Genomic DNA, 448,996 nt, shown 5'->3' on the forward strand with positions numbered 1-448,996 from the left:
GAAGAGGCGCACCGCATCCCGGGCGATGGTGCCAAGGGCCTGATGCGGACGCGCGTTCGTGCGCCCCGCCTGGCGCCCACCACCGGCGAGGACCGGCGGGATGTCGGGAGTCGCCGCGAAGAGGTTGACCACGTCGATGTCGTCGGGCGACAGCTCGTCGCCGCGGCTGGCCTGGCGCGCGAGGCGGCCGATGGCGGTCCGGAGGGTGCGGGCGTCGCGGAACTCGCGGTCACCGGCCGTCGGCGCGACCTCGGGGAACCGCTCGACCAGCCAGGCGTTGAGGCCGTGGGCGTCACGGACGGCATGCCGGTCGGGGTCGTTGTCGCCGTCCGTGTCGGCCGCGTGCGCGAACTCGCCGGTGTAGGCGAAGTCGAGGGCGAGCGACCCGGAGTCGAACCACCAGCGCTGACCATCGCTGGGCTCCATCCATTGTCCGGTGCCTCGGGTGAGAATCGCTTCGGTCGCCATGTAACCAACATAGTCGGTTAGCGACAGCTCCCCGGGCGGGGCTTTCGCCTCCCAGCCTAGCCCTCGCCCGAGCCCCTCCCGTGGGTCGCAACACGCCGTTATGGGCACGCCATAACGGCGCGTCGCGACCCATCGGCGGACCGGAAGCGGCCAGCAGCGCCCTGGCATACTGGGCGGATGACCGCCACCCGCCCGGACCCGGCCACCGCGCTCGAGGGTGCGACCGTCCGTCTGCGTGCCCTCACCCTCGACGACCTGCCCGACCTGTTCGACGCGATCGGGCATCCCGAGGTCTTCGCCGGCGGCTGGGGAGGCGGTCCGGCCGCGTATCGCGACACCTACGAGGAGTGGCGGGAGTTCATCCTCCGCTACCTCGCCTGGGACACCGCGAACGTGACGGCCGTCGTGCTCCGCGAGGGCGACCGCCTGGTCGGTACGACCACGCTGGGCGACTTCGACCTGGTCAACCGCTCCGCCCACATCGGCTGGACCGCCTACGCTCCCGAGACCTGGGGCACGCTGGTGAACGCCGAGACCAAGCGGCTGCTGCTCGGGACGGCGTTCGACCACGGATTCGAACGCGTCAAGCTGCAGGCGGATGTGCTCAACGCGCGGTCACGCGCCGCGATCCTCCGCCTCGGCGCGCAGTTCGAGGGCGTCCTGCGGCACACCCAGCTGCGCGCGGACGGGACCTGGCGCGACACGGCCGTGTACTCCATCCTCAGCGAGGAATGGCCGAGCGTGCGGGACGGTCTGGACGCACGGCTCGGCGTCGCGCACGCCTGACGGTCGGCCGAGCAGGCAGACGGCCGACCGCTACTCGGTCGCTGCCGCCGCGGCCGTGCGCCGCTGCGCCGGCGACACCTCGCGGTGCTGCCAGGAGATGAGGTTGGCCGCGTCGAAGCGGCGGCTGCACGCACCGCAGGCGAGCGCGCGAGCCGGCTTGCGGTAGCGGTAGTGGGTGTGCCCGTTCGGGCAGGTACCGACCCACGGGGCCAGGTCATCGGCGATCGCTCCGCCGTGCAGACGCTTGCCCTCGTACCCGAGGTCGAGCGCGATGGCGCGCCAGCGCGGCCCGTGCCCGGCGTGGGATCCGGCGAGCGCGTGGGCCACCTCGTGGAGGAGGATCTGGTGGATCTCGTCGTCCTCGTACCGCGCCGCCAGGTAGCGCGAGACCGTGATCCGCTTCGACGTGTAGTTGCACAGGCCGGCGCGCGTCTTGGCGTTGTCGAAGCCGAAGCTCCAGACGGCCGGGTCGAGGTGGAGGGCGATCAGCGCTTCCGCCCAGCGGCGCACACGGTCGAGTTCGGCCATCAGCGACGGTTCCCGTCCGGAGCGCTCCCTACCTCCATGACGTGCATCCTACGCGTGATCGGGGTCGCCCTCGCCGCGCTCCCCGCGTGCTGCCCCGCGCTGTGCGTCGAGCGCCGACTGCACGACGGCGACCGCGGTCAGGGCCGCCTGGATCTCGGCGGGCGACGCGCCCAGCTTCTCGCGCAGGAAGACGGCCGCGGTCATGTCGGCGAGCGCGTTCTCGTAGTCGCCGGTGTCGAAGTAGACCTTGCCGCGGCTCTGGATGGCGAACGCCTCCAGCGCCGTCCACTCCCGACCACGCGCCTCATCGACGCAGCCGGTCAGCTCCACGACGGCCTCATCGGTCTTGCCCTGGTACTGCAGCACCTGGGCGCGGCGGATGCGCGCGCCGAGGAGCTGCTCGCGGTCTCCGGTGAACCGCGCCTGACGAACCGCCTCGTTGCCGACCTCGATCGCCTCGTCGAGCCGGCCCAGCAGCCGCAGCAGCACCGTCTTCTCGTTGAGCGCGCTGAGACTGCGCAAGCTGCCCAGCTCCTCCAGACGCTCGCCGGCAGCGCGCAGATCGACGCGTTCGCGCAGGGTGGTCGGATCGTATCCGAGGATGATGCTCAGGGTTCTGCTCCCGATCGGTGGTTCCCCCCAAGACTACCCGCAGGAGGGCCCCCGCTCGGGTGAGGTCAGCCCGGACGTTTGACGGACTGAGCGGGAACGAGCGGAGCCTCGACGAGCCGGTCGTCGCCGGAGCGGGGCGAACCGCGTCCATCGGTGTTGTTCGTGAGCAGCCACAAGCGGTCACCGACGGCGACCACGTCGCGCAGCCGCCCCAGCTCGCCCTCGAAGAACGGCGCCGCGGTCACCGGGGCCGCTCCGTCGGTCGACCAGGCCGTCCACAGCCTCTCGCCGCGCAGCGCCGCCAGGAAGATGGTGTCGCCGACGACCGCCAGGCCACTGGGACTCGCCGCATCCGTCGGCCACTGGTAGACGGGGTCGGTGTACTTCGGATCGCCGCCGACGCCCTCGACGACGGGCCATCCGTAGTTCGACCCCGGGCGGATGATGTTGAGCTCGTCCCAGGTGTTCTGCCCGAACTCGCTCGCCCACATCGTGCCACGCGAATCCCAGCCGATCCCCTGCGGGTTGCGGTGTCCGTACGACCAGACCGGCGAGCCGGGGAACGGGTTGTCTCCCGGAACCTGACCCTCCGGGGTGATGCGCAGGATCTTGCCGCCGAGCGAGGCGATGTCCTGGGCGTTGCCGGGGTTCGACGCGTCCCCGGCGGTCACGTACAGCATCCCGTCGGGGCCGAACGCGAGGCGTCCACCGTCGTGATTCGACGCCTTCGGGATGCCGGTGAGCACGGGCTCCGGCGCCCCGATCGCGTAGCTCCCCGGCACTCCGGACAACGGCAGGCGCACCACCCGGTTGTCGTCTGCGGTGGTGAGGTACGCGTAGAGGTACTTCGGTGCGGACTCGGCCGGCACCGCGAGCCCGAGCAGGCCGCTCTCGCCGGTGTGGACGACGCCGGGGACGGTGCCGACCGTGCGGAGTCCGCCCTGCGGCAGCCGCTCCCGGATGGTGCCGGAGTCACGCTCGCTGATCAGTGCCGATGCGCTCGGCAGCGGGACGACCGACCAGGGCGACTCCAGCCCGGTCTCGAGCACGGTCGTCTGCCCGCTCGGCTGCCACGGGATGGCGGCGACCGGCGCGGATGATGCCGTGGGACGGGGCGTGGACGTCGGTGTGCGCGTCACCGTCGGCTGCGGGGGCGGAGGAGTCGAGCATCCCGCAAGAACGAGCACGGCCGCCGTCAGAGCCAGGAGGCTCAGGCGGCGGCCGTGACGGAACATCGCGACTCCCGGTCGTCAGTCGACGACGCGGACGTCCTTCCAGAACGCGACGTAGTTGCTGTAGTCCTTGCCCACCCGGTCGAAGGAGCTCGGGTACGGCGTCGGGTAGCTCCACGCGCGGTCCTGCAGCAGGCCGTCGTCCGACTTCACGGAGAAGTACTGGCACTCACCCTTCCACGGACACGTGTACGGGGTGTCGCTCTCTACGAGGTACTCGGACTTGACGCTCGCCGGAGGGAAGTACCAGTTGCCCTCGATGCGGATGAGGTCCTCCTGCGGGGCCTCGGCGATCACGGTGTCGTTCAGCACGGCTTTCATCGATAAAACCTCCTGTTCACGGCAACGTACGCCGATCGGCGATCATTCCGCCGCGAGCGCACCGTTCTGGCGGGGAGCTCGGAGCACCGTCACAGCGTCGGACGAATCGAGCCGGCCCGCGGGGGCGATGTCGGCCGGGGTGGCGCCCGCTGCCACGCGCTCCTGGCCCGAGACAGAGGCCGTCAGCAGATGCGCGACGGCGCCCCGCAGTCCGGTGAACGCCGCGCAGGCCGCCGCGGCCTCCGGAGAGGAGTAGTCGATACCGACCGAGGCCAGCGCATCCACCACGGCACCCGCCGCCAGCAGGTCCTCCACGGCGAAACGGGTCGACCCGGACGGGGTCGCACCTCCCGCGGCCACGACGGCGATCATCGCGCGGCGGCCGAGACGGACCTGCTCCGCGAGGATCCAGCGAGCGACGGAGGTGGCGTCGGTCAGTCCGGCGGCCAGCACGGCGCCGTCGCCGGGCAGTTCAGGCGCGGGGACATCGGCGAGCGCATCCACCCACACCACCACATCGGCGTCGGCCGCGACGGCGGCGGCGCCGTCAGCCGCCCAGTCGAACCGCACCTGGTACTTGGCCTGGCGGTGCGCGGCCGGGATCTCGGAGGGGATCGTGTCGGAGTCGAGAGAGGTCGGCTGAGTCACCGGGCCATCGTAATGCGGTGGTCGGCGCGGCGCGGCCGTGTTTCGCCCGGTGACGGGCGCATCTGCCGGCGGATCAGCTCGAAGTCGTGCCGGGACAACTCGATGAGCCCGCGGCGCAGCTGGTACCCCCAGTCCGGCTTGTCGCGGGTGAAGTCGAGAGCGCCGAGCAGCGGACGGATGGGCGTCGCCACGGCGTCGTGATCCCACTCGACCCGTCGCCGCCACGGCTTGAAATCCGACGCCGGACCCTGCATCGCCGGCCCCTGCGTCACCTGGAACACCTCGTCGTCGGCCAGGCGGCCGACGGCCGTGAACTGCTTCAGCGGCTCGCCGTCCGGATACGAAGCCCTGGGCGAGTAGTACACGAAACCGTCGGCCGGCCCCATCCGCTCCAGCGGCGCCCGGGCGCCGTGGTTGACCTGCGCGAAGCCGCCCGCGACGCCGCGCAGCACGTGATCGAGCTGCACAACGCCCAGCCAGTAACGGATCGCCATGCTCCCGTTGTAGCGCACACCACCGTCACCCGTGTCGAAAGCACCGCATCCCATTCGACGCATGGATGACTCCAGACGTGTTCGACGAGAGGATGGGACCATGCGTTTCGTGCTGATGGCGCAGGCCGAGGAGGGCGACGGCGTCGAGCCGGCCGTCCGGGACCGTGCCGCCCTCGACCGCTACGAGCAGGAGCTGGTGCGCGCAGGAGTGCTGCTCGCGGCCGAGGCGCTCGAGCCGACGGGAGCCTGCGCGCGCATCCACTTCGACGGCGAGAGCCGCACCCTCGACCGCTCGCCGCGCCCGTCGGCCGCCCGGGTGACCGGACTGTGGATGCTGCAGACCGCCGGCGAAGACGAGGCGCTCGAGTGGGCCCGACGGCTGCCGCTGACGCGCGGGAGCGTCGAGGTGCGCCGGGTGGCGGGCGACGTGGGCCGATGACCGACGAGGGCGAACGACTCGAGGAGACCCGCCGCACGGTCGAGTCGGTCTGGCGCATCGAGTCCGGACGCCTGATCGCGGGGCTCGCCCGGACCACCGGCGATGTCGGGCTGGCCGAGGAGCTTGCTCAGGATGCGCTCGTCGCCGCCCTCGAGCAGTGGCCGGCCACGGGCATCCCGCGCAATCCCGGGGCGTGGCTGACGACGGTCGCGAAGCGCCGCGCGGTCGACGGCTGGCGCCGTCGGGAGCGCCTCGACGACCGGTACGCCGCGATCGCGCACGACCTCGAACAGGAGCTCGGCTCGGACGATCCGGCGCGCGTCGCGCAGGAGCCGATCGGCGACGACCTGCTCCGGCTCGTCTTCGTCGCCTGCCACCCTGTGCTCCCCCAGGCGTCGCGTGTCGCGCTGACCCTCAAGTTGCTCGGCGGCCTCTCGACCGAGGAGATCGCCCGGGCCTTCCTCGTCCCGCCGGCCACCATGGCCCAGAGGATCGTCCGCGCCAAGCGCACGCTCAGCGCTGCGGGGGTGCCGTTCGAGGTGCCCGAGCGGGCGGAGTTCCCCGAGCGGCTGGCCTCCGTGCTCGAAGTCGTCTATCTGATCTTCAACGAGGGCTACTCGGCCACGGCCGGCGACGACTGGATGCGGCCCGACCTGTGCCGGGAGGCGCTGCGGCTCGGCCGTGTGCTCGCTGAGCTGACACCGCGCGAGCCCGAGGTGCACGGACTCGTCGCGCTGATGGAGTTCCAGGCGTCGCGGCTCGGAGCCCGCACGGCCGAGGACGGCAGCCCGATCCTTCTCCAGGACCAGGACCGCGCTCGCTGGGACCGCCTCCTCATCGGCCGCGGCGTCGCGGCCCTGGAACGCTCCGACGCCCTGCGCCTCAGCAGGCGGCCGCCCGCCAGCCGCGGGCCGTACGCGCTGCAGGCGGCCATCGCGGCCTGCCACGCCACCGCACCGACCCCGGAGGCGACCGACTGGGAGGAGATCGTCGCGCTCTACGGCGCGCTCGGCGAGCTGCACCCGTCGGCCGTGGTCGAGCTCAACCGCGCGGTCGCCCTCTCGATGGCGTACGGGCCAGAGGCGGGGCTCGAAGTCGTCGACCGGCTGGCGATCGAAGGCGCCCTGGAGTCGTACCACCTGCTCCCGTCGGTGCGCGCCGACCTGCTGCTCCGCCTCGGGCGACGCGACGAGGCACGGCATGAGTTCCAGCGCGCCGCCGCGATGACCGGCAACGCCCGCGAACGGGAGCTGCTGCTGGCGCGGGCCGAGGAAGCCTGAGCCCGAAGAACCCTGAGCCCGAAGAACCCTGGGGAACCGCCCATCCCCTGGCCTCCTCACCGCTTCCCGGGGTGAGACTGAGAGCATGCGCGTGCTCCTCAAGCTGACCCTCGACTGCGATCCGGATGCCGCCTGGCGTGCCCTCCAGAGCCCGACGGCATTCCGCGAGGTAGCCCTGCCGTGGCTCGACTTCCGGTCGGACGAGCCCGGCGGGTTCCCGACACGGTGGGGTTCGGAGCACCGAGTCCGGGTGAAGGCCCTCGGTGCGTTCACCGTCGGCACGCAGGCCATTCGGCTGGACACCCTGCGGTCGACCGATCCGCGCGAGCAGGCGACGCGCATCCTGCACGACAGCGGCGGGGGAACCGGCGGGATGCTCTCCGCGATCCCGCGGCTCGACCACCGGATGGCGATCGCGCCCGACCCGGCCGGTCCGGACGAGAACGGGCGGCTGCGGACCCTCTACCGCGACCAGCTGATCGTGCGTGCCGGAGCCCTCACGCCCTTCGCCTGGTACGCCTTCTGGCTGTTCTGGCAGTGGCGCGGCGTGCGCCTCCGGCAGCTGGCGCCCACCTGGGCCTACGATCCCGAAGTGCGGACCCCGGCAGACGCGGAGCCCGCAGGCGACACCACGACCCCGGAGGAACGATGACGAACGCCGAACCCGCCACGGGCGGAGCGGAGGGCAGCAGCGCGGCCGCGCGGCCCGCCCGCGCTGTCACCGCCGTGCAGACCGCGGACTGGCGACGGCGTGTGTTCGCGCTGTACGCCTCCGTCCGGCGGCTCGCCGCCCACGACCCCGCGGAAGCCCACGCGCACTGGGTGTCGTGCCGCAACGACCTGTTCTCGTCGCATCCCGCTTCACCACTGTTGCCGGAGGACCTGGAGGGCTTCACCGGCCTGCCCGTCACCCGGTACGACCCCGACTGGCGGTTCGAGCTGCCCATCCAGCCGGCCGTCGAGGAGGTGCGGATGGATGTGGAGACGGGCACCGACGGAGTGGTGCCCTTCGAGCTGCTCGGCACGGTCCGCGTCCCGCTGGCGGGCACGCTCGACGTGTGGCGGCTCTCGTCGTACGGCGGCGGGCTGTTCGTGCCTGTGAAGGATGCGCTGGCCGGGCGGCCCGGCGGAACCTACGGCGGCGGCCGCTACCTGATCGACACGATCAAGGGCGCCGACCTCGGGCTCGACACGGACGACGGCGAGGCCTCGCTCGTGCTCGACTTCAACTTCGCCTACAACCCGTCGTGCGCGTACGACCCCGCGTGGGCGTGCCCGCTCGCGCAGGCCGGCAACACCCTCCCCGTCGAGATCCCGGTCGGCGAGCGCTACGCCGGCGCCGCCGCCCACAGCTCCTGACTTTTTCGGCCTCCCGACGCCGATTCGTGCGAAAAACTCAGGAGCGGATGGCCTGTGGGATGAAGGTCAGCGGGAGACGAGGGTGAGGCGCTGGGTCGGGCGGGTCATCGCGACGTAGAGGGACGCGGCCCCGCGCGGCGACTCGGTGGCCAGCGCATCGGGGTCGGCCAGCACCACGGCGTCGAACTCGAGACCCTTGGCCTCGTAGCCGGTCAGCACGGCGATCGGGCGCCCGAGGCCGGTCGCGCCCCGGCCGGCGGCGTCGCCGAAACGCTCCTCCACCGTCGCGGCGACCGCTGGGAGGTCCGCCTCGGTCGTGATCACCGCGAGCGTGCCGCCCGCATCGATGCCGCGGTCGTGCGCAACGGCGTCGGCGACGGCGGCGGCGAGCGTCGCATCCCCGCCATCCGCATCCCCGCCGTCCGCCCGGACCCGGCGAATCGGCCAGTCGCCCTCGCGGACGGCGCGCGTCGGCGTGATCGGCAGGCCGGCGGAGGCGGCGATGCGCTCCGCTTCGCGGGTGATCTGCGCGGGCGTCCGGTAGTTGACCGTCAGCTCCTCCAGCCGCCAGGCGTCCTTGAAGATCGGGTTCAGCGCATCCTGCCAGCTGGTCGCACCGGAGGCGGACGCCACCTGGGCGATGTCGCCGACGATGGTGAACGACTTCATCGGGCAGCGTCGCACGAGCACCCGCCACTGCATCGGCGACAGCTCCTGCGCCTCGTCCACCACGACGTGGCCGTAGGTCCAGCTGCGGTCGGCGGCGGCGCGCTCCGCGGTCGTGCCGCGATCGGCCTGCTCGGCGAAGCCGTCGGCCAGCTGCTCGGCGCTGACCAGCCCCTGCACGCCCATGTTGCGGATGGCCGCGCGCGCGTTCTCCAGGTCGCGCTTGCGCTGACGGTCGCGCTCGCGGTCGGCTGGGTCCGGCCGGCCCGGGAAGTCGCCCAGCAGCTCGGCCGCTTCGTCCAGCAGGGGGACGTCCGAGACGGTGAACGGCTCGGTGCGGTCGCGGCGGAGCGCATCCCGTTGCTGCTGCGACCAGCGCGGGGTCAGCTCCGCCAGCCACGCGGGGCGCGCATAGAGGTCCTGCAGCAGCTTCTGCGGTGTCAGCGGAAGCCACGCCGTGTTGAGGAGCACGCGGACGTCGTACGAAGTGCGCAGGTCCTCCCGGAGCACCTTGAGGTCGGCGTCGTCGATGGTCGACCCCGAAGCGCGCAGCTGCGCCGCGAGCTGATCGGTGAGCTCCGAGAGGGCGTTCTTCACGAATGTCACCCGCGCGACGTTGTGCGGCTTTCCGGTGCGCTGGGCCTTCGCGATGGCGCGCTGGATGAGGTCCGGCGGGACCACCAGACGCTCGTTGTCGACGACGATCGTCTGCTCCTCATCCGGCGCCTTCTGCCGCGACTTCACGGCCCGCGAGAGCAGTCGGGCCATCTGGGCCGAGCCCTTCAGCACCGCGGCCTCCGGAGCATCCTCGGCCGTCGCCTCGACACCCGGGAACAGCTCACCGAGCGTCGACATCACCACGCCCGTCTCGCCGAGCGACGGCAGCACCGCCTCGATGTAGCGCAGGAACGCCGTCGACGGACCGACGACCAGCACACCGGAGGTGCTCAGCCGCTGGCGGTTCGCGTACAGCAGGTATGCGGCGCGGTGCAGAGCCACCGCCGTCTTGCCCGTGCCCGGCCCGCCCTGCACGACCAGCGCGCCACGGAGGTCGGAGCGGATGATGCGGTCCTGCTCGGCCTGGATGGTCGCGACGATGTCGTGCATCCGGCCGGTCCGCTGTGCCGTCAGCGCGGCGAGCAGGGCGCCCTCGCCCTGCACCTGCTCCTCGGCGCGGTCGCCGTCGAGCAGCGCCTCGTCGAAGACCTCGTCGTCGATGCGGGTGACTTGGCGGCCCGACATGGTCAGGTGGCGCCGCGCGCGGACCCCCATCGGCTCGCTCGCCGTCGCCTGGTAGAAGGCGCCGGCCTGCTGGGCCCGCCAGTCGACGAGGAGGGAGCGCTGGTCGTCGTCGCGCAGGCCGACGCGCCCGATGTAGCGGTGGTCGGAGCCGTCAACGGGCTCCTCCAGCAGCAGGCGGCCGAACACGAGACGCGCATCCACATCCCGCAACTGCGTTAGCTGGTCCTCGTAGAGACGCGCGAAGGCGTCGCGTTCGCTGCGCGCCTGATGGTTGCTCCCGACGCTGTCGCGGCGCACGCGGGCCAGCCGCTCCTCCGTCTCGGCACGCAGTTCGTCGAGCCGCTGATACAGCCCAGCGACCACGGCGCGCTCGCGTTCGAGCTCCGATTCCAGCACGCCCATGGCCACCTCTCGTTTCCGGGCCGACAGTCTACGACCTCCGGATGCGAGTGCGCTCCCAGCACTCGTACGGCCGGATGCTCTAGGGTGGAGGAAGCGGGCGACGATTCTGCCCGCGGCGTCGTAGAACGCTTCGCGTCGCGCCGGGCCATGTCCCCGCCACGCTTCTCTTCATACGGCGAACGATCGCGCCGCTCGGTGCGCTCGCCATTCACCCCGGTCCGCTACTGCCGACCGGGTCCATGCCTGAAAGGCACATCCTTGACTCTCTCCTTCGCCGAACTCGGCGTACCCGCTCCGCTCGTCGCCGTCCTGACGGCCGACGGCAAGACCACCCCGTTCCCGATCCAGGCCGACACGCTGCCCGACGCCCTCGCGGGCAAGGACGTGCTGGGCCGCGGCAAGACCGGTTCGGGCAAGACCATCGCGTTCGCCCTGCCGCTCGTCGCGCGCCTCGGCACCGTCCTCGCCGGCGGCCGCCGTCGCCCCGGACGCCCGCTGGCCCTCGTGCTCGCACCGACCCGCGAGCTGGCGACCCAGATCGCGACCACCTTCCGTCCGCTCGCCGACGCCTACGGGCTGCGCGTCTCCACCGTCTTCGGCGGCGTCTCGCAGAACAAGCAGGTCGCCGAGCTGAAGGCCGGCGTCGACATCCTCGTCGCCTGCCCCGGACGCCTTGAAGACCTCATGAAGCAGGGATACGTGAACCTCGACGCCGTCGAGATCACCGTGCTCGACGAGGCCGACCACATGGCCGACCTCGGCTTCCTGCCGGTCGTCACGCGCATCCTCACCGCAACGCCCACCGACGGGCAGCGCCTGCTGTTCTCGGCCACGCTCGACAACGGTGTGGACAAGCTCGTCAAGCGCTTCCTGCACTCCCCCGTGCTGCACTCCGTCGACGACGCGAACAGCCCGGTCGAGGCGATGACCCACCACGTGCTGCAGGTGGAGACGCCGGACGAGAAGAAGGACCTGGTGGAGGCGCTCGCCTCGGGCACCGGCCGCCGCATCCTCTTCACCCGCACCAAGCACCAGGCCAAGAAGCTCGCCAAGCAGCTCACCGCGTCCGGAATCCCGGCCGTGGACCTGCACGGCAACCTCGCCCAGGGCGCCCGCGACCGCAACCTGGCCGCCTTCGGCGAGGGTGACGTGAAGGTGCTCGTCGCCACCGACGTCGCCGCCCGCGGCGTGCACGTCGACAACGTCGAGCTGGTCGTCCACGTCGACCCGCCGGCGGAGCACAAGGCGTACCTCCACCGTTCCGGCCGCACGGCCCGCGCGGGCAGCGCCGGTGACGTCGTCACCGTCATGCTCTCGAACCAGGCTTCCGATGTGAAGACGCTGCTCCGCAAGGCGGCCATCGACGCCACCCCGCAGCGCGTCACCGCGACCTCCGCCGCCGTCACCGCGCTCGTCGGCGACGTCGCTCCCCGCGTCGCCCCGTCGCTCCGCGAGGAGCGCACCGGTGGCGGCGTATCGCAGGGTGCGAACGCTCAGCGCAAGCGCGCCCGGCGCGCCGGTGGCCAGGGCGGCGGCTCGGCCTCCGGTTCGGGCCGTGGCGGGCAGGGTGCCGGTTCGGGCCGTGGCGGCCAGGGTGCCGGTTCGGGCCGCGGCGGCCAGGGTGCGGGTTCGGGCCGTAGCGGCCAGGGTGCCGGTAACGGCTCCGGTCGCGGCGCAGGCAACGGCTCCGGCTCGCACGGCGCCACCGCGGGCGGCGGCACCGGCGGCGGCTCGCGCCGTCGCGGCGGCTCGCAGCGTCCCGCGGGCGCTCAGTCGGCCGGCACCTCGCGCTCCGGCGGAGCACCCCGGGCGACCGCGGGCCACGGCGACACCTCGGTGCGTCGCGGCAACGGCTCCCGCCGCGCGCAGGGCTGACGCCCCGTTCCACACTCGCTCAGACGCGGGCGTTCCGACGGAACGTCCGCGTTTGTCGTCTCTGCCCGTCTCGCCCGTCTCTCCCCCGCTAGCCTCCTCCGTCGGAGATCAGCCGCCCACCGTCGGAGATACGGCTCCCGCCCCCGGCGAACCTCCTGCCCCACCGCGGCCTGCCGGAGATTTTCGACACTTTCTCCGACGCAAGCCCGCTCCGCGGGCGGGGCTCCCGTCGGGTCATTCCGGCACCGTCGGACTCCGGCGAGCTTCCGTCGGAGATTCGAGCCTTTCGTACGCGAACCTCCTGCCCGACCGCGGTCCCTCGGACATTTCGGCCACTTTCTCCGACGCAGGCCCATTCGCGGGCGGGGCTCCCGACGCGGCACTCCGCCACCGTCGGACTCCGGCGAGCTTGCGTCGGAGATCCGGGTGCCGCTACGGCGAATCTCCTGCCCGACCGCGGCCCGTCAGAGATTTCGGCCACTTTCTCCGACGCAGCCCACACGTGCGGGCGGGGGTTCCCGTCGCGGCACTCGGGCACCGTCGGACTCCGGCGAGCTTCCGTCGGATATTCGGGTCCCGCTACGGCGAATCTCCTGCCCGACCACGGCCCGTCGGAGATTTCGGCCACTTTCTCCGACGCAAGGCTCTCTGAGGAGGGAGGGCAGAGACGGCCCGGCGTCCCCACCGCGCACAGGCGGCCGCGGCCGCGGTTACGCGGCCAGGCGCTCGACTCCCGCGATCACGCCGTCGATCAGCACGGCGTAGCTGCGGTCGAGGTCGTCCGGCAGGCCGAAGCCTCCGCCCAGTTCGAGCGTGATGAAACCGTGCACGGCGCTGCGCAGCATCCGGATCGCATCCACCAGTTCGTCATCGGGCAGCCCGAAGCCGCGCATCACCCCGGCGAGGACGGTCAGCGTCTCGTCGGCACGAGCGACGAGCTGCGCGTCGGCGGGGTCGGAGCTCGGCGCGAGCTGGGTGGCTGCGTACCGCCCCGGGTGGCGGTGAGCGAACGCGCGGATGGCGTCCGCCGCGGCCCGCACTGCATCCGGTCCCGCGCGACCGATCGTTGCGGCGGCGAGCACCCGGGTCAGTTCCGCCACCGAGGCCGTGGCGACCAGCCGGCGCAGATCATCCAGCGACGACACGTGCTTGTACAGGCTGGGGACGGCTACCCCCGCCCGACCGGCCACAGCGGCCAGCGTCAGCCGGTCGAAACCCGCGGTCCCGCCGTCGTCGACGAGGTCGATGGCGACGGAGGCCACCGCCTCCCGCGTCAGTCCGGCCCTAGGCACGGGCGGCCCACACAGCGTCCGCCGCGCGGCGTGCCGCGAGGAAGTCCAGCGTGCCGGGAACGATGACGTCCGGGCGCTGCGCGTGCGGATAGTGCGCCGCCTCGGGGACGCGGACGACGTCGGCGCCGATCGACTCCATCCAGGAGCACTCGGCGGCGACATCGCGGAAGTCGGGATCGAGATCGCCGACGAACGCCAGCATCGGCGCACGGACGTCACCCAGCCGCGGCTCCACCACCGAATGGGTGAGTTGCAGGGTGAGACGGCGGAAGCTGCGCAGTCGGCCGGGTTCGGAGAGGGAGGCACGGATCGCCGCGACGTGCTCGCCCAGCCACGGTGCGGTGCGGCCGCGGTTCAGCGTCCGGCGGTAGTACCCGGCCCACAGGGCGGCGCCCCACGGCTTGGCGAACATCCCGCGGTACAGCAGGTGCAGCAGGCCCGTGGCGAACCGGCCCATCGCCGGGTCGCGCAGCAGCGGACCGTAGAGAACGAGACCGGAGACGAGGTCCGGGCGTTCCGCCGCAGCCCATGCTGCAGCAGCGGCACCCATCGAGTTGCCGAGCACGACGGCGGGACCGCCGAGTTCCTCGATCAGGGCGATGAGGTCCTGGGCGGTGGCGATGTCGCCGAACTCCGTGAAGGTGGTGTCCGAGTCGCCGTGAGCACGGAGGTCCGTCACGGCCACGCGGTACCCGGCGGCGACCAGCGGAGCGACCAGTTCGCGGTAGCTGGAGCGGAGGTCGCCCATGCCGGGCACGGCGACCACGAGAGGGCCAGCGCCCTCGACGGTGAAGCTGACGCGCCCATGCGGACGCTCGAGGTAGCGCACCTGCGACTCGATGGAAGTATTCATAGCCGTAAAGCTAATGCCATTAGCTAAAAGACGCAACAGGCAATTCGAGCCCGGGCCCGCCGCCGGTCAGGCGATGCGGCCGAGCGACGCCATGGCCGCCTTCACGAGGGCACCGCGGCCGCCTTCGAGCTCCTCGGACACCGTCAGCGAGACGGCTTCCTCCGGTGTCATCCACGTCAGCTCCAGGGCGTCCTGTCGCGGATCACACGTGCCGGTGACGGGCACGACGTAGGCGAGCGACACGGCGTGCTGCCGCTCGTCGGTGTAGTGCGAGACGCCTGGCATCGGGAAGTACTCGGCCACCTGGAACGGCACCGGACTCGCCGGCAGCTGCGGGAAGGCCATCGGCCCGAGATCCTTCTCGAGGTGACGGAACAGCGCCTCCCGCAGCGTCTCGCCGTACATGACGCGGCCGGAGACGAGCGTGCGGGTGATCTGCCCGACGGCGTTGGCGCGCAGCAGGATGCCGACCTCCGTCACCTGCCCCAGGCCGTCGACTCGCACAGGCACGGCCTCCACATACAGCAGCGGGAGCCTGCGGCGGATCTGCTCCAGCTCGATGTCCGACAGCCAGGCCGGACCCGGCTGCGGGCCGTCGCCGGGCAGGGGGTCGGGCGTGGGGTCCGGATCCGGGGTGCGAACGCTCATGCATGAATCCTACGGACGAGATGGGCGACCACCTACGGCAGCCAGGTCGATCTGTGGATGACGCCACTCCGACGGGGGCTGTGGACGACTCCCGTTCCCAGCACACAATGGAGGGTGCCGTTTCCCGCTCCCGACCTGCGCATCGACCGCGATGCCGTCCTCTGGTCCGCCTCGGAGCGCGATCGCGCCGGTCGACCGCTGCTGGTGCTCCTTCACGGCTATGCCTCCGATGAAGCCGACCTGTTCGGCATCGCGGCCTACCTGCCGCTGGAGCCGGTGATCGCGTCGCTGCGCGCACCGATCCCCGAGGGCGCCGGCTTCGCCTGGTTCTCGCGCTTCACGAACGTGCCCGGCGATCCGCTCGCCGGCAACGCTGATGCCGCCGCGCGCGCCGTGCTCGACTGGCTGGATGAGCAGCCGCGCGTGCCCACCGGCCTCCTCGGCTTCTCGCAGGGTGGCGCGATGGCCCTCCAGCTGCTGCGCCTCGCTCCCGAACGCTTCGACTACGCGGTGCAGCTCTCCGGGTTCGTCGTGAAGGGCGACCAGCCGCGGGACGCGGAGCTCGCCGAAGCGCAGGTGCCCGTCTTCTGGGGCCGCGGAACGCTGGACGATGCCATCCCGACCGCGTCCCTTGACCGGACGTCGGACTGGCTGCCGGAGCACTCCGCACTCGACGCCCGCATCTACGAGGGGATGGGGCACGCCATCTCGCCGCTCGAACTCGGCGACATCTCGTCGTTCATCCGCACGAATCTGCCTCGCTGAGCGTTATCCACAGGTCTTGCCGGAGCCCCTGACAGTGTCGGTGGCCGGGTGCAGGATGGAGGGATGGCCGATGTGCTGGATCGATTCTCCCCCGCGACCCGGGAGTGGTTCCGGGGGGCCTTCGCCGCGCCCACGGCCGCGCAGGAGGGCGCCTGGGAGGCCATCTCGCACGGCAAGCACGCACTGGTCATCGCGCCGACCGGTTCGGGCAAGACTCTCGCCTCCTTCCTCTGGGCGATCGACCGACTCGCGAACGACCCGCGTCCCGCCGACGCGAAGCCCGGCACGCGCGTCCTGTACATCTCCCCGCTGAAGGCTCTGGGCGTGGATGTGGAGCGCAACCTGCGCGCTCCCCTCGTCGGTGTGACACAGACGGCCAAGCGACTGGGGGCCGAGCCACCGCACGTCAGCGTCGGGGTGCGTTCGGGCGACACACCGGCCTCGGACCGGCGGGCTCTGCTGAGCAATCCGCCCGACATCCTCATCACGACTCCCGAGTCGCTGTTCCTGATGCTCACCTCGCAGGCGCGCGAGACGCTGACCTCGGTCGAGACGGTGATCGTCGACGAGGTGCATGCTGTGGCGTCGACCAAGCGCGGGGCGCACCTGGCCCTGTCGCTCGAGCGGCTCGACCAGCTGCTGGAGCGTCCGGCGCAGCGCATCGGACTGTCGGCGACCGTCCGGCCGCCGGAGGAGGTCGCGCGATTCCTCGCGGGGAGCGCACCGGTGGAGGTCGTCGCGCCGCCGGCCGGAAAGCGCTTCGATCTGCGCGTGGTGGTCCCCGTCGAGGACATGAGCGAGCTTGGCACGTCCACATACGCCAGCGAGAATCCGGGCGACGGCTCTCCGCCCCAGGCCGGTTCGATCTGGCCCCACGTCGAAGAGGCGATCGTCGACCGCGTGCTCGAGAACCGCTCCACCATCGTCTTCACCAATTCGCGCCGGCTCGCCGAACGTCTGACGGCCCGGCTGAACGAGATCTACGAGGAGAGGATCCTCGGAGGAACGGCCGGCGAGGCGCCCAGCCGCGCGCCCGCGGAACTGATGGGAGGCTCGGGCCAGACCCGCGGGTCGCAGGCCGTCGCCGATGCGGAAGCGCTCGTGCTCGCACGCGCCCATCACGGCTCGGTCAGCAAGGAGCAGCGGGCGCTCATCGAAGACGATTTGAAGTCGGGTCGCCTCCGCTGCGTCGTCGCCACTTCGAGCCTCGAACTCGGCATCGACATGGGAGCCGTCGACCTGGTCGTCCAGGTGGAGGCTCCGCCCTCTGTCGCGAGCGGGCTCCAGCGCGTCGGCCGGGCCGGACACCAGGTCGGCGAGATCTCGCGCGGCGTCGTCTTCCCGAAGCACCGCGCCGACCTCATCCACTCGGCAGTCGCCACGGAGCGGATGACCGCCGGGTTGATCGAGTCGCTCTCCGTGCCAGCGAACCCGCTCGACATCCTCGCCCAGCAGACGGTCGCTGCAGCGGCCCTCGAATCCATCGACGCCGACGACTGGTTCGACACGGTGAGGCGCAGCGCGCCGTTCTCGACGCTGCCCCGCAGCGCCTACGACGCGACGCTCGACCTGCTGGCCGGTCGCTATCCATCGGACGAGTTCGCCGAGCTCCGGCCCCGCATCGTCTGGGACCGCGACACCGGTGCCATCACCGGGCGCCCGGGCGCGCAGCGTCTGGCCGTGACGAGCGGCGGGACCATCCCCGACCGCGGCATGTTCGGCGTCTACATGGTGGGTGAGAAGGCCAGCCGAGTCGGCGAGCTCGACGAGGAGATGGTCTACGAGTCACGGGTCGGCGACGTGTTCGCCCTCGGCTCGACGAGCTGGCGCATCCAGGAGATCACGCACGACCGCGTCCTCGTCACGCCCGCGTTCGGCGAGCCCGGCCGGCTGCCGTTCTGGAAGGGCGACGGGATCGGACGTCCCGCCGAGCTCGGCCGCGCGGTCGGCGCGTTCATGCGCGAGTTGAGCACGGCCGCACCGGCGGATGCCGAACTGCGCTGCGTCGAAGCCGGCCTCGATGCCTGGGCGACGAACAACCTGCTGTCATTCCTGCGCGAGCAAAAGGAGGCGACCGGCCACGTTCCGACCGACAAGACGCTCGTCGTCGAGCGCTTCCGCGATGAGCTCGGCGACTGGCGGGTGGTGCTGCATTCCCCGTTCGGCATGCAGGTGCATTCGCCGTGGGCGCTCGCGGTGCAGGCACGGGTGCGCGAGCGGTACGGGGTCGACGCGGGGGCGATGGCGGCCGACGACGGCATCGTCGTCCGCATCCCCGACACCGAGGCGCAGCCGCCCGGAGGTGAACTCTTCGTCTTCGAACCGCAGGAGCTGGATGAGCTGGTGACGGCGGAGGTCGGTGGCTCGGCCCTGTTCGCCTCGCGCTTCCGCGAGTCGGCTGCCCGGGCGCTACTCCTGCCCAAGTACAACCCGGGCAAGCGGTCGCCGCTCTGGCAGCAGCGGCAGAAGGCGGCGCAGCTGCTGGATGTGGCGCGCAAGTACCCCAGCTTCCCGATCATCCTCGAGACCATCCGCGAGGTGCTGCAGGACGTCTACGATCTCACGGCGCTGACGGATGTGGCCAAGCAGATCGAGCAGCGCAGCATCCGTTTGGTCGAGGCGTCGACGGAGACCGCCTCTCCTTTCGCTCGGTCGCTTCTCTTCGGATATGTCGCTGCGTTCATGTACGAGGGCGACAGCCCTCTGGCCGAGCGTCGGGCTGCGGCGCTCTCTCTCGATGCCGGACTGCTCGCGGAGCTGCTCGGCCGGGCGGAACTCCGCGAACTGCTCGATCCGACGGTCATCGAGCGCGTCGAGCTGCAACTGCAGCGGCTCGCACCCGAACGCCGCGTGCGCGGGGTCGAGGGCGTCGCCGACCTGTTGCGACTGCTGGGTCCGCTGTCGGTGGAGGAGGTGGCCGAGCGTCTCGAAGCCGAAGGCGAGAGGGGTGCCTCCGCCCGTTCGGCGGAGTCTGGCGAGACGGGCGAAGGCGGCGAGGCCGGCGAGACGGAGCTCACGGCACCGCACGCCGACCGCGCGACGGCGGCCGGTCACCTCGCGACCCTGGTCGACACGCACCGGGCGCTCGCGGTCACCATCGCGGGAGTCGAGCGTTTCGCCGCAATCGAAGACGCCAGTCGCCTCCGCGACGCCCTCGGAGTCCCGCTGCCGATCGGCGTCCCCGTGGCCTTCATCGAACCCGTCGACGACCCGCTCGGCGACCTGGTGAGCCGATTCGCGCGCACGCACGGACCGTTCGAGACCGCCGACATCGCGGCGCGGCTCGGTCTCGGCCCGGCGATCGTCCACGACGCGCTGCGACGGCTCGCCCGCGACGGGCGCGTGGTCGAGGGCGAGTTCCGCCCGCACGCGCACGGAAGCGAGTGGAGCGACGCCGAAGTCCTCCGACGGCTGCGTCGCATGTCTCTGGCGGCACTGCGCCACGAAGTCGAGCCGGTCGACACCGCGACCTTCGGGCGATTCCTTCCCGAGTGGCAGCACGTCGGCTCCACCCTGCGCGGGGTGGACGCGGTCGCCTCGGTGATCGAGCAGTTGTCCGGTGCGCGCATCCCGGCGTCGGCGTGGGAGTCGCTCGTCCTTCCGAGCCGGGTGGCCGACTACAGCCCCGCGATGCTCGACGAGCTGACGGCCACAGGCGAGGTGATCTGGTCGGGCGACGGCAGCCTGCCTGGCGACGACGGCTGGATCAGCCTCCATCTGGCCGATTCGGCCCCGTTCACGCTCGCGCCGCCCTCGGATCACGAGCCGGATGAACTGCAGCGCGGCATCCTGGATGCGCTCGGTCGCGGAGGCGGCTACTTCTTCCGCCAGCTGTCCGACACGCTCGGCACCGAGCGCGGCTCGGCGATCGACGACTCCGAACTCGTGACGGCGCTCTGGGACCTGGTGTGGGCGGGCCGCATCACGAACGACACTCTGGCGCCTTTGCGCACTCTGACAGCAGGCGGCTCCGGGGCGCACAAGCGGCCGCGCCAGCCCACACGGGCGCGCATGTACCGCGGCCGCGTTCCGACGCGAAGCGCGATGGTGACGCGGATGGGTCCGCCGACCGCGGCCGGGCGATGGTCGCTGCTGCCCGAGCGCGACCTCGATTCCACCGTGCGCGCGCACGGCCAGGCCGAGACCCTTCTCGACCGCTACGGCGTCGTCACCCGCGGATCCGTCATGAACGAGGGGACGCCCGGAGGTTTCGCGCTCGCGTACAAGGTGCTCAGCGGATTCGAGGAGACCGGGCGGGCGCGCCGCGGGTACTTCATCGAGACGCTGGGCGGCGCTCAGTTCGCCAACGGCGCGACGGTCGACCGGTTGCGGTCGTACGCGCGCGACCACACGCAGCAGCGCCCATACGAGGCCGTCGCGCTGGCCGCGACCGACCCCGCGAACCCGTACGGCGCCGCGCTTCCGTGGCCGGCGGTGCCGAGCGAGAGCGGCACAGGCCATCGCCCGGGGCGCAAGGCCGGAGCGCTGGTCGTGCTCGTCGACGGCGAGCTGACGCTCTACGTCGAGCGCGGAGGGAAGAGCCTGCTCTGCTTCGTGGCAGAAGGTGCCGGCTCCGACGGCACAACCGGGGCCGATCAACCGACGGTGGAGTCGGGCCTCGTACTCGCCGCCGCGGCCCGCGCCCTCGCCGCGCTCGTCACCTCGCGCCGCGTCGACAAGCTCGCCGTGGAGACCGTCAACGGCGGATTCATCCTCGGCACGCCCGTCGGCGATGCGCTGTCCGAGGCGGGCTTCCTCGCCACCCCGCGCGGATTGCGGCTGCGGTCATGAGCGACGACACCCGCTCCGGAGCCGCGCATGCCTGAGGGCGACACCGTCTACCAGGCGGCTGAGCGCCTCCACCGCGCCCTGGCAGGCAAGATCCTCACCCAGACCGACTTCCGCGTCCCCGCCTACGCGACCGTCGACCTCTCCGGCGAGCGTATGGACGAGGTCGTCAGCCGCGGCAAGCACCTGCTGATGCACGTGGGTGACCACACCATCCACAGCCACCTCAAGATGGAGGGGTCATGGGAGGTGTACCCGCCCGACGGCCGCTGGCGGCATCCCGGCTACCAGGCGCGGGCAGTGCTTCGCACGGCCGACGCGCAGGCCGTGGGGTTCCAGCTCGGCGTGCTGGAGGTCCTCCCCCGCGACCGGGAGGACGACGTGGTCGGGCATCTCGGCCCGGACCTCCTCGGCTCTGACTGGGACGCCGAGGAGGCCGTCCGTCGGATCACGGAGAATCCGGACGTGCCGGTGGCTGTCGCGCTCCTCGACCAGCGCAACCTCGCCGGCCTCGGCAACGTGTACGCCAACGAGCTGTGCTTCCTGCGGGGGATGCTTCCCACCCGACCGGTTCGGGATGCGGACATCCCCGCGGCCGTCGACCTCGGTCTCCGGCTCATCACGGCAAACCGCGACCGGCCGCTCCGGGTCACCACCGGCGACACCCGCCGCGGACGCAACACGTGGGTCTACGGCCGCCGCGGCCAGCCCTGCCGTCGCTGCGGCACGCGCATCCAGTCGTCGTCGCTGGGCCGGACGGACCTCGAAGAGCGGGTCACGTACTTCTGCCCGGTCTGCCAGACGTAGCAGACCGGGCAGAAGCCGGACCGGGCAGAAGCCGGAGAAGGAACGGAGAGGCGCGTCAGGCCGCGGCCTCGTCCTCATCCTGCTCGGCGGCGGCACCCGTGCGCACGGTCTCGAGCGCGGCGGACCAGGCCTCGACCTGGTCGAACAGCGGGGTGAGAGCGGCGGTCTGCTGCTCGGTCGGCTTCAGCTGCCAGTTCTCGAAGTCGTGAGCGAGGCTGAGGCCCACGTGTGCGCTGACCGTGGCGACCTGGAGCTGCGACAGCACCAGACGCAGGTGCTCGACGGCGCGAGCGCCACCGAAGACGCCGTAGCTGACGAACCCGGCGGCCTTGTTGTACCACTCGGCCCCGACGTAGTCGATCGCGTTCTTGAGGGCGCCGGAGGTGCTGTGGTTGTACTCGGGGGTGACGAACACGAAGCCGTCGAACTCGGCGATCTTCGCCGCCCACGCCTTGGTGTGCTCACCGGCGTACTGCCCCATGGCGGCGGGCATGGCCTCGTCGAGGTGCGGGAGGTCCCAGTCCTTCAGGTCGACGAGCTCGTACTCGACGCCGGAGCGCTTCGCGGCGTTCTCGTAGACCCAGCGGGCGACGGCCTCGCCGTTGCGCCCCGGACGCGTGCTTCCGATGATGATGGCGATCTTCGTCATGTCAGCCTTTCGTTTTTGATGACGTGTCATCCAACACGAACCAGCCGCGCTCGAGATTCATTCCCGGCTAGGCTCGCCGCATGTCCGACCAGCGCGAACACCGCAACGACGACATCCATCTGCCTGAGGATGCATCCGAGAATGAACGACGCCAGGCGGGCGACCGGCTGCGCGAGCGGATCTACGTCACCTTCACGGCCCTCGCGATCCTCATGGCGATGAACTCGCACGGAGAGGCCCTCGACTCGCCCACCGTGCTGTGGACACTGATCATCTCCGTCATCGGAGTGCTGCTCGCCGGCCTCGTCTCGGACCTCGTGTCGCACATGATCGTGCACAACACCCTCCCGTCGGTCGCCGAGTTCCGGCACATGCTGGCGGTGTCGTCGCGCGCGCTCGGTGTGCTGGTGGTCCCGCTCATCGCCGTGGGGCTCGCGGTGTTCGACGTCATCGAGGACCGCACGGGCCTCACCATCGCGATCGTCGCGCTGATCGCCTCGCTCGCGGTGATCACGCGCATCGCCGTGTCGCGCACCGGACTCTCCGGCTGGCGGCAGCTCGCGGTGCTCGTCGTGGTGGTCGCGCTCGGCGTGCTCGTCGTCTTCCTCGAGGCACTCGCCCACTGACCCTCGGCGCGTGTCAGGATGGCGTATGGCCACCGTGCGCACCCGTCCCGACCCGCGGAAGCTGACGGACGACGAGCTGGAGCTGTTCCGCTCCTTCCATCTGATGCGGCGCGGATTCGACCGGACGTTGGATGCGCAGCTGCAGCAGGACGACGGCATCTCGATCTCCGAGCTCGAAGTGCTGATGGCCCTCGTCCGCTCGCCGGGGCGCCGGCTCCGGGTCCGCGATCTGGTGGATTCGACGGGCTGGGAGAAGAGTCGCGTCTCGCACCAGGTGACCCGCATGGTCGCCCGCGGATTCGTCGAGCGCCAGGAGTGCGAGGAGGACCGCCGCGCGATGTGGATCCACCTCACCGGCGAGGGCCGGCGCGTGGTGGTGCGGGCGCTGCCGAAGCACTCGGCGACCATCCGCCGCATCCTGTTCGACGCCCTCAGCGCCGAGCAGCAGGAGCAGCTGCTCGGCATCGCCCGAACGATGAACGCGGCGATCGAGGACGAGGACTGCGAGCCGCCCGCCGACTGCGACGGCTGAGCGTTCTCGCAGGAGGCGGACCGCCGCATCCGGGACTCCGCTGGGAGGCTGGGGCGGAAAAGCTGGTGATTCCTCGGGAACACCGCGCGAAACCAGGCGGTTCCAAGCCGCCGCCCCCTAGCGTTTCGGTGTGCGACGCCCGAACTTCCCCGCCTCAGATCCCGGTGCGGACGGCAGCGACCAGCAGCTGCCGCCCACCCAGGTGTTCGGACGCGCGCCGTCCGCCGACCCGCGCCGCCCCGTGCGCGCAACGCGTCCGGCCTCCGGTGTGCCGACGGGGAGCGGCGGTGCCACGAGTGGTGGCGCCGCAGGTGGCGCACCGTTCGACCCGTTCGGGATGGGCGGCGACGCCCCGGGTCTCGGCGGTGACGGCGCCGGACGCCGCGGCGGCAACGGTCGCGGCAACGGCGGCAGTGGAGGCAGCGGAGGCGGCGGCCGCAACGGCGGCGACAACGGCGACGGAACCGGCGGCGACGACGGCGGCATCCCCACTCCGCCCCCGGGCGGGCGCCGCGACAAAGCGCCGCGCAAGCGCCGCCGCACGAAGCGCATCATCGGCTGGACCGCCGCGGCCCTCGCGGTGATCCTCGTCGTGGTGGGCGGGTACGCCGCCTACAGCTACTTCCGGTTCGTCGGCGGAGTGAAGCACGTGGATGTGATCTCCAAGCCCGCGAACGATGTCGACGGTCAGGACCAGAACATCCTGCTGGTCGGCGACGACCACCGGCCCGACGGCGCCTCGCAGGCGGAGCTCGACCAGCTGAGCACCACAGACGACGGCGGCGGCACCAACACGGACACGATGATGATCCTGCACATCCCCGCGAACGGGAAGTCGGCGACGCTGATCTCGCTCCCGCGCGACTCCTGGGTGGAGGTGCCGGGCCACGGGATGAACAAGCTCAACGCCGCCTTCTCGCTGGGCGGCGGCGCGACGGATGCGGCGAGCGGCGCGAAGCTGCTCATCCAGACCGTGCAGAACCTCACGGGCCTCAGCATCGACCATTACGTGCGCGTCTCGCTGCTCGGCTTCTACACGATCGCGCAGGCGCTGGGCCCCGTGCAGGTGTGCCTGAACAACGCGGTCGACGACCCGTACTCCGGCGCCAACTTCCCGGCGGGCGTCTCAACGCTGGACGCGAAGCAGGCGCTGTCCTTCGTGCGTCAGCGCCACGGACTCCCCCGCGGCGACCTCGACCGCGTCGTGCGGCAGCAGTACTTCCTCTCGGTGGAGGCGCACAAGTTCCTGTCGGCCGGCACGCTGCTGAACCCGGGCAAGCTGACCAAGGTGCTGGATGCGGTGAGCGGCTCCCTGGAGACCGATCCCGGCCTGAACTTCCTACAGCTCGCGGCCCAGCTGCAGGGGCTGACCGGCGGGAAGATCCAGTCGGCGACGATCCCGATCTCCGGCACGCCGACGATCACGGTCGACGGCGACGACATCTCGATCGTCGAGGTCGACACGGCCGCGATGCCGGCGTTCATCCAGAGCCTGATGGGCACCCCGAGCGCCTACGAGAAGGCGACGGCGGCGAAGCCGGCGGACACCTCGGTGACCGTGCTCAACGGCGGCAGCCAGAACGGCGCTGCGACGACCGCCAGCCAGACCCTCGCGGGCGCCGGTTTCAAGACCGGCACTCCGGGCGACGCCGACACCCGCGCGACGACGGTGATCCAATACCCCTCCGGACAGGAGGCACAGGCCAAGGCCGTCGCCGCCTACCTGCCGGGCGCGAGCGTGCAGGAGACCTCGTCCGTGAGCACCGTCACAGTCGTCCTCGGCGACGACGGCATCATGCCCACGGCTCCCTCTGCGGGTGGTGGCACCGCTCCCGCCCCGGCCCCGACTCCCGCTCCGACCGGCCCCGCCACGAACTACAGCGACACCGTCTGCATCAACTGATCGCGGACGCCTCCCGACGCAGCCTTCTTTCGGACCGGTCCGGGCCGGAGTTACGGTGACCCCCACGAGCCCAGCCTGACCAGCGCTCGTCCGGGGGGATGCACCATGTTCACGCTTCCGTTCGCTTCCTCGAACAGCGAATCGAATCCAGGAGGGGCGCGGCGGAAGCCTCGCGCGACGACCGTCTGGGCCACCGTGGTGGCGCTGATCGCGGGGATCGCCATCCCCGTCACGGGCGGGTCCACCGCGACGGCGGCGCCCGGGAGCCTCGTCGCCGGCGTCGTCTGGGCGGACGTCAACCGGGATGGCGTGCACCAGAGCACCGAGCCCGTGAAAGCCGGGATCCCCATCCAGCTGTTGACCTCTCCGGGCGGTGTGGTCGTCGCGACGACCACGACCAGCGCGGCCGGGGTGTACCGGTTCCCGGACGTGGCGGACGGCACCTTCGTCGTGCGCGCGGACGCGAGCGCCGCGTTCCACTTCCCCGCGACCGCCTCCGGCGAGAACGACTTCGTCACCACCGGGCCGCCTCCGGTCGGCCAGCCGGAGCGCGGCGTGACGGCGCCGCTGACCATCGCCGGGACGACGCAGGCCGTGGGGATCGACGCGGGGATGCAGCCGATCGCCGACCTCAGCGTCGCGCGGCTGCCGGTCGCGGAGGGATGCGACGGGTTCGCCGTCACGGGAACCCCGCCGTTCGACGCGACCGACGCCCCGGGGAAGGACTCGGGCCCGGGCAACTGCATCGTGCGCGTCATGGACACCGTGTCGCAGAACTATTCCGTCGCCCTGACCGGACTCCCGACCGGGGCCTCGGTGCCGAACGTGGTCGCCCGTTTCACCGTCTCCTCGCCCGACGGAGCGAAGCTCGAACTCGTCGGGCCGGGAACGAACGGGCTCCCGGCTGGATGCCTGGGGGCGGCGAACGGCGCCAACCCGCCGTCGTCACGCACCGTCAATGCCGACGGGTCGATCACCGTCATCTGCAACATCGGGAGCCTGTCGTCGAATGTCGCCGCGCTGCAGCTCGCCTACCGCTTCGCATCGAACACGCCCATCCCGTCGCACGCCGGGATCACGATGTCGGCATTCGCGCCCGCGGGCGACGCCGGGACGTCGGCCACCGTCGACGGCCCGCAGGTCGAGGTCACCGGGACGGCGCAGTGGGACCTGGAGAAGATCCCGTACCCGCCGTCCGGCGTCGGCAATGCGGGGCCGGACTTCACCATCCGCACGTACAACGGCGTCGCCGTCTCGGGGTACCTCGTCCGCTACAAGTTCAACGTCGTCGACACCCTCCGCGGAGCCGGTGCCAGCGATCTGGTCTGGCCGGCCTCCTTCACCGACGTGATGCCCGAGTTCCCGAACGCGCGGATCACCCAGTGCCGCTCGGCCGAACCCGCGGACAACTCGCTGTCGTCGCCGTGGACGCTGACCTGTCCTCTGGAAGAGGTCCAGGGAACCGACGGCTGGCAGCTCAGCATCCGGCCCAATAGCGGCCGCGGGAGCGACACCGGCGAGGGCCACATGATCATGACGATCTTCGTCCCCCTCGACGACATGAACAGAGCCATCGACCCCTCCTGGCAGCCGGGACAGCCCAACCCGACCGGCACGTTCGACTTCCAGAACCGTGCTCAGGACACCGACCGCTGGGTGATCAACGGCGGCGCGCCGAACTACGGCCCGGACCACGAACCAGGCTCGAACGGCACCGGTAACAACCTCGTGACGATCGTCAGAAACGCGGCCGCACCCACGTGGGACCTGCAGAAGAGCTTCTTCGGGGGGCCGTCCTTCGTGACGCAGACGGTCAACGGCGTCCCGGTCAACGGCTACCGGGTCGACTACCTCCTCAACATCGTCGATCTGGCCGGCCCGGACAATGTCGGACCGTGGCTCGATCTGCCCGTCACGTTCAAGGACAGGCTGGTCAGCCATCCAGGCGCACTCCTGACGAGCTGCGATGCTCTGCAGCCCGACCCCAACGCGGCGACCGTCACGTGCGACATGGGTGCCCAGCCTGCGGCCGGGTGGACCATCAGACCGACGCCGAACCAGCGCGGGTTCAACGATCGCCGCATGAACATCGTCGTCCGCTTCTTCATCCCGATGAGCACGCTGCCGGCCGACCCCTGCCAGTCGAACGTCACCCTCGATCTGCGCAACGAGGCGATCGACTCCGACCCGTGGACGGCGGGCGGCGACCTCAACAACGGCACAGGCTTCGAGCCGGGATGGAACGGCACGACCGCGACCGGCAACAACCTCGACGTGCGCAGCGTGCGCCCCTCCGCCGGGGAGTGCGGCTCCCTCACCGGCAACAAGCAGTACATCCGCAACGGCGCCACCTACAACGGTCCGACCTTCGGCGGCGACGTCGTGCAGTCGTTCGTCAGCCTCTCGGCGAACAACAACCGGGTGTCCGTGCCCGACCTCAAGCTGTGCGACGTGTTCGACGTCTCGGTGCTGAAGCTCGTCGCGGGCACGCCACGGATGGGGACGTTCCCCTCCGGCACCAACGTGAACCCGGCGAACTACGTCATCGAGTACGCGGTCGGGCCCAATCAGGTGAAGACCCAGAACGGACCGTTGACCGGCGGCCTGTACCCGATCGACGCGTCGTCGATCACGGGTGCGGCGACGGACTGCCGCAACGCGCCGGGCCCGTGGACGACCGACCCGGCGGCGGCCTTCGGTGCGAACTGGCAGGACGTGGTCAACATGGTGCGCATCCGCCCGGTCGACCCGACCCGGGTCGAGACAGGGCCGTTCGCCGCGCACCTGATCTTCGAGCTCGAGACCCGGACCTTCTACAACGGCGGCCCCAACGCCTCCGAGGCGATCCCGTCCGGCGTGCGCGTGACCAATGTCGGCGGGTGGCCGACCGGCGCCACTGGCAACGGGTGGGGCACCGTGTCGCGCCAGATCCCGTTCTCGGGGATGCTGCTCGGCGTCGCCAAGGCGATCGTCCCCACGCAGTATTTCCCCGGCGACACCGCCATCTGGGATATGACGGCATCGATCAGCCGCACCACGGTCGGGGCGACGCTGCAGAACCTGCGGCTCGTGGATACGATCCCCGCCGATCTGCACTTCGACTCGGTCTGCACGCAGAACCTGCTGCCGCCCGGAGTGACCGTGAGCTACGACCAGCAGACGCGACGCGTCACCTTCATCGCCGGAGACATCCCGATCGTGAGCGCGCCGAGCCAGACCGTCTTCAGCCCCACCCCCGGAGCTACCCGCGGACGTCTGCGGATCTGCACGACGGTCGACAGCCTCGCGCAACCCGGAGACACGCACGTCAACACCGTGCAGGCGCTGGCGGACAACGCGGAGAACGCGCCGACGGCGCAGGCGACGATCCAGATCGTCGGATCGGGCCAGCTCGGCATCACGAAGAGCGTCGACAAGCCGTTCGTGGCGAGCGGCGAGACGTACACCTGGTCGTTGGAGTGGGGGAACACCTCGACGCAGATCGCCTTCCAGCCGCCGGACGTGATCGACGTGCTGCCGTGGAACGGCGACGGCGACCCCGCATCCGGTTCGGCACGATCGCAGTACGCATCGGACTACAGCGGAACCGCGCGGCTGTCGGGGCCGCTCGCGGCGCCGACCTACCTCCGCGGCGCCACCGGGGCCGTGCCGGGCACCTGGTACTACTCGAGCGCTCCCCCGGCGACACTCGTCCACGATCCGCGCGACGCGTCCAACGCGAACCCCGCGGCACCGGGAGGGCTCTGGCGGACAGCGGGCGAGATCACCGATTTCAGCACGGTCACCGCCGTCCGGTTCGTCTCCAGCGGGTTCCTCGGTGTGCAGACACGGGTGCGCGCATCCATCCCCGCAGTGTCGACCAGCAACGACCTCGACAACGTGTACGTGAACCGGGCCATGATCTTCTCGGCCACGTTCGCGAACCAGCCACTGCTGTCGAACGAGCCCTACGTGCTGATGCCGGGCTTCTCGCTGGGCGACCTGGTCTGGCTCGACAGCAACGGGGACGGGAAGTTCGACGGCGGGGAGCACGGCATCCCCGGCGTCGCCGTGCAGGTGCTGACCGAGAACGGGGATGTCGTCGGCACGGCGACGACGGATGCGAACGGCCGCTGGTCGGTGACGTCGCTTCCGGCCGGCCGGTACGTCGTGCACCTTCCCGCCGCGATGTTCGCGGCGGGTGGCCCGCTCGCCGGGACGGTGGTCCGCACCACCGCATCCAGCCCGGCGCTGACACCGAACGAGGATGCCGACAACAACAACACCGCCTCCCCCGACCCTGCTGCGACAGGGCTGACGAGCACTCCGGTCACGCTGGCGAACCAGTTCGCGGCCGGCGCCCTCGTCGGAGGCAACGGCCCCTCAGGTGACGACGTCGCCGGACTCGCCGGGGAGCTCATCCCCGACTCGTTCACCGCGTTCACCGTCGACCTCGCCGTGCTGCCGGCGCCCGGCATCCACATCGAGAAGGCCACCAACACGGAGGACGCCGACGACGCTCCCGGACCGCTCGTCCCGGTCGGCGGCGCCGTGCAGTGGACGTACGTTGTCACGAACTCGGGCGCCGTCGACCTGACCGACGTCACGGTCACGGACGACCAGGTCGCGGCCGCCGACATCGACTGCGATGCCACCGGAGGCAACGTCGTCGCGGGGCCGCTCGCACCCGGCGCGTCCTTCACCTGCGTCGCGACCGGGACGGCGACCGCCGGGCAGTACGCCAACACGGGCACCGTCACGGGTCTCGACCCGGCGGCAGTGCGGGTCGACGACGACGATCCGTCGCACTACTTCGGGATCGTCTCCGGCATCGACGTGGTCAAATCGTCTACCACCACCGACGTGGTGCAGGTCGGGCAGCAGATCCCGTACAGCTTCCTGGTCACGAACACCGGAAACAGCCCGCTCACCGGCATCACCGTCGAGGATGTGGTCGCCGCGCCGTCGGATCCGGCCGGCCTCTCGGCGGTGGACTGTCCCGCGAGCGCCCTCGCCGGCGGCGCCAGCATGACCTGCACGGCGACCTACACCACCACGCAGGCCGACCTCGACAGCGGCTCCGTCACGGACACCGCGACCGCCACGGGCACGCCACCCGCCACGCCGGATGAGCCCAACCCGCCGCGGGTCGCCTCGCCGCCGGTCACCGTAACGCTCCCCGTCACCCACACGAGCTCGATCACCGTGCTAAAGACCATGGCGCAGCCGAGCACTGTTCCCTTCACGGCGGGCCTGCGCATCCCCTACGACTTCCTGGTGACGAACACCGGGAACACCGTGCTCACGGACATCGTCGTCACCGACGTCCAGATCGCCCCGGCGGTCCAAGCCGCCCTCTCGCCGGTGGACTGCCCGGCGACCACGCTCGCGCCGCAAGAGGACATGACCTGCACCGCCACGTACGAGGTCAGTCAGGCGGACGTCGACAACGGGTCGCTCACCGACACGGCCGTGGCCACCGCCGTCCCGGCGCCGAGACCCGATGCTCCGAACCCGCCGGCGATCGCCTCCCCGCCGTCCAGCGTGACGATCACGGCGAACGATCTCCCGGGAATCCGCGTCGAGAAGTCGTCCATGACGACGAGCGTGGTCCGAGCGGGACAACGGATCCCGTACACGTTCCTGGTCACCAACACCGGCAATGTCCCGCTGACCGGGATCACCGTGGACGACCAGGTGGCCGCGCCGTCGTCACCGGGCAACCTGTCCCCTGTCGACTGCCCCGCCGATCCCCTGCCCGTCGGAGGGCAGCTCACGTGCACCGCGACGTACACCACCACCCAGGCCGACGTGGACAACGGCTCCGTCAACGACGCTGCCACCGCCTCCGGCACCCCGCCGACCCCGCCGGGCGGTTCGACGCCGGACCCGATCCGTTCCTCCGCCTCGACGGTCACCATCGCGGTGGCCGACGATCCAGGGCTCAGCGTGGTCAAGACCTCGGACACCGCGGCCGTGACGATGGTGGGTCAGCAGGTCCGCTTCGCGTTCCTGGTGACGAACACCGGCAACGTCACGCTCGCCGACGTCACGGTCTCCGACACCGTCGCTGCGCCGTCCGATCAGGCGGACCTGTCCGCCGTCGACTGCCCGGCGAGCATCCTGGCGCCCGGGGAGCGGATGACGTGCTCCGCCACCTACACGACCACGGCCTCCGACCTCCTGCTCGCCGCGGCGATCTCCGACCGGGCCACCGCGGCCGGGACCGCCCCCGACGGCACGCGCATCGGTTCGCCCGAGGCCGTGCTCACGCTGCCCGTACGTACGATCCAGAACCTGCCGGTGGTGAGCGGCTAGCGCGTCAGGTACCGGTCACCCCCGCAGTGGCCTCCCGGTAGGCGACGGTGGCACCGCGCAGGTACGTCTGCAGACCGGCCAGCTGGTGCGCATCCAGGCTGGCGACGACCTCGCCGATCGGCTGCCGGACCTGACCGAGGATCCGCGCCAATCCGTCGGGAAGGGTTCCCGTCGCTTCGATGACGAGCCGGCGGCGGTCCTCCGGGTCGATGACGCGGCGAGCCGCTCCCACCGCTTCCAGGCGATCGAGCAGCCGTGTCGTCGCACCCGTGGTCAGGCCGAGCCGCTGCGCCAGCTGCCCGCCGTTGAGCGGACCCTCGAGGTCGAGGATGTTCAGCGCCTGGTAGTCGGTCGCGCCCAGCCCGACGGCGTCGGCGGCGGCGAGATGGAACGTGACGACAGCAGCGAGATACCGGCGGTAGTCGTCGGACAGGGCAGCGGGGTCAGTCCAGTCCGACAGCGGCATCCGGGCCTCGCTCGAGAGGATGGTCTCGGCCTGGGATGCGGGGGACGCGGCCGCGTTCTCCGAAGAGTTCACCGACGACGCGACCTACGTGATCTACGTCGGGCTCGTCTACACGGGCCGGAGGGCGATCGAGGAGGGACATGTGCCGGTCTTCGAGAAGTGGCAGAAAGGAACGCGGATGTCCATGCTCGTGCGCGAGATCCGCTTCCTCGGTGACGCGACCGCCGTCGTGCTCACCGAGGGCGGCATCGGGAAGCGGACCATCCGTCGCGACAAGGTGCAGACCTACACGTTCGTCCGGGAAGCGGACGGGCGCTGGAGGTGCACTGCCTTCCAGAACACCAGGAAGAACTCGCTGTTCATCCGGATGAACGCGCTGAGCTCGCCGCGACCCTGAGCCGGGAGGAGACGGGCCGCCGGACGCGCGTCAGTCGAACAGGCGACGGAACACGTTGGTGTCCGCCAGGTCGATCAGCTCGTCGCCTCGGCCGTTCATGATCGTCCGCAGGGCGTACAGCGTGAAGCCGCTGACCTGCTTCGCGGTGATCGCCGGCGGGATGCTGAGCTCCTGCCGGGCGGTCACCACATCCACCAGGGCGGGACCGTCGTGGGCGAACGCCGTCCGCAGCGCGCTCTCCAGCTCATCCGGCTTCTCCACCCGCTGACCGTGCAGGCCCGCCGCCTGGGCGATCTGCGCGAAGTCGGGATTGTCGAGACTCGTGCCGAAGTTGACGAACCCGGCGGCCTTCATCTCGACCTCGACGAAGTTCAGCGAGGAGTTGTTGAAGACCACGATCTTCACCGGCAGCTTGTTCTGCCGCAGCGTGAGTAGTTCGCCGAGCAGCATCGCGAGGCCGCCGTCCCCGGCGAGCGCGACCACCTGTCGCCCCGGGAATGCGGTCTGCGCACCGATCGCCTGAGGCAGCGCGTTCGCCATGCTGCCATGGGTGAACGAGCCGATCAGTCTCCGGCGCCCGTTCATCCGGAGGTAGCGGGCCGCCCAGACGACCGGCGAACCGACATCCGGCAGGAACACGGCGTCATCCGACGCGAGCTCGCTGATCAGCCGCGCGACGTACTGCGGGTGGATGGGCGTGCGGTTGCGGTCGTTGACCGCCAGGTCGTCGAGGCTCTTGCGCGTCTTCGCGTAGTGACTGAGCGATGAGTCGAGGTGCTTGCGGTCCTTGCGGTCCTTCAGGAGCGGGAGCAGTGCATCCACCGTGTCCCTCACGCTTCCGACGAGGCCCAGGTCGAGCGGGACGCGCCGGCCGAGGTTCTCGCCGCGGATGTCGACCTGCACGATCTTCGCCTTCGACGGGAAGAACTGCTGGTACGGGAAGTCGGTGCCGAGCATCAGCAGCGCGTCGCACGACTCCATCGCGCGGTAGCCGGACGAGAACCCGAGGAGGCCGGTCATGCCGACGTCGTACGGGTTGTCGTACTCGACGAACTCCTTGCCGCGCATGGCGTGGACGATCGGCGCCTGCAGCTTCTGCGCGATGGCGAGCAGCTGGTCGTGCCCGCCCTCGGCCCCTGCGCCGGCGAGGATGGTGACGCGCTTCGCGTCGTTGAGGATGTCGGCGGCGGCCTGCAGCTCGGGATCGGTGGGCCGGGTCACACGCGGCGAGAAGGTGATCGGCGCCGACTTGCGGCGGCCCGCACTGTCGGCGAGGAAAATCTCGCCCGGCACGACGATCACCGCGACGCCGCGGCGCTCAACAGCGGTGCGCATGGCGATCTCGAGGATGCGGGGCATCTGGTCCGCCTGGCTGACGAGCTCGGTGTAGACGCTCGCCTCGCGGAACAGCTCCTGCGGGTGCGTCTCCTGGAAGTACCCGCTGCCGATCTCGGCTCCCGGGATCTGCGCGGCGATCGCGAGTACGGGGACGCGGCTGCGGTTGGCGTCGTACAGCCCGTTGATGAGGTGCGTGTTGCCGGGCCCGCAGCTGCCGGCGCAGACGGCCAGCTCGCCGGTCAGCGCTGCCTCTGCGGACGCTGCGAAAGCCGCCGCCTCCTCGTGCCGCACGTGCTCCCACGTCACGCCGTCGTTCCGCCGGATCGCGTCGGTGAACCCGTTGAGCGAGTCCCCCGGAATGCCGTAGACGCGCGTCACCCCCGCATCCCTCAGAATCTCGACGGCGGTATCGGCGACAGTGGGCACGGCGGTCTCCCCTCGACTCGGATGCGGTGCTTCCGGCCCGCAGCGAGCGGCCCGGCACAGGCAACGCTACGCCGCGCAGGTGAATCGTCGCATCCTCCTCAAAGCAACTGTGCGTTAACGTGAGCGCATCATGGTGAAGCAGGAGCGGGCGCAGGTGACGCGCGGGACGATCGTCTCCGGAGCCGCCGCGGTCTTCGGCCGCCGAGGATACGGCCTCGCCTCGATCGCCGACATCGCCGCCGAGGCGGGCGTGACCAAGGGGGCGCTGTACTTCCACTTCCCGTCGAAGGACGAGCTGGCCCGCGCGGTCATCACCGAGCAGCACCGGCGCACCATGGTCGCCGCGGCCGAGGTCGTCGAGCAGGGGCTCCCCGGACTGGAGACCATGGTCCGGCTGAGTTCGGTGCTCGCGCACCAGCTGCTGACCGATCCCGTCGTGCAGGCCGGCATCCGGCTCACGACCGACGTGTCGATGTTCGATCCGCCGGTGACCGAGCCGTACGAGGACTGGCTGCGCACGACGGAAGCGCTGTTCCGCCAGGCGGTCGACGAGGGCGATCTCCGATCGGATCTCGACCCGGGGATGCTGGCGAGCGTTGTCGTTCCGGCGTACACGGGCGTCCAACTGGTATCGGAGACCGTCGCGCGGCGCACGGACCTGCTCGAGCGGGTGCGCGACCTCTGGACGGTGCTGCTGCCGGGCATCGTGCCCCCTGCCGAATACGAGCGACTTCGCAGCCTCCCCGAGCTCATCCGCTGACGGCTTGGACTAGCGGAACTTCGACGCGGTCGCGTCATGCTTCCCCGTCATCAGCGTCTTGCTAGATGAGGAGCGAAGCTTCTCCGGGTCGATGACGTCCCCCGGTCCGTTTCAGTCGGACCCCGGGCACGCTTGTCGCCGTCGTGTAGATGAGCGGAGAAACCGTGAAGAGAACGATGAAGTTCGCGGGGATGGGAACGGCCATCGTCTGTGGTGTGGTGGCCACTCTGGTGGGCGCGGTGCCTGGCAACGCAGCGGAAGCACCGGATCCATTGCTGGCAGTGGCGGAGGCCACACCGGCGTCCGTCGCAACTGCGGCGAATGTGCCGACAACAGAGACTGGCGCGCTTGCGGTGAATGCCACAGTCGCGGACATACAGCTGGCGATTCCTGTCGACCCCGCGATGGGCATTTCGCTGGGAACCGGGTCGACTTCCGTGGCGATAGGTCTGCCGTTTGCGAGCAGAGCGAACGATGCCACAGCCGAGAAAGCGGGTGTGGTTTCGTACGACAACAACAACGGATCCACCACTGTCCCCGTGATCCAGCGCGACGGCACCGTGCAGATAAACACTGTGATCAGCGGCGCGGCCTCGCCCAAGCGATTCGACTATCCGATCAGTGTCCCCGCCGGTCACACGCTCCGGCTGGAAGCGAGCGGTGCGGTGAGCATCGGCGATGGGAACGGAAACTTCAGCGCCGTCATCGCGGCGCCCTGGGCGAAGGACGCCAACGGTGATTCCGTCCCGACACACTACGAAGTGCAGGGGAACACCCTGACACAGGTCGTTGATTTCACCGCGGCGACCGCCTTTCCCGTTGTCGCCGATCCCAGTGTCAGCTGGCTTTGGTGGGGGAGAACGGTGAAGTACACGAAGTCCGAGACCAAGCAGGTCGCAAGCTTCGCAAGCAGCGCCCAAATGTTCTCCTACCTGTGCCTCGCGGGGGGCTTGGCCGGCGCCGCGTGCACCACGGTGGCGAACTTGGGGCTTCAGATCGTGAAGAACGCTGCAACGAACGCCTCTCGTGCGGGTCGTTGCCTGCAGCTGAACATTCCGCACGTGGGACCGGGGTTGCTCTATGACGTCACGTGCTGATGGACAGAAGTCGTCGGTGTACGACCTCCTTGAGGACTTCTTCACTGCGGTGCTGCTGGGGGCGGGCCTTGCGGCAGTGCTCGTGATGATCGATGCGACGTCGCGAGCGGTGATTGCAACGGCACTTGGAGCGCCCGGGGTGTATTTCCTGGGCCAACGGTTCCGCCGTTCGCGCGCCCGAAGAACGACCACCTGACAAGGGATGCGAGATGCGCGGTGCGACGGGTGCGTCGCACCGCACCCCGAAGCCGCACCGACCCGGCCGCAGCGCCCCCAATCCGCTACGGCCGTGCCGGAATGCATGCTAATTGTACGCCAGAACCGGACGATCGGTATGGACTCTCGGGTGACGCCCGGCGCGGGCCTGGAGAAGCCGTCCCCTAGACTTGGCCGATGGGGAACGCCGGAGACGGCGGAAGCATCATGGGGAGGGGCAGCATGTCGTCTCGGGGCAGCAAGCAGAAGAAGCGCGCGACGATGCGGCTCGTCTACATCGACTTCTGGTCGGCCCTGAAGATGTCGTTCCTCGTCAGCATCATCGTCGCGGCCATCACCGTCGTCATCGGCCTGCTCATCTGGAGCGCACTCGAACGATTCGGTCTGGTCGCGGCCGCGAGCAACTTCCTCGAGGACATCGCGGGGGCGCAGGGCGCCAATCTCGTCGCCGGTCTGACCTTCCCGAACGTGATGACGTTCACGCTCGTCGTCGCACTGCTCGAGGTGATCGTGGTGTCCGCCCTCGGAGCGATCTTCGCCGCCCTCTTCAACCTCGCCGTCCACGTGGTGGGCGGCTGGAAGGTCACCTTCGGGAGCGACTGAGCTCCAGCCCGCCGACCAGCAGGTCGACGCCGAAGGCGAACGCGGCCGCGGGGTCGTCCTCGTCGAGCGGTGAGCTGTCGCCGGCCGCCAGCACGCCGAGGGAGTCGTACTGCAGGCGCTGCTGCTCGTGCGAGACATGGCCGAGCACGAAATGCAGCAACGCGGTCGCGGCACGTCGGGAGGTCTCTGCATCGAAGCCGCCGCGGGCGACCGCTCGGGCCAGACGGTCGACGGTGTCGGGCGAGCCGAGGCCGAGCGCCAGAGTGCTCGAGACGACCTCGGCGCCGTCGCGGTACGCGAGGAGCGCGTCACGCAGGGCGGCGGCCTCCGCACGCACCGAATCCGCCCAGTCGGCATCCTCTCCGGGCCCGTCGACGGCCGCGCCGGCGGAGGGCCGCGTGGCGACGATCCGATCGGCGAGCTCCGCGAGGAGCGTCTGCTTGTTCGGGAAGTGCCAGTACAGCGCGCTGGGCTGCACGTCGAGGGATGCGGCGAGCCGTCGCATGGTCAGATCCGGCAGACCGAGGTCGTCGAGGACGCGCAGGGCCGCCTCCACCACATCGTCGCGCGAGTGTCGTCGTCCGGTTTCGTTCCCTGCCACGTTCTCACTATAGTGAACACCGTTCAGGTGAACACCGTTCAGGTAAGGATGTCCGCATGACCCCCACGACTCCCGTCGCCCCTCGCCGCCGCCTCGACGCGACCGACCTCGCCCGCGTCGCCGTCTTCGCCGCGCTCGTCGCCGTGCTCGGCCTGCCGTCCGGCGTCACCGTGTTCGGCTCGGTGCCGATCACGGCTCAGACCCTGGGCGTCATGCTGGCGGGCGCCATCCTCGGCCCGTGGCTCGGCGCCCTGAGCATGGCCGTCCTGCTCGCGCTGGTCGCGGTCGGACTCCCCCTCCTCGCGGGCGGTCATGGCGGAATCGGCGCTTTCGTCGGGCCGTCGGCCGGATACCTGTTCGGCTGGATCGCCGGCGCGTTCGTCATCGGCCTGATCGTGCACGCCGGTCGTCGGGCCCCCGTCTGGTGGCGCACGCTGCTCGGGATGATCGTGGGCGGCATCCTCGTCGTCTACCTGTTCGGTGTGCCGGTGCAGAGCCTGGTGACCCGTCTGCCGCTCGACGCGACGGCCCTCATGAGCCTCGTCTTCGTCCCCGGCGACCTGGTCAAGGCGGTCATCGCGACGGCGGTCGTCACGACGTTGGTGCGCGCTTACCCCCGCGCGTTCCGCCGCAGCTGGGTGAACGACCAGCCCGACGTTGCGGCGAACGCGTCGGCGCCCGCGGAGTCCCGCGTCCCGTGACCGATGCCATCCCGGCGGCCCACGCCGCCTCCGACGCCGTCCCCGCCCTGCGGCTGGACGGCGTCGGCGTGCGCCTCGGACAGGTGGATGCACTCCGCGACGTCAGCCTGGCGCTCGACGCCCGCACCATCGCGGTGGTGGGCGAAAACGGCTCCGGCAAGTCGACCTTCGCCCGGCTGCTCGCCGGCCTCGTCGCGCCTACGACGGGTGTCACGCGCATCCTGGGCCTCGATCCCGTGCGGCAGGCGGCCGAACTGCGGCGCCGCGTCGCCGTGGTGTTCAGCAACCCGGACGCGCAGATCGTGATGCCCACCGTCGCCGAGGATGTCGCGTTCTCTCTGCGGCCCGAGCGCCTCAGCCGCGAGGAGCTGCGACGTCGAGTGGATGCGGCACTCGAGCGGTTCGGGCTTTCCGCACTGAGCGAGCGGTCGTCGCACGACCTCTCCGGCGGCCAGAAGCAGCTGCTCGCCCTCGCCGGCGCGTTCGTCCGCGAGCCCGAACTCGTGGTCGCCGACGAGCCGACGACGTACCTCGACGCCCGCAACGCCCGCCGGGTGTCCGACCACCTGCTCGCCGACACCGGGCACCGGCTGGTGCTCGTCACGCACGATCTCGCCCTCGCGGAGCGCTGCGAGGCCGCCGTGCTCTTCGCGGCGGGCCGGGTCGAGGCGGTCGGCCGACCGGCGGAGGTCATCGCCGAGTACGAGGCGGCGCTGGCATGCTGAGCCTCTACCGCCCGGGAGACGGCTTTCTGCACCGCCTTCCCGCCGGGCCGAAGCTGCTCCTGCTGCTCGCGGTCGTGCTCGCCGTTTCGCTGCTCCCCTCCACCTGGTGGGCGGCTGCGGTCGCCGCCGGCGCCGCGATCGTCGCGTACGCGGCAGCGGGGCTGCGCGACGGGATGCTCGGGATGCGCGAACTGGCCCGCCAGGTCGTGGCGCTCCGCTGGCTCATCGTCGTGACCATCGCTGCCCAGCTGATCTTCCTCGGACCGGAACAGGCGGTGTCGAACACTGCCCGCGTCACAGCCGCCGTCCTCCTGGCCGGCCTGCTGGTGCTCACCACGCGCGTCAGCGACCTGCTCGACGCTGTCGAGCGCGGGCTGCGGCCGCTCGACCGACTGCGGTTCGACTCCGAGCGGGCGGCGGTGCTGCTGACGGTCGCGCTGACGACCGTGCCGGTGCTCGGGCGCCTGGCCGGCGAGGTTCGGGAGGCGCAACGCGCCCGAGGAGCGCGGCCGGGGCTCCGCTTCTTCGCGGTGCCCTTCCTCATCCTGTCGCTCAAGCACGCCGACCAGCTCGGCGAGGCGCTCTCCGCAAGGGGCGTGCGATGAACGGCCGCCCCCGGGTGCTGGGACCCGTCGTCGACGACGAGACCCGCTGCATCCACTACCGCTCGCCGCTCGATGTGATCGCGATCCGGTTCGCGTGCTGCGGCGAGTACTACCCGTGCCACCTGTGCCACGCAGAGACGGCCGATCATCCCGCCCGACAGTGGCCGGCCGACCGCCGCGACGAGCGCGCGGTGCTGTGCGGGGTCTGCGGTCACGAGCTGACGATCGCCGACTACCTCGCCACCGGCGACTGCCCGGAGTGCGGCGCCGCCTTCAACCCGGGCTGCCGGCTGCACACCCACCTCTACTTCGAGAGCTGAAGCCGCCCGAAACGCGCGGATGCCGGGCACGCTCTCGCGTGCCCGGCATCCGTCAGGGTGCTGCTAGAACCAGCCGAACAGGCGGTCCAGGAGGTCGAGCAGCCAGTCGAGGACCGGGATGCCCGTGTGCGGCTTGTCGGCCTTGATCTTGAGGGTGGTCCAACCGATCACACTGTTGGACGCGTCCTGCACGGACAGCTTGTGCTGGCCGTTGTCCGCGTCCTTCGGCAGCGTGAGCGTCAGCACGCCGTCCGCCGGGACCTGGACCCATCCACCGCTCAGGTTCTGCGGCTTCGAGTACAACCAGACCGACACCCACTCGCCGGCGTGCTGCTTGCCGACCGTCACGCGCACGGTGTCACCCGGGCGGTAGGTGTCCTTGTCGACGGTGACCTTGTCCTCGAGCGCCTTCTTGAGCGCCGACTCCTTGGCCGCTTTCGGGTCGGTACCCGGTTTCGGGTTGGTCGGGGCGTCCGCCACGGTGAGCGGGACGCGGACCGTCGTGCCCGAATCGGGAGCGGTCAGCACCAGCGCACTGGCGCCCGCCGCATCCGCCGGGACGGTGAAGGTCACGGTCGCGTTGCCCGCGGCATCCACCGGCACGGAGCCGATCGCGGTCGATCCGTTCCAGGAGAGGTCGAGCTTCGTGTTCGCCGGGCTGCCGAGCGAGGTGAGGTTCAGCTTGGACACCTGGAGGGTGACCTGCTGGCCGCGCTGGAGCGTCCCGGTCGGCACGCCGCTGACGCCGACGCCGCGCTTGGCGAAGCTGGGCGAGAGCGGGCTGTTCTTCTGGATGTAGCTGATCCACGCGTCACGGTCGATCAGTCCCGAGTCCTTCGTGTTCGACCCCGCAGCGAAGGCGCGGAAGTTGTCGCCGCCCTGCAGGAGGAACGAGAAGGACCCGATGCGGTACGACTTGGCGGGGTCGATCGGCTGGCCGTTCACGACGATGCTCGTGATGCGGTCGCCCTCCGGCCGGGTGGCGTCGTACGCGTAGCTGACGTTCTTCGACAGTCCCAGGTTGAGGAACGGCCGGCTCGGAACGGTGCCGTCGGCGTTGCGCTGCCACTGCTGCTCGAGCGCCTGCTTGAACTGCGCCCCGGTGAGGGACGTGGTCCACAGGTTGTTCACGAACGGCAGCACCGCGTTGGCCTGGGCGTAGGTGACGGTCCCGTCGGTGCCGTAGAGGAGCTCCGCCCGCAGACCGCCCGGGTTGACCACGCCGATCTCGGCGCCGCCGAGCTCCTGCGAGGAGAGGCTGGACAGCAGCGAGTCGGCGACCAGGTTGCCGAGGGTCGACTCGCTCGAACGGTCGTCACGCGCTCCGTTGAGGTACGCGGTGGTGATGTCCTTCGTCACCGAGCCGACCTTCTGGTTGCCGATCACGGCCGCGTCGGCGAGCGCCTTGTCGACGATCGTCTTGACGGCGGCGACCCGCGGGTAGGCGGCGACGAGGGCGTCATCCGCGTCCGTGGTGCGGGCGACGTTGCGGGCGGTGTACGAGGTGACCGTCTCGGTCTCCGGGTCCACCGTCAGCTTCACCTGGCCGATGTTCTCACCGTAGCTGCCGGTCTGGAGGATCGGGCGGGTCTTGCCGTCCACTCCCGGAACCGGGGCATCCCACGCGTACTGCTTGTGGGTGTGGCCGGTGAAGATCGCCGCGACCTTCGCGCTCGTCTTGGTGACGATGTCGGCGAACGCTCCACCTGCCGCGACCTCCTGCTCGAGCGTCGCACCCTCCGGCGTCCCGAAGCCGGCACCCTCGTGGTACTCCGCGACCAGCACGTCGGCCTCGCCGTTGGCGGGGTCGCCGTCGGTCAGCTCACCGGCGACGCGGTTGACCGCCTCCACCGGGTCGCCGAAGTCGAGCGACGAGACGCCGCCCGGCGAGACCAGCGTCGGGGTCTCCTGCGTGACGGCACCGATGACGCCGACGGTCAGGCCGTCGACGGCGAAGGTGGCGTACTCGGGGAGGGCCGGGGTCTTCGTGCCCTTCTCGTACACGTTGGCGCCGAGGTAGGAGAAGTCGGCCGCATCCTTCACACGTCCGGTGAGGTCGGCGTAGCCCTTGTCGAACTCGTGGTTGCCCACGGCGCTCGCCTTCAGCTGCAGCGTGTTGAGCACGTCGATCGTCGGGATGTCGCCAGCGGTCGCCGAGGCGAACAGCGAGGCGCCGATGTTGTCGCCGCTGGAGAGGAAGAGCGAGTTCGCGTCGCCCGCCTCCGCCTTGAGCTTCTCGATCGTTCCCGCGAACTTCACGGTGTTGGCGTCGATCCTGCCGTGGAAGTCGTTGATGTTCAGCAGGTTCAGCGTGACCGGCTTCGGCGTGAGGCCAAGACCCACGACGATCGGGTCATGGTCGCTCGACCGGTACGGGTCGGCCGCGTAGAAGTTCGTGACGTTGTAGTTGTAGCGGCTGTACTCCAGCGCCACCGACTCGCCCGAGTTGATGTTCCACACGTCCGCGCCGGTGATGGCTGCGTTCGCCGCAGGCGACGCGAGCACGTGGTCGAGGGAGCCGACGGTCCCGCCGAACGAGTAGGTCGCCTTCGCCGTGCGGGTGCTGACCTGGTCGACGTAACCGGCGTCGGTCAGGACCTTGATCGGGTCCTCCTTCAGGTACGCGTTGAAGTCGCCGATGAGGAGCACCTTGTCGGTCTTCAGCGCGGCCTTGCGCTCGTTCGCGAACGCGACGAGGGCGTTGGCCTGCTTGACGCGGGAGGCGTTGGATGCGCCCTGGCCGTCTCCCTGGTCGGCGTCCTCACCGGTGCCGGACCCCTTCGACTTGAAGTGGTTCACGATGGCGAGGAATGCGGAGGAGTCCTTCGCGCCGACCTTCTTGAAGGCCTGGGCGAGCGGCTGACGCGCGTTCGAGAAAGCCGGGTCGTCGAGGATCTTCGCGTCGCCGACCGGGACCGCATTCGCCTTCTTGTAGATGAACGCGGTGCGGATGACGTCCTCCGTCGCCGGCAGGGTCGCCGGCGACTTCACGTACGCCCAGACCTCGGAGCCGGCCGCCGCGTTCAGGGCGGTGACCAGGCTGGCGAGGGCGGAGTCGCGGTTCTCGCCGAAGCGGGCCGAGTTCTCGATCTCCTCGAGCGACACCACGTCGGCGCTCAGGCCGTTGATCGCCGCGACGATCTTGTCCTGCTGGCGCTTCAGGTTGGTCGCGTCGGCGGCGCCGCGGGCGTCGCATCCGCTGTTGACCGTGATGGGGTTGCCGTCGCGGTCCGTGTAGAAGGTGCAGCCGCTGAGCTGGTCGCCCGTCGTGGTGAAGTAGTTCAGCACGTTGAACGTCGCGAGCCGCAGGTCGCCACCGACGCTCTCCGGGGCGGCGGTGCGGGTATTCGTGAACGCGACCGGCTGGACCGCGTCGGCGTTCGCCGGCGTGAGCTCGCTGGTCGGCTGGAACTTCCAGGCGTTGTTGCGGTAGTCGAGCACGACCGGCTTCGTGAACGCGACCGGCTCGCCGACGCGGACCGGGTTGCTCAACGAGAGGTACGGCAGGGGCTTCGACTTGTTCGCCGCGCTCAGGAAGTTGGTGGATGCGCCGTCGTCGAGCGTGACCGCGCGGGCCGCGTTGTCGGCGACGACCGCGGCGTACTCGGGCGAACCCGGACGCGCCGCCTCGGTCGGCTGCACCAGCGGCTTGTCACCCGCGGCGAGGCCGATCTCGCCGTACTGGTTGGCGGCGTACACGTCGGTGACGGTGAACGCGCCCTGCGGCGCGAGCAGCATCCCCTCGAGGCTCTCCCGCTGGGCGGCCGTGCCGGGCAGTCCGACCGTCGCCGGCACCGGTGCGGTGACCGTCGACGCGTCGAGCTTCGTCACGCCGGTCGCGGTGATCTCCGTGAGGCCGTTGAACTCGCTGACGGCGCCCGTGACCTTCACGTAGTCGCCCGCGGCGACCGTTCCGGCGAAGGACGAGCCGTAGACGAAGACGGCGTCGGAGGCCGTGTGCGTCGCGAGGTCGACTGCGCCGCCTGTCCCGGGGGTCTGGATGTAGAACCCGTTGAACCCGCCGGTCGCGTACTGCGCCGTCACGACACCGACGGTGGTGACCGTCGTGCCCGCCTTCGGGCTCGTGTCGCCGGTGCCCTGGATCTCCGCGATCGGGACGGTGGCGCCGTCACCCGGCGTGCCGGGGTCGCCGGGGTCGCCCGGGTCGCCGGGGTCGCCGGGCGCGCTCGCGGCGTTCTGCGGCGTGATGGTGGCGCTGAGGGTGAAGTCTGCGCTGTTGTCGTCGGTGTCGGCGAAGTTCGTGCGGACCAGCGACTTGACGTCGGTGTTCCCCGACGGTGCCGTGGCCTTCGCCTTCTCGAACGCGTTGGAGGTGCCGTAGCCGAGGAGGTCGGCGACGTCCGCGTTGCCGGTCACCGAGCCGGTCGGGAGGGTCAGCGCCGAGGCGGTCTTCGCGAGGACCAGGGTGCCGGTGGTGCCGCTGGGGTTGAGGGCGCCGCTCGTGACGTCCGGCGTCGGCAGGGCCTGGCCGTTCGTGCCGTTCGACCCGCCGGCGACGAGGTAATACCCCTTGGCGCCGATGGAGCCGGTCAGCGGAACGATGCCGGTGGAGGCGCTCGTGCCGGTGGCCGGCCGGTACTGGATGCTCCATCCCGCCAGGCTGACGGCGTTGTCCCCCGGGTTGTAGAGCTCGACGAACTTGTTCGTGAAGGCGGCGCCGGCGCTCCCGCCGGACAGATACGCCTCGTTGATGACGACACCGGTGCCGTCGGTGCTGGCGAACGCCGGGGTCGCGACGAGCGAACCGGCGGCGAGGCCGGCCCCCGCGAGCGCGGCGGCGGCGACGCGCGCCAGCCTGCCGAATCTGGTTGACATTGTTCTCCTCGGTCGGTGAGGTGTGGGATGAGTCCGCGCCCACCGTAGGGACGGCGTGGAACGGGACTGTTTCTCGTGTGTGAACGTACAGAAAACTCGTTCAGGGGTAGACCGCTCATTTGAGCACCGCACGGGGGAACGCGCCGATACGCCATGATGAGAGGCATGCGGATCGACGAGATCGCCCACTTCCGGGCGCTGGCCGCGGAGGGCCATCCGGCTCTCGCCGCCGAGACCCTCGGGGTGTCCCAGTCGACCCTCACACGCTCGCTCGCACGGCTCGAGCAGGAGATGGGCGTCGAGCTGTTCGACCGCCGGCGCGGCCACCTGGAGCTCAACCAGTACGGCGAGATCCTGCTCGCGCACGCGGTGCGGGCCGAGTCGGAGCTCGAGAACGCGCGAGCGCGCATCGAGGCGCTGCGCGACCCGTCCGGCGGCACCGTCTCGGTCGCCTACGTCTCGTCCTTCGGCGGGTGGCTCATCCCGAAGGTCATCAGCGAGTACCGCGGGCTGTTCCCCGACATCCGTTTCGTGCTGCGCGGGGGAACCGCGGACACGGTGCTGGATGCGCTCCGCGACGGCGCGGCCGATGTCGCGTTCCTCAGCCCGGACCCGCGCGACCCCGAGATCGAGTGGGAGCCGTTGACCGCCGAACGGCTGGTGCTCGGCGTGCCGGAGGGGCATCCCCTCGCCGGAGCGACGGCGGTCAGCGTTCCGGACCTCGAGCCATACGACCTGGTGGCCCTGCGCACCGGCTCGGGCCTCCGCCACATCGCGGACGCCTACTTCGCCGCGCACGGTGTCGTGATGAACCCGGTCATCGAGGTCACCGAGCTCTCGACCCTGCGCGGACTGGTGCGCGACGGCGTCGGTGCCGCGCTCATCCCCGACACTCCGGCCGAGCCGGGGATCGTGGCGGTGCCGCTGCGGGACGAGGCAACGCGCATCATCGGCCTGGCCCGCAACCGCACCCGCTCGCAGTCGGCGGCCGCGGCGCAGTTCGCGCGCTTCGTCCGCGAGGAGCTCGACTCGATCGGGTGAGTCCTCTTCGGCCCGGGCTCAGCGAGCGGCGGGGTCCTGGCGCCTGGCGAGGAATCCCTCACGCTCATCGAGGTGCCGGGCGCTCATCCGGTGGAAGTCCTCCTCCAGTGCGGAGACGACCTGCAGGCCAGCGTGAAAGCTCTCGTCCGTGTCCTGGACCACGCCCTGGAATCGGGACCGGAAGTCTGGGTGGTCGGTGACGCCCTGGCGCTCCGCAACCGCGTAGAACGTTTCCAGCAACGTCGTGATCTGCGAGCGGTAGAAGCCGAGGTGCTCGTCCGCCTCGTCGATCCGTCGTCGCGCGGCGAACGCCGCTCTGTCCTGGTCGGCTTCGAGGTCAGCGAGCGAGGTGTAGCCCGTCACGTGATGCTCTCGATTCCCCGCGCATAATCTTTCTGCGCAGCGATCTCGGCGATGCCATCCTTCACCTTCTGAGCGACGGCCCCCGAGAGGACGTCGTCGCTGTTGTCGGAGGCCAGCGCCGAGGAGATGTGCCTGGCAGCCTCGGCCACAGCCGCGAGTTGCTCGGCTCTGATTCTCGCGTAGCGCCGGGCGACGTCCGGCGGGAACACGGAATCGAGAAGGTCGACCCGAGCGCGGCGGATCTCAGCGTCCAGCGCGTTGTGCGTGGCATCCGGCCCCGCGTTCTGGGAGAGGATGTCGGCGATCGGGTTGCGATCGCCGGGGCGATGGTCAGGCACGCTGCCGTCCTTCCTGGGCTAGTGGCGACATCGAGCTAAGGGGAGGTGAACGCCGCCGCGGCATGGATGTCCTGAGCCAGCGTATTGACGATCGCGTTGCGGATACCGTCCTCCAGCGCCGTGACCATCCTGATCTGACGATTCACGAGCGAATCCACGGCTCCGATCGCGTCTCGGTCGAGATTGTCGTGGACAGCAAGCCGATTGACGGCCACGCTGTTCTCGATGTCCGTGACGGTCATCGTCGGATGAAGGGATACGTAGAGGTTCTTGGCGTCGCGCAGGGCATCCTCCATTTCGGACTCGACGCTGCCGTTGGCGTTCTTGATCGCCTTCAGCTGCTCCGTGAGCCCGCCGATCTTCTTCGCAAGCGCCAGCGCCGGCTCCATCGCCACGAGCACCTTGGGATACGGGGAGTCCTTCTGCATCTTCCACACGGCCTGGGCCGCAGCGGTCTGATCCAGGTTGTAGAGGATCACGCCGAGGTCGACCGCCGTGCATCCCGCGCCGATGATCTCGCCCGTGGGTCCGTAGCGAAAGGCCTGCGGCTCACCTTTGTCGTCCTTCCCGATGTTGTGATAGCCGAGAAGGGAGCCGTCGGGTTCGTCGTAGACGAACATGCCGGCACCGGTCAGGTTCCCGAGCGCGTTCCCGACCGTATCGAAACGGTTGACGTAGTTCTTCAACGGGTTCGTTCCAGCCAGGTTCTGCGACGTCAGCCAGTCCTTCGTCCTCGGCGTCAAGACCCGCCACGGATCCGGGCCGTTGAACGACGTCGCGGGCCAGCGATTCTCCGCCGCGACCAGCAGGGCGAGAAAGCCGCCAAGGGAATGTCCGACGGTCGCGAACGTCGCCTCCGGATGGTCCGCTTGCACGAGCTCTCTCACCTTTGCGGCGAACGCCTTCGCATCCTCCGCCTGAGCGGTCTGAGTCGCCAGCATCACACCGGCGTCCGCGGCGATGTCATGCGGATCGTCGAAGTTCGTCCCCGCGAAAGCGATGGAGACCTGCGAGTAGTCCTCGACACCATTCACGATCGGGACGACGGCCATGCCCTGGAACCCGTCGTTCACGTCGGCGGAGACGACGATGACCTTCCATTGTTGTTTGGACGAATCACTGTCGGTATAGAACGTCTGTCCAGCGCGGCTGGGCGGCCGCTGCACCAGCGGGTCGACCTTGTACACCCAGTTCGCTATGGACTCGTAATCCTCGGCCGTGGTCATTTCATAACCTCGGACGTGCCGTCGCTATATCGCACTGTCACCGACTCGGTAGCAGGCGAAGCGTCCGGATCGGGTAGTGGATCGCCTCCGACAACGCTGACGCCGAAGATCTCTTGGTACGTCTTACCTGCGATGGTGACGACCGCATTGGTCGACCACTCGCCCGAACCGTCAATACTGCCTTCCCTCGTATATTCGATGATCTCTACGGCCGGCCAATTCACCTTGAACTTCTTCGCCAGCATCCGCTGGTACCCGATGTTTTCGGCCGGTGTCGTTTTCTGTTTCAGGGCGTCTCCTATCGACGAACACCCGCTGAGGGCGGCGATGAGGGCGGCGATGACGGCCACACGGGCCACAACCCCACGCCCATGCTTCATGGAACCATCCTCATATGCAAGCATTCCGCGTACCAATGCCACGGCTTTCGGCGAGGCTAGCGCATCCGCACCCTTGCGGCGCCGATTGCGGCCATAGTGGTCGGCATCGACGGACTCCCACCCCCAGCGGACACGCCGCGTCACACGAGACGCACAGCGCGCTCCAATGCGCTTGACTATGCCCGCTCCACCTCACACAACACGTGTCTTGGAAAGGACTCCTCGTGACGTCTCCGCAGTACCCGACCACCTCCGCCGCTCCGACCGGCCAGACTCCGCTCTGGGCGCCGCTTTACGGGGCGACGATCGGACAGGCCATCAAGCGCTTCTTCACGAAGTACGCGGACTTCACCGGGCGCGCCAGCCGTAGCGAGTACTGGTGGTGGATCCTCTTCTCGGTCATCGTCGCCATCGTGCTCGAAGTGCTGGCCCTCGGCCTCGGCTTCGCGGGGGCGACCGTGAACGACGACGGCACCTCGACGCCCGGCCCGCTGTTCTGGATCCCCGGGCTGCTGATCGCGGCGTGGTCGCTCGGGACGATCGTCCCCCACCTGGCCCTCATCTGGCGTCGACTGCACGACGCCGACCTGGCCGGTCCGTTCTTCTTCCTCGGTTTCGTCCCGATCGTCGGCGGCATCACCGTGCTCGTCCTGACGATCCTGCCCTCGAAGCCCGAGGGCGCGCGCTTCGACCGCCCCCGCGCCTAGCGGAGGCAGGGCCGGCTCAGCTGCAGCGCTCGTCCAGCGGGAGTGCTCAGCAGGAGTCGGCCCACAGACGGCGCGGCCGCTCGGGGTCGGTGTCGTCCAGCAGGACGGATGCCACCTCGCGCGGCGCGCCGAGCGGATCCTTCTGCCCGGTGGTCACGAACGACCAGTCCGGGCTCCGCTCCGGGTCGTGCTCGACCCACAGGGAGAAGTTCCAGAATCCGCGGAACTCCGGGTTCAGCAGGCCGCGACCGCTGACCACCAGCACCCCGTCGCGCGAGCGGAAAGGCGCGACCACGCTCTCGCGGAACGCATCCGCCCCGGCCGACGGGTCGACGTCGGCGCGCTCGACCCCCTGGCCCGCATCACGCAGCGCCGCCGCGAACGCGTCCGCCACGCGGGCCTCATCCGCGTCCGGGACCCCGGTCACCGCGACGAATCGCGGCCCCCGGGCGTAGTGCTGCAGGAACTCGGCGGCCACACCCGCGTAGAACTCCGCAGCCTCCGTCGCCGCCTTCTCCGTGTCGGTCATCGTCCGCTCCTTCCGACGCATCCACTCGCTCAAACGCTACGCGGGAAGCGGTCATTCCGGGAGCACCGGGAGCGAGCCGGGACGGCGATCAGTCGTCGCGGTCGATCGTGCCGATGCGCGCGCCGGACGAGTCGTAGACCGTCATGACGTTGCCGTCGACCTTCCCGCTCGCGGCCGTCGACATCCACGTGTCCACTCCGTTGCAGACTTTCTGCGTCATGGCCACGGTGCCGAGATCGATCGTATTGCCCGAGATCGTGCCGGTCCCCTTCATGGTGTTGCAGCCGTCGGACCCCGAGTACGAGCCGTTCGCGTTGATGATGAGGTTCGGTTCCCCGGGGTCGGTGCTCCCCCACTTCCCCGGGACGCCGCCTCCCTGCGGGGTGCACGCCGTGAGAGCGAGACCGAGGGCGAGGATGGCCGTGAGCGCGGCCGAGCGTGTCCTGTTCATGGCCCCGGAGGATACGCGCGGTGCCGACGGGCCGAATAGACAGTGGAGGGGTCCGCGCGGGCACGGAGGACGTCCTCACCCCGCGGGGTCGCACCCTCCTCCGTTTCCGACTCCGCGCGGCGCGCCGCGACATGTTCACCTCCCTTTCCCTCGTGCCCCCCGCGAGACGGAATCGGAGGAGAAACGGCGAGCGCACCTGGGCGTTCGCTGCAACCCCTCCACGCGGTGCGCCGGGCGATCTATCCTCGTCGCAACGACAGCGGCGGAGGGAGCTGCTCATGGACGAGGCACCCGAGGACAGACTGCGCCCACCGGACGCCGTACCGGAACTACAGGAGGAGCAGGCCGTGGAGATGGTGGCCGTCTCTGCCGAGCGTGAGGCGGAGCTCGAGCAGCGGGCCCGCGACTTCATCCGGGAACTGGCTGCCGCGGAGCCGGGATCGGAGGCGTTCACGCGCAAGATCATCGGGTTCTCGCACCTGGGCGAGGCCGAGATGCGCGCGTCCAGCGACGCCTCCCGCCAGCTGCTCAGCCGCCCGGCGAGTTCGCTCGCCGCCGCACGCGGCAAAGCGGTGCGCACCGACCCGCAGTACGGCGTGATCCGGACGCTGCAGGACCTCCGCGCGACCGTCAGCGACTTCGACCCCCAGCACCTGACGGGCCGCAACCGGATGCTCTCCCGGGTGCCGGGCGGACGGAGGCTGCGCCAGTACGTGCAGCGTTTCGAGTCGGCGCAGAAGCAGCTCGACGGCATCGTCGCCGCGCTCGATCACGGCCAGGAGTGGCTCGCCCGCGACAACGCCGAGATCGAGAAGGAGCGCGCATCCCTCTGGAAGACGACCGAGCGGCTCAACGAGTACGTGGTGCTCACCGCCGCCCTCGACAAGGCGACGGTGGATGCGGCGGCCGACCTGCGCACGACCGACCCGGCGCGCGCGACGCTGCTCGAGAAGGAGGCGCTGTTCCCCATCCGCCAGCGCCGGCAGGATCTCACGACCCAGATCGCGGTCTCGGTGCAGGCGTACCTCGCACTCGACGTCATTAAGAAGAACAACGTCGAGCTGGTCAAGGGCGTCGAGCGCGCCAAGACGACGACGGTCTCCGCTCTCCGCACCGCCGTCGTCGTCGCTCAGGCGCTGGAGAACCAGAAGCTGGTCATCGACCAGCTCGGCGCCCTGCACGACAGCACCAACGCGCTCATCGGCCGGACGGGCGAGGTGCTCCGCACGCAGACGGAGCAGGTGCAGAAGGAGCAGACCTCGTCGGCGGTCGACGTGGAAGTGCTGCAGCGCGCCTTCGACAACGTGTTCGCGACGATGGACAGCATCGACACCTACCGCACCGAGGCCGTGGCGCGCATGGCGACCACGGTCGACGCACTCGACCAGCAGGTCGCCCGCTCGCGCGAGTACCTGAAGCGATCCCGGCCGATGGAGCAGCCGCGCTAGCCCGGATCGACCGGTCACGCTTCCCCGCCCGCGCGCTACCGTTGACGCCATGAGCCACCGCATCTTCGCCATGCCGTTCGCCGACATCTACCCGCTCTATGTGACCAAGGTGGAGCGCAAGGGGCACACCAAGGACGAGGTGGATGAGGTCACCCGCTGGCTCACCGGCTACGACGACGCGGGCATCCAGGCGGCCATCGCCGACCGGGTCGACCTGGAGACGTTCCTCACCACTGCTCCGCACTGGAACCCGAACGCCTCGCTCATCACGGGCGTCATCTGCGGCGTGCGCGTCGAGGAGATCGACGACCCGGTGATGCAGAAGGTGCGGTATCTCGACAAGCTCGTCGACGAGGTGGCGCGCGGCAAGAAGATGTCCTCCATCCTGCGCGGCGAGCCGGCGGCATCCCGGAGCTGAGCAGCACGGCGCAGATGGCCATCGGAACGCCGCGGTACTAGCCTCATCGCAGGCGGTCCCATCCGGGGCCGGTGCGAGGGTGGGAGGACATCATGGACGACCTTCACGGCTCAGCGGCCGAGCGGCTGCGGCAGCTCGACGACATCGTCGCCGGTGGGGAGCCGTCGAACGAGTGGCTGACCCGGCACCTGCGCCAGACGCTGAGCGAGCTGGCCGAGGCCGAGCCGGTCGTCGACGCCGAGCAGGATCGGCGCGAAGACTACTGACGCGAGGTCAGGCGCGAGCCACACCGGCGATCTGCGGATTGAACGGCAGGAACGGTGTGTGGAGACGGTAGTGCTCCACCTCGACCTCCGCGAAACCGGCTGATCGGAGCGAGCCCTCGAGATCGCGCTCGCACGAGCAGCCTTCGAACGTCCACGCCCACGGTCGGCGGAACAGCCGCTGCGAAGCGCGGGTCGGCGTCCCGCGCGGGGCGGCGACATGCTCCACGAACCGGAACGACCCACCGGGGCGCAGGATGCGGCGGATCTCGGCGAGCACAGCATCGGGATCCTGCACGGAGCAGAGCACGAGCGACGAGATGACGGTGTCGACGCTGGCGTCGGGCAGACCGGTCTGCTCGGCAGTCCGCTCCCGCAGGTCGAGGGCGACGCCCGAACGGAGGGCCGCGGCGCGGAGACCATCGTGCATGTACCGGTTGGGCTCGATGGCGATCAGCGACGCTCCGGCGGGCAGGTAGGGAAGGTTGGCGCCGACCCCCGGTCCGATCTCGGCGACGTCTCCGGCCACCCCGGCGAAGACGCGTCGCTTGCGCGGACGCAGCGACCGCTCCAGGTACGGTCCCATCAGCCGGAAGAAGGCGGCGTTGAAGCGTCCGCGTCCGGGATGCTGGGCGAACCCCGTCCGCTGTTCGTCACCTGCCGTGATCGTCCTGCTCATGCTTGTTCCTCCATCGTGGATGCTGACAGGACGACTTTGCCGCGCATCCACCGTGCGATCAGGCGGGGAACTACCCCACTTCGCCGGTCACGGTCGCGGCGATTCCCCGGGTCGCTCGCCGGCCCACTCCCCTTGCGCGGTCCACCACGCCGCGACCTGCGCGCGCGACCGGAGGCCGAGCCGCAGCCGGATGCGTTCCACATGCCCCTCCGCCGACCGCTCCTCGATGCCGAGCCGCTCGCCGATCTCGCGGTTCGTCCTCCCCTCGCTGACCAGTGCGGCGACCTCCCGCTGCCGCGCCGTCAACGTTCCGGCGGGAGTCCTGATCGCGCGCAGGCCGAGGTACCGCCGGATCGTCGCGGCGAGCGCCGCTGCATCGCCGGCCCAGGGAAGGTGCGACCTGCCGGGGAGGACGACGAACTCGGCGTCCGGGATGCCGTGCGCCAGGGCCTCCGCCTGCGCAATCGGAGCCGCCCGGTCGCGTTCCCGGTGAACGACGAGCGTGGGAGTGCGCACCTGCGGCAGCAGCGCACGCACGTCGAGCGCGTAGCTCAGCGCGAGGAGCGACTGCGCCGTGGCGGCATCCGAGGCGGCTCGCTGATACCGGCCGAACTCCGTCCGCGCTGCGGCGGACGCATCCGGGGCGAACAGGTCGGTGAGCACGTCGGAGCCGAGGCCCCAGTGCGATCCGACCAGGGCCAGCACGTGCTCGCGGGCGCTCGGCGGTGAGACCTCTGCACCCCACGCCCAGCCCCCGTAGAGCACCAGCCGCCGGACGGTCTCGGGATGCGCGGCCGCCCAGGCGACGGCAACCAGCGCCCCGAGTGAGACACCGATGAGGTCGAACGGCTCCGGACCGAGCGGAGCGACAACCGCCGCGAGCTGCTCGAGCTCGTACGCGAGCGACGGAGGCTGCCGTGCCGGACCCGACATGCCGCATCCGGCCCGGTCGTAGCGAAGCAGCCGACACCCGTGCGCGAGGTCCTCGTAGAACGCGCGCTCCTCGGCGAGCTGCCATCCCCTCTCAAGGTGGCTCAGCCACCCGGAGACGTACACGACGGGCCGGCCCGTGCCGACCGACGCGACGGCGATGTCCGTGCCGTCGGCGGCGGTGACCCGGGTGAGGTGCTGCTGAGCCGGCTCAGACGCGGCCATCCGGCACCCCGGCGGCCAGCTCGGCGAAGACCTCCGCCGCGTCCTCGTGGCGCGACAGGCCGGCGCTCTGTCCCATCCACAGGCTCAGCAGCTCGGCGTCTCCGGTCTCGGCCGCCCGTCGGCGGAAGACGCCGGTCAGGATGTTCTGGAGCGGGAACGGGGCGATCGCGCCGCTCTGCTCGATGGTGCGTACCGCGCGGTTCGGCAGCCCGCGCGCCGGCCGGCCGCTCATCGCCCGGGTCAGCACCGTCTCGTGGGCGAGTGCGCCCCGGATGCGCTCGCGGTGGACCGCCGGCGCCGCCGACTGCCGCGTGGCCAGGAACGCCGAACCGACCTGGACTCCCGACGCTCCAAGCGCGAATGCGGCCGCGACGCCGCGACGGTCGGCGATGCCGCCCGCGGCGATCACAGGGATGCCCACCGCGTCGACGACCTGCGGGATGAGGGCGAGACCTCCCACCAGGCTGTCGTCCGGGTCTGCGAGAAAGGAGGGCCGGTGCCCGGCCGCCTCGGAGCCGGACGCGACCACCGCATCCACCCCGCCGGCCTCGAGTGCCTGCGCCTCGGGCACCGTCGTCGCCGTGCCGATGATACGGATACCGCGCCGATGCGCCTCCTCGACGACGTCGGCAGGCGGTACCCCGAACACGAAGCTCAGCGCTGCAGGCTGGGCGTCGAGCGCGGACGCGAGTTGCTCGTCGAAGTCGGGCAGCGGCGCGATCGGCCACTCCGGGACGGGCGCTCCGGCCTCATCGAACAACGGCCGTAGTGCGGCGATCGCGCGATCGACGTCGTCGTGCCGGAAGCCTCCGTCGGCGTCCGGCTCGCCGGGGGCCCGGAAGGGGAGCCACAGGTTGAGGGCGAACGGGCGCGTCGTCCGCTCACGCAGTTGTTCGCCGATCGCTCGGATGCGCTCGCCGCTCAGACCGTAGAGACCGAACGACCCCAGGCCGCCCGCCTCGCTCACCGCAGCCGTCAGATCGACGGACGACAACCCCCCGAAAGGCCCCAGCACGACGGGCGTCTCGATGCCCAGCAGTTCACGCAGTCTCACCCGACTTGTCTACACCCGCGGGACCGCGTCGGGCGGTTAGAGATCGCTCGGCAGTCCGAACGGCTGGCTCAGCTCCTCCGTCCGGTTGCGCAGGTACTCGACCGCCTCGCGATTGTCGGGCTCTGTCGCATCGGTGCTCGCCGACTCCACCATGAGAACGGTCGCGGAGTTCAGGAGGAACGATGCGTCGACGACGTTCCCGTCCACGCCGATCGCTCGCACCGTGACGACATCCGACCCGCCCTGCTCGGAGATCAACCGCGCGTATTGCATCAGCAGATCGGCGGCCTCATTCCCGATGAGGAGCGACTTCTCGGCGAAAGTGACGTGCTTCATGACGGTCACGGTAGGGCCGTCGTCGGCAGCATTCAGCCGCTTGACTCCGCAGGGCGCCGTGGCTACCGTCGGTGGGGAGTTCACGCCCCGGACCCCGGCGATCTCCATAGACCCGGGGGGTTCCCATGAAAACCATCTCCACCAACTCGACGACGTGCCTGACGGGCACCGCCATCGCCGACGCCGTCCAGCGGTACGCGCTCGCGCTGGCGCGCCACGGCCGTGTCGACATCGTCGACATCCCGGTGATCCTCCCCGGAGGGGAGCATGGCCGCTCGGCCTTTCTGGTCGGGTGGCTCATGGATGCCACGACGACGACCGTGCCGACGGACCGGCTGGAACTGCACGACGCCGCCGCCGTCGACGACCTCCGTCGTCGAGAGCAGGAGCTGTCGGTGCCTCGCGGTCTGCCGTTCTCGGCGAGCGACCTGGCGGAGAACTGGCCCGACCTCGATCTGGACTTCCCCCCGCAGAGGGAGCACGCTTGACCCAACCGGGGACTCACGGGAGGGACGGCGTCATGGGCTCGCTGAGATACGACGGCATCGTGATCGAGTTCGATGACCGCCTCCTCGCGCACCTCCAGATCGTGATCGCCCAGAAGATCCGGCGAGGCGAGAGCTTCTTCATGGCCTGGCGCGACTCGAACGAGACCGGTGACGGCCACAGCTCCATCTGGATCCACCCCTCACAGAACCTGTATTTCAAGTTCACCGGCAGCCGGTTCCCGAAGATCAACCCGGCGTGGGTGGATGCGCTCATGGCCTCCGCGAACAGCTCCAAAGGGCTGCTGATCATGACCGAGGAGAGCATCGCCGCCGAGAACGGGGCGGGCGTGACGTTGGCGACCGCCACTCCGCACCTTCAGGATCTGCGGGGCCGCGGCTACTGACCGGTAGCGTGGGTGGAATGGACGGCGGTCGAGGATGAACGAGAGCACCACCGGTGCGCCCGGGGACGGCGCATCGCAGGCGGAGTACTGGCGCCCCTTCATGGAAGCCCTTCCCGTCGCGGGGACGGCCGTTTCGACCATCGGCGACCTGCTCGGGACGGAGACGGTCTCGGCCAGCGACACCGTGGCCGCCCGTCTCGACGAGCTGCAGTTCGACCTCGGCGAGGGCCCGTGCTGGGACGCCCTGCGATTCCGTCGCCCCGTGCTGGAGCCTGATCTGCGCCGACGGCCGCAACGGATGTGGACCTCGTTCACACCGGCCGCGATCGACGCCGGCGTCGGTGCCCTGTTCGCCTTCCCGATGCTCGTCGGGCCGCTGCGGATCGGTGCGGTGGACATGTACGCACACGAACCCGTTGCGCTGGATGAAGCGCACACACAGGCGGCCACCAGGCTCGCCGAGGCCGCCGGACGGACGCTACTGAAGCGCGCCCTCGACACGATGGGCCGCCAGGAACCGGCCGAGGATGCGAACCCGTTCTCTCGCCGCGTCGTGCACCAGGCCACGGGGATGGTGCTCGCCCAGCTGGATGTCAGCGCGGACGACGCCCGCACGATCATCCAAGCGCACGCCTACGCGACGGATCGCTCGATGATGGAGGTGTCCCGCGACGTCCTCGACGGTCGCCTCGATTTCTCGAAGCTCGACGGGGAGGACGGTCGATCGCGATGACCCTCACCCGCGAACAGGGGATCCTGCGGGCGTTCGCCCAGCTGGCAGACACGCTCGTGGCCGACTACGACGTCGTCGACCTGCTCCAGAACCTCGTCGACCTCAGCAGTCGGTTCCTCGGCGCCACGGCCTCCGGAGTGATGCTGGCCGACGACCACGGAGAACTGGATGTGATCGCGTCCACCAGCGAGGCCAGCCGCCTGGTCGAGGTGATGCAGCTGAGCGCCTACGCGGGCCCGTGCATCGAGAGCTTCGAGACCGGCGCCGTCGTCTCGGTCGCCGACATCGACCAGGTGCCCGACCGCTGGCGGGCCTTCCGCGACCGAGCCCTGGAGCAGGGCTTCGCCGCCATCGACGCCATCCCGCTCCGCCTCCGCGCACAGACGATCGGCACGCTGAATCTGTTCCGGGATTCCACCGGCGACCTGCCGGAGGACGACCTGGTCGCCGCACAGGCGTTCGCGGACGTTGCGACCATCGGCATCCTGCACCAGCGGAGCTTGGCCGAGAGCGACGCGATCCGGCAGCAGCTGCAGTTCGCGTTGAACAGCAGGATCATCATCGAGCAGGCCAAGGGCGTCGTCGCCCAGACCCGCGGCGTGCCGATCGATCAGGCGTTCACGCTCATCCGCGACTACGCGCGGCGCAACCAGCGGGGCATCTCGCTGGTCGCGTCGGACATCGTCGAGCGTCGGCTCAGGCTCTGACCGAGCAGCGTCAGACCGACGCGAGGAACGACGAGACCGTGTCGAGGGATCCGGGAACCAGGCGGTAGTACGCCCATGTCCCCCTCTTCGACCGGCTGAGAAAGCCTGCATCGACCAGGATCTTCAGGTGGTGGGAGACCGTCGGCTGCGAGAGTCCGAGCGGTTCCGTCAGGTCGCAGACGCAGGCCTCGCCGCCGTCGTGCGCCGCGACCATCGAGATCAGCCGGAGTCGCGCCGGATCGGCGAGCGCCTTCATCGCTCGCGCGACCGAGTGCGCATTCTCCTCGCTCATCACTTCCGTCGTGAGCGGTGCGCAGCAGGCCTGCAGGTCGCGCAGCGGGAGGAGCTCGGTGATCGCCATGCATCGATTCTCGTCGATACATTGACAAACGTCAATGTGCGCGGCCAGGGTGTTCATCGACAGCCATCGATGAAGAAGGGAGGGCCACCATGGGATGCTGCGACACGGACGAGTGCCAGACGCTTCCGGACGGCTCCTGCGCGCCGGATTGTTGCTGACACGCAAGATGTTGCTGGCAAGCAGGATGTTGCTGGCAAGCAGGATGCTGCTGACAAGCCGAGGCCGTCGTCGTCGCGGGTGCGACGGCGACGGCCCCGGGTCAGCGTTCGGGCGCGCTCACGCCACCCCTGCGAGCGCCTTCCCCTTGAGCGTCTCGAATTCGGCGGGAGTGATCGCGCCGCTGTCGAGCAGGCGCTTGGCCGACTCGATCTCGGCGGACGGCGAGCTGGTGCCCGCCACCGTACGGATGTGCTCCGTCGCGGCCGCCTGCGCCTCCATCGCCCCGGCCGCGCTGCGCTGCGCCATACGGCCGCCGCGTGCGATCAGGTAGATGAAGGCCGCGAGGAACGGCAGGATGACGAGGAACAGCACCCACAGTGCCTTCGCCCATCCGTTGAGCTCCGGGTCGCGGAAGACGTCGATGATCACGCGGATGAAGATCGAAATGCAGACGACGACCAGATAGAACCAGAACGTCCAGACGATGAAATCCCAGAAAGTCATAGCAACTCCTTCTCGTTGGGCGGAGCGGCCAGCACTTCGCGTGGCCTGAAGCTACGACGCCGGGATCATCCTCGGCTAGTAGGCATAATCGCCGTCTTTCAGGCGGCGACCTCGCGCACGAACGTCAGCAGCTGGAAGGTCCGGCCGTCCGGGAGTTCGACGATGCCTTCGCGCTCGCCCTCGCGGCGGAACCCGAGCTTGCGGTAGAGCGCGTGCGCGCCGAGCATGTCCGGGCCGCTGTTCATCACGACGGCCCGCTGTCCGCGCTGCGCGGCCTGGTCGAGCGCGAACTCCGTGAGGGCGATCCCGATCCCCCGTCCGCGGGCTGCCGGGTGCGTGGCGAGCAGCCGGAAGTACAGCTCGTCCGGCGCGATCCGGCCCTCCTGGTCGTGGCCGGGCCGCAGCAGCGCGATGGTGCCGAGCAGCTGTCCGGTCTCCGGGTCCTCCGCGACGAAGAACTCGAAGTCGTCGAGCAGGGCTTCGGGATGCTTCAGCTCGTCGCGGTAGTGCGCCGGGAGGTCGGTGTAGTCGTTGGTGTACGCCGCGTGGGTCAGCTCGCCGATCGCCGCGTACTCGTCGGGCCGGGCCGGCCGGATGGGGATGCTCGTCACTCCCCCAGTATCTCCCGGGCGCGTTGCGTGAAGTCGCGGGTTCGCCCAGGCCGAACGGGAGGTCAGGGCCGGTCGGCTGACTTCGACGCCGCCGTCGCGATGCTCCGCAGCTCCGCGAGCACGCTCCGCACGGGCGTCCGGGCGAGCGCGTCGGGCCGGGCGAGGACATCCACGTGGCGGACGAGCGTGGCGCCCTCAACCGGCCGAAGCACCATCCCGTCGACCGCGAGCGACGCGGCGGTGAACCGCGGCATCACCGCGATCGCGGCGCCGGCCCGGACGACCGTGGCGGCGAGGAAGAACTCGTTGATCCGGTGATCGATTCTCGGCGCGGTGCCGCTCAGTGCGCCCAGGTGCTCCAGGACGCCGGCCAGCGGGAATCCCGGGTGCGTGGAGATCCAGCGTTCGCCCCGCAGCTGCTCCGGGCGGATGGCGGGGAGGGCGGCGAGAGGATGGGCGGCGCTCAGCGCGATGTCGAGCGGTTCGACGAAGAGGGGCGTGACCACGATCCGCTCGGAGGGCCACTCGGGCTCGTGCGCGAGGCGATGCGCGACCACCAGGTCGTAGTCGGCGGTGAGGCCCGCGAATTCGCTCCGTGCGACGTCGGCGTCCGCAAGGGAAACGCGTATTCCATCGCCCAGCCGAGCGAGCAACGGGCCGAAAAGAGTGAGTCCCGCACTGTGGAAGGCGGAGACGCGGACGGGCTGCGGGTCGTGTTCCAGGTAGGAGGCGACCGCGTCGCGCGCTCCGGCGAGTGCCTCCTCCACCCGTGAGCCGGCGACGGCGAGCGCCTCTCCCGCCTCCGTCAGCACGAGTCGACGCCCGCTCTTGACCGTCAGGGGCACCCCGATGCCGGCCTGCAGCGCGGCGAGCTGCTGCGATACGGCCGACGCGCTGACGTGCATGGCGGCTGCGACCGCCGCCACGCTGCCCCGGTCACCGAGTTCCCGGAGCAGGCGAAGCCGAGCTGGATCCATAAGCGCTTCCTAAAGTGAGAACCAAGACACTGGCCGTTGTTCTTCCGGATCGATCACCCCGACACTAGCGGCATGTCCTTTCTCCGTGGCGAACGTGTCGTCGACCTCCTGTTACTCGGGGTCGCAGCGGTCTGGGGTGCGAGCTTCCTCGCGGCCAAAGACCTGGCGGCCGACACCGGCGTGCCGTCGGCCGTCGCCCTCCGCTTCCTCACGGCGGCCGCCGCGACCGGGATCGTCTGCCTGGCCCGGCGGGAGCGGTTGCCACGTGGCCGCGGCCTCGTCATCGCCGTGTGCCTGGGACTCTCACAGGCGGCCATCATCGGGCTCGAGACGTGGGGCGTTCATCTGACGTCGGCAACCAACGCCGGTCTGCTGATCAGTCTCGCGCTGGTGATGACTCCCCTGCTCGAAGGTCTCGCCTCCCGTTCCTGGCTGCCCCGCTCGTATTTCGTCGCCGCGACCGCGGCCGTCGTCGGCGTGGCGCTGCTCGTCTCCGACGGCGGCTTGCGCGCCCCGACGCTCGGCGACGCCCTCGTGATCGCGGCGGCCGTCGTCCGCGCCGTTCATGTCACGGCGAGCGCCCGCCTCACCCGCGGACGGCGGGACAGCTCCCTCGGGGTGGTGCTCGTGCAGATGCTCGTCTGCGCCGCACTGTTCTCCCTGCTGGCGGGACCGGACCTCCCGGCCCGTGCCGCGCACCTCGACGCAGGCGGATGGGCGGACGTCCTGTTCCTCGGCGTGCTCTGCTCGCTGTTCGCGTTCGCGGTCCAGCTGTGGGCGGTCCGACGCACGTCCGCGTCGCGCGCGAGCATCCTGATGGGTACCGAACCGGTGTGGGCGCTGCTGGTCGGTGTGCTGATCGCCGGCGAGACCATCGGGCCGTTCGGGGTGTGCGGTGCCGGGCTCATCGTCGCTGCCAGTTACGCTGGCCAAGCCATCGAGCGCCGGCACCGCCGGTCCCGGAATGACGCTGCCGTGTCTGCGGTCGGCTAGTGCAGCATCCCGCCCTCGACTCCGGTGGATGCTTGTCGCCGCACCCCGAGGCCGTCTACGGTGGGCGGCGGCCCAGCGCATTCGGGGAGGAATCGATGAAGCTGCTGCTCACGTCCGGGGGCATCACCAATCCCAGCATCCAAGACGCCCTGATCGGGATGCTGGGCAAGCCGATCGCCGAGAGCAGCGCGCTCTTCATCCCGACCGCGCAGTGGGGGCAGCCCGCGTGCAGCGCGCAGAGCGTGTGGCGGTCGACCGCCGGCGCTTGGGAGGACAGGCCGGGCCTCGTCGGCCTCGGCTGGAAGTCGGTCGGCGTGCTCGAACTGACCGCCCTCCCGAGCCTCGCGGAAGAACGGTGGACGACGTGGGTGCGCGAGACGGACGTCCTGCTGGTCGACGGCGGCGAGGCGCGGTACCTCTACGAGTGGATGCAGCGGTCGGGCCTGGCCGCGCTGCTGCCGGAGCTCGCCGACACCGTCTGGGTGGGCGTGAGTGCCGGCAGCATGGTTATGACGCCGCGCGTCGGACGGGAGTTCCTCGACTGGCAGCCGGACGGCCCCGACGACACCCTCGGCGTCGTCGACTTCTCGATCTTCCCCCACCTCGATTACCCGGGATGGACGGAGAACACGACGGAAGCCGCCCGGCGCTGGGCCGAGCGCATCCCGGGCCGCTCCTACGCGATCGACGACCAGACGGCGATCTCCGTCGTCGATGGGAACGTCGAGGTGATCAGCGAGGGCCACTGGGAGCGGTTCGATGGGTGAGGACTTGACACGACCGTGAGCGAGGCTGAGGGCTGGTACGAGGATGACGACCCCCGCACCTGACGGCGATCGAGCGGATCCCGAGAAACCGCGCGTGGGACGCCATGCTCGCGAACGCCGACCCGGCGACGCGCGCCGCGGATTCTTCCGGGGCCTCGGCGACGCCATCGCCCGCATGATCGGGGCAGTGGCGGACGCGCTGCTCTTCCGGTGACCCGACGGCGCTAGCCCGCGTCGTCGGGCTTGCGCTCGGCCGCATCCTGTCCCGCCTGCACGGCTCGGTGGATGTTGCCGTGGATGTGGTCCGCGCCGATCATCGCGATCACGCCGTCGCGTTCGAGAACGGCCCGCGGACCCGGCTTCAGCCGGGTGATGCGGAGATCGAGACCGGCGTCGTGGGCGAGCGTGACGAGGTCGGCCATCGTCGCAGCACCCTGGGAGTCGATGAAGTTGATGCCCTCGCAGTCGATCACCACCCGGGTGAGCTCCGGTTCCGCCTGCACGACCTCGCGCAGTCTGTCCTCGAGCGCGTCCGCAGTGGCGAAGAACAAACCGCCGTCGAACCGGAGAACCGCCACGCTGGGCAGCACTTCGTCCTCGGGGTGCTCATCCACTTCGCGAAACACCTGCGTTCCCCGCTCCCGGCCGAGGATCGGCATCTCCGGATGGGTCGCCACGGCGATCAACCACACGAGCGAGAGCCCGATGCCGATGACGACGCCCGCGAGCACACCGAAGACGAGCGTCCCGAGGAGGGCGATGACGGCGATCCAGAAGTCGACCTTCTTCACCCGGAAGAGCCGCCGCATCTCCGGCAGGTCCATCATCCCCATGACCACCGCCTCGATGATCAGCGCCCCGAGCACCGCCTTGGGCAGGTTCGAGAAGAGCGGCGCCAGGAACAGCAGCGTCAGCAGCACCGTGACGCCCGAGGTCAGGGATGCCAGCCCGGTCTTCGCGCCGGAGCGGTCGTTCAGCGAACTCGCCGACAGGCTCGTCGACACGGGCATCCCCTGGAAGAGTCCCGCGGTGATGTTCGCGAGCGACTGCGCGACGGACTCCTGGTTGATGTCGATCTGGTAGCGATGCTTGGCGGCGAACGTGCGCGCATCCCCCGCCGTCTGCGAGAAGCCGATCAGCACCAGAGCGACCGCGGCGAGCGCGACGGTTCCCGCGTGCTCCCACAGCTGCGGAAGGTCCGGCACCTCCGGCACGGGCAGCCCTCGCGGCACGTCGCCGACCAGCGCGACGCCTTTCGCTCCGAGGTCGAGGACGGCGGCCGCCACCAGCCCGCCCACCACCAGGACCAGTGCCCCCGGTACGCGCGGCGCGATGGCCCGCAGCCCGAAGACGACCACCAGGGAGATGAGCCCGACGAGGACCGTCGTGCGATGCGCGTCGCCGAGCGACCCCATCCACGACCACAGCTCCTGGATGGGATTGGAGCCGGTGACCTCGGTGCCGGTGAGCTTCGGCAGCTCCCCGATCACGACGTCGATCGCCGCGCCGAAGAGGAACCCGGTGACCACGGCACGCGACAGGAACTGCGCGATCCAGCCCATCTTGAGCACGGCGAGGAGCAGGAACAAGACACCCGACGCGAGGGTGATGCCGGCGACGAAGGAGGCGACATCCTGCTCTCCCGCGATGCCCGCGGCGAGCACGGCGCTGGCCGCCACCGCAGCCAGACCGGAGCTCGGGCCCATCGAGATCTGCCTGCTGGTGCCGAAGATCGCATACACGATGGCCCCGGCGGCGGCCGCGTAGAGCCCGTTCTGCAGCGGAATGCCCGCAATGCCCGCGTACCCCAGGTTCTTCGGGACGATGAGCGCGGCCACGGTGACGCCGGCGATCACGTCGCCGCGCAGCCACGCTCGCTTGTAGGTGCGAAGCTGGCCGGCGATCGGAACGAGGTTCGAGCCCCGGCCTCGGGTCCTGGGCATAGGCACGTCATACCGCAGGCCGGGTGCGCTCGGGCAGGGGCCGCATCCCCTCCACTGGGGCGGGTGTTCACCCGCCTGCTCGCTTAGCGTCATATCCATGGGGGATGAGTCGACCGCGTCAGAGCCGGAAGCGATCTCGCGAGTGGACTTCGCGGGCATCAGCGCGCTCTCCTCGCGACCAGCGGGGTACGCCGTCGCACTGAAATGCCTGCAGGTGCAGTCCGAGGCGGAGCGGCGGGATCTCGGATTGCGGACGGAAAAGCAGGTCACGCTTCACCCGGATGCATGGTCCTGGTATCAGGGTGCCCTCGGCGAGATGCGTGTCGGAGAGATGCTCAGCGGGTTGGGGGCCGACTGGTTTGTTCGCCACTCGGTACCGATCGGGGCGGACACGAAGGACGTCGACCATCTCGTCATCGGGCCGAGCGGCGTCTTCGCGATCAACACCAAGCATCACCACGGGGCGTCGGTCTGGGTCGGGGATCACGTGCTGCGGGTGAACAATGCGAACACGTCCCATCTCAAGGTCGCGCGAAACGATGCTCTAGATGTCGGGCGCCGGCTGGCAGAGAAGGCGGGGTTCCCCGTCCCCGTGACGCCCGTGATCGCAGTTCTCAACGCCCGCTCCGTGAAGGACGGCCGATCCACCCAGAATCAGTCGATCGCTGTGGTGGACGCCGATCAGCTGGTCGCCTGGCTGAAGGCACGGCCGCCACAGCTCAGCACAACGAAGGTCGAGCTGCTCAGACTCGCCGCGGAAGAACCGCAGACCTGGCACGTCGACCCTCGAGCCGCCGACACTCTTCGCGTGATGCAACGGTTCGAACGGCTGGTCTCACGCGTCTCGAATCCGGGCACCGGAAGCTCGCGAGGGCGCCCTGTCGCGTCACGGAAACCGATCGCTGTGGCAACGCGGAGAGCGCCTCGGGCGCGGCGCAGGCGCGCGAGTCGAACCCAACTCGTCCGGCTCTGGGCGGGCGCCGCAATCGCTGTGGCAGCGATCCTCATCATCCGAGGCATGGCGAACGCACCGTGCGCGACTCCGACGGGATGCGTCCTTCCGGCGATCTATCTCGCGTGGAAGCCGCTGCTGATCGTTGGAGGAGTCGTTGCGATCGCTCGCGCCATGTTCGGCACGTTCCGAGCCATGCGGCAATGAGCCTGGCTCCCGCCCCCGGAAACCGGCCGCTACCCCAGCAGCGCGTCGAGTTGGCGCCGCACATCCTCCCGGATCGTGTCCACGCTTGTCGCGGCGGGACTGGCCGACATCGCGATGAAGAGGATGGCGGAGACGATGTGCGCTAGGACGGCCGGATCGCCGACACCGGCGGCCGTGCGCGCGATGGTCTCGGCCATCGCCTGCTCGGTCTGCGCGACGATCTCGAGCGCCTTCGCGTGATGCGGCTCCGTCGGGTCGCCGAAGACCATCTCGCGCAGGTAGGCGCGCCCGTTGTCGACCTGTGCGCGGTTGCAGTGGATGATCGGGTCGGCGATCGCGAGCACCGCATCCACCGGGTCGTCGATCCTCCGGGCGGCCTCGCGCCCCTCGTCGAGCGCGTCGGCGTAGAGGGCGTTCTGCACCATGAGCAGCAGCTCGCCCTTGGTACGCGCGTAGAAGAACAGGGTGCCCGCGCCGATGTCCGCGGCCGCGGCCACCTCCTGCGTCGTCACTTCGTCGACACCGCGCTCAGCGAAGAGGGCGCTTGCCGCGGCGACGATCCGGTCGAGCTTCTCCTGCTTGTTGCGCTCTCGCCGGCCGGGCGGTGCGGGGGTGGCGGTCATCTCATCCCTTCTCGATCGGCAGGTGATCACCATAACGCGCCCGCGGGCGCCGACCGGTTCGTCAGTCCCGGAGGAAGGCGGCGACGAGCGGCGCGAACTGCTCGTGGTACTGGAAGATGCCGCCGTGCCCGGAGTCCGGGTACATCACCAGTGTCGAACCGGCGATCCGCCGGTGCAGGTCCTCGGACAGCACCGACGGGACCATGCGGTCGTTGTCACCGTTGGCGATGAGCGTGGGCTGCGTGATCCGCCACAGGTCCGCCGGCGCCGACCGGCCGAACCTCCGGATCGCGAAGAGCTGGGTGTTGAACGCGGCCAGCGTGATCTCCTTGTCGCGGTCGACCGTCCGCTCCCGGAGACGCCCGAGGAACGCCTTCGCGGCACGCTTGCCGGTCTCGTTGCGGTTGAAGAAGAGGAACTCCTTGACGTCGACGCGGCGAAGAGCGCTTCGGACGAGATCCACGTAGGTCGTCAGCACGACCTTGTCCATGTCCGCACCGCCGCGCGGCCCGGTACCGGTGAGCACCAGTCGGCGGACGAGGTCCGGGTGCTTCAGCACGAGGTCTTGCGCGATCATCCCTCCCATCGAGAAGGAGAAGATGTCGACCCGGTCGAGGCCGAGCGCGCGGATGAACGTGTAGGCGTCGTCCGCCGCTTCTTCGAGAGTGCGTGGCACGGTTCCTGAGGAAGCCCCGACACCGCGCTGGTCGAAGGTGATGACGCGCCGCTCGCGCGCGATGGCGTCGACGATGCGCGGGTCCCAGTTGTCGAGCGTGCCCGCGAGGTGCACGAAGAAGACGACGGGGATGTCGCCGTGAGGTCCCAGATCGCGATAGGCGAAGGTGACACCGGCGGCGCTGACGTGCCGGGTCGGCGCCTCGGCGTACGACGTGATGGGGTTCGTGTCGGTCATGGTGACGGGCTCCTTGTGGATGCGATGGATGGTGATCAGGCCTGAGCGTCGCCGCGGGCGATCACGGCGACGGTCTTGCCTCGGCCTCCGCCCGTCCCGAGGCGGGCGACCGCCTCGGGGATCTCCTCGAACGGGATCACACGGTCGATGATCGGACGGATCGCGCCGGACTCGACCAGCGCGGAGATCTCGCGCAACTGCTCGCCGCTGGCCGACATCCAGAGGAACGAGTACTCGACGCCGAGCCGTCGGGCGGCGCGGCGCACCGTGCGGCTGAGCGCGGCGATGCCCGCACGCAGGACGGGATTGAGTCCGAGCCGGCGTGCGAAAGCCGGATCGGGCGGCCCGGCGATCCCGATGGCGACCCCACCCGGGCGCAGGATGCGAAGCGACTTCATCAGGTTGTCACCGCCGACGCTGTCGAGCACGACGTCGTAGCCGTTGAGCTGCTGCTCGAAATCGTCTGCGCGATAGTCGATCACGACGTCGGCGCCGAGCGACCTCACGAACTCGGCGTTCACCGCACTCGCTGTCGTGGCGACGGTGGCCCCGAGGTGCTTGGCCAGCTGGATCGCGATCGAGCCGACTCCCCCGGCGCCGGCGTGGATGAGGACGTTCTGGCCCGGCCGAACCCTGGCACGCACGGCGAGCGCCTGCCACGCGGTCAGCGCCACGAGCGGGAGGGAAGCGGCTTCGTTCATCGGGAGGGCGGGCGGAATGGGAGCCAGGTCGTCCTCGTCGGCGGCGATGCGCTGAGCGAACGTGCCGATCCGCCCATCCTGGACCCTGCCGTATACGCGGTCGCCGGGCACGAATGCCCGCACCTCCGACCCGACCGCGACCACGGTGCCGGCGACATCGAGCCCGAGGATCGCGGGGAGCTCGAGCGGCACGATCTGCGTGAACTCGCCGGCTCGAAGCTTCTCGTCGAGCTGGTTGAGCCCGGCGGCGTGCACGTCGATGAGTACGTCGCGCGGCCCGACGGCCGGCTCGGGCACCTCGTCGACGGCAAGGCGGGACGCGTAGGAGGACAGGACGACGGCTTTCATCACGAACCTTCCTTGAGTTCACTCAAGTTTGAGTGCACTCGATTTATTTGTCAAGGGTCCGTTTGGCCAGGCCGGCCCGCTTTCTTGACGCCGCCGCGAGCCCGTGGCAGCATCGTCCGCACCGGGTCGCGCCGCTGACCAGCCCGACGGAATCACCCCCCGATAGATCGACGAGGATCACATGCACCGCAAAATGTTGACGTCAACATTGCCGAAGAACCCCCGGAGAGGAGTGCTGGCGGCCGCCGTCGCCGGCGCGCTCGCGCTGGCAGCCCTGACCGCATCCACCCCTGCCATGGCCGACCAGTCGCAGCCCGCGCACGGGCCAGGGACATCGGAGTTCAAGGGAGTCAACTGGGCCGACCCGCGCGACAATTACGCCGCCGACGCCGTCGTCCCGACAGGACTGAGCACGTCGGACAGCCGCGACGAGGTGTTCGCGACAGCCCAGCGCATCCTGAGCGGCTTCGAGCAGAACCTGGGTGCCAACACCGTCCGGCTGCCCATCAACCCGGCCAGCGTCGGCACGGCATGGTGGGGGTCCTATCGCGGAGCGATCGACGCCGCGATCGCCCGGGGCGACAAGGTCATCCTCAGCTACTGGGAGGCCGACACCAGCAAAGACGGCATCATCGACGATGTGCCCGCCTGGACATCCATGTGGAACACGGTGGTGAGCGAGTTCCAGCACACGCAGAACGTGTACTTTGAGCCGATGAACGAGCCGCACGGCTACACCCTCGCGCAGTGGGTCGGCGTGACGTCGCAGTGGCTGGCGGATCACCGCCAGGTTCCGCGCAACCGCGTGGTGATCAGCGGCACCGGGTACAACGACAACGTGACCGGCGTCGGCGACGCTCCGCAGCTCAAGGGCACGCTGCTCTCGCTGCACTTCTACGGCTACTGGGCCGACCACACCACCGAGGCGGAGTGGACTGCCGATCTCGCCGCGCGCGTCGGCGCCTACGCGGGCCGGACGATCATCGACGAGGCCGGCTCTCCGATGACCATCGGGCTCAACTACGGGGCCCACAACGGGAACGTGTACACGTCGTACCTCGCCGCCGTAACGGACTTCGCCCGCAGCCACCGGATGGGGATCGTCTACTGGCCGGGTCTGCGGGCCGGGGACTCCTACTCGATCGAGTCACTCCAGCCGGACGGCACACTGACGGACAACAGCGTCACCGGCGTCGCGCAGCTGAAGTGGGGTTATGGATACGGCGACACCGAGCCCGTCAACGACCTGCCCGCGGCTCCTCCCGGTCAGCCGATCGTGGGCCAGGCATCCGGCCGTTGCGTCGACGTTCCCGGCTTCAGCACGACGCCGGGCACCAGCCTCGACCTGTGGGACTGCAACGGCGGCGGCAACCAGAGCTGGGAGCTGACGAGCGACAGTCAGCTCACCGTCTACGGCGACCTCTGCATGCAGGCCGGGACCGACGGGTCGACCGTCGCAGCCGGAGCCGCCGTGATCATCGCGTCGTGCACCGGTGCCGACGTCCAGCGCTGGAGCGTGAACCCGAACGGGACGATCACCTCCGCCGCCGACCCGGGGCTCTGCCTCGACGCGGCCGGCGCCGGAACTGGAAACGGCACGAAGGTCGACGTCTGGTACTGCAACGGCGTCCCCAACCAGGCATGGTCGCGCCCCTGAGCGCACCGCCCCGCCGCCGGACGAAGCAGTCCGCATGACGGACGCCCCGGATTCCAGAGTTCACAGGAACCCGGGGCGTCCGCCGCGCGGGCGCTAGGCTCGCCGGCGCGGTGCAGGCGGGATCACGCCGCACCTGACCGGAGCTGCGTCACGCGTTGGCGCTCAGGTACGAGCTGAGGGAGGCGTCGATCTGCTCGAATCGTGCCGCCCGCGTCCGCACGTCGTCTCGCAGGGCGGCGATTTGTCCGAGGAGCTGCGGGCACGCCGCCTCGGATCGTTCGCCGACGGTGCATGGGAGCACATCCTTCACCAGCACCGTGGGGAGGCCCATGTCGAGCAGCGCGCGGATCGTCTCGACCGTCGCGACCGCGTTGGCGGCATACTCGCGGTACCCGTTCGACCCGCGCTCGGAGGTCAGCAGTCCCTGCTGCTCGTAGTACCGCAGCGACCTCGGGCTCGCGCCCATCCGTTCGCTCAGCTCGCCGATGCGCACGATGACCCCCTACCCTCGGCTTGACCTTGACACTGATGTCAAACTATACGCTCCGAGCATGACCCGCCCGACGCGCATCCGACTGACCGACCCCCTCGCCTCCGCCCCCGATCTCACCGGGCGGCGGGCCATCGTCACGGGAGGTTCGAGTGGCCTCGGACTGGTCACGGCGCGAACCTTGGCCCTCCGCGGCGCGGACGTGATCATCGGCGCCCGCGACGTGGAGCGCGCGCAGAGCACGCGTGACCATCTCGTCGCCGCATACCATCTCCCCGCCGGCCGGATCACGGTCGCGCCACTCGACCTCATCGACCAGGACTCCGTCCGACGGTTCGCACAGAGCGCCGGGGACGCACCGCTCGACCTTCTGGTGTTGAACGCAGCCAGCAGCAGCGGTCCCCTGCGCCACGACCAGGCGGGCATCGAGAGCCAGTTCTCGACGAACCACCTGGGCCACTTCGCCCTCACCGGCCACGTACTCCCCCTGCTCGACCGTTCCGAAGCGGCGCGGATCGTCACCGTGTCGTCCTCCCTCTACCGGGCGGCGAAGCTGGATGTGACCGACCTCTCCGACCGTGACCGCTACTCCCCGGGCGGCGCCTACAACCGCTCGAAGCTCGCCAACGTGCTCTTCGCCATCGAACTGAACCGGCGTCTCGTCGCCACCGGCCGGCCGACGCGGAGTCTCGCCGCGCACCCCGGCATGGCACGCACTCCCCTGCACGCGACCTACCCGTCGGCGGCGACCCGGATCGTGACCGGGCTGCTCGCCCGCGCGATCGGCCGCGAACCGGAGCCGGCCGATATCGGCGTGCTGACCGCCGCCCTGAGCCCCCACGCCGATCCGGCGCTGTTCTGGGGACCGACCGGTTCGCGAACCCGTCCCGATGCGCTCGGGGTCCCCTTCGCACCGAAGGCGACCGATCCGGCTGCGGCGGCTGCGCTGTGGAGCACGTCCGAGCGGCTCACCGGCGTCAGCATTCTGAGTTGAGCCCGGGAAGGCGAAACCCCCGCGATCCCTGATAAAGGCTGGGATCGCGGGGGCTTTGCGATGGCGGTACCGGTGGGATTTGAACTCTAGTTCAGGCCACTATGTCCCCCGGATATCCTGGCAACTCCCGCGGAAAGTCAACGAAGTACGGCTGCTGCAATCTCACGAGATATCGTCGCAACTCGTCAAGTTGTAGTCAAAATGTAGTCAAGCTCCGCGCTTGGGGGATGTAGTGTTCCAAGCTGCCCACAATTCCGCTGCTTGTACACCATCATTTTTCGAGAGTTGCCTAGCGGTGCGGGTCCTCAATAGGCCAGTCCTCAGAGCAGTGGATTGCCGACAGGACCATCGACGCTGCTCTCTCGGCCGAAGACCCTCCTAGATCAGGCTTACGGTCTTGAGTGGAAGTGGTCGACGACGGCGCTAGCAACTGCACGCATCCCGGCCGGTGTCGGATGAAATAGCGCCGCTTCTCGCGCGCTGCGCGGCGCGAATCCTTGGACCCATGGATCCTGCGACCCCAGCCCATGCGTTTCACTAATCGCCGCAACGTCGACGAGCTCAGCGTCGGTCGCGCTTTCGGCGATCACGAACGCTTGTTTGAGTTGGTCGGCGATTCTCCGGAATGATGCCAACTCGTCGGCCGTGAAGGGTGCGGCGCGCGACGGGGCCGTCGCTGGCCCAACAACGGTGAGGTAGTTCACCAGAAGGATACGAGCCGAACGCGCCCGCTCGCGGATGGCCTCCACGATGGAGACGAGCCCTGCCGCGGCCGCGTCGACTTCTCGCTGCGTTGATGGCGATGCTACGGCTGCGGCCCGCAAGCGGCGGCCCAGGACCCGTGTGGCGGGTCGCGCTTCCAGCCAGCTGCCGTACGCCACCGAGATGAGAGTGCCGAGATAGCGCAGGTCGTTCCCGCCGGCCGTAAGTGTCACCAGGTCGACGTCGGCGTCAGGCGCGAACGACTGCATCTGGGGAGGTAAACGTCGCGACCCCAGACGTTGCGGTTCTCGAAGAATCGTCTCGGTTGTTGCGCCGCTGACGGTGACATCGGTGAGTTTCGCTCCGATCGAGGCGGCTACAAGGTACGGGTAATTGCCCGCAGACCGATTAGCTTTCCGATCGATGATGGGCGTGATGCCTGCCCCCGCTGCGAAGGAACTGCCCAGCGCGACCATCCGAGTCATGGTTGCGGCGCCTCCTGAACCGTTATGAGTCGGTTGAGGTTGGGTGGGAGCGCTGTTGGATTGCTCGGTCGAGCGCCGGACGCAGAACTGTGAGCCACTGCTCGTAACCTTTCCCGTTGAGGTGGAGGTTGTCGAAGCTCAGGTCCGAGCGGATATTTTCACCATCTCTGAGCGCCGGCCAGGTGTCGATGAACCCCACGGTAGGCCGCTGTCCTGCCACTTGCTTATATAGCGCGTTGACCTCATGGATCTCTCGGGCGAATTTCGCGCTCCGCGGCATGATGCCGTTGAGAAGCACGGGTGTACCCGGAGCACACCTCTCGATCTCGTCGAGGATCGCGGCGACGTTCGCTGCGATCTGCCAGTGAGGAGTACCTGCGGTCAGGTCGTTGGTGCCGACGAGGAGGCTGACGGCGGTCGGCTCGCGGATCGAGCGGGCGACACGGTCGCGCACCTGGGCGCTGGTTTCTCCACCGACGCCGCGGTTCACGACAGCGAGATCGGGAAGCAGTTCCTGCCACTCGCCCTGATCGGTGATGCTGTCGCCGAGCATGACAATGCTGCCTGGGGCCGACGGGAGGTGATCGAGTTGATCGCGGCGCATGCGGATACTCTTCTCGACGAGAGGGCCTCCGAGGTGACGTGCCAGGTAGCCGAGGACGCTGATCGTGAGTTGAGATCGACTGGTCTTCATCACGCTTCCACTGCAGTAACGGTGACCTCAGAGGAGAGATCTCCCGCCTCGACGCGGATGGTGATGGGGCCGGCACTCGTCGGTCGGATGACCGCGAGCGCTCGCCCGCGGTAGGCGTGGCAGCTGGCGCCGGTGTAGTCGTCTTCAGACGCCGGGTTGTCGCTCCCAAGCCCCTGAAGGGCCCCGCTGCCGGAGACAGTGACGGTGACTTCGTCGCCCCGCGAGATGTGCACCGTTCCCTGGCCGTCGGTGAAGGCGATCTCGATGAACGCGAGGTCTCGATCGTCGGCGATGATTTCTTTGCGCTCGGTGCTGAGCGTCAAGGTGACGTCGCCACCCGCTGTCCGAATGGCCGACCGACCACTTTCGGCACCGCCGCGATGCGCAACGGCCGTGAGCTCACCCGGCTGGTACGGCAGCTGGAACGAAGCGATGAAGCGGTGTTCCGCTCCAGCCGGCGACCGGCCGATCGTGTTTCCGTTCAGTAGCAGTTCGACCTCATCGGCGTCGGAGTAGACGTCGACGGTGAGGGTCGCGCCTTCGCGGCCGGGAAAGCTCCAGCTGTTGACGCTGTCGCTCCACGTGTAGATGGACGGCCTGAGCTGGTCCCGGTCGCCGGCATCCGGGCGGTGCACGGCGATGAACGGAGCGGAGCGGAGCCCCCAGACCGTCTCGCGCCAGTACGATATGGTCCGACGCTGCCCGGTGATGCCGAGATCGCCGGTCCCGGAGAAACGCCACGGGTAGTTGCCGAAGAAGGCCTCCTCGGCAGGCTTGTCGGCGCCGAGTCCGGCCTCTCCGACGTACTCCCAGGCGGTCCAGCTGAATTCGCCGATAACCTGTGGGTAGCGCACCACGTACGGCCACACCTCGTCGAGCTTGCCCGGCAGTCCCTCGGTGCCGAGCAGCAGACGCTGTGGGTGGCGCTCGATATCGAGCTCATATCGGCCGTAGGCATAGTTGTAGCCGGAGATGTCCAGCTGCGACATCGGCTCCTCGAGACGCTCGGTGGCGAGGTCGGAGACGACCAGGTCGTGGGTCTGCTCGCCGAGGTCGCGCATGAAGGCGTTGACGCCGGCGCTGTCGTCCTTGCCGAGTTCGGCTTTGAGGTCGTGGAGGACGGTCATCATGGGGTTGATGGAGTTGGTGACCGGGCGGGTGTCGTCCAAGCTCTTGATCCAGTCGACGAGGTCGCGTCCGAACGTAGCGCCCCAGCTGTTGCCGGTGTCGGCGACCTCGTTGCCGATGGAGTACATGATCACGCTGGGGTGGTTGTAGTCCCGTTCGATGAGTTCGGTGAGGTCGCGCTGCCACCATTCGTTGAGGTCGAGACCGTAGCCGAAGCCGAGGGTGGGGGTGGTCCAGCCGTCGGTGAACTCGTCGAGGACGAGCATGCCGATGCGGTCGCACGCCTCGAGCAGGACGGTGCTGATGGGGTTGTGGGCGGAACGGATGGCGTTGTAGCCGGCGTCCTTCAGCAACTGGACCCGGCGCTCCTCCGCCTGGGCGATGGTTGCCGCGCCGAGCACACCGTTGTCGTGGTGAATGCAGCCGCCGCGAAGCTTGACCGGCTGGCCGTTGATGAGCAAGCCGTCCTGCGCATCCCAGTTGAGGGTGCGGATGCCGAATTGCTCCTCGTGCACTTCTTCGACACCACTGGTTGGTATGAGCCGGGTGCGGACGGTGTGCAGCGATGGGGTCTGCGGGCTCCAGAGCGACGGCTTGGTGAGGGCGAACCGCTGCCGGAACGGCGCCGCCTCCCCCGGTCGGACCGAGAGCCGAGCCGACTCGGCGGCGACGATCTCACCGGTCGGGGCGACGACCTCGGTGATCACGGTGACGGTGTCGAGCCGTTGCGAGTCGTTCTCGACGGTGGTGGTCACGTCGATGACGGCCTTCCATGCGTCGGCGTCGCGGGTGCGGACGCGGACGCCGTTCCGTGCGATGTGCGTTGCACCACCGGTGAGGAGCCAGGTGTCGCGGTAGATGCCGAGACCGGAGTACCAGCGTGCATCGAGGTGGTTGCGGCATTCGACGCGTATCTGGTTCTCCCCGTCGTGCAGGTACGGGTCGATCCGCACCGAGAAGGGGATGTAGCCGTATGGGCGTTGTGCGACGAATGCGTCGTTGACGTACATCATGGCGCCGCGGTAGACACCGTCGAACTGCACCTCGACGCGCCCGGTCTCGAAGCCGTCGGGGGCGGTGAAGGTCTTCACGTACTCGACGACGTCCTCGCCGTGGTAGCCGGTGAGCGCGCCTGGCTTGTTCTCGGCGGAGCGCGGCTGGGAGATCAGCCAGTCGTGCGGGAGGGTTACAGGCTGGGGGGCTTCAGCCTGCCCGAGGATTTCGAGGAAGGGGCTGGTCTGGTGGCGCACGCCCCAGTCGGTGTTGAAGCTCGTCTTGCGCACGGTTGTCCTTGTCGTCGTGGTGCGGTCAGTTGATGGAAGTTCGAGGGCGGAGGCCGGCCGCCCCGTAGAGGGCATCGATGGCTTCGAGTTGGGCGACAGCCTGTGCCGGACCGGTGATCGGTGGGACCCCGGACCGGATGGCGTCGCGGAACGCTTCGAGTTGGAACGCGTATGTGGGCCGGCGATCCGCCACTTCTTTGCGCCGGCTCTGACCGGATTCGACGACCATGCGCGTCCCGCTCTGCGGGTGGTATGGCCAGGACGCTTGGAGGCGACCCCTATCGCCGACGATTTCGAGGCGTGAGGACAGGACGCGGTGGGACCAGATGGCGGAGACCACCTGGGCTCGGACGCCGCGCGGGAACTGCAGGGTCGCTTCAAGGCGGCGGTCCACGTCGCCTTTCGCCCAGACCCGCGACTTCAGGATCCCCTCGGGTTCACCGAACAGCTCGCGCAACTGCCGCAGCGGGTAGTACCCCACATCGAGCAGCCCGCCTCCGCCGAGCGCAGCGTTCCACTGGATCGCTTTCCTGGAGATCAGGGGGATCGCGAAAGTGGCGCGCGCTGAGGAGATAGTCCCCAGGTCGCCCCAGGCGATGATGTCCCGGAGCCGCTGTTGGAACGGGTGGTAGGCGGAGTGATACGCCTCCATCACCACCAGCTCGGGCGATTCCAGTGCTGCGGCTTCCACGGCGCGCGCTGCGGTGGCGTTGCTGGTGAACGGCTTCTCGCACAGGACATGTTTGCCCGCTGCGATGGCGGCCATTGTCCAGTGTGCGTGGTGCGCGGCCGGCGTGGCGATGTAGACAGCGTCCACCTCGTCATCGTTGAGCAAGTCCTCGTAGCTGGCGTGTGTTCGCGCAATGGCGTGTCGGTGGGCGAAGGATCGGGCACGCGAGTGATCTCGTGACGCGACGCTCGTGACCGTGACCTCGTCGACCTCGGCGGCGGGCCGGAGCAGCGCGCTCGGGGCGACGCGCGCTGCTCCGAGGATGCCTACCCGGATCGGTTCTGCCGACATCAGCGATGCTCGCGGTCAGTCCACCGCGACGCGGGCGAAGAAGCCGCGCGTCTTGCCGTCGACCCACGCGGTCCGATCAATGGTGAATCCCCCAGTGAGGCGGATGTCTTCGGACGAAGCGCCGATCCGGGCGGTCATCTGGCCTGCTTCCACCATCCACTGCATGTCCAGATCGAGGAACGCGAACTGGGAGGCGCGGACTTCGAAGGTCACCGTTCGAGACTGCCCGGCGGCGAGGTGGACGCGGGCGAAGCCGGCGAGCTCCTGAACCGGGCGGACCATGCTGGAGAGCTCGTCCCGCACATAGAGCTGGACCACCTCGTCGCCGTCGTACGCGCCGGTGTTGGTGACCCGGCAGGCGATCGTGACGATGCTCTCGGGGTCGCCATCGAAGTCGATGCTCAGGTCCGAGTAGTCAAAGGTGGTGTAGCTCTTGCCCTCGCCGAAGACGAAGAGCGGCTCCTTGGTCCCATCCACATATCGGTTCATGATCATGGTGCCGCGGCTGCTGACGCTGTTGCTGCGTCGGTGGGCGGCGTAGATCGGGATCTGGCCCGCGTGCCGCACGGCCGTCATCGGCAGCCGCCCGGCCGGGTTGTAGTCCCCGAAGAGCACGTCGGCGAGGGCGGTGCCGCCGGTCTCGCCAGGGAACCAGCTTTCCAGCACGGCCGCGTAGTTCTCGGCGATGAACTCGCTGGAGAAGGGCTTGGCGTCCATGTGCACGAGCACGGCGGGCGTGCCCGTTTCGTGGATGAGGCGCGCCAGCTCCTCCTGCACACCCGGCAGGCCGATATCCGCGGTGTCGATTCCTTCACCGGAGGTGGAGGAGCTTCCCCACCCGTACTTGCCTCCGACGGTGAGAATGACGACGTCCGCCTCACGGGCGGCCGCGACCGCGGCATCGAATCCGGTGCGGTCGGTGCCCGCGACTTCGCATCCCTTGGCGTAGACGACCTCGGCGTCGGGCGCGGCGCGGCGGATCGCCTCGACGATGGTCGGGGTGTTGTCGCCGAACATCCCGCGCAGCGTCTGCTCGACCAACGGGGGCTCCGAGCGGACGTCGCTGCCTTCGAACAGCGGCGCCAGCGGCGGCAGTTCCAGGGACGCCGTCAGCTCCGGCAGGTCGAGCATGCCTGCCATCTCGGACATGGTGCCGCTCATGGCGAGGTCGATGGAGGCGGGCCCGGTGTAGCAGCCGAAGAAGAGACGGACGGAGTCGGCGTGCGGCCCGATCACGGCGATCTTCTTCGCGTCCCGGCGGAGTGGGAGGATGCCGTCGTTCTTCAACAGCACGATGGACTCGCGCGCGGCGGTGAGGCTGTGCGCGGTGGTGCGCTCGGGGTCGTAGGCGTCGGCGATCAGCTCGGTGCGGGGCGAGCCGTTCTCGAACAGGTTCAGCTTGGCCTTGAGTGTCAGCATGTTCTTCACGGCGCGGTCGATGACCGCCTCGTCGAGCTGCCCATCCCGGACGGCGTCGACCAGGCCGGCTCCGAACCCGAACGGGGTCGGCAGTTCGACGTCGAGGCCGGCGCTGATCGCCTTGATGCCGCCGTCGGTCGGGTCGGCGCCCACGTTGAGGTCGACGGCGAGGTTGATCGACATGTAGTCCGAGACCACAAGTCCGTCGAAGCGCATCTCGTCGCGCAGGAGGTCCTGCAGGATGTGCTTGGACGTGATGATGAGCTCGCCGTCGATGGTGCCGTACGAGTTCATGATCGACGCGAGACCCGCCTCGCTGATCGCCGCCTGGAATGGCTTGGCGTACACCTCCCGCAGTTCGCGCGGCGAGATCGGGTTGGAGGTCATGTTCAGGCCGCCCTCGGAGAAGCCGAAGCCGAGGAAGTGCTTGCCCGTCGCGGCAACCCCGTCCTCCAGACGGTCTCCCTGCAGGCCCTTCACGAACGCGACGCTCATGGCCGCGCACAGGGTCGGGTCCTCGCCGTAGGTCTCGCCCACTCGGCCCCACCGGGGGTCGCGCGCGACATCCATGACCGGGGACAGTGCCTGGCGGACGCCCACGCTGAGCATCTGCTTGCGGACGATCTCGGTCATCCGTTCGACGGTGGCAGGGTTCCAGGTCGCGCCCAAGCCGATGGCCGACGGGAACACCGTGCCGCCCGGGCCGGTCCAGCCGGAGACAGCCTCGCCATGCATGAGAGGCGGGATGGAGTGCCCGCTACGCCCGGCGATCTCGCGCTGCAGAGAACCGTAGAACTCTGCATCGGCCGCCGGGCCATTGCCGGTGCTGATGGTACCGAGTGCGCCGGTGCCGTGAGGAAAGTTCACGAGGCCGGCTTCGCCGAGCCCGGCCACCAGGATGGTGCACTGCAGCTGCGCCACCTTCTGCTCCAGCGTCATCTCGCTGAGAAGTTCGTCGATCCCCAACTCGACGCGGGGGCTGGTCTCGAGGTGGTTCGCCATCACTCGTTCCTTCTTCGTTGAAGTCGCGCGCTTCGCGCGGCGACGCACGGTTTTTCCCCGTGGTGGGGAAAACTCTAGACAGCGCATCGGCAAAGCGTCAAGTCGCGCCCCGGACAGTTTTTCTCATCGGGCTTGACGACGGGGCGCGAGGCGATCTATATTTTCCCCCATTCCGGGGAAAAACCCCGCCGAGACCGGCGCCCGCCCCGACTTCAAGGAAGAAGACCATGACCAACGCCTCCTCCGAAACTGCACCGAAGACGGCTTCCAACGCCGTGCAGTATCAGGTGAAGACCCGCGCGATGCGCCGCTACATCACCTTCTATTCACTCGCCTCGCTGGGCATCGCGCTCCTCTGGGGCTCGCTGCTCGCCATCCTCGTCCCCCTGCAGGTGCAGGGCATCGAGTTCCACCGCATCTTCACCGGCGCGGATTCCGGAGTGGACCTCCAAGCGCTCACGACCCTACAGAGCAAGGTCGCCGCGGGAACTGTGACCCCCGACGCTGATCAGCAGCGACAGCTCGGGCTCCTCGCCGAGTTCAACTCCTCCCGCGCCACCAGCCTGTCGATCGTCTCCTCGGTTGGCGTGCTGCTCGGCATGCTGCTCTCTCCGATAATCGGCATGCTCTCCGACCGGACGAAGTCACGATGGGGGCGCCGAGCGCCGTGGATAGCTGCCGGTGGTATCGGCGGGACTGCGCTGATCTGCCTGATGCCTGTCGCGCCCACGATCGCCGTCATGGTCGTCATCTGGTCGCTCCTGCAGGTGCTGGTCGGGGTAGCGCAGGGCCCGCTGACGGCCACCGTGGCCGACCGCGTCCCCGAAGCTCGGATCGGAGTGGTCTCCGGAATCTCCGGATTGGCGTCCTACTTCGGTGCCATCATCGGCGCGGTCGCCGCGGGCAGCCTGTTCGCAAGCATCGGACTGGCGGCCTACTTCCCGATCGGCATCCTGCTCCTGCTCACCACAATGGCGTTCGTCCTCTTCGCTCGGGACAACACGTCCCGGGAGATGATCACCAAGCCACTGCGCTTCAAGTCGGTCGTGAAGTCCTACGGAGTAGCGCTCGGCGACGCAGACTATCGCTGGGCCTGGATCTCCAAAGTCCTGCTCTACCTGGGCTACGGCATCAGCAGCGTCTACTCGCTCTACATGCTGCAGAGCTACATCAGCCCCGCACTGTCAGCGACCCAGGCCGCACAGACCGCACCACTCCTCCAATTCGCCGCACTGCCGACAACCCTCCTCGCCATGTTCATCAGCGGGCGTTGGTCCGACAAGATCAAGCGCCGCAAGCCGTTCGTGGTGGCCGCAGGCCTGCTCATGGCGGGCAGCTTCCTGATCCCGTTCATCTCGCCCACACTCCCCGCGATGTTCATCCAGGTGATGGTCACCGGGCTGGGATACGGAACGTTCGTCGTCGTCGATCAGGCGCTGTTCATCGACGTCCTCCCTGACAAGGAAGCGGCCGGACGCGACCTCGGACTCTCCTCGCTGGGCCAGAACCTCGGCAACGCTCTCGGCCCGATCGTCGCCGGCGCCGTCGTCGGCATCTTCGCCGGCGCCTACGCACCCGTGTGGCCGATCGCCTTCGCACTGGTCACCATCGCATCCCTGCTTGTCCTCCGGGTCAAGCGAGTCCGATAACCCGACACCGCGGTCGCCGCTGTTTTCCCCCGCCCGGTGGAAAACAGCGGCGGCGGCCGACATAATCGAGAAGAGGAAGCGGAAGTGACGGAATGACGAACACGAGCAGCGCCACGCCCCGACGGGGTCGGCCGCGGCGTGTCGACCGCGAACGAATCATCGAGGCCGCACGGGCCCTGGACCCGTCGACTCTGACGATGCAGCAGCTGGCGGTCGAGATGGGGGTGGACCGCAAGACCCTGCACTACCACGTCGAGAACCGCGCCACCCTGCTCCGCATGGTCGCCGCCGACGCCTTCCGGGAAGCGCTGAGGCAGCACCACTTCACCCCGCAAGACGATTGGCGTGACGCCCTTCGAGCCTTCGCCACCATCACCCGTGATGCCGTGATCAGCGCCGGCGCATGGGCCAGCTACGTCGCGATGGAGAAGGAAGAAGACCTCGAAGCGGTGCGGCCGGCCGAAGCCGCCGCGCGTGCGCTCGTGTCAGCCGGCCTGCCCGAGAATGAGGCCGGCCGCGTCATCGCTCTCCTTGCCGAGCTCGCCTACACGTCCGCCCGAGACCGGGCGATCACGGGCGCTGGCACCCACCCGCAGGAACCCGAGCTCGAGGTCGCCCTCGAAGCAGCGCCGGAAGGCGAGTTCGCTCTGGTGCGACGTCTGGTCGGCGCGCACTCCGCCTCGTTGGGCAGCGACGAGCAGTTCGCCTTCGACCTCAACCTCATCATGCTCGGCGTCGAAAAGCTCGTCGCCGACCGTCACGCGGCCTCCTGACCACCGGCCCTCGCCGCCAATCTTTTCACCGTCTCGCGTGGATGCCCCACGCCTTTCGCACGCCCGCACGTATAAGGAACTCATCTCATGTCGACGACAACCACCACCGCTTTCGAGGACGCAGTCCGCCAGATCCAGCGTGGAGAATCGCTGGAGACTGCCGTCGAAGCGCTTCTCGCTCACCTCACCCCGGAGGAGAAGCTCTGGCTCCTGGACGGTGATCAGGAGTTCTGGCCCGCCATCGCCGAGATGTCACAGGCCTACAACGCCCGCCCGATCATCATGGGCGCGGTCGAGCGCCTCGGCATCCCAGGTCTCCGGTTCAGCGACGGCCCGCGTGGAGTCGTCATGGGCGCCTCCACGGCGTTCCCAGTCTCGATGGCCCGCGGTGCGACATGGGACCTCGACCTCGAAGAACGGATCGGCATCGCCATCGGCCGCGAGTTGCGCGCTCAGGGCGCCAACTTCTTCGGCGGAGTCTGCATCAATCTGCCGCGGCATCCCGCCTGGGGTCGCGCACAGGAGACCTACGGTGAGGACCCGTACCTGCTCGGCGAGTTCGGCGCGGCTCTGATCCGCGGCGTGCACCGCAATGCAATGGCCGTCGCCAAGCACTACGCCCTGAACTCGATGGAGAACGCGCGCTTCACCGTCGACGTCCAGGCGGACGACGCCACACTGCACGAGGTGTTCCTGCCGCACTTCCGCCGCGCTGTCGAAGAAGGTGTCGACGGCATCATGACCTCCTACAACTCGGTCAACGGCGAATGGGCAGGCCAGAACGAGGCGCTCCTCGAGGGCATCCTCCGCAGACAGTGGGGGTTCCAGGGCGTCACCGTCTCCGACTTCATCTCCGGCATCCGCGGTGCGGCTGTCTCCCTCGTCGCCGGGCTGGATGTAGAGGAGCCGGCCCGGCAGCAGCGCGCGGCCCACCTGCCCGATGAGCTCGCCGAGGGGAAGGCCTTGTGGGAGCACGTCGACCGGGCAGCACGCCGGATCCTCCGCACACAGCTCGCCTACTACGCCTCCGACCTGGAGCCGCAGCCGGACCCGTCCGTTGTCTTCTCGCGCGAGCACCGCGACCTGGCCCACGAGGTCGCTCAGCGCAGCATGGTCCTGCTCCGCAACGAGAACGTCGCCGACGGTCCCCTTCTCCCGCTCGACGCCAGCTCGCTCTCAAGCGTCGCCGTCATCGGGCGGCTCGCCGGCGTTCCGAACACCGGCGACCACGGGTCCTCCGACGTCCACAGCCCCGCAGTGACCACCGCACTCGACGGCATCATCGCCGCGCTCCCCGACGCCACCATCACTCACGTCGAGGAGGACGATCCCCACGCTTCCGCGACCGCGGCAGCGGCAGCGGATGTCGCCATCATCGTCGTCGGGTACACCGCGGACGACGAAGGCGAGTACCTCGGCACCGACGCCATGAACAACCCCGACCTCCTGGCGCTCTTCCCGCCCATGCCCGAGGGCATGATGCTCGGCGGACAGCCGGGCGCCACCGCGACCGCAATGGGCACCGCTGAAGGCGGCGACCGGGCGAGCCTGCGACTCCGGCCCGTCGACGAGGAGATCATCCTCGCCACTGCAGCAGCCAACCCCCGCACCGTGGTCGTCGTCGTGACCGCCGGCGCGGTCATCACCGAGCAGTGGCGAACCAAAGTCCCGGCCACGGTGATCTCCTGGTACTCCGGCTGCGAAGGCGGTCACGCCCTCGCCGACGTGCTGCTCGGCCGCGTCGACGCCTCCGGCCGGCTGCCTTACTCCATCCCTACAAGCGAGGAGCACCTGCCCTTCTTCGACCGCGAGGCGACAAGCACCGTCTACGACCGCTGGTTCGGGCAGCGGCTGCTCGACCGCGACGGCCACCCTGCCGCCTACCCGCTCGGTTTCGGCCTCAGCTACACGACATTCCACATCGACCAGGTCGAGGCGCACCCCGTCGAGGGCGAGCACTTCACCGCCGCGGCGACGGTCACCAACACCGGCAACCGCCGCGGTCGCCACGTCGTGCAGCTCTATGGTGTGATCCACGCCGCCGACTTCCCCTCCCGCGTCCTGCTCGGATTCGCGACCGTCGAACTGGAGCCGGGCCAGACGCGCACCGTCGAGGTCGAAGCATCGACGCGGCCACTTCAGCGCTGGACCGGCGACGGGTTCGTCCCCGCCGCCACCCACGCCACGCTTGAAGCGGCGGCATTTGCCGGCGATCCCGACGCTGCGACCACCGCCCTCGACCTCCACTGACCGCCCGTGCTGCGCACCTCCTTCAACGACGACTGGTTCGTCGGCCGCGACCAGGAAGACCGACGGGACGACCTCGGCCCCATCACACTCCCGCACGATGCGATGATCACTGAGACCCGCTCCCCGCACACGCCGAACGGGCACAACACCGGCTACTACCCGGGCGGGGTGTACCGATACACCAAGCGCTTCATCGCACCGCCGGAATGGAGCGATCAGCATCCCACGCTTGAGTTCGAGGGCGTCTACCAGCGGTCGCAGGTGTTCGTGAACGGCGTCCTCGCCGGCGGCCGTCCGTCCGGATATGCGCTGTTCCACGTGCCACTTGCAACGCACCTGCGTTACGGGGAGGAGAACCTCATAGAGGTCGTGGCGCACAATGACGACATGCCCAACAGCCGGTGGTACACCGGCAGCGGCATCTACCGGCCGGTCCACCTGCTGACCGGCGGACCCGTGAGGATTCTGCCCACAGGACTCCGAGCGACCACCCTCTCGGCCGACGCCGCGAAAGCGATCGTCGCCGTGTCCGTCACGCTCGAGAACGGGACCGGCGACGCGACCGAAGCGGAGATCGTCGTCACGCTGAAGCGGAACGGCCGCGAGGTCGCATCCGGCCGAGCACATGTGCCGGTCGACGGATTCGGGACCGGGACGGCGACGGCCGAAATAGGAATCGACCACCCTGCGCTCTGGTCACCCGACGACCCCAACCTGTACCAGATGCACGCCACGGTCACGGTCGACTCCGCCATCCAGGACGAAGCAGTCGACTCCATCGGCATCCGCACCGTCACCGTGGATGCCGAATACGGCCTTCGAATCAACGGTCACGTCACCAAACTCCGCGGCGCCTGTGTCCACCATGACCACGGCATCCTCGGTGCAGTCACGCTCGACCAAGCCGAAGACCGCCGGGCACGCCTCCTCAAGGCCGCCGGGTTCAACGCCATCCGCACCGCCCACAATCCCTCAGCACGCGCGCTCCTCGCTGCCGCAGACCGGCACGGGCTGCTCGTGATGGAAGAGTTCACCGACGTCTGGATGCGCGCCAAGACGGCCCACGACTACGCATCCGACTTCGAGGAATGGCACGAGCGAGACCTGGAGGCGATGGTCGCGAACGCCTACAACCACCCCTCGGTGATCATGTACTCGATCGGTAACGAGATCGCCGAGACCGGACAGCCCTCTGGTATCGGATTGAACCAACGACTCGTCAACATTCTGCGGTCCGCCGACGCCACGCGACCGATCACCAACGGCGTGAATCCCTTCCTGAACCTCCTCGCACCCAGCGACGAGAAGCACGCTGCCCAGCTCACGAAGTCCGCCAAGCCGGGCGACGAAGAGCGACCGGGCAACGGGAGCGGACGAAGCCTCATCACCGTGCTGAACCTGCTCATGTCGGCGATGCAGAAGGTCACGCCGATCATCGTGCGCAGGAAATTCACCGACACCAAGATCCGGGCAGCGATGGACGCGCTCGACGTCGCCGGCTACAACTACGGGGGCGCCCGCTACGTGCAAGACGCCAAGCAGTACCCTGTGAAGCCGATCGTCGGCACGGAGACCGGCCCCGGCCAACTCGAGCAGAATTGGCCGCTCGTCGAGTCCCATCCGCAGATCATCGGCGACTTCGTCTGGACCGGGTGGGACTACCTCGGCGAAGCCGGCATCGGCACCATCCGCTACAACGACAGGCCGCGCCTATTCTCACCCTGGCCCGGACACCTCGCCGGCACCGCGAACTTCGACATCACCGGCCGCCGCCAGACACAGACCTACGTCAACGAGATCATCTGGGGCCTGCGGACCGAGCCCTACATCGCCGTGCGCCCGGTCGATCATGCGCGCGACAAGCGGACACCTTCTCTCTTCCGCGCCACCGACGCCATCCGCAGCTGGAGCTGGGATGGATTCGAAGGGACGACCGCCACCATCGAGGTCTACGCGCGAGCCGCCCGCGTGACGCTCGAACTCGACGGAGCCCCAGTGGGCCGCGGGCGGCGGCACGGTGACCTGCTGACCACCTTCCGCGTGCCTTTCCGCCCTGGCACTCTTACCGCCCGAGCGTACGACCGGAGGGGAAACCAGATAGGGTGCGACGAGCTTCGGAGCGCCGACGCCGACCTCCGACTCAACGTCAGAGCCGAAACGGACGAATTCGTCGCCGACGGCCAGTCGCTGCTCTACGTGCCGATCGAACTCACCGACAGCGCTGGGACAGTCAAGCCAACGGCCGATCGTGCCGTAACCGTCTCCATCGATGGCCCGGCAGTACTCGCTTTCGGATCGGCAGCGGCCTCTTCAAACGAAGGTTTCACTCAGAGCAGCCACACCACGTTCCAGGGACGGGCGATGGCCATCCTGCGGTCGACCCGAGAATCGGGCATTGTCACCGTAACCATCAGTGCGGACGGATGCACTGAGGAACGCCTGACAATCGAGGCATCAGAGAGATAAGCGAGGACGGCCCGGGCCGTCTTTCGCGAGCGTTCTCGGCGGCGGCTCGGTCCTCGCCCGCCACCTCAATGCGTGGGATAGACCTCGTGGGGTCAGCAAAGCAAAGCTTCACGTTGCCTACTTCTCGAGGATGCGCGGCGGTGAGCGTCACGCCCTCGTCTCACCGCCGCGCGCTCGTTCCCTCACCTAGCATCCTGGGGGCGTCTGCGGTGGACGAGAGCTGAGGTAGTCGTCAATGATTTCGAGCATGCGAGTTCCGTCGAAGGGGTCACCGTGGCCCGGATACACGGTCCGGACAGGCAGGTCGCGCAGTCGGAGCATGCTTTGCACGTACTGGTCAATGTCGGATTCGTCCAGACCATCGAGAAGGATGTCGTCGTAGATGACGTCGCCGCTGAACAGCGCGCCGGCCTGCTCATCGAAGAGGCAGAGGCTACCGCTTGTATGGCCCGGCAGGTGGAGCACCCGGAGGCGACGGTCGCCCAGATCCACCAGGTCGCCATCATCGAGGATGGTTGTCGGGGGTGCTGAGTGCACACCGTAGGAGTCAACCTCGAAATCTCGAGGTACCGCGTCCACTAAAAGAGCAGGCATGTCCGGCCAATCGACGCCGAGAAGTCCAGCGAGCTCCGGCCCACGCAAGGTGGCGGGCGTGCTGTCATTGACCTGGCTGTATCGATGCATCCGCCGGTCAGGGAATTCGTGAGCGGAACCGACATGGTCGAGGTGCGCATGCGTGAGAACCAGGACCGGTGCGTGCTCGAACAGGTCAGCAGCCCGCTCCCGCAAGGAGGCCACACCGAGCCCGGCATCCACGACGAGATCCCGGTCCTGGCCGACGACCCGCCAAATATTCGCGCGAAGGAACTCATGCACGTGCGGCTCATCAATGCGCTCAATCCCTGGCGCGCTCCACTCGCGTCTGTACCAGTTTTCGACGATGGGGAGTGCAACATCTGTCCCGTTCACGCGGATGCTCCCTCGCCTTGCACGACCGGTGCGGAGGTGTCGAGGGTCGCCGGGATGACGGCAGCCTTGCGCACGCGGCGGCCCTCGGCGGCCCAATACACACCGCCCCCGACAATCGCACCAACGAACACCGAGATGTCCGCTCCACCCAGGGCTTGGGTTATCGGGCCGACGTAGAAGGTGGTGTTCAGGCACAACGTCGATGCGATAGCGGCCAGTACGAGCGCGCCCATTCCACCGAGGTTGAAGCCTCCGGTGAACCAGTAGGGGCTACTGGAACTGGTGTCTTGAAGTGCCGGCCCGTCGTAGCGGTTGCGCCGCAAGAAGATGTCGACGACGTAAATGGCCATCGACGGTGCCAGGACAGCAATGCTCACCTCGAGCAGTCCCGAAAGAGTGTCAAGGAAGTTGGAGATGAACACCGCATACAGGGTGACTCCGATCGCAACGACCGCATCGAAAATGATTGTTATCGAACGTCTCCAGGGAATGCCGGTTGCCAGCAACGCGAGTCCGGTGCTGTAGGCGGTGAGTGCGTTGTTAGACACGGACCCCGCGATGATCACGAGCAGGAAGATGACATAGAACCACGGCGGCACGATCTCGGCCATAGCCGTCTCGGGGTTGCTCATATCGACGGCCGTGGCCGCCAGGATGCCGAGAATGGCGATGCCGGTTGCCGGGACGAACCCGCCAAAGCCGGTCCAGAACGCGGTCGCCCTAGCGCTTGTTTGGCTGGGGAGGTAGCGGGAGTAGTCCGCTCCGACCGCCCAAGACAACGGGGCTGAAGCGATCAGCGCGAAGCAGGTCGCGGCAACTCCCCAAAGAACCGGCCCGGAGAGGGCGCCACCGTCGGGCACATAGCCGAAGTCGGCATGTCCGATGACGAAGAACGCGAGAACGACCAGGGCGGCCAGAAGGATCCAGGTGAACCAAGGAGCCAACCTCACGATTGTCGCGTGGCCGTAGAGGCTGATGGTGAAGGTCGCGACAGCGAGTCCGATGATGATGGCCGCTTGAAGCAGCCCAGGTGCCGAGCCGAAGAAGTGGACTACAAGAGCAACACCGGCCAGCGCACCGACAGACAAGTTGATGGCTTCATAGAGGACCCCCACCAGCCATCCAATGACGATCTGTAATATCCGGTTGCCGTTGACGCCGTAGAAGGCGCGGCTGATCACCTCACTGGGACTACCAGATGACGGGCCACTGATTGCGAGGTAACCGACTGCGATCCATACCAGGTTGCCTGCCACAACGACCATGACCGATTGCCAGATGTTAAGTCCGAGGATCACCATGAGGCCGCCGAGAACGAAGTAGAGGTAGATGATGTTGGACCCGGCCCATACCGAGAACAACGAGCGAGGTGAGCCGTGCCGCTCGCTCTCGGGGACGAAATCCGCACCGTGAGTTTCTATTCTGCCTGCACGATCGGTGGCGACACCTTGGTCTGACATGTCCGCTCCTCCGCGAGAAAGACTCAATTGCTCTCACGAGCAATTAGCAGTTGAGAGGACTATAGCCACAGTTGCACGCCTGTGCAATAACATATGGAGTCTTCGCTGGCCTACTCGATGGACCGCGAATCACCGCTTGTCCAGTGCGGCGTCAGTGAAGAGCGAGCGCGCCGGTGGGGAGTCCGAGCTCTCGTTCCGCCGTGGCAGCGAGAAGACCCTCCACAGCGGGGTAATCCAGTGTGGACTCGGCCAACGCTCCTCGCACGGCGGACGCGGCGGCCTGACCGTCGAGGAGCGCGAGGACGCGCATAGCAACAACGGAGGACGGGTCCGCAAGAACGAACTCGCCAGAATCAACGCCCGCTTCGATCGTGGCCTTCATGTCCACTAGGTCGAGCTCCATCTGGTTGACCACCGCGGCTCGCAAGAGCGGACGATCCGCGGCCTGTCGCCAAGCATCAAGCCACAAAAGGCCCAATGGATCCCTCGTTGGCGTCGTATAGGCAGCGATCGTCGCACGCAACCGATCCGTCGCAGAGTCGAGACCGCGAACGCGCTCGTCGATGGCCGTTCGCTCGTCGGCGACCACCTTAGAAAACGCGGCGCTCACCAACTCATCGATCGAAGAGAAGTAATGCGTCACCAGGCCGAAACCTACTCCAACATATCCCGCCACGCGTCGTGCCGTGATCGCTGTCAATCCCTCTGTCAGCGCGAGTGTGCACGCTGCATCAATGATCTCCTGGCGGCGATCCTCGCGCGGCTTCCTGCGTTTCACATTCGAGGCGACCTGGGTTGCACTCATGACGCAAGCTTAGGACGGATAGTAGACGCCGACTCGACTGCTCCACGTTCGCGCGACGTCCGGCTTTCCGACGAAGGTTCGATATTGCGCCCGGCGACAACGGTCCTCCGCGCCTACGGCGTCCTCGCGGCGTCAACCTGCCCGGAAGCACAAATACCTCGGCCATGCGTAGGTCGAGCTCCTTGCAGATAGCGCGAAGAAGCACCGGGACCTTCATGCAAGGCTCGCGTACACGGGCCTCCGATGGGGCGAAGCGACCGCCTTACTCGCGAGCGAGGTGGACCCCAAGCGGCGCAGCGTTGACGTGAACCGGATTGGTGTGTCTCTGCGATCGCGCGATCACAGGCCGTAGACGAAGACTTCTCACGTGCCTCGACCCTATGCAGATCTCTTCGACGACGACTTGGATGCTGTCGCCCTGGCTCAAGCGCCCAATCTCGGCAAAGCGAAAACCCCCGCGATCCCTGGTGAACGCCGGGGTCGCGGGGGCTTGCACGTGGCGGTACCGGTGGGATTTGAACCCACGGTGGGCTTTCACCCACACAACTTTTCGAGAGTTGCACCTTCGGCCGCTCGGACACGGTACCGCGGACTATCGTACGCGATTCCCGCGGTCGTCTCCAATCGGGCGGAGTGGGCATCGCGGGGTCGGCGGTCCGGGGTACTGTTCCGTCCATGAGAGCTCTCCGTCGCATCCTCGCGGCCGCGGCCGGACTGGTGGCCGGGGCCGTTCTCGCCGCCGTCGGCTGGCAGCGCGTCCAGGCGAAGCGCGCTGCCGTCGCCGAAGGGCGGGTGCGGCTCAACGAGATGCTGCCCATCCACTCGAAGTGGTGGCGGGATGCCGCGAAAGATCCGGGCGAGCTGCTCTACGTGGCCATCGGCGACAGCGCCGCCCAGGGGATCGGGGCCTCCGCCCCGAAGAACAGCTACGTCGGCGTGATCGCCGACCACCTGCGTGCCGTCACGGGTCGGTCCGTGCGCATCGTCAACCTGTCGGTGTCCGGCGCGACCGTCGCCTTGGCCGTGGCCGACCAACTCCCCCGCTTCGCGACCCTCGAACCGGACATCGTGACGGTGTCGATCGGCGCCAACGACATCGCGGCGTTCGACCCGGAGCGGTTCCGCGAGGGGATGCGCGCGGTGTTCGCCGCGCTCCCGCCGCACGCGATCGTGGCCGACCTCCCCTACTTCTACCTGCCCTGGAACGAGCGGCTCGTCGCCGAGGGCAACCGCATCCTGCGCGAGGAGGCCTCCGCCCGCGGACTCACGGTCGTCCCCCTCCACACCACGATGCGGCGCCAGGGGCTCCGCGGAGCGTTCACGCAGTTCGCCGAAGACCTCTTCCATCCCAACGACCACGGTTACCGAGTCTGGGCGTCTGCGTTCCTGCCCGCGGTCACCGCGCGGGCGCGCGAACTGTATCCGCGCCACGGCGAGGCCGCGGAGCAGGAAGCCCTCAGCGCCTAGCGTCCGGCACGCCGCAGCCGGCGCCCTGCACCGGGCACCTCGCGACTCAGTGCGTCACGCGGGCGGGGGCGACGTGCGAGAGGATGCGTCCCCATGTCGGGACGATGGCCAGATGCCCGGCGCCCGGCACCATCTCCATGCGCGCGTCGGGCAGCGACCGCTGGTACCAGGCCGCGTGCGCATGGCCGGTCAGCGCGTCAGCCTGGCCGGCGATCACGAGGGTCTTGGCAGTGACGTCAGCAAGGTCGAAGCCCCAGGGCCGGGCAGTGTAGCTCAGGATGTCGCCGGCGACACCGCGCGTGCCCTGGCGGTACGCGTCGATGACCATCCGGCCCAGCCGGTCGCGAACTCCCGGCCGCGCCAGCGCCTGCTCGTCCACGGCGCCGATGCCGAGCGCATCCAGCGGCACCTCGGCCGGCTCGGCGGCCGCTGCGACGGCGTCGGCTTGAGGCTGCAGCATCGCGGACAGACGGCTCATCGCCTCGTCGGGCGTCAGGGTGGCGAGCTGGTCGGACATCTGCTGCAGCTTCGGGTCGATCCACGGAACCGCTTCATTCGGAGCCGGCGTCCCGACGATCGCGACGCGGTCGACGAGCTGGGGATGGCGTGCCGCGAAGGCGAGGGCGACCCGGCCACCGGCCGACCAGCCCACCACCCCGACCGTGCGCGGGCGGGTGACGCCGATCACCGACTCGGCGACGACGACGGAGCGTACGTACTCCGCTATGTCGTCGGCCGCCTGGACGATGCTGGGCCAGCTCCCGAACGGCCACGGATCACTCGAGCCGTAACCCGGTCTGTCGAGCGCGACGATGTGCGCGCGGCGCTCGGCAGATGCGTCCGGATCCGGATCGAACACGGACGACCCCGGGGCGGGGTGGCAGAAGATCACGAGCCGCTCGGCGTCGGAGTCGCCGAAACCGGTCAACCCGAGCACGCGGCCGGAACGGAGGGTGAACGTACGATCAGCCATGCGGCCCATTGTGCACGTCAGCACCGACACTCAGAAGGGGCGATGCGCGGGTTCGTTCGTCTCGGCGATGTGCTCACACCCGCCCCGCCCTCTGACTTGTCCACGGCCTCCGCGATCCTCCCGCCGATGACAGTGGCTCACCGTAGTGTTGACCCCGATCGAGGAGGTGCCGTGCCGAAGGCGTCTGTCAACTACCGCTGCTCCGAGTGCGGGTGGTCCACAGCCAAGTGGGTGGGCCGCTGTCCGGAGTGCCACGCGTGGGGCACGGTTGCCGAAACGGCCCAGGCGACCGGGGTGCTGCGCGCGCTCAAGCCGGTGACGATCGCCGCCGGTCGCGAAGCACGGGCGATCACCGACATCGAGCCGGTCGACGGCGCGAACCGCCGGCCGAGCGGCATCGGCGAATTCGATCGCGTGCTCGGCGGCGGCATCGTCCCTGGGGCGGCCATCCTGCTGAGCGGCGAGCCCGGTGTCGGGAAGTCGACCCTGCTGCTCGAGGTCGCCTCCCGCGCCGCACAGGCGCGCAACCGTGTGCTCTACGTGAGCGCCGAAGAGTCGGTGAGCCAGGTCCGGATGCGCGCCGAGCGCACCGGAGCCGTCCACGACGAGCTCTACCTCGCGTCCGAGACCGACCTGTCCACGATCGTGGCGCAGATCGACGCCGTCGAGCCCTCCCTCGTCATCGTCGACTCGGTCCAGACGGTGTCCAGCAGCTCTGCCGAGGGCATCGCGGGTGGCCCCAGCCAGGTGCGCGAAGTGGCCAGCGCGTTGATCCGCATCGCGAAAGAGCGCGACCTGCCGATCCTCATCGTCGGCCATGTGACGAAAGACGGCTCGATCGCCGGTCCGCGACTGCTCGAGCACCTGGTCGATGTGGTCTGCCAGTTCGAAGGCGACCGCCAGACGGCGCTCCGATTCATCCGCGCGCTGAAGAACCGGTTCGGGCCCACCGACGAGGTCGGCTGCTTCGAGATGGCCGGGGACGGCATCGCGGAAGTCCCCGACCCCAGCGGCCTCTTCCTCAGCCGCAACACCACCCCGGTCTCCGGCACCTGCGTCACCGTCGCGATGGAGGGTCGACGTCCACTCCCGGTGGAGGTCCAGGCGCTCGTCGTCGGCACCACGGCGCCCAACCCGCGCCGCGTCACGAACGGCGTGGATGCGTCCCGCGTCGCCATGCTCCTGGCCGTCCTCGAACGCCGCGCCGGCATCCGGCTGGGCGACAAAGACGTCTACGTGTCCACGGTCGGCGGCGTCCGCCTGACCGAGCCGGGTGCAGACCTGGCCATCGCCCTCGCCATCGCCTCGGCGGCCACGGAACGCGCCATCCCCCACACCCTCGCGGCATTCGGCGAAATCAGCCTTGCCGGCGAGATCCGACCGGTCGTGAGCGGCAAGCAGCGCACGGCCGAGGCCGCGCGACTCGGGTTCGCGACACGAGTGGACGACCGGAGCGCCACCGTCCGCGAGGCGCTCCGCCTCGCGTTCATGGCCGCGAGCACCGATCGGGAGCGCGAACTCGACGCCGCGTTCTGACCGCCGGTCGAAAACACGCGCCGCCGAACGACGCCCTGGTGACGACACCCGTCACACGGAAGGAACGACCATGCCGCAGTACGCCATCCTCATCTACTCCGACCCCACCGCCGAGCACGACGCCGCCGAACTCGCCGAGCACGACGCCCACTCCGCCGACCTCATCCAATCCGGTGCGCTCACAGCCGCCTACGCCCTGGCTCCGCATACGGCGGCACGTGCTGTCCGCGCCGACGGCGTCACGGACGGCCCCTACACCGAGAGCAAAGAGGTGATCGCCGGCATCGGCATCATCGAGGCACCAGACCTCGACGCCGCCCTCGCCATCGCCCGCCGCAACCCGGCCACGCGGCACGGTTCGGGCGTCGAGGTGCGCGAGATCGGAGGCTCCTACGTGCGCGGCGCCGAATCCGCCGGCTGAACGCCCCGTCGACCTACTGCAGGATGAACTGCTTGGTCTCTGAGCTCTTAATGCCCGAGACGGTGGTCTCCAGGTGGTACGAGGCTCCGCTCGCGGGCACCTGTTCGCGGTTCGCCTGACAGGTCGACGGGTCCGAACGAGTGCGATCCCAGGTGATCGGCGCCTTCGAAGAGATCGTCTTCGCCGGCTCCAGCAGCACCTCCGCATCCACCTTGTCCGTCTGGCAGTCCGTCGACTTCCAGTACACCTCCGAGCCGCTGGTGATCGTGAACACCTGCTGTGCCGTGCCCGCGTCGATCGTGCACGCCTTCGAGCCCGTGTTGGTCAGTGCGACCGACAATTGCGGGAGCTCGCCCGCCGCATAGACGTCCTTGTCGGTGACGGCCTCCACCTTCACGTCGCCCGGCTTGCACGGCTGGCCGTCCGCCGTCGCACTGGAGGTCGGGATGCTCGTCGCCACGGCGGCCGGGGTTCCGGTGCTCGCCGGCGCGGGCTTCTTCTGCGTGGGCTCTCCGTTGGACGCGCCCGGGCGCACCACGATCAGGACGATGACGACGACGACGGCGATCACGCCGAGGAGGACGATGAGCCTGCGGCGCCAATAGACGCCGCTGGGCTGGGGGCCGACCGGGTTCTTGAACGTCGACATGCCCGCACTATAGCCAGCGCCTGACGACGCGCCGGGCAGGCGCGCCCGGTGTTCCGAGAGCACTCAGTGAGCCGCCGAGGAACGCGGCGAAGCGACTCAGAGCCGCTTCAGCATCCGCGTGTTGCCGAGGGTGTTCGGCTTCACCCGCGCCAGGTCCAGGAACTCCGCGACACCTTCGTCGGTGGAGCGAACCAGCTCGGCGTACAGCTGCGGGTCGACCGTCGACTCCCCCATGTCCTCGAATCCGTTGCGGCCGAAGAAGTCGACCTCGAACGTCAGGCAGAACAGCCGGTCGAGGCCCAGCTCGCGTGCATCCGACTCCAGGCGGCTGAGCAGCGCCCTGCCCACGCCGCGGCCGAGCCACTCGTCGGCGACCGCGAGAGTGCGCACCTCGCCGAGGTCGCTCCACATCACGTGCAGGGCACCACAGCCGATCAGGCGGCCGTCTGCGTCTTCCGCCACCCGGAACTCCTGCACCGACTCGTAGAAGGTCACGGTCTCCTTGCCGAGGAGGATGCGTCGCTGCACCAGCGGCTCCACCAGTTCCTGGATGCGCTTGACATCGCCCGTCCGCGCCCGCCGGATGCTGAACCCTGGACCGTTCTCACCGCTCACCGTTCCACCCTACCGAGGCTGGAGATGCGACAAGGGCCGACCTCCGAAGAGGCCGGCCCTTGTCGTGGGTCACGCAGTGGTGACGACGATCACTCGTTCGCGGCGAGGTCCGGGGTCGCCGGGCCGGTGCCGATCGCGGCGGTGGCGTTGATGCCGGCGCCGATCGGCTCCTTGCGGGCGGTCGTCGTGAAGACGAACTCCCCGTCGGCGAAGTCGACGTGGACGTGGTCGCCCGCGTTCAGCTCGCCGTGCAGGATCCGCTCGCTCAGCCGGTCCTCGATCTCGTGCTGCACCGCGCGGCGGAGCGGACGGGCGCCGAGCGTCGGGTCGAACCCGACCTCGATCAGCCGCTCCTTCGCCGGGACGGTCAGCTCGATGGTCATGTCGCGGTCGAGCAGGCGGGTCGACAGCCGCTTGATGAACAGGTCGACGATCTGCAGGAGCTCGCTCTTGTCCAGCTGCGGGAAGACGATGATCTCGTCGACACGGTTCAGGAACTCGGGCTTGAAGTTCTTCTTCAGCTCCTCGTAGACCTTGCCGCGCATCCGGTCGTAGCCGGTCTGCGGGTCACCCTCGATCTGGAACCCGACGGGGCCGCCGGAGATGTCCTTCGTCCCGAGGTTCGTGGTCATGATGATGACGGTGTTCTTGAAGTCGACGACGCGTCCCTGGCCATCCGTCAGACGTCCCTCCTCCAGGATCTGGAGCAGCGAGTTGAAGATGTCGGGGTGCGCCTTCTCGATCTCGTCGAACAGCACGACGCTGAACGGCTTGCGGCGGACCTTCTCGGTGAGCTGGCCGCCCTCCTCGAAGCCGACGAACCCGGGAGGGGCGCCGAACAGACGGGAGACGGTGTGCTTCTCGCCATACTCCGACATGTCGAGGGAGATCATGGCCGACTCGTCGTCGAACAGGAACTCGGCGAGCGCCTTCGCCAGCTCGGTCTTACCGACACCGGTGGGACCGGCGAAGATGAACGAGCCCGACGGACGCTTCGGGTCCTTGAGGCCGGCGCGGGTGCGGCGGATCGTCTTCGAGAGAGCCGCGATGGCCTCCTCCTGGCCGATGACGCGCTCGTGCAGCGCCTTCTCCATGTAGACGAGCCGGGCCGACTCCTCCTCGGTGAGCTTGAACACCGGGATGCCGGTCGCCTGGGCCAGCACCTCCGCGATGAGGCCCTCGTCGACCTCGGCCGTGGTCTTGACCTCGCCCGAACGCCACTGCTTCTCGAGGCGCAGCCGCTCGCCGAGGAGGTTCTTCTCCTCGTCGCGGAGGCTGGCGGCCTTCTCGAAGTCCTGGTCCTCGATCGCGCCCTCCTTCTGGGAGCGGACGGCGGCGATCTTGTCGTCGAACTCGCGCAGCTCCGGCGGCGCCGAGAGGATCGACAGTCGCAGGCGGGCGCCGGCCTCGTCGATCAGGTCGATGGCCTTGTCCGGGAGGAAGCGGTCCTGGATGTAACGGTCGGCGAGGTTCGCCGCGGCCACGATCGCGCCGTCGGTGATGGACACCTTGTGGTGCGCCTCGTAGCGGTCGCGCAGGCCCTTCAGGATGTTGATCGCGTGGGGCAGCGACGGCTCGGCCACCTGGATGGGCTGGAACCGGCGCTCGAGCGCGGCATCCTTCTCGAAGTGCTTGCGGTACTCGTCGAGCGTGGTGGCGCCGATCGTCTGCAGCTCGCCGCGGGCCAGCAGCGGCTTGAGGATGCTGGCGGCGTCGATCGCGCCCTCCGCGGCACCTGCGCCGACGAGGGTGTGGATCTCGTCGATGAAGGTGATGATGTCGCCGCGGGTTCGGATCTCCTTCGTGACCTTCTTCAGGCGCTCCTCGAAGTCACCGCGGTAGCGGGAGCCGGCGATCAGCGAGCCGAGGTCGAGCGTGTAGAGCTGCTTGTCCTTCAGCGTCTCCGGCACGTCGCCGCGGACGATGGCCTGCGCGAGACCCTCGACGACGGCGGTCTTGCCGACGCCGGGCTCACCGATCAGCACCGGGTTGTTCTTCGAGCGGCGCGACAGGATCTGCATCACGCGCTCGATCTCCTTCTCGCGCCCGATCACCGGGTCGAGCTTGTTGTCGCGCGCGGCCTGCGTGAGGTTGCGGCCGAACTGGTCGAGGATCTGGCTACCGGCCTGCGCGGTGTTCTGATCGTTGCCCCCGACCTGCACCTGCTCCTTGCCCTGGTATCCGGAGAGGAGCTGGATGACCTGCTGGCGCACACGGTTGAGGTCGGCGCCGAGCTTCACGAGGACCTGGGCGGCGACGCCCTCGCCCTCGCGGATCAGGCCGAGCAGGATGTGCTCCGTGCCGATGTAGTTGTGGCCGAGCTGCAGCGCCTCGCGGAGGCTGAGCTCCAGCACCTTCTTGGCGCGCGGCGTGAACGGGATGTGCCCGGTTGGCTGCTGCTGGCCCTGGCCGATGATGTCCTGGACCTGCTCGCGGACGGCGTCCAGCGAGATGCCGAGCGACTCGAGCGCCTTGGCGGCGACGCCCTCACCCTCGTGGATCAGGCCGAGCAGGATGTGCTCCGTCCCGATGTAGTTGTGGTTGAGCATCTTGGCCTCTTCCTGGGCCAGGACGACGACACGGCGGGCGCGGTCGGTGAATCTCTCGAACATGTCTACTCCTCGTACGGCACCGGGCAGGTTCGGCGTCGATACAAAGAGAGTAACCACCGCTCCCCCTGTCCCGTGGCCCTGTTCGCCGTGGGCGTGACGTGCCGTCAGGGACCGGGCGGATTGCGGCCGATCAGCCCCGATCGGCGGGCAGCGTGAGCGTCGAGTCCGGCAGGACGATGTTCACCCCGGTGCCTTTCGCGATGCGGTCCGGCGTGGCGAAGACGGTGGTGTGGGGGACGTAGTCCCGGGTGCAGATGCCTCCGGGGGCCGGCGCCAGGGTTGCCGTGATCGTGTCATCCGCGCTGGCGGTCACGTTGGCGACCTTCGGCGGGCACGTGGAGCTCCCGTACAGGACGATGGCGAACCGGTCGCCGCCGTCGAGCCAGGCGGCCCAGGACGCCCCGCCAGCGCTGCTCGCCGGGGCGTCGATCCCTTTCGGCTCGCCCGAGTAGTCCTCGACCGGCCTGCCCGGCGCGGCGCTGCATCCGGCGAGCGCGGCGACCACCAGGATCGCCGCAGCGGCGGGGAGGAGTCTGGTCGCAGTCCGGGGCACGGCACCATTCTAAGAAGGCCGGCTCCGGCCTTCCTGCCCGACGCCTAGGATGCCGCTATGAGCAACTTGGAGCGCGATCCGGCCGAGGTCGTGGCGGCGTCGGCTGTGCTCACGGATGCCGGCGTGGAGATCCTGGAACCGCGGGATGTGCCCCTCGGCGGCCCGCGCGCGATGACCGTGCGCCGGACGCTCCCGCAGCGTCGTCGTTCGCTGATCGGCGGCTGGTGCTTCATCGACCACTACGGCCCGGACGACGTGTCGACGACGGGCGGCATGCGCGTCCCGCCGCATCCGCACACGGGGCTGCAGACGGTCAGCTGGCTCTTCGAGGGAGAGATCGACCACCGCGACAGCGTGGGCAGTCACGCTCTCGTCCGGCCCGGCGAGCTGAATCTGATGACCGCCGGCCGCGGGATCAGCCATTCGGAGGTGTCGACGCCGGGAACGCAGCGCCTGCACGGCGTTCAGCTCTGGGTGGCCCTTCCCGACGCCTCGCGGGATGTCGCGCCGTTCTTCGAGCATCACACGCCGGTGGCGGGCAGCATCGGCCCGGCCTCGGTGCGGACGTTCGTCGGGTCGCTCGCGGGAAGCGGCACGTCCGCGACGGTGTTCTCGCCGCTCGTCGGGGCCGAGGTCGTCATCCCGGCCGGCGCCACGATCGAGATCCCGCTCGAGGCGGGATTCGAGCATGGCGTGCTCGTCGACACGGGCGACGTGACCATCGACGGCACACCCATTCCGGTCTCCCACCTGGCCTATCTGCGTCCCGGTCGCACGAGCCTCTCGGTGAGCACGAGGGCGGACGCCCGGATCGTGCTCCTCGGCGGAGAGCCGCTGGGTGAACACATCGTGATGTGGTGGAACTTCATCGGCCGGAGCCATGAGGACGTGGTCGCCTACCGGGCGCAGTGGCAGGGCGAGGTCATCGCGGGAGCCGATCCCCGCGGGCGCTTCGGCACCGTCGAGGGCTACGACGGAACGCCGCTGCCGGCCCCGGAACTGCCGACGGTCCGCCTGCGCCCGCGCGGCTGAGGGTATCCGTCCACATCTCGGCAACCACGGCGCTTCTCCACAGTTCGAGCTCCCTCGGCCCCTCCCGGCTTCCCGCACGCCAGGATGGTCTCAGTGCATGCAAATCCATTGCTTCTGCATGCATCTCACCGTAAACTGAACCCATGGGAGTCACCGTGCAAGTGCGAGATCTGGATCCAGCCGTCAACGATCGCCTGAAGGCGGCAGCAGCAGCGAAAGGGCTGTCGTACTCGGAGTACCTCCGCAGGCAGCTCACCCGCATCGCCGAGAGGCTGCGCATCGAGGAGCGTTGGGCGGAGGTGACGGTCGAGCAGCGCGTGCTGGCCCAGCGTCAGCCTCCGAGCGCCAGCGGTCGACGACCGTTGAACATCACCACGGAGGAGATCGTCCAGGGCATTCGCGACGACCGGGGAAGCCGATGATCGCGGCGGTGATGGACTGCAGCGCTCTCGTCGAACTGCTCTCGCACGAAGGTCTCGCAGCGTTCGAAGAGAACGACGAGCTGGCCGAGTGCATCCTGGTGGCGCCCCACCTGATCGACCCGGAGTTCGTGAGCGCGATGCGCAAGCACGCCCTCCGGCGCCCGGAAGACGCTCAGCTGGCCGAGCAGGTGATCCTCGAGTTCTACCGACTCGAGATCATGCGCGTGGAGCACGAGCCGCTCTGGCCCGATGCGTGGCGCTGGCGAGAGAACCTGAGCGCCTACGACGCCATGTACGTCGCACTCGCCCGTCTCATGGAGCTGCCACTCGTGACGGCAGACGACCGCCTCGCCGCGGCGGCCGAACGGTGGTGCGAGGTCAGACGATTGAGCGAACTGCAGCCGGCCTGAGCGCCGCCCGCACGGCTCCGCAGGTCTGGCGGGTCACTGCAGTGCGGAGGTCAGCCGAGCCAGGTTGTCCAGAACTGTGGAGCGGAGCGGCTGCTTCATCCACTCGTCCAGCGTGAGCTCTCGGCTGTCCTGGCGATAGCCGTCCTCGACCTTCCGCATCTCATCCACGAACGAACGCCCGCGCACCATGAGGGAGACCTCCATGTTGAGCTGGAAGGAACGCATGTCCATGTTGCTCGAACCGATGACGGCGACGTCGTCGTCGATCGTGAAGTGCTTCGCATGAAGGATGTAGGGCGCCTTGTACATCCAGATCCGGACTCCCGCCCGCAGGAGTGCCTCGTAGTAGGAGCGCTGGGCGTGATACACGAGCGCCTGGTCACCGATCTCGGAGACGAACAGGTCGACGCGGATCCCCCGCTGAACGGCCGAGGTGACGGCCATGAGCATGGACTCGTCCGGCACGAAGTAGGGGGAGGTGATGACGATGCGCTCCTGTGCGTAGTAGAGCAGGGCGAGGAAGAGGCGCAGGTTGTTCTCGCCGGCGAATCCGGGTCCGGAGGGAACGACCTGGGCGTCGAGCTCGTTCTCGTCGATCTCGTCGGTGATGGGCTCCGTCTCGCGGCGGAGCAGCTCGTCCGTCTCGCTGTACCAGTCCGTGATGAAGATGGCGTTGAGACCGGCGACGATCGGTCCCTCGAGCCGGACGATGAGCTCCTTCCACTTCAGCCCACGCCGGATGTTCGAGCGCTTGTTGTAGCTGCGATCGATGACGTTCTGCGAACCCATGAACGCCACGCGGCCGTCGACCACGAGAAGCTTGCGATGGTTGCGCAGGTCGGGGCGCTGGTACTTCCCCTTGAACGGCTGGATGGGGAGCATGAGCTGCCACCGGGCACCCATCGCGGTCAGCCTGTGGAGGGTGCGCTTGTAGTCGGGCGTCCGCAGCGAGGCGATGTGGTCGAGCAGTACGCGAACGGTCACGCCGCGCTTCACGGCGGCCTCGAGGGCATCGAAGAACGGCGCCGTCGTCTTGTCGAGGGTCAGGATGTAGAACTCGACGTGGACGTAGCGCTTGGCCTTGCCGATCTCCTCGGCCATCGCGTCGAGAGAGCCCTGGTAGTCACCGTTCAGGGTCGCGCGGTTGCCGCCCACGAGCGGCATCGCCCCGAGCTTGCGGTTGAGCTCGACGACGCCCTCGAGCCACGGCGGCCACGGGTGATCGCGGCGAACCCGCTCGATTCCCTCGGTGCTGTCGATAATGAAGCGGTTGATCTCGTCCTGCTTCTGCCGGCGGCTCTTCGGGAGCTTGTAACTGCCGATCAGAAGGAAGAACAGGATGCCGATGTACGGGATCAGGAAGATCGCCAGCAGCCACGCGGTCGCCGACGTCGGCTTGCGGTTGCGCGGGACGATGATGATCGCCAGAACGCGGATGACGAAGTCGACGAGGAGTGCCAGGACGATGAAGAACGAGACCCAGAACCCCGTCTCCATGCACGCATCCCTCGGTCGATCGCTCAAGGACGCGCACGCGTCCCCAGACATACCGTAGCGGGAACGCGAACGGCGAGCGGTGAGGCCCTCCGCGGGTCAGGCCTTGGGGGCGAGGCCGCGGCGAGCGCGCTCCTCGGCTTCCAGCCGCGAGTAGGCCTTGCGCTCGTTGCGGTCGGCACGCACGATCGCGCGCATGATCGCCCAGAACAGCAGGCCGACCAGGACGGTCGGTGCGAGGGCCCAGACGATACCGCTGATGACGTCGTTCATAGCGCCTCCATCGTACCGCCGGGTCCTGAGTGCCTACTTGACCAGCGGGAAGAGGATCGTCTCGCGGATGCCCAGGCCGGTGAGGGCCATCAGCAGGCGGTCGATGCCCATTCCCATTCCGCCCGTGGGCGGCATGCCGAATTCGAGGGCCCGCAGGAACTCCTCGTCGAGACGCATCGCCTCGTTGTCGCCCGCTGCAGCGAGCTTCGCCTGCTCGACGAAGCGCTCGCGCTGGACGACCGGGTCGACGAGTTCGGAGTATCCGGTCGCCAGCTCGAAGCCGCGCGTGTACAGATCCCACTTCTCGACGACGCCCTCGCGCGACCGGTGGGCGCGCACCAGGGGGCTGGTGTCGACGGGGAAGTCCATGACGAACGTCGGCCGCACGAGGTCGGTCTTGACGTAGTGCTCCCACAGCTCCTCGACGTACTTGCCGGGCAGCGGGTGCTCGATCTCGATCCCGGCCAGGGCAGCCAGCTCCCGCAGGCGCTCGATCGGGGTCTCCGGCGTGATCTCCTCGCCGAGCGCGTCCGAGAGGCTGTCGTACATGCGGATGCGGTCCCACTCGCCGCCGAGATCGTACTCGGTACCGTCGGCCCATGTGACGACGTGCGATCCGGAGACCGCGACGGCCGCATCCTGAATCAGCGTCTGGGTGAGGTCGGCGATCGAGTTGTAGTCGCCATAGGCCTGGTAGGCCTCCAGCATGGCGAACTCCGGGGAGTGCGTCGAGTCGGCGCCCTCGTTGCGAAAGTTGCGGTTGATCTCGAACACGTGGTCGATGCCGCCGACCACAGCGCGCTTCAGGTAGAGCTCCGGCGCGATGCGGAGATACAGCTCCGTGTCGAAGGCGTTCGAGTGCGTGACGAACGGGCGGGCGGACGCACCACCGTGGATGACCTGCAGCATCGGCGTCTCGACCTCGACGAAGCCGCGGTCCGCGAACGTGCGGCGCAGGCTCGCGACGGCTGCGGCGCGGTCGAGGACCGTCTTCCGGGCCTGGTCGCGCGCGATCAGGTCGAGGTAGCGGGCGCGGACGCGCGTCTCCTCGCTCAGCTCGCTGTGCAGGTTCGGCAGCGGCAGCAGCGCCTTGGCGGCGATGCGCCACTCCTGCGCCATGACCGACAGCTCGCCGCGACGGCTCGAGACCACCTCGCCGGAGACGAACACATGGTCGCCCAGGTCGACGAGCTCCTTCCACGCGCCCAGCGACTCCTCGCCCACCTCGGCGAGCGACACCATGACCTGGATCCGCGAGCCGTCGCCGGCCTGCAGCACCGCGAAGCACAGCTTGCCGGTGTTGCGCAGATGGACGACGCGGCCGGCGATGCCGACGATCTCGCCCGAGCCCTCGTCCGGCTGCAGGTGATCCCACTTCGCGCGGACGGCCGGGATGGTCGTGGTGACCGGAACCTGCACCGGGTATGCGCCGCCGCCGGGGCCCTCGGCCTCTGCGAGCAGACGGTCGCGCTTGCCGAGCCGGACCGCCTTCTGCTCGCTGATCTCGTCTTCGCCGAGCTGGTCGTCGCCGAGGTCGGCCGCGGTGGTCTGCGCGTCGGTCATCGCTGTCTTTCCGTTCGAAGGTGCGGGCGGTGGTGCGGTGGTCACGTCGTGAGGCGCTGGTTGTCGATCAGCCGGGTCGTTCCGACGCGAGCGGCGATCAGCATCAGGGCGGGACCGTGGTGGTCAGGCGACGCTTCGCGGAAGGTTTCCGGGTCGACGATCGCGAGATAGTCAAGCTTAACGGCTGGGTCCGCCTCGACGTGCGCGCGAGCCGCTTGCAGCGCCGCGTCCACACCATCGCGAGCGGCCTCCGAGCCCGCGGACAGGGCGCGGGACAGGGTGACGGCGGCGAGGCGCTGGTCCTCATCCAGGTAGCGGTTCCGGCTGGACAGGGCGAGGCCGTCCGACTCGCGGACGGTGTCCACGACGGCGATCGAGACCGGCAGGTTGAGGTCATCGACCATGCGCGCGATGACGTGCACCTGCTGGGCGTCCTTCTGACCGAAGACGGCGACGTCCGGTTGCACGATGTTGAAGAGCTTGCTGACGACGGTCAGGACGCCGTCGAAGTGTCCGGGGCGGGAGGCTCCTTCGAAGAGGGAGCCGGACTCCCCCGCGGTCACGCGGGTCTCCGAGGGACCGTTCGGGTACATCTCCGAGGCGGAGGGAGCGAACACGACATCCGCGAGGCCCTCGAGCGCGGTCACGTCCGCATCCAGGGTGCGCGGGTAGCGGTCCAGATCCTCGCCCGGGCCGAACTGCAGCGGGTTCACGAAGATCGACACCACGACGAAACCGCCGAGGTCGCGCGCCTGCGACACCAGCCGAAGGTGCCCCTCGTGGAGCGCGCCCATCGTCGGCACGAGCACCACGCGACCGGTGGGGGCGTCGGCAGGGCCGTCCTGGTGCGCGACACGGCGCGCATCCGCGACCCGAGCCCGCAGCTCGGCGATGGTGGTGATGATCTCTGGCATGCGCATCCCTTCGGCCGGCTCGAAACCGGCCGGAACCAGGCTACTCGCCGCGCAGGAACCAGCCGCGCCCGTCGTCACCGGGATCACCTTCCGTGCCCGCGGCTCCGGGGGCCGCATCTCCCGACACGTCATCCTGCAGCGCGCCGATCACGTCGAGATCCAGCCGGGTCGGAGCGCCCGCACGGGTGAGGGCGTTGTCCACCGTCGAGCGGATGAGCGAACTCAGGAACGAACCGGGCTTCTCGACGCCGATGCTCCGCAGCAGTCCCGTCGACTGCTCCACGATCGAGCGGGAGAACGCCGTCGCCGTCGCGATCGCCTCGGCATAAGCGGGCCGATCGGCCTCGTCCACCACCACCGGCTCGCCGCCCATCTCGACCACCAGCGCCTGCGCGATCGGAAGGACCGGCGCCGGGGCCGTCACCGCGAAGTAGCTCTCGCCGAGCCGGGTGAGATCCAGACTCGTGCCGGTGAACTCCAGGGCCGGGTGGACGGCCAGCGGGATGGCGCCAGCGGCCGTCGCGGGCTGCAGCACGTCGATCCCGAACCCGGGAGCCGTGTGTAGCACGATCTGGCCGGGCTGCCACGTTCCCGTCGCCGCGAGACCCGCGACCAGACTCGGGAGCTCCGCCAAGGGCACGGCCAGGATCACCAGCTCGCTGCGCTCCACCACGGTCGGGATGTCGAGCACCGGCACTCCCGGCAGCATCGCCTCCGCGCGCTCCCGGCTCTGCTCCGACACGGCCGAGACTCCGACGATCGCGTGCCCCGCGCCGGCCAGGGCGAGCCCGAGCACCGGACCGACACGGCCGGCGCCGATGATGCCGAGCCCCAGCCGGCCGGAGCGCTGCGAAGGCGGACGGGCGGACGGCAACATCAGTGCTCCTTCTCGGTGTGGTTCGTGGCCTGCCCCCAGCGGTGACTCCGGTCAGCAGCCGCCGCCGCGACGGCCCGTGCCGACACCTCTTCGAACAGCCGGACGCCGGAGGGCGCGTCGATCGCCGCCAGGCGCGGGCGCACCGGGCCCGACACCGTGTGGAACCGCGCCTCGGCGAGCGCGAGGGCCGCATCCAGCGGTCCCTGCTGGAGCTCCAGGCTCTGCAGCCGAGCGAGCGGAACGATCGCGAGACTTCGCCAGACGAACCCCCGGCGCAGCAGGATCGCGTCGTCGACCACGCGGTAACCGGTGCGCTGCCACGAGAACGGACGGATCCACACCGCCCGCCGCGGACTGCCGACGAAGGCATCCCGTCCCGACGACGTCATTCCCGACTCGATCAGGTCCCGGTGCTCGTCGGTCGCGAAGCCCGGCAGCACCAGCGACAGCACCCGGAAGACGTCGGCCGCGTCGCCGACCGGAAGCATCGTCGTATTCGGTTGCCCCGCTGCGCCCTTCTCACGGGAATGGCCCGCCGTGTCGATGCGGATCTGCCACCAGCCGAACGGCCGCCATAGCAGCGGCTGCAGCACCTCGACGGCATGGATGCGCCCGGGCGGCAACGTCTCGTTGCTCGTGCTCAGCAGGCCGAAGCCGACGCGCACTCCGTCCGGCGTCCCGGCGATCGAGTACCGCAGCGACTTCGTGAAGCGGTTGATGTAGAAGCTGGCGGACCCGATCAGGCCGGGCAGCACCACGATGAGGAGCCACAGTTCTCCACTCGACGCACCCCAGATCAGGAAGGCGATCACGACGAGCACGAACACGGTGAACCCACTCAGGAGCAGCGAGCCCAGCAGCCGCAGCGGTGGGATCTTGACGACCGACTCTGGCGGCGCGGCATTCGGATCCAGCTCCGGAGCCAGGAACTCGTTCACGCGACGGCCGACGAGGTCGCCGACCGCCGCGGCACGGGACGGCGCACCGCCGGTCGTCGGCACGCCTTCTGGCGCATCGCCACCGGTCTCCGCGACCGTACCCGCGGTCACCCCGCCTGCCGCTGCCGCTGCCGCGGCCTCCGCCGCGCGCACGCCCGATGCCAGCCGCAGCACATCCGCGCGCAGCCCGTCCGCCAGCGACGAGCCCAGATACGCCAGCTGCACGTTCGCGTCGTGGCCGGCAACCGACACATCCAGCTTGGCCGCTCCGAAGATGCGCGCCAGCACCGGCCGCACGACGTTGATTCCCTGGATGCGGTCGAGTCGTGCCTTGCGCTGCGTGCGGAACAGGATGCCGCTGCGCACCTCGACCGCGTCGCCCGTGATCCGGAAGCTGTGCATCCGCCACGAGAGGTAGAAGGCGCCGAAGCAGAGCAGCAGCACGACCGCCACCCCGAGCAGCGCCCAGCCTTCCCAGCCGTGATCGTAGATCGCGTCCAGCGGGTCACCGCCGTACTCGGGGGCACCGACGAAGAAGCCGATCAGGCGCTCGCGGAGGTTCGACAGCACGAACCCGAACAGCGCGATGAACACGATGCCGCCGCGAAGCAGGGGCGTCGCGGGATGCAGCCGATGCCACTCGCCGTCGGTGTACCGCTCGGCGGCGCGCTCGGCACCCGTCAGCGGGCGGCCGACGGGCGGACCCGCCGGCGCTCCGCCATCCGGTGCGCTCACAGCCCTGCCCGTCTGCTCTCCGCCAGCTCGACGAGCCGGTCGCGAAGCTCCGCGGCCTCCGGTTCGGGAAGGCCCGGAACCATGACTCCGGTGGATGCGGCGGCCGTGACGAACTTGAGATCGGCCAATCCGAGCATCCGGCTGACCGGTCCGCGATTGATGTCGATGAGCTGCATGCGCCCGTACGGCACCGAGACGAAGCGCTGGAACATGATGCCGCGGCGAAACAGCAGGTCGTCGTCGCGCAGCCGGTACCCGATCGACCGGGCGCGGCGCGGCGCGATGATCAGCGCGATCACCGAGATCACGACCACGACGACCAGCGCCACCCAGCCGAACGGCCAACCGCCGACCAGCCAGAGAAACAGCGATGCCGCCGCAAGCACCAGCGCGGTGATCACCGTGCTCGCGATCACGACGAGGACGTACTTGGGCGAGACGCGGCGCCACTCGCCGACGTTGAGGTCAATCCGATCGGGCATTCACGGTCTCCGTGCGGTCGTCGTCGTCGCCCGGGGGCAGGGTACAGAACAGTTCGGCGACCAGACCGGCGACGAGCAGGATCACCGCTCCGGCCGTCGCGAGGGCGGTCAGCAGGATGGCGTTGCCGCCGGGCAGCACATCGCGGCTGAGCAGGTAGGCGCCGATCCCGACGCCGATTCCCGTGAGCAGCGCCCCGCTTAGGGCGCACGCTTTGGCGAGCACCACGATCCGCGTCGCCTGGAACGGGTCGATGCGGCGCACACTCCGCCCGCGCACGGCGCGCCGGATCGGCAGGGCGAACGCGATGACGATGATCGCCACCGCCACCAGGGTGATCGGCAGGGTCAGCGGCGGGATGAACACGGGCTGGCCCATGCCTGCGGCGGCGAGCTCGGCCAGGAAGCCGACGACCAGCCCTGCGACGCCGAGGCCGATGAGCGAGCTCGGACGGGTGCGCTTCACGAGCGGCCCTCCCAGAGACGGACGGGGTCGGTGGCGCGGGCCGCGAGCTCGGCCACCGGCCCGAAGCCGGCGAGCCGGGCTCCCGGGTCGACGTCGAGCCAGGGCACGAGGACGAACGCGCGCTCGTGAGCCCGCGGATGCGGCAGCACGATGCGGGGGTCGTCGTCGGACACCATCCCGTCGTAGTCGACGATGTCGATGTCGATGGTGCGGTCGCCCCAATGCTCTTCGCGGATGCGGCCCAGCCGGTCCTCGACGCCGTTCACGACGCCGAGCAGCCCGAGCGGATCGAGCAGGGTGCGGACGAGCGCGACCGCATTGAGGTAGGCGGGCGCCTCCGCGTCGATCCCGTCGGGCTTCAGCGCGGGCGTCTCGTACAGCGGCGAGACCGCCTGCACATCGACTCCGGCCTCCTCGCGCAGTGCATCCACGGCCGCCTCGATGGTGCCGGCCCGGTCGCCCAGGTTGCTGCCGAACGCCAGCACGGCCGGTACGCCGACCCGCATGCGGACCGGCTTCCCCAGCGGCGCGGCGTTCACGCGCGCCCCCGCGTGATGCGCACGGCGACATCCCCGAACGGCACGCTGATCGGCGCCTGCGGCTTGTGGACGGTCACCTCGACGACATCCACCGGCTCGTGCGCGAGCACGGTCGCGGCAACGCGCTCGGCGACGGTCTCGATGAGGTCGACGGGGTCGCGCTCCACGGCCGCGACCACTTCTTCGGCGAGCTCGCCGTAGTGGACGGTGGATGCGAGGTCGTCTCCTGCCGCCGCGATCGAGAGGTCGAGCCACGCCGTGACGTCGACGACGAAGTCCTGGCCTTCGGCGCGCTCGAAGTCGAACACTCCGTGGTTGGCGCGGACGCGCAGACCGGTCAGGACGATCGAGTCGGCGGGCCGCGGCTGGATGCTACTCATCGCGTCCAGCTTGCCATGCCCGCACCACGTCGAGGGCGATCCGCGTCGACGGAACATCGTGGACCCGGACGGCCCACGCGCCCGCCTGCGCCGCGAGCGCCGAGATGACGGCCGTCGGGGCGTCGCGCGCCTCCGCCGGCGCCCCCTCGGGCAGCAGGGCGCCGAGGAACCGTTTGCGGGACGCGCCGATCAGCACCGGGTAGCCGAGCGTCTCGATCTCGTGCAGCCCGGCGAGGACCTGCCAGTTGTGGCGCGCGTTCTTCGAGAAGCCGAGGCCCGGGTCGAGGATGAGTTTCGCCGGGTCGATGCCGCGCCGCACCAGGTCGGTGACGCGCGCGGAGAGTTCGGCCCGCACCTCCGCCACCGTGTGCTCGTACACGGCCCGCGAATCGGCCGCGTCGAGTCGTCCGCGCCAGTGCATCGCGACGTACTGGGCACCCGTCTCGAGCACGACATCCGGCATCCGCTCGTCGGCGAGGCCGCCGGAGACGTCGTTGATGATGGCGGCACCCGCCTCGACCGCGGCCCGCGCGGTGGAGGCGTTAAGGGTGTCGACGCTGACGGTCACCCCGCGGGAGGCCAGCTCGCGGATCACCGGGACGACTCGCGCCTGCTCGTCGACCGGGTCGACGCTCGCGGCTCCGGGCCGGGTCGACTCGCCACCGACATCGACCATGTCGGCGCCCTGCGCGACCAGGTCGAGGCCGTGCGCGATGGCGGCGTCGGGCTCCAGCCAGAGCCCGCCGTCGCTGAACGAGTCCGGCGTCACATTGAGGACGCCCATGATGAGGGTCACTTGACGCCGCGTCCGATCAACGCAATGAGCTCGGCCCGCACCACGGGGTCGGTGTACGCGCCGCGAGCGGCGACGGTCACCGTCGTGCTGCCGGTCTGCCGCGCGCCTCGGGTCGTGACGCAGGAGTGCGCGGCGTCGAGCACGACGAGCACGCCGCGGGCGGCGGCGCCCTGCTCGATGGTGTCCGCGATCTGCTCGGTCAGACGCTCCTGGATCTGCGGCCGCGACGCGAGCGTTTCGATGGCGCGCGGGATGCGCCCCAGCCCGATGACGCTGTCGCCTGGCAGGTACGCGACGTGGGCGACCCCGATGAACGGCAGGAGGTGGTGCTCGCAGACGGAGCGGAACTCCAGGTCGCGCAGCAACACGGTGTCGGCCTGGTGGCCCTGCTCCAGCGGCACCGGCTCACCGAGGTCGGCAGCGGCATCCCGGCCGATCCCGGCGAAGAACTCGGCATACGAGTCCGCCACACGCGAGGGCGTGCTCTCCAGGCCCGGACGCGACGGATCCTCGCCGATGGCGGCGAGGATCTCGGCGACGGCCGCTTCGATGCGCGGACGATCGATGCCGCTCATGCGCGCGACGGCCCTAGGCGGTCGCCGGGCGCGGCTTGATCGCTGGCGAACGCTTCGGCTTAGTCGCCGGCGGCTCGGAGTCGACGCCGCCGTCCACCGCGCCCGCGTCGATCGGGGCCTTGGGGAACGGGATGGGCGGGACATCCGAGATCGGGCGCTTGTCGCTGGAGAGCCACTGCGGGCGCTCGGGCAGCTTCTTCACGTCGGCGAAGATCTCGGCGATCTGGTTGTGGTCGAGGGTCTCGTGCTCGAGCAGCGCAGCCGCCAGGCGGTCGAGGACCGCCCGGTTGTCGTTGAGCACCTCCCACGCCTCGTCGTGCGCCTTCTCGATGAGGGCGCGCACCTCGGCGTCGACGCGCTCGGCGATCCGCTCGGAGTAGTCGCGCTGGTGTCCCATGTCGCGACCGAGGAACATCTCGCCGTTCGCCTGGCCCAGCTTGACCGATCCGATGTCGGCGCTCATGCCGTACTCGGTGACCATCTTGCGGGCGATGGAGGTCGCCTTCTCGATGTCGTTGGAGGCGCCGGTGGTCGGGTCGTGGAACACGATCTCCTCGGCGACGCGGCCGCCCATGGCGTACGCGAGCTGGTCGAGGAGCTCGTTGCGGGTGACCGAGTACTTGTCCTCCAGCGGGAGCACCATGGTGTAGCCGAGGGCACGGCCGCGCGGCAGGATGGTGATCTTCGTCACGGGGTCGGTGTGGCGCATCGCCGCGGCGGCGAGCGCGTGTCCGCCCTCGTGGTACGCCGTGATCAGCTTCTCCTGGTCCTTCATGACCCGGGTGCGCTTCTGCGGACCGGCGATGACGCGATCCACGGCCTCGTCGAGCGCGCGGTTGTCGATCAGCTGGGCGTTCGAGCGGGCGGTGAGCAGCGCGGCCTCGTTGAGGACGTTGGCCAGGTCCGCACCGGTGAAGCCGGGGGTCTTGCGGGCGAGCACCTCGAGGTCGACCGACGCCGCGAGCGGCTTGCCACGGCCGTGCACCTCGAGGATCTTCTTGCGGCCGAGCATGTCGGGCGCATCCACGCCGATCTGGCGGTCGAAGCGGCCGGGGCGCAGAAGCGCGGGGTCGAGGATGTCGGGACGGTTCGTCGCCGCGATCAGGATGACGTTGGTCTTCGGGTCGAAGCCGTCCATCTCCACCAGGAGCTGGTTCAACGTCTGCTCGCGCTCGTCGTGACCGCCGCCGAGCCCGGCGCCGCGGTGACGGCCGACCGCGTCGATCTCGTCGATGAAGATGATGGCGGGCGAGTTCTCCTTCGCCTGCTGGAACAGGTCGCGGACGCGGCTGGCGCCGACACCCACGAACATCTCGACGAAGTCCGAACCGGAGATCGAGTAGAAGGGCACGCCGGCCTCACCCGCGACGGCGCGGGCGAGCAGGGTCTTACCGGTTCCGGGAGGGCCGTACAGCAGCACGCCCTTCGGGATGCGGGCGCCGACCGCCTGGAACTTGGCCGGCTCCTTCAGGAAGTCCTTGATCTCCTGCAGCTCCTCGATGGCCTCGTCCGACCCGGCGACGTCGTCGAAGGTGACCTTCGGCGTCTCCTTGGTCACGAGCTTCGCCCGCGACTTGCCGAACTGCATGACCTTGTTCCCGCCGCCCTGCATGCCGGAGATCATGATCCAGAAGAACACGCCGATGAGCAGAGCCGGGATGAGGAAGCCGAGGATGTTGACGAACCAGTTTGGCTGCGGGACCTCGTCGTCGTAGCCCTTGGGGAGGTTCGCGTCGTCGACCGCCTTCACGACATCCTCGCCGCGGGGGGTGACGTAATAGAACTGCACCTGGTTGCCCAGGTTGCCGTCCGGCTCCTTGAGCGTCAGGTCGACACGGTTCTCACCGTCCACGATCTTCGCGCTCGACACCTTGTCCTGGGAGAGGTACTCCAGGCCCTTCTGCGTCGACACGCTCTTGAAGCCCGACATCGTGATCAGGCTCGAGCCGATCCAGACGATGATGATCGCCAGCACGACATACAGGATCGGGCCGCGGAAGATCTTCTTGACGTTCATGGTGCGACCACAGTACCGCCTGGGCGCTGTGGGTCGGCTGCGTGTTCGCTCTGGGCGGTCTGCGCGCGGGCCGCTGGCGTCAGCTGTAGACGGCGGGGCCGTCCGGACGATTCCAGGCGATCGCGATCAGCCGTCGGAGCACGGACAGGTCGATGTCGTCCAGCGTCTTCACGTAGACGCAGCCCGCGCCCTCGGTATACCGGCCGAGCGTCGGCAGCAGCTCCGCGCCCTCGGGGAGGTCCTTGAGGCCGTAGAGCGACAGCTGCGCCTTCCGCGGCGAGAAGGCGACCTTGGGCCAGGTTCCACGGCGGCGCGGATCGGACGGCGAGACGTACACGTATTCGCCGTAGCCGACCATGGTCGGCCCCCAGAGCACCGGAGCCGCACCCGTGACCTCCCGCATGATCGCGTCGAGCGCGAATCCGTCCTGACGCCTCCGCTCCGGCGTCGCCGACTCCAGGAACGCGCGCACGTCGGCCGCGGTCGGCCGCGTCTTCTGCTCGCCCACGGCGCTGCGGGTCAGCTGTAGACGGCGGGGGCCAGGATGCCGACGCCGCGGAGGGTGCGGTAGCGCTCGTCGTAGTCGAGGCCGTAGCCGACCACGAACTGGTTCGGGATGTCGAACCCGACGTACTTCACGTCGATCTCGACACGGGCCGCATCCGGCTTGCGCAGCAGGGTGAAGATCTCGATGGACTCCGGTCCGCGGCTGCGCAGGTTCGACAGCAGCCACGAGAGCGTGAGGCCCGAGTCGATGATGTCCTCGACGATCAGGACGGTCTTGCCGCTCAGGTCGGTGTCGAGGTCTTTGAGGATGCGGACGACCCCGCTGGACTGCGTGCCGCTGCCGTAGGAGCTGACGGCCATCCAGTCCATCGTGACGGGGATGCGGAGCTCGCGGGACAGGTCGGCCATCACCATGACCGCGCCCTTCAGGACGCCGATGAGCAGGACGTCCTTGCCGGCGTAGTCCTGCTCCACCTCCCGGGCGAGCTCGGCGATGCGGGAGCGGATCTGCTCCGCGGTGATCAGAATCTCGGTCAGGTCGTTCTGAACGTCCGTGAGTTCCATGGGGGAGGCGCTGTCCTTACGTGGTGGGGTGAAACGTGAGCAGCCCGTTCTGCCTGACCACTCTAACGCCTGGCAGGTCGACAGGTCCCTGCCCGTGCCAGTCGGTGATGAGGGCCGCGACCGCGAGGGTGTGGGCGCGCGTGAGGGAGACGCCGAACTCCGCGGAGACGACCAGCCGGATGATGCGCTGACGGAGCGCCGCGGGGTCGGCCGCCAGCCCGCGGACGTCGAGCGCGACCGCACCGTCCTCGGTCTGGCTGACCAGCTCGAGAGCCCATTCCAGGGCCAGGCCGTCGAGCGCCTCGTCGTCCTCCCGCAGCTGTTCGGCAGTCCGCGCGAGGGCTTCGGCGACGCCGGGGCCGAGTTCGCGCTCCATCACCGGGAGGACCTCCGCGCGTACGCGCACGCGCGTGTAGGAGGGGTCGTCGTTGTGCGGGTCGTCCCACGGCTCCAGGCGACTGTCGGCGCAGAACGCCCGCGTCTCGCTGCGGCGGAGACCGAGGAACGGTCGCAGCAGGCGGCCGGTGTCGGGCAGCATCCCTTGGAGGCTCGACGGACCGGAACCGCGTGCGAGGCCCAGCAGGACCGTCTCGGCCTGGTCGTCGAGGGTGTGGGCGAGCAGGATGCGCTCAGCGCGGGTCGCGGCCATGGCCCGGTCGAAGGCGGCGTGGCGGGCCGCGCGTGCCGCCCCCTCAGGGCCGCCTTCCCGCTCGACGGTCACCCGCTCGACCAGCACGGGCTCGAGGCCGAGGGCGGTGGCCTGTTCCGCCGCACGCGCAGCGACCGCATCCGAACCCGGCTGGAGGCCGTGGTCGACGATCACGGCGCCGGCGCGGAGGCCGTTCCTGGGCGCCTCGAAGGCGGTCGCGGCGGCGAGCGCGAGCGAGTCCGCTCCCCCGCTCAAGCCCACGAGCACGAGGGCTCCTGGCCGTAGGGGCGCCGGCCGCTCGGGACCGTGGTCGTCGTGCGGGTCGACCTCCGGCAGGGCGGCCGCCGCGGCGAGCGCGGTTCGGACGGCACGTCGCGCGTCGGCGATCGGCGGGGTCAGGCGCGGGCGGCGCTGCGGGTCGGGCGAGGCCTGCCCGGCCTCCGATCCGTCGAGGTGCATCCAGTAACGTTAGTGCAGGTTTTGCCGAGAGCTAAGGAGTACGGAATGGCCGAATACGACGTCGTCATCGAGATCCCGAAGGGGAGCCGCAACAAGTACGAGGTGGACCACGAGACGGGTCGCGTGTACCTCGACCGCGTGCTGTTCACCAGCTTCGTCTACCCGACCGACTACGGCTTCTTCGAGAACACCCTGGGCGACGACGGCGACCCGCTGGACGCCCTCGTGCTGCTCGAGTACCCGGTGTTCCCGGGCGTCGGCGTGAAGGTCCGTCCGGTGGCCGTGCTCAACATGAGCGACGAGGCGGGCGGCGACGCGAAGATCATCGCCGTGCCGTACAAGGACCCGCGCTGGCAGCACATCCAGGATGTGAACGACATCCCGGAGCAGACCCGCAAGGAGATCGAGCACTTCTTCGCCCGCTACAAGGACCTCGAGCCGGGCAAGTTCGTGAACATCGAGGGCTGGGGCGACGCCGCCGAGGCCGACGGCCTCATCCAGAAGGCGATCGCCAAGCTCGCCGCCGAGGGCCACTGACCCCAGCGAATCCATCAGCTCCGGAGTCTTTCGGTCGTTTCCACGGAAATCGGCCGAAAAACTCCGGAGCTGTTTGCTTGGGTCAGACGCTGGGGGTCAGACGGTGGGGGTCAGACGCTGGGGGTTAGGCGCTGGGACGGGCCACGAGGCGCCAGGGGGAACCCCAGACGGACTGGATCTTGACGACGTCGCCCTCGGTCGGAGCCGCGATCATCTTGCCGCCGCCGATGTAGATGCCGACGTGGTAGAAGTCGCCGGGACCGTCGCCCCAGAAGATCAGATCGCCGGCCTGTTTGGCGCTGTACGAGACGAGCTGCCCCCTGTCGGCGGCGGTGTAGTACTGGTTGTTGACCGAGTGGGAGCCGATGTAGACGCCGGCGTACGCGTACGCCTTCATGGTCAGGCCCGAGCAGTCGTATCCCCCCGGCCCTTCGCCGCCGAAGATGTACGGCTTGCCGAGCTGGGCGCGGGCGTACGCGATCGCGGTGTCGACGACGTTGCCGTTCGGGGCCGCCGGAGCCGCTCCCCCACCGCCGGACGGCGCCGAGCCGCCCGACGACGCGGGCGGACGGGCCGCCGCTGCAGCCGCTGCCGCGGCCGCCGCCTGGCGCTGCGCCTCTTCCTGCGCACGCCGAGCGGCCTCCTGCTGGGCTTTGATCTGCTCACCCTGCAGGTACGCCGCCTCGGTCTGCGCCGAGGTGTTCTTGAGCGTCGCAAGCTGGGCGACGAGCTCGGTCGACTTCTGCTGCTGGGTGGCGAGGGCCGCCTGGGCCTTGGCCTGCGCATCCTGAGCTGCGGCCAGAGCCTTGTCGGCTTCGTCGGCCAGCGACTCGCGCTCCGTCTTGGCCGACTTCGCCTGGGCGGTCAGCGCGTCGGCCGTGTTCTTGTCCTTCGTCGCCTGCTCGTAGACGGCCTTCGACTGCTCGGTGAGCTTGCTCATCGTCCCGAGCTGGAACAGGAGCTTGTCGGCGGCGTCGCCGGATCCGCCGCCCTTGAGCATCAGATCCGTGGTGACGTCGCCTCCGCCGGACTTGGCCAGGTGCGACGCCAGGAGCCCGGCGCGCATCTTGGAGGTCTTGGCCTTCTCGGCCGCGGCTCCCGCCTGCTTCTCCAGGTCGGCGGCCTTGGCCGTCGCCGCGTCGAGGGCGTCCTTCGCCTGGAAGTACGCTTCCGCCGCCTTCTCGGAGGCGATGCGGGCGGCATCCACACTCGACTGGAGGCCGTCGATCAGCTTCGTGATGTTGTCGATCATCGCCTGCTGGTTGGCGACGTTGTTCTTTGCCTGCTGGACGTCGTTCCACGAGGGGTAGTCGACCGCCTGCGCAGGCGCGACGATGCCGATGGATGCCGTGACCGCGCCCATGACGCCCGCGCCGATGGCGAGGCCGGGGCGGACGCGGCTGCTCTTCTCGTTCTCGTTAGCCAAGGGGTGCCTGCCGATCTCTCATGAACGGGATCCCGTCGATCTTCTCGCCGCCCACGCGCACCTCGTAGTGGAGGTGGCAGCCGGTGGAGGCGCCGGTGGTTCCGACGCGGGCGATGGGCTGACCGGCGCCGACCTGCTGGCCGATGCCGACGAGGATGCCGCCGTTGCGGATGTGCGCGTATCCCGTCTGGATGCCGCCGCCGTTGTCGATGAGGACGAAGTTGCCGTACGAGCCGTTCGGCCCGGCGTAGACGACGGTGCCGTCATGGGCCGCGTAGATGGGGGCATTGCACGAGGCGCCGATGTCGATGCCCAGGTGGTAGGTGCTGCCGACCCCGCCCGGCGACGGCCGTGCGCCGAAGCCGTCGGTGATCGGTCCGGCAGCGGGCACGGCCCAGCCCTGGGGCCCGACATAGCCGCCGGGGAGGCCCCCGGAGCCGCGGGCGGCCGCTGCGGCGGCGGCCGCCGCGACACCGGCTTCGTAGCCGGCGACCGTCTTGGCGGTCGCGTCCTTGAGCGCAGCGAGCTGCGCCTGCATGATGACGATCTGCTTCTGCTGCTCGGCGAGCTTGTCCTGCGCCGCCTTCGCCGCCTCGATCGCGGCCTGCATCGCCGCCTCGGCGACGACGCGGAGGCGCTCGCGGTCGGCCTTGGCGACGACCGCCTGGTCGGACAGCGACTTCGCCGTGTTCTGCGCGGCCTTGGCGTCGGCGTAGACCTTGTTGGACTGCTCCACCAGCTTCGACATGCTGCCGAGGTCGGAGAGGAGCCGCTCCGGGCTCTTGGAGGTCGCGTTGTTGCCGGACAGGAACAGGTTGGCGGTCAGATTCCGGCCACCGGTGCGGTAGAGCTGGGCGGCGAGCTTGCCCGCCTGGGCGCTCGCGTCATCCGCCTTCTTCTGGCTGGCCGCCGCCTGTGACTCGAGGTCGAGGGCCTTCATGGCCGCCTGATCGAAGTTCGCCTGGGCGACCTCGAGCTCTTCGCCGCGCTTCACGGCGGCCGCCTGGGTGTCGGCCACCTCCTGCTTGAGCTGAGCGATGAGACCGTTGATCCGGGTGACCTGCGCCGACGCGGCGGACTCGTTGGCCTTCGCGGCCTGGACGTCCTGCCAGCTGGGGTAGTTGTCCGCGTACGCCGGGGCGGAGACGGCGCCGACCGAGGCCACCACGCCGACGATCAGAGCCGCGATCGCCCGCGTCGCGCGGGCACCGATCACCGCCCGGCGGCGTGAACCGCGGGTGGTCGGGGAAACCGTTCGGCTGGTCGTTTCGCGTCTCATGGTGTTTCTCGGCCCGCTCACTTCTGCGTCGACGTCCGTCACGCGAGTCACACGTGCCCCACTGTCAACATGCGTCACTCTATCAACATGGCGATTTCCGGCCTGGTCGGAGGCCGGAATGATGGGAGTCGGCGTGCGTCCGCACGAGCGGCCGGGGGACCGCCTGGGTCGCAGACTATGTCGCGCTTCCGCCCCATCCTCGGATTTCGCAGTGGCGTTGCGCGAACCGGCAACGGGCCGCCGGAAGCCCGACCCGCCCGGGATCCGAGCCGGATTCGCATTCTCTGTCGCACTTCCGTATGCTTGTGCGTCGGTGGTCATCGGAAAGCGGAAGCAATTCGAGACAATCCGGCCCCATCGTTTAGCGGCCTAGGACGCCGCCCTTTCACGGCGGTAGCACGGGTTCGAATCCCGTTGGGGTCACGCCGGACGGTGTCCACTAGTATTGAGCAGCACCAGATAATTGAAAAAGCAACACACTAAGGCCCTGTAGCGCAGTTGGTTAGCGTGCCGCCCTGTCACGGCGGAGGTCGCGGGTTCAAGTCCCGTCAGGGTCGCCACGGCGACAAGCCCTTCCAGTAGGAAGGGCTTCCGTCTAGGTGGATGCGTAAGCATCCCCTGGCTCTGTAGCTCAGTTGGTAGAGCGTTCGACTGAAAATCGAAAGGTCACCGGATCGATGCCGGTCGGAGCCACCAGAGAGAACCCCCGGTCAGAGCCGGGGGTTTTTCTTTCGTGTCCGCATCGGTCGTAGCCACGACGACCCGATCGGGTCCATGATGCCGGGGTGACGAGCCGGGATGAACCGATCGGTCGCGGGCCGTGAATCCGGCGGCCCGCCGGGTGCAGGGCGTCTACCTGACCCTGATGCTCGGCAACACGCTGGCGGCGTCGTTCATCTGGGGCATCAACACCCTCTTCCTCCTCGACGCCGGGCTCTCGAACTTCGAGGCGTTCGCCGCGAACGCGTTCTTCACCGCCGGGATGGTGATCTTCGAGATCCCGACGGGTGTCGTCGCGGACACGGTCGGCCGCAAGGCCTCGTACGTGCTGGGCACGATCACGCTGTCGGTGACCACGGGCCTGTACTGGATGCTGTGGCTGTGGCACGCCCCGTTCGTCTGGTGGGCGATCGTGTCGGTGCTCCTAGGCCTCGGCTTCACCTTCTTCTCCGGCGCGGTGGACGCCTGGCTCGTCGACGCCCTGGCGTTCGCCAAGTACACCGGGAGCCTGGAGGCCGTGTTCGGCCGCGGCCTGGTGGTCACCGGCATCGCGATGTTCGCCGGGTCGGTTCTCGGTGGGGTGATCGCCCAGGCGACCAACCTCGGCGTGCCGTTCCTGCTCAGAGCCGGGGTGCTGGTCGTCATGCTGGTGTTCGCCGCCATCGTGATGAAAGACCTCGGCTTCACCCCCGACCATTCGATGGACCCGGTCGCGGCGACCAGGAACGTGCTGAAGCAATCGATCGATCACGGGCTGCGCAAGCGGTCGGTGCGCTGGATGATCCTGTCGGCGCCGTTCGCCTCCGGCGTCGGCATCTACGCCTTCTATGCGCTGCAGCCGTACCTGCTGGAGCTCTACGGGGACACGACCGCATACTCGATCGCCGGTCTGGCCGCCGCCATCCTCTCGTTGGCTCAGGTCGCGGGCGGTGTGCTCGCCCCGCGCATCCGGGGCCTGTTCGCGAAGCGCACCACGACGGTGATCGGGGCATCGCTGACGAGCATCCTCGTCCTCGTGGTGCTGGGGCTGACCAGCCTCTTCTGGCTCGCGATCGTCCTGCTGGTGATCTGGGGCTTCGTGTTCGCGGTGGCCGGCCCGGTGCGTCAGGCCTACCTGAACGACATGATCCCCTCGAAGCAGCGCGCGACGGTGCTGTCGTTCGACTCGTTGTTCGGGAGCCTCGGCGGGGTGTTCATCCAACCGGCCCTCGGGCGCGCGGCCGACCTGTGGGGATACGGCACGTCGCTCGTCATCGGCGGAGTGGTCGAGCTGATCGGCGTCCCGTTCCTGTTCGCGAGCCGCCGCCAGAAGGACCCGGCGGACACCAGGACGGCGCAGACGGACCCCGAGCCGGTGGAGCCGATCGGGCCGGGGTCCGCAACGGCCGCCGGCCCGGACGTGGCCGGGCCGTCGTCGCCGTGACGGTCACAACACCCGTGACGGTCACAACACCTGCGACAGGAACCGCTTCAACCGCTCCGAATGGGGATGGTCGAAGATGTCGGCCGGAGCGCCCTGCTCGACGATGACTCCCCCGTCCATGAAGACGACCCGATCGGCCACCCGACGTGCGAAGCCCATCTCATGGGTGACAACGACCATCGTCATGCCTGCCTTCGCGAGACCGGTCATCACATCCAGAACACCCTTGACCAGTTCGGGGTCCAGCGCCGACGTGACCTCGTCGAACAGCATGAGCTCCGGGTCCATCGCCAGCGCGCGGGCGATGGCGACGCGCTGCTGCTGACCGCCGGACAGCTGGGCGGGGCGCGACGAGGCCTTGTGAGCGAGCCCCACCTCGGTCAGACGCTCCACCGCGATCCGGTCAGCCTCAGCCTTGCCGATCCGCTTGACCTTGCGCAGGGAGATCGTGATGTTCTCCAGAACGGTCATGTGCGGGAACAGGTTGAAATTCTGGAACACCATCCCCATGCGGCTGCGCACCGCGTCGATGTTCGTCTTCGGCGCCGTGATGTCCTCACCGTCGACGATCACCCGACCGGCGCTGGGATCCTCCAGCCGGTTCAGCAGACGCAGGAGCGTCGACTTGCCGGAACCGGACGGGCCGATGATGCACACCACCTCTCCCGGCTCGATCTCGAGGTCGATGCCCTTCAGCACCTCGACCGGGCCGAAGCGTTTGTGGATTCCCTCCACAGCCACCCGACCGGCCTTCACCGGTGCCGTCATCGCCGTCTCTGCTGCCATGGTGCGTCGCACGTCCTTCTGTTCGGGCCGGCTGTCGATCTGCGTCACTTGTCCGCTCCTTCCCGCTGCTGCGCCGACACCGGAGCGGTCGGCGTCAGGTTGGCGGCGTCGGCCTCGCCGGTCATGGCGTTCTCCGGCTTGCGGCCGGTCTTGAAGCGCTTGTCCATCCAGTTGACGACGTACGTGAGCGGGATGGTGATGATCAGGTACATGATCCCGGCGGCGACGAGCGGCGAGAGGTTGCCGGTCTGCTGCGCCGCATCCTGGCCGATGCGGTACAGCTCCCGCTCAGACACCGTGAAGCCCAGGAGGTACACGAGGCTGGAGTCCTTGATCGTCGCGATGAACTGGTTCGTCAGCGCGGGCAGGACGTTGCGCACACCCTGCGGGATGACGATCAGCCGCATCGCCATCCCGTGCGGCATGCCCAGCGCCCGCGCCGCCTCCAGCTGACCGGCCGGCAGCGCCTGGATGCCGGAGCGGAAGATCTCCGCGATGTACGCGCCGGCGATGAGCCCCAGGGTGAGGATGCCGTACGGATACGAGCTGTCGCCGAAGATCCGCACGCCCATCAGCGGGAGCCCCTGCCCGAGCAGGAAGATCGTGAGGATGACCGGCAGTCCGCGCATGAGGTCGACGTACACCCGGGCCGGGATGCGGAGCCACGCCCGCTTCGACAGGCTCGCCACCGCGATCACGATGCCGACGATCGTGCCGAGGATCATCGCACCGATGGCGAGGAGGAGCGTGTTGGGGAGCCCCGTGATGATGAGGTCGGGGAGGATCGCCGTGATCTGGTCCCAGTTGAAGAAGCCGTTGATGATGTCCATGTCGTTCTCCCTTGGCCGGCCCGGGTGCGCGTCCGGTTACTCGACCGAGTACTTGTTGGATGGGTGGGCCGCGTAGTACTTCTTCAGCCAGTCGATGACGGGCTGGGCGTCGTCGGCGGGGTTCCACTTCTCGAGCATCTTCTGCGTGGTGCCGTCGGCGAGGAACTTCCGCAGCTGCTCGTTGAGCGCGACCCGGAGGTTGGTGGCCTTCTTGTTGAGGATCCAGGCTCCGCCGCGGTCCTCGGGGTTGACCGCCGACAGGGCGACCTTGAAGCCGAACTGGCTGGTGTACGCCTTCGCGTTCTGCGGGTCGACGAGGATGCCGTCGAGGCCGCCGCCCGAGAGAGCGAGCCGCGCCGCGTTGTTGGACGGGAAGGTGACGATGTTCGCCTTGGTCCAGTACTTCTGCGCGTACTGCAGCGCCTGGCTCGACTGCAGGATGCCGATCTTCTTGCCGTCGACGTCGTCCTCCGTCTTGATGTCCGAGTCCTTCGGCACGACCAGGGCGTTGTTGCCGATGATGTCCGGGAGGGTGAAGTCGACCGTCTTGCGGCGGACGTCGGTGTCGGCGATCGACCCCATCGTCATGTCGGCCTGACCGCCGGCGACCAGCGGGATGAGGGTGTCGAAGTCGCGGCCCGTGATGTCGACCTTCAGCCCGAGGTTCTTCGCCGCCTCCTCGACCAGTGCGATGTCGACGCCGACCCATTTCTTGTCCTTGATATAGGCGAAGGGGGTGAGGTCGCTGCTCGTGACGATGGTGATGACACCGGGCTTGATGGTCTCGTACTTCGAGGTCGCGCTTCCGGCGGTCGATTCGGTTCCGGCGCTGGAACCGCTCGAGCACGCGGTGGTGGCGACGAGCGCCGCGGTCAGAACCGCTGCAGCGAGGGATGCTCTGGTGAGTCGCTTCATTTCGTTGCTCCAATGGTGGTGGTGGACGTGGTGCTGGGGGTGGCTCCCGCCGAGAACCGGTCGGGAGAGAACAGGCTGAGGTCGAGGTCGGTCTCGCCGGTCAGCGCCAGCTGGGCGGCGACATCCCCGTTGGCGGCCGACATCTTGAAGCCGCGTCCCGAGCAGGCCGACAGGACGACGAGGCGCGGGTGGTCGGCGGGGATGCCGATGGTGAACTCCTCGTCCGGCGTCATCGTGATCATGCAGCCGCCCGAGTAGGCGGGAACGGGCTCGAGGTCGGGCAGGGTCTCGGCGACGAAGCGGCGGACCCGGGCGAGCTCCCAGTCCTCGACCTCCTTCTTGTTCGCCGAGGGATCGACGATCTCGTAGCCCTCGGTGAAGTCCAGGCCGATCTTCACGCCGTATTCGTCGAACTCGGGGAGGCCCCAACCGGTCTCGCCGATCGCCTCGTGCGTGAAAGCGGGGAACGTCTCCGCGGTGAAGAGGGACTCGCGGCCGGCCTTCGGCGTGAACCAGGACAGCGTGGCCCGGCGGGGGGTCAGTTCCAACGGGAGGAAGGGCAGGAGAGTGCGCTGCCAGGCCCCCGCGGCGACGATCGCCGTACCGACCTCCCAGGTGCGCTCGGCGGTGACGACGAGCACCGAATCGGCCTGCGGGATCACCTCGAGCACGGCCGCGTCGACCACGCGGGCGCCATGCTTCCGCGCGAGCATCCACTCGGTGCGGATGGCGAGTTCCGGCTGGAGGTAGCCGCTCGCCGGATCGATCACCCCGATGTCCCCTGGCTCGATGACGTGCTGCGGGAAGCGGCGGCGCAGTTCCGATTCGTCCAGGTACTCCAGGGGCAGACCGGTCTCAGCGGCGACCTTCTCCAGGCCGGCGATCAGCGGTCCGTCCGGACGCCCGATCGAGAGGCCTCCGGTCATGTGCAGGACGGACTCGCCGCTCTCCGCCTCCAGGTCGCGCCACAGGCCGACGGCCCGCTGCGCCAGGGCGGATTCCTGCGGTCCCTGCGGCGTGACCGACTTGAACACGCGGGAGTAGCCGTGCGACGAGCCGCGGTCGTGGCCCGAGCCGAACTGCTCGAACCCGATCACATCCGCTCCGCGCGCCGCCGCACGCCAGAGGGCGGCACTTCCCGCGGCTCCCAAACCGATTACGCCTACCTGCGCGTCCACTTCGCTCCTCACTGAAAACGACCGGCTTCACCTTTCGGCCGGTCCCTTTCTTGAGGGGTCCGGCGGCGAAGTAACGGAAGTCAAACACAGCAAACCGGAACTAGTCAAGCGGAAACAAGGGGGTAATCAGAACGTAACAGAACACCGCGCGACGGCGGGTCGCGAAGCGGGTCGAGTCAGACGCGTGCGACGCGACCGATGACGGCCTCGAGCTCCGCCGCCTGCTGGACCGACAGACCCGTGTCGGTGATGAGCAGGTTGATGTCGGAGAGTTCGCCATAGCGGCAGAACGAGACGCGTCCGACCTTGCTGTGATCGGCGAGCAGGACGCGGCGGTTGGAGCACCGGAGGGCGGCGCGCTTGGTCTCGGCCTCCGCGATGTCGGGCGTGGTGAGCCCGCGCTCCAGGCTGAGGCCGTTGGTGCCGAGGAACGCGACGTCGACGAAGAGGTCCTCGAGGTTCCTGATGGCCAGCGAGTCGACGCTCCCGAGGGTCACGGAACGCACCCGGCCGCCCAGGATCACGACCGTCGCGGCGGTCGAACGGGTGGCCAGCGACTGGGCTATCGGCAGCGAGTTCGTGACCACGGTGACGGGGAAATCCGCGGGGATGAGGTCGGCCAGGTGGGCTGTCGTCGAGCCGGTCTCGATGAAGATGACACCGCCGGCCGGGATCTCGTCGACCGCGGCGCGCGCGATCCGCTCCTTCTCAGCTGTCCACTCGGTGCGCGCCGTGATCCCGGGCTCGAACGCCGGCGTCTCCACCGGGATGCCCCCTCCGTGGACGCGCACGATGAGACCGTCCGCCTGCAGGGCCGCCAGGTCCTTCCGCACGGTTTCCGGCGTGACTGCGAGCGACTTCGCGGCCGCGTTGACGCGCACGCGTCCGTGCTGCCGGGCCGTCTCGAGAAGCAGTCGCTGCCGCTCCGGTCCAGACAGACGCTCCTCGTCGTCGATCGACGTCATGTCGCCTCCCTCTTCGTGCCCGTTCCATCCGAGCGTTTCACATCTTACGGTTTTGGTTGATTCTTGACGGCTCCGTTCTCGCTGTGCTTTGCTTTGTTTGCTTTGGTTTTGGTTTACGAATGGGGAGGACGGCGGATGACACGATCCGAAGGCGCACGAGCGGAGGCCGGATCGGGCGTCCCCGTACCGGCGATCCTGGTCGTCGGCCCCAACCCCGCCATGGACCGTACCGAGGAACTCTTCGAGTTCCGTCCCCATGAGGTCAACCGCGCTCACCTCAGCAGCCCACGCGCCGGCGGGAAGAGCTTCATCGTCGCGCGTGCTCTGCGCCGCCTCGGGCACGACGTGAGCGCCTACGGCTTCCTCGGCGGAGCGATCGGCCGCTACCTGCGCGACGAGTGCCAGAAGCTCGGCATCCGCGACCGCCATACCGAGATCAGCGATGACACCCGAATCAACACGATCCTGGTGGATGAGCGCACCCGCCTCTCCACGGTCATCAACGAGCCGGGGCCGACCGTCTCCCCCGCCGAGGTGGCAGCGCTCACCTCGTCGCTGGCCGACGATCTGCGTGAGGGGGACCTGCTCGTCCTCACCGGCAGCCTGCCGCGCGGTGCCGGCGACGACTTCTACGCCTCGCTCATCGCGCTGGGCCGCGCACGCGGTGCACGCACCATCGTGGATGCGGACGGCGCGGCGCTCCTCGACGCGGCTGGGGCGATCCCCTGGGCGATCAAGTGCAACGCCCAGGAGTTCACCGCCCTCGCTCCTGACGCCCCTGACGACATCACCGAGGAGGGCGACCGGTCGCGGCTGGTTGCCGCGATGCAGTCGGTCGTGGACACCGGTGTCGCACTCGTCATCGTTACGCTCGGCGCTTCCGGGCTGCTCGCGGTGACGGCCACACACGTCTTCGACGTGAGCGCACCGGACGTCGAGACGAAGAACGCCACCGGATCGGGCGACACCTTCCTCGCCGGTTTCACCGCCTCCCTCGCCGACGGCGCAGAGCTCGCCACAGCCCTGTGCGTCGGCGCGGCCGCGGCGAGCGCGAACGCCGCCGTGCTCATCCCGGACATCGGGCCGGACCCGGACCTCTCGGATCTCCTCGCTCGCACGCACGCCCGCGTCGAGCCGCTCTCGGTGCGGCTGGAGCAGACCGAGCGAGCGAAGCAGGCCGAGCGACCGAAGCAGGCCGAGCGGCTGGGCGCCCGTCCATGATCTTCCTCGGTGTCGACATCGGCACGACCCGTACGAAGGCGCTGACCTACGACACCGTGACGCACGAACGTCACGTCGTCGCCCGGCCGACGCCGGTCATCCCGACCCCCGATGGAGACCTGCGCGACGCCGACGAGGTCGTCCGGACCGTCGTGGACGCGCTCGGCGGCCTTCTCGCCGGGCTCACGGAGGAGGAACTCGCGCGCGTCGCGGGGCTCGGGATCACCTCGCTCAGCGAGGAGGTCGTGCTGGTTGGAGCCGACGGGACGCCGTCGACGCCGATGCCGACCTGGTATCACCAGACCGCCGGACGTTCCGCTGCGCTCGAGGCCGGTCTCGACCCCTCCTTCTCCTGGGCGAAATTGCGGTGGGCTCGCGAGCACGTCGCAACGGACGAGGTCGCGATTGTCACGACTTTGAGCGGCTACGTCGCCGAGCGACTCGTCGGCGGCGACCACTACGCGGTCGACCACTCCCACGCCTCCCGCACCGGGTTCTTCGACGTGCGCGACGCGCGCTGGCTGCCCGACGTCTTCGAAGCCACCGGATGGCGCTCCTCCCTCCTGCCGCCGCTGGTGCCCACCGGCAGCGCGGTCGGAACACTGGACGCCGGGCTCGCCGGCCGTCTCGGCATCCCCGCCTCCGCATCCATCGTCCTCGCCGGCCACGACCACTTCTGCGGCGCGTACGGCATCGGCGTGCGCGGCGACGGCGAGCTCTACGTGTCGGCCGGCACCTCCGAGGCGCACTGCCTGATCGTCGACAGCCTTCCGGATGACCCGCTGCCGCCCGGAATCGGCGTCGGCCGCTTCGTGGACGGCGCGCGGTTCTACCTGCACCGGCAGCTGCCCTCCGGTCACCTCTACCGGCACTGGCGGACGCTGCTCGGCCTCGCCGGCCAGTCGCCGGACGACGAGACGGACGCTCTGGCGGAATGCCCGATCGGATCGCGAGGAGCGGTCCTCGTCCCGGGCATCGACACCGACACCCGGAGCTGGCTGCTCGGGGTGGGGACGGACGCGAACGGTCCGACTGTGCTCCGTGCGCTCTTCGAGGGACTCGCGTGCGCGGCCCTCGACCTGGACGTCGAGCTGGCGGATGTCTCCGGTCACGAGATCACGGCCGTGACCGCGGCGGGAGTCCCGTGCGAGAGCGCCGTCTGGCGCGAGGTGCGGGCCCATCTGACCCCTGCGCCGCTCTCCATCAGCACCGAGACCGAGTCGCCGGCGCTCGGCGCCGCCGTGCTCGCCCAGCGAGCCGTGACCGGCGAGCAGGCCCCGGCTCAGCCGTCGTCGACCATCGCCGTGGACGACCGCCTGCGCGTCGCCTACCGCGCGGTCTACGAGCGCTTCGAGCCGCTGGCCGCCTCGGTCATCCGCTGACCCGATCCACCGCCCGTCTCGCGCCTTCGAAGGGAACCACTATGCGCACGTCACTGCCCACCCGCCCCCTCGGGACCACCGGCCTTCAGCTCACCCGTCTCGGTTTCGGCTCGCTCGCCATGGGAGGGGCCGCCTGGGTCTCCGGCCGTGGGGAGCAGAGCGAGACCGACTCCCTCGCCAGCGCCCGGGCTGCCGTGGAGGCCGGCATCAACTGGATCGACACCGCCCCGGTCTACGGACGCGGCCTGGCCGAAGAGCTGGTCGGCGCGGTGCTGCGGGACTTCCCTGAAGCCGACCGCCCGCTCGTCTTCACCAAGGCGGGCCTCGGCTGGGACGACGCCGACCCGCGCGGTGAGCCCACCCGCACCGGCGACCCTGCGCGCATCCGTGCAGAGGTCGACGACTCGCTCCGCCGGTTGGGCGTCGAGCAGATCGACCTGTACCAGATGCACTGGCCGCCACTCGACGCGTACACCGTGGAGGACTACTGGCCCGTGTTCGCGGAACTGCGCGCTGCCGGGAAGGTGCGCGCGATCGGGCTCTCCAACCACAGTGTCGAGGAGTTGACCGCGGCCGAGCGCATCGCCCACGTCGACTCGATGCAACCGCCCTTCTCGGTGCTCAATCGCGAGGCGGCCGCCGACATCATCCCTGCTTCGGCGGCCAACGGGACCGGGGTCATCGCGTACGCGCCGATGGAGTCCGGCCTTCTGACCGGGGCGTTCACAGCCGAGCGCTCCGCGCGGCTCTCCGAGACGGACTGGCGCCGGAACAGCCCGGACCACACCGGGGAAGGCCTGCGACGAAATCTCCTCGTTGTGGATGCGCTGGCGGCGGTCGCTCGCGAGCGCGGCGTCTCCACGAGCGCCATCGCCGTGGCGTGGACACTCGCGTTCGACGGGGTGACGGGTGCGATCGTCGGCGCGCGGGTGCCCGCGCAGATCGACGACTGGATCGCCGCCGCCTCCCTCGACCTCGAACCCGCGGAGCTCGACCGCATCGCCGACGCCGTCGAGCGGTCCGGCGCCGGTCGCGGTCCGGTCCGAGCGGGAGTGCAGGCATGAGTCTGGTGTCGCCGGCCGACCTCCTCGTCGACGGATCGACGGGGGTCGCCGCCTTCAACGTCATCCTCACCGAGCATCTGGAGGCGTTCGTCGCGGCGGCCGAAGAGCGCTCCTCCGGCCTCATCCTGCAGCTGTCGCAGAACGCCGTTCGCTACCACGGGTCGCTCGAGCCGGTCGGGTCCGCCATCCTCGCCGCCGCCCGGAGAGCGTCCGTCCCGATCGCGGTGCAGCTCGACCATGCCGACGATGCCGAACTGATCCGGGAGGCGGCTGCCCTCGGCTTCACCTCGGTCATGTACGACGGGTCGCGCCTCCCCTACGCCGAGAACGTGGAGCGCACCGCCTCCCTGTCGTCCGAACTGCACGACTCGGGCATCTGGGTCGAGGCCGAACTGGGAGAGGTCGGAGGCAAGGACGGCGTCCATTCCGCGACGGCCCGTACGGACCCGGCCGAGGCTGCGGAGTTCGTCGCGAACACCGGCGTGGACGGTCTGGCCATCGCGGTCGGGAGCTCCCATGCGATGACCGAGCAGTCCGCGATGATCGACCTCGCGCTCATCCGGGCGGTGCGGGGTCGCGTGTCGGTGCCGCTGGTCCTGCACGGCTCGTCAGGCGTGTCCGATGAGCTGGTCCGCGAGGCCGTGCGCGCGGGCATCCGCAAGGTCAACGTCGGCACGCGCTTCAATGCGGTGTTCACCGAAGCGCTGCGCGGTGCACTCGCGGTCCATCCCGAGGCGATCGATCCGCGCCGCTACCTCCGCCCGGCGCGGGATGCCGTCGCGGCGGACGCCGCGCACCTGCTCGGGGTCATCGGCGGGCGGTGACGTCGCCAGGATCGCGATTGCTAACATCATCGCGACGAAGGAGTTGCCCATGTACACGTCGACCTTCATCTTCGAGGCGAAGCCCTACGACGACGACTTCCACCGGCTGAACGACGAGATCGCGGAGCGCGCCCGCGCCATCCCCGGCTTCCTCGGCGAGGAGGCGTGGAGCAACGACGAGACCGGCCTGCACGCGGAGGTCTACTACTGGGAGACGCGCGAGGCCCTGCAGCAGCTCATCGGCATGGACACGCACCGCGAGGCCAAGCGGCTGCACGACCGGTGGATCGGCGCCTACCGCATCGTCATCGCCGAGGTCGTCGGCAGCTACGGTCAGCCCGGGCTGGGTCTGGAGCACGTGCCGGCTGCGAGTTCCGACGCAGCGTGAGGGGACGCCGGCTGTTCGGCTCCCGCGTCACACCTGCGCCGGCGCGCCGCCGGTGACGACGGGCGCCCGCACGCCCCGCGGCACGCGCGCCGCACGCAGCGCGGCCAGGATCGTCGCGAGGTCGACGACCTCCTGCAGCAAAGCACCGACGATGGCCGGGATGACGCCGAACGCCGCGATCAGCATCTGAACGATCGCGCTTCGGTCGCGCGGCGACGGTGGAGCACCATCGCCATGCCGAGGACGATCGCGATCGCCGCTGCTCCGATCGCCCGGAGCGACGGAACGGAGGACCCGGTGATGGCCAGACCGCCCGGCGAAGGCGGGAGCTCGACCGCGCCGCTCCCCGATCCGCCGGACCCGTCAGGTGGGACGACCGCCGCCGGCTGCACCTCGACGGTGACCGTCGCCGTCGCGCACAGTGTGGGACCGATCGAGGCGCAGATCGTGTACTCGAAGGTGTCCGAGCCCGAGTAGCCGGGCTCCGGGGTGTAGACGATGCTCACCCCACTGACCGTGGCGGTGCCATGCGCCGGGTTCGTCGAGACGGTCGGCGGCCCGACGTCACCCAGGTCGTTGTCCGTCACCGGGATGGTCACGGCGGTGCCCTGAGGAGTGGAGGAGGTGTCCGGATTCGCGACAGGGTACACATCCACGTCGGCGATCGCCGTTCCGCACAGGACCACCTCGCCGTCGTCGCACACGATCACCGTGAAGCTGTCCGCACCGGCGAAGTCGAAGCGCGGAGAATACGTGGCCTCGTCGCCGACGACAGTGGCGGTCCCGGACCGGGGCGGGATGCCGCGGCTGTAGATCAGCTGCTGCCCGGGGTCAGGATCGGTCGCTCGGATACGGAGGGACACCGGTGTCTGCACCGTGGTCGTCAGCTGGAGCGGCTCGACGACGGGCGGATGGTTCACCGGGCGAACGGTCACCGTCACGGTCGCCGTCGAGCAGAGCGAGGCGTTGGTCGGCGAGCAGATGCGGTACTGGAAGGAGTCCTGCCCGGTGAAGCCGGCGGCCGGCGTGTACGTGATGGATGAGGCGGCGGGGTCGACGACGCCCGTCCCGTTCGCGGGCGCGGAGACGAGGGTCGCATCGAGTGCGGCGCCGTCCGAGTCGTTTGCGACGACCGGGACCTCCACGGCCGCGTCCGCGAACGTCTGCGCCTCATCGTCGACCGCCACCGGACTGATCGGCAGGAACACGGTCGCCGACGCACACAGCACCGGGGCGCCGTCGTCGCAGACCTCGTAGACGAAGGTGTCGTCGCCGGTGAAATCGGACGCCGATCGGTACCCGAAGTAGCCTCCCGCCACCAGCGCGGCGCGGCCGTGCGCGGGCGGTGTCGTGATCCGGAAGCTGAGCTCCTGGCCGGCATCGGGGTCGGATGCCGTGACGCGGCCGAAGAGGAGCTGGTCGGTGAATCCCGGCTGGACGAGCGGCTCGGCCACCGGCGGGTTGTTCGCCGACGGCGCCACCGCGACGACAGTGGTCTCGGCCTGACTGTCGAGGCTCGTGCCGTCGTTGTTCGACGGATCCGGATCGGCGGTGTCGGAGACGGCGCTCGCCGCGTCGCGCAGGACGGTGTCGACGGCGGCCGTCTGGGAGATGGTGAAGGTGCGGCTCGCAGACGTGCCGGGCGCGAGGGTGCCGACGCTCCAGCTGATCGTGCCCGCCGTCACCGTCCCCCCTCCCGCGTCGACCACGGCCGTCGTCTCGGGCGGGAGCGCATCCACGAGGAGGACCCCGGTCGCGTCGTGGGGCCCGGCATTCGCCACGACCAGCGTGTACGTCACATCGCCCCCAGGGAGGACGGTCGCCGGTCCCGACTTCGAGACGGACACATCGGCAAAGGGTTCAGCGTTGGCGCTGCATCCCGGGAGCGGAGCGCCGAGCGTAGCGGCGCGGGTGTCCGCGACCCGGATGACGTTGGCGACGACGCCGGTCTGCACGTCGAAGATGCTTCCGGGGGGTGCCTGCGTGTGCACCTGGATGGGGTTGCCCGGCGAGTCTCCGGTGAAGCGTCCCTGCACACTCGTGAACCCGTCGAACCGGTACGCGCCGAAGCCGGTCACCGTGCCGTCGTCGGTGAGACCCGCGGACGAGAGGAGCCCTTCCACCGACTGCCGCCACGTGCCGTTGTTGGCGAAGACGCCTCCTGCGATGACGATTCCCGCATTCGTGGACTCCCCCGAGTTGTTGGAGAGTGCGCCAGCGGTGCGGACGCGGCACAGGTTCGCGAACCGTCCGCCGTTGAGCGTCACGGAGCCGGTCACCTCGACCGTGCCGGTGTTGTCCATCCTGCCGTTGAGGTTCGCATCGCCCTCGATCCGCAGCGCGCCGGCGTTCTCGATGTGGGCGCCGCTGTTCAGGTTGAGGGTGCCCCCGACGACCATCGTGCCCGCGTTGTCGAACGTGCCGGCGGACGGGGAGAAGCCGCCGGCGACGGTCAGCGTTCCCCCGGCCGCGATCGTGAAGGAGGAAGCGCCGTTCACGTTGAGGCCGGAGAAGGCGGCAACGCCTTCGACATCGAGATCGAAGCCGGTCCCGACGGCGATGGCCGGAAAGGCGGCATTCCCGCCCGCCGCGATCACCACGGAGCCGGATGCGTTGTTCACGTAGGCGGGCTGGAGCACCGCCCCGGCTGCGACGCACAGGGTGGCACCGGACGGCAGCGCATTCACCCCGCCCGTGAAGGTGCCCGTGGCGAGCAGCACCGTCTCACCGCTCGCAAGGGCCACCGACGGGGATGCCGGATCGAGCACCCGCGTCGGTGCGCTGCACTGCGTCGCGAAGCTCGCCGCCGCGGGAGGGGCGCCGACCCCCGCTCCCACCAGCAACAGCACACCGGCGGCCGCGACGGCCACCATGCTGACGAAAGTCCGGCCCCCGATTCCCGGCATGGACGCAGTATCGTCCCGTCCCGGGCGAATGACCAGGGCCTATGACGTCGGAAAGTCCCGCCTGCGCTCGCGCAAACCGTGGGTGTCCGGCGACACACGCGCGGCGCTAGCATGCGGCCACCGGGAGCGCGGGAGGTGCGGCCATGGCAGGACGCTGGGGTGCGGTGACGGTGCTGGGGGCCGCGCAGTTCGTCATGGTGCTCGACAGCACCGTCATGAACGTGTCCATCTCGACCGTCGTGGCGGACCTCGACACGACCATCGCGGCCATGCAGACGGCGATCACCTTCTACACGCTGACAATGGCGGCTTTTATGCTGCTCGGCGCGAAGCTCGGGGATGTGTGGGGCCGCAAGCGCGCCCTCATCATCGGGTCCATCGTCTACGCGATCGGGTCGCTGACGACGGCGCTCAGCCCGAACATCGTCGTGCTCTTCCTCGGCTGGTCCATCGTCGAAGGGCTCGGCGCCGTGCTGGTCATCCCGGCGATCGCAGCCCTCATCGCCGACAACTACCAGGGGCACGCCCGGGTCACGGCCTTCGCCGTCATCGGGGCGTCGTCGGGGGCGGCCGTGGCGGCGGGCCCGCTCATCGGCGGCTTCCTGACCACCTACGCGAGCTGGCGGTACGTCTTCGCCGGCGAGGTCGTCATCATGGCGGTCGTCCTGGTGTTCAGCTTCCTCGTCGGCGACCATGGGACGCGCTCGCGCATCCGGATCGACATCCTCTCGGTCCTGCTCTCCGCCGCCGGTCTGGTGCTGATCGTCTACGCCCTGCTGCAGACCAAGAGCTGGGGCTGGATCCTCGCCGGCGCCGGGGCGCCGTACACGCTGCTGGGACTGTCGCCGGTGCCCTATCTGGTGGCAGCGGGCTGCGTCCTGCTGTGGCTGTTCTTCGTCCGGCAGCGCCGGCTCGTCGCCAGCGGCCGGCCCCCGCTGCTCGACGTCTCGCTGCTGCGGATCTCGCAGCTGCGAGCAGGTGTCGGCAGTCTCGCGATCCAGTACACCGTGACGGCCGGGCTGTTCTTCATCGTCCCGATCTACCTGCAGCTGACGCTGGGGCTGGATGCGCTGGAGACGGGGATCCGCGTCTTCCCGCTCTCGATCTCCCTCGTCCTCTTCTCCGTCCTCGGCACGATGTTCTCGAAACGGTTCTCCCCGCGCCTGATCGCCCGGGTCGGCCAGCTGACATTGGTGGTGGCCAGTCTCATCCTGCTCGGCTCGGTGGATGTGGAACTCAACAATTGGCTGTTCGCCACCGGGATGTTCATCGCCGGGGCCGCGCTCGGTCTGCTGGCCTCTCAGCTCGGGAACGTGACGATGTCGGCCGTCGGGCCCACCCAGCTGAGCGAGGCCGGCGGCATCCAGGGCGTCTTCCAGAACCTGGGATCGTCGCTCGGTACAGCGCTGATCGGGTCGGTGATGATCGCGTCGCTCTCGAGCGTGTTCGCCGGGGCCGTGGCCGAGAGCACACTGCCCGACGACGTCAAGAGCACGGTGCAGGAGCGCACCCAGGAGGGCATCACCCCGGTCGCCGTCGCGGACGTGCCGAAGATCGCGACGGACGCCGGGCTCGGCGACGACGACGCGAAGGCCCTGGCCGGACTGTACGAGACGTCGCAGCTGCGGTCGCTGGAGCTGTCGTTCGCGGCGCTGGCCCTGGTGTCGTGCGGCGCGCTGTTCTTCTCGCGCAACCTGCCCCGCGAGATCGTCGGAGGGTCCGCGGACCCCGTGCCGGCGCGGCCGGAACGGCCGGAGCGGTCGGAACGGCGGTCGGCGCGCCGCGCGTGAGACCGCGCGGCGACCGCACTACGGCAGGACGATGTTGAAGCCCGGGTCCCCGCGCTGCAGGACTGCCGTCAGCTGCTGCAGCACGCCGGCGTCGCCCTCCAGCGACATACTGGCCGGCGACGGATTCCCGCCCAGCAGCGCCAGGAAGTCCGGCTTGGTGATCGTCAGACGCAGCGGCACGTCGCCCGGCGCTCGGCGTTCGACATGGATGAGCACGCCGTTCGTCAGAGTCAGATGGAAAGTGCGGCCGAGGTCGGTGAAGTCGACTTCGAGCGATAGGTCCAGGTCCCACGCTTTCGGGCCGTCGACGGTGATGGCGATCGAGTCGAAGATCTGCTCCGGCGTCAGCTCGGCGAGCACGGCAGGGGCGTTCGCGGCAGTCGGCGTGCCGAAGTTGCCCTCGCGCAGCTCGGTCGCCCCCGAGAGGAAGAAGTTGCGCCAGGTGGCGTTCTCCGAACCGTAGGCGAGCTGCTCGAGCGTGTCCGCGTAGAGGGACTTCGCGGGCGCGCTGTCCGGGTCGGCGAACACGGCATGGTCGAGCAGGGTCGCCGCCCAGCGGAAATCACCGTCGTCATAGGCGGCCTGCGCCAGCTCGACGACGCGGTCGACGCCGCCGATCGCCCTCACATAGCGCTCGGCGAGCGCCTGTGGTGGATGCGGCCAGAGTCGCGCCGGATTGCCGTCGAACCAGCCGAGGTAGCGCTGCGCGATCGCCTTGACGTTGTGCGAGACGGACCCGTAGTAGCCGCGCGTGCTCCACTCCCGCTCCAGGGCGGGCGGCAGCGTCAGCTCCTCGGCGATCTCCGTGCCGGTCAGTCCCCTGTTCAACAGCCGGAGGGTCTGGTCGTGCAGGTACCCGTAGAGGTCGCGCTGGATGCGCAGGAAGGCGACCAGCTCCTCCCGCCCCCAGGTGGGCCAATGGTGGGAGGTGAACAGCACGTCGGCGCGGTCGCCGTAGCGTTCGATCGCCTCGGTCAAATACTCCGACCACACGTGCGGGTCGCGCACGAGGGCGCCGCGGAGCGTCAGCAGGTTGTGGAGGTTATGGGTGCGTTCTCGGCCATGCAGAGTGCGCTGTAGCGCGGGATGAAGAAGTGCATCTCCGCCGGCGCCTCGGTGTTCGGGGCCAGCTGGAACTCGAACTCCACCCCGTCGAAAGTGAGCCGCTCGCCGGTTTCGGCGACATCGATCGTCGGCACGAGCAGAGTCGTCTCCCCCGTCGACAGCGTCAGGCCGAGGCCCGCACCGACCTGCCCGGAGGGACCGCGGTCGAGCGCGGCAACGTACATGTAGCCGGCCCTCCGTGCCATCGCGGTGCCCGCATACACGTTCTCCGAGATGGAGTGCTCGATGAACCCGGCCGGGGCGACGATCTCGACGCGGCCGTCCTCCACCTCCTCCGCGCTGACGATGCCGAGCACGCCGCCGAAGTGGTCCAGGTGGCTGTGGGTGAAGATCACCGCGACGATCGGGCGGTCACCGCGATGCCGGCGGTAGAGGCCGAGGGCGGCGGCGGCGGTCTCCTTCGTGAGCAGTGGATCGACGACGATGACGCCCGAGTCCCCCTCGATGAACGACATCACCGACAGGTCCAGCCCGCGCACCTGGTACAGACCCTCCGTCACCTCGAACAGCCCGTTCTTCAGCACGAGCTTCCCCTGGCGCCAGAGGCTCGGGTGGACCGTCGGCGGAGCATCCCCGTCGAGGAAGCCGAAGGTGGAGGTGTCCCAGACGACCGTGCCGGCCGCGTCGCGGATGGCCGGGTCGTCCAGGGTGCCGAGGAAGCCGCGTTCTGCTGCCGCGAAGTCCGCGCCGTCGGAGAACGGGAGCGCGTCGCCGGCGTCGCGGTGGGCCTCTCGGATGGACGGAGCCGGTTCGTTCTGCTGCATGCTGCATCCCCTCGTCGCGGTGGTGTCGGGCAGATCATCCACCGGGGCGAGGGTCCGCGGCTAGACGCGACCGCGGGCGCCGGCTTCGGGCGCGCGACCGGGCGCGCGGGCTACACCGGCGGAGCACCCGGCTCGACGATCGCGCGCTCCAGGCGACGGACGACCTCCAGATAGTCGGCGGTCCAGATGATGCGGACGGCCGTCGCGGCGCCGGCCGTCGAATGGTCGAGCTCGCCCAGCACAGCGGAGGCCAGGGAGCGGTCGGCGGCGGGATCCGGGGGCGCCGGCGTCGGCAGGTCGGCGCGGGACTCGAGGGCCGAGGCGAGGGCGCGGTACCAGTCCTCCAGGCGGTCGACCTGCCCGTCGAGGGTCGCGTGTGCGGCGGCCGCACCGGGAGCAGCCGAGGGTTCGGACGACTGACCGCGCCACAGCTCCAGGATCGCGTCGGCCGCGAGCCGGATGCCCGCGACGCCGGTGACGGTCGCCGACACCTCCGCGAGGGGGCGGGGCTTGGCACCTCGCTCCGTCAGGTAGGTGCGGAAGGCGTCGTCCAGCCGACGGGAGGCCGCCGCGGCTCTGAGCGACTGCTGCCGCGGCTCGGCGCCACGCGGTGTCGCCGGGTCGCAGCGCGCCAGTCCGAACTCGACGGCGGCACGGAGGTAGTCGATGCCGGCCAGATACGCATCCCCGACGGCCGTCCGCAGCGACGCGGACGCACCGCGCGGCCAGAACAGGGCGCCGACGACGAGGCTGACCGCACAGCCGAGGGCGATGTCCTCGATGCGGATCAGGCCCACGGTCCATCCCGTCGGCGCGATGACGTTGAACAGCAGGACGAGGACCACCGTGAACGCCGCCTGACCGGCAGCGAATGAGATCGCCGCCGGCGCGATCCCTGCGATGAGGATGGCGACGGGGAGCACCAGCCACAGCGCGACCGGGTTGCCGCCGATGACGAACAGCGCGGCCGCGCCGACGATCACGCCGACGACCGTGCCGAGCACGCCCCGGAGCGCCGTCTGCCCGGTGTTGAGTGCGCTCGAACGCAGGACGGATATGGTTCCGAGCACGACCCAGAACGAGTGCTGGACGCCGGTCGCCTTGGCGAGCAGGACGGCCAGGCCCAGGCCGATCGCACCGCGGATGCTGTTGCGCAGCCAGACCGAGTTCCAGCCGACGAACCCCGACGCACGCTCCGTCGCCGCCGCCAGCGGACCGCTCAGATCACCCGGCTGCCGACCCAGCATCCGCTGCCACCAGGTGCGCCGCTCCGCGCGTGCTGTCAGGGCGATGTTGCCCGCCACGGTCTCGACGGCGTAGGCGAGCTCCTGGGCTCGGAAGCCCGGGTCGAGGGCGGCCACGAATCGCTCGGCCTGCTCATCGGAGGCGGGAGTGCGCCCCACCGGAGAAACGGCGAGCGTCGTCTGCTCCACGGCTGCCCGTTCGAGCGCGAGGCGGTCGAGCGCCGACTCCAGCGCTGCGGGATCCGCGGCGTGCTGAGCGAGAACGAGCGCGCCCTCCTCGAGCACATCGGCCGCCGCCGCCCCCAGCCGCGCTGCCGCGGCCGTCGCCGAGCGCGGACCTGCAGCATCCATCCCGTCGGGCGGTGCGGCCCGATGGCGGACCATCTGGCCGATCACCGCATTCAGCCAGTTCAGCTCGTCGACCAGCCGGACGACGGTCCGCGCCGGCGCGCTCAGTCCGGTCGGGCGGTACGGGGTGGCCAGGAATACGCTCTGCAGTGCGCCGACCGCAGCCTCCCCCGCCGCAGCGGTCCGCTCGCGCAGGGCCGCGATCTCGGCGGCATCCCCCATCATCGGGAGCTCAGCCCGGATGCGGGCGGCGAGCGCGCGGGACGCCTCGACGGCGGGAAGACGCAGCGGCTCGCGGGCCGGCGCCGGCCAGAGAAGGGTGATGGCGATGAGTCCGACGACCGCCGCGATCCCCCAGCCGAGCAGGCGCGGGCCGATGTCGGCGACGGTCCCCGGCAGGGTGACCGGCAGCACGAAGGCGAGGAGCAGGGAGGTGCCGGCCGAGGCGATGACGGAACTCACCGAACCCGCGAACAGCACGACGAGGGCGACCACGGCCATCGCGAGGGAGGACAGCCAGATCGGGGACGACGCGAGCGTGCCCAGGCAGACGAGCACCGCTCCCGTGATGGCGAGAGCCGCGTGCGCCTGCACCCGCTCGCGCAGCGGGCCGCCGAAGTCGACGAAGAGCAGCATGGCGAAGGCGCCGAACGCGCCGAACAGCGCGACCTCGGGATTTCCGATGACCCGGCTGCCGAGCAGGAACAGCAGAGGCACCGCGATGGCCGCGCGCGCCGCGCGACGCAGCGCACTGAAGCCCGGATCGTGGCGTCGGAGCCAGGACGTCACCCGCACGCGGCCTCCTCCCTCGGCCACACCCTACTCGGCGCCTCTCTCCGTCGCCCACCCCTCTCCCCCCACCGTCGAGTCCGCAAACTTTGCACGTGGCGCGCGGCGGGAGCGTGCAAAGTTTGTGGACTCGACGCTGGGGGTGGGGGTGGAGATGGGGAGCGGGCGCGGGGGCGGGGGCGGGGGCGGGGCTACTCGGCGTCGACGGCGCTCGTGTGGTGGGGCGCTCCGACGGGCTTCGACTCGGAGGAGCCGCGCTGCCGGAGGTAGATCGAGAACGCGACCATGCTCCCGACCGCCAGGAACTCGGACTGCCAGTTCTGCAGCGTCCTGTTCCAGAAGTCCGCCGAGACCAGGTATTGTCCCCAGCTCACCATCGCCTCGTGGTGCTCCACCTGCTCGGCGTTGTAGACGACCTGGCCCGCCAGCGACTGGAGCAGCCACGACAGCAGGAAGATCGCCCCCATCACGATCAGGAGCGAGTTGGAGTAGAGCGCGCTGCGCCATCCCCCAACCTTCGCCCAGCTCGGCGAGTCGGGCCGCGCGTGCCGACCCATCAGCTGCTCCTCATCGGTGCCGAGACCTTCGTCGCCGGGCTTCTTCGACTCGGGCGACCCCTTCTGGACGAGCCAGATCGTCGCCAGGATCAGCAGGAAGAACTGCAGGTACTCCGACTGCCAGTTCTCGGCGACGTCCACGACGAAGTCGGACGAGGTGATGAAAGCGAGCCAGGACTCCGTGCTGCCGCCGTGCGAGAGCTGATCCTGGTTGAACTGGAACAGTCCCGCGACGGACTGCCCGATCAGGGCGGCGAGGAAGAGCGCGGCGAACGCGATGCTGAGGCCGTGCTCGCGCAGTCTCATCCCGTCACCGTCCCGAGATGACGACGGCGAACATGAGCGCCAGACCGACGATGATTCCCACGAGCCAACCAGTGAACACGACTTTCATGCGCTGAACCGTACGCCCGGGCTCCGGCGGGAGTGAACGGGGTGCCGAAGAGACGGAAGTGTGCTAGAAAGGGCAACCGGGAGGTTGCTTATCATGGTGGATGTGGAGCGCAGCATCGTGGTGCGGGCGACGCAGGAGCGGGTATGGGCGGCCATCGTCGACTCGAAGGAGTTCGGGGCGTGGTTCGGCGCGGAGTTCGACGGGCCGTTCGAGGTCGGCCGGACGACGACCGGGCGGATCGTTCCCACGACGGTCGACGCCGAGGTCGCCGCCGCACAGGAGCCGCACCGCGGGTCTCCGATCGCGGCCGTGGTCATCGCCATCGAGCCGCCGACGCGGTTCGCCTTCCGCTGGCAGCCGGCGCCCGGCTCCGACGTGCTGACGACCGTCGAGTTCCGCCTGGCGGCCGAGGGCGACGGCGTCCGCGTCACCATCACGGAGGACGGATTCGGTGCGCTGCCCGAGGACATCCGCGATCAGGCGCGCGAGAGCAACGACGGCGGCTGGGAGGCGCAGACCCGTCTCCTCGGCGCTTATCTCGAGCGCACCTCCCTAGAACGCCCGTGACGGCGACACTCGAGGCGGCAGCGCCGGTGTTCGCCGCACTCGGCGACCCCACCCGGCTGGGGCTGGTGCTCGCCCTCGGCGATTCGGGCCCGCGGACGGCGGCGCGGCTCGCGGCCGAACGCCCGGTGACGCGGCAGGCGGTCGAGAAGCACCTCGCGATCCTCGACGCTGCGGGGCTGGTGCACAGCGAGCGCCGCGGACGGGAGCGGCTCTGGCGGGTCGACCCGGCGGCTCTCGCGTCGGCCGGCGAACTGCTGCGGCAGGCCTCGGCCCGGTGGGATGCGGCGCTCGAGCGGCTGCGCATCCACGTCGAGGGATGACCCCGGCGGATCACTTGCGGTCGAGCACGCCGATCTGCGTCCCGGCCTCGTCGTAGACGTTCAGGGTGTCGCCGTCGGAGCGCGCGCTCGCGGCCTTCGACAGCCACGGGTCGACATCTGCGCACGCTTTCTGCGTCGCGGCCAGCGCACCGAACGTGATCGACCCCTTCGACTCGCTCCACGTGCCGGTCAGCGAATTGCAACCGTCGTTGCCGCTGAGCTGGCCGCCGTCCTTCAGGTCGAGGCTGGTGCCGGTGGGATGATCGGACGTCCAGGTCCCGGTGTAGTCGGAGGCGCTCGACGGCGCACAACCCGCCAGGGCGGCGAGCGCCAGCAGGAGCGCCGACGCACCCGCGATGGAGCGTCCGGCGACGGCGCGTTCGGAACTGGGGCGGAGTCGATGCGCGGGATTCACGGCGCCAGTATGAGCACGGCCGCCGCGCGTCGGCTAGGCAGTACCGCCGGAGCGTCAGGAGGCCAGCGCGACCTGACGGAAGCGGATGACGGACGAGTCGGCTCCGCGGTCGGTGCGGTCGTAGGCGGCGCGGATGGGGTTCACCGTCCGCCCGTTCGGGAGCACCACCGCGAGCCCGGCGTCCTCCGGCACTCCGCGCCGTGGCGCCGCGCTGCTCCACCGTCCGCCGTCGGTCCGCACCAGGATCTCGCCGATCAGGCAGCCCAGGCTCTGCAAGGTGAACTCGTCGCCCACGAAGCCGTCGTCGGTGCGCAGGTCGGTGAACAGCCGCTCGACGTAGACGAGGTCCTCCGGGACGTACGTGACGGTGTGACCGTAGATGTCACGGATGCCGCCCGCCATCGCGCCCGCGAGCAACGAGCCGACGGCGGGGTCTGGCCGCCGCCGGCGCGTCGCTTCACGAGGGAACCGGAACATGCCGCCCACGGTAGACCTCCGTTCGGCTGCGCTGCGCGCCCCAATACGAGTGGCCCGTGTTCGCGGGACGCGACGCGGCATCGCGGCGGTGTCAGGATGCGGCGGGCGCCTCGGGCGTTGCCGCGCCACCCCGCGCGCGCAGGAAGCCCCAGAGCACGAGCGCACCCGCCACCGCGGTGAGCGCAAGCCCCGCGACCGTGACGGCCTCGCGGAATTGAGCGGTCTGCTCCGGCGACCATCCCGCCGTCGCGATACTGCCCGCGAACAACCCCGCGAGCACCGTCCCCGCGAGGGCGAGCCCGACGCCCGAGGCGACCTCGGAGGCAGTGTCGGTGAGCGCCGCTCCGATGGTGGTCCGGCTCTCCGGAAGGCCACGGAGCACGTTGGTCCCGGCGACCACGCCGACGACCCGGATGCCCGCCGCCACCAGCACCAGGGCGACCGCGATCCAGCCGTACCCGAAGCGGCCGAACACGGCGTAGACGGCGAGGCCGGCGACGACGGCGGCTGCGCTCATCCAGGCCGCCCGATCCATCCCGACGCGGCGCACGAACGGGGTGATGACCGCCCCTCCCGCGAGCAGGACGACGACCTGCGGCAGCATCCCGAGCGCCGCGAGCGCCGGAGGCCACCCCCAGTCGAACTGCAGCTGCAGCGTGACGAGGTACCCGAGCCCCGCCGTGGCGATCGCGGCGGCCGCCTTGAACGCCAGCCCGCTGGAGACGAGGGGATGCGCGATCAGGGGCAGCTCGAGGAGCGGGTGGCGTGCGGTCCGCTGCCGCACGACGAAGAGGACCGCCGCGGCGATGGCCGCCCCCGTGACGAGCCACGGCATCCCGGCGTCGAGGCCCTGCTCCACGAACAGGGTCGGTGCGATCAGCGCGAGCACGATGGCGGCGGTGCCCAGCGCCGCGCCCACCAGGTCGATGGGGTCACGATGCAGCCCGCCGGGGTCGTCGGCGGGGATGCCGAGCCGTACGCACACGATCGCCAGGGCCGCGATGGGGACGTTGACCAGCAGGAGCACCTGCCACGGGGCGACGGCGAGGACGAAGCCTCCGGCCGTCGGTCCGATCGCGAGCCCGACGAGCCCGACCGTCGAGATGACGGTCATCGCCTTCACCCGCAGGTCGTCCGCCGCGAACAGCCGGAATGCGAGCGCCATCGAGCCGGGCGTCGTCATCGCGGCGGCGATGCCCATGCCGACGCGCACGGCGATCAGCTCCTCCGTCGTCGAGACGAATGCGGTCGCCAGGCTGGCGAGACCGAGCAGGACGAGGCCGATGAGCATGACCCGGCGTCGGCCGTACCGGTCGGCGATGGCGCCGAAGGCGAGCATCGAGCCGCCGAAGACGACCGCGTACGCGCCTGTCACCCACTGGAGGCCGGCGGTCGACGCGTGGAGTTCGCGGCCGATAGTGGGAAGGGCGACGTTGAGGATCGAGTTGTCGAGCATCTCGAAGAGGAAGACGGCGGAGAGGCCGGCGAGGGCCATCCACGCGTCACGCAGGGAGCGCGGAGCGTGGCGGCCGACGGGGAGGGGCGGCTCGGGGACAATGGGAGCGGTCTGCTCAGAGGACATGTCACTAGGTTATGCGACTAAACTTAGTGACACAAGCTAATCATGGAAGGACGACGCCCGCATGCCCAGAACCAGCGAGCGCGGCGGCCCGCAGACGCGTGCCCGCATCGCCGGAATCGCCTCCGGGCTCTTCGCCGAACGCGGCTTCGACGCCGTGACCGTGGCCGACGTCGCCCGCGAGGCCGGCGTGTCCAGCGTGACGGTGTTCAAGCACTTCCCCCGCAAGGAGGACCTCTACCTCGACCGCTCGGCCGACGCCGAGGCCGTGTTGCGCGCGGCTGTTCGGGACCGCGCGGGCGGCACCGGCGTGCTGGCCTCGCTCAGGGAGGCGACGCTCCGGCTGGTCGAGGAGCGGCATCCCCTCTCCGGACTCGACGCCCGCTCTGTTCCGTTCTTCCGTACCGTCGGCGGTTCCGCCGCCCTGGTCGCCCGCGCCCGCGAACTCGCCGGCGAGCTGCAGCAGGGGCTCGCAGATGACCTGGACGCGGATGCCGAATTCGACGGCGACGCGGCCCTGTTCGCCGCGATGTTCATTGGAGGCTATGCAGTGCTCCTCGTGGATGCGGCTCGGCGGCTGATCGCGGGAGAACCGGCCGACGACGTCGCGGCGGCCCAGCGGGCACGGATGAGCGCGCTGTTCGACCTCCTCGCGCGCGGGTTCGGCGACGACGTCTGAGGACGGAGAGCGCGCGGCCCGGCGCTATGCTGACCCGCGGGAACGGTCCGACGGGGCCCGAAGGGGGAGACGGATGCACGCACGACAGCGGGGTAGTGGGGCAGTCACTGCCCTGGGGGTCGCCATGGCACTCGGCATCACCACGGCGCTGGCCGGATGCGCCGATCTCGACCAGCGGTCGGTCGCCGCCACCGCGATCGCTCCACCGACGCCGAGCCCGAGCCGGACCGCAACGGCAGAGACCTACGACCTCACCGTTCACCGCACCTTCCCGCTCAGCGACGGCAGCACCGCGCCCGGCTGCGTGCAGGTCGCCGTCGAGCGCGACGAGGTGACCGCGGACGCTCAGACGGACGAGCGCATCGCGGCGGCCCGGAAACTCCTGCTCTCGACGAACTGGGAGGCGGAACCTGTCTCGCTGGACGAGCTGGGGGCCGAAGAGCGTCAGGTCGAGAAGGACCGCGGCGAGAGCGAAGCCGTGATGCTCTCGGGCGTGCTGTCGGACCACATCTCGAAAGCCCTTCAGGACGCGGGCCTGATGGGCGGCGGCATCTCGCTGCGCGGTCACGTCGGATGCTGAAGTGAGCGGCGCGCATCCGATGGGGTCATCGCGCAGCCAGATCCATCCACTGCGATAGTAAAGTTTGCTCAGGCCGCGCAGGGCGGCCGCGAGTCTGGCTCGGGATGAGGAGGCGCCGGTGGCCAAACGGACGCGCGCGACAGCGACCACCAGCACTCTGGCGCGCGTCAACCAGACGGCCATCATCGAGGCCCTCCGCGAGTCCGGGGCACTTTCCCGGCAGCAGCTCGGCCTCAAGACGGGCCTGAGCCCGGCCACCATCAATCGGCTGACAGCCGCCCTCATCGAGGACGGGCTCGTCGTCGCGGCCGGCCAGGAGCCGTCAACCGGCGGCCGGCCCTCGGTGCTGCTCCGCTACGCCGGGAGCTCGCGCCTCGTCGCGGCGATCCAGCTCCGCGCGGAGACGGTCACGGGCATCCTGGTCGACTTCGACGGGAAGATCGTCTTCCGGCGCTCCGTTCCCCTCGGCGCGCGGCAGGCGGGGGACCCGGCGGGGGCGGACACGGAGTCGCCCGAACGCGCAGCGGACCAGGATCGCCAGCTGCGCAAAGTGTTCCGGCTGTTCGACGACCTGATCGCGACGGCCGACTCGATGGGCACGCCCTGCCTCGCGGTCGGGATCGCCGTGCCGGGGGTCGTGCAACAGCCGGATGGCGTGGTCGGCACGATGCCGGAGTTCGGCTGGACCGGCGTCCCCTTCGGCACGCTCCTCCGACAGCGGACCACCCTGCCCGTGGTGGTGGAGAACGACGCGAACGCGCTGGCCTTCGGCGAGCTCCACACCGGTGCGGGCCGCGGCCTCTCCAGCCTGGTCGCGCTGTTCCTCGAGAACGGCCTCGGCGCCGGGATCGTCGCGAACGGCGAACTGCACCGGGGCGCGCGGGCGGAGGCGGGCGAGATCGGTTACCTGCTGATGGAGCGGTCCTCGTTGGAGCGGTCGTACGACGCGCGCGGCGACCTGGAGGATCGCATCGGATCGCTCGCGCTCACCCAGCGGGCTCGCGAGCGCGGCATCCCCCTGCCGGATGGCGGGTCGCTGACGGCCGAGGACGTGTTCGAGCTGGCCCGCGACGGCAACGCCGATGCGCAGGAGCTCGCGGACGAGATCCTCGACATGGTGGCCATCGCGGTGGCGGCCCTCGTGATCGTGCTCGATCCGGAGCTCGTGGTTGTGGGGAGCAGTTTCGTCGGAAGCTCGGACACCGTCATCCCGGGCATCCAGGAGCGGTTGCGCGGCCGCATCATCCGGGTGCCGCGCATCGAGCCGGCCACCCACCGAGAGGATGCGGTGCTGCTGGGCGCGGCGGAGCTCGCCGCGGCCGAGGTCAACGGCTTCGCCTACCTCGCCTTCTGAGCCCTCCCCTCCCCGCCGCCGAGATTTGCGCCAATTCTCGGTTATGCGGCCGCGATAACGACGATTTGCGCCAAATCTCGAGCCGAACGTCGGCGCGGGTCGGGCGAGAGCGGGTCTTGACGCGGGGGCGCAACGTCGCTTAGGTTTGACGCACTTCTTCTCACTCCGATAGGAAAGAAGAGGCACCCCTTCAGCGACGCAGAGGAGCAGACGTGATCGTCGGAATCGACATCGGCGGCACCAAGACGCACGTCTGCGTCGAGGACGACGCCGGCGCCGCGCTCCTCGACCGGTCGGTGCAGACCGCCGACTGGCAGCACGGCGGCGACCTCCACTCCGAGCAGAACGTGCGCGGACTCCTCGCCCTGCTCGACGACGTTCCCGGCGCCGCCTCCGCTCCCCTGGTCGTCGGCGCACACGGGCTCGACAGCGAAGGCCAGACCCTCGCCTTCTCGGAGACGCTCGCCGCGCTCCACGACGGTCCGGCCCTCGCGGTCAACGACGTCGAACTCGTCGGCCCCGCCGCCGGGTTCGACGAGGCCATCGCCGTCATCGCGGGCACCGGGAGCAAGGTCGTCGGGCGGCGCGCCGACGGGACTCTGGTGAGTGCGGGAGGCTACGGCTACATCCTCAACGACCCGGGGAGCGCGCCGGCGCTGGTCCGGGATGCGGTGCGCACCCTGTTCGAGGCTGTGGACGAGGACGAGCCGCGCGACGCCCTCGCCGACGCCCTCTACGCGCACTTCGGCGTGGAGGAGATCGTCGGCCTGTCCAACGCCTTGACCGTCCGCCCGCGCGTCACCGTCTGGGGTGCGGCCGCTCCCCTCGTGTTCGCCGCGGCCGACGCCGGCAGCGTCCGGGCGGCACGCGTCATCGACGCGGCCGCCGACGAGCTCGCCCGCAGCGTCGAGCTGGTCCACCGCCGCGGGGCGGCCGGCGCCGACGTCGTCTGCGCCGGCGGCGTGGTCAGCCACCAGCCCCGGCTCTTCGACGCCCTCGGCGAGCGGCTGCGCGCCCGCGGGCTCACCCACTCCATCCACCTGCTGGATGTCCCCCCGGTGCGCGGCGCACTCGCGCTCGCCCGGCGGCTCACGGAGGCGGCCACCGCTGTCCCCTTCGCACCACCCACACCATCACGGAGGAAGTCATGAGAATCACATCCACCGGGCGTCACCGCACGCTCGCGGGCCTCGCGCTCGCGGCGACGGCGGCGCTCGCCCTGAGCGCGTGCAGCGTGACGGGCGCCGGGACCTCGTCGGGAGGCGAGGGCGACGGCACCGGAACGATCAACGCGCTGTTCATGAAGCAGGCCGGCTACTCGGAGTCCGACGTCAACGCGATGATCAAGGCGTTCGAGGAGAAGAACCCCAAGATCACCGTCAAGCCGACCTTCGTGGCGTACGAGGCCCTCCACGACAAGATCGTCACGTCCGCACCCGCGGGCACCTACGATGTCGTGCACCTCGACGTGATCTGGCCGGCCGAGTTCGCCTCCAAGAACATCATCACCGACGTCACGAAGCGCTTCCCCGACTCGTGGAAGAGCGACATGCTCGGCGGCGCGCTCTCCAGCGCCGAATACAAGGGCAAGTACTACGGCGTCCCGTGGGGCCCGTCGACCAAGCTGTTCTTCTACAACAAGGACATGCTCGCGAAGGTCGGCGCGACCGCGGACGACGTGAAGACGTGGGACGGCGTGCTCACCGTGGCGAAGAAGCTGAAGGATGCCGGCGTCGTCCAGTACCCGATCGCCTGGAGCTGGGCACAGGCGGAGGCGCTGGTCTGCGACTACGCCGAGCTGCTCGGCGCCTACGGCGGCCAGTTCACCGACTCCAGCGGCAAGCTCTCCATCAACAAGGGCGCGGGCGTGCAGGCGCTCGAGTTCATGAAGAAGTCACTGGATGAGGGGCTCACCGACCCGGCGTCGACCACGTTCCTCGAGGACGACACCGACAAGTCGATGGCCGCCGGCAAGACCGCCATGGAGCTCAACTGGGAGTCCACCTTCCGCGACCAGAACGACCCGTCGATCTCGAAGGTCGTCGGCCAGATCGCCGTCACCCCGCCGCCCGCGGGCCCGAACGGGGACAACCCTGGCGTGAACGGCTCCATGGCGCTGGCGATCGGTGCCAAGTCGAAGCACCAGCTCGCCGCGTGGAAGTTCATCGAGTACATGACCAGCGAGGCCGTGCAGGACAAGTACGTCAAGAGCTCGATGACGAACTGGAAGTCGAGCTACACCAAGCCGGACATCACCAAGACCAACCCGGAGGTCTTCGCGGCCGCCGGAAAGGCCTACGACTCGATGATCCTGCGTCCGCCGGTGCCGAACTACAACTCGGTGTCGCAGGCGATCCAGGTCGAGCTGCAGAACGCGCTGCTCGGCAAGAAGTCGCCGCAGCAGGCCCTCGACGACGCGGTGAAGTCCGCGAACGAGACCCTCGGATGAGCGGCGTGTCGGTCGCCGGAGTCGAGACGGAACGGCGCGCGCCCACCACGCGCGGGCGCCGCGACCGCCGCAGGCGCGACAACCAGGGGCGGCTCGCCTTCTGGCTGCTGCTGCCGGCCGCGGTCGCGGTGTTCGGGGTGATCGTCTACCCCATCCTCCGCACCCTCCTCATCTCGTTCTTCGAGGTGAACTCGGCGCTGGCGACCGACACCCCGTTCGTCGGCCTGCAGAACTACATCGACATCCTCACCGCGCCCGGCTTCTGGGCCGCGATGGGGCGGACGCTGTACTTCACCCTCGTCTCGACAGCGCTGGAGCTCGTCCTCGGGCTCATCGTCGCCGGGCTCCTCAACGCCAAGCTGCGGGCGCGGTGGCTGTTCCGCGCCGTCGTGATCATCCCCTGGGCGATCCCGACCATCGTCAACGCGGCGATGTGGAAAGGCATCTTCAACGCGCAGTACGGCGCGCTCAACGCGGCGCTCACCCAGCTCGGGATCATCGACCAGTACCAGGCCTGGCTCGGCGACCCGACGCTCGCCCTCAACATGGTGATCATCGCGGACGTCTGGAAGACGACCCCGCTGGTGGCGTTCTTCCTGCTCGCCGGGCTGACGTCCATCCCGAACGAGCTGTACGAAGCGGCGAAGGTGGACCGCGCCAGCTGGCCGCGCATCTTCCGCACGATCGTGCTCCCGATGCTCGTGCCCTCGATCTCGATCGTGCTGGTGCTTCGCACGGTGGAGGCGTTCAAGGTGTTCGACATCATCTACGCGATGACGCGCGGCGGCCCCGTGAACGGTACGCAGACCGTCGCCTACTACGCCTACACGACGGCCTTCTCGGACCAGAACTTCGGGGTCGGAGCGGCGCTCTCGTACATCATCGTGCTGGTCATCCTGGTGCTGACCTTCGTCTACCTGCGCATGCTGCGCCGATCCGAGATGAGCCTGCTGTGAAGCGCACGACCCGCAACTCGATCCTCATCCACCTGGCCGCGCTGGTCGTCGCCGTCGTCATCCTGCTGCCCTTCGGGTGGATGGTGATCGCCAGCGTCACGCCGCAGCGCATCCTCATCTCCACTCCGCTGCAGTGGATCCCGGACACGCTCGACTGGAGCCGGTACGAGCTGATCTTCCGCGGCGGCGCCGAGAGCGTCGGCGCGACCTTCCGCGCGGCGCTGGCGAACACGACGATCGTCGCTGTCGGCACGGTCGCCGTCTCGATGATCGTCGGGATCCTGGGCGCGTACGCGTTCGCCCGGCTGCGGTTCCGCTTCCGGCAGGCGGTGCTCATCCTCTTCCTGGCGACGTACATGCTGCCGCAGATCGCCCTGCTGATCCCGCTGTACCTCATCCTCAACTCGCTCGGGCTGCTGGACTCGGTGATCGGGCTGATCATCGTGGACTGCTCGCTGGTGGTGCCGTTCGTGCTCTGGATCCTCAGCAACTACTTCCTGACCATTCCGGAAGAGCTGGAGGAGGCGGCGCGCATCGACGGCGCCTCCCGGTTGGGCGCCCTGTTCCGCGTGGTGCTTCCGGCCGCCCGGCCGGGCATCTTCGCCGCCATCATGTTCGCGTTCCTGCTGGCCTGGGACGAGTTCATGTACGCGCTGATCTTCACCTCGTCGAACGCGGCGAAGACCCTGCCGGTGGCCATCAGCGAGTTCGCCGGCCGCTACACGACCGACTTCGGGCTGGTGGCGGCGGGCGGCATCCTCGCGGCCCTGCCGCCCATCGTCGTCGCCCTGATCTTCCAGCGGTACGTCGTCAGCGGTATGGCCGCCGGCGCCGTCAAGGGCTGAGCCGCCTTCCCGCCAACGACCTCCGACCACCTCCGACCACCTCCGACCACCGACAGAAGGACTTCCATGGAACCCACCGCTTCGTTCGTCGATGCCATGCGCGCTCAGCCCGAGAACCTCGCCCGAGCGCGAGAGACCGTGCTCCGCGACCTCGCGAGCGCAGCACTCCCCCGATGGGAGGCGGGCGACAGCGTCGCCGTCGTCGCCATGGGCGCGTCGCTCAACTCGTCGCACGCGCTCGTCGCCGCCCTCGCGGCCGCCGGGTATCCCGCATCGGGTGTCGTCGCCTCCGACGTCGCCGACGGGCTCGCCGTGGTGCGCGCCGACCACAACATCGTCGTCTCCGAGTCGGGCCGCAGCCCCGAGCCCCTGGCGGCGGCGCGGAAGCTCGCCGCCGGGACGCGGATCGGCATCAGCAACTTCCCCGACCAGCCGATCAAGGACGACGTGGATGCGGTGCTCGGCCTGGGCGGGTTCCCCGACTCGCCGGTCTACACCAGCGGCTTCACGGCGACCCTGCTGGCGTACGCCCTGCTGCTCGACCACGTCGGGGTGCGCGCGGGCGCGGCGGAGGCGGAACGCATCCCGGGCCGGGTGGCCGACGTGCTGCGCGACTACGCCGAAGCGGCCGAGACGGTCGGGCGCGTGCTCGCCGGGGCGAAGACCATCGACGTCGTGGGGCGCGGTGCGTCTCTGACGGCCGCCGCCGAGCTGTCGCTGATGATCCGGGAGGGGCTCCGCACGCCGAGCGCCGCCTTCGAGACGTTCCAGTACCTGCACGGTCCGATGGAGGTGCTGTCGGATGACGACGCCCTCGTGATCTTCGGCGACGGTCGCGAGCTGAGCATCCCGTCGTCGATTCTCGATGCGGGGGTGCCCGTCGTGCTCGTGACGGCGGCAGACCCCGCGTCGATCCCGGCCGCCGGGCACGCGAACCTCACCGTGGTGCCGCTGCCCGCGGGACTCGGGGTGTTCGAGCGCGCGATCGTCGAGACGGTGATCGCTCAGCTGGCGATCGCCGCCGCGATCGAGCACAAGCCGTACCCGCTGGAGGACTTCCTGTACCACCAGGACGACACCAAGCTGCCGGTGCGCTGAGGGGCGCACGTCGCCCGTCCTGCCACGAACCGCCCCGCGCCGCAAGGCCCGCCCCCCGATGTTGACGAGAAGCGCGGACCGGAGTCAGATGAAGGCATGATAGCTCTCATCATTATCCTGCTGGTGATCTGGGCGGTGCTCGCCATTCTCGGGTTCGCCATCAAGGGCCTGCTGTGGCTGGCGATCCTCGGACTGGTGTTCTTCGTGATCACCGCGATCGTCGGATGGCTCAGACGAGGTGCGAGCCGGACCTGACCCCGTTCCCCGACCGCGAAGCGGCGGCCGTGCCCTGTGGCGCGGCCGCCGCTTCCGTTTGTGCGGGGTGCTTGCGTAGGTGGAAAGCGCTCTCATCTCCGACGTTCCGCGGTGGGGATGGAGATTGGGGGCGTCCGGGCCCGGATCTCCGACGGTAGCCGGCCGGGCCGGGCCGGGCGCAGGCGGGGTGAGGGCCGGAGCCGGTCAGGGCTGTTCTTCGTCGAGGAGGGCGTCGTTCTGCAGGGTGTCGGCGGTCTCGTCGTCGGCGGGGAGGTCGTTCTCTCCGTCCAGCGCGCCGCCCGCCGGTGCCTGGCCCGCCGCCGTGGGCTGGTCGTGCACCGGGGTGTCGGTGGGCGCCGGGGCGCCCTGCGGCTGGCCGGGGGCGGTCGTGTCGTCGCTGGGGGTCAGTTCGTCGGTCATGCCACCAGCCAGCGCCCCCGCCCACCGCAGCGGCAAGGGGTTGACACCCTCCCGATCGAGCAGCGCGGCCGATGGATCCGATCTGCACGGGATGTTGGACAGCGATGGTCCGCGTCCGCGAATCTGGATGCATGGCCTACGTTGCGAACCCCTCCCGCTATGACGACATGATCTACCGCCGCACCGGACGCAGCGGACTCGACCTGCCCGCCCTGTCGCTCGGTCTCTGGCACAACTTCGGCGACGACCGCCCCTTCGAGACCCAGCGCGCCATCGTCCGCCGCGCCTTCGACCTCGGCATCACCCACTTCGACCTGGCCAACAACTACGGGCCGCCCTACGGCGCGGCGGAGATCAACTTCGGCCGCATCCTCTCGGAGGACCTCCGGCCGTACCGCGACGAGATCGTGGTGTCGAGCAAGGCCGGCTGGGACATGTGGCCCGGCCCCTACGGTCAGGGCGGCGGCAGTCGCAAGTACATGCTGGCGAGTCTCGACCAGTCGCTGCAGCGCCTCGGCCTCGACTACGTCGACATCTTCTACTCGCACCGGCCCGACCCGTCCACGCCGCTGGAGGAGACGATGCAGGCGCTGGACACGGCCGTCCGGTCGGGCAGGGCCCTCTACGTCGGCATCTCGTCGTACGGACCGGAGGAGACCCGCCGGGCCGCCGAGATCCTGCGCGACCTCGGCACCCCCCTGCTCATCCACCAGCCGTCGTACTCCATGCTCAACCGCTGGATCGAGACCGAGGGTCTGCTCGACACCGTCGGCGAGCTGGGCGTCGGCGTCATCGGCTTCACCGCCCTGGCGCAGGGCATGCTGACGGGCAAGTATCTGAACGGCATCCCGGAGGGTTCGCGGGCGAGCGCCGGCACCTCCTTCGACTCCGACTGGCTCACCGACGATGCCATCGCTCGCCTGCGTGCGCTCAACGAGATCGCGGAGCGGCGGGGACAGACCCTGGCGCAGCTGGCGCTCGCGTGGGCTCTGCGCGACGACCGCGTGACCTCGCTGGTGATCGGCGCCAGCAGCGTCGACCAGCTGGAGCAGAACGTCGCGGCCCTGGGCAACCTGGAGTTCTCGCCGGAGGAGCTCGCGGAGATCGACGAGCACGCCACCGACGCGGGCGTCGACCTGTGGGCGGGGGCGCGGCGCGGGGAGGTGTGACGTCGAGGGAGCGATTACCACCGCATCCCATCCCCGTCATCCCCTGCCCGCCCGCGCCCGCTCGGCCTAGCGTCGGCAGCGAGCACGCTGGATGTGCTGGCGGCGCCCCCGAGGCGTCCGACGTTTCCCGGCGTGTGTGGGGCGGACCCCGGGCGCCCGGCGTGAGCTGCTGGAACGCCCGGGGTCCGGTAACACCAGCGTCCCGGCTATGAGTTTGCGAAGTGCTCGCCCGGGGTTCGCCCAGCGTTGTCTGCTTATCTGGGCGGGGTACTCGTCCGGCGATTAGAAGCTGTAGATATGACCGTCCTCGTCGAACCGGATCTCCGCGCCGGCCAGCCGCTGCGCGCGGTCCGGCCGTGGACGATCGCGGTCGCCGCAGGGCTCGTCGCGACCCTCCTCTGCGCCGCGTTCAGCTGGGTGCCGTCGCTGTGGGGCGACGAGGCGGCGACCCTGCTCTCGGCCAAGCGACCGCTCGGGAGCCTGTTCGGGATGCTGCTCCACGTGGATGCGGTGCACGGCGTCTACTACCTCTTCATGCACGGGTGGATCCGGCTGGCCGGCGAGAGCGCGTTCGCCCTGCGGTTGCCGAGCGCGCTCGCGGTCGGCGCCGCGGCCGCGGCGGTGACGCTGCTCGCCGGTCGCCGTGGCGGAGCACGGGCCGCGGTGGTCGCCGGGGTCGTCGCCACCGTCCTCCCCCGGCTCACCTATGCCGGCGAGGAGGCGCGCTCGTACGCGTTCACGGCAGCGGCGGCCGCCTGGCTCACCCTCCTCCTGGTGTGGCTGGTCGACGGCGGCGGCCGACGGCTCGCACCCGGCGCTCGACGGCTCGCGTGGCTGCTCTACGCGGTCGGGACGGCGGTAGCGGCATACCTCTTCCTCTACTCCGTGACGCTCCTCGTCGCGCACGCCGCCATCCTGCTGTTCGCCCGCGCGTCGCGGGACGCCCTGCGGAGGTGGGCCGTCGCGGCCGGCGCCGCACTGCTCTCCGTCATACCGCTGGCGGTCGTCGCCTACCTCGAGCGCGGCCAGATCGCCTACCTCAGCGGCGCGCCGGAAGAGGCGTCCACCTGGTACTTCTTCCTCTGGTTCGGGATGCCGTGGGTCGCGGTGGCCGCGTGGCCGCTCATCGGGCTCGCCCTGTGGCCCGCCTGGCGAGCGTGGCGGCTGCGCACCTCCGGCGCTGCGCTTCCCCTGCCCGCCGGGCCCCGCACTGTCTCGACCCGGCTGGTCGGCGCCGCCTGGCTCTTCCTGCCGACGGGGGCGATGCTGCTCGTGAACCTGGCGTTCCCGATGTACACCGGGCGCTACTCCACCTTCGCCGCGCCCGCGGCGGCGCTCCTGGTGGCGGAGGGGATCCTGGTGCTCGGCCGCATGCTCGGGCGGGATGCGCGGCGGACGGTCGCGATCACCGCGGCCGCCACGATCGCCTTCGCTGCGCTGTGCGCGCCGGTCTATGCCCTCCAGCGTGGGCCGTACGCCAAGAACGACAGCGACTGGGCGGAGGTCAGCGCCGCGATGGCCGCGAACGCCGGTCCCGGCGACGCCGTGGTGTTCGACGAGTCGGCCAAGCCGTCGCAGCGCCCCCGCCTGGCGATGCGCACGTACCCGGACGGATTCCGCGGCCTCCAGGATGTGACGCTCCATGTGCCGTACGCGAGGAACACCTGGTGGGCGGATCGCGCCTACTCGGTCGACCAGGCGGCGAAGCGCGGCCGGTTCGACGGCGTCGAGCGGGTGTGGCTGATCGAGGTGGATGTGGAAGGCGTCGAAGACACCTGGGGGCTGGGCGAGCTGGAGTCGCTCGGCTTCGCGGAGACCGGGCGCCGGATCGAGACGCATCGGAGCGCCATCATCGAGCTGACGCGGTAGCTCCCTCCCCTCACCACGGGCGCGTTTCCGTAGGAGAATCGGTTGCAAATCTCCGACCGACCGCGGCCCGGATGGAGTCTCGGCGCGGATGCGGCCGATTCTCCGACCGAAGGCAGCAGATCACCGACCGACGGTGGTCGGCACGGCCGAGGGCGGTTCGAGCAGGGACGACGGTCGCGCCAGGTCAGGCCGCGTCGACCGGCTGGATGAGCTGCGGCCCGTCGTCGGACGTCTTGAACGGCGCCACCTGGTCGAAGCGCAGGGTCTCCGCCTCGGCGACGCCCGCGCGGACGGCCTCGTCGACGAGCGCCTGGTCGCCGACGATCGACGGGTCGATCCAGTGCTGCCACATCTCTTCGGGGAGGATGACGGGGTTGCGGTCGTGGATGTCGGCGAGCGTCTGGACGGCGTCAGAGGTGAGGATCGTGGCCGTCAGCACCCAGCGGTCGGGGTCGTCGTCGGCCTTGCTGTGGTCGCGCCACCACGAGTACAACCCCGCGAAGCCCATCAGGCGGCCTTCCGGGTAGCGGATGAAGAACGGTGTCTTGCTGCCCTTTGGCCCCTGCCACTCGTAGTAGCCGCGCGCCAAGACGATCGCGCGGTGCGACTGCACCGGCTTCTTCCACGTCGACTTCTCGGCGATCTCCTCCGCCCGGGCGTTGAAGGTCGGGAACTTGAGCTTCAGCGTGTCGGACCAGGAGGGCACGAGCGACCAGTGCGCGCGCTCGAACCGCAGCTCCCGGGTCTTCGGGGAGTCGATGAGCACCGGGATGTCGTCGGTCGGCGCGATGTTGTAGTCGGCCTCCCAGTTCGCCGTCCACTCCTCGGGCCGGCGACCGGTCGCCTCCACGAATTCCGTGATCTCGGCGTTGACCTTGTCGTCCATCGCGAACCTGCCGCACATGCCGCCAGCTTAGGCGCGACGGCCGACATGTGCCCGGAAGGGATGTTCGCGGACCGAAGTTGAGGAATTTTCACCCCCAAAAGCGGGTGACGCGAAGCTGTGAAAACGATGTATTCTCACTTTTGTGGATAGGTGAGGAACAGTCACTTAACGGTACTGGAACTCCGATCGTCCACACCACCCGAAGATGCACCAACCCGACCCGCAGGTGACAAACGTGTACCCGAATTCGCCACGCCGAGCGCTACCCGCACTCAACCCCATCCGAACGGGGAGCGCTCGGCGCGCGCGATTCCACGACCGTCACCCCCTGAGCGGAGTCGGCGGCGGTGAAGCCGTTCGAGACCACGGTTTCCCCCCAGCCGCCGTCGGCTCCCCGGTGGGCCGTTCCGTGGAGGCCCTGGCATGACTGTCATCCGCCCGCGCCTCCACGCCCCGGTCGCCCCCAGCGCGCTGCGCGGACTGAGCTCCGAGCGCAACTGGGCCCGTCTCTACCGCTACCGTCTGCTCGCCACCGACACGGCCATCATCCTCGTCGCCACGATCGGTGCGGTCTTCGTGCGCTTCGGCTTCGACGACGCGGCGGCGCCGACGTCCGTGTTCCACATCGACTACCTCTACCTGTCGCTGATCATCGCCGCGACCTGGCTCTTCACGCTCTCCGTCTACCACACGCGCGACGCGCGGGTCGTCGGGCTCGGCGTCGCCGAGTACCGCCGCGTCGTCTCCGCGACCGCGACGACCTTCGGCCTGCTGGCCATCCTCTTCCTGGTCGCCAAGGTCGACATCGCGCGCGGCTACTTCATCGTCGCGCTGCCCGCCGGCCTCGCCGGCGTCCTGTTCTCGCGCTGGCTGTGGCGCCACTGGCTCATCCGCCAGCGCATCTTCGACCACTATCTCTCGCGCGCGCTCGTCGTCGGGCGCTTCGACGACGTCGACTACGTCGTCCGCCAGATCCACCAGAAGTCGGGAGCGGCCTACAACGTCGTGGGTGCCGCTCTCGACACAGGAAAGCGCAAGGGGGCGAAGAAGGATGCCGAGATGCGGCGCCGGATCGCCGGTCCCGAGCGTGAGGTACCGATCGTCTCCGACCTGTCGGGGGTCGCAGACGCTGCGGCGCGGCTGGGCGCGGACACGGTGATCGTGGCCGGCCGCGCCCTCAGCAGCGGGGACTTCGTCCGCAAGCTGGCGTGGAAGCTGGAGGGCACGGCGACCGAGCTCGTGCTCGCCTCGCCGCTCACCGATGTCGCGGGTCCGCGCATCCACTTCCGTCCCGTCGAGGGCCTCCCCCTCATCCACGTGGAGATCCCGCAGTTCGAGGGCGGCAAGCACGTGCTGAAGCGCGCATTCGACTTCTTCGCCTCCGGCCTCGCGCTGCTGCTCCTCTCTCCCCTGTTCCTGCTGATCGCCCTGCTGGTGAAGCTCGACGACAACGGCCCCGTCTTCTTCGCGCAGGAGCGGGTCGGCCGCAACGGCGAGCGCTTCACGATGTACAAGTTCCGCTCCATGGTCATCGACGCGGAGGCGCGCCTCGCCGCCCTGCAGGAGAAGAACGACGGCCAGGGACTCCTCTTCAAGATGAAGAACGACCCTCGCGTGACGCGCGTCGGCCACTACCTGCGCAAGTTCTCGCTCGACGAGCTGCCGCAGCTGGTCAACGTCTTCCTCGGCGACATGAGCCTGGTGGGCCCGCGCCCGCCGCTGCCCTCCGAAGTCGAGGGCTACGAGAACCACGTCCACCGCCGCCTCTATATCAAGCCGGGACTCACCGGGATGTGGCAGGTGAACGGTCGATCCGATCTCTCCTGGGAGGAGAGCGTCCGCCTGGACCTCTACTACGTGGAGAACTGGTCGCTGACCGGCGACCTCGTCATCATGTGGCGCACCGTGAAGGTGCTGACACATCCCGTGGGGGCGTACTGATGCGCCCCCGCACCCAACCTCCTCGCTCCCTCCCCCGACCGAAAGACACCGAGGTTGTCATGAGCACAACACAACGCCCACGCTCTCGCTCACTGGGCATCCTGACCGCCGTCCTCACGGCGATCGGCCTGGTCTTCGGCGGACTCGCCATCGCGCGGCCCGCCGCAGCGGACACGGCCCCGCCTGACCCGACGAACCCGGCGACGCCGATCACCGTCAGCGACGACGTGCTCCCGACGCCGCAGATCAACGGTGTCGCGTGGGCGCAGACGGTCGTGGGCAACACGGTCTACGTCGCGGGCAAGTTCACCTCCGCTCGTCCGGCAGGGTCGCCGGCCGGGACGAACGAGGTCCCGCGCAACAACCTCCTCGCGTACGACATCACCACGGGCGCGCTCCTCCCGTTCGCGCCGAACCTGAATGCGCAGGCGCTGGGCATCACCGCATCGCCCGACGGCAGCCGCATCTACGTGGTGGGCGACTTCACCTCGATCGACGGCAAGGGCTACTACCGCCTGGCCGCGTTCTCCACCGCGACGAACACGATCATCAGCGCGTTCCGCCCGATCATGGAGTCGCAGACGCGCGCCGTCGCGGCATCCAACACCGTCGTCTACACCGGCGGCGACGCATCCACCATCAACGGCGTCGCCCGCGCGTACGTCGGAGCGGTGAGCGCCACCGACGGATCGACCCTCAACTGGCAGGCCAACGCGGACGCCGCGGTGGATGCGCTGACGCTGACCAAGGACGGCTCCAAGCTGATCGTCGGCGGCCGCTTCCAGAACATCGGCGGAGTCGCCAACTACGGCCTCGCCGCAGTCGACGCCAGCACCGCCGCCATCCTCCCCTTCGCCGCGAACCAGACGGTGCGCAACGCGGGCACGCAGGCCAGCATCACCGCCCTGTACGCGACCAGCGACCGGATCTACGGCTCGGGTTACGTCTTCGGCCAGGGCGGCAACCTCGAGGGGAGCTTCTCGGCCGACCCGAACACCGGGTCGATCAACTGGGTCGAGGACTGCCACGGCGACACGTACTCGATCTACCCGCAGGGCGACAACGGCCCGCTGTACGTCGCCGGCCACCCGCACTACTGCGGCAACATCGGCGGCTTCCCGCAGACCAGCCCGCAGTGGACGTTCTACAACTCGATCGCGTTCAGCAAGGCCGCGACCGGGACGATCACCGCTGACCCCTACGGCTACTACAACTGGGCCGGCACGCCGTCCCCGTCGCTGCTCGACTGGTTCCCGAAGTGGACCGTCGGCACCTTCACCGGTCAGAGCCAGGCCACCTGGAGCGTCTCGGGCAACAGCAAGTACGTCGTCTACGGCGGCGAGTTCCCGACCGTGAACGGCATCGCGCAGCAGGGCCTCGCCCGCTTCGCCGTCCCGTCATCCGCACCGAACAAGGTCGGCCCGCAGGGCATCCCGCTCACGCCGACGGCGGCGTCGTTCAACGCCGGTGAGGTGCGCGTCAGCTTCGCGGCCACGTACGACATGGACAACGGCTACCTGACGTACAAGGTCTACCGCGACGCGGGCACCACGCCCGTCTACCAGACGACGGTCCGCTCGAACTTCTACACGCGGCCGATGATCGGATTCACCGACAAGGGCCTCACACCCGGCAGTCACCCGATCTACCACGTCAAGGTCTACGACCCGTTCAACAACACCACGTCGCGTGACACCAACGCGGTCACCGTCGCCGCCACCAACAGCGGCGGACCCTACGCCGACTCGGTGAAGCAGGCGGGCGCATCCGCTTACTGGCCGCTGGACGAGGCGAGCGGCACCACCGCGTTCGACCACATCGGCTTCACCGACCTGCAGGAGACCGCGATCACCCAGGGCGCCGCGGGACCGATCTCCGGAGTCACGGCGAGCACGTTCAACGGCAGCACCAGCCTGGCCGTGACGCCCACCGCGATCACCGGACCGGACACGTTCACCGTCTCGGCGTGGTTCAACACCACGACGACCAGCGGCGGCAAGATCATCGGCTTCGGCAACGCCAACACGGGCACCTCCGGCAGCTACGACCGTCACGTCTACATGGACAACAACGGGCGCATCTTCTTCGGTGTGTACCCGGGATCGGTCCAGACGCTGAGCAGCGCCGCCGGCCTCAACGACGGGCAGTGGCACCAGGTGACCGCCTCCCTCGGCGCGAACGGCATGCGACTGTACATCGACGGGAAGCTGGCCGGCTCGCGCACCGACGTGACCAGCGGCCAGGCCTACACCGGCTACTGGCGGGTCGGCGGAGACAACATCGGCGGCTGGACGAACCAGCCGGCGAGCAACTTCTTCGCCGGCAGCATCGGGCAGGTCGCGATCTACCCGACCGTGCTCGACCGCACCACGGTGGTGAACCAGTACATCGCCTCCGGACGCCCGTCGCCCCTGGCGCCGGCACCGGCCGACGCTTACGGCGCCGCGGTGTACAACGGCAACCCCGACATCTTCTGGCGTCTCGACGAGACCAGCGGATCGACGGCTCTCAGCGCCGACGCGTACACGAACAACGGCACCTACTCCGGTACGGCGACGACCAAGAACCAGACGGGTGTGCTGCCCGGCACCGCGGACAAGGCGGTGAAGTTCAACACGAACTTCTCCGGTTCGAACGGCGGCATCGTCACCAGCAACCAGCAGTTCGCCAACCCGACCACCTATACGGAAGAGGTCTGGTTCAAGACCAGCACCACCAAGGGCGGCAAGCTGATCGGATTCGGTGACGCCAAGACCGGGCTGTCGGGCAACTACGACCGTCACGTCTACATGCAGGACGACGGCCGGATCGTGTTCGGCACCTGGACCGGCCAGGCGAACACGATCACCACCCCGAACCCGCTGAACAACAACCAGTGGCACCAGGTGGTCGCCTCGCAGGGCGCCGACGGAATGAAGCTGTACATCGACGGCCAGCTCGTGGGCACCAACCCGCAGACGGGCGCGCAGTCCTACAACGGCTACTGGCGCATCGGCGGCGATAACACCTGGGGCTCCACCGGCCCGTACTTCAGCGGAACGCTGGACGAGGCCGCGGTGTACTCCACGGTCCTGTCGGCTCAGGATGTGGCCAACCACTACAGCCTGGCCACGACCGGCACCCTGCCGAACCAGACCCCGGTGGCCTCGTTCACGCAGAGCACCTCGGTGCTGACCGTGAACGTGGATGCGTCGGCGTCGTCCGACGCGGACGGCACCATCGCCTCCTACGCCTGGGACTTCGGAGACGGCTCGACCGGCACGGGAGCGACCGCGTCGCACACCTACAACGGCACCGGCGTCTACGCCGTGACGCTGACGGTGACCGACAACCAGGGCGCGACCAACGCGACGACGCAGAACGTCGGCGTCACGGCCCCGCCGCCGAACCAGCCCCCGGTGGCCGCCTTCACCTCGAACGCGACCTTCCTGAACGCGTCGTTCGACGCATCCGGATCGTCCGACCCGGACGGCACCATCGCCTCCTACGCCTGGGACTTCGGAGACGGAGCGACGGGGACCGGTGCGACCGCGACCCACAGCTACGCCGCCGCGGGCACCTTCACGGTGAAGCTGACGGTGACGGACGACAAGGGAACGCCGACGAGCGTCCTGCACGACATCACGGTGCAGGCTCCGCCGCCGAACCAGCCGCCCGCGGCCGCGTTCACCTCGTCGGTGACCAACCTGTCGGCAGCGTTCGACGGCTCGGGCTCGACCGACGCGGACGGCACGATCGCCTCCTACGCCTGGGACTTCGGAGACGGAGCGACGGCGACCGGCGCGACCACGACCCACGCCTACGCGACGGCCGGCACGTTCGCCGTGACCCTGACGGTGACGGACGACAAGGGAGCGACCGACCAGGTCCAGCACCAGGTCACCACCACCGTCCCGCCGAACCAGCTGCCGACCGCCTCCTTCACGGCGACGGCCAGCAACCTGCAGGTCTCGGTGAACGGCAGCGCATCGGCCGACCCGGACGGCACCATCGCCTCGTACGCCTGGGCGTACGGTGACGGCGCCACCGGAACGGGAGCCACCGACAGCCACACCTACGCGGCGGCCGGCACCTACACGATCACGCTGACGGTGACGGACAACCGCGGAGGGACCGCCACGGCCACCAAGACCGTGACGGCCACCGCACCGGCACCCAACGCGATCGCTCAGGACGGCTTCGAGCGGACGACGGCCAACGGGTGGGGCACCGCCGACATCGGCGGGGCGTGGACGCTCTCGGGCGGCGCGACCAGCTTCAACACCACCAACGGCCTCGGCCAGCAGGTGGCGGCGGCTGGATCCACCAAGACGGCGCTCCTCAACTCGGTCACCTCGACCCGGTCGGATGTGACGGTCACCGTCTCCGCCGACAAGGCGGCGACCGGCGGCGGCATCTACTACTCGGCGATCGGCCGCATGGTCGGATCGACGGACTACGAGGGCCGCGTCTGGGTGAAGGCTGGAGGCGCCGTGCAGCTCCAGCTGCTGCAGGGCTCCACCACCCTCCAGGCCGCGAACATCACCGGGCTGACCGCTCTCGCGGGTGACCAGCTCAAGGTGCGGGTCCAGGTGTTCGGCACCTCGCCGACCACCATCCGCGCCAAGGTGTGGGCCGCAGGCGGCACCGAGCCCGCGAACTGGATGCTCAGCACCACCGACACGACCGCCGCCCTCCAGGTGGCCGGTACGACCGGGCTGCGCACCTACATCTCGGGCACCGCGACCGACATCCCCGTCACCACTCGGTTCGACAACTTCGCGGTGGTTCCGGTCCCGTGAGCGCAGCGAGCAGAGCTCGCCGCACCATCCTCGTGGCGCACCCCGGTTCGGAGCTGTACGGCTCCGACCGGGTGCTCCTCGAGTCCGTGAGCGGGCTGGTCGACGACGGCTGGGACGTCGTGGTGGCGGTCCCCGGCGACGGCCCCCTCGTCACCGAACTGCGGCGGAGGGGCGCACGGGTGGAGCTGTGCGCCTCGCCCGTCCTCCGCAAGAGCGTCCTGCGGCCGCGGGGCTTCGTCCGCTTCGCCGCGACGACGGTCCGCGGGATCCGCTCCGGATCGGCGCTGCTGCGCCGGGAGCGGCCGGCCGCGGTCTACGTGAACACGGTCACCATCCCGCTGTGGATCGGGCTCGCCCGACTGGCCCGCGTGCCGGTCGTCGCGCATGTCCACGAGGGCGAGGCCACCGCCTCCCGTCTGGTCAAGCGCGTCCTGTCGGCGCCCCTTCTGCTGGCGGAGAGCGTCATCGCGAACAGCCGCTTCAGCGTCGGCGTGCTCGAGAGCGCCTTCCCGGCTCTCGGCCGCCGCACCCACATCGTCTACAACGCCGTGCCGGGTCCCGAGACCCGCAGCCCGGCCCGCCCCGAGCTCGACGGCGACCTCCGGGTCACCTACATCGGGCGCCTCTCCCCGCGAAAGGGCGTCGATGTCGCCATCGACGCGATCGCCGAGCTCGACGCCCGCGGGATCCCCGCCCGCCTGGACCTCGTCGGCGCGGTCTTCCCCGGCTACGAGTGGTACGAGCGCGACCTGCGCGACAAGGTGGAGGCCAAGCGCCTCCAGTCGCGCGTCTCCTTCCGCGGCTTCCAGCCTTCCGTCTGGGACTTCCTGAGCACCGGCGACGTCGTCCTCGTGCCGTCGGTCGCCGACGAGCCGTTCGGCAACACGGCGGTCGAGGGCATCCTCAGCGGACGCCCGGTCATCGCCAGCGCGACCAGCGGACTGCTGGAGGCGACCGACGGCTACCGCACGACGGTCACCGTCGAGCCGGGCGACGCGACCTCGCTGGCCGACGCCCTCGAGCGCACCATCGCCGGGTGGGAGGCATCGGCCCCGCTCCTCGACGACGACGCCGAGACCGCCCGGCGCAAGCACAGCCCGGAGTCGTATCGCCGTCGTATCGCGGAGCTCGTCCGGGCCGTCGCCCTGCGCTGATCACGCGTCGTACCGACAAGGCGTACGTGCCGATCAGCGGTGGTGTCGATCAGCGGTAGCGCCGATCAGCCGTAGCGCCGATCAGCCGCGACCCCGTCAGCCGCGACCGGCCGGCAGGGCGTCCGGTTCCGGCTGCGGCACACGCGCCGGCCGGCCGAGCACGAGCGGCCTGCTGGCATCCGGCGCGAGCTGCGTCGTAGCCGCGAGGCCCGCGACGAACCACACGAAGATCGAGTACTGCGTGATCAGCGCGACCGTCGCGAACGCCGGGATCTGCGCCACGAGGGCGATCGTCGCGGGCGACGCCTTCCCCCTCAGCACCAACAGGACGCCGAAGGCGAGCGCGACGGCGATCGCGATCAGCACGATGATCCCGTTGGTCAGGCCGGTCAGGATGAGCTGGCTGTCGATAGACCGGAAGTTGCCGAAGTAGAGGGAGCCGGCCGAGTTCTTCTGCGCAGAGCCCGCGACGCCGACGAGGTTCATCGTCCCGAACAGGGAGACGAGATCGCCGCGGTAGTCCGCGCTGTCGGAGGCCTCCGCGCCCGCGTCGTCGAACACGGCGGAGACCAGCGGGAAGACGATGGCCGAGGCCACGACCACGATCGTGGTGATGGCGATGCGCGCACGACGCGAGATCGCATCCCGCATGAAGAGCACCGAGAGGGCGACGCCGAGAAGCGAGCAGATCATCCCGATCCGGCTGAACGTGTACACGGTCGCGACGAGCATCGTCAGCACCATCAGGCCGCGGACCCAGAGGCGGAACGGCGCAGCCAGGGTGATCGGCACCGCCATGGCGAGGCTCGCCCCCAGCGCGATGCTGTGCCCGAACGCGCCCTCCGCCCGAGGCACACCGCCCCGCTCCTGGATGGTGCCCCAGATCGAGTACAGCGAGTTGCCGGACTTGATCAGGACGAACGGGTTCCAGTGCGTCAGCCCCTCGATGATGGCGAGGACCGCGACGATGGTGAAGCATACGGCGATGGCGCCGTGGACCCACGCCGGGTCGACGCGCAACGGTGCGACGCGGCCGACGATGTAGCCGGCGACGAAGTACGTCACCACGATGATCGCGGCCCCCAGGGCGATCCCGGCGTTCCCGGCGAGGATGGAGGTGAGCGCGGCGACCACGACGAGCGTCATGAGCGCGTCCATCCAGCTCAGCCGGAAGCGGCGGACGGGCAGCAACGCGGCGACCACCAGCAGAGCCGCCGCGGTGGCCGGCGGAAGGTAGTAGTTGCCGTTGAAGCCGATGCCGAACCCGAGCCAGATCGGCACGAAGCACAGCGAGACGATCCAGGCGGCGACCGCCAGGCGCGGCGCGCGGCGCAGCACCAGGAAGCCGAGCACGGCGACGCCGAGCGCGACGGCCAGCAGGAGCAGCCGGTCGACGAGCGCGCCGCTGAGGAAGCTCATGGGTCAGGAGGCGCTGTGACTGGGCGCCGAGTCCGAGGAGGATTCGGGAGCCGCGGTGTCCTCGGCCGGCTCACCCTCCGCCGCCCGGCCCTTCGGGGCGCGCTTCGCCGTGCCGCCCGCCTCGGCCGCCGCCTCACCGGATTCCGTCGCAGCTCCGCCGCGGCGACCGGGCAGGCCGAGCCGGCGCGGAGGCTGCTCCGCCATGTAGTAGGCGTTGCGCTCCTTGCCCGATGCGACGCGGTTGAGCACGATGCCGAGCACGGCCGCACCCGACTTCTGCAGCGAGTCGACGGTCTGCGCGAGCTGCTGCTTCCGCACCCGGGTGCGGTCGACGACCACGAGGGCGCCGTCCACCTGGCGGGCGAGGATGGATGCGTCGGCGACCGAGCCGAGCGGCGCGGTGTCGATGACGATCACGTCGTAGCGGGCGCGCAGGCGCTCCAGCAGGTCGCTCATCGCCCGCGAGGAGAGCAGCTCGCTGGGGTTCGGCGGGATGGGACCGGCGGCGAGCACATCCAGGTCGCCCGCTCCCCAGCGCTGCACCACGTCGTCGAACTCGGCGCGGCCCGCGAGCACGGACGTCAGCCCGGCGTTGCCCGACAGGGAGGTGTACCCGGCGATGGCCGGACGACGCAGGTCGGCGTCGATCAGGAGGACCCGCTGGCCGGTCTCGGACAGTGCGAGGGCGAGATTGGACGAGATCAGCGACTTGCCCTCGGACGGGATCGACGACGTGATGACGAACGATCGGGTCGGTGAGCCGAGCGTGACGAACTCGAGGTTCGAACGCAGCTGCCGATAGGCCTCGGCCGCATTGGAGAGCGGCGCCGAGACGAGCACGGGGACGCCGTCCTTATTCCGCTCGCGCTGGATCGACCCGACGAGCGGGGCCTTCGCGACCTCCGTCGCCGTCTCCGCATTGTGGACGCCAGTGTCGAACGTGGCGCGCAGCACCACGATCAGCGCGCCGGCGATGAGGCCGAGGAGGAGGCCGGAGAGCACGTTCAGCCGCGTGTTCGGCGAGGACGCGAACTTGGGGACGGCGGCGTGCTCGATCACGCGGACGGACACCGTCGCCGCGCCCTGCGCGGTCTTCGGTGCGATCTGCTCGACCGTGCTCGACAGGCTGGCCGCCACCGCGTTCGCGATGTCCGCTGCCTGCCGGGGGTTCGTGTCCGTCACCGCGAGTTCGAGGATGACGGTGTTCTGCGGCGTGCTGACGGAGATCGAGTCGGCGAGCTGGCTCGGCGTGATGGCGAGGTCCAGCTGGTCGACCACCGGGCTGAGCACGACCGGCGACTCGGCGAGCTGGGCGAAGGACAGCATCTGGTTCTGCGTGTACGTGGACCCCTGGCTGAGGTCGTTCGCGGAACCGCCGAAGTTGAGCGAGAAGTACAGCCCCGAGGTCGCGGTGTAGCTCTTGACCGCCAGCTGCGACAGCCCGAAGCCGAGCATCGCCCCCGCGATCGTCGCGATGACGACGACGTACCAGAAACGCCGGAACGCCTGCGCGTACTGCTTGGAGCTCATCGATTCTCCCCCTCGGTCACCCGGTCCTCCGCCGCGCTCACTGGAACACCACGAGCTGGGCGCCCGCCTGGTCGCTCAGGGTGACGGTGACCGCTCCGTCGTCGTCCGCCGGCACCGTGAAGACGTACACCGCCGTCGCGGATGCTCCGGGCTGGAGGGATCCGGTGAACGGCTTGGCGGCGGAGTCGCCGGCGACCGGCGCTGCGGGCGTCGCACTCGAACCGTAGTAGGCGTTGACCGTCGCCGTCGAGAGGGGGAATGCCGCGCCCGTGCCGTTGGTCAGGCGCAGTGTCACCTTCACGGCCGGTCCGCTGACCTCGCCGGGGCGGGTGGCGGTCGCCGTGTAGGACTCGACGGAGACGACGTTCGCGGTGAGGCCGGAGGGGGTCTTCACATCCTGCTTGACCTCGGCGGTCTGGGCGACGACGCCGCCGAAGCGCGCATCCATCTCACCCTTCTTCGCCGGGGAGGCCGTGGCCGGCGACCCCTTCGACGCGTCGGAGGGGGTGGAGGTCGACGGCGCGGATCCCGCGCTGTCCGTCGGCCGCGGCAGCTGCGTCGCCGCCGGCTTGAGCGCGTTGGGCACCGGGCCGCCGGCCGGCCGCGAGAACGAGTACACGGAGGCGATCACGATCGCGGCCACGATGGCGAGACCGCCGACCGCGGCGAGCGCGACGAGTCCGATCCGCTTGCGCGTCCAGCGGCCCTTCTGCTCCGGAGTCCGGTCCTCCGGAGTCTGGTCGTCCGGCGTGGGCAGCGGGGTGGTGTTGTCGTCCGACGTCATGGCCGGCCTCCTTCGGAACGGAGCTCGCGGAACCAGGTGACGGCTGCGGCGAACAGGAAGAGCGTCGTCGCGAGGACGATGAGGGTGTACAGCACGAGGAAGCCGGGAAGCCAGCCGAGCAGCACGAACGAGAGGCAGAGCACCCCGTAGTCCATGGGGAGGACGAGCACCGCGCGCATCCAGGACGGACGGCCGGGCGCGTCGGCGGCCAGGGAGACCCGGCCGTGCTGACGCCGCAGCTGCTCGGTGAGGATCATCCCGAAGAAGAGGACGGAGGAGATCACCGCGGAGAACAGAGGGACGAGGAGCCACGCCACCGGAACCGCGTCGTGCAGGTAGAGCCCGAGGCCGAGGGCCAGCGGCATGCTGACCACCTTCGTGGCGTCGACCATGTGGTCGAGCCACTCGCCCGCCGGGCTGCTGCGCCCGGTCAGCCGGGAGAGCTGGCCGTCCGCACTGTCGAAGGCGTAGCCGATGAGGAGCATGAGCGCGACGCCGATGCCCAGCAGCCAGGACGGCGGGAACACGACGAGCAGGATGAGCGCGGCGAACGTCCACGCGGCGCTGATCGCCGTGACGCCGTTCGGGGTGAGGCCCGCGCGGTAGGCCCACGCCGTCAGGTACCGGCCGAGCCGGCGGTTGACGAACCGGGAGTAGGCGGGGGCGCTGCGAGCGGCCGGCTTCTGCGCGGCGGCGAGCCGGCGGAGGACGGAACCGTAGGTCTCGCGGGTCGTCGCGTCGTCGAGCGTCCCGCCGGTCACGACTCCACCGCCTCTCCGGTGAAGCGCGGGGCGGAGCCGACGCGCTGAACGGTGAGCGGCCGCCTCGCGCGCACCTGCACGCCATCGGCGAGGTCGCGGCAGAGGAGTTCGTACTTGTCGGCCACGTCGTCCCAGTCGTACCCGGCGGCGCGGGCGCGGGTGGCCGCCCGGCGGGCGGGATGCCCCTTCGGGTCGGCCTCTGCGGCCTCGACGACGCGGGCGACATCCGCCTCGGTGGTGAAGTAGGCGCCGCTGTCGCCGAGCACCTCGCGGTTGAAGACGACGTCGTAGGCGAGCGTCGGGGCTCCGGCGCCGATCGCGCGGAGCAGCGACGGGTTCGTCCCGCCGACCGAGTGTCCGTGCAGGTAGCTGAAGGCGTTGGCGTAGAGCTGGTCGAGGAGGCGCTGGTCCCAGACCCCGCCGAGGAAGCGCACGCGGTCGTCCGCGAGCTCGTGGACCCGGGCCGTGTAGGCGTCCGCGTAGGGGGCGGACCCGACGACGATCAGCGGGAGCCGGGCGCCGCTGCGGCGATACCCGTCGACGATGGTGTGGACGTGGTTCTCCGGCTCGAAGCGGGCCACCAGCAGGTGGTACCCCTGCCGCTCCAGTCCGAGACCCGCCAGCAGGTCGGACTCGTCGGCCACGCGGGGAGCGCCGTAGGCGATCAGCCGGGTCGGCGTGTGGAACTCGTCGCGGTAGTAGTCCGCGATGCCCTGCGCGTCGGCGATGAGCCCGTCGGACCAGCGGACGGCGGCGGATTCGGCGAGCCGGTAGTAGCGGCGGCCCGTCCCCTTCCACTTGTCGCGCTTCCACTCGAGGCCGTCGACATGAGTGGCGACGGGGATGCGGGCGGCGCGGATCAGGGGGAGGTACGGCGAGTTGGCGGCGTTGAAGACCAGGGCGACGTCCGTGGGGTGGCGAAGAAGGTGGGCGACCGAGAGTCCGGTGTGGCTGAGCGTCTCGAGCGAGCGGCGGTGCATCGCGCCCTTGTGGACGAGTTCCATCCCGCGGTACTCGGCGGGGCGCTCTCCGTCGGCCGGGCGGCAATAGACGACGACGCGGTGACCGCGTTCCGCCAGCCGGGAGCCGACCTCCTCGACGGCGGTCTCGAAGCCGCCGTACCGGGCGGGCACGCCGCGCGTGCCGACCATGGCGATGCTGAGCGGTTCCCCTGATCGCCTCGCCTTGCTCTGCATCGGCTTCTCTCGTTCTCGTCGGTCGGTACGGAGAAACCCGACGACGGAAGCGATGACCGTGACGGGCGGGCGAGAATCCGCGTATCTCGGTCTTCGGTGTGCACCAGGGTCGGGTCTCTGTTGCCCTCACAGTCTATGACGAGAAATCCTCAACTGTTGCTCCCCTGTTCGGGGGACTTTCACTCGGAGCGTGTACGCCGGGAGGCCCGCAGGCCGTCGCGCACGCCGCGGAAGGCCGCTGCGATCGGGGCCGGCGACCGCAGGAACTGGCGGCGACCGCCCTGCAGCAGCACCTCGTAGGCGATCTGGATGCTGGCCCGCCGCCACCGCTTCACCGACGCCGCGTCGAGGTTGCGCGCCGCGAAGACCAGTCGGTTCCGGATGTTGAAGTAGTAGTACGTGGTGGACTTGGCCTCGCCGCTCGTCGCGTGGCCGTCGCCCTGCGTGCCGCCCTCGGCGTGCACCGCCGTGGCGGCCTCCACGACCTCGACGCGGCCTCCCGCTCGTCGCGCACGGTACGACAGCTCGACGTCCTCCCAGTACAGGAAGTAGCCGTCGCCGAACCCGCCGATCCGCGTCCACAGGTCGGCGGTCGCCAGCAGGCACGCCCCGCTCAGCCACTGCTCGGCATCGCGGACGCCGAGCCGCTCCCGGTTGCGGGTCGCCGTGATGCGCCCGTCGCCGAGGTGCAGGTCGGAGCCGTCGAACCACACCGACCCGTCGGGCCGGAGCACGCGCGGCGCGAGCAGGACGAGCGGGTCGTCACCGGCCGCGGCGAGCAGGGTCGAGACATCCGCCGGTTCGATCGTCGCATCCGGGTTCAGGAGGAGCAGGTGCGTGGCGCCGGCGGCGATGGCGCGCTCCGCCGCCGCGTTCATCCCGAGCCCGAAGCCCAGGTTCTCTGCCGGCTCGAGCAGGTCCCATCCCTCGGCCGCGGAGAGCCGGCGCATGGCCTCGCGCTCCGCGTCGGAGGTGCGGTTGTCGACGACGAACGTGCGCGCACCCTCCAGCCGCCGGGTCAGCGGAGCGAGGTTCTCGGCGAGCAGTCCGGAGGAGCCGTAGCCGACGACGATCACGGCCAACCCCTCGAACGCCATCCTGCTCCCTCCTGCCGGCCGCCCCGTCCGGGCGCTGGCGTGAAGCCTATACCTGTGTGAGCATGGTGACTCCGCCACCCGATGCGAGGACCAGAACTCGATGACCGACCAGCGCCTGCCCGTGACGATCGCCGTTCCGACGTTCCATCGGCCCGAGGAACTGCGGGTGCTGCTGCCCCTGCTGAAGGCGCAGGCCGACGACCTGGATGCCGCAGGCACCACGACCACGGACGTCCTGGTGGTCGACAACGACCCCGGCGCGAGCGGACGCGCGGCGGCCGAGGAGGCCGGCGTCCGGTACGTCGTCGAGCCGCAGCCCGGCATCGCGGCCGCACGCAACCGCGCCCTGGACGAGAGCGCAGGGTCGCGACTGCTCGCCTTCATCGACGACGACGAGCACCCCCACGCCGGCTGGCTGCGCGAGCTGGTCCGGGTGTGGCGCATCTCGGAGCCGGCCCTCGTCTCCGGCCGGGTCGTCGCGGAGTTCGAGCGACCTCCCGGACGGTGGATCGAGGAGGGCCGGTTCTTCGTGCGGCGCTCCCTGCCGACGGGGACGCCGCTCCACGTCGCCGCGGCCGGGAACCTCCTGCTCGACCTCGACCAGGTGCGCGAGAGCGGCGTGCGGTTCGCGCTCGACCTCGGTCTGAGCGGCGGGGAGGACACCCTGTTCAGCCGCCAGCTCGCCCACGCCGGCTACCGGATGGTGTGGTGCAACGAGTCGGTCATCACCGACCTGGTGCCGTCCGCGCGGATCAGCCGCCGGTGGGTGCTCCGACGGGCGTGGAGTCACGGCAACTCGACCGCCGTGGTCAGCGTGCGCCTGGCCGGCGGCCCGGCGCGTCGTGCCGTCGCCCGGGTCCGTGCTGCCGTCGGTGGCGCGGCGCGTGTCATCCTCGGCGTGGCCAGGACCTCGCTCGGCCTTCTCCTCCGCTCCCCCGGCCACCAGGCGCGCGGCTCCCGCGCCGCGTACCGGGGCGCCGGGATGGTGTGGGCGGCGTTCGGCGGCGTCTATCAGGAGTACGCGCGGACGACGCAGGGCACTCCGCAGTGAGCGTCCGCGACCGGGCGATCGCCCTCGTCCGCCGCGCCGGGGCTCCGCTGGGGTCCGTCATGCGCGTCCGCACCGACGAGCCGGTGGTCGTCGCGACGTTCGACGACGGCCCGTCGTTCCGCACCTCCACGGTGCTGTCCGCCCTCGCCGACGCGGGAGCCACGGCGACCTTCTTCGTTCTGCTCAGCCGCACCCGCCGCGACCCGGGGCTGCTCGACGACATCCTCGGCGGCGGTCACGAGCTCGCCCTGCACGGCCCGGACCACCGCCGCCTCACCACCCTGCCGCCCGACGCACTGGCCGGCCGGATGCGCGACGCGCGCGCCGAGCTGGAGGACCTCGCCGGGCGCCCGATCCACTGGTTCCGGCCGCCGTACGGCGCGCAGAGCCTGCGCTCCTGGCGTGCCGTGAAGGCCGCGGGCATGGAGCCGGTGCTGTGGGGACCGACGCTGGCGGACTGGCGCGACGCCCCACACGACGAGCGGCTCCGTCTCGCGCTGTCTGCAGAACGCGGCGCCATCATCCTCGGGCACGACGGGCACGCGGATGCGGTCGACGGCGTCGACGACGGGCCCGCCCCCACGGTCGACCACGCCACGCTCCTCCCCGAGGTCGTGGCCGGCTACGCGGCGCGCGGGCTGCGACTCACCTCGCTCGGCGCAGCGGCCGCGAACGGCCGCCTGGTGCGGGAGGCCCGGTTCAGGAGCTGACGGTCCGCTCCCCGCTGCGACCGCGGCGGCGCCCGCCGCGCACGAGGTCGATCGCCCGCCGGTACGCGGTCGCGTGCTGCGGCCCCGCGTCCGCCCACGAACGCGCGCTCAGGTCGGGCCGGCCCCCGACGCCGCGGGCGTGCTCGGCGGCCGCACGGATCACCTCGGGAGTGAGTTCGGCGTACCGGCTCACCCACGCGGGACCGACCTCCTCGGCGAGCGCCGCCGTCGTCTCGTTGTCGGGCACGAGCACCGGCCGGTCGAGCGACAGCGCGGTGAGCACCCCTCCGGAGTTGTGCATGTCGCGGTACGGCAGCACGATCAGCTCGCTGCGCCCGACCAGGTCGGCCAGTTCCGAGTCCTGCAGGAAGCTCAGCTGCACCCGGACGCGCTCGTCCCGGTCGGCGAGGGCGCGGATCGTCTCGGCGAGCTCCTCGGTGGACGGTTTGCCCGCAACGGTCAGCCGCAGGTCGTCTCCTGCAACGCGGGCGAAGACCTCCAGCAGCTGCTCGACCCCCTTGTAGCGGCGGATGAGCCCGAAGTAGCCCAGCCGCCCGCGTTCGCGCGCCGGACGCGGATAGCGGCCGAACCACTCCCGGTAGTCGCCGTGCAGGATCGTCTCGTAGGCGGTGCCGTCCGGGAACGGTGTGGTGGGGTTGAGCCGGATGCGCAGCGTCGTCCGCCGGTCGAACCAGCGGAGGATGGCGCGCTCGCGCCGCGAGATGCCGTCCGGCAGGTGAAGGTTGTGGACGGTGCGCACGATCGGCGTCCGCGTCACCCGGAGCTTCAGGATGAGCACGACCGTGAGCCCCTGTCGCACGAGCGCCTTCATCGGGCTCTGCCCCGAAACCAGGATCTCGGGCCAGTGCGCGTGGAAGACGTCGTACCTGCCGAGCAGCGCGCGCCGCCACGAGAACGTGCGCACCTCGAGACCCGGCGTCGATGTGAGCGCGTCACGCAGCATCACGATGTACGGGTTGGTGGTGGGCCTCGGATCCGGGAAGGACTGCTGGACGACGATTCGCTCGGGCTCGGTCATGGTGCGATCCACCCTAGGGGCCGTTCCGCGGTCAGAGCCAGCGCCGACCCCCAAGACTGGGTGCATTTTTGAGAATATCTCGTTATTTGGCCTCCGCCTGTCTAGACTCGCTCAGCAGAGGCCCGACACCCGACTCGAGGGCCCCGACCAGACCCCGGAGCTGCCCGTGGCCAGCGAAGCGCCAACACTTCACCACCAGCACGTCCGCCTGTACGACCAGGTGCGCAGCGTGCACCTCGAGCGCGCCCACGAGCTCGACCCCGCGGCGATCGTGTACCGCGTGAAGCGCTACGACTTCGATCCTGAGCTCGCTTCCGGCATCGAGCTCGCGCAGGCCGGCAACCTCGCGGCGGCACGGATGGCCCTCCGCAGCAGGATCACGCGGGTCGAGGTCGATGAGCCGCTCTACCTCGACTCCCTCCCCCGGACCGCCGCCGTGCTCGCCGCGCTCGGACTCAAGCGCCTGTTCGGCGCGCCGCGCGCCGAGGTCGCCACGTACGCGATCGAGAACCTCGACCCCTTCGCCGCCCCCCCGCCGCGCCTCCGCAGCCGTCTGCGCCGGGCCGTCGAGCGGATGCTGAGCGCCTACGTCTGGCACCGTCTCGACACCGTCGTCTACGGCACGCCCGGCGCCCGCGACCTCTACGGCGAGACCTTCGCCCGCCGCCCCCGTCGCCAGCTGACGGTCGAAGCACTCCCGAGCCCGTGCCGCTGCGATGCCGTGCGGACCGTCCAGCGCGACCCCGACGGCGTCGTCTTCCTCGGCGCCTTCTCTCCGCGCAAGGGATTCGGCGACGTGCTCGCCGCCTGGCCGGCCATCCGCTCCCGGCGCCCGCAGGCGACGCTGACGCTGATCGGGTCGGGCGGGATGCTCGACGAGGCGCAGGCCGCGGCCGACGCCGACCCGTCGATCCGGCTCCTCGTCGATCCGCCCAGGGACGTCATCCACACCGAACTGCTGCGGGCGCACGTCCTCGTGCTGCCGTCCCGACGGGTCGGCGACTGGCGCGAGCAGATCGGCCTTCCCCTGGTGGAGGCGCTCGCGCACGGCTGCGAGGTCGTCACCACGTCGGAGACCGGCATCGCCGAGTTCCTCATCGACGCCGGCCACATCGTCCTCCCGGGGGACGCCGACGCCGCCCGCATCGCCGACGGGGTGGATGCGGCGCTCGCCCGCCACCGCACGGCCGCCGACATCCGCTCCGCCCTCCCCGCGGTCGACGGCCGCATCGCCGCCGGTCGCGCCCTGTTCGAAGAGCAGGTGCCGGCATGACGACCCTGAAGCCGCAGCGGACCGGGATGGTGCGCGCCGTCGGGTCGACGGCGGTCATCAAGGTCGTCGTGATGGGCATCTCCGGGCTCATCGGCATCGTCAACAGCCGGCTCATCATCCAGAACTTCGGCACCGACGCCTACGCCCAATACGGCCTGCTCGCGGCGCTGCCCGCCCTGCTGCCGTTCGCCGACCTCGGGATCGCGGCCGTCGTCATCAACGCCGTGGCCGGCTCCGACAAACCGGCGTCCGACCGTCTGGTCCGCAGCACGATCGTGACGGCCTTCCGCATCCTGCTGTGCTCCGCCGCCGCGATCGTCGGGGTGGGCCTCGTGATCTCGCTGCTCGGCTGGTGGCCGGCCATCCTCGGCGGTGCGCTGCTGCCGGACGGCGGGAGCCTCGCCGCGTTCCTCTGCCTCGGTACGTTCGCGCTGGTGCTGCCGCTCACGGTCGGTTCGCGCGTGCTCGTCGGTCTCGGCCGCACCAGCACCCAGACCGCCAGCCAGGCGGTCGTCGCCCCGGCGATGTTCCTCGGGCTCGCGACCCTGGTGGCCCTGTCGGCTCCGGCGGGCAGCTTCCTCGCGGTTCTCTCGTACATCGCCAACGGCCTCGCGTCGCTGATCTGCCTCCTGGTCGCCGCGCGGCTCATCCGTCCGCAGATCGGGAAGGCCCTGCGCGAGATTCCGTTCCCCCGGCGCTACCCGGGCGTTCCCGCGATGGGCGTCGCGTGGCCGATGCTCGTGCAGATGGTCGCCCTCCCGATCGCCATGCAGACGGACCGCCTCCTGCTCAGCCACCTGACCACCGGCACCGAGCTCGCTCAGTACAACCTCGCCTCCCAGCTGTTCGGCCTGGTCGTGCAGACCATCGCCGCCGCGGGCGTCGCGCTCTGGCCGATCTACGCGCGGGCCCGGTCGGAGTCGCGCATCGAGTCGCCGATGAAGCCGACGATGTGGTTCCTCGCCGGCGGCCTCGGACTGGGGCTGCTGCTCGCCGCGCTCTCGCCGCTGCTCACCCACTTCATCGCGGGCGACAGGTTCACCCTCGACCCGTGGCTGGTCGGCGGGTTCGTCGTATTCGTCGCTCTGCAGGCCGCGAAGTACCCGGCGGGGATGTACATGACGGACAAGCGCGGCCTCACCTTCCAGGTGTGGCCGATCCTCGCCAGCGTGCCGCTCAACCTCGTGCTCTCCTGGTGGCTGATCGGCGTCATCGGTGCGGGCGGCCCGATCATCGGCTCCGCGATCAGCGTCCTGGTCTGCCAGGTGCTGCCCAACCTCTGGTACGTCACACACGACCTCGGCCGCCGTCGGGCGGAAGTGCCCGACGACGGCCGAGAGGACGTGCTCTAGAGGAGCCCGCGCTGCGGGCGCCCCTGTGTCACCAGGCGCCGACGTGGACGGTGCCGGCCGGCTTCCCGATGAGCGACGCGATGTCGCCGGGGAGGGCCGTGGCCGCGCCGACCACCGACGCGATCAGCTGCGAGGGTGCGAGCGACGGCGCGTTCTCCGCCATGGTGCTGTGCGCCTCCTGCCCGGTCGCCGACGTGAACGCCGAGAAGGTGGAGTACACGGCCGGGTCACCGGCGCCGCGGGACCAGATCACGGCCCACGACGGGGACGAGGCCGAGGCCCGGCGGTACAGGTTGTAGTCACTGCTGATCTGCATCCGCTCGGCGGACAGCTGGTGCGAGTAGTCCTCGACGCACAGCAGGCAGTTGCCCGTCCCGCCGGAGATGACGTTGTTCCGGATGGTGACCGGCCCGGTGATCCAGGTCATGGTCGGGTCCGGGAACGCCTGGCGCGGGTCGTGACCAGCATCCGACGGGTTGTTGCCCCGGCGCGAGTCCTGCGTGATGTCGAGGTTGCGCGCATTGTCGCTGAGCGTGTTGTTCCACACCTTGGCCGAGCTGATGTTGTTCAGCTTGATGCCGGCCGAGGTGTTCCGCGACGCGACGTTGTCCACCAGGGTCGCGGTCGACGAGATCTCGAGCGAGATGCCGTTGCCCGCGTTGCCGATGGCGTCGTTGTGCGCGATCGTCATGCCGTAGACGGACTCGTCGAACCAGAGTCCGGCTGCCTGGTTGCGGAGGAACGCACTGTCGCGGACCTCGATGACCCGCGACCGCGTGATCTTCACGCCTCCGGAGACGGGCGAGGTGTTGAAGTGCTCGGCGTTGTTGTCCGCCGCCAGCACGCCGTCGAGGGTGAGGTGATCGGACGAGTTCGCGTGAACCCCGAGGAGGCCGTTGCGGGCCGCAGTGACGGAGCGCAGCGTGTTGCCGTCGCCGCCCAGCGAGACACCGGTCGTGGCGTTGTCGGTGAACGAGACGTTCTCGAAGAGCGCTCCGCCCTTCCACGCGGTGACCGCACCCATGTCGGGGACGGAGGGCGCGTAGCGGCGCACCCCGACACCCTTCAGCACGAAGCCGGCGGACTGGACGCTGATGGCCTTCTGCAGGTCGCTCGCGCGCACCTCCTGGCTGCCCGGGTTGGTGCCGAGCACGAGGGTCTTGCCCGCGGTGTCGTAGTAGAAGGTGCCCGGGCGGACCTGCGACCGGCTCGCGACCTGCTGCTGGGCGGCGTTGCCGATCCAGACCTGGTCGGGGTGCGCGGCCATCGGGTACGACGGGTTCAGCCACTGCCAGCCCGGCGTGGAGCCGTCTCCGGCGCCGCGGGTGTAGGTCGGGCTGGAGTCGAAGACGTGGTTCCAGCCTCCGGCGACCCAGGTGCTTCCGCTCTGCGTCCAGCCCTTCACGACGGAGCTGCCGTCGAGGTAGGCGGCCTCCTTCGGGTACGACTGGATGGTCAGCTTCTTCGTCGCGGGCACGGTCAGCGACTCGTGGTAGCTGCCGGCGCGCAGGACGATCGTCGCGCCGTTCCCGGCGACGTCGATGGCGTGCTGCACGGTGCGGAACGGGCTGGATGCCGTCCCCGCTCCGGTGTCGGAGCCGTTCGGGGCCACGAGCAGGGCGCCGGCGGGAACCGCGTACGCGGTGCTGCCGATGGCGGCCGCGCCCGTCGGGAAGCGGGTGCCCGACGTGTCGATCGACGGGTCGCCGGTCGGAGCGGGCTGCTGCTGCGTCGGCGGGGTGACCGGCGGGGCGGGGTCGACCGGTGCGGTCGGCTCGCTCGGCTTGGGGGTCGGCGTCTGCGTCGGGGTCGGCGTCTGCGTCGGAGTGGTGGTCGGCGTCGGAGCCGGCGTCGGGGTCTCCTCCACCGGCTTCAGCGTCGACGCGGCGAGGGTGTCGAACCCGACAGGCTGAGCGGCGGTCGAGCCGGAGACGTACGACCAGGCGGCGAGGCTGCCCGCGGAGGTCAGCCGCTTCGCGCTGGAGTCGTCGGCGACGGACTGCCAGTCCGGCTGGGCCTGACCCTCGGGCCAGGCTCGGGCCTGCAGGTGGACCGGGTTCGATCCGGTCGCCTGGAATTCGAGGTGCACAGATGCCCCGGCCTTGAGGCCGGTCGCGACCCGGATCTCCTTGCCGACCGTCGTCTGGTCGGCCGTGGAGCCGTTGATGCGGAGGATCGTGAGGGTGAGGGCGCCTGCGGCGTTCACCCGGATGTTGGCCTGATAGTACGAGCCGGCGGCGACGCGGGTCTGCACACCGGCGAAGATGCCGTTGCCCCCGGAGGGGATGCGCGGGACGTCGATCGTCGCCGACGTCGTGACGTCGCCGGCGGTGACCGACGGCAGGGTCGCCGTGAGCGACGAGCCGGGACGCGGCAGTGTCATGCTGCCGGCGTCGCCGGTCGCCGAGAAGGGCGTCGTGCCGGTGGTCCGGTAGGCGCCGCCGACCGGCGCGCTGCCCCATCCACCCGCCGTGACGCGGGAGAAGTCGTCGGAGACCAGCTGGCTGCCGACGACGTAGTTGGAGGGTGCAGCCGACGCCGTGATCGCCGGGAGGCCGAAGACGGCGATACCGGCGGTGGCGACCGTCGCCACTGCGGTGACGACGATGTTGCGGGTGAAGATGCGGGGGGCGGGGGACTTTTGGGTGTTGGTGAGGCGGTGTCTGGCCTTGCGGACCATGGACTGTCTTCCAATACTGATAGTTCGCGAACAGAAAAACACAGAGGTGAGACCAGGCCTTCTGCGCGGAGCTGAGAAGAAGCTAGCACGAGCTCCTACGAGTCCGCGAACCAAAACCGTTAAATCTATCGCGCGTCCCTGTCGACACGCTATGGCGATATACCCCCCTTTCGGGTGGCCCAGCCGGGCGCTTCGAGGCCGCCGGACCCATCCAGGTCCTTTCCGGAAGAATGGCTGTATGCCCGGCCCCGACACCTTCCGCATCCTCACCGTCTGCACGGGGAACATCTGCCGCTCCCCCGCGATGGAGTTCCTGCTGGCTCAGGCGCTCGAGTCCGATCCGCGCTTCCACGTGCACTCCGCCGGGACGCATGCCGAGCGCGGCTGGCCGGTGAACCCGCCCATGGACCGGCTGCTGGAGGACCGTGGGATCGACGTCTCCGAGTTCGTCGCCCGGCAGGCGGATCGGCAGGTGCTCGCCGGGTCCGACCTGGTGCTCACCGCGACGCAGCAGCATCTCGCCTGGGTGACCGAGCACGAGCCGCGGATCGTGCGCCGCGCTTTCACCCTGACGGAGTTCGCCGACGCCATCGTCGGGGCGCCCGACGGCTCGGACCTCCGCGAGCTCGTCGCATGGGCGGCCGCGCACCGTCCGGCGCTCCGCATCCGCTCGCTCGGCTCGCCCACCCGCCGGGGATACGACGAGGGCGACATCCTCGATCCGTACGGTCGCGGCGACGCCGCGTATCAGGCTGCGCTGGGACAGATCGACCCGCTGGTACAGCGCATCGCGCCCGCGCTCCTGGAGGCCGCACAGGCGGGCTGACACCCGCACAGGGCACATCCAGTGCACGCTGAGATCCCTTGGTGACAAATCCTCACTATTCCGCCAGAATAGGTGAGGAAATCTCAAACCAAGGGGGGAAGCCCGTGACCCGACGCGTCGGCTACGCCGCAGGGGCGTTCGATCTGTTCCACATCGGACACCTGAACATCCTGAAACACGCCAAGAGCCAGTGCGACTACCTGATCGCGGGCGTCGTCTCCGACGAGATGCTCGAGCTCACCAAGGGCATCACCCCGGTCATCCCCCTCGCGGAGCGGCTGGAGATCGTCCAGAGCATCGACTACGTCGACGAGGCGGTCGCCGAGACCGTCCCCGACAAGCTCGACACCTGGCGCGAACTGCGGTTCGACGTGTTCTTCAAGGGTGACGACTGGCGCGGCACCGAGAAGGGGATGCGGCTCGAGCGCGAGTTCGCGGCCGTCGGCGTCGAGGTCGTGTACTTCCCGTACACGATGACCACGTCGTCCACCCAGCTGCGGAAGGCGCTCGCCGTTCTAGCCGGCTGAGTCCTCGCCCTCGCTCGCGAACCGGTCGGTCGCATCGATCAGCGCATCCAGGATGCCCGGCTCGTCGAACGCATGCCCCGCGTCCGGGATCATCCGCAGGTCGGCCTCCGGCAGCGCACGATGCAGGTCCCACGCGGTCATCGGCGGCGTGCACACGTCGTAGCGACCCTGCACGATCACCGTCGGGATGCCCGCGAGCTTCTCCGCATCCCGGATCAGCTGGCCCTCCTCGAACCAGCCTCCGTTGACGAAGAAGTGGTTCTCGATGCGGGCGAAGGCGACGGCATGGGTCGGCTCGGTGAAGGCCTCCACCAGCTCCGGGCGCGGCAGCAGGGTGATCGTGGACGACTCCCAGCGCGACCAGGCGACGGCGGCCGGAACGTGCACGGCCGGGTCGGTGTCGAAGAGCAGGCGGTTGTATGCACGCATCAAACGTGACCGCTCGCCCGCGGGGACGGGCTCCAGGAATCCCTCCCAGAGGTCGGGGAACAGCGCGGACGCGCCGCCCTCGTAGAACCAGTCCAGCTCGTGCGCGCGCAGCGTGAAGATGCCGCGCAGCACCAGCTCGGTGACCCGCTCGGGATGCGTCTCCGCGTACGCCAGCGCCAGGGTGCTGCCCCACGAACCGCCGAACACCTGCCAACGGTCGACGCCGAGGTGCTCGCGCAGGCGCTCGATGTCGTCCACCAGGTGCCAGGTGGTGTTGACGCTGAGGTCGGCCTCCGGCTCGCTGGCGTGCGGAAGGCTGCGGCCGCACATTCGCTGATCGAACAGCACGATGCGGTAGCGCTCCGGATCGAACAGCCGGCGGTGGGCCGGGGTCGTCCCGCCGCCCGGGCCGCCGTGCAGGAACACGACCGGTTTCCCCTCGGGATTGCCGCTGACCTCCCAGTACAGCTGCTGGCCGTCGCCGACGTCCAGCATTCCGCTGTCGTACGGCTCGATCTCGGGGTACAGGCTCCGCATGGGCCGAGACTAGCGGCTCAGAGCCGCGACGCCGGGACGGAGAACGTGTCGCACGCCGCGGCGCCCTGCCGGAATCCGGTGGTGAACCAGCGCTGCCGCTGCTCGGCTGAGCCGTGCGTCCATCCCTCCGGGTCGACGCGCCCGGTCGAGGCCTGCTGGATGCGGTCGTCGCCCACCGCCGCCGCCGCGCTCAGGGCGTCGGCGATCTGCTCGTCCGTGATCGGCTCAAGGAAGGGCCGGCCGCTCGGGTCGTCGGTGGTGGATGCGGCGCCCGCCCAGCTGCCCGCGAAGCAGTCGGCCTGCAGCTCGGTGCGGACGCTGTCCGACGCCGGACCGGTCTGCCTGCTGCTGTGCTGATCCATGATGCCGCCGATGTTCTGGATGTGATGCCCCCACTCGTGCGCCACCACGTACATCTCGGCCAACGGCCCGCCGCTGGCGCCGAAACGCGAGCGCAGCTCGTCGAAGAAGCCGGTGTCGACGTACAGCGTTCGGTCGGGCGGGCAGTAGAACGGACCGACCGCGCTCGTCGCGGAGCCGCATCCCGTGCCCGTCTGGCCGTCGAAGAGGATGAACTCGGGGGACGAGTACGTCGCACCCAGCTCCGGCAGCTCGCTCGACCAGTACGCCTCGAGCGACGCCGCAGCGCCCTTCATGCGGCAGTCGACGCTGGCGTTCGCCTCGGCGCCCGTCGAGCAGTCGACCGCCTGGTCGCCCGTGCCGATCTGCTGGGTGCTGCCGCCCGCATCCCCGCCGACGAGCCCGGTCAGGTCGACCCCGAACAGCTGCGAGACCAGCAGGATGACGACCGCCCCGAGGCCCACACCTCCCGCCGCGATCCCGGCGGTGCGCCCGCGCCGGCGCACCCGACCACCACTGATGTCGGCATTCGGATCGAACGTCATGGCGCACACGGTACGCCGCGATCCGCGACTCCCGGGCGCGTCGGCCGCGGTCTAGGCTCGGCAGCGTGAGCGCATCCACACCCCCAGTGAACGTGACCGTGACCGGGGCGGGCGGGCAGATCGGCTACGCGCTGCTGTTCCGCATCGCCTCCGGGCAGCTTCTCGGACGGGACATGCCCGTGCACCTCCGGCTGCTCGAGATCCCGGCGGGGTTGCGGGCCGCGGAGGGCACCGCACTCGAACTGGAGGACGGCGCCTACCCGCTGCTGCACGGCATCGACGTGACCGACGACGCCCGTGCCGCGTTCGACGGTGTGAACGTCGCGCTGCTCGTCGGCGCACGCCCGCGCGGGCCGGGGATGGAGCGCAGCGACCTCCTCGAAGCCAACGGCGCCATCTTCGGCCCGCAGGGTGAGGCGATCAACGCCGGGGCGGCGGACGACGTGCGCGTGCTCGTCGTCGGCAACCCGGCCAACACCAACGCGCTCATCGCCAGCGCCCACGCCCCCGACGTGCCGGCGGAGCGCTTCACCGCGATGACCCGCCTCGACCACAACCGTGCCATCGCGCAGCTCGCGCGGCACCTGCACGTGCCGGTTCGCTCGATCGACGGTGTCATCGTGTGGGGCAACCATTCGGCCAGCCAGTACCCCGACGTCACGCACGCGACCGTCGACGGCCGGCCCGCCACCGAGCTCGTCGACGAGCGCTGGCTCACCGACGAGTACATTCCGCGGGTCGCCAAGCGCGGAGCCGAGATCATCGACGTGCGCGGTTCGTCGTCCGCGGCGTCGGCGGCGAGCGCGGCGATCGACCACATCCACGACTGGGTCAACGGCACCGGAGACCGCTGGACCAGCGCCGCCATCGTCTCCGACGGCTCCTACGGGGTGCCAGAGGGTCTGGTGTCGTCGTTCCCGGTCCGGTCGGTCGACGGCGAATGGCGGATCGTGCCGGACCTCGCGATCGATGCGTTCTCGCGCGAGCGGATCGACGCGTCGGTCGCCGAACTCGTCGCCGAGCGCGACGCCGTGCGCGCCCTCGGCCTCCTCTGACCCTCGCCCTCCTCTCCTCTCCCCGCCCCTAAGCCAACAGCTCCTGAGTTTTTCCAGCGATCCGGGCGGAATACGCGGAAAAACTCAGGAGCTGTTGGCGTGGGACTCGAGCGGGGTCAGCGCTTCTTCTGGGACTTCTCGGGGGTGGGGAGGGTGCCGGCGGCGCGGCGCTCGGCGTAGTAGGCACGGGCCTCCGCCTGACGTTCCGCCTCGGCGCCCGACGCGATCTTCGCGCGCACCAGCTCCGGGCCGTAGCCGAACGCATCCACCAGGTCGACGGCGTGCGGGCGGATGCGCGTGAGCAGCCGGTCGATGTACGCCGAGACCGCCTGCGCCCGCTGGGGCGAAAGGCGTCCGTTCATCAGGTACCAGGCGAGGTGCTTCTCGATCAGGCCGAAGCCGAACAGGTCGCGCAGCCAGGTGAGCACCTGCTTGGTGCCCGCGTCGGGAGCCTGCTCCAGCGCATCCGTGAACGCCTCCCACTGCAGCAGCTCGCCGTGGGCGCGAGCCGCCTCGATGAGCTCGTTCTGCTGCGAGTTGAACAGCTCGGCCGCGGCCTTCTTGCCCAGCTTGGATGCGGGGCGCAGCCGCCCGGCGATCTGCGCGATCATCGTCTCCACGCGGCCGGTCAGCAGTTCGCGCTGCGTTGCCGGCTCCTGCAGCCAGTTCACCGACCGCGCGGTCGACCCGAAGTCGCGCACCGTCTGGGCCACGGAGCGCAGCCCGGTGCCGTGATACGCCTTGCCGGCCGCCTGGGTGACGACGTACCGGGCCAGCGCTCCCGCGTCCGCCTTGGCGAACTTGCGGCTGTAGTCGGTGAGCAGGCGCTTCGCGACGAGCTGCAGGAGCACGTTGTTGTCGCCCTCGAAGGTGACCCAGATGTCCAGGTCCTGGCGGAGCGAGGTGAGCCGGTTCTCGGTGAGGAAGCCGGCGCCGCCGCAGGCCTCGCGCGCCTCCTGCAGTGTGTCGAGCGCGTGCCACGTGCTCAGCGGCTTGAGCGCGGCCGCGATCGTCTCGAGGTCCTGCCGATCGGTGTCGGTGTCATGCGCGCCGCTGAAGACGTCGTCGAACTTGCGCAGGAAGACCTCGTGGGCGAAGCTCGCCGCGTACGTGGTCGCGAGGCGAGGGAGCAGGCGGCGCTGGTGCCGCTGGTAGTCGAGGATGACCTCCTCGTCGGTCGGGCTGCCCGCCGTGAACTGACGGCGCTGATCCGCATAGGTGATCGCGATCTTCAGGCCGATCTTGGAGGCGATGACCGCCGAGCCGTCGAGCGATACCCGCCCCTGCACGAGGGTCCCGAGCATGGTGAAGAAGCGGCGCCCCGGGCTCTCGATGGGGGAGCTGTAGGTGCCGTCCTCCGCGACGTCGCCGTAGCGGTTCAGCAGGTCGGTCCGCGGGATGCGGACCCCGCTGAAGTGCAGGCGGCCGTTGTCGATGCCGTTCAGGCCGCCCTTCTGTCCGTCGTCCTCTCCGCCGATTCCCGGGAGGAAGTCGCCGTTCGCATCCCGGATCGGCACGTAGAAGGCGTGCACGCCGTGGTTGACGTTCTTCGTGATCAGCTGCGCGAACACGACGGCCGCCGTCGCATCCACCGCCGCGTTGCCGAGGTAGTCCTTCCACGCACCGCGGAACGGCGTGTCGATGACGAACTCCTGCGTCTCCGGGTCGTAGGTCGCGGTCGTGCCGACACTCGCCACATCCGATCCGTGTCCCGTCTCCGTCATCGCGAAGGCACCCGGCACATCCAGCGACATGATCGCCGGCAGGTACTTCTTGTGGTGGTGCTCGGTGCCGAGGTGCATGACCGCGGAGCCGAAGAGGCCCCACTGCACGCCGGACTTGATCTGCACGCTGGGATCGGCCGCCACCAGTTCTTCGAAGGCCGCGATGTTCCCGCCGTTGTCCTCCTGGCCCCCGACCGACTTCGGGAATGCGCGATGCACCTGCCCGTTCTCGACCAGCAGCTTGAGCTGCTCGAACACGCGCTTGCGGTGGTCCGCGACCGAGAGCCCCTCGACCTTCTGCATCTCCGGGCGCGACGAGAGCGCGCGCGACGCCAGTCGCGCCTCCGCCCACTGGCCGAGCAGCTGACGGCCGAGCGCTTCGACGTCGACGCGCGGCGTGACGCCGGGCGCGGTAGCCGGAGCGGGTGCCGTGGCGGTGGCGGGGGCGGATGCGGGGGTCGCGCTGGGGACGCGTTCGGCAGTGTCGACCATGACCTCTCCTAACGAAAATCGTGGATTCCGCCACGCTACGACCGGCCGCCCGCAACCGGAAAACGTCGGTGCGCCGCCTACAAATCGTGCGTCGGACGCCCCTCCGCCCGATTGTGGAAACCTCCAAAACCGACTCCCCGCGGCGTGACACCCTGCACAAGGAGTCCTGAACGCGAGAACGCCGCCCCGGGCAACCGGGACGGCGTTCGTGGAGAGCTTGCGGGTCAGGCCGCGCGACGCGGGGTGCGCGGCGTGCGGGCGGCGCGCAGGTCGCGCTGCTGCGGACGCGGCGACCGGAGCGGCGTGGTGAGCGCCGCGCGTGCGGCGGCCGCACCCTTCAGCTCGATGACGGAACCGGCGGCCACCTGGGTGTCGCGCTCGATGCGCGCGCCGTTGCCGACCATCGCGTTCTCGCCGAGCTTCGCTCCGCTGCCGATCTTCACTCCGCTGCCGACGATGCAGCCCGCGCCGATGTGGACGTTGGAGCCCACGAAGGTGCGGTCGCCCACCGTGGCGCCCTTGTCGATCCAGCTGCCGGCTCCGACGTACGCCTCCATGCCGACGCGCGCGTCGGCCTCCACGTAGGCGGTCGGCTCGATGTAGGCCGACTCGGCCACCCGCGCGGACGGCGAGACGAGGCCTCGACCGTTCACGTGACGCTTGTACTTGATGACGGCGCCGGTCTCGTCCTCGAGCTCTTCGATCATTCGTGCCATCTACTACTTCCTCCTCCGAGATCGCCGCAGTAATCGTTCAATGTCATAACGCGGGCGGGCAGGAAAAGATTCCCTGATGGCCGCCCGGAACGACGGACGATACCCCGCCTTCCGCCGGGCGCAAAGGGGGCCTCTGCCGCGACGCGTCAGGCGGACGCGACGACGGCGAGGAGGGCCTCGCCGTAGGCCTCGCGCTTCTTCGCCCCGATGCCGGTGATCCCGTCGAGGTCGGCGAGGGAGGCCGGGCGTGCGGAGGCGACAGCGCGCAGGGTGGCGTCGCCGAAGACGATGTACGCGGGGACGCCCTGCTCGCGGGCCTGGCCGGCTCGCCAGCTGCGAAGCGCCTCGAACAGCGGCTGGTCGGCTGCGGCGAGGTCGGCGGACGCCGTGCTGCGGGATGCGCGCTGCGCGCGCTCGGGACGGTCCGGCTCCCGGCGCAGCACCACGGGTCGCGTGCCGGAGAGTACCTCGGCGCTGGCCGGCGTGATGGTGAGCACGCCGTACTCGCCCTCGGGCTTCAGCAGCTCCTTGGCGATCAGCTGGCGGATGACACCGCGCCACTGGCTCTCGGACAGGTCGTCACCGATCGCCCACGTCGACAGGCGATCGTGCCCGTACTGCTCCACGCGCGGCGTCCGCTTGCCGCGGAGGATGTCGATCAGGTGCCCGGCGCCGAAACGCTGGTTGCGCTCGCGCTGCAGGCGCACGACCGTCGAGAGCAGCTTCTGCGCCGGTACCGTGCCGTCCCAGCTCTCCGGCGGCGTCAAGCAGGTGTCGCAGTTGCCGCACGGGCCGGACGGCTGCCCGAAGTAGCCGAGCAGGTCGATGCGGCGGCACTGGACGGTCTCGCAGAGCGCGAGCATCGCATCCAGGTGCTGCGTCATCCTCCGCCGGTGCGCGAGGTCGCCCGGGGAGTCGTCGATCATGCGGCGCTGCTGCACGACGTCTTGCAGTCCGTACGCGAGCCACGCCGTCGAGGGGAGGCCGTCGCGCCCGGCACGACCGGTCTCCTGGTAGTAGCCCTCGACCGACTTGGGCAGGTCGATGTGGGCGACGAATCGCACATCCGGCTTGTCGATGCCCATGCCGAAGGCGATGGTGGCGACGACGATCACGCCCTCCTCGCGCAGGAACCGCGACTGCGTCTGCGCCCGGCGTGACGCCTCGAGCCCGGCGTGATACGGCAGCGCCGTGAGCCCGTGCGACGACAGGAATTCCGCCGTCTTCTCGACGGACGCCCGCGAGAGGGCGTAGACGATGCCCGCGTCGCCGGGGTGCTCGCTCGTGATGAAGTCGAGCAGCTGCTTGCGCGGCTCGACCTTCGGCACGATGCGGTACTGGATGTTGGGCCGGTCGAAATCGGAGACGAAGTGCTCGGCGCCCTCGAGCTTGAGGCGGGACGTGAGCTCTTTGTGCGTCGCCTCGGTCGCAGTCGCCGTGAGGGCGATTCGGGGCACGTCCGGCCAGCGGTCGGCGAGTTCGGAGAGCGCCAGGTAGTCCGGCCGGAAGTCGTGGCCCCACTGGGACACACAGTGCGCCTCGTCGATGGCGAACAGCGCGATGCTGCCGCGCTCGAGGAACCGCTTGGTCGACTCCGACGACAGCCGCTCCGGCGCGACGTAGAGCACGTCGAGCTCGCCCGACAGGTACGCACGCTCGACGGCGGACCGCGCCGCCCCATCCTGCGTCGAGTTGAGGAAGGCCGCGCGCACGCCGACCGCGGTGAGCGCATCCACCTGGTCTTGCATCAGAGCGATGAGCGGGGACACGACCACGCCGGTGCCCTCGCGCAGCAGAGACGGGATCTGGTAGCAGAGGCTCTTGCCGCCACCGGTCGGCATCAGGACGACGGCGTCGCCGCCGGCCGCCACGCGCTCGATGATCGCCTGCTGCTGCCCGCGGAACTCCTCGTACCCGAACACCGTGCGCAAGGCCTCGGCGGCGGACGCGAACCTCGGCGGCGTCGAGCGGACGACCGGTGCCGTGCGCACGGCGACGCCCGGGGCACCGCCGCTCCCAGCGGGCTCCTCCCCCGGCCACGGCGCACCCGCGTACGGGTCGCCGAACTCGGGCATCGGCGGCTCCTCGTCGAGGGGAGGGGCATCCCTGTCGTCGGGGATCCAGCCGTCGGTGAAGCTCATCCCTCGATCGTATCCGGGGCCGCCGACGATCGGCCGGGCTGAGCAGATCTGTGGAGAACTCCGCATCCACAGGCCGGCCTCCGGTACCATCGCGGACATGCGGCGGCTCATCGTGACCGAGTTCATGACGCTCGACGGAGTGGTCGAGGCTCCCGGCGGCGAGCCCACCCATCGGCATTCAGGATGGACGATCCCGTTCAGCTCCGACGACCTGCGGGCGTTCAAGCTGCAGGAGGTGCTGGAGGCCGAATCCCTGCTGCTCGGCCGCCGCACCTACGAGCAGTTCGCGGAGGCCTGGCCCCCGCGCGACGGCGAGTTCGCCGACAAGATGAACAGCATGCCCAAGGCCGTCGCCACCTCGCGGCCGGCCGAGCTGGCCTGGAACGCGACAGCCCTCGACGCGCCGGTCCGCGCGTCCGTCCAGTCGCTGAAGGACGGCGACGGCGGCCCGCTTCTGGTGGCCGGCAGCGCATCCCTCGTCCGCTCCCTGCTCGTCTGGGGGCTCGTCGACGAGCTGCGGCTGCTCGTCTATCCGGTGATGGTGGGCGGCGGCATCCGGATCTTCCCCGACGACCGCGAGAAGTGGACGTTCGAGCTCACCGAGCTGCGCCGCTTCGAATCCGGGGCCGTCCTCCACACGTACCGGCTGGCCGGGAGCTGATGCCGGCCGCAGTCCTCGGGCTGCTGAGCGCTGTCGTCTACGGTTCCGCCGACTTCCTCGGCGGCGTGGCCGCCCGGCGCATCGGCCCGGTCCGCACGACCGCGGTCGGCGCCGTCAGCGGTCTGCTCCTGCTCCTTCTCGCGCTGCCGTTCACCGGCGGCCACTGGTCGGCAGCCGCCCTCGGCTGGGGCGCCCTCTTTGGACTGGTCGGCTCGGTCGCCGTCGGGCTGCTGTACGCGTGCCTCGCGATCGGGCCGATGAGCATCCTGTCGCCGCTGACCGCCCTGGTGTCCGCCGTTGTGCCGATGGCGTGGGGCCTCCTCGGCGGCGACCGGTTCGGCGTCGTCGGCTACGTTGCGATCGGGATGGCGCTGGTCGCGGTGGTCCTCGTCGGCTTCGTCCCGGAGAAGGGCGCCGTGCGGCCGACCGCCCGCGCCCTGCTGATGGCGGTCGGGGCGGGTGCGATGATCGGCGTGTTCCTCATCCTGCTCGACCAGACGCCCCCGGATTCGGGCGTCGTGCCGCTGATCGCCAACCGCGCGGTGAACGGCGCCGTGATGTGGACGCTTGTCGGCGTCCTCCTGCTCCGCGGGCGGCGACGGGTGGACGGGCATCCACCCCGCCTCGAACCGCGCGGAACCGGCATCGCCGCGGCGGGAGGCGCGCTCGACGCGTCGGCCAACGTCCTCATCCTGCTCGGCCTGCGGCTCGGCGACCTGACCACGATGTCGGTGCTCGTCGCGCTCTATCCGGCGGGCACCATCCTGCTGGCCGCCATCGTGCTGCGCGAGCGGGTCGCGCCCGTCCAGTGGGTCGGCCTCGTCCTCGCGGTCGCCGCCGCCGCGCTCCTCTCCCTCACCTGACCCGTGCCGTCGACCGGGCACCTCACAGGGTCAGGACGCGGGCGGAGGGGGCGGAGTGACCTGCGCGGCCTGCTCCAGCGCGGGGAGGGCGGCGCGGACGGCGTCCACCTGCTCCGGACTGAGCTCGGCGAGGATGTCGGCGACGGCGCGGGCGCGGTCCGACCGCGCCTCCAGGAGGAGCGCCGTGCCCGCATCCGTGCCGGAGACGAACAGCGACCGGCGGTCCTGCGGGTCCGGCGTGCGCTCCACCAGGCCGCGGGCTTCCAGTTCGGCGACGATGCGCGTGATCGTCGGCGCCGCCGCCACCTCGATGGCGGCGAGTTCGCTCGGGCGCAGCGGTCCGTTGCGGACGATGGTCGACAGGGCGGAGAGCTGCCCGTGGCTGAGCCCTCCGGTGGACGACCGGATGCGGCGGTTCAGCCGCCCGACGGCCAGGGCCAGGCGGCCGGGGACATCGTCGTCGCGGCCGGCCGCCGGCCGCTCGTCAGCTTCATGCGCGGTGGGCACCGACTTCCTCGCCTTCCTCGGTGGCCAGCCGCTCGGGTGCGACGGCCTCCTCATGAACATACTTGGCCCCGCCCAGGAAGGAGGCGACGGCGCCGATGACGCTCATGACGGCGGCGGCGATGAAGACGACCACCAGACCGTCGTGGAAGGGTCCGGAGATCAGCTGCGGGAAGAACTCCTTACCCGTCAGGGTGGCGCCGTCGACGTGCGGCGCGGTGAGGATCCCGGTCGGACCGAGCAGGCTCTGGATGGGGTTGTAGCCGAGGAAGGCGGCGAACAGGCTGCCCACCGGCGGGGTGTTTCCGACCTGCGCCGCGATGTGCGAGGGTACGCCGTGCGAGGTGAGCCCGTTGGTGAGGGCCGACGGCAGCGCGACCGACAGCCCCGCGATCATCAGCGAGAAGAAGATGCCGATCGAGAGCGAGCTTCCGGCATTGAGGGCGACACCGGCCATCCCGGATGCGGCGCCGCGTTCGTTCGCCGGGACGCTGTTCATGATCGCGGTGCGGTTGGGTGACGAGAACAGGCCGGAGCCGATGCCGTTGAGGCCGGTCAGCACCGCGAACTGCCAGTACTCGAAGTTCACGGGGATGAGCAGGAGGCCGACGAAGGTCGCCGCGACGAGCAGCAGGCCGACCGTCGCGAACGCGCGCGACCCGAACCGGTCGGACAGCGCACCCGAGATCGGTCCGGCGATGAGGAAGCCGATCGTGATCGGGAGCATGTAAATGCCCGCCCACAACGGCGTCGACTCGTAGCTGTAGCCGTGCAGCGGCAGCCAGATGCCCTGCAGCCAGATGATCAGCATGAACTGCAGGCCGCCGCGCCCGATGGCGGCGAGGAACCCGGCGAAGATGCCCGAAGAGAACGCCCGGATGCGGAACAGCCGCATGTCGAACATCGGCGCCGGCACCTTCAGCTCGACGACGACGAACAGCGCGAGCAGCACGATGCCGCCGACGATCGCTCCGAGCACCCACGGGTTGCCCCATCCCTGGCTGGAGTCGCCGTAGGGCTGGATGCCGTAGGTGATGCCGGTGAGGAGGGCGATGAGCCCGATGCCGAACGTGGCGTTGCCGAGCCAGTCGATGCGGCCGGGGTTCTTCTGGCCGACCTCGTGCAGCGACTTGATGGACCAGATGGTGCCGATCACGCCGAACGGCACCGAGACGAAGAACACCGCACGCCAGTCGATCTCGGCGAGCACCCCGCCGAGGATGAGCCCGATGAAGCTTCCGGCGATGGCCGCGACCTGGTTGAGGCCGAGGGCGAAGCCGCGTTTGTTGGCCGGGAAGGCGTCGGTGAGGATCGCGGTCGAGTTGGCGAACAGCATCGCGCCGCCCACGCCCTGGACGAACCGCCAGACGATCAGCCACATCGCGCCAGGGCCGCCGCTGAACGGGTCGAGGCAGAGCGCGATCGCGGCGAGCGTGAAGATGACGAACCCGAGGTTGTAGATGCGCACGCGCCCGAACTGGTCGCCCATCCGCCCGAACATGACGACGAGCACGGCGGTGACGAGCATGTAGCCCATCAGCATCCAGAGCAGGTAGGAGACGTTGCCCGGCTCGAGCGGATTGAGCTTGACGCCGGTGAAGATGGCGGGCAGCGAGATGATGACGATCGACGAGTTGATCGTCGCCATGAGCATGCCGAGGGTGGTGTTCGAGAGTGCCACCCAGCGGTAGTGCGGGTGGTCTTTGGTGAAGATGCCGGTGCGGGCCACGGGAGTCCTTGTCAGAGTGCGCGCGAGTACGTGGGAGTTCGGTTGTTTATATGCGTCAACTATATAACCGTGTTGCCGCGACCGTGCTGGCACTCAACCCGTCCCATGGAGATTTCCGCGTCGGTTGACATTCCCGTCATCGACGCCGAGCGACTGCAGAGACATTGCCCTGCGAACTGAGATCTCGAGCATCGGTGGAGAGGCACAGCATGGTCCGAACTGGAGCGCTTGAGGTACCACCACCGGGCATATTCGCGGCGGGCCTTACGGGAATCGCCCTGCTCTTCGAAGTACGCGATCCGGCGCGTTAGGGTGGGGCCGGCGCGGGTGTCCCGTTTGTCGACCGGCTTACGGGCGTCGAACTCGGCGCACCAGAAGACGGCCACTCCACCGCCACGTTGAGACGTTCAGGACCGCCTACAGGCCGCAAATGCCGCGGTCGTCGACAGGAGGCCAGGGTTGCTTCTCTCCACGGTTGGCTGTGTCACCTGTCGCCTTCAGTCGTCACCGAAGACCGTTGCCCGAATCTCCGCAGCAACGGCTGCTGCATCCTTACTCGCGTGCGGTAGGAGCCCAGGTCGCACCACCTCGCGGGCCTCTCAGTGTTCGCTGCTGAAGAACCGTAGCAACAGTGGGCCGATGGTTTGTGGGTCGACGACGTGATCCAGCCCGTCGAGGGTCTCCCGTTGAGCGTGGGGTAACAGGTCTGCAAGGTCGTCGGCTGCGCGGTCGAAGAAGTCCGAGGGCAGGCCTGCCATGTAGGGGACCGTGATCGGTCCTCCGGTGGAGACCAGGACCGGTTGGGTGACCGTTGCCAGTCGATCGGCCGGCAGTTGGTAGCGGTTGTGGAAGACGCTGTCGTGGACCAGCGTGGGCGCGAGGGCGACCGAATCCGCCCAATGCGACGTCTGCTTGCCTGCCGCTTTCCTGGCCGCGATGTTGTCGTCGGAAGCGCCGGACAGGCGCATGAACAGTTCGAGAACCTCCTCGTCTCGCCCAGCGTCGAAGGCGCGTCGGGTGTCGGCGATGTACTCCTCGAATCGCGGGCGTATGTCGTCCCCGACCGCGTAGGGCACCTCCCAGACGGCGATCGTGTCGATGGCTGACCCGGCCGCGGCGGCTTCCAGCGCCAGCGCGCCGCCTGAGGACGCCCCGAACAGGTGTGCCGAGCCGCCCGCCTCCGCGATCAACGCATCCAGGTCCTCGATCTCCCTTTCCACGGCGTAGGGTTCGGTGAAGCCGCTCGCGCCGCGTCCCCGACGGGCATAGTTGTAGACCGTGAAGTGCTCGGCCAGAGCAGGTACCAAGGGAGCGTTCTCCGCTCCGTCGTCCAGCGCGCCGCCTACCAGGACGACAGCCGGGCCGCTTCCTTTCCGGTCGTAGGCGATGATGGTGCCATCGTTTGATGTCACGCGAAAGCCCATCTCGTTCATCTCACATCTCCGTTCGAGAGGTTTGTCTCAGCGCCTGATCAGCGTGCCGACTACGGCCTCGGTGCGCGACCACCGCGCCCTTGCGATCACGGCCGCCACGACGAGACAGGCGAGTGGCAGCCAAGGGATCTGCTCGAGCACGAACTGATCGGTGAAGACAGCACCGGTCAGCAATGCCGCCAACCCGAGACTGGCCAGGCCCGCCAGAGCCGGGATCAGGAGTCCAACCCCTCCCGCGACCTCCAGCGCTCCGACCAGGTACCGGAGCCACTGGCCAGCCCCGATGTCGGCGAACATGTCCACCATGACCGGGTCGCCGGCGAGCTTCGAGATTCCGCCGCCGGCGAATCGCCGCCAGCACGACTTGCAGAATCCAGACCGCGATACTGATCGCCCGCCCGGGCGTGTGCGCAACGGTTTCCGAGTTGCTCTTGGGGATGGTGCTCATTCGGCTCTCCTTGTCGTGTCCGGGCCTGGTAGCGGTGATGGCGTTGGCCAAGTGCGCCGGTTGTCGGAGCTGATTTCGACCAAGTGTTCGCGGCAGCGGCAACTACTCCTTGTTGCGGTAGAGGACCATGGTGATGGGACCGAAGACCGCGACGAGCAGCGCTGACGAGACGAGCACCCACCCGATTTCCCCGGTGGGCACCGAGCCGTGCATCAGGCCGCGTACCACGGTCGCCAGGTGGGTGATCGGGTTGACCTCGACGACCGCCTGCAACCAGCCGGGCATCGTCTTCGGGTCCACGAAGATGTTGCTCACGAACGTCAGCGGGAACATCACCATCATGCTGACCCCGGCCACCGAGTTCGGCGTGCGCAGGATTAAGCTGAGCATCGTCCACAGCCACGACAGGCAGAACGAGAACACCAGCAGCAGCACCACCGAGAGCACCACACCGACGGCGCCACCCTCCGGCCGGAACCCTAGGATCAGGCCGAGCGTGATCACGATCGCCGACCCGATCGAGTAGCGCATCAGATCGCCGAGCAGGGCGCCGACCAGCGGGGACGGTCGCCACACCGGAAGTGACCTGAACCTATCGAACATCCCCTTCTGAATGTCGGTGTTCAGCGTTATGCCGGTGTTCATGGTGATCATGACGTTCGCCTGCACCAGGATGCCGGGCAGCAGGAATTGCAGGTACGCCTGTGTCGAACCGGCGAGGGCGCCACCGAACAGGTAGGTGAACATCAGCGTGAACATGATTGGGAACATGGTCACGTCGACGAGCTGTTCCGGGACGTGTTTGATCTTCAGCAGAGCGCGCCAGCCGAATGTCAACGAGGTGCTCACCGGACCGGGTCGGGGCCGGCGCTCACCGGCCAAGAGCACACCGCGCAGCGCGTCCTCGGTGACCGGCGACGCCTGCTCCGCGGACGTGGCATTCATGCGGCATCCTCCTTGGGTGTCTCCTCGGACGGGTGACCGGTCAGGGCGAGAAACACCTCGTCCAGGCTCGGCTGACCGAGCGCGAACTCGGTGACGTCGATGCCGCCGCTGGATAGCTCCGCCAGGGCACGGGCGACCCGCTCGGGGTCGGAGATCCGCGCGGACAGCGCGACCGGGTCGGCGGACGGCTCGGCCGGCGCGTCGAGAGCGGCGGCGAGGACCCGCTCGGCCTCGGCCCGCTGCTCGGGACTACGGAGGCGTACGTGCAGCGAGCCGGCGCCGACCGATGCCTTGAGCTGGCCGCTGGAGCCCTCGGCGATGACCTTCCCGTGGTCGATCACCGCGATGCGGTCAGCCAGCTGGTCGGCTTCGTCGAGGTACTGCGTGGTCAACAACACGGTCGTGCCTTCGGCGACCAAACCCCTGACGATCTCCCAGACCTGGTTCCTGCTGCGCGGGTCGAGCCCGGTCGTGGGCTCGTCGAGGAAGATCAGTTCGGGGGTGACGACCAGGCTCGCTGCGATGTCGATGCGCCGGCGCATCCCGCCGGAGTACTTTTTCACCTGCCGGTCGGCCGCCTCCGCAAGATCGAACGCGTCGAGCAGGTCGGCCGCCCGCTCCCTGCTTCGGCGGCGTGAGTAGCCGAGCAGCCTGGCGAGCAGCAACAGGTTCTCCGCCCCGGTGAGGTCCTCGTCGACCGACGCGAACTGCCCGGTGAGGCCCACCCTGCTGCGCACCGCCTGGGCATCACGCACGACGTCGTAGCCGAGCACTTGCGCCTCGCCGGCGTCAGGGTGCAAGAGCGTGGCCAACATGCGGATCGTGGTGGTCTTGCCGGCCCCGTTGGGACCGAGTACGCCGTACACGCCCCCGGCGCGCACGGCCAAGTCCACACCGGCGACCGCGCGGGTCTTGCCGAAGCTCTTCTTCAACCCTCTCGTCTCGATGGCGAGCTTTCCCATGGGTTCGACTCCTTCTCTCGGTTGCGAACCGATTGGTGAGCTAGTCAAACTTGACTACTTGGCCAGAGTAAACGAGGAGGAAACCTCTAGTCAAGGTTTATTAGAAGCGCATCTTGAGGGGATCGCGGACCGTTCGCCACGAACCCGGATCATCGGCCATGGTGTAGGCACCCCCAGACAGTCGTTTGCTCAAGCTCTTCGCCCATTCCAGTTCGGTGCGGGCGTGTCCCGCCCATAGTTCGGCCTGATCGCGGACGTGCTCGGGAATGTGCGGGTTCGGGTTCTCCCACCCCCTGGCCTGCCCTTCGAGCTCCGCTTCCAGGCGCGCGACCCGCTCGTTAACGTGCGCGATGGCATCTGTCCTGGTCAGCATAGGCAACATGGCGATGGCCGCGTCGCGCATAGTGGGGTCATGGGTTCGACGCAGACCATCGCGGACCAGTTCGACTATCTCGTCACGTCCCCGATCTGTCGCGCGGTACAAAACGCGCTCCGGCCCGGAGTTGCCCGGCTCGGCGTGTTCGGTGAGGAGGCCATCAGCCGCCGCCTTTTTCAGCGCGTGATATATCGAGCCGGGCTTGATGTTGGCCCAAATCTCCGCACCCCAGCTCTGCAGTTCGGACCGCACCTGGTAGCCATGCGCGCCGCCGGAGAGGTGCACGATACCGAGTACCAGGAGCTTCGTCGCCGACATACGCCCACCTCCGCTCAACCTGCTCGAACTCGCTCCGCTTGCGCGCCGCCAGGATGGTGTCAACTCCCGCCAATACTAGGATCCCTCCTGGTCCGTGTGGTGTCGGCACTGACCTACAAACGGTGCTGGTGGAGACTTCCAAAGCCAATTGGGTCTGTATTTGGATTGGCGGCGACGTCGAACAAGCTGCCCGGCATGATCCGCAGCGGATGGCACCGGCGAGCGTCGCGGTGGATGCGAGCACCTGATCCAGGAGGCTCTCGCCGTTGCCCGGTTCGAGGTGCAGGTCCAGGACCAGCAGCGTGATGGCCACCGCGAGGACGCCGTCGGTGAACGCTTCCAGTCGCACCTTGGTCATCGCGGCCTCCTGGTCGTCGCCGTTCGAGGTGGCCACACCTTAGCCGGGCGGACACGCTCCGTTCAACGATCGCGATCGTTGCGTTCACCTCCCCTTTCCCTTGCATACCGCCGGCTTCGGTAGCTTCCGTCTCTGTGCGACTTCTCAGAACCCGAACCGTGGCGGTCCTCGCCGCCACCGCGACCGCCGGCACCCTGGCGCTCGCCCTCCCCACCGCCGCGCAGGCCGCGGCGACGCCCGACGTGCGGATCACCGAGTGGATGTACAGCCCCGGCACCACCGGCGGCGAGTTCATCGAGCTCACCAACCTCGGCACGACGCCGGTCAGCCTCACCGGCTGGTCCTTCGACGACGACAGCCGACTGCCCGGCACAGTCCCGCTGGACGGGCTCGGGACGCTGGCGTCCGGCGAATCCGCCATCATCACCGAGTCGACGGATGCCGCCTTCCGGACCGAATGGTCGCTCGGCGCCGACGTGAAGGTGCTCGCCGGCAACACGACCGGCCTCGGCCGCGCCGACGAGATCAACCTCTTCGACGGCCCGGATGCGGTCGCGAACCTCGTCGACCGGCTCACCTACAACGACCAGGGCACCGGCACGGTGAAGGGCCCGCGCACGCAGGGGAAGTCGGGCGTGCCGACCACGGCCGCTGCGCTCGGCGCCAACGACGCCTCGCAGTGGCAGCTCTCCGCCGTCGGCGACGCGGAGGGGTCGTGGGCGTCGGTCAGCGGCGACCTCGGCTCGCCGGGCAAGAGCCGCTTCGCCCCGGCTCAGCCCGCGTGGAAGAGCATCCACATCAACGAGGTGTCGTCCGACAACACGGCCACCCCGGTCGCGGACGCGATCGAGCTCTCCAACAGCGGGTCCGTGGATGTGGACATCACTGGCTGGCTGCAGATCGACAGCGGGGCCGCGACGGCTGCAACGACCTTTTCGGCCAGCCTCGCCGACGGAACCCCGACGACGGTCGTGCCCGCGCACGGGTACGCGTACTTCTCCTCCACTAAGGGCCTGAGCAGCGGCGGGGACGGCGTCAAGCTCTACCTGCCGGACGGCACGGGAGGCGCCGCCGGCACCCTGGTCGACTCCGTCGACTACACGGCAGGCGAAGCCGGCACCGACGAGGGCAATGGGTTCGGAGCGGGCGCCTACGCACGCTGCCCCGACGGCACAGGATCCTTCGCCTCGGTGGCGACCAAGAGCTTCGGCGCCTCCAACGCCGGCGCGTGCCAGAACGTGCTCACCAACCCTGCCAACGGCGGCAACGGCGGCGGCAACACGCTGACCTGCCAGCCGGAGGCGCCGTCCGGCACGGGCACCCTCCCCGCCGGCGCGGGCACTCCCGTCGCCTGGCCGGGAAGCGCCACCGTCTCGGTCGCCGACTCGCTGTGCGCGTGGGAGACCACCACCGGCCCGGAGGGCCGTGACGTCAGCGGCCTGGTCTTCGACCCGACCAACGCGAACGTGCTCTACAGCGTCAAGAACAAGGGCTGGGTGTTCCGTATGGTGAAGGAGAACGGCCTCTGGGTGGCCGACACGGCCAACGGCTGGGCCGCGGGCAAGCAGATCTTCTTCCCGGGCAGCAGCGACACCGCGACGAACCAGCCGGACTCCGAGGGGCTCACGGTCGGACCGGACGGCGCGCTCTATGTCACGACCGAGCGCAACAACGCCGCCAACACCATCCCGCTCAACTCCATCCTCCGCATCGACCCGACCTCGTCGGCTACGACGCTGGTGGCCACCGACCAGTGGAACCTCACCGCGGAGTTCCCGGAGCTCCACGCCGGGAACAAGACGGAGGCGAACCTGGGCTTCGAGGGCGTGACGTTCGTGCCCGACACCTACCTCACCGGCACCGGCTTCGTCGACCAGTCGACCGGTAAGACCTACCTGCCCTCCGACTACCCGCTGCACGGCACCGGCCTGTACTTCGCCGCTCTGGAGAACGACGGAAAGCTGTACGCGTACGCGCTCAACAGCGACCACACCTTCCACCGGGTCGCCGTGGTGGACACGAAGATGGGCCACGTCATGGACGTGCAGTTCGACGCGGCCACCCAGCGCATCTGGGCGCTCTGCGACAACACCTGCGGCGTCTCCTCCACCGTGCTGAAGATCGACGGGACGGGAACGATCGTCCCGCAGGTCGTCTACAGCCGCCCCGCCGGTCTGCCGAATGACAACCTCGAGGGCTTCGCCCTGGCCCCGGCCTCGACGTGCTCCGGAGGGACGCGCGAGGCCCTGTGGTCGGACGACGGCGTGTACGGCACCGGCCCGGGCAGCCCGACGGAGGGCCACGCCCTCTACAGCGGACGCATCGCGTGCGACCTGCAGCTCGGCGGCCAGGGCGTCTCCGGACCTGCGACGGATCCGGCGGCGATCGCGCTGTCCGCGGGCTCCGGCGCCGTCGGCGACCGCATCACGCTGACCGGCACGCACTTCGCGCCGGGCACGCAGGTCACGTTCGTGTTCAACTCCACGCCGGTCACCCTCGGGACGGCGACCGCCGCACCGGACGGGACGCTGACCTTCGCCTTCTCGGTGCCGACGGTCCCCGCGGGCGCGCACACCGTGACCGCGTCGATCGGCGGGACCGTCGTCGCCTCGGCGGCCTTCAGCGTGACGGCCGCCGGCGCTGCTGGAACCACCTCGTCGACCGGGGATCCGGCCACCGCCCTCGCCTCGACGGGTGCCGACGTGAGCGCGGCGTCGGGACTGATCGCGCTGGCGCTGCTGGTCGGCGGCGGACTGCTGATGCTCCTCCGTCGCCGCGGCCGCACGAACACGACAGAGCAGTGAGGGCTCCGGGGGAGGCGCGGGTCGACCGCGTCCTCCCCCGGTGACCGCCCGCGCACACGTGTTCCGACAGCGAAGACGACTTTTCCAAAACTTTTGACACCCGCATGGGCCGCGCATTTGCTGGATGACGCAACAAATCCGGCGAGGACGCCGCACAGCCGCGGCGCCCCGACGCATACGAAGGAGTATCCGCGTGTCAATTCGTCTCCGAGCCGGCCTCATCACCTCTGCGGTGATCGGGGCCGGAGCAGTGATCCTCTCCCAGGGAGCCGCATTCGCAGCTCCGCCCACCCCTCCCTCCCACCACACTCCGGCCCCGGCGGACTCGCTGCGCGCGCTGGCATCGCAGTCGGGGCTCCGCATCGGTGCGGCCGTCAACACCGATCTGCTCGCCACGAACTCCGAGTACCGGGCGATCGCCGCGTCCCAGTTCTCGAGCGTCACTCCCGAGAACGTCATGAAGTGGGAGGTCGTCGAGCCGACGCAGGGCACGTACGACTGGTCGGCGGCTGACGACCTCGTCTCCTTCGCACAGCAGAACGGGCAGCTCGTGCGCGGGCACACCCTGGTCTGGCACAGCCAGCTGCCCGCGTGGCTGAACGCCGCTGCGCCGTCGATGAGCTCCGACCAGGTGCGCGCGCTCCTCAAGAAGCACGTCGTGGACGAAGTCACCCACTTCAAGGGCAAGATCTGGCAGTGGGATGTGGTCAACGAGGCGTTCAACGACGACGGGACGCTGCGCGACACCATCTGGCTGCAGAAGCTCGGACCCGGCTACATCGCCGATGCCTTCCGCTGGGCGCACGAGGCCGACCCCCGGGCCCTGCTGTTCTACAACGACTACAACATCGAGTTCACCGGTCCGAAGAGCAACGCGGTCTATCAGCTCGTCAAGGACCTCACGGCGCAGGGCGTGCCGATCGACGGCGTCGGCTTCCAGACCCACCTCGACAGCCAGTACCCGCTCCCGGACCTGCAGAACAACCTCCAGCGCTTCGCGGCACTGGGGCTGAAGGTCGCCGAGACCGAGGTGGATGTGCGCACGACGCTGCCGGTGACCCCGGTCGAGCAGAACGCCCAGATCGGCGGGTTCACGTCCACCCTCCAGGCCTGCCTCGCGGTGCGGGCGTGCCTGTCGTACACGGTGTGGGGCATCGGCGACGCGTACTCATGGGTGCCCGATGTCTTCCCGGGCGAGGGCGCGGCCACGATCTACGACGAGAACCTCCAGCCCAAGCCCGAGTACACCGCCCTGCAGCAGACGCTCGCGCTCGCTGCGGGCACGCCGGGACGAAACGACCCGCGGCGCTGAGTCACATAGGGAGTCACGGAAGGGGCCGGACGATGCGTTCGTCCGGCCCCGCACCCTGCGCCGCGCCCAGGTTGCGCTGCTATGGTTCCCGAGCCGGCAGTGCGCCGGCTTCAGGGAAGACGCCTCGTTGACAGATGGATCTCCGGATCCGGCCACGACTCGTCGCCTCCTCTGTGCAAACAAGAGGAGCGCCATGCCCGCGTCCGTGAAAGCCGTCGTCTACTGCGAAGGACTGTTCGGGAGGCTCGACGGCAAGACCGCCAACGGTCTCGTCCGCCATTCCGAGAAGTACGAGATTCTGAGCGTCATCGACAGCACGCGTGCGGGCGGCGACGCAGGCGAGGTCCTGGACGGCGCACCGAACGGGATCCCGGTGCTCGCGAGCCTGGACGCATCCCTCGATCGTGCCGGCTTCATCCCCGACACCCTCATCTTCGGGATGGCACCCACCGACGGCCTGCTGACCGCCGACCACCGCGCCGTGCTCCTCGACGGCATCGACCGCGGGATGAACCTGGTCAACGGACTGCACGAGTACCTCAACGACGACGCCGAGTTCGTCGCCGCCGCCCTCGTGGCCGGTGTGACGATCGAGGACGTGCGGCGGCCGAAGGAGATCGCGGAGCTGACGCTGTTCAGCGGCCGCATCTTCGACGTCACGTGCCCCCGCATCGCGGTGCTCGGCACGGACGGGTCGGTCGGCAAGCGCACCACGGCCACCCTGCTCACCCAGGCGCTGAACGCGCAGGGCATCCGCGCCGTGATGGTCGGGACCGGGCAGACGGCGCTGATCCAGGGCGCCCGATACGCGGTCGCGCTCGACGCCACGATCCCCCAGTTCTGCTCCGGCGCGGTGGAGGCGCAGGTCGTCGCCGCGTTCGAGGAGGAGGACCCGGACGTCATCATCGTCGAAGGCCAGGGTGCCCTGAGCCACCCCGCCTACCTCAGCTCGGGCGCCATCCTGCGCGGTAGCCGGCCGGAGGGCGTCATCCTCCAGCACGCCCCCGGGCGCGTGATGCTGGGCGACTTCCCGATGATGCCGATGCCGACGGCCGCGAGCGAGATCGCGCTTATCCAGGCGTTCAGCGACACCAGTGTGATCGGCATCACCATCAACCACGAGGGTCTGACGGCGTCCGGGATCGACGACACGATCGCCGAGCACGAGGCCCAGCTCGGCCTCCCCGTCACCGACCCGCTCACCCGTCCGCTGGAGGAACTCGTCGACATGGTGCTGCTCGCCTTCCCGCAGCTGGGTCTGCGCGGCGAGGCGCTCGCCGGTGCCGCGAGCACGGAGTCCAGCCTGGCGTAGTCGGTGGCCCGGAATACACTTCCGCCATGGCCATCGACGTCCTCCCCGCCACCGGCCGCTTCGACGACTTCGCGACCTTCATGGTCCCGAGAAAGCCCGGCGGCGGTGGATGCGTCTGCATGTCATACCGCGACTCCCGCCTCGACATGCCCGGACGGATCGAGTACATGCGCGCCGAGTGCTCGTCGGAACCAGGCCCCGGCGTTCTCGCGTACCTCGACGGCGAGGTGGCGGGCTGGTGCTCGGTCGCCCCGAAGTCGACGTACCGCCGGCTGATGAACTCCCGCACCATCCCGCACCTCGACGAGGAGCGGGATCCGTGGTCGATCGTCTGCTTCGTCGTGCGCGGCGGTTTCCGCAAGCGCGGCCTGATGCACGACCTGCTCGACGGTGCGGTCGAGCACGCCCGCGTATCCGGTGCGGCGCTGGTCGAGGGCTACCCGGTCGATACCGGCGGCGAGCGCGTGGATGTGATCAGCGGCTACGTCGGAACGGTCGAGCTCTTCGAGAAGCACGGCTTCTCGCGCGTGCTGGCCACGGACGCCCACTCGGGCGGCCGGGTGCGCTGGCTGATGCGGCGCGAACTCGGCGCCTGAACGACGAAGGTGGGTCAGCGGAGACCTCCGCTGACCCACCTGTCGTGTGTCGGGTTACTCGGTTGCGCGGCGGCGGCGGATCACCAGGAAGGCGGCTCCGGCGCCGAGCAGGAGCACGGCGATGATGCCGGGCGCGACGAGGTCGCTACCGGTGAACGCCAGGCCGGGGCCCGGGTCGATCGGTGTGCGGGTGTCGCAGGCGCCCGACGGGTCGCACGACCCGCCGTCCACGGCCGGGTCGACGGTGTTGACCAGGCGGTGGTTGCCCGCCGCCGGGTTGTTGACCGTCACCGAGTACGTGACGTCGATCGTCTCGCCGACAGCCAGCGGGCCGGCCCAGGAGAGCACGGTGCCGCTGAGGGTGGCTCCGTGCGTCGCGTCGCCGTTGTAGTGGGCGTCGTCGAGCACGTCGCTCATGTTGTCGGTGAACTTGGCGGGAGTGCTCGCGGTGTAGGCGAACTCACCCGTGTTCGTGACGGTGACCGTGTAGCTGACCACGGCTCCCGGCTTGACGGTGCTGGTCGTGGAGACCGTCTTGTGCACCGTGTACGAGGCGACCGGGGTGTTGGTCAGGCAGCTGCCCGCCGGGTCGCACGACCCGCCCGGCCCGGTGGGCATGACCGCGTTGACCAGGTGGTGGTTGCCCGCATCCGGGCTGTTCACCGTCACCGAGTACGTGACCTTCACCGTCTGGCCGACCGCGAGCGGACCGGCCCAGCTGAGCGTGTTCCCGGTCACGGTCGCACCGTTGCTGGCGTCGCCGTTGTAGGCGGCGTCGTCGAGCACGTTGGTCAGGTCGTCGCTGAAGGACGCCGGCTCAGCCGCCGTGTAGTCCGCCTTGCCCGTGTTGACCACCGTCACCGTGTAGGTGATGGTGCCGCCGGGGTTGACGGTCTGCGAGGACGCGGCCTTGGCCACCGTGAACGACCCCGACGGGATCTGAACGGTGCACGCGGCGTTGTCGGTGCCGGCCGGGCAGTCGCCACCGGGCGGGGTGACGACCGTGTTGGTGATCACCTTGTCGCCCGCGTCCGGGTCGTTGACGGTCACCGAGTACGTGACCGTCACCGTGTCGCCGACGGCGATGGCGCCCGACCACGACAGCGTGGGCGCCGCGTAGGTCGCTCCCGCGGTGGCGTCGTTGTTATAGGTGGCGTCATCCAGCACGGCCGACAGGTCGTCGGTGAACGAGGCCGGGTCGGTGGCCGTGTAGTCGACCTGTCCGGTGTTCTTCATCGTGATGGTGAACGTCACGGTGTCGCCGGGAACCACATCGGTCTTGTCGGCCGCCTTGGTCACGATGAACGCCTGCAGCGGGTTCGTCGTGGTGCAGTCGCCCGGGGTGGCGCAGCCGCCGCCGTCGCCTGGGGGCGCCGTGACCGTGTTGGTCAACGTGCCGTCACCCGTACCGGGCGGGCCGGCGAGCACCTGGTAGGTGATCGTCTGGACAGCACCGACCGCGAGCGGACCGGACCAGGTCAGCGTGGTGCCGTTGACGACCGCGCCGTTGGTGGCCGAGCCGGCCACGTACGTGGCGTCGTCGAGCACCTTCGAGAGGTCGTCGGTCACCGATGCCGGGGCGGCGGCCGTGTAGTCGGCCTGACCGGTGTTGGTCACCGTGACCGTGTACGTCACCGTGTCACCCGGGTGCACCGGGCCGGCTGCCGACGAGGCCTTGGCGACCGTGTACGACTGCACCGGGGTGGTGGTCGTGCAGTCGCCTGCCGTGACGCAGCTGCCGCCGCCGCCCGGGACCACCGCGTTGGTCAGCGTGTGGTCGCCGGTGTCAGGCGTGTTGACCGTCGCCGTGTAGGTGATCACGGTCGTGGCGCCGGCCGCGAGCGCGCCGGACCAGGACAGCGTGCTCCCGGTGATGGTCGCTCCGTTGTCCGGGCCACCGGTGATGGTGGCGTCATCCAGCACCGCCGACAGGTCGTCGGTGAAGCCGGCGGGATCGGCCGCGGTGAAGTCAGCGGTGCCCGTGTTGGTGACCGTGACCGTGTAGGTGACCGTCTCGCCCGGGTTCACCGCACCGGCCGGCGACGCCGACTTGGCGGTGGTGAAGGAGCGCACATCCGTCGTGGTCGTGCACTCCCCCGCCGGGTCGCACGACCCGCCGGGACCGGTCGGGCGGACCGTGTTCCGCAGCTCCTTGTCGCCGGTGTCCGGGTTGTTCACCGTCACCGTGTACGTGATCACGACCGTCGCGCCGGCCGCGAGCGGCCCGGACCACGACAGGTCGTTCCCGCTGATGGTCGCTCCGTTGTCCGGACCGGCGGTGACCGTCGCGTCGTCGAGGACCCGGGACAGGTCGTCCGTGAAGCTGGCCGGAAGGGCGGCGGTGTAGTCGCGGGCACCGGTGTTGGTGACCGTCACCGTGTACGTGACCGTGCTGCCCGCGGTGACCTCCGTCGTGGACGCGGTCTTCGCGACCGTGAAGGAGCCCGACGGGATCAGCACGATGCAGTCCGGGTTCGTCGACCCGGCCGGGCAGTCGCCGCCCACCCCGGGCGGGGTGACCACGGCGTTGTCCACGTGCGAGTCTCCGGTGATCGGGTCGTTCACCGTCACGGAGTAGGTGATCGTGACGGTGTCACCGACAGCGAGGGCGCCGGACCACGACAGGGTCGGAGCCGCGTAGGTGGCACCGCTCGTCGCGTCGTTGTTGTACGTGGCGTCGTCGAGGACGGCCGACAGGTCGTCGGTGAACGAGGCCGGTGCAGCGGCCGTGTAGTCGACCACGCCGGTGTTCTTCACCGTGATCGTGTAGTTGATGGTCTGGCCGGGCACGACATCGGTCTTGTCGGCCTTCTTGGTCACGCTGAAGGCCTGCACGGGGGTGGTCGTCGTGCAGGAGCCGGCCGGGTCGCAGCTTCCGCCGGTGCCCGGGACGACGGCGTTCGTCAGCACCCCGTCGCCGGTGCCGGCGGCTCCGACGGTCACCGTGTAGGTGATCGTCTGCGTCGCGCCCACCGCAAGCGGGCCCGACCAGGCGAGGGTGGTGCCGTTCACGGTCGCCCCGTTGGTGGGTCCGGAGCTGATCGTGGCGTCATCGAGCACCTTCGACAGGTCGTCGGTGAACGAGGCCGGGTTCGCGGCCGTGTACGGCCAGGCACCCGTGTTCTTCACCGACACCGTGTAGGTGACGGTGCCGCCCGGGTGGGCGACCGCGGTCGAGGCGGTCTTGGTCACCGTGTAGGACGGGTCGGAGAAGGTGACGGTGCTGCTGCCCGGCTCGTTCAGGCCGACCGTTGTCACGTTGTCCGGTCCGTTGGTGAAGCTGCCCGCGACCGGGGAGGTCACCTGCGCCGTGATGGTGCACGAGGTCTGCCCGGCGGCGAGGGTGCCGTTGGTCACGGCAACGCTCGTGCCGCCCGCGACAGCGGTGGTCGTCGCGTTACAGGTGCCGCCCACCGTGCCGTTCGCCAGGGTCAGGCCGGCAGGCAGCGTGTCGGTGAAGCCCCAGCCCGCCTTCGAGGCGAGCTCGCTGGTGTTCGTGACCGTGAAGGTCAGGGTCGACGTGCCACCGGTCGGTGCCGCCGCCGGGCTGAACGCCTTGTCGAGCTGCGGGGTCACATCCAAGACGCGGATGTTGTCGAACGCAGCGTCGTTGCCGGCGCCGGACCCGTTCGCGTTCTGCATCCGGATTCCCAGGGAGGATCCGTTGAAGAGCACCGACCCGTTCGACGTGTAGGTGCCGACCTTCACCGGCTGGGCACCGATCGATCCGTTCGCGGGGACGTTCACGGACGCCGTCGAGGTGCAGGCGTTCAGGATGCCGCCCACATTGGTAGCCGCGCCTCCCTGGTCCAGGAAGGCGAACTGGTACAACGGCGCAGAGACCTGACAGTTGAGGGCCGCCGTGTCGACGCTGAAGGTCAGGAAGCGACCCGACGAGGATGCCAGCGGGATATTCGTCGCCGTCTGGAACTCGGTCGAATTCGTGCCGGGGTTGTTCTCGGTGTAGGCCGTCACGGCGTGGTTGGTAGCAGGCGTGGCCGAACCGGCGTGAACGCCGAGCGCGTACGCCAACTGGTTCAAGCGCGCAGTCTCGGCCTCAGCCGTGCAGTTGCCGAGCGTCGTCGACGGCGTGTTGAAGTTGCGGATCTGGCCGTTGCAGTTGGCCAGCCAGAGAGGATCGGCGGTGTACTTCTGGCCTCCGGCGCCGGTGTACGCAGCGAGCCCAACCGGGGCGTTACCGACACCGGTCTCGAACCTCTCCTGGAACGCGACCGTCGGCGCCTGCGCCGTTCCGGGTGTTCCGGGCGCAGCCGCCGCGGGCCCTGCGGTGACGATGAGTCCGGTCGTGGCCAGCGATGAGACGGTCAGCGCCAGTGCGCCGATTGTCGCCATCAGCCGCAGCCGTCGCGATCGCAAGCGCGGCAACAGACCGAGCCTGCTCTTCCTACTGTTCTCCTGCGTCTCCACAGAGGCCTCCCCGAATGTGCGGAGGGGGCGCACGGTCCCCCACGTCTAGCAGTCAGCTAATCGGGCGCGACACGCCCAGGTCACGGCGGCGACCGAAAGTTCACCCCCGAGGGTGAGAAATTCCCTACCTACTACCCCCTAACGGGGTACAGTGCTCGGCGCCGCGGTACGGCAATCGGCGTGCTCCCACGGCCCTCGATCGGGTGTCAGGGGCCGGAACACGTCCGCCCGCCTCCACGGGATGATCGGACCGACGGCACGCCTGGCAAGCTGTTTCCAGTGAGCGAGAGATGACCGCTGAGATACCTGAGCACGCGAAGACGGAACCGATCGACCCGCGGCAGAGGCCGTACGATCTGCCGGTCCTGGTGGCCGAGACCGGTGCGCGCGACGGGTGGCAGGCGGCAGCCGCGGTGGTGGAGAGGCACTGGGACGCGTTCGCCAGCCAGTCACCCCGACACCTGCTCGCCGCTCTGAAGGCGCTCCCCGGCGAAGCGTTCGTCAACATGCCCAGCCTGAGTGTGGCAGCGAACTACCTGCAGCACGTCGTGATCGACGGCGAACCGCGGCGGTTCTTCCACGACGGGCGACTCACCCCGAGCCCTGACCCGGAAGCGTCCGCCACCCTGGACACGCTCATCCTGCTCACCGGTAAGGCGGCCGCTGATCGCACGGCCGGCAGGCTGGAGGAAGGGCGGCGCACCGTCCTGGAGGCGAAGGCCGTCCTCGACAGGATCGATTCGGCGGGCCGCTCCGAGTACGTCACCTCACTGCCGCATCTGCGCTTCCAGTGGGGACGCACCCTCGACGCGGCCGACGCAGCCGGTGCGATCGCCGAATACGAGGAAGCCTACGATCTGGCGCGGCTCACCGGGCAGCCGGTCATCGCCCGACGAGCTGCCGGGCACATCGCGTGGTCGCACGCCGACCGCGGTCGCCTCAACGACGCCGATCTGTGGCTGGCCCGAGCGCAGGCGGAACCGGGGGCCAACGGTCGATACGACGCCATCCTGTTCCTGACCTCCGCACTGCTGAAACAGGACAGACAGGACCACACCGCCGAAATGGAGCTCGGCCGCGCACTCGGCCTCCCGCTCGGTGAGCAGTGGGCCGCCGCCCTCTGGGTGTCCGCGCTGCTGGCGCACGGCAGACCGGGCGCATCCTCCGTCGACGCACGTCTCGAGCGAGAACTCGACCGGCATCCCGAAGTGCACCTCGGAGGAGCTGACGCACGCTACGTCAAAGCTGCGCGCGCCCGACTCGCCCGAGTCAGGCCACGCTTGCGCCAGCAGGTGGCTCTCCTGTCGACGGGTACCGCTCTCGACCCGCTGCTTGACGCATCCCACGCGTATCTCGAAGGCCGGTTCGCGGATGCGCTCGCCCACAGCGAGGAAGCCCGGAACCTGACCGCCGCTCCGCGGGTCGAGGCTCCGGCGCTGCTGCTGGCGTCGGCCTCCCATCACGCGCTCGGACACGTCCCGACCGCGGCTGAGCTCTTCGGATCGGCCAATGCGATCATCCGGCAGGAGCGGATGTTCAGCGCCTATTCGTTCATCCCTGCGCGCACTCTCGGGCTCCTCGCCCAGCATGCCGGCGAGCCCATCCACGGCCGAACGCACACGGCAGGGGAGGACGCCACCCTCCCGAAGCTCACGAAACGCGAGCAGCAGATCCTCGGCCTGCTCGCCAGCGGACTTTCCACTCAGCAGATCGCCGCCGAGCTCTACATCAGCCCGAACACGCTCAAGTCCGCCATGAGGGACCTCTATCGCAAGCTGGGGGTGAACTCCCGCGCCGCCGCGGTCCAACGAGCCAAACGGGCCGAACTGTCCCACGCCCGCGAACACTGAGCAGTCGCCACCCCTGTGAGAGTTCACATGAACGCTCTCTCAGGTTCATCCTGGCGTCACCGCGACCCGGTCGGATGGTCCGGTCACTCGACCGAAAGGACCTGTCCGCATGTTCCGTTCCGCTTCGCGCTGGAAGGGCAGCGCCGTGCTCGTCGCCGCCTCCGGCGTGCTCGCCGCCGCGCTGCTCCCGGCGCCCGCGCTGGCCGCCACCTCCGACAACGGCGGCGCCGCCCGCAACCCCGACGACTCCACGACGGCGCTCCGCCAGTCGATCGTGAACGGGCCCGCCAAGAACGTCATCCTGCTCATCGGCGACGGGATGGGCGACAGCGAGATCACGGTCGCCCGCAACTACCAGTACGGCGCGGGCGGCATGCTTCCCGGCATCGACGCGCTGCCGCTGACCGGCCAGTACACGACCTACTCCGTCTACAAGGACGGCGCGAACAAGGGCAAGCCGGACTACGTGCCGGACTCCGCCGCGACCGGCTCCGCGTGGGCGACCGGCACCAAGACCTACGACAACGCGATCTCCGTCGACATCGACGGCAGGCCGCAGGCGACCCTGCTGGAGCTGGCACGCGCCAACGGCCTGCGCACCGGCAATGTCAGCACCGCCGAGATCCAGGATGCGACCCCGGCCGTCGAGGTCGCGCACGTCGGCGCCCGCTCCTGCTACGGGCCGGACAGCGCATCGTGCGGCTCCGACGCTCTGCAGAACGGCGGCCTCGGCTCGATCAGCGAGCAGTTGCTCGACGCCCGCGCGGACGTCACCCTGGGCGGTGGGTCGACCTCCTTCACGCAGACCGCGAAGGCCGGGGAGTGGAAGGACAAGACGCTGTTCGACCAGGCCGGCGAGCGCGGCTACCAGGTGGTCGGCGACGCAGCGGGCCTCGCGGGTGTGACGGAGGCGAACCAGCAGAAGCCGCTGCTCGGCCTGTTCACCCCGGGCAACTTCCCGACGCGCTACGCCTCGACGACGGCGACCGTCGGCGGCGCGGACCAGGCGCCGGTCACGTGCACGCCGAACCCGGCCCGGCTGGCGACCGACCTCTCCCTCTCCTCGCTGACGAACAAGGCGATCTCCCTCCTGGACAAGCCGGGCGGTGACGGTTTCTTCCTCCAGGTCGAGGGCGCCAGCATCGACAAGCGCGACCACTCGGCCGATGCGTGCGGTCAGATCGGCGAGACCGTCGACCTCGACGAGGCCGTGCAGGCAGCGCTCGCGTTCGCGAAGAAAGACGGCAACACCCTGGTCATCGTGACCGCCGACCACGCCCACACCAGCCAGATCGTCGACAGCACCCCGCCGGCGACCCTCTCGACCGCGCTGACGACCGCCGACGGCACCGTGATGAAGGTCGCCTACGGCACGGCGGCCGCCGGAGGCTCGCAGCAGCACACCGGCGCCCAGCTGCGCATCGCCGGCTACGGCCCCGGCGCGGCCGACGTCGTCGGCCTGACCGACCAGTCCGACACGTTCTTCACCATCGCCCGCGCTCTGGAGCTGAACCGCGACTACGCGGCGCTCAGCGCCGCCGCGTCGGTGACGCTGAACGCCACGACGGTGAAGCCGGGCGACCCGATCACCGCGACGCTGGCGGGCTTCCGCGGCGACCGTCAGGTCACCGGGGTCATGCAGTCCGACCCGGTCGCGCTGCCGCGCACGGACGTGCTGGGCGGATCGGCGGCCATCACCGCGACCGCCCCGACCGACCTCGGCGCCCACACCATCACCATCACGGGTTCGCAGAGCGGGAAGGCGGTGACGGTGAACTTCGAGGTCACCGCCGACGGCCAGCCCTCCGGCGCCCTGCCCGGCGGATCGGCCGGCGGATCGGCCGGCGGCGGCAACGGCGCGGTGACTGCCGGATCCACCTCCGCGGGCTCGCTCGCCTCGACGGGCTCGATCGTCGCGCCGCTCATCGTGGTGATCGCGCTGGCCCTGCTGATCGCGGGCTACCTGTTCGTCACCCGCGGCCGTCGCCGCCCGGACGGTGCTCCGCAGGTCTGACCGGCTGACGCGCTCGCACCGCGCCGACGGCACGAAGGGGAGGGATCGCGGATCCCTCCCCTTTGCCGATACCGTCGGGATGTGGTCGACGCTTCCCTCGAAGGCCTCAGCGCCTTCCCCCTCACGCCCCTCGCCGGTGACCGACTCGACGAACGCGCGTTCCGCGCAATGGTGCGACGGCTGGCCGCCGCGCCGGTCGACTCGATCACCGCGCTCGGCTCAACCGGGTCGTACGCCTACCTTTCGCGCGAGGAGCGCCGCGCCGTCGTGTCGGCCGCCGTCGCCGAGGCCGGCGACACCCCGGTCTTCGCCGGCATCGGCGGCCTGCGGACCAGCCACGTGCGGCAATACGCGGAGGACGCCCAGTCGGCCGGTGCCGCTGCAGTGCTCCTGGCGCCGATGACCTACCAGGCGCTGACCGCCGACGACGTCTACGGCCTCTACGCGGACGTGGATGCCGACCTCTCGGTGCCGATGATCGTGTACGACAACCCCGCGACGACCCACTTCACCTTCACCGACGATCTCTATGCCCGCATCGCGACACTGCCCACGGTCGCATCGATCAAGATCCCCGGGGTTCCTGCCGATCCGGTCGCGGCGCGCGCTCGGATCGACCACCTGCGTTCGATCGTGCCTGGCGATGTGACCATCGGCGTCTCCGGCGATGTATCGGGCGCTGCCGGACTGAACGCGGGATGCGACGCCTGGTACTCCGTGATCGCCGGCACGCTGCCCGACCATCCAGCGGCGATCACCGCTGCCGCTCGGGCGGGCGACGCCGCGCGGGCGGAGGCGCTTTCGCACGAGTGGGACGGACTCTGGGCGCTCTTCGCGGCGTACGGCAGCCTCCGTGTGACCGCCGCGATCGCCGAAGAGCTCGGCTGGGCATCGCGCTCCTGCCTCCCCCGCCCGATCCTCGGCCTCGGCGACGAGGATCGTGCACGCGTCAGCGAGCTTCTGCGTACGCTCGGGCTCACGACTCCGCGCTGAGCGCGATCGTCCCGATCCCGAGCGCGGCCAGGATCCCGGCCGAGATGCGCTCGAGCCACGTCGTGACAGCCGGACGCTTCAGCCAGGCGACGGCGCGGCCGGCCAGCAGCGCGACCACCACGAGGTAGAGCGAGCCGACCACGGCGACGATCGCGCCGAGCAGCAGCGTGCTGGCGATGGTCGAGCCGTCGTGGGGGACGAACTGCGGCGCGATGGCCAGGAAGAACAGGCCGACCTTCGGGTTCATCATCGTGGAGAGCATCCCCGCCGTGAATCCCGAACGCAGCCCCGTGCGGCGGGCGGTCGGCTCGACGCCGTGCGCCGTGCCCTTCCGGCTCGCGATGAAGGCGGCGACGCCGAGGTAGATCAGGTACAGGCCGCCGACGATCTTGAGGATGCGGAAGACCTCGGCCGACTGCTCGAGTACGGCGGCGAGCCCCAAGGCCACCGCCACCGCCCACACCAGCGACCCGAGCGCGGTGCCCGCAGCCGCCGCGATGCCCGCGCCCTGCCGCGCCAGGCTGAAGCGGAGGACGAGGAACGTGTCCGGCCCCGGCGTGAGGGCGAGCACGAGGCAGAGGCCGGCGAAGGCGAGCAGGCTGGCGACGGTCATGCGACCAGTATGCAGGCCGCTCAGTGCAGCAGGCGCGTGAAGTGGTGGGGAACGCCCTGCCAGACGGTGGTGATCTCGACCGGGCGGCCTTCCTCGGGCGCCTGGATGAGCATCCCGTCGCCGAGGTAGATCGCGATGTGCTCCTCGTCGTCGAACACCACCAGGTCGCCCGGCTGGGCATCGCTCTCGCTGATCGGTCGCCCGGCGTCGTCCTGCAGGTGGACGAGGTGCCCGAGGGGGATGCCGACGGCGGCGTACGAGACCATGACCAGTCCGGAGCAGTCGATGCCGGAGTGGTCCGAGCCGTCGAGCACGTACGGGTCGCCGAGGTAGCTGAGCGCTGTGGCGACGATCTGTTCGCGCGCGCCGCCGAGGGCGAGGGCCGAGACGATCGCCCCAGCGGCCCGCTCGCCCGCCGCGCCGCCCTGGCCGGCGATGATGCCGGCCACCGCCGAGGCGACGGGGTCGTCCCGGTCGATGCGGGCGGACGCGACGATCGCCGAAACCGTCATGGCCTGGTGCGCCGCGTGCCCGCTCGCGGCGGCCGTCACGATGTCGATGGGCTCAGCGACGGCCGGCGGCGCCATGGCGATGCCGGCGAGGAGCGCGATGGTCGCGCCCGAGGCGCCGAGTGCGATCCCGCGGCGGGAGGGGCGCGGTGCCGACGCTGGTCGCGTGCCACGACTCCGCGAGGTGCGACCGCTCCGCTCGGTCCGTTCCTGCTCCAGAGCCCGCCGTCGTTCGCCGCCCGTCATCCAGACCTCGTCCGTCTCACGACCCGCACCCCATCGCCCGAAGTCCGCGCGACCGGGTTCGAGCCTAAGGGGGTCGTGGCCCGATCCCACCGGGAGTCCTCTGAGTCGGACTGATGTTCCTCTCAGACGGAGGCCTGCGGCCGGATCCAGTTCCCGACCGGGATGAGAATGGGGAGGCCCGTCACCGATCGGAGCCGCTCACGCCCCCCGTCGCCGTCTTCCTCGCCACCTGGTCGTTCGACCCGGCCGCCGCTGCGCTGCTCTCTGCGGCAGCCGCGCTGTACGTGGGCGGCGTCCTCCGGCTCCGCCGCCGGGGCCGCCGCTGGCCGCTCCGGCTGACGGCCGCGTTCCTGCTCGTCGGCCTCGGGTCGTACGCCGTCATCTCCTTCGGGTTCCTCGGCGCCGAGAGCACCGACCTCCGCTGGGCGTTCACGACCCGGATCGCGCTCCTGCTCTTCGTCGTCCCCGCGTTCCTCGCCCTCGGCCGGCCCGTCGCCCTCGCGCGCGTGGCGCTCGGCCCTGCCGGCCGCCGCCGCACCGACCGGGTGATGCGCTCCCGTCCGGTGCGCGCGTTCGGCAACGCCATCGCCGCCCCCGCGTTCGCGTGCGCGGTGTTCCTGGTCTTCCTCACGCCGCTCGCCGCCGTGCTGCGCGACTCGGTGTGGTCCGAGTGGACCATCTCCGTCCTCACCCCGCTCGTCGGCCTGCTGCTGGTGCTGCCCATCGTCGCCCACTCCGTCGTCCGCACCGGGTTCTTCATCACGGTGGAGTTCCTGCTCGCGTTCGTCGAACTGGTGCTGGATGCGATCCCCGGCCTCCTGCTGCGCCTCAACGACGGCATCCTCGACCACGCACCGGCGATCGTCGGGCGCATGCCGTTCTGGTTCCCCACTCCCCTGCACGACCAGCACCTCTCCGGCGACCTGCTGTGGTTCATCGCCGAGGTCGCCGACGTGCCCGTGCTCGTCCTGCTGTTCGTCCGATGGATGGGCCTGGAACGCACCGAGGGCAAGCGTTACGACGACCTGAGCGACGAGGAGCTGGCGGAGCTGACCCGGCAGCACCTCCAGCAACGCAGTTGAGGCCCCCGCGCGTTACGCACCATGACGGTGCGCGTGCGGGCCGGGCCGGGTTCGCTCATCCTGGACCCATGACCAGGCAGATCCGCTTCAACGCGTTCGACATGAACTGCGTCGCCCACCAGTCGTCCGGCATGTGGCGGCACCCCGAGGACCAGGCGTGGCGCTACAAGGACCTCACCTACTGGACCGAGCTCGCGAAGCTGCTGGAGCGCGGGAACTTCGACGGCATCTTCATCGCCGACGTGCTCGGCACGTACGACGTGTACGGCGGCAGCAACGAGGCCGCCATCCGCCACGGCGCCCAGGTGCCGGTGAACGACCCCATCCTGCTCGTCTCGGCGATGGCGCTGGTGACCGAGAACCTGGGCTTCGGCATCACCGCGGGCACCGCCTACGAGCACCCGTACCCGTTCGCCCGGCGCATGTCGACGCTCGACCATCTGACCAACGGCCGCGTCGGCTGGAACGTCGTCACCGGATACCTGCCCTCCGCCGCCCGCAACATGGGCCACGACGACCAGCTGCAGCACGACGACCGCTACGACCACGCCGACGAGTACCTCGAGGTGCTCTACAAGCTGTGGGAGGGGTCGTGGGAGGACGACGCGGTCATCCGCGACCGCGAGTCCGGTGTCTTCACCGACCCGTCGAAGGTGCACGAGATCGGCCACCGCGGCAAGCACTTCACCGTGCCGGGCATCCACCTCTCCGAGCCCAGCCCGCAGCGCACCCCGGTCATCTATCAGGCCGGCGCCTCGAAGCGCGGCATCGCGTTCGCTGCGGAGAACGCGGAGGCGATCTTCGTCGCGGCGTCCACCAAGGAGGGCCTGAAGGCGACCGTCGGCAAGCTCCGCGACGCCCTCGAGGCGGCGGGACGCGACCGGTACTCGGCGCGCATCTACACGCTGCTGACGATCATCACGGACGAGACCAGCGAGAAGGCGCAGGCCAAGTTCCAGGACTTCCTGCAGTACACCAGCGACGAGGGCGCGCTCGTCTTCATGTCCGGGTGGATGGGCGTCGACCTCTCGCAGTACGACCTCGACGAGCCGATCGGCAACGTCGACAGCAACGCCATCCAATCGGCGGTCGCGAACTTCCAGCGACCGAACGAGGACGGCGGCGAGTGGACCGTGCGCGACATCGGCCGCAACGGCGCCATCGGCGGCCTCGGCCCGTTCATCGTCGGCTCGGCCGCCGAGATCGCGGACCAGCTGCAGGAGTGGGTCGAGGAGACCGACGTGGACGGTTTCAACCTCGCATACGCCATCACGCCCGGAACGTTCGAGGACATCGTCGAGTACGTCATCCCGGAGCTGCGCAAGCGGGGCGCGTACCCCGAGGAGTACGCGCCGGGGACGCTCCGCAACAAGCTGCACGGCGCGGGCGACCGGCTGCCGGACACGCACCGCGGAGCGCGGTACAAGGTCGCTGCATCCCCCGCTGTCTGAGAATCTGTAGACCATCGCTCCTCTAGCCTGGCTAGCGATATGCTGAGCAGAGACGCGGCTCCCGCCGCGCCTCTGTGGCGACCGAAGGGCAGGCCATGACGGACACGGCGGCGATCCAGGACCAGCTGCGCGAGCTCCTCGACGGAGAGCGCGGGCTGAAGGAGCTGCTCGGCGGGAACCCCGAGTGGTACCCGGTGCTGATCCGCCAGCTCGAGCTCGCCGTCGGCGACGCCCGGATCATCTACCTCGGCGCCGCCATCGCCTCCGGTCTCTCCACCGTCACGCTGCGTGTCGGCATGTTCACCGAGCACACGGTGGTCGCCGCCGAGGTCATCGACGACAGCACCCCGGGCGCCCAGGTGGTGACGCGCGTCGAGAGCCGCTCCGGCCTGCTGCGTTTCGAGCTCTCCGGCGGGACGGAGAGCGACAACAGCATGGAGTCGTCCTGGCAGGGCGGCTTCCGCGTGCGGGCGTTCTACCGCTCCGGCCTGGTCGTCACCGTGCCGGCCAACGTCGTGGACACCGAGGCCAAGCGCGTCTCGGTGCACGCCGTGCTCGACGGCATCCGCGCCGACCTGCAGGCGCGACCGCCGTCGTCCGTCCTGAACGACTGACCACCCCGACGGGCCGGGAGGAACCATGATCTCGTCAGCGGTCACCCTCAGCTATCGCGACGCCCCGGCCGCGATCGCTTGGCTCGAAGCACTCGGGTTCGACGTGCTCCAGCTGCAGTCCGGGGATGACGGGACCGTGGTTCACAGCGAACTGCGCTGGGCCGACACCGTCGTGATGGTGGCGTCGGCCGATGCACCCTACGACGTCCCGCCGCTCGTCGGCGCTTCCACCGGGGTCGGCCTGTATCTGGTCACCCAGGACGTGGACGGGATGTTCGCGCGCGCCGTCGCCGCGGGCGCCACAGTGGTGTTCCCGCCCGAGGAGACGGAGTGGGGCAGCCGTCGCGCGCGGGTGCTCGACCCCGGCGGGCGCGAGTGGAGCTTCGGCTCCTACCGGCCCGGCGAGCAGTGGAGCGCCTCGGCCTGAGCGGCGTCACCCCTGCGCGAGGTCGCGGAAGAACCGGGTGAGCAGCGTACGCGACCGATGATCCAGCCGGGATGCGGCAGCGCGAGCACGGTCGAGGTCCGGGTCGGCCTCCAGCGCCTCCGCGAGCTGCTGCACCATGCGGGCGATGTCGTCGGCGGTGTGCTCGGTTGCCGGGCCGGACGCGTCCGGCGAGGCCGTCTCCTCCTCCTGGTTCGGCCGCCGGCCTCCGCTGCCCAGCGACACCGTCGCCAGCAGGCCCACCACCAGGAATCCGGCTGCGGCGAACGCGGCCCACCGCGTCCCGTCGCTGAACGCCTCCTTCGCGTCCGCCGCCAGCGCAGCGGTCTGCGGGTTCTTCTCCAGCCCGGCGATCGCGGCGCCCGAGCTATCGACCACGGCCGACACGAGCTGGTCACGCTGCGGAGACGGAACGCCCCGGTCGTCGAGCTTGGCGTCGAACACAGCGGTCGCGGAGGCGAACAGCACTGTGCCGAGCACGGCGATGCCCAGAGCGGAGCCGATCTGGCGTGCTGTGCTCGTGGTGCCGGAGCCCTGCCCGCTCTGCTCGACCGGCACATCCCGGAGTACCACTCCGGTGAGCTGCGCGGTCGCGAGGCCGACACCGAAGCCGTAGACGAAGAGGAACGGGATCAGCGCCCCCCAGGGCGTCGTTGACGAGATCACCAGACCGAGCCCGGCGACGCCGACGATCTCGGCGACCAGACCGACGCGGACGATCGTCACCGGCGCGACCCGGTTGCCGAAGGCGCCGGCGAAGCCGCTCGCCAGGAACGACCCGATCGCCAGGGCGAGCAGGATGAGGCCGGTGTCGAGCGCGCTGTAGCCCAGCACGTTCTGCAGCCAGATCGGCAGCGCCAGGATGATGCCGAACTCGCCGAGCGACACGATCGTCGCGGCGATGTTGCCGTTGCGGAACGATGGGATGCGGAAGAGGTCGAGCGCGAGCATGGTGCTCCGCCCGGCCCGGATGCGGGCGCGGCCGCGCACGACGAAGAGCACTCCCCCGAGCACCGCGATGGCGAAGGCGATCGGCACGGGCGAGAGGTCGAACGGCCACGTCCACTCGCCGATCGCGGGGCGGGTGTCGACGAGCCACCAGCCGTAGGTGCGGCCCTCGATCAGCCCGAAGACAAGGCTTGCGGAAGTGACCACCGAGAGCAGGGCTCCCACCCAGTCCACGCTCCGCGACGCACGGGTGTCGCGCGACTCGGGGACCGTCGCGAGCACGCCGACGATGATGAGGATGCCGAGCGGGATGTTGATGCCGAACGCCCATCGCCACGAGAACGCGGTGGTCAGCCAGCCGCCGAGCAGCGGTCCGAGCGCCGTCATGCCGCCGATCGTCGAGCCCCAGACGGCGAAGGCGATCGCGCGCTCTTTGCCGCGGAAGTTGGCGTTGATCAGCGAGAGCGTGGTCGGCAGGACCATCGCGCCGCCGACGCCTTGCAGCAGCCGCGCGCCGATCAGGAACGCGCCGGTCGGTGACAGGGCCGCAGCGACGGAGGCCAGGGTGAAGATCGTCACGCCGATGAGGAGCATCCGGCGCCGGCCGAACCGGTCGGCCAGCGTCCCGAACACCAGCAGCAGGGCGGCGAAGACGAGCGTGTACGACTCCTGCACCCACTGGACCCCGGTGGACCCGATGTGGAGCTCGTCGACGATCGAGGGGATGGCGACGTTGACGATCGTCGAGTCGACGATGATGAGCGCGACGCCGATGCTGATGAAGACCAGCCCGGCCCAGCGGTAACGTGAGGACATCGAAACTCCCTTGCCTGGAGATTAGTCAGCAAGCTTATGGTCAGGCTACGCTGGATTCGTGAGCCGGTCCAGCAGAACCCGTCGCCGCATCCTCATCGCAGGCGGCGCTGTCCTCGGCGCCCTCATGCTGGTCGTGGTGGGCTTCCTCGCCTGGGCGTCCACGCCGATGATGGGCGATCGCGCCGCGGCGCTCGAGGCGTGGCGGAACCCCGCCGTGACGATCCACGACGCGGGCGACTCGGTCGTGATGGAGCCGACGGGCACACCCTCCGGCGACGGCCTCGTGTTCGTCCCCGGCGCGCTCGTCGACCCGTACGCCTACCTGAACAAACTCTCGGGCGTCGTCGCCGAGACGGGCCTCACCGTCGTCATCACGAAGCCGACGCTGAACCTCGCGTTCTTCGACCAGCGGCCGCTGTCCACGTTCACCGCGCACGCTCCCGAGGTGACCGACTGGTACGTCGGCGGCCACTCCCTCGGCGGCGTCCGCGCCTGCCAGCTGGCCGAGGATCCGGAGGTGACCGGACTCATCCTGTTCGGCTCCTACTGCGCCAACGACCTCAGCGGCACCGATCTGCGCGTGCTGTCGATCGGCGGCAGCCGCGACGGCCTGAGCACGCCCGCCAAGATCGCGGCGAACCGGCACCTGCTGCCGGAGGACGCGCGAATGGTGGAGATCGACGGGATGGACCACGCGCAGTTCGGCGACTACGGCACTCAGCCGGGCGACCGGCCGGCAACCATCGACGACGAGACGGCCCGCGCGGAGCTGACGCAGGCGCTCAGCGGCTTCCTCTCCGACTGACGCGCGGCGAATCCGAGGTCGGCTACCCGCCGACGGGCGACCACTGCCCGCTCACGACCCGCCCGCTCCGCAGTTCGGGGAAGTGCGCGCCGACGCCCGTCGTGCCCGGCTCGGCGAGACGCTCCCAGAGTTCCTGACGCGTGCGCTCGGCGCGGGCCGCGTCCACATCGCCCAGAGAGTGCCAGCCGCTTTCGGCCAGTTGCTGCGGGATCGTGATCGCGTCGCCCAACAGGAGGAGCCGCTCGCCGCGCGACTCGACCACCACGGCCAGGTGTCCTGGCGTGTGTCCGGGTGCGGGCACGGCCCAGACTCCGGGCGCGACGACGACCTCGGTGTCGACGGGCCGCAGCGTCGGCGTCCCGGCGCGGGTTCGGAAGCCGGCCCGGATGTGCGGCGCCATCTCGCCCCGGCCCTCGACGAAGTGGGCCCACTCGCCCGCGCCGAACCAGAGGCGGGCGTTCGGGAAGGTGGGCTGTGCATCGGTGCCGAACAGCCAGCCGACGTGGTCCATGTGGAAGTGCGTGATCACGATGTCGGTGACCTCGGCCGGGGTGATGCCCGCCGCGCGCAGCCAGGTCGGCAGCTGGCCGCCGACCAGCATCATCCCGTCGGGCATCGGGTCGAGGGCGGGGCCGAGTCCGGCATCCACCAGGACGACAGGCGCCGCACCATCCGTCTCGCCCTCCTCCTGCCGGATGAGGAAGCAGCCGATCGGGAGCCACGCCGCCCCGTCGCGGTCGAAGACGTCCGGCCGCGCCGACGCGGGCACCCGGTCACCGAAGTAGCTCGGACGCGCGACGAACGCGCCATCGGAGATCGCATCCACCCGGAGCCCGCCCACGCGCATGGAGGCAGCTTACGGCCCGCACACAGACGGCGCGGCCGTGCAGCGGGGAAGCTGCACGGCCGCGCCGGGGGCGGGCTGATGCCGGTGTTACTTGGCCGGGGGCATCAGGACCGAGTCGATGAGGTACACGGTCGCGTTGGCCGTCTTGACGCCGCCGCAGATGACGTTGGCGTCGTTGACCTTCATCGAGTCGCCGGAGCCGGTGACGGTGACGTCAGAGCCCTCGACGGTCTTGTGGGTGCCGTCGATGTCGGACGGCGCCAGCTGGCCAGGAACCACGTGGTAGGTGAGGATCGAGGTCAGCGTGGCCGTGCCCGCCTCGGTCTTCAGCGAGTCGATGGTCGCCGGGTCGATCTTCTTGAAGGCGTCGTCGACCGGGGCGAAGACGGTGAAGTCGCCGCCGTTCAGGGTGTCGACGAGGTTGACCTGCGGGTTCAGCTTGCCCGAAACGGCCGCGACGAGCGTCGTCAGCAGCGGGTTGTTGCTGGCCGCGGTGGCCACCGGGTCCTCGGCCATGCCGGAGACGGAACCGGCACCCGACGGCACCTGCTTGGCGTAGGCCGCGCAGCCGGGGCCGACGAGGTCGGCGGCCGGGTCCATCGTCGAGGCGGACGGGGTGGACTTGCTCATCGAGGAGCTGGAGTCGCTGGAGGTGGAGCTGCCCGAGCCGGACGAACAGGCGGTGAGGGTGAGGGCGGCTGCGGCCAGGATGGCTGCCGCTGCGAGACGAGCTGTGGATCGCATGGTTCTTCTCCTTCGAGGGATGGTGACGATCGTTGCGGCCGCCGCGGGGCGGTCATCAGGGGTTCGGGCCCGGCGGCGAATCGGATTGGAACCAATCCGCGGGGCCTCTCCGCCACGAACCCCAGGCATGTCAGCGAAGAAGAGAATCGGCACCGTCGCCCTGGCCGCACTCGCCGGGGCGGTGAGCGGTGGCGTATTCCTCGGAGCGGCCGAACTGGTCGCGCTGCTGACGGTTCGCGACGCGAGCCCGATCGTCGCGGTCGGCTCGTTCGTGATCGACATCGTCCCGCGCTGGGCGAAGGAGCTGGCGATCGACCTGTTCGGATCGAACGACAAGCTCTTCCTGCTGGCGAGCCTCGGCCTCGCGGTCTTCGTGGCCGCCGCTGTGGCGGGCGTGCTGGAGTGGTGGCGCCGGTGGGTCGGCGTCGCGCTCTTCGCTCTCGCGGGGGTCGCGGCCGTGGTCGCAACGCTGACCCGCACCGGCGCCAGCCCGTTCGGTTTCCTGCCCGCCGCGGTCGGCGCCGTGCTCGGGGCCGTGGTGCTGCGGCTCTTGATCGGCCGGCTTCACGCGTGGCGGGACGGGACCGCGAAGGCGGAGGGGGTCGGTGTCGACCGCCGCCGGTTCCTGGTGCTCACGTCGGTCGCAGCGGCGGGAGCCCTGGTGGCCGGGGTCGGGTCACGGCTGGGGTCGGCTGCCACGTCATCCATCGCCGCGGTCCGCTCGGCGCTGAAGCTTCCGACGCCCGCCTCTCGTCTGAAAGTGCCGGCCGGCGCCGAACTCGACGTCCCGGGCATCAGCCCGCTCTTCACGCCGAACGCCGACTTCTACCGGGTGGACACGGCCCTCACCGTGCCGTCGGTCGACCCGGCGAACTGGCGTCTCACCATCGACGGGATGGTCGAGAAGCGCGTGGAGCTCAGCTTCCAGGACCTCGTCGACATGCGTCCGGCGGAGTACGGCGTCACCCTCACCTGCGTGTCGAACGAGGTCGGCGGCAACCTGGTCGGAAACGCCCGGTGGCTGGGCGTGCCGGTCCGCGACATCCTCGCCCTCGCCCGTCCGCGCCGGGGAGCCGACATGGTGCTGTCGCGCAGCGTCGACGGCTTCACCGCCAGCACCCCGCTGGATGCGCTCACCGACGACGGTCGCGACGCCATCCTCGCGATCGGGATGAACGGCGAGCCGCTGCCCCTCGAGCACGGGTTCCCGGTGCGGATGGTGGTTCCGGGCCTCTACGGCTACGTGTCGGCGACGAAGTGGCTCACCGAGCTGAAGGTGACGACCTTCGCCGCCGACCAGGCGTACTGGACTCCCCGCGGCTACAGCGCGAAAGCCCCGATCAAGCTCTCCAGCCGCATCGACACCCCGCGGGTGGACAAGCCGCTCTCCGCCGGCCCGACCAAGATCGCCGGTGTCGCGTGGGCGCAGACGGTCGGCATCCGCACCGTCGAGGTCCGGATCGACGGCGGCGACTGGCAGCAGGCGAAACTCTCCACCCCGATCAACGCCGACACCTGGGTGCAGTGGTCGCTCGACTGGGACGCCACCCCCGGCAGCCACACGCTCGCCGTGCGCGCCACCGACCGCGCGGGCCGCGTGCAGGAGCAGAAGCGCACGCCGATCGCGCCGAACGGTTCGACCGGATGGCAGCAGACGCTGGTGCGGGTGGGGTGAGCGTCCTCAGCGGGCGCCCCGGCGGGTCGTCGCGCGGGAGGGCGGCGGCGCCGGGATGATGGGGCTTCGAAACGATATCGGGGGTCCACATGGATGAACAGCTCACGGAGCAGCCGCCCGCCAAGCTTCGGAGCATCGGCGTGACGCTGATGATCGTCGGGGTGCTCTTCCTCGTCGGCGGAATCGTGTGGGATCTGAACGGCGGGCCGTCCTGGCTCCACGTCCTCACCTGGGTCGGCGGGGGAGTCTTCGCGTACGGACTCGTCACGACGATCACGGCGGGCCGTTCCTCCCTCCGACCGTAACGGCCGGCGGCGCGAGTTGCCCTTCGCGCCGAGGCGGGCTTTAATCTGCGTATGCATGCAGATAAGCCGATATGCGGGCGACTTCCCGACAGTCAGTACGTGGAGCTCGCCGTCGAGGTCTTCGCCATGCTCGCCGACGCCACGCGGGTGCGCATCGTGCTGGCGCTCCGGGATGCGGGCGAGCTGTCGGTGAACCATCTCGCCGACATCCTCGACAAGCAGCCCGCAGCGGTGTCGCAGCACCTTGCGAAACTGCGGCTGGCGCGGATCGTCGCCACCCGGCAGGACGGCCAGCGCGTCTTCTACCGCCTGGAGAACGAGCACGCGAGCCGGCTCGTGAGCGACGCGATCTTCCAGGCCGAGCACTCGCTCGGCGGCACCCCGCGCCACCACCATGCGGCGGCGACGGCAGAGGACGAGGCGACCGCGTGACCCACGAGACACATACGCACCACGTGCACGACCACGCGCACCCGCACGTCCACGACCACGGCCACCAGCACCCGACCGGGTTCCGCGGCTTCCTCTACGGGATGTTCGTCCCGCACTCGCACGACGCGGCCGACTCGATCGACGACGCGATGGAGGCGAGCACCGAAGGCGTCCGCGCGCTGAAGATCAGTCTGTTCGTGCTGCTCGCGACCACGCTGCTGCAGGCGGTGATCGTCGCGTTCAGCGGCTCCGTCGCCCTGCTGGCCGACACCGTGCACAACTTTTCCGATGCCCTCACGGCCGTTCCGCTCTGGGTCGCCTTCGTGCTCGGGCGCCGGGTCGCCACCCGCCACTACACCTACGGGTACGGACGGGCGGAGGATCTGGCCGGGCTGTTCATCATCGCCGTCGTCGCGCTGTCCGCGATCGTGGCGGCCTGGCAGTCGATCGACCGGCTGTTCCATCCACAGCCGCTGGAGAACCTGGGCTGGGTCGTCGTCGCCGGCCTCATCGGGTTCGCCGGCAACGAGGCGGTCGCGATCTACCGCATCCGGGTGGGTCGGCGCATCGGCTCGGCTGCGCTGGTGGCCGACGGCGTCCACGCCCGCATCGACGGCTTCACCTCCCTCGCGGTCGTCCTCGGAGCGCTCGGCGTCATGCTCGGCTTCCCTCTCGCCGATCCGATCGTCGGTGTGCTCATCTCGGCCGCGATCGTCGTGCTGCTCTGGGGCACCGTGCGCAGCATCGGCCGCCGGCTGCTCGACGGCATCGAGCCGGAGCTGGTGGATCAGCTGGAGCACGCCCTGGCCGGGACGCCGGGCGTCGTCGCTGTACCGCGGGTGCAGCTGCGGTGGGTCGGCCACCGGCTGCACGGCAGCGCCGAGCTCGCGGTGGACGCGGTGGGCCTGCGCGACGCGCACCGGGTCGCGACGGCCGCCCGCGAGCACGCCAGGGAGCACCTGCGCACCCTCGACGAGCTGCATCTCGAAGTGACTCCGGACGCGACGAGCCCATCGCGCTCATGAACACGGTGCCAGGGTGGATCTGGACGGCCATCGGAGTGCTCGTCGCCCTCGCCGTGATGTGGATCGCCCTGGTGGCGGTCCTCGTCGTGCAACAGCGCCGGACCGGAAGGGACGTGGACTGGCGGGCGATCCTGCGCCTGGTGCCCGATGTCGTCCGCCTGGTCCGGCGCCTCGCCACCGACCCCGCCCTGCCGCGCGCCACCCGCTGGTGGCTGTACGGACTCCTCGTGTACCTGATCCTCCCGATCGACCTGATCCCCGACTTCCTTCCCGGCATCGGCTACGCCGACGACGCGATCCTCACGATCGTCGCGGTGCGCTTCGCCGTGAAGCACGCGGGGTACGACGCGCTCGAGCGCAACTGGCCGGGAACCCCGGACGGCCTCGACAGCCTGGTGGCGCTCGCGCGCGTGCAACGCCCGCGGGAGGATCCACCGCAGAGGTGACCGGCGTGGCCTGTGAGGCCCCCGCACATCCACGCGTTTCCCACCGGGTCGCGGGTACCGTCGTCGGCATGACAGGACACCTCCTCGCCCTGCCCGCCGCCGCGTCCCCGATCCAGACGCAGGCCGACCCCACCGAACTCGGCGGCATCGCCGGCCTCGCCGCCCGCGTCATGACCGCCCTGGGCGAGATCGGCGTGGGGCTCTGCTCGCTGGCGGAGGTGGTCTTCCCACCGATCCCGAGCGAGGTCATCCTGCCGTTCGCCGGGTTCCTCGCCTATCAGGGCTCGCTCAACGTCGCGCTCGTGCTGCTGGCGGCGACGCTCGGCAGCTTCGCCGGCGCCGCGATCCTTTACGTCCTCGGCCGCAAACTGGGCGAGGAGCGCGCCGTCCGGCTGCTGTCACGGCTGCCCCTGGTCGAGGAGGAGGACTTCACCAAGGCCGCCGACTGGCTGAAGCGCCACGGACGCGGCGCCGTATTCTTCGGGAGGCTCGTGCCCCTGGTGCGGAGCCTGATCTCGCTTCCGGCGGGAGCGACACGGATGCCGTTCGGCCGGTTCGCGGCGTTCACCCTCGGCGGGACGCTGCTCTGGAACGCGATCCTCGTCGGCGCCGGGTTCGCCCTCGGCACGCAGTACCACCTCGTCGAGCGGTACACGGAGTACATCGACATCGTCGTCTACGTCGCCGTGGGTCTGGTGCTCGGTTGGCTGGTGCTGCGCCGGATCCTGCGTCATCGCGCAGCGCGACGGGATGCGGACCCGTCGGCCTGACTGCGGCAAGCGCGAGGTCGGGGTCGGGGTACGCCCCGACTCGCAACGAGACGGGGCGTACTCCCCCGGTGACGACGCCGAGTGTCGTCGGTGTCCCCGCGCCAAAACATACGGACTTACCGGTTTGAGTGCAAATCGGGCTCAGCGATCGAAGGGCACGGCGAGGACATTCCAGATCCTCTCGATGTCCGACTCGAGCCCGTCGAGCATCCCGCGCTCGTCCGCGATCATGTACGCCCCGAAGATGCCGTGCACCGCGACGGTCGCGACGGCTCGGGCGTCCACCGCCGGCCCGCCGCGGTCCTCGGTCTCCTGCTCCAGGAGGCGCGAGAGCACCGCGACCCAGCGCGCGTAGGGGTTCTCGTCGGCGGACGGGGGCAGCACCGTCTGCGACAGCTTCATGGCGGCACGGACGCGCACGTCCGTGGCCAGCAGCGCACCGACGCGGCGCGTCAGCTCCCGCGCGGCGGCCAGACCACGCACCCCGGACTCCTCGACCTCGCCGATGACCACCGGCCAGTTCGCGTACTTCTCGGCCACGAGGGCGCGAGCGATGTCGAGCTTGGATCGGAAGTGGAAGTAGACCGCGCCCTTGGTCGCGCCGGTCCGCTCGACGATGCGCTCCAGGCGGGCACCCTCGTAACCGTGCTCGTCGAACTCCGCGGCGGCGGCGTCGAGGATGGCGAGGCGCGTGCGCTCCGCGCGCTCCTGTCTCGGCATGCGAAGGCCCGTCTCCCGAAGTGGCGTGTCTGAGATGACGATATCGCGGGCGCCCCTCGGCGAGAGGAAAAGCGGTCAGGCGAGGGTGGGGAAACGAACACAGGATGCGCACAGCCCGAAAAGGCAACCCCTACCGTCCATCCGGTTTTCCGGCCACCGTGTCGGCTCGTGAGCATCGAACAGCGCCGCCGGTCCCTCGTCCGCCGCATCAACCTGAGCGCCGCCTGGGGCGAGGGACTCGACGGTTTCGACCTCGGCATCCTGAGCGTCGTGCTCCCGGCCATCACCACCGCACTGCACCTATCGCCGGTCGAGGCCGGCCTGATCGGCGCGTCCTCGCTGATCGGGATCTTCGTGGGCGCACCCCTCGCCGGCTATCTGACCGACCGGTTCGGGCGGCAACGCATGTTCACCATCGACATCGGCTGCTTCATCGTGCTGGGCGTGCTGCAGGCGCTCGTGACCGAGCCGTGGCAGCTGTTCCTGGTCCGCGTCCTGCTCGGTGTCGCGATCGGCGCCGAGTATGCAATCGGGGCGGCGATGCTGGCCGAGTTCGCGCCCAACCGCAACCGGGGACGCCGCCTCTCCGCTCTGCTCGTGTGCTGGTACGGGGGCTTCCTGGTGGCCGTCGTCGTCGCCTATGCGATGGTCGCGCTGGGCGCCGACTGGCGGTGGGTGCTCGCCACCAGCGTCATCCCCGCGATCGGTGCGTGGGTAGTGCGAATGGGCATCCCCGAGTCCCCGCGGTGGCTGATCGGACGCGGCCGCCAGGCGGAGGCCGACGAGATCGTGGAGAAGAACCTCGGCGCCGACTACTTCGCCGCCGAGGGGATGGACGCGGAGCAGGAGTCACGCGGCGGGTACCGCGCCCTGTTCCACGGCCAGAACCTCCGCCGGCTGCTGTTCATCAGCGTCTTCTGGGCGTGCAACGTCGCGCCCTACTTCGCCATCTTCACCTTCGCGCCGGTCGTGCTGAAGTCGCTCGACCTGACCAACCCGGCCGCCGGCACCATCGGCGTGAACGGCCTGGCCACCATCGGCGCCCTCGTCGGCGCCCTCACCATCGAGCACATCGGCCGTCGCAAGCAGCTCATCCCGCCGTTCTGGATCATGGCGGCGGCGCTCGCCGTCGTCGGCGTGTGGTCAGGAGCGCCCGCCTGGGTCACCATCGCGTGCTTCGCCGTCTTCGCCTTCTTCAACGCGCTGCAGGGCAACCTGTCAGCGGTCTACCCGATCGAGATCATGCCGACGGAGGTGCGCAGCTCGGCCGTCGGCGTGGCGGCGGCGGCGAGCCGGGTGGGAGCGGCGGCCGGCACCTTCCTGCTGCCGGTGGGCATCGCCTCCATCGGCACCGGCTGGTGCATGATCATCGCGGCCGTCGTCTGCGTGATCGGCGCGCTCGTGTCGCAGGTGATGGCCCCGGAGACGACCGGCCAGACCCTCAATGAGGCCAGCGGATCGCAGCCCGTCGTCCGGGAGGACGCGCGGGCCTGAGCCTGCGCAGGATGGCGGCTGGCGGCGGCTCGACCGGTCAGGCTTCGTCGGCGAGTTCGCGCACCTCGGCGGTGCGCTCGCCCGGACGGTCGCCGGTGTTGACCGTCCCCTTCGGCTCGACCATCACGACGAGCGCGTCCTCGTCGGTCTTCGGGCAGTGCTCGACGCCGCGCGGGACGACGAACACGTCGTGCGGACCGAGCTCCACATCCCCGTCGCGCAGCTGGATGGTGAGCCGCCCGTCGATGACGAGGAACAGCTCGTCGGTCTCGGGATGCGCGTGCCAGACGAACTCGCCGCGCAGGCGCGCCACCTTCACGTCGTAGTCGTTGACGCTCGCGAGGCGGTGCGGCTGCCACGGCTCCGGGATGAGGGCGAAGGCGGCGTCGAGGTTGTGGACCGTGTTCATGTCGTCAGCCTAGGACCGGCTCGACCGCACGACGTCGGAGGGCGGTGGTTGTATGGGGAGGTGCTCCTCGACACGCTCGTGACGACGGCTGAGACCGTCGCATCCACCCGGTCCCGGCTGGCGAAGGTGGATGCGCTCGCGGCGCTTCTCGCCGACCTCGATCCGGAGGAGATCGCCCCGGCCGTCGGTTTCCTCGTCGGCAAGGCCCGGCAGGGGCGCGTCGGCGTCGGCTGGCGCGGGCTCAGCGGCGCGATGGGCGAACCCGCGTCGGAGTCCTCTCTGACCGTCGATGATCTGGATGCGCTGCTCGACCGCCTCGCGGCGCCGTCGGGATCGGGCTCGGCCGGTGAGCGCAACCGCGCCCTCCGCGACTTCACAGCGCGGGCCACCGCACGCGAGCAGGACTTCATCGCGCGCGTGCTCCTCGGCGAGATGCGGACGGGGGCGCTCGAAGGCGTGCTGATGGATGCGATCGCCCGGGCCGCGGACCGCCCCGGCGCCAGTGTTCGCCGCGCCGCGATGCTGTCGGGAAACCTCGGCGAGACCGCCCGCCTGGCGCTGACCGGCACTGCGGAGGAGCTCGATGCGGTCGGCCTGGTCGTGGGCCGGCCGGTTCTTCCGATGCTGGCGGCGTCGGCCCCGAGCGCGGCGGAGGCCCTCGCGACAACCGGGGAGGCGTCGGTCGAGTACAAGCTCGACGGCGCGCGCATCCAGGTGCACCGACGCGGCGACGAGGTCCGCGTCTTCACCCGCAACCTCGCGGACATCACCCACCGTCTGCCGGAGGTGGTCGAGGTGGCGCGGCGCCTGCCGGTGCGCGACGTGATCCTCGACGGAGAGACCCTGTCGCTGGATGAGGACGGCGCACCCCGGCCGTTCCAGGACACCATGTCGAGGTTTGCGCGGTGGAGCTCAGGGGCGGCGCGAAGCGACGCCGCGACCCCAGCGCCGAAGGAGCCTGCGACTGAGGGTCCAGATGCGGTTCGCGAGACGGTGCTGCATCCCTGGTTCTTCGACATCCTGCACGTCGACGGCCGCGATCTGCTCGACGAGCCGCTGTCCATCCGGCTGGCGGAGCTGGAGCGCGTTGCCGGCGATCACCGCATCCCCGGCGAGGTCACGGCCGATCCGGAGGTGGCCGAGCGCGTCGCGCGCGACGCCCTTTCCGCCGGGCAGGAGGGCGTGGTCGTCAAGGCGATCGACTCTCCGTACGCTGCGGGTCGCCGGGGTTCCAGCTGGGTCAAGGTGAAGCCCGTGCACACCTACGACCTGGTCGTCCTCGCCGTGGAGTGGGGGTCGGGGCGGCGGCAGGGACTGCTGTCGAACATCCACCTCGGGGCCCGCGATCCGGAGGGCGCGTTCGGCGAGCCGGGCGGGTTCGTGATGGTCGGCAAGACCTTCAAGGGCCTCACCGACAAGCTCCTCGCCTGGCAGACGGAGCACTTCCCGGAGATCGAGGTGCGGCGAACCGCCGGGACGGTCTGGGTCGCGCCGACGACCGTCGTCGAGATCGCGATCGACGGCGTGCAGCGCTCCAGCCGCTACCCCGGCGGCATCGCCCTGCGCTTCGCCCGCGTCAAGCGGTACCGCGACGACAAGGACGCCGGCGAGGCCGACACGATCGAGACGCTGCGCGGCCTCCTCCGCGAGTGACCGCCGCGTCCCTCCCCCGCTCGCCGAAACGGAGGAGTTCCGGGTCCGATCGGCTCGCGAACTCCTCCGGTCCGCGCATTCCGCCAGAGTGTCGGCCGGAATCTCCTCCATTTCGCGCAACCTCGCGGACGCGGGAGAAGTGCCGCGGCGGGCCGCAGAAGGGAGGAACTCCCACGGCGATGCGCGGCGTTTCGCCACGAACGGAGGATGCGCGGAGCCGGACGCGCGGGATGTCCTCCGTTTCAGCCGCACCGACGGAGCCGACCGCTGGGGGCGGACGCGAGCGTCACGCCCGCAGGCGCGCCGCCTCCCGCCGCTCGGCCTCGTCGGCGTAGCCGACCTGCGCCCGCCACCACGGCGTCTCGATGAAGCCGCGCTTGAGGTAGAGCAGCTCCATCGCGCCCGTCCATCCCTCGACGCCGTCGAGCACCGAGAGGGTGTGCGAGATGAACTGGTTCAGCTCCGCCACTGACGGCGTGATCAGCTCGCAGAACAGGGAGTTATCATCCAGCAGCGAGGCGAGGTAGCGCACAGCCGGATACCCGGAGAGCTCCTGCGCGACCGCCTCCAGCCGGGAGGGCGCGACCTTGACCAGCAGCAGCGTCTCCGCTCCCATCCCGAGCGCCGCCGCGGGGACGAGCGTGAGGATGTCGAGGCAGTGGTTCGCGCGCATCCGGTCGAAGCGGCGCCGCACGCTGGACTCGTTCATGCCCGTCCGGTCGCCGATGGCCTGGAAGGTGACACGGCCGTCGTCGCGGAGGGCGGCGAGGATGCGGCGGTCGGCCTCGTCGAGGTGGTCGGGCTCGCACATCTCGGCGTCGACCAGCGACGCCTTCTCGTCCTCCTGCGGGAGCTTCATCGTCTCGGCGAACAGCTGCCGGCTCCAGTCGTGCCGCACCTTGTGCACGTGCATGATGAGGTCGCTGCGCCAGCGCTTGATGCCGGCGATGGACTGCAGCTGCTGGATGAGTTGCGGGTAGTGCGCCGCCCCTCCCGTCACCACGACCTCGGCCATGATGTCGTACTGTCCGGTCACCAGCGTGAGGAAGCGGACGTCGGCATGCTCCACGAGCGCTGCCGCGACCTCGAGCTGCGTGCCCGGACGGCAGTTCAGCCGCACCAGGAACGTGTCGACCTGCCCGGAACTGCCGAGGGCCGGCACGACGGCGATCCGCACGACGCCGTCCTGCACCAGCTGCTGGCCGCGGCGGGCGACGGTGGCGGAGGAGCTGCCGACCATGTCCGCGATCGCGGTCCAGCTCGCTCGCCCGTCGTGCTGGAGCGCGACGATGATGCGGCGGTCGAGGTCGTCGAGGGTGTCGAGCGCCTTCACTCGGACGCCGCGCTCCGCACCGGCGGCACCACTTCGTGCAGGAATCCCCGCACCGTGTCCGTCCATGCCTCCGCCTCCTCGATCTGGGGGGAGTGACCCGATTTCTCGAAAATCGCCAGCCGCGCATCCGGGATGAGCGACACGATCGTCTCCGAGCACGAGACCGGCGTGATCCAGTCGGTCCGCCCGACGGTCACCAGCGTGGGTGCGGTGATCCCCGGGAGCGCCCCCTTCAGATCATAGGTCGGAAGGTTCTTCGAGAAGGCGTAGTTGTGCGCCTCGTAGCGGTACGGGGTCGCCTCCACCTTCCGTTCGACCGCCTCCGGGTCGTAGACGTAGTCGTACAGCGGGAGGATCTCGCGCCAGCAGTCGCGCAGGTCGTCGTTGTCGCGCACCCGGCCCTCGTCGATGCGGTCGAACTTCTCCATGTCGACGGTCACCCGGTCGGAGGCGAGCGCGTTCTTCCGGGACAGCTCCGAGTGGGAGTTGTCGGCCGCCGTGTCGCGCAGCACCAGGGCGAGCACCCGGTCCGGGTACCGCGTCGCGTACTCCAGCGACATGAAGCCGCCGTACGAGCCGCCGGCCATGACGATCCGCTCGGCGCCGATCCACTCGCGCAGCGCGTCGATGTCTGCCGCCCACTGCTCGTGGCTGAACTCGCCGTTGCCCTCGCTCTCGCCCGAGCCGCGCGCATCGAACACGACGACGCGGTACTCGTCGGCCAGCCGCCCGAAGCTGGCGCGCGGCTCGGCGCGCGAACCGAGACCGGGTGCGCCGTGGTGGGTGATGATCACCGGCGCCCCCTCCGGCCCAAGCACCTCGACGGCGAGGCGATTGCCGTTGATCTCGACGAACTGCGCGGTGGTGGTCGCGGCGGCGAACTCGGGGGAGACGTCTGTTGTCACGGGGTTCCTTTCGATGGCGGTGCTGTGGTGCGGTGATTCGGAGATCGGTGGTTCAGAGGTCGATGGTGCAATGGTCGAGGTCGCGGGGGAACGAGGTCAGCGGTCTCGCGCCGTCCTCCGTGACCAGCATGGAGTCGGAGATGCGGTAACCGGCATGCCCGGGAATGTAGACGCCCGGCTCGTTGGAGACGATCATCCCCGCTTCGAGCAGCGTCGGGTCGCCGTCCTCCAGCCACGGCGGCTCGTGCATCCCGAGTCCGATGCCGTGCCCCTGCCGATGGCGGAGGTATTCGCCGAGGCCCGCCTCCCGGATGACGTCGATGCAGTCGGCGTTCGCCTGGCGGCACTCGCGGCCGGGCCGGATGGCGGAGGCGCCGGTGGCCTGCGCGAGCCGGACGGCGTCGTGGTAGCGCCGCTGGTCGGCGGTCGGCGTGCCGAGCACGAAGGTGCGCTCCCCCTCGACGAAGCGGCCGCCGACGGCGCAGCCGAGCGAGAGCATGAAGGTGTCGCCGGGGTGCAGGCGGTACCCGGACGGCAGCCCGTGCGGGTAGGCGGAGTTCGCGCCCGCGTAGACGAGACCGCCCGCGAGCGGCGATACGACGACGACATCGTCGTGTTCTGCGTACATCGTCGAGACGCCGACTCCGCCGACATGCGAGGCCAATTCCGCCTCGCTCGGCAGCTCGCCGCCGGCCGAGACGCGCTCGCGGATCAGGGCGACCCCGGATTCGAGCATCAGGTCGGTGATGCGCGCAGCTTCGGCGTGCAGGGCGACCTCCTCGGGCAGCTTCACGTAGCGGGCCACGGTGACCAGCGGGGTCGCAACGGCCTCGCCTGCGTCGAGTTCGGCGAACGCGGCGGCCTGCCGCTCCCACGTCACCCCGGTCGAGAACCCCACCCGGCCGGCGCGCCCTACCCGGTCCGCGAGCGCCCGGAACGGCGGGAGGACGCCGGGGAACTCGGGATAGGACACCAACTCGGCACGGGCGGACTGGCGTTCCGCGTTCTCCCGCTCGAGCTCGGGGACGAGGAGGACCGTGCGGCCCTCCGCATCCATCCACACCGCCACCGGACGCTCGCTCGGATGATGGAAGAAGCCGGTCAGGTAGGCGACGTCCTCCGGCGAGTCGGTCAGCAGGGCGTCGAGCCCCTCGGCGGCGAGCCGGGAGCGGACGCGGTCCTGGATGCGGTCGAGCGCGTCGGCGGTCAGCAGGGTGCGGAACACGGGTCTCCTTCGGATCAGCGGCGACGCGACTTGGGGTTGCGCGCGTCGTTGTAGGCGATGGACAGCAGCGTCGCCGAGAGAACGAGCAGCAGGATCGCGATGGACGGGAACAGGGTCAGCCACCAGGCGCTCGACATCGCGCCCGACTGCTGCGCCTCGTAGAGGATGCGCCCCCACGACCAGACGTTCGGATCGCCCAGCCCGAGGAAGGCGAGGCCCGCGGCCGAGAGCACGGCGCGCGAGGCGGTGACGACGACCGAGACGACGATCACGGGAGTGACCGCCGGTACCACGTGCCGCACGATGATCCACAGCGGGGAGGAGGTCATCAGCCGGGCGGCGTCGACGTACGGGAGGCGCACGACCGTCAGCGCCTGCGAGCGCACCAGCCGGGTGACCTCCGGCCAGGAGAAGGCTGCGACGACGAGGATGATCGTGGTGGTGCTCGGTCCGACCAGCGCGGCGATGAGGATCATCAACGGCAGCACCGGGAGCGACAGGGTCAGGTCGACGACGACGCTGATGAAGCCGTCGAGCCGCCGGAAGTACGCGCCGGCGACGGCGACGATGGTCCCGACGACGATGGCGATGGCGGAGGCCGCCACCGCGACCAGGATGCTCTGCTGCGACCCCCAGACCACCTCGCCGAACACATCCCGGCCGAGGCTGTCGGTGCCGAACCAGTGGGCGCCGCTCGGCGGCGCGAGGACGGGGTCGCCGTAGCTCGGCGGATAGGGCGCGATCAGCGGGGCCGCGATCGCGACGATGGTGAGCACGATGAGGACGGCGAGCGCCAGCATCCCGAGCGGCTCCCGGCGGAACGCCCGCCAGGTCTGCGCGGCCGCGCGGCCGTTCTCCAGAGCGACCGGCTCGATGCCGACCGCGGCCTCGGTGACTGCTGCCTGGGTCATGCCTTCTTCACTCTCGGGTCGAGGAATCCGTAGACGGTGTCGGTGATCATGTTCGCCACCACGACCGTGATGGCGAGCATCAGGAACGCGCCCTGCAGCACGGGGAAGTCGAGCTGCGTGACCGCCTCGTAGATCCCGCGGCCGATGCCCGGGTAGGCGAACACGGTCTCGGTGAGGACGGCGCCGCCGACGAGGAAGCCCAGCTGGAGCCCGATCAGCGTCGTGGTCGGGAGCAGCGCGTTCCGCAGGGCGTGCTTCCACAGCACCCGGCGGTACGGGAGACCGTTGGCCCGGGCCAGGGTCGTGTAGTCCTCTCCCAGCGCGTCGATCAGGGTCGAGCGCATGGTCAGCACGTACGAGCCGAGCTGCACCAGCATGAGCGACACCGCCGGCAGGATGAGATGGCTGGCCACCGAGCCGTACCAGGCCAACCCGTAGGCGTCCTGGTCGTATGCTCCGCCGATCGGCAGCCAGTGGAGCATCAGCCCGAACACGAACAGCAGCAGCACGCCTATGCTCGGGACGAAGATGGACTGGCCGGTGACGCCGACGATCTGCACCACCTTGTCGAGGAAGCGGCCACGGTGGGAGGCCGCCAGCACCCCGAGCGGGATGCCGACGGCCACCGTGAGCACCAGAGCGGTGCCGGTGAGCAGCAGCGTCCACGGGAGTCGCTGCATCAGCACGTCGAGCACAGGAATCGACTGCGTGAACGAGACCCCCAGGTTTCCCTGGACGAGCTGCCACAGATAGATGCCGTACTGCACGATCAGCGGCTGATCGAGCCCGTACTGCTGGAGCAGGGCCGCCCGCGTGTCCTCGGTCATGTTCGGGCTGGCGACCGCCAGCGCCGGGTCTCCGGGCAGCAGGCGCAGCAGGAGGAACGTCACGGTCACGGCGAACCAGATCGTGAGCACACCCCTCCCGAGCCTCGGGAGCAGGAACAGGAACCGGGACACGCGGGTCGGCCTCGCTTTCGGCTACTTGCCGGTCGGGTGCGCGCTGGCGACCGAGACCGGGTTGACGATGGACAGCAGCTCGCTGGGCTTCGAGACGAACCCGGTCCACTTCGAGCTGGACGCGAAGTACAGGTTCTGCGTGTACATGATGTTGTCGTACACGTTGTCCCGCACGATCTTCGCGGCCTCCCGCATCAGCTTCACCTTCTCCTTCTTGTCGGTGGTCGCGGCGCCCTGGGCGATCAGGTCGTTGAGCTTCGCGTCGTCGACGTAGGTGTAGTTGATGGCGCCTTCGGGGAGGTAGGCGAGCGTCATGTTCGTCACCGGGTCGTCCATGATGGCGAAGTTGCCGGCGTAGATGTCGAAGTCGCCCTTGTTGGTCATCGCGAGGTAGGTGTTCCGTTCGGTGCCCTGGAGCTCGATCGGGATGCCCGCCTTCGCCGCGCTGTCCTTGACGAGGGTCGCCCACTGCGAGGTGACGCTGTCCTGGAGGGAGTAGATCAGCCGGAACTTGACGGGGAACATCCCGTCGGAGCCGGCCGTGTATCCCGCCTTCTCCATCAGCGACCGCGCCTCGTCCGTGTCGAACGAGTACTCCTTGATGGACTTGTCGTAGTAGTCCTTCAGCACCGGCATCAGCGGGCTCGACCCGGTCGACACGGCCTGACCCTGCAGGACGACCTTGCGGATCGCGTCGTAGTCGACCGCGTGGGCGAGCGCCTGACGCACCTCGAGCTTCGCGAGCACCGGGTTCTTCATGTTGTAGGTCATGTGGGCGTAGCCCAGCCCGACCGCCTCGGTGACCGTGATGCCGCTCGTCGACTTCAGCTTCGCGACCTGCGCCGGGGGCAGCGCGTTGGCGATCGCATCCACTTCACCGCTCTGCAGCGCGAGGATCTCCGTGTTGACGTCCGGGAAGACCCGGTACACGACCTTGGCGGAGAGCGGCGTGCCGCCCTCGACCAGCGGGTAGTCGTCGACGCGGTCGAGCGTGTAGCTCTGCCCCACCTGCACCGCCGACAGCTTGTACGGTCCGGCGCTGACCCAGCCGCCGTCCTTGCCGTCGTTCGGGAACGTGGCGACGGAGTCGGCCTTCTCGAACACGTGCTTCGGGACGATGTTTCCCCAGAAGCCGATCTCGTCGACGATCGACGAATCCGGCTTGGTCAGGGTGAACTCGACCCGCGTCTTAGACACCGCCTTCGCCGTGTCGAGGTTGGCGAGCTGGCCGTAGAAGGTGCCGGAGGGCTTGTCCTTCTTCACGGCGTTCATCGTCCACGCGACGTCCTCCGCGGTGAGCGGCTGGCCGTCGCTCCACTTCATGTCGTCGCGGATCTCGTAGTACCCGGTGGTGTCGTTCACGTAGCCCCACTTGGTGGCGAGCTGCGGCTTCTTCGAGCCGTCGTTCGCGATCTCCAGCAGGTGCGGATACATGAGGTTGGTGATCCAGTAGTCGCTGCGGCTGTTGCCGACGAGCGGGTTGTAGTTGACGACGTCGGTCGTCGTGGCGATCGTGAGCGTCGCCGAGCCGGCCGTGGCGGAGCTCGCCGCGGGCGGCGCGCTCGGCGCGCACGCACTGAGTGCCAGGGCCGCGACGGCGAGTGTTGCCGCCGCGACCGCGATCTTCCGTGGGCGCATCAGACCCACACCTCCTTCAGGACCCGAAGAGTGTTGCCACCCACGACGGCGCGGATCTCGTCGTCGGAGTAGTCGTGCTTCACCAGCCAGCCGATGATGTTGTAGAACTCCTCGGCCGGGTTCTCGAGGCCGTCGACGTACTCGACCTTCTCGTAGTCGACCGTCCCGTGCGCCTGCCCGAGGGACAGGTTGGACGAGAAGGCGTCGTGCAGTCCGACGTGGTCGCCGAACAGGGTGTCCGGTCCGAAGCTGACGTGCTCCAGACCGACGAGGTCGACGCAGTACTGGAAGTGGTCCATGACCGATTCCAGCGAGTGGCGTGGGTGCTGGGGCGACAGCGTCGTGTGCGGTGCGGCCTCGATGCCGATGACACCGCCGCGCTTGGCGCACTCGATGATCGTCTCGTCCGTCTTCATGCGGTTCGTCGGCCACAGGCCGCGGGCTCCGGCGTGGGTGATGAAGACCGGCTTGCTGGAGGCCTTGATCGCATCCACCGCTGTCCGGTCGCCCGAGTGCGAGACGTCGATCGCGATGCCCAGCTTGTTCATCCGCTCGACGGCGCGTTCGCCGAAGTACGTCAGCCCGCCGTCGCCGCGCTCCTTGAGCCCGGAGCCGAGGTAGTTGGCCTCCGAGTACGCGATGCCCATCTGGCGCACGCCGAAGCCGTACAGCACGTCGAGCCGGTCGACCTCGTTCTCGATCGGGGTCGCCGCCTCGAGGGCGAAGATGTGGGCGATGCGCCCGGTCTCGGCGGCGTACTCGATGTCCTTGATCGTCTCGCCCTTGATGACGAAGTCCTGGTGGGCCAGGTCGGCCATGCGGACGCCGAGGTCGAAGAGCACGTCCTGGTATTTCCAGCCGGCGTCGCTGGAGATGCAACAGGTGCCGTCCATCCCGTTGTCGAAGACCGCCGTGATCCCGGAGCGCGAGAGGCCCTGGTAGCCGGTTGGTTCGCGGCCCTGGCGGATGTGGTCGCGGAGCTGGGTCATGTCTTCGGGGAAGACCTGCACGTGGTCGTGCAGGGAGATGACCGTCGACTCGGAGAGGAGGCGCGTCGTGCGCTCCGACTGGTCGTCGCTGAGGTCGAGGCCGGCGTACTCGGGCACCCGGTTGATCTGCTTGGCGTAGCGGAACTCGCGGTAGTCCTTGCCGGCCTCCAGGTAGTCGTATGCGGTGTAGCCCGTGTAGCGCGGGGCGGGGTCGAGCACGCTGTCTCCTTCGTCCTGGTGAGGTTGAGGCCGCTGCGCAATCAGGCGCAACAGCAGCCAATCTCGCGGATATCCGGCGGCTGTGTCAACATTGATTTGAAAATTCGGCACGGATGTTTCCTGATTGAAACATTCCGGAAACGACTCACATGCGAGGATGTCGACGTGGACACATCGAACGCGCGCAGCACCGACGTGCTGCAGGTACGCAATCTCTCCGTGGCCTTCACCGGCGGCGGACCGGACATCCCCGCGGTTCGCGAGGTCGACCTCCGCGTCGGCCGGGGCGAGTTCGTGGCGCTCCTGGGCGAGTCCGGCTCGGGCAAGTCGGTCACCGCGCGGGCCATCATGGGCCTCGGCGAGGAGAACACCCGGGTGACGGCCGACGTGCTGCGCCTGGGCGACCTCGACCTGTTGTCGGTGAGCGAGGAGGCGCGCAGGCGGCTCCGCGGCGAGCGCATCTCGCTCGTCCTGCAGGACGCCCTCTCGGCACTCAACCCGGTGATGACGATCGGCGACCAGATCGGCGAGCTCTTCCGCGTGCACCGCGGCGCCGGCCGGAAGGAGGCGCGCGCCCGGGCCGCGGAACTCCTCGCGCTCGTTGGCATCCCCGCCCCGGAGCGCCGGGTCGACGACTACCCGCACCAGTTCTCTGGCGGCATGCGTCAGCGCATCCTGATCGCCATGGCCATCGCCCTGGAGCCGGAACTCCTCATCGCGGATGAGCCGACGACCGCGCTCGACGTCACCGTGCAGGCGCAGATCCTCGACCTGCTGGGCTCGCTGCGCGACCGGCTCGGGATGGGCGTGCTCCTGATCACGCACGACCTGGGCGTGGTCATGGAGGTCGCCGACCGGGTGGCCGTCATGTACGCCGGCCGGATCGTGGAGTCCGGCGACGCCGACACGGTGTTCGCCCGCCCGGCCCACCCGTACACGGAGGCTCTCCTGCGGTCGGTTCCGCAGGCGGCACAGCGCGGGTCGGATCTGCTCACCATCCCTGGGTCGCCGCCGAGTCCGGCGCGCGTCCCGTCCGGCTGCTCGTTCCATCCCCGCTGCCACCTGGCCGTCGAGGCCTGCCGCAGCGTCCGTCCCCCGCTCGAAGAGGTCGCCCCCGGTCGGCGGGCGGCCTGCATCCGATCCGAGGAGCTCATCGGTGAACTCGTCTCCTGACACCCGCACCGTCGTCGACTCCCGCGCCGGCGACCCGACAGCCCCGGAAACCGAGGTCGTCCTCAGCGCGCACGGCCTTGTCCGCCGTTTCGCGACCGGCTCCGCGTTGCGATCGGCGACCGTCTCGGCGGTCGACGGCATCTCGCTCGACCTGCACGCCGGCGAGATCCTCGGCATCGTCGGGGAGTCGGGATGCGGCAAGTCGACTCTCGCGCGCATGCTCGTCGGCCTCGAACGTCCCGATGAGGGCACGCTCGCGTACCGAGGCACCGACGTGGGACGCGGCCGCCGGCGCGACCGCAAGCACCTCCGCGAGGGGGTGCAGATGATCTTCCAGGACCCGTACGCCTCCCTCGACCCGCGCATGACGGTGCTCGATATCGTCACCGAGCCGATCGCCGCGGCCCACACGATGAACCGCTCCGCTCGGCGCGCACGGGCCGTCGAGCTGCTGGAGCTGGTCGGACTCGGCGAGGACATGCTCACGCGCTTCCCGCACCAGTTCTCCGGCGGCCAGCGACAGCGAATCGGCATCGCCCGCGCTCTGGCGCTCGACCCGGACGTCCTGGTCTGCGACGAACCGGTCTCCGCGCTCGACGTGTCGGTGCAGGCGCAGGTGATCAACCTCCTGGGCGACATCCGCCGCCGCCTCGGGGTGTCGATCGTGTTCATCGCGCACGATCTCTCCGTCGTCCGGCACGTCGCCGACCGCGTGGCCGTCATGTATCTCGGCCGGATCGCGGAGCTCGGCGACACCGACGTGCTCTACGAGACCCCGTCGCATCCCTACACCCAGGCGCTGCTGTCGGCGACGCCGACCGCCACCCGCGAGGGCCGGGGGCGCCTGGCGCAGCGGCGGATCCTTGCTGGGGAGCCGCCGTCGCCGGTGGATCCGCCGTCGGGCTGCCGCTTCAACCCGCGCTGCTGGATGGCGACCGACGAGTGCCGCACGGTGGTCCCGCCGCTCCGCCCGCTCGACGGACCCGGCATCCCGCTGCGCGAGGTGGCCTGCCACCACGCCGAGGAGGCGGTCGGCCTCCCGGTCGCCTGACGCCCGGTCGCCTGCGCCCGCCTCCGCGTCCGGCCCGCGCCCCTCACCAACCCGCGCGAAACGGAGGATCCCACGCCCGCCGCGGCCAGAAACTCCTCCGATTCCGGCCTCGCGGCGGCGAGTCGCGCCGTTTCTCCTCCCTTCCTCCCAACCCCGTCGGCACGCCGGAATCGGAGGAGAATCCCTCCGCCGCGCCGATGAATCACCGGAAACGGAGGACGTTTCGACGCCGGCGGCCCGATCCACCTCCGTTCCAGACGACCGACCGCCGAACGTCCACGCGCCCCCCGTCGGTACGATGACCGCATGACGACCTCCTCCCCCGCGTGGGGCATCCTCGGAACGGGCGGCATCGCGGCCGCCATGACCCGCGACCTGCAGCTCGACGGCCACACCGTCGCCGCGGTCGGCTCCCGCACCCCGGAGGCGGCCGCACAGTTCGCCGCCGCGCACGCCGTGTCCCGATCGCACGGCAGCTACGAGGAGCTCGTCGCCGATCCGGACGTCGACGTCGTCTACGTCGCCACGCCGCATCCGCAGCACGCCCCCAACGCCCTGCTCGCCCTCGCAGCCGGCAAGCACGTGCTCGTCGAGAAGCCGTTCACGATGAACGAGGCCGAGGCGCAGCAGATCGCCGACGCCGCCCGCGCGGGCGGGCTCGTCGCGCTCGAGGCGATGTGGACGCGGTGGCTGCCGCACATGGAGCGACTGCAGGAGATCATCAGCGACGGCACCCTCGGCGAGCTGCGCTCGGTCGTCGCCCACCATTCGCAGCTCACGAACCCCGACCCGGCGGGCCGGATGCTGAACCCCGCCCTCGGCGGCGGCGCACTGCTCGACCTCGGCATCTATCCCGTGTCGTTCGCCTGGGATGTGCTGGGCGCCCCGAACGAGGTACTCGCTCTGTCCACACCGACCGCGACCGGCGTCGACCGCCAGACGTCCATCCTGCTCAGGTACGAGAGCGGCGCCCAGGCCGCGCTGACCACCGAGCTGGACGCCGCGGGCGACAACAGCGCCACGATCGTCGGGACGGACGCGCGGGTCGAGCTCGCTGCGACCTTCTACGCGCCCACCTCCTTCCGGGTCGTCGAACCGAAGGGCCACGTCATCGAGACGTACGAGTCGCGCATCGACGGGCGCGGGATGCAATACCAGGCGCGCGCGATCGAGCGGCTCATCGCGGCAGGCGGCGGAGAGGATGTACGCCTCCCGCTCTCGCAGTCGGTCGCCATCATGGGAACTCTCGACACCATCCGGGAGCGCATCGGCCTCGTCTACGGCTGAGGCGCGGCCAGACCACCCGCAACCCTTCCGCGTTCCCCGCGCCCGGCGTTAGAGTGCGCGTGGAGCGCCTGGCGATCCGTGGCCCTCGGGCCGCTGGCCCGGGGGGAAGGAGCGTCATCGATGACCGATCTCACGGGGAGGCGCGCGCTGGTCACCGGCGGCGCCAGCGGTATCGGGCTGGCCTGCGCGGAGGCGTTCGCGGCCGCGGGTGCCCGGGTGACGATCGCCGACCTGAACGGCGGCGCGGCGCGCGAGGTCGCGGCGCGGCTCGGCGGCGACGCCTGGGAGGTGGACCTGTCGAAGACCGGCGAGCTGGCCGACGCGGCTGCCGACGCGGCGGTGGATGTCGACATCCTCGTGAACAACGCCGGCATCCAGCACGTCCGCCCGCTCCCCGATTTCGAGCCGGAGACGTTCGCCCTGATGCTGCGGATCATGGTGGAGGCGCCGTTCCTCCTCATCCGCGCCGCGCTTCCCGGGATGTACGAGCGGGGCTTCGGCCGGATCGTCAACATCTCCAGCGTCCACGGCCTGCGGGCGTCCGAGTTCAAGTCGGCCTACGTCACCGCCAAGCACGCCCTGGAGGGCCTCTCGAAGACGACCGCGCTCGAGGGCGGAGCGCACGGCGTCACCTCCAACTGCATCAATCCCGGCTACGTCCGCACCCCGCTCGTCGAGAAGCAGATCGCCGACCAGGCGCGCCTGCACGGCGTCCCGGAGGACGAGGTGGTCGAGAAGGTGATGCTGACCGAGGCGTCGATCAAGCGCCTGGTGGAGCCGGCCGAGGTGGCCAGCCTCGCGCTCTGGCTCGCCGGGGACGACGCGGGCATGGTCACCGGCGCGAGCTACACGATGGACGGCGGGTGGAGCGCCCGGTGACGACCGCGACGGAGTACACGCCGTTCGCGGTCCCGGTCGACGGCGGCGATCTCACCGGTGGTGTGTGGCATCCGGACGCCGAGGGGATGCCCATCCTCGCCATCCACGGCATCACGGCCAGCCACCGCGCCTGGCTGCTCGCCGCCGACGCGCTGCCGAACCGCCGTCTGATCGCACCGGACCTGCGCGGGCGCGGCCGCAGCTCCGGGCTTCCCGGTCCCTTCGAGCTCACGCAGCACGCCGACGATCTGGCCAGGGCGCTGGATGCGCTCGCGGTCGACCGGGTTGTCGTCGCCGGTCACTCCATGGGCGGCTTCGTCGCGGTCCGCTTCGCCGAACGCCACCCGGATCGGGTCGAGCGGTCGGTTCTGATCGACGGCGGCCTGCCCGTCCCCGCACCCCAGGGCGTCCCAACCGAGGACCTCCCGGCCGTGATCCTCGGCCCGGCGCTCGAGCGTCTGCGGATGCGGTTCGCGTCGCCGGAGGAGTACGAGGCGTTCTGGCGGCGGCATCCCGCGATCGGTCCGTGGTGGAACGCCGCGATCGCCGACTACGTCACGTACGACCTGATCGGCGACGCCCCGGAGCTGCGGTCGAGCGCCGACCCCGACGCCGTGTCCGTGAACGCCCTCGAGCTCGACGGGTCGGCCGGCTACGCCGAGGCGTTGACCGCCCTCCGCGTTCCGACGGACTTCGTGCGCGCACCGCGCGGCCTCCTCGACGGACCGCCCCTCTACGACCCCGCCGTCGTCGCCGAGTGGCGGGAGCGGCTGCCCGGGATGCGCATCCACGAGGCGGACGACGTCAATCACTACACGATCCTCATGACCGATGCCGGCCTGCGGCAGGTCCTCCCCGTCCTCGACCCGAAGGAGACACCCCGATGAGTGGAACGCTGCTGCCCGGCATCGACGCCCGCGCCGTCCGCACGTCTCGCTACACCGCCAACGTGCTGGAGCGCCCGGCCGTAGGCGACCCGCTCCGCACCGTGCTGTTCGTGCACGGCAACGTCTCGTCGTCGCTGTTCTGGCAGCCGCTCATGCTGTCGCTGCCGGAGGGCGTGCGCGCGCTCGCGGTCGACCTCCGCGGGTTCGGCGACAGCGAGACCCTCCCGGTGGATGCGACCCGCGGCGTCCGCGACTTCTCCGACGACGTCGCGGCGGTGGCGGACGAGCTCGGTCTCGGCGCGGTGCACGTTGTCGGCTGGAGCCTCGGCGGCGGTGTGGTCATGCAGCTGCTGCTCGACCGGCCGGACCTCGTCGCGAGCCTGACCCTGGTCTCCCCCGTCTCGCCCTACGGCTTCGGCGGGACGGCCGCCGACGGCAGCCTGCTCAACCCGGACGCGTCGGGCACGGGGGGCGGCGGCGCCAACCCGGACTTCGTGGCGCGCCTGGCCGCCGGGGACACCGGCGAGGAATCGCCGACGTCGCCGCGCGCCGTGTACCGCTCCTCCTACGTCGCGCCCGGGTTCGTCTCCGAGTACGAGGACCTCTGGGTGGAATCGATGCTCTCCACGGCGACCGGCCCCGACAACTACCCCGGTGACGCCGGCACGTCCGAGCACTGGCCGGGATTCGCGCCGGGCACGCGCGGCATCCTCAACACCCTGGCCCCGACGTACTTCGACACCTCGGGCATCGTGGATGCGCCGGCCAAGCCGCCCATCCTGTGGATCCACGGCGCAGTCGACGCGATCGTCGGCGACGCCTCCTTCTTCGACCTCAACCAGCTGGGCGCCGCGGGTATCATCCCGGGATGGCCGGGCGACCAGGTCGCTCCACCCCAGCCGATGCTCGTGCAGACGCGGGCCGTGCTCGACCGCTACGCCGCGGCCGGAGGCGTCACCCGCGAGGTCGTGTTCGAGGACTGCGGGCACTCCGCCCACATCGAGAAGCCGGACGAGTTCCGCGCGGAGCTGCTCGCCTGGATCGGCTGAGCACTCACGACTCGGCGGCGGCACCAGGGGCCGCTGCGGCGTCGAGCGTGCCGCGGGCGAGGCCGAGGAGCCCCTCGACCGCGTGAGCCAGGACCGGCCCGCGCTCGCCGCCCGCGCCCCAGCGGACGAGGGCCTGCGCGTTGAGTCCGTCGATCATGCCGAGCAGCTGCCACGCGGCCTGCGCCGGGTCGTCGGTGCGGAAGACGCCGGCTGCGACCCCGCGCTCGACGACGTCGAGGAGGAGCGACTGCCACGCATCCATCTGGTCGCGCACCGCGGCGGCGAGCGCCTCATTCCGCCGGCCGAGCGCCCAGGCTTCGACCCAGACGAGGGTGACATCGTCTCGGGTGCCGTCGAGCAGCGTCCGCAGCAGCGCGGCGAGACGTGCCGTCGGGTCGTCTTCCCGATCGAGGAGGGCACGCACCTCCTCCAGTTCGGCGGCGACGACCGCGGTGAAGGCGGAGGCGACCAGCTCATCCATCACCGGGTGGTAGTGCGCGACCAGGGCGGGAGCGACCCCGGCGCGGCCGGCGACACCGCGCATGGTCACCGCGGAGAGCCCGTCGGTGAGCGCGAGGTCGCGGGCGGCCGCCGAGAGTTCGGCGCGACGTTCCGCGGGCGGGCGACGGGGTGCTCTTGACATGGTCCGCCCAGTATAGGTACGGTCGCCTCAGATATTGATCATTCGATCAACAATCGTCGCAGACCGCGGAGGACACCGATGACCTGGCGCATGCCCGCAGAGACCGCACCGCACGAGCGCACGTGGATGGCCTTCCCCCGCGCCGGCCTGACCCTCGGCGACGACGCCGCATCGGCCGAGGAGGCCTACGCGTCGTGGACCGCCGTCGCCCACGCGGTCGCCGAGTACGAGCCGATCACGATGGTCGTCGACCCCACCGAGCGCGACCGCGCCCGCCGCATGCTCGGCAGCCACGTCGAACTGGTCGAAGCGCCGCTCGACGAGTTCTGGATGCGCGACTTCGGCCCCACGTTCGTGGTCGACGACGAACGGCCGGGTGTGCTCGGCGCCGTCGACTGGACGTTCAACGGCTGGGGCGACCCGGAGTGGGCGGAGTGGCACAAGTCGGCCGAGATCGCCCGCTTCGTCGCCGAGCGCACCGGCGCCGAGGTGATCAGCTCGCTCCTCGTCAACGAGGGCGGCGGCATCCACGTCGACGGTGAGGGCACCGTGCTGCTGACCGAGACCGTCCAGCTCGACCCGCGGCGCAACCGGTACGCCGACAAGGAGCGGGTGGAGGCCGAACTCGCCCGCACGATCGGCGCGACCCACGCCGTCTGGCTTCCCCGCGGCCTCACCCGCGACTACGACGACTTCGGGACGAACGGCCACGTCGACATCGTCGCCACCATCCCCTCCCCGGGCCGACTGCTGCTGCACACGCAGCGCGACCCCGAGCACCCCGACCACCTGGTGTCACGCGAGCTGCGCGCCCTCCTCGAGGGAACGACGGATGCGGCCGGACGCAGCTGGGACATCATCGACCTGCCCGCCCCCGCCACCCTTCGGGACGAGGAGGGCTTCGTCGACTGGAGCTACGTCAATCACCTCGTCGTCAACGACGGCATCGTCGCGTGCGGTTTCGGCGAGGAGCGCGCGGACGCGGAAGCCACCGAGATCCTCGAGGCCGCGTACCCCGGCCGGCGGGTGACGATGGTCGACTCGCGCCCGATCTTCCAGCGCGGCGGCGGCATCCACTGCATCACCCAGCAGCAGCCCGCGGTGGCGCCGGCAGCGCAGGACGCCCGATGACCTTCGACGTCGTCGAGACGCCCATCGCCGAGCTGCGGCGAGCGCTGGAGGCCGGCGAGACCACGAGCGAGGAGCTGGTCACGGCCTACCTCGCCCGGATCGACGCGTACGACACAGCCGGCCCGCGCCTCCACGCTGTGGTGGTCCGCAACCCGGACGCGCTCGCGGAGGCACGTGCCTCCGACGCCCGGCGGTCGCGCGGCCAGACCCTCGGTCCGCTCGACGGCATCCCGTACACCGCGAAGGACAGCTACCTCGCGCGCGGGCTCACCGCGGCGGCCGGTTCCCCGGCGTTCGAGCACCTGGTCGCCCAGCGCGACGCGTTCACGATCGAGCGCCTGCGCGCCGGGGGCGCCATCCTCCTCGGCCTCACCAACATGCCGCCGATGGCGAACGGCGGGATGCAGCGCGGCGTCTACGGGCGCGCCGAGTCCCCCTACAACGGCGACTACCTCACCGCCGCGTTCGGCTCCGGTTCGTCCAACGGTTCCGGCACGGCCACCGCAGCCAGCTTCGCGGCATTCGGCCTCGGCGAGGAGACCTGGTCGTCAGGCCGCGCCCCCGCATCCAACAACGCCCTCTGCGCCTACACGCCGTCGCGCGGCGTCATCTCGGTGCGCGGCAACTGGCCTCTGGTGCCGACGATGGATGTGGTGGTGCCGCACACGCGCACCATGGCCGACCTGCTCGAGGTTCTCGACGTGATCGTGGCCGACGACCCCGAGACTCGCGGGGACTTCTGGCGGGCGCAGCCGTGGGTCTCGATCCCGCGGGCGTCGGAGCTGCGGCCCGCGTCGTATCCCGACCTCGCCGGGAGCGCCTCGCTCGCCGGACGGCGATTCGGCGTGCCGCGGATGTACATCAACGCCGACCCGGAGGCGGGCACGGGCGACGGCGGACCGAGCGGCCGCGGCGGCATCGGCGGCGCCACCGGACAGCGGATCGAGACACGCGCGTCGGTGATCGCGCTCTGGGAGCGCGCCCGACGCGACCTGGAGGCAGCCGGAGCGACGGTCGTCGAGGTCGACTTCCCGGCGGTCAGCAACTACGAGGGCGACCGGGCCGGCGCACCCTCCATCGCGGCGCGCGGCCTGGTCAGCCCCGAGTTCCTCCGGCGAGAGATCGTGGACCTGTCGGCGTGGGCGTGGGACGACTTCCTCGCCGCCAACGGCGACCCAGCGCTGCGGACGCTCGCCGACGTCGACGGCGAGCGCATCTTCCCCCACCCGGCGGGCGCCCTGCCGGACCGCTACGACGGCTTCGAGGACGACATCTCCGACTACCCCGCCTGGGTGCGCGCGCATCCCGGCACGGCCCTCGCCGACATCCCGGAGCTGGCCGACGGCCTGCGCGCACTCGAGGAGACCCGGCGCGTCGACCTGGAGGAGTGGATGGACGGGCTCGGTCTCGACGCCGTCGTCTTTCCGGCCGTGGCGGACGTCGGACCGGCCGACATGGACGTGAACCCGGCCTCCGCCGACCTGGGCTGGCGCAACGGCGTCTGGGTCGCGAACGGCAACCTCGTGCCGCGGCATCTGGGCATCCCGACCGTGACCGTGCCGATGGGCACGATGAGCGACATCGGGATGCCGGTCGGCCTCACCTTCGCCGGCCGCGCGTACGACGACGCCCGGCTGCTCGCGCTGGCGTCTGCGTTCGAGGCGACCGGCGAGCGGCGCACCGAGCCGCCGCGCACACCGCGCCTCGGGTAGCACGCATCACAGGCTCCGGGGTCCGTCGCACGGTGGATGCGGATGGGCCTCGCGGGGGACGCGCCCGTCCGCGACGCGCGGCGAGGCTGGGAGCATGTACTCCTCGAAGTCCCGACTGTTCGGGGCCGCCCTGTCGGTGGCGGCCGCATCCATCGTCCTCGGTGCCGCCCTCGCGGGCTGCACCTCCGCGCCGACCGGTTCCCTCGCGCAGCCGGCGAGTGCGGGCGGATCGGTGCTCGGCAGCGGCGGGCTCACGGATGACGACGGGTACATCGCGGACGGCTCGTCCCTCCCCCTCGACAGCGACCTTCCCGCGGTCGCCCGGCTCGACCCGGCGCTGCGGTCTGCGCTCGAGGAGGCGGAGTCCGCGATGGAGGCCGAGGGCAGCGGCTCCGCCATCACCATCGCGGACGGCTGGCGTTCCGAGCGGTACCAGGAGCACCTGTTCGCGCAGGCGGTGAAGCAGTACGGCAGCGAGGAGGAGGCCGAGAAGTGGGTGAAGCGCGGCAGCGACTCCGCCCACGTCCGCGGCGAGGCGGTCGACATCGCCGACGCCGGCGCGATGGACTACCTCAACCGCTTCGGCGCCGAGTGGGGCCTGTGCCAGGTCTACGCCAACGAGGCCTGGCACTTCGAGCTGCGCACGGCGCCGGGCGGCACCTGCCCGCCGCAGTCGCCCGACGGTCGCGGCTGATCCCGCCCTCGACCGCCCCGCCCACCCCACGATTTGCGCCAAATCGCGGTTATGGGAGCCGGATTACCGCGATTTGGCGCAAATCTCGGGCGCACGGCCGAGTTCAGGCGGCCGATAAGCTGGGTGCGTGTCCAAGGTTCTGAGCAGTCTGCCCGTCGGTGAACGAGTCGGCATCGCGTTCTCGGGAGGTCTCGACACCTCCTGCGCGGTCGCCTGGATGCGCGAGAAAGGCGCCGTGCCCTGCACGTACACCGCCGACATCGGCCAGTACGACGAGCCCGACATCGACGCGGTCCCCGGCCGCGCGAAGGAGTACGGCGCGGAGATCGCCCGGCTCGTCGACGCCAAGCGCGCGCTCGTCGAGGAGGGCCTCATCGCCCTGCAGTGCGGCGCGTTCCACATCCGCTCGGCCGGCAAGACCTATTTCAACACCACCCCGCTCGGCCGCGCGGTCACCGGCGTGATGCTGGTGCGCGCGATGATGGAGGACGGCGTCGAGATCTGGGGCGACGGCTCCACCTACAAGGGCAACGACATCGAGCGGTTCTACCGCTACGGCCTCATCGCCAACCCGCGTCTGCGCATCTACAAGCCGTGGCTCGACTCCGCGTTCGTGGAGGAGCTCGGCGGCCGCACCGAGATGAGTGAGTGGCTCGTCGCCCGCGGCTTCCCGTACCGCGACCCGAGCGAGAAGGCCTACTCGACCGACGCGAACATCTGGGGCGCCACCCACGAGGCGAAGCGCCTGGAGGAGCTGGATGCCGGGCTCGACATCGTCGACCCGATCATGGGCGTCGCCGCCTGGCGCGACGACGTCGACGTCACCCCCGAGACGGTGTCCGTCCGCTTCGAGGCCGGTCGCCCTGTCGCCATCAACGGCGTCGAGTTCGACGACCCGGTGGCCCTGGTGCTCGAGGCGAACGCGATCGGCGGCCGCCACGGCCTCGGCGCGTCCGACCAGATCGAGAACCGCATCATCGAGGCCAAGAGCCGCGGAATCTACGAGGCGCCGGGCATGGCCCTGCTGCACATCGCCTACGAGCGGCTGCTCAACGCCATCCACAACGAGGATACGGTCGCGAACTACCACAACGAGGGCCGTCGCCTCGGCCGCCTGATGTACGAGGGCCGCTGGCTCGACCCGCAGTCGCTGATGCTGCGCGAGTCGCTCCAGCGCTGGGTCGGCTCCGCCATCACCGGCGAGGTCACCGTGCGCCTGCGCCGCGGCGACGACTACACGATCCTCGACACGACCGGCCCGGGCCTCAGCTACCACCCGGAGAAGCTCTCGATGGAGCGCGTCGGCAACTCGGCGTTCGGCCCGGGCGACCGCATCGGCCAGCTGACCATGCGCAACCTCGACATCGCCGATTCCCGTTCGCGCCTCGAGCAGTACGCAGCCGCCGGGCTCATCGGCGGCCCGACCGGTGCGCTGGTCGGCGAGCTGGAGGAGGGCCGCGCGCGGTCGATCCTCGAGGGCGTCGAGCCCGTGGATGAGGAGCTCTCTCGTGAGATCGACCTCAGCTCCGAGGGCGCGGCGTTCGACTCCGGCACCGACTGAGGCGAACACCCGCGCGCATCGGGCCGGGCCGCGCTTCCCCGACCGGCCCGAGACATCCGTACGATGAGGGTATGGATGCGCACGCGGCGGAGGCGGAGGAGCACCGTCCCGAGAACTGGCCGCTCGGCCGGCTGCTCGGTGCCGCCTCCCGCGCCGTGGAGCGCGCCTGGGCCGACGCCCTGGAGGAGCGCGGCCTCACCCACGCCGGCCTGATCGTGCTGCACCTGCTCGAACTCGGCTTCGACTCCCAATCCGATCTCGCCCGGATGGCGCACGTCGAGCCGCAGACCATGTCGCGGACGGTCGACCGCCTGGAGCGCGAGGGCCTGGTCACCCGCGCCCCCGACCCGGGCGACCGGCGCCGCCACGTCCTCACCATCACCGAGGCCGGCCGATCGGCGTTCGAGGGCGTTCGCGGGCTCGAAGACGAGGTGTTCCCGGCGGTCGACGACCCGGCGGCGTTCCGCGCGGCCCTGCTGCAGATCGTCACCGCCCGGTCGTGAGCGGCAATCACGTCGTCGCGGTGCTCGTGCTGGAGGGCGCGAAGCCGCTCGACGTCGGCATCCCGGCACAGGTGTTCTCCAACCGGCCGAGCATGCCGTACGAGGTGCGCGTGTGCGGTCCGGCGCCGGGTCTCATCACCGGCGGCGATGGCCTCTCGTATCACGTGGCGGAGGGCCTCGAGGCGCTGGAGCACGCCGACACCGTGTTCGTGCCCGGCTACCGCACGCCGGCGACGACCGATCCGCCCGTCGCCGTGGTGGATGCGCTGCTCGCCGCCCACGAGCGCGGCGCCCGGCTGGCGGCGATCTCCACCGGAGCCTTCGCCCTGGCGGCGACCGGCCTGCTCGACGGCAAGCGCGCGACGACGCACTGGCACTACACGCGTCAGCTGGCGAAGCGGTATCCGCTGGTCCGGGTGGATGAGAACGTGCTCTTCGTCGACGAGGGCGACATCCTCACCTCGGCAGGCGCAGCCTCCGGCATCGACCTGTGCCTCCATCTGGTGCGACGCGACCACGGCGTCGGCCTCTCGAACCGGGTCGCCCGCCGCCTCGTCGCGGCCCCCTACCGGAGCGGCGGTCAGGCGCAGTTCGTCCCGCGCAGCGTCCCGGAGCCTCTCGGCGACCTGTTCGCCGAGACCCGGGAGTGGGCGCTCGCGCACCTCGCCGAGCCGCTGACGCTCGAGAGCCTCGCGCGCAACGCCCGCGTCTCCGCCCGCACCTTCTCGCGGCGGTTCGTGGAGGACACCGGCTACACCCCGATGCAGTGGGTCCTCCGCGCCCGCGTCGACCTGGCGCGAGAACTGCTGGAGCGCTCCGATCTCGGCGTCGACCAGGTCGCGGCGCAGGTGGGCCTCGGCACGGCGGCGAACCTCCGGATGCACTTCCAGCGCATCCTCGGGACCTCGCCGACGGAGTACCGCCGCACGTTCTCGGCCTGAGCGGGTCTCGTGCCGCCGACTCCCGTCGTGGCGGGATTCTTGCGCATGATGGCATTCACTCTGGCGTGATGCTTGCGCGTCATGTCGTCTCAGCCACTTTCGACGGGATCGCCGACACCGGAACATGGATGCGGTCCCACGAAAGGAACAGCATGACCCGCATCGCCATCAACGGTTTCGGCCGCATCGGCCGTAACACCCTCCGCGCTCTCCTCGAGCGCGACTCCGACCTCGAGGTCGTCGCCATCAACGATCTGACGGCGCCCGCCACCCTGGCCCACCTCCTGAAGTACGACAGCTCCCTCGGCCGCCTGGGCCGCACCGTCGAGGTCGACGGCGACGCCCTCGTCGTCGACGGCCGCCGCATCCGCGTGCTGGCCGAGCGCGAACCCGCCGACCTGCCGTGGGGCGAGCTCGGCGTGGATGTCGTGCTCGAGTCGACCGGACGCTTCACCTCGGCCGACGCCGCCCGTGCCCACCTCACCGCCGGCGCGAAGCGCGTGCTGGTCAGCGCTCCGTCCGACGGCGCCGACGTGACGCTGGCGTACGGCGTGAACACCGACGCGTTCGACCCCGCGCAGCACGTCATCGTGTCCAACGCCTCCTGCACCACGAACGCGCTCGCCCCGCTCGCGGCGGTCCTGGACGACCTCGCGGGCATCGAGCACGGCTTCATGACCACCGTCCACGCGTACACCCAGGAGCAGAACCTGCAGGACGGCCCGCACCGCGACCTCCGTCGTGCCCGCGCTGCCGCGGTCAACATCGTGCCGACCACGACCGGTGCCGCGAAGGCGATCGGTCTCGTACTCCCGCAGCTCGACGGCAAGCTGTCGGGCGACTCCATCCGCGTGCCCGTTCCCGTCGGCTCCATCGTCGAGCTGAACACGACCGTCGAGCGCGACGTCACGCGCGACGAGGTGCTGGCCGCCTATCGTGCGGCCGCGGACGGACCGCTGCGCGGCATCCTCGACTACGCCGACGAGCCCCTCGTCTCCAGCGACATCACCGGTCAGCCGGCGTCGTCGATCTTCGACGCGGCCCTCACCCGCGTCGACGGACGGCACGTCAAGGTCGTCGCCTGGTACGACAACGAGTGGGGCTTCTCCAACCGCGTGGTCGACACGCTGGAGTTGCTCGCCCGAGCCTGAGCCACGGGGTGGAGGTGCCGCCGGTCACTCGGAGCGCGGCACCTTCACCTTCAGGCTCGACGGGTCGACCCAGGTGCGGAGCGCGGACGCGCGGCCGAACAGGTCGCCGTCCAGATCCACCTCCTGAGGGCGGCTGAGCCGCATCACGAACTCGCGGCCCTTGAGGTAGTTCATCGCGCGCACCTCCTTGTCGGCGCCCATCAGCCGCCGGCCGACGGTGGTGCGCCGGAGGACGCCGTTCTCCCAGAAGATCTTGACCGCGATCTGCACCCAGCCGACGAACCCCTCCGGGCGCAACACGACGATGTCGAACTCCCCGTCGTCCACGGCGGCCTCGGGAAGCAGCAGGATGTTCGCGGGCAGCGACCCGCAGTTTCCGATCAGGACGGTGTGAGCCCGCACCGAGCGCACGCCCTTGTCGTCGAGCCGGTAGCGCAGGCGGAGCTCGTTCTTGTCGCGCAGCACCTTCCCGATCGCCTTCACATAGGCGAGCCAGCCGTGCCGGGCCTTGAGGTCGTCGTCGGTGGCGGCGATCATCTGGGCGTCGATCCCGACCCCGGCCATCACCAGGTAGGAGTGCTTGCGCGTCGGCCCGCTGCCGTCGCGCAGCTCGATCACGCCGACGTCGATGGACCGGTTCTCTCCATCGAACGCCGAGTCGAGGGCATGGCCCACATCGTCGAGGGTGAGGTTCAGGTTCCGCGCGAGCAGGTTGCCCGTGCCGGAGGGCAGCAGTGCCAGCGGCACCCCGGTGCCCTGGAGCTTCTCGGCGACCGTGCGGACTGTACCGTCGCCGCCGGCAGCGATCACGACATCCACGTTGCGCTCGAGCGCTTGCTCGGTCTGCCCGGAGCCCGGGTCGTCCTCCGTGGTCTCGATCCAGAGCGTCTCCGCCCAGCCGTGCCGTTCCTCAGCGGCTCGGAGCGCCTCGCGCAGGGCGGGCGCATCCACCTTCACCGGGTTCACGACGATCGCGGCGGTCCTCGTTTGCTCGGGCATTCCCCGACAGTACCGGCGGATCGCCGATGGCGGAAGCGGTACGGAGGGTCAGCCCTTGCCCTTGCCGCCGTTCTTCCCAGGACCGCCGCCCGGAGTGTCCTTGCCCGGTCCCCTGTCCTTGCCCGGACCCTTGTCGTCAGACGGTGCCGGAACGGTGGGAGCCGGGTCCTCGCTCGGAGACGTGACGACCGGGTCGGTCGGTTCGGTCGTCTCCGTCGTCGTCGCGGGGGCCACCGTCGCGGGCGGCGCCGTCACGCTGGGGGTCGGCCGTGGAGTGGTGACCCCTTCCGGCTGCGCGGCGGGCGCCAACATGGTGCCGAGCGCGAGTGCCGACGCGGTCACCACGACAGCGGCTGCAGCCACGCCGCCCACGAGAAGACCGCGGTGGCGACGATCCGTCGGGCGCGCACGCCTCCCACGCGTCGACGACGGGAGGATGCGCGTCGGCGCGGCGTCGTCCGCTTCCGCGTCGCCGGTCGCCGACGCGGACGCGTCTGCCGCCGCTCCCGCGGCCGCCCCGACGGCGACCGTCGCCACCGTCGGCTCGTCCGGCCGCCACCCGGCCAGCTGCGGCGCGAGTTCCCGTGCCATCACCGCGACCTCCCAGGCCGTGGGCCGGATCGACGGCTCCCGCGCGGTCATCGCGCCGAGCAGTCCGCGCCAGTCCTCCGGCAGCGACGAGGGGATGCGCGGGTCGCGCGCCGTGCGGGCCGCCACGGCCTCGACGGGGGTGCCGGGGAACTCCCGGACACCGGTCAGCGCCTCCAGCACGACGAGACCGAGCGAGTAGATGTCCGCCGCCGGTCCCGGCTCGCCACCGAAGATCTGCTCCGGACTCAGGTACCCCGCGGTGCCGATCACCGTGCCGACCGTCGTGATGCGCTCCGAGCCGATCAAGTGCGCGATGCCGAAGTCGGCGAGCTTCACAACCGGCCGTCCGCCGGGAACACGGGCCTCGGCGAGCAGGATGTTGCCCGGCTTCAGGTCGCGGTGGACCATCCCCGCCTCGTGGACGACGACGAGCGCCTCCGCGATCCCGACCGCGATCTCGACCACCTCGTCCGGGGGAAGCGGTCCGTGTTCGAGCCGCGAGCGGAGGTCCTCACCGTCGACCAGCTCCATCACCAGAAAGCTCGGGGTCGCATCCCCGTCCGCCGCCAGGTGCGCATCGTGAAGCGCCACCAGGTGCGGATGACTCAGCCGCGCCAGCATCGTCGCCTCGGTGCGCCGCCGCGCATCGTCGACGGCCGCGCCGGAGGTGAAGACCTTCACGGCGACCTCGCGGTCCAGGCGCCGATCGTGCGCGCGGAAGACCGTCGCCATACCGCCGCGACCGAGCCGGTCCTCCAGCTCGTAGCGGTCGAGAAGTACTCGTTCGTCCACTGCGCGAGCATACGCGCACGATCCCAGGCCGTGAATCCGCCGACAGTCGGGTCCACCCCCGTTGCGCGGATCGGCGTTGCGGGCATGACTGGAGAAGGTGAAGCACGAACCGGAGACGCCGCGGCCAGACACGGCCGTGCTCGAGGCGTTGCAGGTCTACCGTGCGGCCGAGGCGGCGATGCGACGCCGCACGGGGGCGGCCATGGGGATCGGCGAGAACGACCTGCTCGCCCTCCGGCTCATCCTCGACAACACGTCCGCCGGTCGTCCGACCTTCGCCAAAGACGTGAGCGCGTATCTCGGCGTCTCGAGCGCATCCACCACCCTCCTCATCGACCGGCTGGTGCGCGGAGGTTTCGTCGAGCGACGACAGAGCACGGTCGACAAGCGGTCCGTCGAACTCGTCCCCACGCTCGCCGCGCAGGGCGACACCGGCCCGATGCTGGCGGCGGCGCAGGAGCAGATCGCCGCGGCGACCGCGGAGCTCAGCCCCGACGAAGCCGAAACCGTTACGCGGTTCCTCACCAAGATGCGGCAGACCGTAGACCGCATCGCCGCCGAGCGCGCCGCCGCTAGGCCGAAACGAACCTGAAGTCAAGGGGATTGCTAGGCAATTGAAGTAGTTGTTGTGTGGAGCGCGTCAAGGAAAGGACACTTCTCCATGAACATCCTGCTCATCATCATCGCCATCATCGCGATCATCCTGCTGCTCACCGGAGGGTTCGTGCAGTCGCTGAACTTCCTCCTCTGGGTGGGAATCATCCTGCTCGTCCTGGCTGTGATCGTCTGGCTCGTGCGACTGCTCACCGGGAGCCGACGGGTCTAGGCCCGGAGGTCACCGGATGAGCCTCGGCGCTGGCATCTTCCTGGTCGTGGTGGGCGCGATCCTCGCGTTCGCCATCAACGTCCAGGTGGCCTGGATCGATCTCCACCTGGTGGGCTACATCCTGATGTTCGCCGGCGTCATCGGCATCATCATCGGGATCGTGCTGCTCACTCGGCGTCGCACCTCCGTCGCCACCACCCGCACGGCCGTCGATCCTGCGACGGGCGAGCGCGTGACGCGCCGGACGGGCGAGTCGGACGACATCGTCTGACGCCCTCCCTTCTGGAAACGTGGAAGACCCCGTGCCACTCGGCACGGGGTCTTCTTCGCGCGGTGGAGCGGCTCACTCCATCGAGTCGAGGATGCCCACCAGGTTGTCGAACGTGGTCAGCGGGTTCAGGACGGCGAAACGGGTGTTCGGCCGGCCCGCGTGCGAACTCGGAGTGACGAACGCACGCTGCTCCTCCAACAGCCGGGCAGACCACAGGGCGTAGTCCTCCTTCGTCCACCCCTCGCGCTCGAACACGACCACCGAGAGCTGCGGCCGGCGCACCAGGCGGAAGCCGTCGCGCCGCTCGATCTCCTCGGCCACGCGCTCGGCCAGCCGGATGGATGCGGTCACCGCATCGCGGTAGGCGCCGGCTCCGTGCGATGCCAGCGAGAACCAGAACGGCAGCCCCCGGGCCCGGCGGGTGAGGTGCGCTGCGTAGTCGGAAGGGCTCCACTCCGTCGTCTCGGTCAGCGTGTCGAGGTACTCGGCGTGCTGGGTGTGCGCGCGTCGCCCGGCCTCCGGGTCGCGGTAGATCAGGGCGCAGGCGTCGAACGGCGCGAACAGCCACTTGTGCGGGTCGACGATCACCGAGTCCGCGTTCTCCACGCCGGCGAAACGGTCGCGGGCCAGCGGCGACAGCATCCCCGCGAGTCCATAGGCGCCGTCGACGTGCAGCCAGAACGAGAAGTCCGACTTCAGCGCGGCGATGGATGCGATGTCGTCGACGATGCCGAAGTTCGTGGAGCCGCCGGTGGCGACGACCGCGAACACCGCGTCGCCGTACTCCTCCAGCGCCGGGCGCACCGCGTCGCCGCTGAGCACACCGCTCTCCCCCGGTGAGACGGCGACGACGTCCACATCCATCACCCGTGCCGCGGACGAGACCGACGAGTGCGCCTCGGAGCTGCAGACGATCACCCAGCGGCCGGCCGGGTTGCCGCGCTCGGTGCGGGCCGCATCCCGCGCCGCCACCAGGGCGGAGAGGTTTCCGAGGGTCCCGCCCTGCACGAAGACGCCGCCGGCCGTCGCGGGAAGCCCGAACTCGGCCGCCAGCCACGCCAGCACCTGGTTCTCCGCGTACACCGCGCCGGATCCCTCCAGCCACGAGCCGCCGTAGACGGCGCTGGCCGAGACGACGAGGTCGAACGCGGTGGCGGCTTTCGTCGGGGCCGTCGGGATGAACGACAGGTAGCTCGGGTGGTCGGTGGTGATGCACGCGGGGGCGAGGACGTGCTCGAAGAGGGCGAGCGCACGCTCGGCCCCGATGCCGTTCTCGGAGACGGTCTGCCCGGCCAGACGGCGCAGCTCGTACTCGGGCAGCGGCTTGTCGAGCGGGGTGTCCTCGCTGAGGATGCGCCGGCGCGAGTAGTCGAGCACCAGGTCGACCAGTTCACGGGTCTCCGGTGTCACCGCGTGCATGCGGTCGTGGGGCTGAGCGGGCTGCTGAGTCATGGAACCTCCGATCGACATGCTTTCACAAAGAACCCGCATGAGTTTGGCGCTGAACGCAACTCCATTGCTCGTTCATGGCGATATCTGAGCATTTCGAGCGCCCGTGCGCTTCTCGGCGGACGGCCTGCTACGGTCGAGCGGGTGAGTGACACACCCGCCGCCGACATCACCACCGACGGGGCGCTGGTCGCCCGGCTGCTCGCGGAGCAGCATCCCGACCTCGAGGGCGAACTCCGCCTGGTCAGCGACGGCTGGGACAACCAGCTGTACCGGCTCGGCGACCGCCTCGCGGTCCGCGTCCCGCGCCGTGAGGCCGCCGCGCACCTCATCGAGCACGAGCAGCGCATGCTCCCCGGGATCGCGGAACGGGTGAGCGTGCGCGTTCCCGTCCCGGTCCGCGTCGGGGCTCCGTCCCCGACCTTCCCCTGGCCGTGGAGCGTCGTCGAGTGGTTCGACGGCGTCGACGGCGCGTCCGTCGGCGCCGCGGGCCGCGTCGGCCTGGCCGAGCCGCTCGCGCGCTTCCTCGGCGAGCTCGCCGTGCCCGCCCCGGAGGCGCCGCAGAACCCGGTGCGCGGGATACCGCTCGCCGAACGCCGCGAGGCGGTCGCGACGCGGCTCCGCTCGCTGTCCGGACGCATGGAGGTCGCCGACCTCGAACAGGCGTGGCGCGAGGCCCTCGACGCGCCCGCCTGGGACGGACCGCCCCTGCTCCTCCACGGCGACCTGCACCCCGGCAACCTGCTGCTGGGCCACGATGGCGACCTGGTCGCCGTGGTCGACTTCGGCGACGTCACATCCGGCGACCCGGCGACGGATCTCGCGACCGCGTGGCTGACCTTCGATCGGGAGGCGCGCGAGCGGTTCCGGCGTGCGCTTCCCGTCACGCCGGATGCGGCGACGTGGGCGCGAGCACGCGGGTGGGCGGTGACGATGGCGTCCGCTCTGGCCATGGCGTCGGACGACAATCCGCGCATGGCCGCGCTGGCCCGGCACACGCTCGCGCAGATCCCGGAGTAGGTCACCGCAGGGGCGACCGGGTCAGAGGCCCCGCTCGTGGGTGGACCCGACGACCGGCTGGCCGTCCTCATCCACGGCGATCAGGCCGGAGGAGCTGGCCGCCGCGGCCGCGAGGCGCTCGATCCAGTCGCGGTCGAGTGTCGGCGGTCGTGAGCCGCTGAACCGGAAACGCAGGGGGATGGAGGGGTCGATCCAGACGGTCGAGCGACCGTCGCCGTTCTCCGCGGTCTCGCGCCAGCTCAGAGCGAACGACTCCTTGCGGCGCAGCTTCGACACGATCACCACTTCGAGGTGCGCGAGGACGCGATCCTCGAACGTGATCATCGTGCTGCTGTCGTAGACCATGTATCCCATCGGGCACCTCCAGCCAACACCGTACGCCAAGACGCACGTTCGTTGGCTCGACGATGTCCGGCGGGATGCGCGGAGGGAAGGTCAGGCCCGGCGGTAGGCCCCGGCGGCCGGGCAGTCGAACGGGTCGCGGGCCGCGAGGCCGACGCGGTTCAGGTACTGGATGACGATGGTGTACGACCGGACCAGCGACGTCTCGGTGTACGGCACCTCGTTCGCCGCGCAGTGCGCGATTGTCAGTTCACGAGCGCGCGCCAGGTGCGGCCGCGGCATGCTCGGGAAGAGGTGGTGCTCGACCTGGTGGTTGAGACCGCCCATGAGGATGTTCATCCACCATCCGCCGCGGATGTTGCGGGAGGTGCGCACCTGCTTGTCGAGGAAGCTGACGCGCGAGCCCTCGGGCAGCTGCGGCATGCCCTTGTGGTTGGGGGCGAAGGACGCCCCCATGTACAGGCCGAACACGGCGAGCTGCACTCCGAGGAACGCGAAGGCGACGCCGACCGGCATCAGCAGGAAGACAGCACTGAGGTAGATGCCGAATCGGATGAAGATGGCGGAGAGCTCACGGCCGCGGCCGGGGACCGGCGCCTTGCCGAAGAGGGTCCGCAGCGACGTGAAGTGGAGGTTGACGCCCTCGAGCAGCAGCAGCGGGAAGAAGAGGTAGCCCTGGCGACGCGTCAGTGCGCGCAGGATGCCCGTGGACCGGGCGGCGTCCGCCTCGGTGAACGAGATCGTGTCACGGGCGATGTCGGGGTCTTTCCCGATGGTGTTCGGGTTGGCGTGGTGACGGGTGTGCTTCGTCATCCACCAGTGGTAGCTCATGCCGACCATCCAGGTCGCGAGAAAACGCCCGGCGCGGTCGTTGGCGGGGCCGGAGTCGAACACCTGACGGTGTGAGGCCTCGTGCGCCACGAAGGCGAGCTGGGTGAAGATGATGCCGAGTGCTCCGGCGATCAGGAGGACGAACCACGAGTCGCCCAGCAGGACGATCCCGGCGAATGCGCCCACGAGCGCGAGGATGAGGACCGCGAACGTGGTGATGTAGAAGCCCCGACGACGTTCGAGGAGACCCTCGCTGCGAACCTCCGACAGGAGTTCGCTGTACGTGCTCGTCACGGACGGCCGTCCGGAGCGGGGCTTGGTGGTCCGGATCGGACCGAGAACGGTTGCGGTCACGCTTGACCTCCGCTGTGTCAGACGACTTCCCAGCCGAGGTGTTGGACGTTTCGCCCTAGATTCTCGAAGCATATGCGCCGTTCCTGGGCGCCAGCACCGAGATATGCCCGAAGGGGCTTGGGATCGATGCGGGGCCGGCGAACCGGCCCCGCATCGGGACCGGTCAGACCGGTCGGATGTTGGATGCCTGGAGGCCCTTGGGGCCGCGGGTCACCTCGTACTCGACCTTCTGATTCTCGGCCAGGTTGCGGAACTCGCCCTGCGACGCGATCTCGCTGAAGTGGGCGAAGACGTCGGCCGTGCCGTCATCCGGGGCAATGAAGCCGTAGCCCTTCTCCGTGCTGAACCATTTGACGGTACCTGTGGCCATCGTATTCTTCCTTCTTATTTGGTGTTGGGGACCATGACGGTCCCGTTCGCCGCGCGGAGAGCGCGGACGGCTGAGCGCCACGACGGAATGGAGCGGTCGTGACGATTCGTCGGGGAGGGAGTGGCCCTCGCCGGAGAGCTGAACGGCTGATGGAGCCGGACGGAGGGTGAGATACTTTTCCTTTTTCGCGGCCGTGACCGCGGGTACACATGCGCACACGACCCGAGGAAGGTGCGCTCAATCGACCCGGTGCGAGACGTCGTCGGCTGACCGGGTTCCCGCAAGACTACAGGACATCGGCCTCGAGCGCGCGAATCCCTCGTTTTCACCCGCGAGAGGGCTGGATTGTGAACCGAGAACTGATATTCTTGAAAAGTTTCTGATCGACGCCCATGTCTCGGGCGGTATCCGATCGTCATCACATCATCGAGGGGGAATATTGAGCGACCCGACCGTGCCCGCAGACGACCACGACAAGGCTCCGGAGGGCACACCGGCCGCGTCCGAACCGGCGGCACCAGAGCAGCCGGCAGCACCCGAGCAGCCCACAGCACCCGAGCAGCCGGCAGCACCCGAGCAGCCGGCAGCACCCGAGCAGCCCGCCGCACCCGAGCAGCCCGTTCCGCCGACCCAGCCGGTCGCACCCGAGCAGCAGGCCGCCTACACGACCGCGCCCGGCCAGCAGCCCTACCCGGGCGGTCAGCCCAACCCGTATGCGCCGCCCGCAGGCGAGAAGAAGAAGCCGGCCGTCCCGCGCTGGGTCTGGTGGGTCATCGGCGGTGCTGTCGCCTTCGCCGCCGTGGTGATCGTCGCGATCGTCCTGATCGCCAACCTTCTGGGCGGCGGCGGCGCGAAGGCCGTCGCGCAGGACTACCTGAACGACATCGCCAAGGGCAACGCGTCGGCCGCCAACAAGCTGGCCCGGGTCGACTCCTCGGAGGACGAGAACTTCCTCCTGACCAACGCCGTCCTCGGCAAGGCCCAGCACATCACGGCCCCGGTCGTGAGCCGGACGCTGTCGAGCCGAAGCTCCGACCTCACCCAGGTGAGCGTGACGTACAAGCTCGCCGGCAAGACCTACCGCGGGACCATCGAGCTGGATAAGGACGACAAGGGCTGGTACGTCAGCCGCGGTCTGACCTACCAGCTCCCGTTCGTGTCGTCCAGCATCCCCGGCTACGCGGTTCCCGGTGCCGACCACTCGCTGACGTCGAAGGATTCCGAGGTGGTCGCGTACCCCGGCGTGTACAGCATGGAGGCGCCGAACAAGTACTACGAGCTGGCCGGCTCCCCCAAGCTGACGGTGGCCGCCGACTCGTATCAGGTGAAGGACCTCAAGCTGACCCCGTCGCAGGCCTACCTCGACGAGGTGCAGAAGCAGGTCGACGCCCACTACGCCGAGTGCGCCACCAAGACGGCCTACTACGACGTGGAGGACTGCGGCATCGACCTCAGCTACCCGAGCAACATGTCCGTCTCGAAGTCCACCGTGGCCGTGAAGGTCGACGAGTCGCCGAAGGTCGAGATCAGCGACGACTCCGACTCGTACTACCAGTTCAAGATCGGCCCGGGGAAGTTCTCGGCCGTCATGACCGGTTCGGACTACAGCGGCAACCCGGCGAGTGAGAACCTCACCGGCGAGGCCGGCTACATCAGCGCCGACATCAAGATCGACGACGACAAGGTCGTGGTCACCTTCAACTGACCGCGAACGACGAAGGGCCGGGCGTCTGAGACGCCCGGCCCTTTCGCGTTGGTCCGCTTACCAGTCGTTCCCCACGCGGATCAGCTTCTTGTTGACGAACTCGTCCGCACCGAACCGGCCCAGCTCGCGCCCCGAACCGGAGCGCTTCACGCCGCCGAACGGCAGCTCGGCGCCGTCGGCCAGGACCACGTTGACGAACACCATTCCGGCCTCGATGCGGTCAGCGACGCGCGACGCCTGCTCCTTGTCGGTCGTGTACAGGTACGAGCCGAGCCCGAACGGGGTGTCGTTGGCGATGCGCACGGCGTCGTCCTCGTCCTTCGCGCGGTACACCTGGGCGACCGGGCCGAAGAACTCCTCCTTGGAGGCGGGGTTGTCGGGCGTCACGTCGGTGAGCACCGTCGTCTCGAAGAAGGCGCCGTTGCGGCCTCCGCCGCGCACCAGCTTCGCGCCGTTGTCCACAGCGCGCTTGACCTGCTCGTCGAGGTTCTCCGCCGCTTTCAGCGATGAGAGCGGGCCGAGGGCCGAATCCTCGCTCGTCGGGTCGCTCGCCTCCACCTCGGAGAGCTTGGCGGTGAACTTCTCCAGGAACGGCTCGTAGAGCTCGTCGATGACGACGAAGCGCTTGGCGGCGTTGCATGACTGGCCGCTGTTGTCGAGGCGGGCATCCACCGCGTTCTGCACCGCGGCATCCAGGTCGTCGGTCGAGAGCAGGATGAACGGGTCGGATCCGCCGAGCTCGAGCACGACCTTCTTCAGGTTGCGGCCGGCGATCTCGGCGACCTTCGCGCCGGCCCGCTCGGAGCCGGTGAGCGAGACGCCCTGCACGCGCGGGTCGGCGATCACGGTCTCGATCTGCGGGTGGCTGGCGTAGATGTTGACGTACGCACCCTCGGGGAAGCCCGCGTCGAGGAAGATCTGCTGGATCGCGGCGGCCGACTCCGGGCACTGCTCGGCGTGCTTCAGCAGGATGGTGTTTCCGATGACGAGGTTCGGTCCGGCGAACCGCGCCACCTGGTAGTACGGGAAGTTCCACGGCATGATTCCGAGGAGCACACCGAGCGGCGAGCGCCGGACGACGGCCGAGCCGTCGCCGTCGAGCAACTGGATCGGCTCGTCCTTGAGGAACTCGTCCGCGTGGTCGGCGTAGTACTCGTAGATCGCGCCGGCGAAGTCGACCTCGGCGAGCGCCTGCTCGACCGGCTTGCCCATCTCTCGCACGATGATCTCGGCGAGCTCCTGCCGGCGCTCCACGTGGAGTTCACCGACACGGCGGATCAGTGCGGCACGCTCCTGCCCGGTCGTCGACCGCGACCAGGTGCGGAAGGCGTTGTCGGCGGACGTGATCGCCGCCTCCAGGTCGGCGTCGCTGATGGTGTCGAAGGTCTTGACCGTCTCGCCGGTGGCGGGATTGGTCACGGCGTAGCTCATGGCGCTCCTCTTCTTCGCTGAAACGGGTCTGGCCCATCATGACAATACGGCTTCCGAAGCACCTGTGACCCGCCACACCGTCCACGCGGACGCGCATGCGTCGACATGACGTACAGCGTGTCTGAATCGGCGATGCGTTCGCGCTGCAGACCCTCGCAGGAACCGTTGCAATCACGCAACCGAAGCGTTCAATGGTGGCTGATCGAGGGAGGTGCTCGTGGACCTGCACGGAAAGAGCGTCGTCGTCACCGGCGGAAACAGCGGGATCGGGGCGGCGATCGTCCGCTCTCTGGCTGCAGCGGGAGCGGCGGTGGTGATCGACTACGTCTCGCGGCCGGAGGACGCCGCCGACCTGGTCAAGGACATCGTCGCGGCGGGCGGTCGCGCCATCGGAGTGGAGGCCGACGTCACCACGACCGCGGGTATCGACAAGTTGATCGGAACGGCGGTGGACGAGTTCGGGCGGTTGGACGCGTTCGTCAACAACGCGGGCGTCGAGATGCGCCACAGCCTGCTCGACGTGGACGAGGAGACCTTCGCCAAGGTGATGGCCGTCAACCTGACCAGCGCGGTGTTCGGAACGCAGCGCGCGGCGAAGCGCTTCATCCAGCAGGGAACAGGCGGGGTGGTCGTGAACGTGTCCTCGGTGCACGAGGACTGGCCGATGCCCGGCAATCTCAGCTATTGCGTGTCCAAGGGCGGGATGCGCATGCTCACGCGAACCGCAGGCGTCGAGCTCGGGCCGCAGGGCGTCCGGGTCGTGAGCGTCGCGCCCGGCGCGGTCGACACCCCCATCAACGCCGCCACGATGAAGGACGACGCGCTGCGGCAGAAGCTGGAGAACTCCATCCCGCTCCGAACGGTCGCCGAGCCGTCGGAGATCGGCGATGTCGTCGCGTTCGTCATCTCGGACGCGGCGAAGTACATGACGGCGACGACGGTCTTCGTCGACGGCGGCATCATGCACGGCAGTGTGGGGCTCTGACGAAGGGCGACCGCACCCGCACCCCAACCGGAGAATGAAAGGAGCGAGAGCGATGACGGAACCGCACATCCTCATCCTCGGCGCAGGATTCGCGGGGTTCACCCTCGCGCGCGACCTGCGTCGCGACGCCGCGGCCCACCGGGTGCGCCTGACCGTCGTGGAGCCGGAGCCGTACCTGACGTACAAGCCGCTGCTGCCGGAGGTGGCGGGCGGCGAGACCCAATCGCGAGACTCGGTGGTGCCGCTGCGCCGCCCGCTCAAGAACGCTGAGCTCGTTGCGGGGGCGCTCCAGTCGGTGGATACCGGCGCCCGGGTCGCGGTCGTGCGAACCCTCGACGGCACCGAGCGGGCGATCACCTACGACCACGTCGTGTTCGCCCTGGGCGCCGTCACCAAGACATTGCCCATCCCTGGGCTCGCGGAAACAGCGATCGGCTTCTCCAGCGTCGAGGAGGCGGCCTACCTGCGGGACCACGTGCTGGAGCGCATCCGCTTCGCCGCCGCCACCGGCGACGCCGCCGAGCGGAAGCGGGCGCTGACGTTCGTGTTCGTCGGCGGCGGGTACACGGGCGTCGAGGCGATCGCGGAACTGCAGCGTGTCGCGGCGGCCGAACTGGACCGCTATCGGGAGCTCGACGGCGAGCGGATGAACTGGCTGCTGATCGAGGTCGCCGGCCGGATCGCTGCCGAGCTTCCCGAGCAGCTCTCCGCCTGGACGCTGCGGCTGCTGCGCAAGCGCGGCATCCAGGTGCTCCTCCACACCGAGGTGAAGAGCTGCGAGCACGGCGACGTCGTGCTCAGCAACGGCGAGACGCATCCCACCGACACGCTCATCTGGGTGGCCGGCGTCACCCCCAACCCGGTGCTCGACCGAGCGGATGTGCCGCGCGGCCCCAAGGGGCACGTGCAGTGCAACGCCAGCCTGCAGGCCGTACGCGACGACGGAACACCCCTCGACGGGGTGTGGGCGCTCGGCGACGACGCCCAGGTGCCCGATCTCACGGCCGAGAAGCAGCCCGCCTACTACCCGCCGAACGCACAGAACGCGATCCGCCAGGCGCGGGTGCTCGCCGACAACCTGCGACGGTCGATCGCCGGGGAGAGCCTGACCGAGTACCGTCACCGTTCGCTGGGGACGCTCGCCAGCTACAGCGGGATGCGCGGAGCCGCCGTGGTCCGCGGCATTCCCCTCCGCGGCGTCGCGGCCTGGGCTGTCGACAAGGTCTACCACGCGATCGCCCTGCCCAGCGTGTCCCGACGGTTCCTGCTCATCCTCGGCTGGGTCGGCAACGGCCTCACCCCACGCGACGCGGCGCCGGTGGGCACGGTGCAGGAGCCGCGGGAGCGGTTCCGTGAGGCGGCAGCCGCGCAGGAGAAGAACTGACCGACGTCGTCCGACCCCGTTGACCCGGGAGTCACGGGGCGTTGGATGGCCGTGTGCGCGCGAACGACCGGTAGCGCGAAGAGGAGAGACAGCATGACGACGGTGAGCGAGTTCGTGATCGAGCGGATCCGGGAGTGGGGCGTTCGGCGGGTGTTCGGATTCCCCGGCGACGGCATCGGGGAGTTCGACGGTGCTCTCGGCAAGGCCGAGCGAGCCGGTGAGGGCGTGGAGTACATCCGTCCGACGCACGAGGAGATCGCCGCGTTGATGGCGACGGCCCACGCGAAGTTCACCGGTGAGGTCGGCGTGTGCGTCGCCACGTCGAGCCCGGGCGGGTTCCACCTGATCAACGGCCTGTACGACGCGAAGATGGACAACCAGCCCGTCGTCGCGATCGTCGGCCAGCAGGGCCTCGACTCGCTGGGGACGTTCAACCAGCAGGAGAGCCACCTCGAGCGGACCTTCTCGGATGTCGCCGCGTACGTGCAGACGATCGTGTCGCCCGCGCAGGCGCAGGCCGTCGTCGACACCGCGTTCCGGACCGCGATCACCCGGCTGCAGCCGTGCGTGATCATCCTTCCCCACGACGTGCAGGGACAGAAGATGGTCGAGCCGGGGCCGGAGATGTGGCAGTCGCGTTCGAGTGCTGTGGCCCCATCCACCGCCATCGCTCCCCCGCTGGAGCAGCTGCAGGCCGCCGCCGATCTCATCAACGCCGGCGAGCGCGTCACCTTCCTGGTGGGCGCCGGGGCGAACGGTGCGACCGCGGAGGTGCTGGAGGCGGCGAAGCTCGCCGGCGCCGGGGTCATCACGTCCCTCCGCGGAAAGCAGGTCGTGCCGTCGGACGTGCCGTTCCACACCCAGCAGCTGGGGCTCCTCGGCTCCCGGCCGAGCTACCACCAGATGAAGGAGTGCGACACGCTCGTGCTGCTCGGCACCAACTATCCGTACGGGCAGTTCCTGCCGGCGACCCGTCAGGCCCGGGCCGTGCAGATCGACCTGCGGCCGGAGCAGCTCGGCCTGCGGTATCCGACCGAGGTGAGCATCTGGGCGGACGTGAAGACCGCCCTGACCGGCCTTCTTCCCCTGCTCACGCAGAAGGAGGACCTCTCCTGGCAGGAGAAGGTCGTCGACGACATGCAGAAGTGGGACGACGAGCTCGCCGCACAGGCTGAGCAGACCTATGACGACGGGGTGAACCCGCGCAGGGTGTACGCGGAGCTGAACAAGAGGCTCCCTGCCGGTGCGATCGTCACCGCCGACGCGGGTACCACCGCCGACTGGTACGGCCACTACATCCGGCTTCACGACGGGATGCTCGGCGACCTCTCCGGCCGCCTCGCCACGATGATCGCGGCGATGCCCTACGCGGAGGCGGCGAAGTTCGCGTATTCGGATCGGACGGTCGTCTGCACCATCGGCGACGGCGCGTTCCAGATGCTCGGGATGAATGAGCTGATCACCATCAAGAAGTACCTGTCACGGTGGTCCGACCCGACCTTCATCGTCCTGGTGCTGCACAACGACGACCTCACGCAGGTCTCGTGGGAGATGCGCACCGAGGACGCGAACCCCGTCTGGGAGACCGCACAGGCCGTCGAGTCCGTCGACTACGCCGGCTGGGCGCGCCTCCTCGGCTTCAACGGCATCACCGTGACCGACGACGACGATGTGGCCGCCGCGTGGGATGCCGCATTCGCCCACCGCGGCGTCACGCTGATCGACGCGCACACCAGCAAGAACGTGCCGCCCCTCCCCCCGCACATCACAGCGGAGTTCGCCAAGAACACGGCGTTCGCGCTGCTGAAGGGCGACCCGGACGGGCTCGGCGCCATCAAGGACTCGGCCACCTCGCTCGTCACCGAGGGCGTGGAGCGCGTGAAGGGGGTGCTGCACCGGGACCACGGCGACGACGAGGGGTGATCCCGGCGCGCTGCTAGTGCTCGTCCCTGTTGTGCTCGTCCCTGTTGTGCTCGTCCCTGTTGTGCTCGTCCTGGTCGTGACCGTGCCGATCGTGATCGTGCTCGTGCTCGTGCTCGGCCTTGGGGTAGTTGCCCGCGCGCTGGTGCGTGCTGCGCACCAGCGGTACTTCGCCGTCGCGCTCGGCGCCGATGTACGTCCCGGTCACGTCCGCTTCCGGTCCGACCCCGCCGCTCTCGGTGTACTGCCCGTGGACTCCGCGCGGCTCGGGCGCCTCCGGATCAGCCTGCGTGTAGCGGCCTTCGAGCCCGTCCCGCTCGTTCTCCTGCACCATGGTCACCGCCTCCTCTTTGATTGCGATATCGCAATTATCTCACCAGTGAGGCCGCTCGGGGCGGCGTTGACCGATCCAGGGTAGAAAGGACGCGTGAGCGAAGATCTGCAGGTGGAGGCCGCCCTGGGCGCCGCCGACGTCTTGATGCGCGTGGCCGCCCGCTCGGTCATGGAGGTCGAGGACGTCGTCACCTCCCCGCAGCTCCGAGTCCTGGTCCTCATAGCCCGGCGTGGACCCCGCACGCTCGGCGATGTCGCCGCCGAGCTCGGTGTGCACGCCTCCAACGCGACGCGCCTCAGCGACAAGCTCGTCCAGGCCGGCCTCGTCGAGCGCCACGAGGACCCCGAGGACCGCCGCTACGTCCGCCTCACCCTCACGCGCGCCGGCCGCCGCCTGGTGGAGCGCGTCATCGGCCACCGACGCCAGGCGATCGCCGAGGTCCTCGCGGCAATGCCCCCGTCCGAGCGGGCCGCCGCCAGCCGGGCCTTCGAAGCCTTCGCCCGGGCCGCGAGCACCGACCCCGACGACGACGACGGCCGTTTCACGCTGCTGCCGCCGGGGTGGCGGGACGAGGGATTTCCCGAGGACTTGGACGTGGAGCGCGCCTGAGAGATGAGAGCTGCGGGCAGAACCACAGTCTCATCACGCCTCTGCACCCTCCCTTCGATTCATAGGACCTAGAGATCGAGTGCCTTTGTGTTCCAGTTGCGGACCATCCAGCGAAGAAATGACTGGCCGATAAGAATCATCCACAGGCCGATGTAGTAAATGACCGCCATTGCGAGATGGCTTGCAGGTGGGAGATCACTTCTGATGTTGGACGGCGATATTCCGTAGAGCACCCCCAATGCCAACGCAATCGGCAAGAGTCTCGTCATGATCATGACCGCGCGGCCCACCTTGGCGTCGTCGCTCAAGTACTCCTCCGGATACTGCCAGACGGGGCCTCGTACGAATAACAGGAAGACGCGATCTCCTGGCCGATAGTCCGCCTTGATGTGCTTGCGGATGAACTCGCCTACGAACCATTCGCGCGCCAGGTCGACCATGTCGGATGGGCCGACCGGAGGGACATCAAGCCTCCATCGGGTTGGAGCCGGCGAGCGCCCCTTTTTGCTGGTGAACTTCTTCCCCGGCCTCTGAGTCATCCCTGCTTTTCGCGGCATCATCGGAGCGTTCCAATAGCGGACCATCCACCGAAGCCAAGAGTGCGACTTGAGCGCAAACCAACAACTCGCAGAGAACAACAAAAACAGAACGGCGGCCACAATCAGGCCGGTCGTCACATCATTTCCCGATAGCGCGGACGAAGTGACGCCGGTTGTCCGCAGCAGCACAACCAGGCTCAATCCGCCGAGAATCAGCGCGACCAGACAATTATTAAAGAGGTAGACACACCTGTCCCCGACGTACTTGCTTCGCCGGGCTTTGTCTGCCTCGAGATAGCGCCTAGCCGTTTTCACGGCTCCGCGCGTGTCAGCGACACTTCCGAAGAGCGCGTCGTCCAGCCGGTAGTCAGCCCGAAGCATCTTTCGAACGAAGTTTGCTTTCCACGTCACCGATGGGCTCCTACGTGAGGCCGTTGCCTCGCCCGGACGGATGCCACGCCGGATTCGCCGCTAAGCGCCAGCGCGAACGTGCCTTCCTTTCGGATCATCGACGAGATCGGCTCAGTCGTCGATGTTCCAAAAATCTCCACTAGGCCCGCGGCCAGAGCGCGTCGTACGACTCCAAGAGCTTCTGCGGCATCGCGAGGCGACAATATCTGTCCGCATGATCCAGCGAGCCTCTGATCGAATCCGAGTCGTTGTTCAACGAAAACTCAGTCCCGAGCAGACGCCTCGTGACAATATTCCCGGGAAGTACGAGGCCCAGGCCGAAAATGTCTGTGCGTGGTTCGAGTGCTGTTTCGAAGACGAAGGTTTCGTAGAGCACGAATCGGATTTCGCGATCTTCGCGGTTCACTGACAAGAGCGAAGCTTTTGTGCCCAGGTGTGATTCAATCAGACGCGCCAATTCAGTAACGTCGGTAATGTTTGACAATTCATTCTCCTCGGGGATGCGCGATTTGCGCCTTGCCGTCGTAGTCGTACCGATGTGGCTTTGGGAGGACCATGATCAAGGCGCCGGAACTCTGAATCGCTCCGTGGTTCTCGAGCCAGGGTTCATGCGAACCTCGATGGGCTTCGCACGGCCAGCACAACAAGCGGCGCCCCCGACAGCCATGGGATTTGGAACGCTGTCCGCGCCTGCCTCTATTCGATCCGTGTCACAAGCGACGGGGTCGGACAGCCCCGCGCGAGACAAGGTTGACGCATCGACCCAAACCGTTTCTTCCACGAACGTGTCCGCGATCGCGCGGCCATCCACCAGTCCGGCGGCATATTACTGAACGAACCACTCGAGACGATTCTTGGCTGCCGGCCACCCTCGGCGGGGGACGCAACGTAGGTGATCATGGCGCCGACGACGATCGGCAACCCGTGTCAGATCAGCTACCGACCGATGGTCAGCACCCGTGCTCACCGCACTACTAGGACCACGTCGCAACCATGAAGTGCGGCTTGCCCTCCGGATCAAGTGCCGATTGCCGAATCTCCTCCGGGCTCAAGTTCACGTAGTGCGAGAACTCAACGAGTTCGGTCCTGTTTCCAGTTCGAACGACGCCGTCGCTACTGTGGTGCAACTCATACCAGCGATCTCCAGAGTCTGTGACCTCGAAACCGGGGGCTGCCTTGTCAATAGTGACCGGGATCGACACGACCAACAGCATCGGAAGACCCTTGTCACCGCGGAGACTGCTGCAGAACAAATAGGTGAGGAACTTTTCCATATCCTCCAGCAACGGAGAGGAGAACTGCAGGCTCTCCTCGGTGCTGGCTCGCTGCGCCCGGGTCAGGAACAAGCGATCATCAACCACACGAAGGAAGTTCCGTATCTCTGCTCCCGTATCAGCAAACACCCATGCGTCAAACTCCGCCCTGAAACTCCCACCGAAATGCGCAGGAATCGCTACCGAGTTCACGCGCTCCACCATTGCCTCCACATCCGCGTGGTCAATACTCATTTCGAGAACTCTCCCGGGACTAGCACTCCAGCTTTCAGAAGCTCTTGTACGTTCACGATGTCGCCTTTCTCGTTACGAATGAGGAGTTGGTGCCCGCCGCCGGGTCTGCCGAAAGCGCGACGATCTGCAACCCGTCCCAGATCAGATCCCAGCCGGCCTGCTCCCGCCGAGCCGTCTCTGCGGCTTCGATGTCCTTGGCGTAGCCGGAGAACATCTTCTCCCAACCGGCCGTGGCGGCTTTCTGGTTCTGCGTGCAGTAATCCAACATCCCGGAGGTCAGCGGCCCCAACTGCCGCAGAGTCAGAGTGAAGCTGCCCGCGGTGCAGGAACGGCCCTGACCCGACCGTGAGCGCACGATAAGGTCCTTCACCGGCCCGAACCCGGGATCGGAGGCCTCATACGCCTCCCACGTCTCCTTCTGCCCCTTCACGATCGGAGGAATAGGAGGTCGCCTAACTCGGACTTCCGAAGAGGGCGGATCCAAGCGACCACAGGGCTGCGGCCACCCACACGAACGCGACGTACTGCATCGGGATCCAGAAGAGAGTGTGCCTGTTGAACGCACCCTTGGTGGTTGCCGCTGTCTCCGCCGCGAACAGATCGTTGGACATGCGCTGCGCGTCGTGTACTGATGCCGGTGGGGGCTGGCCTGGACCGAGCGAGAATCTGCCGCTCGTGACCAGCTCGTCGAGTTGTGCACGGCGAGCTCTGAGCAGACGCTCGACCGTGCGCTGAGGGCGTCTTCGATTCATCGCGATGCCCGTGAACCAGGTGGCGACTGCTGCCAGGAGAAGCAGAATGCCGAGCGACACATGCGGTGCCGACTTCGGGAGGACCTCAACTTCGAGCCCGCCAGCGATGATGACGGCTGCGGTCGCATAGAGGAGCGCAATGATCCCCCAGCCTCGCCACAGGATGATCATGATGCGCTCTGCTTTGGAGCCGCATACCCGATGTAGACCAGGACGAATGGCGACGGATCCTTTTGGAACACGTGGTAGAAGGGCGAATTGATCTCCAGATCGTTCGCTTCCAACGTCGCCAGAAGCTTCGCGTAGACCGCTTCTGTCTGCTCCTCGAATTCACCCTTGACGATCCCTCTCAGCAAAGGGGCGACGTCGACGTACGAATGAAAGAAAAAATCCTCGTGGCGCAGCAAGGTGCTTTGCCGAATCGGGAGGAACGTCTCGATATCGACCATCTCGTCCATCGGCACGTTGTTGAGACTGTAGAACAGCGGCCCCACGGGTTCGCAGCCGTTCGCCTCGACCCGGGATACGAACTCGTCGAACTGCGCCGCCATCTCCGTGTAGTGACACGTTGTGCGATGGCTCACCACGTTCTGAAAGGACAGTCTTTCGCCGAACGCCACGTCATGAAACGGCGTGGCCATCACCGCTTCTCCACGTGTGCGTATAGGTCGAGCACGGACTCGCCGTAGAAGTCGAGGATCACGTGATAGACGCTCTGAAGACTCAATCCTTCTTCTGCCACCGCCTCCTCGATCGCGTCGTACGGCAGTGGCTCCTCGACATCCCAGTGACGATAGAAGTAGTCAGTCTCCAGCTCTACGCGCTCATGGAATTCGAATCCGGAGTGGCGATCACCGACCATATTCACACGATTACCCAGAGTGGTCATTAAGGTGAAGGTCTCCGATCCAGGAAGTCCCCGAAAGACCATCGGGCCCGTGATGTAGTAACCGTTGTGCACCAGCACCTGGCGGAAGTAGTCGGCAGTCCCGTCGACGATTTCCAGGAGCTCGTCGCCCTCGTGAAGGTCGAGTGTGTAGCTCACGACGTTGTTCATGCTCAGCGTTCGCGGTTGGAGTTTCACGGTGAGTCCTCTTTCTCGTTGTCTCGTTCAGAACCGTTCAGGATGTGCGGCGGATAAGCGGGGAACCGCGGTCACAGGACGTACTTGGCCAGTACCCAGAACAAAGCGAGAGCCCCCGCCACCCCCACGACCCAGAGGAAGATCTTCCTGGCAAGTCTTAGACGTACTTCCTTCGCCACAGGGCGAGGAGGACGCTCCCAGTAGTCACGATCCTTCGACTTCAGATAGGCCAGGTACGCGAACTCGACCGGAAGACTGGTCGTGAAGCAAGCGAAAACGACCAGCATGATGATGCCTATGCAGTTCACGACATATTGGCCTTGTGTCAATACGTTGGGAATGATCATCACAAGCCCGAAGGTGGCCCAGTAGATTTTCGACGTATTGGACCGCGAAACAGCCAGGTAATTTCCGACGGTGCGGTTCTCCGAGTGGCCGAGCCTCAGACGACGCCGCAGCAACAACGCGTGGAACCCGGATGCACCGCCTGTCAGCACCAACGCCACCGCGCCGATTGCGTAGAACATCGCGGGGGACAGACGGCTGGTGGCACTGTCGAATGATGAAATGACGACCGCCATGATGCTGATGCTGTACACCAATAGCGCCGACATGCTCGCCATCACGACCGAAAAGAGTGTCTGGAACCGGAAGACCGCGCGCCTGGAGACTGTAAGAATCAGCACGAAGCCGCACATGCCCAGAACGATCAAGTGAACCGTAAAGAGTGGCAAAAACAAACCAGCGCCTTCATGGAACACGAGCGCTTGAATGCCGGCGAACGTATCGAGGCTGAGGAGCAGAATGACCAGGATCGTTACACCTGGAAGACTCGCCAGCGACGCTCGGGTATTGGCTAACGCTGTGAAATAGGCACGATTAGCCTCCGCAGCGCTTGGCGTCTTGTGCTTATTCACCGCGAATCACCGATAGGTCTTCTTGATCGCATCTTTGGCCACGTCCGTCGTGGAAGCGCCATTCCAGATCGGGAGGTTGACAACCACACCGATACCGAATCCCACGAGCGCACCGACGATGGTCCCGGCTGGGGGAAGTACAAGCGAGCCGAATGCTGCACCCGCCCCCGCGGCCGCAAGCCCGGTTGCTACGTCAACACCTGTATCGACAGCGAAATCGGGAACGTCGCGATCTTGCACGCCATCGCTGAAGTACTTATCGACATTGCTGCCGACGGTGAGGGCTGTGCCCGCAAGGCCAAAGCCTTTGCCGTATCTGGCGAGCTTCGAGGCGTCCTTCCAGCCTTTGTAGTCGTCCAAGAGAGCATCGGCGGCGCCTTTGGCCCCAGCATTCATCGGCTTCTTGTAGTGATCCAATTTGCTTTTGGTTGCCTCATTGAAGCCTTTGCCACCGCCGTAGAGGAAGTCCCCCTTCGGGTTGTAAAGGAACTTTCCGCCGACCTTCAGGCGGCCCTTGCTGTCCGGCTTGATTTTCCCGCCCTTGAGGTAGTCGAGGATGTCCTTCCTCGTCGCAGCGGCCCCTAACCCATCCCCCGTACCCCCGAGCAGGTCGAGCTTCACGCCCGACGTCACGTATGGCTCGCTCAGGCTTTTCAGCAGGGCGATGACGTCGCCGGTGGCAGCCGCCAGGTTCTCAAGCCGACCCATGAACAGGCCCTTTGTGGCGGATGCGAAGTCGCGCAGCGCTTTGAGCTTGTCTTCGAGTTCGGTGATGTCTTTCTCGAGCTGGTTCAGCACCAACTCCAATTGAGCGTTCTTGGCCTGCAACGCTTCACTGAGCCCAGGCACTGCTGTCGACGAGTTCGCGGCACGTTCGTGGACTTCGATCTGGTGTTCGGTCGCGTCGCGCTGCTTCTTGGTCGCCGTGAGTTGCGTATTCAGCTCATCCTCTTTGAGCACCCCGAACGTGCTCACCTTGGAGTCCTCGCTCGTATAGGTTTCGAGTTCGCCAGCGATGGAGTCGATCTCGTCCTTCGCTTCTTTGACGCACGGCGCGATGATCTGTGCAAACAACGAATCGACTGCCGTGTAGCCCTTCCCGGACAGCTCTCCCGTGCCCAGGGCGGTGGTGAGTCGTGTGGATGCGCTACTCAGCTTCGTCAGGACGGCAGACGCAGCTGTGAGGTTTGCCGAGAGCGCGGTTTTCAGGGCTGCCGAGTCGCCCGAGTCATAAATCAAGCCCATCACGCGCCTGCTTTCTCTTGCCGCATTCGGTCCAGATGCTCTTCAGATGACGAGCGGATGCTGCTCACTGTCTCCGCGAAGAGCTCGGCCTGTTCGTTCGCCAGTTGGCCGACATAGCTCTCGAGCTCTCGTCGCGCCGCCAGACCTCTCTTCACGAAGTAGTTATCCGCTCCGACGGCGATGCCGGCTTGTTCGAACAGGTCCGTGTTCTCCCGCATCACTTGCCGGTAGTCGTCCCACTGCTCTTCAAGCACGCGAATCGTCGCCAGCTGTTCAGCCGTCTCGTCCTCGTGAGCCCGGATCTTCTGCTCAAGCTCGATCTGTTGTGCACTCAGATGCCTCATCGCGCTTCGCACCAGCCGCTCGCGTCCTGCTTGTCCCGATCCTCGATCTCGGCCGCAAGGGCGGTTACGTTGCTCGCCTGACCTTTCACGCCGGACGCGAGTTCAGAGATGCAGCTAAGGAGCTTGTTCGCGACGGTTGATCCGTCTTGCATGCACGAAACGTTGCTCACGCTCAGGGTCACCTGCTGCCCTCCCCCGCTCGTATCAAGCTCCGCGAACCCCGAGACGGCCTCCTGTGCGGCACCGACGTTTGATGCGACCTTCACCACTCACCTTTCCTGTCTTGCTGCTGGACCAACCCACGAAGCTCGAAGAACGGGTCCGCGCGGACCTGCGCCGCCTGCTCGCTCGCCTCGCCTGAGGGAAGCACATCGGGGATGTCCGTGAGGGCACCCGCGAACTGCTTTGCCTGCGTCGTCTTGCGACGCCCGTTCTCCATCTGGTCGAGAAGATCCGTGAGAAATTCCATATCAGCGGCATCAGTGTAGCCATGATAAACAACAGTATGGATTTCAGTGGCCACAATAGGGAAAGTCTCCCTGTCCGGCGCCTCCCCGTAGGGATGCGGACCTACCAGGTAGCGCGGGACGACCGCGTTCCGCGTGTTATCCGGCCGGAACGCTCCTCTCGCCAGAACGACGAACAAGCCCGAAGCGCTCTCAGTCTCCAGCCGAACGATGGACCCCAAGCCCAGGAGGTCGCCCGTCATTTCGAGGGTCATCGTCATCCTTCGTTCTGCTGGATGGTGGGGATGACGATCTCGGCGAGTTCGTCATCCTTGAGCGAATGGAGGACGTTCTTGCCGGCCGCCTGCCTCCGGGCCGCGAGTGGCAGGTTGTCGACGAACCGCTGCGTTCCCAGGTCGCCACCGAAGAGGAGCTGGTCCACGTTCTCTTTGAGTGTCGCGATCAAGCCGAAATTGCTGTTCACCTTGGAGACGTGGTCCAACAGGATCGCCTGGACGTGATCGCTGCTGACCCCGAGAAGCTCGGCGAGCTGATCGGGCGGCAGCATGAGCTTCTCCAACACATCGGTCATGCCGTTGATCAGGATGCAGCTCGGCGTCCGCGTTCCGGACTCGGTCAGACCCGTCAGCGCCTTTTTGACCGCCTCGGCATGACTCCTCAGCGCCGCCTTTCCGATGTAGAGGCATTCGGTAGCTCCGAGAAGCGGCCTGAGCGTGTCATGAGCGTCGATGACGACAAGGTGTTCGTCTGCGATCGCATCCAGCAGACCTTCGATCACGAACGGATACGTTGACGCCGCCTGCTTCCCTGACGCAGGGAAGATGGCCAACGCCTTGCCGGCAAACAGGTCGAAGCTCTCCGGCAGGGCACTGCTCTTGTTCAACCCGAGAAAGAGCTTGTTCTGCGACTCCCCGCTGGATACCCGACTTCCGAACGCCTCCACCGTCAGCTCCTGCGGCACCATTGGGATCCGCTCCGGGCGCACGCCCGTCCACGCCTCGCCGATGGCGGCGACCTCCTTTTCCAGGGTGTCCAGGACGGCCGCGTCGTCCGCTCCGTCGCAGGGCAGGAAGATCTGGATCGCGGTCGGAGTCTCGAGCTGGAGCTGTCCGCGGCCGAGGATCTCGGCCTGCATGACCCGATCACGGCCGAAGAGGGCCGCGACGTCCGCCTCATCGTTCAGATAGAGGGCGATCGAGGTCGGGATGTTGCTGGTCATGTTCATGCGCATCGAGTTCGCGCGATTCGCCGTCAGCACCAGGTACACGCCGAGTGCCGCACCCTCTCGCAGCACCTGGATGAGCTGGGCGTCGATCGCCTCCTTCCGCTTGTCCTGGGCGAGGCCGTCGTAGCCGTCGAGGACGTTCAGCAGGGTCGGGAGCGACTGGCCGGTCTTAACCGTGTACTGAGCGAGCGTCGCCACGCCGACGCTGCGGAGGAGGCTCTTCCGGTCGGCCAGCACGCCGGCGATCCGCTCCATGGCCTTCTGGAACTTCTCCTCTTCCTCCAACGTCACGATGTCTGCGACATGCGGAAGGGGTGCCAATGGGAGCAGCCCGTTGTTTCCGAGGTCCAGCAGCATGAACTGCATCTGCTCGGGAGTGTTCTGCCGGGCCAGATTCATCACCAGCGTCTGGAGCAGGGTCGACGCGCCGTAGCCCGGGCTGCTGAAGACGGCCGTGTGCCCGGCCTCAGTGAGACTGAAGCGGTAGACCGACTGTGCCTGCTTGCTGGGGATGTCGAGGAGACCGAGGGGGATTCCGGGCTCTGCGTCGACGGGAGGCGTCGGGATCCGGCTCTTCAGGGGCGGCAGCCACGGCTTCTCGGGGAGGACCGCCCCTGACTCCGCGGCGAGCGCCGCCAGGTGATCGACGACCGCGTCGAGCTCGCTCACCTTCTCTTTCCGCGCCTCCTGAGCCGCTTCGTCCCCGGACAGATCGCGGGTCCAGAGCTCGTACTGCCCGAAGTCGTTGATCAGGTAGATGCGCTCGTCGACCGTCTTCTTCTCGGTCTTTCCCGGGTCGTAGTCGGCGCCGGACCAGGCGGACTGGAACAGCTCGTAGATCTCGTTGTTCCCGACCTGGAGATAGGCGCGCCCGGGCTCGACGATGCTCGCGGCGTCGGGCGTCTTGATGATCTCCTGCGAGTCGGAGACATCGGCTACTTTGAGCGCGAGCTTGAAGCGGCTGTTCGACCAGATCTGGTCGTTCACGACTCCGCTGGGCTTCTGCGTCGCGAGGATCAGGTGAACGCCGAGCGAGCGCCCGATCCGCGCCGTCGACACCAGCTCCTCCATGAACTCCGGCTGATTCGCTTTGAGCTCTGCGAACTCGTCTGAGATGAGGAAGAGGTGCGGCATCGGCAGAGCCGGGTACTTCGTGCCCCGTTCCACCTCGTCGGCGCTCTTTCCGAGCTTGTACAGCCGGGTGTACCCGTTGATGTGGTTGACGTCGAACTGCGCGAAGAGCCGCTGGCGCTTCTGAAGCTCGGCGCGGATGGAGGCGAGCGCGCGAGCAGAGGCTGCTCCGTCGAGGTTGGTGATCGACCCGAGAAGGTGAGGCAGACCGGCGAAGAGATTGGCCATCCCACCGCCCTTGAAGTCAATGGGGAGGAAGCCGACGTCCTCCGGCGCGAAGTTCACGGCGAGCGACAGGATGTAGGACTGAACGATCTCAGACTTTCCGGAGCCGGTCGTACCAGCGACGAGTCCGTGAGGGCCGTGCGCGCGCTCGTGAAGATTCAGCTCGACGAGGTCGTCCTTCCCCCGGAGACCGAGCGGGACGGCGAGGGTCTTGGAGGTGTCCGCGCCGGCCCAACGCTCGGCGACGCCCAGGTCGTCGACCTCCTTGACGTCGTACATCTCCAAGAAGCTGACGGCCTTCGGGATGGCGTTCTTCTCGACCTCCACGTGCGTCAGGTTCGCGAGTCTCCGCAACGCGAGATCCCTGTCAGCCGGAGTCGGATACGGGACGAAGTCCCGAGCCACATACACGCGGTCGTCATTGACGAGCACACCGGCGCTCCGATTGCGGTACTCGACGAGCGCGGACACCGTCTCGGGAAGCTGCTTGCGGTCCTCCCGGCACCAGATGACCGTGACGCCCAGCTCCGACATGTCCTCCGCGAGGAACTCGTTGATGCCATGGCCGGCGAGATAGGAGTCATCGAGGATGGACAGGACGTAGTGCGGGGAGAACACCGGCTTCTCCCGACCGGCCTGGCTCAGCGCCTGTCTGCGCTTGCTGAGGATCTGGGTGAAGCTGTTCAGGATCATGTCCCGGGTCTTCGCGTTATGGATCAGCCCGCGCACGTTCAGCCCCTGCATCGTGAAGTGCGGGAGAAACCGCCACGGATGCCAGTGCTCTCGATACGACTTCGCAGGAACCAAGGCGATGAAGTTGACGTCGCGATAGGACTGGAAGACCGCGAGCTGGAGCAAGAGGTTCGCCGCAGCGGTGCGCACGGCGTCATCCGTGCCGACCAGCCCGAGCGTCTGCGCTCGGAGGCTCAGGGTGATCGGAACGTACCGCTGCGTCGAGAACCGGTCGACCAGCTCGGCCACCCGCCGAGTGTCTGCGTCGTCGTCTCTGTCGTTCGCGTCCGAGGTGACCGTCAGCGACGACGGGGCGTCTCCGGTTCCCAGGGAGACGTCGAGGAAGTCCTTGTTGTTCGGAAGCCGTTCGTAGATCCGCGGGCCGTACGCCGTAACCATGCGCACCAGCGCGTCGGGACTGGGCGCGTTGTGGTCGCGGACACTCTTCTCCTGTTCGGACAGTCGCGTCAGCGACGCCGTGACAGTGACGAGGTAACGCTCGTAGTCGTCCCGTCGAGCGTCGTCCTCCTTCCGGCGCTGACGCCGATCGCCGACGAACTGAGACACCGTGAAGGCGGCCGTCAGCAGGCTCAGGATGGCCATCCTCAGCATCATCAGCGGATTGCGCCCGGAGAGCACAGTGGTGGCGACGCCGACGGCAACCATCCCCAGTGGTGGGAGAAGAGCCTTCAGGATGCTGTTCTTGTCGGGCTTCTGCGCCGGCGCGATCTTGTGCACCTGCACTTTGTCGGTCGGGGCCTCCAGGGTGATCCGGGGGCTCCGGCGATAGTCGGGGAAGTCGGGCGGGAACTCGTCGTGCTGTTCCTGTTCGAGGAACGCGCTTCGGTTCAGCGCAGCGCCCTCGGCGAAAGTCGTCACCCTCCACTGGGTCGGCCGCCTCTCGAGGAGGTAGTCCGCGGTCAAGACGCGATCGCCAACCGCGGCCTGGTGAATGATCTCCCGTTCATCCATGAGCCGCTCGTTCACGTAAAGGAAGCCACTGCCGGGGCGAGCGATCACGGCGTCGCCATGGATGGCGACCATGCTGTCGCCTGGCGTCTTGACGCTCGCGATCTCGGAACCACCGATGACGAAGTGGTCGTCGGGATCGAACACCAGGTGCGTCGATTCCACGCGACGAGCGTGCACGACGAGGAGCATGTGGTCGTTGCACTCGGTCACGCCGGCCGGAACCGCGGCGCCGTTGACGAACAGGCGGTCGTTGATCACTCCGAGCGTGAGGTCGCCGAAAACGGCAGACGGCCGGTCCTCGGTCAGGGGGATCGTCACGAGTTCCGCGCCGAGCACGTAGACGGAGAACAGGACGGTTCCCGGGATCAACCGATCGTCCCGGAGGCCACCATCCGACGGTCCTGTTGGCGCGAGCGCGAAAAAGTCGGTGCCGGGGCCCGCGCTCATCGGGTTGCTCCGAGTCGTGCGGTCAGCTCTTCGATCTTCTTGGCATACTCGTCGAGCAATTTCTGCTTGCGGGCGCCCTCCATCGACGTGTCGAGCTTGGTCGCCTCGTAGAGGTCGGTGTACGCGAGCAGGGTCAGCTGGTCGTCGCCGAGGTTCTGCGCGAGATTGAGCGCCGTCTCCAGGTCTCCGCGCGCGAGGTGGATCCAGTAGTCGAGCGTGTTGTCGTCCGTCTTCGTGGAGATGTTGTTCAGTACGGCCTGCTTCTGGACAGCCGTCAGCTTCGTCAGCTTGACCGAGCTGACCGCCAGCACATAGCGGGCCGACTTCGGCAGGTCGTTCGGGCCGTATTCCCTGAGGTCTTCCAGCGTCTGCGCATAGTCGCTGGTCAGGAAGTCGGACTGGGCCGTGATGATCGCTTCCTGTCGCGGCTGAGCCACCACCACGGATTCGTACGCCCACCAGCCCGACACCGATGCGACCACGACGGCGACGGTTCCCAGCACTGTGGTGAGCCGGTAACGGAGCTTCCGAACCGACACGGTCTCGCGCGCCGCTCTTGACGTCTCCGCCACCAGCTCCGCGTCGATGAACGCAGCGATGTCGTCCACGGTCGCGAAGGAGGCGATCCGCTTGCTGAAGTCGTCTTTCAGAGTCGCCGTGCCATCGATGAGCTTCTCGAACGGCAGACGCGGATGCACGATGCTCAGCACGAGCGCCTTGTATCCCTTGAGGAACAGTGCGTCGTCGAAGGCCATCGGCGCGAGGATCCCGACGAGGCCGCTGTGCAGAACGGAGGCGCCTGCCCCGGTGATCAGGATGTTGTCGGGATGGAGGAAAGGGATTCGGAACTTGCCGGCCAATGGCCGCAAGGCGGCCAGCTTCTGAGCCGTCTGCAGCTTCTCGAGCCGCGTGCGAGCCGCCGAAGCCGCTTGGCGGATGGTGCGGGCGCCGTCCGGAACCCGATACGTCACGATGGCTTGGAACTGCTCGGGAACCTCCTCGTCGAGGGCGACGTGGTGCCGCACGACGTCGATGGAATCCATGCGGATCTGAGCGCCGGCCAGCATCACCCGGACCGTCTCGCCGGTGCGTTCGAACTCCAGCGTCTCGCGCCCATCGAAAAGCCTCATACCTACCCACCTCGTCGCGGTGCCATCGCACCTGATCTGCCGTACGTCAGAAGTTACAGTACAGACATATAACAGATCATAGCCTGATAAGGTCACATCCCTATCGTCTTCGACGCCTACTCACTGGGGGATCGACATGCTCAAGAAGGTTCTGATCAGCATCGGCACCGTGGCCTTGGCGCTCCTTCTCGCCGCGTCGACGAACGTGCTCGGCGCAGCCACGGCGGCCGCCCCTGCCGACCGGCAGACGATCGCCCTGGTGAACGAGGACGAACCCGCGACCTTCAACGGCGCCACCTACCTGTTCGGCAAGGAGTTCGTCAGCCTCGTCTCGAACGCCGATCAGAACAACTGGCAGGTCGTCTCGCGAAGCGTCGCGGAGAGAGCATTCGCCGATGAGACGGTGAGCGCTGTCGTCGTGCTTCCGAGGACCTTCTCGCATGATCTGCTGACCCTGCAGGACCTGAATCCGGTCAAGGCGACCATCGACTATCGCGTCGTCGGTGACGACGAGCTCTCCCGAGAGCGCCTCGAAAGCCGGATGTTCGCCATCATCCGCGACTTCAACTCCCGGATCGTGCAGATGTACTTCGCGAGCGTCGCCTCGAACATCTCCGGGGCCCAGGTCAACATGGAGTCGGTCGTCTCCAGCCAGACCGCGCTCCTCGACAATGTCTCCAACACGCTCCGCCCCGACCTCGAGAAGACTGCGAAGAGCTACGACGGCAGCATCGACATGGCGACGGTGCTGCGCGCGCTGAACAGCGCGTGGGTGTCGGCGCAGAACGGATTCACCACGAACACGACGGACACCCTGACGTCCGTCAGCGACTCTCTGGGCAGGCAGCAGCCGTCGCTCTCCGAGTACTTCAGCCAGCAGGAACAGATCGCGAAGACGAACGTGGCGAACGGCAACACCGCCCTCACCGATCAGGGCGCATCCGACAAGAACTACTACGACCAGGCGTTCTCCGAGCACATCGACGGGTTGTTCTCCGGCGCGGACGGCTGGAGCGGACTGGACGGCTTCTCGTCGACGGACGCGTCGGGCAACAAGACGGGCATGCTCGCGTCCCTGAGGGCGAAGGTTCAGGAGTACGACGGGATCGCCAACTCGGTCAATGAGCGCGTGGAAGTGGTCAAACAGTCGCTCACGCGTCAGCAGGACGAACTCGTCACGTCCCGCAACGACCTCATGAGCTTGGAGGCCCGCCTGCTTTCCGAGTACTTCGGCGTCACGATGCCGATCACGGACAGCAACTACAACGTCAACCTCGAGACGTTGACGCCTGAGATGGCGAGAAGTGCGCTCGCGCAGAAGCTGTCCAACACGTTCAGCGGAAGCGGGGCCGCTGCAGCGTCGGTGAAGAGTTACGAGGACAAGATCCGGGACCTGGTCGGGAGGATTCCGACGGATCCCGCGCAGTACACCGAGCTGTTCAGCGCACTCAAGGCGGCACATAGCGAGTTCGAGCCCCAGTCGTACATCAGCCAACTGGGCCTCATCCAGCACTTCGCGAAGGAGAGTCCGAGCGGCGCGCCGGCGCCGCAGCTGAATGTCGTCTCTACCCCGCCGGAGCCCGCGGAGCAGTCGGCCACCAAGACGCTGCCCGTCACGGTTCCCGCCGGATCGCGTTACGCGGTGAAGGTCGATCTCCCCGAGACACTCGAGGCGTCCCGCATGTCGGTCAGCCTCGGGACCGTCGCCCCCGCCTGCGCGGACGCGACGCCGAACTGCGTGACGGTCGATCAGGCCACCGGCACGGCGACCCTCGACAACAGCGAGGGAACTGCCCCGCTCACCGCGAGTCTGACCTACACGATCGACCTGGAGGATGTCGCCGGCAGCGCCACCCTGTCGTACACGGCGCAGGACACCACGGCAGCAGAGCCCGTGCCGCCCATCAGCCTCGGGACGGATGTCTACGTCCTCGTCCCCGCCGATGCCGCCAAGAACCGGATCGCGGGCGACGATTTCGTCGCCATCACCGACTACCTGGGCAACATCCGGACTGCGGCCAACCTCCTCCAGTTCCTCTACGGTGCCCCTGACGACACGCTCGAGAGCTTCACGAGCGCGGTGGGAGCCACCGGGATCGTCGCCGCTCACAGCGAGGAATCCGTCTCCAAGCGATACGGCACCATCGACGCCGTCGACATCGAGAAGTACCTCAGCAACGTGGACGTGGACAACTTCCAGGCACTCGGCCAGGACAACGTCGCTGCGATCATCGAGCAGATCGAAGCAGTCACGACGGAGCTGGCGTCCATCTCCGCGAACTACGCAGTTCTGGACGATCTCAGCGTGCCCGAGGGCTACTTCTCAGGATCTGTGCAGGCCCTCGAGCAGTGGTTCGCTGCCGCGATCACGAGCGTCAACGCTGCGCCGGCTCTGTGGGAAGCGAAGTCCAACACGGTGATCGAGCTGAAGACGACCGCCTGGAACGACCAGGATCCGGGCCTCTCCGAGCTGTATCTCGACGAGAAAACGGGGCCGGCGCTCTACGAGACCCTCTCGCAACTGGTGACCACGACGAGTGCGAATGCCAAGAACGTCGCGGCCAGCGCGCGGATCATCACAGACAACTCCGCGGATTTCGACGAGCTCGTCTCCAGCGTTCAGAAAACGCAGACCGAGACTCAGGCGGTTCTCGACGCGATGAGCGGAACGATCTCCACCGGTAGCTCCGCCCTGGCGACGAGCAGCGACTACAGCGAGCGATTCTCCACCGTGCTCGCCAATACGCGCGCCAACGGCGCCGATCCCGCGAAGATCTACGACTCGTTCGCGAACCCCATCACGACCACGAACAGCACGCCCAAAGCAGCGGCGTCCGCACCCGCATTCGATTACACATGGATCCCCGTCTTCCTCGCGGGCTCGTTGATCGGCGGCCTGCTAATGGTGCTGAATTCGTGGCGCCGCAAGCGAGCGCGCGGCTGATCCTCGGCTCGCGCGCCCACGGATTGTCGGTTCTCGTGACCGAAGGCAGGATGGGAGCAACGAGTCGAGGGGGGTCCGTTGTTCTCCATTGAGCCGATTCCTGGCAATCCGTGGCCGCACGACATGATGATCCGGGTCGACGATGATATGCAGTCACTGCTGGAACTGCTGTGGGTACGCGAGGCGTGGCAGCTTCATCCGCTCGGTGACGATCTCCCGCCCGCGCTCATCGACACACCCACCGCCGTGGCTCCCGCCGTGAGGAGGTCTGCACCGACCTCGGAATGGGAGGCTGCCTGGACGCACGTCTGGGAGGAGGCGCTGCAGCACGCGGGGACCACTCCCAGCCCCGACCTCTTCGAGCGTCTGCAAGCGGCTCCGAACGGCTCGCCCGATCGTGCGCGCCTGTTGCGCGAACTCGTCGGCCCCTCGTGGCGCGAGGAGATCGGCGACGACGCGTTCACCGAGGGAGCGGAGCAGTGGATGCAGGCTCAGTTCGAGCGGCGAGCTCGTCGGTCGCCGGCGGGGCTGGAGGCGCAGCCGGAACGCCTCTCGCTCGAGGCGCTGATCGAAGCCTGGAAGTGCGGCTTGACCACGGTGGTGCAGATTCCCTGTCGGGGCGCCTTCACCCGGCGCATCGGCCCGCACGCGATCCTCGTGACCGTCGGAACTCGTGCCGATCCCGAGCGCTACACAGAGGCGCTGCGGATCTTCTGCTGAGGGTGAGCCCGGACGATGTCCGCGTCCTCCGCTACCGGGATTCGCGCTACGAGCTCGGGGAGGTCGCCGGCGGACGCGTGACCACCGCCAGAACGTCCCCGTCGCCGATCGGGAAGTCGCCGACGACGTCGTAGGGGCCGAGGCGCAGCGGTTTGTCCTTCACCGCGAGATGCCAATCGCTCGGCATGACGATGCCGTGCTCATCGAGCACGGTGCTGATCAGCTGCGTCAGCCGCGCCATCGTGACGGCTGCCGGAACGCGAAGGTCGAGCTGCTGGGAGTTGAAGTCGATGCTGACGTCAATGTGCCGATCGGCCATGGGTCCTCCGTCGTCTCGACGCGGTCTTCCAGCCGATGAACGCCATCAGCAGGGTCAGGGGAAGGGCCGCGACGATCATCACCGTGTACCAGAAATCGTTGCTCTGGGAGGCCCGATCGATCGTCTCGGCGGGGAGTTCTTGTGGGGTGTAGCTCTCGAACAACCGCTCTCTCGTGCCGGAGTAGTCCCGGACGAAGAGCGGGTTCACATGCGGGGCGAAGTCCGTCGACTCGATCACGTGCGGGATGGACGCCTCTGCGAGTTCTCGGGAGGCGGCGCGCTCGTTCATCGGCGCCAGGAAGAGCTCAGCGCGCACCGGGAAGTCGATCGATCCCCCGGCACTCACGCCGTCGTTGGTGATGACCTCGGGAAGCAACTGGAGGCTGCCGTCGCCACTCGGGCCGACTCCAGAGTCGGATCCCGCGTCGGCCCAGGCCGCCGCGCCCGCAGGGGAAGCCAGGCTGAGACCCATCATGAGGGTCAGCCCGGCCACCCCGGCGCGGCGGGCGACCCCGGCGTCAGAAGCCGAAGCTCTGCGCATCCTGAGCATCGCGCTCGGCCACGGTGTCGGCGTAGGCGACCAGCTGCTGGTTGATGCTCTCGAGGAGCTGCTCGAACTGCTGCACGCTCTTGGCGAGCTGGTCGTACTGGTTGAGGTACGCCTCGAACGCAGCACCCTTCCACTCTTCGGCGATCGTGCCGTTCATGCTGTTGACCTTCTGAACCGCAGCCTCGATCTCGCTCTTCGCGGTCAAGTAGACCTGCGCCTGAGTCTTGAGCTCTTCGGGGGTGACACTGATAACGGCCACGAGGACCACCTTTCATTGAAATACACGTTCCAACGCAACATATCACACGCGGGATGAAGGCAGTCCGGATCGAGGCCCGGGACTGTCCGCAATGTCCGTCCGGCTCGTTAACGGACTCCGCCCACCGCTGGCTCCACGAATCCGTGAAGCCAGCGGTGGGCGGAGGGAAGCCCGCGCGGTTACTGCGCGAGGGTCAGGAGAACGTCGTCGCCGGGGGCGGCCGGCACGAAGTCGGCCTCGATCTCGGCGCGGCCGAGGAGGTCGTTCATGCGGCGCTGGCGGTGCTTCGGGATGAGGGTGACGACCGTGCCCTGCTTGCCGGCACGGCCGGTGCGGCCCGAGCGGTGCAGGTACGTCTTGTACTCGTCCGGAGCGTCGGCCTGGATGACCAGGTCGATGTCGTCGACGTGGATGCCGCGGGCGGCCACATCCGTCGCCACCAGCACGTTCACGCGGCCGCTGGTGAGCTGCGCGAGGTTGCGGGTACGGCGGGACTGGTTCAGGTCGCCGTGGAGGCTGACGGCGGGGATGCCGGCGTCCTCCAGCTGCTCGGCCAGCATCTCGGCGAATGCACGGGTCCGGGCGAAGACCAGCGTCTTGCCGTCGCGGTCCGCGAGCTGCTCGATGATGGCGCCCTTGTCGCGGTGCTCGATCACGAGCACACGGTGGTCGATGGTCGAGGACGCCTGGTCCTCGCCCGCCACCTCGTGCACGGCCGGGTTCACGAGGAACTCGTCCACGAGCTGCGCCACACCCGAGTCGAGCGTTGCAGAGAAGAGCAGCTTCTGGCCGCCCTCGGCCGTGTGACGCAGGATGCGCTGCACCGGCTCGAGGAAGCCGAGGTCGCACATGTGGTCGGCCTCGTCGAGGACCGTGATCTGCACCTCGCTGAGGTCCAGACGGCCCTGCTCGACCAGGTCCTCGATGCGGCCCGGTGTGCCGATGACGATGTCGACACCGCGCTGGAGCGCACCCACCTGACGACCCTGCGGCACGCCGCCGTAGATCTGGGTGGTGAAGAGGCCGACGCTGCGGGCGATGGGCTGCACGGTGCGGTCGATCTGCAGCGCGAGCTCACGCGTGGGCGCCAGGATGAGGGCGCGCGGGGCGCGGCCGAGCTGACGCTTGCCGCCGGCCTTGCCGGAGTCGGCCCACAGCTGCATGAGGCGCTCCGCAAGAGGTGCGCCGAACGCGATGGTCTTGCCCGAGCCGGTGCGGCCTCGGCCCAGCACGTCCTTGCCGGCGAGGACGTCGGGCAGGGTCGCGGCCTGGATGGGGAACGGCTTGTCGGCTCCCAGCTCGGCGAGGGCACGGACGATGTTGCCGCCGAGGCCCAAGTCGGCGAACGTCACGCCGTCGACATCCTCGGCCTGGATGGCCTCCGCCTCGAGGCGCTCGAGCACGACGTCATCGGTCGGCGTGAAGGCCGGCTTCTCGTCGCGCGACGGGTAGAAGTCCGAGTCGCGGCGCGGGCGCTCGGCGCGGTCGTCGAACTGACGGCGCGGACGCTCGGCGCGGTCGCCGAAGTCGCGACGGGGACGGTCGTCGTACTCGCGACGCGGACGCTCGGCGCGGTCATCGAACTGACGGCGCGGGCGCTCGGCGCGGTCACCGAAGTCGCGACGCGGACGGTCGTCGTACTCACGACGCGGACGCTCGGCACGGTCACCGAAGTCGCGACGCGGACGGTCGTCGTACTCACGACGCGGACGCTCAGTACGGTCACCGAAGTCACGACGCGGACGCTCCGTACGGTCACCGAAGTCGCGGCGCGGACGCTCGGAACGGTCACCGAAATCGCGATGCGGACGCTCGTCGTACTCACGACGCGGACGCTCAGTCCGGTCGCCGAAGTCACGACGCGGACGCTCGGCGCGGTCGTCGAAGCTGCGGCGGGGACGGTCGTCGCCGTCGCGGCGGGGGCGGTCCTGACGCGGCGCGCGCTCCTCCCACACCCGCTCGGTGCGGCGGGCGTCCTTGCCGCGAGGCTCCCAGTTGGGGCGCTCGGTGCGGCCTCGGCCGGCGCTGTCGTCGCGGGTTCCGTACGTCGAACGGCCGCGCGCGGCGCGCTCGTCGGCGCTCCAGCGGGCCTTCTTGCCGGACGCCGGCTCCTCCGCGCGGTAGCCGCGGTGCTTGGGGCTCGGGTTGCTGCTGCTCTTGGGCGCTCCGCCGCGGGACGGCTTCTGCGATCGTCGGTCGTTGTTGTATCCGGGCATGGATGTTCTTCCTGGGTTCATGTCGAGTGCTCGGCGGCACGCCGCAGCGCACCGAATGATTCCCGGGCGAACTGTGTCCGGGGCCGTTCACGATTGTGTGATCCGTACCGCCGATCGGGTACGGAACCGGCCCACTTGACTGACAAACCCATCCGCGCAGATCGCGCAGTGTCAAGAGCCGACCTCCCAACGATAGTGCATGGATGCTGGGAACGGACTGCTGATCCCTCTCCGTGTGCGCCGAGGTGCGGGGTATACAGGGAGGTATGAGCGCTCCCTCCGCGAACACGTCCTCGGGGAACCGGCCTGCAGCGGGCAAGCTCGACGCCGTCGTGATCGGGTCCGGGCCGAACGGTCTCTCCGCCGCCGTCACGCTCGCGCGCGCCGGTCTGTCGGTGCGGGTGTACGAGCGCAACGCGACGGTGGGCGGCGGCCTGCGGACCGAGGAGCTCACCCTCCCCGGCTTCCGGCACGACGTCTGCTCGGCCGTCCATCCGCTGGCCTTCGCATCCGGCTTCTTCCGCAGGTTCGGCCTGGAGAAGCGGGTGCCGTTCGTCGTGCCGACCGCCTCGTACGGCAATCCGCTGGCAGGCGGCCGGGTCGCGATGGCCTACCTCGACCTCGACCGCACGGTGGATGCGCTGGGCGTCGACGGCCCCGCCTGGCGCGCCCTGCTCGGCCCGCTGGTCGAACACGCGGACGCCGTGGCCCAGTTCACCGGCTCACAGCTGCTGCAGGTGCCACGGCATCCCTTCGTGGCCGCCCGCTTCGGGCTGACCGCTATCGCGCAGGGTGGCCCGTGGTGGGATCTGCCGTTCCGCACCGAGGCGCCGGGCGCCCTGCTCGCCGGAGTCTTCGCCCACACGACCGTCCCCCTGCCGAGCGTCGCGGGAGCGGCCGCCGGAATGACGCTGGCGACGTACGCGCACGCACGCGGCTGGCCCATCCCGGTCGGCGGCAGCCAGGCGATCGCGGACGCGATGGTCGCCGACATCGTCGCCCACGGCGGCGAGGTCGTCACCGACACCCCCGTCGAGTCTCTCGCCGAGTTGCCCGACTCGCGCGTCGTCGTCTTCGACACGCATGTGAAGCACGCCGCGCAGTTGGCCGGCGACCGGCTGCCCAGCAGCTACCTGCGGCGCATCTCCCGGTTCCGCGACGGCAATGGCGTGTTCAAAGCCGACTTCGCGCTCTCCGGCCCGGTGCCGTGGACGAATCCGGACCTGTACGAGACCGCCACCGTGCATCTCGGAGGATCGCGCGGGGAGGTCGCCCGCGCCGAGAACGCCGTCGCGGCGGGACGCCACAGCGACGCACCGTACGTCCTGGTCTCCCAGCCGTCGCTGTTCGACGGGACGCGGGCACCCGCCGGCAAGCACGTCCTGTGGACGTACACCCACGTCCCGCGCGGTTCGACAGAGGACCAGACGGAGGCGATCATCCGGCGCATCGAGGAGTTCGCCCCCGGCTTCCGCGACCTCATCATCGGGACGGCGACCAAGAACGCCGCGCAGATGGAGCAGCACGACCCGAACTACATCGGCGGCGACATCTCGGCGGGCGCGCCGGACTTCGGTCAGCTGGTGGCCCGTCCCGTGCTCTCGACGGACCCGTGGCGGATGCCGGGCCGAGGGCTGTACCTCGCCTCGTCGTCCGCAGCGCCCGGCCCCGGCGTGCACGGACTCGGCGGCTATTACGCCGCGCGCAGCGCCCTGCGCCATGAGTTCGGCTTCACCCGGCTGCCGGACCTGGCGCCGGGACCCGGCCAGACGATCGCGCGGCCCGTCGCCGCGCTGCCCGACCCCGTCCACCCCCACGAGCTTCCGGAGCAGTGAACATGTCTGTCAACGTCCGCCGTATGGCCTGCACGCCCGAGCAGGTCTTCGCCGTCCTCGCCGACCCCTGGGTGTACCCGACCTGGGTCGTCGGCGCCTCGCGACTGCGCGCCGCCGACAGCCGCTATCCGGCCGTCGGCTCGCGCCTCCACCACTCCATCGGCGTGTGGCCGCTCGTCCTCAACGACGAGACGCGCATCGACGAGTGGGACCCGCCGCGCCGGATGGTCCTCGAGGCGAAGACACGGCCGGTCGGCTCCGAGCGGGTCATCATCGACGTGAAGGCCCGTGCGGGCGGATGCGTGGTCCGGATGGAGGAGTTCCCGCACACCGGACCGGTCACCCTCATCCCGGACGTGCTCGCCGACAGCATGCTGCATGTGCGCAACGCGGAGACGCTCCGGCGCCTGGAGTGGGTAGCGCGAGGGCGCGCCGCCCAGTGACGACGCGCCCTTCGCTGGTGCGCTGAGGCCGGCCCGATCAGCCGGCCGACACCGCCTTCGTCTCGCTGGAGCCCGACGACTCCACGGCGATCTTCCGCGGCTTCGCCCTCTCGGCGACCGGGATGATCACGCTGAGCACACCGTTGTCGTACGACGCGGTGATGCCGTCGGGATCGACGTCGTCGCCGATCGTGAACTGACGCATATAGGCGCCGTACGGACGCTCCTGGGCGAGCCAGCGGGCGCCGTCGCGGTCGGCCGCGCTGCGGACCGCCCGGATGGTGAGCAGGTGCCCGTCGACGTCGACGTCGACCGACGCGGGATCGGCGCCGGGGAGGTCGGCGTTCAGGATGTAGCGCTCACCCTCTCGGAACAGGTCCACCGGCATGATGCGCGGCTGGCGGCTGGTGTCGAAGATGCTCTGCGCGATCCGGTCCAGCTGGGAGAAAGGATCGAACGACATGGCCATTGGATGTACCCCCTTCTTCTGGATCACCTGATGAGAGGCCCTTTGCACTCTCTTTTCGACCACAAATTTTAGCACTCTCACTCGGAGAGTGCCAAGGGGTTCGAGACCATGTCAACCCGCTTCCCGAACCGTCGGCATCGGCCTACCGTCAGGGTCGTCCATCGAACGGAAGGGACCCATCGTGGCCGCAAGCCAGACCAAGACGAGCACCAAGAGCACCGCCAAGAAGACCGCGCCGAAGACCGCCTCCGTACGTCGTACGGCCGCCGTCGGCGTCGCCCCGACCCGCCGCGAGCATGCGGAGCACGGCTTCGTCGCCTCCACCGAGCTGGCGCAGAACCTCCAGCGCGTGCACGTCGACCTGATCGAGCTGCACCTGCAGGGCAAGCAGGCGCACTGGAACGTCGTCGGACGCAACTTCCGCGACCTCCACCTCCAGCTCGACGAGATCGTCGAAGCCGCCCGCGAGTTCAGCGACGACGTCGCGGAGCGCCTCCGTGCCCTCCACGCGACCCCCGACGGCCGCAGCGCCACCGTCGCCGAGCAGACCAGCCTCCCCGAGTTCCCCAACGGCGAGGTCGACACCACCGAGACCGTCGATCTGATCACCGAGCGCCTCGAGGCGGTCGTCCGCACCATGCGCGACGTGCACGACGACGTGGATGAGGAGGACCCGACCTCTTCGGACCTGCTGCACGCGATCATCGAGCGGCTCGAGCAGTACGCCTGGATGGTCAGCGCCGAGAACCGGACGCCGAGCCGGGCCTGACACCGGTTGACGCGGTGGGGCGGGCCGACGGCGGGAAGCCGTCGGCCCGCTTCCGTGTGCGTCTCGACGAGGTCCCGGAAACACGGGTGACACACGCCGCGGCTAGCATCGACGCATGCCGATCGAGATCCGCCCCGAACCGGCCCGGCAGCCGGAGGTCGAGGAGCTGCTGCGCCTGAGCGACGAGTTCGCGTTCGCGCTGTACCCGGCCGAGAGCTGCTACCTGCTGGATGTGTCCGAGCTCGAGCGTCCCGGCGTCACCGTGTTCGTCGCACGCGTGGACGGGCGTGCGCTGGGCATCGCCGCGTTGGTGGTCGACGGCGCCGAGGGTGCGGACGGATCCGGGAGCGACGCCTTCGCCCGCGCCGAGCTGAAGCGGATGTTCGTGCACGAAGACGCTCGCGGTCAGGGCCTCGCCCGCCGTCTGCTCGGCGCGATCGAGTCCGCCGCCGAAGAAGCAGGCATCGCGGAGCTGCGGCTCGAGACGGGTCCGCTGCAGCATGCGGCGATCGCGCTGTACGAGCGCTCGGGCTACGTGCGCATCCCGAACTTCGGGGCGTACGCCGACGATCCGTGGTCGGTCTGCTACGCCAAGTCGCTCACTGTACCGACCCGCTGACCGCCGTCGCGCCGGCCGCCGTCAGCTGCCGCGGATGCGCCGCGACAGCTCGGCCGCGGCTTCGCGCACCCGGGCGGCGAGCGCATCCCATCCCTCCGCCGGGACGTTGTCGCGCGGAAAGGTGACCGCGATGCCCGCGGCCGGCCAGCCGGCATGGTCGCGCACCGACACCGCGACGGAGGCGAAGCCGGGCGTGACGTCGCCGTCCTCGGTGGCGTAGCCGCGCTCGCGGGCCTCCGTCACGACTCGGCGCAGCTCGGCGTAGGAGTGCGGACCGGAGCCCGTGCGATCCTCGAACGCGCCGGAATCCGGGTAGAGCGCACGCAGCTGCTCGCGTGGCAGTGTCGCGAGGAGCGCGCGTCCGCTCGCCGTCAGGTGGGCCGGAAGACGCACCCCCACGTCCGTCACCAGCCGCGGCCGCCGGGGCGCGCGCTCCTCCACGATGTAGACGACGTCGCGTCCGTGGAGCACGGCGACGTGCCCGGACTCCCCGATCGCATCCACCAGCGCCGCCACGATCGGCCGGCCGAGCCGGCTCAGCGGCTGCTGACGGGAGAACGCGCTCGACAGCTCGTAGGCGGCGACGCCCAACCCGTAGCGGCGTGCCTCGGGGAAGTGCAGCACGAAACCGTGCTCGGTCAGCACGGCGAGCAGGTGGTAGACGGTCGAGCGGGGCAAGCCGAGGGCGGAGGCGATCGCGGCGGCCGGGGCCGGGCCGCGCTGGGCTGCGAGGTAGGCGAGGACGCGGAGGGTGTTCTCCGCCGCGGGGACCTTGCTCACCGCATCCACCTCCGCTCGCTCCGGTAGCCGCGCCCGTGTCTGGGATCCCGGACACCGAGCAGCCTACAGCCGGAGCGCTCACGACCGCGCGGCGCGAGGATCGGACCATGCTCCAGACCCAGACCGCCGTCACCGTCGGTGCCGGACCGCTCACCATCGACGACGTGGTCGCCGTCGCGCGCCACGACGCCCGCGTCGAACTCCACCCCGACGCCCTCGCCGGTGTCGCCGCCTCCCGCGCGATCGTGGACGCCCTCGCCGACGACACCGAGCCGCACTACGGCATCTCGACCGGCTTCGGCGCGCTCGCTACGACATTCATCCCCGCCGACCGCCGAGCGCAGCTGCAGGCGAGCCTCGTGCGCTCGCACGCGGCCGGATCCGGTCCCGAGGTCGAGCGCGAGGTCGTCCGCGCCCTCATGCTGCTGCGCCTGTCGACGCTGATGACCGCGCGCACGGGTGCGCGGCCGCAGACCGTCGAGACCTACGCCGCCCTCCTCAATGCCGGGATCACGCCGGTCGTCCACGAGTACGGCTCGCTCGGGTGCTCCGGCGACCTCGCGCCCCTCGCGCACTGCGCGCTGGCGGCGATGGGAGAGGGCCGCGTGCGGGTCGACGGCGAACTGGTCGACGCGGCCGACGCCCTCGCCTCCGCGGGCATCGAGCCGGTCGTCCTCGCCGAGAAGGAGGGGCTCGCACTCATCAACGGCACCGACGGGATGCTCGGAATGCTCGCGCTCGCCATCCACGACCTCCACGGCCTCCTGACCGACGCCGACATCGCCGCGGCGATGAGCGTCGAGGCGCTGCTCGGCACCGACGCGGTGTTCGCCGACGACCTGCAGCGGCTGCGGCCGCAGGCCGGCCAGGCGATCTCGGCGGCGAACCTGCGTTCGCTGCTCGCCGGCTCGCCGATCGTCGCGAGTCACAAAGGACCGGATTGCACCCGGGTGCAGGACGCCTACTCGCTCCGCTGCTCCCCGCAGGTGCACGGCGCCGCACGCGATACCGTCGCGCACGCCGAGCTGGTGGCCGAGCGCGAGCTCGCCTCGGCCGTGGACAACCCGGTGCTCACCCTCGACGGGCGGGTGGAGTCGAACGGCAACTTCCACGGAGCGCCGGTCGCGTACGTGCTCGACTTCCTCGCGATCGCCGTCGCCGACGTCGCCAGCATGTCGGAGCGCCGCACCGACCGCTTCCTCGACCCCGCGCGCAACCAGGGTCTCCCGCCGTTCCTCGCCCACGAGGTCGGCGTCGACTCGGGGCTGATGATCGCCCAGTACACGGCCGCCGGGATCGTCTCCGAGCTGAAGCGGCTGGCCGCGCCCGCGTCGGTGGACAGCATCCCCTCGTCGGCCATGCAGGAGGACCACGTGTCGATGGGATGGGCGGCCGCACGCAAACTGCGCCGCGCCATCGACGGGCTCGCCCGCGTGATCGCGATCGAGGTCATGACCGCCGCCCGGGGAGCCGACCTGCGCGCCCCGCTGCAGCCCGGCCCCGCCACGGGAGCCGTCATCGCGACACTGCGCACGGCCGTCCCGGGCCCCGGCCCCGACCGGCACCTCTCCCCCGAGATCGAGGCCGCCTACGCCCTCGTGACCTCCGGCGCCCTGCGCGCCGCCGCCAACCTCCCCTGACCCCCACCGTCGAGTACGCACAAACTGCACGAGATCAGCGTCGAAACCGTCAGTCTTCGCGGACTCGACGGGGTAACGAAAGGAACGAGAACCATGGATGGAGCCCGACCGGTGCGCGCGGCGCGAGGCACGGAGCTCAGCGCCAAGAGCTGGCAGACCGAGGCCCCGCTGCGGATGCTGATGAACAACCTCGACCCGGAGGTCGCCGAGCGCCCGGACGACCTGGTCGTCTACGGCGGCACCGGCCGCGCGGCCCGCAGCTGGGAGGCGTTCGACGCGATCGTCCGCACCCTCCGCGACCTCGAGGCCGACGAGACGCTGCTGGTGCAGTCCGGCAAGCCGGTCGGCGTCTTCCGCACGCACGAGTGGGCTCCCCGAGTGCTGATCGCCAACTCCAATCTCGTCGGAGACTGGGCGACGTGGCCCGAGTTCCGCCGGCTGGAGGCCCTCGGCCTGACGATGTACGGCCAGATGACCGCCGGTTCGTGGATCTACATCGGCTCGCAGGGCATCCTCCAGGGCACGTACGAGACGTTCGGCGCGGTCGCGCGGAAGAGGTTCAAGGGCACGCTCGCCGGGACGCTCACGCTGACCGGCGGATGCGGCGGCATGGGCGGAGCGCAGCCGCTCGCGGTCACCATGAACGGCGGGGCGGTGCTCATCGTGGATGTGGACGGCACCCGCCTGCAGCGCCGCGTCGACCACGGCTACCTCGACGTCCTGGCGGACGATCTCGACGACGCGGTCGCGCAGGCACTGGCGGCCAAGGACGAGCGCCGCGCCCTTTCCGTCGGCGTGGTGGGGAACGCGGCGGAGGTCTTCCCCGAGCTGCTCCGCCGCGGCGTCCCGATCGACGTCGTGACCGACCAGACCAGCGCGCACGACCCGCTGAGCTACCTGCCCGTCGGCTACACCGTCGAGGAGTGGCGGGACCGCGCAGCCGCAGACCCCGAGGGCTTCACGGATGACGCCCGCCGGTCGATGGCCGCCCAGGTGGAGGCGATGGTCGGCTTCCAGGACGCCGGTGCCGAGGTCTTCGACTACGGCAACTCGATCCGCACGGAGGCCCAGCTGGGCGGCTACGAGCGCGCGTTCGACTTCCGCGGGTTCGTGCCCGCGTACATCCGGCCGCTCTTCGCCGAGGGCAAGGGACCGTTCCGGTGGGCCGCCCTCTCGGGCGACCCGGCCGACATCGCCGCGACGGACCGCGCGGTGCTCGACCTGTTCCCCGACGACGAGCACCTGCGCCGCTGGATCACCCAGGCGGGCGAGAAGGTGCACTTCGAGGGACTGCCCGCCCGGATCTGCTGGCTGGGATACAAGGAGCGACACCTGGCCGGCCTCCGGTTCAACGAGATGGTCGCCTCCGGTGAGCTGTCCGCGCCGGTCGTGATCGGACGCGACCACCTCGACTCCGGCTCGGTCGCCTCGCCGTACCGGGAGACGGAGTCGATGGCGGACGGCTCGGACGCGATCGCCGACTGGCCCCTCCTCAACGCGCTGCTCAACACGGCGTCCGGCGCTACCTGGGTGTCGCTCCACCACGGTGGCGGCGTCGGGATCGGCCGCAGCATCCATGCCGGACAGGTCGTCGTCGCCGACGGCACGCCCCTCGCCGCGGAGAAGATCGAGCGCGTGCTGACGAACGATCCGGGCACGGGCGTGATGCGGCATGTGGATGCGGGATACGAGCGAGCGGTCGAGGTCGCGGAGGAGCGCGGGCTGCGCATCCCGATGCGCGAAGGCCGATGACAGCCACCCTGGTCACCGGCATCGGTGAGCTGACGACATTCGATCCGGCACATCCCGGACCCCTCGGGCTGGTTCGCGATGCGGCTGTTCTCGCCGTCGACGGCCGGGTGGCTTGGACCGGACCCTCGGCCACAGCCCCCCGATCGGATGCGGACAGCGTCGTCGATGTCGAAGGCGCCGCGGTGATCCCGGGGTTCGTGGACTCGCACACCCACCTCGTCTTCGCCGGAGATCGCGCCGATGAGTTCGAGGCGCGCATGGCCGGGCGGCCGTATACCGCGGGCGGCATACGGTCCACAGTTGCGGCGACGCGCGCGGCGACGGATGACGAGCTGCGCTCCCGGCTGGCCCGGCTGGTCGCCGAGCTGCACGCGCAGGGAACGACCACGTTCGAGATCAAGAGCGGCTACGGGCTGACCGTCGCCGACGAGGAACGCCTGCTCCGGTTGGCGCGCGAAGTGACCGACGAGACCACCTTCCTCGGCGCGCACGTCGTCCCCGCCGAGTACGCCGACGACCCGGACGCCTACGTCGATCTCGTCACCGGCCCGATGCTCGATGCGTGCGCTCCGCACGCGCGGTGGATCGACGTCTTCTGCGAGACAGGCGCGTTCAGCGTCGAGCAGTCGGAGCGGATCCTGCGCGCGGGAGCGTCGCGCGGGCTGGGCGTGCGCATCCACGCCGCCCAGCTCTGCCCGGGAGACGGCGTCGCCCTCGCGGTGGAGCTGGATGCGGCGAGCGTCGACCACTGCACCTACCTCGCCGACGACGATGTGGAGCGGCTGGCCGCATCCCGGACCGTCGCGACGTTGCTGCCCGGCGTCGAGTTCTCGACGCGGCATCCCTACCCTTCCGGGCGTCGCCTGCTCGACGCCGGCGCGACCGTCGCGCTCGCGAGCGACTGCAACCCGGGGTCGTCGTTCACGTCGTCGATACCGTTCTGCATCGCCCTCGCCGTGCGCGAGCTCGGCCTGACGCCGGCCGAGGCATTGCAGGCGGCGACGCTCGGCGGCGCCGTCGCGCTCCGTCGCGACGACGTCGGGCACCTGCGCCCCGGAGCGCGGGCCGACCTGGCGGTCCTCCGTGCCCCGAGCCACATCCACCTCGCCTACCGTCCCGGCGTCCCCCTCATCGACCGCACCCTCCGCCTCTGACCCAAGCCAACAGCTCCTGAGTTTTTCGCACGATTCGGGCGCAGAGGGCCGAAAAACTCAGGAGCTGTTGGCTGGCAGCGCGGGATGGGTCAGCGGGAGGCGAGGCCGGCGGCGGCGTCGAGGACGAGGAGGGCCGCGAGGCGGACCGTCCGCTGGTCGGGGGCGTCGGCGGTCGCATCCACCTCCGCGATGTCGAGGGAACGGACCAGCGGGGATGCGCCGGCGAGCCGCGCGAAGCGGCGCAGCTCCCAGGCCGCGAGTCCCCCGGGGACGGACGCCGGGCATCCCGGGGCCACCGAGCGATCGCACACGTCGACGTCCAGATCGACGTGGATCGGACCGCCGCCCGCCCCAGCGATCTCCAGCGCCTCCGCCATGACGTCGTCCAGCGGGCGCGTGTGCAGCTCGTCGCGCGGGATCACCGTGATGCCGTAGCCCGCCGCGCGCTGCGCGTACGCGGCCGAGTTCGCGAAGTCGGCGATGCCGATCTGCACGATGCGCCGCCCGTCGAGCCCTGCCTCGATGAGCTCACGCACCGGAGAGCCGTTGGACGATCCGTCGCGCAGGTCGTGGTGGGCGTCGAGCGTGATCAGCCCCGCCGCCCCGAGGTCTTCACCGAACGATCCGAGCGCCGCCGGAACCGTGAGCGAGTTGTCGCCGCCCACCGCGACCGTCAGTCGCGACCGGGATGACGCCTCCGCCATCGCCGCACGCGCACGCTCCCGCCCTTCCTGGCGGTCGGGTGACGCGACGTCGCCGACGTCCGCGAAGCACAGCGCCCCGACGTCCGCTCCTGGCGCGAACGCCGAGTAGCGGCGCAACGCATCCCGCACGGCCGTCGGCGTCGCGCCCGCACCGGTCGGCGAGAGCGAGGTCTCCTGGGTCGGGATGCCGATCAGCGTCAGGTCCGCGCCGCCCGCTCCGAGCGGTGGCCAGTCACCCGCGCGCGGCCACAGGGGGTCGACGGAGAGTCCGTGTGCGCTCATACCCGCGACCCTAGCGACGGGCGGCGCAGATGCGGCGGCCGCGTCCGGCATGCCCGTCTGGGATACCGGACGCGGCCGTCGGATCAGACCTGCGTCCCTCCGGCCGGCCGGGTGAACACGGGAGGCTGAGGCGCGGAGGGCGCGCCCGTCCTGTCCGAACCCGACGGCCCGGTCGGACCATCCGTCAGCGGCGCACCGCCATCCCCGGCGCCACCATCCCCGGTCCCGTCGTCGCCCGAGCCACCGCCGGCCGCGGCCTTCGCCGCCTTCCGCGCCTCTTTCCGCTCCCGTCGCCCTTCGACCAGGTTGTACAGGGTCGGCAGCACGACGAGCGTCAGCACGGTCGAGGAGATGAGTCCGCCGATGACGACGATCGCGAGCGGCTGCGAGATGAAGCCGCCGTGTCCGGTCAGGCCGATCGCCATCGGGGTCAGCGCCGCGATCGTGGCGAGTGCCGTCATCAGGATGGGGCGAAGTCGTCGAGATGCACCGTGGGCCACCGCGTCCGCCACCGCGAGTCCGCGCCGTCGGTACTGGTTCACCAGGTCGATGAGCACGATCGCGTTGGTCACCACGATTCCGATCAGCATCAGCAGGCCGATCAGCGACGCGACGCCGAGCGGGATGCCCGAGGCGAGCTGGAGCAGGATGGCGCCGGTCGCCGCGAACGGCACCGAGACGAGCAGCAGCAGCGGCTGCCGCAGCGAGCGGAACGTCGCCACCATGACGATGTACACGATGAGGATGGCCGCCAGGAGCGCGAGCCCCAGCTGCTGGAAGGCGTCCGACTGGCTCGAGGAGACTCCGCCGATCTTGGCCGTCGCCCCCGCGGGCAGGTCCGCTGCCGTGAGCGCCGCGTTGACGTCGGCGTTCGCGGTGGTCAGGTTGTCCGTCGCCGGGGTGGCGCTCACGGACGCGGTCCGGAGCCCGCGCTGGGTGGTGACCGTCGCCGGGCCCTTGACCTCCTTCACGCTGGCGAGCGTGTCCAGCTGCACGATTCCCGCTGCCGTGGGGATGGGCAGCTGCGCGAGCCCGGCGACGGTCGTCGGCGGGTTGTCGCTCTGCAGGTAGATCTTCAGCGTGGTGTCGTCGATGGCGACGGATCCCGCCTGCGTGGGCTGGACGGCCTGCGACACGATCGTGCCGACAGCGACCTCGCTGAGCCCGGCCGCGGCGGCCTTCGAGCGGTCCACATCCACCGAGACGTAGGGCAGCGATGCGCTCAGGTTGTCGGTGACCTGCTTCAGCGACGACTTCTTCCGCAGCTCGGCGACCACCGAGTCCGTCGCCTTCTGCAGGTCGGCGTTGCTGCTGGCGGCGATGTCCACCTGGATGTCCGTCGAGCCGCCGAAACCGCTCGACGCCGAGAGGGTGATCTCTCCCTGGTCCTTGATGTCGGCCAGTTCGTCCTCGATGGTGTTCTGCAGCTTCTCCTGGTCGGCGTCCGGGTCGGTCGTGATGGAGAAGGTCGTCCCACCGCCGCCCCCGCCGGTGAACGCGTCCCGCAGCGACGAGCCGCTGGAGCCGATGGAGACCTGGACGGTCTCGACGCCGTCGGTGCCGAGCAGCTTCTTCTCGACTACCTTGGCCGCGTCGTCCTTCGACTGGAGGCTCGCCCCGGGGTCGAGGGTCTGCGTGACGGTGAGGGAGTTCTGCCCGCTCGACCCGAGGAAGTTCGTCTTCAGCAACGGCACCGTGAGGAGCGTGAGGACGAGCACGAGGACCGCCGCGGTGATGGTCAGCCCCGAGCGCTTGAGCGTCCAGCGGATGATGGGCAGGTAGCCGGCCTGGAGCCGTGATGGATGCTCGAGCTCGTCGATGCCGGATGCTGCAGCCTCCTCCACCGACAGAGCGGCAGCCTCGACCTCGGGGCCGCCCTCGTGCTTGTGCGCCTTCGGAGCCCGGAGGAACCAGTACGCGAGCACCGGCACGATCGTCAGGGCGACGAGCAGCGACGACAGCAGCGCGATCGTGACGGTCAGGGCGAAGGGCCGGAACAGCTCGCCGGTCACATCCCCCACGAACGCGAGCGGCAGGAACACCGCGACGGTCGTGATCGTGGATGCGGTGATCGCCCCCGCGACCTCGCGCACGGCGCGCACGATGGTCACCGCGCGGTCTGCGCCCGGCACCAGCTGCCGTTTGATGTTCTCGATCACCACGATGGAGTCGTCCACCACGCGCCCGATCGCGATCGTCAGAGCGCCCAGCGTGATGATGTTGAGCGTGTAGCCGGTCGCCCACATGACGATGAACGTGATCAGCACGCTGGTCGGGATGGAGATGGCCGTCACGAGCGTCGACCGCACGGACAGCAGGAACACCAGGATGACGATGACCGCCATCGCAAGACCGAGCAGCCCCTCCTCGGTGAGCGAGTTGATCGACTGCGTGATGAACGGCGCCTGGTCGAAGACGACGGTGATCTTCGTACCGGAGCCGAGCTTCTTCTCCAGGCTCGGGATGAGGTCGTTGACCGCATGCGAGACCTCGACGGTGTTGGCGGAGGGCAGCTTGGTGACCGCGATCGTCAGGGCGGGCTTGCCATCGACGCGCGAGAGCGACGTGGTGGGATCGTCCGTCTCGGCGACGGTCGCGACGTCGCCGATCGTCGGCGGCGTGTTCGGGTAGGCGACGTCTGCGGCGGCACCGGTCGCACCAGCAGCGCCTGCTCCCGCCGCACCGCCGGCGCTCGCACCGCCGGCGCCCGCGCGGTCCTGCGCCGTCACCGTCCGGATCAGCGGCAGCCCGGCGATGTCCTCCACCGACGACAGCTGCGTCCCCGACTGGACCGACAGCGTCTGCCCGTTCTCGGTGATGTCGCCGCCCGGGATGAGCACGCCGTTCTGCTGCAGCGCATCCTTGATCGCCGACGACGAGACGCCGGCGGCGGCGAGCTTCGCCGGGTCCGGGGTGATCGCGATGCGGCGGCCGATCTCGCCGACCAGCTGCGCGTCGTTGACGCCCTTCACATCCTTGACGTCCGGGAGCACGAGCTTCGTGATGTCGTCGCCGAGGGCACGCTGGTCGTCACCGCCGGTGACCGCGAGCTGGATGACGGGCAGATCGTCGATGCTGCCCGAGAGGACCTGCGGTTCGACGCCCGACGGCAGGGTCGACTTGATGCGGTTGACAGCCTGGTCGATCTTCTGCTCGGCGGTGGCGAGGTCCGTCCCGTAGGTGAACTTCGCGGTGATGATGGACTGGTTCGTGCTGCTGACCGCGCTCGTGCTGTCGAGGTCGGGAACGCCCTGGATCGCGGCCTCGACCGGCGTGCTGACGTCGTTGTTCCCGACCTCCGGCGATGCGCCCGGGTAGCTGGAGAGCACCACCAGCTGCGGGAACGAGATCGACGGCGCGAGCTCCTGCTTGAGGTTGGTCAGGGCGAGTCCGCCGAAGACCGCGGCGACGATCGTGACGAGCGCGATCAGGGCACGGTTCTTCATGCTCAGGACGGCGAGGAAGTGCACAGGTTTCCCCTCGGGGACGACGGTTTCAGGACCGCGCCGACGCTGGCGCAGGGGAAGTATGACATCACAGGGTGGGCGGTATCTTCATGCCTGGGTACGACATCCCGCTACTCCGCCGGGAGTGCGCGGCGGCCGCCGCCCGCCCGGGTCAGACCACGCTGGGGAGCGCGCCGGAGTCGAAGTACGGGACGGGCTCGTTCGCGGCGACCGCCCACGCCCGGGTGAGGGCGGCGAACGCGCGGTCGTACTCCTCCCGGGTGTACGTGATCGGGATGCGGAGGAAACGCTCGAAGGCGCCGTCGATGCCGAACCGCGGGCCCGCGGCGATCAGCAGTCCGTGGCTGCGCGCCGCCAGGGCGAGCGCCGAGCTGACCGGCGCGCCGATCCCCACCCAGGCGGTCAGGCCTCCGTGCTGGACCGGCATCGTCCAGTCGGGGAAGGTCTCCGCGACCAGCCGGCGGACGTTGTCGCGCCCTTGGCGGAGCTGCTCGCGCCGCTCCTCCATGATCTCCGGGAGCTGCGGGATCATCCGCGCGACGACCAGCTGCTCGATCACCGGCGTGCCGAGGTCGGTGGCCGGCTTCGCGGCGATCAGGCGCTGGATGTGCGAGCGCTCGGCGCGGATCCAGCCGATCCGCAGGCCGCCCCACAGGGTCTTGCTGGCCGACCCGATCATGATCACCGGGGCGCCGGCGGCCGCGGAGTCGGCATAGGTCGGCATCGGCAGGAACTCGCCGATCCGGTCGATGTCGAGCTCTGCCGTGGTCTCGTCGGCGACCACGATCGCCCCGTGGCCCGCGGCGGCCGCGAGCACCCGTTCCCGCGTCTCGGGCGACATGGTGGCGCCCGTCGGGTTGTGGAAGTCGGGGATGAGGTACGCGAGCGCGGGATTGGCGCGGCGGAACGTCTGCTCGATCGCCTCCACGTCCCAGCCGTCGGGCTCGTCGCCGATGCGGTGCGGCCCTGACTCCGGCGCGGTGACGGTGATCGGCACCAGCCGTGCGCCGGCCAGGCGGATGGCCTCGATGGCGTGCGGGTAGGTCGGCACCTCGATGACGACGCGGTCTCCACGGCCCAGGAACGTGCGGGCGATGAGGGCGATGGCCTGCTGCGCACCCACGGTCACCAGGATCTGGTCCGGCGTGGTGGGAAGGCCGCGGCTGGTGTAGCGGGCGGCGATCTCGGCGCGCAGGTGCGGCAGTCCGACCGGGTCGTAGCCCGGATCGGACAGGAAGTGGGGCAGCTCCTCCGCGGCGGCACGGGCCGCGGCTGCAAGCGTCGACGCGGCCGGGAGGGACGCCTTGGTGAAGTCGAGCATGCCCTCGCCGCCCACCGCGGGCAGAGGAAGGGCCGGGCCGGGGAGGCGCGCGACGCTCCCGGAGCCCCGGACGCTGTCGATGAAGCCGGCCTCGCGCAGCTGGCGGTAGGCGGCAGCGACCGTGGTGCGGCTCAACTCCAGCTTGCCCGCGAGGTCGCGCTCGGCGGGAAGGCGGGTGCCGATCGGGATGCGGCCGTCCAGCACGAGGAGCCGGATGCGGTCGGCGAGGGCCTGGTAACTGGCGCCTGCCGTCCGCCACGCTCCGAGGAGGTGCTCCAGCGAGCGAGCGGTGAGTTGCGCATCCGACATGCAGGCCACTTTAGTCGAATTGGCATCTTGTTGCGAGTCCAATCGTTGCGATTGGATTGTGCCCATGGCCGCCCCACTTCTCCTCACCCGCCGCCTTGTGCAGCTGCTGATCGGACTCTTCCTCTACGGGATCGCGATCGCGCTCATGGTGCGCGCCGGGATCGGCCTGTCGCCGTGGGACGTCCTCGCGCAGGGCCTCTCGCTCAAGACCGGCATCCCGTTCGGCTTCATCACCAACATCGTCGGGCTCGTGGTGCTGGCGTTCTGGATCCCACTGCGTCAGCGCCCGGGTCTCGGCACGGTCCTCAACGTGCTGCTTGTCGGCCCGAGCGCCCAGCTGGGCCTCGACCTGCTGCCGCAGCAGACGGAGCTGTGGGCGCAGGTGCTGTTCTTCGTGGCCGGCCTCCTTCTGCTCGCCGTGGCCACTGGGCTGTACATCGGCCCCCGCCTCGGCCCCGGCCCGCGCGACGGGCTGATGACCGGCCTGCACGCCCGCACCGGCCGGCCGATCTGGATGGTGCGGACCGCCATCGAGGTGACCGTACTGGTCATCGGGTGGGCGCTCGGGGGGAACGTCGGAGTGGGGACGCTCGCGTTCGCGCTCCTGGTCGGCCCGCTGTGCAGCCTCACCCTCCCCTTCTTCGCGATCCGCCTGCCGCAGGACGCTGCAACGGCTGCGGCACGGCTGGAGAGCGAACTCGAGGGAACGGCCGAGCAGTCGGCCGGCCTCGAGGAGGAGCAGGGTGCCGTCCGTTTCGACGTGCGCGACGGCATCCTGCTCGAATCCGACCGGGCGGCGCACGATCGCGCGTCCCGGGCCGACGACCCCCTCGTGCACGGGCCGCAGCCCGACCGCGCGCCGCGCGCTCCGCGCGCACCGCGGCCTGCCCGCCCGTCGCGCCAGATCGCCGCCCACTGGCTGGACGACCGCATCATGGGCCGCCCGCGCCACCCCTGACGGCTGATCCGGCACGCTCAAGCCAACAGCTCCTGAGTTTTTCACCCTTTTCGGGCCGAATTGGGCGAAAAACTCAGGAGCTGATTGTTTGGGGCGAGGGCTCGGGTTAGGCGAGGTGGGCGGCGGCGTAGACGCGGAGGGCGTCGCGCACGAAGGCGGCGCCCTCGGTGCCGCCGTAGTTCGCGGCGAACCGCTCGTCGGCGACGTACATCTCACCGAGGCCGGTCAGGTACGCGGCCGTCGGCGCGCCGGTGCCGTAGCCCGGCGTTCCCGGGATGCCGGCCAGCCACTCGGCGTGACGCTTCGCGAGCGCCTGCGCCTCGTCCGACTCCGGTGCGACGCCGGCGGCCGCGGCGGCCTGCCAATCGGCCGCGAGCCGTGCCTGCCGAGCCTGCCATTCGGCACGCTCCTCCGCGGTCTTGCTGCGCCACCAGCGGTCCGACGCCGCGTAGGCGTCCTTCCCCCAGCGCTGCTCGACCTCTTCCTTGTACTGGGTGTGATCGAATCCGTCGAACATCTGCTCGGCCACGATCTCCTCTCCTTCCTCCACTGCGTGGATCGTCGACTCGACCGACGCGATCTGCCGCGCCAGCCGTTCCCGCTCCGCCTGCAACCACGCAAGGTGGTCACGCAGCGCGGGCACCGCATCCGTGCGGTCGTCGAGCACGCGGCCGACGGCGTCGAGGCCGAGGCCGAGCTCCCGGAGAAGCAGGATGCGCTGCAGCCGCACGAGGGAGTCGCGGTCGTAGTACCGGTAGCCGTTGCCGCCGACGCGGCTCGGCTTCAGCAGCCCGATGGCGTCGTAGTGGCGCAGCGTCCGGCTGGTGGTGCCGGCGATCCGCGCGATGTCCTGGATGGACCAGTCCATGTCTTCCTCCTTCCGTGCGGTGCGTCATCCACGCTAGGAGTTGACGTTACGTCAAGGTCAAGCGGCCCGGCTGCAGTGTTCGCGTGCGCAGCATCCGTTCGACCACCCGCGTCGCCCCCGGCATCCTGTTCGTCGAGGGTCCGCTCTCGAACTGGACCGTGTTCCACGGCGATGGAGCGGTCGAGCTCGTCGACTGCGGGTACCCGGCCGACCGCCCGCTCGTCGAGGAGTCGATCCGTCTCGCGGGCGCCGACCCGGCCGACCTGACGCGCATCCTGATCACGCACGGACACTCCGACCACCTCGGGGCGAGCGCGCAGTTCGCCGCCGAGCGCGGTGTGATCGTCGCGGCGGCACCGGCCGAGCTGCCGAACGTCCGGCGCGACATCACCGAGCAGGTGACGATCGCCGACCTGCTTCCTTCCGCGCTGAAGCACGGCACCGTCCGCTGGGCGATCGCCGCCGTGCGCGCGGGCGGGCTCGGCGACGTCGGAGTGAAGGACGCCGTCGCGCTGGAGGGAGACGAGGTCACCCTGAGCACAGGGCACATCCTCCAGCTCGTCGCCGCTCCCGGCCACACGACGGGAAGCGTGTGCTTCTTCGAGCCGTCGTCGCGCGGGCTGCTGACCGGCGACGCGATCGTGACCGGACACCCGCTGTTGCGCGAGAGCGGCGAGCTGCAGCAGCTGCCCGCGTTCTTCCAGCACGACGCCGACGAGGCCGCGCTCAGTGCGCGCCGGCTGGTGCTGTGCGACGCGGAGGTGGTGCTGCCCGGCCACGGACCGCTGATCGCGTTCCCGGCGAGCGCGCGGCCCTGAGGCGCGGCCGGCTCAGCGCTTGGCGCGCGCCGGCACCTTCTTCTGAGGCGTCCCGGCGCCCGCGGCGGTCGCGGCAGGCTCCTGACCGCCCTCGGGCTGCGGCTCCGGGATCGTCGCAGCCACAGCCTCGGCACTCTCCTGCGGCTCCCCGATGGTGATCGGCACGGGGTGGATGTGGATGCGCGTGTGCGCCTTGGAGGCGGGAACGAGCGGCCGGCGTGCGACCGGGCGCACCGGCTCGCCGCGACGGTCCTGGCCGGGGAGCGGGCGCGAGCGTCGGCCGTAGATGAGGGACGACGAGTCGAGCAGCCACGGGACGAGTGCGACGGTGACGCCGTGACACAGCATGAGCTGCTTGCTGATGCGCCGCGCGCGGTGGTTGTGCAGCAACGCCTCCCACCAGTGGCCGACGATGTACTGCGGCAGGTAGACGGTCACGACCTCGGAGCCGTGCTCCTCGCGCCGGTGCTTGAGGTACTTGATGAGCGGGACGCCGAACTCGCGATACGGCGACTCGATGATGGTCAGGGGAACGTGGATGTTCTGCTCGACCCACTGCCGCTGCAGCTTCTGCGTGGCCTCCTCGTCGATGGAGACGTGCACCGCTTCGATCGAGTCGTGCCGCGCGGCGATCGCGTAGTCGAGCGCCTTCAGCGCCGGCTTCTGCATCTTGCCGATGAGGACGATGGCGTGGTCGCCGACGCTGCCGAACGTCGTCACCGGGTCGACCTCGACCTCTTTCTCGACGTCGCGGTAGTAGCGGTTCACGCCGAGCATGAGGAACCACAGGATCGGCATGAAGATGAAGACGAGGTACGCGCCGTGCGTGAACTTCGTGATCGTGACGACGATGAGCACGATCGCGGTCAGGCAGGCACCGAACGCGTTGATGCAGAGCGAGCGGATGATGCCGGTGCGTTCTCGGCCGGTCTGGCCTCCCGACCGCAGCAGCGTGATCCAGTGCTTCACCATCCCGGACTGACCGAGGGTGAAGGAGACGAAGACGCCGATGATGTACAGCTGGATGAGCTGGGTCAGGTTCGCCTGGTAGACGACCAGCAGGACCGTGGCGGCCAGCGCCAGGATGATCATGCCGTTCGAGTACACGAGGCGGTCGCCGCGGGTGTTGAGCGCCTTGGGCGCGTACGAGTCGCGCGCAAGCACGGAGCCGAGCAGCGGGAAGCCGTTGAAGGCGGTGTTGGCGGCGAGCAGCAGCACCACCGCCGTCGCTGCCTGAACGAGGAAGAAGAAGAACGTGTTGTTGCCGAAGGTCGCGGCGGCGATCTGGGCGATGAGGCTGCGCTGGGGTTGGGTGGCGCACTGCGCCCATCCCTGCAGGTCGCAGGGGTTCTCCGCGTAGTGCACGCCGCTGATGAGCGCGGTGGCGGTCAGGCCGGCGAACAGCGTGATCGCGATGCCGCCCATGAGGCCCAGGGTGACGCGCGCGTTGCGGATCTTCGGAGTGCGGAACGCGGGCACGCCGTTGGCCACCGCCTCCACACCGGTCAGGGCCGAACATCCACTCGAGAAGGCGCGCAGCAGGAGCAGCACGACAGCCGCCTGCGTGAGGGAGTCGGAGTGCACCTGGTAGCCCGCGGACTCGGCCACCGGGGCGTCGCCGAAGACCGTTCGGACGAGGGCCGTCACGATCATCAGGACGATGCTGCCGATGAAGATGTAGGTCGGCAGCGCGAACGCCTTCGACGACTCCCGCACGCCGCGGAGGTTGATGGCGGCGATGATGACGACGCAGAGGATGGCCAGCTCGACGCGCCAGGGCGCAAGGAAGGGCAGGGCCGAGATGACGTTGTCGACGCCGGATGCGACCGACACGGCGACGGTGAGCACGTAGTCCACGAGGAGCGCGGAGGCGACGATCAGGCCGGCCTTCTCGCCGAGGTTCTTGTGGGCGACCTCATAGTCGCCGCCGCCCGACGGGTAGGCCTTCACCAGCTGGCGATAGCTGAGCACGACCGTGATGAGCAGTACGACTACGGCCGCGGCGACCCACGGCGCGAACGTCAGGAAGGCGAGACCGCCGAGCAGCAGGATCATCAGGAGTTCCTGCGGGGCGTACGCGACACTCGACAGCGCGTCGGAGGCGAAGATGGGTAGCGCGAGGTGCTTCGGGAGCAGCTGCCCTTCGAGCTTTTCGCTCGGAAGCGGGTCGCCGATCAACCAGCGCTTCGGGGATCTCCCCTCATTTGTCACGAGTGGCGAGCATACTCGCTGGCAATCCACTGTCAAGTCGGCGCGTCGGGGCCTTCGAACCCTGTCGTTCTGCAAAGACTGGGGGCTGCTCCTCGAGGGGGCGTTCCCCCGCGGATTGACGCGGGAGAACGACCCGAAGAGGTCTCACTGGGAGCCGGATGAGCATTTACTGACTCTTTCCCAAAGCCAGGATGGGCCCTCAGCGTCGGCCGATCGCCTCGACGAGCACGCGCCGGACGCGGTCCAGCTCGTCCTTGAGAAGCGGGACGATGTCCGCTGGGAGGGCGCCGCGAGCGGCCTGATAGCGGAGGTCCGTTCGGAGCTGCTGACGGAACTCGTTGAGCGCCGCCTCGGCTTCGCGTGCGGCGGCGTTGCCCGCTGCGCGCGCATCCCTCCCCGCATCGCGCGCTTCCTGACGCGGGTCGACCCGCGAGCTGTTGCGCTTCGCCTCGCGAGCCGCGGAAGCGAGCTCCGCACGCAGCGTGCGCATCGCGTCGTTCACGCCGGCGCGCACCTCGTCGGCCAGACGGCGCACCGAGTCGGTGACCTCCTCTTCGATCGCATCCAGTTCCGGTCGGCGGGCCTCGAGCTCGGCCCGGCCGGCGTCGGTGATCTCGTACACCGTCTTCCGGCCCTCGGTGGCCTTGGTGACCAGGCCCTCCTCCTCCAGCTTCGCCAACCGGGGGTAGATGGTGCCGGCGCTCGGGCTGTACGTGCCGCCGAAGCGCTCGGTCAGCGCCTGGATGAGCTCGTAGCCGTGTCGCGGCGCCTCATCCAGCAGGCTCAGCAGATACAGCCGGAGGCTCCCGTGCGAGAAGACGGGAGTCACGCCGACGCCTCCGCGCCCTGCTCGGCGGCAGCGCTGCGGAGCACCGCGGCGTCGCCGGAGACCGAATTGATGCTGATCTCGACCCACGTGCCGTCGAGCGTGCCGGCCGTGCCGGTGTAGCCCCTTCCCATGCCGCCGACCACGGTCATGTTGTCGAGCTGCACCTTTCCGGACACCGTGTTGACGCGGTAGCGCGCGCCGACGGCCTCCGGGATGCGGATCGTGGTGTCGCCGGAGACGGTATTGATGGCGATGTCGTCCGGGGTGCCCGTGACATCGAGCATCACGTCTCCGGAGACGCCGTCGGACGAGAAGCGCCGGATGGCGCCGGTCGCGGTCACGTCGCCCGAGACGGTGTGAGCGCTGATGCGGCCCCGGTGGTCGCGGACGGACAGCTCGCCGCTGACCGAGTTGAGCTCGATGTCGCCGCTGAGGCCGTCGGCGACCACGTCGCCCGAGACGGTGCTCAGGCGGGCGTCCGTGTTGAGGCCCGAGACCAGCGCTGCCGCCGAGACCACACCGAACTTGAGCTCGACATCGCGCGGCACGAGCACGCTGACGTCGGCGCGGGCGCTCGAGCGCATCGACTTGAAGACCTCGATGAAGTTGTCCCACCGCAGCTGCGGGTGGTCGATCTCGAGGCGGTCGCCGTCGACGACGATCTTCAGGTCACGGCCGGTGACCGAGTGGACCTCGATACGCGCTCCCGGCTCGTCGTGACCGACGATGTCGATCTGGCCGCCGATGAAGCCCACCTTGAGGGCGCGGACGACCTCGATGTCGATCGTGCGGCTCTCGCCCGGCTGGATCAGCCACTTCTCCTGTGCCATGCTTCCTGCTCCTTCTCTTCCGGCCCATGCCGGGCCGTCGGTGACTCGCGTTATATCGCGACTGTTGACGGGATCACGATATATCGCGAGTGGAGCGGATGCAAGGCTTCGATGGCAGGAATCGGTCGATTCAGGGTGCGGTCAGGGAGAACCCTGAGCCGGCACGCGGCGGCGTGGCGAGCGGCCGGCGGCTAGCGTCGCAGCCACGGCTGGAGCAGCCGGGTGACGAACGGCAGAAGAAGGTACGTCATGGTCGGCGTCAGGCACAGCGTGGTGATCAGCACGGTCGCGATCGGCCACAGCTCGTGCCAGCCCGGGACGAAAGAGGTGACGAGAGTCGTGAACAGGAGAGACAGCGGGAAGAATCCCAGCCAGATCGTCACGGCCTGCTTCCAGCGCGGAGGAGCGGCAGGAACGCCCGGCTGCGGCGCGTCGAACCAGCCCTCGATGCCCGTGCGGCGCTCCACCCGGGCCACCTCCACCAGCTCGCGGCCCTCGTAGAGCCACTCCGCGCGGTCGTCGGACGCCTCCCAGGCCTCCAGCGTGTCGGCGTCGGCGAAGCGGTACAGCATGTGCCACTCGTCCGAGTCGGCGTGCGCGCGCACCCAACCCGAGCCGAGGAACCCCTCGTACGTGTTCGCGAGGTTCACGCCGGACTGGACCCAATGGGTCACCTCGGCGAGACGGTTGCCGTCGACGCGGCGGGTGATGGAGACGGTGACGGGGAGGCGGCGCGCTCGTGACGCATCCAGAAGCGGCTCTTGTGGAGACATGACTCCATTGTCTCCACGGCGCGTTACACGCGGGTTTCGGGCTGCGTCAGCGCGGGATTCAGCGCGGGCCGATCAGCGGTGGCCCGTCGCGGACCACCAGACGCGGTGCGACAAGCCGGTGCCGGGGATCGGCGACCTCCTCGCCGGGACGGACCCGGCCGCCGTGCGCGCCCGTGAGCAGTTCCAGCACCCCCGCGGCGACCTCGTCGAGCGGCTGGGCCACGCTGGAGAAGCCGAGGGACGCCGCGACCGGGGTGTCGTCGTAGCCCACGACCGGGATGCGACCGCCCGCGGCGGTGAGCACCCCGAGGGCGAGGGAGTCGGACGTGCACACGACGCCGTCGACCGTTCTGGCCTGGGTCTCCAACCGGCGGATCGCCTCGGCGCCGAACGGCACGCGGTCCTCGGCGGAGACCTCCAGCAGACGCAATTCCTCCTCGGTGAGTCCGCTGCCCTCGCGCATCGCCTCGAGCCAGCCTTCGCGGCGATCGTCGCCGGTGCCGGATCCGGTGGGCCAGCCGATGAACCCGATGCGTCTGCGGCCCTGGGCGAGCAGGTGGGCGGTAGCGTCGCGGAGGCCCGAGCGCCCGTCCACATCGACCCAGAGGTGCTCGGGATCGGTCATGTCGTCGATCCCCCACGGCCGGCCGAAGGTCACGAAGGACTGGCCGTGCTCGATCAGCCACTCCGTGCGTGGATCGCCGTGGAAGGTCGAGGTGAGGACGAACGCGTCCACGTCCGCGGCGTCCGAGAGCCGGCGGAACTGCTCGATCTCGTCGTCCGGTCCGTCGGCGGTGAACAGCAGCATTCGCAGGCCCTGCCGGTCGGCGCGCTCCGTGAGCGCGTGCAGGAAGCGGTCGAGGATGCTGCCGGAGATGCCGTCCTGCGTGATCGGATCGAGCCGGATGCCGATGGTCGAGCTCTTCTGGGTGCGGAGGCGGCGCGCGGAGGCGTGCGGCCGGTAACCGAGCGAATGGATCGCGGCCTGGACCCGTTCCCGCGTCTCCGGACGGACGAGTTCGGGGGCGTTCAGGACGTTCGACACCGTCTGTCGGGACACCCCGGCGACCCCGGCGACATCGCTGACGGTCGGCTGCGCACCCATAGCGACTCCCCTCCTCCAGCGACTGGATATGACCCTACTGGTCTGCTTGACACCCCGTGAACCTCGTGATTAGTGTGACAAGCATCCCGCTTTGATCGTTCAAAGTCACCGTAGCAGGCAAAAATTTGATCGATCAAACCACGGGTGTGACGGACGGGCTGTGACAAGGAGGTCGAAAATGCACGCATTGCTGCGTCGCATGAGCGCCTCCAAGCCGCACGCCGAGTTGTTCACAACCAGCACCATCCACCGGGTTGTCCACGACCTCCCCCACCCTGCACGCGTGCGCCCCCTCCACCGGGCACACTCACATCAAGGAGAGACACGAATGCGCAAGATCACCCATCGCTGGCTCGCGGGCGGCGCCGTCGCCGCCGCGGCAGCGCTCACCCTCACGGCCTGCGGGTCCGGCTTCAGCGGCGGCAGCAGCGGCGGCGACACCGGCAAGCTGACCTCGTCCGACAAGGCCCTCACGGTCATGATCGGGTCGTCCGGCGACGCCGAGACCGCGGCCGTCAAGTCGGCAGTCTCGGACTGGTCGAAGAGCTCCGGCACCAAGGCGTCCGTCGTCGCCGCCAGCGACCTCAACCAGCAGCTCTCGCAGGGCTTCGCGGCGAAGAAGCCGGCCGACGTCTTCTACCTCTCCACCGATGCGCTGGCGGGCTACGCCTCCAACGGCTCGCTGCTCGCCTACGGCGACCAGCTCAGCAACAAGAGCGACTTCTACCCGAGCCTCGTGAAGTCGTTCACCTACGACGGCAAGTTCTACTGCGCGCCGAAGGACTTCTCGACGCTGCAGCTCATCATCAACACCGACGCGTGGAGCGCCGCGGGCCTCACCGACGCCGACATCCCGAAGACGTGGGACCAGCTGGAGTCGGTGGCCAAGAAGCTCACCACCGGCAGCCAGGTCGGCCTCGGCATCTCCGGTGAGTACGCCCGGGTCGGGTCGTTCATGGTCCAGGCCGGCGGCAACCTGATGAACGACGACAGCACCAAGGCCACCGCGAACAGCGACGCCAACGTCCAGGCACTCGACTTCGTGAAGAAGATGCTCAACGGCGGTGAGCTGAAGTACGCGAAGGACCTCGGCGCCGGCTGGGGCGGCGAGGCGTTCGGCAAGGGCCTCGCGGCGATGACGATCGAAGGCAACTGGATCACCGGCGCCCTCAAATCCGACTTCCCGAACATCAAGTACAAGGTCGCCGAGCTGCCCCAGGGTCCGGCCGGACAGGGCACCCTCCAGTTCACGAACTGCTGGGGGATCGCCGCCGACAGCCCCAACCAGGCCGCTGCGCTGAAGCTCGTCGAGAAGCTCACGAGCAAGGACGACCAGCTCGCCTTCTCGAAGGCCTTCGGACCGATGCCGTCGATCAAGTCGGCCGCCGACGAGTGGAAGTCCGCCAACCCGGAGCTCGTCCCCTTCCTGAACGCCGCCGACTACGCCAAGGGCGTGCCGACGGCCAAGGGGTCGGCCGATGTCGTGACCGACCTGAACAGCAAGCTCGAGTCGCTGGCCACCGGCGACCCGAAGGCGATCCTCGACGCCACGCAGAAGAACCTCGAAGCTCTGCTGAAGTAAGGAAGCCTCCCGCCATGTCCACAACCACGAGTCGGCCTCGTCGCACCGGTCTGCGGCGCGGCGAGGCCGCCTCGGGGTGGTTGTTCACCGCCCCGGTCATCCTGCTGCTCGGCGTCTTCCTGGTGATCCCGGTGCTCATGGCGCTGTGGGTCAGCTTCTCCGACTGGGGCGGCCGGGGCAGCCCCTTCGCCTCCGACGTCAACTTCGTCGGCTTCGACAACTACGCGAAGCTCCTCGCCGGCGGCGGTCTCGCCGAGCAGGACTTCGGAATGTCGCTCAAGAACAACGCCTGGTACGTCGTGCTCGTCGTCCCGATCCAGACCGCGGTGTCCCTCGGCCTCGCCGTCCTGGTGAACCGAGCGGTCCTGCGCGGTCGCGGGTTCTTCCGGACGGCGTTCTACTTCCCGTCCGTGACGAGTTCCGTCGCGATCACCGTGCTGTGGCTCTTCCTGTTCAGCACGAGCGGCGCCGTCAACAAGGTCCTGTCGTGGGTCGGCATCCACGGGCCGAACTGGTTCAACGACCCCTCGGGCATCATCCACGATCTGCTCGCCGCCTTCGGCGTCACTCAGGGCCCGGCCGCACTCACCCAGAACACGACGCTCGGCGTCTCCTGGTGGGATTGGCTGGGCGGCCCGTCCGTGGCCATGACCGCGTACATCATCATGGCCGTCTTCACCACCAGCGGCACGTTCATGCTGCTCTTCCTCGCGGCGCTGCAGAACCTCGGCGGCGACATCACCGAGGCGGCGATGATGGACGGCGCGAACGGCTGGCAGCGCTTCTGGAGGATCACCCTCCCGCAGCTGCGGCCGACGCTCTTCACGGTCCTCACGCTCGGGCTCATCGGCTGCTGGCAGGTGTTCGACCAGATCTACACCGGGACCCGAGGGGCACCCGGCAAGACGACGCTGACGCCCGCGTACCTCTCCTATCAGACCTCGTTCGTCAACCAGGAATGGGGACAGGGTGCCGCGATCGCCTTCATCCTCTTCGTCATCATCGTCGTGTTCACCCTGCTGCAGCGGTGGATCCTGCGCGAGCGCACGGTCTCCAAGCGGCGGATGCGGCTGTACCAGCCCGCGTTGGCGGCCGGCACGGCGGCGGGAGGCGCCCCGAGCAGCGTCCCGTCGTCTCGCAGCGACGACTCCGAGCGGAAGGGAGCGATCCGATGAGCTCCAGCACGATCCAGGTGGAGCGCCCGACCGCGCCCGCTCCGATGCCACCGGCTCGTCCGCGTCGGCGACGCTCGACCGCGACCATCGTCGCCACGTCCGTGACGTACGCGATCCTGATCGCGCTGGCGGTCGTGTACATCATGCCGTTCCTCATCCAGCTGGCCACCTCGTTCAAGCCGGACGCCGAGGCGACGGCGAACGCGGTGTCGCTCATCCCGCAGACGTTCACCACGGCCGCGTACACGAAGCTGTTCGTCAACTCCGACTTCCCGATCTGGTTCGCCAACTCCGCCGTGGTGACCGTGGTCGTCACGCTGGGCCGGGTGTTCTTCGACTCGCTCGCGGGCTACGCGCTGGCCCGGCTGCATTTCCGTGGACGCACCGTCGTGTTCGCGGCGCTGGTCGCGGTGATGTCCGTGCCGATGGTCGTGCTCCTCATCCCCAAGTTCCTCGTCATCAACCAGCTGGGCATCTACGACTCGTACACGGGCATGATCCTGCCGCTGCTGACCGACGCAGCCGGCGTCTTCATCATGAAGAACTTCTTCGAGTCCATCCCGGCGAGCGTCGAGGAGCAGGCCAGGATCGACGGAGCGGGCACGTTCCGCGTGTTCTGGTCGATCGTGCTCCCGATGGCCCGGCCGGCCCTCATCACGATCATCATCCTGTCGTTCCAGGGGTCGTGGAACGAGCTGGCGCACTACATCGTCTCGACGCAGAGCCCCTCGCTGACGACCCTGACGAAGGGGGTCGCCGGGCTGGCCAGCGGTCAGCTGAGCCAGGGCAGTCAGTACCCGCTCAAGCTGGCGGCAGCGGCCATCATGACCATCCCCGTCGCGGTGCTGTTCTTCATCTTCCAGCGGCGGATCATGAACTCCAGCGAGGGGGCGGTGAAGGAATGACAGCACCCGAACCGACCATCCTCGCCACCTGCGGCGGGCTGAACGGCGGCGAGTGGACCGACTCGGTGTACGGGCCGCTGCTGCACCATGCCATCGAGCTGGCCGAGGTGCGCGGGCACGCCCCGCGCGTCACGCACATCAACACCGCCGGCGGCGACCAGCGCCACGTCGAGGGGGCGGAACTCGAGGCGGCCCGGGCTGCCGGAGTCGAGGCGACGCATCTCCGGCTCTTCCCCCACCCCAACGTCGCCGACGTGCGCGCGCACCTGTTGTCGCAGGATGTCGTCTGGGTGAGCGGCGGGAGCCTCGTCAACCTCCTGGCGGTCTGGCGGGGGCACGGCATCGATCGGATCCTGACCGAGGCGTGGCAGCGTGGAGTCGTGCTCGCCGGAGGTTCGGCGGGAGCGCTCTGCTGGCACGAGGGCGGAACGACCTCCTCGTACGGGCCCGACATCTCCGCCGTGCGCGACGGGATCGGCCTCGTCCCCGGGTCGCTGGCCGTCCACTACGACTCCGATCCACGACGGCGGCCGGCGCACCAGCGCGCTGTGACCGACGGAACACTTCCCGGCGGCTACGCCCTCGATGAAGGCGTAGGGCTGGTCTACCGGGGCCGCACGCTGGTGGACATCGTGGCCGAACGCCCCGGCGTCTCCGCCTGGCAACTCACCCGCACCGGCGAGGGCGTCCGCGAGGAACGGCTCGTGCCCCGCCTGCTCGGCGAGAAGGTAGCCGCATGACCTCCGACACGGGGACCGACCGCCGCCCGCCCGTCCCCCACGCTTCCGACGCATCCACGCCCACCGACGACCGCACGACCGAACACTCCGCCGACGCCCCTTCCGCTCTCGGCAACGATCACGAAGGCACGACCTCCACGATGACCCAGCCCCTCCAGCCGCTCCTCCACGACAGCGTCGTGGTGCTGACCGCACCCTCCCAGGCCTGGTCGGCCTCCGACGGGCGCATCGACGGGCACGGCATCCACGGCTTCTACCATTCCGATCTCCGGGTGCTCGATCGGGCCCTCCTCACCGTCGGAGGGGCTGTACCGGAGCACATCGCCACCGCGTCGCCGGATGCCGCAACGGCGGTGTTCACCTCCCTCGCCCGTGGGATCGACGATGCGACGGCGGATCCGCGGGTGCGGATCGACCAGCGACGGACGGTCTCTGCCGGGTCGCTCGGCGAGCGCATCATCGTGCGCAATGCTCTGGGCGACGACCTCCGCACCACCCTCGAAGTCGAACTGCGGGCCGACTTCAGCCCCATGCAGCAGATCAAGGCGGGACTGCCCGGGAGCGAGCACCCCGTGACCGTCGATCGGGTCGAGGGTGCGGCCGCCCTCCTCGGCAGCGGTCCCGTCACGGCGCGGGTGTCGGCTGAGGGCGCACGCGTGGCCGTCGACGGGCAGAGCGTCACCCTTCTCTGGAACGTCGACGTGCCGGCACACGGAGAGGCCGTGGTGGAGTGGAGCATCGGCGTCGACGACCCGACCGCGGTCGTGGCGGGCGCCGCGCCCTCGCGGGAGTGGTCCGCCTTCCACGCCGCCACCGGCGACTCCCGCCTGGCGTCCTGGCTCGACCGCGCTGTCGCCGATCTCCAGTCGCTGCGGATGTCGACGGTCGAGCACCCCGACGACGTCTTCCTGGCGGCCGGCGCTCCATGGTTCTTCACGCTGTTCGGCCGCGACTCGCTCTGGGCGGCGCGGATGCTGCTGCCCCTCGGTCACGAGATCGCGGCGTCCACGCTGCGGGTGCTCGCCGCGTACCAGGGCACGGAGACGGTCGCGGAGACCGCGGAGCAGCCGGGCAAGATCATGCACGAGCTGCGGCCCGGCGCGCTCGAGATCCCCGGCGAAGGCGTCGTGCTGCCGCCGCTGTACTACGGCACCGTCGACGCGACGGCGCTCTGGATCTGCCTGCTGCACGACGCCTGGCGCTGGGGCATGCCCCCCGCCGAAGTCGAGGCGCTGCTCCCCCATCTGGACGCCGCTCTGGCGTGGATGCGCGACTACGGCGACAGCGACGGAGACGGATTCCTCGAGTACATCGACACCACGGGGCACGGCCTCGCCAACCAGGGCTGGAAGGACTCGGGCGACTCGATCCAGTGGCGTGACGGCACGCTGGCCGACGGCCCCATCGCCCTGTGCGAAGTGCAGGGCTACGCCTACGAGGCCGCCGTCGGCGGCGCCGCACTGCTCGATGCCTTCGGCCGCCCGGGAGGCGACGCCTGGCGCGGCTGGGCTGCCGACCTGAAGCAGCGCTTCGCCGAGGCCTTCTGGATCGCCGATCCGGCCGGCGCGTACCCCGCGGTGGCGCTCGACGCGTCGAAGCGGAAGGTCGACACCGTCACGAGCAACATCGGCCACCTGCTCGGGACGGGAATCCTGGATGCCGAGCAGGCTGAGCTGGTCGCACGACGCCTCGTCTCTCCCGAGCTGTCATCCGGTTACGGCCTGCGCACGATGTCGACGGACTCGGCGGGCTATTGGCCGCTCAGCTACCACGGCGGCTCCGTCTGGGCGCACGACACGGCCATCGCGATCAGCGGGCTCGCACGCGACGGCTTCCGCGCCGAAGCCGCGCAGCTGTCGGACGGGCTCCTCGCCGCGGCGGCCGGCTTCGGCTACCGGATGCCGGAGCTGCACTCGGGCGACAGCGCCTCGGAGACCAGCGCGCCCATCCCCTACCCCGCAGCGTGCCGGCCGCAGGCGTGGTCGGCAGCGGCCGCGGTGGCCGTCCTCAGCGCCCGGCTCGGCCTGCGCGCGGACGCCCCGGAAGGCCGCTTCGTGGTCGACCCGGACGAGACGGCGGGCGGCATCCAGGTCGAGGGCCTCCGCTTCGCGGGCCGGCCTCGCTCGGTCACCGCCTGACGCGGCGAGTCGCGACCGTTACAGCTGCGCCATGATCTGGCGCGCGATGATCCGGCCGGCCCGGTTCGCCCCGATCGTCGACGCCTGCGGCCCATACCCGGCGAGGAATATGCGCGAGTCCTGCCAGGAGGCACCGGACGCGACGGTCAGACCGCCCGTCTTCTCGCGCAGGTGCAGAGGGGCGAGATGACGCAGCTCCGGGCGGAAGCCGGTCGCCCAGATGATCGCGTCCGCGCGGGTGAACGAGCCGTCCGGCCAACGCACGCCGTCCCTCTCGATGCGGGTGAACATCGGCCGCTCGGTGAGCACGCCGCGCTCGATCCCGGCGGCGATCCGCCGCGTGCGCGGGACGCCCGTGCCGCTCACGATCGACGGCAGAGCCTCCCCGGCGCGCGCCGCCGCATCCTGCATCGCCACCGCGGCGACGCCGCCCTCGATGGTGAGCTCCGACTCGTCACGGAAGTCGACCGGCCGCCTCGTCGCCCAGGTCAGGGACTCCGCCACACCCTCCAGCTCGAGCAGGAACCCGATCGCGCTGGTGCCTCCGCCCACCACGACCACCGACTGACCCGCGAACTCGTCGGCCGAGCGGTACGTGGACGTATGGACGTGACGCCCGGCGAAATCGTTCATGCCCGGGTAGTACGGCACGAACGGCGAGCCCCAGGTTCCCGAGGCGTTCACGACGATCCGCGTCGCCGTCTCGCCCGCGCTGTGCTCCACGATGAGGTCCGCGCCCCGGTCGGAGACGCTGTGCACGGTCACCGGACGCTGCACCTGCAGGCCGAAGTAGTCCTCGTAGCGGCGGTAGTAGCCGGCGACGATGTCCCGCGCCGGGAGGGACCGGTCGGCCGTGTCGAAGCTGAGACCCAGCTCGGACATCCCCGGCAGATCGTTCACGTGATGGGCGCTGCCGAGCTTGAGTGCATCCCACCGGTGCTGCCAGGCTCCGCCCGTCACCGGTCCGCGGTCGTAGACGATGAAATCGTCGCCCGGGGCCAGTTCGAACCGCCGCAGATAGTAGGCGACGGCGAGCCCCGCCTGGCCCGCGCCGATGACCACCACCTGGGTCTCGGTCCTGGTCGTGCTCACACGCTCATCCCATCACTTCTCGCTGTGCGGGAACTCGGGGGTCCGCGATGTCCGCATGCTAAACTCCATGCTAGTTTTCACTGTTTCTATTCGATCCCCGGGGAGCCTCTCTCGCCCGGGCTGGGACCAAAAGGGGGTCACGCATGGGGCGCGGCCGTCAGAAGGCAAAACACACCAAGATCGCGCGGCAGTTGAAGTCGTTCAGTCCCAATGTGAACTACGACGCTCTGGAGCGTGAGCTGACCGGCCACTCCCATGGCGACGACGAGCAATACGCGAAGTGGGCCGAGTACGAGGCGGAGGACGAGACCGAGTCCGACGACACCTACGAGTACGAGGACGAGGACGAGGAGACGGGCACTCCGAAGCGTGCCTAGCGCCGACCGCCGTCACTGAGCCTGCGATCCGTTGCGGCTCACAGCCAGCCTTGTCGTGTCGCGATCGACACGGCCTCCGAACGGTTCCGCGCGCCCGTCTTGCCGATCGCGCTCGAGAGGTGGTTGCGCACCGTCCCGTCGCTGAGGTGCAGCCGACGGGCGATGTCCGAGATCGTCCCGCCCTCCGCGGCGACCTCCAGCACCTCGGCCTCCCGAACTGTCAGGGGCGACGCTCCGGACGCGAGCGACTCAGCCGCGAGCGCGGGGTCGACCACCCGCAGCCCGGAGGCGACCCGGCGCACCGCATCCGCCAGCTGACTGGACGGGGTGTCCTTGACGACGAACCCCGAGGCGCCGGCCTCCATCGCGCGGCGCAGATACCCCGGCCGGCCGAACGTCGTCACGATCAGCGACCGGCAATCGGGCACGGCTGCCCGCAACTGCGCAGCCGCCTGGATGCCGTCCGCGCCGGGCATCTCCACGTCGAGAAGCGCGACATCGGCCCGGGACGCGCGGGCCGCATCCACCACTTCGTCGCCCCTCCCCACCTGGGCGACCACCTCGAGGTCCGGTTCGAGGTCGAGCAGGGCCGCGAGCGCGCCACGGATCAGCGCCTGATCGTCGGCCAGCAACAGCCGGATGGTGTCGGTCACGCGATCCTCCGCACGCTCAGCAGTGTGCCTCCGCGGGGCCCCGGGCCGACGGCGATCCGGGCACCGACCTGCGCGGCGCGGGCGCTCAGCCCGGTAAGGCCGGACCCACCGCGCGCGGCGGGCGAGACCTCGGCCCCGACCGGCGCCGGCTCCAGCCCGCTTCCCTGCGGGCCGCGCCCGTCGTCCTCGATGTCGAGGCTCTCCGGCCCGACGGTCACCCAGCAGTTGCGCGAGCCGGAGTGGCGGATGACGTTGGTGACGCCTTCGCGCAGCACCCAGCCGAACAGCTCGCGCAGCTCGGGGTCGACGCCTTCGCCGTTACGGGGAAGGTGCGCCTGGATGTCGGCGGCCGCCAGCCCCGCCTGCGCAGCGGCGAGTTCGGTCGACAGGCTCATCTCCCGGTAGCCCGCGACCGCAGCGCGCAGGTCCGCCAGCGCCGAGCGGCTGAGACGTTCGATGTCGGCGATCTCCTCGGCCGCCCGCTCCTGGTCGACGGGGATGAGCCGGCGCGCCAGCTCCGACTTGACCGTGACGACGGTGAGCGAGTGCCCGAGCACGTCGTGCATGTCGCGTGAGAATCGGGCGCGCTCCTCGATGACGGCCAGCCGGGCGATCTCCCCCTGCGCGTTGCGCAGCCGCCGCAGTGTGTCGATCTGCCGCGCGAACGCACTCATCATCACGCCGATGGACACCGTGACCAGCGCGATGAACCAGTCGTCCTCCACGGTTCCGGCGACCGTCAGCACGATGAGCTGGACGCCGCCGAGCGACCCGATGATCGCCCACGCGACCGGGGTGCGCGACACCACCATCCCCGCGACGCACGCGACGTAGACCCACGTCCAGCAGGCGACGACACCGATCAGCGGGAAGAGCGTCAGCGTGAGCGCGAAGTAGAGGCCGATGCCGATCAGCCGCCTGCGCTCCGTCTCCCACCAGAGGAGCGGCGGGAGGACGAGGAAGCCGAGGTAGACGACGGCGAGCAGAGCGGTGATGCCCAGCTTCTCGGTGACCGTGCCCTGCGCCGTCCACAGCCCGACGAGCACCGAGGCCTGGTACAGCAGGCCGATCGTCGCCCCCGGATACCAGCGGTACGCGGCCGGATGGAGGAGCCGGGCGCGCCATCCGACCGGACGGACCTCCGGCACCTCACGCGAGAACACGTTGCTACCTTAGCCAGCGGCCCGGCGGCGCTCAGCCCCGCGCCGCGTCGCGCCGGTAGCGCCAGACGATGAGCGCCCCCAGGGCCAGCGCCCACGCGGTGAGCACGATCGCGGGCGTCAGCGCGTCGCCGCTCTGCAGCGCGCCGAGCTGACCGACGCGGTTGAGCCAGTACGACGGCACGGCCCGCGCCACGTCCGCGACCCAGGCGGGGAACACCTGAAGCGGGATCCACAGGCCGCCCAATACGGCCATGCCCATGAACACGGCCATGAACAGCGGCTGGGCGAACTCCGGCTTGGCGAATTGCCCGATCAGGATGCCGAGCAGCGCGAACGGGATGACACCGCACCAGATCGCCAGCCCGGCGAGCAGCCAGCTGCCGACGGAGAGGTCGGGATGGTACAGCGCGATGGAGACGCCGATGATGACGACGATGCTGAACAGGGCGAGCGCCAGGGCGGCGACGAGCTTCGACACCAGGTAGCCCGTGCCGCTCAGCGGCGTGATCCGCAGCTGCCGGTTCCAGCCGATGGAGCGCTCGGTGACGATCTGGAACGCCTGCGAGAGCGCCGACATCATCCCGCCGTACGCGGCGACCTGGATGGTCGTGACCACGATCCACGGCAGGTGCGTCGTCGCGTCCACCTGCCCGGCACCGCCGAACGTGCCGCCGAAGGCGAACAGCATGACGAGCGGAACGGCGAGGGTGAAGATCATCGCGCGCATGTTCTTCAGCTGGCGGAGGGACTCGCGCCCCAGGTAGGCGATGCTCATGAGAGTGCTCCTTCCGTGTCGCGCGCCTCGGTGAGGGCGAGGAAGGCCTCGTCCATGGTGTGCGCGGTCACTTCGATGTCGTGGATGTCGTCGTGCGTCGCGAGCAGCGCCCGCAGGGTGGCGTCGGAGTCGTCACTGACGAGGGTCAGCACGTCGCCGCGGCGCTCGGCGCTGCGGACTCCGGGGAGTGCGTTGAGCGCAACGGTGCTCGCCGGCGTCTCCGGGAAAGCGGCGGTGGCGCGGATGCGGCGGCCGGACACGACCGCCTTGACCTCCGCGGGCGTGCCGTCGGCCACGATTCGTCCGCGCGCCATCATGACGATGCGGTCGGCGTACTCGTCGGCCTCGTCGAGGTAGTGGGTGGCGAACACGACGGTCCGCCCGGCGTCGGTGAACTCGCGCATCGACTGCCAGAACGTGCGGCGCGCCTCCACATCCATCGCCCCTGTCGGCTCGTCGAGGAACAGGAGGTCAGGATCGGAGACGACGGCGACGGCGAACCGGGCGCGTTGGAGCTGGCCGCCGGACAGCTTGGAGACGCGCTGGCGCGCGATCTCGGTGCAGCGGGCGCGTTCGAGGGCCTCGGCGACGCTGAGCGGGTGCCGGTGGGCCGCAGCCACGAGCGCGACGGACTCGGCGACCGTCAGCGTGGGCAGCAACGCGCCGCCCTGCAGCATCGCCCCGACCCGGCCGGCGGCGACCGCCTGCCGGGGCTGGGCACCGAACAGCTCAGCCCGGCCCGCGGTGGGGCGTGCGAGGCCGAGCGCGAGGTCGATGGTGGTGGATTTGCCGGCGCCGTTGGGGCCCAACAGGGCGACGACCTCGCCCGGGCGGATGCTCAGGTCGACGCCGTCGACGGCCGTGAGCGCACCGAAGGTCTTGCGCAGGCCGGACAGGTGGATGGCGGGTGTCTCGTTCACCTCTCCAGAGTGCCGACGGGCGCCCGGCGGAGCGCAGAGCGGGTGTCAGGATCTGGGGGTGACGTTTGTCATGCCCGTGCTTCGCGCATCCCGGCGGCACGCACGAGTCCGAGGACGCCGAGGATGCCGCCTGCGGTGAGCAGGATGCCGCCGAACAGCACGGCGAGGTCCTGGGCCGCCGACGTCGTCGCGCCGGGTCCGGCGGCCGTCGGGTCGTCCGGCGGGAGCACGGACGAGGCTGCCGCCGGCGTACCGACGCCGCCGTGCGTGCCAGCGGCTGCTGCCGTCGCGGGCGCCACGGCGGCGACGCCAGGAAGCATGACGGTCGCCGACGCTGTCGTCACGGAGGTGGATGCGCGCTGCAGCAGCACGAAGAACGTCGCGGCGGGCGACCCCGCCGGGCGTGAGGCGAGCGACACCCGGACCGTGGCCGTCGTCTGTCCGTCGGCCAGCGCGACCGTGGTGGCCAGCGCCGTGTAGTCGGCGCCCGCACGGGCGGTGCCGTCGGCGGTCATGACATCGACCGTGGCGTCCCCCGCACCGGAAGCGCGGGCGACCGTGACGAGGACGCTGGTGCTCCCGGCGACGACGGAGTCGGTCGCGACGGTCAGCGGGGCGCTCGGAGCCGTCGCGGTGAACGTCGCGGTTCCGACCGCACTGAGGAGCCCGGACGCCTGCTCGGGCTGGAACGTCGCCGTGAGGCTGTGCGTACCGGCAGCGGACACCGGAAGGTCGGCGCGCGCGACGCCGGTCGCGGAGACCGGCGCGAGTACCGGCGTCCCGCCGTCGAGGGAGAAGGCGACGGAGCCGGATCCGGGAGCAGCGAGCAGCATCCGGGTGACCGTCGCTGAGACGGCGGCCGTGCCGCCCGCCGAAACCTTCGACGGCGTGCTGAGAGTGACAGCGGTCGCCGCCGTGCAGGCGGGTGCGGCGGCGAAGTCGGTGGTCGTCGCGCCCAGGCGCCAGCCGAGCGCGGGCTCGACAGCGGCATCCAGGGTCAGGAGCCAGACGCCGTGGTGCTCGCCCGGTTCGAAAGTCGCCGGCTGGCCGCGGTCGGCGGCACCGGTCGTGAGGTCGTTCGACCCGCCTCCCGCGGGAAGGGAGACCGGCGCGGACGCCGTCGACCGGTAGCCGAGCACGACCGTTCGGGCGGCGACGGTGCCGAGCGGCGCATCCTGCACGCAATCGACGAGCGGGGTGAGCGCATCAGCCGGGGCGGGAGGCGTGGGCGCGGGAGGCGCGGACACGGCCGGATCCGCCAGCGCCGGAGAGGCTGCGGCGGCGATCCCCAGGCCTGAGAGAGCCAGAAGGGTGAGCGCGGACGCCAGGCGGAAGCGGGCGTGCGGTCGGCTCACACGCGTCACTCTAGCGGGACGGCGCTCGTCCGCGCTCCGACCAAAAAGGGTGACGTGGGCTCAGCCGGCGTAGGAGCCGACGAGGCGCACCGCGCCCCCGTCGACGCCCTTCGCGCCCTGCTCGAACCCGGTCAGGTCGCGCGCGGACGTCGAGACGACGCCGGCGCGCCAGGTGGGGATGCCATCGGCCGTGATCGCCGCCGCGACCGCATCCGCGGCTTCCGGTGCGACGACCGCGAACATCCCGATGCCGAGGTTCCAGGTGCCCTCGCTCGACTCGAGCGAACTGCCCGCGAGATCGCTCAGGATGCGGAAGACCGGCGTCGGCGACCACGTGGAGCGGTCGACCTCGACCCACGAGCCGACCGGGAGGACGCGGGCGAGGTTCGCGGCGATGCCCCCGCCCGTCACATGGCTGAGCGAGTGGATGGCGCCGTCGAGCGCCGGGTCCTGCAGCACGCGCAGCAGCGGCCCCGTGTAGAGGCGCGTCGGCTCGAGCAGGGCCTCGCCGACGACACCGCCGAACTCGGCGGACTGGTCGGTGAACCCGATGCCGCGCGCGGCGAGGATGTGGCGGACCAGCGAGTAGCCGTTGGAGTGGAGACCGGACGAGGCCATAGCCAGCACCACGTCGCCGTCCCGCACCCGGTCGGCGCCGAGCACGGCATCCGCCTCGACCGCACCGACCGCGGCCCCAGCGACGTCGTAGTCGTCCGGGCCGAGGAGGCCCGGGTGCTCGGCGGTCTCGCCGCCGACGAGGGCGGTGCCGGTTTCGGCGCACGCGCTCGCGATGCCCGCGACGATCGCGGCGATGCGCTCAGGGACGACCTTGCCGCACGCGATGTAGTCGGTCATGAAGAGCGGACGAGCCCCGACCACGACGATGTCGTCGACGACCATCCCGACCAGGTCCTGACCGATGGTGTCGTGCTTGTCGAGCGCCTGCGCGATGGCGACCTTGGTGCCGACACCGTCGGTGGAGGAGGCCAGCAGCGGACGGTCGAAGTCCTTCAGGAACGAGACGTCGAACAGGCCGGCGAAGCCGCCGACGCCGCCCAGCACCTCGGGTCCGTGGGTGCGGCCGACGGCCGCCTTCATCAGCTCGACGGCCCTGTCGCCCGCAGCGGTGTCGACACCGGCGGCGGCGTAGGAGGCGGACGAGGAGGCGGCGGAGTCGGTCACCGGTCCATCGTATCCGGGGCCCGCGGGCACCGGAAAAGCGGGGCTGCTCCTGGCGGCTCTACTCCTGGCGGCCGGGGTCGCCGAAGCTGAGCAGAGGCTCGAGCTCCGAGTCGGGGCCGGGCTCGCATCCATCGGACGTCGCGTCGGAGCCGTCGTCGGTCGGGCTGACCTCCGGACGCTCGAGGAGGTTCTTGCCCAGGTGGTGCGCGTCCGGGAGTTCGATCGGGTACTTGCCCGTGAAGCACGCGGTGCACAGCAGCTCGCGCGGCTGCTCGGTCGCGTCGATCATGCCGTCCTCCGAGAGGTAGCCGAGGCTGTCGGCGCCGATCGACTGGCGCACCTCCTCAACCCCCAGGCCGGTGGCGATGAGCTCGGCGCGCGACGCGAAGTCGATGCCGTAGAAGCACGGCCAGGTGATGGGCGGGCTGGAGATGCGGACGTGCACCTCGGCCGCACCGGCCTCGCGGAGCATCGACACCAGCGCGCGCTGCGTGTTGCCGCGCACGATCGAGTCGTCGACCACGATCAGACGCTTGCCCTTGATGACCTCCTTCAGCGGGTTCAGCTTCAGCTTGATACCGCGCTGGCGGATGGTCTGCGACGGCTGGATGAAGGTGCGGCCGACGTAGGAGTTCTTGACGAGGCCCTGACCGAACGGGATGCCGGACGCCTGCGCGTAGCCGATCGCCGCCGGGGTGCCGGACTCGGGCGTCGGGATGACCAGGTCGGCCTCGACCGCGTGCTCACGCGCGAGCTGGCGGCCCATCTCCACGCGGGCCTCGTAGACGCCGCGGCCGGAGATGGTGGTGTCGGGACGAGCCAGGTAGACGTACTCGAACACGCATCCCGCGCGCTTCTCGCTGGCGAAGCGCTGGCTGCGCAGGCCGTTCTCGTCGATCGCGATCAGCTCGCCCGGCTCGACCTCGCGCACGAAGCTGGCGCCGACGATGTCGAGTGCGGCGGTCTCGGAGGCGACCACCCAGCCGCGCTCGAGGCGGCCGAGCACCAGCGGGCGGACGCCCTGCGGGTCGCGGGCGGCGTACAGCGTGTGCTCGTCCATGAAGACCAGGCAGAAGGCGCCGCGCAGTCGCGGCAGCACCTCCAGGGCGGTCGACTCGAGCGTGTGGTCCAGGTCGCCGGTGAGCAGCGCCGTGACGACCGCGGTGTCGGTGGTGTTTCCCCGGCTGAGTTCGCCGTCATGCTGCGGGTAGCGCTCGTGGACCAGCTGCATCAGCTCGGCCGTGTTGGTCAAGTTGCCGTTGTGGCCGAGGGCGACGGTGCCGCTCGCCGTGGAGCCGAGGGTCGGCTGCGCGTTCTGCCAGCTGGATGCTCCGGTGGTGGAGTAGCGCGTGTGGCCGACGGCGATGTGGCCGGGCAGCGAGTTCAGCGCGTTCTCGTTGAACACCTGCGAGACGAGACCCATGTCCTTGTAGATCAGGATCTTGTCGCCGTCGCTCGTCGCGATGCCTGCCGACTCCTGGCCGCGGTGCTGGAGCGCGTAGAGCCCGAAGTAGCTGAGCTTGGCGACCTCCTCACCGGGAGCCCAGACGCCGAAGACACCGCAGGCGTCCTGCGGCCCCTTCTCGCCGGGTAGCAGATCGTGACTGAGAAGACCGTCGCCTCCGGCCACAGCGGACCCCTTTCAGGAAGTCGGGATGTTCAGCTCTGGGTGTCGCTCGTGCTGGTGTCGTTCGTGCCGGGCTCCGGCTGCGAGCCCTCACGCCGCTCGGGCGACGACCCGGGCTCGGGGACGCGCACGTCGATTCTATCCGCCTGCACGCTGCGCGCTCGACGGGCGGTCACCCGGTCGAGCACGAGAGCGACGATCGCTCCGACGGCGACGCCGACCGTGACGCAGATCGCGAGCAGGAAGCCGAAGACGGAGCCGCGGTCGTACGTCGGGTTCTCCGGGAAGGAGAAGGTGAGGATGAGGGCGACGATGGCGAAGAGGATGGCGCCGGTGATCATGAAGCGGAAGTAGCGCGGCGAGCGGCGCACGCGGACCTCGGCGGGGGTGACGGTCTCCTCGACCTGCGGGTCGGGGTCCTGCGAATCGCTGACCTGCGGGTCGCTGACCTGCCGGTCCTCGGGGGTGTCGCTCATGCCTCCATTCTCCCAGATCGAACCTGAGCGGCCGTCGGCCGTCATGACCCGTCGTCGCGCCCGTCTGGATAGGTATGAGCACCTCGAACCGCCCGGCCACCGCATCCCGGATCGCCGCCGCATTCGCCCCGGCGGCAGCGGCCGGGTTCGCGCTGCTGCTGATCGTCGCCGCGATCGTGGGCGTGCTGGGCGGGATGCGCGGGGTGGGCTGACGGCGCCCCGGCGGCGCGGCCCGGCTCAGTAGCGCAGCGGGAGAAGTCCTTCGAGCGACGCCCGCTGTCCGGACGCGTGCACCGCGCCGGACGCGATCCCCTCGTCCCACGTCATCGAACCGGAGGCCAGCGCAAGCCACGTGGAGGCATCCGTCTCGATGACGTTCGGCGGCGTCCCGCGCGTGTGACGCGGACCCGGGATGCACTGCACCGCTCCGAACGGCGGCACGCGCACCTCGACGGTGTTGCCCGGCGCGCGCTCCGCCAGCAGCTGCAGCAGGTATCGAACGGCCGTTGCTGTGGTGTTGCGGTCGGCGCCGCCCGCGGCGGCCGCCCGGACGGCCGGGCTGCCGACCTCGTCCGCGATCTTCGCTCTCGCCATGGCATCCATCCTTCCACCGCGCACGCATCGGGCCGGAGCGCCGCATCCACTCCCTCTAGCATGGTGGCGTGAAGATTCTCGTCCTCGGTTCCGGTGCCCGTGAGCACGCCATCATCACCGCGCTGCTCGCCGAGGAGGTGCGCCACGACATCGTGGCGGCGCCCGGGAACGCCGGGATCGCACAGGACGTCCGGGTCGAGCCGTCGCTCGATCCGCTCGACGGCGTCGCGGTCACCGAGTACGCGCTCGAGAACGACATCGAACTGGTCGTCATCGGCCCGGAGGCGCCGCTCGTCGCCGGCGTCGCCGACCCGCTGCGCACCCGCGGCATCCCCGTGTTCGGGCCGGGCAAGGCGGCCGCTCAGCTGGAAGGCTCGAAGGCGTACGCGAAGCGCATCATGGATGCGGCCGGCGTGCCCACCGGGCGGGCTGTGCGAGCCGAGACCCTGGCCGAGGCGGAGCGCGCGCTCGACGAGTTCGGTGCGCCGTACGTCGTCAAGGCCGACGGGCTGGCGGCCGGCAAGGGCGTCCTGGTGACCGAGGAGCGGGATGCGGCCGTCGAGCACGCGACGCACTGGCTTCGGCACGGCGGTGTGCTGGTCGAGGAGTTCCTCGACGGGCAGGAGGTCTCGCTCTTCCTCTTCAGCGACGGGCACGACGTGCTGCCGCTCTCGCCCGCGCAGGACTACAAGCGGCTGCTCGACGGCGACGCCGGCCCGAACACCGGCGGGATGGGCGCCTACTCGCCGCTGCCGTGGCTGCCGGACGGCTTCGTCGACGAGGTCATCGACACCATCGCGCTGCCGACCGTCCGCACGATGGCGCGCGAGCAGACGCCGTTCATCGGCCTGCTTTACTGCGGGCTGATCCTGACCGACCGCGGCATCCGCGTGATCGAGTTCAACGCCCGGTTCGGCGACCCGGAGACGCAGGTCGTGCTCCCGCGGCTCGTGACCCCGCTGTCGACGCTGCTGCTCGCGTCGGCCACCGGTGGGCTGGGCGGACTGCCCCGTCCCGAGTTCGCGCTCGACACGGCCGTCACCGTGGTACTCGCCAGCGAGGGGTACCCCGAGGCGCCGCAGACCGGGCGGCCGATCACGGGCCTCGGCGAAGCGGCGGCGGTGCCCGAGGTGACCATCGCGCACGCGGCGACGGCGCGCCACGAGGCCACCGGCGAGCTGATCGCGACCGGCGGACGCGTGCTGTCGGTCGTCGCGCGCGGCACCGGCTTCGCGGAGGCGCGCTCCCGTGCCTACGCGGCGCTCGACCGCATCCACCTCGAGGGTGCCCAGTACCGCACCGACATCGCCGCCCGCGTCTCCTGACCCCTCCCCCAAGCCAACAGCTCCTGAGTTTTTCGGCCATTTCGGGACGAAAAGGCGGAAAAACTCAGGAGCTGTTGGCTTGGGACGGGGATTAGGGGAGGAGGCGGGTGAGGAACGGGTTGCGGAAGCGGGCGTCGGGGTCGAAGCGCTGCGTGAGGGCCGCGAAGTCGGCCAGGCGCGGGTAGAGGGACGGGACGACGCGGTCGCGGTCGACGTAGAGCTTGCCCCAGTGCGGACGCGCGCCGAGGGGCAGCAGCGCGGCCTCGAGCTGCGGGAGCACGGCCTCCACGCCCGCCTGGTCGCGGAACCACGTGAAGTGCAGGCCGACCGCGTCCGTCTGGTACGCGCTCGAAAGCCACAGGTCGTCGGCCGCGACCGTGCGGATCTCCGAGATCTGCAGCAGCGGAGCCACCACGGGAGCCAGCGCACGGACGGCCTCGATCGCCTCGACGGCACGGGCTCGCGGGACGAGGTACTCCGACTGGATCTCCTCGCCGTTCGACGGCGTGAACTCGAACCGGAAGTGCGCCAGGCGCTCGCTCCACGGCCCGACCACGCCGAGCTGCTCCGTGGTGTTGCGCACATCCATCGTCTGGATCATGTGCCGCGGCTCGGTCAGCGCGGGCGCCCCGAAGAAGTCGTCCTCGATCAGCGGTGCGACCCCGTCGAGCTCCTTCAGCCAAGCGAGCGAGACGGCCTCCTCATCCCACGTCGTGAACAGGCTCACGCTGTAGGCCGCTGAGGTGACCTCGTCGAAGCGGTCGATCACGGCCTCCCACGGCACACCGCCGAAGAGTCGCTGACGCGCATCGTAGGTCGACCGGATGTCGAGGGTCACATCCGTCACGACGCCGAGCGCGCCGAGACCGACGACGGCTCCTTCGAACCCCTCGTCGCCCCGCCGCAGCTCGACCAGATCGCCGGACCCGGTGAGGATCCGCAGGCCCGCCACGGCCGTGGACAGGTTGCCGTTGCGGTCGCCCGAGCCGTGCGTCGCCGTCGCTATGGCACCCGCGACCGAGATGTGCGGGAGGGACGCGAGGTTGTGCAGCGCCCATCCCGCGTCCTGCAGCTCGCGCGCCAGGTCGCCGTAGCGGACGCCCCCGCCGACGGTGACCGTGCGTGCGGCCTCGTCGATGCGGATGTCGCCCGGCAGACCGGCCGTGCTGATCAGCAGACCGGGGGTGTCGGCGAGGTCGTTGAACGAGTGCCTGCTGCCGAGGGCGCGCACCGCGGGGGCGCTCAGCACCAGGTCGCGCAGTTCGTCGATCGTGCCCGGCCGGGCGATGCGCTCCGCCTGGTACTCGTAGTTGCCCGCCCAGTTCTTCTCGGCCATCGAGGTCCTCCCGGTTGGTCGTCGGGCGGCCATCCGCTCCGATCGACATCCCCATTCTAGGAATGTGACCGGGCACATGACGTCGCTCCCCGATCCGCGGAAGTGGTGCATTGCCGGGCCTCTCCGCGCCGCAGTATGGTGCGCGTGACAGCGGGGTGGGCCGCGGAGAAGAGGATGAAATGGCCGAATTCGAATACGGTCCGGCGGAGTTCATGGTCGCCCAGTTCGACACCGACCGACCGTCTGCGGGAGTCGTGGAAGCGATCCTCGATTTAGTCGAGAACGGCACGGTGCGACTGCTCGACCTGGTGTTCGTCGAACGCCATGAGGACGGCAGCGTCGACATCATCGAGCTGGAGGAGATCGGCGACCAGATCGGGATGACCGACATCACGCTCGACGCCACCGGGCTCGCCGGGGACGAGGACGTGCAGCAGATCGCCGAGCTCCTGGAGCCGGGATCCACTGGGGCGATCCTCGTGATCGAGCACCTCTGGGCGAAAGACCTGGCGAGCAGGTTCTTCCAGTCCGGCGGCGTCGTGCTGCACAGCGAGCGCATCCCCGCGCCGGTGCTCAACGCGGTCGCGGCCGACGCCTACGACGAGCTCGAGACCACGGAAGGCTGAGGAGGACACCATGCCATTGAGACGAATGGGACGCCCGGGACTGATCGGGATGGCGGCGCGCACGGCGGTCGTCGCGGGAACCGCGACGGCGGTCGCCGGCGGCGTGCAGCATCACCAGCAGCAGAAGTACCAGAACCAGTACGAGCAGGAGCAGTACGAGCAGCAGCAGGCGGCGATGCAGGCGCAGGAGGCCCAGGCTCAGCAGCAGGCCGCGATGCAGCAGCAGGCGGCGATGCAGCAGCAGGCGGCTCCGGCCGACGACATGATGACACGGCTGCAGCAGCTGGCGACGCTCCACACGCAGGGCGTGCTCACCGACGAGGAGTTCGCGGCCGCCAAGGCCAAACTGCTCGCCTAGCGGCCCCACCCGGGGAGTTCGCCACTCGCTCTACGATGGACGGGTGAGCGAACTTCCGGGATGGGTCCACGTCTACTCAGGCAAGGTGCGCGACCTGTACGTGCCGGAGGGCGCCTCCAGCCTCGCCGACACGGACAGCGTGCTCGTCGTCGCGAGCGACCGCGTGAGCGCGTTCGACCACGTGCTGGAGCCCGGCATCCCGGCGAAGGGCGAACTGCTCACGACGCTGAGCCTGTGGTGGTTCGACCAGCTGGATGACGTGCCGAACCACCTCATCCCCGATCACACGCTCGTCGGCGACACCGTCGTCGAGCGCATCCCGGCGGAGGTCGCCGGACGCTCGATGCTGGTGAAGCCGCTCGACATGTTCCCGATCGAGTGCGTCGTCCGCGGCTACCTCACCGGGAGCGGCTGGGCGGAGTACCGCGCGTCGCAGAGCGTGTGCGGCATCCCGCTGCCGTCCGGGCTGCAGAACGGCGACCGGCTCCCGGAGCCGCTCTACACGCCCGCGTGGAAGGCGCCGATCGGCCAGCACGACGAGAACATCAGCTTCGAGCGCACGGTCGAGCTGGTCGGGCCGGAGGTCGCGGAGGAGCTCCGGCGCCTTTCCCTCCACGTGTACGCGCGCGGAGCCGCGATCGCCGAGGCGCGCGGCATCATCATCGCCGACACCAAGTTCGAGTTCGGCGCCGACCGCACGACCGGCGAGATCACGCTCGCCGACGAGGTGCTGACCAGCGACTCCAGCCGCTACTGGGATGCGGCCGCCTACGCGACCGGGACCACGGCGGAGGAGCGGATGGCCAGCTTCGACAAGCAGATCGTGCGCGACTGGCTGGCCGCGAACTGGGACAAGACCGGGACGCCGCCCGAGCTCCCCGCCGACATCGTCGAGCGCACGGCCGCGCGCTACCGCGAGCTGCTGGAACGGCTCACCGGCGAGTAGCACGCACGCGGCGCCTGTCGGCTCGGACGCCCGCATGCCCGACCGCGCATGCCCCGCGGTATAGCGTCGCGACATGGATGCTGCACCCCCCTCCTCCGCACCTCCCGCGACCGCCGCGATCGCCGACGCCGCCGTGCGTCTCGGGATCGCCGTCGGGACGGCTCCCGTCGACCTCGTCGCCCTGCTCCCCGGCCGGCCCTTCGCCGGTCCCGCCGCTCCCGTGACGCATCTGGGAAGCGTCGACGTACTGCTGGAGACGATCGACGACGCTCCCCCCGGCGCCGTGCTGGTCGTGGACAACGGCGGCCGCGACGACGAGGCGTGCGTCGGCGACCTCATGCTGCTGGAGGCGGCGACGGCCGGGATGTCCGGCGCGGTCATCTGGGGACGTCACCGCGACACCGCCCAGCTGCGCGAGATCGGGCTGCCCGTGTTCAGCCGCGGTGCGCATCCCTTCGGTCCGCGCCGCGTGCCGCCGGCCGGGACGGCGATGCGCTCGGCGTTCCTCGACGGGGTGGCCGTCACGCCGCAGCACTGGATCGTGGCCGACGATGACGGAGTGCTCGTGATCGACGCCGCGGACCGCGACGTGCTCTTCGCCGAGGCGGCACGCATCCAGTCGGTCGAGGGAGCCCAGGCCGAGCGGATGCGTTCCGGTGCCTCTCTGCGCGACCAGCTCGACTTCGCCCGCTACCGCCGGATGCAGGCCGACGACCCCGGGCTCACCCTGCGTCGCTACCTCGCCGAGACCGGCGGAGCGATCGAGACCTGACACCCGGACCGCTGTCGGCGAACGCGAGAAATACCCCGGTGACCTGGGGCGTTGTCCCCAGCATGACCGAACTCCTCCCCGCCGACTCCGCGATGGGCGCGGTGACCCTCCGCGTCGCCGACCTCGACCGGATGACCGCGTACTACCGTGACGCCGTCACCCTGAGCGTCCTCGCCGCCGAGGGCGGCCGCGTGGTCCTCGGGCGAGGAGCGACCCCCGCGGTCGTGCTCGAGCACGCACCCGAGCTGAAGCACGCCGGCCCCGGCGAGGCCGGGCTGTTCCACACCGCGATCGTCTTCGACATCCCCGAGACGCTGGCCGCCGCCGTGTACTCGGTCGCCCGCCGCGCACCGGGCACCTTCACCGGCAGCGCCGACCACCTGGTCAGCACGGCGTTCTACTTCACCGACCCGGAGGGGAACGGCGTCGAGCTGTACTGGGACCGCGACCGCTCGCTGTGGAGCTGGACGCACGGCCAGGTCGAGATGGACACGCTGTACCTCGACCCGAACGCCTTCCTCAACGAACACCTGACGGAGCGCGGGGTCGCGCTCGCGGAGGCGGCGACGGGTGCGGGCGGGACGCCGGTGTTCGGCGACGCGTCCGTCGGGCACGTGCACCTCTCGGTCGGAGACGTCGCGACGGCCCGTGAGTTCTACGTCGACCGGCTCGGGTTCGAGGCCACCGCATCCCTCGGGGGTTCTGCCCTGTTCGTCAGCGCCGGGGGCTACCACCACCACATGGCGATGAACACGTGGAACAGTCGGGGCGCCGGCCGCCGCCGGCTCGCCCTGGGCCTCGGCGAGGTGGAGTTGAAACTGCCCTCGAAGGACGACGTCGGAGCCCTGGCCGAGCGGATGCAGCACTACGGCGTGCAGACCCGCGACGACGGCCGGTCGCTCGGCTTCGACGATCCGTGGGCGAACGCGGTGCGCGTGGTGACGGAAGCGGAGGAGATCTCGGCCTGAGCCGTCGCGAGGAACGCGAAAGGGAGGAGGTCGCAGCCGGGGTGGCTGCGACCTCCTCCCTTTTCCGTGTCGGTCCTCGGTCGGCGTCAGTCGGTGACGGGCGCGGCGTGGAGTCCGTGCGGCGGCTGGTCGCCGGGGGCGAGGTCCGTCGCGGGCGGCACCGGAGCGGCGTGCGCGCCATGCGGGGTCGCATCCACCGGGACCGGGGCGGCATGCGCGCCGTGCGTGGGCGCCGCGGCGGACTCGGCCGTCGCGCCCGCGGCGACCGGTGCCCCCTCGGCGGCAGGCGCACCCGCGCCCGCAGCAGCGGCACCGGCACCGGCACCGGCACCCGCTCCGCCGGCCTGACGTGCCCACGCGGGCGGCTTCGGTCGCTCCCACCAGACGACGACAAGCGCGCCGAGGAAGGCGACGGCCGCCGGAAGCAGCAGGGCCTCCGACATGGCCTGGGTGAAGCCGGCGTGCAGCGCCTGCGGCAGCTCCGTCCCCGCGGCCGCCTCGCTGGCGTTCGCACCGCCGGGGATCTTCGGCAGGTCGACGGCGAGGCGTCCCTCGATCAGGGCGGCGATGGATGCGCTTCCCAGCACCGCGCCGATCTGGCGGGTGGTGTTGAACACGCCGGAGCCGGCGCCCGCCTGGTTCATCGGCAGGTTGCGCGTCGCCGTGGTGGAGATCGGTCCCCAGACACCGGACATCGCGATGCCCATCAGGGCGCTCGGGATCAGGAGCAGGAAGATGTTCACGTCCGGCGACAGCATCCGCGAGTAGAGGAACAGCGCGAACGCGAACAGCACGAGCGCCGGGGTGGCGATGTTTCGCGGGTTCACCTTGTCGATGAGCCGGCCGACGAACGGCGCGAGCACACCGGAGAAGATGGCCGTCGGCGCGAGCATCAGAGCCGACTCGGTCGGCGTCAGGCCGCGCACCGTCTGGAAGTAGAACACCAGCGGCAGCGCCATACAGGTCACGGCGAAGCCGACGGTCGTGATGGCGCCGTTCGACAGCGAGAAGTTGCGGTCGCGGAACAGGGGCAGCGGGAGCAGCGGCTCCTTCTTGTTGAAGGCCTGCCAGACGACGAAGGCGGCGAGCACGACGATGCCGGCGATGATCAGACCCCACACCGAGATCGGGCCCCAGATGACGCCCCAATCGTAGGTGCTGCCCTCCTGGATGCCGAACACCAGCAGGAACATGCCGACGCCGGAGAGGATCACGCCGAGCACGTCGAAGCTGTGCGAGTGCGTCGGGAGCTTCGGGACGAGACGCATCGCGAGGATGAACGCCACGATGCCGACGGGGACGTTGATGAAGAAGATCCACTCCCATCCCAGGCTGTCGACCAGCACGCCGCCGAGCAGCGGGCCGATCAGGGTGGCGACGCCGGCGACGGCGCCCCACAGACCCATGGCCGCACCACGGCGCTCGGGCGGGAAGATGCGGGTGATGACGGCCATCGTCTGCGGCGTCATCAGCGCGGCGCCGAGGCCCTGGACCACGCGCGCGGCGATCAGGAAGCCGATGGACCCGGCGAAACCGCACCAGGCGGAGGCCAGCGTGAACACCACGAGGCCGATGAGGTACAGGTTCTTCGGGCCGAACCGGTCGCCCAGACGGCCGGTGATGAGCAGCGGCACCGCGTAGGCGAGCAGGTACGCGCTCGTCACCCAGATGACGGCGTTGTAGTCGGTGCCGAGTTTCAGGCCCTCCATGATCGACGGGTTCGCGACCGACACGATGGTGGTGTCGATCAGGATCATGAAGAACCCGATGACGAGCGCCCAGAGGGCGGGCCACGGCTTCAGTTGACGTTCCATGAGTCTTCTCTCAATGCTTTTCTTCGGACCACGACACGGCGCCCGATTGGAGGTCTGCGATCAGGGTTTCGAGCACATCCGCTTCTGTGGCGGTGATCGCCCGCTGGTAGCGGACGTCCAGCCAGTACTTGGCCGGCACCCCGCGCTGCGTCAGATCGGCGATAGCGCCATCCAGCACCCCGGTGTCGGCGCGGATCAAGGCCACGCGCTTGCGGAGCAGCGCGATCACAGTCTCGACGGGGAGGTTGTGGGCCTCGCCGAGGCCGAGCGGGAACTCCGGGTACTCGTTGGTGGGCGTTCCGATGATCTCGGTGATGCGCTCCCCCAGCGCACGGGTGCCCGCGTCGGTGATCTCGTAGGTGGTGCGCTCCGGCCGGTTGCCTTCGCGCTCGGTGCCGGTGGCGCGCACGAACCCGTGCGCCTCCATCCGGTCGACGGTGTGGTACAGCGAGCCGGGCCGCACCTTGACCAGCCGGTCCTCCGAGCGCTGCATGAGCGTCTGGTACATCTCGTAGGGATGCGACGGGCCCTCGGCGAGCAGCGCGAGCGCGGCGACGGCAAGGGGGGTGAGGGTGCGAGGTTCGGACATGCTCTCAATGTTGTTCGGTTGATTATTCCACTTGGAATATACGGCATGGGTGAATGAGGGTCAAGTACCGTGGACGCGACGGCCGGAAGGAGATCCCATGCTGTTCGCCCTCCCCGACGGAGGCTCGCCCCAGGTCGCCGACGACGCCTGGGTGGCACCCGGCGCGACCGTCGTCGGCGACGTCACCCTGCATCCCGGCGCGAGCGTCTGGTACGGCGCGGTGGTGCGCGCCGACAACGCGCCGATCGTCATCGGACGCGACTCCAACCTCCAGGACAACGTCTCGGCCCACGTCGACCCGGCCTTCCCGCTCACTGTCGGCGAGCGCGTCTCCGTCGGCCACAACGCCGTTCTCCACGGCTGCACGATCGAGGACGACGTGCTCATCGGCATGAGCGCGACCATCCTCAACGGCGCCCGCATCGGGACCGGCTCCCTCGTCGCCGCCGGAGCGGTCGTCACGCAGGGTGCCGACATCCCGCCGCGGTCGCTCGTCGCGGGGGTTCCCGCGAAGGTGCGCCGCGAGCTGACGGACGACGAACTGCAGGGCATCGCGCAGAACGCCGCGGTGTACCTGGAGAAGACGCGGCAGCACCGCGAGGCCGTCGCGCTCGACTGAGCCGACGGGGCAGCTCAGCCGGCGTCGAGCATCGCCCGGTTGAGCGCGATCAGCTGCTCGGAGAACATCCGTGCGCCGCCCTGGGCGGGATGCCGCACGGCCGGCGCCTCGATGCCCGCCTCCGCGAGCGCCCCCTGCGCCTTGCGGCCGACCGCGACGATCGTCTCGACGCCCAGCTCCCGGATCAGCTCCAGCGCGACCGGCGCCCCCTCGCGCACCTCCGACGACCGCGGGGTGCGGTTCGTCTGCGGTCTGCCGGCGACGAACGGGTGGTGCGGGTAGATCGGCCACGACAACGGCAGCGGCCCGCGCCAGTCCCGCATCGTCTCCCAGACGACCCGGCTGGACGCCTCCCACGGCGCCTGCGGGTCCGGCGGGAGCTCTAAACCGGGGAGCACGCCCGCATCCACTTCGCGGACCGAGGTGAACGGCACGCCGGTCACCGTCATCCCGCGCCAGCCGGGGGCCTCGCCGAGAAGCAGGATGGGCGCGTGCGGCACCGCGAGGTAGCGGCGCAGGTTGCGCTCCCGCAGGCGGCCGAGCTCGTCGTCGCCGTAGAGCAGCTCGGCGTCGGCCGGCACCGGGACGGCGCGGATCATGTCGAAGAATCGGTCGAACACCACCCCAGGCTACGGCCGGACGGCGACGCGCGGATGCGTCCGGACGGCGAGCGCCGCATCCACGTCGGCGAGCGCGAACGTCTCGCCGACCTGCTCGGCGAACGGGTAGCGCTGCCAGGCATCGGCCAGGAACCGCACGGCCTGCTCCAGGTTGCGGGAGGCGTAGTTGTGGACGCCGCGGATGGTGAGCAGCCGCCGGATCAGAGCGTCGGGCGCGATGCCGAGATCGGGCCCGGGCGCCGACTGGCCGACGAGCACCAGGACGCCGCCCACGTCGAGCGCGTCGAGCAGGGAGCGCGCCGCGGACGGGCTGCCGGAGAGCTCGAGCGCAACGGTCGGGGCCGGTGTGCGGCCGCCCGTCTTGGCGAGCACGGCGGCGAGCCCCGTCGGAGACCCCGCGGGCGCGGCCGGGTCGGCGGCGCCCGACGCGCCGAAAGCCAGGGCGGACTCGCGGCGCTCGGGGATCGGCTCGCTCACGACCACGCGCGCACCCGCCTCGACGGCCATCGCCGTCGCGGTCAACCCGAGCATCCCCGCGCCGGCGATCAGCACCAGGGCGCCCTCCAGCGGGACGAGCTCGGCGGCCGCCTGGATCGCGGCCGCTACCGACGCGGTCGCGCACGACGCCGGCGCCAGGACCTCGGCCGGGATGTCCTCCGGGACGCGTACGAGCGGCGTGCCGTCGAGGATGTGCGTGTGCGTCGCGAAGCCGCCCGACAGCTCCCAGCCGCGGCGCATCCGCTCGTGTCCGTATTTCTGCAGGCTCAGGCACTGCTGCTGCAGGCCTCGGCGGCAGCGCACGCAGCGGCCGCACGGGACGGCGGCGGACCAGACGATCCGCTCCCCCAGCGAGACGCGGTGTCCGTCCGTCGTCTTCGCGCCACCGCGGCCGAGCGCGACCACACGGCCGACCTGCTCGTGGCCGAGCACGAGCGGCGCCTGCGTCCGGCGATGACCGAGCACGGCTTCCACATCGGTGCCGCAGACCGTCGCCAGCTCCACCTCGACCAGAACGTCCCCCGGCGCCAGGCGCACGCCGGGCACGGCCACCGCCTCGTGCGTATGCGCGTCGCCCGGCCACACCATGGCCGTGGCCGACGGATACACGCTGACCCCCATCCCCAGGCGCGCCGGCGGCTCGACGACGCGCGGGGTCACCGCTTTGATCGTCACCGGATGCCGTGTCCCGATGCCGCTTCGCGCTCGACCTCGTAGCCCAGCAGCTCCGGCAGGTCGGCGACGCTCGGCAGCACCGCGTCCGCGCCGGCGTCCAGCAGGGTCTGCTCGTCGTGCGCGCCCGTCAGCACCCCGACGACCAGACCCGCCCCCGCGGCGATCCCCGAGGCGATGTCGCTCGCGGTGTCGCCGACCACGACCATCCCCTCGACACTGGATGCGCCCGTGCGCAGCAGGGCCGTCAGCGGAAGGTCGGGGTACGGGCGACCTCGGCCTGCCTCCGCCGGCGTCAGCGTCACATCGGCCAGGTCGCGCCAGCCCAGGGCGTCGAGGACGACATCGCGGGTGCGCCGCGAGAAGCCGGTGGTCAGCGCCACCTTGACGCCCGTCGCGCGCAACCGGCGGATGAGGTCCTCCGCCCCCGGGACGGCCTGCAGGCCCTCCGCGGCGATCAGCTCGGCGTACGTCGACTCGAAGACGGCGTCCGCGTGCTGCGCCTGGTCCTCGTCCGTGCTGAGGGAGCGGAAGACGGCGAGTTTCGACTGCCCCATCGTCTCGCGGACGACCTCGAGGGCGGCGGTCCGCTGGTCCGGGGTCTCCGCCAGGCCCGCGGCGTCGACGGCGCGCTCGAACGCGCGCTGCACGAGGCCGTCGTCGAGGACGGTCGTGCCCGCGAGATCGAGCACCACCAGCTCCAGGTCGGCGAGGTCGTCCTCGTCACGGTCGTCGGCGTCGCCCTCGTCCAGGCCGTCCTCCAGATCGTCCAGGTCGTCCCACTCCTCCTCGGAGAGCCCGGCCGCCGCAGGAATACCGCCGCGGACCGGCTCGACGTCGACCGTCACGTCGTCGAACTCGCTGGTGATGCGCCCGTCTGGGGTCACGATGGTGCCTTTCGTTGCGGTGGTGCGGTCTAGCGGACGCGGGCGGCGCCCGCAGGGATCAGCGCGCCGGGGGCGTCGGAGAAGAGTTCGTCGACGACGCGGTCGGCGAGGCCGAGACCGGTGGTCATCCCGATGCCGGTCGTGACGGAGACGACGCGGACGCCGGGGGCCGGAGCGGCCACCAGGAACTCGTCCGGTGCGGCGGCGTAGACGCCCTGCCAGCGCTCCCGCACCCGCAGGTCGGCGACGCCGAACAGCTCGCGCGTCTGCTCCAGCAGGAGGGCGAACGCCTCCTCGTGCTGGAACGGCGACGCATCCGCCCCGCGCGCGTGGGTGTCGCCGACGATCAGGGTGCCGTCCGGCCGCTGCGTGAACATGAGGTTGACGTCCATCGCCGCGAGCGCCGGCTGCTCGACGGCGAGCCGCTCGCGCACCGCCTCGGCGCTGGGCGTCCGGGCGAAGCCGGAGTAGCGGACCAGGGACCAGCCGGTGAGCACCGGCGCCGCAAGCGGCAGGTCGAGAGCGGCTTCGACCAGCATCATGTCGAGGCCGCAGCGCTCGATGCCGTGCGCCTCCGCGATGCCCGGGAACAGGTGATCGACGTCATGCCCGACCGCGACGATCACGGCGTCGGCGGCGACGCGTCCGCGAGGCGTGCGCACCAGCCCCGGCTCGACCCCGGCGGCAGCCGTCTGCCAGAAGAAGTCCACGCCGTGGGCATCGAGCCAGCGTGCGATGGCCGCCGCGGCCTCCCGCGGGTCGATCTGCAGGTCGGAGGGGAGCAGCGCGCCGCCCACTGCGACGCCGTCGGCGACCGGGACGCGCTCGCGAACCTCGGCGGGAGTGAGAAGCCGGACATCGTGGCCGCCCCGCCGCTCGCGGAACTCCTCCAGCACGGCGAGCTCGTCATCCGCCCGTGCCACCACGACGCTGCCCGACTCGCGCAGCCAGAACCCTGCCTCCGGTGCGAGCGTCAGCCACAGCTCGCGGGCGAGCTCGGCGTAGGCGCGGGCCTCGCCCTCCTGACCCGTGATGCCGAGATGGCCGAAGTTGCGGACGGACGCGCCCTGCACGCCGGACGCCCGGTCGATCACGGCGACGGTCAGTCCTCGCCGGAGCGCGGCGACGGCATGCCCGAGGCCGACGATCCCGGCGCCGACCACCGCGAGGTCGTAGTGCCTGCCCATCCGGAGCCTCCCTGCGTCCCCGCTCACCGCGTGCCTAGTTCGTGGGTCAGTGCGCCACGCTAGGAGCCCGGTGCGACGGTCGTCGCAACTGGAGGTAACGCGGGGGTGAACGGGGTGCGGACGGCGGGTGCGCGCGGCGCGTCGGGGGTCGGTCGGGTGCCGCGCGTCGGGGGTCGGGCGGTCGGGTGCCGCGCGTCGGGTGCCCGGCGTCGGGGCTTGCCCCGGTCGGAGGCTTCGGTCGGAGGAAGGCGCTCAAATCTCCGACGCACCGCGGTGCGGATGGAGATTCGTGGCAAAGGGGACCGGGATGCCGACCGAAGCGGGCGAAACGCCGACCGAAGCAGGCGTGGCTCCTGCGCAAGCGGCATGATGGCACCTGTTGCAGTTTTGCGGCGATCGGCGCAGAATTGCAGCATGGCCGATGGCGACAACACCCGCGCGTTCGATCCCGACATCGTCACCGACTTCCGGGAGCGGATGTCGTATGGCTCCTATCTGGAGCTCGACACGCTGCTCAGCGCGCAGCGCCCGGTGAGCCGCCCGGAGCACCACGACGAACTGCTGTTCATCATCCAACATCAGACGACGGAGCTCTGGCTGAAGCTGGTTCTCCACGAGCTCGAGTCAGCGCGCGACCTTCTGCGCGCCGACGATCTGTCGCCCGCGCTCAAGCGGATCGCCCGCGTGAAGCACATCCAGCGCACGCTCACCGAGCAGTGGTCGGTGCTCGCGACGCTCACCCCGACCGAGTACGCGGAGTTCCGCGGCTTCCTCGGAAACTCGTCCGGCTTCCAGTCGTACCAGTACCGCGCCGTCGAGTTCGTGCTCGGCAACAAGAACCGCCGCATGCTGAGCGTCTTCGAGAGCGACCCGGCCGCCCACGCCCTCCTCGCGCAGCTGCTGGATGCGCCCAGCATCTACGACGAGTTCCTGCGCTACCTGGCGCGGGCGGGTTTCGCCGTGCCGACCTCGCTGCTGGAGCGGGACGTCACACAGGCGCACGTCTTCACCCCGGAGTTGGTGCCGGTCTTCCGCGAGATCTACGAGCACGCCAACGACCACTGGCCCGAGTACGAGGCCTGCGAGGAGTTCGTCGATCTGGAGGACAACTTCCAGCTCTGGCGCTTCCGCCACCTGAAGACCGTGCAGCGCACCATCGGCATGAAGACGGGGACCGGCGGGTCGACGGGAGCCGCGTTCCTGCAGAAGGCGCTCGAACTCACCTTCTTCCCCGAGCTGTACGCCGTCCGCACCGAGATCGGAGCGCCCGCATGAGCGACCAGCCCGTCGGCAGCGCCCACCCCAACGGCACCGACTCCTACCTCACGGTCGACGCCGTCTGGAACGGCCACCGCTTCCTCGGCGCCACCACCTTCCGCAGCGACGGCGAGCGCCTCCACCCGGTCGACGACACCCCGTCGCGCGCAGCACACCACCACCTCGGCGGCACGCTCTTCCCACGACTCACCGATCACCACACGCACGTCGGGCTGACCGACCAGCACGCCGTCTTCGCCGGAGGCATCACCCACGCGATCGATCTCGGCTGGGTTCCCGCCGTCGCCGCCGGCTGGCTCGCCGACGACCTCACGCGACCCTCCGTCGCGATCGTCGGATCCCTCATCACGTGTAAGGGCGGCTACCCGGTCAACGCCGGGTGGGGGCCGCCGGGCTCCTCGACGGAGGTCGGCGGCGAGCGCGAGGCACGGCTTGCGGTTCGGGCAAACATCATGATGGGAGCCTCCCTCATCAAGGTCACGCTCAACACCGAAGCCGGTGAAACTGTGGATGATCACGTTCTCCACAGCATCGTCGCGGAATCCCACGCGCAGGGCGTCCCCGTCACGGTCCATGTGCAGGGCGCGGGCCAAACCGCCCGGGCGGTCCAGGCCGGCGCCGACCAGCTCGCCCACACGCCGTTCACCGAGCGCGTCGACGACGAACTCATCGCCGAGTGCGTCCGGCGCGGCATCGGCTGGGTCAGCACCCTCGACATCCACGGCTGGGGAGATCCCACCGAGCAGCACGGCATCGCGTCGGAGAACCTGGGCCGGTTCGCGCGCGCCGGCGGCCTCGTGCTCTACGGAACCGACCTCGGCAACGGTCCGCTCGCCGTCGGCGTGAACGAGCGGGAGCTGCGCGGGATGCTCGACGCGGGCGTCGAGCCCGACGCCCTGATCCGCTCCATCGCCGCCCTGCGCCGCCCCGACGACCACGTCGCGCCGACCATCGGCCCGCGCCTGGCGTGGCTCCCCACGCCGCCTCCCGCTGAGCCGGACGCCCTCCCGGCCTGGCTCGCCACCGCCCGCGGGCTGACGGCTCGCGCGCTCACCCGCGCGGCGGCCGACGGCACCGCCGATGCTGAGGCTCCCACCGCATCCCCTCGCCCCTCCACTCCTGAGGATCACGCATGACCGACTTCGACACCGCCCCTCCCGCTGTCCTCTCGCCGGACCCCCTCACCGCAGCCCGCGCCCTGGATGCGGCCGACCCGCTTGCGGCCTTCCGCACGCGCTTCGCCGGCATCGACGACGGCACGAGCACGGTGAGCGCCTACTTCGACGGCAACTCGCTCGGCCGTCCGACCCGTGCGAGCATCGAGCGCATCCAGCGCTTCCTCACGGAGGGCTGGGGCGACCGGCTCATCCGCGGGTGGGACGAGGAGTGGATGGAACTGCCGTTCGCCATCGGCGACGACCTCGGCCGTGCCGCTCTCGGCGCAGCGCCCGGGCAGACCTTCATCGGCGACTCGACCACCGTCCTCCTCTACAAGCTGGCGCGGGCGGCCGTCGACAGCCTGCCGGAGCGCAGCGAGATCGTGCTCGACACGGACAACTTCCCGACCGACCGCTACCTGCTCGACGGCATCGCTCGCGAACGCGGCCTGCGCCTGGTGTGGATCGAGGCGGACACCGAGGCGGGGGTGACGCCGGAGCAGGTGGCCGCCGTCGTCGGACCGCAGACCGCCCTCGTCGTGCTCAGCCAGGTCGCGTACCGGTCCGGCTTCCTGGCCGACCTTCCCGCGATCACGCGCATCGTCCACGACGCGGGCGCGCTCGTGCTGTGGGACCTCTGCCACTCCGCCGGGTCGGTGCCGATCGAACTCGACGCTGCCGGAGTCGACCTCGCGGTCGGCTGCACCTACAAGTACCTCAACGGCGGCCCGGGCTCGCCCGCCTTCGGCTACGTGAACGCGCGGCTCATCCCGCAGCTCGCCCAGCCGATCCAGGGATGGATGGGCGCCAGCGACGTCTTCCTGATGGGCCCGGAGTACGTGCCCGCCGAGAGCATCCGGCGCTTCCTCAGCGGGACGCCTCCCATCGTCGGGATGCTCGCCATGCGCGACACCATCGCGATGATCGAGGAGGCCGGGATGGACGCGGTGCGGGCCAAGTCCGTCGCGCTGACCGAGTTCGCCGTCGCCCTCGCCGACGAATGGCTGACCCCGCTCGGCGTGACCCTCGCGTCTCCGCGCGACCCGGAGCGCCGCGGCGGTCACATCACGCTCAGCCACCCGGCCATGCGCGAGGTCACGGCGCTGCTCTGGCAGCGCGACGTCATCCCCGACTACCGCGATCCGGACGGCCTGCGCGTCGGCCTCTCGCCGCTCAGCACCAGCTTCGAGGAGGTCTGCGCGGGGATGGCCGCGGTGCGCGACGCCCTCGGCGAACTGACGCATGACTGACGTCGCCGCCGTCGTCCGCGACGACCCCGAGGCCGCCAGCGGAAGCGCGACGGCGCTGTTGCGCACCGTGGTGGGCAGCGTCCTGCGCCCGATCGGCGGCTGGATGAGCGCGGCGGGTGCTGTCCGGCTCATGGATGCGCTCGGCGTGCCCGCAGCGACGGCCCGGTCCAGCCTGGCGCGGCTGTGCGCGCGGGGCGTCCTGCGGCGGGAGCCCCTGGGCGGCGTCGCCGGGTACGCGCTGGATCCCGCCGCCGTTCCGATGCTGGAGCGCGGAGACGCCCGCATCTTCGGCGAGCGCGTCGAGGCATCCCGCTGGCTGCTGCTGTCGCTGTCCTTCCCAGAACGGGCCCGCGGTTCGCGCGACCGGTTGCGCCGCCGCCTCGCCGCGCTCGGTTGCGGCACCGTCGCCGACGGCCTGTGGATCGCGCCTGCGGCGCTGGAGGGAGAGCTGGAGGCGGAGCTGACCTCCGCCGTGTCAACGACGTCGGCCGACGTGAACCCGTCCGGCTCGCCGGTCGTGGCGATGTTCGCGGATGCCGCCCCGCGCGGAGACCTCGCCGCCGGTCTCGCCCGCTGGTACGACCTCCCGGCGATCCGCGCCGCGCACGAATCGTTCCTCGCGCGGTTCGGCGACCTGCCGCATCCCCTCGACGACGCCCAGGCCTTCGCCACCTGGATGCGCGCCCTCGACGAGTGGCGCGTGATCCCGTACCGCGACCCCGGGCTCCCCGCCGCCGCCATCGCGCCGGACTGGCCCGGAGCCGCTTCCGCGCAGCTGTTCCGCCGACTGCGCGCAGAGCTGGAGGAGCGCGCCGTCTCCCACGCAGCAGCTGTCGCGGCACCGGACCGCATCCCCGTCTCCGCACGGTAGAATCGACGCGAAACCCCCACCCTTTGCGCCCGAGTGAGCGGAGTGTCCCCGTGCCGACGATCGTTGTTGAAGTGATGCCCAAGGCTGAGCTGCTCGACCCGCAGGGGAAGGCGGTCGCCGGAGCGCTTGCCCGCACCGGTCGCGGCGTCGTCAGCGGAGTGCGCGTCGGCAAGCGTTTCGAGCTGACCGTCGACGGCCCCATCGACGACGCGGTCCGTGCGACGGTGCAGGAGATCGCGGACGAGATCCTCTCCAACTCCGTGATCGAAGACGTGGTGGGCATCCACTACCCCGCCGAGGTGGACGCCTGATGCGCATCGGCGTCATCACCTTCCCCGGCTCGCTCGACGACCGCGACGCACTGCGCGCGGTCCGTCTCGCCGGTGCCGAGCCGGTCGCGCTGTGGCACGGCGAGCACGACCTGCAGGGCGTCGACGCCCTCGTGCTCCCTGGCGGATTCAGCTACGGCGACTACCTGCGCTGCGGCGCCATCGCCTCCCTCTCGCCGATCATGACCGAGGTCGTGGATGCGGCCGAGAAGGGGATGCCCGTGCTGGGCATCTGCAACGGCTTCCAGATGCTGGCGGAGGCGCACCTCGTCGCCGGCGGCCTGATCCGCAACGACCACGGCACCTTCATCCGGCGCGACCAGCACCTCACGGTCGAGAACACGCAGACGCCGTGGACGAGCGGGTTCGAGCAGGGCCAGGAGATCGTCATCCCGCTGAAGAACGGCGAGGGCGGCTTCATCGCGTCGGCCGAGGAGCTGGCGCGGCTCGAGGGCGAGGGCCTCGTCGTCTTCCGCTACAAGGGCGTCAACCCGAACGGCTCGCTCGACGACATCGCCGGTGTCCGCAACGAGCGCGGCAACGTGGTCGGCCTCATGCCGCACCCCGAGCACGCGGTCGAGCCCGGCTTCGGCCCGGACACCCCCGACGCGATGCGCTCGGGCACGGACGGCCTGACGTTCTTCACCTCTGTGATCCGCTCGGCGCTCGTCGAGGCGTAACGGCTCACTTCGCCGCGGCGCCCCGCGGGGCCTTGGGCGGCATGCCCCTGACCTGATCCAGCGCCACGCCGATCCACTCGCGCAGCCGGTCGGGCTCCGACTTCCACGCCTCCGGCATCGCGACGTACCCGCCCATGGGTCGCTCCGCCGGTCCGTACGGGCCGGCGCCGTCGATCGCCAGCAGCTCGTCGCGCACGGCGACGTCGGGAAGGCGCACCCCGACCTGGTCGCCGAACAGCCCGGCGAACATGTTGCCGTTCACGAACGCGGCCAGGTTGGCGAACATCGGCCGGATACGCACGTCGGGCGCGTCGGGAACCACCGAGCGGAACAGCTCCTCGGTCTCCTTCGACGGGCGCGGGACGTGCATGGCGGCCTCCTCGCGGGACACCATAGCGCGGGGCGCGGCGGCGCGGCATCCGGCTGACCTCTGCGGAACCGCCGCGCTGCTGCACGGCGAGGTCAGACGTTGGCCGACCAGCGGGCGAAATAAGCGTCCACTACTTGCTGCGACCGGGTGTCGAGTGTCTGCCATTCTCGTGCCGCCTGTGTTGCGACGAACAGCGCCTTCTCCTCAGACCGTGGACCCCGAGGGTCGTCGACGAGGTCGCTGATGTTCATCCAGACTCGGTACGCCGCAGGACCGTGGCGGGACTGCATGAGGTCGCTGAAGCGTACACCGGCTGCCATGAGCACCGAGTAGATCCGATCGGTGCCGGACGCCAATATTGCGGCCGTCACCTCTGCCATCGCGTTGTCGAAGTCGCCCTCATGCGACACTGCCACCCTCCGATGCGTCTTCGCCCTCGCCCTCACGGGCTACGAGTCGAACCTGTGCGCCGAGGCATCGTCCGCTGTGCGGTAGAGCTCGCCCCAGGCCACGATATCGACGTCGGCGGCGCGCAGAGGAGTCTCGAGCTCCGGCCATCCGTTCTTGGGCAGACAGATGTACGCGAAGAACGGAAAACGGTCGATGGCGGCCACATCGTCGCCTTGGAACCGGGAGGTCAGGATGAAGCGGCTCAGATCGTCTCCCACGTTGAAGTTATGCCCGACGACCGCGGGATCCAGGTCGACCACGAGCGCTGATCTGCCGGTGTCGAACGCGAGCGTCGTGATGAGGGTGCAGCGCCGCACGGGCTCGAACAGCGAGGAGTCGAGGGAGCTGAGGTAGTAGACGCTCATTCAGATCGTCTCGACCGCGAACCCGGCCCACGTGAGTGCATCGACGGCGAACTGGCACACTCCAGCTGACCCGGCTGGACCATCGGGCGCCACTGAGCTCCGATACAGCACGATGCTCATCGGCAGCGCGAGCATCTCGGAGTCGATCGTGTACGTGTCGCCATGCAGCGTCACCCGCAGCCCGGTTCTGCCGAGGATGTGAACGGTCGATCCGGACAGTTCCTCGATGGTGTCGGCCGACAGCATCCGAAACCCCGTCAATGTCCCCCCAAGGCTTCGAGATGTGGTCCAAGCATCACAGGCGCAACGCGTCGGCGTCGAGCTGGTCGGATGCCCAGAGCACGTCATCCCCATCGAGTACCCAGACGTCGGCCGAACTCTGCTGCGCAAGCCGCTGGACCCACGACACGAACAGCGTCTCCCAACGACACTCCACCGTGCACGCGGTGAGGGACGAGAGCGGCTGCTGAGGTGGGCGCCCCACGGTGCCTTCCGGCGACTCCGGGGGCAGCTGCAACTCCGCCAGCCACTCGTCAGACGTCGTGGCGAACACGGTGATCATGCGGCCCTCAGCGTCGACGAGTTGGGCCATACCCGGAGCGCGGTGGCCACCGTTCTCGACGAGCAGCGATGCGAACTTCTCGAACAGATCGTTGTACTCAGAGACGACGGATGCGCTCTTCATCTCGGCTGCTCCCGTTCCGGTCCGCTTTCGTCACGATATGCTCCCGTCCCTCACCTGGATGGCCGCATTCCGGCCCTTTCGACCCACGTCCATATTTTGCAGCAGTGCGGACCCGCCGAGCCCGCTCCGCTGCTAGGTCACTCGTTCTCACCGCTTTCAGGGCGAAGAGCGCTGGGTTGCCGGAGAGGCCAGATCAGGTCGGCCGCCCACTATTCGGCGATTCGGGAACCGCGGCCTCCGTCGTGGACACTTCATAAATGTGAGGGGAATCCGAATCGACGAGCCGGACGTGCTCGAACGCGTGAACGCCGGAGATCCGGATGCGTTCGGGACACTGTTCGACCTGCACCATGACCGCGTTTTCCGGCAAGCCATCCGGCTGACGGCGTCGATCCACGACGCGGAGGACGTGACCGCGGTCGTGTTCCTCGAGGCGTGGCGCCGACGGGATTCGATGCGGGTGGTGAACGGGTCGGTCATCGGCTGGCTGCTGGTGATGACGAACTTCGTCTTCCGCAACTACGCACGCGCCTCCCGCCGCTACCGGGACGGCCTGCAGCAGCTGCCGCCCCCGGAGCACTCGCCCGATCACGCGTCCGCAGTCGACGACCGCATCGACCGGGATGCGCGCCGAGCCGCGTTGCGCACGGCGCTCGCGACACTGCCGAGACGCGACCAGGACATCCTCACCCTCTGCGTGCTCGAAGAACTCAGCACAGCAGAGGCGGCCGAGGCGCTGGGGATCGCGCCCGGAACCGTGAAGTCGCGCCTGTCCCGCGCCAAGTCCCGACTCGCAGAACTGATGAACGGAGGAGAGCGATGAGCGACGAGCCCACCTTCGACCCGCGCCGCAAAGCGGCGATCCGCGAGCTGGTGGTCGACAACGCGGCCGCCCACCCCGGACGCGCGGGCGGCCGCAAACGCACCGCCCTGATCGCGACCCTCGTGGTGCTCGCCCTGACCATCTCAGGCGGCACTGTCGCTTACGCGCTCGGCACCGGGCTGCTCGACCCCGCTCCGGTCGCCGCACCAACCCCGAACCCCACCATGACACCGCCACCGACACCGACGCCCACCGCGACACCGACGCCCACCGCGACACCGTCACCCACACCGACCCTCGTCGCGCCGGATCCCGCAGATCCCTCGACGTGGGCGATCGGGTTCGACGGGGTCGGGCCAGTGAAACTCCGAGCACCGTTCAGGTCGCAGCACGAGGTGGTCCCCGCCTTCGCCGATGTGACGGATTCGATCTGCGTGGATGCTCAGTCCGTTCTGCAGTCACCATCCGAATTGTGGTTCTACTTCGTCGGGGCCCAAGATGACTCGGGCCGGACGGCGACGATCGAATTCGGCAATCTCGGGGCCCCCGACCGGGACGATCGTGCAGTCACTCCCAGGACTCCGGAGGGCATCGGCATCAGCTCCACCCGGGCCGAACTGCTGGCGGCGTATCCGGGAATCGAGAGAACCGGTGGATACAGCGACAGAGTCGACTATTACGGCCTGACCGACGATCGCGGGGGATGGATCGTCTTCGCGGTGATGCGCGACGTCGTGTGGAGCATTCAGATCGGCAACGACGCAGTCCTTCCATACGGGATGAACTCGGTCCGGGTGATTCCGAAGGAGCACTGCCCGGCCTGACCGTCTCCGCAGCCCGGTAGACTGGAGCACATCCCCGCCCAGCCCCGCCCAGCCTGGAGTGCCCGCGTGACCGACACCGCCACCGCCCACGTCGTCGACACCGTCGCGAACGCGATCGAGACCCCGGAGCGGGAGCAGCCGTTCGCGGCTCTCGGGCTCAAGGAGGACGAGTACGCGCGCATCCGCGAGATCCTCGGCCGCCGCCCCACCAGCGGCGAGCTGGCGATGTACTCGGTGATGTGGTCGGAGCACTGCTCCTACAAGTCGTCGAAGATCTATCTGCGGCAGTTCGGGCAGAAGGTCAGCCCGGCGATGAAGAAGAACCTCATGGTCGGCATGGGCGAGAACGCCGGCGTCGTGGACGTCGGCGAAGGCTGGGCGGTCACCTTCAAGGTGGAGTCGCACAACCACCCCTCCTACATCGAGCCGTTCCAGGGCGCCGCGACCGGCGTCGGCGGCATCGTGCGCGACATCATCTCCATGGGCGCCCGACCGGTCGCCGTGATGGACCAGCTGCGCTTCGGCGCCATCGACAACCCGGACACCGCGCGCGTCGTGCACGGCGTCGTCTCCGGCATCTCCTTCTACGGCAACTGCCTGGGCCTGCCCAACATCGGCGGCGAGACCTACTTCGACCCGGTGTACCAGGGCAACCCGCTGGTCAACGCCCTCTCGGTCGGCGTGCTCCGCCACGAGGACCTGCACCTGGCGAACGCGTCCGGCGCCGGCAACAAGGTCGTGCTGTTCGGTGCACGCACCGGCGGCGACGGGATCGGCGGGGCCAGCATCCTCGCGTCCGACACGTTCTCCGCGGGCGGCCCGACCAAGCGTCCGGCCGTGCAGGTCGGCGACCCGTTCGCCGAGAAGGTGCTCATCGAGTGCTGCCTGGAGCTGTTCCGCGACAAGCTGGTCGAGGGCATCCAGGATCTGGGCGCCGCCGGCATCTCCTGCGCGACCAGCGAGCTCGCCTCCAACGGCGACGGCGGGATGTTCATCGAACTCGACAAGGTGCTCCTGCGCGACCCGAGCCTCACCGCTGAGGAGATCCTCATGTCGGAGAGCCAGGAGCGCATGATGGCCGTCGTCAAGCCGGAACTGCTCGACGCCTTCCTCGCCGTCACCGCCAAGTGGGATGTCGAGACCAGCGTGCTGGGCGAGGTCACCGAGACCGGCCGCCTCGTCATCAACTGGAAGGGCGAGGAGATCGTCAACGTCGACCCGCGCACCGTCGCGGTCGATGGTCCGGTCTACGAGCGTCCCGTCGCCTACCCGACCTGGATCGACGCGCTGCAGGACGACTCGGCCTCCGTGCTCGCCCGCCCCACGACCGGAGACGAGCTGCGGGAGCAGACGCTCGCCCTGCTCGGCAGCGCCAACCTCGCCGACAAGGGCTGGGTCACCGACCAGTACGACTACTTCGTGGGTGGCAACACCGCGCTCGCCTTCCCCGACGACGCGGGCATGATCCGCGTCGACGAGGAGTCGGGCCTCGGCTTCGCCATCGCGACCGACGCCAATGGCCGCTACTGCCAGCTCGACCCGAAGCAGGGCGCCAAGCTGGCGCTGGCCGAGGCGTACCGCAACGTCGCCGCCTCCGGCGCGGTGCCCGTCGCGGTCACCGACTGCCTCAACTTCGGCAGCCCGGAGAACCCCGAGGTCATGTGGCAGTTCTCGCAGGCGGTCGAGGGACTCTCGGACGCCTGTCTGGAGCTCGAGATCCCGGTCACCGGCGGCAACGTCTCCTTCTACAACCAGACCGGCGACACCCCGATCTTCCCGACCCCCGTGGTCGGAGTGCTCGGCGTGATCGACGACGTCGCCCGGCGCATCCCGAGCGGCTGGCAGGACGAGGGCGAGAATATCTACCTCCTCGGCGTCACCCGTGAAGAGCTGGACGGCTCGGCCTGGGCCGGCACCATCCACGGCCACCTCGGCGGACACCCGCCGGCGGTCGACCTCGACGCCGAGCGCTCGCTCGCCGAGGCGCTGCACGCGGCCTCCCTGGAGGGTCTGGTCTCGTCCGCGCACGACCTCGCCGACGGCGGCCTGGCGCAGGCCCTCGCCGAGAGCGTCATCCGCTTCGGCGTCGGCGCCCGCGTCTGGCTCACCGAGATCGAGGAGCGCGACGGGGTGGATGCGGCGACCGCGCTCTTCTCGGAGTCGACCGCGCGCGTCCTGGTCACCGTCCCGCGCGAGGACGACGTCAAGTTCCGCGGCCTGTGCGCCGGCCGCGGCATCCCCGCGCTCCGCATCGGCGTGACGGACGCCGAGGTCGGCGCCCAGCCCGTGCTCGAGGTGCAGGACCTCTTCACGATCGGCCTGGAGGAGCTCCGCGGCGTCCACCGCTCCACGCTCCCCGAGCACTTCGGCCCGACGGTCGCGTAACTCCCCCGCCTCCCGCGCCACCTCCCCAGCCATCCGCTCCTGAGTTTTTCGCCCCCGACACGCGGTCTGAGGGCGAAAAACTCCGGAGCAGGCGGCCTCGGTCGCTACGGTGAGGGCATGACCCGTGCCCGCGCCGACGAGCTGCCGACGCCTCCACTGCTCTCGCGGCGCGCCCGCCGCGTCGTCTCCGTCACCGCCATCGTGCTGCTGTGCGTGCTCATCCTCGCCAGCCTCGCGTCGTCGTCCCCGTGGCCGTCCGCGCTGGCGATCCGCAGCGTCTTCGAGAAGGGCGCCGCCGAGACGGTCGCCGAGATGAAGCCGTTCGTGCCCACCACCGGGGTGACGGCGCAGACGGGCCTGCGGTACGCACCCGGCTCGCCCGACACGACGTTCGACATCTTCCGCCCCGACAGCGCCACCGACCCGCTCCCCACCGTGGTCTGGATCCACGGCGGCGCCTGGATCTCGGGCGCCAGCTCCAATGTCGACCCCTACCTCCGCATCCTGGCCGACCAGGGGTTCACGACCGTCGGCCTCAACTACACCGTCGGACCCGAGGCGACTTACCCGACCGCCGTCCGACAGCTCAACGACGCGCTCGCGTACCTGGACGCGCACGCCGAGACGCTCGGCATCGACCCCAGCCGCATCATCCTCGCCGGCGACTCCGCCGGGTCGCAGCTCGCCAGCCAGCTCGCCGTCCTGACCACCAGCCCCGAGTACGCGAACCTGATGGGGATCGCACCCGCGCTCCAGCCGGACCAGCTGTCCGCCGTCGTGCTGAACTGCGGGGTCTACGACCTCGACGCGCTCGCCAGCCTGACCGGAATCGACGGCTGGGGCTTCAAGACCGCCCTGTGGTCGTACAGCGGCACGAAGGACTGGTCCCAGACCTATGTCGGGTCGACGATGTCGACCATCCAGCACGTCACCCCCGCCTTCCCGCCCACCTACATCTCCGGCGGCAACGGCGACGGCCTCACCTGGACGCAGTCCGTGCCGATGGCCGCCGCCCTGCGCGCGAAGGGCGTCGACGTGACCGAGCTGTTCTGGCCCGCCGACCACGAGCCCGCACTGCCGCACGAGTACCAGTTCCACCTGAAGTTCGCGGAGGCGCACACGGCGCTGGATGCGACAATCGCCTTCCTCCGCGCCCACAGCTAACGCGCCGCGGCCTCCTGGGCGGCCAGTTCGGCCTGACGCCGGGTGAACAGCCGGACGCGCTGCTGGGTCAGCAGGATGCCGGCGAACACGATCACGGCTCCCACCGGTTCGTTCCAGGTCAAGTGCTCGCCGAGCACGAGGATGCCGAGGGCCACACCGACCACCGGCGTCACGTAGGTGACGCCCGATGTCGCGGTCGGACCCCACGCGCGCAGGACGTTCATGTTCCAGATGTAGACGACGCCCGTCCCGAGGGCGCCTAGCGCCAGCAGGGAGAGCAGCACCGGCCAGCTGAACGTGATCGGGTGCCACGCCACCACGGGCGTCAGCAGGATCATGATGACCGCGGCCAGCCCGATGTTCATGAACGCGCTCGTCGTCGCGGACACCGCTCGCGGGCTGATGAACTTACGGATGTAGCCGAAGCTGAACCCGTAGCACGTGACCGCCCCGAGGCAGGCGAGCTGGCCCCAGAGGCTGCCGGCCAGCGCATCCACCGCCCAGGGCCCGACCACCACGACGACGCCGACGACACCGATCAGCACGCCGAGCACCTGGTCGCGGTTGAGCTTCTCGACCCGGAACGCGGCGGTGACGAGGATCGCCGTCGTGATCGGCGTGACGGCGTTGTAGATGCTCGCGAGGCTGGAGGAGACGTACTGCTCGGCCCACGCGAACAGGAGGAACGGGATGACGCAGTAGGTGACCGCGACCACCGTGAAGTGCAGCCAGACGATCGGCTCCCGCGGTAGTCGCGCGCGCATGATGAGCGCGATGATGCCCAGCGTCAGCGCACCGAACACGAGCCTGGCCCATGCGACCTGGCCGAAGCTCACGCCCTCGAGGGCCACCTTCATGAACAGGAAGCTGGCGCCCCACACGAGCCCCATGGCGACGAACTGCACAGCGACCTTCACCCTGTCGACGCTAGCGGGTGCCACCGACCCCGCGCGTGCGGGAATCGGACACGGATGGATGAGATCCGGCCAGCCGGTATTTGGTAGCGTTCCCGGAGGGGGGACCATGTATCGAACGAATAGGCGCGCCCGCACCGCTGCGGCCGCGGGGATGCTCGTCGCGCTCGCCATCGCGCTGTCCGGCTGCGCCCTCTTCGACGGAGGTGCGCACGCGAAGCCGGTGGCGCGGCACACGACGGCGAAGCCGAAGCCGACGCACTCCGCACCGCCGTCGCCGACGCCCAGCGCGACACCGACGCCGACGGCACCGCCGCCTCCGCCACCGACGCTCACTCCGGTCCCGTCGGGCACCACCGTCGCCGAGGCGAGTGTCGCGTCGCCCAAGGGCAGCATCCACTTCCACTACCGGATCGTGTCGAACGGCGACAACACGTACTCGATCCAGTACAGCGGGTTCACCTCGAGCGTCCCGGTGCCCGTCTCGGTCACATTGCTCGACGTCCCACCGCAGGTCGGGGACGGCCTCACCTGGCATGGCGTCGCCGACCACCCCCTCGGCGGCCCCACGGACGGCGCGGCCGCCGCCTCGACCGTCCCGCTGGGCTACGTCGGCAACCCGTCGTACCTCGGCACCCTGGTGACCTACTCGTCCGTCGCGTCGCCCGACGGCGTCCCGGTCGAGCTCGGCCCGGACAAGGTGCTCGCGGTGAACACGGTCCGCTGGTCGATCCCCGAGCGGGCGACCAACGTGCATCCCGTCGATGGCGGTGCGCGTGCGGGCGCGGCAGGGGGCGTTGCGGAGACGACCCCCTCCGGTGCTCCCGCGCGCTACGTGGTGGCGGCCGGAGACACGTTCGACGGCGTCGCGCAGCGGTTCGGCATCACCTCTCAGGATCTGCTCTGGCTGAACCCGAGCGGCCGCGCGTACGACGGCAGCCTCAATCTGCTCGAGAATCAGTCGCTGAACCTCGATCCGCAAGCCCTCTGACCTGCGGTTTCACACCGCCGGCCTACCCCCGTGCGACGGCGCGCGCCAGGATGGGAATACCTCGCCCCCTGTCGCGTTGTATGCGTTTGCATAGAAACGGCGAGAACAAACCTGAGGAGCCAGTCATGCAGTACGGAATCTTCTCCGTCAGCGACATCACCCGCGACCCCGTGTCCGGTGAGACGCCGAGCGAGGCGGAGCGCATCGACGCGATCGTGAAGATCGCGAAGCACGCGGAGGAGGTCGGGCTGGACGTCTTCGCCATCGGCGAGCACCACAACCCGCCGTTCTTCTCCTCGTCGCCCACCACCCTGCTGGCTCACATCGCCGCCCTCACCGAGCGGCTCACGGTCACCACATCCACCACCCTGATCACCACCAACGACCCAGTGCGCATCGCCGAGGAGTACGCGATGCTCCAGCACCTGTCGAAGGGCCGCATGGACCTCATGGTCGGGCGCGGCAACACCGGCCCGGTGTACCCGTGGTTCGGCCAGGACATCCGCCAGAGCCTGCCGCTCGCGCTCGAGAACTACAACCTCCTGCACCGCCTGTGGCGCGAGGACGTCGTCGACTGGGAGGGACGCTTCCGCACGCCGCTGCAGGGCTTCACCTCCACGCCGCGCCCCCTCGATGACGTGCCGCCGTTCGTCTGGCACGCCAGTATCCGCACCCCGGAGGTCGCCGAGCAGGCCGCGTTCTACGGCAACGGGTTCTTCGCCAACAACATCTTCTGGCCGAAGGAGCACTTCCAGCGTCTGATCGCGTTCTACCGCGAGCGCTTCGAGCACTACGGCCACGGCACCGCCAAGCAGGCGATCGTCGGACTCGGCGGCCAGGCCTTCATCGCGAAGAACTCGCAGGACGCGAAGAACCAGTTCCGCCCGTACTTCAACGAGGCCCCGGTCTACGGCAACGGGCCGACGATGGAGGAGTTCACGGATGCGACCCCGCTGACCGTCGGCAGCCCGCAGGAGGTCATCGACAAGACGCTGACGTTCCGCGAGTGGGCGGGCGACTACCAGCGCCAGCTGTTCCTGATGGACCACGCCGGCCTGCCGCTCAAGACGGTGCTCGAGCAGCTCGACCTGCTCGGCGAGCACGTCATCCCCGTCCTCCGCAAGGAGACCGAGGCGCGCAAGGACCCGGAGACGCCGGACGCCCCCACCCACGCGTCCCTCGTGAAGGCGAAGTACGGCGACACTGACCCGCGCCAGCCGCGCCCGAACGCGAACCGCGGCGACAACGTCACCGGAGCGTCGCCCTACCAGGACACCGACGAGCAGGTCGAGGTGAGCTACCCGGCGCTCTGACGCCCGGCAGCATCCACCGACCATCGATCGAGACAAGGACAGACCATGAACACATCAGACCGGCGGCCGTTCCGCGTCGTCGTGGTGAACGCGGGCGTCAGCGACCCGTCGTCCACCAAGATGCTCGCCGACCGCCTCGCCCTGCGCGTGGAGGCCGCCGCCCAGCGTGACGGCCGCACGGTCGAGACGCTCAACCTCGACCTGCGGGAGCTTCTGCCCGAGCTGGGCGCCGCCCTGGCGTCCGGCCACCTGGGGCCGAAGTTCACCAAGGCGATCGAGGCGCTGAAGTCGGCCGACGGCATCATCGCGACCGCGCCGGTGTACAAGGCGGGACCGAGCGGGCTGTTCACCTCGTTCTTCCAGGTGCTCGACAACGACCTGCTGATCGCGAAACCGGTCGTGCTCGGCGCGACCGCGGGCACCGCCCGCCACGCGCTCGTCGTCGACGGCGAGATGCGGTCGCTGTTCGCCTTCCTCCGGACGATGACCACGCCGACCTCGGTGTTCGCATCGACCGAGGACTGGCAGGACAAGGCCCTCGGCAAGCGCATCGACCGCGCCGCCCGCGAACTGGTCGTGCTCATGGAGTCCGAGGTCGAGTCCAAGATCACGGACACCTCGTGGGACAGCTACCAGCACGAGTTCGGCTCGGCCGGCGGCAACGAGCTGGGCATCGACCTCGGCTCCGACCTCATGCGCCTCGCCGCGGGCGGAACGCTTCCCACCACCCGCTGACCGGCGACCGGCAGGCGCTCGCCCTCGCGGGCGGGCGCCTGTTCGCGTTCCAGGCGCCGGGCGAGCCAGTAGGCGAGGTAGGCGCATGGCCATGCTGCGCACCGAGTTTCGGCTGCTGTGCCAAGCCGCCCGCTGCCGGCCGTGCGGAGGAGTTATCGACTACCTGCTGCGCGACGGCTACGACGCCTTCGAGCCGGACCACTACTTCCCCGTCAGCATCCACCCGCAGTACGAGGAATCTCCCGCGAACTTCCGCCCGTCCCATTGCAGCTGCAATCGCAGCCGGGGAGATGCGCACCACAGGCCGGCCTCGGCACCAGCTCGCGCGCATGGAAGTAGAAACAGCACAGCCCCCCGGACAACGTGTCCAGGGGGCTGGCTGCGCGGTGACAGGCGGTCAGTCGAGACGCTGGTATCGCCCAACCCTGTACTTCTTATCGTGAGTGGCGATGACGATAAAGATCACACCAAACAGGCAGGCCAACCCCGCGAAAACATACGAAGCGGTGTTGTTGGCCGTGATACCAAAGACGGTCACGCATGCTGCAAGACCAAGCCAAGCGAATCCGGTCCAGAGCCGTGGCAAACCAAACGACCACCTCATCCAACGGGGAAGGTCATGCGACTTACTCATTCTTCATCCTCGACAAGCAGTGATATTGGGCAGTCCCTGGGTAGCAACGTATCCGATCGCACCGGAAAGGAAGCGGACCAACCAGCCGGGACCATAGAGCGTTCCCAGCCCAACACCGATCGCAATGTAACAGTCGGGGGTGCCGAACGCTTTGGGGTTCGCGGGGGTCCCGTAGCCGGTAAGCGCGATGGTCTGGACCTTTGCGCCGTTGATGTACTTCTGCAGATACGAACCTTTGCATGTGTTGAGCGCGGTCCCCGGCTTAAGGAAGTAGCTGCTGCCGTTCTGAAGCACGCAGTTGTACGAGTACACACCGGTCGACGGGTCAGCGATGACGGGGAACGCTGTGTGCTCGCTGAACTCGATCACCTGGGTGAGGATACTTCCGTGCACCTCGTAGCGGGTCGGCACCGGGCTGCCGTTGGCGTCCTTCGCCCAGGCTTCACCGAAAACCCGCAGCGGCGACCCGTCCGCTGCGACAACCGCAACAGTACCGTTCGCATCCTGCGTGAGGGTCGCCCCCTGGGGAACGCCGATCGGGTAGTCGTACCGTCTCGGAGCGTTGGCATTGTCGATCACCGTATTGATCTGCAGGGTTCCGTCAGCCTTGATGAGCGGGACGGTGGTCGAGCCGTTCTTGTTGTCGTACGCCACGACGCCCGGAAGCTGCGAGTCCGTCGCGTCGGACGCGTGCTGGGCAAACGGCAACCCGATCTGAACCGAGTCCCCGAGGGAGAGACCGTCGGTCGGGTCAGCCGGGACCACAACCCTGCCGCCCTCGACGGTGGCAGCCGCAGCGGTGACGCTGTCCCTACTCGTCGCGGCAAGGCCGGAAAGCGACTCAGGCGCGACACCTTGGATCGCGGCCACCGCATCCACTGCGTTGACCTCCTCAGCGTCCAGCGCGGCGAACCCGGTCAGGCTTGCCGCGATAACGGAGACCCCGGCCAGCGTTGCGGCTGGCATCAGAACACGAAACTTCTTCATTGAGTCTTTCTCTTCGTTCAACACCGAACGAAATGAACTGGGGTTGTCCGTCACCCGGCAAACCGGAACGGTCGGCAGTTCACTACTCCTGGTCGGTTAGGCCTGTTACTCCTTTAGACACAGCCAGCCTCGGTTCATGACGCCGAGCCGTGGACTTTTTTCAGCAACGCTCGACGCTGCGCGTGATCAACGGGGACTCACCGGTCGAAGGGGTGTTCGGATCGCGGGAGCGGTGTGGCTAGCTGCCAGCCGCACGGGATGCCGCGCACCGTGCCTGCGATCAAGGGGAACGGGATCGCCATGACGCAGGCGATCATCCCGAAGCGCAGCACCCAGATGTCGCGGATCGGATCGCGCAGCGGGCCGATGAACGCGACGGCGATGACGAGATGGCGAAGCCGAGTCAGTCGGTCCCGTAAGAGAGCAACGGGTATGCGCCGCCGGTCTCGACGAGGGCGCGGTGCACGCGGTCGATCCATTCGACCAGCCCCTGGAGCAGTTCCGGTGCCCGACGGTAGCGGGGAGCGCATGGCGGCTCGTCCGTCTTGGGAGTGATTGCGCCCGCCCGCGGTAGTCTGCAGGGTAGAACAGGGAGGTCTTGCGGTTGGACATTCTCAGCGTGCTGCACACGATCGGCGTGATCGTGTGCCTCATCCTGGCGCTCACCGGGCTCATCCCGGTCATCGCCGCGGCCGCGACCTTCGTCGTCATCCCCTTCCACGCCTGGATCAACCACTACAAGAAGGCGGCCCCCTACCTCCCGCGCGTGGCGATCGTCGTGCCGGCCTGGAACGAGGGTGCGGTGATCGGCGCATCCATCGACCGCCTGATGAAGCTGGACTATCCGCGCGACGCGCTGCGCATCTACGTGGTCGACGACGCGAGCACCGACGACACCCCCGACGTCGTCCGCGGCCGGGCCGAGCTGTATCCGGGAAACGTCCACCTGCTCCGCCGGGAACAGGGCGGCCAGGGCAAGGCGCACACCCTCAACCACGGCATCGCGAAGGTGCTGGAGGACGATTGGATGGAGGCGCTCCTCATCATGGACGCCGACGTCATCTACACCCCCGAGTCGCTGCGGCGCATGACGCGGCACCTGGCCGACCCCGACGTGGGCGCCGTGTCGGCGTACATCAGCGAGGGCAGCAGCGACCGCAACTACCTCACCAAGTTCATCAGCGTCGAGTACGTGCTCTCGCAACCGGCCGCCCGTCGCGCGCAGAACGTGCTGGGCGCGCAAGCGTGCCTCGCCGGCGGCGCGCAGCTGCACACCCGCGAGAACCTGCTCGCGATCGGCGGCCGCATCGACACGTCCTCGCTGGCGGAGGATACGATCACCACGTTCGAGACGCAGCTGCTCGGCAAGAAGGTCGTCTTCGAACCGCACGCGCACGTACTGGCCGAGGAGCCCCGCGCCGTCGACGCGCTCTGGAAGCAGCGGCTGCGCTGGGCGCGCGGCAACGTGACGGTCACCGCGCGGTACTCCAAGGTGTGGTTCCGGCCGTCCCGCCTCCACCACCTGGGCGGCATCAGCTTCGGCATCGTCTGGTTCAGCCTGTGGCTGCTCCCGCTGATCATGATCCTGTCGTCGATCGGCCTCGCCGGGCTGCTCTTCCTGCAGGACGGGGTCGCCACTACGGTGTTCCGCATCCTGTGGATCTCGGCCGCGCTCGCCTACCTCTTCGTCCTCATCCTCGGAGCGCAGACCGACGGGAGGTCGACCAGGCACGAGCTGGGTCACGTCCTGCTGTTCCCCGGCATCATCAACATGCTGGTGATGATCACAGCCCTGTTCCCGCCGGTCGTGCTGGTGTGGCTCCCCGGACTGTTCGGCGTGACGCTGAGCGAGCCGGCCCTGTTCACCATCACGCTCGCGATCTACATCTGGATCCCGTTCTCCATGGTCGTCGCCTGGCTCGCGCGCAAGGCGGAGAAGGTCCGCGCCGGCCGCTGGCTGTCGCCCGCGCTGATCTACCTGGCCGGATACGGATCGCTGCTGTGCGCGATCACGTTCGACTCGTACCTCAAGGAGCTCGCGGGCGCGGAGGCGCGCTGGGACAAGACGGAGAAGGTCGGCCGGGTCGCCGCAGGCTGACGTGGTACCGCGGGATGACATCCTGCGGATGACCCGGCTGCGCAGCGATGAGCCTCCGGGCCGATGCCTGCTTTCCGTCCCGCGGCCAGGCTGGAGGCATGACCTCAGTTCCCGCTGCTGCGCCGCCGGCCATCGTCGCCACCGCGCTCATCAAGTCCTATGGCCCCTCCGTCGCGCTCGCCGGTGTCGACTTCCGGGTCGCCCCCGGCGAGTCGGTCGCCATCATGGGCGCCTCCGGCTCGGGTAAGACCACCCTGCTGCACTGCCTGGCCGGCATCGTCACGCCCGACAGCGGATCGGTATCGCTGGCGACCGCGACCGGCCCGCTCGAGATCACGACGCTGGATGAGGCCGGTCGGTCGCGACTGCGGCGCGAGGCGTTCGGGTTCGTGTTCCAGCAGGGGCTGCTGCTGCCCGAGCTGACAGCGATCGAGAACGTCGCGCTTCCCCTGATGCTGACCGGGACGGATCGCCGCGCCGCCGAGCAGACGGCGGCGATGTGGCTCGCCGCCCTCGGCCTCGCCGGGTACGAAACGCGCCGCATCGGCCAGCTCTCCGGCGGCCAGGCGCAGCGCGTGGCGATCGCCCGGGCACAGACCACTGGCGCAGCCGTCGTGTTCGCCGACGAGCCGACCGGCGCTCTCGACTCGCAGACATCCGCCGAGGTGATGGATGCGCTCATCCGCTCGACGACGGACCGCGGCCGGTCGCTCGTCGTGGTCACGCACGACGAGACCGTCGCCGCACGGTGCTCGCGCGTCCTCCGCCTCGCCGACGGGCGCATCGTGGACGAGGTGAGCGCCCGATGACGACCCTGCGACTCGCGTGGCTGTTTGGACGGCGCAGCGTCTCCGCCCGCTCCACTGTCATCCTGCCGGTCGTGGCTTTTGCTGTCGTGACGGCGCTGCTCCTGATCGTCGCGGGTGGCGCTCAGGCGTTCTTCTCGTGGACGGACGACATCGCCGGCCTCTACCAGGTGCTCGCGGTCATCGCTCTCTCCCTGCTCGTGGTGCCGCTCGTCGCGCTCGGCGGTTCCGCCGCACGGCTCTCGGCGCGGCGGAGGGACGACCGGCTCGCGAGCCTCCGGCTGCTCGGTGCGACGCCGGCGCTGGTGACCGCGCTGACGGTCATCGAGTCGACCGTGCTGGCGCTCGTCGGCGCGATCACGGGTGCCCTGGTGGCGCTGCTCGTGTCACCCTTGGTGGCGCTCATCCCGTTCCGCGGCGAGCCGCTCGGGATGTCCATCCTGCTGTCCCCGCTGTGGGTGGCCGTCGCCGTTGCCGGCATCGGAGTCCTGGCCGCGGTCAGCGCCGTCGTCGGGCTGCGCGGCGTCATCCTGTCTCCCCTCGGCGTGCGCACGCGGCAGCAGGCGCCGCGGGTGCACTGGGTGCGCGTCCTCATCACGGTCGGAGTGGTGGCCGTCGTCGCCGTCGCCATGACCGCGCTGCGGGCTGTGGCCGACATCGGGATCGTGATGGTCGTGCTCGCCGTCGGGTTCGGCGGGAGCATCGCCGTTCTGAACCTCATCGGCCCGTGGGTCCTGCGGCTGGTCGCCTCCGGGCAGGCCCGTCGGGCGCGGACCGCCCGGCGCCTGCTGGCGGCTCGCGCGGTGCTCGAGTCGCCCAAGGCCGCCTGGCGACAGGTATCCGGTGTCGCGATGACCAGCTTCATGGCCGTGTTCGCCGGCGTCGGCGTCGCGCTCATGGATGCGGCGGGCGACTCGGGCAACCCGCAGTCTCAGCTGCTGGTCGCGGACATCCGCACCGGCGTGCTCATCACCGTCATCGCGTCGTTCCTGATGGTCGCGTGCTCGGCCGGCGTCAACCAGGCGGCCGCCATCCTCGACCGCCGCGACCTCTACGTGAGCCTCGACCGGATCGGGATGCCCGTCGCCGAGATGAACGCGGCGCGCAGCCGCGCCGTCCTGTCGCCCCTGCGGGTGACCGCGATCGGGTCGGCGGTCACGGCGGCGGTCGTGGTGCTGCCGCTCACCGGGATGAGCCTCCTCCTCTCCCCGCTCACGCTGGTGACGGTGGCGGCGTGCCTGGCCGCCGGGGTGCTGCTCGTGTGGGCGGCCCTGCGGGCCACGCGGCCGGTTCTCACGCGGGTGCTCGCGGAGCCGTCGCCCAGTCTGTGACCCAGTAGGGTCGAAGCATGCCCGAAAACAGCGACGTGGCGGCTGCGCTTGAGCAGCTGCACAGCATCCGGCAGAGCATCGACAACATCGACGCCGCGGTCATCCACATGCTCGCGGAGCGGTTCAAGTTCACGCAGCAGGTGGGTGCGCTGAAGGCCGAGCACGGCTTGCCGGCGGCCGACCCGGAGCGCGAGAAGGAGCAGATCCAGCGCCTCCGGGCCCTGGCCGAGGAGAGCCACCTCGACCCCGCCTTCGCGGAGAAGTTCCTGACGTTCATCATCGCGGAGGTCATCCACCACCACGAGCGCATCGCCGGCGAGAACGGCAAGTAGCGGATGGGCTGGGATGCGTCGGCCCTGCCCAACGCGCATGGACGCACGGTCGTCATCACGGGTGCGAACGCGGGCGTCGGGTACTTCACCGCTGAGCAGCTCGCAGGGGCCGGCGCGCGGGTGGTGCTCGGCTGCCGCGATCCCGAGCGCGCGGAAGCCGCGGTGTCGGCGATCCGCCGGCGCGTGCCGGGTGCCCGGGTCGAGGCACTGCCGCTGGACGTGACGGACCGACGATCGATCGACGCGGCGGCCGACGCCCTGCTGGCCTACGAGCGGGTGGATGCGCTGGTGCTCAACGCAGGAATCGTGCACCCGCCGCGCACCCGGCAGACGGACGAGTACGGCAGCGAGCTGGTGCTGTCCACGAATGTCCTGGGGCACTTCCGCCTGGTGGCCCGCAGCCTCCCGGCCCTCCAGCGGACCCCCGGGTCACGCATCGTGACGCTGGGGTCGATGGCGTCGCGGCTCGGCCGTGTGCGTGTCGACGACCTCCAGCTGGAGCGGTCGTACACCGCGTGGCGTGCCTACGCGGGCTCCAAGATCGCGGCGCAGGTGTTCGGGTTCGAGCTCGATCGGCGGCTGCGCGCGGCAGGGTCGGACGTGCAGAGCATCGTGGTGCATCCCGGCTACTCGACCTCGGGGCGCACGCCGGGAATCCGCGGCGTCAACCAGCCGTCGCGGCTGAAGCGGTTCGCCGACAACCTGCAGGCGGCGTGGACGCAGGGCAAGGACGCGGGCGCGCACGTGCCCGTCCGCGCGGTGCTCGACCCGTCCATCTCGGGCGGCGACTACCTCGGGCCGGCGCTGTGGACGAAGGGCGCTCCGGTGCACGCGCCGGCGACGCGCGCATCCCGTTCGCCGCGCCTCGGCGCCGCGCTCTGGCCGCTCTTCGAGCGCGCTGCCGAGCAGCCCTTCCCCCTCTGAGCCGCTAACAAGCCAACAGCTCCTGAGTTTTTCGGGCGAATCCTCGCGAATCGACGGAAAAACTCAGGAGCTGTTGGCTCGGGTCAGTCGAGGGGGACGATCGAGAGGAGGCGGTGCGTGGACGGGATCCGGGCACGCAGCGCGTCTCGGGCGGCGGCGTAGTCGGCGCCCTCCACCTCGATCTCCTGGATGGCGGCCTCGCGGATGATCGCCTTCGCGATCACCCGACCGCCGCGGGGCATCGCGTTGTGCACCTGCAGCAGGTCGAACCCCTCGGGCACCTGCTCCTCGATGAGCGCACGGGCCGACTGCGCGTCGTCCGCCTCCGCCGTCAGCTCCTGCGTCTCGCTGCTCTGGATGAGACCCCGCACCTTCATGCCTCCACGCTAGCCGACCGCAGACCTGCCGCTGTCACGCCCGGCCCGATACGGTGAAGGGATGGACTACCTCACCCAGCCCATCGACCCGACCTCCGCGAGCGACCTCGAGGCGGGCGGACTCCGCCTGACCCTCGTCGACACCGCCGACCCCGCCGCGTTCGACGGCTGGATCCGCGCCGACTTCCGCGGTTTCCACGGCGAACGCCCGAAGGACGAGGTGCTGGAGGAGGCGCGCGGCTACCTCGGGGGCCGTCGCACCACGGGCGTCTACGACGACGCGATCCCCGCCCGTGAACCGGTCGGCACCGTGAACTCCTGGGTCGCGCCGCTCACCGTTCCGGGCGGCGAGCGGGTCGGCTCCTGGGCCATCAGCTCGGTCACCGTCGCGCCCACCCACCGCCGTCGAGGCATCGCCCGCGCCCTCCTCGGCGGCGAACTGCGCACCGCTCACGCGCTCGGCGTGCCGCTCGCCATCCTGACTGTCTCCGAATCGGTCATCTACGGGCGTTGGGGATTCGGCCCCGCGACCTTCGCGACCGCCTGGAACGTGGACACCAAGCGCGTCCGCTGGGCGGGTGCCGAGACGCCCGGTCGTCTGTCTTTCGCCGAGCCGGAGGAATACCGCGAGACCGGCGAGCGCGTGCTCGACGCGGTGATGGCGGGCCGGCCCGGCGAGATCGGGCTGGAGCCGTACCTGGCGCACCGCCTGATCGGTCCGCTCAAGGGCAGTTCCGACGCGGACAAGTACCGGCTCGTGCGCTACGACTCCCCGTCGGGCGAGCCGGAGGGCTTCGTCTCGTACGTGGTCAAGGGCGACGACGACTTCACGCGGCACACCGTCGAGGTGAACTACCTGGCGGCGGCGACGGATGAGGCGCTCACCGCGCTCTGGCGCTATCTGCTCGACCTCGACCTGGTCGCCACCGTGAAGGTGTGGACCCGCGGGGTCGACGAGCCCCTCCCTGCTCTGGTCTCCGACATCCGCGGCGCGCGGGTCACCGACCTCGAGGACCACCTCTGGGTGCGCATCCTCGACGTTCCCGCGGCCCTGCAGGCACGGACGTACGAGCGCGACGGCTCCCTCGTTCTCCACGTGACGGACGACCTGGGCCTTGCCGCCGGCCGCTTCCGGCTTACCGTGGCGGACGGACGCGCCGAAGTCGCCCCGACCGACGACGCGGCCGATGTCACCCTGCCGGTCGCCTCCCTCGGCAGCGTCTACCTCGGGCACGATCTGGCGCGCGGGCTCGGCCTGGCCGGTCGCATCCAGGGCGACGTGGGTGCGCTGGGCCGCCTCTTCCGCACGGCCGTCCCCCCGCGGCTGAGCACCTGGTTCTGACGGGCGTCGCGGTCCGACAGCCCGGAATAGCCTCTCGGTTATTCCGAGATGAGGCGGTCAAACCGGAATAACTAAACCGTTGTTCCGGTTTCTGCTTTATATTCGGAACATGGATGACGACTGGCCCGCTCACGGCGTGGAGACGGTGCCGTGGCGGAATCGCAGTGGCCGAGGATCGCGCGCCGATCGCACGCTGACCTCAGTCGACGCGACTGTCCCGCCGCTCATCGGCGGACTGGCCCTGACGAGCGACCCCGCAGCACAAGTCGACCAGGAGGGCGCCATCAGGGCGCTTGCCGAACTGGACGCCGATTCCCGGGCGGGTGCGACGGCGATCTCGACCTTCCTGATCAGGACCGAGTCGATCGCTTCCTCGAAGATCGAGCACATCGACGCGTCCACGGAGGACTTCGCTCGTGCGCTGGCCGGTGTCCGCGCGAACAGCAGCGCCAGCGCGATGGTCTCGGCGGCGCGAGCGATCGGCGCGATGACCGCGGAGGCCGGTCGCACTGGTGTGATCTCGATGGAGTCGTTGCTGACGGCCCACCGCGCACTGATGGTCGACGATCCGGCAGAGAGCGCCTACGCCGGTCGGATGCGCGACATGCAGAACTGGATCGGCGGAAGCGACTTCTCGCCGATCGACGCCGTGCACGTGCCGCCGACTCCCGAACGCCTCGACACCCTCATGGCCGACCTTCTTCACTTCGCCAACCGCGACGACGTTCCGGTCATAACTCAGGCCGCCATCGCGCACGCGCAGTTCGAGTCCATTCACCCGTTCACGGACGGAAACGGCCGCATCGGCCGCGCCCTCATCGGCGCGATCTTCCGCCGGCGCGGCCTCACTACTGTCGCCACACCCCCCATCGCCTCCGCACTTGCTGCAGAGCAGAGCCGTTACTTCGATCTGCTGACCGAGTACCGCGCCGGTCACGCCGGCCCGATCGTCCGCGAACTCGCGCGCGCGACCCGGATCGCGGCGGAGGAATCCCTCGTCTCCATCCGGGCGATCCGGGAGCTGCCGAGCGAGTGGTCGACGATGGTGACGCCCAGGCCGGGAAGCGCCCTCGCGGCGCTCGTTGACACCCTCCTCGAGCATCCCGTGTTCGACGCCGAGGCCGCGGAGGATCGCATCGGCCGCCCGACGTCGACGGTCTACGACGCGCTCGATCGGCTGGAGAAGGCGGGAATCATCCACCCCATCACCAATCGGCAGCGCAATCGGGTCTGGGCGGTCACCGCGATCATCGACGAGCTGAGCGCCTTGGATCGCCGAATCGCGGGCCGCGCCGCCCGCCCCTGACTCAGTCGATCAGGTCGTGGCGCACCACGATCTGGTCGCGGGCCGGGCCGACGCCGATCGCGGAGATGCGCGCGCCGGAGAGGCGCTCCAGGGCGAGCACGTAGTCCTGCGCGTTCTTCGGGAGGTCCTCGAACGTGCGGGCTCCGCTGATGTCCTCGGTCCAGCCGGGGAACTCCTCGTAGATCGGCTTCGCGTGGTGGAAGTCGCTCTGCGAGGCCGGCACCTCGTCGTGGCGCACGCCGTCGACGTCGTAGGCGACGGCGACCGGGATGCGCTCGATGCCGGTGAGCGTGTCGAGCTTGGTGAGCACGAAGTCGGTCACGCCGTTCACCCGCGCGGTGTAGCGGGCGACGGGGGCGTCGTACCAGCCGGTGCGGCGCGGGCGGCCGGTGGTGGTGCCGAACTCGAAGCCGCGCTCGCGCAGGAACTCGCCCCACTCGTCGAACAGCTCGGTCGGGAACGGGCCGGCGCCGACGCGCGTGGTGTACGCCTTGACGATGCCGATGACCCGGTCGATCCGGTTGGGGCCGATGCCCGAGCCGGTCGCAGCGCCGCCGGCGGTCGAGTTGGAGGAGGTGACGAACGGGTAGGTGCCGTGGTCGACATCCAGCATCGTCGCCTGGCCGCCCTCGAAGAGCACGTACTTGCCCTCCTCCAGCGCCTGGTTGAGCAGGAGGGAGCTGTCGACGACCATGGGGCGCAGGCGCTCGGCGTACTCGAGCAGCTGCTCGACGACCTCGTCGACCGTGATCGCGCGGCGGTTGTAGACCTTCACCAGCAGGTGGTTCTTCTGGTCGAGGGCGCCCTCGACCTTCTGCCGCAGGATGTTCTCGTCGAAGATGTCCTGGATGCGGATGCCGACGCGGTTGATCTTGTCGGCGTATGTCGGGCCGATGCCGCGACCGGTGGTGCCGATCTGCCGCTTGCCGAGGAAGCGCTCCGTCACCTTGTCGATGGTGCGGTGGTACGAGGTGATCACGTGCGCGTTCGAGCTGACTTTGAGGCGCGAGACGTCGACGCCGCGGGCGATCAGGGCGTCGAGCTCCTCGAACAGCACCTCGATGTCGACGACGACACCGTTCGCGATGACGGGCGTGACACCCTCGGTCAGGATGCCGGAGGGGAGGAGGTGCAGGGCGTACTTCTCGTCGCCGACGACGACCGTGTGCCCGGCGTTGTTGCCGCCGTTGAACTTGACGACGTAGTCGATCCGGCTGCCGAGGACGTCGGTCGCCTTGCCTTTGCCTTCGTCACCCCACTGGGCGCCGATGATCACGATCGCGGGCACGTCTCACGTCCTCTCGGTGGTTGGAACACGTCGGCGCCACGCGGACGACCGTCGCACTCGATCCTATCGCGACCCGTAAAGTTGCACACAACTGTGCAAGAAGGCGTACACTGGATGCATGCCCACCCCCTCAACCCGCGCACCGCGACGCGACGCCACGGCGAACCGCGAGGCCATCCTCGGAGCCGCGGCCATCGCCCTCAATGAGGACATCGACGCATCGCTCGAGAGCATCGCCGCCCGCGCCGGCCTCAGCCGCCGCGCCGTCTACGGGCACTTCGCCACCCGCGACGAGCTGCTGGTCGAGGTGTTCACCCGCGGCGCACGCCGGCTCGCCGCCCTGCTCGACCCGGTGTCGCATCCCGACCCCCTCGTCGAGATCGCGCTGTTCGGTGCGACCCTGTGGGCCGAGGTCGAGCACGTCCGCGTCAGCGCGGCGCTGGCCGTCCGCGGCCCGCACCGGGAGATGGTCGGCACGGCCCTCGACCCGGCGCGCGAGCGCCTGCGCGACACCGTGCGGCGCGGCATGGAGTCGGGCCGCATCCGCACCGACCTCGACCGCGAGACCACGACGCGCCTCATCGAGAATGCTGCCGTCTCGGTGCTCGACGAAGCCACCCGCGCCCGCCTCAGCCCCGAGGCCGGCCACCGCCTGGTCATGCTGGCGGGGCTCGGCGCCGCCGGGATGAGCTGGCGCGAGGCGGGCGAGCTGATCGCCTCGACCACCGAGCTGGCCTTCACGCCCGCGGAGACGAACGACGGAGGCGCACAGCGATGAAGGTCGTGCTCGATCAGGTCACCAAGGGTGCGGCCCTCCCGCCGACATCCGCGACGTTCGAGACCGGCCGCGCGTCCCTCGCCCGCGCCGAGACCGAGCAGCGGCCGACCGTCCTGGGGCTGATCGCCTCCGGGCGGATGCGGCCGGACGCCGGCAGCGTCACGATCGACGGCAGCACCGACTACGCCGCGATGCGTCGGCGGATCGCGCTCATCGACGCCCCCGATGTGTCCGAGCCGGCCTCGGACGTGACCGTCGCGGGCATCGTCGCCGAGGAGCTGATGTTCGCCGGGCGGGCGTCGCATCCCGTCGCGGTGTCCCGCTGCCTGAAGGAGCTCGGCGCCTCCGAGTGGGCGCGCTCCTCCATCGGCACCGTGCCGCCCACCGTGCGCATCCGGCTGATGGCCGAGCTCGCCCTGCTCCGGAAGGGCGTGGATGCGCTGGTCATCGTCTCCCCCGACCGGCACGGAGGCGACCCGGTCGAATGGTGGCGGTTCGCCCGCGAGCTGGCCGGCCGCGAGATCGCCGTGCTCATCGTCGCCGGCGACGCCTCCGCCGCGGCCATCGCCGCCGCCTCGTTGGTCTCCCGAATGGACGAGACCGGACCGAACACCTTTGACGAAGACCCCGGCCGGGATGACACCGACGATCTCCCGGACCTGATCGTGACCCAGCCGAATGAAGAAGGCGCATGAAGATCCCGCAGATGATCGCGGCGGAGTTCCGCCGTCTCACCGCCAGCCCGATGTCGATCGTGGCGCTCATCGCACTGATGTGCGTCCCCGTCCTGTACGGAGGCCTCTACCTGTGGGCCAACCAGAACCCGTACGCGAACCTGGACCGCATCCCCGCTGCCATCGTGGTGGATGACGCCGGCACGACCGTCGACGGCAAGACCGTCAACTACGGCGACGACGTGGCCGACCAGCTCATCGAGGACGGCTCGTTCCAGTGGCACCGCGTCGAGAAGAGCTCCGCCGCGAGCGGGGTCGACGACTCGAAGTACGACTTCAGCATCACCTTCCCGAAGGATTTCTCCTCCGCGCTGGCCTCCGCCTCCGGCACCAGCCCGCATCGCGCGGTCGTCACGCTGACGACGAACGACACCAACAGCTACCTCGCCTCCACGATCGGCACGCAGGCTGCCGAGAAGATCCGCACGTCGATCGTCAAGCAGGTGAACGAGCAGGCGGCCAAGCAGTTCCTCGTCGGGCTCGCCGACATCCGCTCCAACCTGGTGACGGCCGTCGACGGCGCGAACCAGCTGGTCGACGGCAGCGCCACAGCGCAGTCCGGGGCCTCGCAGCTCGCCGACGGCACGTCGCAGCTCGCCTCCGGCTCTCAGGAGCTGGCGAGCAAGCTCGGAGAGCTGGCGTCCGGCGCCCAGCAGGTGAGCGACGGCGCGGCCCAGGTGGCCGCGGGCAACCAGCAGCTGGCCGCGAAGGCGAACGAGGCGGGCGCCGCGGCCGCCCAGATCGCCGCGGCGGCACCCGCCGCCCAGCAGGATCTGCTGAATCGGCTGGCGGCCGCCGGGGCGACGGAGGCCCAGCTCGCCGAGGTGAAGGCGGTGCTCGGCGACCTCGACACGAAGGTGCAGTCCGGCAACACGCAGATCCAGGGCGCCGTCGGTCAGATCGACCAGCTCTCCGCCGGTGCGGACCAGGTCGCGGGCGGGGCGTCGCAGGTCGCGTCGGGCTCGCAGCAGGCCGCCTCCGGCGCCTCCCAGCTGGCCTCCGGCGCCTCGACCGCCGCGAGCGGGGCCGCCCAGCTGCGTGACGGTCTGACGACCCTCCACGACGGCACCACCCAGCTGCGCGACGGCCTGAAGCAGGGCGTCGACCGCATCCCGGACAACTCCCCCAGCCTGCAGAAGAAGCAGGCGTCCACCATCGCCGACCCGGTGAACCTGAAGAACGACTCGATCACCTCCGCGGGCACGTACGGTGCCGGGCTCGCACCGTTCTTCGTCGCCCTGGCCGCGTGGATCGGCATCTACGCACTGTTCCTCATCGTCAAGCCGGTCTCGCGCCGAGCGATCACCGCTCTGCACTCGCCCGTCAAGATCACCCTCGCGGGCTGGCTCACCCCGGGCCTCCTCGGGGCGATCCAGATGATCGGACTGTTCGCGATCGTCTCCGGCGCGCTCGGGTTCCGTATCGACAACCCGGTCGGGATGTACGGGCTGATGGGCCTCGCTTCCGTCACGTTCGCGGCGATCATCCTGGCGCTCAACGTCTGGCTCGGCAGCGTCGGACAGTTCCTCGGCCTCGTGCTGATGGTGCTCCAGCTCGTCACCGCCGGCGGCACGTTCCCCTGGCAGACCCTCCCCGGTCCGCTGGCGTCGCTGCACCACGTGCTGCCGATGTCGTACGCGGTCGACGGCATCCGGCAGCTGATGTACGGCGGCAACCCGGCGACGGCCTGGGCGGACGCCGGGGTTCTGGCGCTGTGGATGCTGATCGCACTGCTGATCGCGGCCATCGGCGTGACGCGGATGACGCACTTCCGGACGCTGCGCGACCTACGCCCGTCGCTCATCGGGTAGGCGGACCGGGAGGGGCGGCGCACCTCTGGTGGTCGGGCCGCCGCCCGCACTAGGGTGGCGGCAGACAGCACCCGAACCGAGGAGGACGACATGGCCGATCTCGAAGTCCAGGCAGCGCTCGCGCAGGCCCGGCAGGCGGCGAGCGCCGCCAGCTACGACATCCAGAAGCTGCCGGAGGACTCGATCGAGCGCCAGGCGCTGCACAACCTGATCACCGCGGTCGACTCGATCATCGAAGCGCTCGACACCGAGTGACGTGACGGTGCCCGCGCGGCGGCGCAGGCGACGGCGTCCGGCGACGGTGGCCGGCGCTAGGGTGGCGGCGTGACCGATACGCTGCGCATCCTCCACCTCTCCGACACGCATCTGTACGGCGACGGCCGGTTGCACTACGGCATCGTGGACACGCTGGCCGCGCTCGACCGCGTGCTGGCGCGTGCGTCGTCACTCGAGCAGGTCGACCTGATCGTCGCGTCGGGAGACCTGTCCGACGATGGCTCGGCGGCGTCGTACCGGAAGCTGAAGGCCACGCTCGAGCCGTGGGCTGCCGAGCGCGGAGCGGCCGTCGTCTACGCGATGGGCAACCACGACCTCCCCGACGGGTTCGAAGAGGTTCTGGGAGCGCGCGAGACCGAGACGACGGTGCGCGGCTTCCGCGTGGTGACCGTCGACACGAGCGTTCCGCTCGCCGGGTACGGCCGCGTCGAGGAGGCGCAGCTCGACCGCCTGCGCGACCTGCTCGCCGCTCCCTCCGAGAGCGGCACCATCGTCGTCCTCCATCACCCTCCCGTGACGCCGACGACCGTGCTGTTCGAGTCGCTGCGGCTCGTGGACTCCCAGCCGCTGCTCGACACGCTCAGCGAAGGGGATGTGCGGCTCATCCTGGCCGGGCATTACCACCACGGCCTCATCACCGAGGCGGGACCGGCGGGCATCCCGGTCGTGGTCGCCCCGGCCGTCGCGAACACGACCGACGTGCTCTGGCCGGCCCCGCGCGAGCGTGCCGTGCGGGGCGCGGGCTTCGCGTGGGTTCAGCTGCCCGACGACGGCCCGATCCGGGCGCATCTCGTGTCCGCCCCGGCGCCCGACGACGGAGAGACGGTTTACGACCTCGATGCGGCCGCAATCCGGCGCATCGCCGACGACGCCGGATGGCGGCGGTGACGACCGCCGGCTACTCGGGCACGCCGCTCTGGAAGAAGCTCGGGCTGAAACCGGGGATGCGCGTGAGCGTGCTCCACGCCGATCCCGATTGGAGCATCCCCCTCGACGGCGCTCCCGAGGTCGAGTGGACCGACGAGCGGCCGAGCGGGCTCATCCTCACGTTCTACCGCGAGGCCGCCCTGTTCCTCGACGAACTCGACGAACTGGGCGAACGGATCCGCCCCGACGGGATGGTATGGGCGGCCTGGCCCCGCAAAGCAGCCGGGCATGTCAGCGACATCACGGAGAACCTCATCCGCGATGCGGCGCTCGAGCGCGGGCTCGTCGACGTGAAGGTGGCGGCGGTGGACGAGGACTGGTCGGGGCTCAAGCTCGTCTGGCGGCGGATCAACCGCTAGTCGAACGCGACGTGCTGACGGATCCACCCGTGCATGGCGACGGCCGCGGCCGCCGACGCGTTGATGGAGCGCGTCGAGCCGAACTGCGAGATCTCGACCACCGCATCCGCCGCCGCCAGGGCGTCCGGCGACAGGCCCGGGCCCTCCTGGCCGAACAGCAGGACGCACTCCCGCGGAAACGAGAACGTCTCGATCCGGACCGACCCCGGCACGTTGTCGATCGCGATCACGGGAAGGCCCTCGCCGCGCGCCCACTCCACGAACCCGGCGACATCGTCGTGGTGCACGACGTGCTGGTAGCGGTCGGTCACCATGGCGCCGCGTTTGTTCCACCGGCGGCGGCCGATGATGTGGACGGTGTCCGCGGCGAAGGCGTTGGCGCTCCGCACGATCGAACCGATGTTCATGTCGTGCTGCCAGTTCTCGATGGCCACATGGAACGGGTGCCGGTGCTCGTCGAGGTCGGCGACGATCGCGTCCATCGTCCAGTACCGGTAGCGGTCGATCACGTTGCGGGTGTCGCCGTGGCGCAGCAGCTCGGCGTCGAAACGCGGGTCGTCCGGCCATTCGCCCGGCCACGGACCGACACCGTTGGTCGTCAGCTCGTGCGTCGGGTTCGCCGTCTCATCCACAGGTTCAGCGTATCCACCGCGGCCGTCCGCCTCACCGCGAGAGAGGCGCGGCCCCTAAGCTGGAAGCATCCGCTTCCCGGTGAAAGGGGTCCCACGTGACGCGTCGCGACGAGATCGAATGCTGGCTCACCGACATGGACGGCGTCCTCGTCCACGAGAACCAGGCCCTCCCCGGAGCGTCCGACCTCATCCAGCAGTGGCGCGACCAGGGCACCCCGTTCCTCGTGCTCACCAACAACTCCATCTTCACGCCGCGCGACCTGGCGGCGCGGCTGCGCACCTCCGGCCTCGACGTGCCCGAGGAGTCCATCTGGACCTCGGCACTGGCGACGGCCGACTTCCTCAAGTCGCAGATGCCCGGCGGCACGGCCTACGTGATCGGCGAAGCGGGACTGACCACGGCCCTCCACGAGGCCGGCTTCATCATGACGGACACGAACCCGGACTACGTCGTCGTCGGCGAGACGCGCAGCTACTCGTTCGACGCGATCACCAAGGCGATCCGCCTCATCGGCAAGGGCGCACGGTTCATCTCCACGAACCCGGACGCCACCGGGCCCAGTGCGGAGGGTCCGCTCCCCGCTACGGGCGCGGTGACGGCGATGATCACCAAGGCGACCGGCCGCGACCCCTACGTCGTCGGCAAGCCGAACCCGATGATGTTCCGGTCGGCGATGAACCGCATCGGCGCGCACTCGGAGAACACCGCCATGATCGGCGACCGGATGGACACGGATGTCGTGGCCGGTATCGAAGCCGGGTTGCACACCATCCTGGTGCTCACCGGGATCAGTGATCGCACCGAGATCGAGCGGTACCCGTTCCGGCCGGACGAGGTGCTCCGGGGCGTCGACGAGCTCGTCGTGCGGGAACCCATCGAGACCGAGCTCTGAGCCGACCGGCGCACGGACTCTGAGCTCCACCGTGGACGACGTCGCGCACATCCGTTCCGCCCTCCGCGCGGCGGCCCGCTCGGCGTGGACCGCGCTCCGTGCCGAACGCCCCTCCGAGACCTTCTACTACTTCGGCCTCTGGACCACGCCGCTCGCCCACAGACCGGCCCCGACCGCGTGCTCGCTCGAGGGTCTGGAGGGCGCGGTCGCGCGCTGCCGCGCTGAGGGTCTGGATGTGGATGCAGACGAGCTGCGCTGGGCGGTCAACGACTCCCCCTACGACCTGTACGGCGACCGGCTGTTCGCCGAGGTGGAGCCGCTGTTCGACGCGCTCGGGGGCCCGTACGAGCGTTCGCCGGAGCTCAATGCGGACCTGCTCGACGCCATGGCGGGAGCCCTCGCGGATCTGGACGCGGAGGGGTTCTTCGGCGTCGGGGCCTCGCGCGACGCGGTGGTGCTGAACGTGACGACGCCCGGTCACGACACGGAGGCGGACCTTGTCGCGACAGCGCGACGGCTCAACCCGCCGGGCGCGCTCGCGCGGTATGAGGCCTCGCTGTCGGGGACGGGCGGCGCGGAGGGCTGACCTCCGGTCGCTCAGGCAGCAGGTCCGGGGCCGGCGACCGACGAGGTCAGCGGCTCGCCGCTCGCCCGCGTGGCGAAGCAGTAGTACGAGCGCTGGCCGTCCTTCCACTGCTGCTCCGTGGCCGGGAAGGAGCCGACGACCTGGAGGTCGGGGTAGGCGCCCGCGGCTCCGAGGTCGACGATGCCGCCCGCCGTGCAAAGGCCCGGGATCTGCTGCGCGAGGGCGTCCGCGCCGGGGTACGGCGCAGCAGGGTCGGCCGAGAGCAGGTTGGTGTAGACGAGCTGCGCGGTGTGCGGAGAGGCGCAGTCGACGACGGCGAACTCCTCCGCCCATACCGTCGTGAAGGGCTGGATGCACTCGCCGCCGCCCAGCGCATCCCACGGGTGCGTGCCGGGGCCGACGGCAGCGGCCGGCTTGGGCGTCACCGTGGGCACGGGAGTGGGCGTCGGCGTCGGGGTCGCGCTGGGCTTCGCCGAGGCCGACGCCGTGGCGGCCACCGGTGCGGGCTTCGCGGCACCGAGCCACGACGGGATGCGCGTCCCGATCGCGAAGAGGCCGATGAGGACCAGCACGACGGCCAGTGCCCCTCCGACCATGAGGAGGATGCGGTTGTTCCGCGAGTTCCAGAAGTCGCCGCCGCCCGGGCGGGTTGGGGCGGCAGTGGTGTCAGCGGTGGATGCTGAGGCGGGGGTGCTGATTGCAGCCGCCCCGCTCTGGCCGGTCGTCGCGGCGGAGGCGGCCGCGGTCGTCGCGCCCGCGGCGGCCGGCAGCTCCCACGCCGGGCCGGTGGCCGGTTCCGCGGCGACGGCCGTCGCGTCGGTCGGCTCGACGGGAACGGTCTGCGTGAACGTGAAGGGCGTTGTCGCCGTCAGCTGCGGCCCCTCGACTCCGGCCGCGGCCTCCGGCGCTTCGTCGATCCGCTCGTCCGGGGTCTCGTCGCCGCGCTCGGCGAGCGGGTCGGCGTCGGTCGGCAGTACGGGGCCGGTCTCGGGCTCCTCCGCCACTCCGCCGAACAGCTCGGCCAGTCCGTCGGACTCCTCCGCCTCGATGTCGTCGGCTGCGGCCTCGTCGCCAGCACCTCCGCTGGCGCCGGTGTCGTCGTCGGCTTCGGGAGTCGCCGACGCGAAAGCGAACGGCTCCGGCTCCGAGGCGGTGGCGATGCTCTCGGCGTCGATCGGGCTAGTGGCGGGCGACGGCAGCCCACCCATCGCCAGTTCGGCCTCCGCGGCCGGGAATGCCGGAGCCGACGGCAGGGATTCGACGGGCTCGTCACGCAACAGAGCTGCGATCTCGGAGGTGTCGAGCTGCTGCGTCGGGGTGTCGACGGTCTCCGGCGTGCTGAACGCTGCAGGCGGCTCGTACGCCGACGGCGGCGCGGGTGGTGCAGCGAGTTCCGGTTCCTCGTGGGACGCCCGCAGCAGATCGGCGATCTGTGCAGCATCCTGCTGCTGCGCCGGCGTCTCGATCGGTGGCTCGAAGAGCGCCGCTGCGTCGATCGGGGGAAGGACCGGCTGGTGCAACGGCGACCGGGTCGCGGGCGAATCCTCGGCGGGCGGGAGGCTCGCGTCGGCGACAGGCGTGGCCGGCGGCTCAGGGGCCGCAGGCGGACGGGTGAACGCGGACGGGTCGATCGGGATGACGCTCGTCGTGTCTCCGATGACCGACCGGCCGGACGGAGCATCGGACTCGGGAGCTCCGAAGCCGAGCAGAGCGGCGAGACCATGGCTCTCAGGCTCGCCTGCCTCGTCATCGTCGTCAGCGGGGATCTCCGGCGGGTCGAAGATGGTCCGCGGTTTCTCGGGTTCGGGCGCGGGCGTCGGCAACGCCGGCTCGATCACCCAGGAGCGGACGGCGGCGGGCGGCTCGTCCTCCGGCGCTCCGGAGATGGAATCGGACGAGGACGTCTCGTCCGTCGACGGCTCCTCGGGTGTGGCGAGGGGGGCGAAGATCCCGGCAGAACTCGGGGACTTCGGCTCGACGAAGGTCGACCGGAAGACGGGCGGCACGAGCGGAGGAGCGGCGTCTGGCTCGGGAACGGACGGCTCGGCCGCGATGGGCTCGGCCTGCCCGTCGGTCTCGGTCGGCTCGGTCGGCTCGGCAGGCTCGGTCGGTGCGGCCGGCTCGGTCTGCACGGCCGGCTCAGTCGGCGACGCCCCGCCTCCGAGCGGTTCGAAGAGCGCTGTCGGCGTCGGATCGGCCCGCGTCGGCTCCGGCTCGCTCGTCGCCGCGGCGAAGGGAGCCGTCCCGGCCTCCGCCGGTGTGGGCGTCTCCTCCTGCTCGACCAGAGGATCCCCTCCGACCCCCGGCGTGAGGTTCCAATTGAACGCGACCGGGAACTCCGTCGGCTGCTCCTCGACGACCTCGGGCTCTTCGATGGCACTGCCGAGCAGTTCGTCGAACGGTGACGGCTCGTCCGACGCCGGCACATCGGGTGCCGATGAGGACGACGGAGCAATGGGCGCGGCATCCGCCTCGAAGGGAGCGGTGGGCGCGACCGGCACAGGACCCGCGTCCTCGACGGCTGCGGGTTCCGCGTCGCCAGCCCCAGCCTCGGGTGCGGAGGATACCTCGGCGGGACGATCGACGTGACGACCGCCGGTCAGCTGCTGCAGCAGCCAGTCCGCGCTGCCGAACTCGGGCTCCTCCGCCTCGGGCTCCTCCGCCTTGGGCTGCTCGGCCGGAACCTCGGGCGCATCCTGTCGTTCGTACGGACGTTCGTCGTCCGCAGCGCCCCGCCCGCGCTCGTCGGACACTATGCCAGCCCCAGGTCCTTCAGGCCGATGGCGGCGTAGTAGGGGTAGCCCGCGGCCTCGATGGCCTCGCGCGCTCCGGTGTCGCGGTCGACGACGACAGCGACGGCGGCGATCTCGGCGCCGACCGTGCGCAGCGCCTCCGCGGCCTTGAGCGGGGAGCCGCCGGTCGTGGAGGTGTCTTCGAGCACGATCACGCGCTTGCCCTCGAGGTCGGGGCCTTCGACCTGCTTGCCGCGGCCGTGGTCCTTCGGCTCCTTGCGCACGACGAACGCGTCGTAGGTGAGGCCCTGGGCGGCGCCCTGGTGGAGGATCGCCGCGGCGACGGGGTCGGCGCCCATCGTCATGCCGCCGACGGCGAAGACGTCGGGGATGTCACGGATGAGGTCGATCATGACGCGGCCGATGAGCGGCGCGACCCGGTGGTCGAGGCTGACCTTGCGCAGGTCGACGTAGTAGCTCGCCTTTTTGCCGCTGGTGAGCGTGAAGTCGCCGTGGAACACGGCCTCGGCGGCGATGTAGTCGATGAGCTGCTGTCGTGCGTCGGTCACATCCACGATTCTAGAGGGGAACCCGCCGCGCCCCGGGAGTTCTCCACAGGCGTCCTGGTTCCACCGATCCCTCCGGACTCGGGCGACGTCGGCGGCGGCCGATACGATCGGAGCATGCGCGTCGCGACCTGGAATGTGAACTCGATCCGCACCCGCGTGGGCCGCGTCGTCGACTGGATGGTCCGCGAAGACGTGGATGTGCTCGCCATGCAGGAGATCAAATGCAAGCCCGAGCAGTTCCCCTACCAGCCGTTCGAGGACGCGGGCTACGAGGTCGTTCTGCACGGCCTGAACCAGTGGAACGGCGTCGCCATCGCCAGCCGCCTGCCGCTGGAGGACGTGACCATCGGCTTCCCGGACATGCCGGGCTTCCTGAAAGACCATGACGGGCCGGACCTCCCGAAGGAGGCGCGCGCGATCGGCGCAACGGTCGAGGGCATCCGGCTGTGGAGCCTGTACGTGCCCAACGGCCGGTCGCTCGCCGACCCGCACTACGTCTACAAGCTCGACTGGCTGGCCGCGCTGGCCGCCGACACACAGCGCTGGCTCGCCGACGACCCGACCCTCCAACTCGCCCTCATGGGCGACTGGAACGTCGCCCCGTTCGACTCCGACGTCGGCGACCCGAGCCTGGTGCCCGGCATCTCGACCCACATCTCGCCGCCCGAGCGGACGGCGTTCGCGGCGTTCGAGAAGGCCGGTCTGACCGATGTCGTCCGGCCGATCGTGCCGGACGGCTACACGTACTGGGACTACAAGCAGCTGCGATTCCCGCGCAACGAGGGGCTCCGCATCGACTTCATCCTCGGGTCGCGTGCGTTCGCCGACCGGGTGGTGGATGCGAGCATCCATCGAAACGAGCGGAAGGGCGACGCCCCCAGCGACCACGTGCCCGTCCTCGTCGAGCTGGCGCCGGTCGCGGCGGCCGACGACGATGACGACCGACCCATGATCTTCGGCTGACGGAGCACCGATGAGCACGCCGCCCCCGCCCGGTTACTCCGCATACCCGGTTCAACCGGGCTTCCCGCCGCCCGCGCCTGCGCGCCGGCCGGTGGTCGTCTGGGATCTGGTGACCTCGATCATCCTGCTGGTGTTCGCGGTCGTCGTCGCCGCCATCCTCACGTTCGCCGCGTTCTTCCTCGCGTTCGCGAGCGACCCATGTGGGGCGTCGACGGTGTGCGACACCGATCGCATGGGCATCGGCTTCGTCATCGCACTGTTCGGACCGGGCGTGGTCACCCTGATCACCGTGATTGTCGCGGTCGTGCTGCTCATCGTCCGGCGCATCGCCTTCTGGGTCCCGATCGTCGGTATCCTGCTCGCCGTGGGCGTGTGGGTCGGCGGTGCGGCGCTCGTCATCTCCGGCGTACCGGGAGCATCCCTCTAGTCGCGTTCCTCCACCGCATCCGAACCGGCCGCGCCAACTTTCGTTACGAAGCGTTGCGCCGGGCCAGCGGGCGCGTGGCTCGCGTCGGTAGCGTCAGAGCACCATGACCGCCTCGTCCTCCGCCTACCCCGTCGAGTTCGCCGGCGTCGCGCGCTCGTTCCCGGCGCCGAACCGGCGCTCCCGGAAGCGCGCCCCGGGCGATCGTGAGCGCGAGGCGTCCGCTCCGACCACGCGCACGGTGCTTCGGGATGTGTCCCTCGGGATCCGCGCGGGCGAGGTCGTCGCGATCCTCGGCCCGAGTGGATGCGGCAAGTCGACCCTCCTGCGCATCGCCGGCGGACTCGACGCGCCCACCGGCGGAGCCGCCCTGATCGACCGGACCACGGTCGCCGGGTTCGACGCCCGCTGCGCCGTCGGGTTCCAGGAGCCACGGCTGCTGCCTTGGCGTTCACTCGCCGACAACGTCGCGCTCGGCCTGCCCCGCGGCCTCGACCGCGACGCCGGGCGGCAGCGGGTCGCCCAGCTTCTCGACCTCGTCGGGCTGACGGGCTCCGCGACCCTCCGCCCTCGGGAGGTCTCCGGTGGCATGGCGCAGCGCGCGTCGCTCGCCCGCGCTCTGGCCCGCAACCCCGGCGTCCTCCTGCTGGACGAGCCGTTCGGCGCTCTGGACGCGCTCACCCGTCTGAAGATGCAGGACCTGCTTCTCGACATCCACGCCGCGGCGCCCGCCACCATCCTGCTGGTCACCCACGACGTCGACGAGGCCCTGCAGCTCGCCGACCGCGTCGTGCTGCTCGGCGCAGAGGACGGGCAGCCCGGCTCCACGATCCGCAGCGTCACGACCGTGCCAGGAAGCCGACCGCGCGACCGCGGCTCCGCCGAGCTCGCCCAGCTGCGGGCCGAGCTGCTCGACGGCCTCGGCATCGACCGACACGGCCGCGCCCGCGACGAGCAGCGGGCGACCGTCCCCGTATTCCCGTACTGAACCGCACTCGCACCATCGCGTCACCACAGCCGCACCACCCGCTCCCCCACACCCCCGAGAGAGGCATCATGCGCCGCAGACCCACCATCCTGACCGCCGCCGCCGGCATCGTCGCGGCCGCCAGCCTGCTGCTGACCGGCTGCGTCGCCGGAGAGGGCGCCGCCTCCGGCGCCACCAACTCCGCCGGAGTGACGAAGGGCGGCACGCTCAACATCGACTTCGCGACCTACAACCCGCTCAGCCTCGTCATCAAGAAGGAGGGCTGGCTCGAGAAGGCCCTGAAGAAGCAGGACATCACGGTCAACTGGGTGCAGTCCGCCGGCTCCAACAAGGCGAACGAGGCCCTCCGCTCCGGCGCCATCGACGTCGGCTCGACCGCCGGTTCGGCGGCGCTGCTTGCCCGCTCGAACGGCTCGCAGATCAAGACCATCGACATCTACTCGCAGCCCGAGTGGTCGGCCATCGTCGTCGGCCCGAACTCGACCATCACGTCGGTGAAGGACCTCAAGGGCAAGCAGGTCGCGGGTACGAAGGGCACCGACCCGTACTTCTTCCTGCTGCAGGCGCTCGAGGCCAACGGTCTCTCGGCCAAGGATGTGACCATCCAGAACCTCCAGCACGCCGACGGCTGGGCCGCCCTGCAGAACGGCTCCGTCGACGCGTGGAGCGGACTCGACCCGATCATGGCCAACGCCGAGAAGTCGGGCGCGAAGCTCGTCTACCGCAACGTGAAGTTCAACACCTACGGCTTCCTCAACGCCACGGAGTCGTTCCTCGACTCCAAGCCGGATGTCGCGCAGACCGTCGTGAACACCTACGAGTACGCCCGGGCGTGGGCCGAGAAGCACCCCGACGAGACGGCCAAGATCCTGTCCGACGTCGCCGGCATCGACCCGGCCGTCGCCACCACGGTGATCACAGAGCGCACCAACCTGGACGTCTCGAACATCCCCGGCAAGGCGCAGCTGGCCGTGCTGAAGAAGGTCGGCCCGATCTTCGTCGAGTCGGGCGACGTGAAGTCCCAGACCGACATCGACAAGGCACTCGACTCGCTGCTCGACCCGACCTTCGCGAAGAAGGCCGACCCGAGCGCCATCGGAGGCTGACGCATCCCATGACCGTCCAGAACGCACCGGAGGCCGTCACGACGGCTGCCGTCCGCACGTCCCCGCTGTCGCGTCGCGGGGTGAGGATCGCCGCGGGATTCATCATCCCCTTCGTGCTGCTCGCCGTGTGGCAGCTGGCGTCGACCTCCGGTGCGTTCACGTCGTCGCAGCTGCCCTCGCCGTCGATGGTGTGGGAGGCCGCGGTCGACCTCGCCCAGCGCGGGCTGCTGGGCCAGTACGTGGCGATCTCGACCCAGCGCGTGCTGATCGGCTTCGCCTTCGGGGCGGGTCTCGGGCTGCTGCTCGGGGCGCTGGTGGGTCTGTCGCGCTGGTCGGATGTGCTGTTCAGCCCGACGCTCGCCGCCATCCGGGCGGTTCCGTCGCTCGCCTGGGTGCCCCTGCTGATCCTGTGGTTCAAGATCGGCGAGGACTCGAAGATCATCCTGATCGCGATCGGCGCGTTCTTCCCCGTCTACACGACGGTCGGCGCCGCGCTGAAGCACGTGGACCGGCACCTGGTGGAGGCGGGACGCGCGTTCGGGCTGAACGGCGTCCGGCTGCTGACGACCGTCCAGCTCCCTGCCGTGCTGCCGTCGGTGATCTCCGGTCTCCGGCTCGCCATGGCGCAGGCGTGGCTGTTCCTCGTCGCCGCCGAGCTGATCGCCTCGTCGATGGGACTCGGCTTCCTGCTCATCGACTCTCAGAACAACGGCCGGACCGACCGCCTCTTCCTGGCGATCATCCTGCTCGCGATCCTGGGCATCATCACCGACTCGCTGCTCGGTCTGTTCGAGCGGTGGACGGCCCGCCGCTGGGGCTGAGCGCCGCCCCGTTGAGCGCCGCCTCGCTGAGCGCCGCCTCCCGGGGCGGCGTGCCGCATCCGCTCGTCAGCTGCCGCTGATGCCCTCCGTCACCTGCACCGGGCTCTCGAAGTCGCGGTCGGGCAGGCCCTCGAGCGCGTCGATGACCTCCTTCGGCGCTCCCTGGCCCTGCGCCGTGCCGACGAGGTCGGCTTTGCTCGCGGGGTAATCGACCCCGCTCAGGTACTTCTGCACGTCGATCTGGATGGGCCGATCGGCCATGTCCGTCTCCTTCCGCTCGTGAGTGAACGAGTCCACGCGTACCCCCATCTCGTCGGGTCGCAAGACCTTGCAACGCGCTTCCCGTCGCACGATCCACCTGTGAAGTCCAGGGTCTATACCCATCCGGTGCCGGGCCTACCGTCAGCCCAGAACCCAGAAGAAAGCGAAAGGAGCCGTAATGGCTGCAGTGACTCAGTCCATCGACGTGAACGTGCCGGTCTCGACGGCGTACAACCAGTGGACCCAGTTCGAGTCCTTCCCGCACTTCCTCGACGAGGTCGAGGAGATCCGCCAGGTCGACGACACCACCAACCACTGGCGGGTGAAGATCGGCGGTGCGGAGCGCCAGTTCGACACGGTCATCACCGAGCAGCTTCCGGACGAGCGCGTGGCGTGGAAGTCCGTCGCCGGCGACACCGAGCACGCGGGCGTCGTCACGTTCCACCGTCTCTCCGACACCGAGACGAAGGTGACGGTGCAGCTGGAGTGGGCGCCGTCCGACGCCCTCGAGAAGATCGGGTCGGTGTTCGGCCTCGACGACCACGCCGTCAAGAAGGACCTCGAGAACTTCAAGAAGTTCATCGAGTCGCAGGGCACCGAGACGGGCGCCTGGCGCGGCGAGGTGGACCGCGGCGAGACGGTCTGATCCGTCTGCTTCCCAGAGCCAGGACGGCGCCGGTGCGATCTGCACCGGCGCCGTTCTCTCTGTCTGCGTCCTACAGGATGGGGCGCCCCCCGGTGACGGCGATCCGCGCACCCGAGATGTACGAGCCGTCGTCGGATGCGAGCAGCACGTAGACCGGCGCCAGCTCGGCCGGCTGTCCCGCCCGCCCCAGCGGGGTATCGCTCCCGAACTGGCTCACCTTCTCCTCCGGCATGGTCGAGGGGATGAGCGGCGTCCAGATCGGACCCGGTGCGACGCTGTTGGCCCGGATGCCCTTGTCACCGAGCAGCTGCGCCAGCGACGCCGTCATGTTCGCGATGGCGGCCTTCGTCGCCGCGTAGGGCAGCAGGGTCGGGGAGGGCATGTCGGAGTTCACCGACGACGACCCGATGATGCTCGCGCCGGGCTTCATGTGCGGCACGGACGCCTTCGCCAGGTGGAAGAAGGCGGAGATGTTGGTCGCGATCGTGTGGTCCCACTCCTCGTCGGGGATCTCGTCCAGCGACTCGCGCGTCATCTGGTAGGCCGCGTTGCTGACGAGCACGTCGATGCCACCCAGTTCCTCGACGGTCTTCGCGACGATGTCGCGGCAGTGCTGCGGGTCCGATACGTCGCCGCGCAGCAGCAGCGCCTTCCGCCCGGCCTCCCGGACCCATTTCGCCGTGTCCTCCGCGTCGTCGTCTTCGTTCAGATACGAGATGGCGACGTCGGCGCCCTCGCGGGCGTAGGCGATGGCGACCGCCTTGCCGATGCCGCTGTCCGCGCCGGTGATGAGCGCGACCTTGCCGGTCAGCTTGCCGCTGCCGCGGTACGTCTCCTCGCCGTGGTCGGGGCGCGGCTCCATCGCGTCCGTCGTACCGGGGGGCTGTTGCTGCTGCTCAGGGAAAGACATCCATCGACCTCCATTCGTGTACTTCCACGGAACACCCGCTTCCGCACCCCGTCAGGGGCTTGGGCGGCCCGGGATGTGCGCGTACCGTCCCTCCAATGAACGCGACACCGGACGCCCCCGACGAGCACCAGAGCGACGCCGACCAGACCGCGAAGGACCGCTCGTACAGCCCAGCGAGCGAACGCGAGACCGAGGTCAAGCAGGAGGAGTCGGACGGCGCCGCCGTGCGCCCGGGCACCGGCGGACCCGACGACGTGGGAGACATCCCCGTGCCGCCGGAGGACGACCTCGACCCCGCCACCATCGTCGAGCGCGGCGACCCGGGTCACCGCGCCGGCGACGCCTGACCGTCGGCGATCAGGCGTCGCGCGCGCGTCAGCGGTTCGAGTCGACCTTCTCCTGGGGCGTCCGGCGGCGGGCGACCGCGGAGTAGACCCGCTCGACGATCCACAGCAGAATGCCGATGCCGAGCAGGCCGAGCGCGATCGTGTACTGGCCGACCGGGCGGCCGGAGGTCCACGGGAACACCAGGTACAGACAGGTGATCGCGCCGATGATCGGCAGCACCGTCGGCGAGCGGAAGTGCTTGTGGTCCACCGGCTGCTTGCGGAGCACCAGCACAGCCACGTTGACGACCGCGAACACCGCCAGCAGCAGCAGCGAGGTCGTGCCTCCGAGCAGCGCGACGATCGAGCCCTTCGGGTCGAGCGACACGTAGATGATCAGGGCGACGGCGAGCGCCGTGGTGAAGAGGATCGCCGTCCACGGCGTCCGGCGCTTCGGCGACACCTTCGCCAGGAACGGCGGGAGCACGTTCTGCCGGCTCATGCCGTAGAGCAGGCGGCTCGCCATCATCATGTTGATGAGGGCGGTGTTGGCGACCGCGAACATCGAGATGAACGGCAGCAGGTCGTTGATCGGGAAGCCGGGGGCAGCGGCCTCGACCGCCGCCACCAGCGGCGTCTCGCTGCCGGCCAGTTCGCCGATCGGGACCAGCGCGACGACCGTGATCGAGACGAGCACGTAGATGACCGCGGCGATGCCGAGTCCGCTCAGCATCATCTTCGGGAAGATCCGGCTCGGATCCTTCGTCTCCTCCGCCATGTTGACCGAGTCCTCGAAGCCGACCATCGCGAAGAACGCCAGCGATGTCGCCGTGCTCACCGCCAGCAGAACGCCCTTGTCCTCCGGCGTCTCGAACGCCACCACCTGCGACCAGTCCGCGTTGCCGCCGCCGATCGCCCAGAGGCCGATGAAGATCACCAGCAGCAGACCGGAGAGCTCGACGAGGGTGAGCACGACATTCAGCCACACGCTCTCGGAGACGCCGCGGAGGTTCACCAGCATGATGAGCACGATGAAGGCGAGGGCGATGAGCAGCGTCGTGACGTTGTCATCCGGGATGCCGAACCCGACGGTGAGGTTCACCGCGAACGCGCGCGACGCCGTCGACGCCGAGGTGATGCCGGACGTCATGACGATGAAGCACACGATGAACGTGAAGAAGTGGATGCCGAACGCCTTGTGCGTGTACAGCGCGGCGCCCGCGGCCTGCGGGTACTTGGTGACCAGCTCCAGGTAGGAGAAGGCGGTCACGGTCGCAACAGCGAAGGCCAGCAGGAACGGCAGCCACGCCGCGCCGCCCACCTCGGCGGCGACCTGACCGGTCAGGGCGTAGACGCCCGTGCCGAGGATGTCGCCGACGATGAACAGGAGCAGCAGCCCCGGCCCGAGGGCCCGTTTCAGCTCCGGCTGTTCCGGCTCGACGGTCTTGACCACCTGGGTCCACGACGGATCGCTCACGATCGGCTCCCTTCGACGTTCGCTCGGGGAGCCACTGTATGTGAGTTCGTACAGAAAAGGGAGTACCGACGCGGGCTATTGGCGGCCGGTGAAGCCCTCCATCGAGTCGTAGACGCCGAAGACACGGCCCGCGACGGCGTCCCACGCGCGGGTCGGGAGCACGCCGCGGAGGGTCCGCGCCAGGCCGACCGTCCAGGGGAGCATCAGCATCGGACGACCGGCGAGCATCGCCCGCCAGACGCGGTCGACGACGTACTCCGGGCTCATCACCGGGGTCAGGAGCGGCCCGCGGGCGCCTTCGAACATCCCCGTGTCGATGTAGCTCGGCGCGACCGTCGTGACCTTCACGTGGCCGAAGCCCTGCTGCTGGAGTTCGAGGCGGACGCTGTCGCTCCAGCCGATCACCGCCCACTTGCTCGCGGCGTAGACGCTCATGCGCGGGTTGGAGATCGTGCCGGCGGCCGAGGCGATGTTGACGATGCGCGCCTCGCGGGGGCTCTGCTGCATCCCGGGCAGGAACTCCCGCGTCACGTACATCGGGGCGAGCGCGTTGACCTGCATGGTCGGGCGGGTGTCGTCGCCGTTGTCGTGCTCCCAGAAGTACTTGCCGCGCACGATGCCGGCATTGTTGATGAGCACGTCGATCCCGCCGAGCTCCTTCCGCACCGCCTGGGCGCTCTGCGCGATCGCCCCGAGCTCCGCGAGGTCGACGACGTAGGGCAGCACGCTGGTGGATGCCTTCCCCGCCGACGAGCTCGGTGACCGTGGCGGCGCTCCCCAGGCCGCGGCTGTGCGCCCGGCGAGCACCTCGCGCCGCAGCCGGTGCGTCAGCTCGCTGAGCGCGGCCTCGTCGCGGTCCCAGAGCACGACCGCTCGTGCGCCTTCGAGCACGGCACGCTCGGCGTACAGCCTCCCCATGCCCGACGCCGCCCCGGTGATGAGCACACGCGCCCCGCGAACCGTTCTCGCCATCCCCCCATCATCGCAGCGTCCGCCCCGCGCGTCTGCTCCCGCCTCCACCCCACCGTCGAGTCCGCGAACTTTGCACGCCCGCGCGGCGTTCGGTGTGCAATATGTGCGGACTCGACGGTGGGCGGAGGGAGTGGGCGGAGGGAGGATCGGCGGGCGTAGGGTGCGGGACGTGAGCGTGGTGTACACGGTGGGGCACTCGAACCGGGAGTTCGGGGAGGTGCTCGCGATGTTGCGCGAGAACGACGTCACGATGCTGGTCGACATCCGCCACTTCCCGTCGTCGCGACGCCTCCCCCAATGGAACCAGGATCCGATCGTCGCTGCGCTCCCGCCCGACATCGGCTACCGGTGGCTGGAGAAGCTCGGCGGGCGGCGCCACACTCCGGCCGGCACGGAGAGCCCCAACGGGTTCTGGCAGGTCGCCGCGTTCCGCGCATACGCGGACTACATGGCCACCGCGTCGTTCGCGGAGGGGCTGGAGGACCTGCTCGCGCTGGCCCAGGAGTTCCGGCCGGCGATCATGTGCAGCGAGGCCGTGCCCTGGCGCTGTCATCGGCGCCTGGTCACGGACGCCCTGATCACGGCGGGCGTCGAGGTGTTCGACATCCTCTCCGAGCGGTCGGTGCGTCCGGCCGTCCTCAACCCGCACGCGCACGTCGTCGACGGTCATCTCGTCTACCCGGCAGCCGACTAGCGATTCGCTGCGCATCGCCAGCAATCGGCGCAGTTTTCCGCCGGAATAGACAACAAAACGCTCGCGATCCCCGGATAGGCTCGACACATCCACACCCTGCCGCGTGCGAGCGGCCGACCAACGACGGGAGGTTCGTCATGTCTCAATTCGTCCAGCACTTCACCGCAGACGCCATTGTCGGGGAGCCCGAGGTCGTCGAGGACGGCCGCCCGGTCCGCGAGGTCGCGAACGACCCCGCCTGGCTGCGCCTCAAGGACGCCGCCGTCGCGCTGCAGGCCCTCCAGGTGAAGGACGGCTCGGTCGAGCAGGAGTCCGACCGCCCGGCCGCCGCAGAGCACGTCCGCACCATCGTCGACTCGATCGCCGCACTCGCACCGGCGTTCCCGCACGACGCGTCCTACCTGGCCGCACTCCAGCGCGATTTCACGCGCTGGGCGGACGAGGGCTTCGGGGTCCCCGACTTCCTCGACGCGCTGAACGAGTTCCAGCCGCAGCAGCACCGCGTGGATGGGCTCGGCCACCTGGTCGTTTTCCCCATGTACACGCAGAACGGCAGCTCCGACCGTCACGTCGAGGCGCTGCTGGTCGAGGTGATCTGGCCGGAGTTCGTGGCGGAGCTGGAGGCCGGCGACTACGGCAACAAGCTGTTCGTCGCCCTCCGGTTCGTGGACTTCACACCCGGCTACGACACCAACTCGGCCGTGCTGTTCCCCGAGACCGTGGCCATGCGCGAGATCCCCGCATTCACCTGGGGCGCGATCTTCCAGGACCGCGAGGCCGCCCGGTACCGCCGGGTGGTGCGCGCGGCCGCCGAGATCACGAAACTGGAGCTGCCGGCCGACGCGGCCGCGATGCTGGACGACCAGCACCTCACGGAGGAGACCTTCGTGATGTGGGACATCATCCACGACCGCAGCCACATGCGCGGCGACCTGCCGTTCGACCCGTTCATGATCAAGCAGCGGATGCCGTTCTTCCTCTACTCGCTGGAGGAGCTGCGGTGCGACCTGACCGCGTTCCGCGAGTCGGTGAAGCTGGAGCGCGAGCTCAGCGCCCTGCCCGACGCCGAGCTCTCGGAGGCGCAGCGCGCCGTCCGCGACCACGCGCACCTGGTGCAGTACGCGGTGATCTTCGACCGCATCTTCCGGTTCGCGATCACCGGCAGCCGCGTGCGCAACTACGACGGGCTCGGCGGCCAGCTGCTGTTCGCGTGGATGCACCAGCACGACGTGCTGCACTGGACGGACACCCAGCTCACCATCGACTGGGAGAACGTCCCCGACGTGGTCATCGCGCTGAGCGACCGGATCAACGAGCTGTACTGGCGTTCGATCGACCGGCCGAAGGTGGCGCACTGGCTGGCGGCCTACGAGATGCTGACCGAGACCCTCACCCCGCACCCCGCCTCCAACTGGGCGCGCGGACTGTCGGACGAGGTCCTGGCCGGGCCGCCGAAGGGCTACACCGACCAGGTGCTGGACGACGAGTTCCCGCTCTCGATGTTCTACGAGGCGCTGAACAAGAAGATGGCGACCGTCATCGAGTCGACGGCCGGCATCACCGGCACGACGGACGCGGCATGACGGACGCCCCCTCGGCGGACCAGGCGGCCCGGCCCTCTTCGGAGGCCGGGCCGCTCGGCGCGAACTCCGCCCGCGGCCGACTGGTGCTGATCGCCGGCGCGACCAGCGCGTCGGGCGAAGCGGTCGCCCGTGCGCTGGTCGCGGCCGGCGCGACCGTCCTGGCCGTCGGAACCCGGCAGGAGGCGCTGGATGCGCTGGCCGCAGCAGTGCCGGGCGTCGAGACGCGACCGTGCGATCTGGCCGACCGGGATGCAGTGGCCGAGCTGGCCATGCGCATCCACCTCAAGTTCGGCCACATCGACGGCCTCATCCACCTCGTGGGCGGCTGGCGCGGCGGCGGCGGGATCGAAGGCCAGAGCGACGAGGACTGGGAGTTCTTGGAGCGGGGCTTCCGCACCCTCCGGAACACCACGCGCGTCTTCTTCGACGACCTCGCCGCCTCGCCCGCCGGACGGCTGGCGATCGTCTCGTCGACCGCGGTCGAGAAGCCGTACCCGGGCGGCGCGAACTACGCTGCGGCGAAGGCGGCGGCGGACGCCTGGGTGCGAGCGATCGCCCAGGGTTTCGCCAAGCAGGCGCCGCAGTCGGCGGCGAGCGTCTTCGTCGTGAAGACCCTGGAGGGTCTCGAGCCACGGCTCGGCGAGGAGGTCGTGGGCCTGTGGGAGCACGAGGCGGCGGCGGTCAACGGCCGACGCATCCCCCTCGAGCCTGGAAAGATGGAGTCGTGACGCTTCAACTCCACGACCTCACCCTCCGCGGCTTCGCCTCCGACAACTACGCGGGAGTCCACCCCGAGATCCTCGACGCCATCGCGGCCGCCAATAGCGGCCACCAGATCGCTTACGGCGAGGACGTCTACACGGCCCGCCTGCACGAGGTGTTCGCCGAGCACTTCGGCGAGGGCGTCGAGGTGTATCCGGTGTTCAACGGAACCGGGGCGAACGTCGTCGGCCTGCAGTCGATGCTCCCGCGCTGGGGCGCCGTCGTGTGCGCGAAGACGGCGCACATCAACACCGACGAGGGTGGCGCCCCCGAGAAGGTGGCCGGCATCAAGCTGCTCCCGATCGAGACGCCGGACGGCAAGCTGACTCCCGAGCTCATCGACCGCGAGGCGTGGGGCTGGGGAGACGAGCACCGCGCCCAGCCGCTGGTCGTGTCCATCACGCAGACGACCGAGCTCGGCACGGCGTACACGGTGGAGGAGGTCCGGGCGATCGCCGACCATGTCCACGCCCTCGGCATGAAGCTTCACATGGACGGCTCCCGCATCGCGAACGCGGCGGCCACCCTGGGCGTGCCGCTGCGGGCGTTCACGACCGATGCCGGAGTGGATGTGCTCAGCTTCGGCGGGACGAAGAACGGCATGCTCTACGGCGAGGCCGTCGTCGTGCTCAACCCGCAGGCGTCGGAGGGGATGGTCTACCTCCGCAAGCTGAACATGCAGCTGGCGTCGAAGATGCGGTTCATCTCGGCGCAGCTCATCGCACTGCTCACCGACGACCTGTACCTGCGGTCCGCCTCGCACGCCAACGCGATGGCGACCCGGTTGCGCACGGCCCTGGAGGCCGGCATCGCCGACGGCAGCATCCGGGGCGTCGGCTTCAGCCAGAAGACCGAAGCGAACGGCGTCTTCGCGACCCTGCCGGCCGGGGTCGCCGACCGGCTGCGGGAGCATTTCCGGTTCTACGACTGGGATGCGGCGAACAACGAGGTGCGCTGGATGTGCTCCTTCGACACCACAGAACAGGACATCGACGCCTTCGTGGCTGCGCTCATCCAGGAACTGAACGCCTGAGAATCGCTTGCCCCTCGCACTGGGGACAGACCGGGGTACAAAAATGTCCTCCATTCGACCTACACAACGAGGACTTTTCCTGTAGTCTCGAAGAGCGACGGAGGAACCCGAATATCCATCCGGCGTAACCCCGAAACGTATGCCGGGCCGTGAGAAGAAACCCTAGTCTTCCCGCAGCCCGGCATCGTGGTTTAACGGCGGAGGCACAGCACCTCGCGAGCACAGGCTCCGTCAGGCGTCGCCCATCATCAGGCCCTCGATGGTGTGCTTCTGCGTGATCGGCGTGAGTTCATCCACAACCGGGCACACCAGGTGGCGACGGACCCGCTCCGGCAGCGACTCGTAGAAGCCGTGCGTGACGGCCATGTCGTGGTGCTCCGCGTTCCCGGCGCCGGGCGCGTCGACGCCGAGCACGAGCACCGGACGAGACACCTGCGACGTGTTCTTCGTGCCGTGGTGCAGGGTCAGGGCCGAACGGGCGGAGATGTCGCCGCGCATCGGGTACTTCCGGACCGCCCGCTGGATGTATCGCGGATACAGGTCCGCGACCGGGAACATCTCGTGCTCGAAGCCCTCCGGCAGATCCCACTGGGTTCCCGGCGCGATCTCGAACGGACCCATCTCTTCGGTGGTGTCGACCGCTGTCAGATTGAACGCGAGCGACGTGAGTCGGCCGGTCTGCTTCGTCTCGTCGGGCATGGGGAAGTCGCGGTGCCACGGCTGGTCCTTCGCGCCGGGGCCCGGCACGTCGAAGCCGAGCTCCACGATCTGGTAGTCGGGGCCGAGCACGGCCTCGCAGACGCCGCGCACCCAGGGGTGATCGACCAGCTCGAGCCACCCGCGCATCTGCTCGGGGTGGATCTCCACGTAGTAGCGCTTGGTGCCGCGACCGACCGCGCCGCCCGGGCGGCCGAGGGCCTCGTCGAAGGCGACCTCGATGTCCTCGCGCAGGCGGTCGGCCCACTCGGTCGAGAATGCGCCCTTCTTCCCGATGATGCCGTCGGTGTAGATCGTCTCCACGGCTTGCTGCAGCTCGGGCTCCAGGCCGGAGGTGTCGGGAAGGGTGGGGGTGACGTGCGGAACCGCGTCGTCCATGGTCGTCGTTCCTCTCAGGTGGTGATCGGCGCGGGCTGTCCGCTCCGCGCCTGCTGGTCGATGCGCAGGGCGCCCAGGTGCAGCTGCCGGGCGGTCGCGTCGGCGTTCCAGGAATGGAACGCGATGACGTCCGTCCCGTCGGGCGCGACCGTGAGCGAGTTGTGGCCGGGACCGCGCAGGTCGCCCCCGCTCTTCAGGAGCGGCGGCTGGTCGACGTGGGTCCATGGGCCGAGTGGATGGTCGGAGGCGGCGACGCCGACGGCGTACCCGGGCCCGGTCCACGCGCCGCCGGAGTACGTCAGCCAGTAGCGGCCGTCGCGGTGCAGCACCGCCGGCCCTTCGAGCGTGTGCCAGTCGAATCGGCGGCCGTGGATGAGGCGGTCGCGCTCGTACAGCTGCCAGTCGGCGTTGGGGGCGAGCACCGGGACGGGCGGTCCGGCCAGGGCCGTCATCCCCTCGTCGAGCGGCGCCACGGCGAGGTGGGTGCCCGGGCGCTCGTGGTCGAGCACATCGTGCGCGAAGTACAGGTACCAGCGGCCGTCGTCGTCGCGGAACGGGTGCGCGTCGATGGCGAAGACCTCGTCCGGGGTCAGGTCGACGCCGACGTCGCGGAACGGACCGACCGGAGAGTCCGAACGTGCCACGCGCAGGTGGTGGCCCTCGATCCCCCGCCCCACCGAGTAGTACATCCAGTAGGCGTCATGCGCGTAGGCCACCTCGGGCGCCCAGTAGTCCGCGCCGAGGGTGTCGTCGACCCGCTCCAGCACAGCGCCGGCGCTCTCCCACTGCGACAGGTCGGGCGAGCGCAGCGCCTCGAAGACGCGGTCGCCGTCGGCGTCCGGGTGGGTGCCGTACGCCACGTAGCCGCCGTCGGGGAGGCGCAGCACGAACGGGTCCGCGAAGTATCCCTCCCAGACCGGACCCCAGTGGCGGGCAACGCGGAGGATGTCACCGGTCACGGCGCGAGCTCCGGCAGTCCGCCCTTCCACGTCACCGGGACGGCGTGCATGCCGCGGTAGGCGAACGCCTCGTCCCACGAGTGGAACAGCATCCAGTCCTTGCCCTGGAAGGTCACGAGGTCCTCGCCGCCTGGGCCGAGGTAGCGCCCCTTCGAGCCGGCGGTCGAGAGCAGCGGCTCCTTCTCCTTCGTGTACGGGCCGAGCAGGCTCTTCGCCGTGGCCACGCCGGTCACGTAGGAGGAGTCGGCGTAGTCGTTGGCCGAGTAGAGCAGCACATACTCGTCGTCGTGCCGCACGATCACCGGCGCCTCGACGAGCTTGCCCTCCCACGACTCGGTCTGCTTGATCAGCCTGGTCGGCTCCCCGGTCAGGGAGGCGCCGTCTGCCGAGAGCGGCTGTGCGGAGATCCACGTGTCGTAGCCGCAGCAGTTGCCGTCGTTCTTCCACACCAGGTAGCGCTGGCCGTTCTCGTCAGCGGTCACGCTGGCGTCGATCGCACCGCCTTCGTCCTCCGGGCAGACGAGTGGCTTGTCCGCCGTGGAGGTGAACGGACCCTCCGGCCGATCGGCGAACGCGACGCCGATGCACTGGAACTTGCTGGCGGCGTCCGACGCGGTGAAGTACAGGGCGAACCGGCCATCGGCGAGCTCCGCCGGTCCGGGGGCCCAGGTCTTGCCCTTGATCGCCCACGACGGCAGCTGCGGCATCGCATCCTCGTCGCTCAGCGTCCAGGTCTTCATGTCGTCAGACGTGGCGACCTGGACGTTCACGGCGGCGGTGTTCGTGGCATAGGAGTACACCCGGTCGCCGACGACGAGCGCGCCCGGATCCGGGAAGTCGCTGTCGATCTGGAAGGGAGCGACCGCCGTCGACGGCGATGCACTGGGCTCGGAGCCGGCCGAGCATCCCGCCAGCGCCGCCGCCAGAGCGATGATCGTCGCGGTGACGGCGGCCGTCCGGCGCATCCTCACCCCTTGACCCCGCTGGTGGCGACGCTCTCGACGATCTGCTTCTGCGCGAAGAAGAACAGGATGAGCACCGGCACCGACGCGATCACGGCACCCGCCATCACGATGGCGTAGTGCGTGGAGTACGCGCCCTGCAGCTGCGACAGACCGGGCTGGAGCGTCAGGTTCTCCGGGCTCAGCAGCACGTACACCGGCCAGAGGAAGTCGTTCCAGTTGGCGAGGAAGCTCAGCACCGCGAGCGTCGCGAGAGCCGGGCGTGCGAGCGGCAGCACGATCTGCAGGAAGATCCGGATGTCACCCGCTCCGTCGATCCGCGCCGCCTCCTCGATCTCCGCCGGAAGGCCCACGAAGAACTGCCGGAGGAAGAACACTCCGAACGCGCTGGCCGCGCCCGGGATGGTGATCGCCCACAGCGTGTCGAGCCACCCGAGGTTCTGCACGATCAGGTAGTTCGGGATGAGGAAGATGACCGGCGGGACGAGCAGCGTGGAGATGATCAGGCCGAAAACGATCCGCTTGCCCCAGAACTCGAGGCGCGCCAGGGCGTAGGCGGCCATGCTCGCCGTGATCAGGATGAGCACGGTCTGCAGCGCGGCGGCGGCGAGGCTGTTCAGGAACCAGCGGAACACCGGCTGCTGACCGCTCGAAAGGGTCGTGTACGCCTCGGTCGAGAACGGGTTGGGGATCGCCGAGTACGGATTGCGGATGGCGTCGCCGTCGGTCTTGAACGAGGTCAGCAGGATCCACAGCAGCGGAAGGATGACCACCAGCGCCAGAACGATCAGCACGGCGTAGAGCAGGGTCTTGCGAGCTGCCGCCTGCGGTGTCTGCTTGCGCCGCGCGCGGATGGTCCGCGGGGTCTCCGTCTTCTCGGGAGCCGTCGTCGTCATGAGGCGCTCTTCTCTGCCCGCTCCCGCTGGAGGCGGAAGTTGATGATGCTGATGATCGCGAGGAAGGCGAACAGCACGTAGCTCATCGCCGCCGCGGCGGCCAGGTTGTTCTGCGACAGGCCCTGGTCGGCGATGTACATGATCGCCGTGCGGGTCGTGTTGCCCGGACCGCCCTTCGTGATGAGGAACGCCTGGCCGAACATGTTCGCGCTCGCGAGGATGGTGATGGTGATGACGAAGGTCATGACCTGGCGGAGGCCCGGCAGCGTCACGCTGATGAACTGGCGCCAGGCGCCTGCGCCGTCCAGCGCGGCTGCTTCGTAGAGGTCGGGACTGATGCCCTTCAGACCGGCCAGGATGATGACCGTGTTGAAGCCCATGGTCCACCACACGGTGACGCCCGCCAGGGTGACCCACACCCACGGCACGTCCACGGTCCAGGGAAGGTTGTCGGGCAGGCCGATCATGCCCAGCAGGTGGTTGATGATGCCGGACTGGGTGTCGAGGAGGTACTTCCAGATGACACTGATGACGGCGACGCCGAGCACGTAGGGGGCGAAGAAGACGCCGCGGAAGAACGAGCCGGCGCGGATCTTCTGGTTGAGCAGCACCGCGATCAGCAGCGGGATGATCAGGAGGAACGGGACGCTGGCGAGCGTGAAGATCCCGGTCGCGGCCATCGACTGCCAGAAGTCGCCCGACGTGGCGCTTCCCGGGGTGAACAGGTCGATGTAGTTCTGGAGTCCGATGAACTTCTGGGTGGCCCGGAACGGGCTCCAGTTCGTGAGACTGATCCACAGGCCGAACACCGCGGGCGCCAGGACGAACACGATGAACAGGATGAGGAACGGCGCCAGGAAGAGGTAGGCGACACCGGTGCGCCGGGGGGCGCCCGGCCGCCGGCCGGCCTTCCTGCCGGAGCGGGACGGGCGTGGCGCCCCGGTCTCCCGGGGCGCCACGATCGAAGCGGTGTCAGTCACCGTACTTCTCTTTGTTCTGCTTCAGCAGGGTGTCGGCCTTGGCAGCCGCGTCGTCCAGAGCCTGCTTCGGATCCTTCTTGCCGGTGATGGCCTCGTTCACCGCGACGGTGATCGTCGCCTCCACCGTGGTGATGCCCGGTGCGATGGGCTCGTAGTGCGCGTACGGCAGCTCGTCGAGGAACGGCTTCAGGTTGGGGTAGGTCTGCACCAGCTTCGGGTCGTCGCGAACCGAGTTCTTGGCGGGCAGCTCACCGGTCTTGGGCCAGTCGGCCGAGTTGTCGTTCATCCACTTGACGAACGTCGCAGCGGCGGCGGTCTTGTTCTTGTCCTGACCCTTGTTGTTCATGAACATCCAGTGGGTCGAGCTCGACCAGACGGCCTTCTCGTCGCCGATCTGCGGCACGGCGACGGCCTGCCACTTCAGCTTGTCGAACGCGGTGTTCGTGGTCTGCCAGACGCCGTTCCAGTTGAAGGCGTTCTTGCCGGCGATGAGGGCGTTGATGTTGCCGTCCTGCGCAACGTCGGCCGGGCTGTAGCCCTTCTTGATCAGGTCGGTCATCCAGGTGAGGGCCTTGACGCCCGCCTCCGAGTTGAAGGTCGCCTTCGAGACATCCTTGTTGAAGAGGTCTCCGCCGAACTGCCAGAGGAGGCTCTCGAACTCGAAGGTTCCGGTGAAGACGTAACCGTCGACCCACTCACCCTGGACACCCGCGGCCTTCAGCTTCTCGAGCGCCGCCAGGTACGAGTCCTTGTCCTGCGGAATGGTGTTCGGGTCGACTCCGGCCGACTGGAGCACGTCCTTGTTGACGTACAGGCCGAGCGGCGTGATGCTCCACGGCACGGCGTACTGGCTGCCGTTGTACTTGCCGGCGTCGAGCAGCCCCTCGGGGAAGTCGTCGGCCTTGTAGCCGAGGGACTTCACGATGCTGTCCGCCTTGAGCACGAGACCCTGGGCCGCGTAGGTGGCGATGTCGTCGCCGTGGCCGACCGCGACATCCGGGCCCTTGCCTGCCTTCACGGCCAGGGGCATCTTGCGGGCGATGTCCGCCCACTCCATCGGAACATCCTTGACGACGATGTTCTTGTGCTCGGAGTTGAACTTCTCGATCAGCTTCGGCACGAGCACGGGAGCGGCGCCACCGGTCCAGCCGTTCCAGAAGCTGATGTTGACCTTCGGTCCGGTGTAGTCGGCGGAGGAGACGTCTCCGCCGCCTCCCGAGCTGCTGCTTCCGCAGGCCGTCAGCGCGAGCCCGAGGCCCGCGGTGACCGCCACTGCGATCGCACGTGCGGCGAATCGCTTTTTCATGTGATCTCTCCCTTGAGTGAGCCTCTCACGCTGCCCTTCCATCGGGCCGGCGGCGTGATCGGTGGTGCTGGAGCCGGATACACTCGGCATGCTTGGCGAATTTACAGCGCTGAACACAGCGTGTCAACCTCACAATGCCTGCATTGGATGGCTCCCTGTAGAGTGACCCCGCAGGCACGCGACCGATGACGCGGAAGGAGACGCCATGGCCGTCAGGCTTCAGGATGTGGCGGAGCACGCGGGCGTGTCCATGAAGACCGTCTCGAACGTGGTCCGCAACTACGCGCATGTCAGCCCGGCGATGCGGGAGCGTGTGCAGCGCGCGATCGACGAGCTCGGCTACCGCCCCAACATCATGGGACGCCGCCTGGCGACCGGCCGAACGGGCCTGCTCGCCCTGGCCTTCGCCGACGTGACCCTGCCGTACTTCGCCGAACTCGCGCGCGTCGTGGCCGACGAGGCGGAGCGCCGCGGCTACCGCGTGCTGCTGGAGCAGACGGAGGGGACGATCGAGGGCGAGCGCGCCGTCGTCTCGGCCGGCGAGTCCGGGTTGGTGGACGGAATGATCTTCCAGCCGAGCGTCATGAACTCCGCCGAGCTGGCGCAGTCGCGCACCGACATCCCGCTGGTCGTCCTGGGCGAGAACGCCGCTCCGCTGACCGTCGACCGCATCATGATCGACAACGTGGAGGCCGCCAGGACGGCGACGGAGCACCTGCTGTCGCTCGGCCGGAAGCGGATCGCGTTCGCCGGGCACGAGAGCGCCCGGCCGACGCGGACGTCGAAGCTCCGGATCGCCGGATATCAGCAGGCGCTCGAGGATGCGGGCATCACTCCGGAACCGGAGCTGCTGATCTCGAGCATCGCCGTCTCCGCGGGCAACGCCGTGCGCGCCGTCGGCTCCGCACTCGACGCCGGCCTGCGCTTCGACGGCCTGGTCTGCCGCGACGACCTCGCCGCGATCGGCGCTCTGCGCGCCCTGCAGGAGCGCGGCATCCACGTGCCCGACGACGTCGCGGTGACGGGATGGGACAACACGCCGATGACGGCGGTCACCTACCCGTCGATCACCTCGGTCGCGCCGGACATGCGCGGTCTCGCATCCCGCGCGGTGGAGATGCTGCTGGAGCGCGTCGGCGGCTTCGACGGCATGGGCCGCCACGAGCTCGCCCCCTTCTCGCTGGTCACCCGGGAGAGCGCGCCCGCCCTCGCCTGAGGCACCGGATTTCCGACTTTACAGCGCTGCACGAATCGTGCATGCTAATGGGATGCTCACCGAGGAACGCCGCACGGATGCGGCCACCGCTCAGGACGGCCGCTACCCGCGGCCGCAGCTCGTCCGGGCCGACTGGCTCGACCTCTCCGGTCCGTGGACCTTCGCGTTCGACGACGACGACCGCGGGCTGCGTGAGCACTGGGAGTCGGCCCGGTCGCTGGGCGGTGTCATCCAGGTGCCCTTCCCGTTCGAGTCGGATGCGTCGGGCGTCGGCGACACGGGCTTCCACCCGGTCGTCTGGTACCAGCGCACCGTCCTGCGCGACGAGGTGCCGGCCGGCGAGCGCCTGCTGCTGAACTTCGGCGCGGTCGACCACGCCTGCGAGGTCTGGATCGACGGCCGATCGGCAGGACGGCACGAAGGCGGCTCGACCCCGTTCTCCCTCGACATCACCGACCTCGTCGGCGACGGCGACTTCTCGGTCACCGTGCGGGCGCAGGACGACCCGGCCGACGTTGCGCAGCCGCGCGGCAAGCAGGACTGGCGGCACCATCCGCACTCGATCTGGTACCACCGCACGACCGGGATCTGGCAGCCGGTCTGGCTGGAGGCGGCCGCCGCACTCCGCGTCGAGCAGCTGCACTGGATGACCGACGTGCCCGCGGGCGAGGTCACGGCGCAGCTCCGCCTGAGCCGGTCGGCGCCGGCGGGCACGACCGCCCGGATCACGGTGCAGCTGGGCGGCGAACCGCTCGCGAGCGTCGAGACCGCGATCACCGGACGCGAGGTGGAGATCCCGTTCCGCATCCACCGCCAGACCAACGGGCAGGCCTACGAGGAGCTGCTGTGGTCGCCGGCGCACCCCACGCTGCTGGATGCGACGGTGACGTTGCAGGGCGCCGAGGGCGCGGCCGATGTCGTCGCGTCGTACTTCGGGCTGCGGTCCACCGCGGTCGAGGGCGGCCGGTTCCTGCTGAACGACCGACCCCTGTATCTGCGCTCCGTGCTGAACCAGGGCTACTGGCCCGAGTCGCATTCGGCGGCGCCGAGCGCGGACGCCCTGCGCGCCGAGGCCCAGCTCATCCTCGACCTCGGTTTCAACGCCACGCGCCTGCACCAGAAGTACGAGGACCCCCGCTTCCTGTTCTGGGCCGACAAGCTGGGCCTGCTCGTCTGGGGCGAGGCGCCGGCGGCGTACGCGTTCAGCCCGGAGGCCGTGCGACGCAGCATCGCCGAATGGTCGGCGATCCTCGACCGCGACCGGTCGCATCCCTCGATCGTCACCTGGGTGCCGCTCAACGAGAGCTGGGGTGTGCAGCACCTCGCCCACGACCCGCGGATGGTGTCGTACGCGAAGGCGCTCGTGCATCTCACCAAGACGGTCGACCCGAGCCGGCCGGTCATCTCCAACGACGGCTGGGAGCACGCGGCGTCCGACATCCTGTCCATCCACGACTACGACCACGACCCGGAGCGGGTCCGCGAGCGCTACGCGACGCGCGAGGGCATCCTCGGGGCGCCGTTCACGCTCCCGGGCCGCCGACTGGTGGTTGACGCCGAGCAGCGGCTCGACGCCCCCATCATGCTGACGGAGTTCGGCGGCATCTCGTACACCGAGAACGGGCCGGAGGACGCCTGGGGCTATTCGACGGCGACCAGCACCGCGGACCTCGTGGAGCGCCTGCGGGCCCTCGTCGGCGCCGTGCGCGCGTCCGCTCCTCTCGCGGGCTATTGCTACACGCAGCTGGCCGACACCGGTCAGGAGACGAACGGACTGGTCTTCGAGGACCGCCGCCCCAAGGCGCCGATCGAGCAGCTGCGGGCGATCTTCGGCGCGTGATCGCCCCTGGTGCCACGGGGCGGGGGGAGAGCAGAATGACGCCGACGCCGTAACCGTCTCTCTCCTCGAGGAGCGTTCATGTCTGCAACCGCCGCCGCGGTGACTCCCGCCGCGCACCTCCGCCGCCGTTCCCGGGAGGCGCTGACGGCCCTCGCCGTCCAGTACCTGCTCGGCATGGCGGCCAACCTGATCGGCGAACCGGACAGCACGTTCGTCCGTGTGGTCGACACGATCATCGTCATCCTGCACATCCTGATCGCCATCGGACTCGTCGTGGTGAGCGTCCGCGTCCTGCTCGCGGCCCGGGCGGCCGGTGTCGGCGAACGCCTCGCGCTGTGGGGTCTGATCGTGATGGTGATCACGTTCCTCGCCGGCGTTCTGACGATCTCGATCGGAAGCGACTGGGCCTCGTATGTGATGGCCGTGGGCTTCCTCGTCGCGGCCGCGCTGTACGCAGGGACCTTCCTGGCCTCCTACCGGCCGGAGCGCGCCGCGGAGGTCTAGCGCATCCCTCCCGATTCGTGCCGAATGTGCGGTCAGCGGAGCTGATACCGCACATTCGGCACGAATCTGCGGGGGTCAGAACCAGTAGGAGTAGTGCGACACCGGCCGGAAGCCCAGCGACGCGTAGAGGGCGTGGGCCGCGGCGTTGTCCGCGAGCACCTGCAGCCACAGGCCGCTGACACCGTGCTCGGCGGATGCGGTGGAGAGCGCCTGGACGAGCGCGCGGGCGAGCCCGCGGCGCCGGGCCTCCGGACGCGTCGCGACGGCGTACAGCCCTCCCCACTCGCCCACGAGCGCGAGCCGGGCGACGGGGTCCGGCGCGGCCAGGTCGCCGTGCGCGGCGTACAGAGCCGGACCGCCGCGGAGGATGCGCGCGGCGACATCGCGCTCGGCGGCTCCGCCCCGGCCGTCGACGGACCACCAGGTGTCGAGCCACGCCTCGTCCGGACAGTCGGTGATCCGCACGGCGGGATCGACCGCGGGCACCGCGGCGGCGGCACGGTCGGCAACGAGGATGTCCGTCGGCGAGTGGTCGCGATACCCGCGTCCGCGGAGCACATCGGTCAGCGCGGGAGACGAGGCGGGGCTCACCTGGAACACCGGAGGGAGGGACCGCGCGGCGTACCAGCGCTCGGCCGCATCCACCGCGGAGTCGAGATCGTCGACGGCACCCGAGGTCAGAACCGAGTTCGCCCGGTTGGTGACGCCGGAGGAGGCGCGCAGCGTCCACCCTTCCAGCTGCTCGCGTTCGAGCGCCGGCCAGCCATGGTCGGCGAGGCGATCGAGGGAGGCGGCGTCAGGGAGGAGCACCTGTCGACGCTAGCGCAGGCGGCGTACCGTGCGTCGCATGACCGACACCCGAACCGAGACCCCGGCCGACAGCCCGGCCGCGGAAGCGCTGACCGAGAGCGAGATCGCCGGGCTGAGCGCGAAGACCGTCGCCCACGTCATCCACTACCGGCGGAAGACGTACGTGACCAAGCCGTCAGAAGGCTATGCGCTGCTCAAGCGCGTCCGCACCCTGCTGCGCGACGGGACGACGGATCTCGTCCCGCTGGTGCACCGCGACGGCTTCGTCTGGCTGGCCGTCGGGCCCAGCATCCCGATCGCGATCGACGAGATCGAGACCGACCCCGGACACAGCGAGAAGCACACGCTCAAGCGGCTGGGTCTCGACTAGCCGACCCGCCATACCTGACGCGACTCGGCCCGAGCCGTGACTGTGGTCACGGCTCGGGCCGATGCGACGGCGCGCCTGGCCGTCAGGCGACGGGAGCGGGCACCAGTTCGCGCGTCGGAGCGACCTTGGCGGCCGCGGTCTTCACTCGAGGCTTGGGCGCGGCGGCCGCGGCTGGCGCCGGAACGGCGACCGGGAGCGCGGGGAACGTCGGGATCGGCGCGGTCTCGGCCGGCCCGGCGTTCATGGCGAACTCCTTGAGCCACGGCAGGAGCTCGGGTCCGAGATCCTCCCGGGCGACCGCCATCTGCACGATCGCCTTCAGGTAGTCGAGCCGATCGCCGGTGTCGTAGCGACGCCCGCGGAAGATGACGCCGTGCACACCGCCCGTCCACGCCGGAGCGGTCGCGAGCCCTTCGAGCGCATCCGTCAGCTGGATCTCTCCGCCCTTGCCCGGCTCCGTCTTCTCCAGGATGTCGAAGATCTCGGGCCGCAGGACGTACCGGCCGATGACCGCGTAGTTCGACGGCGCGTTCTCGCGGCTGGGCTTCTCGACGAGGCCCGTGATGCGCACCACATCCTCGTCGTCCGTCTCGACCACCGCGGCGGCGCCGTAGAGGTGGATGGACTCCGGCGGCACCTCCATCAGGGCGACGACGGTCGTGTTGAGCGCGTGCTGCACTTCGAGCATCCGCGCGAGCAGCGGGTCGCGGGCATCGATGATGTCGTCGCCGAGGAGCACGGCGAACGGCTCGTGCCCGATGTGCATCTTGGCGCGGAGCACCGCGTGCCCGAGGCCCTTCGGGTCGCCCTGCCGCACGTAGTGCATGTCGGCGAGGGAGGTCGAGTAGCTGACCTTGAGGAGCTTGTCGCGGTCGCCCTTCTTCTCGAGGGCGTCCTCCAGCTCCGCGTTGCGGTCGAAGTGGTTCTCGAGCGCGTTCTTGTTGCGGCCGGTGATGAGGAGCACATCGTTGAGGCCCGAGGTGACGGCCTCCTCGACGACGTACTGGATGGCCGGCTTGTCGACCACCGGGAGCATCTCCTTCGGCATGGCCTTGGTCGCCGGCAGGAAGCGCGTTCCCAATCCCGCCGCCGGAATAACCGCCTTCGTCACGTAACTGGTCATGGTCGTTCTCCTTGTCTTCCTCGCCGAGGTGCACGTTGTTGCGGTCGACACGCCGTGCGACTGCGCAACGACGTGCACCTCGACGAAAGGTGGGGACGGGGTCGGGTCAGCGGACGGGGGCGAGGGCTGCGAGGTCGTCGGCCAGCGGAGCGAGCTCGGGCACGGTGCCCATCGCGAGCACGCTCCACCCGGCGCGGTTCCACGCGGCGGCGTCGAGGCAGTTGCGGCCGTCGATGACCGTCCGGCCCCGGACCAGCTCGCGCAGGGCGGCCGGGTCGGCCGTCGTGAACTCGTTCCACTCGGTGAGTACGACCGTCAGGTCGGCTCCGGTGAGCGCCTCGTCCATCGAGTCCGCATACCCGAGGGTGGGATAGAGCCGCTGGGCGGTCTCGCGGGCCTGCGGGTCGTAGACGACGACCTGCGCACCGCGGAGGTGCAGTGCCGCCGCCACGTTGAGGGCGGGCGAGTCGCGCACGTCGTCGGTGTGGGGCTTGAATGCCGCACCCAGCACGCCGATGCGACGGTTGAGCACCGAACCGCCGAGCGCCTTCAGCGCCAGGTCGATGACCCGCTGACGGCGACCCATGTTGATCTCGTCCACCTGTTGCAGCAGACCGACCGCGGCGTGCGCTCCCAGCTCGTTCGAGCGGTACATGAGAGCGCGGATGTCCTTCGGCAGGCACCCGCCGCCGAAGCCGAGGCCGGCGTTGAGGAACTGACGGCCGATCCGCACATCGTGGCCGAGAGCGTCCGCGAGCAGCGAAACGTCCGCCCCGGCTGCGTCGCACACCTCGGCGATCGCGTTGATGAACGAGATCTTCGTGGCGAGGAAGGCGTTGGCGCTGACCTTCACCAGCTCCGCCGTCGGCAGGTCGGCCACGAGGACCGGGCAGCCCTCGGAGATCGGCTTCTCGTAGATGCGGCGGAGGGTGGCCTCGGCCTTCGCGGAGGTTCCGCCGAACACGAGACGGTCGGGCGAGAGCGTGTCGTCCACCGCCTTGCCTTCGCGCAGGAACTCGGGATTCCAGACGAGCTCGACATCGATCCCTGCAGGCACGGCGTCCGCGATGATCGCGCGGAGCCGCGCGCCCGTCCCGACCGGCACCGTCGACTTGCCCACGATGAGCCCGTCGTGGGTGAGGTTCTCGGCGATGCCGCGGGCCGCAGCCTCCACGTAGGAGAGGTTGGCCGCGAACGAGCCCGACTGCTGGGGCGTGCCGACGCAGATGAAGTGCACATCGGAGACGGCGACGGCCTCGGCGAGGTCGGTCGTGAACGTGAGGCGCCCGGCGGCGACGTTCCGGCGGATGAGCTCCGGCAGGCCGGGCTCGAAGAACGGAGCGCGTCCCTCCTTCAGCTCCTCGACCTTGCGCGGGTCGGTGTCGACGCCGACGACGTCGAAGCCGAGCTCGGCCATGGCGGCCGCGTGGGTGGCGCCGAGGTAGCCGGTGCCGATCACGCTGATGCGGGGTGCGGGCTGGACCTTGGACTTCTTGGGAGCGGTCATGGCGATCGTCCTTTCTGGTGGTCAGGGAGCGGGAGTGAGGGCGAAGTCGTCCTCAGGTCTGGTCAGGCCGGTGATGAAGGCGGAGAGCGAGTCCGCCCGGGAGTCGATGCGCCAGTCGTTTGTGGCGCGGACGCCTTCGACGTAGCTGGTCACCGCGAGGTTGAACCAGGAGAAGCCGATGATGTCGTCGTTCTCCGGTTTCGCGAGCGCCTGGAAGAATGAGGTGATCCAGGCGGCCTTGTGGCCTTCCGTCTCCGACGCCCCGACCTCGGCGAGGATGATCGGCTTGCTCGTGATGGAGCGCAGCTCGTTGAGGCTCGTCTTGAACGTGTAGTCGAAGCTGAAGTCGTTGTCGGGCTTGTACGGCGGGCGCAGGTATCCGGAGAGTCCGACCCAGTCGACGTACGCGTCGCCCGGGTACAGCGACTGGAGGTAGCCGGGCGCCTTGTGCGCGGCAGGCAGGTTGTTGACGATGTTCGGCGCCCAGACCCAGACGACCAGGTTGTTGGCGCCCTCCTGCTGGAAGACGTCGTGGACGTGGCGCCACATCTTCACGTAGTCGCCCGCGCTGTTGCCGTTGATCGAGTTGCCCTGCCCGTCGGTCTCCGCCCACGGGTACCAGATGCCGTTCATCTCGTGGTCGAGGCGGATCGCCAGCGGCAGACCGGTGGCCACGATGTCCTTGGCGTACTGGTGGAGGTAGGAGTCGAAGTCGCCGCGGATGATGTTCGGGAGCGAGTACGCCGGCGCATTGACGGTGTCGTTGCCCGCGTCGATGGGACGCGATTCCCAGGTCATCATCGGCATCCGGCCCTGCTGCCAGGAGCGGGTGACGGCGTTGGCACGGAAGGTCTCATCCCAGCCGCTGAAGTAGCCGACCATGTTGGGTGAGACGCCGACCTTCGAGCTCGTCGCGTCGAAGGTGGCCCAGTTGAACGGGGCCTGCTCGGTGTACATGCCGTAGTAGCGCTTGGCGGGGTTGACCAGGTCGGCGCGCGCAGGCGCGGTGATCGGGGCGGCGGCGTCTCCCCCGGACGACCCGGACGAACCGGAGCCGCTGTGACCCGACGCAGTGGAGCCCGACGCGGTCGAGCCGGAGGTGCCCTTCGCCTGGGCGGCGGACAGCTGCGCCTTCACGCTGGCGAGCTGGCTCTCGGCCGCGGCGGCCTTCTGCTGGGCGGTGGCGAGCTGCTTGGCGGCAGCGGCCTGGGCGGCGAGGGTCGCCTTCTGCAGCGCGGTCAGCTTGCCCTTCTGCGAGGCGATCGTCTCGGTGGCCTTGTCGAGATTGCGCTTGAGTTCGGCGTTCTGGGCCGCGAAGGGGGTGACGGCCGTCGCCGCCTGGTCGACGACCTTGCGGAGCGGGGCGCCGGTCGGCGACACCCAGACGTAGGCGGAGATGCCGACGAGGACGGCCGTCAGGACGAGGGCCGCGACGGCGGTCGCCTGCGAGCGGGACTTGGACTGGGACCACCAGGCGGCGGCCCGTGCGGGGGCGGTCTGGTCAGACAAGGAAGAGAGCCTCCAGGGTCAGGATCGCGATTCCGATCAGGTACGGGATGGCGGCGAGCGGGTTGAACTTGCGGCGGCTGGCCTTCGCGGGCTTGGCGGCGGGAGCGGTGGCTGCCGCCTTGACCTCGGCCCTGGTCGCGAGCTGCGTGCGGGTGGCCAGCGCGGTCGCGGTGGTCATGCCGCCCACGGAGTCGGGCAGGGCGGGCGCCGCGTGGCCCGACGGAGCGGCACCGGTGGCGTGCGCCGCGATCTCCTCCTCGGAGCTGATCTCCGCGGGACCGCCGGCGTAGGCGCCGGCGCGAGTGCCCCATCCACTGGCGTGCGCCATCCGGAAGAACCCGATCAGGCGGATCGGCATGAGGAAGAACGTCGACACGATGATGAACACCGGCAGGCGGAAGAAGTCACTGGGCTTCTCGGAGAGGTGGCGGATCTGCCGGATGGACATGCTGATCACCGACGACGCGACCATCAGCGCCACGACGGTGAGGATGCCGCCCTCGATCCCGTAGGACTTCAGGAAGCCCTCGTAGAAGTTGTAGCCGCCGCCGGTGATCGAGCGGTAGATCCAGCCGCCGATGACGCCGGCCAGCATGAACGGCAGGATGATGTCCATCACGAAGAAGAACGCCAGCACCGGGGCGTGCCCGAGCATCCACGGGAGCATGCGGAAGGTGTTGTACTGGCTGCCGCGCGCCCAGCGGAGCTGCTGCTTGAAGAGCTTCTTCACCTTCAGCGGGGCGTCCGTGTAGACCAGGCTGGTGTGCTGGTAGACGGTGCGGTAGCCCTCCTTCAGCGTGAGGTTCGTCAGCGTCCGGTCGTCGGAGACCTCGAGGAAGACGCCGAGGAACTTCTCGGTCATGAACTTGTCCATGACCCGCATCAGGATCGAGCGGCGGAACGCGATCGTCCGGCCGGGAAGGCAGCCGATCTGGCCGACGACGCTCTGCGCGGGCATCGAGTAGAGCGCGCGGGAGTTCTCCAGCCAGTCCGCCCAGCGGGTGATCCAGCTGCGGGTGGGCTCCAGGATGCGCTGCTTCGTGGTCACGCCGCCGACGCGGTCGTCCGCGAACGGCTTGACGAGCTCCGCCAGCGTGCCCTCGGTCCAGATCGTGTCGGAGTCGACGAGGACCGTGATCTCGCCGGTCGACATCTTGGTGCCGATCATGACGGCGTTGCGCTTTCCGGGGATGGGCGTGTGGACCCAGCGCACCAGCGGCGCGAACTCCTCGCACACCTCGGCGAGCTCGGGGTTGGGGGCGCCGTTGATGACGACGATGATCTCGCCCGGCTTCTGCTCGACCATGCGGCCGAGGACGTCGCGGAACAGGTCGAGCGGCTCGTCGACGACCGGGACGACCACGCTGGTCGTGCCGGTGAACTCGCCGGTGTAGGCGCGGTAGCGCCGGGACATGAGCACTTTGACGATCCAGATGACCCAGATCAGCGCCGAGTAGATCGCGAAGAGGTAGAACTCGGGATGCCCGCCCAGCATGTGGCGGAGCTGCAACAGGAAGATGAACACGGACGGGACCTCTCACGGTGGGGTGGGGGTGGCATCCACAGCACTGGGGATCTGGTCGGGTTCGGGTGAGGTCAGTTCTACGGGGCGTGGGAGCGCCCCCGCAAGTGGGGGTGGAACGGGCATCCTCAGCGTGTCGTGTCGTCCCCCTCGGGGTGGTGTCCGCAGACACGCGGACAGCCGGGTGGGCGTGCGTGATGAGCACCTCCCGACGGGAGTCGCGGGACAGAGAGGCTGATCAGCGGCAAGAAATGCATGTAACTCGACTTCACCCCAGGGTGAAGCGCGGCACGCCCGGGATGCGTGATTCTTGTACCCCGGAGGAGGGCCGTCCGGGGGCTTTCTGAATGTTACGAACTTTTACACGTGCGACATGTGCCGTTCACACGGAACGCCCGTCGGCAGGTCTGCCGACGGGCGTTCGCCCCCTGTCTCCCCCGGGTCGGTTGCGCGGTCAGCTGCGCCGCAGTTCCCGTCCGTGCACGGTCACCGCGTAGATGATGAGGAGGTCGACGGTCACCATCGCGATCGACCACCACGGCTGGGCCGGAAACGCGATCAGCTGCCCGATGGCGTGCAGCGCCGCGATGAACACCGCGAAGATGCGGGCCCACAGGGCGCCGCGCATGAGGGACAGGCCTGCGATCAGCATGAGCAGGCCGAGCACGATCGACCACCATCCCCACGCTGTGAGGCTGAACGTCTGGATGCCCGACGACGACACGAAATACCCGGTCGACGGCCCGAGCAGGGCGACGATCCCGTAGAACACGTCGAGGATCGCGGCGATGAGCAGGAGCACGGCCGCGAACAGCGCCCAACCCACCCATCCGGAACGGACTTGCACCTCGGACATCGCATCCACCTCTCGGTCTGGACCGCCCAACCTGCGGTCGAGCACAGCATTCCGTGCGCGATGTCGCCGCGGATAGACAGCGGGAATTTCCTCGGATCCGATGCGTTTACATGGACATAGCCAGGCAATGGAGCCGACAGATTCTGAACGAACACCCTGGAGGAGTTCCATGTCCATCGCCGAAGCCACCGCGCGCGTCGCCGAGACGTCCGCCCCGCTGCTCCCCGCACTCGCCGAGCGCTGGAGCCCCCGCGCTTTCGACCCCTCGATCGGGATCGACGACATCACGCTGCGCTCCGCCCTCGAGGCGGCGCGCTGGTCGCCGTCGGCGGCGAACACGCAGCCGTGGCGCTTCATCGTCGCGCGGCGCGGCACCGAGGCCTTCGACACGATCGTCGCCAACCTCGCCGGATTCAACACCGTGTGGGCCGGATCCGCGGCGGTCCTGATCGTCGCGGCCGCCGAGGTCGTCGACGAGGAGGGGAAGGAGCGCCGGTGGGCGACCTACGACCTCGGTCAGGCCGTCGCACACCTCACCATCCAGGCCCACCACGACGGGCTCCACGCGCACCAGATGGGCGGATTCGATGCGGAGGCGCTGCGGGAGGCCTTCCAGCTCGGCGAGCGCTTCGAGCCGGTATCCGTCACCGCGCTGGGCGTGCTCGGCGACGCCGAGACCCTCCCCGAGCCGCTGCGCACCCGCGAGTCCGCGCCGCGCACCCGCCGTCCGCTCGACGAGATCGCCGAACTGCACGGCTGATCGCGTCAGGACCGCAAACGACACGGCGCCCGCCGGGATGTGTTCATCCCCCGGCGGGCGCCGTTCTGTCTGCGTCAGACCCTACGGTCGCGCGCCTTACGGCCGCACGAGCGTCTTGATGGCGCGGCGCTCGTCCATCGCCGCATACGCCTCGGCGATGTCGGTGAGCGGCACCTCGAGGTCGAACACGCGACCCGGCTCGATGACGCCCGACCAGACGTCCTGCAGCAGGTCCTCCACGTAATTCCGCACGGGAGCGACCCCGCCGTTGACGCCGATGTTGCTCTGGAACAGCGGGCGGACCGGAAGCTCCGGGCCGCCGTTCGGCACGCCGACGTAGCCGACCATGCCGCCGGGGCGGGCCGAGCGGATCGCCTGATCCATCGACTCCTTGGTTCCGACGGCCTCGAGCACGCAGTCAGCCCCGATCCCGTCGAACAGCTCCTTGACCGCCGCGACACCCGCGTCGCCGCGCTCGGCGACGATATCCGTCGCGCCGAACTCGCGGGCGAGCGCCTGGCGCGTCTCATGCCGCGACATGGCCACGATCCGCGACGCCCCCAGCCGGGTGGAGGCCAGCACAGCGCACAGCCCGACCGCGCCGTCGCCGACCACGACGACGGTGCTTCCCTCGGTGACCCCGGCGGAGACTGCGGCGTGGTGGCCGGTGCCCATCACATCCGACAGCGTGAGCAGGCTCGGGATGAGCTCGGCGCGCGGGTACTCCGGGGTGGCGACGAGCGAGCCGTCGGCGTGCGGAACGCGCACGTACTCGCCCTGGCCGCCGTCGGCGAAGCCGCCGACGCGGTCCTGAGCGCCCCACCAGCCGCCATGCAGGCACGACGTGCTGACGCCGTTGCGGCAGTTCACGCACGTCATGTCGCAGTCGTAGAACGGGGCGATGACGAAGTCGCCTGGACGGATGGTGCGGACGTTTTCGCCCACCTGCTCGACCACACCGACGAACTCGTGGCCGATCCGCCGCGGTTCGTTGGTCGGCGTCACGCCCCGGTACGGCCAGAGGTCGCTGCCGCAGACGCAGGCGGCGACGACGCGCACCACGGCGTCGAGGCCGTCGGATCCTGAGCCGGTGTAGAGGGTGGGGGTGGGGACGTCTTCGAGGCGCACATCGCGCTCTCCGTGGATGACAGCAGCACGCATGCTCCGAGCCTACGCGAAGGGCCCCCATCCGATCCTGGGATCGGATGGGGGCCCTTCGTCGTGAGCGCTACTCGCGGACGGCCGCGACCGTCAGGTGGTCGGCCTCGCGGTCGAGGTCGACCCGGACCAGGTCGCCGTCGCGCACCTCGCCGGCGAGAAGTGCGGTGGCGAGACGGTCCTCGATCTCGCGCTGCATCAGCCGGCGCAGTGGACGGGCGCCGTAGATCGGGTCGTACCCGCGCTCGGCTAGCCAGGCCCGCGCATCCGGGGTGACCGCCAGCTCCAGCCGTCGCTCGGTGAGCCGCTGCATCAGGTGGTCGATGCCCAGCTCGACGATCTCGCCCAGCTCCTCCTGCGTGAGCGCGGAGAACACGACGATGTCGTCGAGACGGTTGACGAACTCCGGCTTGAACGCCTGCCGCACCATCTGGAGCACCGCCTCCTCGCGCTCGGTCGGGTTCAGCGTCGGGTCGACGAGGAACTGGCTGCCGAGGTTCGAGGTGAGCACCAGGATGGTGTTGCGGAAGTCGACCGTGCGGCCCTGGCCGTCGGTCAGCCGGCCGTCGTCGAGCACCTGCAGCAGCACGTCGAACACCTCCGGGTGCGCCTTCTCGACCTCGTCGAGCAGGATCACCGAGTACGGACGACGACGAACGGCCTCGGTCAGCTGACCGCCCTGCTCGTAACCGACGTATCCCGGAGGCGCACCGACGAGGCGTGAGACGGAGAACTTCTCGCCGTACTCGCTCATGTCGATGCGGACCATGGCCTTCTCGTCGTCGAACAGGAACGCCGCGAGGGCCTTCGCCAGCTCCGTCTTGCCGACACCGGTCGGGCCGAGGAACAGGAAGGAGCCGGTCGGGCGGCCCGGGTCGGAGATGCCGGCGCGGGTGCGGCGGACCGCATCCGACACCGCCTGGACGGCCTTCTTCTGGCCGATGATGCGGCGGCCCAGCTCGTGCTCGAGGTTGAGCAGCTTCTCGGTCTCGCCCTGGGTGAGGCGGTCGACGGGGATGCCGGTCCACGCCGCCACCACGGCGGCGATGTCGTCGGCCGTGACCTGCTCGTTCACCATGCGCGGGTGCTCGTGCTCGGCCTGCTCGGCCTCCGCCAGCTCCCGCTCGATGCCCGGGATGGTCTCGTACTCGATCCGCGACGCCTCCTGGTACCGGCCGTCGCGCAGCGCGACGTCACGCCGGGTCTTGGCCTCCTCCAACTGCGACCGCAGTTCGCCGACGCGGTTGAGCGACGCCTTCTCGGCGCGCCACCGGGCCTGCAGCTCCTCCAGCTGGTCCTCCTGCTGGTGGAGGCGCTCACGCAGCTGCGCGAGGCGCTCCTTGCTGGCGTCGTCCTTCTCCTTCTTGAGGGCGAACTCCTCCAGCTTCATGCGCTCCACCTGGCGCTGGAGGGTATCGATCTCGACCGGGGCCGAGTCGATCTCCATCTTCAGCCGGGAGGCGGCCTCGTCGATCAGGTCGATCGCCTTGTCCGGCAGCTGCCGGGCGGTGATGTACCGGTTCGAGAGGGATGCCGCGGCGACGAGCGCGGAGTCCTCGATGGTGACCCCATGGTGGGCTTCGTAGCGGCCCTTCAGGCCACGGAGGATGGCGACGGTGTCCTCCACGGACGGCTCGCCGACGTAGACCTGCTGGAAGCGGCGCTCGAGGGCCGCGTCCTTCTCGATGAACTCGCGGTACTCGTTAAGTGTGGTCGCTCCGATCAGGCGCAGCTCACCGCGGGCGAGCATCGGCTTCAGCATGTTGGAGGCCGCGACCGACCCCTCCCCGCCGCCTGCACCCATCAGGATGTGCAGCTCGTCGACGAAAGTGATGATCTGGCCCTCGGCGTCGTTGATCTCCTTGAGGACGGCCTTCAGCCGCTCCTCGAACTGGCCGCGGTACATCGCGCCCGCGACGAGCGCGGAGAGGTCGAGGGCGACCAGCTGCTTCCCCTTCAGCGAGTCGGCCACGTCCCCCGCGACGATGCGCTGGGCGAGGCCTTCGACGACCGCGGTCTTTCCGACGCCGGGCTCGCCGATGAGCACGGGGTTGTTCTTGGTGCGCCGGGTCAGCACCTGGCTGACACGACGGATCTCGGCATCCCGCCCGATCACCGGGTCGAGCTTGCCGCTCTTGGCGATCTCCGTGAGGTTCACGCCGTACTGTTCGAGAGCGCTCTTCGCCTCCTCCTGCGTGGAGGGCGCGCCCTGCATGTTCGCCATGTGGTTCCTTTCCCCGTTCTCTGTGGGCAAACTTGAGTCTACTAGGCTCAACTTTGATTGGCGAGGGGATATTCCGGATGAGGCGGGCGTTTTTTCGTCCGGTCACCGCGCATCCGGGGCCGCGTCGAGGCGCCACCGGTCGAGGTCTCCCCAGGCCTCCGCGATGAGTCCGCCGGCCAGCCGATACTGGGCGAACTCCTGGATGCGAATGCGTCGGGCGCCGTCGGCCGAAGTGGCGGTGTCTATGAGACGGGCGGCGATGCGGTCGCCGTCCACCACGAGCTCCTCGAGCGTCCAGCGGAAATCGGGGAACAGCTCGACGACCCCGGCCAGCCCCGCGCCGTACTCGTGGATGCCGACGCGCACGCCGTTGACGCGAACGTCCGGCGCGACGAACGCGTCCAGCTCGTCGAAGCGGTGCTCGTTGCAGCGGTCGAGGTAGTGCCGGTAGCGCTCCTCGACGACCGCGCGGTCGTCAGCTGGTTCGGCATCCATGCCGCGCATTCTGGCACGGTGAACGCTTCGCGTCCGCCCCTGGCGTGCCTCCACCCGGTGTCGGAGGCGGCGCATAGGATCGCATCTCGTGCGCCAGACGGATCAGGAACGGACGAGGCGGAGGCTGTCCGCCTCCGCCGCGCTTGTGGCCGCCGCGTTGCTCCTGGCCGGATGCTCCGTCGTCGTGAGCGCCGCGGAGCCGGCGGGCACGGTTGCGACTCCGCCTGCGTCTTCGCCGGCTACCGTGCCAGCGTCGGCGGCACCCGCCGGCTCGATCGACGCCCGAACCCTGCTGGCCACGCTCCCGGTCAAGGGAAAGGCGCCGAAGACCGGCTACGACCGGGTCGGCGACTTCGGCCCGGCGTGGGATCTGCCCGGGCAGCCCTGCTCGACGCGGGACCTCATCCTCGCCCGCGACCTGACCGACGTCGTCCGGGACGGCCCCTGCAAGGTCACCTCCGGCACCCTCCACGACCCGTACACGGGGAAGACGATCAGCTTCCGCCGCGGCGTCGCGACCTCGGCCGAGGTGCAGATCGACCACCGCGTCCCGCTCGCCAACGCCTGGCAGACCGGCGCCCAGCAGCTCACCTTCGAGCAACGGCGGCAGCTCGCGAACGATCCGCTGAACCTCGTGGCGGTCGACGGGCCGACGAACGCGAAGAAGTCCGACGGGGATGCTGCAACCTGGCTTCCGCCGGTGAAGCCGTACCGGTGCGAATACGTGGCGGCGCAGGTCGCCGTGAAGGCCCGGTACCACCTGTGGGTCGCTCCGGCCGAGCACGACGCGATCGACCGCATCCTGGCGGGATGCGCGCCCGTGATGGTGCCCCAGCCCGGGACCACGGCGCCCGCGGGGCGGTAGCCTGTCGCCATGGTGGATCCGGCCGACCTGCGCGTGGTGCTGATGGACAGCCAGACGGCCGCGACCCTGGCCCAGGTGCTGCCGCTGCTGCTGCTGACCCTGATGGTGGAGCTGCGGCGCGTGGAGGTGCACCGCCGCGGTCACAACGTCCGGACGACCCGCGTGCTGCTCGGGCTGTTCTTCATCGCGTTCGGCGTGGTCGAGACCGTCTTCGTGCTCTCGATCGACGGGGCGCTCATCCCCTTCACCTGGAGCGACCTCATCGCGGCGCTCAGCATCTTCGCCCTGCTGGCGCTGCTCTTCGTGCTGTCCCTGCTCGACTCGCCGTCGCGCCGCAAGCACGACGAGGCGTGACCGGGCTTTCCGGGTCAGCGCAGCGTCACCGACGCACACGGTAACGCAGGTGGAGCACGCCGTCCCCCTGGACGACCTCCTCCGGTCCCTCGAGGAGGTGCTGCGCTGCGACGGACCCGAAGAAACGCTTTCCGGCGCCGAGCACGACGGGTGCCACATCCATCCGGACCTCGTCGATGAGGCCCGCGGCGAGCGCCTGGCCGCCGACATCTCCCGCTGCGACCTCGACCACGCGGTCTCCCGCGAGCTCCTGGGCGGTGTGCATGGCGGCCTCGATGCCGTCGACGAACGTGAACGGAGCGTCGGGGAACCAGCCCTCCGGCCGGCCCCGGTGGGTCACGACGACGACGTGCCCGACGCCGCCCGGGGGCACCCCGTCCCACCCGTCCGTCATGTCGAAGACGTGGCGGCCGACGATGGTCACCCCGATCCCGTCCCAGTAGGGCCGGACGTAGTCGTACGACGCGTGCGACACCTTCAGCACGCCGCTGTCGTCCAGCGGTACGTCACCGCCTAGCAACCAGTCGAACAGCGGCCCGGGCTGGTCGTCCGCGTCGGCGATGAAGCCGTCCACCGACACGGATGCGTACAGCACGGTCTTGCCCACGGTGTCTCCTCGCCTCGGGTCCTCCCACGTTAGCGTCTGGTTCGCAAAGGTACTGGTAGTGGCGCTACCGGTAGTGCTACTATCAGCGCGTGCTGATCACCGAACTCGCCGAACGCTCCTCGACTCCCGCCGCCACGATCAAGTACTACGTGCGGGAAGGGCTGCTGCCCGCGGGCGAACGCGTGGGCGGCAACCGCACCATCTACAGCGAGGAGCACGAGCGCCGGCTGCGGCTGATCCGCGCCATGCTCGAGGTGGGCAAGCTGTCCATCGCCTCCGTCAAGACCATCCTGAACGCACTGGATGAGCCGGGCGCCCCCATCGCCCACACCTTCGACGTCGCGCAGCAGGCGCTCTCGCGCTCCGCCGTCTCGGACGTCGCCGAACCGACGCCCGAGGCACTCGCGCGAGTGGATGCGGTCGCCGCCCGCGCCGGCTGGACCGACTGCGACGACAACATCGGCCGCGAGATCGCCGCCCGCGTGATCGACGCGTTCGCCGGCTCGGGGTTTCCCCTCCCGGACGACTATCTCGACCGCTACGCCGCCGCCGCGCGCATCCACGCCGAAGCCGACCTGGGCGCGGTCGCCACCCTGCCCGACCCGTCGCGCATGACCGAGCTCATGGTGATCGGCACCGTGCTCGGCGACACCCTCTCGCTCGGCCTGCGCCGTATGGCGCAGGCCGTCGTCACCGAAGAAAGAAGAAGAAGCTCATGAAGGCCGTCTTCGCCTGGCACCGTCCGTTGATGACGGTGGCCGCTCTGATGATCGTCAGCACGGTCGTCTGCCTCGTCGGACTGCTGGTCGACCCGCGCCAGATCGCCGGTATGGAGGCGTGGGCCAAGCCGCTCAAGTTCTCCCTCTCCATCCTGCTGTACAGCGTGACCTGGGCCTGGCTCATCGCCCACCTTCCGCGGTGGCGCCGGATCGCCCACGTCGCAGGGACCGTCGTCGCCGTCGCCCTCATCGTCGAGCAGGTGCTGATCGTGGGTGCCGCCGCTGCAGGGACGACGAGCCACTTCAACGTCTCGACGCCCCTCGCCAGCGCGGTCTGGGGCGTCATGGCGATCTCCATCACCACGCTCTACGTGTGCACGTTCGTCACCACGATCGCGGTGTTCTTCCTGCGGCTGAGCACGCGGTCGACGACCATCGCCGTGCGCGCCGGCGCCCTGATCGCGCTGGCCGGGATGGGGCTCGCGTACCTGATGACCGGGCCGACCGCGGCACAGCTGGCCGACTTCCGGGGCATCGCCGGCGCACACACCGTCGGACTCGCCGACGGCGGCCCGGGCCTCCCGGTGCTCGGCTGGAGCACCGTGGGCGGCGACCTGCGCATCCCGCACTTCATCGGGATGCACGCCCTGCAGCTGCTACCACTGCTCGCGGTGCTGCTCGGGTGGCTCGGCCGGCGCTGGCATCCGCTGGCCGACGACCGGGTGCGCACGCGCCTCGTCGTCGTGGCGACCGCGGCCTACGCGGCCGTGCTCGCTCTCGTCACCGTGCAGGCGCTCGCGGGGCAGTCGATCGTCCGCCCCGACGGCGTCTTCCTCGCCGCGGGCTGGACGATCGCCGTCGCGGCGCTCCTGGCCGCCGCCGCCATTCTCACCTTCCGCCCGCGCCCCCTCCCGTCCCCCACCGTCGCCCCCGCCTGAACTCCCTCCCAAGCCAACAGCTCCTGAGTTTTTCGCCGTTTTTGAGACGGAAAGGCGGAAAAACTCAGGAGCTGTTGGCTGGGGTGGCGAGCGCCGGGGTCAGCGAGCGGCGGGGTCGCGGTCGTCGACGTTCGCGGGGGCGGCGGCGTCGAGCTCGTCGGGGAGCTCGAGCGGACGCCGCGTGTAGTACCCGCGCGCCTTGCGGTAGAAGAGCGCGATCGGCACGACACCGAGGACGATCAGCCCGAGCCCGAGGATGTTGACGACGATCGCGTCGTCCTGGAAGTTCTGCACGATTCCCATCACGAACATCACGCCCATGAACACCGCACCGGCCGCCGGCCACAGCCCGATGAGGATGAAGTTCTTCACCGACTTCAGCAGCACCTTCCGGTAGGCGACCACCACGGCCACTCCGGCGAGCGTGTAGTAGAACGCGATCTGGATGCCGATGGACAGGATGGCGTTGTTCATGATCTCGCCGACGTTGCCGACGAAGTTCGATCCGACGAAGAGCACGATCGACACCCCGACGACGACCAGCGTCGCGAAGGCCGGCGTGCGCCACTTCGGGTGGATGCGGCCGAAGGCCTTCGGGATGGTGTTGTCGCGTCCCATCGAGAACAGCGTCCGGGTGACCTGGATGAGCGTCGTCTCCAGCGTCGCGATGGTCGACAGCGCGACGGCGATCACCAGCACCTTCCCGCCGATGCCCGGCCACACGGCGTCGCCGAGCACGGACAGCACGTTGGCACTGTGCTCCTCGATCGTCTTCTGCGGCAGGATCACCAGCGTCGCGATCGTGAAGATCTCGAACAGCAGGAAGACGATGATGACACCGATGATGCCGGCCGACCCGGCGTTCTTGTGGCCGTCCTTCGTCTCCTCGTTGAGGTTGGCGGACACATCCCAGCCCCAGAAGTAGAACGCCGCGACCAGCGCGGCCGACACGAAGACCCCCTGGCCGGTGAGGTGCTGGAAGCCCAGCCAGTCCCACGAGAACGACGGCCCGGCGTGAGCCGAGGTGGCCGCCCGCACGATCATCAGAACGGCGAAGAGCACGAGGATGCCCACCTCGATGACCGACATGATCCACTGCGCCCGCGCGGTGACGTGCACGCCGAACAGCACGCACGCCGCCATGACGAGGAACCAGAGCGCGCCGACACCGGTGATGAGCGGAACGTTCTCGGCCTGCTCCGGAGCGAACAGCGTGACCGTCATGGCCCCGGCGGGCAGCGCGCCCGCGACCATGAAGATCGTCGCCGAGATGACCAGCGCCCAGCCGGAGAGGAAGCCGAGGATGGGGTGCAGCGCCCGTGCGACCCACGAGTAGGCGGCGCCCGCGTTCACGTCGAGCCGTCCGAGGTACAGGAACGCCCAGGCGATGCCGAGCATCGGGATGCCGCACCACAGCAGCGCGGCGGGAGCGCCGAGGGCGGCGGCCCCGACGAGGGTCGCCGTCGTCGCGGCGATCGAGTAGGCGGGTGCGCTGCCCGCGACAGCCATCACGATGGATCCGGCGGCGCTCACTCCGTCGGCCGCGAGGGCGTGGTGGTCTCCCCGGTGCTGGTCGGCGTCGCCTCCGTGCGAGGCGTCCGGCCGGGAACTGGTCTGCGTCATTGCTCTCCCTGGCTTCGAGGGTCGCTGGTCGACGGGCGGGGGCGCGACGTCGGTGTGCGACAGGGGGACGTTAGCAACATCCGGCCCGAAGGACAAGCGAAAGACGACGGATTCGGTTGCCGATTTACTGATCGCACCCTGAAAACGTTGTGAATGTCCATATCCGCAACGGAACGGGTTGCCATGCATGCCGGACGCCGCGCTCCACCCCCGAGCGGGTCGCTTGATCGACGATGACCGGGATGCCTAGGGTTGCGCATGCCCGACGACGAGGAGACCGCCGCCCCGCCTGCCCGACGCATCTCGCGGAGAGCCCTCATCGTCGGCGGTGTTCTCGGCGCGGCGGCCGTCGCGGGCGGTGCGTATGTCGTTCCGCGGATCTTCCGCGGGCCGGAGGACGGCCTCCTGGTCGACCGTCTCATCGAGCGGAAGGGCTTCACGGTCGCCCACCGCGGCGGCTCCCTCGACTGGCCGGAGATGTCGATGGAGGCGTACCGCAACTCGGTGGCGGCCGGGGTCAACGCGCTCGAGATCTCGCTGGCCCGCACGTCGGACGGCGTCTGGTTCGGACTGCACGACGAGACGCTCGACCGCACCTCCGGCACCTCGGGATTCGTCGCGGCGGAGCACACCTGGAAGGAGGTCCGGCAGCACCGCATCTCGGCCGCCGAGACGAACGATCCGCGCCAGGCTCCGCAGCCGTACCTCCGCTTCGAGGAGCTCATCGCCGCCTATGCCGCGACGCACACGATCTTCGTCGACCCGAAGGTGGTCCCCGTCGAGCACTTCGGCGAGCTCTTCGCGCTCATGGCGACGGTCGACCATCCGACCAACACGTTCGTCGCCAAGGGCTACTGCACCGCCCGCGAGTGGCCCGTGGATGCGCGCGGCCGCGGTTTCCGCACCTGGGGGTACTACTACGGGGCGGAACTCGCCTCCGACCCGCAGCTGTTCGCCTCCACCGCCGAGCGCTGGAGCTGGCTCGGGCTCGACTACAACGGCGGCGAGGACGCCTGGCGGGCCTTCACCGGGAGCGGCAAGCCGGTGCTCGCGCACATCGTCCCGTCGCGTACCGCCGCCGACACTGCCCTCGGTTTGGGCGCCGGGGGGATGGTCGTCTCGGGGGTGCGCGAGGTCCTGCGCAGCTGAGTCGTCCGGTCAGGCCGGCTTGCGCGACGCGGTGACCGTGAACTTCGGGTTGCGGGCGATCTGCCGCGTCGGGCCGACCGCGCGCTCGAGCGCCGCGCGGTAGCCGAGGTGCGAGTTCCACACCGTCCAGAGCTCACCGCCCGGCACCAGCACTCGGCCCGCCTCCGCGAAGAGCCGGTGCGCGATCCCGGTGTGGACGGCTCCTCCGATGTGGAACGGCGGGTTCAGCACCACGAGGTCCGCCGAGGCGTCCGGCTGCGACGACAGCCCGTCATCCCGGACGACGGTGACCTGCTCCGCGACCCCGTTGGCCGTCGCGGTCGCGGCGGCCGACGCGACCGCGGCCGCCGACTGGTCGGTGGCGATGACGCGCAGACCCGGTCGCGCAACGGCGAGCGCCGACGCGATCACGCCCGTCCCGCAGCCGAGGTCGATCGCCGTGCGCGCCTCCGGGACCGCCGCATCCAGAACTCCGAGAAGGAAGCGCGTCCCGATGTCGATCGACGGGCCCGCGAACGCCGCCCCATGCGCGCACACCCACAGCCCCGTGGCTGCATCACGGGCGCGCTCCGGCCAGCGGTCGAGCACGGTGGCGGCGGCGGGATGCGGCTCGCGCGCGGTCAGCACCCGCGCCTTCTGCCGCGCGAGCGACGCCTCCACGGAGCCGAAGACCTCCGCGAGCACGTCGTTCATCGCCGTGGTCATGTGCTTCAGCATCCCGCCCGCGTAGACGACCACGTCAGCCCGCGCGTGCTCGGCGATCAACGTCGCGATCTCAGCCAGGGCGTCCAGACTGCGGGGCAGCCGGAGAAGGACGGTGCGCGCTCCGCGCACGAGCGTCTCATCGAGCGGCCGGTGCTCGTACGTGCCGGTGAGTCCCAGCTCGGCGGCGTTCGCGTCGAGGGCGCGCTCACCGGTCAGGGCGTCCTGGTGCACGCGGATGTCGTGGGCGCCGCGCGCGGCGGCCGCGAGGGTCAGCGCACCGTAACCGTCGCCGATCACCACGAGACCCGGTTGTAGCACCGCATCGCCGGCGAGGTCCGAGAGCAGGCGGTCGGCGGCGTCCGCGGCGAACAGGTTCGGCGCCTCGACGTCCGGCCGCCGCCGCAGGCGGTCGTACGGGAAGTCGGGCGTTGCGGAGGTCACGCCCCCAGTCAATCAGAGGCGACCGGAGGGCGTGACCCCGCGAGCGTGCGGTTGCCCGGAGCTCACGAGGCCCGGGCGGCCTCCTGCTCCAGCTCCTCCTTCTCCGAGAAATCCATCGTCGGCGGCTTGCGGCGGAATCCGCGCGTCAGGACGGCGAGGTAGATCACCCCGACGAGCATCCACGACAGGCCCACGATGAACGTGGTGGCTGTGAGCGAGGTCCACAGCCAGACGGTGAGGACGAACCCGATCGCGGGCAGCACGCCGTAGCGCACCCACTCGCCCGTCGAGGGAGCGGTTCGCCCGCCCTTCGGGAACAGGTGGTGCTTGATGACCGAGAGGTTGACCATCGAGAAGGCCGCCAGTGCGCCGAACGAGATCATCGTCGCGGCTTGATCCAGGGTCAGCACGAGCGCCAGGAGGGACACGACGGAGACCGCCAGCGCGGCCACCCACGGCGTGCGGAACTGCGAGTGGAGCGTGCCGAAGACGCGCGGGAGCACGCCATCCCGGCCCATCGAGTAGATGATGCGCGAGACGCTGACCTGGGTCGTCATCCCCGATCCGAACGCGCCGACCACGTAGACGGCGACGAAGAACGACGTCAGGAACGTGCCGCCCACCTTGGCCATGAGGTCGACGCCGGCCGAGTCGACCTCCGCGAAGTCGCGCCAGTCCGGGTACACGAGCGCGCCCAGCCAGGAGACGACGATGAAGATCGCGCCGCCGATGAGAGTGGTCAGGACGATGGCGCGCGGGATGTCGCGCTTCGGGTTCTTCGCCTCCTCCGACAGGGTCGAGACCGCGTCGAAGCCGAGGAACGACAGGGCGAGCACGGCGGCGCCCGCGAAGATCGGGCCCAGTCCGCCCTTCCCGGGCAGGAACGGCTCGATCAGGCTCGGCGTCTCGGACGACGGGTTGGTCAGCAGCTCCTTGATCGCGAGCACGGCGAACACGACCACGAGCAGCACCGACAGGGCCACGATCGCGACGTTGAGCCGGTTGACCAGGGTGATGCCGAGCACGTTGAAGAGCAGCACCAGCAGCAGCGACGCCAGGGCGAACACCCAGCCCGGGATGTCCGGGAACTGCGTGTTGAGGTACAGCCCGATCAGCAGGAAGTTGATCATCGGCAGGAACAGGTAATCGAGCATCAGCGTCCACCCGGTCAGGAAGCCGACGTGACCGCCGAACGTCTGCTGGGTGTACGTGTACGCCGAACCGGACACCGGGAACGCACGCGCCATCGCGCCGTAACTGAGTGCTGTGAACAGCATCGCGACCAGCGCGACGACGTAGGCGGACGGGAGGTGATTGTCGGTCGACTGCGTCACGATGCCGTAGGTCGTGAAGACGGTGACGGGGGCGAGGTAGGTGAGGCCGAACAGCACGAGGGCTGTGGGGCCGAGCGCCCTCTTGAGCCGCGGCTGGGGCGGCAGGTCGGTCGTGGTCATGTGGTGCTGCCTCTCTGAGTCGAGTGGTGCAGGGATGGAGTGGTGCAATGGGGGTGGGTATCAGCTCCGTACGGTGGTCGCGCGGCGAACGCCGGCGACCCAGGTTCCGAGCACGCGGACGGATCGCAGGTCGTGCGGGTCCACGTGGCGCGGGTCGGTGTCGAGCCAGACCAGGTCCGGGGAGGACCCCGGTCGCAGCTCGCTGCGCGCATGCTGCGCGAAGGCCTGGCGGGCGACGCCGGAGGAGTAGGCCTCCAGCGCGTCGGTGAGCGGGATGCGCTCGGCGGGGGTCCATCCGGCTTCCGGAACCCGCTGCTCCGTCTGGCGGGTGACCGCCGTCGCGACACCGGGCCGCCAGTCGGCGCTGCTGACCGGCCAGTCGCTTCCGAAGGAGACGGTCGCCGACTCGAGCAGCGTGCGGATGGGGTACTGCAGTCCTTCGCGCTCGGGTCCGAGGCGCGGGATGGTCAGGTCGAGCATCATCGAGTCGAGCTGCGCCCAGAGCGGCTCGAAGTTCGCGATGACGCCGAGGCGCTCGAACCGGGGCAGGTCAACCGGGTCGACGACCTGGACGTGCGCGATCACCGGCCGGCGGTCGCGTGCGCCGTTGGTGCGCTCGACCGCCTCGAAGACGTCGAGGGCGGTCCGGGTCGCCGCGTCGCCGATCGCGTGCAGGTGCAACTGGAAGCCGAGCTTGTCGAAGGTGACGGCCGCCGCGGTGAGCTCGGCCGCATCCCAGTTGGGGAGCCCGCGGTCGCCGGGGGTGTCGGTGTAGTCGGCCAGCATCGCCGCGGTGTGGTTCTCGATGACGCCGTCCACGAAGACCTTCACGGTGCGTGCGGTCAGCAGCGGGTCGTCGAGCTCTTCGACGCGGCGGCGAGACTCGACGAACTCGGGCACCTGGTCGCGCCAGCGCACGGGATCGGCGCGAAGGGCAAGGTTCACCCGCGTCGACAGCAGCCCGCGTGCGGACGCCTCGAGATACGCCTCCACCTCGGCCGGCTCGACCCAGGCGTCCTGCACCCACGCGATCCCGAGCTCCGCGTACTCGGCGGTCGCCAGCCGCAGGGCCTCGACACGTTCGTCGTGCGTCCGCCCGGGCTCGGCCGGGATCAGGAGGTCGACGGCGCCGGGCTCCTGCAGGATGCCGAGTGGAGACCCGTCGGCCCGGCGCGGGATGCGGCCCAGCGCCGGCTCGGGCGTGCTCGCGTCGATCCCGGCCCGGCGCAGTGCCTCGGAGTTCACCCACACCGTGTGGTAGTCCCACGCCCGCAGCACGACCGGCCGGTCGGGGACGGCGGCGTCGAGCCAGCGCGCGTCGAACATCCCCTCGGGCGCCAGCGTCGCGTCGTAGCTGCCGCCGTAGATCCACTCCTGTTCGGGATGCGCGTCCGCCCACTCCTTCACGCACGCGACAATCTCGTCGACCGACGCGCAGCTCCGCACCTGCGGCCCGAGCTTCTCCAGTCCACCCTGCAGGGGATGCGCGTGACCGTCGCCGAACGCCGGCGCGAGGACGCCCCCGAGGAGGTCGACCGTCTCGTCCACCGTGCCGCGCAGAGCCAGGGCCTCGGCGCCGGCGGCGACGATGCGCCCGTCCGCGACCGCGACCGCGGTGTGCTCGACGGCGTCGGAACGATAGCTGCTCAGGATGGTGCCACCGGTGAAGACGGTCGTGCTCATGCAACCTCCGTGTTACGGATAAATGAACGGCGTTCTTTTATTTCGTCAGATACTAGGGTGTGATCGAGCCGGAGGGGAAGAGTATGGCCGAGATCGATCGCCCGGCGCGTCGGGTGGGGCGCCCGAAGACGACCGTGCTGACCCGCGATCTCATCGCCGAGGCCGCCCTCCGCCTGCTCGACGAATCGGGCGCAGACGGCTTCACGATGGTGCGGCTCGCGCAGGCGCTCCGCGTGCGGCCCAGCGCCCTCTACAACCACGTCGACGGCAAGGAGGACGTCATCGCCGGCGTCCGCGAGCTCATCTCGGACCGCATCGACGTCAGCGCCTTCGAGACGCTCCCGTGGGACGCCGCGATGCGCGACTGGGCGCACTCGTACCGCCTCGCCTTCGCCACCCACCCGCCGACGATCGCCCTCCTCGCCGTCCTGCCGCTGACCGGCGCGCTGCGGACGATGCACATGTACGACGCGGTCGTCGCCGCGATGGTGCGCGCGGGCTGGCCCGAGCCCGAGGTGCTGCCGACGCTCGTCGCGGTCGAGTCGTTCATCCTCGGGTCGGCGCTCGACGCGGTAGCACCCGCCGACATGTTCGACCCGTCGGGAGCGGAGGACCGGGTCCCGTCGTTCGCCTCGGCCTACGCGGCCCGTGCCCGCGCACTCGACCCGACCGCGACAGCGCCGGCGGATGCAGCCTTCGAGACCGGGTTGACCGCCCTGCTCGACGGCCTGCGCATGCGCTACGAGCACGTGCGCGTGCCGGTGGGATGACGCGGGGCTAGATCCAGCCCTTCCGCTTGAAGACGACGTAGAGGCCGACGCCCATCCCGACCATCAGCAGGAGCGCGAACGGGTAGCCGAACGCCCAGTGCAGTTCGGGCATCACGCGGAAGTTCATGCCGTAGATCGTGCCGACGAGGGTCGGGGCGAACAGGATCGCCGCCCACCCGGAGATCTTCTTCACCTCGTCGTTCTGCCGCTGGCCCACGAGCGCCGTGTGCACGCTGAGCGCGTTTTGCAGGATCTGACGGAAGCCGTCCGCGCGCTCGGTGACGCGCAGGACGTGGTCCTCGATGTCGCGGAACGCATCCCGCAGCCCTTCGTCGGCCTCGTGAGCGATCAGCCCCTCGCGCAGGCTGCGCAGCACATCCTTCAGCGGGTCCACCGCGCGCTGGAAGTGCATCACCTCGGTGGACAGCTCGTAGATGCGCCGCGACACCCCGCGGTCGCCGGAGAACAGCTGATCCTCGATCTCGTCGATGTCGTCCTCGAGCCCGGCGACGACGGGGGCGTACTCGTCCACGATCTCGTCGAGGATGCCGTACAGGGCCGCGATCGGACCGTGCGCCAGCAGCGCGGCGTCACCCTCGAGCCGTTTGCGGACGCGCGCGAGATCGGGGGTCTCGAAGTGCCGGACGGTGATGACGAAGTCGTCGCCGAGGAACACGTGCACCTCGCCGAACTCGACTTTCTCCGTCTCGTCGACGTAGCTGGCCGGCCGCAGCACGACGAAGAGCATCTCGCCGTACTTCTCGATCTTGGCGCGCTGGTGACCGGAGAGGGCGTCCTCGACGGCGAGCGCCGGAAGGTCGAACTCCTTCGCCACGGCGGACAGCTCGCTCTCGCTCGGCCGATACAGCCCGATCCAGGCGAAGCCTCCGCGGTCGCGCACCGTCTCGCTGGTCTCCTCGAGCGACGGCGGTTCGGTGCGGACGCCGTCCACGTACACGGCGTTGTCGACGATCATCGCGCCTCCTTCTTGAGCAACCGTACGCCCGACGCAGGCCCCTCCCAGACCGCGGACGCGGGCGCACCTAGACTGACAAGGATGTCCGCGCTCGCCTGGCTCGCCGCCGCCCTCGTCGTGGTCGGCGCGTACCCGGCGTACCGGTTCGCGCGCCGCGCCTGGCGGTTCCGCGCGACCGCGACCGTCATCGCGGTGATCGCCGGGCAGCTCGTCGGACTCGCCATCGTCGTGCTCGGCGTCGTACTGCTGCCCCGCCCGGATCTGACCGGCGCCGGCTGGTTCGCCGTGCTTCTCGCCGCGACCGTGCTGCCGCTCGCGATCGGGGATGCGCTGCAGTCCACCGGGCGGCGGGGTGTGCGCATCGCTGTCGCCGCGATCGCAGCCGTGCTGACGGTCGGAGCGGTCGGTGTCGCCGTGCAGCCGGCGTTCGCCCGGCCCATCGTCGCAGGTCGCAGCATCCCCGTCACCGCGAAGAGCCTCGCCGAGGGCTACCAGCTGGCGGTGCGCATTCCGGCCACCCGCTCCGGCTTCGAGGCGCGGGCCGCGCACCTGTTCGTGCCGCCCGGCTGGCTGCGCGACCCGTCGGGCACACGTCCGGTCGTCGAGATGATGATGGGGCAGCCCGGCAATCCGACGCTCGGCGCCACGCTCGATGCGCTGCACAGCCTCGGGCAGCAGCGGCTCGATCAGGCGCCGTTCGTGCTCGTCGTCGACCAGCTCGGCGCCGTCGACAAGAACCCGCCGTGCGCCGACACCTCCGGGGGCAAGCTCGACACCTACCTGTCGCAGGACGTTCCCGCCTGGATCGACGCGAACCTCCCGGCGTCGCCGGACCGCGCCGACCGGGTGATCGCCGGGTTCTCGCACGGCGGCGAGTGCGCGGCATACCTGGGCGCGAAGTACCCGGACTCGTGGGGTGCGGTCATCGACATCTCCGGGCCGGACAAGCCGGGCGAGTACCGGCCGACCGTCACCCGCGACCGCTACTTCGGCGGCGACCAGGTGGCCTACGAGAAGACCTGGCCCGTGAACATCCTCGCGGCCAACGACTACCCGGAGCCGACGGTCGGGATCTTCGTCGCCGGTGCGGAGGACCCGCACTTCCGGCAGCAGGTGGAAGACACAGCGACCGCCGCCGAGAACGCCGGCTGGAAGGTCACCTACTGGGCCGTGCCCGGCGAAGGACACTCCGGCCCGACCCTGGTGAAAGGCCTGGCCACCGGCTACAACCAGCTGATCGGATCGTGGCTGAAGACCGGCGCGACCGGCCAGGGCGACCGGTTCCTGTGCGCCTCGGACCAGACCGGCCGGGCGTGCGGTCTGACGCAGGCGGCGGCGGTCGGCGGGACGGTCGCGATGGTCGACCTGTCGGTGCTCGCCGTGTTCCTGATCATCACGCTCGCCCTGTTCTTCGCGCGCCGAGGCGTGACGCTGCGCCGGCCACGCGCCTCCCTCGACGACTGAGCCCATCCGGCGCTTTGCGCCCCACGAAACGGAGGTCATGGGCGTCCTTCCCCGCCGGGGATCCTCCGTTTCGCGCGCCGCGCGTCCGCGCGCGAAACGGAGGCGGATGGGCACCCGCCCTCCCCGCAACTCCTCCCTTTCGCGCGCTTGGGCGGCCGGGCCGGGCGTTTCTCCTCCGTTTCCACGACGGACGCGGCCGCGACGGGGAACGCGGCCCGGTTCGTCGGCTGGTCGGAAACGGAGGCGATCCCGGCCGACGCGCCGGACGGATGCGGGAAACGGAGGACATCGCGGGCGGTCCCGCCGCCAGGACCTCCGTTCGCCACGGGAGCGGACCGCCGCGACCGCTGACGGAACACAGGAGCGGGCCGAGCGAGCGGCGACGGCAGGCACGCGGCAGGCGGGCCGCTACGCGGCGACGGCAGGCACGCGGGAGGCGGGCCGCTACGCGGCGACGGCAGGCACGCGGGAGGCGGGCCGCTACGCGGCGACGGCAGGCACGCGGCAGGCGGGCCGTTACGCGGCGACGGCCTCCCGGGACGCGACGAACGCATCCACGCAGCGGCGGATCTCCTCCTCCGTGTGCGCCGCCGACAGCTGCACGCGGATGCGCGCGCGGCCCTTCGGCACCACGGGGTAGGAGAACGCGGTCACGTAGACGCCCTGCCGCTGCATCTCGTCGGCCATGCGCGCGGTGAGCGCGGCATCCCCGAACATGACCGGGACGATGGGATGCGCGCCAGGCAGCAGCTCGAAGCCGGCGTCGGTCATCAGCCGCCGGAACAGTTCCGCGTTGGCGACGAGCTGCGCCCGAAGGTGGTCGGACTGCTCCAGCAGGTCTAGCGCGGCGAGGGTTCCGGCGACGATCGACGGCGCGAGGGTGTTCGAGAACAGGTACGGCCGGGAGCGCTGGCGCAACAGGTCGACGATCTGGCGGCGGCTCGAGACGTAGCCGCCCGAGGCGCCGCCGAGCGCTTTGCCGAAGGTCCCCGTGTAGATGTCGACGCGGTCGGACACCCCGCAGAATTCGGGCGTGCCGCGGCCGTGCTCGCCCACGAAACCGACCGCGTGCGAGTCGTCGACGAAGACCAGGGCGCCGAACTCGTCCGCCAGGTCGCAGATCTCGGCGAGCGGCGCGATGTATCCGTCCATCGAGAAGACGCCGTCGGTGACGATGACCGTGAACCGCGCTCCCGCATCCCGCGCCGCCTCCAGCTGTGCCCGCAGGTCGGCGAGGTCTCGGTTCTTGTAGCGGTACCGCTGGGCCTTCGACAGGCGGATGCCGTCGATGATGGATGCGTGGTTCAGCTCGTCGGAGACGATGGCGTCCTCCGGGCCGAACAGCGTCTCGAACACGCCGCCGTTGGCGTCGAAGCAGGAGGAGAACAGGATGGTCGCCTCCGTGCCGAGGAACCGGGAAACCCGCTGCTCCAGCTCGACGTGCTGCTCCTGGGTGCCGCAGATGAAGCGCACGCTCGCCATCCCGTAGCCCCAGTCGTCGAGCGCTGTCTTCGCTGCGTCGCGGAGAGCCGGGTGGTCGGCGAGCCCGAGGTAGTTGTTGGCGCAGAAGTTGAGCACCTCCTGGCCGTCGGCGGTGATCAGCGCCGACTGCGGGCCGTGGATGCTGCGCTCGCGCTTGGTGAGGCCGGCCTCCTCGATCTCCTGCAGTTGCGTCGCGATGTGCTCGCGGAATGCTCCGTACACGTTCAGACCTCCGTCCAGTCGAGGATGACCTTGCCCCCACCTGCGGACGCGGCGGCGGCGAACCCCTTCTCCCAGTCGCGGGCGGGGAAGCGGTCGGAGACGATCGACGCGATCGCGTCGTGCAGCTCGACCGAGGTCTGCAGCATCGCGCCCATGGCGTTCCACGTCTCGAACATCTCGCGGCCGTAGATGCCCTTAAGGGTCAGCATGTGGGTGACAACGATGCCCCAGTCGACGGCGATCTGTTTCGACGGCAGCCCGAGCATGGCGATACGGCCGCCGTGGTTCATGTTCTCGATCATCGACGGCAGCGCGGTGGGGGCGCCGCTCATCTCGAAGCCGACGTCGAAGCCTTCGCGCATCCCGAGCGCCTTCTGCGCCTCATGGATGTCGTGCTGCGACACGTCCACGGTGAAGTCGGCGCCCATCCCGCGCGCGAGTTCGAGCCGCTGTGCGCTGATGTCGGTGCCGACGATGAAGCGGGCGCCGACGTGGCGGGCGACCGCGATGGCCATCAGGCCGATAGGACCGCATCCCGTGACCAGCACGTCCTCGCCGACGACCGGGAAGGCGAGCGCGGTGTGGACGGCGTTGCCGAGCGGGTCGAACAGGGCGCCGACCTCCGGCTCGATGGCGCTGTGGTGCACCCAGACGTTCGTCGCGGGGAGGACGAGCTGCTCGGCGAAGGCGCCGTCGCGCTGCACTCCGACACCCTGGGTACGAATGCACATCTGGCGGCGGCCGGCTCGGCAGTTGCGGCAGGTGCCGCAGACGATGTGCCCTTCGCCGGACACCAGGTCGCCGACCTCGACATCGCGGACCAGCGGTCCGACCTCGACGACCTCGCCGAAGAACTCGTGGCCGGGGATGAGCGGGGCCTTCACGGCCGACGCCGCCCAGTCGTCCCAGCGCTGGATGTGCAGGTCGGTGCCGCAGATGCCGGTGCGCAGAACGCGGATCCGGACATCCTCCGGACCCATCTCGGGCTCGGGGACATCCACCAGTTCGAGGCCGGGCCCGGCCTCGCTCTTGAACAGGGCTCTCATCGTCGCTTCCTCGTGGGAGTCGGTGTGCTTCATCGCTCGGCCGCCGGTGCGCCTTGTGGGCGCGGGCGGCCGAGCAAAAGCCTAGTCCTCGCAGCATCGGGTGAGTCGTGGATGACGACGATGGCGCCGACCACCTCGGATCGTCACTGCATCAGGAACTTCTCCGCCCCGCCGATGGTCGTCCGGTTGGCGATCAGCGCGCCCGTACCCGCGCTGTCGGCACTCACGTACTTCCCGTTGGCGACCGCCAGCAGGCTGATGGTGCCGTCCCTGTTGGGGATGACCGTGAACTTCTCCCAGGGACCGATCGCCGTGCGATTCGCGATGAGCGCGCTGGCGCCCTCGTCTTCCGCGACGACGTACTTGCCGTTGGCGCCGGCGCGGAGGCTGACGGTTCCGTCGCCGTTGTTGAGCACGGTGAACCGCTCCCACAGCCCGGCGTGCGCCCGGTTCGCCATCAGCGGCTTCTCGCCCTCGTCTTCCGCCGTCACGTACAGTCCGTTGACCTGCGCGACCAGTTGGACATCGCCGACCACCGCCGCGGGCAGCACGGTCACGACCTGCGAGCGGGCCGACAGCACCCGGTAGCCGCCCTGGGACGCCTCCCAATAGGCGCTCACTTCCACGGTGTAATCGAGGTAGCCGACGCGGAGATCGAGAGGTGTGACGACGTGCTTCAGTGTCGCCACGAACTGCTCTCCCGGCTGAAGCGTGTCTTCTCGGACGCCCCACGGAGAGCTGGGATCGTCGGCTCTGTTCCAGCGCGTGCCGTTGAGCGCGACACTTCCGGTGTTGGCGATCGTCGTGCGGATGGCGACGGTGTCGCCCACACGAGCCGGGTTCGAGGTGGTCCATCCGGGATCCACCAACTCTGCTCGCGCGGTCACATGCCCGACCTCCTGCACCTGCGCGCTGACCCGGCTGGACAGGTTGGCGGCCATTGCTGCTGCCGGCCCGGCCGGTATGAGCAAGCCGGCCCCGGTGATGGCCATGATCGCCGCCGCAGCGATCGTTCGGTACTGACGAGAGACATTTCGCACTCTGGGCTCCAATGTGAGGTGATAGAGACCAGCCTGGCATGGACCCCCGACGTTCGGCCAGGAGCATATTGGCGAGATGCGCTGTCGACGCGACGGCGAGACCTTTAGAGTTCAGCCATGAAGCGCGCGCTGATCGTGATCGACCTGCAGAACGAGTACGTGACCGGGAACCTGAAGATCTGCTACCCGGATCTGATGACGTCCATCCCCAACATCGAGGTCGCGTGGGACGCGGCCGACGACCACGGCGTGCCGATCGTCGTCGTGCAGCACACCGAGGACGAGGGGTCACCGGTCTTCGCACGCGGCTCGGACGGCGCCGCGCTGCACGAGACGATCATCGACCGCACGCCCGCGCACGTGGTGACCAAGGGGAGCGTCTCCGCGTTCCCCGGCACCGATCTCGAGACCTGGCTGCGCGCGAACGACGTCGACACGGTCACCATCGCCGGTTACATGACGCAGCACTGCTGCGCGGGGACGGCTCGGGATGCGTCCGAGCTCGGCTTCACCGTCGAGTTCCTGTCGGATGCCACGGGCACGCTCGACCTCGTCAACGAGGCCGGCGCGATCTCGGCGGATGCCCTCCACCGCAGCGTGCTGGTGACGATGCAGTCGGAGTTCGCCGCCGTCGCCACAACGGAGGAGTGGACGCTCGCGGTCGAGGCCGGCGACACGCTGCCGGTGTCGAACCTCTGGGACAGCACCGGCCACGCACGGCTCCCGGAGAAGCACGCCGAACTGCACAAGCTCATGCGCGAGGTGCGGGCCGGGATCGACGACGACATCGCCGCGACCGAGGCGCACAACATCCAGAACACCCTCTACGTCGGCCAGGGCGTCTCGTCGCTCTGACCCGGCGCCGAAGCGCACGTTGTGGCGGCTATTTCGGGGATTTAGCAGCCACGACGTGCACTTCGACGGAAGAGGTCAGCGCTCGAGGGGGCGCCAGACGACGAGCTGGTTGCTGCGGCGCACGCGCGTGCCTGCACGCATCGAGACGACCTCGCCCTCCGAGCCCGCCGCGAAGACGCGGCGGCCGGGACGGTTGAGGAGCTCGTCCGCGAGGGCGCTCTCCAGCTCCCGGACGCGGCCGCGGAGCTCCCCCACCTGGTCCTCCAGTTCGAGGATGCGGCGGATGCCCTCCAGGCTGACCCCCTCCGAGCCCAGGCGCGCGATCTCCTGCAGCTTCTCGATGTCGCGCATGGAGTAACGGCGTGACTTGCCGGCCGTCCGGCTGGGGCTGACGAGTCCGAGCCGGTCGTACTGGCGGAGCGTCTGCGGGTGCATGCCCGCGAGCTCCGCCGCGATCGAGATCACGAAGACCTGGCTGTGCTCGTCCATCGTCAGCTCCGGGCCTTGGCCAGGATGTCGTCGCGCGGGTTCTCGTCAGGGAGCTTCGCGGCGAACGCCTCGAGCGCCTCCTTGGCGTCGGCGGACAGGTGCGACGGGACGGCCACCTGAACCACCGCGAGCAGATCGCCGGTGCCCTTGCTCGTCTCGACGCCCCGGCCCTTCACCCGCAGCACGCGGCCGCTCGGGGTTCCCGGAGCGACGCGCAGCTTGACGGGGTCGCCGCCGAGCGTCGGCACCTCGATGGTCGCCCCGAGCGCGGCCTCCGCGAAGGTGACCGGGACGTTGACGCGGAGGTTCAGGCCGTCGCGCTCGAAGACGGGGTGCCTGCGCACAGAGACGGTGAGCACGATATCGCCCGCTTCCCCGCCGTCCGGGCTCGGCTGCCCCTTGCCGCGCAGCTTGATCTTCTGCCCGTCGGCGACACCGGCGGGGATCTTGACCTTGATGGGCTTGCCGTCGGACGCCTGCAGCGTGATGGTCTCGCCGCGCGTCGCGGTCACGAAGTCGATGGTGGTGTGTGCGGTCACGTCACGTCCGCGGGTCGGGCCGCCGTAGCCGCGGAACCCGCCGGTCGTCGTGCCGAACCGGCCGTTGCCGAAGAGCCCGCCGAAGACGTCGTCGAAGTCGCCGCCGCCCTGCTGGAAGGTGTAGCGCTGGCCGCCCGCTCCGCCCTGGCCGAACATCCCGCCGAAGACGTCGTCGAAGCCGCCCTGGGCGCCGGACCCCGGCGCCGTGAACCGGGCACCGGTCCCCATGGCGCGGATCTGGTCGTACTCCTTGCGCTCCTCCGGATCGCTGAGGACCGAGTAGGCTTCGCTGATCTCCTTGAACTTCGCCTCCGCGGCGGCGTCGCCGGGGTTGGAGTCGGGATGGTACTTGCGGGCGAGCTTGCGGTAGGTCTTCTTGAGGTCCGCCTCGCTGACGTCCTTGGAGACGCCAAGGACCTTGTAGAAGTCCTTGTCGAACCAGTCTTGGCTAGCCACGGGCGCCTCCTCTCAAGTCGTTGTCGGTGTGCGTGGATGAAGTCTGCATGAAAAATCGTGCGCGCACGGGCCGAGCGGAGCGGCGGGAATCGTTCCCCGCCGCTCCGCCATGCCGTGCGCCGTGTCGCCGGGTCAGGCCGGCACCGCGACGACGACCTTCGCCACCCGGACGGTGGTGGAGCCCAGCCGGTAGCCGGTCTCGACCACCTCGGCGACGGTGTCGGCCGTCACGCCCGGGGTGGGCTGCTGGAAGATCGCCTCGTGGATCTGCGGGTCGAAGGGCTCGCCCTTCTCGCCGTACGGGGTGAGACCGAGACGCTCGACCGCGTTCCGGAGCTTGGCGGCGATGGTGAAGAACGCGCTGCCCTCCCCCAGATCGCCGTGCTTCTCGGCGCGCTCGAGGTCGTCGAGCACGGGGATGAGCCCCTTCACCGCGTCGCCGACCGCGCGCTCGCGCTCGATCTCACGGTTGGCCTCGGTGCGCTTGCGGTAGTTCGCGTACTCCGCGGTCACCCGCTGGAGGTCGGCGAGACGCTCGGCCGCGAGCTGCTCGGCGGTCGTCTGGCCGGACAGGATGTCGAGGTCGTCATCGCTCAGGATGGGACCCTCCTCCTGGTTCTCGGCCGGCCCGACGTCGACGAGCTCCTCGTGCGCGAGGTCGTGCTCGCCGGCGTCGTCCGCCTTCTGCTCACCCTCGGGCTGCCGGACCTTCCCGGTCTCGGGGTCGATCCTCCGCTTGTCGCGGACGACCGGCTCCTCCCGTTCTGGCTCCGGGGAGCCGCCGTTCTGGTCCGACATGATTACTTCTTCTCCTCGTCCTCGACGACCTCGGCGTCGATGACGTCCTCATCGTCGGAGGAGGACTCGCCGGCCTGCTGGCCGTCGCCCGCCTCACCGGCCGGGGTCTCGGTGGGCTGCGCCGAGGAGTAGATCGCCTCGCCGAGCTTCTGCTGGCTGGAGCTGAGCTTCTCGTACGCGGTCTTCACCGCCTCGTCGTCGTCGCCGGCGAGGGCGGTCTTGAGGCCGTCCACGTCGCCCTGGACCTCGTTCTTGACGTCCTCGGGGAGCTTGTCCTCGTTGTCCTTGATCAGCTTCTCGATCGAGTAGACGAGCTGCTCGGCCTGGTTGCGGGTCTCGGCGGACTCGCGGCGCTTCTTGTCCTCCGCCGCGTGCTCCTCGGCCTCGCGCACCATGCGGTCGATGTCCTCCTTCGGCAGGCTGGACCCGCCGGTGATGGTCATCGACTGCTCCTTGCCGGTGCCCTTGTCCTTGGCGGACACGTGCACGATGCCGTTGGCGTCGATGTCGAAGGTGACCTCGATCTGCGGGATGCCGCGGGGCGCCGGGGCGATGCCGGTCAGCTCGAAGGTGCCGAGCGGCTTGTTGTCGCGGGTGAACTCGCGCTCGCCCTGGAAGACCTGGATCGCGACGGACGGCTGGTTGTCGTCGGCCGTGGTGAAGGTCTCGCTGCGCTTGGTCGGGATGGCCGTGTTGCGCTCGATGAGCTTGGTCATGATCCCGCCCTTGGTCTCGATGCCGAGGGAGAGCGGGGTGACGTCGATGAGGAGGACGTCCTTGCGCTCGCCCTTCAGGACACCGGCCTGGAGGGCGGCGCCGACGGCGACGACCTCATCCGGGTTCACGCCCTTGTTGGGCTCCTTGCCGGTCTCCTGCTTCACGAGCTCGGAGACGGCGGGCATACGAGTCGATCCGCCGACGAGCACGACGTGCGCGATGTCGGAGACCTTGATGCCGGCCTCGCGGATGACATCCTGGAACGGCTTCTTGGTGCGGTCGAGGAGGTCGCTGGTCATCTGCTCGAACTGGGCGCGGGTGAGCGTCTCGTCGAGGTTGGCCGGGCCGTTCTCGGTGAGCGACAGGTACGGCAGCTGGATGCTGGTCGACATGCTCGACGACAGCTCCTTCTTGGCCTGCTCCGCCGCCTCCTTCAGGCGCTGCAGCGCGATCTTGTCCTTGGAGACGTCGACGCCGGTGGAGTCCTTGAAGCGCTTGATGAGCCACTCCACGATCCGCTGGTCCCAGTCGTCGCCGCCGAGGCGGTTGTCACCGGCGGTGGAGCGCACCTGGATGGTCGAGAAGTCGTCGTCCTTGCCCACCTCGAGCAGGGAGACGTCGAAGGTGCCGCCACCGAGGTCGAAGACGAGGATGAGCTCGTCCTCCTTGCCCTTGTCGAGGCCGTACGCGAGCGCGGCAGCGGTGGGCTCGTTGATGATGCGGAGCACGTTGAGGCCCGCGATCTCACCGGCCTCCTTGGTGGCCTGGCGCTCGGCGTCGTTGAAGTACGCGGGGACGGTGATGACCGCGTCGGTCACGGTGTCGCCCAGGTACTGCTCGGCGTCGCGCTTCAGCTTCTGCAGGATGCGGGCCGAGATCTCCTGCGGCGTGTACTTCTTGCCGTCGATCTCCTGGGTCCAGGTGGTTCCCATGTGGCGCTTGACCGACGAGATGGTGCGGTCGACGTTCGTGACCGCCTGGCGCTTGGCGGTCTCGCCGACGAGGACCTCGCCGTCCTTGGTGAAGGCGACCACCGACGGGGTGGTGCGGAAGCCCTCCGCGTTCGCGATGACCGTGGGCTCGCCGCCCTCGAGCACCGAGACGACGGAGTTGGTGGTTCCGAGGTCGATTCCTACTGCACGTGACATGTGTGCTTCTCTCCTTTGTTGCTGGCTTGTGGCCGTGAAAGTCTGTGGTCAAGACTTGAGCCTCGACGGCTCAAGACTGTCATCCACGAGGGATGGTGTCAAGACGTCAAGCCCAAAACTTGAGTACACCAGACTCAACTTTGGAGAGCGGGGGCGTATTCCCATCCCGGCTCGCGAATCGACGCGCTACCTGTGCACGACGCAGCGATCGAACAGCGCGCGTTCCGCCGCGTCCGGGGCCTCGAACCGCAACCGGGATGCGTCGAGCAGCTCTCGAGTGATCGGCACCTCGCCGTGTCCAGGACCCGCGTTCCGCCCTTCGAGTCGCCGCCACAGCTCCTCGACGGGGATGTCGAAGACGTGCAACTCCGTGATCGCGCCGGAGCTCCGCGCGACCCGCCGGAGCTCGTCGCGCTCCGCCCGCGTCCATGAGCCGTCTTCGAGGATGACGCTCTGCCCGCGTTCGAGCAGCTCTCGCCACAGCCGGTCGAGCCGCGCCTGGAGCCGGTCGCGCAGCGGGTCGAGGTAGTCGAGGCCCAGGTCGGCCATCCATTCGTCCGTGCTGAACCGGATTGCCCCCGTCTCGCGGTCGCGCTCGCGCGCACCCGTCGTCTTGCCGGCTCCGGGCAGCCCGCAGTACAGGATGAGGACCGGGCGCACCGTCGTAGCCACCGCTTCAACCTGGGCCGCTACGGCTGGACGCGCGCGACTGTCCACCCGCCGCCGCCATCGCCCCGCTCGTAGCGGAGGCGGCGGTGCAGGCGGTCGGGGCTGCCGTGCCAGAACTCGATGAGGTCGGGCACCACGCGGTAGGCGTACCAGTGCTCCGGGCGGCCGATCGGGCCCTCCGCGGCGAGGAGGTCGCGGGTGGCCGCGCGGAGCAGATCCAGGTCGTCGAGGGGCGCATCCTGTTCGCTCACCGTCGTGGCGGCCTGGGCCTCACGCGTCCTGCGCGCGAACAGGTCGTCGGACTCGGCGTCTCCGAGCCGCTCGACGTGGCCGGTCACCCGAACCTGCTGCAGCAGCTCGCGCCAGTAGAGCACGACGGCGGCGCGCGGATCGGCCGCGAGCTGGCGCCCCTTCCGACTGTCCGACGACGTGCCGAACTCGACGCCGTCGGCCGTGAGCCGCCTCAGAGCGACGGTGCGCGCATCCGGCGCGCCGTCCTCGTCGGTGGTCGCGAGGGTCGCGGCGAGCGCCTCGCGCACCCCGCGCTCCTTCGCCCGGCGGACCCACTCCTCGAGCAGCCCGCCCGGCTCCGCGGGCGGGTCGTCGAACTCCGGCAGATACAGATCGGCGTCTCCGGTGAGCGTGTGGGCCATAGCGTCACCATAGGCCTGCCAACGCGCGGCCCGGTGCGATTCACACCGGCCGCACAAGCACCGTCGCTAGCGTCGGGATCATGGAAACGGATCCCGCCGCAGCCCCGCTCCTCTCCACGCGCGCCATCGAGGCGCTGCAGAACATCGACCCCGCGACACTCAGCGAGGTTCAGGCGTTCCGGGACGATTTCGCGCGGTTCATCATGCCGTACAAGTTCGGCATCGACGAGATCTCGACCAAGGTGAGCATCCTCCGCGAGGAGTTCGCCGAGCTTCACGACTACAACCCGATCGAGCACATCTCGAGCCGCCTCAAGTCGCCGGAGAGCATCGAGCAGAAGGTGATCCGCAAGAACTGCGAGCCGAGTTTCGACGCGATCCGGGAGGCGATCACCGACATCGCCGGCATCCGGATCGTCTGCAGCTTCGTCTCCGACGTGTACCGCGTGTTCGACCTGCTGACCGCGCAGGACGACGTGCGGGTGCTGCGCGTGAAGGACTACATCGCGCACCCGAAGCCGAACGGGTACAAGAGTCTGCACGTGATCGTCGAGGTGCCCGTCTTCCTCAGTGAGGGGCCGGTGCTGGTGCCGGTCGAGATCCAGCTACGGACCGTCGCGATGGACTTCTGGGCCAGCCTCGAGCACAAGATCTACTACAAGTACGACGGCGAGGTGCCGGCGAGACTGCTGCGCGACCTGACCGCGGCGGCGGGCACCGCGAACCAGCTCGACCTCACGATGGAGGACCTCCACCGGCAGGTGCGCGGCGACGACCGGGGAACCGTCTACAGCCTCCCCGCGTCGCGCTGAGCGATCAGTAGCCGACCACCCCGGTGAAGTCCGGTGTGCCGTCGGAACGCGCGGGGAGCGGCTGGCCGTTGATGTAGCGCGGCCACTCCAGCCGGAGTCCCACGGACGCGTCGAGGCGCGGGTAGGCGGAGGTGGAGGCGGGCGCTGCGGCGGGCGGGGGCGCCGCGGCGGGTGCCGGCGCTGCGGCGGGTGCGGGTTCTGCGGTCGGCGTCCAGCTGCGAGGGGCAGCTGGCTCCGCGGGCGGCGCGAACGTCGGGCCCTGTGCCGGAGCCTGCATCGGCGGCGGCGCGTACGGCATCGCGCCCGGACCGGCATAGGGCGCCGGCGCAGGGCGCACCGCCTTCGGCCCGAACAGCGAGTACGTGAGCGGGATGAGCACCGTTCCGAGCGCATCCAGAATGGCCACCACGGCCACCAGACGCCAGTACGTCTCGCCGAAGTCGACGTGCGTCCAGATCAGCGGCAGTGACAGCCCGGCCGTCAGAAGTCCGACGAGCACGAGGGTCGCGACCGTCACCTTGCTCATGATCGGCCCGGTGAACCGGCGCTGCGTGTTCAGCACCAGGTGGATGTGGAGCAGGCCGATCCGCGTCACCAGCACGAGCAGGAACCACGAGAACGGCTGCCACCACGGGTCGTAGCCGTCGGACCCGTACAGGCCGTCGACCGGCTGCACGTCGGGGACCCACACCTTCCACAGCCCGATCCCGAACAGGTACACCGACGTGACGACGCTGACCGCGCCGAACCACGGTGCCCGGCGCGCCGAGACATCGGCGTCGTACCAGGAGATCAGGGCGAAGAAGACGAACAGGGCGATGGTGCCGATCAGCCGCCAGCAGGTGTCGTCGAACCGGCCGAGGATGACGGCGTAGACCCCGACGAGGGCGGCGGCAATCAGCGCGCCGATCACCACGCGGGGCAGCAGGTGCCGTACCCAGGCATACGGGTTCGGTGCGGACGAGGCGGTGCTCACGATGGAACCTCCACGGGTCGGGTGCTCGTCACGATACCGGTGGCCCAGCGGTCGGCTGAATCCGTGCGGCCACCCAAAAGGCCACCCGTGCGGTCGCGGAGCCGCGCCGTTCACCGGCCGTTCCCCGCCACGCCCTACGCTGTGGCTATGACAGGTGCCGAACCCCGCGGCGTCGACGGCGACGCCCTGGTGACGACCACGAGCCCGCTCTTCGCCGACAGCGCGACCGACCGCCGCATCCCCCGCGGGTGGGTGGTCGCCTGGGCGGCCTGGGACTGGGGCGGAGCCGCCTTCAACGCGGTCATCACCACCTTCGTGTTCACCGTCTACCTGACCAGCAGCCTCTTCGTCTCGCCGTCGATCGTGGCGGCGCGGGATGCCGAGACGAGCGGTTCAGGACCGGCGCACGCTGCCTACGACGCCGCTGTCGCCGTGCTGTCGAGCGGACTGGCGTGGGGCGTCGGAATCGCCGGCGCGGTCGTCGCCCTGCTCGCTCCCGTGCTCGGCCAGCGCACCGACGGATCGGGACGCCGCAAACTGTGGCTGGGGGTCAACACCGGCGTCGTGGTGCTGGTCACCGCATCCATGTTCTTCGTCGTCGGCGAACCGTCGTACTTCCTGCTCGGTGTCGCACTCGTCGCGATCGGGACGGTGTTCTACGAGATCGCGACCGTCAACTACAACGCGATGCTCGTGCAGGTGTCGACGCCGAAGACGGTCGGGCGCGTCAGCGGGTTCGGCTGGGGCGCCGGGTATCTGGGCGGCATCGTCCTGCTCCTCATCGTGTACTTCGGAATGGTGACGGGCTCGGGCGGGCTGCTGCACGTTCCGACCGAGGACGGCCTCAACATCCGCATCATCGCGCTGATCGCGGCGGCGTGGACGCTGATCTTCTCGCTCCCCGTGCTGTTCGTCGTGCCGGAGATCCCGCCGAACGCGCGCACCCCGCGAGTCGGCTTCTTCCGGTCGTACGCGGTGCTCGTGCGCGACATCGGCAAGCTCTGGACGGAGAGCCGCAACACGGTCCTCTTCCTGATCGCGTCCGCCCTGTTCCGCGACGGCCTGGTCGGGGTGTTCACGTTCGGCGGCATCCTCGCGCAGGGCACCTTCGGGTTCACCAGCGGCCAGGTCATCATCTTCGCCATCGCGGCCAACGTCGTCGCCGGCGTCAGCACGCTGCTCTCGGGGCGGCTGGACGACCGATTCGGGCCCAAGTCGGTCATCGTGACGTCGCTGATCGGATTGATCGTCGCCGGCCTGGCGGTGTTCTTCACGCACGACCTCGGCGCCGCTGCGTTCTGGGTCGGCGGCCTCGTGCTCTGCCTCTTCGTCGGGCCGGCGCAGTCGGCCAGCCGCACCTTCCTCGCACGGGTGACGCCGGCCGGGCGCGAGGGTGAGGTGTTCGGGCTGTACGCGACGACCGGTCGCGCGGTGTCGTTCCTGGCGCCGACTCTGTTCGCGGTGTTCGTGGCGGTCGGCGGGGCGCAGTACTGGGGCATCCTCGCGATCGTGCTCGTGCTGGCGGCGGGGCTCGCGCTGCTCCTCCCCGTGCGGGCGCCGCGCCGGTCGGCCGCCTGAGTCCTGCGTCGCGTGTGCGTCGCCCGCTTCCGTAGGTATGAAACGTTCGAAACTCCGACGCACCGCGGTGCGGATGGAGAGTCGGGGCGATTCGGGTGGAATCTCCGACCGGGCGCATCCACGTGCTGGGCGAGCCGACCGGACGGCGGCCAGCGACGGAGACTGCGGCGCTTCCGTAGGTATGAAACGTTCGAAACTCCGACGCACCGCGGCGCGGATGGAGATGCAGGGCGAATCGGGCGGAATCTCCGACCGGACGCATCCACCCGCCGGCTGAGCGGGCCGGCCGCCCGCCCGCGCGCGACGGAGACTGCGGCGCTTCCGTAGGCATGAAACGTTCGAAACTCCGACGCACCGCGGTGCGGATGGAGTTGCGGGGCGGTTCGGGCGGAATCTCCGACCGGGCGCATCCACCCGCCGGGCGGGCCGGCGACAGCTGGGCGGGCGGGCCAGCCAGCGTCGGAGGCTGCGGCGCTTGCGTAGGTGTGAAAAGTTCGAAACTCCGACGCACCGCGGTGCGGATGGAGATACGGAGCGGGACCGGCGGGATCTCCGGCGGGGGCGGCTCAGCCCGTGACGGGAGAGCCCTCGTCGACGAAGACCGCGAGCGGCTCCCCCACCTCGACGATGTACGTCGAGAGCATCTCGCCCGTGCTCGGCCCCACATCCAGCGCATTGTGCGGCGTGCCGGGCGGGATGAGGAACCCGTCGCCCGCGTTCAGGTGCAGGGTCGGCCTGGCGTCGATGCGCATCTCGACCGACCCGGCGAGGATGTAGCCGACCTCCTCACCCGGATGGATGTGCCAGCCCGATTCCACGCCCACCGGGATCTCGGTGAGCACCTGCACGATCTCGCGCCCGGGGATCGAGGACGGCTCATGCTGCACCTCGGTCCGCCGGAGCTTGCCGGCGAGCGCATCCGACATCAGGAGACCGCTTTGAGCGCGCGGAGGATGTGGTCGGTCACGGCGCGCGGCTGCGAGATCATGATCACGTGCGAGCCCTCCAGCTCGATCGCGTCGGCGCCCGCCCGCTCGGCCATGGAGCGGATCACGTCCGCGCCGGCCGCCTTATCGCCCGAGGCCACGACCGCCCAGGACGGAAGCGTCTTCCATGCCGGCGATCCGGTCTTCTCGGCGAAAGCGGCCGCTGCGACGGGCCGCTGCGACGCCCCGAGCACGGCGGACTGGTCCGGCGGCAGGTCGCTGGCGAACGCCTCGTGGAACCGCGCAGGGTCGACGTACAGCTCCGGCGCCGGCTCGCCGTCGGTGGGATACGTCGCCGGCTTGAGCGCCGAATTCAGCACGCTGTCCGTCGAGCCGGCCTCGACATCGCCGAGCGCCTCCCCCTCGTCCGGCGCGAACGCGGCAACGTAGACCAGGCCGCGCACGTTGGCGAGGCCGGTCGTGGCGTTCGTGATGACAGCGCCGCCGTACGAATGGCCGACGGCCAGCACCGGGCCCTCGATCTGCTCGATCACGCTGCGGACGTAGGCCGCGTCGGCGGCCAGACCGCGCAGCGGGTTCGCGGGCGCCTGCACTTTCACGCCTTCGGCGAGCAGCAGTTCGACCACCCCCGCCCAGCTGCCGGCATCGGCGAAGGCGCCGTGCACCAGCACGACGGTGGGGGAGGAAGCGGCGCTATCGGTCATCGGAGGTCTCGTCTCTGGGTTCCCCGACCGCTCGACGACCATCGTCAGCGAAGCGAGGAGAGGCGGTCCATGCGACCGGGTGCGCCGTCGCCCGCGAGCCGGGAGGGCCCCAGGATAGGGAGCGGGCCGGGCGGCGGCAAGAGGGTCCGGTCAGCTCTCAGACTCGGTCTCGCCGGGGCGCGGCCACGCCCGGACGAAGCGGTCGAACAGCTCGGCGAAGGTGCGCGCCTCCTCGGGCGTGAACGCCGACAGCGCGGCCTCCACCGCGGACCGGCGGTGCGACCGCAGCTCGGTCAGCTGCGCCTTGCCCGAGGTGGTCAGCTGGATGAGCGCGCGCCGGGCGTCGGACGGGTCCGGCACCCGACGAACGAGGCCCCGCTCCACTCCCTCCTGCACCAAGCGGCTCGCGCGCGGCTGGTCGACACCGATCGCCCCGGCCACCCCGCTCACCGACAGGTTGCGACCCTCGGCCTCTGCCGCCTCCAGCGCCTCGAGCATCCGCACGCGGGCGATGCGGCCGAGGGAGCCGTCGCGGCCCCGGCGCCCGGGTCCGGGACGCGCGGAGTCGCCGAAGGGGGCGCCGCCCGGCACGCCGGAACCACTCGGCGCCGCGTCCGCCGCGCCTGCCCCCGGTGCAAATGGCCCGACCCCGAACGGACCGGCGCCGAACGATCCTCCGCCCCAGTGGCCGCCGCGACCGCCGTGGTGGCCGTGGCCGTGGCCGTGGGGCATGCCTTCGGCCCACGGCGGGCGCCTGCGCGACTGGTCGCGGCGCACCGCGAGTAGCGCGTTCTCGACCAGGGCGACGATGTCCGCCTCTGGCGGAATCGACTGATCCTCTTGACGTCCATCGCTCATGCATGTAACTATACATTTACTTGTAACAGTACATACATCGAAAGGAGAGTCCACGATGGAGAACATCGACGACTCCGCACAGACACCACCAGCACAGACGCCGCCCGGATACTGGTTCGGCGTGATCGAAGGCCGACTGCACGACCGCATGCGCGACGCGCTGGCCGACCTGGGACTCCGCCGCGGAAGCTGGCGCATCCTGCACACCCTCGCCGACGGTCCAGCGACGCCGGACGAGCTCGCTGCCCGGATGCCGCACGGCGCCCGAGGCGGCCGACCGGAGAAGCCCGGTGACCGCGCGCACGGTCGCGGCTTCGGCCATGGCCACGGGTTCCACCCGGGATGGCGCGGCCAGGAGCCGCGCGACGAACGCCCGGCCGCCCCCTCCCCCGAACACGGCGACCAGCACCACCACCACGGCGACGAGCACCAGCACCACGGCGACGAGCATCACCACCACGGCGGCCACGACCACCCGAACGCCTTCGAGCGCGGCTACGAACGCGGCTTCGATCGCGGCTTCGCCTTCGGCACCGCCCGCACGGGGCTCCCGTTCGCGGCCCCCTACCCGCCCCACGCCGGCGGCCCCTTCCCCGGCGGATACCCGTTCCCGGGTCCCGCTCGCGACTTCGGCGGCCCGTGGGGCCACCGCCACCACCCGTTCGACCGCGATCGCCGCGGAGGACGCCGAGGCGCCCACCGCATCCACCGCGCCCTCGCCGAGTTCGTCGAGCGCGGCTGGGTCTGGTTCGACGGCGACCGAGCAACGCTGACCGACGAGGGACGCGCGGCTCACGACGAGGCCTTCACCCGTGTCCAGGCCGTGCGGGCCGAGCTCGCGAACGGCATCTCGGAGCAGGACTACGCCACCACGATGAGCACGCTCGAGACGATGGCACGCAACCTCGGCTGGCAGCCCGGACGTCCGGCGGAGTCGCAGGATGGCGCGCCTAGTATGGACGCATGACGCCACCCCGCGAAGAGGTCGTGCTGCTCGCCGAGGACGGCACGCCCATCGGCACGGCGGATAAGGCGACGGTGCACACGGAGTCCACTCCCCTGCACCTCGCCTTCTCGTGCCACCTCTTCGATGGGGAGGGTCGCATCCTGGTCACCCGCCGCGCTCTGACGAAGAAGACGTGGCCCGGGGTCTGGACCAACTCGTTCTGCGGGCACCCCGGCCCGGGTGAGGCGATCGAGGATGCGGTCGTCCGGCGCGCGGAGCACGAGCTCGGTGCCCGCATCGACAACCTGACGATCGCGCTGCCGGACTTCCGCTACCGCGCGGTGGATGCGGCCGGCATCGTCGAGTACGAAGTGTGCCCGGTGTACACGGCCACCATCGTCGGCGAGCTCTCCCCGGCCGCGAGCGAGGTGGCCGAGTGGGCCTGGGCGGATCCGCGTTCGCTGCTCTCGGCCGTCGACGAGACGCCGTGGGCGTTCAGCCCCTGGCTGACCCTGCAGCTCCCGGCGCTGTACGCCGACCAGAGTCTCGAAGCTTCGGGTCAGCTGTGAGTCCTGCTCATATTTTCCACCTGTGAAATTGACTGTGGATAACTAGCTGGTCGTATGCCCGGACGGGCATCCCTGCCGGCACGAATCAGTTCGCCCACACCCGGTCGACGGACAGTGTCGGCACGAACACCCCGCCGCCCGCGCGGTCGTCCGGCCACTCCGGGAAGTCGAACACCGCGAGCATGAGCTGCAGCGGATACTGCGGGGGCGCATCGAGCATCCGTACCACTCGGCCGTCCACCCGGAAGGTCGCCTCGTCCCCGTCCCAGTGCGCCTCGTACGCATGCGGCTCGGTCACGTCGATTGGCAGTCGGATGCGCTCGAAATCCTCGGCGAGGCGCGGGTCGCGGAACGCGTGGAAACCCATCCCGACCAGCGCTTCGTCCTCCTCGACGTCGCGGCCGAACACCTCCATCACGCAGAGTTCGCCGCTGCGCTCCGGTTCGTCCTCGAAGCCGACCAGCCAGAGCGACGCCATCGACCGCGGACCGAGGTAGAGGGAGGCGCGCATGCCGACCGTCCCGCGGTCGACCAGGCAGCCTCGGAACTCCTCCTGCTCCTCTCGCACCCGCAGCCCCTCACGGAACGGCTGCTGGCCGACGGTCGAGCCGACCGGTCCGGAGAAGTTGCCCGTCTGCATCCCCGAGACCCGCAGCGGGGGCTGGTGCTCGTCCGGGCACCACAATCCCTGCTCCGGCGGGATGCTGAGCTCCAGGCGGGAGTCGTGGATCAGGTAGCTCGCGCGCGTCTCGGCGAGCGAGCTCCACGCGGGCAGGTAGTGCGGAAGCCAGACCGAGCGGTCGAGCTGCGGCGCGTCGAAGTCGTCGAACACCGCTCCGACCTCATCCCGTGCGGGTGGCGTCGATGTGCTGCTCGAGCCACCAGGTGCGGCCCTCGTCGTCGGAGACCCACCCGTCCCATTCGAACGAATCGTCGGTGATGTTGGAGAAGTTCCAGCGGATGGGGCGCCCGTCGGTCTGGGTGCCGTCCTGCCGGATGCCGTCGCGACGGTAGGGCGTCGCGACGAGGGTGCAGAAGTCGCCGGCCGCCGCCCCGAACCAGCTGACCCGCCAGGCGCCCAGGGCCGTGTCGTACACACGGACGGTCGAGCCACGGCCGCGGGTGCCCTCCGGATCTGTCTCGTCGCGGATGACGAGGACGTCCTGCACCGCCCGGCCGCCGAGCGTGTAGGCGAAGATCCACTCGTTGGTGGACTCGCTCCACACGCCGGTCTGCTCGTCGAGCAGCCGGACGTCGGCGGTCCAGCTGCCGACCAGCCGGCCGAACAGGTGCATCCGCTGCGGGTTCTCCGGCATCGGGCCCGAACTGATCAGGGCCCGTGCGAAGGCCGCGTCGGTGGTCTCGCTCATGGTGCCCCTCTCGATCGGCGTGCGGGTCAGGCGGGACGACCCGCCTCGGTGGTGGAGACGTCGGTGCGGTGGAAGTTGAGGTACGACCGGGACGCCGTCGGCCCGCGCTGGCCCTGATAACGGGACGAGTACTCCGCCGATCCATACGGCCGCTCGGCGGCGGACGACAGGCGGAAAAAGCACATCTGGCCGATCTTCATGCCCGGCCACAGCTTGATCGGGAGCGTCGCGACGTTGCTGAGCTCCAGCGTCACGTGACCCGAGAAACCGGGGTCGATGAACCCGGCGGTGGAGTGGGTCAGCAGTCCCAGCCGGCCGAGCGAGCTCTTGCCCTCCAGGCGCGCCGCGACGTCGTCGGGGAGGCTCACCAGTTCGAACGTCGACCCGAGCACGAACTCGCCGGGGTGCAGAATGAACGGCTGGTCCGCATCCACCTCGACGAACCGCGTCAGCTCCGGCTGGTCTTCTGCCGGGTCGATGAAGGGGTACTTGTGGTTGTCGAACAGCCGGAAGAACCGGTCGAGCCGCACGTCGATGCTGGAGGGCTGGACCATCTCCGCCTCGAACGGCTCCAGAGAGATCCGCCCGGCACCCAGCTCGGCCTTGATGTCGCGATCGGAGAGAAGCACGTGGCCAGCCTATCGGGTGGGCGTGGTCGCGCACCCGTCGTTGTCGGCCGTCTCTTCTGGTGCGCTCAGTCTCGGCGAAATCCCTGGGTCGCGTCGTCGTAGGTGGTGTGCGGGCGCTTGATCGGCCCCTGCACGGGCGGCGGGACATCGGCCCGCGCGAGGGCGTGGAGCACCAGCTCCTCGACCATCTTCGCTGCGGTCGTGTGCCGATGCTGCGCGATGCGGACCAGGGCGGCGTACTCCGGTTCGCCGAGATGGATCTTCAACGGCATCCCACCCGGAACGCAGCCGGGACCGAGTGTGGTGGGCGCCGTGATGTCGGCTTCACTCATGGCGGAAGTGTGAACCTCCCGGGCCTCCCGCGGCTAGACATCAATCTGCCGTCGATTCACACGGGTCCGGCGAAGTGGTGCATAGCCAGAAGCACTCCCGGGGGCGCACCATTCCGCCAACAGGATCACTGGGAGGTGCGAGATGTCGGACGCCAGAACAACCGGCTGGGTCGGTTGGGCCTATTTCGCGGCGGTCATGCTCTTCATCGGGGCGGCGATCGACCTGTTCTACGGGATCATGGCGATCATCGGCCCCAACACGGCCTACTTCGTCGGCTCCGGAGGCGGCGTTGCGTCGTTCAATGTGGCGGCGTGGGGGTGGTGGACGTTGATCGTCGGCGTGCTGCTGCTGCTCGCCGGTGTCTTCCTGCTCCAGGGAGCCACCTGGGCACGCGTCGTCGTCGTGATCATCGCCGCGATCAGCGCCGTGTCGCATGTGATGTCGCTGCCTGCGCAGCCGTGGTGGTCGATCATCGCGATCGCCCTCGACGTGCTCGTGATCTACGCGGTCACGGTGCACGGGCGCGAATTGCGCCGTTAGCCGCCCGGAGGTGTCGCG

429 protein-coding genes, 4 tRNA genes and 1 pseudogene (2 of these 434 only partly in view) are annotated in these 448,996 nt (G+C 69.7%); 207 read left to right on the plus strand and 227 right to left on the minus strand.

Annotated features, from left to right (window positions below):
- A protein-coding gene (locus J2Y42_RS00295) for a CGNR zinc finger domain-containing protein (RefSeq protein ID WP_309853534.1) crosses the window boundary here: on the minus strand, window positions 1-468 show its 5' portion. The gene continues 189 nt to the left of window position 1, outside the view; the window shows 468 of its 657 coding nt (coding positions 1-468); it begins with the start codon at window positions 466-468; the stop codon falls past the left edge of the window.
- A gap of 177 nt (window positions 469-645) precedes the next feature.
- Here J2Y42_RS00295 and J2Y42_RS00300 point away from each other — a divergent pair, with 177 nt between their 5' ends.
- Window positions 646-1,254 carry a GNAT family protein gene (locus J2Y42_RS00300; RefSeq protein ID WP_309853537.1) on the plus strand — a complete coding sequence of 203 codons (609 nt, stop codon included), beginning with the start codon at window positions 646-648 and terminating at the stop codon, window positions 1,252-1,254.
- Window positions 1,255-1,284: 30 nt separating this feature from the next.
- On the opposite strand, the gene J2Y42_RS00305 is transcribed toward J2Y42_RS00300, so the two are convergent.
- From J2Y42_RS00305 to J2Y42_RS00330, 6 genes are all read right to left on the minus strand, one after another.
- Window positions 1,285-1,782: a SprT-like domain-containing protein gene (locus J2Y42_RS00305; RefSeq protein ID WP_309853540.1), complete on the minus strand. Its 498-nt coding sequence runs from the start codon at window positions 1,780-1,782 to the stop codon at window positions 1,285-1,287.
- Between the two features lie 48 nt (window positions 1,783-1,830).
- A complete protein-coding gene (locus J2Y42_RS00310) occupies window positions 1,831-2,304 on the minus strand; it encodes a hypothetical protein (RefSeq protein WP_309853543.1) in 474 nt (157 codons plus the stop codon).
- 155 nt (window positions 2,305-2,459) lie between these two features.
- A complete protein-coding gene (locus J2Y42_RS00315) occupies window positions 2,460-3,629 on the minus strand; it encodes a PQQ-dependent sugar dehydrogenase (protein ID WP_309853547.1) in 1,170 nt (389 codons plus the stop codon).
- 15 nt (window positions 3,630-3,644) lie between these two features.
- A complete protein-coding gene (locus J2Y42_RS00320; protein ID WP_179456356.1) occupies window positions 3,645-3,947 on the minus strand; it encodes a DUF427 domain-containing protein in 303 nt (100 codons plus the stop codon).
- A gap of 42 nt (window positions 3,948-3,989) precedes the next feature.
- Window positions 3,990-4,595: a 2-phosphosulfolactate phosphatase gene (locus tag J2Y42_RS00325; RefSeq protein WP_309853552.1), complete on the minus strand. Its 606-nt coding sequence runs from the start codon at window positions 4,593-4,595 to the stop codon at window positions 3,990-3,992.
- Window positions 4,592-5,089 (minus strand): EVE domain-containing protein, encoded by a 498-nt coding sequence (locus J2Y42_RS00330; RefSeq protein ID WP_309853554.1) that lies wholly within the window; start codon window positions 5,087-5,089, stop codon window positions 4,592-4,594. The genes J2Y42_RS00325 and J2Y42_RS00330 overlap by 4 nt, the downstream gene beginning before the upstream one ends.
- Window positions 5,090-5,189: 100 nt before the next feature.
- On the opposite strand from J2Y42_RS00330, the gene J2Y42_RS00335 reads away from it, so the two are divergent.
- The 4 genes from J2Y42_RS00335 (at window position 5,190) to J2Y42_RS00350 (ending at window position 8,167) form a co-directional block, all read left to right on the plus strand.
- The gene (locus J2Y42_RS00335) at window positions 5,190-5,528 is read left to right on the plus strand and encodes a YciI family protein (protein WP_309853557.1); all 339 of its coding nucleotides are present in this window, start codon (window positions 5,190-5,192) and stop codon (window positions 5,526-5,528) included.
- Window positions 5,525-6,808, plus strand: coding sequence for an RNA polymerase sigma factor (locus J2Y42_RS00340; protein ID WP_309853560.1), 1,284 nt, complete (start codon window positions 5,525-5,527; stop codon window positions 6,806-6,808). Before J2Y42_RS00335 ends, J2Y42_RS00340 begins: the two co-directional genes overlap by 4 nt.
- An 85-nt stretch (window positions 6,809-6,893) precedes the next feature.
- Window positions 6,894-7,460, plus strand: a complete 567-nt coding sequence (locus tag J2Y42_RS00345) for a hypothetical protein (protein ID WP_309853562.1) — start codon at window positions 6,894-6,896, stop codon at window positions 7,458-7,460.
- Window positions 7,457-8,167 (plus strand): DUF1684 domain-containing protein, encoded by a 711-nt coding sequence (locus tag J2Y42_RS00350; protein WP_309853565.1) that lies wholly within the window; start codon window positions 7,457-7,459, stop codon window positions 8,165-8,167. The genes J2Y42_RS00345 and J2Y42_RS00350 overlap by 4 nt, the downstream gene beginning before the upstream one ends.
- 66 nt (window positions 8,168-8,233) lie before the next feature.
- Here J2Y42_RS00350 and J2Y42_RS00355 read toward each other — a convergent pair whose 3' ends face one another.
- Window positions 8,234-10,477, minus strand: coding sequence for a UvrD-helicase domain-containing protein (locus tag J2Y42_RS00355; RefSeq protein WP_309853567.1), 2,244 nt, complete (start codon window positions 10,475-10,477; stop codon window positions 8,234-8,236).
- A 258-nt stretch (window positions 10,478-10,735) separates the two neighbouring features.
- On the opposite strand from J2Y42_RS00355, the gene J2Y42_RS00360 reads away from it, so the two are divergent.
- A complete protein-coding gene (locus J2Y42_RS00360; RefSeq protein WP_309853571.1) occupies window positions 10,736-12,352 on the plus strand; it encodes a DEAD/DEAH box helicase in 1,617 nt (538 codons plus the stop codon).
- Window positions 12,353-13,062: 710 nt separating this feature from the next.
- On the opposite strand, the gene J2Y42_RS00365 is transcribed toward J2Y42_RS00360, so the two are convergent.
- The 3 genes from J2Y42_RS00365 to J2Y42_RS00375 all read right to left on the minus strand — a co-directional run bounded on the left by J2Y42_RS00365 (window position 13,063) and on the right by J2Y42_RS00375 (window position 15,145).
- Window positions 13,063-13,644 (minus strand): TetR-like C-terminal domain-containing protein, encoded by a 582-nt coding sequence (locus J2Y42_RS00365; protein WP_309853574.1) that lies wholly within the window; start codon window positions 13,642-13,644, stop codon window positions 13,063-13,065.
- Entirely contained in the window at window positions 13,637-14,497 is an 861-nt protein-coding gene (locus tag J2Y42_RS00370; RefSeq protein WP_309853577.1) for an alpha/beta hydrolase, read from the minus strand. Before J2Y42_RS00370 ends, J2Y42_RS00365 begins: the two co-directional genes overlap by 8 nt.
- A 66-nt stretch (window positions 14,498-14,563) precedes the next feature.
- Window positions 14,564-15,145, minus strand: a complete 582-nt coding sequence (locus J2Y42_RS00375) for an NUDIX hydrolase family protein (protein ID WP_309853580.1) — start codon at window positions 15,143-15,145, stop codon at window positions 14,564-14,566.
- 114 nt (window positions 15,146-15,259) lie between these two features.
- On the opposite strand from J2Y42_RS00375, the gene J2Y42_RS00380 reads away from it, so the two are divergent.
- From J2Y42_RS00380 to J2Y42_RS00390, 3 genes are all read left to right on the plus strand, one after another.
- Window positions 15,260-15,910, plus strand: coding sequence for a dienelactone hydrolase family protein (locus J2Y42_RS00380; RefSeq protein WP_309853582.1), 651 nt, complete (start codon window positions 15,260-15,262; stop codon window positions 15,908-15,910).
- Window positions 15,911-15,973: 63 nt separating this feature from the next.
- Window positions 15,974-20,701: a DEAD/DEAH box helicase gene (locus J2Y42_RS00385; protein ID WP_309853585.1), complete on the plus strand. Its 4,728-nt coding sequence runs from the start codon at window positions 15,974-15,976 to the stop codon at window positions 20,699-20,701.
- Window positions 20,702-20,728: 27 nt separating this feature from the next.
- Window positions 20,729-21,505, plus strand: coding sequence for a DNA-formamidopyrimidine glycosylase family protein (locus J2Y42_RS00390; RefSeq protein ID WP_309853588.1), 777 nt, complete (start codon window positions 20,729-20,731; stop codon window positions 21,503-21,505).
- Between the two features lie 55 nt (window positions 21,506-21,560).
- On the opposite strand, the gene J2Y42_RS00395 is transcribed toward J2Y42_RS00390, so the two are convergent.
- On the minus strand, window positions 21,561-22,154 hold the full coding sequence (locus J2Y42_RS00395; protein WP_089877161.1) for an NADPH-dependent FMN reductase: 594 nt from the start codon (window positions 22,152-22,154) through the stop codon (window positions 21,561-21,563).
- A gap of 80 nt (window positions 22,155-22,234) precedes the next feature.
- Between J2Y42_RS00395 and J2Y42_RS00400 the strand changes: the two genes are divergently transcribed.
- The 4 genes from J2Y42_RS00400 to J2Y42_RS00415 all read left to right on the plus strand — a co-directional run bounded on the left by J2Y42_RS00400 (window position 22,235) and on the right by J2Y42_RS00415 (window position 31,512).
- The gene (locus J2Y42_RS00400; protein ID WP_309853596.1) at window positions 22,235-22,780 is read left to right on the plus strand and encodes a hypothetical protein; all 546 of its coding nucleotides are present in this window, start codon (window positions 22,235-22,237) and stop codon (window positions 22,778-22,780) included.
- A 25-nt stretch (window positions 22,781-22,805) separates the two neighbouring features.
- Window positions 22,806-23,312 (plus strand): MarR family transcriptional regulator, encoded by a 507-nt coding sequence (locus J2Y42_RS00405; protein ID WP_309853599.1) that lies wholly within the window; start codon window positions 22,806-22,808, stop codon window positions 23,310-23,312.
- Window positions 23,313-23,442: 130 nt separating this feature from the next.
- Window positions 23,443-25,215 (plus strand): LCP family protein, encoded by a 1,773-nt coding sequence (locus J2Y42_RS00410; RefSeq protein WP_309853602.1) that lies wholly within the window; start codon window positions 23,443-23,445, stop codon window positions 25,213-25,215.
- Between the two features lie 195 nt (window positions 25,216-25,410).
- Window positions 25,411-31,512 (plus strand): SdrD B-like domain-containing protein, encoded by a 6,102-nt coding sequence (locus J2Y42_RS00415; RefSeq protein WP_309853605.1) that lies wholly within the window; start codon window positions 25,411-25,413, stop codon window positions 31,510-31,512.
- A 4-nt stretch (window positions 31,513-31,516) separates the two neighbouring features.
- Here J2Y42_RS00415 and J2Y42_RS00420 read toward each other — a convergent pair whose 3' ends face one another.
- Window positions 31,517-31,978: a MarR family transcriptional regulator gene (locus J2Y42_RS00420; RefSeq protein WP_309853608.1), complete on the minus strand. Its 462-nt coding sequence runs from the start codon at window positions 31,976-31,978 to the stop codon at window positions 31,517-31,519.
- Window positions 31,979-31,997: 19 nt separating this feature from the next.
- On the opposite strand from J2Y42_RS00420, the gene J2Y42_RS00425 reads away from it, so the two are divergent.
- Window positions 31,998-32,375 (plus strand): SgcJ/EcaC family oxidoreductase, encoded by a 378-nt coding sequence (locus J2Y42_RS00425; protein ID WP_309853611.1) that lies wholly within the window; start codon window positions 31,998-32,000, stop codon window positions 32,373-32,375.
- Window positions 32,376-32,405: 30 nt separating this feature from the next.
- Here J2Y42_RS00425 and poxB read toward each other — a convergent pair whose 3' ends face one another.
- Window positions 32,406-34,139, minus strand: coding sequence for a ubiquinone-dependent pyruvate dehydrogenase (poxB, locus tag J2Y42_RS00430; RefSeq protein WP_309853614.1), 1,734 nt, complete (start codon window positions 34,137-34,139; stop codon window positions 32,406-32,408).
- Window positions 34,140-34,269: 130 nt separating this feature from the next.
- On the opposite strand from poxB, the gene J2Y42_RS00435 reads away from it, so the two are divergent.
- The 4 genes from J2Y42_RS00435 to J2Y42_RS00450 all read left to right on the plus strand — a co-directional run bounded on the left by J2Y42_RS00435 (window position 34,270) and on the right by J2Y42_RS00450 (window position 36,815).
- Entirely contained in the window at window positions 34,270-34,899 is a 630-nt protein-coding gene (locus tag J2Y42_RS00435) for a ScbR family autoregulator-binding transcription factor (RefSeq protein ID WP_309853617.1), read from the plus strand.
- A 164-nt stretch (window positions 34,900-35,063) separates the two neighbouring features.
- A complete protein-coding gene (locus J2Y42_RS00440) occupies window positions 35,064-35,996 on the plus strand; it encodes a hypothetical protein (RefSeq protein ID WP_309853621.1) in 933 nt (310 codons plus the stop codon).
- Between the two features lie 16 nt (window positions 35,997-36,012).
- Window positions 36,013-36,192, plus strand: a complete 180-nt coding sequence (locus J2Y42_RS00445; RefSeq protein ID WP_309853624.1) for a hypothetical protein — start codon at window positions 36,013-36,015, stop codon at window positions 36,190-36,192.
- 197 nt (window positions 36,193-36,389) lie between these two features.
- Window positions 36,390-36,815 (plus strand): DUF3566 domain-containing protein, encoded by a 426-nt coding sequence (locus tag J2Y42_RS00450; protein ID WP_309853627.1) that lies wholly within the window; start codon window positions 36,390-36,392, stop codon window positions 36,813-36,815.
- Here J2Y42_RS00450 and J2Y42_RS00455 read toward each other — a convergent pair.
- Entirely contained in the window at window positions 36,796-37,371 is a 576-nt protein-coding gene (locus J2Y42_RS00455; RefSeq protein WP_309857963.1) for a TetR/AcrR family transcriptional regulator C-terminal domain-containing protein, read from the minus strand. The two genes, J2Y42_RS00450 and J2Y42_RS00455, sit on opposite strands and share 20 nt — an antisense overlap.
- A gap of 101 nt (window positions 37,372-37,472) precedes the next feature.
- Between J2Y42_RS00455 and J2Y42_RS00460 the strand changes: the two genes are divergently transcribed.
- Genes J2Y42_RS00460 through J2Y42_RS00475 form a run of 4 tightly spaced genes read left to right on the plus strand, consistent with a single transcriptional unit; the run spans window position 37,473 to window position 39,767 of the window.
- Complete coding sequence (locus tag J2Y42_RS00460) at window positions 37,473-38,117, plus strand: biotin transporter BioY (RefSeq protein ID WP_309853630.1); 645 nt, start codon at window positions 37,473-37,475, stop codon at window positions 38,115-38,117.
- Window positions 38,114-38,842: an ABC transporter ATP-binding protein gene (locus J2Y42_RS00465; protein WP_309853634.1), complete on the plus strand. Its 729-nt coding sequence runs from the start codon at window positions 38,114-38,116 to the stop codon at window positions 38,840-38,842. The genes J2Y42_RS00460 and J2Y42_RS00465 overlap by 4 nt, the downstream gene beginning before the upstream one ends.
- Complete coding sequence (locus J2Y42_RS00470) at window positions 38,836-39,447, plus strand: energy-coupling factor transporter transmembrane component T (protein ID WP_309853637.1); 612 nt, start codon at window positions 38,836-38,838, stop codon at window positions 39,445-39,447. The genes J2Y42_RS00465 and J2Y42_RS00470 overlap by 7 nt, the downstream gene beginning before the upstream one ends.
- Window positions 39,444-39,767 (plus strand): CHY zinc finger protein, encoded by a 324-nt coding sequence (locus J2Y42_RS00475; RefSeq protein ID WP_309853640.1) that lies wholly within the window; start codon window positions 39,444-39,446, stop codon window positions 39,765-39,767. Before J2Y42_RS00470 ends, J2Y42_RS00475 begins: the two co-directional genes overlap by 4 nt.
- Window positions 39,768-39,830: 63 nt before the next feature.
- Here J2Y42_RS00475 and J2Y42_RS00480 read toward each other — a convergent pair whose 3' ends face one another.
- Window positions 39,831-44,603 carry an ExeM/NucH family extracellular endonuclease gene (locus J2Y42_RS00480; protein ID WP_309853643.1) on the minus strand — a complete coding sequence of 1,591 codons (4,773 nt, stop codon included), beginning with the start codon at window positions 44,601-44,603 and terminating at the stop codon, window positions 39,831-39,833.
- 165 nt (window positions 44,604-44,768) lie between these two features.
- Between J2Y42_RS00480 and J2Y42_RS00485 the strand changes: the two genes are divergently transcribed.
- Window positions 44,769-45,644 carry a LysR family transcriptional regulator gene (locus J2Y42_RS00485; RefSeq protein ID WP_309853646.1) on the plus strand — a complete coding sequence of 292 codons (876 nt, stop codon included), beginning with the start codon at window positions 44,769-44,771 and terminating at the stop codon, window positions 45,642-45,644.
- An 18-nt stretch (window positions 45,645-45,662) separates the two neighbouring features.
- On the opposite strand, the gene J2Y42_RS00490 is transcribed toward J2Y42_RS00485, so the two are convergent.
- From J2Y42_RS00490 to J2Y42_RS00505, 4 genes are read right to left on the minus strand one after another with little or no spacing between them, the layout of a single operon-like run.
- The gene (locus J2Y42_RS00490; protein WP_309853648.1) at window positions 45,663-46,007 is read right to left on the minus strand and encodes a hypothetical protein; all 345 of its coding nucleotides are present in this window, start codon (window positions 46,005-46,007) and stop codon (window positions 45,663-45,665) included.
- Window positions 46,004-46,345, minus strand: a complete 342-nt coding sequence (locus J2Y42_RS00495; RefSeq protein ID WP_309853651.1) for a hypothetical protein — start codon at window positions 46,343-46,345, stop codon at window positions 46,004-46,006. The genes J2Y42_RS00490 and J2Y42_RS00495 overlap by 4 nt, the downstream gene beginning before the upstream one ends.
- 35 nt (window positions 46,346-46,380) lie before the next feature.
- Complete coding sequence (locus tag J2Y42_RS00500; RefSeq protein ID WP_309853653.1) at window positions 46,381-47,571, minus strand: DUF6792 domain-containing protein; 1,191 nt, start codon at window positions 47,569-47,571, stop codon at window positions 46,381-46,383.
- Window positions 47,568-47,951 (minus strand): hypothetical protein, encoded by a 384-nt coding sequence (locus tag J2Y42_RS00505; protein WP_309853656.1) that lies wholly within the window; start codon window positions 47,949-47,951, stop codon window positions 47,568-47,570. Before J2Y42_RS00505 ends, J2Y42_RS00500 begins: the two co-directional genes overlap by 4 nt.
- 224 nt (window positions 47,952-48,175) lie before the next feature.
- Between J2Y42_RS00505 and J2Y42_RS00510 the strand changes: the two genes are divergently transcribed.
- Window positions 48,176-48,658: a DUF805 domain-containing protein gene (locus J2Y42_RS00510; protein WP_309853657.1), complete on the plus strand. Its 483-nt coding sequence runs from the start codon at window positions 48,176-48,178 to the stop codon at window positions 48,656-48,658.
- Between the two features lie 46 nt (window positions 48,659-48,704).
- Here the strand turns inward: J2Y42_RS00510 and J2Y42_RS00515 are convergent, their stop codons facing one another.
- Both J2Y42_RS00515 and J2Y42_RS00520 read right to left on the minus strand, forming a co-directional pair.
- Window positions 48,705-49,187 carry a hypothetical protein gene (locus tag J2Y42_RS00515; protein ID WP_309853660.1) on the minus strand — a complete coding sequence of 161 codons (483 nt, stop codon included), beginning with the start codon at window positions 49,185-49,187 and terminating at the stop codon, window positions 48,705-48,707.
- A gap of 88 nt (window positions 49,188-49,275) precedes the next feature.
- Window positions 49,276-49,638, minus strand: coding sequence for an META domain-containing protein (locus J2Y42_RS00520; protein ID WP_309853663.1), 363 nt, complete (start codon window positions 49,636-49,638; stop codon window positions 49,276-49,278).
- 278 nt (window positions 49,639-49,916) lie between these two features.
- Between J2Y42_RS00520 and J2Y42_RS00525 the strand changes: the two genes are divergently transcribed.
- From J2Y42_RS00525 to J2Y42_RS00535, 3 genes are all read left to right on the plus strand, one after another.
- Window positions 49,917-51,086: a toxic anion resistance protein gene (locus J2Y42_RS00525; protein WP_309853666.1), complete on the plus strand. Its 1,170-nt coding sequence runs from the start codon at window positions 49,917-49,919 to the stop codon at window positions 51,084-51,086.
- A gap of 49 nt (window positions 51,087-51,135) precedes the next feature.
- Window positions 51,136-51,504, plus strand: a complete 369-nt coding sequence (locus tag J2Y42_RS00530) for a DUF2200 domain-containing protein (RefSeq protein ID WP_309853668.1) — start codon at window positions 51,136-51,138, stop codon at window positions 51,502-51,504.
- 92 nt (window positions 51,505-51,596) lie between these two features.
- A complete protein-coding gene (locus J2Y42_RS00535; protein ID WP_309853671.1) occupies window positions 51,597-51,770 on the plus strand; it encodes a hypothetical protein in 174 nt (57 codons plus the stop codon).
- A gap of 7 nt (window positions 51,771-51,777) precedes the next feature.
- Here J2Y42_RS00535 and J2Y42_RS00540 read toward each other — a convergent pair whose 3' ends face one another.
- The 4 genes from J2Y42_RS00540 to J2Y42_RS00555 all read right to left on the minus strand — a co-directional run bounded on the left by J2Y42_RS00540 (window position 51,778) and on the right by J2Y42_RS00555 (window position 54,991).
- Window positions 51,778-52,446 (minus strand): methyltransferase domain-containing protein, encoded by a 669-nt coding sequence (locus tag J2Y42_RS00540; RefSeq protein WP_309853674.1) that lies wholly within the window; start codon window positions 52,444-52,446, stop codon window positions 51,778-51,780.
- Window positions 52,447-52,533: 87 nt separating this feature from the next.
- Entirely contained in the window at window positions 52,534-53,601 is a 1,068-nt protein-coding gene (locus J2Y42_RS00545) for an alpha/beta fold hydrolase (protein ID WP_309853677.1), read from the minus strand.
- Window positions 53,588-54,649, minus strand: a complete 1,062-nt coding sequence (locus tag J2Y42_RS00550) for a nitronate monooxygenase (protein WP_309857965.1) — start codon at window positions 54,647-54,649, stop codon at window positions 53,588-53,590. The genes J2Y42_RS00545 and J2Y42_RS00550 overlap by 14 nt, the downstream gene beginning before the upstream one ends.
- A gap of 42 nt (window positions 54,650-54,691) precedes the next feature.
- The gene (locus J2Y42_RS00555; RefSeq protein WP_309853681.1) at window positions 54,692-54,991 is read right to left on the minus strand and encodes a hypothetical protein; all 300 of its coding nucleotides are present in this window, start codon (window positions 54,989-54,991) and stop codon (window positions 54,692-54,694) included.
- Window positions 54,992-55,116: 125 nt separating this feature from the next.
- On the opposite strand from J2Y42_RS00555, the gene J2Y42_RS00560 reads away from it, so the two are divergent.
- From J2Y42_RS00560 to J2Y42_RS00575, 4 genes are read left to right on the plus strand one after another with little or no spacing between them, the layout of a single operon-like run.
- Window positions 55,117-55,479, plus strand: a complete 363-nt coding sequence (locus J2Y42_RS00560) for a hypothetical protein (protein ID WP_309853684.1) — start codon at window positions 55,117-55,119, stop codon at window positions 55,477-55,479.
- A 32-nt stretch (window positions 55,480-55,511) separates the two neighbouring features.
- Window positions 55,512-55,883, plus strand: a complete 372-nt coding sequence (locus J2Y42_RS00565; protein WP_309853687.1) for an ATP-dependent DNA ligase — start codon at window positions 55,512-55,514, stop codon at window positions 55,881-55,883.
- A gap of 34 nt (window positions 55,884-55,917) precedes the next feature.
- Window positions 55,918-56,616, plus strand: coding sequence for a GAF and ANTAR domain-containing protein (locus J2Y42_RS00570; protein ID WP_309853688.1), 699 nt, complete (start codon window positions 55,918-55,920; stop codon window positions 56,614-56,616).
- Window positions 56,613-57,323, plus strand: coding sequence for a GAF and ANTAR domain-containing protein (locus J2Y42_RS00575; RefSeq protein ID WP_309853691.1), 711 nt, complete (start codon window positions 56,613-56,615; stop codon window positions 57,321-57,323). The genes J2Y42_RS00570 and J2Y42_RS00575 overlap by 4 nt, the downstream gene beginning before the upstream one ends.
- A 10-nt stretch (window positions 57,324-57,333) precedes the next feature.
- Here J2Y42_RS00575 and J2Y42_RS00580 read toward each other — a convergent pair whose 3' ends face one another.
- The 4 genes from J2Y42_RS00580 to J2Y42_RS00595 form a co-directional block, all read right to left on the minus strand.
- Complete coding sequence (locus J2Y42_RS00580; RefSeq protein WP_020076872.1) at window positions 57,334-57,684, minus strand: metalloregulator ArsR/SmtB family transcription factor; 351 nt, start codon at window positions 57,682-57,684, stop codon at window positions 57,334-57,336.
- 276 nt (window positions 57,685-57,960) lie between these two features.
- A complete protein-coding gene (locus tag J2Y42_RS00585) occupies window positions 57,961-58,347 on the minus strand; it encodes an SHOCT domain-containing protein (protein ID WP_309853698.1) in 387 nt (128 codons plus the stop codon).
- A gap of 98 nt (window positions 58,348-58,445) precedes the next feature.
- On the minus strand, window positions 58,446-58,958 hold the full coding sequence (locus J2Y42_RS00590; protein WP_309853702.1) for a GNAT family N-acetyltransferase: 513 nt from the start codon (window positions 58,956-58,958) through the stop codon (window positions 58,446-58,448).
- Window positions 58,959-59,020: 62 nt separating this feature from the next.
- Entirely contained in the window at window positions 59,021-59,935 is a 915-nt protein-coding gene (locus J2Y42_RS00595) for a LysR family transcriptional regulator (protein ID WP_309853706.1), read from the minus strand.
- Between the two features lie 72 nt (window positions 59,936-60,007).
- On the opposite strand from J2Y42_RS00595, the gene J2Y42_RS00600 reads away from it, so the two are divergent.
- Window positions 60,008-60,928 (plus strand): DMT family transporter, encoded by a 921-nt coding sequence (locus J2Y42_RS00600; protein ID WP_309853709.1) that lies wholly within the window; start codon window positions 60,008-60,010, stop codon window positions 60,926-60,928.
- 95 nt (window positions 60,929-61,023) lie between these two features.
- Complete coding sequence (locus tag J2Y42_RS00605) at window positions 61,024-61,695, plus strand: Type 1 glutamine amidotransferase-like domain-containing protein (RefSeq protein ID WP_309853712.1); 672 nt, start codon at window positions 61,024-61,026, stop codon at window positions 61,693-61,695.
- Window positions 61,696-61,919: 224 nt separating this feature from the next.
- On the opposite strand, the gene J2Y42_RS00610 is transcribed toward J2Y42_RS00605, so the two are convergent.
- On the minus strand, window positions 61,920-63,638 hold the full coding sequence (locus J2Y42_RS00610) for a sulfate permease (protein ID WP_309853715.1): 1,719 nt from the start codon (window positions 63,636-63,638) through the stop codon (window positions 61,920-61,922).
- 97 nt (window positions 63,639-63,735) lie between these two features.
- Between J2Y42_RS00610 and J2Y42_RS00615 the strand changes: the two genes are divergently transcribed.
- Window positions 63,736-64,797 (plus strand): nuclease-related domain-containing protein, encoded by a 1,062-nt coding sequence (locus tag J2Y42_RS00615; protein ID WP_309853718.1) that lies wholly within the window; start codon window positions 63,736-63,738, stop codon window positions 64,795-64,797.
- 29 nt (window positions 64,798-64,826) lie between these two features.
- On the opposite strand, the gene J2Y42_RS00620 is transcribed toward J2Y42_RS00615, so the two are convergent.
- From J2Y42_RS00620 to J2Y42_RS00630, 3 genes are all read right to left on the minus strand, one after another.
- Window positions 64,827-65,420, minus strand: a complete 594-nt coding sequence (locus J2Y42_RS00620) for a helix-turn-helix domain-containing protein (RefSeq protein ID WP_309853721.1) — start codon at window positions 65,418-65,420, stop codon at window positions 64,827-64,829.
- Between the two features lie 61 nt (window positions 65,421-65,481).
- Window positions 65,482-66,333 (minus strand): alpha/beta hydrolase, encoded by an 852-nt coding sequence (locus J2Y42_RS00625; RefSeq protein ID WP_309853724.1) that lies wholly within the window; start codon window positions 66,331-66,333, stop codon window positions 65,482-65,484.
- A 35-nt stretch (window positions 66,334-66,368) separates the two neighbouring features.
- Window positions 66,369-67,382 carry an NADP-dependent oxidoreductase gene (locus J2Y42_RS00630; RefSeq protein WP_309853727.1) on the minus strand — a complete coding sequence of 338 codons (1,014 nt, stop codon included), beginning with the start codon at window positions 67,380-67,382 and terminating at the stop codon, window positions 66,369-66,371.
- Between the two features lie 208 nt (window positions 67,383-67,590).
- Here J2Y42_RS00630 and J2Y42_RS00635 point away from each other — a divergent pair, with 208 nt between their 5' ends.
- Entirely contained in the window at window positions 67,591-69,039 is a 1,449-nt protein-coding gene (locus tag J2Y42_RS00635; protein WP_309853730.1) for a ricin-type beta-trefoil lectin domain protein, read from the plus strand.
- 148 nt (window positions 69,040-69,187) lie between these two features.
- On the opposite strand, the gene J2Y42_RS00640 is transcribed toward J2Y42_RS00635, so the two are convergent.
- Window positions 69,188-69,532 carry a MerR family transcriptional regulator gene (locus J2Y42_RS00640; protein WP_309853732.1) on the minus strand — a complete coding sequence of 115 codons (345 nt, stop codon included), beginning with the start codon at window positions 69,530-69,532 and terminating at the stop codon, window positions 69,188-69,190.
- A gap of 58 nt (window positions 69,533-69,590) precedes the next feature.
- Here J2Y42_RS00640 and J2Y42_RS00645 point away from each other — a divergent pair, with 58 nt between their 5' ends.
- Window positions 69,591-70,523 carry an SDR family NAD(P)-dependent oxidoreductase gene (locus tag J2Y42_RS00645; protein WP_309853735.1) on the plus strand — a complete coding sequence of 311 codons (933 nt, stop codon included), beginning with the start codon at window positions 69,591-69,593 and terminating at the stop codon, window positions 70,521-70,523.
- A gap of 389 nt (window positions 70,524-70,912) precedes the next feature.
- Here the strand turns inward: J2Y42_RS00645 and J2Y42_RS00650 are convergent, their stop codons facing one another.
- Genes J2Y42_RS00650 through J2Y42_RS00670 form a run of 5 tightly spaced genes read right to left on the minus strand, consistent with a single transcriptional unit; the run spans window position 70,913 to window position 78,257 of the window.
- Window positions 70,913-71,701 carry an SGNH/GDSL hydrolase family protein gene (locus tag J2Y42_RS00650; RefSeq protein WP_309853739.1) on the minus strand — a complete coding sequence of 263 codons (789 nt, stop codon included), beginning with the start codon at window positions 71,699-71,701 and terminating at the stop codon, window positions 70,913-70,915.
- A gap of 31 nt (window positions 71,702-71,732) precedes the next feature.
- The gene (locus tag J2Y42_RS00655) at window positions 71,733-72,404 is read right to left on the minus strand and encodes a GDSL-type esterase/lipase family protein (protein ID WP_309857968.1); all 672 of its coding nucleotides are present in this window, start codon (window positions 72,402-72,404) and stop codon (window positions 71,733-71,735) included.
- Window positions 72,404-74,815 carry a glycoside hydrolase family 2 TIM barrel-domain containing protein gene (locus J2Y42_RS00660; protein ID WP_309853742.1) on the minus strand — a complete coding sequence of 804 codons (2,412 nt, stop codon included), beginning with the start codon at window positions 74,813-74,815 and terminating at the stop codon, window positions 72,404-72,406. The genes J2Y42_RS00655 and J2Y42_RS00660 overlap by 1 nt, the downstream gene beginning before the upstream one ends.
- 25 nt (window positions 74,816-74,840) lie before the next feature.
- On the minus strand, window positions 74,841-75,836 hold the full coding sequence (locus tag J2Y42_RS00665) for a Gfo/Idh/MocA family oxidoreductase (RefSeq protein ID WP_309853745.1): 996 nt from the start codon (window positions 75,834-75,836) through the stop codon (window positions 74,841-74,843).
- Between the two features lie 15 nt (window positions 75,837-75,851).
- Window positions 75,852-78,257 carry a glycoside hydrolase family 3 N-terminal domain-containing protein gene (locus tag J2Y42_RS00670; RefSeq protein WP_309853748.1) on the minus strand — a complete coding sequence of 802 codons (2,406 nt, stop codon included), beginning with the start codon at window positions 78,255-78,257 and terminating at the stop codon, window positions 75,852-75,854.
- A 227-nt stretch (window positions 78,258-78,484) separates the two neighbouring features.
- On the opposite strand from J2Y42_RS00670, the gene J2Y42_RS00675 reads away from it, so the two are divergent.
- From J2Y42_RS00675 to J2Y42_RS00690, 4 genes are all read left to right on the plus strand, one after another.
- Window positions 78,485-79,906: an MFS transporter gene (locus J2Y42_RS00675; RefSeq protein WP_309853752.1), complete on the plus strand. Its 1,422-nt coding sequence runs from the start codon at window positions 78,485-78,487 to the stop codon at window positions 79,904-79,906.
- A 197-nt stretch (window positions 79,907-80,103) separates the two neighbouring features.
- Window positions 80,104-80,679: a TetR/AcrR family transcriptional regulator C-terminal domain-containing protein gene (locus tag J2Y42_RS00680; protein ID WP_309853755.1), complete on the plus strand. Its 576-nt coding sequence runs from the start codon at window positions 80,104-80,106 to the stop codon at window positions 80,677-80,679.
- Between the two features lie 87 nt (window positions 80,680-80,766).
- Window positions 80,767-82,929, plus strand: coding sequence for a glycoside hydrolase family 3 C-terminal domain-containing protein (locus tag J2Y42_RS00685; RefSeq protein WP_309853757.1), 2,163 nt, complete (start codon window positions 80,767-80,769; stop codon window positions 82,927-82,929).
- A 102-nt stretch (window positions 82,930-83,031) separates the two neighbouring features.
- On the plus strand, window positions 83,032-85,395 hold the full coding sequence (locus J2Y42_RS00690; protein WP_309857970.1) for a glycoside hydrolase family 2 TIM barrel-domain containing protein: 2,364 nt from the start codon (window positions 83,032-83,034) through the stop codon (window positions 85,393-85,395).
- A gap of 186 nt (window positions 85,396-85,581) precedes the next feature.
- On the opposite strand, the gene J2Y42_RS00695 is transcribed toward J2Y42_RS00690, so the two are convergent.
- The 4 genes from J2Y42_RS00695 to J2Y42_RS00710 form a co-directional block, all read right to left on the minus strand.
- Window positions 85,582-86,364, minus strand: a complete 783-nt coding sequence (locus J2Y42_RS00695; protein WP_309853763.1) for an MBL fold metallo-hydrolase — start codon at window positions 86,362-86,364, stop codon at window positions 85,582-85,584.
- Window positions 86,361-87,824 (minus strand): cytosine permease, encoded by a 1,464-nt coding sequence (locus J2Y42_RS00700; RefSeq protein WP_309853766.1) that lies wholly within the window; start codon window positions 87,822-87,824, stop codon window positions 86,361-86,363. Before J2Y42_RS00700 ends, J2Y42_RS00695 begins: the two co-directional genes overlap by 4 nt.
- Before the next feature lie 151 nt (window positions 87,825-87,975).
- Window positions 87,976-88,629, minus strand: coding sequence for a TetR family transcriptional regulator (locus tag J2Y42_RS00705; RefSeq protein ID WP_309853769.1), 654 nt, complete (start codon window positions 88,627-88,629; stop codon window positions 87,976-87,978).
- 497 nt (window positions 88,630-89,126) lie between these two features.
- A tRNA-Ser gene (locus J2Y42_RS00710) sits at window positions 89,127-89,216 on the minus strand.
- An 88-nt stretch (window positions 89,217-89,304) separates the two neighbouring features.
- Here J2Y42_RS00710 and J2Y42_RS00715 point away from each other — a divergent pair.
- On the plus strand, window positions 89,305-90,096 hold the full coding sequence (locus J2Y42_RS00715) for an SGNH/GDSL hydrolase family protein (RefSeq protein ID WP_309853772.1): 792 nt from the start codon (window positions 89,305-89,307) through the stop codon (window positions 90,094-90,096).
- 46 nt (window positions 90,097-90,142) lie between these two features.
- Here the strand turns inward: J2Y42_RS00715 and J2Y42_RS00720 are convergent, their stop codons facing one another.
- Window positions 90,143-91,069 (minus strand): alpha/beta fold hydrolase, encoded by a 927-nt coding sequence (locus tag J2Y42_RS00720; RefSeq protein WP_309853775.1) that lies wholly within the window; start codon window positions 91,067-91,069, stop codon window positions 90,143-90,145.
- 171 nt (window positions 91,070-91,240) lie between these two features.
- Here J2Y42_RS00720 and radA point away from each other — a divergent pair, with 171 nt between their 5' ends.
- Both radA and J2Y42_RS00730 read left to right on the plus strand, forming a co-directional pair.
- Entirely contained in the window at window positions 91,241-92,605 is a 1,365-nt protein-coding gene (radA, locus tag J2Y42_RS00725; protein ID WP_309853778.1) for a DNA repair protein RadA, read from the plus strand.
- A 70-nt stretch (window positions 92,606-92,675) separates the two neighbouring features.
- Window positions 92,676-93,026 (plus strand): YciI family protein, encoded by a 351-nt coding sequence (locus J2Y42_RS00730; RefSeq protein WP_309853781.1) that lies wholly within the window; start codon window positions 92,676-92,678, stop codon window positions 93,024-93,026.
- 13 nt (window positions 93,027-93,039) lie between these two features.
- Here the strand turns inward: J2Y42_RS00730 and J2Y42_RS00735 are convergent, their stop codons facing one another.
- The 4 genes from J2Y42_RS00735 to J2Y42_RS00750 form a co-directional block, all read right to left on the minus strand.
- Window positions 93,040-93,675 carry a hypothetical protein gene (locus J2Y42_RS00735; protein WP_309853785.1) on the minus strand — a complete coding sequence of 212 codons (636 nt, stop codon included), beginning with the start codon at window positions 93,673-93,675 and terminating at the stop codon, window positions 93,040-93,042.
- A 96-nt stretch (window positions 93,676-93,771) separates the two neighbouring features.
- The gene (locus tag J2Y42_RS00740; protein WP_309853788.1) at window positions 93,772-94,290 is read right to left on the minus strand and encodes an amino-acid N-acetyltransferase; all 519 of its coding nucleotides are present in this window, start codon (window positions 94,288-94,290) and stop codon (window positions 93,772-93,774) included.
- Window positions 94,291-94,379: 89 nt separating this feature from the next.
- On the minus strand, window positions 94,380-96,902 hold the full coding sequence (locus J2Y42_RS00745) for an ATP-dependent Clp protease ATP-binding subunit (protein ID WP_018192113.1): 2,523 nt from the start codon (window positions 96,900-96,902) through the stop codon (window positions 94,380-94,382).
- A gap of 130 nt (window positions 96,903-97,032) precedes the next feature.
- Complete coding sequence (locus J2Y42_RS00750; RefSeq protein ID WP_309853798.1) at window positions 97,033-97,455, minus strand: hypothetical protein; 423 nt, start codon at window positions 97,453-97,455, stop codon at window positions 97,033-97,035.
- 57 nt (window positions 97,456-97,512) lie between these two features.
- Between J2Y42_RS00750 and J2Y42_RS00755 the strand changes: the two genes are divergently transcribed.
- From J2Y42_RS00755 to J2Y42_RS00765, 3 genes are all read left to right on the plus strand, one after another.
- Window positions 97,513-98,487: a pirin family protein gene (locus J2Y42_RS00755; RefSeq protein ID WP_309853800.1), complete on the plus strand. Its 975-nt coding sequence runs from the start codon at window positions 97,513-97,515 to the stop codon at window positions 98,485-98,487.
- A gap of 143 nt (window positions 98,488-98,630) precedes the next feature.
- Window positions 98,631-98,909: a FitA-like ribbon-helix-helix domain-containing protein gene (locus J2Y42_RS00760; protein WP_018192116.1), complete on the plus strand. Its 279-nt coding sequence runs from the start codon at window positions 98,631-98,633 to the stop codon at window positions 98,907-98,909.
- An 11-nt stretch (window positions 98,910-98,920) separates the two neighbouring features.
- Window positions 98,921-99,319: a type II toxin-antitoxin system VapC family toxin gene (locus J2Y42_RS00765; protein ID WP_309857973.1), complete on the plus strand. Its 399-nt coding sequence runs from the start codon at window positions 98,921-98,923 to the stop codon at window positions 99,317-99,319.
- Between the two features lie 33 nt (window positions 99,320-99,352).
- On the opposite strand, the gene cls is transcribed toward J2Y42_RS00765, so the two are convergent.
- The 16 genes from cls to tilS all read right to left on the minus strand — a co-directional run bounded on the left by cls (window position 99,353) and on the right by tilS (window position 113,544).
- On the minus strand, window positions 99,353-100,816 hold the full coding sequence (gene cls, locus J2Y42_RS00770) for a cardiolipin synthase (protein WP_309853805.1): 1,464 nt from the start codon (window positions 100,814-100,816) through the stop codon (window positions 99,353-99,355).
- 96 nt (window positions 100,817-100,912) lie between these two features.
- Window positions 100,913-101,086 carry a hypothetical protein gene (locus tag J2Y42_RS00775; RefSeq protein WP_018192119.1) on the minus strand — a complete coding sequence of 58 codons (174 nt, stop codon included), beginning with the start codon at window positions 101,084-101,086 and terminating at the stop codon, window positions 100,913-100,915.
- Between the two features lie 33 nt (window positions 101,087-101,119).
- Window positions 101,120-102,649, minus strand: a complete 1,530-nt coding sequence (gene lysS, locus J2Y42_RS00780) for a lysine--tRNA ligase (RefSeq protein ID WP_309853808.1) — start codon at window positions 102,647-102,649, stop codon at window positions 101,120-101,122.
- Window positions 102,650-102,690: 41 nt separating this feature from the next.
- Window positions 102,691-103,569, minus strand: a complete 879-nt coding sequence (gene panC, locus J2Y42_RS00785; RefSeq protein WP_309853811.1) for a pantoate--beta-alanine ligase — start codon at window positions 103,567-103,569, stop codon at window positions 102,691-102,693.
- 34 nt (window positions 103,570-103,603) lie between these two features.
- Entirely contained in the window at window positions 103,604-104,440 is an 837-nt protein-coding gene (locus J2Y42_RS00790; protein WP_309853813.1) for a DUF2520 domain-containing protein, read from the minus strand.
- Window positions 104,440-106,113: a PH domain-containing protein gene (locus J2Y42_RS00795; protein WP_309853816.1), complete on the minus strand. Its 1,674-nt coding sequence runs from the start codon at window positions 106,111-106,113 to the stop codon at window positions 104,440-104,442. Before J2Y42_RS00795 ends, J2Y42_RS00790 begins: the two co-directional genes overlap by 1 nt.
- The gene (locus J2Y42_RS00800; protein ID WP_309853817.1) at window positions 106,110-106,595 is read right to left on the minus strand and encodes a PH domain-containing protein; all 486 of its coding nucleotides are present in this window, start codon (window positions 106,593-106,595) and stop codon (window positions 106,110-106,112) included. The genes J2Y42_RS00795 and J2Y42_RS00800 overlap by 4 nt, the downstream gene beginning before the upstream one ends.
- Complete coding sequence (locus J2Y42_RS00805) at window positions 106,579-107,058, minus strand: DUF3180 domain-containing protein (RefSeq protein WP_309853820.1); 480 nt, start codon at window positions 107,056-107,058, stop codon at window positions 106,579-106,581. Before J2Y42_RS00805 ends, J2Y42_RS00800 begins: the two co-directional genes overlap by 17 nt.
- The gene (folK, locus tag J2Y42_RS00810) at window positions 107,055-107,564 is read right to left on the minus strand and encodes a 2-amino-4-hydroxy-6-hydroxymethyldihydropteridine diphosphokinase (RefSeq protein ID WP_309853823.1); all 510 of its coding nucleotides are present in this window, start codon (window positions 107,562-107,564) and stop codon (window positions 107,055-107,057) included. The genes J2Y42_RS00805 and folK overlap by 4 nt, the downstream gene beginning before the upstream one ends.
- Window positions 107,565-107,593: 29 nt before the next feature.
- A complete protein-coding gene (gene folB, locus J2Y42_RS00815; protein ID WP_309853827.1) occupies window positions 107,594-107,977 on the minus strand; it encodes a dihydroneopterin aldolase in 384 nt (127 codons plus the stop codon).
- Window positions 107,970-108,773, minus strand: coding sequence for a dihydropteroate synthase (gene folP / locus J2Y42_RS00820; protein WP_018192128.1), 804 nt, complete (start codon window positions 108,771-108,773; stop codon window positions 107,970-107,972). The genes folB and folP overlap by 8 nt, the downstream gene beginning before the upstream one ends.
- Window positions 108,770-109,348: a GTP cyclohydrolase I gene (gene folE, locus J2Y42_RS00825; RefSeq protein ID WP_309853831.1), complete on the minus strand. Its 579-nt coding sequence runs from the start codon at window positions 109,346-109,348 to the stop codon at window positions 108,770-108,772. The genes folP and folE overlap by 4 nt, the downstream gene beginning before the upstream one ends.
- A gap of 13 nt (window positions 109,349-109,361) precedes the next feature.
- Window positions 109,362-111,365 carry an ATP-dependent zinc metalloprotease FtsH gene (gene ftsH / locus J2Y42_RS00830; protein WP_018192130.1) on the minus strand — a complete coding sequence of 668 codons (2,004 nt, stop codon included), beginning with the start codon at window positions 111,363-111,365 and terminating at the stop codon, window positions 109,362-109,364.
- Window positions 111,366-111,444: 79 nt separating this feature from the next.
- Window positions 111,445-111,873, minus strand: a complete 429-nt coding sequence (locus J2Y42_RS00835; protein ID WP_309853838.1) for a DUF1801 domain-containing protein — start codon at window positions 111,871-111,873, stop codon at window positions 111,445-111,447.
- Between the two features lie 11 nt (window positions 111,874-111,884).
- Entirely contained in the window at window positions 111,885-112,436 is a 552-nt protein-coding gene (hpt, locus tag J2Y42_RS00840; protein ID WP_309853841.1) for a hypoxanthine phosphoribosyltransferase, read from the minus strand.
- A gap of 16 nt (window positions 112,437-112,452) precedes the next feature.
- A complete protein-coding gene (gene tilS / locus J2Y42_RS00845) occupies window positions 112,453-113,544 on the minus strand; it encodes a tRNA lysidine(34) synthetase TilS (RefSeq protein ID WP_309853843.1) in 1,092 nt (363 codons plus the stop codon).
- Between the two features lie 45 nt (window positions 113,545-113,589).
- Between tilS and J2Y42_RS00850 the strand changes: the two genes are divergently transcribed.
- The gene (locus J2Y42_RS00850; RefSeq protein ID WP_309853846.1) at window positions 113,590-114,081 is read left to right on the plus strand and encodes an inorganic diphosphatase; all 492 of its coding nucleotides are present in this window, start codon (window positions 113,590-113,592) and stop codon (window positions 114,079-114,081) included.
- A 124-nt stretch (window positions 114,082-114,205) separates the two neighbouring features.
- On the opposite strand, the gene J2Y42_RS00855 is transcribed toward J2Y42_RS00850, so the two are convergent.
- Together J2Y42_RS00855 and J2Y42_RS00860 are read right to left on the minus strand one after the other, a co-directional pair.
- A complete protein-coding gene (locus J2Y42_RS00855; protein WP_309853849.1) occupies window positions 114,206-115,507 on the minus strand; it encodes a C40 family peptidase in 1,302 nt (433 codons plus the stop codon).
- Window positions 115,500-116,786 carry a peptidoglycan DD-metalloendopeptidase family protein gene (locus J2Y42_RS00860; RefSeq protein ID WP_309853852.1) on the minus strand — a complete coding sequence of 429 codons (1,287 nt, stop codon included), beginning with the start codon at window positions 116,784-116,786 and terminating at the stop codon, window positions 115,500-115,502. Before J2Y42_RS00860 ends, J2Y42_RS00855 begins: the two co-directional genes overlap by 8 nt.
- 350 nt (window positions 116,787-117,136) lie before the next feature.
- Between J2Y42_RS00860 and J2Y42_RS00865 the strand changes: the two genes are divergently transcribed.
- The 4 genes from J2Y42_RS00865 (at window position 117,137) to J2Y42_RS00880 (ending at window position 118,929) form a co-directional block, all read left to right on the plus strand.
- Window positions 117,137-117,209: transfer RNA gene (locus J2Y42_RS00865), tRNA-Glu, on the plus strand.
- A gap of 60 nt (window positions 117,210-117,269) precedes the next feature.
- Window positions 117,270-117,346, plus strand: a tRNA-Asp gene (locus J2Y42_RS00870).
- A 60-nt stretch (window positions 117,347-117,406) separates the two neighbouring features.
- Window positions 117,407-117,482, plus strand: a tRNA-Phe gene (locus J2Y42_RS00875).
- Between the two features lie 124 nt (window positions 117,483-117,606).
- Window positions 117,607-118,929 (plus strand): MFS transporter, encoded by a 1,323-nt coding sequence (locus J2Y42_RS00880; RefSeq protein WP_309853853.1) that lies wholly within the window; start codon window positions 117,607-117,609, stop codon window positions 118,927-118,929.
- Window positions 118,930-118,950: 21 nt separating this feature from the next.
- Here J2Y42_RS00880 and J2Y42_RS00885 read toward each other — a convergent pair whose 3' ends face one another.
- The 5 genes from J2Y42_RS00885 to J2Y42_RS00905 all read right to left on the minus strand — a co-directional run bounded on the left by J2Y42_RS00885 (window position 118,951) and on the right by J2Y42_RS00905 (window position 123,603).
- Window positions 118,951-119,715 (minus strand): amino acid ABC transporter ATP-binding protein, encoded by a 765-nt coding sequence (locus J2Y42_RS00885; protein WP_396427146.1) that lies wholly within the window; start codon window positions 119,713-119,715, stop codon window positions 118,951-118,953.
- 44 nt (window positions 119,716-119,759) lie between these two features.
- Window positions 119,760-120,545 carry an amino acid ABC transporter permease gene (locus J2Y42_RS00890; protein WP_309853857.1) on the minus strand — a complete coding sequence of 262 codons (786 nt, stop codon included), beginning with the start codon at window positions 120,543-120,545 and terminating at the stop codon, window positions 119,760-119,762.
- A 36-nt stretch (window positions 120,546-120,581) separates the two neighbouring features.
- A complete protein-coding gene (locus J2Y42_RS00895) occupies window positions 120,582-121,460 on the minus strand; it encodes an ABC transporter substrate-binding protein (RefSeq protein ID WP_309853859.1) in 879 nt (292 codons plus the stop codon).
- Window positions 121,457-122,650, minus strand: coding sequence for an N-methyl-L-tryptophan oxidase (gene solA / locus J2Y42_RS00900; RefSeq protein WP_309853862.1), 1,194 nt, complete (start codon window positions 122,648-122,650; stop codon window positions 121,457-121,459). Before solA ends, J2Y42_RS00895 begins: the two co-directional genes overlap by 4 nt.
- Before the next feature lie 164 nt (window positions 122,651-122,814).
- Window positions 122,815-123,603 (minus strand): DeoR/GlpR family DNA-binding transcription regulator, encoded by a 789-nt coding sequence (locus J2Y42_RS00905; RefSeq protein WP_309853865.1) that lies wholly within the window; start codon window positions 123,601-123,603, stop codon window positions 122,815-122,817.
- Between the two features lie 135 nt (window positions 123,604-123,738).
- Between J2Y42_RS00905 and J2Y42_RS00910 the strand changes: the two genes are divergently transcribed.
- Genes J2Y42_RS00910 through J2Y42_RS00930 form a run of 5 tightly spaced genes read left to right on the plus strand, consistent with a single transcriptional unit; the run spans window position 123,739 to window position 128,482 of the window.
- On the plus strand, window positions 123,739-124,824 hold the full coding sequence (locus tag J2Y42_RS00910) for a hexose kinase (protein ID WP_309853868.1): 1,086 nt from the start codon (window positions 123,739-123,741) through the stop codon (window positions 124,822-124,824).
- Window positions 124,821-126,206, plus strand: a complete 1,386-nt coding sequence (locus tag J2Y42_RS00915; protein WP_309853871.1) for an FGGY family carbohydrate kinase — start codon at window positions 124,821-124,823, stop codon at window positions 126,204-126,206. The genes J2Y42_RS00910 and J2Y42_RS00915 overlap by 4 nt, the downstream gene beginning before the upstream one ends.
- Window positions 126,207-126,247: 41 nt before the next feature.
- Window positions 126,248-127,270 (plus strand): aldo/keto reductase, encoded by a 1,023-nt coding sequence (locus J2Y42_RS00920; protein ID WP_309853874.1) that lies wholly within the window; start codon window positions 126,248-126,250, stop codon window positions 127,268-127,270.
- Complete coding sequence (locus J2Y42_RS00925; protein WP_309853877.1) at window positions 127,267-128,094, plus strand: class II fructose-bisphosphate aldolase; 828 nt, start codon at window positions 127,267-127,269, stop codon at window positions 128,092-128,094. Before J2Y42_RS00920 ends, J2Y42_RS00925 begins: the two co-directional genes overlap by 4 nt.
- Before the next feature lie 49 nt (window positions 128,095-128,143).
- Window positions 128,144-128,482: a hypothetical protein gene (locus J2Y42_RS00930; protein ID WP_309853880.1), complete on the plus strand. Its 339-nt coding sequence runs from the start codon at window positions 128,144-128,146 to the stop codon at window positions 128,480-128,482.
- 27 nt (window positions 128,483-128,509) lie between these two features.
- Here J2Y42_RS00930 and J2Y42_RS00935 read toward each other — a convergent pair whose 3' ends face one another.
- A complete protein-coding gene (locus J2Y42_RS00935; RefSeq protein ID WP_309853882.1) occupies window positions 128,510-128,668 on the minus strand; it encodes a hypothetical protein in 159 nt (52 codons plus the stop codon).
- Window positions 128,662-131,388: an Ig-like domain-containing protein gene (locus J2Y42_RS00940; protein ID WP_309853885.1), complete on the minus strand. Its 2,727-nt coding sequence runs from the start codon at window positions 131,386-131,388 to the stop codon at window positions 128,662-128,664. Before J2Y42_RS00940 ends, J2Y42_RS00935 begins: the two co-directional genes overlap by 7 nt.
- Before the next feature lie 143 nt (window positions 131,389-131,531).
- Here J2Y42_RS00940 and J2Y42_RS00945 point away from each other — a divergent pair, with 143 nt between their 5' ends.
- Window positions 131,532-133,178, plus strand: coding sequence for an MFS transporter (locus tag J2Y42_RS00945; RefSeq protein WP_309853888.1), 1,647 nt, complete (start codon window positions 131,532-131,534; stop codon window positions 133,176-133,178).
- A gap of 18 nt (window positions 133,179-133,196) precedes the next feature.
- On the opposite strand, the gene J2Y42_RS00950 is transcribed toward J2Y42_RS00945, so the two are convergent.
- From J2Y42_RS00950 to J2Y42_RS00965, 4 genes are all read right to left on the minus strand, one after another.
- Entirely contained in the window at window positions 133,197-134,186 is a 990-nt protein-coding gene (locus J2Y42_RS00950; RefSeq protein ID WP_309853890.1) for an alkyl sulfatase dimerization domain-containing protein, read from the minus strand.
- 17 nt (window positions 134,187-134,203) lie between these two features.
- The gene (locus J2Y42_RS00955) at window positions 134,204-135,067 is read right to left on the minus strand and encodes an MBL fold metallo-hydrolase (protein ID WP_309853893.1); all 864 of its coding nucleotides are present in this window, start codon (window positions 135,065-135,067) and stop codon (window positions 134,204-134,206) included.
- A gap of 110 nt (window positions 135,068-135,177) precedes the next feature.
- Entirely contained in the window at window positions 135,178-137,454 is a 2,277-nt protein-coding gene (locus J2Y42_RS00960; protein ID WP_309853896.1) for an FUSC family protein, read from the minus strand.
- A gap of 185 nt (window positions 137,455-137,639) precedes the next feature.
- On the minus strand, window positions 137,640-138,311 hold the full coding sequence (locus J2Y42_RS00965) for a DUF6766 family protein (RefSeq protein WP_309853898.1): 672 nt from the start codon (window positions 138,309-138,311) through the stop codon (window positions 137,640-137,642).
- Window positions 138,312-138,492: 181 nt separating this feature from the next.
- On the opposite strand from J2Y42_RS00965, the gene J2Y42_RS00970 reads away from it, so the two are divergent.
- On the plus strand, window positions 138,493-138,966 hold the full coding sequence (locus tag J2Y42_RS00970; RefSeq protein ID WP_309853901.1) for an SRPBCC domain-containing protein: 474 nt from the start codon (window positions 138,493-138,495) through the stop codon (window positions 138,964-138,966).
- Window positions 138,963-139,286, plus strand: coding sequence for a metalloregulator ArsR/SmtB family transcription factor (locus tag J2Y42_RS00975; protein ID WP_309853903.1), 324 nt, complete (start codon window positions 138,963-138,965; stop codon window positions 139,284-139,286). The genes J2Y42_RS00970 and J2Y42_RS00975 overlap by 4 nt, the downstream gene beginning before the upstream one ends.
- Before the next feature lie 10 nt (window positions 139,287-139,296).
- Here the strand turns inward: J2Y42_RS00975 and J2Y42_RS00980 are convergent, their stop codons facing one another.
- From J2Y42_RS00980 to J2Y42_RS00990, 3 genes are all read right to left on the minus strand, one after another.
- Window positions 139,297-139,701 (minus strand): META domain-containing protein, encoded by a 405-nt coding sequence (locus J2Y42_RS00980; protein WP_309853907.1) that lies wholly within the window; start codon window positions 139,699-139,701, stop codon window positions 139,297-139,299.
- Between the two features lie 54 nt (window positions 139,702-139,755).
- Entirely contained in the window at window positions 139,756-140,178 is a 423-nt protein-coding gene (locus J2Y42_RS00985; RefSeq protein WP_309853910.1) for a hypothetical protein, read from the minus strand.
- Between the two features lie 91 nt (window positions 140,179-140,269).
- Window positions 140,270-141,673, minus strand: a complete 1,404-nt coding sequence (locus J2Y42_RS00990; protein ID WP_309857979.1) for an MFS transporter — start codon at window positions 141,671-141,673, stop codon at window positions 140,270-140,272.
- A gap of 148 nt (window positions 141,674-141,821) precedes the next feature.
- Here J2Y42_RS00990 and J2Y42_RS00995 point away from each other — a divergent pair, with 148 nt between their 5' ends.
- From J2Y42_RS00995 to J2Y42_RS01035, 9 genes are all read left to right on the plus strand, one after another.
- The gene (locus J2Y42_RS00995; RefSeq protein WP_309853911.1) at window positions 141,822-142,436 is read left to right on the plus strand and encodes a helix-turn-helix domain-containing protein; all 615 of its coding nucleotides are present in this window, start codon (window positions 141,822-141,824) and stop codon (window positions 142,434-142,436) included.
- Window positions 142,437-142,560: 124 nt separating this feature from the next.
- Window positions 142,561-143,016 (plus strand): hypothetical protein, encoded by a 456-nt coding sequence (locus J2Y42_RS01000; RefSeq protein WP_309853914.1) that lies wholly within the window; start codon window positions 142,561-142,563, stop codon window positions 143,014-143,016.
- A 118-nt stretch (window positions 143,017-143,134) separates the two neighbouring features.
- Window positions 143,135-144,370, plus strand: coding sequence for an ROK family transcriptional regulator (locus tag J2Y42_RS01005; RefSeq protein WP_309853917.1), 1,236 nt, complete (start codon window positions 143,135-143,137; stop codon window positions 144,368-144,370).
- A 212-nt stretch (window positions 144,371-144,582) separates the two neighbouring features.
- Complete coding sequence (locus J2Y42_RS01010) at window positions 144,583-145,521, plus strand: BadF/BadG/BcrA/BcrD ATPase family protein (RefSeq protein WP_309853920.1); 939 nt, start codon at window positions 144,583-144,585, stop codon at window positions 145,519-145,521.
- Window positions 145,518-146,819 (plus strand): extracellular solute-binding protein, encoded by a 1,302-nt coding sequence (locus J2Y42_RS01015; protein WP_309853922.1) that lies wholly within the window; start codon window positions 145,518-145,520, stop codon window positions 146,817-146,819. The genes J2Y42_RS01010 and J2Y42_RS01015 overlap by 4 nt, the downstream gene beginning before the upstream one ends.
- Complete coding sequence (locus J2Y42_RS01020; RefSeq protein WP_309853925.1) at window positions 146,816-147,775, plus strand: sugar ABC transporter permease; 960 nt, start codon at window positions 146,816-146,818, stop codon at window positions 147,773-147,775. The genes J2Y42_RS01015 and J2Y42_RS01020 overlap by 4 nt, the downstream gene beginning before the upstream one ends.
- Window positions 147,772-148,620, plus strand: a complete 849-nt coding sequence (locus J2Y42_RS01025) for a carbohydrate ABC transporter permease (protein WP_309853928.1) — start codon at window positions 147,772-147,774, stop codon at window positions 148,618-148,620. The genes J2Y42_RS01020 and J2Y42_RS01025 overlap by 4 nt, the downstream gene beginning before the upstream one ends.
- 66 nt (window positions 148,621-148,686) lie before the next feature.
- The gene (locus J2Y42_RS01030; RefSeq protein WP_309853930.1) at window positions 148,687-149,718 is read left to right on the plus strand and encodes an SIS domain-containing protein; all 1,032 of its coding nucleotides are present in this window, start codon (window positions 148,687-148,689) and stop codon (window positions 149,716-149,718) included.
- Between the two features lie 96 nt (window positions 149,719-149,814).
- The gene (locus J2Y42_RS01035; RefSeq protein ID WP_020076764.1) at window positions 149,815-149,973 is read left to right on the plus strand and encodes a hypothetical protein; all 159 of its coding nucleotides are present in this window, start codon (window positions 149,815-149,817) and stop codon (window positions 149,971-149,973) included.
- Window positions 149,974-150,177: 204 nt separating this feature from the next.
- Here J2Y42_RS01035 and J2Y42_RS01040 read toward each other — a convergent pair whose 3' ends face one another.
- Window positions 150,178-150,393 carry a hypothetical protein gene (locus J2Y42_RS01040; protein WP_309853933.1) on the minus strand — a complete coding sequence of 72 codons (216 nt, stop codon included), beginning with the start codon at window positions 150,391-150,393 and terminating at the stop codon, window positions 150,178-150,180.
- Window positions 150,394-150,524: 131 nt separating this feature from the next.
- Between J2Y42_RS01040 and mgrA the strand changes: the two genes are divergently transcribed.
- Both mgrA and J2Y42_RS01050 read left to right on the plus strand, forming a co-directional pair.
- The gene (gene mgrA, locus J2Y42_RS01045; RefSeq protein WP_309853936.1) at window positions 150,525-151,562 is read left to right on the plus strand and encodes an L-glyceraldehyde 3-phosphate reductase; all 1,038 of its coding nucleotides are present in this window, start codon (window positions 150,525-150,527) and stop codon (window positions 151,560-151,562) included.
- Between the two features lie 297 nt (window positions 151,563-151,859).
- The gene (locus tag J2Y42_RS01050) at window positions 151,860-153,431 is read left to right on the plus strand and encodes a hypothetical protein (RefSeq protein WP_309853939.1); all 1,572 of its coding nucleotides are present in this window, start codon (window positions 151,860-151,862) and stop codon (window positions 153,429-153,431) included.
- A 184-nt stretch (window positions 153,432-153,615) separates the two neighbouring features.
- Here J2Y42_RS01050 and J2Y42_RS01055 read toward each other — a convergent pair whose 3' ends face one another.
- Window positions 153,616-154,335: an SOS response-associated peptidase gene (locus tag J2Y42_RS01055; protein ID WP_309853942.1), complete on the minus strand. Its 720-nt coding sequence runs from the start codon at window positions 154,333-154,335 to the stop codon at window positions 153,616-153,618.
- A 405-nt stretch (window positions 154,336-154,740) separates the two neighbouring features.
- Here J2Y42_RS01055 and J2Y42_RS01060 point away from each other — a divergent pair, with 405 nt between their 5' ends.
- Genes J2Y42_RS01060 through J2Y42_RS01070 form a run of 3 tightly spaced genes read left to right on the plus strand, consistent with a single transcriptional unit; the run spans window position 154,741 to window position 162,193 of the window.
- Window positions 154,741-156,258: a sugar transferase gene (locus J2Y42_RS01060; protein ID WP_309853945.1), complete on the plus strand. Its 1,518-nt coding sequence runs from the start codon at window positions 154,741-154,743 to the stop codon at window positions 156,256-156,258.
- A gap of 59 nt (window positions 156,259-156,317) precedes the next feature.
- Window positions 156,318-161,039: a PKD domain-containing protein gene (locus J2Y42_RS01065; RefSeq protein WP_309853948.1), complete on the plus strand. Its 4,722-nt coding sequence runs from the start codon at window positions 156,318-156,320 to the stop codon at window positions 161,037-161,039.
- Entirely contained in the window at window positions 161,036-162,193 is a 1,158-nt protein-coding gene (locus J2Y42_RS01070) for a glycosyltransferase (protein WP_309853951.1), read from the plus strand. Before J2Y42_RS01065 ends, J2Y42_RS01070 begins: the two co-directional genes overlap by 4 nt.
- 96 nt (window positions 162,194-162,289) lie before the next feature.
- Here J2Y42_RS01070 and J2Y42_RS01075 read toward each other — a convergent pair whose 3' ends face one another.
- The 6 genes from J2Y42_RS01075 to J2Y42_RS01100 form a co-directional block, all read right to left on the minus strand.
- Window positions 162,290-163,612 (minus strand): hypothetical protein, encoded by a 1,323-nt coding sequence (locus tag J2Y42_RS01075; protein ID WP_309853953.1) that lies wholly within the window; start codon window positions 163,610-163,612, stop codon window positions 162,290-162,292.
- A gap of 3 nt (window positions 163,613-163,615) precedes the next feature.
- Window positions 163,616-165,142: a polysaccharide biosynthesis tyrosine autokinase gene (locus tag J2Y42_RS01080; RefSeq protein ID WP_309853956.1), complete on the minus strand. Its 1,527-nt coding sequence runs from the start codon at window positions 165,140-165,142 to the stop codon at window positions 163,616-163,618.
- A gap of 37 nt (window positions 165,143-165,179) precedes the next feature.
- Complete coding sequence (locus J2Y42_RS01085) at window positions 165,180-165,926, minus strand: hypothetical protein (RefSeq protein WP_309853959.1); 747 nt, start codon at window positions 165,924-165,926, stop codon at window positions 165,180-165,182.
- Window positions 165,923-166,687, minus strand: coding sequence for a CDP-alcohol phosphatidyltransferase family protein (locus J2Y42_RS01090; RefSeq protein ID WP_309853962.1), 765 nt, complete (start codon window positions 166,685-166,687; stop codon window positions 165,923-165,925). Before J2Y42_RS01090 ends, J2Y42_RS01085 begins: the two co-directional genes overlap by 4 nt.
- Complete coding sequence (locus J2Y42_RS01095; protein ID WP_309853965.1) at window positions 166,684-167,883, minus strand: DUF1972 domain-containing protein; 1,200 nt, start codon at window positions 167,881-167,883, stop codon at window positions 166,684-166,686. The genes J2Y42_RS01090 and J2Y42_RS01095 overlap by 4 nt, the downstream gene beginning before the upstream one ends.
- 179 nt (window positions 167,884-168,062) lie before the next feature.
- Window positions 168,063-168,980, minus strand: a complete 918-nt coding sequence (locus J2Y42_RS01100; protein WP_309853968.1) for a glycosyltransferase family 2 protein — start codon at window positions 168,978-168,980, stop codon at window positions 168,063-168,065.
- 100 nt (window positions 168,981-169,080) lie between these two features.
- Between J2Y42_RS01100 and J2Y42_RS01105 the strand changes: the two genes are divergently transcribed.
- Entirely contained in the window at window positions 169,081-170,031 is a 951-nt protein-coding gene (locus tag J2Y42_RS01105; protein ID WP_309853972.1) for a glycosyltransferase, read from the plus strand.
- A complete protein-coding gene (locus J2Y42_RS01110) occupies window positions 170,028-170,741 on the plus strand; it encodes a polysaccharide deacetylase family protein (protein ID WP_309853974.1) in 714 nt (237 codons plus the stop codon). The genes J2Y42_RS01105 and J2Y42_RS01110 overlap by 4 nt, the downstream gene beginning before the upstream one ends.
- Here J2Y42_RS01110 and J2Y42_RS01115 read toward each other — a convergent pair.
- Entirely contained in the window at window positions 170,731-171,780 is a 1,050-nt protein-coding gene (locus tag J2Y42_RS01115) for a glycosyltransferase (RefSeq protein ID WP_309853976.1), read from the minus strand. The genes J2Y42_RS01110 and J2Y42_RS01115 overlap by 11 nt on opposite strands.
- A gap of 166 nt (window positions 171,781-171,946) precedes the next feature.
- Here J2Y42_RS01115 and J2Y42_RS01120 point away from each other — a divergent pair, with 166 nt between their 5' ends.
- Window positions 171,947-173,053: a glycosyltransferase family 4 protein gene (locus J2Y42_RS01120; protein ID WP_309853979.1), complete on the plus strand. Its 1,107-nt coding sequence runs from the start codon at window positions 171,947-171,949 to the stop codon at window positions 173,051-173,053.
- Window positions 173,050-174,405, plus strand: coding sequence for a polysaccharide biosynthesis protein (locus tag J2Y42_RS01125; protein WP_309853981.1), 1,356 nt, complete (start codon window positions 173,050-173,052; stop codon window positions 174,403-174,405). The genes J2Y42_RS01120 and J2Y42_RS01125 overlap by 4 nt, the downstream gene beginning before the upstream one ends.
- A 28-nt stretch (window positions 174,406-174,433) precedes the next feature.
- Here J2Y42_RS01125 and J2Y42_RS01130 read toward each other — a convergent pair whose 3' ends face one another.
- Window positions 174,434-177,085: a right-handed parallel beta-helix repeat-containing protein gene (locus J2Y42_RS01130; RefSeq protein ID WP_309853984.1), complete on the minus strand. Its 2,652-nt coding sequence runs from the start codon at window positions 177,083-177,085 to the stop codon at window positions 174,434-174,436.
- Window positions 177,086-177,323: 238 nt separating this feature from the next.
- Between J2Y42_RS01130 and J2Y42_RS01135 the strand changes: the two genes are divergently transcribed.
- Together J2Y42_RS01135 and J2Y42_RS01140 are read left to right on the plus strand one after the other, a co-directional pair.
- Window positions 177,324-177,911, plus strand: a complete 588-nt coding sequence (locus tag J2Y42_RS01135; RefSeq protein WP_309853987.1) for a hypothetical protein — start codon at window positions 177,324-177,326, stop codon at window positions 177,909-177,911.
- A gap of 104 nt (window positions 177,912-178,015) precedes the next feature.
- Complete coding sequence (locus J2Y42_RS01140) at window positions 178,016-178,438, plus strand: adenylyltransferase/cytidyltransferase family protein (protein WP_018192205.1); 423 nt, start codon at window positions 178,016-178,018, stop codon at window positions 178,436-178,438.
- Here J2Y42_RS01140 and pip read toward each other — a convergent pair.
- On the minus strand, window positions 178,427-179,404 hold the full coding sequence (pip, locus tag J2Y42_RS01145) for a prolyl aminopeptidase (protein WP_309853992.1): 978 nt from the start codon (window positions 179,402-179,404) through the stop codon (window positions 178,427-178,429). The two genes, J2Y42_RS01140 and pip, sit on opposite strands and share 12 nt — an antisense overlap.
- 17 nt (window positions 179,405-179,421) lie before the next feature.
- Window positions 179,422-180,309, minus strand: a complete 888-nt coding sequence (locus J2Y42_RS01150; protein ID WP_309853995.1) for a neutral zinc metallopeptidase — start codon at window positions 180,307-180,309, stop codon at window positions 179,422-179,424.
- Between the two features lie 65 nt (window positions 180,310-180,374).
- On the opposite strand from J2Y42_RS01150, the gene J2Y42_RS01155 reads away from it, so the two are divergent.
- The gene (locus J2Y42_RS01155) at window positions 180,375-181,364 is read left to right on the plus strand and encodes a malate dehydrogenase (protein WP_309853998.1); all 990 of its coding nucleotides are present in this window, start codon (window positions 180,375-180,377) and stop codon (window positions 181,362-181,364) included.
- Window positions 181,365-181,480: 116 nt separating this feature from the next.
- On the opposite strand, the gene J2Y42_RS01160 is transcribed toward J2Y42_RS01155, so the two are convergent.
- The 3 genes from J2Y42_RS01160 to recQ form a co-directional block, all read right to left on the minus strand.
- Window positions 181,481-183,580 (minus strand): acyl-CoA dehydrogenase, encoded by a 2,100-nt coding sequence (locus J2Y42_RS01160; RefSeq protein WP_309853999.1) that lies wholly within the window; start codon window positions 183,578-183,580, stop codon window positions 181,481-181,483.
- 224 nt (window positions 183,581-183,804) lie between these two features.
- Complete coding sequence (locus J2Y42_RS01165; RefSeq protein ID WP_309854002.1) at window positions 183,805-184,296, minus strand: DapH/DapD/GlmU-related protein; 492 nt, start codon at window positions 184,294-184,296, stop codon at window positions 183,805-183,807.
- Between the two features lie 146 nt (window positions 184,297-184,442).
- Window positions 184,443-186,437, minus strand: coding sequence for a DNA helicase RecQ (recQ, locus tag J2Y42_RS01170; RefSeq protein WP_309854005.1), 1,995 nt, complete (start codon window positions 186,435-186,437; stop codon window positions 184,443-184,445).
- Between the two features lie 97 nt (window positions 186,438-186,534).
- Here recQ and J2Y42_RS01175 point away from each other — a divergent pair, with 97 nt between their 5' ends.
- Window positions 186,535-187,098 (plus strand): dihydrofolate reductase family protein, encoded by a 564-nt coding sequence (locus tag J2Y42_RS01175; protein ID WP_309854008.1) that lies wholly within the window; start codon window positions 186,535-186,537, stop codon window positions 187,096-187,098.
- Window positions 187,098-187,961, plus strand: a complete 864-nt coding sequence (locus tag J2Y42_RS01180) for an EamA family transporter (protein WP_309854011.1) — start codon at window positions 187,098-187,100, stop codon at window positions 187,959-187,961. Before J2Y42_RS01175 ends, J2Y42_RS01180 begins: the two co-directional genes overlap by 1 nt.
- A 30-nt stretch (window positions 187,962-187,991) precedes the next feature.
- On the opposite strand, the gene J2Y42_RS01185 is transcribed toward J2Y42_RS01180, so the two are convergent.
- The 8 genes and pseudogenes from J2Y42_RS01185 to J2Y42_RS01220 form a co-directional block, all read right to left on the minus strand.
- Window positions 187,992-188,468 carry a MarR family transcriptional regulator gene (locus J2Y42_RS01185; protein ID WP_309854013.1) on the minus strand — a complete coding sequence of 159 codons (477 nt, stop codon included), beginning with the start codon at window positions 188,466-188,468 and terminating at the stop codon, window positions 187,992-187,994.
- On the minus strand, window positions 188,452-190,194 hold the full coding sequence (locus J2Y42_RS01190; protein WP_309854015.1) for an MFS transporter: 1,743 nt from the start codon (window positions 190,192-190,194) through the stop codon (window positions 188,452-188,454). The genes J2Y42_RS01185 and J2Y42_RS01190 overlap by 17 nt, the downstream gene beginning before the upstream one ends.
- 599 nt (window positions 190,195-190,793) lie before the next feature.
- Entirely contained in the window at window positions 190,794-191,627 is an 834-nt protein-coding gene (locus J2Y42_RS01195) for an alpha/beta fold hydrolase (RefSeq protein ID WP_309854018.1), read from the minus strand.
- Window positions 191,628-191,654: 27 nt separating this feature from the next.
- The gene (locus tag J2Y42_RS01200) at window positions 191,655-192,041 is read right to left on the minus strand and encodes a DoxX family protein (protein ID WP_309854019.1); all 387 of its coding nucleotides are present in this window, start codon (window positions 192,039-192,041) and stop codon (window positions 191,655-191,657) included.
- A gap of 136 nt (window positions 192,042-192,177) precedes the next feature.
- On the minus strand, window positions 192,178-193,020 hold the full coding sequence (locus J2Y42_RS01205; RefSeq protein WP_309854022.1) for an ABC transporter permease: 843 nt from the start codon (window positions 193,018-193,020) through the stop codon (window positions 192,178-192,180).
- Window positions 193,017-193,982 (minus strand): ATP-binding cassette domain-containing protein, encoded by a 966-nt coding sequence (locus J2Y42_RS01210; RefSeq protein WP_309854025.1) that lies wholly within the window; start codon window positions 193,980-193,982, stop codon window positions 193,017-193,019. The genes J2Y42_RS01205 and J2Y42_RS01210 overlap by 4 nt, the downstream gene beginning before the upstream one ends.
- A 100-nt stretch (window positions 193,983-194,082) precedes the next feature.
- Complete coding sequence (locus J2Y42_RS01215) at window positions 194,083-194,676, minus strand: PadR family transcriptional regulator (RefSeq protein ID WP_309854028.1); 594 nt, start codon at window positions 194,674-194,676, stop codon at window positions 194,083-194,085.
- Window positions 194,677-194,920: 244 nt separating this feature from the next.
- Window positions 194,921-195,034 (minus strand): annotated as a pseudogene (locus tag J2Y42_RS01220) (TMEM175 family protein); the annotation flags it as partial.
- Window positions 195,035-195,192: 158 nt separating this feature from the next.
- Between J2Y42_RS01220 and J2Y42_RS01225 the strand changes: the two are divergent.
- The 4 genes from J2Y42_RS01225 (at window position 195,193) to J2Y42_RS01240 (ending at window position 201,058) form a co-directional block, all read left to right on the plus strand.
- A complete protein-coding gene (locus J2Y42_RS01225; protein WP_309854032.1) occupies window positions 195,193-197,838 on the plus strand; it encodes a lamin tail domain-containing protein in 2,646 nt (881 codons plus the stop codon).
- A 193-nt stretch (window positions 197,839-198,031) separates the two neighbouring features.
- Entirely contained in the window at window positions 198,032-199,150 is a 1,119-nt protein-coding gene (locus J2Y42_RS01230; RefSeq protein ID WP_309854034.1) for an endo-1,4-beta-xylanase, read from the plus strand.
- A 193-nt stretch (window positions 199,151-199,343) separates the two neighbouring features.
- Complete coding sequence (locus J2Y42_RS01235) at window positions 199,344-200,462, plus strand: DUF1611 domain-containing protein (RefSeq protein ID WP_309854037.1); 1,119 nt, start codon at window positions 199,344-199,346, stop codon at window positions 200,460-200,462.
- A 26-nt stretch (window positions 200,463-200,488) separates the two neighbouring features.
- Window positions 200,489-201,058, plus strand: a complete 570-nt coding sequence (locus tag J2Y42_RS01240; protein WP_309854040.1) for a GNAT family N-acetyltransferase — start codon at window positions 200,489-200,491, stop codon at window positions 201,056-201,058.
- Window positions 201,059-201,112: 54 nt separating this feature from the next.
- Here J2Y42_RS01240 and J2Y42_RS01245 read toward each other — a convergent pair whose 3' ends face one another.
- Window positions 201,113-205,411, minus strand: coding sequence for a hypothetical protein (locus J2Y42_RS01245; protein WP_309854043.1), 4,299 nt, complete (start codon window positions 205,409-205,411; stop codon window positions 201,113-201,115).
- A 365-nt stretch (window positions 205,412-205,776) separates the two neighbouring features.
- Here J2Y42_RS01245 and J2Y42_RS01250 point away from each other — a divergent pair, with 365 nt between their 5' ends.
- The 3 genes from J2Y42_RS01250 (at window position 205,777) to J2Y42_RS01260 (ending at window position 210,343) form a co-directional block, all read left to right on the plus strand.
- Window positions 205,777-207,336, plus strand: coding sequence for a helix-turn-helix transcriptional regulator (locus J2Y42_RS01250; protein ID WP_309854046.1), 1,560 nt, complete (start codon window positions 205,777-205,779; stop codon window positions 207,334-207,336).
- A 109-nt stretch (window positions 207,337-207,445) separates the two neighbouring features.
- On the plus strand, window positions 207,446-209,350 hold the full coding sequence (gene phoA, locus J2Y42_RS01255; protein ID WP_309854049.1) for an alkaline phosphatase: 1,905 nt from the start codon (window positions 207,446-207,448) through the stop codon (window positions 209,348-209,350).
- A gap of 81 nt (window positions 209,351-209,431) precedes the next feature.
- Window positions 209,432-210,343 carry a dihydrodipicolinate synthase family protein gene (locus J2Y42_RS01260; protein WP_309854051.1) on the plus strand — a complete coding sequence of 304 codons (912 nt, stop codon included), beginning with the start codon at window positions 209,432-209,434 and terminating at the stop codon, window positions 210,341-210,343.
- Here the strand turns inward: J2Y42_RS01260 and J2Y42_RS01265 are convergent.
- Both J2Y42_RS01265 and J2Y42_RS01270 read right to left on the minus strand, forming a co-directional pair.
- Entirely contained in the window at window positions 210,327-210,956 is a 630-nt protein-coding gene (locus J2Y42_RS01265) for a LysE family translocator (protein ID WP_309854054.1), read from the minus strand. The two genes, J2Y42_RS01260 and J2Y42_RS01265, sit on opposite strands and share 17 nt — an antisense overlap.
- A gap of 20 nt (window positions 210,957-210,976) precedes the next feature.
- Window positions 210,977-211,711, minus strand: coding sequence for a C40 family peptidase (locus J2Y42_RS01270; RefSeq protein WP_309854057.1), 735 nt, complete (start codon window positions 211,709-211,711; stop codon window positions 210,977-210,979).
- 113 nt (window positions 211,712-211,824) lie between these two features.
- On the opposite strand from J2Y42_RS01270, the gene J2Y42_RS01275 reads away from it, so the two are divergent.
- The 4 genes from J2Y42_RS01275 (at window position 211,825) to J2Y42_RS01290 (ending at window position 215,285) form a co-directional block, all read left to right on the plus strand.
- Window positions 211,825-212,793: a cytochrome c oxidase assembly protein gene (locus J2Y42_RS01275; RefSeq protein ID WP_309854061.1), complete on the plus strand. Its 969-nt coding sequence runs from the start codon at window positions 211,825-211,827 to the stop codon at window positions 212,791-212,793.
- Between the two features lie 68 nt (window positions 212,794-212,861).
- Window positions 212,862-214,244 (plus strand): LLM class flavin-dependent oxidoreductase, encoded by a 1,383-nt coding sequence (locus J2Y42_RS01280; protein WP_309854063.1) that lies wholly within the window; start codon window positions 212,862-212,864, stop codon window positions 214,242-214,244.
- A gap of 95 nt (window positions 214,245-214,339) precedes the next feature.
- Entirely contained in the window at window positions 214,340-214,858 is a 519-nt protein-coding gene (locus J2Y42_RS01285) for a hypothetical protein (protein WP_309854066.1), read from the plus strand.
- Between the two features lie 25 nt (window positions 214,859-214,883).
- Complete coding sequence (locus tag J2Y42_RS01290; RefSeq protein WP_309854069.1) at window positions 214,884-215,285, plus strand: VOC family protein; 402 nt, start codon at window positions 214,884-214,886, stop codon at window positions 215,283-215,285.
- A gap of 6 nt (window positions 215,286-215,291) precedes the next feature.
- Here J2Y42_RS01290 and J2Y42_RS01295 read toward each other — a convergent pair whose 3' ends face one another.
- The gene (locus J2Y42_RS01295) at window positions 215,292-217,067 is read right to left on the minus strand and encodes an MFS transporter (protein ID WP_309854071.1); all 1,776 of its coding nucleotides are present in this window, start codon (window positions 217,065-217,067) and stop codon (window positions 215,292-215,294) included.
- Window positions 217,068-217,125: 58 nt separating this feature from the next.
- Here J2Y42_RS01295 and J2Y42_RS01300 point away from each other — a divergent pair, with 58 nt between their 5' ends.
- Complete coding sequence (locus J2Y42_RS01300) at window positions 217,126-217,872, plus strand: alpha/beta hydrolase (protein ID WP_309854074.1); 747 nt, start codon at window positions 217,126-217,128, stop codon at window positions 217,870-217,872.
- Window positions 217,873-217,894: 22 nt separating this feature from the next.
- Here J2Y42_RS01300 and J2Y42_RS01305 read toward each other — a convergent pair whose 3' ends face one another.
- Together J2Y42_RS01305 and J2Y42_RS01310 are read right to left on the minus strand one after the other, a co-directional pair.
- Window positions 217,895-218,719 carry an MBL fold metallo-hydrolase gene (locus tag J2Y42_RS01305; protein WP_309854078.1) on the minus strand — a complete coding sequence of 275 codons (825 nt, stop codon included), beginning with the start codon at window positions 218,717-218,719 and terminating at the stop codon, window positions 217,895-217,897.
- An 87-nt stretch (window positions 218,720-218,806) separates the two neighbouring features.
- Window positions 218,807-219,463, minus strand: coding sequence for a fasciclin domain-containing protein (locus J2Y42_RS01310; protein WP_309854081.1), 657 nt, complete (start codon window positions 219,461-219,463; stop codon window positions 218,807-218,809).
- Window positions 219,464-219,590: 127 nt separating this feature from the next.
- Between J2Y42_RS01310 and J2Y42_RS01315 the strand changes: the two genes are divergently transcribed.
- From J2Y42_RS01315 to J2Y42_RS01340, 6 genes are all read left to right on the plus strand, one after another.
- Window positions 219,591-221,138 carry a molybdopterin-dependent oxidoreductase gene (locus tag J2Y42_RS01315; RefSeq protein ID WP_309854085.1) on the plus strand — a complete coding sequence of 516 codons (1,548 nt, stop codon included), beginning with the start codon at window positions 219,591-219,593 and terminating at the stop codon, window positions 221,136-221,138.
- Window positions 221,139-221,227: 89 nt separating this feature from the next.
- The gene (locus J2Y42_RS01320) at window positions 221,228-221,443 is read left to right on the plus strand and encodes a hypothetical protein (RefSeq protein WP_309854088.1); all 216 of its coding nucleotides are present in this window, start codon (window positions 221,228-221,230) and stop codon (window positions 221,441-221,443) included.
- A gap of 51 nt (window positions 221,444-221,494) precedes the next feature.
- Window positions 221,495-221,875: a metalloregulator ArsR/SmtB family transcription factor gene (locus J2Y42_RS01325; protein WP_309854090.1), complete on the plus strand. Its 381-nt coding sequence runs from the start codon at window positions 221,495-221,497 to the stop codon at window positions 221,873-221,875.
- Complete coding sequence (locus J2Y42_RS01330; protein WP_309854093.1) at window positions 221,872-222,900, plus strand: cation diffusion facilitator family transporter; 1,029 nt, start codon at window positions 221,872-221,874, stop codon at window positions 222,898-222,900. The genes J2Y42_RS01325 and J2Y42_RS01330 overlap by 4 nt, the downstream gene beginning before the upstream one ends.
- Window positions 222,897-223,346 carry a DUF1232 domain-containing protein gene (locus J2Y42_RS01335; RefSeq protein ID WP_309854097.1) on the plus strand — a complete coding sequence of 150 codons (450 nt, stop codon included), beginning with the start codon at window positions 222,897-222,899 and terminating at the stop codon, window positions 223,344-223,346. Before J2Y42_RS01330 ends, J2Y42_RS01335 begins: the two co-directional genes overlap by 4 nt.
- 68 nt (window positions 223,347-223,414) lie before the next feature.
- The gene (locus J2Y42_RS01340; protein ID WP_309854099.1) at window positions 223,415-224,116 is read left to right on the plus strand and encodes a DedA family protein; all 702 of its coding nucleotides are present in this window, start codon (window positions 223,415-223,417) and stop codon (window positions 224,114-224,116) included.
- 141 nt (window positions 224,117-224,257) lie between these two features.
- Here the strand turns inward: J2Y42_RS01340 and J2Y42_RS01345 are convergent, their stop codons facing one another.
- Window positions 224,258-224,836 carry a helix-turn-helix domain-containing protein gene (locus J2Y42_RS01345; RefSeq protein ID WP_309854102.1) on the minus strand — a complete coding sequence of 193 codons (579 nt, stop codon included), beginning with the start codon at window positions 224,834-224,836 and terminating at the stop codon, window positions 224,258-224,260.
- 168 nt (window positions 224,837-225,004) lie between these two features.
- Between J2Y42_RS01345 and J2Y42_RS01350 the strand changes: the two genes are divergently transcribed.
- A complete protein-coding gene (locus J2Y42_RS01350) occupies window positions 225,005-226,330 on the plus strand; it encodes an MFS transporter (RefSeq protein WP_309854104.1) in 1,326 nt (441 codons plus the stop codon).
- Window positions 226,331-226,367: 37 nt separating this feature from the next.
- On the opposite strand, the gene J2Y42_RS01355 is transcribed toward J2Y42_RS01350, so the two are convergent.
- The gene (locus J2Y42_RS01355; protein WP_309854107.1) at window positions 226,368-226,739 is read right to left on the minus strand and encodes a cupin domain-containing protein; all 372 of its coding nucleotides are present in this window, start codon (window positions 226,737-226,739) and stop codon (window positions 226,368-226,370) included.
- 60 nt (window positions 226,740-226,799) lie between these two features.
- Between J2Y42_RS01355 and J2Y42_RS01360 the strand changes: the two genes are divergently transcribed.
- Entirely contained in the window at window positions 226,800-228,392 is a 1,593-nt protein-coding gene (locus tag J2Y42_RS01360; protein ID WP_309854110.1) for an ATP-dependent DNA ligase, read from the plus strand.
- A gap of 286 nt (window positions 228,393-228,678) precedes the next feature.
- Here J2Y42_RS01360 and J2Y42_RS01365 read toward each other — a convergent pair whose 3' ends face one another.
- Genes J2Y42_RS01365 through J2Y42_RS01395 form a run of 7 tightly spaced genes read right to left on the minus strand, consistent with a single transcriptional unit; the run spans window position 228,679 to window position 236,571 of the window.
- Entirely contained in the window at window positions 228,679-229,791 is a 1,113-nt protein-coding gene (locus J2Y42_RS01365) for an Lrp/AsnC family transcriptional regulator (RefSeq protein WP_309854114.1), read from the minus strand.
- Window positions 229,722-230,630 carry an alpha/beta hydrolase gene (locus J2Y42_RS01370; protein ID WP_309854117.1) on the minus strand — a complete coding sequence of 303 codons (909 nt, stop codon included), beginning with the start codon at window positions 230,628-230,630 and terminating at the stop codon, window positions 229,722-229,724. The genes J2Y42_RS01365 and J2Y42_RS01370 overlap by 70 nt, the downstream gene beginning before the upstream one ends.
- A gap of 52 nt (window positions 230,631-230,682) precedes the next feature.
- On the minus strand, window positions 230,683-231,855 hold the full coding sequence (locus J2Y42_RS01375) for a Xaa-Pro peptidase family protein (RefSeq protein WP_309854119.1): 1,173 nt from the start codon (window positions 231,853-231,855) through the stop codon (window positions 230,683-230,685).
- Between the two features lie 14 nt (window positions 231,856-231,869).
- Window positions 231,870-232,766 carry an ABC transporter permease gene (locus J2Y42_RS01380; protein WP_309854121.1) on the minus strand — a complete coding sequence of 299 codons (897 nt, stop codon included), beginning with the start codon at window positions 232,764-232,766 and terminating at the stop codon, window positions 231,870-231,872.
- On the minus strand, window positions 232,763-233,725 hold the full coding sequence (locus tag J2Y42_RS01385; RefSeq protein ID WP_089877920.1) for an ABC transporter permease: 963 nt from the start codon (window positions 233,723-233,725) through the stop codon (window positions 232,763-232,765). The genes J2Y42_RS01380 and J2Y42_RS01385 overlap by 4 nt, the downstream gene beginning before the upstream one ends.
- 21 nt (window positions 233,726-233,746) lie before the next feature.
- Window positions 233,747-235,363 carry an ABC transporter substrate-binding protein gene (locus tag J2Y42_RS01390; RefSeq protein ID WP_309854127.1) on the minus strand — a complete coding sequence of 539 codons (1,617 nt, stop codon included), beginning with the start codon at window positions 235,361-235,363 and terminating at the stop codon, window positions 233,747-233,749.
- The gene (locus J2Y42_RS01395) at window positions 235,363-236,571 is read right to left on the minus strand and encodes a membrane dipeptidase (protein WP_309854131.1); all 1,209 of its coding nucleotides are present in this window, start codon (window positions 236,569-236,571) and stop codon (window positions 235,363-235,365) included. Before J2Y42_RS01395 ends, J2Y42_RS01390 begins: the two co-directional genes overlap by 1 nt.
- Before the next feature lie 165 nt (window positions 236,572-236,736).
- Here J2Y42_RS01395 and J2Y42_RS01400 point away from each other — a divergent pair, with 165 nt between their 5' ends.
- The 6 genes from J2Y42_RS01400 to J2Y42_RS01425 all read left to right on the plus strand — a co-directional run bounded on the left by J2Y42_RS01400 (window position 236,737) and on the right by J2Y42_RS01425 (window position 242,897).
- Window positions 236,737-237,744, plus strand: coding sequence for an ABC transporter ATP-binding protein (locus tag J2Y42_RS01400; protein WP_309854133.1), 1,008 nt, complete (start codon window positions 236,737-236,739; stop codon window positions 237,742-237,744).
- Complete coding sequence (locus J2Y42_RS01405; RefSeq protein WP_309854136.1) at window positions 237,728-238,795, plus strand: oligopeptide/dipeptide ABC transporter ATP-binding protein; 1,068 nt, start codon at window positions 237,728-237,730, stop codon at window positions 238,793-238,795. The genes J2Y42_RS01400 and J2Y42_RS01405 overlap by 17 nt, the downstream gene beginning before the upstream one ends.
- A 306-nt stretch (window positions 238,796-239,101) precedes the next feature.
- Window positions 239,102-240,082, plus strand: coding sequence for a Gfo/Idh/MocA family oxidoreductase (locus tag J2Y42_RS01410; protein ID WP_309854139.1), 981 nt, complete (start codon window positions 239,102-239,104; stop codon window positions 240,080-240,082).
- Between the two features lie 120 nt (window positions 240,083-240,202).
- The gene (locus tag J2Y42_RS01415) at window positions 240,203-240,961 is read left to right on the plus strand and encodes a 3-hydroxybutyrate dehydrogenase (RefSeq protein ID WP_309854142.1); all 759 of its coding nucleotides are present in this window, start codon (window positions 240,203-240,205) and stop codon (window positions 240,959-240,961) included.
- Window positions 240,958-241,848 carry an alpha/beta fold hydrolase gene (locus J2Y42_RS01420; RefSeq protein WP_309854146.1) on the plus strand — a complete coding sequence of 297 codons (891 nt, stop codon included), beginning with the start codon at window positions 240,958-240,960 and terminating at the stop codon, window positions 241,846-241,848. Before J2Y42_RS01415 ends, J2Y42_RS01420 begins: the two co-directional genes overlap by 4 nt.
- Window positions 241,845-242,897, plus strand: a complete 1,053-nt coding sequence (locus J2Y42_RS01425; protein WP_309854149.1) for an alpha/beta hydrolase — start codon at window positions 241,845-241,847, stop codon at window positions 242,895-242,897. The genes J2Y42_RS01420 and J2Y42_RS01425 overlap by 4 nt, the downstream gene beginning before the upstream one ends.
- A 4-nt stretch (window positions 242,898-242,901) precedes the next feature.
- Here J2Y42_RS01425 and J2Y42_RS01430 read toward each other — a convergent pair whose 3' ends face one another.
- Window positions 242,902-243,540 (minus strand): TetR family transcriptional regulator C-terminal domain-containing protein, encoded by a 639-nt coding sequence (locus tag J2Y42_RS01430; RefSeq protein WP_309854152.1) that lies wholly within the window; start codon window positions 243,538-243,540, stop codon window positions 242,902-242,904.
- A gap of 78 nt (window positions 243,541-243,618) precedes the next feature.
- Here J2Y42_RS01430 and J2Y42_RS01435 point away from each other — a divergent pair, with 78 nt between their 5' ends.
- The 7 genes from J2Y42_RS01435 to gap all read left to right on the plus strand — a co-directional run bounded on the left by J2Y42_RS01435 (window position 243,619) and on the right by gap (window position 251,233).
- On the plus strand, window positions 243,619-244,671 hold the full coding sequence (locus J2Y42_RS01435) for an agmatine deiminase family protein (protein WP_309854154.1): 1,053 nt from the start codon (window positions 243,619-243,621) through the stop codon (window positions 244,669-244,671).
- Window positions 244,668-246,383: an amidase gene (locus J2Y42_RS01440; protein ID WP_309854157.1), complete on the plus strand. Its 1,716-nt coding sequence runs from the start codon at window positions 244,668-244,670 to the stop codon at window positions 246,381-246,383. The genes J2Y42_RS01435 and J2Y42_RS01440 overlap by 4 nt, the downstream gene beginning before the upstream one ends.
- A 94-nt stretch (window positions 246,384-246,477) precedes the next feature.
- Entirely contained in the window at window positions 246,478-247,077 is a 600-nt protein-coding gene (locus tag J2Y42_RS01445) for a M15 family metallopeptidase (RefSeq protein WP_309854159.1), read from the plus strand.
- Between the two features lie 127 nt (window positions 247,078-247,204).
- The gene (argG, locus tag J2Y42_RS01450; RefSeq protein WP_309854162.1) at window positions 247,205-248,638 is read left to right on the plus strand and encodes an argininosuccinate synthase; all 1,434 of its coding nucleotides are present in this window, start codon (window positions 247,205-247,207) and stop codon (window positions 248,636-248,638) included.
- A 71-nt stretch (window positions 248,639-248,709) separates the two neighbouring features.
- Window positions 248,710-249,141: a MarR family transcriptional regulator gene (locus J2Y42_RS01455; protein ID WP_309854165.1), complete on the plus strand. Its 432-nt coding sequence runs from the start codon at window positions 248,710-248,712 to the stop codon at window positions 249,139-249,141.
- A complete protein-coding gene (locus J2Y42_RS01460) occupies window positions 249,138-250,082 on the plus strand; it encodes a helix-turn-helix domain-containing protein (RefSeq protein WP_309854168.1) in 945 nt (314 codons plus the stop codon). The genes J2Y42_RS01455 and J2Y42_RS01460 overlap by 4 nt, the downstream gene beginning before the upstream one ends.
- 152 nt (window positions 250,083-250,234) lie before the next feature.
- Window positions 250,235-251,233: a type I glyceraldehyde-3-phosphate dehydrogenase gene (gene gap, locus J2Y42_RS01465; RefSeq protein ID WP_309854171.1), complete on the plus strand. Its 999-nt coding sequence runs from the start codon at window positions 250,235-250,237 to the stop codon at window positions 251,231-251,233.
- 24 nt (window positions 251,234-251,257) lie between these two features.
- Here the strand turns inward: gap and J2Y42_RS01470 are convergent, their stop codons facing one another.
- Window positions 251,258-252,232 (minus strand): diacylglycerol/lipid kinase family protein, encoded by a 975-nt coding sequence (locus J2Y42_RS01470; protein ID WP_396427129.1) that lies wholly within the window; start codon window positions 252,230-252,232, stop codon window positions 251,258-251,260.
- Between the two features lie 48 nt (window positions 252,233-252,280).
- Complete coding sequence (locus J2Y42_RS01475) at window positions 252,281-253,615, minus strand: serine/threonine-protein kinase (protein ID WP_309854174.1); 1,335 nt, start codon at window positions 253,613-253,615, stop codon at window positions 252,281-252,283.
- Window positions 253,616-253,712: 97 nt separating this feature from the next.
- On the opposite strand from J2Y42_RS01475, the gene J2Y42_RS01480 reads away from it, so the two are divergent.
- The 3 genes from J2Y42_RS01480 (at window position 253,713) to J2Y42_RS01490 (ending at window position 254,712) form a co-directional block, all read left to right on the plus strand.
- Window positions 253,713-254,207 carry a MarR family transcriptional regulator gene (locus J2Y42_RS01480; RefSeq protein WP_309854177.1) on the plus strand — a complete coding sequence of 165 codons (495 nt, stop codon included), beginning with the start codon at window positions 253,713-253,715 and terminating at the stop codon, window positions 254,205-254,207.
- 69 nt (window positions 254,208-254,276) lie between these two features.
- Window positions 254,277-254,441: a hypothetical protein gene (locus J2Y42_RS01485; RefSeq protein ID WP_167552371.1), complete on the plus strand. Its 165-nt coding sequence runs from the start codon at window positions 254,277-254,279 to the stop codon at window positions 254,439-254,441.
- A gap of 16 nt (window positions 254,442-254,457) precedes the next feature.
- Window positions 254,458-254,712, plus strand: coding sequence for a DUF6458 family protein (locus J2Y42_RS01490; RefSeq protein ID WP_018192283.1), 255 nt, complete (start codon window positions 254,458-254,460; stop codon window positions 254,710-254,712).
- Between the two features lie 72 nt (window positions 254,713-254,784).
- Here the strand turns inward: J2Y42_RS01490 and J2Y42_RS01495 are convergent, their stop codons facing one another.
- The gene (locus J2Y42_RS01495; RefSeq protein ID WP_396427130.1) at window positions 254,785-256,182 is read right to left on the minus strand and encodes a pyridoxal phosphate-dependent decarboxylase family protein; all 1,398 of its coding nucleotides are present in this window, start codon (window positions 256,180-256,182) and stop codon (window positions 254,785-254,787) included.
- A gap of 123 nt (window positions 256,183-256,305) precedes the next feature.
- Here J2Y42_RS01495 and J2Y42_RS01500 point away from each other — a divergent pair, with 123 nt between their 5' ends.
- Window positions 256,306-257,181 (plus strand): aminoglycoside phosphotransferase family protein, encoded by an 876-nt coding sequence (locus tag J2Y42_RS01500; protein WP_309854189.1) that lies wholly within the window; start codon window positions 256,306-256,308, stop codon window positions 257,179-257,181.
- A 21-nt stretch (window positions 257,182-257,202) separates the two neighbouring features.
- Here the strand turns inward: J2Y42_RS01500 and J2Y42_RS01505 are convergent, their stop codons facing one another.
- The 3 genes from J2Y42_RS01505 to J2Y42_RS01515 all read right to left on the minus strand — a co-directional run bounded on the left by J2Y42_RS01505 (window position 257,203) and on the right by J2Y42_RS01515 (window position 259,078).
- Window positions 257,203-257,535, minus strand: a complete 333-nt coding sequence (locus J2Y42_RS01505; protein WP_309854192.1) for an ATP-dependent DNA ligase — start codon at window positions 257,533-257,535, stop codon at window positions 257,203-257,205.
- An 81-nt stretch (window positions 257,536-257,616) separates the two neighbouring features.
- Complete coding sequence (locus J2Y42_RS01510; RefSeq protein WP_309854195.1) at window positions 257,617-258,708, minus strand: fatty acid desaturase; 1,092 nt, start codon at window positions 258,706-258,708, stop codon at window positions 257,617-257,619.
- Window positions 258,709-258,871: 163 nt separating this feature from the next.
- A complete protein-coding gene (locus tag J2Y42_RS01515) occupies window positions 258,872-259,078 on the minus strand; it encodes a cold-shock protein (protein WP_018192289.1) in 207 nt (68 codons plus the stop codon).
- Window positions 259,079-259,517: 439 nt separating this feature from the next.
- On the opposite strand from J2Y42_RS01515, the gene J2Y42_RS01520 reads away from it, so the two are divergent.
- Window positions 259,518-260,783, plus strand: a complete 1,266-nt coding sequence (locus tag J2Y42_RS01520; RefSeq protein WP_309854198.1) for a hypothetical protein — start codon at window positions 259,518-259,520, stop codon at window positions 260,781-260,783.
- 57 nt (window positions 260,784-260,840) lie between these two features.
- Here J2Y42_RS01520 and J2Y42_RS01525 read toward each other — a convergent pair whose 3' ends face one another.
- On the minus strand, window positions 260,841-262,214 hold the full coding sequence (locus tag J2Y42_RS01525; protein WP_309854201.1) for an NAD-dependent succinate-semialdehyde dehydrogenase: 1,374 nt from the start codon (window positions 262,212-262,214) through the stop codon (window positions 260,841-260,843).
- 217 nt (window positions 262,215-262,431) lie between these two features.
- Between J2Y42_RS01525 and J2Y42_RS01530 the strand changes: the two genes are divergently transcribed.
- The 3 genes from J2Y42_RS01530 to J2Y42_RS01540 all read left to right on the plus strand — a co-directional run bounded on the left by J2Y42_RS01530 (window position 262,432) and on the right by J2Y42_RS01540 (window position 266,506).
- A complete protein-coding gene (locus tag J2Y42_RS01530; RefSeq protein ID WP_309854204.1) occupies window positions 262,432-263,199 on the plus strand; it encodes a glucose 1-dehydrogenase in 768 nt (255 codons plus the stop codon).
- A gap of 52 nt (window positions 263,200-263,251) precedes the next feature.
- Window positions 263,252-264,583, plus strand: coding sequence for an FAD-dependent oxidoreductase (locus J2Y42_RS01535; RefSeq protein WP_309854207.1), 1,332 nt, complete (start codon window positions 263,252-263,254; stop codon window positions 264,581-264,583).
- 93 nt (window positions 264,584-264,676) lie between these two features.
- A complete protein-coding gene (locus tag J2Y42_RS01540; RefSeq protein WP_309854209.1) occupies window positions 264,677-266,506 on the plus strand; it encodes a thiamine pyrophosphate-requiring protein in 1,830 nt (609 codons plus the stop codon).
- A gap of 13 nt (window positions 266,507-266,519) precedes the next feature.
- On the opposite strand, the gene J2Y42_RS01545 is transcribed toward J2Y42_RS01540, so the two are convergent.
- Entirely contained in the window at window positions 266,520-266,843 is a 324-nt protein-coding gene (locus J2Y42_RS01545; RefSeq protein ID WP_309854212.1) for a hypothetical protein, read from the minus strand.
- Window positions 266,844-266,930: 87 nt separating this feature from the next.
- Between J2Y42_RS01545 and J2Y42_RS01550 the strand changes: the two genes are divergently transcribed.
- Window positions 266,931-267,446 (plus strand): MarR family transcriptional regulator, encoded by a 516-nt coding sequence (locus tag J2Y42_RS01550; protein WP_309854215.1) that lies wholly within the window; start codon window positions 266,931-266,933, stop codon window positions 267,444-267,446.
- Between the two features lie 68 nt (window positions 267,447-267,514).
- On the opposite strand, the gene J2Y42_RS01555 is transcribed toward J2Y42_RS01550, so the two are convergent.
- From J2Y42_RS01555 to essB, 13 genes are all read right to left on the minus strand, one after another.
- Window positions 267,515-268,396 carry a hypothetical protein gene (locus J2Y42_RS01555; protein WP_309854218.1) on the minus strand — a complete coding sequence of 294 codons (882 nt, stop codon included), beginning with the start codon at window positions 268,394-268,396 and terminating at the stop codon, window positions 267,515-267,517.
- Window positions 268,397-269,370: 974 nt separating this feature from the next.
- On the minus strand, window positions 269,371-269,904 hold the full coding sequence (locus J2Y42_RS01560; protein ID WP_309854221.1) for an Imm61 family immunity protein: 534 nt from the start codon (window positions 269,902-269,904) through the stop codon (window positions 269,371-269,373).
- A gap of 52 nt (window positions 269,905-269,956) precedes the next feature.
- Window positions 269,957-270,334, minus strand: a complete 378-nt coding sequence (locus tag J2Y42_RS01565; protein WP_309854224.1) for a hypothetical protein — start codon at window positions 270,332-270,334, stop codon at window positions 269,957-269,959.
- Window positions 270,335-270,356: 22 nt separating this feature from the next.
- Complete coding sequence (locus J2Y42_RS01570) at window positions 270,357-270,827, minus strand: hypothetical protein (protein WP_309854227.1); 471 nt, start codon at window positions 270,825-270,827, stop codon at window positions 270,357-270,359.
- Window positions 270,824-271,297, minus strand: a complete 474-nt coding sequence (locus J2Y42_RS01575; RefSeq protein WP_309854230.1) for a DUF5085 family protein — start codon at window positions 271,295-271,297, stop codon at window positions 270,824-270,826. Before J2Y42_RS01575 ends, J2Y42_RS01570 begins: the two co-directional genes overlap by 4 nt.
- On the minus strand, window positions 271,297-271,713 hold the full coding sequence (locus tag J2Y42_RS01580; RefSeq protein WP_309854233.1) for a hypothetical protein: 417 nt from the start codon (window positions 271,711-271,713) through the stop codon (window positions 271,297-271,299). Before J2Y42_RS01580 ends, J2Y42_RS01575 begins: the two co-directional genes overlap by 1 nt.
- A 98-nt stretch (window positions 271,714-271,811) precedes the next feature.
- Window positions 271,812-272,657, minus strand: coding sequence for a hypothetical protein (locus J2Y42_RS01585; RefSeq protein ID WP_309854235.1), 846 nt, complete (start codon window positions 272,655-272,657; stop codon window positions 271,812-271,814).
- Between the two features lie 6 nt (window positions 272,658-272,663).
- On the minus strand, window positions 272,664-273,902 hold the full coding sequence (locus tag J2Y42_RS01590; RefSeq protein WP_309857986.1) for a hypothetical protein: 1,239 nt from the start codon (window positions 273,900-273,902) through the stop codon (window positions 272,664-272,666).
- Window positions 273,902-274,246: a hypothetical protein gene (locus J2Y42_RS01595; RefSeq protein WP_309854238.1), complete on the minus strand. Its 345-nt coding sequence runs from the start codon at window positions 274,244-274,246 to the stop codon at window positions 273,902-273,904. Before J2Y42_RS01595 ends, J2Y42_RS01590 begins: the two co-directional genes overlap by 1 nt.
- Window positions 274,243-274,515 carry a hypothetical protein gene (locus J2Y42_RS01600; protein WP_309854241.1) on the minus strand — a complete coding sequence of 91 codons (273 nt, stop codon included), beginning with the start codon at window positions 274,513-274,515 and terminating at the stop codon, window positions 274,243-274,245. The genes J2Y42_RS01595 and J2Y42_RS01600 overlap by 4 nt, the downstream gene beginning before the upstream one ends.
- A complete protein-coding gene (locus J2Y42_RS01605; protein WP_309854243.1) occupies window positions 274,509-274,967 on the minus strand; it encodes a DUF4176 domain-containing protein in 459 nt (152 codons plus the stop codon). Before J2Y42_RS01605 ends, J2Y42_RS01600 begins: the two co-directional genes overlap by 7 nt.
- A gap of 2 nt (window positions 274,968-274,969) precedes the next feature.
- Window positions 274,970-279,367 (minus strand): type VII secretion protein EssC, encoded by a 4,398-nt coding sequence (gene essC / locus J2Y42_RS01610; protein WP_309854247.1) that lies wholly within the window; start codon window positions 279,365-279,367, stop codon window positions 274,970-274,972.
- 74 nt (window positions 279,368-279,441) lie between these two features.
- Window positions 279,442-280,575, minus strand: a complete 1,134-nt coding sequence (gene essB, locus J2Y42_RS01615; RefSeq protein WP_309854249.1) for a type VII secretion protein EssB — start codon at window positions 280,573-280,575, stop codon at window positions 279,442-279,444.
- Window positions 280,576-280,711: 136 nt separating this feature from the next.
- Here essB and esaA point away from each other — a divergent pair, with 136 nt between their 5' ends.
- Window positions 280,712-283,519, plus strand: coding sequence for a type VII secretion protein EsaA (gene esaA, locus J2Y42_RS01620; RefSeq protein WP_309854254.1), 2,808 nt, complete (start codon window positions 280,712-280,714; stop codon window positions 283,517-283,519).
- A gap of 78 nt (window positions 283,520-283,597) precedes the next feature.
- A complete protein-coding gene (locus J2Y42_RS01625; protein WP_309854257.1) occupies window positions 283,598-284,239 on the plus strand; it encodes a hypothetical protein in 642 nt (213 codons plus the stop codon).
- Between the two features lie 46 nt (window positions 284,240-284,285).
- Here the strand turns inward: J2Y42_RS01625 and J2Y42_RS01630 are convergent, their stop codons facing one another.
- The 4 genes from J2Y42_RS01630 to J2Y42_RS01645 all read right to left on the minus strand — a co-directional run bounded on the left by J2Y42_RS01630 (window position 284,286) and on the right by J2Y42_RS01645 (window position 287,583).
- Entirely contained in the window at window positions 284,286-284,558 is a 273-nt protein-coding gene (locus J2Y42_RS01630; protein ID WP_309854259.1) for an EsaB/YukD family protein, read from the minus strand.
- A complete protein-coding gene (locus J2Y42_RS01635) occupies window positions 284,539-285,099 on the minus strand; it encodes a hypothetical protein (protein ID WP_309854262.1) in 561 nt (186 codons plus the stop codon). The genes J2Y42_RS01630 and J2Y42_RS01635 overlap by 20 nt, the downstream gene beginning before the upstream one ends.
- Window positions 285,077-285,367 (minus strand): WXG100 family type VII secretion target, encoded by a 291-nt coding sequence (locus J2Y42_RS01640; RefSeq protein WP_309854265.1) that lies wholly within the window; start codon window positions 285,365-285,367, stop codon window positions 285,077-285,079. Before J2Y42_RS01640 ends, J2Y42_RS01635 begins: the two co-directional genes overlap by 23 nt.
- 179 nt (window positions 285,368-285,546) lie before the next feature.
- A complete protein-coding gene (locus J2Y42_RS01645; protein ID WP_309854267.1) occupies window positions 285,547-287,583 on the minus strand; it encodes a DEAD/DEAH box helicase in 2,037 nt (678 codons plus the stop codon).
- A gap of 266 nt (window positions 287,584-287,849) precedes the next feature.
- Between J2Y42_RS01645 and J2Y42_RS01650 the strand changes: the two genes are divergently transcribed.
- On the plus strand, window positions 287,850-289,418 hold the full coding sequence (locus J2Y42_RS01650) for an NAD(P)/FAD-dependent oxidoreductase (protein WP_309854272.1): 1,569 nt from the start codon (window positions 287,850-287,852) through the stop codon (window positions 289,416-289,418).
- Window positions 289,415-289,861 carry an SRPBCC family protein gene (locus tag J2Y42_RS01655; protein ID WP_309854275.1) on the plus strand — a complete coding sequence of 149 codons (447 nt, stop codon included), beginning with the start codon at window positions 289,415-289,417 and terminating at the stop codon, window positions 289,859-289,861. Before J2Y42_RS01650 ends, J2Y42_RS01655 begins: the two co-directional genes overlap by 4 nt.
- Before the next feature lie 37 nt (window positions 289,862-289,898).
- On the opposite strand, the gene J2Y42_RS01660 is transcribed toward J2Y42_RS01655, so the two are convergent.
- Window positions 289,899-290,330 (minus strand): Hsp20/alpha crystallin family protein, encoded by a 432-nt coding sequence (locus tag J2Y42_RS01660; protein WP_018192313.1) that lies wholly within the window; start codon window positions 290,328-290,330, stop codon window positions 289,899-289,901.
- Window positions 290,331-290,511: 181 nt separating this feature from the next.
- Here J2Y42_RS01660 and J2Y42_RS01665 point away from each other — a divergent pair, with 181 nt between their 5' ends.
- The gene (locus tag J2Y42_RS01665; protein WP_309854280.1) at window positions 290,512-291,099 is read left to right on the plus strand and encodes a DNA starvation/stationary phase protection protein; all 588 of its coding nucleotides are present in this window, start codon (window positions 290,512-290,514) and stop codon (window positions 291,097-291,099) included.
- 115 nt (window positions 291,100-291,214) lie between these two features.
- Window positions 291,215-291,718, plus strand: coding sequence for a GNAT family N-acetyltransferase (locus tag J2Y42_RS01670; protein WP_309854283.1), 504 nt, complete (start codon window positions 291,215-291,217; stop codon window positions 291,716-291,718).
- A 21-nt stretch (window positions 291,719-291,739) separates the two neighbouring features.
- Here the strand turns inward: J2Y42_RS01670 and J2Y42_RS01675 are convergent, their stop codons facing one another.
- Entirely contained in the window at window positions 291,740-292,498 is a 759-nt protein-coding gene (locus J2Y42_RS01675; protein ID WP_309854286.1) for an IclR family transcriptional regulator, read from the minus strand.
- A 107-nt stretch (window positions 292,499-292,605) separates the two neighbouring features.
- Here J2Y42_RS01675 and hutH point away from each other — a divergent pair, with 107 nt between their 5' ends.
- The 3 genes from hutH to hutI all read left to right on the plus strand — a co-directional run bounded on the left by hutH (window position 292,606) and on the right by hutI (window position 297,044).
- Entirely contained in the window at window positions 292,606-294,138 is a 1,533-nt protein-coding gene (hutH, locus tag J2Y42_RS01680; protein WP_309854289.1) for a histidine ammonia-lyase, read from the plus strand.
- Between the two features lie 93 nt (window positions 294,139-294,231).
- Window positions 294,232-295,890: a urocanate hydratase gene (gene hutU / locus J2Y42_RS01685; RefSeq protein WP_309854293.1), complete on the plus strand. Its 1,659-nt coding sequence runs from the start codon at window positions 294,232-294,234 to the stop codon at window positions 295,888-295,890.
- Window positions 295,887-297,044, plus strand: a complete 1,158-nt coding sequence (gene hutI, locus J2Y42_RS01690) for an imidazolonepropionase (RefSeq protein ID WP_309854296.1) — start codon at window positions 295,887-295,889, stop codon at window positions 297,042-297,044. Before hutU ends, hutI begins: the two co-directional genes overlap by 4 nt.
- An 89-nt stretch (window positions 297,045-297,133) precedes the next feature.
- Here hutI and J2Y42_RS01695 read toward each other — a convergent pair whose 3' ends face one another.
- The 3 genes from J2Y42_RS01695 to J2Y42_RS01705 form a co-directional block, all read right to left on the minus strand.
- Window positions 297,134-298,030: an arginase family protein gene (locus J2Y42_RS01695; protein WP_309854299.1), complete on the minus strand. Its 897-nt coding sequence runs from the start codon at window positions 298,028-298,030 to the stop codon at window positions 297,134-297,136.
- Window positions 298,031-298,113: 83 nt separating this feature from the next.
- Window positions 298,114-301,500: an efflux RND transporter permease subunit gene (locus tag J2Y42_RS01700; RefSeq protein WP_309854304.1), complete on the minus strand. Its 3,387-nt coding sequence runs from the start codon at window positions 301,498-301,500 to the stop codon at window positions 298,114-298,116.
- Between the two features lie 148 nt (window positions 301,501-301,648).
- The gene (locus tag J2Y42_RS01705; RefSeq protein ID WP_309854307.1) at window positions 301,649-303,127 is read right to left on the minus strand and encodes a PLP-dependent aminotransferase family protein; all 1,479 of its coding nucleotides are present in this window, start codon (window positions 303,125-303,127) and stop codon (window positions 301,649-301,651) included.
- A 64-nt stretch (window positions 303,128-303,191) separates the two neighbouring features.
- On the opposite strand from J2Y42_RS01705, the gene J2Y42_RS01710 reads away from it, so the two are divergent.
- Entirely contained in the window at window positions 303,192-304,085 is an 894-nt protein-coding gene (locus J2Y42_RS01710; RefSeq protein WP_309854309.1) for a membrane protein, read from the plus strand.
- Between the two features lie 106 nt (window positions 304,086-304,191).
- Here J2Y42_RS01710 and J2Y42_RS01715 read toward each other — a convergent pair whose 3' ends face one another.
- Complete coding sequence (locus tag J2Y42_RS01715; protein WP_309854312.1) at window positions 304,192-304,953, minus strand: MerR family transcriptional regulator; 762 nt, start codon at window positions 304,951-304,953, stop codon at window positions 304,192-304,194.
- An 83-nt stretch (window positions 304,954-305,036) separates the two neighbouring features.
- On the opposite strand from J2Y42_RS01715, the gene J2Y42_RS01720 reads away from it, so the two are divergent.
- A complete protein-coding gene (locus tag J2Y42_RS01720; RefSeq protein WP_309854315.1) occupies window positions 305,037-305,771 on the plus strand; it encodes an MBL fold metallo-hydrolase in 735 nt (244 codons plus the stop codon).
- Window positions 305,772-305,783: 12 nt separating this feature from the next.
- Here the strand turns inward: J2Y42_RS01720 and J2Y42_RS01725 are convergent, their stop codons facing one another.
- The 5 genes from J2Y42_RS01725 to J2Y42_RS01745 form a co-directional block, all read right to left on the minus strand.
- Window positions 305,784-307,949: an APC family permease gene (locus tag J2Y42_RS01725; protein WP_309857989.1), complete on the minus strand. Its 2,166-nt coding sequence runs from the start codon at window positions 307,947-307,949 to the stop codon at window positions 305,784-305,786.
- A gap of 232 nt (window positions 307,950-308,181) precedes the next feature.
- Window positions 308,182-308,811 (minus strand): PadR family transcriptional regulator, encoded by a 630-nt coding sequence (locus tag J2Y42_RS01730; RefSeq protein WP_309854318.1) that lies wholly within the window; start codon window positions 308,809-308,811, stop codon window positions 308,182-308,184.
- Window positions 308,808-309,641 (minus strand): DUF4097 family beta strand repeat-containing protein, encoded by an 834-nt coding sequence (locus J2Y42_RS01735; protein WP_309854320.1) that lies wholly within the window; start codon window positions 309,639-309,641, stop codon window positions 308,808-308,810. Before J2Y42_RS01735 ends, J2Y42_RS01730 begins: the two co-directional genes overlap by 4 nt.
- A 191-nt stretch (window positions 309,642-309,832) precedes the next feature.
- A complete protein-coding gene (locus J2Y42_RS01740) occupies window positions 309,833-310,414 on the minus strand; it encodes an antibiotic biosynthesis monooxygenase (protein WP_309854322.1) in 582 nt (193 codons plus the stop codon).
- A 58-nt stretch (window positions 310,415-310,472) separates the two neighbouring features.
- Complete coding sequence (locus tag J2Y42_RS01745; protein WP_309854325.1) at window positions 310,473-311,519, minus strand: LacI family DNA-binding transcriptional regulator; 1,047 nt, start codon at window positions 311,517-311,519, stop codon at window positions 310,473-310,475.
- Between the two features lie 328 nt (window positions 311,520-311,847).
- On the opposite strand from J2Y42_RS01745, the gene J2Y42_RS01750 reads away from it, so the two are divergent.
- The 5 genes from J2Y42_RS01750 to J2Y42_RS01770 are packed head-to-tail and all read left to right on the plus strand — an operon-like array spanning window position 311,848 to window position 318,059.
- Entirely contained in the window at window positions 311,848-313,101 is a 1,254-nt protein-coding gene (locus J2Y42_RS01750) for an extracellular solute-binding protein (RefSeq protein ID WP_309854328.1), read from the plus strand.
- 14 nt (window positions 313,102-313,115) lie between these two features.
- The gene (locus tag J2Y42_RS01755; protein ID WP_309854331.1) at window positions 313,116-314,276 is read left to right on the plus strand and encodes a sugar ABC transporter permease; all 1,161 of its coding nucleotides are present in this window, start codon (window positions 313,116-313,118) and stop codon (window positions 314,274-314,276) included.
- Window positions 314,273-315,181: a carbohydrate ABC transporter permease gene (locus J2Y42_RS01760; protein WP_309854334.1), complete on the plus strand. Its 909-nt coding sequence runs from the start codon at window positions 314,273-314,275 to the stop codon at window positions 315,179-315,181. The genes J2Y42_RS01755 and J2Y42_RS01760 overlap by 4 nt, the downstream gene beginning before the upstream one ends.
- Window positions 315,178-315,921 (plus strand): peptidase E, encoded by a 744-nt coding sequence (locus J2Y42_RS01765; protein ID WP_309854337.1) that lies wholly within the window; start codon window positions 315,178-315,180, stop codon window positions 315,919-315,921. Before J2Y42_RS01760 ends, J2Y42_RS01765 begins: the two co-directional genes overlap by 4 nt.
- Window positions 315,918-318,059: a glycogen debranching N-terminal domain-containing protein gene (locus J2Y42_RS01770; RefSeq protein WP_309854340.1), complete on the plus strand. Its 2,142-nt coding sequence runs from the start codon at window positions 315,918-315,920 to the stop codon at window positions 318,057-318,059. The genes J2Y42_RS01765 and J2Y42_RS01770 overlap by 4 nt, the downstream gene beginning before the upstream one ends.
- 18 nt (window positions 318,060-318,077) lie before the next feature.
- Here J2Y42_RS01770 and J2Y42_RS01775 read toward each other — a convergent pair whose 3' ends face one another.
- Window positions 318,078-319,151: an NAD(P)-binding domain-containing protein gene (locus J2Y42_RS01775; protein WP_309854345.1), complete on the minus strand. Its 1,074-nt coding sequence runs from the start codon at window positions 319,149-319,151 to the stop codon at window positions 318,078-318,080.
- Window positions 319,152-319,294: 143 nt separating this feature from the next.
- On the opposite strand from J2Y42_RS01775, the gene J2Y42_RS01780 reads away from it, so the two are divergent.
- Entirely contained in the window at window positions 319,295-319,528 is a 234-nt protein-coding gene (locus tag J2Y42_RS01780; RefSeq protein ID WP_309854348.1) for a DUF3073 domain-containing protein, read from the plus strand.
- Window positions 319,529-319,566: 38 nt separating this feature from the next.
- On the opposite strand, the gene J2Y42_RS01785 is transcribed toward J2Y42_RS01780, so the two are convergent.
- From J2Y42_RS01785 to J2Y42_RS01820, 8 genes are all read right to left on the minus strand, one after another.
- Window positions 319,567-320,181 (minus strand): response regulator transcription factor, encoded by a 615-nt coding sequence (locus J2Y42_RS01785; protein WP_309854350.1) that lies wholly within the window; start codon window positions 320,179-320,181, stop codon window positions 319,567-319,569.
- Window positions 320,178-321,344, minus strand: a complete 1,167-nt coding sequence (locus tag J2Y42_RS01790) for a histidine kinase (protein WP_309854353.1) — start codon at window positions 321,342-321,344, stop codon at window positions 320,178-320,180. The genes J2Y42_RS01785 and J2Y42_RS01790 overlap by 4 nt, the downstream gene beginning before the upstream one ends.
- A 31-nt stretch (window positions 321,345-321,375) precedes the next feature.
- Window positions 321,376-322,119 carry an ABC transporter permease gene (locus J2Y42_RS01795; protein ID WP_309854356.1) on the minus strand — a complete coding sequence of 248 codons (744 nt, stop codon included), beginning with the start codon at window positions 322,117-322,119 and terminating at the stop codon, window positions 321,376-321,378.
- A complete protein-coding gene (locus J2Y42_RS01800) occupies window positions 322,116-323,039 on the minus strand; it encodes an ABC transporter ATP-binding protein (protein WP_309854358.1) in 924 nt (307 codons plus the stop codon). Before J2Y42_RS01800 ends, J2Y42_RS01795 begins: the two co-directional genes overlap by 4 nt.
- Before the next feature lie 68 nt (window positions 323,040-323,107).
- The gene (locus J2Y42_RS01805; RefSeq protein WP_309854360.1) at window positions 323,108-324,394 is read right to left on the minus strand and encodes a Calx-beta domain-containing protein; all 1,287 of its coding nucleotides are present in this window, start codon (window positions 324,392-324,394) and stop codon (window positions 323,108-323,110) included.
- Between the two features lie 60 nt (window positions 324,395-324,454).
- A complete protein-coding gene (purM, locus tag J2Y42_RS01810; RefSeq protein ID WP_309854364.1) occupies window positions 324,455-325,576 on the minus strand; it encodes a phosphoribosylformylglycinamidine cyclo-ligase in 1,122 nt (373 codons plus the stop codon).
- Window positions 325,577-325,634: 58 nt separating this feature from the next.
- Entirely contained in the window at window positions 325,635-327,206 is a 1,572-nt protein-coding gene (gene purF, locus J2Y42_RS01815) for an amidophosphoribosyltransferase (RefSeq protein ID WP_309854366.1), read from the minus strand.
- Window positions 327,207-327,235: 29 nt separating this feature from the next.
- On the minus strand, window positions 327,236-327,679 hold the full coding sequence (locus J2Y42_RS01820; RefSeq protein WP_309854369.1) for an MFS transporter: 444 nt from the start codon (window positions 327,677-327,679) through the stop codon (window positions 327,236-327,238).
- Between the two features lie 74 nt (window positions 327,680-327,753).
- On the opposite strand from J2Y42_RS01820, the gene J2Y42_RS01825 reads away from it, so the two are divergent.
- A complete protein-coding gene (locus J2Y42_RS01825) occupies window positions 327,754-327,891 on the plus strand; it encodes a hypothetical protein (RefSeq protein WP_309854371.1) in 138 nt (45 codons plus the stop codon).
- A gap of 25 nt (window positions 327,892-327,916) precedes the next feature.
- On the opposite strand, the gene J2Y42_RS01830 is transcribed toward J2Y42_RS01825, so the two are convergent.
- Entirely contained in the window at window positions 327,917-328,273 is a 357-nt protein-coding gene (locus J2Y42_RS01830; protein ID WP_309854374.1) for a sterol carrier family protein, read from the minus strand.
- A 68-nt stretch (window positions 328,274-328,341) separates the two neighbouring features.
- Between J2Y42_RS01830 and purD the strand changes: the two genes are divergently transcribed.
- A complete protein-coding gene (purD, locus tag J2Y42_RS01835) occupies window positions 328,342-329,598 on the plus strand; it encodes a phosphoribosylamine--glycine ligase (RefSeq protein WP_309854377.1) in 1,257 nt (418 codons plus the stop codon).
- A gap of 91 nt (window positions 329,599-329,689) precedes the next feature.
- Here purD and J2Y42_RS01840 read toward each other — a convergent pair whose 3' ends face one another.
- Window positions 329,690-330,934: an FAD-binding protein gene (locus J2Y42_RS01840; RefSeq protein WP_309854379.1), complete on the minus strand. Its 1,245-nt coding sequence runs from the start codon at window positions 330,932-330,934 to the stop codon at window positions 329,690-329,692.
- A 179-nt stretch (window positions 330,935-331,113) separates the two neighbouring features.
- Here J2Y42_RS01840 and J2Y42_RS01845 point away from each other — a divergent pair, with 179 nt between their 5' ends.
- The 5 genes from J2Y42_RS01845 to J2Y42_RS01865 all read left to right on the plus strand — a co-directional run bounded on the left by J2Y42_RS01845 (window position 331,114) and on the right by J2Y42_RS01865 (window position 334,604).
- Window positions 331,114-331,560 (plus strand): DUF6325 family protein, encoded by a 447-nt coding sequence (locus J2Y42_RS01845; protein WP_309854382.1) that lies wholly within the window; start codon window positions 331,114-331,116, stop codon window positions 331,558-331,560.
- A 25-nt stretch (window positions 331,561-331,585) separates the two neighbouring features.
- Window positions 331,586-331,918, plus strand: coding sequence for an SHOCT domain-containing protein (locus J2Y42_RS01850; RefSeq protein ID WP_309857992.1), 333 nt, complete (start codon window positions 331,586-331,588; stop codon window positions 331,916-331,918).
- Window positions 331,919-331,961: 43 nt separating this feature from the next.
- Window positions 331,962-332,864 (plus strand): phosphoribosylaminoimidazolesuccinocarboxamide synthase, encoded by a 903-nt coding sequence (locus J2Y42_RS01855; protein WP_309854384.1) that lies wholly within the window; start codon window positions 331,962-331,964, stop codon window positions 332,862-332,864.
- A gap of 73 nt (window positions 332,865-332,937) precedes the next feature.
- Complete coding sequence (locus J2Y42_RS01860; RefSeq protein ID WP_309854386.1) at window positions 332,938-333,636, plus strand: RraA family protein; 699 nt, start codon at window positions 332,938-332,940, stop codon at window positions 333,634-333,636.
- A 62-nt stretch (window positions 333,637-333,698) separates the two neighbouring features.
- A complete protein-coding gene (locus tag J2Y42_RS01865; protein ID WP_309857994.1) occupies window positions 333,699-334,604 on the plus strand; it encodes a VOC family protein in 906 nt (301 codons plus the stop codon).
- An 86-nt stretch (window positions 334,605-334,690) separates the two neighbouring features.
- Here J2Y42_RS01865 and J2Y42_RS01870 read toward each other — a convergent pair whose 3' ends face one another.
- Together J2Y42_RS01870 and J2Y42_RS01875 are read right to left on the minus strand one after the other, a co-directional pair.
- Window positions 334,691-336,418: a DHA2 family efflux MFS transporter permease subunit gene (locus tag J2Y42_RS01870; RefSeq protein WP_309854388.1), complete on the minus strand. Its 1,728-nt coding sequence runs from the start codon at window positions 336,416-336,418 to the stop codon at window positions 334,691-334,693.
- 10 nt (window positions 336,419-336,428) lie between these two features.
- Window positions 336,429-337,007 (minus strand): PadR family transcriptional regulator, encoded by a 579-nt coding sequence (locus J2Y42_RS01875; protein WP_309854390.1) that lies wholly within the window; start codon window positions 337,005-337,007, stop codon window positions 336,429-336,431.
- 97 nt (window positions 337,008-337,104) lie between these two features.
- Between J2Y42_RS01875 and J2Y42_RS01880 the strand changes: the two genes are divergently transcribed.
- Window positions 337,105-337,626, plus strand: a complete 522-nt coding sequence (locus tag J2Y42_RS01880; protein WP_309854392.1) for a gamma carbonic anhydrase family protein — start codon at window positions 337,105-337,107, stop codon at window positions 337,624-337,626.
- Window positions 337,627-337,640: 14 nt separating this feature from the next.
- Here the strand turns inward: J2Y42_RS01880 and J2Y42_RS01885 are convergent, their stop codons facing one another.
- The 4 genes from J2Y42_RS01885 to J2Y42_RS01900 are packed head-to-tail and all read right to left on the minus strand — an operon-like array spanning window position 337,641 to window position 341,490.
- Entirely contained in the window at window positions 337,641-338,246 is a 606-nt protein-coding gene (locus tag J2Y42_RS01885) for a uracil-DNA glycosylase (RefSeq protein ID WP_309854394.1), read from the minus strand.
- A 9-nt stretch (window positions 338,247-338,255) separates the two neighbouring features.
- The gene (locus tag J2Y42_RS01890; protein WP_309854397.1) at window positions 338,256-339,419 is read right to left on the minus strand and encodes an alcohol dehydrogenase catalytic domain-containing protein; all 1,164 of its coding nucleotides are present in this window, start codon (window positions 339,417-339,419) and stop codon (window positions 338,256-338,258) included.
- Window positions 339,416-340,303 (minus strand): phosphonatase-like hydrolase, encoded by an 888-nt coding sequence (locus J2Y42_RS01895; protein WP_309854400.1) that lies wholly within the window; start codon window positions 340,301-340,303, stop codon window positions 339,416-339,418. The genes J2Y42_RS01890 and J2Y42_RS01895 overlap by 4 nt, the downstream gene beginning before the upstream one ends.
- A gap of 29 nt (window positions 340,304-340,332) precedes the next feature.
- Window positions 340,333-341,490, minus strand: a complete 1,158-nt coding sequence (locus J2Y42_RS01900; RefSeq protein WP_309854403.1) for a TIGR03364 family FAD-dependent oxidoreductase — start codon at window positions 341,488-341,490, stop codon at window positions 340,333-340,335.
- Between the two features lie 414 nt (window positions 341,491-341,904).
- Here J2Y42_RS01900 and kynA point away from each other — a divergent pair, with 414 nt between their 5' ends.
- Genes kynA through purQ form a run of 6 tightly spaced genes read left to right on the plus strand, consistent with a single transcriptional unit; the run spans window position 341,905 to window position 347,055 of the window.
- Window positions 341,905-342,765 (plus strand): tryptophan 2,3-dioxygenase, encoded by an 861-nt coding sequence (kynA, locus tag J2Y42_RS01905; RefSeq protein ID WP_309854406.1) that lies wholly within the window; start codon window positions 341,905-341,907, stop codon window positions 342,763-342,765.
- On the plus strand, window positions 342,762-343,904 hold the full coding sequence (locus tag J2Y42_RS01910) for a hypothetical protein (RefSeq protein ID WP_309854408.1): 1,143 nt from the start codon (window positions 342,762-342,764) through the stop codon (window positions 343,902-343,904). The genes kynA and J2Y42_RS01910 overlap by 4 nt, the downstream gene beginning before the upstream one ends.
- Window positions 343,901-345,175, plus strand: a complete 1,275-nt coding sequence (locus tag J2Y42_RS01915) for an aminotransferase class V-fold PLP-dependent enzyme (protein WP_309854411.1) — start codon at window positions 343,901-343,903, stop codon at window positions 345,173-345,175. The genes J2Y42_RS01910 and J2Y42_RS01915 overlap by 4 nt, the downstream gene beginning before the upstream one ends.
- Window positions 345,168-346,046 carry a PaaX family transcriptional regulator C-terminal domain-containing protein gene (locus J2Y42_RS01920; protein ID WP_309854414.1) on the plus strand — a complete coding sequence of 293 codons (879 nt, stop codon included), beginning with the start codon at window positions 345,168-345,170 and terminating at the stop codon, window positions 346,044-346,046. Before J2Y42_RS01915 ends, J2Y42_RS01920 begins: the two co-directional genes overlap by 8 nt.
- 50 nt (window positions 346,047-346,096) lie before the next feature.
- Complete coding sequence (gene purS, locus J2Y42_RS01925; protein WP_029042938.1) at window positions 346,097-346,357, plus strand: phosphoribosylformylglycinamidine synthase subunit PurS; 261 nt, start codon at window positions 346,097-346,099, stop codon at window positions 346,355-346,357.
- On the plus strand, window positions 346,357-347,055 hold the full coding sequence (purQ, locus tag J2Y42_RS01930; protein ID WP_309854418.1) for a phosphoribosylformylglycinamidine synthase subunit PurQ: 699 nt from the start codon (window positions 346,357-346,359) through the stop codon (window positions 347,053-347,055). Before purS ends, purQ begins: the two co-directional genes overlap by 1 nt.
- 4 nt (window positions 347,056-347,059) lie before the next feature.
- Here the strand turns inward: purQ and J2Y42_RS01935 are convergent, their stop codons facing one another.
- From J2Y42_RS01935 to J2Y42_RS01955, 5 genes are all read right to left on the minus strand, one after another.
- Entirely contained in the window at window positions 347,060-347,425 is a 366-nt protein-coding gene (locus tag J2Y42_RS01935) for a TfoX/Sxy family protein (RefSeq protein ID WP_309854421.1), read from the minus strand.
- 92 nt (window positions 347,426-347,517) lie between these two features.
- Window positions 347,518-347,841, minus strand: coding sequence for a hypothetical protein (locus tag J2Y42_RS01940; RefSeq protein WP_309854424.1), 324 nt, complete (start codon window positions 347,839-347,841; stop codon window positions 347,518-347,520).
- Window positions 347,842-347,874: 33 nt separating this feature from the next.
- Complete coding sequence (locus J2Y42_RS01945) at window positions 347,875-348,240, minus strand: hypothetical protein (protein WP_309854427.1); 366 nt, start codon at window positions 348,238-348,240, stop codon at window positions 347,875-347,877.
- Complete coding sequence (locus J2Y42_RS01950) at window positions 348,241-348,486, minus strand: hypothetical protein (RefSeq protein ID WP_309854431.1); 246 nt, start codon at window positions 348,484-348,486, stop codon at window positions 348,241-348,243.
- Window positions 348,487-348,535: 49 nt separating this feature from the next.
- Window positions 348,536-348,925, minus strand: a complete 390-nt coding sequence (locus J2Y42_RS01955; RefSeq protein WP_309854433.1) for a hypothetical protein — start codon at window positions 348,923-348,925, stop codon at window positions 348,536-348,538.
- Window positions 348,926-349,184: 259 nt separating this feature from the next.
- Between J2Y42_RS01955 and J2Y42_RS01960 the strand changes: the two genes are divergently transcribed.
- The 4 genes from J2Y42_RS01960 to J2Y42_RS01975 all read left to right on the plus strand — a co-directional run bounded on the left by J2Y42_RS01960 (window position 349,185) and on the right by J2Y42_RS01975 (window position 354,121).
- Entirely contained in the window at window positions 349,185-349,748 is a 564-nt protein-coding gene (locus J2Y42_RS01960; protein ID WP_309854436.1) for an RNA polymerase sigma factor, read from the plus strand.
- Entirely contained in the window at window positions 349,745-350,572 is an 828-nt protein-coding gene (locus tag J2Y42_RS01965) for a hypothetical protein (RefSeq protein ID WP_309854438.1), read from the plus strand. Before J2Y42_RS01960 ends, J2Y42_RS01965 begins: the two co-directional genes overlap by 4 nt.
- A 66-nt stretch (window positions 350,573-350,638) precedes the next feature.
- On the plus strand, window positions 350,639-352,957 hold the full coding sequence (gene purL, locus J2Y42_RS01970; RefSeq protein WP_309854441.1) for a phosphoribosylformylglycinamidine synthase subunit PurL: 2,319 nt from the start codon (window positions 350,639-350,641) through the stop codon (window positions 352,955-352,957).
- 117 nt (window positions 352,958-353,074) lie between these two features.
- Complete coding sequence (locus J2Y42_RS01975) at window positions 353,075-354,121, plus strand: alpha/beta hydrolase (RefSeq protein WP_309854444.1); 1,047 nt, start codon at window positions 353,075-353,077, stop codon at window positions 354,119-354,121.
- On the opposite strand, the gene J2Y42_RS01980 is transcribed toward J2Y42_RS01975, so the two are convergent.
- Window positions 354,118-355,038, minus strand: coding sequence for a DMT family transporter (locus J2Y42_RS01980; RefSeq protein WP_309854447.1), 921 nt, complete (start codon window positions 355,036-355,038; stop codon window positions 354,118-354,120). The two genes, J2Y42_RS01975 and J2Y42_RS01980, sit on opposite strands and share 4 nt — an antisense overlap.
- Before the next feature lie 106 nt (window positions 355,039-355,144).
- Here J2Y42_RS01980 and J2Y42_RS01985 point away from each other — a divergent pair, with 106 nt between their 5' ends.
- The 3 genes from J2Y42_RS01985 to J2Y42_RS01995 all read left to right on the plus strand — a co-directional run bounded on the left by J2Y42_RS01985 (window position 355,145) and on the right by J2Y42_RS01995 (window position 358,074).
- Complete coding sequence (locus J2Y42_RS01985) at window positions 355,145-356,026, plus strand: LysM domain-containing protein (RefSeq protein ID WP_309854450.1); 882 nt, start codon at window positions 355,145-355,147, stop codon at window positions 356,024-356,026.
- Window positions 356,027-356,151: 125 nt separating this feature from the next.
- The gene (locus J2Y42_RS01990; protein ID WP_309854454.1) at window positions 356,152-357,339 is read left to right on the plus strand and encodes an LLM class flavin-dependent oxidoreductase; all 1,188 of its coding nucleotides are present in this window, start codon (window positions 356,152-356,154) and stop codon (window positions 357,337-357,339) included.
- A gap of 45 nt (window positions 357,340-357,384) precedes the next feature.
- Window positions 357,385-358,074: a CE1759 family FMN reductase gene (locus J2Y42_RS01995; protein WP_309854456.1), complete on the plus strand. Its 690-nt coding sequence runs from the start codon at window positions 357,385-357,387 to the stop codon at window positions 358,072-358,074.
- Between the two features lie 637 nt (window positions 358,075-358,711).
- Here J2Y42_RS01995 and J2Y42_RS02000 read toward each other — a convergent pair.
- Window positions 358,712-359,695 (minus strand): hypothetical protein, encoded by a 984-nt coding sequence (locus J2Y42_RS02000; protein WP_309854458.1) that lies wholly within the window; start codon window positions 359,693-359,695, stop codon window positions 358,712-358,714.
- Between the two features lie 619 nt (window positions 359,696-360,314).
- Here J2Y42_RS02000 and J2Y42_RS02005 point away from each other — a divergent pair.
- The 5 genes from J2Y42_RS02005 to J2Y42_RS02025 all read left to right on the plus strand — a co-directional run bounded on the left by J2Y42_RS02005 (window position 360,315) and on the right by J2Y42_RS02025 (window position 365,186).
- Entirely contained in the window at window positions 360,315-361,793 is a 1,479-nt protein-coding gene (locus J2Y42_RS02005) for a glycosyltransferase (RefSeq protein ID WP_309854461.1), read from the plus strand.
- Between the two features lie 98 nt (window positions 361,794-361,891).
- Window positions 361,892-362,602 (plus strand): ABC transporter ATP-binding protein, encoded by a 711-nt coding sequence (locus tag J2Y42_RS02010; RefSeq protein WP_309854464.1) that lies wholly within the window; start codon window positions 361,892-361,894, stop codon window positions 362,600-362,602.
- The gene (locus J2Y42_RS02015; protein ID WP_309854467.1) at window positions 362,599-363,930 is read left to right on the plus strand and encodes an FtsX-like permease family protein; all 1,332 of its coding nucleotides are present in this window, start codon (window positions 362,599-362,601) and stop codon (window positions 363,928-363,930) included. Before J2Y42_RS02010 ends, J2Y42_RS02015 begins: the two co-directional genes overlap by 4 nt.
- 17 nt (window positions 363,931-363,947) lie before the next feature.
- Entirely contained in the window at window positions 363,948-364,262 is a 315-nt protein-coding gene (locus tag J2Y42_RS02020; protein WP_309854470.1) for a chorismate mutase, read from the plus strand.
- Window positions 364,263-364,265: 3 nt separating this feature from the next.
- Window positions 364,266-365,186 (plus strand): SDR family NAD(P)-dependent oxidoreductase, encoded by a 921-nt coding sequence (locus tag J2Y42_RS02025; RefSeq protein ID WP_309854472.1) that lies wholly within the window; start codon window positions 364,266-364,268, stop codon window positions 365,184-365,186.
- Window positions 365,187-365,269: 83 nt separating this feature from the next.
- Here J2Y42_RS02025 and J2Y42_RS02030 read toward each other — a convergent pair whose 3' ends face one another.
- Window positions 365,270-365,563, minus strand: a complete 294-nt coding sequence (locus J2Y42_RS02030) for a hypothetical protein (protein WP_309854475.1) — start codon at window positions 365,561-365,563, stop codon at window positions 365,270-365,272.
- A 61-nt stretch (window positions 365,564-365,624) separates the two neighbouring features.
- Here J2Y42_RS02030 and J2Y42_RS02035 point away from each other — a divergent pair, with 61 nt between their 5' ends.
- The gene (locus tag J2Y42_RS02035; protein ID WP_309854477.1) at window positions 365,625-366,905 is read left to right on the plus strand and encodes a GNAT family N-acetyltransferase; all 1,281 of its coding nucleotides are present in this window, start codon (window positions 365,625-365,627) and stop codon (window positions 366,903-366,905) included.
- Window positions 366,906-367,014: 109 nt separating this feature from the next.
- The gene (locus J2Y42_RS02040) at window positions 367,015-368,211 is read left to right on the plus strand and encodes a Fic family protein (RefSeq protein ID WP_309854479.1); all 1,197 of its coding nucleotides are present in this window, start codon (window positions 367,015-367,017) and stop codon (window positions 368,209-368,211) included.
- 1 nt (window position 368,212) lies between these two features.
- Here J2Y42_RS02040 and J2Y42_RS02045 read toward each other — a convergent pair whose 3' ends face one another.
- A complete protein-coding gene (locus J2Y42_RS02045; protein ID WP_309854482.1) occupies window positions 368,213-369,499 on the minus strand; it encodes an adenylosuccinate synthase in 1,287 nt (428 codons plus the stop codon).
- 118 nt (window positions 369,500-369,617) lie between these two features.
- Here J2Y42_RS02045 and J2Y42_RS02050 point away from each other — a divergent pair, with 118 nt between their 5' ends.
- From J2Y42_RS02050 to J2Y42_RS02075, 6 genes are all read left to right on the plus strand, one after another.
- A complete protein-coding gene (locus tag J2Y42_RS02050) occupies window positions 369,618-370,277 on the plus strand; it encodes a TetR/AcrR family transcriptional regulator (protein WP_309854484.1) in 660 nt (219 codons plus the stop codon).
- Window positions 370,274-370,972 carry a hypothetical protein gene (locus J2Y42_RS02055; RefSeq protein WP_309854487.1) on the plus strand — a complete coding sequence of 233 codons (699 nt, stop codon included), beginning with the start codon at window positions 370,274-370,276 and terminating at the stop codon, window positions 370,970-370,972. The genes J2Y42_RS02050 and J2Y42_RS02055 overlap by 4 nt, the downstream gene beginning before the upstream one ends.
- Window positions 370,969-372,822 carry a YhgE/Pip domain-containing protein gene (locus J2Y42_RS02060; RefSeq protein WP_309854489.1) on the plus strand — a complete coding sequence of 618 codons (1,854 nt, stop codon included), beginning with the start codon at window positions 370,969-370,971 and terminating at the stop codon, window positions 372,820-372,822. The genes J2Y42_RS02055 and J2Y42_RS02060 overlap by 4 nt, the downstream gene beginning before the upstream one ends.
- Window positions 372,823-372,912: 90 nt before the next feature.
- Window positions 372,913-373,077: a hypothetical protein gene (locus tag J2Y42_RS02065; RefSeq protein ID WP_309854491.1), complete on the plus strand. Its 165-nt coding sequence runs from the start codon at window positions 372,913-372,915 to the stop codon at window positions 373,075-373,077.
- A gap of 69 nt (window positions 373,078-373,146) precedes the next feature.
- Complete coding sequence (locus J2Y42_RS02070) at window positions 373,147-373,986, plus strand: metallophosphoesterase (protein WP_309854494.1); 840 nt, start codon at window positions 373,147-373,149, stop codon at window positions 373,984-373,986.
- Window positions 373,974-374,384: a DUF3052 family protein gene (locus J2Y42_RS02075; RefSeq protein WP_309854496.1), complete on the plus strand. Its 411-nt coding sequence runs from the start codon at window positions 373,974-373,976 to the stop codon at window positions 374,382-374,384. Before J2Y42_RS02070 ends, J2Y42_RS02075 begins: the two co-directional genes overlap by 13 nt.
- On the opposite strand, the gene J2Y42_RS02080 is transcribed toward J2Y42_RS02075, so the two are convergent.
- Entirely contained in the window at window positions 374,381-375,016 is a 636-nt protein-coding gene (locus J2Y42_RS02080; protein WP_309854500.1) for a TrmH family RNA methyltransferase, read from the minus strand. The two genes, J2Y42_RS02075 and J2Y42_RS02080, sit on opposite strands and share 4 nt — an antisense overlap.
- A 95-nt stretch (window positions 375,017-375,111) precedes the next feature.
- On the opposite strand from J2Y42_RS02080, the gene J2Y42_RS02085 reads away from it, so the two are divergent.
- Both J2Y42_RS02085 and J2Y42_RS02090 read left to right on the plus strand, forming a co-directional pair.
- Window positions 375,112-375,909 carry an HAD-IIA family hydrolase gene (locus J2Y42_RS02085; RefSeq protein ID WP_309854503.1) on the plus strand — a complete coding sequence of 266 codons (798 nt, stop codon included), beginning with the start codon at window positions 375,112-375,114 and terminating at the stop codon, window positions 375,907-375,909.
- Window positions 375,910-375,940: 31 nt separating this feature from the next.
- Window positions 375,941-376,495, plus strand: a complete 555-nt coding sequence (locus J2Y42_RS02090; protein ID WP_309854505.1) for a DUF4303 domain-containing protein — start codon at window positions 375,941-375,943, stop codon at window positions 376,493-376,495.
- 11 nt (window positions 376,496-376,506) lie between these two features.
- Here the strand turns inward: J2Y42_RS02090 and J2Y42_RS02095 are convergent, their stop codons facing one another.
- Window positions 376,507-379,248, minus strand: a complete 2,742-nt coding sequence (locus J2Y42_RS02095; protein WP_309854509.1) for a hypothetical protein — start codon at window positions 379,246-379,248, stop codon at window positions 376,507-376,509.
- Window positions 379,248-379,796 carry an orotate phosphoribosyltransferase gene (gene pyrE, locus J2Y42_RS02100; RefSeq protein WP_309854511.1) on the minus strand — a complete coding sequence of 183 codons (549 nt, stop codon included), beginning with the start codon at window positions 379,794-379,796 and terminating at the stop codon, window positions 379,248-379,250. Before pyrE ends, J2Y42_RS02095 begins: the two co-directional genes overlap by 1 nt.
- Before the next feature lie 114 nt (window positions 379,797-379,910).
- Here pyrE and J2Y42_RS02105 point away from each other — a divergent pair, with 114 nt between their 5' ends.
- The 5 genes from J2Y42_RS02105 (at window position 379,911) to J2Y42_RS02125 (ending at window position 384,098) form a co-directional block, all read left to right on the plus strand.
- The gene (locus J2Y42_RS02105) at window positions 379,911-380,759 is read left to right on the plus strand and encodes an exodeoxyribonuclease III (RefSeq protein WP_309854514.1); all 849 of its coding nucleotides are present in this window, start codon (window positions 379,911-379,913) and stop codon (window positions 380,757-380,759) included.
- Between the two features lie 10 nt (window positions 380,760-380,769).
- A complete protein-coding gene (locus tag J2Y42_RS02110) occupies window positions 380,770-381,186 on the plus strand; it encodes a hypothetical protein (protein ID WP_309854517.1) in 417 nt (138 codons plus the stop codon).
- A gap of 103 nt (window positions 381,187-381,289) precedes the next feature.
- Window positions 381,290-382,171, plus strand: a complete 882-nt coding sequence (locus J2Y42_RS02115) for an ATP-binding cassette domain-containing protein (protein WP_309854520.1) — start codon at window positions 381,290-381,292, stop codon at window positions 382,169-382,171.
- Window positions 382,172-382,239: 68 nt separating this feature from the next.
- On the plus strand, window positions 382,240-383,277 hold the full coding sequence (locus J2Y42_RS02120) for an aliphatic sulfonate ABC transporter substrate-binding protein (RefSeq protein ID WP_309854523.1): 1,038 nt from the start codon (window positions 382,240-382,242) through the stop codon (window positions 383,275-383,277).
- An 8-nt stretch (window positions 383,278-383,285) separates the two neighbouring features.
- On the plus strand, window positions 383,286-384,098 hold the full coding sequence (locus J2Y42_RS02125; RefSeq protein WP_309854526.1) for an ABC transporter permease: 813 nt from the start codon (window positions 383,286-383,288) through the stop codon (window positions 384,096-384,098).
- 66 nt (window positions 384,099-384,164) lie between these two features.
- Here J2Y42_RS02125 and J2Y42_RS02130 read toward each other — a convergent pair whose 3' ends face one another.
- Window positions 384,165-384,359, minus strand: a complete 195-nt coding sequence (locus J2Y42_RS02130; RefSeq protein WP_309854529.1) for a DUF2795 domain-containing protein — start codon at window positions 384,357-384,359, stop codon at window positions 384,165-384,167.
- Window positions 384,360-384,537: 178 nt separating this feature from the next.
- Here J2Y42_RS02130 and J2Y42_RS02135 point away from each other — a divergent pair, with 178 nt between their 5' ends.
- Window positions 384,538-385,005: an SRPBCC family protein gene (locus J2Y42_RS02135; RefSeq protein WP_309854532.1), complete on the plus strand. Its 468-nt coding sequence runs from the start codon at window positions 384,538-384,540 to the stop codon at window positions 385,003-385,005.
- A 70-nt stretch (window positions 385,006-385,075) separates the two neighbouring features.
- On the opposite strand, the gene J2Y42_RS02140 is transcribed toward J2Y42_RS02135, so the two are convergent.
- Window positions 385,076-385,915, minus strand: a complete 840-nt coding sequence (locus tag J2Y42_RS02140) for an SDR family oxidoreductase (protein ID WP_309854534.1) — start codon at window positions 385,913-385,915, stop codon at window positions 385,076-385,078.
- Between the two features lie 95 nt (window positions 385,916-386,010).
- Here J2Y42_RS02140 and J2Y42_RS02145 point away from each other — a divergent pair, with 95 nt between their 5' ends.
- Window positions 386,011-386,262, plus strand: coding sequence for a hypothetical protein (locus J2Y42_RS02145; RefSeq protein WP_309854536.1), 252 nt, complete (start codon window positions 386,011-386,013; stop codon window positions 386,260-386,262).
- A gap of 28 nt (window positions 386,263-386,290) precedes the next feature.
- On the opposite strand, the gene J2Y42_RS02150 is transcribed toward J2Y42_RS02145, so the two are convergent.
- Together J2Y42_RS02150 and J2Y42_RS02155 are read right to left on the minus strand one after the other, a co-directional pair.
- Window positions 386,291-387,718, minus strand: coding sequence for an APC family permease (locus tag J2Y42_RS02150; protein WP_309854537.1), 1,428 nt, complete (start codon window positions 387,716-387,718; stop codon window positions 386,291-386,293).
- A gap of 75 nt (window positions 387,719-387,793) precedes the next feature.
- The gene (locus tag J2Y42_RS02155; protein WP_309854540.1) at window positions 387,794-388,690 is read right to left on the minus strand and encodes an SDR family NAD(P)-dependent oxidoreductase; all 897 of its coding nucleotides are present in this window, start codon (window positions 388,688-388,690) and stop codon (window positions 387,794-387,796) included.
- A gap of 169 nt (window positions 388,691-388,859) precedes the next feature.
- Between J2Y42_RS02155 and J2Y42_RS02160 the strand changes: the two genes are divergently transcribed.
- The 4 genes from J2Y42_RS02160 to J2Y42_RS02175 all read left to right on the plus strand — a co-directional run bounded on the left by J2Y42_RS02160 (window position 388,860) and on the right by J2Y42_RS02175 (window position 392,762).
- Window positions 388,860-389,384 (plus strand): DUF488 domain-containing protein, encoded by a 525-nt coding sequence (locus J2Y42_RS02160; protein WP_309854543.1) that lies wholly within the window; start codon window positions 388,860-388,862, stop codon window positions 389,382-389,384.
- A 137-nt stretch (window positions 389,385-389,521) separates the two neighbouring features.
- Window positions 389,522-390,967, plus strand: a complete 1,446-nt coding sequence (locus tag J2Y42_RS02165) for a DUF6421 family protein (protein ID WP_309854545.1) — start codon at window positions 389,522-389,524, stop codon at window positions 390,965-390,967.
- Window positions 390,964-391,695: an SDR family NAD(P)-dependent oxidoreductase gene (locus J2Y42_RS02170; RefSeq protein ID WP_309854548.1), complete on the plus strand. Its 732-nt coding sequence runs from the start codon at window positions 390,964-390,966 to the stop codon at window positions 391,693-391,695. Before J2Y42_RS02165 ends, J2Y42_RS02170 begins: the two co-directional genes overlap by 4 nt.
- Entirely contained in the window at window positions 391,692-392,762 is a 1,071-nt protein-coding gene (locus tag J2Y42_RS02175) for a low specificity L-threonine aldolase (protein ID WP_309854551.1), read from the plus strand. Before J2Y42_RS02170 ends, J2Y42_RS02175 begins: the two co-directional genes overlap by 4 nt.
- A 231-nt stretch (window positions 392,763-392,993) precedes the next feature.
- On the opposite strand, the gene J2Y42_RS02180 is transcribed toward J2Y42_RS02175, so the two are convergent.
- Genes J2Y42_RS02180 through J2Y42_RS02205 form a run of 6 tightly spaced genes read right to left on the minus strand, consistent with a single transcriptional unit; the run spans window position 392,994 to window position 398,960 of the window.
- Window positions 392,994-393,857 carry a phytanoyl-CoA dioxygenase family protein gene (locus J2Y42_RS02180; protein ID WP_309854554.1) on the minus strand — a complete coding sequence of 288 codons (864 nt, stop codon included), beginning with the start codon at window positions 393,855-393,857 and terminating at the stop codon, window positions 392,994-392,996.
- 14 nt (window positions 393,858-393,871) lie between these two features.
- Window positions 393,872-394,816 carry a glycoside hydrolase family 43 protein gene (locus tag J2Y42_RS02185; RefSeq protein ID WP_309854557.1) on the minus strand — a complete coding sequence of 315 codons (945 nt, stop codon included), beginning with the start codon at window positions 394,814-394,816 and terminating at the stop codon, window positions 393,872-393,874.
- Window positions 394,813-395,781: a glycoside hydrolase family 43 protein gene (locus J2Y42_RS02190; RefSeq protein ID WP_309854560.1), complete on the minus strand. Its 969-nt coding sequence runs from the start codon at window positions 395,779-395,781 to the stop codon at window positions 394,813-394,815. The genes J2Y42_RS02185 and J2Y42_RS02190 overlap by 4 nt, the downstream gene beginning before the upstream one ends.
- Window positions 395,782-395,783: 2 nt before the next feature.
- Window positions 395,784-396,674, minus strand: a complete 891-nt coding sequence (locus J2Y42_RS02195; protein ID WP_309854563.1) for a carbohydrate ABC transporter permease — start codon at window positions 396,672-396,674, stop codon at window positions 395,784-395,786.
- A complete protein-coding gene (locus J2Y42_RS02200) occupies window positions 396,671-397,654 on the minus strand; it encodes a sugar ABC transporter permease (protein ID WP_309854566.1) in 984 nt (327 codons plus the stop codon). The genes J2Y42_RS02195 and J2Y42_RS02200 overlap by 4 nt, the downstream gene beginning before the upstream one ends.
- Window positions 397,647-398,960: an ABC transporter substrate-binding protein gene (locus tag J2Y42_RS02205; RefSeq protein ID WP_309854569.1), complete on the minus strand. Its 1,314-nt coding sequence runs from the start codon at window positions 398,958-398,960 to the stop codon at window positions 397,647-397,649. Before J2Y42_RS02205 ends, J2Y42_RS02200 begins: the two co-directional genes overlap by 8 nt.
- Window positions 398,961-399,165: 205 nt before the next feature.
- Between J2Y42_RS02205 and J2Y42_RS02210 the strand changes: the two genes are divergently transcribed.
- The 3 genes from J2Y42_RS02210 (at window position 399,166) to J2Y42_RS02220 (ending at window position 402,520) form a co-directional block, all read left to right on the plus strand.
- A complete protein-coding gene (locus J2Y42_RS02210; RefSeq protein WP_309854572.1) occupies window positions 399,166-400,176 on the plus strand; it encodes a LacI family DNA-binding transcriptional regulator in 1,011 nt (336 codons plus the stop codon).
- A 52-nt stretch (window positions 400,177-400,228) separates the two neighbouring features.
- Entirely contained in the window at window positions 400,229-402,016 is a 1,788-nt protein-coding gene (locus J2Y42_RS02215; protein ID WP_309854575.1) for a sugar-binding domain-containing protein, read from the plus strand.
- Between the two features lie 78 nt (window positions 402,017-402,094).
- Entirely contained in the window at window positions 402,095-402,520 is a 426-nt protein-coding gene (locus J2Y42_RS02220; protein ID WP_309854577.1) for a hypothetical protein, read from the plus strand.
- Between the two features lie 75 nt (window positions 402,521-402,595).
- Here the strand turns inward: J2Y42_RS02220 and J2Y42_RS02225 are convergent, their stop codons facing one another.
- Complete coding sequence (locus J2Y42_RS02225; RefSeq protein WP_309854580.1) at window positions 402,596-403,330, minus strand: GNAT family N-acetyltransferase; 735 nt, start codon at window positions 403,328-403,330, stop codon at window positions 402,596-402,598.
- Between the two features lie 37 nt (window positions 403,331-403,367).
- Between J2Y42_RS02225 and J2Y42_RS02230 the strand changes: the two genes are divergently transcribed.
- Window positions 403,368-403,700: a hypothetical protein gene (locus J2Y42_RS02230; protein ID WP_309854583.1), complete on the plus strand. Its 333-nt coding sequence runs from the start codon at window positions 403,368-403,370 to the stop codon at window positions 403,698-403,700.
- A gap of 82 nt (window positions 403,701-403,782) precedes the next feature.
- Here the strand turns inward: J2Y42_RS02230 and galU are convergent, their stop codons facing one another.
- The 5 genes from galU to J2Y42_RS02255 form a co-directional block, all read right to left on the minus strand.
- Complete coding sequence (gene galU / locus J2Y42_RS02235) at window positions 403,783-404,823, minus strand: UTP--glucose-1-phosphate uridylyltransferase GalU (protein ID WP_309854586.1); 1,041 nt, start codon at window positions 404,821-404,823, stop codon at window positions 403,783-403,785.
- Between the two features lie 106 nt (window positions 404,824-404,929).
- The gene (locus tag J2Y42_RS02240; RefSeq protein ID WP_309854590.1) at window positions 404,930-406,330 is read right to left on the minus strand and encodes a UDP-glucose/GDP-mannose dehydrogenase family protein; all 1,401 of its coding nucleotides are present in this window, start codon (window positions 406,328-406,330) and stop codon (window positions 404,930-404,932) included.
- A 21-nt stretch (window positions 406,331-406,351) separates the two neighbouring features.
- Entirely contained in the window at window positions 406,352-407,839 is a 1,488-nt protein-coding gene (locus J2Y42_RS02245; RefSeq protein ID WP_309854593.1) for a glycosyl hydrolase, read from the minus strand.
- Complete coding sequence (locus J2Y42_RS02250) at window positions 407,832-409,364, minus strand: glycosyltransferase family 2 protein (RefSeq protein ID WP_309854596.1); 1,533 nt, start codon at window positions 409,362-409,364, stop codon at window positions 407,832-407,834. The genes J2Y42_RS02245 and J2Y42_RS02250 overlap by 8 nt, the downstream gene beginning before the upstream one ends.
- 451 nt (window positions 409,365-409,815) lie before the next feature.
- Window positions 409,816-410,217 (minus strand): hypothetical protein, encoded by a 402-nt coding sequence (locus tag J2Y42_RS02255; protein ID WP_309854599.1) that lies wholly within the window; start codon window positions 410,215-410,217, stop codon window positions 409,816-409,818.
- A gap of 169 nt (window positions 410,218-410,386) precedes the next feature.
- On the opposite strand from J2Y42_RS02255, the gene J2Y42_RS02260 reads away from it, so the two are divergent.
- Window positions 410,387-410,977, plus strand: coding sequence for a nitroreductase family protein (locus tag J2Y42_RS02260; protein WP_309854602.1), 591 nt, complete (start codon window positions 410,387-410,389; stop codon window positions 410,975-410,977).
- A gap of 96 nt (window positions 410,978-411,073) precedes the next feature.
- Here the strand turns inward: J2Y42_RS02260 and J2Y42_RS02265 are convergent, their stop codons facing one another.
- The 3 genes from J2Y42_RS02265 to J2Y42_RS02275 form a co-directional block, all read right to left on the minus strand.
- Window positions 411,074-412,138: a zinc-dependent alcohol dehydrogenase family protein gene (locus J2Y42_RS02265; protein WP_309854609.1), complete on the minus strand. Its 1,065-nt coding sequence runs from the start codon at window positions 412,136-412,138 to the stop codon at window positions 411,074-411,076.
- A 67-nt stretch (window positions 412,139-412,205) separates the two neighbouring features.
- Complete coding sequence (locus J2Y42_RS02270; RefSeq protein WP_309854611.1) at window positions 412,206-414,359, minus strand: AAA family ATPase; 2,154 nt, start codon at window positions 414,357-414,359, stop codon at window positions 412,206-412,208.
- A gap of 102 nt (window positions 414,360-414,461) precedes the next feature.
- A complete protein-coding gene (locus J2Y42_RS02275; RefSeq protein ID WP_309854621.1) occupies window positions 414,462-414,854 on the minus strand; it encodes an ester cyclase in 393 nt (130 codons plus the stop codon).
- An 88-nt stretch (window positions 414,855-414,942) separates the two neighbouring features.
- On the opposite strand from J2Y42_RS02275, the gene J2Y42_RS02280 reads away from it, so the two are divergent.
- Together J2Y42_RS02280 and J2Y42_RS02285 are read left to right on the plus strand one after the other, a co-directional pair.
- Window positions 414,943-415,719 (plus strand): HNH endonuclease family protein, encoded by a 777-nt coding sequence (locus J2Y42_RS02280; protein ID WP_309854622.1) that lies wholly within the window; start codon window positions 414,943-414,945, stop codon window positions 415,717-415,719.
- Window positions 415,720-415,728: 9 nt separating this feature from the next.
- Window positions 415,729-416,073, plus strand: coding sequence for a hypothetical protein (locus J2Y42_RS02285; RefSeq protein WP_309854623.1), 345 nt, complete (start codon window positions 415,729-415,731; stop codon window positions 416,071-416,073).
- Between the two features lie 25 nt (window positions 416,074-416,098).
- On the opposite strand, the gene J2Y42_RS02290 is transcribed toward J2Y42_RS02285, so the two are convergent.
- Complete coding sequence (locus tag J2Y42_RS02290; protein ID WP_309854624.1) at window positions 416,099-416,680, minus strand: dihydrofolate reductase family protein; 582 nt, start codon at window positions 416,678-416,680, stop codon at window positions 416,099-416,101.
- Between the two features lie 89 nt (window positions 416,681-416,769).
- Between J2Y42_RS02290 and J2Y42_RS02295 the strand changes: the two genes are divergently transcribed.
- Entirely contained in the window at window positions 416,770-417,399 is a 630-nt protein-coding gene (locus tag J2Y42_RS02295) for a MerR family transcriptional regulator (protein WP_089878372.1), read from the plus strand.
- The gene (locus J2Y42_RS02300; RefSeq protein ID WP_309854635.1) at window positions 417,396-418,337 is read left to right on the plus strand and encodes a hypothetical protein; all 942 of its coding nucleotides are present in this window, start codon (window positions 417,396-417,398) and stop codon (window positions 418,335-418,337) included. The genes J2Y42_RS02295 and J2Y42_RS02300 overlap by 4 nt, the downstream gene beginning before the upstream one ends.
- Window positions 418,338-418,436: 99 nt before the next feature.
- Here the strand turns inward: J2Y42_RS02300 and J2Y42_RS02305 are convergent, their stop codons facing one another.
- Window positions 418,437-419,960 carry an APC family permease gene (locus J2Y42_RS02305; RefSeq protein ID WP_309854638.1) on the minus strand — a complete coding sequence of 508 codons (1,524 nt, stop codon included), beginning with the start codon at window positions 419,958-419,960 and terminating at the stop codon, window positions 418,437-418,439.
- A 258-nt stretch (window positions 419,961-420,218) separates the two neighbouring features.
- On the opposite strand from J2Y42_RS02305, the gene J2Y42_RS02310 reads away from it, so the two are divergent.
- The gene (locus J2Y42_RS02310) at window positions 420,219-421,109 is read left to right on the plus strand and encodes a glycerophosphodiester phosphodiesterase family protein (RefSeq protein ID WP_309854640.1); all 891 of its coding nucleotides are present in this window, start codon (window positions 420,219-420,221) and stop codon (window positions 421,107-421,109) included.
- 9 nt (window positions 421,110-421,118) lie between these two features.
- Here J2Y42_RS02310 and J2Y42_RS02315 read toward each other — a convergent pair whose 3' ends face one another.
- From J2Y42_RS02315 to J2Y42_RS02325, 3 genes are all read right to left on the minus strand, one after another.
- Window positions 421,119-422,255 carry a methyltransferase gene (locus tag J2Y42_RS02315; protein ID WP_309854642.1) on the minus strand — a complete coding sequence of 379 codons (1,137 nt, stop codon included), beginning with the start codon at window positions 422,253-422,255 and terminating at the stop codon, window positions 421,119-421,121.
- 62 nt (window positions 422,256-422,317) lie between these two features.
- Entirely contained in the window at window positions 422,318-423,709 is a 1,392-nt protein-coding gene (locus J2Y42_RS02320; protein WP_309854644.1) for an APC family permease, read from the minus strand.
- A gap of 60 nt (window positions 423,710-423,769) precedes the next feature.
- Window positions 423,770-425,392 (minus strand): amidohydrolase, encoded by a 1,623-nt coding sequence (locus tag J2Y42_RS02325; RefSeq protein WP_309854647.1) that lies wholly within the window; start codon window positions 425,390-425,392, stop codon window positions 423,770-423,772.
- Window positions 425,393-425,475: 83 nt separating this feature from the next.
- Here J2Y42_RS02325 and J2Y42_RS02330 point away from each other — a divergent pair, with 83 nt between their 5' ends.
- The gene (locus J2Y42_RS02330; RefSeq protein WP_309854649.1) at window positions 425,476-426,162 is read left to right on the plus strand and encodes a TetR/AcrR family transcriptional regulator C-terminal domain-containing protein; all 687 of its coding nucleotides are present in this window, start codon (window positions 425,476-425,478) and stop codon (window positions 426,160-426,162) included.
- A 7-nt stretch (window positions 426,163-426,169) separates the two neighbouring features.
- Here J2Y42_RS02330 and corA read toward each other — a convergent pair whose 3' ends face one another.
- Entirely contained in the window at window positions 426,170-427,138 is a 969-nt protein-coding gene (gene corA / locus J2Y42_RS02335; RefSeq protein WP_309854652.1) for a magnesium/cobalt transporter CorA, read from the minus strand.
- 81 nt (window positions 427,139-427,219) lie between these two features.
- Here corA and J2Y42_RS02340 point away from each other — a divergent pair, with 81 nt between their 5' ends.
- Window positions 427,220-428,602 (plus strand): alpha/beta hydrolase-fold protein, encoded by a 1,383-nt coding sequence (locus J2Y42_RS02340; protein WP_309854654.1) that lies wholly within the window; start codon window positions 427,220-427,222, stop codon window positions 428,600-428,602.
- Between the two features lie 516 nt (window positions 428,603-429,118).
- Here the strand turns inward: J2Y42_RS02340 and J2Y42_RS02345 are convergent.
- The 3 genes from J2Y42_RS02345 to J2Y42_RS02355 all read right to left on the minus strand — a co-directional run bounded on the left by J2Y42_RS02345 (window position 429,119) and on the right by J2Y42_RS02355 (window position 432,344).
- Entirely contained in the window at window positions 429,119-430,306 is a 1,188-nt protein-coding gene (locus J2Y42_RS02345; RefSeq protein ID WP_309854656.1) for a glycine C-acetyltransferase, read from the minus strand.
- Window positions 430,307-430,308: 2 nt separating this feature from the next.
- A complete protein-coding gene (gene tdh, locus J2Y42_RS02350; protein ID WP_026307314.1) occupies window positions 430,309-431,352 on the minus strand; it encodes an L-threonine 3-dehydrogenase in 1,044 nt (347 codons plus the stop codon).
- Window positions 431,353-431,495: 143 nt separating this feature from the next.
- Window positions 431,496-432,344, minus strand: coding sequence for a hypothetical protein (locus tag J2Y42_RS02355; RefSeq protein WP_309854659.1), 849 nt, complete (start codon window positions 432,342-432,344; stop codon window positions 431,496-431,498).
- 165 nt (window positions 432,345-432,509) lie between these two features.
- Here J2Y42_RS02355 and J2Y42_RS02360 point away from each other — a divergent pair, with 165 nt between their 5' ends.
- Window positions 432,510-433,247: a cysteine hydrolase family protein gene (locus J2Y42_RS02360; protein WP_309854660.1), complete on the plus strand. Its 738-nt coding sequence runs from the start codon at window positions 432,510-432,512 to the stop codon at window positions 433,245-433,247.
- 75 nt (window positions 433,248-433,322) lie between these two features.
- On the opposite strand, the gene J2Y42_RS02365 is transcribed toward J2Y42_RS02360, so the two are convergent.
- The 6 genes from J2Y42_RS02365 to J2Y42_RS02390 form a co-directional block, all read right to left on the minus strand.
- Entirely contained in the window at window positions 433,323-433,736 is a 414-nt protein-coding gene (locus J2Y42_RS02365) for a heat shock protein transcriptional repressor HspR (protein WP_018192448.1), read from the minus strand.
- Between the two features lie 2 nt (window positions 433,737-433,738).
- Window positions 433,739-434,731: a DnaJ C-terminal domain-containing protein gene (locus J2Y42_RS02370; RefSeq protein ID WP_309854664.1), complete on the minus strand. Its 993-nt coding sequence runs from the start codon at window positions 434,729-434,731 to the stop codon at window positions 433,739-433,741.
- Window positions 434,732-434,863: 132 nt separating this feature from the next.
- Complete coding sequence (locus J2Y42_RS02375; protein WP_309854666.1) at window positions 434,864-435,529, minus strand: nucleotide exchange factor GrpE; 666 nt, start codon at window positions 435,527-435,529, stop codon at window positions 434,864-434,866.
- A 2-nt stretch (window positions 435,530-435,531) separates the two neighbouring features.
- Complete coding sequence (gene dnaK / locus J2Y42_RS02380; protein WP_309854668.1) at window positions 435,532-437,394, minus strand: molecular chaperone DnaK; 1,863 nt, start codon at window positions 437,392-437,394, stop codon at window positions 435,532-435,534.
- Window positions 437,395-437,580: 186 nt separating this feature from the next.
- Entirely contained in the window at window positions 437,581-438,066 is a 486-nt protein-coding gene (locus J2Y42_RS02385) for an ATP-binding protein (RefSeq protein ID WP_309854670.1), read from the minus strand.
- Window positions 438,067-438,083: 17 nt separating this feature from the next.
- Complete coding sequence (locus J2Y42_RS02390) at window positions 438,084-438,716, minus strand: pyridoxal 5'-phosphate synthase (protein WP_309854673.1); 633 nt, start codon at window positions 438,714-438,716, stop codon at window positions 438,084-438,086.
- 80 nt (window positions 438,717-438,796) lie between these two features.
- Here J2Y42_RS02390 and J2Y42_RS02395 point away from each other — a divergent pair, with 80 nt between their 5' ends.
- Window positions 438,797-439,528, plus strand: a complete 732-nt coding sequence (locus J2Y42_RS02395) for a GTP pyrophosphokinase family protein (RefSeq protein ID WP_309854674.1) — start codon at window positions 438,797-438,799, stop codon at window positions 439,526-439,528.
- A gap of 4 nt (window positions 439,529-439,532) precedes the next feature.
- On the opposite strand, the gene J2Y42_RS02400 is transcribed toward J2Y42_RS02395, so the two are convergent.
- Window positions 439,533-440,504, minus strand: coding sequence for a hypothetical protein (locus J2Y42_RS02400; protein WP_309854677.1), 972 nt, complete (start codon window positions 440,502-440,504; stop codon window positions 439,533-439,535).
- Window positions 440,505-440,651: 147 nt separating this feature from the next.
- Here J2Y42_RS02400 and J2Y42_RS02405 point away from each other — a divergent pair, with 147 nt between their 5' ends.
- Window positions 440,652-442,082 carry an MFS transporter gene (locus J2Y42_RS02405; protein ID WP_309854679.1) on the plus strand — a complete coding sequence of 477 codons (1,431 nt, stop codon included), beginning with the start codon at window positions 440,652-440,654 and terminating at the stop codon, window positions 442,080-442,082.
- Window positions 442,083-442,648: 566 nt separating this feature from the next.
- Here the strand turns inward: J2Y42_RS02405 and J2Y42_RS02410 are convergent.
- The 3 genes from J2Y42_RS02410 to J2Y42_RS02420 all read right to left on the minus strand — a co-directional run bounded on the left by J2Y42_RS02410 (window position 442,649) and on the right by J2Y42_RS02420 (window position 444,591).
- A complete protein-coding gene (locus tag J2Y42_RS02410; RefSeq protein ID WP_309854681.1) occupies window positions 442,649-443,008 on the minus strand; it encodes a cupin domain-containing protein in 360 nt (119 codons plus the stop codon).
- Window positions 443,008-443,733 carry an alpha/beta hydrolase gene (locus J2Y42_RS02415; RefSeq protein ID WP_309854682.1) on the minus strand — a complete coding sequence of 242 codons (726 nt, stop codon included), beginning with the start codon at window positions 443,731-443,733 and terminating at the stop codon, window positions 443,008-443,010. Before J2Y42_RS02415 ends, J2Y42_RS02410 begins: the two co-directional genes overlap by 1 nt.
- A gap of 150 nt (window positions 443,734-443,883) precedes the next feature.
- Window positions 443,884-444,591 (minus strand): MarR family winged helix-turn-helix transcriptional regulator, encoded by a 708-nt coding sequence (locus J2Y42_RS02420; protein WP_309854684.1) that lies wholly within the window; start codon window positions 444,589-444,591, stop codon window positions 443,884-443,886.
- A 55-nt stretch (window positions 444,592-444,646) separates the two neighbouring features.
- On the opposite strand from J2Y42_RS02420, the gene J2Y42_RS02425 reads away from it, so the two are divergent.
- Together J2Y42_RS02425 and idi are read left to right on the plus strand one after the other, a co-directional pair.
- Window positions 444,647-445,558, plus strand: a complete 912-nt coding sequence (locus J2Y42_RS02425; RefSeq protein WP_309854686.1) for a MarR family winged helix-turn-helix transcriptional regulator — start codon at window positions 444,647-444,649, stop codon at window positions 445,556-445,558.
- Entirely contained in the window at window positions 445,555-446,106 is a 552-nt protein-coding gene (idi, locus tag J2Y42_RS02430) for an isopentenyl-diphosphate Delta-isomerase (protein ID WP_309854688.1), read from the plus strand. Before J2Y42_RS02425 ends, idi begins: the two co-directional genes overlap by 4 nt.
- 85 nt (window positions 446,107-446,191) lie before the next feature.
- On the opposite strand, the gene J2Y42_RS02435 is transcribed toward idi, so the two are convergent.
- The 4 genes from J2Y42_RS02435 to J2Y42_RS02450 form a co-directional block, all read right to left on the minus strand.
- Window positions 446,192-446,938 (minus strand): glycoside hydrolase family 16 protein, encoded by a 747-nt coding sequence (locus J2Y42_RS02435; protein WP_309854690.1) that lies wholly within the window; start codon window positions 446,936-446,938, stop codon window positions 446,192-446,194.
- Between the two features lie 10 nt (window positions 446,939-446,948).
- Window positions 446,949-447,476, minus strand: coding sequence for a hypothetical protein (locus J2Y42_RS02440; protein WP_309854692.1), 528 nt, complete (start codon window positions 447,474-447,476; stop codon window positions 446,949-446,951).
- Between the two features lie 26 nt (window positions 447,477-447,502).
- A complete protein-coding gene (gene dcd / locus J2Y42_RS02445) occupies window positions 447,503-448,105 on the minus strand; it encodes a dCTP deaminase (protein ID WP_018192463.1) in 603 nt (200 codons plus the stop codon).
- A 65-nt stretch (window positions 448,106-448,170) separates the two neighbouring features.
- Window positions 448,171-448,437, minus strand: a complete 267-nt coding sequence (locus J2Y42_RS02450) for a hypothetical protein (protein ID WP_029042926.1) — start codon at window positions 448,435-448,437, stop codon at window positions 448,171-448,173.
- 142 nt (window positions 448,438-448,579) lie between these two features.
- Between J2Y42_RS02450 and J2Y42_RS02455 the strand changes: the two genes are divergently transcribed.
- Complete coding sequence (locus J2Y42_RS02455) at window positions 448,580-448,978, plus strand: hypothetical protein (RefSeq protein WP_309854696.1); 399 nt, start codon at window positions 448,580-448,582, stop codon at window positions 448,976-448,978.
- A gap of 17 nt (window positions 448,979-448,995) precedes the next feature.
- Window position 448,996, plus strand: a 1-nt sliver of a protein-coding gene (locus tag J2Y42_RS02460; protein ID WP_309854698.1) for a hypothetical protein. Its footprint extends 266 nt past the window's final position; just 1 of its 267 coding nucleotides falls inside the window; the start codon is cut by the window's right edge — 1 of its three bases falls inside, at window position 448,996; the stop codon falls past the right edge of the window.

The organism is Leifsonia sp. 1010 (genome assembly GCF_031455295.1).
Lineage (GTDB): Bacteria > Actinomycetota > Actinomycetes > Actinomycetales > Microbacteriaceae > Leifsonia.

What these genes read in the sequence shown, in the direction of transcription:
- J2Y42_RS00300 (WP_309853537.1), top strand. Translation starts at nt 646, where the DNA reads ATGACCGCCACCCGCCCGGACCCGGCCACCGCGCTCGAGGGTGCGACC.
- J2Y42_RS00305 (WP_309853540.1), bottom strand. Translation starts at nt 1,782, where the DNA reads ATGGCCGAACTCGACCGTGTGCGCCGCTGGGCGGAAGCGCTGATCGCC.
- J2Y42_RS00315 (WP_309853547.1), bottom strand. Translation starts at nt 3,629, where the DNA reads ATGTTCCGTCACGGCCGCCGCCTGAGCCTCCTGGCTCTGACGGCGGCC.
- J2Y42_RS00320 (WP_179456356.1), bottom strand. Translation starts at nt 3,947, where the DNA reads ATGAAAGCCGTGCTGAACGACACCGTGATCGCCGAGGCCCCGCAGGAG.
- J2Y42_RS00330 (WP_309853554.1), bottom strand. Translation starts at nt 5,089, where the DNA reads ATGGCGATCCGTTACTGGCTGGGCGTTGTGCAGCTCGATCACGTGCTG.
- J2Y42_RS00335 (WP_309853557.1), top strand. Translation starts at nt 5,190, where the DNA reads ATGCGTTTCGTGCTGATGGCGCAGGCCGAGGAGGGCGACGGCGTCGAG.
- J2Y42_RS00340 (WP_309853560.1), top strand. Translation starts at nt 5,525, where the DNA reads ATGACCGACGAGGGCGAACGACTCGAGGAGACCCGCCGCACGGTCGAG.
- J2Y42_RS00345 (WP_309853562.1), top strand. Translation starts at nt 6,894, where the DNA reads ATGCGCGTGCTCCTCAAGCTGACCCTCGACTGCGATCCGGATGCCGCC.
- J2Y42_RS00350 (WP_309853565.1), top strand. Translation starts at nt 7,457, where the DNA reads ATGACGAACGCCGAACCCGCCACGGGCGGAGCGGAGGGCAGCAGCGCG.
- J2Y42_RS00355 (WP_309853567.1), bottom strand. Translation starts at nt 10,477, where the DNA reads ATGGGCGTGCTGGAATCGGAGCTCGAACGCGAGCGCGCCGTGGTCGCT.
- J2Y42_RS00370 (WP_309853577.1), bottom strand. Translation starts at nt 14,497, where the DNA reads ATGAATACTTCCATCGAGTCGCAGGTGCGCTACCTCGAGCGTCCGCAT.
- J2Y42_RS00375 (WP_309853580.1), bottom strand. Translation starts at nt 15,145, where the DNA reads ATGAGCGTTCGCACCCCGGATCCGGACCCCACGCCCGACCCCCTGCCC.
- J2Y42_RS00385 (WP_309853585.1), top strand. Translation starts at nt 15,974, where the DNA reads ATGGCCGATGTGCTGGATCGATTCTCCCCCGCGACCCGGGAGTGGTTC.
- J2Y42_RS00390 (WP_309853588.1), top strand. Translation starts at nt 20,729, where the DNA reads ATGCCTGAGGGCGACACCGTCTACCAGGCGGCTGAGCGCCTCCACCGC.
- J2Y42_RS00395 (WP_089877161.1), bottom strand. Translation starts at nt 22,154, where the DNA reads ATGACGAAGATCGCCATCATCATCGGAAGCACGCGTCCGGGGCGCAAC.
- J2Y42_RS00400 (WP_309853596.1), top strand. Translation starts at nt 22,235, where the DNA reads ATGTCCGACCAGCGCGAACACCGCAACGACGACATCCATCTGCCTGAG.
- J2Y42_RS00405 (WP_309853599.1), top strand. Translation starts at nt 22,806, where the DNA reads ATGGCCACCGTGCGCACCCGTCCCGACCCGCGGAAGCTGACGGACGAC.
- J2Y42_RS00420 (WP_309853608.1), bottom strand. Translation starts at nt 31,978, where the DNA reads ATGCCGCTGTCGGACTGGACTGACCCCGCTGCCCTGTCCGACGACTAC.
- J2Y42_RS00425 (WP_309853611.1), top strand. Translation starts at nt 31,998, where the DNA reads ATGGTCTCGGCCTGGGATGCGGGGGACGCGGCCGCGTTCTCCGAAGAG.
- J2Y42_RS00435 (WP_309853617.1), top strand. Translation starts at nt 34,270, where the DNA reads ATGGTGAAGCAGGAGCGGGCGCAGGTGACGCGCGGGACGATCGTCTCC.
- J2Y42_RS00450 (WP_309853627.1), top strand. Translation starts at nt 36,390, where the DNA reads ATGGGGAACGCCGGAGACGGCGGAAGCATCATGGGGAGGGGCAGCATG.
- J2Y42_RS00460 (WP_309853630.1), top strand. Translation starts at nt 37,473, where the DNA reads ATGACCCCCACGACTCCCGTCGCCCCTCGCCGCCGCCTCGACGCGACC.
- J2Y42_RS00470 (WP_309853637.1), top strand. Translation starts at nt 38,836, where the DNA reads ATGCTGAGCCTCTACCGCCCGGGAGACGGCTTTCTGCACCGCCTTCCC.
- J2Y42_RS00475 (WP_309853640.1), top strand. Translation starts at nt 39,444, where the DNA reads ATGAACGGCCGCCCCCGGGTGCTGGGACCCGTCGTCGACGACGAGACC.
- J2Y42_RS00480 (WP_309853643.1), bottom strand. Translation starts at nt 44,603, where the DNA reads ATGTCAACCAGATTCGGCAGGCTGGCGCGCGTCGCCGCCGCCGCGCTC.
- J2Y42_RS00485 (WP_309853646.1), top strand. Translation starts at nt 44,769, where the DNA reads ATGCGGATCGACGAGATCGCCCACTTCCGGGCGCTGGCCGCGGAGGGC.
- J2Y42_RS00500 (WP_309853653.1), bottom strand. Translation starts at nt 47,571, where the DNA reads ATGACCACGGCCGAGGATTACGAGTCCATAGCGAACTGGGTGTACAAG.
- J2Y42_RS00505 (WP_309853656.1), bottom strand. Translation starts at nt 47,951, where the DNA reads ATGAAGCATGGGCGTGGGGTTGTGGCCCGTGTGGCCGTCATCGCCGCC.
- J2Y42_RS00515 (WP_309853660.1), bottom strand. Translation starts at nt 49,187, where the DNA reads ATGACCGACACGGAGAAGGCGGCGACGGAGGCTGCGGAGTTCTACGCG.
- J2Y42_RS00520 (WP_309853663.1), bottom strand. Translation starts at nt 49,638, where the DNA reads ATGAACAGGACACGCTCGGCCGCGCTCACGGCCATCCTCGCCCTCGGT.
- J2Y42_RS00525 (WP_309853666.1), top strand. Translation starts at nt 49,917, where the DNA reads ATGGACGAGGCACCCGAGGACAGACTGCGCCCACCGGACGCCGTACCG.
- J2Y42_RS00530 (WP_309853668.1), top strand. Translation starts at nt 51,136, where the DNA reads ATGAGCCACCGCATCTTCGCCATGCCGTTCGCCGACATCTACCCGCTC.
- J2Y42_RS00535 (WP_309853671.1), top strand. Translation starts at nt 51,597, where the DNA reads ATGGACGACCTTCACGGCTCAGCGGCCGAGCGGCTGCGGCAGCTCGAC.
- J2Y42_RS00540 (WP_309853674.1), bottom strand. Translation starts at nt 52,446, where the DNA reads ATGAGCAGGACGATCACGGCAGGTGACGAACAGCGGACGGGGTTCGCC.
- J2Y42_RS00545 (WP_309853677.1), bottom strand. Translation starts at nt 53,601, where the DNA reads ATGGCCGCGTCTGAGCCGGCTCAGCAGCACCTCACCCGGGTCACCGCC.
- J2Y42_RS00555 (WP_309853681.1), bottom strand. Translation starts at nt 54,991, where the DNA reads ATGAAGCACGTCACTTTCGCCGAGAAGTCGCTCCTCATCGGGAATGAG.
- J2Y42_RS00560 (WP_309853684.1), top strand. Translation starts at nt 55,117, where the DNA reads ATGAAAACCATCTCCACCAACTCGACGACGTGCCTGACGGGCACCGCC.
- J2Y42_RS00565 (WP_309853687.1), top strand. Translation starts at nt 55,512, where the DNA reads ATGGGCTCGCTGAGATACGACGGCATCGTGATCGAGTTCGATGACCGC.
- J2Y42_RS00570 (WP_309853688.1), top strand. Translation starts at nt 55,918, where the DNA reads ATGAACGAGAGCACCACCGGTGCGCCCGGGGACGGCGCATCGCAGGCG.
- J2Y42_RS00575 (WP_309853691.1), top strand. Translation starts at nt 56,613, where the DNA reads ATGACCCTCACCCGCGAACAGGGGATCCTGCGGGCGTTCGCCCAGCTG.
- J2Y42_RS00580 (WP_020076872.1), bottom strand. Translation starts at nt 57,684, where the DNA reads ATGGCGATCACCGAGCTCCTCCCGCTGCGCGACCTGCAGGCCTGCTGC.
- J2Y42_RS00585 (WP_309853698.1), bottom strand. Translation starts at nt 58,347, where the DNA reads ATGACTTTCTGGGATTTCATCGTCTGGACGTTCTGGTTCTATCTGGTC.
- J2Y42_RS00595 (WP_309853706.1), bottom strand. Translation starts at nt 59,935, where the DNA reads ATGGATCCAGCTCGGCTTCGCCTGCTCCGGGAACTCGGTGACCGGGGC.
- J2Y42_RS00600 (WP_309853709.1), top strand. Translation starts at nt 60,008, where the DNA reads ATGTCCTTTCTCCGTGGCGAACGTGTCGTCGACCTCCTGTTACTCGGG.
- J2Y42_RS00605 (WP_309853712.1), top strand. Translation starts at nt 61,024, where the DNA reads ATGAAGCTGCTGCTCACGTCCGGGGGCATCACCAATCCCAGCATCCAA.
- J2Y42_RS00610 (WP_309853715.1), bottom strand. Translation starts at nt 63,638, where the DNA reads ATGCCCAGGACCCGAGGCCGGGGCTCGAACCTCGTTCCGATCGCCGGC.
- J2Y42_RS00615 (WP_309853718.1), top strand. Translation starts at nt 63,736, where the DNA reads ATGGGGGATGAGTCGACCGCGTCAGAGCCGGAAGCGATCTCGCGAGTG.
- J2Y42_RS00620 (WP_309853721.1), bottom strand. Translation starts at nt 65,420, where the DNA reads ATGACCGCCACCCCCGCACCGCCCGGCCGGCGAGAGCGCAACAAGCAG.
- J2Y42_RS00625 (WP_309853724.1), bottom strand. Translation starts at nt 66,333, where the DNA reads ATGACCGACACGAACCCCATCACGTCGTACGCCGAGGCGCCGACCCGG.
- J2Y42_RS00630 (WP_309853727.1), bottom strand. Translation starts at nt 67,382, where the DNA reads ATGAAAGCCGTCGTCCTGTCCTCCTACGCGTCCCGCCTTGCCGTCGAC.
- J2Y42_RS00645 (WP_309853735.1), top strand. Translation starts at nt 69,591, where the DNA reads ATGACCCGCCCGACGCGCATCCGACTGACCGACCCCCTCGCCTCCGCC.
- J2Y42_RS00650 (WP_309853739.1), bottom strand. Translation starts at nt 71,701, where the DNA reads ATGGTCGCGCTGGGCAGTTCCTTCGCAGCGGGGGCAGGCATCACGCCC.
- J2Y42_RS00655 (WP_309857968.1), bottom strand. Translation starts at nt 72,404, where the DNA reads ATGAAGACCAGTCGATCTCAACTCACGATCAGCGTCCTCGGCTACCTG.
- J2Y42_RS00665 (WP_309853745.1), bottom strand. Translation starts at nt 75,836, where the DNA reads ATGTCGGCAGAACCGATCCGGGTAGGCATCCTCGGAGCAGCGCGCGTC.
- J2Y42_RS00670 (WP_309853748.1), bottom strand. Translation starts at nt 78,257, where the DNA reads ATGGCGAACCACCTCGAGACCAGCCCCCGCGTCGAGTTGGGGATCGAC.
- J2Y42_RS00675 (WP_309853752.1), top strand. Translation starts at nt 78,485, where the DNA reads ATGACCAACGCCTCCTCCGAAACTGCACCGAAGACGGCTTCCAACGCC.
- J2Y42_RS00680 (WP_309853755.1), top strand. Translation starts at nt 80,104, where the DNA reads ATGCAGCAGCTGGCGGTCGAGATGGGGGTGGACCGCAAGACCCTGCAC.
- J2Y42_RS00685 (WP_309853757.1), top strand. Translation starts at nt 80,767, where the DNA reads ATGTCGACGACAACCACCACCGCTTTCGAGGACGCAGTCCGCCAGATC.
- J2Y42_RS00690 (WP_309857970.1), top strand. Translation starts at nt 83,032, where the DNA reads ATGATCACTGAGACCCGCTCCCCGCACACGCCGAACGGGCACAACACC.
- J2Y42_RS00700 (WP_309853766.1), bottom strand. Translation starts at nt 87,824, where the DNA reads ATGTCAGACCAAGGTGTCGCCACCGATCGTGCAGGCAGAATAGAAACT.
- J2Y42_RS00705 (WP_309853769.1), bottom strand. Translation starts at nt 88,629, where the DNA reads ATGAGTGCAACCCAGGTCGCCTCGAATGTGAAACGCAGGAAGCCGCGC.
- J2Y42_RS00715 (WP_309853772.1), top strand. Translation starts at nt 89,305, where the DNA reads ATGAGAGCTCTCCGTCGCATCCTCGCGGCCGCGGCCGGACTGGTGGCC.
- J2Y42_RS00720 (WP_309853775.1), bottom strand. Translation starts at nt 91,069, where the DNA reads ATGGCTGATCGTACGTTCACCCTCCGTTCCGGCCGCGTGCTCGGGTTG.
- J2Y42_RS00730 (WP_309853781.1), top strand. Translation starts at nt 92,676, where the DNA reads ATGCCGCAGTACGCCATCCTCATCTACTCCGACCCCACCGCCGAGCAC.
- J2Y42_RS00735 (WP_309853785.1), bottom strand. Translation starts at nt 93,675, where the DNA reads ATGTCGACGTTCAAGAACCCGGTCGGCCCCCAGCCCAGCGGCGTCTAT.
- J2Y42_RS00745 (WP_018192113.1), bottom strand. Translation starts at nt 96,902, where the DNA reads ATGTTCGAGAGATTCACCGACCGCGCCCGCCGTGTCGTCGTCCTGGCC.
- J2Y42_RS00755 (WP_309853800.1), top strand. Translation starts at nt 97,513, where the DNA reads ATGAGCAACTTGGAGCGCGATCCGGCCGAGGTCGTGGCGGCGTCGGCT.
- J2Y42_RS00760 (WP_018192116.1), top strand. Translation starts at nt 98,631, where the DNA reads ATGGGAGTCACCGTGCAAGTGCGAGATCTGGATCCAGCCGTCAACGAT.
- J2Y42_RS00765 (WP_309857973.1), top strand. Translation starts at nt 98,921, where the DNA reads ATGGACTGCAGCGCTCTCGTCGAACTGCTCTCGCACGAAGGTCTCGCA.
- cls (WP_309853805.1), bottom strand. Translation starts at nt 100,816, where the DNA reads ATGGAGACGGGGTTCTGGGTCTCGTTCTTCATCGTCCTGGCACTCCTC.
- J2Y42_RS00775 (WP_018192119.1), bottom strand. Translation starts at nt 101,086, where the DNA reads ATGAACGACGTCATCAGCGGTATCGTCTGGGCCCTCGCACCGACCGTC.
- lysS (WP_309853808.1), bottom strand. Translation starts at nt 102,649, where the DNA reads ATGACCGACGCGCAGACCACCGCGGCCGACCTCGGCGACGACCAGCTC.
- panC (WP_309853811.1), bottom strand. Translation starts at nt 103,569, where the DNA reads ATGCGCATGCCAGAGATCATCACCACCATCGCCGAGCTGCGGGCTCGG.
- J2Y42_RS00790 (WP_309853813.1), bottom strand. Translation starts at nt 104,440, where the DNA reads ATGTTGCCGTCCGCCCGTCCGCCTTCGCAGCGCTCCGGCCGGCTGGGG.
- J2Y42_RS00800 (WP_309853817.1), bottom strand. Translation starts at nt 106,595, where the DNA reads ATGCCCGATCGGATTGACCTCAACGTCGGCGAGTGGCGCCGCGTCTCG.
- folK (WP_309853823.1), bottom strand. Translation starts at nt 107,564, where the DNA reads ATGCGGGTCGGCGTACCGGCCGTGCTGGCGTTCGGCAGCAACCTGGGC.
- folB (WP_309853827.1), bottom strand. Translation starts at nt 107,977, where the DNA reads ATGAGTAGCATCCAGCCGCGGCCCGCCGACTCGATCGTCCTGACCGGT.
- folE (WP_309853831.1), bottom strand. Translation starts at nt 109,348, where the DNA reads ATGAGCGGCATCGATCGTCCGCGCATCGAAGCGGCCGTCGCCGAGATC.
- ftsH (WP_018192130.1), bottom strand. Translation starts at nt 111,365, where the DNA reads ATGAACGTCAAGAAGATCTTCCGCGGCCCGATCCTGTATGTCGTGCTG.
- hpt (WP_309853841.1), bottom strand. Translation starts at nt 112,436, where the DNA reads ATGGAACTCACGGACGTTCAGAACGACCTGACCGAGATTCTGATCACC.
- tilS (WP_309853843.1), bottom strand. Translation starts at nt 113,544, where the DNA reads ATGCACCTCGACGGATCGGAGGCCGGGCAGGCCTCGCCCGACCCGCAG.
- J2Y42_RS00850 (WP_309853846.1), top strand. Translation starts at nt 113,590, where the DNA reads ATGGCCGAATACGACGTCGTCATCGAGATCCCGAAGGGGAGCCGCAAC.
- J2Y42_RS00860 (WP_309853852.1), bottom strand. Translation starts at nt 116,786, where the DNA reads ATGAGACGCGAAACGACCAGCCGAACGGTTTCCCCGACCACCCGCGGT.
- J2Y42_RS00885 (WP_396427146.1), bottom strand. Translation starts at nt 119,715, where the DNA reads ATGGCAGCAGAGACGGCGATGACGGCACCGGTGAAGGCCGGTCGGGTG.
- J2Y42_RS00890 (WP_309853857.1), bottom strand. Translation starts at nt 120,545, where the DNA reads ATGGACATCATCAACGGCTTCTTCAACTGGGACCAGATCACGGCGATC.
- J2Y42_RS00895 (WP_309853859.1), bottom strand. Translation starts at nt 121,460, where the DNA reads ATGAAGCGACTCACCAGAGCATCCCTCGCTGCAGCGGTTCTGACCGCG.
- J2Y42_RS00905 (WP_309853865.1), bottom strand. Translation starts at nt 123,603, where the DNA reads ATGACGTCGATCGACGACGAGGAGCGTCTGTCTGGACCGGAGCGGCAG.
- J2Y42_RS00910 (WP_309853868.1), top strand. Translation starts at nt 123,739, where the DNA reads ATGACACGATCCGAAGGCGCACGAGCGGAGGCCGGATCGGGCGTCCCC.
- J2Y42_RS00915 (WP_309853871.1), top strand. Translation starts at nt 124,821, where the DNA reads ATGATCTTCCTCGGTGTCGACATCGGCACGACCCGTACGAAGGCGCTG.
- J2Y42_RS00920 (WP_309853874.1), top strand. Translation starts at nt 126,248, where the DNA reads ATGCGCACGTCACTGCCCACCCGCCCCCTCGGGACCACCGGCCTTCAG.
- J2Y42_RS00925 (WP_309853877.1), top strand. Translation starts at nt 127,267, where the DNA reads ATGAGTCTGGTGTCGCCGGCCGACCTCCTCGTCGACGGATCGACGGGG.
- J2Y42_RS00930 (WP_309853880.1), top strand. Translation starts at nt 128,144, where the DNA reads ATGTACACGTCGACCTTCATCTTCGAGGCGAAGCCCTACGACGACGAC.
- J2Y42_RS00935 (WP_309853882.1), bottom strand. Translation starts at nt 128,668, where the DNA reads ATGCTGATCGCGGCGTTCGGCGTCATCCCGGCCATCGTCGGTGCTTTG.
- J2Y42_RS00940 (WP_309853885.1), bottom strand. Translation starts at nt 131,388, where the DNA reads ATGCCGGGAATCGGGGGCCGGACTTTCGTCAGCATGGTGGCCGTCGCG.
- J2Y42_RS00945 (WP_309853888.1), top strand. Translation starts at nt 131,532, where the DNA reads ATGGCAGGACGCTGGGGTGCGGTGACGGTGCTGGGGGCCGCGCAGTTC.
- J2Y42_RS00955 (WP_309853893.1), bottom strand. Translation starts at nt 135,067, where the DNA reads ATGCAGCAGAACGAACCGGCTCCGTCCATCCGAGAGGCCCACCGCGAC.
- J2Y42_RS00965 (WP_309853898.1), bottom strand. Translation starts at nt 138,311, where the DNA reads ATGAGACTGCGCGAGCACGGCCTCAGCATCGCGTTCGCCGCGCTCTTC.
- J2Y42_RS00970 (WP_309853901.1), top strand. Translation starts at nt 138,493, where the DNA reads ATGGTGGATGTGGAGCGCAGCATCGTGGTGCGGGCGACGCAGGAGCGG.
- J2Y42_RS00985 (WP_309853910.1), bottom strand. Translation starts at nt 140,178, where the DNA reads ATGTTCCGGTTCCCTCGTGAAGCGACGCGCCGGCGGCGGCCAGACCCC.
- J2Y42_RS00990 (WP_309857979.1), bottom strand. Translation starts at nt 141,673, where the DNA reads ATGGCCCTCGCCGGCCTCTCCGCCGTCTTCCTCTTCGAGATGCTCGAC.
- J2Y42_RS00995 (WP_309853911.1), top strand. Translation starts at nt 141,822, where the DNA reads ATGCCCAGAACCAGCGAGCGCGGCGGCCCGCAGACGCGTGCCCGCATC.
- J2Y42_RS01000 (WP_309853914.1), top strand. Translation starts at nt 142,561, where the DNA reads ATGGCACTCGGCATCACCACGGCGCTGGCCGGATGCGCCGATCTCGAC.
- J2Y42_RS01015 (WP_309853922.1), top strand. Translation starts at nt 145,518, where the DNA reads ATGAGAATCACATCCACCGGGCGTCACCGCACGCTCGCGGGCCTCGCG.
- J2Y42_RS01020 (WP_309853925.1), top strand. Translation starts at nt 146,816, where the DNA reads ATGAGCGGCGTGTCGGTCGCCGGAGTCGAGACGGAACGGCGCGCGCCC.
- J2Y42_RS01030 (WP_309853930.1), top strand. Translation starts at nt 148,687, where the DNA reads ATGGAACCCACCGCTTCGTTCGTCGATGCCATGCGCGCTCAGCCCGAG.
- J2Y42_RS01035 (WP_020076764.1), top strand. Translation starts at nt 149,815, where the DNA reads ATGATAGCTCTCATCATTATCCTGCTGGTGATCTGGGCGGTGCTCGCC.
- J2Y42_RS01040 (WP_309853933.1), bottom strand. Translation starts at nt 150,393, where the DNA reads ATGACCGACGAACTGACCCCCAGCGACGACACGACCGCCCCCGGCCAG.
- mgrA (WP_309853936.1), top strand. Translation starts at nt 150,525, where the DNA reads ATGGCCTACGTTGCGAACCCCTCCCGCTATGACGACATGATCTACCGC.
- J2Y42_RS01050 (WP_309853939.1), top strand. Translation starts at nt 151,860, where the DNA reads ATGACCGTCCTCGTCGAACCGGATCTCCGCGCCGGCCAGCCGCTGCGC.
- J2Y42_RS01055 (WP_309853942.1), bottom strand. Translation starts at nt 154,335, where the DNA reads ATGTGCGGCAGGTTCGCGATGGACGACAAGGTCAACGCCGAGATCACG.
- J2Y42_RS01060 (WP_309853945.1), top strand. Translation starts at nt 154,741, where the DNA reads ATGACTGTCATCCGCCCGCGCCTCCACGCCCCGGTCGCCCCCAGCGCG.
- J2Y42_RS01065 (WP_309853948.1), top strand. Translation starts at nt 156,318, where the DNA reads ATGAGCACAACACAACGCCCACGCTCTCGCTCACTGGGCATCCTGACC.
- J2Y42_RS01075 (WP_309853953.1), bottom strand. Translation starts at nt 163,612, where the DNA reads ATGAGCTTCCTCAGCGGCGCGCTCGTCGACCGGCTGCTCCTGCTGGCC.
- J2Y42_RS01080 (WP_309853956.1), bottom strand. Translation starts at nt 165,142, where the DNA reads ATGAGCTCCAAGCAGTACGCGCAGGCGTTCCGGCGTTTCTGGTACGTC.
- J2Y42_RS01085 (WP_309853959.1), bottom strand. Translation starts at nt 165,926, where the DNA reads ATGACGTCGGACGACAACACCACCCCGCTGCCCACGCCGGACGACCAG.
- J2Y42_RS01095 (WP_309853965.1), bottom strand. Translation starts at nt 167,883, where the DNA reads ATGCAGAGCAAGGCGAGGCGATCAGGGGAACCGCTCAGCATCGCCATG.
- J2Y42_RS01100 (WP_309853968.1), bottom strand. Translation starts at nt 168,980, where the DNA reads ATGGCGTTCGAGGGGTTGGCCGTGATCGTCGTCGGCTACGGCTCCTCC.
- J2Y42_RS01105 (WP_309853972.1), top strand. Translation starts at nt 169,081, where the DNA reads ATGACCGACCAGCGCCTGCCCGTGACGATCGCCGTTCCGACGTTCCAT.
- J2Y42_RS01115 (WP_309853976.1), bottom strand. Translation starts at nt 171,780, where the DNA reads ATGACCGAGCCCGAGCGAATCGTCGTCCAGCAGTCCTTCCCGGATCCG.
- J2Y42_RS01125 (WP_309853981.1), top strand. Translation starts at nt 173,050, where the DNA reads ATGACGACCCTGAAGCCGCAGCGGACCGGGATGGTGCGCGCCGTCGGG.
- J2Y42_RS01130 (WP_309853984.1), bottom strand. Translation starts at nt 177,085, where the DNA reads ATGGTCCGCAAGGCCAGACACCGCCTCACCAACACCCAAAAGTCCCCC.
- J2Y42_RS01135 (WP_309853987.1), top strand. Translation starts at nt 177,324, where the DNA reads ATGCCCGGCCCCGACACCTTCCGCATCCTCACCGTCTGCACGGGGAAC.
- pip (WP_309853992.1), bottom strand. Translation starts at nt 179,404, where the DNA reads ATGCGGAGCCTGTACCCCGAGATCGAGCCGTACGACAGCGGAATGCTG.
- J2Y42_RS01150 (WP_309853995.1), bottom strand. Translation starts at nt 180,309, where the DNA reads ATGACGTTCGATCCGAATGCCGACATCAGTGGTGGTCGGGTGCGCCGG.
- J2Y42_RS01160 (WP_309853999.1), bottom strand. Translation starts at nt 183,580, where the DNA reads ATGGTCGACACTGCCGAACGCGTCCCCAGCGCGACCCCCGCATCCGCC.
- J2Y42_RS01165 (WP_309854002.1), bottom strand. Translation starts at nt 184,296, where the DNA reads ATGGCACGAATGATCGAAGAGCTCGAGGACGAGACCGGCGCCGTCATC.
- recQ (WP_309854005.1), bottom strand. Translation starts at nt 186,437, where the DNA reads ATGAGCTTCACCGACGGCTGGATCCCCGACGACAGGGATGCCCCTCCC.
- J2Y42_RS01175 (WP_309854008.1), top strand. Translation starts at nt 186,535, where the DNA reads ATGCGGCGGCTCATCGTGACCGAGTTCATGACGCTCGACGGAGTGGTC.
- J2Y42_RS01180 (WP_309854011.1), top strand. Translation starts at nt 187,098, where the DNA reads ATGCCGGCCGCAGTCCTCGGGCTGCTGAGCGCTGTCGTCTACGGTTCC.
- J2Y42_RS01195 (WP_309854018.1), bottom strand. Translation starts at nt 191,627, where the DNA reads ATGAACGAGATGGGCTTTCGCGTGACATCAAACGATGGCACCATCATC.
- J2Y42_RS01205 (WP_309854022.1), bottom strand. Translation starts at nt 193,020, where the DNA reads ATGAATGCCACGTCCGCGGAGCAGGCGTCGCCGGTCACCGAGGACGCG.
- J2Y42_RS01210 (WP_309854025.1), bottom strand. Translation starts at nt 193,982, where the DNA reads ATGGGAAAGCTCGCCATCGAGACGAGAGGGTTGAAGAAGAGCTTCGGC.
- J2Y42_RS01215 (WP_309854028.1), bottom strand. Translation starts at nt 194,676, where the DNA reads ATGTCGGCGACGAAGCTCCTGGTACTCGGTATCGTGCACCTCTCCGGC.
- J2Y42_RS01235 (WP_309854037.1), top strand. Translation starts at nt 199,344, where the DNA reads ATGCCCGCGTCCGTGAAAGCCGTCGTCTACTGCGAAGGACTGTTCGGG.
- J2Y42_RS01240 (WP_309854040.1), top strand. Translation starts at nt 200,489, where the DNA reads ATGGCCATCGACGTCCTCCCCGCCACCGGCCGCTTCGACGACTTCGCG.
- J2Y42_RS01245 (WP_309854043.1), bottom strand. Translation starts at nt 205,411, where the DNA reads ATGGCGACAATCGGCGCACTGGCGCTGACCGTCTCATCGCTGGCCACG.
- J2Y42_RS01250 (WP_309854046.1), top strand. Translation starts at nt 205,777, where the DNA reads ATGACCGCTGAGATACCTGAGCACGCGAAGACGGAACCGATCGACCCG.
- phoA (WP_309854049.1), top strand. Translation starts at nt 207,446, where the DNA reads ATGTTCCGTTCCGCTTCGCGCTGGAAGGGCAGCGCCGTGCTCGTCGCC.
- J2Y42_RS01265 (WP_309854054.1), bottom strand. Translation starts at nt 210,956, where the DNA reads ATGACCGTCGCCAGCCTGCTCGCCTTCGCCGGCCTCTGCCTCGTGCTC.
- J2Y42_RS01270 (WP_309854057.1), bottom strand. Translation starts at nt 211,711, where the DNA reads ATGACGGGCGGCGAACGACGGCGGGCTCTGGAGCAGGAACGGACCGAG.
- J2Y42_RS01275 (WP_309854061.1), top strand. Translation starts at nt 211,825, where the DNA reads ATGTTCCTCTCAGACGGAGGCCTGCGGCCGGATCCAGTTCCCGACCGG.
- J2Y42_RS01280 (WP_309854063.1), top strand. Translation starts at nt 212,862, where the DNA reads ATGACCAGGCAGATCCGCTTCAACGCGTTCGACATGAACTGCGTCGCC.
- J2Y42_RS01285 (WP_309854066.1), top strand. Translation starts at nt 214,340, where the DNA reads ATGACGGACACGGCGGCGATCCAGGACCAGCTGCGCGAGCTCCTCGAC.
- J2Y42_RS01290 (WP_309854069.1), top strand. Translation starts at nt 214,884, where the DNA reads ATGATCTCGTCAGCGGTCACCCTCAGCTATCGCGACGCCCCGGCCGCG.
- J2Y42_RS01295 (WP_309854071.1), bottom strand. Translation starts at nt 217,067, where the DNA reads ATGTCCTCACGTTACCGCTGGGCCGGGCTGGTCTTCATCAGCATCGGC.
- J2Y42_RS01305 (WP_309854078.1), bottom strand. Translation starts at nt 218,719, where the DNA reads ATGCGCGTGGGCGGGCTCCGGGTGGATGCGATCTCCGATGGCGCGTTC.
- J2Y42_RS01310 (WP_309854081.1), bottom strand. Translation starts at nt 219,463, where the DNA reads ATGCGATCCACAGCTCGTCTCGCAGCGGCAGCCATCCTGGCCGCAGCC.
- J2Y42_RS01315 (WP_309854085.1), top strand. Translation starts at nt 219,591, where the DNA reads ATGTCAGCGAAGAAGAGAATCGGCACCGTCGCCCTGGCCGCACTCGCC.
- J2Y42_RS01320 (WP_309854088.1), top strand. Translation starts at nt 221,228, where the DNA reads ATGGATGAACAGCTCACGGAGCAGCCGCCCGCCAAGCTTCGGAGCATC.
- J2Y42_RS01325 (WP_309854090.1), top strand. Translation starts at nt 221,495, where the DNA reads ATGCATGCAGATAAGCCGATATGCGGGCGACTTCCCGACAGTCAGTAC.
- J2Y42_RS01335 (WP_309854097.1), top strand. Translation starts at nt 222,897, where the DNA reads ATGAACACGGTGCCAGGGTGGATCTGGACGGCCATCGGAGTGCTCGTC.
- J2Y42_RS01340 (WP_309854099.1), top strand. Translation starts at nt 223,415, where the DNA reads ATGACAGGACACCTCCTCGCCCTGCCCGCCGCCGCGTCCCCGATCCAG.
- J2Y42_RS01345 (WP_309854102.1), bottom strand. Translation starts at nt 224,836, where the DNA reads ATGCCGAGACAGGAGCGCGCGGAGCGCACGCGCCTCGCCATCCTCGAC.
- J2Y42_RS01355 (WP_309854107.1), bottom strand. Translation starts at nt 226,739, where the DNA reads ATGAACACGGTCCACAACCTCGACGCCGCCTTCGCCCTCATCCCGGAG.
- J2Y42_RS01365 (WP_309854114.1), bottom strand. Translation starts at nt 229,791, where the DNA reads ATGGACGGACACGGTGCGGGGATTCCTGCACGAAGTGGTGCCGCCGGT.
- J2Y42_RS01380 (WP_309854121.1), bottom strand. Translation starts at nt 232,766, where the DNA reads ATGACCCAGGCAGCAGTCACCGAGGCCGCGGTCGGCATCGAGCCGGTC.
- J2Y42_RS01390 (WP_309854127.1), bottom strand. Translation starts at nt 235,363, where the DNA reads ATGCGCCCACGGAAGATCGCGGTCGCGGCGGCAACACTCGCCGTCGCG.
- J2Y42_RS01410 (WP_309854139.1), top strand. Translation starts at nt 239,102, where the DNA reads ATGACGACCTCCTCCCCCGCGTGGGGCATCCTCGGAACGGGCGGCATC.
- J2Y42_RS01415 (WP_309854142.1), top strand. Translation starts at nt 240,203, where the DNA reads ATGACCGATCTCACGGGGAGGCGCGCGCTGGTCACCGGCGGCGCCAGC.
- J2Y42_RS01425 (WP_309854149.1), top strand. Translation starts at nt 241,845, where the DNA reads ATGAGTGGAACGCTGCTGCCCGGCATCGACGCCCGCGCCGTCCGCACG.
- J2Y42_RS01430 (WP_309854152.1), bottom strand. Translation starts at nt 243,540, where the DNA reads ATGTCAAGAGCACCCCGTCGCCCGCCCGCGGAACGTCGCGCCGAACTC.
- J2Y42_RS01435 (WP_309854154.1), top strand. Translation starts at nt 243,619, where the DNA reads ATGACCTGGCGCATGCCCGCAGAGACCGCACCGCACGAGCGCACGTGG.
- J2Y42_RS01440 (WP_309854157.1), top strand. Translation starts at nt 244,668, where the DNA reads ATGACCTTCGACGTCGTCGAGACGCCCATCGCCGAGCTGCGGCGAGCG.
- J2Y42_RS01445 (WP_309854159.1), top strand. Translation starts at nt 246,478, where the DNA reads ATGTACTCCTCGAAGTCCCGACTGTTCGGGGCCGCCCTGTCGGTGGCG.
- J2Y42_RS01455 (WP_309854165.1), top strand. Translation starts at nt 248,710, where the DNA reads ATGGATGCGCACGCGGCGGAGGCGGAGGAGCACCGTCCCGAGAACTGG.
- gap (WP_309854171.1), top strand. Translation starts at nt 250,235, where the DNA reads ATGACCCGCATCGCCATCAACGGTTTCGGCCGCATCGGCCGTAACACC.
- J2Y42_RS01470 (WP_396427129.1), bottom strand. Translation starts at nt 252,232, where the DNA reads ATGCCCGAGCAAACGAGGACCGCCGCGATCGTCGTGAACCCGGTGAAG.
- J2Y42_RS01485 (WP_167552371.1), top strand. Translation starts at nt 254,277, where the DNA reads ATGAACATCCTGCTCATCATCATCGCCATCATCGCGATCATCCTGCTG.
- J2Y42_RS01490 (WP_018192283.1), top strand. Translation starts at nt 254,458, where the DNA reads ATGAGCCTCGGCGCTGGCATCTTCCTGGTCGTGGTGGGCGCGATCCTC.
- J2Y42_RS01495 (WP_396427130.1), bottom strand. Translation starts at nt 256,182, where the DNA reads ATGTCGATCGGAGGTTCCATGACTCAGCAGCCCGCTCAGCCCCACGAC.
- J2Y42_RS01505 (WP_309854192.1), bottom strand. Translation starts at nt 257,535, where the DNA reads ATGGGATACATGGTCTACGACAGCAGCACGATGATCACGTTCGAGGAT.
- J2Y42_RS01515 (WP_018192289.1), bottom strand. Translation starts at nt 259,078, where the DNA reads ATGGCCACAGGTACCGTCAAATGGTTCAGCACGGAGAAGGGCTACGGC.
- J2Y42_RS01525 (WP_309854201.1), bottom strand. Translation starts at nt 262,214, where the DNA reads ATGAGCTACGCCGTGACCAATCCCGCCACCGGCGAGACGGTCAAGACC.
- J2Y42_RS01535 (WP_309854207.1), top strand. Translation starts at nt 263,252, where the DNA reads ATGACGGAACCGCACATCCTCATCCTCGGCGCAGGATTCGCGGGGTTC.
- J2Y42_RS01540 (WP_309854209.1), top strand. Translation starts at nt 264,677, where the DNA reads ATGACGACGGTGAGCGAGTTCGTGATCGAGCGGATCCGGGAGTGGGGC.
- J2Y42_RS01560 (WP_309854221.1), bottom strand. Translation starts at nt 269,904, where the DNA reads ATGAGTATTGACCACGCGGATGTGGAGGCAATGGTGGAGCGCGTGAAC.
- J2Y42_RS01570 (WP_309854227.1), bottom strand. Translation starts at nt 270,827, where the DNA reads ATGATCATCCTGTGGCGAGGCTGGGGGATCATTGCGCTCCTCTATGCG.
- J2Y42_RS01575 (WP_309854230.1), bottom strand. Translation starts at nt 271,297, where the DNA reads ATGGCCACGCCGTTTCATGACGTGGCGTTCGGCGAAAGACTGTCCTTT.
- J2Y42_RS01580 (WP_309854233.1), bottom strand. Translation starts at nt 271,713, where the DNA reads ATGAACAACGTCGTGAGCTACACACTCGACCTTCACGAGGGCGACGAG.
- J2Y42_RS01590 (WP_309857986.1), bottom strand. Translation starts at nt 273,902, where the DNA reads ATGGGCTTGATTTATGACTCGGGCGACTCGGCAGCCCTGAAAACCGCG.
- J2Y42_RS01595 (WP_309854238.1), bottom strand. Translation starts at nt 274,246, where the DNA reads ATGAGGCATCTGAGTGCACAACAGATCGAGCTTGAGCAGAAGATCCGG.
- J2Y42_RS01605 (WP_309854243.1), bottom strand. Translation starts at nt 274,967, where the DNA reads ATGACCCTCGAAATGACGGGCGACCTCCTGGGCTTGGGGTCCATCGTT.
- essB (WP_309854249.1), bottom strand. Translation starts at nt 280,575, where the DNA reads ATGAGGCTTTTCGATGGGCGCGAGACGCTGGAGTTCGAACGCACCGGC.
- esaA (WP_309854254.1), top strand. Translation starts at nt 280,712, where the DNA reads ATGCTCAAGAAGGTTCTGATCAGCATCGGCACCGTGGCCTTGGCGCTC.
- J2Y42_RS01630 (WP_309854259.1), bottom strand. Translation starts at nt 284,558, where the DNA reads ATGGCCGATCGGCACATTGACGTCAGCATCGACTTCAACTCCCAGCAG.
- J2Y42_RS01635 (WP_309854262.1), bottom strand. Translation starts at nt 285,099, where the DNA reads ATGCGCAGAGCTTCGGCTTCTGACGCCGGGGTCGCCCGCCGCGCCGGG.
- J2Y42_RS01645 (WP_309854267.1), bottom strand. Translation starts at nt 287,583, where the DNA reads ATGCCCGGATACAACAACGACCGACGATCGCAGAAGCCGTCCCGCGGC.
- J2Y42_RS01650 (WP_309854272.1), top strand. Translation starts at nt 287,850, where the DNA reads ATGAGCGCTCCCTCCGCGAACACGTCCTCGGGGAACCGGCCTGCAGCG.
- J2Y42_RS01660 (WP_018192313.1), bottom strand. Translation starts at nt 290,330, where the DNA reads ATGGCCATGTCGTTCGATCCTTTCTCCCAGCTGGACCGGATCGCGCAG.
- J2Y42_RS01670 (WP_309854283.1), top strand. Translation starts at nt 291,215, where the DNA reads ATGCCGATCGAGATCCGCCCCGAACCGGCCCGGCAGCCGGAGGTCGAG.
- hutH (WP_309854289.1), top strand. Translation starts at nt 292,606, where the DNA reads ATGCTCCAGACCCAGACCGCCGTCACCGTCGGTGCCGGACCGCTCACC.
- hutU (WP_309854293.1), top strand. Translation starts at nt 294,232, where the DNA reads ATGGATGGAGCCCGACCGGTGCGCGCGGCGCGAGGCACGGAGCTCAGC.
- hutI (WP_309854296.1), top strand. Translation starts at nt 295,887, where the DNA reads ATGACAGCCACCCTGGTCACCGGCATCGGTGAGCTGACGACATTCGAT.
- J2Y42_RS01695 (WP_309854299.1), bottom strand. Translation starts at nt 298,030, where the DNA reads ATGAGCGCACACGGACTCTCCGTCGACCCCCTGTGGCCGCGCGCGGGT.
- J2Y42_RS01705 (WP_309854307.1), bottom strand. Translation starts at nt 303,127, where the DNA reads ATGTCGGATGCGCAACTCACCGCTCGCTCGCTGGAGCACCTCCTCGGA.
- J2Y42_RS01710 (WP_309854309.1), top strand. Translation starts at nt 303,192, where the DNA reads ATGGCCGCCCCACTTCTCCTCACCCGCCGCCTTGTGCAGCTGCTGATC.
- J2Y42_RS01715 (WP_309854312.1), bottom strand. Translation starts at nt 304,953, where the DNA reads ATGGACTGGTCCATCCAGGACATCGCGCGGATCGCCGGCACCACCAGC.
- J2Y42_RS01735 (WP_309854320.1), bottom strand. Translation starts at nt 309,641, where the DNA reads ATGGCACAGGAGAAGTGGCTGATCCAGCCGGGCGAGAGCCGCACGATC.
- J2Y42_RS01740 (WP_309854322.1), bottom strand. Translation starts at nt 310,414, where the DNA reads ATGTCTCCACAAGAGCCGCTTCTGGATGCGTCACGAGCGCGCCGCCTC.
- J2Y42_RS01745 (WP_309854325.1), bottom strand. Translation starts at nt 311,519, where the DNA reads ATGGGTGCGCAGCCGACCGTCAGCGATGTCGCCGGGGTCGCCGGGGTG.
- J2Y42_RS01750 (WP_309854328.1), top strand. Translation starts at nt 311,848, where the DNA reads ATGCGCAAGATCACCCATCGCTGGCTCGCGGGCGGCGCCGTCGCCGCC.
- J2Y42_RS01755 (WP_309854331.1), top strand. Translation starts at nt 313,116, where the DNA reads ATGTCCACAACCACGAGTCGGCCTCGTCGCACCGGTCTGCGGCGCGGC.
- J2Y42_RS01760 (WP_309854334.1), top strand. Translation starts at nt 314,273, where the DNA reads ATGAGCTCCAGCACGATCCAGGTGGAGCGCCCGACCGCGCCCGCTCCG.
- J2Y42_RS01765 (WP_309854337.1), top strand. Translation starts at nt 315,178, where the DNA reads ATGACAGCACCCGAACCGACCATCCTCGCCACCTGCGGCGGGCTGAAC.
- J2Y42_RS01770 (WP_309854340.1), top strand. Translation starts at nt 315,918, where the DNA reads ATGACCTCCGACACGGGGACCGACCGCCGCCCGCCCGTCCCCCACGCT.
- J2Y42_RS01780 (WP_309854348.1), top strand. Translation starts at nt 319,295, where the DNA reads ATGGGGCGCGGCCGTCAGAAGGCAAAACACACCAAGATCGCGCGGCAG.
- J2Y42_RS01795 (WP_309854356.1), bottom strand. Translation starts at nt 322,119, where the DNA reads ATGAGCATCGCCTACCTGGGGCGCGAGTCCCTCCGCCAGCTGAAGAAC.
- J2Y42_RS01820 (WP_309854369.1), bottom strand. Translation starts at nt 327,679, where the DNA reads ATGAGCGACACCCCCGAGGACCGGCAGGTCAGCGACCCGCAGGTCAGC.
- J2Y42_RS01825 (WP_309854371.1), top strand. Translation starts at nt 327,754, where the DNA reads ATGAGCACCTCGAACCGCCCGGCCACCGCATCCCGGATCGCCGCCGCA.
- J2Y42_RS01830 (WP_309854374.1), bottom strand. Translation starts at nt 328,273, where the DNA reads ATGGCGAGAGCGAAGATCGCGGACGAGGTCGGCAGCCCGGCCGTCCGG.
- J2Y42_RS01840 (WP_309854379.1), bottom strand. Translation starts at nt 330,934, where the DNA reads ATGGCCGAGAAGAACTGGGCGGGCAACTACGAGTACCAGGCGGAGCGC.
- J2Y42_RS01845 (WP_309854382.1), top strand. Translation starts at nt 331,114, where the DNA reads ATGGCCGAATTCGAATACGGTCCGGCGGAGTTCATGGTCGCCCAGTTC.
- J2Y42_RS01850 (WP_309857992.1), top strand. Translation starts at nt 331,586, where the DNA reads ATGGGACGCCCGGGACTGATCGGGATGGCGGCGCGCACGGCGGTCGTC.
- J2Y42_RS01860 (WP_309854386.1), top strand. Translation starts at nt 332,938, where the DNA reads ATGGATGCTGCACCCCCCTCCTCCGCACCTCCCGCGACCGCCGCGATC.
- J2Y42_RS01865 (WP_309857994.1), top strand. Translation starts at nt 333,699, where the DNA reads ATGACCGAACTCCTCCCCGCCGACTCCGCGATGGGCGCGGTGACCCTC.
- J2Y42_RS01870 (WP_309854388.1), bottom strand. Translation starts at nt 336,418, where the DNA reads ATGGAACGTCAACTGAAGCCGTGGCCCGCCCTCTGGGCGCTCGTCATC.
- J2Y42_RS01875 (WP_309854390.1), bottom strand. Translation starts at nt 337,007, where the DNA reads ATGTCCGAACCTCGCACCCTCACCCCCCTTGCCGTCGCCGCGCTCGCG.
- J2Y42_RS01880 (WP_309854392.1), top strand. Translation starts at nt 337,105, where the DNA reads ATGCTGTTCGCCCTCCCCGACGGAGGCTCGCCCCAGGTCGCCGACGAC.
- J2Y42_RS01900 (WP_309854403.1), bottom strand. Translation starts at nt 341,490, where the DNA reads ATGGGCAGGCACTACGACCTCGCGGTGGTCGGCGCCGGGATCGTCGGC.
- kynA (WP_309854406.1), top strand. Translation starts at nt 341,905, where the DNA reads ATGGCCGATGGCGACAACACCCGCGCGTTCGATCCCGACATCGTCACC.
- J2Y42_RS01910 (WP_309854408.1), top strand. Translation starts at nt 342,762, where the DNA reads ATGAGCGACCAGCCCGTCGGCAGCGCCCACCCCAACGGCACCGACTCC.
- J2Y42_RS01915 (WP_309854411.1), top strand. Translation starts at nt 343,901, where the DNA reads ATGACCGACTTCGACACCGCCCCTCCCGCTGTCCTCTCGCCGGACCCC.
- J2Y42_RS01920 (WP_309854414.1), top strand. Translation starts at nt 345,168, where the DNA reads ATGACTGACGTCGCCGCCGTCGTCCGCGACGACCCCGAGGCCGCCAGC.
- purQ (WP_309854418.1), top strand. Translation starts at nt 346,357, where the DNA reads ATGCGCATCGGCGTCATCACCTTCCCCGGCTCGCTCGACGACCGCGAC.
- J2Y42_RS01935 (WP_309854421.1), bottom strand. Translation starts at nt 347,425, where the DNA reads ATGCACGTCCCGCGCCCGTCGAAGGAGACCGAGGAGCTGTTCCGCTCG.
- J2Y42_RS01945 (WP_309854427.1), bottom strand. Translation starts at nt 348,240, where the DNA reads ATGAGCGTCTACTACCTCAGCTCCCTCGACTCCTCGCTGTTCGAGCCC.
- J2Y42_RS01950 (WP_309854431.1), bottom strand. Translation starts at nt 348,486, where the DNA reads ATGCTGTCGGCCGACACCATCGAGGAACTGTCCGGATCGACCGTTCAC.
- J2Y42_RS01955 (WP_309854433.1), bottom strand. Translation starts at nt 348,925, where the DNA reads ATGAAGAGCGCATCCGTCGTCTCTGAGTACAACGATCTGTTCGAGAAG.
- J2Y42_RS01965 (WP_309854438.1), top strand. Translation starts at nt 349,745, where the DNA reads ATGAGCGACGAGCCCACCTTCGACCCGCGCCGCAAAGCGGCGATCCGC.
- J2Y42_RS01975 (WP_309854444.1), top strand. Translation starts at nt 353,075, where the DNA reads ATGACCCGTGCCCGCGCCGACGAGCTGCCGACGCCTCCACTGCTCTCG.
- J2Y42_RS01985 (WP_309854450.1), top strand. Translation starts at nt 355,145, where the DNA reads ATGTATCGAACGAATAGGCGCGCCCGCACCGCTGCGGCCGCGGGGATG.
- J2Y42_RS01990 (WP_309854454.1), top strand. Translation starts at nt 356,152, where the DNA reads ATGCAGTACGGAATCTTCTCCGTCAGCGACATCACCCGCGACCCCGTG.
- J2Y42_RS01995 (WP_309854456.1), top strand. Translation starts at nt 357,385, where the DNA reads ATGAACACATCAGACCGGCGGCCGTTCCGCGTCGTCGTGGTGAACGCG.
- J2Y42_RS02000 (WP_309854458.1), bottom strand. Translation starts at nt 359,695, where the DNA reads ATGAAGAAGTTTCGTGTTCTGATGCCAGCCGCAACGCTGGCCGGGGTC.
- J2Y42_RS02010 (WP_309854464.1), top strand. Translation starts at nt 361,892, where the DNA reads ATGACCTCAGTTCCCGCTGCTGCGCCGCCGGCCATCGTCGCCACCGCG.
- J2Y42_RS02015 (WP_309854467.1), top strand. Translation starts at nt 362,599, where the DNA reads ATGACGACCCTGCGACTCGCGTGGCTGTTTGGACGGCGCAGCGTCTCC.
- J2Y42_RS02020 (WP_309854470.1), top strand. Translation starts at nt 363,948, where the DNA reads ATGCCCGAAAACAGCGACGTGGCGGCTGCGCTTGAGCAGCTGCACAGC.
- J2Y42_RS02025 (WP_309854472.1), top strand. Translation starts at nt 364,266, where the DNA reads ATGGGCTGGGATGCGTCGGCCCTGCCCAACGCGCATGGACGCACGGTC.
- J2Y42_RS02030 (WP_309854475.1), bottom strand. Translation starts at nt 365,563, where the DNA reads ATGAAGGTGCGGGGTCTCATCCAGAGCAGCGAGACGCAGGAGCTGACG.
- J2Y42_RS02035 (WP_309854477.1), top strand. Translation starts at nt 365,625, where the DNA reads ATGGACTACCTCACCCAGCCCATCGACCCGACCTCCGCGAGCGACCTC.
- J2Y42_RS02040 (WP_309854479.1), top strand. Translation starts at nt 367,015, where the DNA reads ATGGATGACGACTGGCCCGCTCACGGCGTGGAGACGGTGCCGTGGCGG.
- J2Y42_RS02050 (WP_309854484.1), top strand. Translation starts at nt 369,618, where the DNA reads ATGCCCACCCCCTCAACCCGCGCACCGCGACGCGACGCCACGGCGAAC.
- J2Y42_RS02055 (WP_309854487.1), top strand. Translation starts at nt 370,274, where the DNA reads ATGAAGGTCGTGCTCGATCAGGTCACCAAGGGTGCGGCCCTCCCGCCG.
- J2Y42_RS02060 (WP_309854489.1), top strand. Translation starts at nt 370,969, where the DNA reads ATGAAGATCCCGCAGATGATCGCGGCGGAGTTCCGCCGTCTCACCGCC.
- J2Y42_RS02065 (WP_309854491.1), top strand. Translation starts at nt 372,913, where the DNA reads ATGGCCGATCTCGAAGTCCAGGCAGCGCTCGCGCAGGCCCGGCAGGCG.
- J2Y42_RS02075 (WP_309854496.1), top strand. Translation starts at nt 373,974, where the DNA reads ATGGCGGCGGTGACGACCGCCGGCTACTCGGGCACGCCGCTCTGGAAG.
- J2Y42_RS02105 (WP_309854514.1), top strand. Translation starts at nt 379,911, where the DNA reads ATGCGCGTCGCGACCTGGAATGTGAACTCGATCCGCACCCGCGTGGGC.
- J2Y42_RS02110 (WP_309854517.1), top strand. Translation starts at nt 380,770, where the DNA reads ATGAGCACGCCGCCCCCGCCCGGTTACTCCGCATACCCGGTTCAACCG.
- J2Y42_RS02115 (WP_309854520.1), top strand. Translation starts at nt 381,290, where the DNA reads ATGACCGCCTCGTCCTCCGCCTACCCCGTCGAGTTCGCCGGCGTCGCG.
- J2Y42_RS02120 (WP_309854523.1), top strand. Translation starts at nt 382,240, where the DNA reads ATGCGCCGCAGACCCACCATCCTGACCGCCGCCGCCGGCATCGTCGCG.
- J2Y42_RS02125 (WP_309854526.1), top strand. Translation starts at nt 383,286, where the DNA reads ATGACCGTCCAGAACGCACCGGAGGCCGTCACGACGGCTGCCGTCCGC.
- J2Y42_RS02130 (WP_309854529.1), bottom strand. Translation starts at nt 384,359, where the DNA reads ATGGCCGATCGGCCCATCCAGATCGACGTGCAGAAGTACCTGAGCGGG.
- J2Y42_RS02135 (WP_309854532.1), top strand. Translation starts at nt 384,538, where the DNA reads ATGGCTGCAGTGACTCAGTCCATCGACGTGAACGTGCCGGTCTCGACG.
- J2Y42_RS02140 (WP_309854534.1), bottom strand. Translation starts at nt 385,915, where the DNA reads ATGTCTTTCCCTGAGCAGCAGCAACAGCCCCCCGGTACGACGGACGCG.
- J2Y42_RS02145 (WP_309854536.1), top strand. Translation starts at nt 386,011, where the DNA reads ATGAACGCGACACCGGACGCCCCCGACGAGCACCAGAGCGACGCCGAC.
- J2Y42_RS02155 (WP_309854540.1), bottom strand. Translation starts at nt 388,690, where the DNA reads ATGGCGAGAACGGTTCGCGGGGCGCGTGTGCTCATCACCGGGGCGGCG.
- J2Y42_RS02165 (WP_309854545.1), top strand. Translation starts at nt 389,522, where the DNA reads ATGTCTCAATTCGTCCAGCACTTCACCGCAGACGCCATTGTCGGGGAG.
- J2Y42_RS02170 (WP_309854548.1), top strand. Translation starts at nt 390,964, where the DNA reads ATGACGGACGCCCCCTCGGCGGACCAGGCGGCCCGGCCCTCTTCGGAG.
- J2Y42_RS02180 (WP_309854554.1), bottom strand. Translation starts at nt 393,857, where the DNA reads ATGGACGACGCGGTTCCGCACGTCACCCCCACCCTTCCCGACACCTCC.
- J2Y42_RS02190 (WP_309854560.1), bottom strand. Translation starts at nt 395,781, where the DNA reads ATGCGCCGGACGGCCGCCGTCACCGCGACGATCATCGCTCTGGCGGCG.
- J2Y42_RS02195 (WP_309854563.1), bottom strand. Translation starts at nt 396,674, where the DNA reads ATGACGACGACGGCTCCCGAGAAGACGGAGACCCCGCGGACCATCCGC.
- J2Y42_RS02205 (WP_309854569.1), bottom strand. Translation starts at nt 398,960, where the DNA reads ATGAAAAAGCGATTCGCCGCACGTGCGATCGCAGTGGCGGTCACCGCG.
- J2Y42_RS02210 (WP_309854572.1), top strand. Translation starts at nt 399,166, where the DNA reads ATGGCCGTCAGGCTTCAGGATGTGGCGGAGCACGCGGGCGTGTCCATG.
- J2Y42_RS02215 (WP_309854575.1), top strand. Translation starts at nt 400,229, where the DNA reads ATGCTCACCGAGGAACGCCGCACGGATGCGGCCACCGCTCAGGACGGC.
- J2Y42_RS02220 (WP_309854577.1), top strand. Translation starts at nt 402,095, where the DNA reads ATGTCTGCAACCGCCGCCGCGGTGACTCCCGCCGCGCACCTCCGCCGC.
- J2Y42_RS02230 (WP_309854583.1), top strand. Translation starts at nt 403,368, where the DNA reads ATGACCGACACCCGAACCGAGACCCCGGCCGACAGCCCGGCCGCGGAA.
- galU (WP_309854586.1), bottom strand. Translation starts at nt 404,823, where the DNA reads ATGACCAGTTACGTGACGAAGGCGGTTATTCCGGCGGCGGGATTGGGA.
- J2Y42_RS02240 (WP_309854590.1), bottom strand. Translation starts at nt 406,330, where the DNA reads ATGACCGCTCCCAAGAAGTCCAAGGTCCAGCCCGCACCCCGCATCAGC.
- J2Y42_RS02255 (WP_309854599.1), bottom strand. Translation starts at nt 410,217, where the DNA reads ATGTCCGAGGTGCAAGTCCGTTCCGGATGGGTGGGTTGGGCGCTGTTC.
- J2Y42_RS02260 (WP_309854602.1), top strand. Translation starts at nt 410,387, where the DNA reads ATGTCCATCGCCGAAGCCACCGCGCGCGTCGCCGAGACGTCCGCCCCG.
- J2Y42_RS02265 (WP_309854609.1), bottom strand. Translation starts at nt 412,138, where the DNA reads ATGCGTGCTGCTGTCATCCACGGAGAGCGCGATGTGCGCCTCGAAGAC.
- J2Y42_RS02270 (WP_309854611.1), bottom strand. Translation starts at nt 414,359, where the DNA reads ATGGCGAACATGCAGGGCGCGCCCTCCACGCAGGAGGAGGCGAAGAGC.
- J2Y42_RS02275 (WP_309854621.1), bottom strand. Translation starts at nt 414,854, where the DNA reads ATGGATGCCGAACCAGCTGACGACCGCGCGGTCGTCGAGGAGCGCTAC.
- J2Y42_RS02285 (WP_309854623.1), top strand. Translation starts at nt 415,729, where the DNA reads ATGGTGGATCCGGCCGACCTGCGCGTGGTGCTGATGGACAGCCAGACG.
- J2Y42_RS02300 (WP_309854635.1), top strand. Translation starts at nt 417,396, where the DNA reads ATGAAGGCCGTCTTCGCCTGGCACCGTCCGTTGATGACGGTGGCCGCT.
- J2Y42_RS02305 (WP_309854638.1), bottom strand. Translation starts at nt 419,960, where the DNA reads ATGACGCAGACCAGTTCCCGGCCGGACGCCTCGCACGGAGGCGACGCC.
- J2Y42_RS02310 (WP_309854640.1), top strand. Translation starts at nt 420,219, where the DNA reads ATGCCCGACGACGAGGAGACCGCCGCCCCGCCTGCCCGACGCATCTCG.
- J2Y42_RS02320 (WP_309854644.1), bottom strand. Translation starts at nt 423,709, where the DNA reads ATGACCACGACCGACCTGCCGCCCCAGCCGCGGCTCAAGAGGGCGCTC.
- J2Y42_RS02325 (WP_309854647.1), bottom strand. Translation starts at nt 425,392, where the DNA reads ATGAGCACGACCGTCTTCACCGGTGGCACCATCCTGAGCAGCTATCGT.
- J2Y42_RS02330 (WP_309854649.1), top strand. Translation starts at nt 425,476, where the DNA reads ATGGCCGAGATCGATCGCCCGGCGCGTCGGGTGGGGCGCCCGAAGACG.
- corA (WP_309854652.1), bottom strand. Translation starts at nt 427,138, where the DNA reads ATGATCGTCGACAACGCCGTGTACGTGGACGGCGTCCGCACCGAACCG.
- J2Y42_RS02340 (WP_309854654.1), top strand. Translation starts at nt 427,220, where the DNA reads ATGTCCGCGCTCGCCTGGCTCGCCGCCGCCCTCGTCGTGGTCGGCGCG.
- tdh (WP_026307314.1), bottom strand. Translation starts at nt 431,352, where the DNA reads ATGAGAGCCCTGTTCAAGAGCGAGGCCGGGCCCGGCCTCGAACTGGTG.
- J2Y42_RS02355 (WP_309854659.1), bottom strand. Translation starts at nt 432,344, where the DNA reads ATGGCCATCACCGGGGCCGGCTTGCTCATACCGGCCGGGCCGGCAGCA.
- J2Y42_RS02360 (WP_309854660.1), top strand. Translation starts at nt 432,510, where the DNA reads ATGAAGCGCGCGCTGATCGTGATCGACCTGCAGAACGAGTACGTGACC.
- J2Y42_RS02365 (WP_018192448.1), bottom strand. Translation starts at nt 433,736, where the DNA reads ATGGACGAGCACAGCCAGGTCTTCGTGATCTCGATCGCGGCGGAGCTC.
- J2Y42_RS02375 (WP_309854666.1), bottom strand. Translation starts at nt 435,529, where the DNA reads ATGTCGGACCAGAACGGCGGCTCCCCGGAGCCAGAACGGGAGGAGCCG.
- dnaK (WP_309854668.1), bottom strand. Translation starts at nt 437,394, where the DNA reads ATGTCACGTGCAGTAGGAATCGACCTCGGAACCACCAACTCCGTCGTC.
- J2Y42_RS02390 (WP_309854673.1), bottom strand. Translation starts at nt 438,716, where the DNA reads ATGGCCCACACGCTCACCGGAGACGCCGATCTGTATCTGCCGGAGTTC.
- J2Y42_RS02395 (WP_309854674.1), top strand. Translation starts at nt 438,797, where the DNA reads ATGGAAACGGATCCCGCCGCAGCCCCGCTCCTCTCCACGCGCGCCATC.
- J2Y42_RS02405 (WP_309854679.1), top strand. Translation starts at nt 440,652, where the DNA reads ATGACAGGTGCCGAACCCCGCGGCGTCGACGGCGACGCCCTGGTGACG.
- J2Y42_RS02410 (WP_309854681.1), bottom strand. Translation starts at nt 443,008, where the DNA reads ATGTCGGATGCGCTCGCCGGCAAGCTCCGGCGGACCGAGGTGCAGCAT.
- J2Y42_RS02415 (WP_309854682.1), bottom strand. Translation starts at nt 443,733, where the DNA reads ATGACCGATAGCGCCGCTTCCTCCCCCACCGTCGTGCTGGTGCACGGC.
- J2Y42_RS02420 (WP_309854684.1), bottom strand. Translation starts at nt 444,591, where the DNA reads ATGAGCGATGGACGTCAAGAGGATCAGTCGATTCCGCCAGAGGCGGAC.
- J2Y42_RS02425 (WP_309854686.1), top strand. Translation starts at nt 444,647, where the DNA reads ATGGAGAACATCGACGACTCCGCACAGACACCACCAGCACAGACGCCG.
- idi (WP_309854688.1), top strand. Translation starts at nt 445,555, where the DNA reads ATGACGCCACCCCGCGAAGAGGTCGTGCTGCTCGCCGAGGACGGCACG.
- J2Y42_RS02440 (WP_309854692.1), bottom strand. Translation starts at nt 447,476, where the DNA reads ATGAGCGAGACCACCGACGCGGCCTTCGCACGGGCCCTGATCAGTTCG.
- J2Y42_RS02450 (WP_029042926.1), bottom strand. Translation starts at nt 448,437, where the DNA reads ATGAGTGAAGCCGACATCACGGCGCCCACCACACTCGGTCCCGGCTGC.
- J2Y42_RS02455 (WP_309854696.1), top strand. Translation starts at nt 448,580, where the DNA reads ATGTCGGACGCCAGAACAACCGGCTGGGTCGGTTGGGCCTATTTCGCG.